The following is a 443,412-nucleotide window of genomic DNA, read 5'->3' on the forward strand; positions in this document are numbered from 1 at the left end:
ACGAGGAGGAGCGCGCGGAGCTGCTGAACCGCATGCTGGCGACGGCGGCCGCGTATCCGCGGATGACGAACCACATGGGCACGGGCTGGCATCTGCACTACCGCGACGAGGGCCAGTCGCTCGGCGACGTGCTGTACTCCCTGATCGCCGTGGGCACCGCGCTGCACCTGGCGGGCCGGGGCATGCGCCGGCTGCGGCGCTGCGAGGTGACCGAGTGCACCGAGATCTTCGCCGACACCTCCCGCACCGGCCGGCAGCGCTACTGCTCGCCACGCTGCGCCAACCGGGACGCCGTCCGCCGCCACCGCGCCCGCACCGCGCCCACCGGGCGGGTCGCGCAAGCTCCGGACCAGGGGAAAGTCAATTAATGGCAACGGTTTTCACATACCGGCCGATAAACCTGTTTACGACAATCATTTCCATCTAGCGTGACGGGGTCATCAGAACCGCGCTTGGAGGAACCATGTCCACGTCCCCGTCACCCCGCCGTCTGGCGCTGCTCGTCGGCGCGTCCGCCGCCCTGCTGGCGGGCTGCGGCAACTCCTCGGACTCCGGGAGCGACGGGAGCGCGTCCGCGGCCCCGGCCGCCGCCTCCAAGGTCGCCGTCGTCGCGTCCACGAACGTCTACGGCGACATCGTCTCGCGCATCGGCGGCGACAAGGTCTCCGTCACCTCGGTCATCAGCGACCCCGACCAGGACCCGCACTCCTACGAGGCCAGCACCCAGAACCAGCTGGCCCTGTCGAAGGCGAAGGTCGTCGTCGAGAACGGCGGCGGCTACGACGACTTCGTGGACCGCATGCTGAAGAGCGGCGGCAACTCCTCCGCCGAGGTCATCAACGCCGTGAAGGTCTCCGGCAAGACCGCGCCCAAGGGCGGCGAGCTCAACGAGCACGTCTGGTACGACTTCCCCACGGTCGCGAAGGTCGCCGACCGCATAGCCGCCGCCCTCGGCAAGGCCGACCCCGCGAACGCCTCGGCCTACACGAAGAACGCCGGAGCCTTCAAGGCGCAGCTCACTCCGCTGGAGGCCAAGGAGGCGCAGATCAAGAAGGAGCACGGCGGCGAGGCGATCGCCATCACCGAGCCCGTGCCGCTGTACATGACCGGGGCCAGTGGCCTGGTCGACAAGACGCCCGCCGAGTTCAGCGAGGCCATCGAGGAGGGCACCGACGTCTCCCCCAAGGTCCTCCAAGAGGCGCTCGCCCTGTTCTCCGGCAAGCAGGTCAAGGCGCTGGTCTACAACGAGCAGACCTCCGGCCCGCAGACCGAGAAGTCCGAGCAGGCGGCCAAGGCGGCGGGGATCCCGGTGGTCCCGGTGACGGAGACCCTGCCCAGCGGCAAGAACTACCTCGGCTGGATGACCGCCAACGTAGACGCGCTCGCGAACGCCCTGGCCAAGTGAGCACGAGCACGGTCATCAGCCTGCGCGGCGCCGGTCTGTCCTACGGCCCGCGCACGGTCTGGCACGACCTCGAACTCGACGTGCGCCAGGGCGAGTTCCTGGCCGTGCTGGGCCCGAACGGAGCGGGCAAGACCAGCTTCGTCCGGGCCCTGCTCGGCCGCCAGCCGCTGTCCGCCGGGGAGTTGACGGTCCTGGGCCGCCCGCCCCGCGAGGCCGCCCGGCACATCGGCTACGTCCCCCAGCAGGCCGCCCTGTCCGCGCAGGCGATGCTGCGCGCCCGCGACCTCGTACGGTTCGGCATCGACGGCCACCGCTTCGGACCGCGCCTGCGAACGGCGGCCGTACGCAGGCGTGTCGACGAGATCCTCGCCTCCGTCGGCGCCTCGGCCTACGCGGACGTACCCCTGGGCCTGCTGTCCGGCGGCGAGCGCCAGCGCGTCCGCATCGGCCAGGCGCTCGCGACCGATCCCCGCATCCTGCTGTGCGACGAGCCGTTGCTCTCCCTCGACCTCCATCACCAGCGCGCGGTCACGGAGTTGGTGGACGCCCGCCGCCGCTCCCACGGCACGGCGGTGGTGTTCGTGACCCATGAGATCAACCCGGTGCTCGACCTGGTGGACCGGGTGCTGTACCTCGCGCCGGGCGGCCATCGGGTCGGCACCCCCGACGAGGTCCTCACCTCCGAGTCGCTGTCCCACCTGTACGGCACCCGGGTCGACGTCGTCCGGGTGCACGACCGGGTCGTGGTGGTCGGCGCCCTCGACGACCACGCGCACCACGCACCCGAGGAGGTCCGGACATGAGCGTCTGGCACCAGATGTTCGACTTCGAGAACTACGGCGAGCTCCTCGTCCTGGTCCGCAACTCGCTCATCGCCGGAGCGGCCCTCGGTCTGGTCGGCGGACTCGCCGGGGTCTTCGTCGCGATGCGCGATCTGCCGTTCGCGGTGCACGGCATCAGCGAGCTGTCCTTCGCGGGCGCCTCCGGGGCGCTGCTCCTGGGCACGAACATCGTGGCGGGCTCGATCACCGGATCGCTGCTCGCGGCCGGCGCGATCGGCGTGCTCGGCACGCGCGCGCGTGACCGCAACTCGGTGATCGGCATCCTGATGCCGTTCGGACTGGGCCTCGGGGTGCTCTTCCTCGCGCTCTACAAGGGCCGGGCGGCCAACAAGTTCGGGCTGCTCACCGGGCAGATAGTCGCCGTCGACACCCCGCAGACGACCTGGCTGCTCGCCACCTCCGCGGTGGTCCTGATCGCCCTCGCGGTGATGTGGCGCCCGCTCGCCTTCGCCAGCGCCGACCCCGATGTCGCCGAGGCCCGCGGGGTCCCGGTGCGCGGCCTCTCCTTCGCCTTCATGATCGTGCTCGGCCTCGCGGTGGCGCTGTCCGTGCAGGTCGTGGGCGCGCTGCTGGTCCTGTCCCTGCTGATCACCCCGGCCGCGGCCGCCGCCCGGGTCAGCGCGTCCCCGGTGCTGCTGCCCGTGCTCAGCATGGTCTTCGCCCTGGCGTCGATCGAGGGCGGCATCCTGCTGGCCCTGGGCAGCAGCATCCCGATCAGCCCGTACGTCACGACGATCTCGTTCGTCCTCTACGCCGGCTGCGCCGCCGTCGGCAGCCACCGGACCCGGCGCCGGGGCGCCCGGCGTACGGTTCCGTCGCCGGCCGGGGCCGCGGTCTAGGCGTTCTGCTCCCGCACCGCGCGCGGGGAGGCGCCCAGTTCCTTGTGGCACGTCTTGTTGAACGCCTGGAGGTCCGGGATGCCGACCGTGGCCGCGATGGCCGGAATGGCCAGGGTCGAGGCGATCAGGAGGTGCCGGGCGCGTTCCATGCGGCGGCGCCGGACGTAGGCGACGACCGTGAGGCCGGTGTCCTCGCGGAACAGCCGGGTGAGGTGAGTGTGCGAGACCCCGGCGGCGCGGGCGATGCCGGGGACGGTCAGGGGTCCGGCCAGGTGCTCCTCGATGTGGGCGACGGCCGTGCGCAGGGCCGGGTGCCGGGAGCCGGGGCGGTCCTCGGCGGCGCCGGTCAGGCCCGTCGTGCGCCACAGCACCGTCCACAGCTCGGCGGAGGCCCGGGCCGGGGACTGCGCGCTCGCCGCGACCGTACGGCGCAGCAGTCCGCGCAGCACCTCCGCGTCCACGCCGGTGTCCTGCATCACCGGGACCCGGCGCCGCTCGCCGTCGCCCGGCAGCCGGAAGTGGGCGTACAGGTGCTCGCAGCGGGTGGTGTCGTAGTGGAAGTGCACCTCGGCGCCGGGCGGGACGAGGCTCAGGTGGCCGGGGCGGATCGGGTGCCGGGAGCCGCCCAGTTCGAGGGTGCCGGAGTAGCCGTAGAGATGGAGCTGCCACAGCCGCGGGAGCCGGAAGACGTCGTGCGGGCCCGCGGAGCCGTGCACGCCGACGCCCGCGTTCTCGACGTGGGGCGGCCGGTCGAGGGCCAGGTCGACGTGTCGGGTCATGGTGGAAAATTACCAGCGGTCGCCGATTACGGCCCACGACATCCAGGACCGGCCTTCCTACGGTTGCCGTATGTCAACCACACCACAGCTGCTGAGCTCCGCCCAGGTGGCGCGGTTCGTGGCCCACGGTTTCCTGCGCCTGGACGGGATCGTGCCGCCGGAGATGAACGAGGAGGCGCTCGCGGTGTTCACCGCGAGGCTGCCCGCCGTGCCGTACGGCGTGCCGGTGCCGACGGCGTTCCCCGAGGGCTCGTTCTCCCGCCGGCTCGTCGAGCTGCCCGCGGTCGCGGGCGGGCTGGCGAGTCTGGTGGGGCAGGACCCGGCCGTCGACCACCACTTCGTGCACACCCGTGAGCCGCGTGAGGGCAGCGCCCAGCCGCTGCACGCGGACGCGCTGATCGATCTGCGGCAGGACGCGTTCGACGTCCAGCTCATGTACTACCCGCAGGAGGTCACCGCGGAGATGGGCGGCACGCTCATCGTCCCCGGCAGCCATCTGCGCCGTACCAACGAGTCCGACACCGGCCGGTACCAGAACCTGCGCGGGCAGACCCGGCTGACCTGCCCGGCGGGGACGGTCGTCCTGCTGCACCACGGGATCTGGCACGGCGGGCGGCGCAACGACAGCGACACCGTGCGGCACATGTACAAGATCCGCTTCAATCCGACCGTGCCGCAGGTGCGGCTGTGGGACACGGCCGATCTGGACGCTCCCGCCGTGCGCGAGGAGCTGGGGCGCGGTTTCCCCTGGTACGAGTCGGCGACCGGCCGGCTGGAGATCTTCAACCGGATCCGGCTGTGGCGTGCCCTGTCCGGCGATCCGGGCTTCGACATCGATCACTGGGCCACCCGCGTCGCCAACCGGCCCACCGCGCAGAGGAGCCAGGCGTGAGCCCGTCGAACACCGTCCGTCAGCAGGTTCTGGTGCTGTACCTGGACACCTCCGCCCTGGACTCCCCGGTCCTCGGCTGGGCCCGCTACGACGGCACCGGCACCACCCGTCCGACGACCGGGGACAGCGACGAGCCGCCGTACGCGACGGGTGTCGCCGCGCTGGAGGACGGCTGGCGGCTCTTCCAGGCCGCGCAGCTCCTGCCGCCGTATCCGGGTGCCGAGCAGGAGACGTCGTTCCTCAAGCACGAGTTCTTCTTCGAGAAGCTGGTCGGCGGGGTATGAGCGGGTGGGTATCAGCCGGCGGGCATGAGACGCAGCTCATAGTCTCGGCCGCCGGGATGTGGTCCAATACGCCATAAGTGTGACGAATCGGACTCCATATCTTCGAGGATATTCACCTGATGCCCCGTCCCCGCCTGTCCGCGCGCCCGGCCCCCTTCCTCTCCTCGGAGATGCTGCGGGAGCTGTCGGAGGCGGCCCGGGCGGCGGGGACGGGGCAGGTCCTGGACGAGCTGTGGACGGCCCGCCGGTTCCTGGACGGGACTCCGGCGGCCGTCGCCGTCCTCGACCCCGAGCTGCGCTATCTGTACCTCAACGACACCCTCGCGGAGCTCAACGGCCTGTCCGTCGGGGAGCATCTGGGCCGGCCGATGCCGGAGGTGATCCCCGGTTCCGGGCCCTCGGCCGAGGTCGCCCACGAGGTGATCCGCACCGGCCGGGCGCAGACCGTCGTCTTCGACGGGCGCACCCCGGTCGACCCGGTGGACGTACCGCGCTGGTGGCTCGGCGCCTTCCACCGGCTGGAGGGCGAGGACGGCGAGATCCTCGGGGTCGCCGCCGTGATCATGGAGGTCACCGAGGCCATCCAGCAGCGCGAGTCGATGCGGCGCGCCCAGGAGCGCCTGGAGCTGCTGGAGGAGACCGCCGCCCGGGTCGGCGGCACGCTGGACGCTGCCGAGGCCTGCCGGGCGCTGACCGATCTGCTGGTGCCGCGGTTCGCCGACTACGCCGCCGTGGACGTACTCGACCCCGAGGGCACGCCCAGGGCACCCGCCACCCCCGTCCCGGTACGGCTGCGCCGCATGGCGGTGGCCGCGGCGCCCGGGATCCCCGCCCCGCTCACCCCGCTGACCAGGGACGGCGAGGTGATCTTCCACCAGGCCAGTTCCTCGATGGCCCGGGTCCTGACCGAGCACCGGCCGGTCGTGCTGAACCGGCCCGACGACGACACCATGCGCCTGCTCGCGCCGAACCGGCAGCGGCTGGAGCGCTACCGGGCGATGAACCTGCACTCCGTGGCGTATCTGCCGCTCATGGCCTCCGGCGAGCCCGTCGGGGCCGTGATCGTCGGCCGCAGAGCGGACTCCCCCGAGTTCACCCGGGAGGACGTCGAGCTCCTCGATCAGCTGACCGCGCGGGCCGCCACCGGCATCGCCCACGCCCTGCGCTACACCCACGAGCACGAGACCACCCTGGAGATGCAGCGCGCCTTCCTGGCCACCCCGCACACCCCGGGGCCCGGCGTGGAGATCGCCAGCCGCTATCTGCCCGCCGGCCGGGGTGCCGAGGTCGGCGGCGACTGGTTCGACGCCGTGGCCCTGCCCTCGGGGCGCACCCTGCTCGTGGTCGGGGACGTCATGGGGCACGGGGTGCGCGCCGCGGCGGCGATGAGCGAGTACCGCTCACTGCTGCGGGCGCTGGCCCTCCAGGGGCTGCCTCCCGACCGGCTGCTCACCGAGGCGGACCGCACCTCCCACGCGCTGGACCTGGACCGGGTCGCCACCTGCGTCCTGGCGCTCCTGGACCCGGCCGCCGAGTACGCGGTGCTGGCCACCGCGGGGCACGTCCCGCCCCTGCTGGTCCGCCCGGACAGCGCGCCGGAGCTCGCGGACCTCCCGGTGGGCCCGCCGCTCGGCACCGGCTCGGCCGGGTACCGCAGCCGGCACGTCCCGCTGCCGCCCGGCACCCTCCTGCTGGCCTACACCGACGGTCTCGTGGAGCGGCGCGGCGAGGACATCGACACCGGCCTCAGCGCGCTCACCGGTATGCCCATCACCTCCGGACACGCCCTGCCGGACGTCCTGAACACCGTCCTGGACCGGCTGGCCCCCGCCAACTCCGAGGACGACGTGACGGTGCTCGCGGCCCGCACCTGCTGACCCTCCCGCGGCCCGCCGGCTGTCCGGCTCCGGCGTCATCTTCCGTCCCCCGAAGGGCAGTTGCGGCCCGGAGGCGGTCCCGACGGGGTGGCGTTCGGTCAACGCGGGACAGTCCCGAAGACCCCCGCCGCCGGTCCCCGGAAGGCGCATACGGTCCGGCCATCCGGCGGACGGACCCGGCACGGGCCCGCCGCGACCGACAGGCACAAGGGAGGCACCGTGGCGAGTGTGGAAGTGTCGCTGAAGGAGATGCTGGCCGGGACGGAAGGGGCGATGGCGGCCGCGGTCGTCGACTACACCAGCGGGATGGCGCTCGGCACCCTGGGCGGCGGCAAGGACCTGGACATGACGGTCGCCGCGGCCGGCAACACCGACGTCATCCGGGCCAAGGTGCGCACCATGGAGCAGCTGGGCCTCAAGAGCAGCATCGAGGACATCCTGATCACGCTCGGCAGCCAGTACCACCTCATCCGGCTGGTGACCGGGCGCAACGGCAACGGGCTGTTCCTCTACCTGGTCCTCGACAAGGCCCGCTCCAACCTGGCGATGGCGCGTCACCAACTCAGGCGTGTCGAGGAGCAGTTGGAGATCTAGCACCGCTTCCGGCCGGGGACGCCGTGCGCCCATGATGTGAAGACTTCTGCAAGTCGCCACATCCACATGAGTCCAATCCGTGGCCGCCCGGCGTCCCCGGCCAGCAGGATCGGCATCGACGACCCCGTCCCGTCCGGCAGGGAGCGAGCGCCCATGCACGTCCCCCTCTACCAGGCCAAGGCGGACTTCTTCCGCATGCTCGGCCACCCGGTGCGCATCCGCGTCCTGGAGCTGCTCCAGCACGGGCCCGTGCCGGTCCGCGACCTGCTGGCCGACATCGACATCGAGCCCTCCAGCCTCTCCCAGCAACTGGCCGTCCTCAGGCGCTCCGGCATCGTCGTCTCCATCCGGGAGGGCTCGACGGTGAGTTACGCCCTCGCCGGCGGTGACGTCGCCGACCTGCTGCGCGCGGCCCGCCGTATCCTCACCGAACTCCTCGCCGGCCAGAACCGGCTCCTGACCCAGCTCCAGCAGGCGGACACGGCCGAGGCGCCCACGGCCGAGGCGCCCGTGGTGGGCGCCCCGCTCACCGAACGGGGCAGCCCTCGTCCGACGCCGTGACCCGCCAGCTGCCGCCGCCCGTCACCTCGGCGCCGACCGGGGTGTCGGAGGGGTGGGTGAGGCGGTACGCGGAAGCGGCGGTGCAGACCATCTGCCGTACCCCGAGGTCGCTCAACGCGTCGATCCCCGGGGGCAGTCGGATCGTCATCGCGTCGCCCTTCACCGTCACCGCCGGCGTGTCCGGCGGGGTGTTCCCGTCCTCGTCGGTGGCGGCCGACGGGACCGCCATGGCGGTGGGCAGCGCCGGCACCTCGGTGGAGATCCGTCTGCCCGAGGCCTCCTCCCCGGCCAACGGGCCCGCCATCAGCAGCCGCAGGGCCGCCTCCGGGTCGCCGGGCCGGTCGGTGTTGCGCGGCATCGCGACGAGCCCGCCCCCGCCGACGAAGTAGACCTGCGTGAGCGGCAGGCTGCCGCTCGCGGGAGCGCCCGCCTCCACCACCCCGGTCGCGGGGATGCCGCAGGAGGTGACCGCGAGGAGCGCCAGCAGCGGGGCGCGGTGCAGGGCCTTCATGACGGGTTCTCCTCGGGCGAGTCGTCCCGCCGCAGCGGGAGTTCCACGGTGAAGACGGCGCCGCCCGCCGGGTGGTTGGCCGCGCGCACGCCACCGCCGTGGATACGGACGTTCTCGGCGGTGATGGCGAGGCCCAGGCCGCTGCCCTCGGAGCGGATCCGGGCGGTGTCCGACTTGTAGAACCGCTCGAAGACATGGGGCAGGACGTCGGCCGGGATGCCGGGGCCGCTGTCGCGCACCTCGATGACCGCCGCTCCCGGTGTCCCGCTCAGCCGCACCCGCACCGGAAGGGCCCCGTGCTTGAGCGCGTTGCCGACCAGGTTGGCGACGACCACGTCGAGGCGGCGCGGGTCGACGCGACCGCGCAGGGCGTCCGGCGGGGGCAGGTCGGTGGCCACGGTGTCCGTCCAGCCGCGGGAGGCGAGGGTGCGCCGGATCGACTCGGCGAGGTCGATCTCGTCGAGGTGCAGCACCGCCGCGCCCGCGTCGAAGCGGGAGATCTCCATCAAGTCGTCGACGAGACGGGCGAGTTTGACGGTCTCCTCGCTGATCAGCCGGACCGCGGTGGCGGTGTCCCCGTCCAGCCGGGCGGCGTCCTCGTCGAGGACGTCGGTGACCGCGGACATCGCGGCGAGCGGGGTGCGCAGTTCGTGCGAGACGTCGGCGGCGAAGCGCCGGGCCCTGGCCTCCATCTCGCGCAGCTCGGCGACCGAGGTCTCCAGCGCGGCGGCCGTCTCGTTGAACGTGTGGGACAGATCGGCGAGTTCGTCGGAGCCGTTGACCGCGAGCCGGGTGTCCAGGCGCCCCTCGGCGATCCGGCGGGTGGCCTGCCGGAGTTTGCGCACCGGCACCAGGACCCCGCGCGCGGCGAGGAGGGCGAGCACGACGGCGAGGACCAGCGCGGCCAGCATGGCCCGTTCGACGGCGGTGACCAGGGCGTCGACGTACGCCTGTTCCGTGGTCTGCGGGACGACCAGGAAGACCCGGACGCCGGTGACCGCGCCGGGGAGGTTGGGGCCGCCGAAGACGATCGACATGCCGACGACGAGGGAGGTGCGCCCGTCCTCGCGCACCCGTTGGAAGACGGTGGCCCGGCTGGTGCCGACGGCCTCCCGCACGGCGGGCGTGACCTCGGTGAACGGGTCGCCGGGGGCCGAGGAGCCGCTCAGGTCCCCGTACGTCACCAGGACCCGCCAGCTGCCCTGCGACTCGGTGGCCGCCATGTCCTCGGCGAACTTCCGCAGCTCCGACTCGTCGGGCGGCAGCGGGAGTTCGGCGGAGTGCTGGTTGAGCTGGGCACGCAGCTGTCTGATGGTGGCGTCCTGGCTCTGCTGGAGCACTCCGGTGCGGGCCTCGCGGAAGGTCAGGGCGCCGGTCGTGATGGCCGCGACGGCGGCGACCAGCCCGAAGGCCACCACCAGACGGGCGCGCAGGCCCCGCAGCGGGCGTTTCCTCACGGCGCGGTGAAGCGGTAGCCGAAACCGCGCACGGTGTGGATGTAGCGCGGTGCGCGGGGTGGTTCGGACATCTTGGTGCGCAGCCGCTTGACGCAGGCGTCCACCAGGCGCGCGTCGCCGTGGTAGTCGTGCTCCCAGACGGCCTCCAGGAGTTGCTGGCGGCTGAACACCTGGCCGGGGGAGGCGGACAGGGTGAGCAGCAGCCGCAGTTCGGAGGGGGCGAGGGCGATCTGCTCGCCGTCCAGGGCGACGGTGAGGCCGGCCCGGTCGACGGCCAGGTCGCCGTAGGTGTCGATCTTCGGCAGGCCCTCGGCGCCGGGCGCGCCACCGGCCGCGCGGCGCAGCACGGCGCGTATGCGGGCGTCCAGCACCCGGGCCAGCACGGGCTTGACGACGTAGTCGTCGGCGCCGGCCTCCAGACCGACAACGATGTCCACTTCGTCACCCCGCGCGGTCACCATGATGATCGGCAGCGCCGCGTCGACGGCCCGGATGCTGCGGCACACCTCCAGGCCGGTCATGCCGGGCAGCATCAGATCGAGGACCACGATGTCCGGCCGGAAGGACCGCAGCCGGTCCATCCCCTCCTCACCGGTGGCGGTGGCGGCTACGTCGTGGTTCTGGCGGCGCAGGGCCAGGGCGACCCCCTCGCGGACGGCGGGGTCGTCTTCGATCAGCAGTACTCGTGGCATGCGCACAGTATCCACAGGGACATGACCACAGGGAGGGTTATCGGTTCGTTACCTTCCGGGCCAGATCCGATCACATCCCGGTCACATCGTGAACGACCGTGACAGCGCACAAACGAAACCCCGCCCGCTCTCGTCGCCGCAAGCGCTCCGAGCGGAGCGTGCGGAGACAACTGACGGGCGGGCTGGTCGCGTTGGCCGTCTTCGGTGCCGTCGGCGGTGCGGTGGTGGCGTGGCTGCCGTCCGACGCGAAACGGCCCTCCACGGCGGCCGGTTCGCCGACGGACACCGGAACTCCGAAGCCACCGCGGGCCGGTGAGCCGGCGAAGCCTCCGCGAGGCAGTGAGTCGCCGAAGCCGCCACGGAGCGGTGGGTCGCCGCAGCCGGAGAAGTCCGGTGCGCCGGCCGGCCCCAGCACGCCCCCCCTCCCCCGAAGCGGCCCGGGGACCTTCGTCACCGCGCCCGGCGGGAGCGCGAAGGTCGGTATCGGCACGCCGATGCGCTACCGGGTCGAGGTGGAGAAGGGCATCGCCATCTCCCCGGAGGACGTCGCCGCCCAGGTGGAGCGGACCCTGGCCGACCCGCGCGGCTGGACCGCCGACGGCCACTCGGCGTTCCAGCGTGTGTCCAGCGGGCCCACCGACTTCAGGGTCGTCCTCGCCACCCCGGCGACCGTCGACAAGAAGTGCGCCGAGGGCGGGCTGGACACCGGCGGCACGGTCAACTGCAGCGTGAACCACAACGTGATGGTCAACCTCAGACGCTGGGTCCTCGCGACGCAGTACTACACCGAAGACGTGGTCGGCTACCGCTCCCTGATCATCAATCACGAGGTCGGCCACTTCATCGGCCACAACCACGTGACCTGCCCGGGCGAGGGCCGGCCCGCCCCCGCGATGATGCAGCAGATCAAGGGCCTGCACGGCTGCGTCCCCAATGTCTGGCCGTACGACAGCGACGGCCGTCTCCTCACGGGCCCCTCGGTCCCGTGACGCACTGAATCACCGACTGTCAGGAGTTCAGATGGAGTTACGCGTACGCCACAGACACGCGGCCATGGCCGCGGGGGTGGCTTCCGCGGCCCTGGTCCTCGCCGGTCTCCCGGCCGGCGCCGGGGCGGTCGACGACGTCTCCAGGGCGGGCGGCCGTACGGCCTCCGCGGTGAAGACCGTCACCCTGGTCACCGGCGACCGGGTCCTGGTGGACGGCACCGGCCAGGTCTCCGGGGTGCAGCGGGCGCCGGGCCGTACCGGGATGCCGTTCTCGGTCCGCACGGTCGCCGGGCACACCCGGGTCGTCCCCGGTGACGCCCAACTGCTGCTGGCCAAGGGCAAGTTGGACCCGCGCCTGTTCGACGTCACCCAGCTGGTCAAGGACGGCTACGACGACGCGGGCCGCACCGACCTGCCGCTGATCGTCACGTTCCGCGGCAAGAAGGCCCCTTCGACGAGCCCGTTCACCGAGGCCGGGGCCCGGCTGGGCCGGCAGCTGCCCGTCGTCAACGGCAGGGCGATGCGCTCGGCCAAGAAGCGCACCACCGAGTTCTGGAAGGCCGTGACCGGCAACTCCCCAGCGGGGAAGGCGGAGTTCACCGCCGCCGCGGGTGTGGAGAAGCTCTGGCTCGACGGAAGGCGCCGGGCCTCCCTCGACAAGAGCGTCCCGCAGATCGGCGCACCGACCGCCTGGGCCGCCGGCTTCGACGGCACCGGCACCAAGGTCGCCGTCCTGGACACCGGCGTCGACACCTCTCACCCCGACCTCGCGGACAAGGTGACCGCGGCCCAGGACTTCAGCGGCACCGGCTCCACCACCGACAAGTTCGGGCACGGCACGCACGTGGCGTCCACGGTGGCGGGCAGCGGGGCGAAGTCGGGCGGGAAGTACAAGGGGGTCGCGCCGGGAGCGAAGCTCCTCAACGGCAAGGTCCTGGACGACTGGGGCGACGGCACGGACTCCGGGATCATCGCCGGCATGGAGTGGGCGGTGGCCCAGGGCGCGGACGTCGTGAACCTCAGTCTCGGCGGCCCCGACCTCCCCGGCATCGACCCGCTGGAGGAGACCGTCAACCGGCTCTCCGCCGAGTCCGGCGCCCTCTTCGTCATCGCGGCGGGCAACAGCGGTGACGGCGAGCGGACCCTCGGCTCGCCCGGCACCGCCGCGTCCGCGCTCACGGTCGGCGCGGTCGACAAGTCCGACGTCCTGGCCGACTTCTCCAGCCGCGGCCCGCGCGTCGGCGACAGCGGGGTCAAGCCCGACCTGACCGCGCCGGGTGTCGCCATCACGGCCGCGTCCGCCGCCGGGAGCGTGCTGTCGCAGTACTACCCCTCCGACATTCCCGGCTATCTCACGATCGACGGCACCTCCATGGCCACCCCGCATGTCGCGGGCGCCGCGGCCATCCTGGCCCAGCAGCACCCCGACTGGAGCGGCGAGCGCATCAAGGCGGTGCTCACCGGCTCCACGGAGCCGGGCGCCTACAGCTCCTTCCAGCAGGGCACCGGACGCGTCGACCTGGCCCGGGCGCTCGACGAGAGCGTCGTCACCGAGCAGGGTCCGGTCGACTTCGGCGTCCAGCAGTGGCCGCACGACGACGACAAGGCGCAGACCAAGCAGCTCACCTACAAGAACCTCGGTACCGAGCCGGTCACGCTCGACCTGTCCGTAGACGCCTACGGGGTGGACGGAAAGCCCGCCGCCGAGGGCATGTTCAGCGTCTCCCCGCAGCGGATCACCGTCCCGGCGGGCGGCGAGGCGAGCGCCGACGTCACGGCGGACACCAGCGCGGGCGGCACCGACGGCAGCTTCGGCGGCTCGGTGTCGGCCGTCTCCGCGGACGGCGGGACACGGGTGCGGTCCGCGGTCGGTGTGGACCGCGAGGTGGAGTCGTACGACCTCACGCTCCGGCACACCGACGAGGACGGCGCGGCCACCGGCGACGCGGTGACCTCCGTCGCGGACCTCGGCGGCGACTTCTACGCCGAGTACGCCGACGCGCAGGACGGCGAGCTGACCGTACGGCTGCCCAAGGCGGACTACCTCCTCACCGGGGTGATCCACCCCTCGACCGAGTCCGCCAGGCACGCGGTACTGGTCCAGCCCAAGCTGCGGCTCGACAGGGACACGACCGTCGACGTCGACGCCCGGCAGGCGAAGCCGATGGACATCACCGTGCCGGACCCGGCCGCCGTGAACAACGACGCCGCGGTCACCGTCGGCTACGGGCTGGGCGAGGGGCGGGAGGACGCCTCCTTGCAGTTCCTGCTGCCCACCTTCGCGGGCTCCCGCTTCGGCCGGCTCGGCCCGGACGACTCGGTGACGGGGCTCAACTCCCTGTTCTCCGGCGGCTGGACCAGCAAGGACAAGGACGGCAGGCCGGTCAACTACCACCTGGGCTGGTACCGGGAGGGCAGCCTGGACGGCTTCACCGCGGAGGTCGGACAGAAGCAGCTGGCCAAGGTGAACCTGCGGGTGGGCGAGGCGGTCGAGGGCCGGCGCGTCCAGGCCCAGGTGACCCCGCATCTGCCCGACGGCCGACTGGTGGCGAGCTACACCGACATGCGCGGTGACCTGCCCTACCGGAGTACCGAGTACATCCTCGACAACGGCGTGAAGTGGTCGGCGCGCACCTGGCAGCGCTGGGGCGAGGGCCAGGACGCGGTCTTCGAGAACTTCCTGATGCGCATGCCGAGGACCTGGCGGGCCGGTCGGACCTACGACGAACAGTTCGGCGTGGGCGTCTTCGGACCGGTCCTCAACGGCCCCGACGACCTCGGCCCGACCAACGGCTACCCCGGTGTCGGCCGCGACGGGAACACCCTCAGGGTCTTCCTGCCGCTGACCGGCGACGGCTCGGGGCACTGGGGTCTCAGCAACCCGGCCACGGTGTCGTCCAGGCTGGAGGCGAACGGCAAGGTGATCGCCGACGACTACGGCATCGAGCCGAGCCTGGACCTCACGGAGTACACGCTGCCCGCCGAGGACACCGCGTACCGGCTGACGCTGGACAACACCCGTGACCCGGCCGTGTACCCGGTCAGCACCCGCGTCCACGCGGAGTGGACCTTCCGCTCGGCCAAGACCCCCGAGGGCGCCTTCGCCACCGTGCCGCTGTCGACGGTCCGCTTCAGCCCCGGCCTGACCCTGGCCAGCACGGCGAAGGCGGGCAAGCGCTTCGAGGTCCCCTTCACCGTCGAGGGCGCGGCGGCCGGGCAGCGTCCGGCCAAGCTCGCCTTCCATGTGTCGTACGACGAGGGGAAGACCTGGCAGCCCGCCAAGTCCGTCGGCGGCACCCACCTCTCCCTGAAGCACCCGGCGCGGGCGGGCTCGGTCTCGCTGCGCGCCGAACTGACCGACCGCGACGGCAACACCCTGACCCAGACCGTCGAAAGGGCCTACCTGACCACCTCCTGACCTGTGGAAGGCGCTCCATGGAAGGCGCCGCTGCCCGGGCCGGTCTCACCGCCGTCCCGGGCAGCGGCGCCTTCGCGGGGTTCACGCCGGGAACTCCCGCTTCATCCAGTCCGTGTCGAGCCGGACGTGCTTGATGGTGCGCCGGTGGTGCGTGTAGGCGACGTGCACGCTGCCGTCCGGGGTCTGGGCGACGGAGGGGTAGGACAGTTCGCGGTTGAGGCCGTCCCGGGAGTTGTTGGTGAGGCAGTGCCCGTCACCGGTCTCCAGGTCGTGGCGGACGGGCCAGCTGCGGCCGCCGTCGGACGAGAGCGCGAGGGAGAGCGGGGCACGCGGGGCGCCCCAGAAGGCGTCGTCGGCCAGGGTCTCCGCTTCGGCGGCCGTGTCCTCGATCTCGTCGTACAGCGACTCGCGGCGCGCGACGGCGTCCGCCCGGCTGCTGTGGTTGTACGTCAGCGCGAGGCGGCCGTCCGCCAACACGGTGTACTGGACGGAGGAGTTGTTGTTCGGCAGCTCCGACGGCTCCGGCTCGGTCCAGGTCTCCCCGCCGTCGTACGACAGGCTGCGGTGCACCGCGTCGGCGCGGCGGCTGCGGAAGAGGGCGAGGAGCGAACCGTCGGGCAGCGGGCGGACGTTCATGTGGACGAGGCCGGTGGAGCCGGGCACCGCGTGCTCCCGCCAGCCGCGCCCGCCGTCGTAGCTGATCATCACGGAGCTGGTGTCACGGCCGCCGGACCACCGCTCCCCCGGCGCGGCCACGCACCGGAAGACGGGCAGGATCAGCCGCCCCGGCAGCTCGACCACCGGCTGGCGTACGAAGACGCCGCCCTCGAAGAGCGCGCGGGACGGTCCCCAGGTCTCGCCCTCGTCGTCGCTGACGCGGATCCGCACCTCGGCGGTGTCCTGGCGGCCGGCATGCTGGGCGGTGTGCAGGAGCCAGAGTTCGCCGGAGGGGGCCGGGAACAGGAGGGGGTTCTGTTCGGAGCGGGTCGCGTCGTCGGAGAGGCGGACCGGCAGCGACCAGGTGTCGGAGCCGGGGGCCAGCCGGGCGAACCACACCGAGATGTCGGCGACGCCCTCCTGGGTGCCGCCGAACCAGACGCAGCCGAGGTCGCCGCCGGGCAGCACGGTGAGGTTCGCGGCATGGTTCTGGACGGCGGGCGCGGCCAACTCGGTCTCGGCGCGCCCGAGTTGGTCGGCGTGCGGGCGCAGGATGCCGTGGGCGGCGGTCAACGGCCTGCTCCCGCCTGGCGAGCGGCGGCGAGATGGGCTCCGGCGGCCTGTTCCAGATGGACGAGGTCGCAGGCGACGGTCGCGAAGGTGAACCCCTCGGCGAGCCGCTTGGCCGCGCCCGCGCCGTCGGCGTTGTGGATCCCGGCGGCGATCCCCGCGGCGTCCGCCGCCGTCCGCACGGTCACCAGTGCGGCCTCGAACTCGGCCGCGAGCGCGGGGTCCGTGGAGGTGGCCCCGCCGAGCGCGAGGCGCAGGTCGGAGGGGCCGACGTAGACGCCGTCGAGGCCGTCGGTGGCGCAGATCTCCTCGACATTGGCCAGGCCCTCCGCGGTCTCGATCATGGCGAGGACGACGGTCTGCTCGTGTGCGTCGGCGGGGTCCGGCCCGATCCGCAGCCCTGAGCGCATGGGGCCGTAGGAGCGGCGGCCGAGCGGCGGATAGCGTACGGCGGCCACCGCGTCGGCCGCGTCCCGCGCGGTGTCGACGAGCGGCACGATGACTCCGGTGGCGCCGGCGTCCAGGGCCTTGCCGATCGGCGAGGGGTCGTTGGCCTCGACGCGGACCAGGCCGACGGCCGTGGAGCCCTTGGTGTCGATGGCGGTGAGGGAGCGCAGGACGCCCGCGTACTCCAGCAGTCCGTGCTGGGCGTCGAGGGCGACGTAGTCGTAGCCGAGGCGGGCGACGCGCTCCGTGGAGACCGGGGAGTCGAGGACGGACCAGTAGCCGATGAGCTGCTCGCGGGCGCGCAGGGCGGCGGCGAAGGCGGCGGGGGTCATGGGCGGGGGCTCCTTGCGGGGTGCGTGGTCGGGGTGTCCGGTCGGAGGCGGGGCGTGTAGTCAGCGATGGGGCTGTCGGAGGCGGTCGCCGGTCTCTGCCGACGCCGCCGGTCAGCGGTTGTACGCGGGCATCGGCCCCCTCAGGCGCGCGCCGATCTCGTCGCACGCCTCCGTGACGTCGGCGGGCAGTGCCCCCGCCCGTGCCGCGGCGATGTTGGCGAGCAGGTGTTCCGTCCGGGAACCGCCGAGGAGCAGGGCGTCGGTGGAGGGGCGGTCCAGCAGCCAGCGCAGGGCCAGGTCGGTGAGGGCCAGACCCGCCCGCTCGGCTACGGCGGTGAGCTGCTCGACGGCGGTGAAGAGCCGTTCGTCCCAGTACCGCTGCCGGTACATGGCGGCGAGCCGGGAGTCCCCGAAGCGGCCCTCGGCCGGGGCGTCGGCGAAGTGGTGACGGCCCGTCAGCAGGCCGCCGCCGAGCGGGTTGTAGACCATCGTGCGCAGCCCGCTGACGGCCGCGTACTCCACGTACTCCTCCTCGATCCGGCGGGCGAGGAGGTTGTGCAGTTGCTGGGCCACGACCGGGCGGGGCGCGCCCACCTCGTCTGCGGTGCGGACGAGTTCGGAGATCTGCCAGGCCGCGTAGTTGGAGACGCCGAGCGCGCCGATCTTCCCCTCGGCCGCCAACTCCGCGACGGTGGCGAGGGTTTCGGCGAGCGGGGTGGACCGGTCGGGCTGGTGGAGGTAGAAGAGGTCGACGTGGTCGGTGCCGAGCCGCTTGAGGCTGCCGTCGAGGGCGGCGCGCAGTCCGGCCGCCGACAGGGGCGCGTGGTCGCCCTGGTCGGGGTGCGGGATGCCCGCCTTGGTGGCCAGCACGATCCGGTCGCGGCGGCCCGGCAGCAGCTCCCCGAGCAGCCGCTCGCTCTCGCCGCCCGCGTAGCCGTTGGCGGTGTCGACGCCGGTGATGCCGGCGTCCAGGGCGGCGTCGAGCATGGCGGCGGCGCCCTCGCGGTCGACGGTGTCGCCGAAGGTCATGGTGCCGAGGACCAGGCGGGAGAGCGGTACGGGCGTGTGCGGCAGGGTGATGCCGGTGGTCACGACGGGGTTCCTTCCAGTACGTGGCGGGGCTTGAGGCCGTGCATCGCGGTGGGGTCGAGGGCGGCGCGGCGCAGGGCACGGGTGTAGGGGTCGGCGGGGGCGGCGAGTACGGTGCGGGTGGGCCCGGTCTCGACGGTGCGGCCCGCTCGCATCACGACCACGTCGGTGCTCATCTCGCGGACGACGCCGAGGTTGTGGGCGATGAAGAGGTAGGCGATCCCGGTCTCGGCCTGCAACTCCCGCAGCAGGTCCAGTACTTGGGCCTGGACCGAGACGTCGAGCGCGGAGGTGGCCTCGTCGCACACCAGCAGGTCGGGACGGGAGGCGAGGGCGCGGGCGATGCCGATGCGCTGGCGCTGGCCGCCGGAGAAGTCGGCGGGACGGCGTGCGAGCGCGGTCTTGGGCAGGCCGACCTGGTCGATCAACTCGGCGGCCCGGCGGGCCCGTTCGGTACGCCCGGAGACTCCGGCGAGCCGGAGCGGTTCGGCGACGATCTGCTCGGCCGTGAGATGCGGGTCGAGGGAGCCGTAGGGGTCCTGGAAGACCATCTGCACCCGCCTGCGCAGGGGACGCAGCCTGCGCTCGGGGAGGGTGGCGAGGTCCGTGCCGTCCAGCAGGATGCGGCCGGAGCGCGGCTTCAGCAGCCGTACGAGGGCGCGGGCGAGGGTCGACTTGCCGCAGCCGGACTCCCCGACGACGGCGAGCGAGCCGCCCCGCTCGACCTCGAAGCTCACCTGGTCCACGGCACGGAACGGACCGCTGGGGGTCGGGTACTCCACGACCAGGTCCTGCACCGACAAGAGGGTCATGACGCGGCTCCCTGCACTGCGCTCTCGTCCCAGGCGCCGAGCCGGGGCACGGCCGCGAGCAGTGCGCGCGTGTACGCCTCGGCGGGCCGTTCGACGATCCGGTCGGCGGGTCCCGACTCGACGAACCGGCCGTCCTTCATCACATGGATGCGGTCGGAGACCAGCCGGGCCACGCCCAGGTCGTGGGTGATCATCAACATGCCGATGCCCGTGCGTTCCTGAAGCTCCATCAGCAGGTCCAGGACCCCGGCCTGGACGGTCGCGTCCAGCGCGGAGGTGGGTTCGTCGGCGACGAGCAGTTCGGGTTCGCCGGCCAGCGCGATGGCGATGAGGATCCGTTGCAGCATGCCGCCGGAGAACTGGTGGGGGTAGGCCTTCCAGCGGGTCTCCGGCTTGCTGATGCGGACCTGCTTCAGGAGGTCGACGCCCTTGTCCCGGGCCTCGGTCCGGGACAGTGAGGGGTGGCGCAGCCGGATCGCGTCGCCGAGCTGGCGTCCGACGGTGTGCACCGGGCTGAGCGCGGTCATCGGGTCCTGCGGGACCAGGGAGACGGTCCGCCCGCGGACGCCGCGTGCCGCGTCGGGGTCGGCCACGACATCGTGTCCGGCGATGCGGACACTCCCCGAGATCACGGCGAGCCCCTCGGGGAGCAGCCGTAGCACGCCCATCGCGGTGGTCGACTTGCCGGAGCCCGACTCGCCGATCAGGGTCACGGTCTCGCCCCGGTGGACGGTGAAGGTGACGCCGTCGACGGCACGGACGACGCCTTGCGCGGTGATGAGTTCGATCTGGAGGTCCGCCACGTCGAGCAGCGGGGTCTCGGCGGTCATGGTCACGCCCCTTTCCGGTCGCGCAGTCCGTCACCGAGCAGGTTCACTCCGACGACGAGGAGGGCGATGACCAGGCCCGGCAGGGTCACCAGCCACCACGAGGTCGTGATGTAGGCCTGTCCGTCCGAGATGATCCGCCCCCAGGTCGCGAACGGCCGCTGCGGTCCGGCGCCGAGGAAACTGAGCGCGCTCTCCAGGAGGACGGCCTGGGCGAGCAGGAGCAGGACGACGAGGCTGACCGGGCGGACCACGTTCGGGACGACATGGCGGGCGAGCACCTGCGTCCCGCGCAGCCCGAGCACCCGGGCCGCCGCCACGTACGGTTTCTCCCGCTCGACCAGCACGAGGGACCGCGTGAGCCGTGCCACCTCGGGCCACTGCGCGACCGCGATGACGCAGGTGATGACGGTGACCGAGGGTCCGAAGAGGGCGACCACGAGGAGCAGCATCATCAGCAGGGGCAGGGCGAGTTGGGCCTCCAGGAAGCGGGAGACGAGGGCGTCGACCCAGCCGCCGAAGAACCCGGCCGCCGATCCGGCCGCGATGCCGATGAGCCCGGAGACGAGGACGGCGAGGAGACCGACCGAGAGGGACACCTGGCCGCCGTGCAGGATGCGGGAGAGCAGGTCGCGGCCGAGCTGGTCGGTGCCGAAGAGGTGTCCGTCGGTGAGCGGTGCGAGGCGGCGCCGGGAGAGGTCCTGGGCGTTGGCGTCGGGCAGCGGGAGGAGGCTCGCGAGGGCCACCGGCAGCACGACGAGGGCCGTGCAGACCGCGCCGATCCAGATCTTGACGCGGGCGCCGCGCCGCCGCCGGGTCGCGCCGGCCCGGGCCAGGTCGCGGGCGGTGACGGCGGTGGGCCGCTCGACGACCGTGGTGGGGGTGGTCATGGCTCAGGCCGCCTTTCCGAGGCGCACCCGCGGATCGAGCAGCGGGTAGGCGAGGTCGACGAGGAGTTGGACGAGGATCGCGAGGGTCGCGGTGACCAGGACGGTGGCCTGGATCAGCGGGTAGTCGCGGGTGGCCAGCGCGCGGACGACGAGCGAGCCGACGCCGGGCCAGCCGAAGACGACCTCGACCACGACGACTCCGTTGAGGAGGGCGGCGAAGCGGGTGCCGAGGGTGGTGAGCAGTGGGACGGCGGAATTGCGCAGTCCGTAGCTCCAGGTCAGGGAAGGCTCGGAGACGCCCCGGGAGCGCGCGACCGTGGTGTAGGGCGCGGTGAGCGCCGTGACCATCTCACGGCGCACCAGCCGTGACACCAGGGCGAGTTGGAGCACCGCGACCGTGACCGTGGGCAGCACCAGGCCGCTCCATGAGGTGAACCCTGAGGCGGGCAGCACCGGCAGCAGCACGGCGAAGACGGTCAGCAGCATCACGCCGGTCCAGAAGTCCGGCATGGACTGCCCGGCGATGGTGAGCACGTTGGCGCCCAACTCCCGCTTGGTGTCCGCCCGTCGGGCCATCCACACGCCGAGCGGTACGGCGACGACGCTGGTGAGGGCGATCGCGGCGACGGCGAGCGTGACGGTGTACGGCATCCGGTCCATGACCACGTCGAACGCCGAGGTGTGGAAGGAGTAACTGGTGCCGAGGTCGCCGGTGAACAGGTCGCGCAGGAAGATCCCGTACTGGTTGATCATCGGCTCGTCGAGGCCGAACTTCGCCCGGATGCGGTCGAGATCGGCGGCCGGCGCGTTGGGGGCGGCGTAGGCGGCGGCCGGGTCGCCGGGGGCGAGGCGGACCAGCAGGAAGACCGTGGTCAGGGTGAGGAAGAGGGCCAGCAGGCTCTGGCCGACGCGGCGGGCGAGATAGGTGACCACGGCTCAGCCCTCCAGCCGTACGGCGGACAGGTCATAGGAGTTGAGCTTCAGCAGGCCGAGGTCGTGCACCCGGTCGCGGCGGGCCAGCATCGTCTTGGGGGCGAACGCCCACAGGCTCGGCCAGGTGTCCCACACGGCGTGCTGCACGACGGCCAGCTTCCGGTCGCGCACCGCGGTGTCGGTCTCGGTGGCGGCGTCGGCGAGCCGGCGCTGGACGCCCGGGACGACGTATCCCATGTAGGTGTCGCGGCTGCGTTCCTTCTCCGCGGTGCCGCCGTACATGCCCTGGAGCGAGGTGAGCGCCTGCCCGGTGGTGCCGGGGTAGCCGTTGCCGATGACGTCCCAGTCGCCGCCGCGGCCCTGACGCCATTTCAGGATGTCGCCACCGGGCTCGAACTGGAGCAGCGAGGCCCGTACGCCGATGTCGTGGAGCATGTCGGCGACGGCCTCCATGACGGAGTTGTCGCCGGCGAACTCCCCCGACTCCCAGATGATCCGGACGCGCATCCCGTCCGCGCCGAGGGACTTGAGGAGGGCCCTGGCCTTCTTCGGGTCGTAGGTGTACGCGCCGGTGCGCACCGCGCCTTCGAGGGCGAGCGGTACGACGCCCTCGGCGGCCTCGGCCGAGCCGGTGAGGACGTCCCTGACGAGGGAGTCGCCGTCGATGGCGTGGGTGAGGGCGCGGCGGACGCGGGCGTCGGCGAGCGGATGCCCCTTCTTCTTGCGGAAGTTGTAGAAGAGCTGGCAGATCCGGACCCCGGAGGTCTCCTGGAGGGTGATGCCGGGCAGCCCGGTGAGCTGTTCGGCCGAGTCCGGGGTGAGGGTGTCGACGACGTCCAACTCACCGCTGCGCAGGGCGATCACGCGGCTGGACTCCTCGGGCACGAAGCGCACCTGGACCCGGTCGACGGGTGGACTGGCGCCCCAGTAGCGGGGGTTGCGGGCCAGCGTGTACTCCCCCGCGCCGCTGTTGGCCCGCACCACCTCGTACGGTCCCGAGCCCACACCGCTCTGCAGTTCCTCGGGCTTGTTGGCGGCGGCCGGGGTGATGTGGATGTTGGCCATCAGCCGGTCGAGGACGGGCACCGGGCGCTCGGTGTGCAGGGTGAAGGTCCGCTCGCCGGTCTTCTCCACACCGGGCAGCTCCGGGAAGAGGCCGAGCAGGAAGGAGCCGTTGACCTTGCCGTACATCTCCACCGCGGTCGCCACGTCCTCGACGGTGACCGGGGTGCCGTCGGAGTAGCGCAGGCCGTCGCGCAGCCGCACGCTCCACCGGGTCGGCGCGGTCATGGTGAAGCTGTCCGCGAGGATCAGCTGGGTGCGCATGCCGGGGCCGATGCGGGTGAGGGCCTGGCGCACCGCGCGCTGCACGGTGACCGCCGCGTCGAACTGGTTGAGCTTGTTGTCCAGGCTGATCAGGGAGCGGTTGAGACCCAGCGTGAGGGTGCCGGGGCCGGGGGCTCCGGTGGGTCCCGCGCAGGCGGACAGCGGGCCGAGGGCGAGTCCGGCACCGCCGAGGGCACTCCAGCGCAGCAGGGTGCGGCGGGTGAGGGGTACAGGGGGTGGGGCGCTCTGGGGAGGTGGGGTCATCGTCGACCTTCTCGCGTTCCGGGGGCGGCCGGCTCGGGGGTGCGTGACTGCGGGGGTACGTGAGTGCGGGGGTGCCGCGCTCTTCGTCCGTGCGGCTGGGTTCGTGCGGCTCGGTTCGTTGCAGTTCGATTCGTGCGGCTGAGTTCGTGCTGCTGAGTTCGTGCGGCCGGGCTCGTGCGGATCGGTTCGTGCGCCGGACGAAAATCTCGACCTGTTCGGCTCTCGCGGCGGCCCGGCCGGTGGGTGCGGGTCGGCGGGAGACGAAGGGGTGTCGCGCCGGAAAAGGTGGCACGATTGCGCGAAGTGCGCAAGAGGTCTCGCGCGCTTCGCGCAATCCATGTCATCATCGGTGCCCGAGGCCGCCCGACCGGAACGCCCGAGGAGGTACCCGTGTCCCTCACCATCCCAGGCCGCCGTGTGCTCGCCCTGGCCGACGACCTCTCCGGCGCCGCCGAGACCGCGGTGGCCCTGCGCACACCCGCCCACCTCCTGCTGGGTCCCCTCTCCGACCCCGTCCCACCGCCCGCCGACGGCGAGGCGACCGTCGTCGACCTGGACTCCCGGCACCTGCCCGCGGACGCGGCGGCGCATGCCGTACGGTCCGTGACCGGCCGGGCCGCCGAGGACGTCGTGCTGTTCAAGAAGGTCGACTCGCTGCTGCGGGGCAATCTCGCCGCCGAGGCGGCCGCCTACGCGGAGGGCGGCGCCGGGGTCGTGATCGCGACGGCGCTGCCGGTGACGGGGCGGACGGTGCGCGACGGCGTCGTCCATCTGAAGGGGGCCGCGCTGCACACGACCGACGCGTGGCGGGCCGAGCCCGGGCCCGCGCCGGAGTCGGTCGCGGCGGCGCTCGGGGACCTGCCGGTCTCGCCCGTACCGCTCTCGGCCGTACGCGGTCCCCTGCTGAACGAACTGCGTGCGCGTTTCACGCAAGGCCGGCATCCGGTGTGCGACGCGGAGACCGACGCCGACCTCGACGCGATCGCCCGGGCGGCGCTTCAACTGGGCCCCGGAGTACGGCTGTTGGGGACGGGCGGGCTCGCGGGGGCCGTGGGGCGCGTACTGGGCGACCGTGCCGTTCCGCGCCCCGGTCCCGAGGCGGGCCACGGCTCCCCTCGCCCTCTCCTCGTCGTCGTGGGCACCGCCGAGCCGTCCGCCGCCGCGCAGGCCGCCCATCTCGTCGCGGACGGCGCCCATCACCTCCCGCTCACCGCGGACGACCTCCTGCGCGCCCGGCGCCCGCTCGCCCTGCCGGCCACCGGAGTCACGGTGGTCCGCATCGCCGGGCTGCTGGCCCCGAGTTCCGCCCGCCGGCTCTCGGCCGCGCTGGCCGAGGCCGTCGCGGAAACCTCGTACGACGGCGATCTCGTCCTGACCGGCGGCGAGACCGCGCGCCGGGTGCTGGACGCCCTCGGCATCACGCGGCTGCGCCCGGTCGGCCAGATCCACCACGGCGCCGTGCACTCCCGCACCCCGGACGGCCGCTCGGTCGTCACCCGGCCGGGCAGCTTCGGCGAGTCCGACTCGCTGCTGCGCATCGCCCGCGCCCTGCGCCGCTCCGGTCACGTACGTCCCGTCCCGCCCCACCACCCCACAGGAGTGACCTCGTGAACGCAGCCCCCACCGCCGCCCCCGCCGAGCAGACGGGCGCCACCGCGCGACCGCTCCCGGTCATCGCGGTGACCATGGGCGACGGCGCCGGCATCGGACCGGAGGTGATCGTGCCGGCGCTGCTGCACCCCGACACCCTGCGCGACTGCCGCCCGGTGGTCGTCGGCGACGCCGAACGGCTGCGCCAGGCGGCCGCCGTCCTCGGCGTCGACTGCGCGATCGTGCCCGTCGAGCGGCCCGCCGACGCCGAGTTCACGCCCGGCCGCGTCAATGTCGTCGACCTCGGACTGCTCCCCGCCGACCTGCCGTGGGGCGAGCTGTCCGCCGTCGCGGGCGAGGCCGCCTACCAGTACATCCGGGTGGCCGCCGACCTCGCCCTGCGCGGCGAGGTGCACGGCATCTGCACGGCCCCGCTCAACAAGGGCGCCCTGCACGCCGCCGGGCACCGCTTCCCCGGCCACACCGAACTGCTCGCGCACCTCACCGGCGTCGAGGAGGTGTCGATGATGCTGTCGACACCGAAGGTGAAGGTCATCCATGTCACCACGCACATCGGCCTGATCGACGCCGTGAACCGCATCGAGCCCGGACTGGTCGAACGCACGGTCCGCCGGGGCCACGAGGCGATGGTCCGCGCGGGCGTCCCGGCCCCGGTGATCGGCGTCTGCGGCATCAACCCGCACGCCGGGGAGAACGGCCTCTTCGGCTACGGCGAGGAGGAGACGAAGATCGTCCCCGCGCTGGAGACCCTGCGGGCCGACGGCATCGACGCGCGCGGTCCGCTCCCCGCCGACACGGCGTTCTTCCTCGCCTCGCGCGGCGACTACGACCTGATCGTCGCGATGTACCACGACCAGGGCCACGGCCCGGTCAAGGTCCTCGGCATCGAGGCCGGCGTCAACCTCACCGTGGGACTGCCGGTCATCCGCACCTCCGTGGACCACGGCACGGCGTTCGACATCGCAGGTACGGGGCGTGCGGAGCCCGGTAGCATGGTCGAGGCCCTGCGCCAGGCCGCCGAGATGTCGACCGCACCGGCCGCCGGCTGACGTCGGTTCGCCCGTACGCACCCCAGGACACCGCTCGTACGCACCCCAGGACACCGGAGGACAGCAGACCGATGTCGGCGATCGGATCCCAGGCCCGGCGCGACCGTATCGTCCACCTCGCCACCACCACCGGCCTCGCGAGTGTGGAAGAACTCTCCCAGCTGTTCGGCGTGACGGCCTCCACCATCCGCCGCGACCTGGCCAGACTCACCACCGACGGCCGCCTCGCCCGCACCTACGGCGGCGCGATGGCGCTGACCGCGCACCCGGAGGCGTCGCTGCGCCAGCGGGTCGGCGAGGCCTTCGAGGCCAAGCAGGCCATCGCCCGCTGGGCCGCCGCCCAAGTCCGGCCCGGCGAGACGCTGTTGCTGGACGCCGGCTCGACGGTCGGGGCACTCGCGCACGAACTGCGTACCGTCAAGGACATCACCGTCGCGACCACCGGACTCACCGCCCTCCAGGCGCTGTCCGACGTCGAGACCATCCACGTCGAGTGCCTGGGCGGCACCCTGCGCCCGCTCAGCCAGGGCTTCGTGGGTCCGCTGACCGAAGCGGCCCTGGAGCGCATGACCTTCGACCGGGTGTTCCTCGGCACCGACGGCGTCTCCCCCGAACTGGGCGTCTGCGAGGCCGACTTGCGCCAGACCCGGCTCAAGGAGCTGATGGCCCGCCGCGCCGACCACGTCTACGTCCTCGCCCACGCGGCCAAGCTGGGCCGCCGCCCCTTCCACACCTGGACCCCGCTGCGCGAGGACTGGACGCTGGTCACGGACGACTCCGCGGATCCTGGCATCCTCGCCGAACTGCGCGCGCGGGGCGTGGAGACCGTGACGGCCGTTCCCGAGCCGGACTCAACTGGCCGCTAGGACACGCCTGTTGGTGCTGATGATTCACATGGGGCGAGCCTCGGGGATTAACGTGGATGCCCACGACCGGTGTTCGACCGTTCGGCGGTCCCCCGTCCCGCAACGCAGGAGTGTCCATGGCTGAGCAGGCAGAGAACTCCGAGCAGGAGCCCTTGCCCAAGATCGACACCTCGGTGCCGCAGTCGGCCCGGATCTGGAACTACTGGCTGGGAGGCAAGGACAACTACGAGGTCGACCGGGTCGCCGGCGACGCGTTCCGCGAGATCTTCCCCGGCATCGAGACCGGCGCCCGCGCCGCCCGCTACTTCCTCGCCCGCGCCGTCCGTCATCTGGCCGGCGAGGAGGGCGTACGGCAGTTCCTCGACATCGGCACCGGGCTGCCCAACGTCGACAACACCCACCAGATCGCCCAGCGGGTGGCACCGGAGTCCCGGATCGTCTACGTCGACAACGACCCGCTGGTGCTGGCGCACGCCCGCGCGCTGCTCACCAGCACACCGGAGGGCGTCACCAACTATGTCGACGCCGATCTGCGCGACCCGGCCACGATCCTGCGGGAGGCCGCGCGGACGCTGGACTTCGACAAGCCGGTCGCCCTCATGCTGATGGGCATCCTGGGCCACATCGAGGACCACGACGAGGCGTGCTCGATCGTGCGGGAACTGGTGGCCGGACTGCCCTCCGGCAGCTTCCTGGTGCAGTACGACAGCTCCGACACCAGCAAGGCCTACCTCGACGCCATCCAGCAGTACAACGAGGGTGGTTCGATCCCCTACATCCTGCGCAGCCCCGAGCAGATCGCCCGCTACTTCGACGGTCTCGAGCTGCTCGAACCGGGTGTGGCGTCCTGCTCGCGCTGGCGCCCCGACACCGAGGCCCTCGGTCTTCCGGCCGAGGTCCACCAGTACGGCGGTGTCGCCCGCAAGAACTGACCGGGCACGGGGTCAGGTCTCCTGGAGGATGCGGTGCAGGATCGTCGGCGTCTCGTCCGGTGACTCGGCCTCCACCGCGAGGCGGTTCATGGCGTCCCAGTAGCACTCGATCTCGGCGGGCCGGTCGGGATAGAGGCCGGTGGCGAGTTGTTCGAGGTAGACCACGTCGGGCAACTCGCTGCCGGGCAGCCGCACGATCGTGATCGGGCCGCCCTCCGCGGAGTGGCCGCCGCCGAGGAACGGCATGATCTGGACGGAGATCTGCGGAAGCCGGCAGATCTCGATGAGATGCCTCAACTGGGCGCGCATGGTGGGGATGCCGCCGACCGGCCTGCGCAGCGCGGCCTCGTCGAGGACGGCCCACAGCCGGGTCGCCGGCCGCCGGTGCAGGACGCGCTGCCGGGACATCCGCAGCTCGACGCGCCGCTCGGTCTCCTCCTCGGAGGCGTCGGGGTGGGCGAGCCGGACGGAGGCGCGCGCGTAGCCGGACGTCTGGAGCAGTGCGGGGATCCGCTGCACCTCGAAGCAGCGGACGAGGCTCGCCGCCTGTTCGGCCGCGAGGTAGTTCTGCTTCCAGGCGGGCACCACGTCGTTGAAGTACTGCCACCAGGCAGGGGTGTTGGCCTCCTCGGCCAGGGTCAGCAAAGTGGCGCGTTCGGCCTCGTCGGTGACGCCGTAGAGGGTGAGCAGATCGGTCACGTCACGCAGCTTGAAGCCGTGCCGCCCGCCCTCCATCCGGCTGATCTTGGACCGGGAGCCGCGGATGAGCCGCCCCGCGGCCTCGCGGGAGACACCCCGCCCCTCCCGCAGACGGCGCAGCCGGGCGCCCAGGAGCAGCCGTGGCACCATCGGGCCTGCCGAGCGCCCGCCCAGGACCTCGCTGTCGAACGGTGTTCCTGCGGTCTCTTCGGCACCCATGGGCATGACTCCCTGCGGTGGAACGCGATCGTGCACAGGTACAGGCACTGCGGGCTTGCCATCGTAGGGGGCGACCGCCCGTCCGGGTTCCGTGAGCGGAAGGCACTAGCCGCTTTCGGCCGCCTTCGTGGTCGAGGGCGGGCCGCCCGGAGTGTCCGGGACGCCGGGAGTGCCCGGGGTTCCGAAGCGGATGCCCTTGGCCTCCTTGCCGACGGCGCTCAGCAGGATGACCACGGCCAGGGCGGGCACCACGGTCCAGGTCATCGCCGCCGGATAGCCGTGCCGTTCGGCCAGGGACTCCTGGATCGGCAGGTTGAGGGCGGCGATGAGGTTGCCCAACTGGTAGGTGACGCCCGGGTAGAAGCCGCGGATCGCGTCCGGGCTCATCTCCGTCAGATGCGCGGGGATGACGCCCCAGGCTCCCTGGACACACATCTGCATGAGGAAGGAGGAGAGCATCAGCCAGCCCACGGTCGTGGACAGCACGAAGAAGGGCACCACGACCAGGCCCCCGGCCGCCGCGATCATGATCGTGCGCCGGCGCCCCAGCTTCTCGGAGAAGGCGCCGAGCAGCGCTCCCCCGATGATCGCGCCGACGTTGTAGACGACGGCGATGGCGATGGAGGTGTCCGGGGAGAGGCCGAGGCCCTTCTTGACGAAGGTCGGGTAGATGTCCTGGGTGCCGTGCGACATCCAGTTGAAGGCGGTCATCAGGGCCACGAGGTACACGAACCGCTTGAGCACCGCGGGGTTCCTGAACACCTGGTAGGCGGGGGTGCGGTTGAGCTTGACGCTCTTCTCCCACACCTCGCTCTCCTCGACCCGGGTGCGCACCCACAGGGCGACCAGGGCGGGCACCAGGCTGAAGGCGAACAACCCCCGCCAGCCGAAGGCGGGTTCGATGACGAAGAAGGCCACGGCGGCGAGCAGATACCCGAGCGAGTAGCCGCTCTGGAGCAGCCCCGACCAGAAGCCGCGCCGCTCGGCGGGGATCTTCTCCATGGCGAGCGCCGCGCCCAGACCCCACTCGCCGCCCATGCCGATGCCGTACAGCAGCCGAAGGACCAGCAGGACGGCGTAGTTGGGCGCGAAGGCGCAGGCGAAGCCGACGATCGAGTAGAAGACCACGTCCACCATGAGGGGTACACGGCGGCCCCGGCGGTCGGCCCACATGCCGAAGACGAAGGCGCCGACCGGCCGCATCACGAGGGTGGCGGTGGTGAGGAAGGCCATGTCGGTGAGGGAGACATGGAAGTCGTCGGCGATCTCGCTGTAGACGAGGACGACCAGGAAGTAGTCGAACGCGTCCATCGCCCAGCCCAGATAGGCGGCGAGGAACGCGTTGCGCTGATCCTTGGTGAGCCCCTTCGCCTGTTCCCTGACGGTTTGCAGCATGTCGGCCCTTCCCACGGTTCCGCAGGTCAGGCTAGGTCTGGGCAGTACGGCAGACAATGCAAACACCGGCAAAGCAAGGGCCACAATTGCCCCAAGTCACAGCCCAGTTGGGGTCGGTCCGGGGCGTCGTCCGGGGGGTGCGATCTCCGGACAGACGCACGGAACCATACGTCGACCGACCGGTCCAATCAACGCCAGGAAGTTTCTTGGCTCCACTCCTTGAATGTACCGACCGTTAAGTCTATTTTACGGCTCTGAGTCTCGCGAAACTCTCACCCTCCCCCCACGGTCGACGAGCACCAGAAGTTCTCGACCGTTCTCCGCTCCGGCAAGGCACAGGACTCGTGACCTGGTATCGGCCGCCCCCTGTGTCTTCGACCTTTCAGGGAAGGTCCCTATGTCCCAGACCCAGACCGCACCCGCGCAGCCTCCCGAGACCACCCGCTCCGGTACGCACAACGCGCTGATCGTCGTGGCACTGCTGTGGGCGGTCCAACTGGTGGCGCTCATCGGCGCGCTGTCGGGCATCGCACAGGCCGAGGTGGCGATCCACTTCCGCACCACCCAGATCGCCTGGTTCACCTTGATGACCCTGCTGACCGGGACCTTCTTCCTGCCATTCGTGGTCAAGGGAGCGGCCCTGTTCGGCAAGAAGCGGGCCCTGCTCGTCGCCACCGGACTCGGTCTGGTCGGCGACCTCGTCGCCGCCGTCGCCACCGACTACGGCACCCTGCTGATCGGCCGCGGCATCGCGGGCGTGTACGCGGCGGCGGCCCCGCTCGCCTATGCCATCACCCGTGACGTCTTCCCGCGCCGCTGGGTCGGACTGGCCAGCGGCATCATGGCCGGAGGCGTGGGCCTCGTCGCGTTCGGCGGACCGTTCCTCTCCGGCTGGCTGCTGGACAACCACGGCTTCCGCGGCGTGCTCTGGTTCATGGCCGCGAGCACCGCCCTGAGCTTCGTACTGATCGCCGTCCTCGTCCCGGAGAGCCCGGTCCGTGAGCGCGGCGGCCGGATGGACTGGCTCGGCGGCATCCTCCTGGGCGGCGGCATCACCGCACTCGTCTACGCCGTCGGCGAGGGCTCGCACTGGGGCTGGAGCAGCGGCAGATTCATCGCGTACGTCGTCGGGGCGGCCGTGGCCCTGATCGCCTTCGCGCTGGTCGAACGCCGGGTAGCGGAGCCGCTGTTCCCGCTGTCCATGACCCGGCGCCGCTCGGTGTGGAGCGTGCTCCTGGCGACGTCGATCGCGGCCGGTGCGCTGAGCGCCGTCGGCGTGGTGATCCAGCTGCTGATACTGATGCCGAAGATCCCCTCCGTCTCCGAGGGCCTGGGCTGGTCCGGCACGCACAACGCCATCGTCTCCAGCCCCATCAGCGTCATGATCATCGTGGGGGCCGTCGGCACCGGCTATCTGGCCCGCCGGACGGACGCCCGGATCCTGCTGGGCACCGGCACCGGTCTCGCGGTGCTCGGGTACGCGATCGGCACCCAACTCCACCACAGCGCGGGGGAGATCATCGGGATGGGGGTCATCGCGGGCCTCGGCACCGGCATCGTCGTCGCCGTCATCCCCATCATGATCATCGAGGTGGTCACCCCCGAGGAGCAGGCCCTGGCCAACGGCGCCCAGACCCTCGGGCAGGGCGTCGCGCAGATCGTCGTCTCCCAGTTGGCCTTCGTGGTCATGGCCCAGCACGGGAAGGTACTGCACGGCACCCAGTTCTACCTGGACGCCGGCTTCACCAACGGCCTCTGGCTGGTCGTCGGCTGCGTCGCCGTGGGCGGGCTCTTCGCCCTGCTGATCCCGCGGAGCAAGCAGCTCGACGAGGCGACGGTGGGGCAGGCGGCCTGAGCGGTGTGCGGCGGGGCGGGGCGGCTCGTGAATTCTCGTGTATTTCTACAGCGGTTTCCGTCGGTCGTACATCCGCCGCACATGGTCCGCAAAATATACCGATAGGTCGATTCCTTCATATCTGCAATTACCGTCGACGATCGTGATCAGTCCTGGCCGGCCAGCCTCAGCAAGGTGGTGGCCAGGACGTCGACGCCCTGGGCGCAGACCTCGGGGGTGGAGTACTCGCGGGGGTTGTGGCTGATGCCGTCGTACTCGCCGCGTACGAAGATCATGGCGGTGGGGCACAGCGCGGCGATCTCCTGGGCGTCGTGCCCGGCGCCGGACTGCAGGGGGATGTGCGCCAGGCCGTGGTCGTCGGCGGCCTGCGCGATGACCTTCTGCACACTCTCGTCGAAGGGGACGTAGGCCGTCCTGGCCATCCGCCGGGTGGTCAGCGTCAAACCCGGCCGCCCGCCCTCCAGTTCGCGCAGGAACATGGCCAGAGCGTCCTCGGCGCGGGTCATCTGGATGTCGTCGGGGTTGCGCAGGTCGACGGTCATCTCCGCGCGGGCCGGGACGATGTTGGTCAGGTCCGGGTGGACGGTCAGATGGCCGACGGTCGCGCGCAGGTCGCCGTAGTCACCGGACTCCACCAACTCCCTCAGCCGGACGATGATTTGGGCCGCCGCGAGACCCGCGTCCACGCGCAGGCGGGTGGGGGTGGTACCGGCGTGGGCGGCGCGGCCGTGGATGGTGATCTCCTGCCAGGAGATGCCCTGCACACCGGTGACGACGCCGACCGGGACGTCGTGCTCGGCGAGGACGGGGCCCTGCTCGATGTGGCACTCGACGTAGGCGTGGGGAGGTTCCAGCCGCACCTCGGCGGGCCCGTCGAAGCCGGTGCGGGCGAGTTCGCCACCGAGGGTGCGCCCGTCGCGGTCGGTCAGCGCGTGAGCGTACTCCAGGGTCAGGCGGCCTGCGGCGACGGCACTGCCGAGCATGTCGGTGCCGAAGCGGACGCCCTCCTCCTCGGTGAAGATGCCGACCTCGATGGGATGGCGGGTGCTGATGCCTCGTTCGTCGAGGGTCCGTACGGCCTCGATGCCGCCCAGGACACCGAGGCAGCCGTCGAAGGCCCCGGCGGTGGCGACGCTGTCGATGTGCGAGCCGGTCAGCACCGGGGCCGCCGCCGGGTCGGTGCCCTCGCGGCGGCCGTAGATGTTGCCCATCCGGTCCACGCGGACGGCGAGTCCGGCCTGTTCCATCCACGCGATCACCTGGCGGCGGCCGGCCGCGGCGGCGTCGGTGAGGGCGAGCCGGTTCACGCCGCGCAGCCCGGTGCGCTCGTCGTCGTACGCGCCGATCTCGGCGAGGTCCATCAGGGACTGCCACAGGCGGTCGCCGTTGACGGTGACCCTGTCGGGGGTGGAGCCGGTCATGAGCTGCCTCCTGGAGAGGTGTCGGGGCGCGGTCGGGCGGAAGTGGAGAAGGACGAGGAGGGTCATCGCCCAGCCTGCAGGCAGCCCGGGCGGGGCGAGGATGGGGAGTTGAGGACGTTGCTGACCAGGCCGGTCGGCCATGGACTCCCGGGAGGAACGGCCCTTGCCTCGGCGGGAGTTGCGGCGGGGCGGTGCTGCCACAACGCCTGCGCGCCGAGGCGGACCAGGTAGCAGGCGCCGAGGAGCTTCACGGCCAGGTACGCCACGGGCGAGGCGGCGAGCACGGCGGTGGCGGCGTGCGGGGGCGGTGGTTGTGGTTCAACGCGAGGGCTCGTTCGGCGACGTCGGGTTGGCGGCGGCGCCCTCGGTGCTCAGGAGTACGACCACCGAGGCCGGTCCGAGGTCCAGCGCCGTACGGCGTTCCGCGGCACCGGCGCCCGTGAGCGCCGCCCGCAGACCGGCGAGCGACGCCGCGCCGCAGGGGCCCGAGGAGACCCCGAGAGCGGCGAGATCGGTGGCCGCGCGGGCGCTGTCGGCGTCGGTGACGGCCACGGCCGCGTCCAGACCGTCGCGCAGGTGGGGCCAGGCAATGCTGGACGGGGTGCCGCAGTTCAGGCCCGCCATGGTGGTCTCGCTCGTGGTGACGCTGACGGGTTCGCCGCGGGTGAGGCTTTCCAGGACGCAGGGTGCGGCTTCCGGTTCCACCGACAGCAGTGCCGGGGCGCGGCCCGAGGGGTGGCCGCGGTAGTGGGTGACGACCGCCTGGGCCAAGGACCCCACCCCGACCGGTACGGCGACGAGGCCGGGCCCTTCGACGATCCCCTCGGCCGCCAACTGCTCGTCGATCTCGGCGCAGAGGCTGGAGTAGCCCTCGACGATCCACCCGGGGATCCGCTCGTAGCCCTGCCATGCTGTGTCCTGCACCAGGACCGTGTCCGGCGCGGCAGCCGCCTCGGCCGCCCGGCGCACGGCCTCGTCGTACGGCCCCGGGACCTCAGTGACCTTGGCCTGTTCGGCGACGATGGCCGCCACCGCGTGCGGGTGCACGCCCCGGGGGACGAAGACGTGGGCGTCCTGGCCGAGGCGATGCGCCATGCGGGCCACCGCGCGGCCGTGGTTGCCGTCGGTGGCGGTCACCAGGGTGACCGGGCCCGGGCCCGCACCGTTCGCGGCGCGCTCGGCGAGGGTGCGGTGCACCGCCCAGGACGCGCCCAGCGCCTTGAACGCGGGGAGCCCCAGACGGCACGACTCGTCCTTGACGAAGACCCGGACGACTCCGAACTCCGCTGCCAGGGAAGGGAGTTCCGTCAGCGGGGTGGGTGCGTAGTCGGTCAGCGAGGAATGGAAGGCGCGCACCTCGGCGGGCGCCGGTGCACACCGCCAGGCGCGGGCCTCGGGGCGAGCGAACCAGGGCGGCGTGCGGAAGCAGGAAGCGTTGTCGGACACGTGATCAGGGTCCGCTGCGACCGTACGATCGGTCCAGCGAATGTTTCCGACCTATATTCGTCGGAGAACCCAATCATTCGACCGATCCGCAGGTCGGCCGGTAAGCAAGTCGGCCGGTCGGCGAGTGGGCCGGTCGGCGAGGGCGAGGAGAGCGGGCATCCATGTTCGATCTGCACAGGCTGCGTCTGCTCCGCGAACTCAAGCACCGCGGCACTCTGGCCGCCGTCGCCGCCGCCCTGTCGTACTCCCCCTCCTCCGTCTCCCAGCAGCTCTCCCAGCTGGAGACCGAGGTCGGCGTCCCGCTTCTCGAACCGGTCGGACGGCGGGTGCGGCTGACCGCGCAGGCCCAAATCCTCGTCGCCCACACCGAAGTGATCCTCGAACGTCTGGAGCGCGCCGAGGCCGACATCGCCGCTTCCCTGACCGACCTGACCGGCACGCTGCGCATCGCCTCGTTCCAGACGGCCGCGCTCGCCCTCGTCCCGGCCGCGCTAAGCCTGCTGCGTGACGAGCACCCCCGACTGCGCGTCCACGTAAGGCACTTGGAGCCGGAGAAGTCCCTGCCCGCGCTCCAGGCCCGCGACTTCGACCTCGTCCTCGCCGAGGAGTACCCGGGCAACCCCAACCCGCGGCCCGCCGAACTCGAACAGGAAGACCTCCTCGACGACCCTCTCCACCTGGCCGTCCCGACACGGGCTAACACTCTGCACACCGACGACCCCACGGCGGCGCTGCGTCAACTCGCCGACCACCCCTGGGTCATGGAGCCCGAGGGCACGGCCGCCCGGCACTGGGCCATCACCCTGTGCCGCACCGCCGGCTTCGAACCCGACGTACGGTTCGAGAGCACCGACCTCCTGCTCCACCGACGCCTCGTCGAGCAGGAACACGCGGCGGCCTTCCTCCCCGACCTGGTCTGGAACGACCGGCCCCCGACGGTCGCCCTGCGCACACTCCCCCACGCCCAGCACACCCGCCGCGTCTTCACCGTCGTACGCCGTGGTCGTAGCCGGCACCCCGCGGTCCTGGCGTGCCGGGGCGCGCTCGGGCGTGCGGTCGCTTCCCGGATCGGGGGCCAGGGGTAGTCGAGGGGGGCGGAGTGGTCAGCGCAGGCAGCGCCGAGGCCTGCGCGACGGTCAGCCCCACCCTGGCCACCCATTCGCGCAGGGAGTTCGGGCACCGAGGCGTCCCGTGCCGGGGCCCTCTCCATTCCGCAGCCCTGCCGTTCCGGCCGGAAGGAACCGGTGCCGCTCCACGACCTCGTCGCCCTCCCTCCGGGTGAAGGTGACCGAGCGTCTGCCCGCCTCGCCGCTGAACCAGTACTCCTCGACCATCCGGCCCCCGCGGTGGCGGTGGACGGCGGCCGTGGACATGGGCGAGGAACCGAAGCCGACCTGGTGGACGACGGACGCGGTCCACTCCCCCTCCGCGACCGGCGGGCTGTGCCGCTGGATCAGCATGTCGGGGTACTGCTCGATTCAGACGGTCTTGACGGTGCCGCCGTCGATGACGTGGTCGGCGCCGGTGATGTTCGCGGCCTCGTCGGACAGGAGGAACGCGATCAGGGCCGCCACCTCCTCGGGTTCGGCCATGCGGCCTGTCGTGACGTTCTGTGCCTGCGCCAACTGTCCGACGAACTCCGCGAGGCTCATCCCGGCCGCGGCGGCCCACTCGCTGAGCGTGCCGTCGGGGTCCTGGTAGACGGAGGTGTTGACCAGGCCGGGGGAAACGGTGTTCACGCGGACGCCCCGGGGGCCGAACTCCTCCGACAGGGACTTGCCGATCGCGGTGAGCGCCGCCTTCGCCGCGCTGTAGGCGGGCGGGAAGCCCCCGGGGATCAGGGCGACAGCGGATGAGACGTTGACGATCGCTCCCCGCCGCTCGATCAGGCTGGGCAGCGCGGCACGCGTGGCCCGGACGGCGCTGAGCGTGTTGAGGCCGAACATGCCGGTCCACTCGGTGTCCTCGACGTCGAGGAAGCCGACGGTGGGGTCCTCCCCGCCGCCCACGTTGTTCACCAGCAGGTCGATACCGCCCAGTTCGGCGAGCGCGGTGTCGATGAGTTCCGAGACCCCTTCCGAGGTACTCAGGTCCACCGACACCGTGTGCGCACCGGTCTCCTTCAACTCAGGCGTGATGGTCCGGGCGGCGCCCACGACCCTGACGCCCTCACGGACCAGGGCCTGGACGGTGGCCAGGCCGATGCCTTTGCCGGCGCCGGTGACGACGGCCGTCCTGGCGGTGAGATTGAGATGCACGACGTTCCAACTCCCGTACTGCGGGGGCGAATCGGTCTGGTGGGTGCCCGGTGGGTCAGACGGTCTTCACGGTGCCGCCGTCGATGACGTACTCGGCGCCGGTGATGTTCCCGGCCACGTCGGACAGGAGGAACGCGATCAGGGCCGCCACCTCCTCGGGCTCGGTCATGCGGCCTGTCGTCACGTTCTGGCCCGTCACCATCTGCCGACGGAACTCGGCGAGGGTCATGCCGGACGCGGCGGCCCACTGGGCGACCGCGCCGTCGGGGTCCGAGTAGACGGTGGTGTTGACCAGGCCCGGGGACACGGTGTTCACGCGGACGCCCCGCGGGCCGAACTCCTCGGACAGCGCCTTGCCGATCGCCGTGACCGCCGCCTTGGCCGAGCTGATGGCGGGCGGGAAGCCGCCGGGCATCAGGGACATGATGGACGAGATGTTGACAACGGCTCCCCGCCGCTCGATCAGGCTGGGCAGGGCCGCACGCGTGACACGGACGGTGCTGAGTACGTTCATGTCGAACGCGCTGGTCCACTCGGACTCGGCGACGTCGAGGAAACCGACGGTCGCCCCGTCACCGCCGCCCACGTTGTTCACGAGCAGATCGATACCGCCCATCTCGGCCAGCGCGCCGTCGACGAGCGCGGAGACACCTTCCGCGGTGCTCAGGTCCGCCGGCACGGCATGCGCGCCGGCCTCCTTCAGCTCCGGCGTGACGGTACGGGCGGCACCCATCACCCGGACGCCTTCCCCGACCAGGGTGCGGACGGCGGCCAGGCCGATCCCCTTGCTGGCGCCGGTGACGACCGCCGTCTTGCCGGTGAGGTTGAGGTTCATGACACTCCACTTTCTGAACTACGGGTACGGAACATGGACAGTTGGTCGAGGGAACGCCGGGTGCGGTCGGCGACGGAGTACGGCGACCGCCCGGTCAGGAAAGGGCATGGCCGCGCGGCGACCCGCGGCGCTTCCGCTGTCTCCTCGGCGCTTCAGTCGCGGATGGTCATGCCGCCGTTGACCCACTCCGCGTCGTCGGACAGAGGAAGGCGGCGCCCGCGGCAACGTCGGCGGGCTTGCCCAGGCGCGGGCCGCGGACCGTGGCCAGGATCCTGGCCTGCCATTCGGCACCGATCTGCTCCTGCGCGATGTCGGTCATGGTCACGCCGACACCGAGGGTGTTGGCGCGGATGCCCTGCTTGCCCCAGGCAGAGGCGACATGGCGGGCCAGAGAGTTGATGGCGGCCTTGGACGCCCTCCGCTTGCCCTTCAGTCCCTTCATGCCCTTCTCCCTCTCTGCGCACCGCGCGCCGCTTCTGGTGCGGAACACGGCACGTACGAGGCCATTGCCGAATGCAGCGACTGTTCCGAGTTCACGTTAACCCACAGCTGTCGCTTTTCCAACAGTCGATGGAAAACCAACACTCGTTACATAAGAAGGTGAATGAAGGTAAGGTCCGGAGGATGCCCATGACCAACAGCAGCAGCGCCCCGCCGGCCGACAGGCGTGTGCGGCGCACGCGGGCGGCTCTTCAGCGGGCCCTGATCGATCTCGTCGAGGAGCGGGACCTCGCGCAGATCAGCGTCGCCGACGTCGTGGAGTGCGCCGAGGTGAACCGCTCGACGTTCTACGCCCACTACCAGGACGTACACGAACTGGCCGAGGCCGCCTGCACCGAGATGATCGACGACCTGATCGGCGTCGTCCTCGCCATAGACCCCACCCGCGCGGAGGAACCGCCCGGCGCCACGGAGGACCCCGACCCGCCGCTGACCGCGTTCTTCGCGCACTTCGCCGAACACGCGGGCCTGTACCGCAGCCTGCTCGGCCCCACCGGCAGCGCCCGTGTCATCGAGCACGTGCGCCGCCGCGCCATGGCAGCCGCCCACGCTTCCGGGCAGCTCCCCACACCGGACAGCTCCCCCGCGGCCGACCCCTCCGACGTCCCGCACGACGTACCCGCCGCGTTCGTCGCGGGCGCGCTCATGGGCGTGGCCACCGACTGGCTCCAGCGCGGCTGCCCGCGGACCCCGGTGGAGATGACCACCCTGACCAAGCCGCTCCTGAGGGCCCTGGCAGCCGGCACCCACGCGCCGCCGCTGCCGTAGCCCGACCGCCGACGGCGGTGGCAGTGGCAGTGGCGCGCGGGCGGAATCGACACCCGCCGCTCGCGAGCAACCGCCTGGCGGCAACCACGGTCGCGGGTCACCCGAGGCGGCCATTCCCGGCCGTAAGGTAGCCCCCTCGCCTACGCGACCGACAGCCTGCCCGCCGGCCGCTGGGACACCCTGCTGCTGCTCAACCGACGCGCACCGCGCACGGCCTCTGTCGGTCACGCCGGCCGGCCACCGACCGGGCGATAGCATCGCCGACAGGCGCCCGCCGATCGGCCGGGCAAGACGGACAGGCGCGGGAAAGAGTGGGTGTGAAGCCGCTTCCGAGCAGGGCGATGGGGGGCTCCGGGACGGCCAGGGCCGGGCGGCCGCCCGTCAGTTCGCGGAGTGAGATCGAGCGGCTGGGCTTCGAACTGTTCGCGCGGAAGGGGTTCGACGGCACGACCGTCGATGACATCGCCGTCGCCGCGGGCATCGGCCGCCGTACCTTCTTCCGCTACTTCACGTCGAAGAACGACCTCGTCTGGGGCGACTTCGAGGCGCAGCTCGTCAGGCTGGAGGACCTGCTGGCCGCGGCCGGTCCCGCCACCTCCATGATGGACGCGCTGCGGTACGCCGTCGTCGAGTTCAACCGGTTCGACCCCGCCGAGGTGCCCTGGCACCGGCAGCGCATGGAACTCATCCTGCGGGTGCCCACCCTCCAGGCCGACTCGACGCTGCGCTACGCGTCCTGGCGCGAGGTAGTCACCCGCTTCGCGGCCGTCCGGACCGGCCTGGCACCGTCCGACATGCTGCCCCGTCTGGTCGGCCACTGCGTGCTCGCGTCCTGCATCGCCGCCTACGACCACTGGCTGACGGAGGCGGACGGCGAACTCGGCCGGCTGCTGGACGAGGCGATGCGGGAGGTCACGGTCGGGTTCGGCCAGTACTGACACCGCGCCGGACGAGTCGTGGGCGCAGTGCCTTCGTGGAGCGTCCCCGGAGCGCGGAGAACCAGACTCCGGTGCCGTAGGCGATGTCGTCGAGGCGGCGGGCGACGCCGTAGCGCACCGGGTCGAGCGCCGCCTCGTCCTTGCGGTACTCCAGGGCGATGTCGGTCAGCGCCGCCACGGCCGTGGCCCTGCGGACCCGGCTCGACACCGCGCAGCCGAGCGCGGCGAGCGGCCACCAGTGCCGGGTCAGCAGGGCGGAGGTCTGGCTGAGGGCGCTGACGGCGCCGTTCGCGGTAAGGCGCAGGGCGAGTCGGTAGGGGTGCCCGGTGCCGTCGAGCTTGCGGGCGATGGTGACCGTGGCGACCCCGAAGGCCGCTCCGGCGGCGGGCAGCGACCAGCGCCGCTGGGCGAGGAGGGCGACGACCAGCGCCGTGTTCCAGGGGGCGAGGACCGCGGGGGCGATGAACTCGGGGTGCCGACGGGCGAGCGGGTCGGCCCCGGTGCCGTACGCCACCTTGCGCGTGAACCAGTCGCCGAGCCGCACCCGGTGCTCATGAGCGGCCTCGACGGACGGCTCGTACCGCACCCGCCGGCCGTTCTCGGCGAGCCGCCAGCACAGGTCGACGTCCTCCCCGACGCGCAAGCTCTCGTCGAAGCCGTCCCTCAGGGCGTCGACGCGTGCCACGACACACGCGGTGCTCGCCCAGGAGACGGGGGTGCCGGGGCATACCGCCGCCGGGTGGCGGCCCAGGTCGAGGGAGGAGCGCACCTCTTCGTACCGGCCGATCCAGCCGCGGGCGGCGGTGCCCGGCAGGCCCGTGATCCGGGGTACGGCCATGGCGACCCGGGGGTCGGCGAAGTGCCGTAGCAGCGTGGTGATCGTGTCCGGGTCCACGACCACGTCCGAGTCGGCGAAGACCACGTAGGGGGTGGTGACGAGGCGCAGGCCGGCGTTGCGGGCTCCGGCGGGGCCGAGGTTGGCGGGCAGCTCGACCAGGCGGGCGCCGTGCTTCGCCGCTACGGCCGCCACCTGTCCGGGGTGGCGGGAGGCGTCGTCCACGACGACGACCGGGTGGTGCGTGCCGAGCGCGGTGAGGAGCCGGTCGAGCGGGCGGGCACGGTCGCGGACCGGTACGACGACGGTCCAGCGGGGGTCGGGGCACAGGGGCAGTCGTTCGACGGCGGGGACGGCCATGCCGCACTCCAGCAGCCGGTCCGCCAGGAGGGCGCTCGCCCGGTTCGTCACGCGCAGCGTCCTGTCGTACAGCAGCGGCCGGGCCCGGGGCGTGAGGCGGATGAGGCGCGTGGGGAAACCGCCGAGGAGGGCGCGGCCCTCGTCGAGGACGCGGGTGTGCCGGTCGAGGGTGACCACGAATCCGTGCGGGAGTGGCATCAGGTCCCGCCTCCCACAGCCGAGGGCTCGGCCAGTCGCCCCTGGCTGCCGACGACTCCCGCGCCGATACGGCGGACCGTGCGCGCCACCATCCGGTCCAGCAGTCGGTGCCCCTCCTCCGCCGAGGCCCCGGTCGGATCGCCGAGGACGCCGGAGGGGGAGACGGCTCGGACGCCGTGGGCGACCAGGTCGGGCATGAGGGCGGCGATCGGCCGGGCGTCTCCGGCGACGGCCGCGTCCAGTCGTACCGCCTCAGGGGCCAGGTGCAGCATCAACGACGTTTCCGTACGGCCGGCATGGGCGTCGCCGCCCGGGACCCCGCAGCCGGTCCAGGCGACCTCGTGGCCCTCTGTACGGAGCTGCGCGACGGCCGTGCCGAGGGTGGCCGTATTGCCTCCGTGGCCGTTGACAAAGACCACGCGGCCCGCCCAGAGGGACAGCGAGCGCACCAGTTCCACGAGGACCGTGTGCAGTGCTTCGTGGCCGATCGAGACGGTGCCCGGGAAGTGGGCGTGCTCGCCGCTGGCGCCGTAGGGCAGGGTCGGTGCGACCGACACCGGGCCGGAGGACAGGGCCCGGGCCGTGCGGTCGGCGACGGCACGGGCGATCACGCTGTCCGTGTCCAAAGGCAGATGCGGCCCGTGCTGTTCCGTCGACCCGACCGGCACCAGGACCAGGGGGCGCGGCGGGATCTCGGGCCACACGGCGTGCGCCAGGTCGGTCATGGTCAGTTGGCGCCCAGCGTGCGGGTGAAGCCGGGTGGGACGACCAGGTCGTCCGGGGCGAGTTCGTGGACGGAGGCGCGGCCGAGGCCGAGGACCGCGGAGTCGAGGCCCCCGCGGAGGATGTCCAGGACGTTCTCGACGCCCGCTTGTCCGTTGGCGGCGAGACCCCAGAGGTAGGCCCGTCCGATCAGTACGGCGCGGGCGCCGAGGGCGAGCGCCTTGGCCACGTCTCCGCCGCGCCGGACACCGCCGTCGAGCAGGACCTCCACCTCGTCGCCGACCGCCTCGGCGATCGACGGCAGGATGCGGATGCTCGCCGGGGTGGTGTCGAGGTTGTTGCCGCCGTGGTTGGACACCGACAGGGCCGTGACACCGGCGTCCACGGCCCGCTTCGCGTCGTCGACCCTGCTGACGCCCTTGAGCAGGAACGGTCCGCCCCACTCCTCGCGCAGCCACTTGACGTCGTCCCAGGTGGGCGGTGCGGTCTGCATCCATTCGTGGTAGGCGCCGAAGAAGGTGGGCGCCGAACTGCCGTCGGTCGGCTTGAGGTTGGGCGTCGTGAGGTCCGGGATGCCGCCCGACCTCGCGAAGCTCCACAGCCAGCGGGGGCGGGTGACGACGTCGGGGGCGAGCTTGGCCATCGTCCTGAGGTCGATCTTCTCGGGGATGGTGGGACTGCCCCAGTCGCGGCCGTGGGAGAACGACCAGTCGAGGGTGACGATCAGCCCCTTCGCACCGGCCGCGCGGGCCCGGTCCATGCGCTGGACCATGGTGTCGCGGGTGCCGCTCCAGTAGAGCTGGAAGAAGGTGTTCGGATTGGCGGCGGAGACCTCTTCGACCGGCTTGCCGGCGAAGGAACTCAGGCCCATGATGACGCCCCGGTTGGCGGCGGCACGCGCCACGGCCACCTCGCCGTCCGGGTGCACCGCCTGCACGCCGGTCGGGGAGATCACGACGGGCAGTGCCGTCTCCACGCCCATGACGGTCGTCGACAGGTCGCGCTCGGCGTGGTGGCCCACTACCCGGGGAGCGAAGCCCAGTTCGGCGAACGCGCCGGTGTTGTCGTCCAGGGTGTGGCCGCGCTCCGATCCGGCGACCAGGGCGCCGTAGACCGAGCTCGGAAGATGCTTCCTGGCCCGGCGCTGCGCCTCGGCGACCGTCTCGAACCATGGGTTTCTTCGCAACATGGGTCCTGTCCTTGCCTGTCGCACCATGGGGCCTGTACCTGCTTGTACCTGCTCAGGAGAAGTTCAGCCCGGCCAGCGGGTGCTCCGCGCACTCGCTCACCGGCGTCCGCTCCAGGTCCTCGCGCCGGCGTACGAGCGTCACGTCCACGGGCTTCGGCCGTACGGCCCGGGAGGTGCGGTGGGAGTGGTCCGCGGCGGGCCTCGGCAACTGCGCCCGGTTCGGCGGGCGTTGGGCGAGCAGCTGTTCGCCGTAACCCTGGACGCATTCGGGATCGGGGCCGTCCAGCGGGAGCCCGGTGAAGAACTTCGCGGCCATGCACCCGCCCTTGCAGGTGTCGTAGAACGCGCAGGAGCCGCACGCTCCCCCGTTCTGCGGAACGCGGAGCCGCCGGAACAGCTCCGAGTGGCGCCACACCTGGGCGAAGCCGCCCGGGTCGCGGACGTTTCCGGCGAGGAACTCGTCGTGGATGGCGAACGGGCAGGCGTACACCTCCCCGACGGGGTCGATGAGGCAGACCACACGTCCGGCTCCGCAGAGGTTGAGGCCCGGCAGCGCCTCACCGAAGGCCGAGAGGTGGAAGAAGGAGTCGCCGGTCAGGACGGAGTCGCCGTGCGCCACCAACCAGTCGTACAGCTCGCGTTGTTGGGCGGGCAGCGGATGCAGTTCGTCCCATACGTCGGCGCCGCGCCCCGAGGGACGCAGGCGGGTCAGGCGCAGTTGGGCGCCGTAGCGGTCGGCGAGGGTCTTGAACCCGTCCAGCTGCGCGATGTTGTGGCGGGTGCAGACCACGGAGAGCTTGAAGTCGCTCATCCCTGCGGCGGCGAGGTTCTCCATGGCGCGGATCGCCGTGGCGTACGAACCGGCCCCGCGTACCGCGTCGTTGACGTCGGTGGTCGCGCCGTCGAGTGAGATCTGCACGTCCACGTAGTCGTTGCGGGCGAGGCGCTCGGCGACCTCCGGGGTGATGCGGACGCCGTTGGTGGAGAACTTCACGCCGACGTGGTGGGCGGTGGCGTAGTCGAGGAGTTCGAAGAAGTCGGGGCGGACGGTGGGTTCTCCGCCGCCGATGTTGACGTAGAAGACCTGCATGGCCTCCAGCTCGTCGATGACGGCCTTGGCCTCGGCGGTGGTCAGTTCGCGCGGGTCGCGGCGGCCGGAGCTGGAGAGGCAGTGGCTGCAGGAGAGGTTGCAGGCGTAGGTCAGTTCCCAGGTCAGACAGATCGGGGCGTCGAGTCCGTGCTCGAACAGGTCGACCAGCCGTGCCGGACTGTGCGCGGTCGTCGTCATGGAGTCCTCCCGATGACCATCGACGAGCGGACGAGTGTGGCCAACGCCCTGCCGTAGCGCGGCAGTTCGGCCTCGCCGATACCGGCCGCCAGACAGGCGGCGCGGGCGGTGGGGGCGTCCCCGAGCGACTGGACGGCCGTGAGCAGACGGCGGTCCTTCAGGAACGACAGCTTGCGCGTGCCGAAGTGGTAGAGCAGCGCGCCGAACGGTTCGGGCCGCACCGAGACCTGCGGGTGCAGGGCCCAGGCGCCGTCGAGGTCCATGGCCGTCACCGCGGGCTCAGTAGACGCCGCACATGCCGTCGATCGAGACCTCCTCGATCAGGTCGTCCGCCTCGATCAACTCGTCCGGTGCCATGGCCTCTTCGTCCCTGGCCTCGACGGTCGCGGTGGGGCGGGGCTCGGTCATGAGACCTCCTCGAAAGGTTTCCGGCGACGGCGAGGTCGTGCACCGCGGATCGCCCGGTATCGTTTCCGGAGACTAATGGCACCAAGTGTCAAAAAGGAAGGGGGCGGTGGCCGTGGGTACTTCCTGCGAGGGGCGCGGAGGCCGTGCCGGGGTGACACGCACGATTCAGCCGTGCACGATTCATCCGCGCATGACCCGCACGATTCATCCGCACACGACCCGTCCGCACACGGTCAGTTGAGGCGGCCGGACGTCGTGGTCGTCGGGGCCGGTTCCTCCGGTGCTGTGCTCGCGGCCCGGCTCAGCGAGGACCCCGGCCGCCGCGTGCTGCTGCTCGAAGCCGGACCGGTCCCCCGCAGCGTCTCCGCCTTCGCACCGGCCCTGTTGGACGCCGGGCTGGTACCCGGCGCGCGGCTCGGCCACCTCGGCGTCGACTCCTACCCGGTGCACCTCACCCCCTCGCGTCCGTACGCCGTGCCCCGCGGGCGCTTCCTCGGCGGCTCGACCACGGTCAACGGCGGGTACTTCGTCCGGGCCCGGCGCGCCGACTTCGACCGGTGGTCGACCGTGGGTGGCGACGCCTGGTCGTACGACCGGATGCTTCCGCTGATGCGCCGCCTGGAGAACGACCTGGACCACGGCGCCGACGAACTACACGGCGGCACAGGCCCGTTGCCGGTCCGCCGGACGGAGCTGAAGCACCCCGCCGCAGCGGCCTTCCGCGATGCCGCCCGCGAACTGGGCTTCCCCTCCGAACCCGACAAGAACGCCGACTCCCCGCCCGGGTTCGGCCCGGTGCCCTGCAACTGCGCGGACGGCCTGCGCGTCAACACCGGGATCAGCCATCTCCTGGGTGCTCTGGAACGCCCCAACCTCGCGGTGGAGGGCGCCAGCACGGTCCTCCGGGTCGTCGTCGAGCGGGGCCGCGCCACCGGCGTGATCGTCGAAAGGTCCGGCCGACGCGCCTTCGTGGCCGCCGACGAGGTCGTGCTCTGCGCGGGCGCCTTCTCCTCACCGCACCTTCTGCACCTCTCCGGCATCGGCCCGGCAGCCGATCTCGAACGCGCCGGCATACCCGTCGTCCAGGACCTCCCAGCCATCGGCGCCCACTTCAGCGACCACCCGCAGATCGTGCTGGAGTGGACACCCCGCCGACCACTGGAAGCTCCCTCCCGCACCTGGCTCGGCGGAGCGCTGCACCTGTCGTCGTCCGGCGGCGCGTACCCCGGCGACCTGGAGATCCTTCAATCCCTGGTCCCCCTGACGGCCTTGACCGACGGCACGCCCACCGCCCCCGGCGCACCCCTCGCCTTCCTCGTATCGGTCCAATCCCCCCGCTCCCACGGCCGGTTGCGCACGGTCTCCGCCGACCCGACGACACGGCCACGCATCGACTACGACTACCTGCGAACCCCCGACGACAGACGCGCCCTGCGAGAAGTCATCCGCACGACCGCGGCACTGCTCGCCACCCGGGCGTTCCGGAGACACTCCCCGGGACTGCTCGAACCGTCCTCGCACGTACTCGACGACGACCGGGCACTGGACCGTTGGACGGCTGCCCGGCTCGGCACCGCCCAACACACCTGCGGCACAGTCCCGATGGGCCCCGCCGTCGACCCCTACGGCAGACTCCACGGACTCACCGGACTACACGTGGCGGACACCTCGATCCTCCCCACCGCCCCACTGCGCGGGCCTGCGGCGACGGCGGTGCTCATCGGTGAACTGGTGGCTGGGGCCATGCGTGACGGACTGGGCTGAGGGGCTCGGCCGCGGGCGGGGTCAGCCGGGAGTCACCGGCATCCCCGGATTGCCGTAGTACGCCTCCGGGCCGTGCTTGCGGGTGTAGTGGCGGGCCAGGAGGTGGGGTGGGGGCGGGGCCGTCGGGGACAGGGACAGGGTGTGGAGGGCCATGTCGGCCACCGCTTCGCAGATGATCGCGTGTTCGAGGGACTTGCGGGCGGTGGGGCCCCAGGTGAAGGGGCCGTGGTTGGCGACGAGGGCCGCGGGGACCTCGGTCGCCCGGCGGTCGTCCTCCTTGAGGAGGTCCACGATGACGCGGCCGGTGTTGTACTCGTAGTCCCGCGCGCACTGTTCGGCGGTCAGGTCGGGCGTGCAGGGGATGGGGCCGTTGAAGGTGTCGGCGTGGGTGGTGCCGAGGACCGGGATGTCGCGGCGGGCCTGGGCGAAGGCGACCGCGTGGGTGGAGTGGGTGTGGGTGACGCCGCCGATGGAGGGGAAGGCCAGGTAGAGGCAGCGGTGGGTCTCCGTGTCGGTGGAGGGGCGCAGGTCGCCGTCGACGACCTTGCCGTCGGACAGCCGGACCGTCACCAGGTGGTCCGGCGTCAGGTCGTCGTACGCCACGCCTGAGGGCTTGATGACGAAGACCCCCGCCTCCCGGTCGACCCCGCTCACATTGCCCCAGGTCAGGGTTGCCAGGCCGACCTGGGGAATGGCCAGGTTGGCGTCCAGGACCTCTTCGCGCAGGCCCTTGCGGACGGCTGTGGTCATCGCGGTCCCCTCCTCACAGCGCCTGGGCGAGTCGGTGATACGCGGCGTTCCACCGGATCTCCTTGGCGAGTTGCTCGACATTGGTGTCCGCGCCGATGGTGAGCAGTTCTACGCCGGTCATGGCGGCGTAGTCGGTCAGCGTCTCGGCGTCGACGGCCGAGCTGAGGACGGTGTGGTGCGGGGCGCCGGCCAGCAGCCAGCTCTCGGCGGACTCGGCGAGGGAGGGGCGCGGCTTCCACACCGCCCGGGCGACGGGGAGGTGGGGCAGGGGCTCGCTGGGACCGACGACGTCGACCTCGTTGGCGGTCAGGCGGAAGCGGTCGCCGAGGTCGGCCAGGCCGACGACCAGGGCGGAGCCGGGGGCGGCGTCGAAGACGAGCCGCACGGGGTCCTCGCGGCCGCCGATGGAGAGGGGGTGGATCTCGCAGCGGGGGCGGGCGGCGGCCACGGAGGGGCAGACCTCCAGCATGTGTGCGCCGAGGATGCGAGGGGTGCCGGGGCCCAGGTGGTAGGTGTAGTCCTCCATGAAGGTCGTGCCGCCGGGCTGTCCCTGGCCCATCACCTTCATCACCCGCAGCAGCGCCGAGGTCTTCCAGTCGCCCTCGCCGCCGAAGCCGTACCCGTCGGCCATCAGGCGCTGCACGGCCAGGCCCGGGAGCTGGCGAAGTCCGCCCAGGTCCTCGAAGTTGGTGGTGAACGCGGTGAACCCGCCCTCGGAGAGGAAGGCGCGCAGGCCGAGTTCCTGGCGGGCCGCGTAGCGGAGCGAGTCGTGGCGGATGCCGCCCGGGCGCAGGGCCGGGACGACGTCGTACAACTCACAGTACTCGTCGGCGAGTTCGGCGGCCTCCTTGTCCTGGACGGCGTCGACGACGGCGACCAGGTCGTTGACCGAGTAGGTGTTCACGGAGAAGCCGAAGCGCAGCTGGGCCTCGACCTTGTCGCCCTCGGTGACGGCGACGTCCCGCATGTTGTCGCCGAAGCGCGCCAGTCGCAGGGTGCGTGCGGTGTGGCGGCCGACGGCGGCCCGTGCCCAGGCGGAGACCCGGCGGACGACTCTGGGGTCGGTGGCGTGACCGGCGACGATCTTGCGGTCGACGCCGACCCGGGACTCGATGTGCCCGAACTCCCGGTCCCCGTGGGCGGCTTGGTTGAGGTTCATGAAGTCCATGTCGATGCTCGGCCAGGGCAGCGACAGGTTGTACTGCGTGTGCAGGTGCAGCAGGGGCCGGTCCAGCGAACTCAGGCCGGCGATCCACATCTTGGCCGGGGAGAAGGTGTGCATCCACGCGATCACACCCACGCAGGAGTCGGAGGCGTTGGCCTCCTGGCAGATGCGCCGGATGGCGTCCGCGTCGGTGAGGACCGGCTTCCACACGATCTTGACCGGGACCTTGCCGGGGCGGCCGAGGGTCTCGGAGATGCTCCGGGACTGCTCGGCCACCTGGCGCAGGACGTCGTCGCCGTACAGGCCCTGGCTGCCGGTGAGAAACCAGATCTCGTGGTCGGGGGTGTGGGTGTCCATGGGGGTCGTTCCTTTCAGGAGGAGGCTTCGGCGCGGAGGCGGCGCAGCCGGTGCATGACGTCGTTGGCGCCGCGGCCGAAGTAGTCGTGCAGCAGCCGGTATTCGGCGTACAGGCGGTCGTAGGCGGCGGCGCGTTCCGGGTCCGGCCGGTGGACGCCTCGGTCGGCCTTGCCCATGGACCGGGCGGCGGCCTGGATGTCGTCGTACGCCCCGGCCGCCACCGCCGCGTGCATCGCCGCGCCGAGTGCCGGCCCCTGCGTGGAGCCGATGACGCCGAGGGGACGGCGGGTGACGTCGGCGTAGATCTGCATGAGCAGCTTGTTCTTCATGAGCCCGCCCGCGACGATCAGCTCGTCGACCGGCACCCCGGCCGTCTCGAACGCCTCGATGATGGTCCGGGTGCCGAAGGCGGTGGCCTCCAGCAGGGCGCGGTACACGTCCTCCGGCCGGGTCGACAGCGTCAGGCCGACGACCACGCCGCTGAGGTCGTGGTCGACCAGCACGGAACGGTTGCCGCTGTGCCAGTCCAGCGCGATCAGCCCGTGCTCGCCCACCCGTTGGGCGGCGGCGAGGGCCGTCAGGTGTTCGTGCGGGTCACGACCGAGTGCGGCGGCCTCTTCGGCGTACGCGGCGGGGAAACCGGTGCGTACGAACCAGCCGAAGATGTCCCCGACGCCGCTCTGCCCGGCCTCGTATCCCCAGAGGCCGGGCAGGATGCCGCCGTCGACCACCCCGCACATGCCCGGCACGGTCTCGTCGCGGTCGGAACTCATCACGTGGCAGGTCGAGGTGCCCATGATGGCCACCATCTGCCCGGGCGCGACCGCACCGGCCGCGGGCGCGGTCACATGGGCGTCGACATTGCCCACGCACACCGCGATGCCCTCGGGCAGTCCGGTCCAGGCCGCCGCCTCGGCCGTCAACCCGCCCGCCCGGGAGCCGAGTTGGCCGATCGGATGCTCCAGCTTGTCGGTCACGAAGTCGGCGAAGCCGGGGTTCAGGGCTTCGAGATAGGCACGGGAGGGGTAACCGCCGTTCTGGAGCTGCCCCTTGTACCCGGCCGTACAGGCGTTGCGGACGTACGTTCCGCACAGCCGCCACACGATCCAGTCCGCCGCCTCCACCCACCGCTCGGTGCGGTCGTAGATCTCGGGGTCCTCCTCCAGCACTTGGAGGGCCTTGGCGAACTCCCACTCCGACGAGATCTTCCCGCCGTACCGCGGCAGCCACGGCTCCTTGCGTTCGGCGGCGAGCGCGGTGATCCGGTCGGCCTGGGCCTGGGCCGCGTGGTGGCGCCACAACTTGACGTAGGCGTGCGGACGTTGCGACAGGCCGGGCAGTTCGCTCAGTGGGGTGCCGTCGGCCAGGACCGGCAGCACCGTGCAGGCGGTGAAGTCCGTGCCGATGCCGATGACTTGCGCGGGCCGTACGCCGGCCGCCGCGAGGGCTGCGGGTACCGCTTGGCGCAGTACGTCGATGTAGTCGGACGGCACCTGGAGGGCCCAGTCCGGTGGCAGTCCCGTGCCGTCCGGCAGCTCACGGTCCAGGACCGCGTGCCGGTACGCGTGCTCGGCCGTGCCCAACTCCGCGCCGTCGCCCACCCGGACCACCACGGCCCGTCCGGACAGCGTCCCGAAGTCGACTCCTACGACACAGGGTTCGGGGTGGGTGGCTGTCTCGTGTCCGGCGTTCACCGGCGCCTCCTCATGTCGATCTGCGGTCTGTGGCCTGCTGTCTCCGTCGGAGAGGCGAACCGGCGTCCTAGCTCCGGCTCCTGCCGAAGTAACGAGCGCGGGCCCGGTCGAGCAGGATGGCCACGCCGAGGACCGCTCCCTGGACGACCTGCTGGTCGTAGGGGCTGACCTTGAGCGCGAGCAGGCCGTTGGTGATGAACTCCAGCAGGATGGCGCCCGCGGCGATGCCCGCGATACGGCCCTCACCGCCCGAGAGTGACATCCCGCCGACCACCGCCGCGGCGATCGCGGTCAGTTCCCAGCCCGCGCCGACGGAGGGGTCGGCCACGTTCATACGGCCGATCACGAGGATGCCGACCAGTCCCGCGAGGGCGGAGCTGGCGATGTAGGTGGAGGTGATCCGGCGGGCGGTCGGGATGCCGGCGAGCCGGGCGGCCTCCTTGTTGCCGCCGACCGCGTAGATCTGCCGGCCCACGTAGGTGCGCTCCAGGACGAACCAGGCGACGGCGGCGGCGCCGACGAAGAACAGTGCGGGGACCGGGACTTGGCCCAGGTAGTACTGGCTCAGGTTGCTGAACAGCGGGTCGAGGTTGTTGATGGGAGAGCCGCTGGTGATCGCGAGGGCGGTGCCCTGGGCGACGGTGTAGGTGACCAGGGTGATCACGAAGGGTGGCACGTTGAGGCGGGTGACCATGACGCCGTGCCACAGGCCGACGCCCGCGGTGATCACCAGCGTGAACAGGATCGCGAGGGGCGCGGGCAGGCCCTCGTTGACGTTCATCCAGCCGGCGAGGATGCCGGCGAGACCGGCCAGGGCACCCACCGACAGGTCGATTCCGCCGGTCAGGATGACCAGTGACTCGCCGATGGCGAGGATGCCGACCTGGGACAGGTCGCGGCCCATCACCTGGAGGTTGCCCACCGCCGTGTACGTCTCCGCGTTGGCGGCGATCGCCACGAAGACCACCACGCAGGCGATGATCACGCCGGCCTCCGGGGAGGCGGCGAGTCTGCGGGCGAGGGTCTTCGCGGCCGAACGGGTCGGCGGCGCGACCTCGTTCGAGGTGAGCGTGCTCTGCGCGCTCATGCTGTGGCTCCGTTCGTGACTTGGTGTTCCGTGAGGGGAGCGGTACCGGCCGCGGCCGTCATGATCCGCTCCTTGGTGGCGTCGGCCCGGTCGATGACCTCGACCACCCGCCCGTGGTTCATCACCGCTATCCGGTGGCAGATCCACAGCAGTTCCTCCAGTTCGGAGGAGGCGACCACGATCCCCATGCCCTGCTCGGCCGCGTGGTCGATCAGCCTGTAGATCTCCGCCTTGGCGCCGACGTCGACGCCACGGGTGGGCTCGTCGAGCAGCAGCAGGCGCGGTTCGGCGGCGAACGCCCGCCCGAAGATGGCGCGTTGCTGGTTGCCGCCGGACAGCGAGCCGATCGGCTGCTCCACCGACTGCATCCGCACGTCGACGTTCTCGGTGATCTTCCGTGCCTCGGCGCGTTCCCGGCCGGGGCCGAGCAGCCCCCGGGTGCTGATCCGCTTGAGCACCGACACGACGACGTTGGCCCGGATCGACGCGAACAGGACCAGGGACTGCTCCTTGCGGTCCTCGGGGATGAGCGCGATCCCGGCCGCCACGCCGTCCCCCGCGCCGCGCGGCCGGTACGGCTCGCCGCCCAGCAGCATCCGGCCGCCCGTCGAGGGCTGTGCACCGGCGATCGTGTGGACCAGACGGCTGCGGCCGGAGCCCATCAGCCCGGCCACGCCGAGGATCTCGCCCTCGCGTACGTCCAGGTCGACGGGTCCGAGGCCGTCCGCGGTCAGGCCCTCGGCGCGGAGCAGGACCGGGCTGGTCGCGGGCGGTGCCTTGGGTTCGCCCTGTGCGACCTCGCCGCCGACCATGTCCCTGATCAGCCGTTCCTCGGTGGCCTCGGCCGGTTCGAGGTCGGCGACCAGCCTGCCGTTGCGGAGCACCAGCACGCGGTCGCTGATGTCCCGCACCTCGTCCAGGCGGTGCCCGATGAACAGCACCGTGCCACCGCGCTCGGCGAGTTGGCGGGCCAGGCCCAGCACCATCCCGGCCTCGACCGGGCCGAGGGAGGAGGTCGGCTCGTCCAGGATGAGCAGCTTGGGCTCGCGGCCCCAGGCCTTGGCGATCTCGATCATCTGCCGGGTCGGCACCGGGAGGGTACGCACCTCCCGGTTCACCGGGATGGTCTCGGCGGACAGTCCGATCTCCGCGAGCATCGCCTCGGCCTCGGCCCTTTGCGCCGTACGGTCCACCAGAAGCCGTCGCCTCGACTCGCGCGGACGTCGCCCGAGGAGCAGGTTCTCGGCCACCGAGAGCTGTCCGACCAGCGGGAACTCCTGCGAGACCATGGCGATGCCGAGCTGCCCCGCGGCCTCGGTGGACCCCGCGACCAGGGGCTCGCCGTCGATCAGAATCTCGCCGCCGTCCCGGTGGACCGAGCCCGCCAGCGTGCCCATGAGCGTGGACTTCCCGGCGCCGTTCTCGCCGACGACGCCGATCACCTGGCCACCGTAGAGGTCGAGTTCGGGCAGGTCGAGGACGCGGACAGGGCCGTACGACTTGTGAACTCCCTGCAGCCGCGCGGTGATCGCGCGGCCCGGGGCGGTCTTCGTGGCGGTCTTCGGGGAGGTCATGCTCAGCCGATCCCGAGCTGCGACTCAAGGGACTGGTAGGCGGCCAGGTCGGACTTGGTGACCAGGCCGACGCCGGAGCTCAGGGTCGAACCGTCCTTCTCCAGATAGGGCTTGACGAGGGCCATCGTCTTGTCCTTGCCCAGCACCTTCTCCGCGGCCAGGATGTACGCCCCGGTGTAGCCCTGCTGGTACGGCATCTGCACGACGGTCCCGGAGATCACGCCGGACTTGATGAACTTCAGCGTCTGGGCGTCGGAGTCGTCGGACACGATGTGCACGGAGGCCGTCTTGCCGGCCGAGGTGACGGCCTGGGCCAGCGCGGGGCCGTCGTAGGAGTAGACGCCGTAGAGGCCGTTGACGTCCGGGTTGTTGGCGAGGATGGTCTCCGCGTCCGAAGTCGCCGTGCTGGCCTGGAGGTTGTCGTTGACCTTCTGGGCGACGGTGATCTGGGTGCCCTTGAGGGCGGCCTCGAAGCCGGCGATCCGCTGGGTGGCGTTGGACGCGGTGAGCGAGCCGACCAGGATGGCCACCTTGCCCTTGCCGCCGAGGACTTGCTTCATCGCGGTGCCCGCCTGGAACCCGGCGGTGTAGTTGGGCGTGCCGAGGTAGAGAGAGGCGGCGTCGGTGCCGGGCAGCGGGGAGTCGATCGCGAGGACACCGATGCCCTTCTGGACGTCGGTGTGGATGGTGCCCGCGGCCGAGGTGGGGTCGATCGCCGAGATCGAGTAGCCGGTGACGCCCTGCGAACGCAGCGTCTCCAGCTCGGAGTTCTGCTCGGTCAGCTTGCCGTTGGGCGGGGCGAAGTAGGTGCACTTGCTCTTCGCGATGCCGAGGTCGGTGCAGCCCTTGAGAAAGCCGACCTGACCGGCCTTCCAGTAATCGGCGGCGACGTTCACGACCATGGCGATGTCGACCTTGGACAGGTCCTTGCCGGCCAGCGCGGACTTCAGCGCCGCGTCGAGCTTGGCGAGGCTCGCCTGGTTGAAGGTGACCGAACCGGCCAGCGTGACGGGGGCGGCGGCCTTCGTGCCGGCCGAGCTGGAGGCGTCCGAGCCGCCCGCGTTCTTGGAGCAGCCGGCGGCGGCGAGCGAGAGGAGCACGGCGGTCGCGGTGGCCAGGGTGCGGGACCTTCTGCTGCGGATCATGGGTGATCAACGCCCTTCTGAGTGGGTTGATTCGGTGGTTCCGGGAGACAGGGAGCACGCGCCCGCGCAGGACATGCCGGTGCCGTGGCAGCGGGCACGGGTGTGGGTTGCTTGGGTGCGGTGCGTCGCGAAGGGCGCCGGAGTCGCCTGGTGGGGGCTCATCGGGGTGAGCGCGGGCGAGGGCGCGGGGATGCCTGACGGTAAGTCAGGACGGTGGTGGCGCCGACCGCTCGGAGCGGTGGGCCGAGGCCGAGCGTCGCGCTGCGCACGGCACGCGGTGCACAACGGGCTCTGCTGGTAGGGGTGTTGCCGAACCGGGTACTACCGGGCGTCTGTCATGTCGGACTCTCTGTTCGGTGTCGTGGACGGGTCGCCGAGGTCCGCACGACGAGGCTGGGCGGTATCACGATGTGGGGTCTCTCGCCGGACGCCGGGATCCCGGCGTCCGGATCACCGACGATCTCGATCAGCGCGCGCAGGGCACGACGGCCGAGTTCGTCGAAGTCCTGGCGGACGGTGGTCAGCGAGGGGCCGAAATACTCGGTCTCCGGCATGTCGTCGAAGCCGACGACACTGATGTCCTCCGGCACCCGGCGCCCGTCCTGCTGGAGGGCCCGCAGCAGGCCGAGGGCCATGTGGTCGTTGGCGCAGAACACCGCGGTGACCTCGGGGTCGGCGGCGATCCGGCGGCCGTGCTCGTATCCGGTGCGGGCCGTCCAGTCCGCGCCGACGAGCGGATCGGGCACCGGCGCCCCACGCTTCTCCAGGGTGGCGCGCCAACCGGCCTCGCGTTCCTGGGCGTCGAGCCAGGAACGCGGTCCGACCAGGTGATGCACCGTGCGATGGCCGAGGTCCAGCAGGTAGGAGGTGGCGAGTTCGGCACCCGCCTCGTTGTCCACGGCGACCGAGACCAGCGCGGTGTGGGTGCCGCAGCCGACCGCGACCAGGGGTACGTCCGCCGGCACGTTCGCGAGTGCGCCCACCGCGGCGGTCTGCGGAGCGATGACGACGATGCCTGCCACACCCTGGTTCCGCAGCCGGTCGACGGCGTCCAGGACCGAACGCCGGTCGAGGGCGCCGACCGCGGCCACGGTCACGAAGTACTCGTGTTCCCTGGCCGCCTGCTCGATGCCGTAGAGCATGCAAGCGGGGCCGTACAGCGTGGTGTTGAAGCTGATGACACCCAGGGTGCGGGTGCGTCGGGTCGCCAGGGTGCGGGCGGCGGCGTTGGGCCGGTAACCGAGTTCGCGTACGGCGGCGAGGACCCGTTCCCGGGTGCGGGGCCGGACGTTCGGGTGGTCGTTGAGGACCCGGGAGACAGTCTGGTGCGAGACGCCCGCGATCCTGGCCACGTCCGCCATCACCGGTGCGCGCTCTCCGTCCACAGTCCGCCTCCTCACACATCGTCGTGTCGTGTACGTCGTGACGAATTGTTAGCGCACACATTCTTCGAGGGTCAAGGCGATCCGGAAGCCGCGGGGACGGGAATTCGCAACCGTGTGGAATTCGTCAAGTACGGCCTCACCAGCGGCTACTGACCCATCGAAGATCACTTCCGGCACGGTGACGGACTCGAGTAAACAGACGGCACAGCTTTTGTTTCCGCACTCTTGACCGTCCCCCCGTGTTGACCCGGTATTCATCCGGCCGTAAAAAGACGGAGCCGCGAGAGCGACCGCTCCCCCACGACTGACCCCACGTGAACAACATGTGCCCAGGTCAGACTCCCTCCCCATTCCCTCCGCCGCGCCGCGGATCACCGACGCCTCGCGAGGGCCCGGAATGTTAGCGCCAACATCCCCTGTCCCCCTCCCCAACGACGGAAGAGGTTCACCGTGAAAGGTCGAGTGCCAGGTCGAGGGTCAGACCGCCGACGCCTCAGAGGACTCCTGCTCACCGTGGGCGCGGTCCTCACCCTCCTCGCAGGAATCCTGGCCGGGGTCGTGGGCACCGCCGGCACAGCCGCGGCCGCTTCGTCCCTGCCCTGCGACATCTACGCGTCCGCCGGGACACCGTGCGCCGCGGCGCACAGCACCACACGAGCGCTCTACGCCTCGTACAGCGGCTCCCTCTACCAGGTGAAGCGCGCCTCGGACTCCGCCACCACGAACATCGGCGTGCTCAGCACGGGCGGCTACGCCAACGCGGCAACGCAGAACTCCTTCTGCTCCGGCACGACTTGCACCATCACGAAGATCTACGACCAGAGCGCGAACCACAACGACCTGACCATCGAGGGGCCCGGCGGCAACGGCGGCCAGGACGTCGGCGCCATCGCCGACGCCCTCCCGGTCACGGTGGGCGGCCACGCTGCGTACGGCGTCTTCGTCTCCGCCGGCGTCGGCTACCGCGACAACAGCACCACGGGCATCGCCACCGGCAGCTCCCCCGAGGGCGCGTACATGGTGACCAGCGGCCACCACGTCAACAACCGCTGCTGCTTCGACTACGGCAACGCCGAGACGTCCGGCAACGACACCGGCAACGGCCACATGGACGCCATCAACTTCGGTACGGAGTGCTGGTTCTCGTGCACCGGTTCGGGCCCCTGGGTCGAGGCCGACCTGGAGAACGGCCTCTTCTTCGGCGCCAACGGCTCATACTCCGGCAACACGGGCATCTCCAGCGAGTACGTCACCGCGATGGAGAAGAACAACGGCACGTCAACGTACGCCATCAAGGGCGGCAACTCCCAGTCGGGCTCCCTCAGTACGTTCTACAACGGGGCGCTACCGACGACGAGCGGCTACGCCCCGATGCACAAGGAGGGCGCCATCGTCCTCGGCACCGGCGGCGACAACAGCAACGGCTCCGACGGCTCCTTCTTCGAGGGCGTCATGACGTCCGGCTATCCGACGGACGCCGCCGACAACGCCGTACAGGCGAACATCACTTCGGTCGGCTACACCACCCCGGCCGCGACCTTCCCGGTCACCGGCACCGCGTACCGCCTGACCAACACCAACTCCGGCAAGGTGTTGGACGCCGTCAACTGCGGTACCGCCAACGGCACTTCGATCGACCTCTGGGCCTCGCTCGGGAACACCTGCCAGCAGTGGAAGTTCGCGAGCGCGGGCAACGGCCACTACACGATCACCAACGTCAACAGCGGCACGGTCCTCGACGACAAGAACTGCGGGCAGAGCAACGGCACCGCGGTCCAGTTGTGGGCGTCGCTCGGCAACACGTGTCAGCAGTGGGACGTCACCAAGGTCGGCAGTCACTACACGATCTCCAACGTCAACACCGGTATGACGCTGGACGTGACGAACTGCGGCACGGCCAACGGGACGGTGGTCCGGCAGTGGCAGCAGTTGGACAACACGTGCCAGCAGTGGGACATCGCCCCGTGATCTGACGCGAGGGCGGCGCAGGCCCGCGCCGCCCTCGCACCTGACGCCCCTCACCCCCTTGCTCTCTCTGACAAAGGAACCGCGCATGCCCTCAGAAGCCGGACCGTCCCGCAGAACTGTCCTGACCGTCCTCGGCGCCACGTCCCTGGCGGGGACCTTCGCCGGGTCCGCTCCCGCAGCCGCCGCTCCTGCGGCCACCCCCGTCACCCTCCCCGCCCCGGCCGTCCACTGGACCTTCGACGAGGGCTCCGGCACCACCGCCGCCGACGCGTCCGGCAACGCCCGCACGGCCACCCTCCAAGGCGCGGCGGGCTGGGGCGACGGCAAGGTGGGCGCCCACAGCCTGAGCCTGACGGCAGGCGGCAACGCCACCGCGTCGGGTCCGGTGGTCGACACGTCCAAGGCGTTCTCGGTGTCGGCCTGGGTCAACCTGGCCCAACTCGGCGGCTACCAGACCGCGGTGAGCATCGACGGCACGGCCGTGAGCGCCTTCTACCTGGGTCTGCGCGACGACACCGGCACCTTCGCCTTCGCCCGTCTGGCCTCGGACGCCACGCAAGGAGCCGCGGTGGCGGCCGCCGCCTCCGCCCCGACCGCCGGGACGTGGACCCACCTGGTGGGCGTCAGCGACTCCGCTGGGGGTGTGACCCGCCTGTACGTGAACGGCGTACTGGAAGGCGAGACGGCTTACACGGCGGGCTGGGCCGGCACGGGCGCCACGGCGATCGGCCGCGCGCTGTACGGCGGCGGGCAGGTCGACCAGTTCCACGGTCTGATCGACGACGTACAGCTGTTCCCGACGGCCCTCACCTCCGACCAGGTGGCGACGCTGGCCGGGGTCCCCGTGGAGTCCACGACCCCGCTGCTCAGCGTGGACGTGGCCCATCCCGCGCACGCGGTCTCCCCGATCCTCCCGGGCCTGATGTTCGAGGACATCAACCACTCCGGCGAGGGCGGCATCTACGCCGAACTGGTGCAGAACCGCTCGATGATGGCGAGCGACACGGCTCCGGTGCACTGGTCGGCCGTAGGGGGAACGACGCTGACGCTGGACACGGCCACCCCTCTGAACGAGGCGTTGAACCGCTCCCTCAAGGTGCAACTGCCCAGCGGTACAGGGCCTTCGGCCCGATCCGGTGTCGCCAACGACGGCTTCTGGGGCATCCCGGTGCGCCCCCGGACCACGTACACCGCCCGCCTGTTCGCCAAGGCGTCGCGCCGCATGGGCCCGCTGACCGTGTCGATCGAGTCGGCGGACGGCGGCACGGTGTACGCCTCGGCCCATGTGCCGCACATCGGTACGGCGTTCCCCGACCGCCCCTTCGAACTGACCCTGCGCACCGGCGCGCACGCCCCCGTCACCGGCGACGCCCGGCTGACGGTCACCACCGCCGCCCCGTCCGCCGCGGGCGGGACGCTGTGGCTCCAGCACGTCTCCCTCTTCCCGCCGACGTACAACAACCGCCCCAACGGCCTGCGCGTGGACCTGATGGAGAAGTTGATCGCCCTGAAGCCGAAGTTCCTGCGCTTCCCCGGCGGCAACTTCCTGGAGGGCAACACGATCGCGACCCGCTTCAACTGGAAGAACACGATCGGCCCGGTGTGGGAACGCCCGGGCCACATGGACGACGCGTGGGGCTACTGGTCAACGGACGGCCTGGGCCTCATGGAATACCTGCACTGGGTGGAGGACATGAAGGCCCAGCCGGTCCTGGCGGTCTTCGCGGGCTACGCGCTGAAGGGCGAGCACGTGACGGGCGACGCCCTCCAGCCGTATGTCCAGGACGCGTTGGACGAGATCGAGTACGTGACGGGCCCGGTGACCAGCAAGTGGGGCGCCCGGCGCGCGGCCGACGGCCACCCGAAGCCGTTCCCGCTGGAGTACGTGGAGATAGGAAACGAGGACTGGTTCGACGGCTCGGGCTCGTACGACGCGCGCTTCACGACGTTCCACGACGCGATCAAGGCGAAGTACCCGCACCTGAAGCTGATCGCGACGACGACGGTCACGAGCCGCACGCCGGACCTGATCGACGAGCACTACTACTTGGCCCCGTCGGCGGCGCAGGCGGCCACCCACAAGTACGACAACAGGGACCGCACGTCGACGAAGGTGTTCGTGGGCGAGTGGGCGGCGCAAGAGGGCCGCCCGACTCCTGACTTGAACGCGGCGTTGGGCGACGCGTCGTGGCTGGCGGGCCTGATCCGCAACTCCGACCAGGTGTTGATGGAGTGCTACGCCCCGCTGTTCTCCAACGTGAACAACAATGTCTGGGCGACGAATCTGATCGCCTACGACAACCTCACGAGCTACGTCTCCCCGAGCTACTGGGCCCAGCAGATGCTCACGAGCAGGCTGGGCGAGACGGTGCTGCCGGCGACGGCACGGGCTCTGCCGGGCCTGGCGACGGTGGTGACGCGCTCGGGTAAGCACGTGTACCTCGCGGTGGTGAACTACGGGACATCGAAGCTGGACGTGCCGATCGAACTGAAGGGGCTGGCCAAGGGGGTCAAGAGGTCCGCGACCGCCACGATCCTGACGGGTCCGTCCCCGACAGCCACGAACACGCTGTCCGAACCCACCACACTCGTCCCCAGAACCACGGGGGTGACCGGAGCGGGGAAGACCTTCACAACGACCCTGCCGCCGCTCTCGGTCACGGTCCTGGAACTCACCCTGACCTGAGAAGGAGGCGGGGTCACTCCCCGGCGTCCCGGCGCCTCAGGCACTCGGCTATGAGCGCGCGCAGCTCGTCCACCGGTCCCGTCCCCTCGGTTTCCAACCGGGCGAGCGCGCGCGTCGCCGGCTCGATCGCCTCGCCCCAACGGCCCACATGGGCGAGGAGGAACCCCACGTTGACCAGGGGTGCGAGCTCGGGCACCGGGCTGAGGGCGATGTGCTGGAGGTACGCGTCGGCGGCGTCCTCCGCATCGCCCAGCTCGTGCAGCGCCCAGCCGAGATAGAAGTAGGCGTTGGCCAGGCCGTCGTGCATCCGGTACTGGCCGAACACCTCGACCGCTTCCCGCAGCAACGGCAGCGCCAGGTCGAACCGGCCCTCGGCGATGTGGTGCTCGGCGGCCGTGCCGAGCGCGTTGGCGAGACGTGGGACGTTGCCGGTGTTCCTGGCCAGCTGGATGCGGTCGAGGGTGGTCCGAAGGGCACGTTCGGACTCTCCCGTGGCGGTGTACAGGTCGGCCAGCAAGGAGAGCGTGACGCTCTCCTCGTCGGTCAGTCCGTGGTCGCGGGCATACTCGACCGCGGAACGCAGCAGGCGTTCAGCGCCCGCCATGTCCCGCCGGGCCAGGGCGACTTGGCCGAGACTGCCCATCGCCCGAGCGACGCTGGGCGGGTGGTCGATACTCCTGGCCAGCTCCTCCGCCCGCCCGTACGCCTCTTCGGCCGCGGCGAAGTCACCGCGGTTCAGGGCCTGTTGGCCCAGGAATCCCTGGAGGTTGGCTTCGGCGTACGCCTCCGAGTCGTCCGGCCGAAGGGTGTGGGTCCAGCGGCCCGAGCCGCCGAACCGCGGGTCCAGCGCGGCAAGGACTCGTTTGCCCTCGGGGTTCAGTGTCACTCCCCTCGCCCGGAGGTCACTGAGCAACGAGTGGGCCTCGCCCAGGACTTCGGTGCCCTCCAGCGGTGCGATGCGCAGCAGCAGCCCGCCCAGGGCGAACAGGGCGATCGCCAGGGTCCGCGGCTCTTCCTCGCCGTCGGGCCGGGTGTCCTTCAGCCGCCGGTAGACGTCGACCGCGCGTCGCAGATGGCCGATCGCCTCCTCCGGCGGTACGTCCGGCAGCGCCGCGATCCGCTCGTACGCCAGGCCCAGGTCCCGCTGGGCCCGGACGTCCTGCGGCAGCAGCGCGCTGATGCGGGTGCGGATCCCGAGCGACCGCAGGAACGGCTCCCGTGCGGCCTCCGGTGCCTGCCCGCTCAGCAGTACGTCGCCGTAGCGGGCGAGCGCCGCGGCGAGGTTCTGTTGCACGGGGACATCGTCCGGCAGGAGCGCCGCGATCCGCTCGTATCCCTCCAGGGCCCGCGTGTGCCAGTGGACGGCCTGGGGCAGCCGGCGCCTGTCGTACTCGACCTCACCGAGGCTGGACTGGATGTGGAGCCACCGCATGGTCGGCTCGACGTTCTCTGGCGCGTCCTCGGCCGCGCGCCGCGCGATGTCCTCGGCCTGCGTGTACTCGCGGGCCGCCTCGGGAAGCCGGTCGGTGCTCTCGGCCAGGCGCGCGAAGTTGACGTGGGTGCGGATGAGGAACTCGGTGAGGAACGGGCTGTCGGTGAGGTGGATCTCCAGCGCGGCCATGCGCCGGTAGTGGGCCTCGGCCGTGGCGGGGTCGCCTTCCTGGAGGCTCAACTGGGCGAGGGATTCGAGGGGCGTGCAGTAGAGCGAGCAGACCGTGCCGAGGTCGGGGTAGCCCTCGGCGATCAGCCGCTCGCAGATCCGGGTGCCCTCGGTGAAGTGCTGCTTCGCCGTGCTCGGTTGGCCTTCGAGCAGGGCCAGGGAGCCGAGCCGCTCCAGTGCGACGGCGAGGTCGATGTCCGCGAAGGGCAGGGCGTCCGCCCCGCGCGCGGCCCGGTGGTAGATGTCGACCACCCGCTGGTAGGCCGTCGTGGCGGCGGCCCGGTCGCCGGTGTCCATGGCGAGGTCGGCCAGCCGCAGCAGGACCACCGCGTGCTGACGTTCCGCGAGCCGCTTCGACAGGGGATCGCTCGCCGACTCCACCTCGGCCGCGGTGGCGTCCCGGATCGTCTCCAGCAGCCGGCGGCGCTCGTCCGTGCCGACGCCGTCGCTGGTCAGCCGCTCGTCCAGGGGGCGCAGCATCATGTGCCCGAGCTGGAGGCGCTCGCCGATGCCCAGTCCGTCCTGGGCGAGCAGGCTCGTCAGCCAGGCTCCGCCGTCGGGTCCGGCGTGGTACCGGGCGGCCAGGGACTCCGTCGCCGCGCGGGCCTCTCCCGACTCCGGTTCGACGCGCGCGTACGTCCGTGCCGCGGCCTGCCGGTCGTCGGCGCCGACGAGATGGTGCATGAGTTCGCGCTGCCGGTGGACGTCGTCCGGCCGGATGTCCGTCAGGTGGGCGGCGATACGGCGGTGCAGATCCCGGCGCTCGGGGGGTGGCAGCGGATAGGCCTGCCGGGCTGCGACACGGAACTGGCTGTGCGAGAAGTCCCACTGCCCCGCGGATCCGCGCTGGACCAGGTGGCCGCGGAACACTCGTCGCACGCTGGAGAACAGCAGGTCGTTCCAGCCGACGCCGGTGAGGTCGCCCAGGACGGCGCGCAGATCGCTCTCCCGCCAGCCCTGCCTGCCCAGCGCCAGCATCCGGACCAGGCCCCGCAGCCACACCGATCCCGACGGCGCCTCGGCCTCCGTGCGCTCCCCGACGGCCATGTCGGCGACCGTCTCGGCGCGCCGCATCATGCGGAGGTACATGTCGTGCGGTGTGGCCGGCAGTTCGTCGACCACGGCGATCTGCATGGCGGTGAGGCGTTCGTCGGGGCGGCCCGGGTAGGTGGACGACCGCGCGAAGTCCTCGGCGTTGAGCAGGTTCATCTCCTGGCACACCAGTTCCAGCCACAGCGGTGAGCCATGGGCCGGCCCGTCCTCGGCCGTCCGCTTGGCGAGGATCGCCCCCTTCACCTCGCGGTTGGCGGTCCGCCGGTAGCGGCGGTAGATCGAGTCGACGAGTTCGGCTGCCTCCTCCTGGGCCAGGGGGCCGACCTCCAGTCGCCGGGCGCCGGTACGGCGGACCACCGCGTCGACGTCGTCCCCGGGCGTGGCCGTGAAGATCAGCTTCGCTCCTCGGGGCCAGATCCGCGGCAGCCAGGTCATCCTGCGGGCGCGCACCGCGGCCTCGAGCTCGTCCACCGCGTCCACGACGAGCAGGACCGGCCGCTCCGCGGCGATCTGTGTGAGCGCGCGGGCGAAGGCGTGCTCCAGATCGGCTCCGCCGAGGCCGTCGACGGATACCGTCGCCGCGTCTCCTTGAAGCTCCGTGAGCCACCGCCGCAGCATGGTGTCCACGGATCCGGCGACGCCGCTGATGCCCGCGGCGTGATCGAGCACCCGCAGATCGCCGGTGGCCCGCAGCCGTCGTACGAGTTCCGCGACCACGCTGCTCTTGCCGGATCCCGGAGGACCGGACACCGCACAGACCCCGGCCGCCGCCTGTCGTGTCGTGGCGAACCCGGACAGCTCGCGCAGCAGCGCCTCACGGCCGACGAAGTCCGCCGCACGGTCGTGCAGGAACTCGTCGAGCACCGCCCGTTCCCGGGTCTGCCAGCCGACGGCCGTGACTCGGGAGCGTGTTGTGGCCGCGTCGAGGTCTCGCCACAGGTCCTCCGCCACCATGGCCCGGAAGTCGCCGAGCCCCGTCACACGGCCCTGCTTCGGGTCCCAGGTCGCCCGGTACTCCCTGCACCGGGCCGGGCCCAGCCGCTCCAGCAGCTCTTCCTTCAGTGTGCGAAGCCGCTCCGCGTCTGCTCCGGAGTCCGTGAACCGCGCCCTGACGTCGTCCGGCGCACCGCTGAGGTCCAGGGTCCGGAGGTAGACGCGGGCACCGGCGAAGTCCCGGCTGTCCTGTTCCTGGAACACACCGAAGCGCAGTTCCAGGTCCGTCATGCTGCGGCCGGCCGTCGCCCCCGCGAAGCCCGCTTCCTCCGCCGCCATCCTGGCCAGTTGGTCCGGCACCCGCCAGCCATAGCGGTCCCCGATCAGCCCCAGCACGAAAGGCCTGCTGCGGGCCACCTCCTGGAGGCAGACCTGCACGACCAGCCGTGACTTGGCCGCCTCGTCGGCGTGCACGGTGGTGTCGACACCCAGCCGCAGATCGACCGGCTCGAAGTCGAACCACCGCTCACCCAGACGCTCGGCCAGTTCGGGAAACACGATGCCGGCGAGCAGATCCCGCTCGGCGTGAAAGTCCTCGAACGTGCTGGAAACGAACAGAGCCCGCGTCTGCCTGCTGAACTGCCGCACGCTTACCCCCTGTTGTACAGCGCTCCCCCGGACAGCACGTCCAGCGTAGCCGTCCGGTATGTCCGTACCGCCGTGCTTCCAGCGATTGAGGGGAGGGGTTCAACCACTTCTCAACCCCGAGTCGCTCTGCCGTCCTTGCCGAATACCCAGACCAACAGAGCGACCGGAGCGAACAACAGGGCGAGAGCGAGTCCGGCCACCACGACAGTCGTGCGTTCGGATCTGCTGAAGCCAGGTGTCCCGAAGCGGCCGAGGAACCACAGTACGACCACCGCCAACAGCAAGGTCTGGATCACCGAGACCAGAAAGCGGAACATCACCGCCATGAACCGTAGAGATCGGGTCTCGCGGGCCACCTGCGACACCCGGACGGACACATCACACCCCGGAGCAGTCAGAACCGGCTGAAGGCCTCCGCACCGCTCCGGTCGTCGGCGGGCCTGGTGAAAGTCACTCGGACAGTGCGCCGACCGGTGCGGACCACCAGGCCGTTGGCCAACTCCGCACCGCTCCTGCTGTGCATCAGCCACAGGTTGAGCGCCGCGCCGAGCAGCAAAGGGTCGAGATCCGGTTGGCGCGCACCCCATGGACGTAGCGAACGAGCCTCGAACAAGGTGCCCCGGAGCCAGACGACGGAGGACGCCTGGTCGATGCGCGCGACCAGTACAGCGGCGCCGGGCTTCCTCTGTGCCTCGCGCAGACACCACTCGGGTGGGTCCGGCATCGCGGCGGGAACGGTGCGAGCAACGACGTCAGCGCTCTGTGCCCACTGTGTGTGCGACGACTCGGTGGCGACCGCGTAGAACCCGCGGTCCTGTTCATGGTGCCCCGCCACCATCGGCCAGCGGCGTACCTCGACCGAGCCGTCGTCCGCGACGGTGCCGGTCACCTCGTACGCCGTGGGGGGCCGGCCACGCTCCGGCTCGGGGTCCGCGACCGGTCGCGGTTCGGGTGGCTGTCGTGGCGGACGTACCCCGCGGTGCTCCAGGAACGCGTACATCCGGTTCCGGGTCAGTTCCCCGGACTTGTCGACGTCCGCGAGCTGGCTGTCGATGACGGGGTGGAGGGCGCGTGGTTCGTGTTCCCTTTCGGCCCGCAGCAGTTGCTCGTACAGATCGCCCTTCGGATCGAGCGCGGGCGCGGTCCGTCCGAAGGCCGCGGCGGGCGAGACGGGGTCGAGCTCCTCGATGCCGGTCGTGGCAAGGAGCGTGAGACGGTCGGCCGCGGCGGAGTAGAAGGTGGTGCTGCCGTGGTCGCCGATGACCCAGTCGCTCGCCACGACGGCCGCACGCCATCCCTCCTGGGGCGGAATCACCATCAGGCCCGCGTCCATCGGTCCCCGCAGCCGCTCCCGCACGGTGGCCCACGAGTGCCTGGCCCAGACGTTGGGGTGGAACACGGCGGCGACGGCGAACTCGTCGGCCGGGAGCGCGGTGACCAGGTCCAGGGGCAGGTGGGGATGCCGCCCGAGCAGTGAGTGTTCGCTCCAGGTCGAGTGGATCACGACCAGTCGGCGCCCGTCGGAGACGCCGAGTCGTGTGCGGTACCAGTCCCGCTGGCCCTCGCTCTCCTTGAGCTGCTGGAAGCACCAGTCGCCGATCACGTGTGCGCGCGGCGCGGCTTCGGGGCAGGTCTGGAAGAGCCTGGCGAGCTGGTCGCGGTGGGAGAGACCGATGGCGGCGGGCACCACCTTTCCGCGGTGCACCAGCTCCTTGCGTGAAAGCCCCGCCGGCGACGTCGCGTTCCCGGTCGACTCGCTCACCAGGCGGTTGTAGCCGGCGCCGTGCGGCATCACCATCAGCGGAGCGTCCAGGCGGCGCATCGAAGGATGGACGGCGCAGGCCACGGCCAGGTGGAAGGAGCGCCGGGTTGCCTCCTTCCAGGTCAGCAGGTTCTGTCCGACCACGGAGGCCAGGTACTCGTGCAGGCCGTCGGCGAAGGCCGAGCCCGGATTGACCGTGTAGTACTTGGCGATGCCGTCCTCAGGGCGCAGCAGGTCCATGACGTCGAGCACCCGGGTCGCAGAGGTGAGGGTGCGAGCGACGCCCAGGACCTCCGCCTTGGGCTCCGGCCACGTGTTCCAGCGGGACCGGCCGCGTGGCAGGCGTGAGCGACGCATGAGGTGCAACGGGCTCTCCGGGGCATCAGGGAAGGAAACAGTGGAAGGCGGGTCCAGTCGATCACTCGGGCCGATTCAAGCGCCTCTGCGTGCCGGTTCGGCTCAGTCGTCCCCGGATTGCACTCCCGCGCTCCGGTGCAGTTCGCGCAGCTTCGCGTCGCATGCCGCGCGCAGTTCCGTGTCGCTCGTGCTCGCCGCCAGCTCGGAGAGGATCCCCAGCGCGCGGTCGAGTCTGGCGTACTGCCCGCGTTCGTTCGCCTGTTCCGCCGCGCGGATCGCCACTTCACTCGCGGCCTGCGGCCTGTCCAGCAGGCGCAGAGCCTGCGCTCGGACGATGTCGATGCGCGGCAGCATCCCGTGATCACCCTCACCTGCCGCCGTCGCCCTGGCGTCACCGAGCACGTCGAGTGCCTCGTCCGGGCGCCCGGCGGCCAGCAGCGCCTGCCCGATGTTGTACGTCTGCACCACGACACCGTGTACGTCCCGGGCAGCCGAGTTGGCTTCCAGGACAGCCGAGTTGGCGTCCAGGGCCTCGGTGAAGAGCGTGTGGGCGTCGTCGTGAGCGCCCAGGGCCAGGGCGATGAGCCCTTGCGTCTCCCGGACCATGCCGCGCAGTCGCGCGTCGGTGATCTCGTCGAGCAGCTGCTCGGCCGGGTCCAACGCCTGCCGGGCCTCGCCGTACGCGCCCAACCCGTAGTGTGCTCGGGCGAGTTGATTGCGCATACGTACCTCGGCGTCCGCTCGCCCGCATCTCCCGGCCGCCTCGATGCCCAGTGCGTGCGCCTCGATGGAGTCGCCATGGTGTTTGCGTCCGTCGAAGAGCGCCCACAGCGACTCGCACAGCTGCCAGACGATGTCGTCCCACCGTTCGTCAGCGGCGGTCCGGAGCAGGGCGAGCAGGTTGACCCGCTCCGCGTCGAGCCACTCCAGCGCTTCCGCCGAGTCGGTGAACAACCGCTCACCGGGCGAGAGTTCGTCCAGCGAGCGGGTCGGCGACGGCTGGAGCCGGAGACGCAGGGGGCCGAGCACGAGAACGTCCGCGTGTGAGGCGGCGGCCAGGTAGAAGTCGGACACGGCCCGCAGCAGGGCCCGGCGGTCCGCTTCCGGGAGCCGCAACGCCGTCTGCCGGGCGTGCTCCCTGACGGCATCGTGCGGCCGGAAGCGGCGAGGCCGGGCGGGCGACGGGACGGAGACCATCAGATGGGCCGTGAGCAGCTTGCCCACCGCGTCCTCCACCGCCGGCACACCGGCCGCGGCCGCGAGACCTCCGGTGACCGTGGTGCCCGGCAGACATCCCAGGAGGCGGTACAACTCCTTGGCGTGGTCGGGCAGAACGTCGTAGGCCATGTCGAGTACTGTCTTCACCGATGTGGTCCCGTCCTCACCAGGCGGTACGCCAGTGCCGCCGAGTACGTTCACCGCGTCGTCCAGGCTCAGGTGCGAGCGCTCCATCAGCCATACGCCGAGGGCATGCAGGGCCAGTGGCAGGCCGCTGCAGAGCCGCACCAACGTCTGGGCCGCGTCGTCCGCACCCGCCGCACGCCAGCGGCGCAGGAGTTCGACCCCGGCCCGCTCGTCGAGGGGGTCGACGGTGATGGGCACCGCCCCGTCCACGGCCAGAGCCGGCAGACCAGTACGGCTGGTGACGACGAGCAGACCTCTGGACGGTATGAAGGGTCGGACCTCCGCCGCCTGTCGGGCGTTGTCGACGACCACCAGGACGTCACCGCGTTCCGAGGTGTGGCTGCGGAACATACCGGCACGTTCACCCAGTCCGTTCGGGAGGAAATCCCGGTGCACACCCAAGGCGCGGAGGCAGCCGGCGAGAGCCCCCTCCACGTCCGCTCCGCCGTCGCGCCTCCCGCCGTCCAGATCGACATAGAGGTGACCGCCGGGATAGTCGGGCGCCAAGGCCCTGGCGACCCACTGCGCCACCAGCTGCGTCTTGCCCACTCCCCCGAGCCCGGAGAGGACGACGACCCCCGGCTCGCGCGAGTCACGAAGGGCCTCGGCGACCGAGCGCAGACGCTCAAGCTCACTGCTCCGATTCACGAACGTCTTGACGGGCGCGGGCATCTGACGAGGCGTCATATCAGGTGCCGTGAGCGTCATGGACATGTTTTCCACTCGCCCCACCATTGCGACCGAGCCGTTGATCACCGCATTGCCGGAGATGGAGTTGTGCGTGGTCGTCGCCATCCCGGCCTGCCGCTCGTCCACGTCGCCGCCTTCTGTTCGACCGTCATCCACAAGAAGCCTCAACGTACTACCTCGCGCGGCCGCCCCGAAGCCGCCCACTCGTGGCACGGACGATGGACCGCCGCATACGGTGGGCGGCAGGAACAGCAGGTCGAGGACGGGAAGAAACGAGGAGGCCCTATGGAGGCGGAACTGGTGACGCTGATCGGGACCGGAGCGACGACGGTCGTCGGTCTCATGGTCACCGACGCGTGGGAGCAGGCGAAGCAGCGCGTGGCACGCCTCCTCGCCCGGGGCGGTGAGCCCGACGCCGTGGCCGGGGAGTTGGAGGAGTCGCGCGGCACCCTCGTCGCGGTGACCGGCACCGCCGACGAGGCGGACCTCACCTCGGACCTGACGGCGTCGATACGGCTCCGGCTGCGCCGCCTCCTGGAGCAGGACCCTGACGCGGTGGAGGAACTCCGTTCCCTGGTCGCCGAGTTCGCCACCGACCAGGCCGAAGCACGCAGCGTGGTGAACAACAGCATTACTGGCGGGACACAGCACGGTCCCGTCGTTCAGGGACACACCTTCACGAATCTCACCTTCCACACCACCCGTGACGCCGCTGGGGACGGGAACGGCTGAGGCGACACACGATCTGGCTCACCCCAGGAAACTCAAGCGCACATGGCGGTTGGCGTTGGAGACATTCGTGTCCACCAGGCACACCGACTGCCAAGTGCCCAGTTCCAGGCGTCCGTTCAGAACCGGGAGGGTCGCGTGGGGTGGGACGAGGGCCGGGAGGACGTGGTCGCGGCCGTGGCCGGGGGTGCCGTGGCGGTGCTGCCAGCGGTCGTCGGCGGGGAGGAGGGTGTGGAGGGCGGCCAGGAGGTCGTCGTCGCTGCCGGCGCCGGTCTCGATGATCGCGATGCCGGCCGTCGCGTGGGGGACGAAGACGTTCAGGAGGCCGTCGCGGCCCGCGGCGGCCTCACGCAGGAAGGCCTCGCAGTCGCCGGTGAGGTCGACGATCCGCTCCGACGAACCGGAGGTGATGTTCAGGACTCGGGTGGTGAAAGCGTCTGACATGACCCCATCCTCACCCCTCCGGCCGGGATCGCACGGCACCCACGGCTCGAACTGCGATACCGCAGGTCCACTCCGCGAGACGCCATTGACCGTGGCCATGCCAGCTGGCTAGCTTCGGCGGCATGTTGCGTTCAGTCCTGCTCACCACGCGCGGTCACATCGACCTGCTGCGGGTGGCCTCCGCCGCGTGTCGCCGCGGCTGCTGACGCCCTCTTCTCGTACTTCTCTCGCGCCTGCGCTCCGCCCCACCCGTACGTCCGCTCCGCACTGATCCCCGATCCGTGACGCGTGGCTGACGTGGCGGCGCCCGGCCGTGCCCGTACCGCCACGCCCCCTCCGTGGAGCTTCCATGAGCATCAGCCATGCCCCGCCCCCACCCGGCCTCCCTGGGCCGGATATTTCCGATACGCCCACTGCTGAAGCCACCCCCAGAGACACCCCTCTCGACCTCGTCCCCCTCGTCCCCGCCTCCTCCCGCCGCAATCGGATCCCCCGTTGGCTACGACGCGCCACCGGCCCGCTCCTCCTGCTGGCGCTCTGGCAACTCCTCAGCAGCACCGGCACGTTGAAAGCCGACGTGCTCGCCTCTCCCGGCCGGATCGCCCAGGTCGCCGGTGATCTGATCGCCGACGGCTCCCTGGCCTCCGCCATGACGACCTCGCTCCAGCGGGTCGCGGGCGGGCTGCTCCTCGGCACCCTCATCGGCACCGGACTCGCCCTGGTGTCAGGGCTGTTCCGGATCGGCGAGGACATCGTGGACGCGCCGGTTCAGATGCTGCGGACCGTGCCGTTCGTGGGGCTGATCCCGCTCTTCATCATCTGGTTCGGCATCGGCGAGGCACCCAAGGTCGCCATCATCACGCTGGGTGTGACGTTCCCGCTCTATCTCAACGTATACGCCGGTATCCGGGGCGTGGACTCCCAGCTGATCGAGGCCGGGGAGTCCCTGGGGCTCTCGCGCTGGGGGCTCGTACGGCATGTGATCCTGCCGGGCGCGCTGCCCGGTGCCATGACCGGACTGCGCTACTCCCTCGGCATCGCCTGGCTCGCGCTCGTCTTCGCCGAGCAGGTCAACGCGGACTCCGGGATCGGGTTCCTGATGGTGCAGGCGCGGGATTTCCTGCGCACCGACGTCATCGTGGTCTGCCTGATCGTCTACGCCTTCCTCGGCCTGCTGGCCGACTTCATCGTCCGCTCCCTCGAAAGGCTGCTGCTGCAATGGCGACCGACGTTCACCGGGCGGTGAGCCCTCAGGTGTCCGAGGCATTCGGGTCCGGGACCGGGTCCACGGCTGGGTCCACGACCGGGTCCAGCACCGGCTCCGGGTCCGCGCCCGACCTCAAGGCCAAGGACCAGGCGCCCCACCCCGCCCACGCCGTCCACGTCCAGGGCCTCACCCGCACCTTCGACGGCCGTGCCGTCATCGACGACCTCCAACTCGACGTGCGCCCGGGCGAGTTCGTCGCCCTCCTCGGCCGCAGCGGCTGCGGAAAGTCCACCCTGCTGCGCATCCTCGCCGGTCTCGACCGGGACATCGAGGGCACCGTCCTGGTCCCGCGCCGCAAAGCCGTCGCCTTCCAGGCGCCCCGGCTCATGCCGTGGAAGAAGGTGTGGCGCAACGTCCTGCTCGGCCTGCCCGGCAAGCCCGCGCGCGCCGTCGCCGACCAGGCCCTGGAGGAGGTCGGCCTGAGCCACCGTACGGACGCCTGGCCCAAGACGCTCTCCGGAGGCGAGGCCCAACGCGCCTCTCTCGCCCGAGCGTTGGTCCGCGAACCCGATCTCCTCCTGCTGGACGAGCCGTTCGGGGCGCTGGACGCGCTCACCCGGATCAAGGCCCAGCGTCTGGTGGGTGAGCTGTGGCAGCGGCGGGGTTGCGCGGTGCTGCTGGTGACGCACGACGTCGAGGAGGCCGTTCTCCTCGCCGACCGTGTCCTCGTGATGGACGAGGGCGTCATCGCGCACAAGCAGGAGATCGACCTCGACCGGCCGCGGGACATCGCCGATCCCCGGTTCGCGGAGATCCGGGCCCGGCTCCTGGAACGCCTCGGCGTCGACACCGCCGCCGAAGCCGCCTGAACTCCCCCACCCACACACCGAGTTCCACAGAACGGACCCACCATGCGACGTCGCCTCGCCCCCGCCGCACTCCTCCTCCCCCTCGCCCTCCTGCTGACCGCCTGCGGCGGGAACGCCTCCGCCGGAACGGGCACCGACACCGACGGCAAGGGCTCGCTCACGCTCAACGTCGGTGACCAGAAGGGTGGTTCGGAGGCCATCCTGCGTGCCGCCGGGGAGCTGAAAGACCTCGACTACAAGATCAAGTGGTCGACGTTCACCTCCGGTCCGCCGCTTCTGGAGGCCGTCAACGCCAAGGCCGTCGACATCGGCGGTGTCGGCAACACCCCGCCGGTCTTCGCGGCCGGCGCCGACTCGAAGGTCACGGTCGTGGCGGCCTGGCACGGCACGTCCAAGGGTGACGCCGTCCTCGTACCGAACGATTCGAAGCTGACCGATCCGGCGCAGCTGAAGGGCAAGTCCGTTGCCGTGGCTCAGGGTTCCTCCGCCCACTACCAACTGGTCGCCTCCCTCAAGGAGGCCGGGCTGAGCCTGTCCGACATCAAGGTCAAGTATCTCCAACCGGCCGACGCCCTCGCCGCGTTCACCTCCGGCAAGGTCGACGCGTGGGCGGTGTGGGACCCGTACACCTCGCAGATCCTCCAGGCGAAGCAGGGGCGGGTGCTCACCACCGGCGAGGGGATCACCAACGGGCTGACCTTCCAGGTGGCGGCGCCGAGCGCGCTGAAGGACCCGAAGAAGGTCGCCGCGATCAAGGACTACCTGGAGCGGTTGCGGCGCGCCTACCAGTGGGTCTACTCGCACGAGCCGGAGTGGGCGAAGGTCTGGGCGAAGGAGACGGGGCTGCCCGAGGACGTGGCGCTGGCGGCGGTGAAGCGGACGTACACCACCCGGGTCGCGGTCGCCGTGGACCGGCAGCTCATCGCCTCGGAGCAGGAGATCGCCGACACGTTCACCGCGCTGAAGCTGATCCCGCGGAAGGTGGACTTCGGGAACTTCGTGGACACACGGTTCAACGGCACCCTCCCCGCATCGACCTCCGCACCCCGCCCCTCCGAGGACTGACCGGGGAAGATCCTCGGCCTCGCCACGGTTAGTAGAAGCGTGAACAACATGCGCGAGGTCGAGGTAGTCGTCATAGGCGCTGGTCAGGCGGGTCTCTCCAGCGCCTATCACCTGCGCCGCACCGGTTTCGAGCCGGAGCGCGACTTCGTGGTCCTCGATCACTCCCCCGCGCCCGGCGGCGCCTGGCAGTACCGGTGGCCGTCGCTGACGTACGGCAAGGTCCACGGGATGCACGCGCTGCCGGGGATGGAGCTCGAGGGCGCTGATCCGGAGCGGCCGTCGTCGCAGGTGATCGCCGAGTACTTCACGGCGTACGAGCGGACCTTCGACCTTCGGGTACGACGCCCTGTCGACGTCCGTGCCGTGCGGGAGGGCGTCGACGGGAGGCTGTTGGTCGAGACCTCGGACGGCATCTGGTCGACGCGGGCGCTGATCAACGCGACCGGCACCTGGGACCGGCCGTTCGTGCCGCGCTATCCGGGCCAGGAGACCTTCCGGGGACGGCAGTTGCACACCGCTCAGTACCCGGGGCCCGAGGCGTTCGCCGGGCTGCGGGTCGTCGTGGTGGGCGGGGGCGCGTCCGGCACCCAGCACCTGATGGAACTCGCCCCCTACGCGGCCGCGACCACCTGGGTGACCCGGAGCGAACCCGTGTTCCGCGAGGGGCCGTTCACCGAGGACGTCGGCCGGGAGGCGGTGGCCCTCGTCGAGGAGCGGGTGCGGCAGGGGCTGCCACCGAAGAGCGTAGTGTCGGTGACCGGGCTGCCCCTCAACGACGCGGTCCGGCAGGCGATCGCCGACGGCGTCCTGGACCGGCGGCCCATGTTCGACCGCATCACGCCCGAGGGCGTGGAGTGGGAGGACGGGCGGCGCGTGGACGCCGACGTCATCCTGTGGGCCACCGGCTTCCGGGCCGTCATCGACCATCTGGCGCCGCTGAAGCTGCGCGAGCCGGGTGGCGGCATCCGCGTCGAGGGCACCCGCGCGGTCGCCGACCCGCGGATCCACCTCGTCGGCTACGGCCCGTCGGCGAGCACGATCGGCGCCAACCGGGCCGGCCGTGCGGCCGTACGGGACGTCAGGCGGCTGCTGGCGGCGGAGCCCGTCGCCGCCTGAAGCCGTCTGACGTCCCGTCAAGTTCAGCTGGCCGCGGCCTTCTTCTTCTGGTTCTTGTTGAACTCGGCCACGTTGCGCCGGTGTTCCTCGTAGTTGTTGGTGAAGCGGGTGTCGCCCGGCTTCACCGTCACGAAGTACAGCCAGTCGCCCGCGGTCGGGGTGATCGCGGCGCGCATCGCGTCCTCGCCCGGGTTGTCGATCGGGGTCGGCGGCAGGCCCATGCGCTGGTACGAGTTGTAGGGGCTCTCGATCCGGGTGTCGGCGTCGGTGGTCTTCAGCGTGGAGCGGTTCAGCGCGTAGTTGATGGTGGAGTCCATCTGCAACGGCATCCCGCGCTCCAGGCGGTTGAAGATGACCCGGGCCACCTTCCCCATGTCGGCCCTGGTGGCCGCCTCGGCCTGGACGATGCTCGCGATGGTGACGGCCTGGTAGACGTTCATCGCGTTGCGCTGGGCGCCGGCCGCCATGGGGGCACCGTTGAACTTCTTGTTCGCGGTGTTCACCATGAACGACAGCAGCGCCTCGGGCGTCGTCTTCTTGCCGTTCTGCTCCAGCGGATAGGTCGCCGGGAAGAGGTAGCCCTCCGGGTTGCCCTCGGCGTCGTTCGGCAGCTTGAGATGCGCCTTGCCCAGGGCCTTCCTGGCGGTGCCGGGCGGCTGGGCGAGGGCTTTGTCGACGGCGTCGTAGATCTGCCCGGCCCGCCAGCCCTCCGGGATCATCAGGGTGGTGGGCTTCTTCTCCCCCTCGCTGTCCAGGCTCAGCAGCGGCACCGCCACGGCGGTACCGGCCACGACGGCCCCGGTCGCGATGAGGACGAGTCGGCCCCGGCGCGTCAGTCGAATCGTGCTCCGTGGCGGAGTGTTCATGTGCATGCGGGCACGGTAGCCCGCATATCGTCACAAACCCGGCATATCTTCAGCTTTTCGGTTTCGGTTCAGCGTGTCGGGCCTGCGGTTCGCTGCTTCAGCTCGTCGTCTCCAGCCGTGCCGCGTCCCGCCGGTCCGGCTCCAGCCGCGCGTCCCGGCGCTCAGGCTCCAAGCGCGCGTCCCGGCGTACGAGCGCCGCGTACCGGCCGTCCCGCTCCAGCAGTTCCTCGTGCGTGCCGCGCTCGGCCACCCGGCCGGAGTCGAGGACCACGATCTGGTCGGCGTTCCGGATGGTGGACAGGCGGTGCGCGATGGTGAGCGTGGTGCGGTTGGCCGACAGGGCGTCGATGGCCTCCTGGACGGCGTGTTCGGTGCGGGTGTCCAGGGCGCTGGTGGCCTCGTCCAGGATGAGGACGGGCGGGTCTCGCAGAATGGTCCGCGCGATGGCAAGGCGCTGCTTCTCCCCGCCGGAGAACCGGTGGCCGCGCTCGCCCACCACGGTGTCGTAGCCGTCGGGCAGCGCGGCGATGTGGTCGTGGATCTGCGCCGCCCGTGCCGCCTGCTCGATCTCCGCGTCGGTCGCGTCCGGCTTGGCGAAGCGCAGGTTGTCGGCGACCGAGGCGTGGAAGAGGTACGTCTCCTGCGAGACGACCCCGATGCCTCGCGCGAGGGTGTCGAAGTCGAGGTCGCGGACGTCGACCCCGTCGAGGGTGACCCGGCCGCCGGTCACGTCGTAGAGACGCGGGACGAGATAGCCGAGCGTGGACTTCCCGGCGCCGGTCGAGCCGACGAGCGCGAGGCTGCTGCCCGCCGGGACGTCGATGTCGATGCCGTCGAGGATCGGGCCGCCCTGGCCGTCGTAGCGGAACTCCACGTCCTCCAGCCGGACTTCGCCCTTGACGCGGTCGAGGTGGACCGGGTTGTCGCGCTCGGTGATGTCGATGGGTAGGTCGAGGTACTCGAAGATGCGCTGGAAGAGCGCGAGCGAGGTCTGGATCTGGACGCCGGTCGCCAGCAGGCTCACGGCGGGGCGGAACAGGCCCTGCTGGAGCGAGACGAAGGCGACGATCGTACCGATGGAGATGTCGGGGCCGCCGGTCTGGAGGGCGAGACCCGCGGTCCAGTAGATGACGGCGGGCATCGCGGACATGACGATCCCGATGACGGCCATGCGCCAGCGGCCGGCCATGTTCGACCGTACTTCGAGGTCGACCAGGCTCTCGGACTCGTCGGCGAAGGACCGGGTGAGCGAGTCGGAGCGGCCCATGGTGCGGCCGAGCAGGATGCCGCTGACGGAGAGCGACTCGGTGACGGTGGCGGCCATCGCGGCCATCTGCTTCTGGCGCTGAGTGGTGATCTTCTTGCGTTCATTGCCGACGCGGCGGCTGATCCAGATGAACACCGGGAGCAGCAGCAGCGAGACGACGGTCAGGCGCCAGTCGAGGGCGATCATCGCGACGATCGTGGCGATCACGCTGGTCAGGTTGGAGACCAGGGAGGTGGCCGTCGAGGTCACGGTGGCCTGCATGCCGCCGATGTCGTTGGCTATGCGGGACTGCACCTCGCCGGTACGGGTGCGGGTGAAGAAGGCGAGCGACATGCGCTGGAGGCGGCCGTAGACCGCGGTGCGCAGGTCGTGCATGACGCGCTGGCCGACCGTCGTGGAGATCAGCGTCTGCAGGACGCCGAAGATGCCGGTGAGGACGGCGCTGAGGATCATGCCCAGCGCGAGCAGGCTGAGCAGTCCGGTGCGGCCCTGGGGGATGGCCACGTCCAGCGTTTCCTTCAGCAGGAACGGGGTGGCGACGGTGACCAGGGAGGACGCGCCGACCAGCAGGCCGACGACGGCGAGCCGGGCGCGGTAGGGCTTGAAGAGCCGGAGGATACGGCGCACCTGACGGGGTTGGTCGGTCGAGGTGCCGGGCGTGGGGGTCCAGTCGATGTGATCGCGGGGCATGGTCTCCTGCGGAAGGTGTGAGGTTCAGGGTCAGCGGAGCCTAGCTCATTGTTACCTATGCTCACAATGAATTAGGTCCTGATATTGTTCCCGCATGACCACGCCCGATTCCGACGGTCTGCTGGCCGAGCAGTTACTCAGGCTCACCCGCCGGGTGTTCCGCATCCAGAAGCGCCAGCTCCATGAGCGCGAACTGGGTGTGACCCCCGCCCAGTCCCGGCTGCTGCGGACGCTCGCGCACTGGGAGACGCCGCCGCGGATGGCCGATCTCGCGGAGCGGCTGGAAGTGGTGCCGCGCGCGGTGACCACGCTCGTCGACGGTCTTGAGGCGAGCGGCAAGGTGCGGCGGGTACCGGATCCGACCAACCGCCGGGTGATCCGCATCGAGCTGACCGACGACGGCGTGAAGATCCTCCAGGAGCTGCGGAACGTACGACGGGCCGCCGCGGAGGAGATCCTGGCCCCGCTCTCGGCCGAGCAGCGGAAGGCACTCGGAGCGCTGCTGGACACCCTGGTCGAACAGTGCTGAAACGGGGTGCGGCCACCGCTCCGTAGGACGGGAGCGGTGGCCGCGGGTCTGGTTGGGCAGGGGCGTCAGCCGACCTTGGGGATGGGTTCCTTGGGGATGGGTTCCTTGGTGGCGGCCGGTGCCGTTGCGGGTTCTTCGTCCGCGTCGGACAGGCCGTCCGGCTCAGGCAGGCCGTCCGCCTGAGGTATTTCCTCGCCGCCCAGCACCTTCTTCGCCCGGTCGAGATCCAGCGCCCCCTCCCAGCGGGAGACCGCGAAGACGGCGACGCAGTTGCCGAGCAGGTTCGTCACCACGCGCATCGAGTCCATGATGCGGTCCACGCCGAGGAGCAGGGCGACGGCGCCGGCGGGGATCGCGCCGAGGGAGGACGCGGTGGCGGAGAGGGCGAGGAAGGCCGAACCGGGGATGCCCGCCATGCCCTTGCTGGTCAGCATGAGCACCAGGATCACGGTGATCTGCTGGCCGAGGCTGAGGTCGACGCCCACGGCCTGCGCGATGAACAGCGTGCCGATGGAGAGGTAGAGCGAGGCGCCGTCGAGGTTGAAGGAGTAGCCGGTGGGCAGCACCAGGCCCACGGCGTCGTCGCGGGCGCCGGCCTTGCGCAGCTTCTGCATCACGCGGGGCATGACGGACTCGGTGGACGCGGTGCCGAGCGCGAGCAGCATCTCCTCGCGGATGTAGCGCAGGAACTTCCAGAGGCTGAGCCCGGTGACCGCCTTGAGTGCGACCGCGAGCAGCACGATGAACAGCGCGGCGGCGACGTAGCAGAGGATGATCAGCTTGGCGTAGGTCTCGATGACACCGAGGCCGTACTGCCCGATCAGGACGGCCATCGCACCGAACACCGCGATCGGCGCGAGGCGCATCACGAAGCCGACGACGGCGAAGATGATCTCCTGGGCCTGTTCGATGGCGGGCAGTACCTGCGGGACCTTGGTGTGCCCGAGGTGCAGCAGCGCGGCGCCCACCAGGCAGGCCAGGATGAGGACTTGGAGCAGGGAGTTCTCGGCGAAGGCGCCGACGAAACTGGTGGGCAGCGCGTTGACGACGAACTCGGTCGTCGAGGGCAGGTGGCCGCCGCCCGTCTTGGCGTCGACGGCTGCGCTGTTGAGCGTGGCCGGGTCGACGTTCATCCCGGAGCCGGGCTGGACGACGTTGGCGGCGAGGAGCCCGATGACCAGCGCGAGCGTGCTCGCCACCTCGAACCAGATCAGCGCCTTGAGCCCGATACGGCCGAACGCCTTGAGGTCACCGGCCTTCGCGATGCCGACGACGACCACGCAGAACACGAGCGGCGAGATGATCGTCTTGATGAGCCGGGTGAAGCCGTCGCCGAGCGGCTGGAGGTCCGAGGCGAAGCCGGGCCACATCTTCCCGACGAGGACGCCGAGCACGAGCGCGCAGGCGACCTGCGCGAAGAGTGAGGTACGCAGTGTGTGTGCGACGCGTCGCGGCAGGGACGGGACGGACGGCGGCACGGGCACTCCTTGGGGGACGGGGAGCCGCAGAGGCCTGGACAGGACTTCTGCGATACGGAAAGCGGCTTCCGTGGCGATCACTTTGCGGGTGTCGTTGATCCCGCACGAGACCGCCGCGTTTCAGCCAGGTAAATCCGGCCCTGTGTGACGCGTCGCACACAACTCGGTTCAGCAGCCGTCGCGTTCCCTGGTCAGCACCCCCTGGACGGTGCTGAGGGAGCGGTCGTAGCACCCGGCCGAACCGCGGATCCGGTAGCGCTCGCTCGTCGTGCCGACCGCGTGCCGCTGGTCGCGCGGGACGTTGATCGTGTACGTGGCGTCGCCCGCGTAGGTGTCGTCGAGCCGGGACCACGCCGTGCGCCGGCCCGCCCGGGTCTCCGTGACGTCGGCACGGTCACCGAGGGTCAGTACGGTGCGCAGCCGGTCGCCCGTGCCGATGGTGGTGATGCCGTCCATCGTGTACGTCCGGTGGGTGCGGGTGGTCCGGGCCGGGCCGCGGCCGTCTACGGTCACCGACTCGTCGTCCGTCCAGGCAGCCTTGAGCGCGTCGGGGTTCTCGCCGTCGGCCCAGCGGTGCGTGGAGGTGTTCGCCAGCGAACGGCGGACGGTGGTCGTGATCCGGCCGTGCGAGGTGTCGACGTATCCGGCGACGGTGAGCCGGTGGCCGCCCCGGGTGTCGACGCGGTGCTCCGAACCGGGCGTGTACGTCGAGGAGTTGGCAAGGTCACCGCTCCGGTGCTCGGTGAGCCTGCCGGTGACCTGTCTGCTCTTGGCGTCCTGCCAGACCAGGATGTTGACGGGGGTGCTCCAACCCGACTGCCCCTCGGGGACACCGACGACGCCGACCTCGACGCGGTGCGGGCGCCCGTCGTTGAGGATCCCGGCGAAGGGCGTCAGGTCGTACTCGATCGGCTTGACGTCGAAGGCGCGGGGACCCGGAACGACGTACCAGAGAAAGGGATTCGACCAGCCGCCGGTCCACACGGTCGGAAACGGGGCGGCGATGCCCGCGAGTTGGCCGTCGACCTTGATCTGCACCTCTCGGTAGGGGCCGTCACCGGCCTGGCAGGAGTACGGCGCGCTCGACGGGACGGAGAGATACCAGTACTCCTCGCAGCCGCCGCCGGAGCCGGTGGCGTACACCTCGGCGACGATGCGCTCGCTGTTGCGCGGGGTGGTGAGGGTGTCCTGGTCGAGCGTCAGTACCCGGTCCGGCGTCCCGGTGACCTCGCGCCCCTGGTAGAAGGTGAGCGTGACCTTCACGTCGATGATCCCGGTGTACGTGTCGTCGACGACGTTCCCGATGAGCATCTCGACGTCGTGGGTGCCGCGGAGTGTGTCGCTGTAGCGCGTGACGTCCTTCTCCACGGACCACTCGATCCCGTCGGGCGAGGGCTGCGGAGTGGACGTGCGCAGCACCTCGACCCCGCCGATGTGCAGATAGCCGAGCCGGTCGAACTGCCTTCCCTTGACGCTCCCTTCGAGGCGCAGCACGACCTTGCTCCAGCGGTCGCCGCAGCCCTTGGGCGGTGTGTAGGTGCCGGTGTACGGGGTGAAGTCACGGAACTGCGCCTCGGCGACGGTGACTTGGCAGGACTTGCCGGAGGGGCGGGTGACGGGCGGGGCGGCGGTGATGGGGTCGTGCCAGTCGGTGCCGAACTCGGCGGGGGCGGTGGGTGATTGGGCTCCGGTCGGACGGGACTCGACTGGGACGGTGCGTGATTGGACCCCGGCCGGACGGGACTCCGCGGGGACCGTGGGTGATTGCACCCCGGTCGGACGGGACTCCGCGGGGACCGTGGGTGATTGCGCCCCGGTCGGACGGGACTCGGCGGACTGGGCGGGCGTCGACCCGAGCAGTGTGCCCGCCAGGAGGGTCGCCCCTGCGAGCATGGACATGACGATCCGTCTCTTCATGGCGGTGTTCTACGGCGAGTCGGGCATCCCCCGCAATGACGCCTCCGGCAGCCGCCTTAGCCCTTCAGGTCCGCCCTGTCCCCCATCACCACCACGGGATGCCGGTCCGGATCGAGCGTGCGCAGCAGATGTCGCATCGCCGGCCTGGACACGCTCACGCAGGCCGACGTACCGCTGCCGTGGTCCATGTGCAGCCAGATGCCGCCGCCCTTCTCGTAACCCCCGGGCCGCGTCTGGTCGTTCGGGGCGGTGCCCCTGACCCGGTTGTAGTCGATGGCGATGACGTAGTCGAAGTCGTGCCAGTAGGACTTCGGCCACCAGCGCGGGGCCGCGATGCCCTCCGACCTCGTGTACGGCAGCCCCGAGCCGGGGTCCGGGAGCACCCCGCCCGCGTCGCTGAGCGTGAACACGCCCACGGGGCTGCGCTTGTCGCCCTCGTGGTGGTCGGTGGTCCAGCCCTTCTTGCCGTTGTGCGCGGGCCAGCCGCGGACACGGTCCCAGCCGGAGCCGCGCCTCGTGTAGAGCACGACGGTGGCGTCCGCGGAGTCCTTGCCGTCGCCGTAGACCACGACGACCTGACGGGAGTCGGCGGGGATACGGCGCTGGAGGCGGGGGCCGATGTCGGGGATGCGGCTGGGGTCGGCAGCAGGGATGCGGCTGGGCTCGGCGGCGGGGTCGTCCGCGGACTGGTCGGCTGGCTTGTCGGCGGCTCTGGTGTCTGCCTCGCCGGACTGTGCTCCGCCGGTGTCCGCCCGGCCTGGACCACCGCACGCGCCCAGGAGGATCAGCAGCGCTGCCAGAACGGTCGTCGTCACCGCCGTACGCCGTGTGCCTCCGCATCGCATCGGTCCATCGTCGCACCGCGTCTCGCGGAAGGCCGACTCCGCGAGGGCAGCCGGTTCTGTACCCCGCGGCGGAAAACCTGTTGCCTCCGACCACGCTCTGACGCGAACCTTTCACGGTTTGCAGCCGCCGGGTGCGGCTCTCCCCCACCCCCCTGACACGAGCTACTGGGACGTCACACGTCATGCAGATTCAAGACCTTCCGTACACCGACCCGGGAGTGCCGGACGCACGCTCGGGTCCCCGGTTCCTGTGGTGGCTCTTCAGGAATCAGCTGGGCGGACAGCTCAAGTCACTGGCCTGGGGACTCCTGCACTTCCTGTCCGTCTCGGCGCTGCCCTTCTGCGTCGGCGTGGCCGTCCAGGCGGTCGTCGACCACTCCGGCCGCCGACTCGCCCTCGCGGGCGGACTGCTGGCGCTGTGCTGTCTGGGCAACGCGCTCGGCGACACCTTCCTGCACCGCACCGCCGTCACCAACTGGATCACGGCCGCCGCGCGCGTCCAGCAGCTCCTCGCCCACAAGGCCGCGAACCTGGGTTCGGCCCTGACCCGGCGGGTCGCGGCCGGCGAGGTCGTGGCCGTGTCCACCGGTGACGTCGAGAAGATCGGCTGGTTCGTGGAGGCCTGGTCGCGATTCACGGCGGCGGCGGTCACCGTCGTCGTGGTCTGCGCCGGGCTCGTCGTCTACCAGCCGGCGCTCGGCACGGTGGTCGCCGTGGGACTGCCGGTCATGGCGCTCGCGGTGCTGCCGCTGCTGCCCCGCGCGACCCGGCGCGCCGACTTCCAGCGGGAGAAGGCGGGCCGCGCCACCGAGCTGGCCTCCGACACGGTCGCCGGCCTGCGTGTCCTGCGCGGCATCGGCGGCGAGGAGCTGTTCCTCGACCGCTACCGCCGCGCCTCCCAGGAGGTCCGCCACGCTGCCGTGCGCAGCGCCCGAATGTGGTCCCTGATCTCCGCGATCCAGGTGCTGCTGCCCGGTCTGCTGCTGATCGCGGTCGTCTGGTACGGCGTCCACCTGGCCCGGCAGGGCCGCGTGGAGATCGGCGAACTGGTCGCCGTCTACAGCTCGGTCATGATCCTCACCTATCCGCTGCGGCACTTCGAGGAGATCGCCATGGCGTACTCCTTCTCCCGGCCGTCCGCCCAACGGGCCGCCCGGGTGCTGTCGCTGGAGCGCGCGGTCTCCGCCGAGGGCGCCCAGGGAACGACGGGTGACATGGACGGTGGCGTACGCCGGTCCGCTGCGGCGATTCAAGGCGCGGACGGGCTGCCGTCCGGGGATCTGTACGACCCGGCGACCGGTCTGCTCGCCCCTTCAGGACGGCTCACCGCAGTGGTGTGCGGCGACCCGGACACGGCGGGGGAACTGGCCGAGCGGCTCGGCGGGCACCCCTCGCAGGAGGGTACTTCCGTGCTGCTGGGCGGGGTGGCGCTGGACGAGTTGCCGCTCGACTCGGCGCGCACCGCGGTCCTGGTCCAGGACAAGGACCCGGTCCTGCTCTCCGGGACCCTGCGCGACCTGCTCGACGTGCCCGCCTCGGGTGATGTCGACGCCGCGGAGGCGCTGGCCGCCGCGCAGTGCGAGGACGTGCTGGCCGCGCTGGTCCAGGGGTCCCTGGACACCGAGGACCCGTTGGACGCGCGCGTCACCGAGCGCGGCCGGTCCCTCTCGGGCGGCCAGCGCCAGCGGCTCGCGCTGGCCCGGTCACTGCTGACCGACCCGGAGGTCCTCGTCCTCGACGAACCGACCTCCGCCGTCGACTCGCACACCGAGGCACGGATCGCGGAGGGCGTACGGGAACTGCGCACCGGACGCACCACCGTGGTGTTCACCTCCTCGCCGCTGCTCCTGGACCGCGCCGACCGGGTCGTGCTCGTCCACGAGGGCGAGGTCGCGGCGGTCGGCGTGCACCGTGAACTGGTGCACAAGGAACCGCGGTACCGGGCGGTGGTGACCCGCGAGACGGACGAGGAGACCGCGCTGAACTCCGCACCGGACAAGCACGGCGTACACGGTGCGCACGACGTCCTGCACGAACTGGAAGAGATCGAGGAGACCGCATGATCGGCGTGGCGCCACCGGCGTACGACCCGGCGGCACCGACGACGGCGAACACCCTGCCCGTCGGAGCCACCGCGACCGTACGCGCCTACGTGGCCGAACTGTTCCACCGGCACCGCCGTGCCTTCGTGCTGCTCGTCACCGTCAACACGGTCTCGGTCGTGGCCTCCATGGTCGGGCCCTGGCTCCTCGGCGACCTCGTCGAGCGGGTGTCGGACGGGGCCCGCGAACTCCATCTGGAGCTGACAGCCGGGCTGTTCGTGGTCGCGCTGGCCGTACAGGCCGTGTTCGTACGGCAGGTGCGGCTGCGCGGCGCGATGCTCGGCGAGCGGATGCTGGCCGACCTGCGCGAGGACTTCCTCATCCGGTCGGTCGGCCTGCCCCCGGGCGTACTGGAGCGAGCCGGGACCGGCGACCTGCTGTCCCGGATCACGACGGACATCGACCGGCTCGGCAACGCCATGCGCGAGGCCGTGCCCCAGCTAGCGATCGGCGTGGTGTGGGCGGCCCTGCTGCTCGGCGGGCTCGTGATCACGGCACCGCCGCTGGCCGCCGCCGTCCTGCTCGCCCTGCCGGTCCTGGTGATCGGCTGCCGCTGGTACTTCAAGCGGGCGCCCTCCGCCTACCGCTCGGAGGCCGCCGGGTACGCCGCCGTGGCCGCCGCGCTCGCGGAGACCGTGGACGCCGGACGCACCGTCGAAGCGCACCGGCTCGGCGCGCGCCGCATCGAGCTGTCCGAACGGCGGATCAAGGAGTGGACCGCGTGGGAGCGGTACACGTTGTGGCTGCGGTCGGTGCTCTTCCCCTGCATCAACGTCAGCCACGTGATGATCCTTTCGTCGGTGCTGATGGTCGGCGGGGTGTTCGTGCTCCAGGGCTGGATCGGGGTCGGCCAGCTGACGACCGGCGCACTCATCGCGCAGATGCTGATCGACCCGGTCGGGCTGATCCTGCGCTGGTACGACGAGCTCCAGGTGGCCCAGGTGTCGCTGGCCCGGCTGGTGGGCGTACGGGAGGTCGAACCGGTCGCCGGGGACACGGGGCTCGCTCCCGACGGGCGGGACGTGCACGCGGACCGGGTGCACTTCGGGTACCTGGAGGGCGTGGACGTCCTGCGCAAGGTGTCCCTGGAGGTCGCGCCCGGCACCAGGCTGGCGCTCGTCGGTCCCTCGGGGGCCGGCAAGTCCACGCTGGGCCGCCTCCTTGCCGGGATCTACGCGCCCCGCGACGGCCGGGTCACCCTGGGCGGCGCCGAGCTGTCCCGGATGCCCGCCGAACGGGTCCGTGAGCACGTGGCCCTCGTCAACCAGGAGCACCACGTCTTCGTGGGCTCCCTGCGTGACAACCTCCTGCTCGCCCGCACGGACGCGACGGACGCCGAGCTCTGGGCGGCGCTGGGGGCGGTCGACGCGGACGGGTGGGCACGGGCGCTCGACGACGGCCTCGACTCCGAGGTCGGCTCGGGCGGCCTGACCGTCACCCCGGCCCAGGCCCAGCAGGTCGCGCTGGCCCGACTGGTACTGGCCGACCCGCACACGCTGGTCCTGGACGAGGCGACGTCCCTGCTCGACCCCCGGGCGGCCCGTCACCTGGAACGCTCCCTGGCCCGCGTCCTCGACGGCCGCACCGTGGTCGCCATCGCCCACCGCCTCCACACCGCCCACGACGCGGACGTCATCGCGGTCGTCGAGAACGGGCGGATCAGCGAGCTGGGCAGCCATGAGGAGCTGGTCGCGGCGGAGGGAGCGTATGCGGCGTTGTGGAGGTCTTGGCACGGGTGAGGTGACGTGGGGCGGGGTGGGGTGGGGGGCCGGTTTGGGGGATTCGTTGGTCGAGGCCAAAGGGAAACCAGGGGCACCCGAACCCCGACCAGCCCAACGCCCCCGCACGCACCCGGCGCCGCCCTGCCCGACGACAGGCTCGGCCTCAGCCAGGGTCCCAGCCCCGTCCCCGGCACCTCCGCATCCCGCCTCAGCCTGCGCAGCGACCCCTTGGCGTTGCGCCGTCCCGAAGAGGGGTGGAAGGCTGGACAGCAGCACCGGCTCTGGGAGCGCCCGCGGACGGAACGGTCCGTCGGTGGGCGCGGCAAGTGCCCCGTGACTCCGTGACCCGCCCCGGGCCGCGTGGCACGGGCCCGTCCCCTTCACCTGGAGGTACCCGTGGACAGCTCCGACGGATGGGGAGACGACGTCTACCAGCCCGACGGATCCGAGATCCAGGACGACGCGGGTCTGCTCGACGCGGAGGACACCCTGGAGGACGACGGAGTCGGTGACCCCCTCGACCGCGGCTGGTCCCCACCGGAGCGGCCCTGGGCGGTGGAGCACACCGGTGTGACGGCGGCGGAGCGCCGGCAGGGCGAGACGCTGGACCAGCGGCTCGCCGAGGAGACGCCCGACCTCGCCGCATCCGACGGCGACGGCCTCGGCGACTGCGACGGCACCGACGGCGAACTCCTGGACAACGAGGTCGGCGCCCTGCGCTCCGGTCGGCTCGTCGCCCCCGACGAGGGAGCCCACGAGGACGAGGAGAGCGCGCTGATCGCCACGGACGTGGGCATCGACGGTGCCGCGGCGTCCGCCGAGGAGGCCGCGATGCACATCGTCGACGAGGAGTCCCTGTCGGGCTGACCGCCCGGGAACCACCCCACGTGCCGCCCAACCTGCCGTCCCGCCCGCCGTTCCGTACGCCGTCCAGTCCGAGGAGCATCCATGCAGCAGGACAAGCACCCCGACTACCGCCCGGTCGTCTTCCGGGACCGCGCCGCCGGCTACGCGTTCCTGACCCGGTCCACCGCGAACAGCGACCAGACCATCGAGTGGGACGACGGCGAGACGTACCCCGTGGTGGACGTGGAGATCTCCTCCGAGAGCCACCCCTTCTACACCGGCAAGGCGCGGACGGTGGACTCCGAGGGCCGTATCGCGCAGTTCGAGCGGCGGTACGGGGGCGGCACCGGCCAGGACGGCTGACCGCCCGGCCGAAGCCGCCCCGGCGCTCCCGCGCCCCGGACTCAGATGAAGTTGAGCGCCGCCGCGCAGCCCACCCCGCCGAGCAGCATGAACGCCGGCATCAGCACCTTCAGCTCGACCCAACTGCCCGCGCGGAACCGCATGGCCTTCGGCGGGCCGATCGGGTACCAGCGCTTGCGGCCCACCGGGATGGGCCACAGGATCGGGCAGCCGGAGACCGTCAGCGCGTCCCCGATGTCGTGCACGAGCGCGCCCAGCACGACCGGCAGCCCCAACCACAGGTACTCCTGGCCCGGCTGGGTGAACAGCCAGTCCGAGCCGTTGCCCGGCTTGTCCAGGACACCCGCGATGATCCACGCGCTGGTCGCGGCCAGCAGCCAGACCAGGACGTCGGCGCTGGAGCCGCGGGTCGCCCGCCACAGCAGACCCTCGATGGCCAGCACCATGTGCACGAACAGGATCCCCAGCACCGCCCACCGGCCACCGGTGATCGCCGCCACCGAGCAGCCCGCGCCGATCAGCGCGGCCCACAGCCAGGTGTGCGTGAGCGTCCGGTGCCCACCAGAGCGGCGCGGGTCGCCCTGCTTCCTGGTGGCCTTGTAGACGGCGTACGAGAGTTTGTCGACGATCTCGCACAGGCCCCGTGAGACCGGCCCGAAGGCCCGCGAGATCGTCGCCGCCTTGTGGTCCAGGTCGGGAGCGAGCGCGGCGCCCGCGCAGATCAGGGCTCCTGCCAGCAGTACGGGCCACGGCATGGTGTGCCCCGCGGCGGCGGCCGCCGCTCCGACGCCGAGCCAGGCTGCGGCGCCCGACAGAGAGTGTGCTGGTCCCATCATCGGCGTTGCCCGCCCCATTCCTCGTGTGCCACTGTCCAGTTGACCGGCCGCGCTGACGCTCCGTCGGCGACACAGCGTACTGCTCGTGATCTTCGGGCTCGCATCCGATTCCCCTCTCAGGCGTCCGGGCAGGCAAGATGGGTGGGTGACCCTCATCGATCAGCTGCCGCCGACCGCCGACCCCGACGCCCTCTACGAAGCCTTCGAGTCGTGGGCCGAGGAGCGCGGTCTCACGCTCTACCCCCATCAGGAGGAGGCGCTGATCGAGGTGGTCTCCGGCGCGAACGTGATCGTGTCGACGCCCACCGGGTCCGGCAAGAGCATGATCGCGGCGGGCGCGCACTTCGCGGCGCTCGCCCGGGACGAGGTCACCTTCTACACGGCTCCGATCAAGGCGCTCGTCTCGGAGAAGTTCTTCGAGCTGTGCAAGATGTTCGGCACCGAGAACGTCGGCATGCTGACCGGCGACGCCTCGGTCAACTCCGACGCTCCCGTCATCTGCTGCACCGCCGAGGTGCTCGCGTCGATCGCGCTGCGCGACGGCAAGCAGGCCGACGTCGGCCAGGTCGTCATGGACGAGTTCCACTTCTACGCCGAGGCGGACCGCGGCTGGGCCTGGCAGATCCCCATCCTGGAGCTGCCGCAGGCGCAGTTCGTGCTGATGTCGGCCACGCTCGGCGACGTCTCGATGTTCGAGAAGGACCTGACCCGGCGCACCGGCAGGCCGACGTCGGTGGTCCGCTCGGCGACCCGCCCCGTGCCGCTCTCCTACGAGTACAAGCTGACCCCGCTCACCGAGACCCTGACGGAACTCCTGGAGACGAAGCAGGCGCCCGTCTACATCGTGCACTTCACGCAGGCGCAGGCCGTGGAGCGGGCGCAGGCGCTGATGAGCATCAACATGTGCTCGCGCGAGGAGAAGGACCAGATCGCCGAGCTGATCGGCAACTTCCGCTTCACCACCAAGTTCGGCCGCAACCTCTCCCGTTACGTCCGCCACGGCATCGGGGTCCACCACGCCGGCATGCTGCCCAAGTACCGGCGGCTGGTGGAGAAGCTCGCGCAGGCCGGTCTGCTGAAGGTCATCTGCGGCACGGACACCCTCGGCGTCGGCGTCAACGTACCGATCCGCACAGTGCTGTTCACCGCGCTCACCAAGTACGACGGCAACCGCGTCCGCACCCTGCGGGCCCGAGAGTTCCACCAGATCGCGGGGCGGGCCGGACGGGCGGGCTTCGACACGGCGGGCTTCGTCGTCGCGCAGGCCCCCGAGCACGTCATCGAGAACGAGAAGGCGCTCGCCAAGGCGGGCGACGATCCGAAGAAGCGCCGCAAGGTGGTCCGCAAGAAGGCACCCGAGGGATTCGTCGCCTGGTCGGAGACCACCTTCGAGAAGCTCATCGCCTCCGAACCGGAGCCGCTGACCTCCCGCTTCCGGGTGACCCACACCATGCTGCTGTCGGTGATCGCGCGTCCGGGCAACGCCTTCGAGGCGATGCGGCACCTCCTGGAGGACAACCACGAGCCGCGCAAGCAGCAGTTGCGGCACATCCGGCGGGCCATCGCCATCTACCGCTCGCTGCTGGACGGCGGCATCGTCGAGAAGCTCGACGAGCCCGACGCCAACGGCCGGATCGTCCGTCTCACCGTGGACCTCCAGCAGGACTTCGCGCTCAACCAGCCGCTGTCCACGTTCGCGCTCGCCGCGTTCGAGCTGCTCGACCCCGAATCGCCGTCCTACGCCCTGGACATGGTGTCCGTCGTCGAGTCCACTCTGGACGATCCCCGCCAGATCCTCGTCGCCCAGCTGAACAAGGCGAAGGGCGAGGCCGTGGCCGCGATGAAGGCGGACGGCGTGGAGTACGAGGAGCGCATGGAGCGGCTCCAGGACGTCTCGTACCCGAAGCCCCTGGAGGAGCTGCTCTTCCACGCGTACAACACGTACCGCAAGAGTCACCCGTGGGTCGGCGACCATCCGCTCTCCCCGAAGTCCGTCATCCGTGACATGTACGAACGGGCCATGTCCTTCACGGAGTTGGTGTCCTTCTACGAGCTTGCCCGCACCGAGGGCATTGTCCTGCGCTACCTCGCCAGTGCCTACAAGGCGCTCGACCACAACATCCCTGACGACCTGAAGTCCGAGGATCTCCAGGACCTCATCGAGTGGCTCGGGGAGACGGTCCGTCAGGTCGACTCCAGTCTGCTGGACGAGTGGGAGCAGCTCGCCAACCCGGAGGAGATGACCGCCGAGGAGGCCCGGGAGCGGGCCGACGAGGTCAAGCCGGTCACCACCAACGCCCGCGCCTTCCGCGTCCTGGTCCGCAACGCCCTGTTCCGCCGTGTCGAACTCGCCGCCCTGGACCAGGTCGAGGAGCTGGGCGAGATGGACGCGGACGCCGGCTGGGACGCCGAGGCGTGGGGCGAGGCGATGGACAAGTACTGGGACGAGTACGACGACCTCGGCACCGGGCCCGACGCCCGCGGCCCGAAGTTGCTGCGGATCGAGGAGGAGCCGCAGAACAAGCTGTGGCGCGTCCGGCAGACCTTCGCCGACCCGAACGGCGACCACGACTGGGGCATCAGCGCGGAGATCGACCTCGCCGCCTCCGACGCGGAGGGCCGCGCGGTCGTCCGGGTCACCGACGTCGGCCAGCTGTGAGCCACAGGTCAGTCGTGAGCCAAGGAGAATCCCACCCATGACGAACCCGGCCGAGAGCCTCGTCGACCTGCTCGACCTGGAGCAGATCGAGGTCAACATCTTCCGTGGCCGCAGCCCGAACGAATCCCTCCAGCGGGTCTTCGGCGGCCAGGTGGCGGGCCAGGCGCTGGTCGCCGCCGCCCGCACCACGGAGGGCGACCGCCCCGTGCACTCGCTGCACGCGTACTTCCTGCGCCCGGGCCGGCCGGGGGTGCCGATCGTGTACCAGGTCGAGCGGGTCCGGGACGGGCGGTCGTTCACCACCCGCCGGGTCACCGCCGTGCAGCAGGGCCGCACGATCTTCAATCTCACCGCCTCCTTTCACAAGCCTGAGGAAGGTCCCTTCGAACACCAGCTGCCGCCCGCCCGCAAGGTCCCGGACCCGGAGTCGCTGCCGAGGGTCGGCGACGAGATCCGGGAGCATCTGGGCGAGCTGCCCGAGCAGTTGGAGCGGATGGCGCGCCGCCAGCCCTTCGACATCCGATATGTCGACCGGCTGCGCTGGAGCGCCGAGGAGGTCAAGGACGCCGAGCCGCGCAGCGCGGTGTGGATGCGCGCGGTCGGGCCGCTCGGCGACGACCCGGTCGTGCACACCTGCGCGCTGACCTACGCCAGCGACATGACCCTCCTGGACGCCGTCCGCCTCCCGGTCCAGCCCCTGTGGGGTCCGCGGACCTTCGACATCGCGTCGCTGGACCACGCCATGTGGTTCCACCGGCCGTTCCGCGCGGACGAGTGGTTCCTGTACGACCAGGAGTCCCCGATCGCGACGGGCGGCCGTGGGCTCGCCCGCGGCCGCATCTACGACCTGGAGGGTCGTCTGCTGGTCTCGGTCGTGCAGGAGGGGTTGTTCCGGGCGCTGTAGTCAGGCGCTTCTGCGGCGGAGCCAGCCCAGCAGGCCACGGGACGATTGCTGCGGCGCCTGCTCGGCCGGGGTTGGCTCGGGCGACGTCGGCACGATCGGCGTCGGCCCGGTCTGATCCCAGGCACCGGTCTGATCCCAGGCAGGCGGCGGCAGTGTCTGCCGGGCCGCGGGGCGAGGCGCGGACCGGAGCATTCGGGCGTCCGCCATGGCACGGGTCAGCTCGGTCCGCAGCCAGTGGATCTCGTCCGGGGACTCCGCCGTCATGATCCTCTCGACGAGGTGGGCGGCCGGTGTGCCCGGCGCTCCCTGGATGGGCGGCCCCGGCCGGAAGCGGCCCAGGTGGGACCGTTCATAGGGGTCCGGGACGATCTCCGCGATCTGGGTGGGGTCGAGGAAGGCGGCGAGGGCCCCGGCGCTCTCCCACGGGTCGTCGGCGAGGCGCAGCAGGAATCCGCGGTGCCGTGAGCGCCAGTTGCGGGCCCGCAGGTCGGTGCCCTCGTCCAGCGTGTCGCGCAGTTTCGCGGGCATCCGGCGTCCGGTCAGCAGCGAGGCGTTCGCCTCGTCCACGGCGAACTGCTCGAGTTCCTCGGCCAGATACAGCCAGACCACGGCCCGGTAGCGGTTGAGGTAGAAGCGCACCGGGCTGATCAGGCCCAGGCGGGCGAGGCGCGTGAACCTGCCGGCGGGGATGTCCATGACGCCCGCGCCCTCGCTGGTGCCCACGACCCGCACGCGGCGCTGAAGCATCTCGGGAAAGCCCTCCGTCTCCCGCAGCCGGTCGATCTCGGGGCGGGGCACGCGCCTCCCACCGCCACCTTCGTCGGGGACGGTCCGGATCTGGCCGAGGTTCACGGCGAGCTCGAACTCGCTTCGCTTGAGCCCCAGTTCGCGCGCCGCGCGGCTGAACGAAAAGGAATGCTGCCGGTGTTGGACGATGGTGCTGCTCGACATGCCCGCTCCCCCGTGGAGTCTTCGCTCACGCTGTGTGCGTTCGCCGTGACAGAAACCGTAGCCGGATCGGCGAGCCACGTGGCGGGCCTGTGGATAACTCCACGGGGATCGAAGAACGTGCAGGTCAGAGGTCTGACGCCGAGCTTCGCTCAGGTTGGCGGGCGTCCACGTCGAGGTGTTCGCCGACGCGGTTGACGAGCAGCGTCATCTCGTAGGCGATCTGGCCGATGTCCGCGTCGGAGCCGCTGAGCACGCACAGACAGCTGCCGGTGCCCGCCGCGGTGACGAACAGCACCGCGTCGTCGAACTCGATCATCGTCTGCCGTACGCCGCCCGCGCCGAAGTGGCGTCCCGAGCCCTTGGCCAGGCTGTGCAGACCGGACGAGACGGCGGCGAGGTGTTCGGCGTCCTCGCGGCGCAGTCCGGTGCTGGCCCCGGTCACCAGACCGTCGTTGGACAGCACCAGCGCGTGGTGCACATGGTCGACACGTTCGGTCAGGTCGTCCAGCAGCCAGCCGAGCCCCTGCTTCTGCGACATGTGCCCCGTCTCCCCGTGTGACGTCTCCCCCTGCCCGGAGGAACTCCCCGTAAAGCCTTCCCCACGACCGTTCCCTGGGCAAGGAGGACAGGAACATGGCTCAGAAGATGACCGACGAGGAATGGCGGGAGTTCGTCTCTCGCGGCACCCGCTCTGGCAAGTTGTCGACCGTCCGGGCCGACGGGAGGCCTCGTGTGGCACCCGTGTGGTCCGTGCTGGACGGCGACGACGTGGTGTTCAACAGCGGGAAGGCGACCGTCAAAGGGGGCAATCCGGTGCGGGACGCGCGTGTCGCCCTGTGCGTGGACGACGACCGGCCGCTCTTCGACTGCATGGTGCTGCCGGGCCTGCAACGGGGAGCCGGGTGAGTACCCGCCCCCGGTCAGCCCACCGAGTCGAGCAGCCGGGCGGTGTGCATCCGCCCGGCGTACTCCACCAACCGGATCAGCACCTCCTTCCCCGAGTCGCGGTCCCGTGCGTCGCACAGCACCACGGGTGTGCCCTGGTCCAGGTCGAGGGCGCGCGAGACGTCGTGGGCGCCGTAGGCCCGGGCGCCCGAGAAGCAGTTGACGGCGACGACGAACGGGATGTGCCGGTGCTCGAAGTAGTCGACGGCAGGGAAGCAGTCCTCCAGGCGCCGGGTGTCGGCGAGGACGACGGCGCCGAGGGCCCCTTGCGACAGCTCGTCCCACAGGAACCAGAACCGGTCCTGGCCCGGGGTGCCGAAGAGGTACAGGGACAGGCCGGAGCGGATGGTGATGCGCCCGAAGTCCATGGCGACCGTGGTGGTGACCTTCTGGTCCACACCGTCGGTGTCGTCCACCAACTGGCCCGCCTCGCTGAGCAGTTCCTCGGTGCGCAGCGGCCTGATCTCGCTGACCGCGCCCACCAGGGTGGTCTTGCCCACGCCGAATCCGCCGGCGACCAGTATCTTCAGCGCGAGGGCGGTGGTGTCGCCGTCCTGGGCGTCGGAGTTCTCGGAGACCATCGATCACTTCTCTCGGGAGGGCCGGCAACGGGCGGCGACGTCGGCAGGGGGTCGCGAAATCAGCATCATGACAACTGGGACTCGCCTTCGGATGGTTCGACCGCTTATTGCCCGGTTCTGACCGTTCATCTACAGCGCCCGGAGCCCTTCGATCACCTCGCGCAGAATCCGTTCGTCGGGAAGCTGCGCGGGCGGCACCGGGCGGCTGACGGTGACACAGCCGAGTTCCATGAGGTCCCCCAGGAGCACCCTGACCACGCCGACGGGCAGGTCGGCGCCCGCGGCGAGTTCCGCGACCGACTGTGTCTCGACGCGGCACAGGTCGATCAGGGACCGGTGTTCCGGCCCGAGCGCGGTGTCGTCGTCGACGCCGGGCGCGCCCGTGTCCAGGGTGACCAGGGCGATCAGGTCGAAGCGCACCCCGGTGGGGCCGGGTCTGGTGCGTCCGCCCGTCATGGCGTAGGGGCGGACGAGGGGGCCCGCCTCGCCGTCGTACCACTGGCTGCCCTGCTCGTGCGGGCCGTCGCCCGCCATGTCCTCGGTCATGCGTACCGGCCGCCCTTCCGTCTCATCCGGCGGCGGGCGGCCGCGCGCCGACGCGCGGCGGCGTGTAGAGGTGCTCGCCGACCCGCTTGACCAGTCGTGCCATCTCGTAGGCGACCAGGCCTATGTCGGCGGTCACGGCGGTGAGGACGGCCAGGCAGGAGCCGTCGCCCGCGGCGGCGACGAACAGGAAGCCGTCGTCCATCTCGACCATGGTCTGGCGCACTCCCCCGGCCCCGAAGTGCCGGCCCGCGCCCTTGGCGAGGCTGTGGAAGCCGGAGGAGACGGCGGCGAGGTGTTCGGCGTCCTCGCGGCGCAGGTCCGTCGAGGCGCCCACGGCGAGGCCGTCGTTGGAGAGCACGACCGCGTGCCGTACCTCGCTCACGCGCAGCACCAGGTCGTCCAACAGCCAGTCGAGTTCACCGGACCGCTGGGCAGCCCTCATGCTCGGGTCCTGGATCATCCGCGGTCTCCTTTGCTGCTTTCGCTGCCCGCTGGGGAATCTGGGGTGGCTCCGCGGCCGGGTTGCCTGCCGCCCCCGCGCGCCCAGCCGTCTCGGTAGGCCGCCATCCGGTCCCGTACGACCTCGGGTGTACGGCCGTCGTCGTCCCGGGGCGCGGGTGCCGGGGCCTGCTCCTCGGAGCGCCGTTCGCGCAGTTGGGGAGCGAGGTTCGCCTGCCGTACCCGGCGGGGGAGGTCGTCGGCGTCCTCGGGCTCGTCGGGCGGGCGGTGCAGGCGCAGGGCGGTGACTCCGGGCGGCGGGGTGTCGGTGGAGCCGCGGTCGGCCGCGGTGGCCCGGGGTGCCACGAGTGCGGGCCGCTCGGCGGGGGCGGGCACGGACTCCTGGTCCCGTTCGGCGGCGGGCACGCGCGCGTACTCGCGTTCCGGGGCGCGTTCGCGGTCGGCGGCCCTGGCGGGGGAACGTTCCGCCGCCTTGACGTGCAGCAGCGCCGTGGGCAGCAGGACGACCGCGGTGGTGCCGCCGTAGGGCGAGGTGCGCAGGTGCACCTTGATGTCGTGCCGGGCGGCGAGCCTGCTGACCACGAACAGGCCGAGCCGGTCGCTGTCGAACAGGTCGAGCGCCTCGGACTGCTCGATGCGGCGGTTGGCCTCCGTGAGGGTCTCCTTGCCCATACCGAGGCCGCGGTCCTCGACCTCGACGGCGTAGCCGTTGCCGACGGGTTCGCCGGTGACACGCACACGCGTGTGGGGCGGTGAGAACTGGGCGGCGTTCTCGATGATCTCGGCGAGGAGGTGGGTGAGGTCGGCGACGGCGCCGCCGACGACGGAGGCGTCAGGGAGTTGACGTACCTCCACGCGCGCGTAGTCCTCGACCTCGGAGACGGCCGCGCGGACGACGTTGGTCAGCGAGACCGGCATCCGCCAGGCGCGGCCGGGTGCCGCTCCGGAGAGGATGATCAGGCTCTCCGCGTGGCGCCGCATGCGGGTGGTGAGGTGGTCGAGCCGGAACAGGTCGCTCAGTTCGTTCGGGTCGTCGGAGCGCCGCTCCATGCTGTCGAGGAGGCTCAGCTGGCGGTGGACGAGGACCTGGCTGCGGCGGGCGAGGTTGACGAACACCCCGGAGATTCCGCTGGCCAGTTCGGCGCGCTCGACGGCGGCCAGCAGCGCTGCGCGGTGCACGGTGGTCAGGGCTTCGGCGACCTGGCCGGTCTCGTCCTCGGCGGACGGTCCGGGCGGGGCCTCGGCGCGGATGTCGATCTCGTCCCCGGCGCGCAGCCGCTCCATGGCGTCGGGGAGTTTGCGGCGGGCGATCTCGAGGGCGCTGTTGCGCAGGCTCACCAGCTCGACGACGAGACCGCGGCCGATGCGCACCGAGATGACGAGCGACGCGGCGACGGCGACGAGGCCGAGGAGGACCGCGGCACCGGCCGGGGTGAGCAGGCCCCGGGTGAACGGGTCGGCGCGGTCGGCGACGCCGCCTCCGGCGTTCTGCTGGATGGTCCGCATGCCGTCCTGTACACGCGCGTGTGCCGCCTGCCAGGCGGGCTCCGGGGTCGTCTCGACGGCGCGGGAGCCGGGGGCGGCGGCGAGGAACCGGTCCTCGGCGGCGGTCACGGAGGTGTAGGGGCCGCTGTCGGCGAGTCTCCGCCAGGCGGCTCGGTCGGTGCCGCGCAGGTCGGCGACGGCGGCCTCGGTGAGGACGCGGCGGGTGTCGACGGCCCCGGTGAACAGCCGCAGCCGCTCGCCGGCGAGACCGCCCGCCAGGCGCGCGCTCGCCAGGACGGCGTCCTCCTGGGCCAGCGACTCGCCCGCGCGGGAGAACTCGAGCAGCACGCGCGCGTCGGAGCCGAGGTCGGCGTCCTGGATGCCGGTGAGGGCGCCGCCCACCGCGAAGGCGCCGGCGATGGTCCTGGTGTAGCGGCCGTAGGTCTCGTCCCAGCCCGCGCCGCGGTCGAGCACGGCGGCGCGCAGCGGGCGCAGTTGCTCGGCGCCGGCCACGAAGGTCTCCAGGCGCTGGGCGACTCCGGCGGGCAGTTCCTCGCTGTCGGCGACGGTGTTGTCGTCGCCGAGCCGGAGCCGGGCCACGGCGCTGTCGGTGCGTGCGGCGAGCTTGCGCAGGTCGTCGTCGCGCACGGCGGACGGGTCGGTCGCGTGGCGGACGGCGGCGGCGCGCTCGGCCTGGAGGGCGGTCACGGCAGCGGCGACGGGCGAGCGGACGGCGTCGTCCACGCGCTGCAACTGCCGGAGCCTTGCGACGTCCTGGGCGGTGGTGACGGTCGCGTAGGCCCACAGGGCGAGCAGCGAGACGACGGGCACCATGAGCAGACAGACGATCTTGGCGCGCACCGTGCGGGGACGTATCCGCCAGCGTCCCTCGTACGCGGGTATGTCCTCCGGCACCGGCCCCGCGGGGTCGTCCGGGCTTTCGTCGGCCGGTGGTCCGGCGTGCGCCCGGCGGCCGCGGGTGGGCGTCGGGGGCGGCGTCTCGGGGCCTGCTGTGAGGGTCCTACGCGGTGTACGCATGGCCTCCTCGCTCGGGAGTGGGTCGGGGCTGTCGTCGGGCCGTCCGGCGCTCGGGCGCCGCTAGGAGGTGACGCTCTCGACGCCCCGCTGGGCGGAGGCGGACGCCTCGCGCTCTCGGGTCGTGGGCGACAGCGCGACGAAGGCCGAGGTCAGGAACAGATAGGAGCCGAGGCCGACGGCGAGCGGGAAGATGAACTGCATGGCCGTGGCCCCGGGCAGGACGTCGCCGGAGGGCGTGACCCGCACGCTCACCGCGAACATCCCGGTGTAGTGCATGCTGCTGACCGCGGCGCCCATGATGAGCGACGCGATGGTGACGGCGACGGGCGACTTGATGTTGAGCGCCGCCCACAGGGCCGCCGTGGCCGCGACGACGGCGATGAGGACGGAGAGCCCGACGAGCAGCGGGTCGTAGTCGATGCCGCCGTGCAGTCGTACGGCGGCCATGCCCAGGTAGTGCATGCTCGCCACGCCCAGTCCTGTGGTGAGTCCGCCGACGAAGAGCGCGCGGCCGCGGTCACGGCCGTAGCCGACGGCGAAGACTCCGGCGCAGACGACGACCATGGCGACGACGAGGCTCACGATGGTGAGCGGGACGTCGTAGCGGATGTCGGTGCCGCTGACGCTGAAGCCGAGCATGGCCACGAAGTGCATGGTCCAGATGCCGGTGCCGATGGCGGAGGCGGCGGTGACGAGCCAGTTGCGGCGGGACCGTCCGGTGGCGCCGAGCGCGCGGACGGTGCAGCGCAGGCCGAGCGCCGCGCCGATACAGGCCATGACGTATGACAGCGCGGGGGTGAGCCAGCCCAGGGCTGCGTGGTCCAGGTGTCCCATGGCCAAGGGACGCTAGTCGGGGCAGGGGCGCACAAAGAGGGCGCATTTCGAAAGGTGTTGCAATATGACGCAAGGAGATGCCTGAACGATCGCGTCATGCTCGAACGTGCGCGCCGGTGCCTCACCCGTGTCGGTGAGGGATCATGCGGAACATGAGCGACGACCACACGCGTGTTCAGGAGTTCTTCACGGCCCGTGCCGCCGGCTGGGACGGCAAGTTCCCTGACGACGGCCCGGCCTACGCCGCCGCGGTCGCGGAACTGGGGCTGCGGGAGGGCGACCGGGTGCTCGACGCGGGCTGCGGCACCGGGCGGGCCCTGCCGCCGCTGCGTGCGGCCGTGGGGCCCTCCGGAGTGGTCCTGGGAGCCGATCTGACCCCGGCCATGCTTCAGGCCGCCGTACGGGCCGGCAGGGACCGGGACGGGCGGTTGCTGCTCGCCGACGTGGCCGCGATGCCGTTGCGGTCGGGTTCGCTCGACGCCGTCTTCGGTGCGGGCCTGATCTCCCATCTGCCCCGACCGGCCGAGAACCTGCGCGAGTTGGCGCGTGTGGTGCGGCCCGGCGGTGTGCTGGCCCTGTTCCATCCGATCGGCCGGGCCGCGCTCGCCGCGCGCCAGGGGCGGCGGATCACCCCGGAGGACCTGCGCGCGGAACCCAACCTCCGTCCCCTGCTGGACGGTTCGGGCTGGCGCATGACGTCGTACGTCGACGAGGACGCCCGGTTCCTGGCGCTGGCCGTCCGCGAGGGCTGACCGGCCTCACGCCGTCCCGGCGACCGCCGCCACGAAGGCGTCGGGGTTGTCGAACATGACGTTGTGCCCGGCCCCCGGCACGGTCACCACACGCACGCCCGCCGCCTCCAGCCCGTCCCGCCCCGCCAGTTCGCCGCTGAGTGCGCCCTGGAGGTACACGCGCTCCATGGACAGCGCTTCGAGGATCGCGCGCATCACGGGGTCCGATCCGCGGCGCAGTCCGGCCGCGCTGCGGTGCAGGGCGCGCGGGTCGGCCAGCCGCATCGTCGCCGCCCACAGGGGCCCGACCTTTTCGAGCACGCGCGCGTGGGCGCCCGCCACGAAGTCGTCCTCGTCGTACGCATCGATCCAGCCGCTGCCGGACTCCGACGGGGGCGAGGCGTCGAGGTTGGCCTCTGTGAGGACCAGCCGGGCGACCAGTTCGGGCCTCCGGTGCGCGAGCACGATCGCGACCGACCCGCCCATGCTGTGCCCGATCACCTCGACGCCGGCCAGACCCGCGGCGTCCAGCACGACGGCCAGGGCGTCCGCGTGATCCTCCAGCGTGTACCCGAAGCGCTCCGGGCGGTCACTGACACCGTGCCCCGGCAGATCGACGAACAGACTGCGCCGGCCCGCCAGTTCGGGCCGGGCGGCGATGTGCGCGTGATAGACGGCGGAGACCGCGCCCAGTCCGTGCACGTACACGCGTGCCGGTTCCTCACCGGCCGTCTCGGTCCACCGGACACAGCTTCCCGCACCGTCGAACTCGGCCTGCCTCATGGTGCCCTCCCTCGTCGTCACTCCAGACAATACATCGTTGCCGATGTATCACTTAATGGAAGTATTCCAATGCCGATGTACAGCGCCCATGGGGCAGAATGCGGGCATGCTGGAGCTCGCCATCCTCGGATTCCTCTATGACGCCCCGCTGCACGGCTACGAGCTGCGCAAGCGCCTCACCGCGCTGGCCGGGCACGTGCGCCCGGTCGCGGAGAGCACCCTGTATCCGGCGATCAAGCGGCTGGAGAAGGCGGGTTGGCTGGCCAGGGCGACGGAACCCGGTGCGGTGGCCGCCCCTCGCCATGTCCTGACGCTCACCGAGGAGGGCAGGCAGGAGCTGCGGGACCGGCTGGCCGAGCCGGCCGCACGCGACATCAGCGACGAGAACCGGTGGTTCACGGTGCTCGCCTTCCTGCGGCACCTGGACGACACCGGCGCCCAGGCGGCCGTACTACGACGCCGGCTCGCCTTCCTGGAGCAGCCCGCGAGCTTCTTCTACGACGGCGACCGGCCGCTGAGCGCCGAGGAGTTGGACGATCCCTTCCGGCGCGGCGTGCTGACGATCGCGCGGGCCACCTCGCGTGCCGAACTCGCCTGGCTGCGGGAGACGCTCGCGTCGCTGGACGGCTGACAGGGCTCGACCTCCGCGCCCGCCCGGGCCGATCACCCGCGGTCGCCGGTCAGGAGAGCGGTCCCAGGACCTCCTGGGACTCGACGAGCCCCTCGTCGCTGGGCGCCTCGCGGTCGCCGAACACGCGAGTGGCCTGACGGGCGCGGAACTCGAGGTGGGCCTCGACGGGCTTGGCGTAGCCGTGGCGGGCGCGGGCCTCCGCGGGGGTCAGCACCTCCTCGGTGCGGGGGCGGAGGCCGAGTTTGATCGGCGCGACCACCTGGACCGTCGAGGGCGACAGCAGCCCCAACAGGTGCAGTTCGACCCTGGGGTTGACGTGGGCGAGCGCGAAGGCCGCCTTCATCACGGGCACGATGAGGACGTCGGCGGCGCGCGACTGCCTGATCCCCGCCATCTCCCGCATCCAGCGCGGCAGGGTCGCGATCGTGGCGATCCGCTGCGTCCTCGCGACGGCCAGCCGCACCGGCTTCGCCCAGCGCGGCACCGGCGGCAGGACGAGTTCGGTCCTGAGCAGGTGGTTCATGGCCTGCCGTGCGATCGGACTGGCGGCGAGCCGAGGGCGCATCTCCTCGAAGTACGCCCGGACCCCCGCACGGCTGCGGGGCACGTCGTCGGCCGAGCACGTCTGGAGTTCCGCGGCGACCGCGCACGCCTCCCAGTACTCCCGCTCCTCCCCCTCGGTGAGCTTCCCGGGGCCGTACTTCTCGTAGGCGTAGAGGATCGAGTGCCAGCCGGTGAGCTGGATCCACAGCTGCGAGGCGGGGTCGTTGGCGTCGTAGGTCCCGCTGTCGTACGGCAGCTCGCCGATCGCCTTGGAATGGACCTTGACCAGGATGTCCGCGGCCTTGCACACCTCCCGCGAGCCGGCGAAGGCGACCATCGCGAAGTACCGTAGCGTCCGGTCGTAGCGAGTGCGGGCGCGCTGGTAGACGCCCTGGGTTCCGTGCACGGCGGCCACCAGCGGCGGGTCGAGTTCCTCGACGACGACGGCGCGCTGGAAGCCCACCGTCGGTGCCGTCGGGTAGCCCCAGACCTTCCACACCACCGAGCCCGGCCCGAAGAAGCCGTAGTCCTCGTGCGGCCGGACCTCGCCGCGCCTCAGCCTCGCCATGGGGCCGCTCCCTGTGCGTGCGCGGCGTGGGCCGCCCAGTCGATTACGACACTGCTGTCGTAAATTAAGACACGCGTGTCTTAAACTGCCAAGGTGTCAGCGTCCACATCTTCGCCGGACAGTCCGCGCAGGCGGCGCCCCTACGCCCCGCGCGTCCCCCTCGCGGAGCGCCGGGAGCAGCTTCTCGACGCGGCCCTCGCCGTGATCGTGGACGAGGGCTACGACCGGGTGTCCATCGATGCCATCGCGAAGCGGGCGCGGGTCGCCCGGTCGGTGGTCTACGGCGCCTTCGAGAATCTCGACGCGCTGCTGACCGCCCTGCTCGACCGACAACAGGCGTACGCCTACGGCCGGTTGCTGGAGACGATTCCCGACCCCCGGGACCTGCGCGATCCTGCCGCGTTCGGCGCCGAGGCGGTGCGCCGGATGTCCGCCATGCTGCGCCGGGATCCGGACACCTGGCGGCTGATCCTGCTGACTCCTGGCAACATGCCCGCGGTCGTCCGCGACCGGATCGAGGCGGACAGGGAGCGGTTCCGGCTCAGGGTCGAGTCCTGGATCTCCCTCCTCCCGGCCGCCCCGAGCGGCCCGCGGCTCGACGCGCAGGTGCTCGCCCACGCCCTGGTCGCCTGCGCGGAACACTTCGGCCGCGTCGCGCTCACCGAGCCGGACAAGTTCGACATCGAACGCCTGACGGGCCAGGTGCACCTGCTCATCGGAGTCGTCCGGCCGACGAGTTGAGACGGTCACTGTCGTCGCACGACCGCGCCCACCCCGGGCCTCACGCCTCCGGTCGCTCCTGTGTCGCGGGCGGCTCGGCGGGGGACTGCGCGGGCGGGCCGAAGAGGACCGCGCGGGCCACGGCCGGCGCGAACAGGGCGCTGACGGGCTCGGAGAGGGTCAGTACGGCACGGAAGGCGCGCCCGACGACGGGGTCGCCCGGAGCCCGCTCCTGGACGCGGCTCATGTACCAGTCGGCGACTCGATCGGCGGGGCCGCCGTTGACCGCGGTACCCGTCGCGCCCGGCATCTTGCGGTCCGCTCCGGCGGAGATGTCCCAGGCCTGGCGGGACGACGCGAGGACGGCCTGCTGCACGCGCCGTGTCGTGGGCGTGCGGCGCCGGTCGGCCAGCGCGTCACGCAGCGCTACGGCGTTCATGGCGGCGACGGCCATGCCCTGCCCGTAGATCGGGTTGAAGGTGCACAGGGCGTCGCCGGTGGCGAGGAAGCCGGCCGGATGGCCGGGCAGGTCGTAACGGCGCCGGGCGTTGGCCGTACGCCGGTAGCCGAACGCCGGGGTCAGCGGTTCGGCCTCGTCCAGCCACTCGTGCAGGGGCGGATGCGGCAGCCTCTTGGTGTACGTCACGAACTCGTCGTCGCCGGTGGGCGGTTCGTCGCCGCGCAGCCCCGAGACGATCACCAGGTGGGTGCCGTCCTCCAGCGGCAACGCGCCACCGGCGTGGACCTGCTCGGGATCGGGGTAGGCGTAGTAGCCGCGGGTCTCGCCGTCGAGGACGCCGTTCGCGCCCCGGTAGACGCGGGAGGCGTAGGCGAGTCCGGTGTCGATGGTCTCCTCCCGCGGGCCCTCGGCACCGATGGCCGCGAGCCACCGGGGAGCCTTGGTGCCGCTGCCGGAGGCGTCGACCACCAGATCGGCCTCCAGCGACCGGGGTTCCGCGCGGGTGTCGCCGGAGCGGTCCCGCAGCAGTACGCCCCGCACGCGCGAGGCGTCACCGAGGAGCCCGACGACATCGGTCCCCTGCACCACGCTGATCACCGGGTCGGCGAGGACTCGGCGCCGCACCAGTCCTTCGAGCTGGGCGCGCGAACCGGTGTAGATGTGCGTCGTCGCGGGCAGTCGGCGGAACCAGCGGCCGGTCTGCCACAGCACCATGTCCGACGGCATGCCCAGCCGGGGCGCCCCCGCCTCCGCCAGCTCCGCCAGGAAGCCCGGCAGCAACGACTCCACCGCGACCTGCCCGCCCTGGAGCAGCACGTGCGGGTGCCTGCCCTGGGGTACTCCGGGCCGCGGCTCGGCACCGTCCGGCAACCGGTCGCGCTCGACGACGGTGACCCGGTCGGCGTACCCGGCCAGGACGTGCGCCGCGAAGAGCCCCGCGAGGCTCCCGCCCACGACCACGGCGTGCCGCCCGCCCCGAACGCCGTCCACGCCCGAACCGCTCGTCTCTCCGGCAGAGTTCACCGATGCACTCCCCTGGTCGCGATGTCGTGAGAAGCCTCAAGTATCGCGTCCGGCAAGGAGGGTTGACCGCTTTTCGGCCGGTCCGTTCCCGTCGGCGGCAGGCGTACGGACGCACGGCACCGGCGCGGTCGCGACGGCGCTTCACCGCACCGTGCCCCTTCTGCCGCCCGGGCTCCAACTCTACGTTGGGTGGCGGAGGACGCACGTTCAGCGAGACCACATCACTCAGGGGGAAGGTGGTCGGCATGTGGGGCCGGATCCGCAAGTCCAGCGCCAGAATCGTCAGTTCCCTGCGCCACGAGGAGCGCACCGGGCGGGAGACCCGCACGCACAATCTGTTCGAGGCCGCCGCCGCGTACGTCTCGGCCTGCGCGGAGGACGACCAGGATCGCATCGAGGAGACCTCGGGCTGGGTCTCGCCGGAGGCGCTGTCGTTCGGCGTCAACGAACTGGCCTGCCGGGCCGTCATCGCCCTCGCGCGGGAGCGCGACGAGTCGCCGCGTACGGTGGCACGTGCGCTCCTCGGACTGCCGGCGGCCTGAGCCGGCGGCGAAGGATGGTCGATTCGCCCCGTCCAGCCGGAAAACTGCAGCTCCGGGTGTACTTGGGAGTCGTGACAAGCGCCTTCCTCGCACACTAAGGTGCGCGCCGTTGGATTAACCGATGGGGAGGCTGGGATGGCCGGGACGGACGAGGACGCCGTCGCCGCCGAGGACGACGCGCTCTATGTGCTGACGGCGGTGCTGTTGACGCCGGCGAAGTTCCCGAGCGTGCTGGGCGACGACTATCCGGAGGCCTGCGCGTCGCTCGGGCTCGCACCGCTGGCGGACGGCTACGGCCTGGTGATCGGCCAGGACGGCGGAGGCGCCCGCTGGACCGTCGTCATCGACGACGTCTCGCTGGTGGCCGTCGCCATCGCGTCCTGGGACTGCGGCATGGAGTACGACCTCTCGCCCGACGAGCGCACCGTCGTGGCCGCCCTGCCGGGCTGGCCGCTGGCGATCGCCGTCGCCGCGCCCGGGGTGCCCGAGCCGCACGACCCGGAGCCCGACGCCGGCGGCGGCCCCGCGCTGGCGCCGCCGGACACCTCCACGTGGGGTTCGGCCCAGCGGCGTCTGGGCGCCGACGAGATCGCGCTCCAGTGGGCGTTGTGGCGGGAGCAGATCGACGACTCGGCCTTCCCGAGCCCCCTGGGCGCGTTGAACGGCGACCACAGCGCCGCGGACGGCACGACGACGGATTCCGCCGGCGCCGGCTCCGACGACGCCACCTCGGTCGCCACAGATCCGGACACCGCCCGCTCCGACACAGCCGACTCCGGTGGCTCCGACGCCGCTGACGGCGAGGCCGTCGGCGACAAGGTCTCGGCGAACGGCGGCGGCACCGAGCCGCGCAAGGGGCACAGCGGCATCCGGCGCGTCCTCGCGGAGGCCCGCGGCTATGTCGAGACACCGCCGCCTCTCGGGCGCGTCCGGTCGTCGTTCGCCTCGGGTGACGCGCGGACGCTGCGCGCCGACGGTCCCGGCTGGTCGCTGGTGGCCAGGACCGACGACATCGCGTTCGTGCTGCTCGACGACGAGCCCGGGGAGGTCCTGCCGGTGGGCCGGGGTCCGGAGCTGCCGGGGCTTCTGGCGGCGCTCGACAGGATGGCCGTACGCCCCAGCTGAGCCGTCGATCCGTACCGGCCGGTCCTTCCGCGCTCCCGGCCGGTGCGGGTGTGTCAGCGGCCGAGCTCCTTGCGGGTGACGCGGCGCAGCCTGCGCCGCTGGGAGGGGTCCAGCGTGAGGTACGCGGCGACCGGGACTCCCACGACGATCAGGAATGCGGCCCACCAGGGCAGCCAGATCAGCAGGAGCAGTCCGACCGCCACACCCCCTGCGGCGATCTTCGCGTTCTTCGACATGTGCGTCGCCTCCTTCGCGGCGGTTGCCGCTCTCTGTCCAGAAAAACGGGTCCGCCCCGTCGGCAGTTCCGATCCTCGACCCTGAGACATCCCTGAGACCACGCCCTGAGACGTCCCGGATGCGCGTCCGCCGCACGACGGCCCGGACGCGCGCCTCCTAGCGGTCCGTCCGCAGCGGCTCGCCCACCTCGTACATGTGGCCCAGCGCCTGGCGATAGGAGTCGACGAGTCCGGTCTCCGTGTAGGTGATACCCAGCTCACGGCAGTGGGCGCGCACCAGCGGCTGGGCGAGGCGCAGATGAGGCCGGGGCATGCTGGGGAAGAGGTGGTGCTCGATCTGGTAGTTGAGGCCGCCGAGGAACCAGTCGGTGACTGTGCCGCCCCGGATGTTGCGGGAGGTGAGCACCTGGCGGCGCAGATGACCCCAGGGCTCGCCGTTCGGGTCAGGCATCTCCATGCCCTTGTGGTTGGGGGCGAAGGCCATCCCGAGGTGGAGGCCGAACAGCGCCTGGTGGATCGCCGCGAAGGCGAGCGCCTTGCCGGGGGACATGGTGGTCAGCAGCAGCGTGGCGTAGGCGGCGACATGGCTCACCAGGAGGGCGCCCTCCACCGCGCGCTCCCTGGGTGCCTGCCGGCGCAGGTCGCGGAAGCCCTGGATCTTCAGGGCGACGCCTTCGAGGAGGGTGAGCGGGAAGAAGAGCCAGGCTTGGTGGCGGGTGAGCCAGCGCCTGAAACCCGTGCGCACCTCGGCCTGTTCGCCCGTGAAGACGAGGACGTCCGCGGCGACGTCGGGGTCCTTGTCGATGTGGTTGGGGTTGGCGTGGTGGCGGTTGTGCTTGTGGTTCCACCACGAGTAGCTCATCCCGAGGAGCAGGTTGCCGTGGACGAGGCCGATGGCGCGGCCGGCCGTCTTGTCGCCGGTGATCTGGGCGTGGCCGGCGTCGTGGCCTATGAAGGCGGTGCGGGCGGAGAACACCGCGAGGAGCGGGGCCAGCAGCAGGGTCAGCCAGGAGTCGCCGGACAGGACGACGGCCGTGACGAGACCGGCGAGGGCGAGTGCGTTGACGGCGATGGCCCGGGCGTACCAGCCGCCGCGGCGCTCCAGGAGGCCCTGGCCCTTCACCGCGCGCAACAGGGGCGCGAACTCGCTCCCGCCGGGCGGGGAGCCGGACGTACCGCGCGGCTGGGGTACGACGGTTGCGGTGCTCTGCGGCATGTCCGACTCCGGCTCTCTCAGGAAAGGTGCTGACCTGAGGAAACGTACGAACCGATGACCTGTCGCGACCATGTGGCGACCCCCCGTGTACGTACGGGGGTCAGCACCGGGGGCACAGGGGGGTTGCCAACACCCCCTGCGTGAATATGGCCCGGGTCACCCGCTCAAGCCCCGAGGAGTGATGTACCCTCGACCACTCCCGCCCAAGTAGTCAAGTTTGAGGAGTTCTGCGATCTCTGTCCAGAGACTTCCCGCGGCAACCCCGTCCGAGATCTCCGAACTGGCCTCGTGCTGCGCCGTGTTCGTGCCCGGCGACCCCGCCCGCACGGGAAGCGTGGCCTTCTGGCGGCCCGACGGCTCGCTTCCTCCCCAGGTCACCGAAGGGGTGGCCGAGGAGCTGACCCTCGTGGTGCCGGGCGGCGGCGGTGTGGAGCCGGTGACCCGGTCCGCGGTGCTGCTGCCGGTCCGCGCGGCCCTGCCGGTCCTCACGCGTGCGCGTGTCGCCCCGCACGCGCACCGGGCCAGTGCTTTCTGGGGTGCCGCAGCCGTCCTGGCCCTCCAGTGCGTGGCACGCGGGCTGCTGCTGCCCGGCCTGTCCCCCGCCGACCACGACGCCTGGCGCATGGGCCCCCTGGGCACGGCGGACGTCGAGCGCATCCGCGAGCTCGCCGCGGCGATGCCGCCCGAGGCACACGCCGTACCCCTGGACGCCGCCCTACTCGCGGACGCCGCTGTCCCCCTGAAGACCGCCGAACCGCTCCGGCTGCCCGAGCCCGAACAGCTGCTGCGTGCCTTCCTGGACGCGGTCGCGGACGCCCTGCCCCGCTCCCCCGCGGCCCCTCTCGTGACGGGCGGTTCCGCCTACGCCGTACCAGAACCGCAGCATCTGCCGGAACAGCGCGCCTGGGCCGCCGATGTCGCCGCGGGCCATGACGCGGGCGTGCGCGTGTCCTTGCGGATCGAGGTGCGCGGCCTGACCACCGGGGAGACGCCCGCCTTCCGGGCCGTTCTCCAGGTGCACGGCGTGCACGATCCGACGATCGTCGCGGACGCCGCCGAGGTCTGGGCGGGGTCCACCGTCCTCGGCCCACGCGCGCGTATGGACGCTCTCCTCGCGCTCCGCCGGGCGGCACGCGCGTGGCCGTCGCTCACACCGCTGCTGTCGGCCTCGGTGCCGGACGCCGTGGAGCTGGCCGACGCGGATGTCACCGACCTGCTGGGCGAGGGCGCCCGGAATCTCGCCGCCGTCGGGGTCGAGGTGCACTGGCCGAGGGAGTTGGCCAGAAATCTCACCACGCGCGCGACGGTCGGCCCTCCTGACGACCGCGACCGGGTCTCCTCGGACACGCCGTCGTTCCTGTCCGCCGACGCACTGCTCGCGTTCGACTGGTCGTTCGCGCTGGGCGACCAGCAGCTCACCCGCGAGGAGCTGGACCACCTCGCCGAGGCCAGCCGTCCCGTCGTGCGGCTGCGCGACCAGTGGGTGCTGGTCGACCCGCACGAGGTGCGCCGGGCCCACGCCCGCCAGGACCGCAAGGTGACGCCGGTCGACGCGCTGAGCGCCGCTCTGACGGGCTCCGCGGAGGTCGACGGCCACCGCGTCGAGGTCCGGCCCACCGGATGGCTGGCGGCCCTGCGGGACCGGCTCACGGACCCGGAGGCCCAGGAGCCCGTCCCCCAACCCGCGGCGCTCGCCGCCACCCTGCGGGACTATCAGCGCCGTGGCCTGAACTGGCTGGCCCGGATGACGTCGCTCGGGCTCGGCTGCTGTCTGGCCGACGACATGGGACTCGGCAAGACGATCACCCTCATCGCGCTGCATCTGCACCGGCAGTCCGACAGCGCGTCCGCCGGTCCGACGCTCGTGGTGTGTCCGACGTCCCTGATGGGCAATTGGCAGCGCGAGATCGAGAGGTTCGCGCCGGGCACGCCGGTGCGCCGTTTCCACGGTCCGCGGCGTGACCTCGACGGCCTGGCCGACGGGGAGTTCGTGCTGACCACCTACGGCACGATGCGCCTGGACGCGCCCCGGCTGGCCGAAGCGGCGTGGGGCATGGTCGTGGCGGACGAGGCCCAGCACGTGAAGAACCCGTACTCGGCGACCGCCCGGGAGCTGCGCTCGATCGGCGCACGCGCACGCGTGGCGCTCACCGGCACCCCGGTGGAGAACAACCTGTCGGAGCTGTGGGCGATCCTCGACTGGACCACTCCGGGACTGCTGGGCCGTCTCGGGACCTTCCGCACCCGGTACGCGCAGGCCGTCGAGAGCCGCCAGGACCCGGCAGCAGCGGAGCGTCTCGCCCGGCTCGTGGGCCCCTTCCTGCTCCGGCGCCGCAAGTCGGATCCGGGCATCGCCCCGGAGCTGCCCCCGAAGACCGAGACCGACCGTGCGGTGTCGCTCATGCCGGAACAGGCCGGTCTGTACGAGGCCGTGGTGCGCGAGACGCTCGCGGAGATCGCCGGCGCGGACAGCATGGTGCGGCGCGGACTGATCGTGAAGCTACTGACGGGCCTGAAGCAGATCTGCAACCACCCGGCGCAGTACCTCAAGGAGGACGAGCCGAGGATCACCGGGCGTTCCGGGAAGCTGGAGCTGCTCGACGAACTCCTCGACACGATCCTCGCCGAAGGGGCGAGCGTCCTGGTGTTCACGCAATACGTGCGCATGGCCCGGCTCCTCGAACGCCATCTGGCGGCGCGTGGCCAGCCGTCGCAGTTCCTGCACGGCGGGACTCCGGTCGCCGAGCGCGAGGCGATGGTGCGGCGGTTCCAGGAGGGCGAAGTGCCGGTGTTCCTGCTGTCGTTGAAGGCGGCGGGAACCGGCCTGAACCTCACCAGGGCCGAGCACGTCGTGCACTACGACCGCTGGTGGAACCCGGCTGTCGAGGCGCAGGCCACCGATCGCGCCTACCGCATCGGCCAGACGCGTCCCGTGCAGGTGCACCGGCTGATCGCCGAGGGCACCATCGAGGACCGTATCGCCGACATGCTGGACCGCAAGCGGGAGTTGGCCGACGCGGTGCTCGGCTCCGGTGAGGCGGCGCTGACCGAGCTGACGGACGCGCAGCTGGCCGATCTGGTCGAACTCCGAGGGGGCGCACGATGACGGGACACGACACCGACAGGGAGCGTACGTTCGCGGCGCTGCCGCCCGCGCATGGGCGGGGTTTCGCGGAGACGTGGTGGGGCCGGGCCTGGCTCAGGGCGCTGGAGGACGCGGCACTGGACACCAGCCAGGTGAAGACGGGGCGCAGGCTGGCACGCGCGGGTGCGGTGGGCGCGGTGTCGGTGCGACCGGGGCGCATCACGGCCGTCGTGCAGGACCGCGACCGCACCCCGCACCGGGCCGACGTCCTACTGGCCGAGCTGTCGGGCGAACAGTGGGACAGCTTCCTCGACATGGCCGTCGAGCGGGCCGGTCACGTCGCCGCGCTGCTGGACCGCGAGATGCCTCCGCACCTGGTGGAGGACGCGGCGAGCGCCGGCATCGACCTGCTGCCGGGCCTGGGCGATCTGGAACCGGAGTGCGACTGCGACGCCTGGGACCACTGCGGTCATACGGCCGCGCTGTGCTACCAGGTGGCCCGTCTGCTGGACCAGGACCCGTTCGTACTGCTCCTGATGCGTGGCCGCGGCGAGCAGGCCCTTCTGGACGACCTACAGGCACGCAGCGCCGCGCCAGTGGAGGAGGCAGCGGGCACGGAGGGGGTGGACGCGGCCGAGGCATTCGCCACCGGCGACATCCTGCCGCCCCTGCCGGCGCCTCCGGAGCTGCCCGAGACGCCAGGCCTGCCGCCCTCGCTGGACACCGAGACCCCGCCGGAACCGGGCGTCGACCCGGTCGCCGTACGCCACTTGGCCGCGCGTACCGCCGTAGAGGCACACCGCCTGCTCTCGGAGGCGCTACGGCAGCACTCCCCCATCGAGTCCATCGAGCCAATCGAGCCCATCGAGGAACTGACGGTCGCTCAGGACGCCGTCCGCCTCGCCGTGGCCGCGCCCGACGAAGGCGTCGCCGAACGGCTCGCCGCCGGGTCCGGGCGTGACGTGGAGTCGCTGGCGCGCGCCACGCGCGCGTGGGACCTCGGAGGCGTGGCCGCGCTGTCCGTCCTTGAGGACGAGTGGGCCCCTTCGGGCGAGACGCTCGCACGCGCGCGTGCCGCCCTGGAGTCGGCCTGGGACGAGGACGAACGGCCGTCGCTGCGGGCGGCCGGCAATCGGTGGACGGTGATCGGCTCACCGGCACAGATACGTCTGGGCCAGGACGGGCGCTGGTGGCCGTTCCGCAAGGAGCGGGACGCCTGGGCGCCCGCGGGCCCGGCCGCCCTGGACCCGGCGACGGCACTGGCCTCGACGGAGGCCGTCTCAGCCGAACCGCAACGGTAGTTCGGCCAAGCCCCTCAGCAGCGTGCTGGTGCGCCAGGTCAGCGTGGTCGGGTCGGTCGCGAAGGCGAGCGCCGGACGGTGGCGCAGCAGCACACGCAGGGCCACGGCCGCCTCCACGCGGGCCAGCGGGGCGCCGAGGCAGTGGTGGAGGCCGTGGCCGAATCCCAGATGCCCGCGTGTGCGACGCCGTAGATCGAAGCGGTCGGGGTCGGGAAAGCGGAGGGGGTCGCGGGAGGCCGCGGCGAGCGAGACCTGCACGGAGTCGCCCGCCTCGATCCGGGTGCCGCCGATGTCGAGCGGCTCGGCCGCGAAGCGGAACGCCGTGGCGTGGACGGGTGAGTTGTAGCGCAGGGACTCCTCGACGGCGGCCTCGGTGAGGTCCGGTTCGGCGCGAAGCAGGGCGAGTTGGTCCGGGTGGGCGAGCAGTGCGTGGACGGTGCCCGAGATCAGGTCGACCGTCGTCTCGTGGCCCGCGACGAGGATCAGGAAGGCCATGCCGAGGAGTTCCTCGGCGGTGAGCTCGGCGACCGCCACGAGGTCGCCGAGCAGGCCGGCGGGCCATCGGCCGCGCTCCGGGGCGGTCAGCTCGGTGAGGTATTCGGTCAGTGCGGCCGCGGCGGCTGCGGCGGCCTCGGGCGAGGTGGGCATGACGAGTTCGTTGGACCAATCGTGGAACACGGCACGGTCCGCCCCGGGCACACCCAGCAGGTCGCAGATCACCTTGACGGGCAGAGGTAGGGCGTACCAGGCGACCAGGTCAGCCGTACCCCGCTCAGGCAGCGAGTCCAGGAGTTCGAGGGCCACGGTTTCGATCTTCGGACGCAGGGCGGCGACGCTCCCTGCCGTGAAGCGGGCCGCAACCAGCCCGCGCAGTCGGGTGTGCTGCGGAGGGTCGGTCTGGAGCATGTTGCGCCCGAGCGCGTGCCCGCCGTCGCTCCGCCAGGACGAGGAGTGCCGGATGTCGTTGCGCAGTCGCGGTTCGGTCAGGGCGGCCCGCGCCGCGTCGTACGACACGACGAGCCAGCTCTCGCCGCTGCCGGGGATGTGTACGCGATGCACGGGCCCCTTGGCGCGCAGCTCGGCGTAGTCCGAGTACGGGTCGTGGCCGTCGGAGGCCGACTCCGCCGAGGTGGGCGAGGTCATGGTGGGTCCTTTCCCCTACTGCTCGACACGCCAGGCCGCGTGCACGGACGCCGCGAGGGCCGTCGCCTGGGCGTGGCCCGCACGGGCGGCCGCCGGTCGGCGCGCGTCGGATGTCATGTCGCGCCCCATGGCCCGGCGGGCGGCGCGGTCCGGGGTCACGAGGGTGACGTGGGCGCCTTCGGCGGCGAGTGCGGCCGCCTGCCGCTCAGCGCCCGCATGGGGGCCTACGGCGGTGGGGACAGGGGCGATGGCCAGAACGTGCCGGTGCCCGCGCGCGAGGTGGACGTTGGCGGTGGAGCGGCTGCCTCCGTCCATCCAGCGACGCCCTGACACGGTGAGCGGAGGCCAGACCACGGGAACCGCGCAGCTCGCGCCCACCGCTTCGAGGAGGGTCACGTCGGAGTCGGCGTCGAAGGTCTCCAGCCGCCCGGAGAGAGCGTCGACGGCCGTGATCCGCAGGGCGCGTTCGGGCCAGTCCCGTACGCCGTGGAGCAAGCGGCCCACGGTGTCGTACACGGCGGACTCCGGGACCGTACGGGCCTTCAGGGCTGCCCGTCCGAGGCGCCGTACGGAACGCTCCGGGTCACGGGAGCCCAGCGCGGCCCACAGGAAGCGGAACGTCTGGGCGAGGCTCACCGTGAGGTCCACCGGGTCGGCACCGGCCAGTTGACGCTCGTACAGCTCGCGCGCGGGTTCACCGGCGAGAAGACGTGAGCCGAAGATCGCGCCGGCCGAGGTGCCGATGACGGTGTCCGCGCAGACCGGATCGACCCCGGCGTCGCCGAGACCGGCGAGCACTCCCGTCATCCAGGCACCGCCGACGAGTCCGCCCCCACCGAGGACGAGCGCCTTGCTGTCCATGTTCCGCGCCCCCTTGAGATGAAATGGGGACTACTCCCCACTTCCCCGGTCGACGATAGCATCACTACCGGGGAGCACTCCCCGGTAGTGCGAAAGGGCGGCGATGACGAACGACGCGACGGCACCGGCTCGACGGCGCGACGCGCGACGCAACCGGGAACTGCTGGTCGAGGCCGCGCATGAGGTGTTCGCCGAGCAGGGGCTGGAGGCGCCCCTGGATGTGATCGCACGCCGCGCGGGGGTGGGGAACGCCACGCTGTACCGGCACTTCCCGAGCCGCGCCGCGCTGGTCGACGCGGTCTTCCGTGACCCGCTGGCCGGGACGATGACCACGGGAGAGCGGGCGCGGGCCGCCAAGGATGCCTGGACGGGGCTTGTCGGCTATCTGGAGGCCGTGTTCGCCGTTCTGGCCACCGATCGCGGTACGAACGACCTGATGACCACGCGCCTCGAAGGCGTCGACTCCCTGCGGGCCGTACACGCCCACAACCGGGCGACCGTGGAGCTGCTGCTGCACCGCGGGCGAGAGGAAGGAAGCGTCCGCGCGGACGTCACCACGGAGGACGTGCTCTTCTCACTGGCCGCGCTCGGGCGGGCCGTCCCCGCGCTGGCCGCGGCCGTCGCACCCGAAGCCTGGCAGCGCCCTCTGGCCCTGTTCCTCGACGGCCTGCGCGCCTCACCTGCCGCCCCCCTCCCCTCCCCTGCGCTCACGCCGGATCAACTCGGCGAGGTCCTGGAAGGGTTGGGTCCGCACCGGGCGCCCCGCGGCTCCGCCGAGTGATCAAGGGGCACACGCGTGTGCCGCGATGTCGGGCCGACGCTCGGCCGACTCCGGGCATTCACCCTTCCGTCGCACGGCGTTCCGGGTGGGGTCCAAATCTGGCCGCTGTCAGCGAACTTGGTCCCCAGGAGGCCCCATGTCCCCGCACGCCAACGGCCGACGCACCGCAAGACGCACCGCCGCCGCGGGCGTACCGCTCGCCCTGGTCGCCGCCCTTGTCGCGGCGGGCCCGGCGGCCGGTGCGCCGTCCGGGGAGGCGCGTGTCGTGCGTACGGCGACGCTGGGCGACATCCCGCTGGGCGCGTTCAGCAACAGGCTGCTGCCGGGCACGGTGGACAACGACCGCGGGGTGGACCTCGGCGGCATCGGCAGCGACATCTACCCCGCGGGCCGCAAGGGCGAGTTCTGGACCGTCACCGACCGTGGCCCCAACGGCCAGATCAAGGTCGACGGCACCAAGCGCCGCACCTTCCCGGTGCCCGGCTTCGATCCGGCGATCGTGAAGATCCGCGTCTCCGGGAAGACCGTGAAGGTGCTGGACGCGATCCCGGTCACCACCTCCTCCGGCAAGCCCGTCACGGGTCTGTCCAACCAGGCGGGGCGCGACGAGGCGCCGTACGGCTACAACGCGCTCACCCCGCTGTCGTACAACCCGAACGGCCTGGACACCGAGGGCATCGTGCGCGCGGCGGACGGGAGTTTCTGGCTCGTCGACGAGTACGGCCCGAGCCTGGTCCACGTCTCCGCGCGCGGGAAGGTCCTCACCCGCTATGTGCCCAAGGGGCTGAACCTCACCGGCGCCGGCTACCCGGTGGTGGAGGCGCTGCCCTCCGTCCTGCTGCACCGGAAGATCAACCGCGGCTTCGAGGGGCTCGCCCAACTGCCGGGCGGCGACCTGGTGCTGGCGGTGCAGAGCCCGCTGTCGCTGCCGGACACGGCCGCCGGCGAGGCCTCCCGCACCACCCGGCTGCTGCGCTTCTCGCCTAAGAAGAAGGCGGTCACGGCCGAGTACGCGTACCGCTTCGACCCGGTGAACGTGGTGGACCCGAGCGAGGACGACACCTCCGAGCTCAAGATCTCCTCTGTGGTCGCGGTCGGCGGTGACCGGCTGCTGGTCGAGGAGCGCACCGACAAGGCCGCGCGGCTTCAGGTCGTGCGCCTGGACCGGTGCTCGAACATCGTCGGCAGCGCCTGGGACAAGGACTCCACGTCCCCGTCCCTGGAACAGCTCGCCGACCCGGCGGCCTCGGGCGTGCCGGTGCTCGCCAAGAAGCTGGTCGTCGACCTGGGCAAGGTCGCCGGGGTGCCGGGGAAGATCGAGGGCGTCGCGCGCGTGGACCGCGACACGCTCGCCCTGATCAACGACAACGACTTCGGGATGACGGACGGGTCCGGCGCGTTCGACGCCGACGGGCGGCTGGTCGACAGCGGGGTGGAGACGACGGTGACGTACGTCAGGCTGCCGCGCGGGCTGTAGGAAGCCGCGTCCGCCGACCAGGGACAGCGACCCAGCCGATCAGGAACGGCAGCTCAGCCGATCAGGGACGGAAGCAGCGACTCCAGGCCGCTCGGGAACTCGCTCGGGAACTCGCTGGGGAGCTCGGTCGGGAACTGCGACGGGAGCTCGCTGGGCAACTCGCTGGGGAGCCGCGAGGGCAGGCTGAACGATGGCCTGGGCGAACTGCTCGTGCTGGTCTCGGGGGCAGGGTTCTTGTCCGGCGAGTCGTCGTTCCCCGAGGCCATGAAGACCACGACGAGGACGACGGCCACGGCCGCCGCGATCAGGGCGAGCACGGCGAACAGCGGGCTCCGGCGCCTTCTCGGACCACCCGGGCCGGGGGCGCCGACCGGACTCATCGACTGGGTCGGCGGCAGACCGCCGTACGGGTGCGGGCCGTTGTGCCCGAAGTTGTCGGGGGGCGGTCCGAAACCGCCGCCCGGGGGCGGACTGTCACCCGGAGGTCCCGGCGGTCCGGGCGGCTTGGGCGGTACCGGCGGCATGGCCATACCGTCCAGAGTCGCCTCGAACCGGTCATGGGGCGACCCCCGCGCGGGAGTTGATACGGCCTCATGCCGTGGATCGCATGATTCCGGAACATTCCGCGCGGGGGTCGCGGTCACATCGGCACGCGCGTGTGCCGTCGGTGGAGGCCACTCACAACCGGCGGCACACGCGCGTGGGTCTTGTTCAGCCGCGGGCACCCAGCAGGTGGTCCATGGCGAGCTGGTCGAGCTGCTCGAAGGCCATGCCGCGCGCGGCGGCCGCCTCCACGTCGAAGTCCTCGAAGGCGCCGCGGTCCGCGAGCAGCGCCTTGAGGCCGTCCGCCGCCGTCCGCTGCGCCAGCTCGTCCAGACGCGCGGCACGCAGCGCCTCCTGGACCTGCGGGTCGGCGCGGAAGGCGGCGGCACGCTCCTTGAGGATCAGGTAGTTGCGCATGCAGCCCGCGGCCGACGCCCAGACGCCGTCGAGGTCCTCGGTACGCGGCGGCTTGAAGTCGAAGTGCTTGGGACCGGCGTAACCGGCGCTCTCCAGGAGGTCGACGAGCCAGAAGGCGGCCCGCAGGTCACCGGCGCCGAAGCGCAGGTCCTGGTCGTACTTGATGCCGGACTGGCCGTTGAGGTCGATGTGGAAGAGCTTGCCCGCCCACAGGGCCTGCGCGATGCCGTGCGGGAAGTTCAGCCCGGCCATCTGCTCGTGGCCGACCTCGGGGTTCACGCCGTACAGCTCGGGGCGCTCCAGGCGCTCGATGAACGCGAGCGCGTGGCCGACGGTGGGCAGGAGGATGTCGCCGCGCGGCTCGTTCGGCTTGGGCTCGATGGCGAACTTGAGGTCGTAGCCCTGCTCGGTCACGTACTCGCCGAGGAGGTCGAACGCCTCCTTCATGCGGTCCAGCGCGTCGCGCACGTCCTTGGCGCCGCCGGACTCGGCGCCCTCACGGCCGCCCCAGGCGACGTAGGTCTCGGCGCCGAGCTCGACCGCCAGGTCGATGTTGCGGATGGTCTTGCGCAGCGCGTAACGGCGCACGTCACGGTCGTTGGCGGTGAAGGCGCCGTCCTTGAAGACCGGGTGGGTGAAGAGGTTGGTGGTCGCCATCGGCACCTTCATGCCGGTCGCGTCCAGGGCCTCACGGAAGCGCTTGATGTGACCCTCGCGCTCGCTGTCCGAGGACCCGAAGGGGATCAGGTCGTCGTCGTGGAAGGTCACGCCGTGGGCGCCGAGCTCGGCCAGGCGCTGCACCGTCTCGACCGGGTCGAGGGCACGGCGGGTGGCGTCGCCGAACGGGTCCCTTCCCTGCCAGCCGACGGTCCACAGGCCGAAGGTGAACCTGTCCTCGGGGGTGGGCTGGTAGTTCATGACGCGGCTCCTCGCTGCTCCGGACTATTTCGTCATGGCGGTTTACAAATTAGTATGCGCACACGTCTCTGGGAAGAGACAAGGTGTCTTCGCAGGGAGACACGAGCCGTATCGAGGCCATGAGCCGCACACACAGGGAGAGCCCGATGTCAGCAGCCGAGGGTCCGCTCGTCGTCGGCGTGGACACGTCCACCCAGTCCACCAAGGCGCTGGTGGTCGACGCGGCCACCGGCCAGGTCGTCGCGAGCGGCCAGGCACCGCACACCGTCTCCTCCGGGGCGGGCCGTGAAAGCGATCCGCGCCAGTGGTGGGACGCGCTGTCCGAGGCGCTGCGCCAGTGCGGGGACGCGGCCCGCGAGGCCGCTGCGGTGTCCATCGGGGGCCAGCAGCACGGCCTCGTCACCCTGGACGAGCGGGGCGAGCCGGTACGCCCGGCCATGCTCTGGAACGACGTGCGCTCGGCCCCTCAGGCCCAGCGGCTGATCGAGGAGCTGGGCGGCCCGAAGGCGTGGGCGGAGCGCACCGGCAGCGTGCCGGGCGCCTCCTTCACGGTCACGAAGTGGGCCTGGCTCGCCGAGCACGAGCCGGAGGCCCTGCGCGCCACCAAGGCCGTCCGCCTGCCCCACGACTACCTCACCGAGCGCCTCACCGGCGAGGGCACCACCGACCGCGGCGACGCCTCCGGCACCGGCTGGTGGGCGTCGGCGACCGAGTCGTACGACAGCGAGATCCTCGCTCATGTGGGGCTCGACCCCGCGCTCCTGCCCCGCGTGGTCCGGCCCGGTGAGGTCGCCGGCACCGTCCGCGACGGCCACGACCTGCCGTTCTCCAAGGGCACCCTGGTGGCGCCCGGCACCGGTGACAACGCGGCGGCCGCGCTGGGCCTCGGGCTGCGTCCCGGGACGGCGGTGATGAGCCTGGGCACCTCGGGCACGGTGTACGCCGTGTCGAAGCGGCGCCCCACCGACCCGACCGGCACCGTGGCGGGCTTCGCCGACGCCCACGGCGACTGGCTGCCGCTGGCCTGCACCCTGAACTGCACGCTTGCCGTGGACCGGGTCGCGGCCCTGCTGAACCTGGACCGCGAGGCCGTCGAGGCGGTCTCCGGACTCACCCTGCTGCCCTACCTGGACGGCGAGCGCACGCCGAACCTGCCGAACGCCTCGGGCCTGCTGCACGGACTGCGCCACGACACCACCGGCGGCCAGCTCCTCCAGGCCGCCTACGACGGTGCCGTACAGGCGCTGCTCGGCGCCCTGGACCTCGTGCTCGACGAGGACGCGGACCGTTCGACGCCGCTGCTGCTGATCGGCGGCGGCGCGCGGGGCACGGCCTGGCAGCAGACCGTACGACGGCTCTCGGGGCGTCCCGTCCAGGTGCCCGAGGCCAAGGAGCTGGTCGCGCTCGGTGCCGCCGCCCAGGCCGCCGGACTGCTGACCGGCGAGGACCCGGGCGCGGTCGCCCGGCGCTGGAACACGGCCGCGGGGCCGGTGCTGGAGGCCGTGGAGCGGGACGACGAGACGCTGGCCAGGATCGCCGGGGTACTCTCCGACGCGGCGCCGCTGCTGGAGCGGGGAACCTCTGGGGAGTGAGGGAGGCATGACCGCACCGCTGCACGACGCCCACCCGGCGGGCCCGGGGCGCGGCCTGCCCGACACCCAGCAGGGCATGCGCCGCCGCAACCTGGCCCGCGTGATGCACACCGTGAGCGCCGAGGGGCCGCTCTCGCGTGCCGCCGTCGCCTCGCGCATCGGGCTGACCCGGGCCGCGGTCTCGACCCTCGTCGACGAGCTCATACGCTCGGGGCTCATCGAGGAACTGGGCCCCGAGCGCCCCGGCCGGGTCGGCAGACCGGGTTCCGCGCTCGCCGTCAGCGGGCGGGGCCCGGCCGGGATAGGCGCCGAGGTCGGCGTCGACCACCTCGCGGTCTGCGCAGTCGATCTGCGCGGGCAGGTGCGGGCGCGGGTGGTGCGGTACGGAGCGAACCGGGGCCGCTCCCCCGAGCCGGTGATCGCCGAACTCACCGCCCTGGTACGCCGGGTGGTCGCCGAGGCGGAGGGCGAGGGCCTGTGGCCCGCGGGGCTCGCGGTGGCCGTACCCGGGCTAGTGGCGCGTGACGCCCGGACCGTGGTCCGCGCCCCGAACCTCGACTGGCAGGACACCGACCTGGGCACCCTGCTGCCCGAGGACTATCCGCTGACCGTGGGCAACGAGGCCAACTTCGGCGCGCTGGCCGAACTCTGGCTCGGCGACGGCACCCCGCACGACTTCCTGCACGTCTCGGCGGAGATCGGCATCGGCGCGGCGCTCGTCGTGGACGGGCAGCTGCTGCGCGGCACCCGCGGTTTCGCGGGCGAGCTGGGCCATGTGCCGGTCCGCCCCGACGGACCCCGCTGCGCGTGCGGCGGGCGCGGCTGTCTGGAGCAGTACGCCGGTGAGGAGGCGGTGCTGCGGGCGGCAGGACTGGCGCCGGGCGAGGACCGGGTCGGACTGCTCGCGCAGCATGCGGCGGACGGCGACGAGGACGTACGAGGCGCCCTGCGCGAGGCGGGTGAGGCACTCGGCATCGCGCTGACCGGAGCCGTGAATCTCCTGGACCCGGAGGGCGTGGTGCTCGGGGGCGCGCTGGCCGGACTCGCGCCCTGGCTGCTGCCGTCGCTGCGGGACGAACTGGCCCGGCGCACGGCCGGTCCAGCCTGTCCGGTGTCCGTGTCCCGGCTGGGCTCGGAGGGACCGCTGCTGGGGGCCGCGCACTCGGTGGTGCGGGCGGTGCTGGACGACCCTTCGGTTGTGGGCGAACGGGCCTGAGAGTCCGTCAACCCACCCGATCGGGTGGCCGAGTTATCCACAGTCCCAAGGTTGTCCACCGAAACACCAAGCACTCTTCTGCCCGGCCGACGGGCGCCGTACCGTGATTCACGCGAGGCCACAGCTGCCTCGAACTGAGGGAATCGGGGGGTGCACATGTCGGGGGAAACGGCTGCGGAGTTGCGGCGCGACGCCATCGGGCTGCGCGAGGTCCTGTTCCAGAGCGTCACGGCCATGGCCCCGGCGGCGGCCGTCGCCGCGTCCATTCCCTCGGGTGCCGCCTTCGCGGGCGGAAGCCTTCCGCTGTCGGTGCTGATCGCGCTGGTGGCCTGTCTGTTCACCGCGTCCTCGGTCGCCGAGCTGGCACGGCATCTGCCCGCCGCGGGCTCGGTCGCCACCTATGCGGCGCAGGGACTGCATCCGGCGGTGGGCTTCCTCGTCGGCTGGGGCTATGTGTTCGTGGAGGCCCTGGTCCCACCTCTGCTCCTCCTCCAGCTCGGCTTCACCACGGCCGGCACGCTGCACCAGGAGTGGTCCTCGTACCCGGCGGACCTGTGGTGGCCGTGGTCACTCGCGGGCGCCGCGATCATCGCGGCCGCCGGATATCTGGGGGTGCGCGCCTCGGCCCGCTTCGGCACGGTCCTCGGCGTCTTCGAGGTGCTGGTCTTCCTGGTGTTCGCGATCTGGCTGATCGGCAAGGCTGGCGGCGACAACACCCTGTCGGTCTTCGGCACTTCGCACACCGCCGAGGGGTACGCGGGCCTCAGCGGGGTCTTCGCGGGCTCGGTGTACACCGTGCTGGCCTTCGCCGGATTCGAGGCCGCCGCCCCGCTCGCCGAGGAGACCAGGGACCCGGGCCGCACGATGCACCGCGCGGTGCTGGGCGCGGCCCTCGCGATCGGCCTGTTCTACGTCCTCACGACCTACGCGATGACGGTGTACTACGGCCCGGACCGCTTCAGCGGGTTCGGGGCCTCGGGTGCCGCGTCCTGGGACGGGGTGGCGAGGGCGTCCTTCGGGGCGTTCTGGGTGCTGGTGTTCCTGGCGGTGGTCAACTCGACGATCGCCAACGCCAACGCGTGCGCCACCGTCTCGACACGGACCGCGTTCGCGCTGGCCCGCATCCGCGTCCTGCCCCGCGTCCTCGCGACCCTGCATCCCAAGTACCGCTCCCCCCTGGCCGGTATCGCCGTGCAGACCGTCGTGGCGGTCGGCGCGGTGCTGGGCCTGGGCTTCGGGTACGACCCCGTGACGGCCTTCCTGCTGCTGGCCACCGTGATCGTGACGGTCGTGATCGGCGTCTACATCGTGGTGAACCTCGCCTGTGCCGGCTACTTCCTGCGCCGTCGGCGGGAGGCGCTGCGTCCGCTGCGGCACCTGCTGCTGCCCCTGCTCGGCATCGTCGCGTTCGTACCGGCCCTGCTGACCGCGGCCGGCCTGCCCGTCTTCGACTTCGTCACCGAGCTGACCGCGCCCGTCTCGTACGCCGGGCCGATCGTCGGGGTGTGGATGGCGGCGGGTGCCGTGGTGCTGGTCGTGCTGCTGCGACGGCACCCGGAACGCATAGCCGAGACCGCCCGCGTCCACCTCGACGAACCCTCCCCGAACGGAGCCGTACAGCGATGAGAGACCCCCGGATCCTGACCGTGCGGCCCGAACCCGGCGAGTACGCGTGGACGTTCGGCGGCGCACCACCCGTGGCCCGCATCGCGCCCGGCACCGTGCTCGACCTGTACACCGAGGACTGCTTCGCAGGGCGGGTGCGCTCCGAGAAGGACCTGGTGTCCGAGGTCTGCGAGTTCCCCTTCCTCAACCCGCAGACCGGTCCCTTCCACATCGAGGGCGCGGAGCCGGGCGACACGGTCGCCGTGCACTTCGTGTCGATCGAACCGGCCCGGGACTGGGCGGCCTCCACCACCGTCCCGCTCTTCGGGGCGCTCACCTCGACGCACACCACGGCCACGCTCCAGCCGCCGCTGCCGGAGACCGTGTGGATCTGGCAGCTCGACCGGGCGCGGCGCACGGCGCTGTTCCGGGCGCACGACAGCGACATCGAGATCGAGCTGCCCATGGACCCGATGCACGGCACCGTCGGCGTGGCCCCCGCCAATCTGGAGGTCCGCTCGGCGCTGGTCCCCGACGCACACGGCGGGAACATGGACACCCCGGAGATGCGGGCGGGCGTCACCTGCTACCTCGGGGTCAACGTGGAGGGCGCCCTGCTGAGTCTCGGGGACGGACATGCCCGGCAGGGCGAGGGCGAGACCTGTGGGGTCGCGGTCGAGTGCGCCATGAACACGGTGGTGATCGTCGAGCTGCTGAAGGGGCTCGCCACACCGTGGCCGCGCATCGAGTCGGACACGCACATCGTCTCGACGGGTTCGGCGCGCCCGCTGGAGGACGCGTTCCGGATATCGCAGCTCGACATCGTGCAGTGGCTGGTGCGCGACTACGGGTTCAGTGAACTGGACGCGTACCAGTTCGCCACCCAGGCCGTGGAGTCGCCGTTGGCCAACGTGTGCGACACCAACTACACCTGCGTGGCGAAGATCCGCAAGGAGTGGCTGCCCGCGCGCGAGACTCACCGCGGGGTGCACGACCGGCTCCGTGAGACCGCGGCGGCCCTGCGGGGCTGAACACCGCCGACCCGAAAGGCACTTGATCCTTGGAACGCGCAAGGCCTCTGCTCGACAGACGACGGCTGCTGAAGGGGGCCGTCCTGGCCGCCGTACCGTACGCGCTGCTTCCCGAGACGCGGGCCGGGGCGCAGCCCCAGCCCGTGGACCAGCCGTACGCCGAGTGGCAGCCGGCCACCCGGTCCAACTACACGGCGGCGGACCGGCCCTCGTCCCACCGGGTGGACCGGGTGATCATCCACGTCACACAGACCGACTACACCGGCACCCTGGCCATCTTCCGGAACCCTGCGAAGAAGGTGTCCGCGCACTATGTCGTGCGGTCGGCCGACGGGCACATCGCGCAGTGCGTCCGGGAGGCAGACATCGCCTGGCACGCCGGGAACTGGAGCTACAACACCCACAGCATCGGCATCGAGCACGAGGGATGGGTGGACAAGCCCGCTTACTTCACCGACGCCCTGTACGAGGAGTCCGCGCGGCTCACGGCGGACATCTGCGGGAGATACGGCATCCCCAGGGACCGCGCGCACATCATCGGGCACTACGAGGTGCCGGGTACGGACCACACCGACCCGGGGCCGAACTGGGACTGGGAGCGCTACATGAGGATGGTCGAACTCGCGTGAGGTGCTTGTCGTTCGGGTGACGCCGGTCGAAGAGGTTGTCTGCGCGGGTACCCGGAGTGACGATGTCCTCAGCCGCATCGCCTTCCGGGGAGGCCGAGTTGAACGATCCGTGGGTGGCCCTGGAACCGGGGGCCGACCCTGCCGAGCGTCTGCGGATGATGCGGCGCGCGCACGCGACGTTCACCGAGGCGGGCACGGTGCAGCGGCCGGTGCGTCCGGTGGTGGCGGACTCGTGGCGGCGCTCCGCCAGGGCCGGGGTGGGTCCGGACGGGACGGCGAGCGTCGAGCTGAGCGACGGGGATCTCGGTGCCTACCGGGCCGAGCATCCGCTGGCGCGGGTCATGCCGCTGTTCCGTGAGCTGATGGGGACGTTCGCCTCCGACGGGGAGCATCTGCTCGCGGTGTGCGACGAGCACGGCCGGCTGCTGTGGGTCGAGGGCCATGCGTCGACCCGGAAGCAGGCGGGGCGGATGAACTTCGTGCCCGGCGCGCGGTGGGCGGAGACCGCCGTCGGGACGAACGCGCCGGGGACCGCGGTCGCGGTGGACCGGCCGGTGCAGGTGTTCGCGGCCGAGCACTTCATCCGCCGGGTGCAGCCGTGGACCTGCGCGGCGGCACCGGTGCACGACCCGCGGACCGGCCGGGTGCTGGGGGCCGTGGACATCACGGGTGGGAACGGGCTGGCGCATCCGCACAGTCTGGGGTTCGTCCAGGCGGTCGCGCGGGCCGCCGAGTCCCAGCTGGCGCTGCTTCTGCCGCAGCACCCCGCGGTCGACGCCCTGGATTTGAGCGTGCTGGGCCGGGACGAGGCGCTGCTGGTCGGCGGGGGCCGCAGGGTCAGGCTGAGCCGGCGGCACAGCGAGATCCTGGTGCTGCTGGCCCGGCATCCGGAGGGACTGACCGGGGACGAGCTGCTGTGCGCGCTGTACGAGGACGAGTCGGTGCCGCCGGTGACGCTGCGGGCCGAACTGGCGCGGCTGCGCAGGGCGCTCGGGCCGGGGCTCCTCGCGTCGCGGCCGTACCGGCTGACCGTGCCGGTCGAGTCCGACGTGGCCGTCGTCGAGCGGCGGCTGGAGAGCGGGGCGGTCACGGAGGCCGCGCGGGCGTACGCCGGTCCGCTGCTGCCGGCCTCCCAGGCCCCGGCGGTGGCACGGCTCAGGCGCCGGGTCGCCGACGGGCTGCGGACGGCGTTGATCGCCCGCCGCGATCCCGACCTGCTGGCCGACTGGGCGCACGCTCCGTGGGGCGAGGAGGACGTCGACATATGGCGGGCGCTGGCCGCCGTACGGCCGACGGCGAGCGTGCGGGCCCGGCTGGAGGCGCTGGAGGCGGAGCTGGCCCTGCCGACGGCAACGTGGTTGCAACGTCCGCGCTCCTAGCCTCACGCGCAGAGCTGCCCAACGGCGGGCAGCGCTGCTGAAGGAGGCAGGCCAGCATGACCCGTTACGCGGCACCCGGCACCGAGGGCGCGATCGTCTCCTACCAGGCGCGCTACGACCACTTCATCGGTGGCGAGTACGTCCCGCCGGCGCGCGGGCAGTACTTCGAGAACCCGTCGCCGGTCAACGGGCAGCCGTTCACCGAGGTCGCGCGGGGTACCGCCGAGGACGTGGAGCGCGCGTTGGACGCCGCGCACGCCGCCGCACCCGGCTGGGGCCGGACCTCGGTGACCGAGCGGTCCGACATCCTCCTGAAGATCGCCGACCGGATGGAGGCGAACCTCGAGAAGCTCGCCGTCGCGGAGAGCTGGGAGAACGGCAAGCCGGTGCGGGAGACGCTGGCGGCCGACATCCCCCTCGCCGTCGACCACTTCCGGTACTTCGCGGGGGCGATCCGCGCGCAGGAGGGTTCGCTGGGCGAGGTCGACGACGACACCGTGGCGTACCACTTCCACGAGCCGCTCGGTGTGGTCGCGCAGATCATCCCATGGAACTTCCCCATCCTGATGGCGACTTGGAAGCTGGCGCCCGCCCTCGCCGCCGGCAACGCGGTCGTCATCAAGCCCGCCGAGCAGACCCCGGTCTCCATCCACTACTGGATGAGCCTCATCGCGGACCTGCTGCCACCGGGCGTGGTGAACATCGTCAACGGCTTCGGCGTGGAGGCGGGCAAGCCTCTCGCGTCGAGCCCGCGGGTGGCGAAGGTGGCGTTCACCGGCGAGACCACGACGGGGCGGCTGATCATGCAGTACGCCTCCGAGAACATCAAGCCGGTCACCCTCGAACTCGGCGGCAAGTCGCCGAACATCTTCTTCGACGACGTCTGGGCGCGGGACGACGACTTCCGCGACAAGGCGCTCGAAGGGTTCACGATGTTCGCCCTCAACCAGGGCGAGGTCTGCACATGTCCGTCCCGGGCGCTGATCCAGCGCGGCAACTACGCCGAGTTCCTCCAGGCGGCCGTCGCCCGCACCGAACTCATCAAGCCCGGCCACCCCTTGGACACCGACACGATGATCGGCGCCCAGGCCTCCAACGACCAGCTGGAGAAGATCCTCTCCTACCTGGACGTCGGCCGGCAGGAGGGCGCGAAGGTCCTCACCGGGGGTGAACGCATCGAGTACGACGGTGAGTTGAAGGGCGGCTACTACGTCCAGCCGACCATCTTCGAGGGCGACAACCGTATGCGGATCTTCCAGGAGGAGATCTTCGGCCCCGTCGTCTCGGTGACCTCTTTCGACGACTTCGACGACGCCTTGAAGATCGCCAACGACACGCTGTACGGCCTCGGGGCGGGCGTGTGGACCCGCGACATCAACACGGCGTACCGGGCCGGCCGCGCGATCCAGGCGGGCCGCGTCTGGACCAACTGCTACCACGCGTATCCGGCGCATGCCGCGTTCGGCGGGTACAAGCAGTCGGGGATCGGGCGGGAGACGCACAAGATGATGCTGGAGCACTATCAGCAGACGAAGAACCTGCTGGTGTCGTACTCGCCGAAGAAGCTGGGCTTCTTCTAGAGGCCCGAGAGAAGGCGCCTGACCTGGGGATTTCCAGGCAGGCGCCTTCTGTTGGCCGCACTCGGAGGTGACGGTGGCCGACCCGGTTCAGGCTCAGACTGGGTCCGACGGTGTGCGGTGCCGCGGGCCCCGGATGACGTAGGCGGTGGTGCCGGAGGTGGCGAGTACCGCTGCGATCACGGCCGCGGGCAGGCTGTCGTAGGGCTGGGCCTGCCAGGTCAGCGTCTCGCCCGCGGTGCCCGGGGCCGGGAACGTCACCGCGGCGAGTGTCCATCCGAGCGGCAGGAACCAGGACCGGGCGGTGCCGACGGTGGCCGCGCCCAGGGCGGTCAGGCCCAGCAGGCCGGCCGTGTCGCGGAAGGCACAGCCCAGGGGGCCGAACCGGGTGCCGGTGAGCAGTGTGGCCAGTAGGAGTGCGAGTACGCAGGTCAGGGCCGTGGCCAGGTGGGAGGTTCGCAGTCGTGCCCAGGGCCTGGCCGCCGTGCGGTCCAGGGTATCGTCGGGGCCGCTGAGCGTGGTGGTGACGACGGAGACCAGGAGCAGGACCGTCAGGACGAGTGTGGTGCGGCCGACCTCGCCCTCGCCACTGGTCATGGTCGCCAGCAGCCACGCGAGGGCGGTGGCCGCGGTGGCCGCGGCGAGCGCCGCCGGGACCTGGCGTGAGCGGGCGTAGAGCAGCAGTCCTCTCATCGGGCGCCTCGGGTCAGGAGGCCGGGTGTGACCTGGCATTTCTGGGCAGCCTGCTGGACGGCGGCCATCCTGGTCTCGGCCTCGGCGCGCGGCAGGGATCGCAGTGTCTTCCAGAGCCGGACGGCGTCCGGGGCCACGTATTCGAGGCTGTCGGGGCCGGTGGTCGGTTGCCGGTCGAGCAGCCAGAAGGCCGCTGCGGTGGCGACCGGGAGGTTCGCTCTGTCGCCGCAGGTGTCAGGGCCGGTGAACACTCCGGTGAGCATGGCCGGTTCGAGGCGGCCCGGGTGGGCGAGGTGACCGTGCTTGTCCACCGTGATCTGCATGAGCGCGGTGTCGGCGCGCGGTGTCGGCGAGGTGGGAGGAAAGAGCGTGCTGGTGTCCTCGTGTGCTTCGACGACCGCCGTGTTCGACAGGAGGGCCAGCGCGCGCCGGGCCTTCGGAGTGACCTCGGGCAGAAACGCTTCGTGGGCCCGGCTGAGGCAGACCCGCGGGGCGTCGGTGGTGCACACCAGTTCCTGGGCGACCGGGTCGAGCCTTCCGCGCTCGTAGGCATGGCCGGTCGGTACGACCAGGGCCGTGGCGACTGCCCCGACGGCCAGCGGCGCCAGCGCGGCGACCGCGAACCTACGGTTCCGGAGGGCGAAGAGCACGGCGAAGGCCGCCGCGACCGCGGCCATCCAGAGCGCCTGGGCAGCGCTGACACGGCTGTCGACGGTGTCGTAGTCGCTGAACATGCTCATCCCCATGCTCGGGGAGAACGCCGCCGTGAATCCGCCGTCCGGCAGCGCGTGAGGGGCGAGGATGACCAGCACGAAGCCGGTCACGGCCAGCGCGGGTGCCGTGGCGAGCGCCGGTATCAGTCGTCCTACGGCCAGCCCGAGCCAGACGGAGGCGATCATCGCGACCAGTCCGACGGCTACGACGACATAGGCGGCCGGCGGCAAGTAGCTCGCGGTGCCGGCGATCCGTGGTGCCGCGGTGAGGAGCGTGACCAGGTACGCGACGAGTACCGCGAGGCCGGTCGTGACCAGGATCGGCACCATGTGCTGCGGTCGCGGGCGGGGTGTGCTGGCGAACAGTTCGCCGACGCCGGCCCGGTGTTCGCGATAGGACTGCCAGGCACCGGCGGCCATCGCGAGCGGGGAGAGCAGCGCCAGGTATTCGCGCTGTGTCATGACCAGCGCCATCCATCCGGTGGACCATCGTGTCGCGGTGGCCTGGAGCAGGATGGTGCCGGCGAGGGCGATCAGGAGCGCGGCGCCGAGGGCGGCCGAGCGCCGGAGCTCGATGCCGAGGACGCGGTTCATACGTTGCTCCGGTGTCGGCGCAGGAGGGCGGAGTAGCCGCGTTCGGCAGGGCTGTGGCCGGCGTCGCTCTGCCCGCCGCGGGCGATCAGGTCGTCGGGGGTGCCGTGGAAGAGGAGGCGGCCCTCGTTCATGAGGAGGACGTCGGTGCAGGCGGCGACGACGTCCTCGACGAGGTGGGTGGAGACCAGCACACAGCTGTCGGTGCCCAGGTCACGCATCAAGTCGCGGAAGTCGAGCCGCTGTTCGGGGTCGAGTCCGACGGTCGGCTCGTCGAGCAGCAGGAGTTCGGGGTCGTTCACGATGGCCTGGGCGATGCCGGCCCGGCGCACCATGCCGCCGGACAGTGTCTTCATCTTGTTGTCGGCCTTGGTCGTCAGGCCGACCCGGTCGATCGCGCGTTGTACGGCGTCGGGGATCGCGGTCCTGGGCATCTCCTTGAGCCAGGCCATGTAGGCCACGAACTCGCGGACGGTGAACCGCGGGTAGAAGCCGAACTGCTGCGGCAGATACCCCAGTCCGCGCCGCAACTCGCGCAGGTCGGCGCGCCCGTCGACCCGCGTGCCCAGGAGCGTCAACGAGCCGTCGGTGGGTTTGACGACGGTGGACAGCGCGCGCATCAGCGTGGTCTTGCCCGCGCCGTTCGGGCCGAGCACACCGTGCACGCCGGTGCCCAGCGTCAGGTCGAGGCCGTCGACGGCCAGGTGCCGGCCGGCCCGGACACGCAGTTGTTCGGCGTGGACGAGCCAGGGATGAAGGGTGGGGGCCGTCTCGGCGGCACTCATCGCCCGCATGGGTCTCTCCTGCTGATCCTGTTGATGGGGAGGTCAGTTGCCACTGGTCAGGCGGCGGAACCGGGAGGCTGCGAAGGGTGTGATCGCGGCCAGGACCGTGGTGGTCACCGCCCAGACCGCGGTGCTGCCCGGCTGAAGTACCGGTGACAGGGACCGGACCGCCACGCTGGGCAGCAGGGCCGCCGCCGACCAGGTCACCGCGAGTGAGATCGCCGCGCGCCGTACGCCGATGAGGGCGCCGAGCACGAGCGTGGCCGCCGTGAACGCGAGGCTGGGCAGGAGGGTGAGGGCCAGCGAGGTTCCGGTGCTCGCTCCCGCCGCCAGCAGTGCCGGGAGGACTACGACGAGGACCGCGAGCGTCCGCCGCAGCACCATGGCCAGGCCGGCCGCGGGGGTGGTGGCGATCAGCTCCCAGGCCGGGTCGATCCGGCGGCTCCAGGCCACCGCGACGCCGGGCAGCGGTGCCACCGGAGCCAGTAGCAGTACGAGTGACGGCATGCTCGGCTCGGCGGCGTCGAGGAGCACACCGCAGCCCAGCACCGCGACGGTCACCGCGAGCCAGGGCAGGAGCGTCCAGGCGAACCAGCGTCGGTGCGCGGCTCCGGCGCGGGTGCGTTGCCGGGCGGGCGACGGGCTCGCTTCGAGCGCCGCGTCGAGCGAGACGGCGACACGGTCGAGCAGGTCCGTCGTGGCAGGGGTGACGTGCGCGGCCAACTGCTCACGGCAGTCGGCGCACCCGTCGAGATGGGCCTCGATCGACCAGAGAGCGGCGTCGTCGAGCCCCGGTCCGCCGTCCGCGTAGCGGGCCAGGAGCACAGTGCTGGGATGAGTCATGACAGCGCCTCCCGCAGTGCGATCCGGGCCCGCCGGGCACGGGTCTTGACCGTGCCCTCCGGCACGCTCAGCAGCAACGCCGTCTGCCGCACCGACAGGTCGTCGAGCACCATGGCCTGCAGTACCTCCCGCAACTCCGGTGGCAGTCGCAGCAGCGCCTGTTCGAAGTCCTGGTCGACACGGGTCGCCATCACCTCGTCCTCGGCGGCCGGCACGGTCGTCTCGAGCAGCGCAACGGTCGGCACCCGCTGCTGCCGGGCCCGCCGGCGGAACGCGTCCACGAGACGGTTCGCGGCGATCGTCCAGAGCCAGCCGAGCGCCCTGCCCTCGGTCACGGAGCCCGCGTAGCTGCCCGCCGCGCGCCAGACCGCCAGATACGTCTCCTGGAGAACGTCCGCTACGACGTCCTCGTCCGAGCAGCGGCGGCGGAGCCGCACCGCCAGCCAAGGTGACGTACGCCGATACAGCTCGTCGAACGCCGCCCGGTCACCGCCGGCGACCCGACGCACGAGTTCTGCCTCTTCGAGGCTTGCCATGCCTTTCACGATCAGGAAGACGAAACGAGTGTCCGTTCGGGTTCTCGGAGGCATCACGGCGGGGCTGCGGGGGCGGAGCAGGAGGCCGTGGGACGCGGATCGTGGACGGCTGTACTGTGCTGCTCTCCCTCTCCCGAAGCCGCGCTGACGTGGCGAGTAGCTCACTGGAGTGGTTCTGGGACCGGCCCCAAAAGCCTTAGATTTGGCCCGTGCCCGCGACTTGGCAGAGGGCGTGACGGCTGGAGACACCTTTGCGGGACAGTTTTTCCGATGGATTCTTTACGCGGCTGGCGCACGACACGCATCCGGTGGACCTGATGTGTCTCTACCTGCTGCATGGTTCGCTCGAACGGGTCCCTGACCTGTTGGTCGATCGGGAGAGGTTGTCGTTCGAGTACCTGAGTCGGCATGTACGTACCGCGAACCACTCGAACTATGCCGACGCGGACACGTTCTCGCTCTCCATCAAGAAGAAGGTTCGCGGGCGGCTGTACGGCCTGGAGTTCAGACTTTATTTCATCGCCGGTGAGCCCTATTCCGAAGCGGTGATTCCCTTCGGGGCGGCTGTCGACCTGCGCCGGTTCATGCACCACTTTCGTGCGCACTACGCCTTGGGCGGGGCTCCGGGTGACTGGGACTTCGACGTATACACCGACGTTCATGACCTCAGCGAGAGTGTCGTGCTGTTCGGCAACCAGCGCGAGGTCTGGTTCCAGGTCAACCGCGGCCCGGTGGTGACCGGTCGGTCCAAGCCGACCTGGAACCGGGGCCGGCTGGTCACCGGCCGCCTGCACGGGAACCGGTTCGGGACCAGTACCCAACTCCACGCGGGAGGAGTGATGTTCCCTGACCGTCTCTCCGCCGTCGGGGACACCTCGGTCGCGGCCCGGGCGTACCGGCGATATGTGGCTGGGCTCCGCGGCCCTCTTCCCCTGCGGGCGGGCCAGTCCGTCCGTCCCGGGTTCGAAACGGGGAGGCGGTCACGCTCGCTGAGCCGATAGTCTCAGTCGAGGAAGAGTGCCGCGAGGCGTGGGAGGCGGCGCCTCATCTGCTCTTCGTCTTCGGGGTCCCGGTTCCATTCCTCGCCCAGCGGCTTGTCCGGACGCGTCATGGCTCTTAGCGCGGTCTCAACTGCCGTATCAAGCGAGTCAGTCTCCCCTTGGATCCTTCGATAGGCGTCCTCGATCAAATAGCTCACGGACTCGTAGCCGATCCAGCCTCCTTCTTCACGGCTCATGCGGGCAACCGTGGGCAAGTCGGCAAGAGAGTCCGGATCTTCCACGGCACGGTTGAACATGTCCCGCCCGAGGAGGATCAACCCTCCACGGAAGTCCATGAATCCGTCGTCCGAGTAGCTGCCTTCAATCAAGTAAGCGGCCATGCACAGCGAATATCGATAGGCGGAATCCTCCACCTCGACGTACTTGACGTAGAAGTCGACGATCTCAGCCGGATCGAGCGAGGCAAGGACATCGACCAGCGCCTCGGGCAGTGGATCGTCCGGCAGTTCGCGGTCGTCGGCGCGGTCACCGACTGTGGCCCGAGCCTTGTCGACGAAGCCCCACCATTCTTCTATGTCCATGACCGTGATCATAGACACGGCACCGCTTCCTCCCCGCAAGCCGATATCGATCGCACACAGTGACATCAACTCTCATTACCATTGATCAAGTTGGAGTCCCGGTCAGGGTGGCCGGGGCTACGGCCTGCCGGCGGCAGTGCCTGGCTCGAGAGGAGCAACATCGACATGACAGAGGCGGTTTCCGGGTCGACGGCGGCCACGTCGGCTGATGTGGCCCGCGCTCGGGCCGAGATCGCGTTGAGCCTTCCGACTCCGCTGGTGGAGTTGTGGGAGGTGACGGACGGGCTGATGACGGATGCCGGTGTGACCGTGTACGCAGCCGAGTGCATCGGCGAACGCAACTCCACCTACGAAGTCGCGCAGTACGCACCGGGGTTCGTTCTCATCGGCGACAACAGTGGTGGGCGCGGGTTTCTTCTGCGTGCCGATGGTTCTGACTCCGCCGTGTTCTCCTCGGACCTTGGGGACCTGGCTCCTGACGACTTCGAAGTCGAGGCTCTGGACTTCGCGTCCTGGATTGAATCGCTGGGGTCTGAGCACTTCCGCTGAGGGGAGGGGAGGGGAGGGGAGGGGAGTTCAGGGAGGCGGAGGCCCGGCGCCGGGGTTCAGCGGATGGCCGCAGACCGGGCCTACGGTGTGGACCGACGGCGGTTCACCGCAGGGATGGCGGCGGTTGCGGCTTCCGTGGAACTACGTAGTCGAATCCGGGGAACCACTGAACTTTCACGACGGTGTGGGCTGAACTCGGTGATCCCTCGTACAGTCGGCTCTGATCTTCCGCTCCGGGCCATGGGACCAGCTCACCGTGGTCACGGTCCCATGTCCTGTTCAAGAACGATCCGGCAGTCGCGAGGCAGTCCTGATGACGATCTACTTCTACGGTGCCGACGACGTTCCGTACGGATGTTTCTCGAACTTCTCGGATCATGGCTTTGACCTCGACGGGTTGTGGTGGCCCACTTCGGAGCACTACTTCCAGGCGCAGAAGTTCACAGGCACCCGCCATGCCGACCTCGTTCGGCGTGCTCGCACGCCGTTGCGGGCGGCCGAGCTGGGCCGTGATTCGACCAAGCCTCTACGGAGGGACTGGGAGCGGGTCAAGGACGACGTGATGCGCCGTGCGGTCGCGGCCAAGTTCCGTGCGCATGACGACATCTGCGAGATTCTGCTGTCCACCGGTGACGAAGAGATCGTCGAGGACACCACTGCCGACCATTACTGGGGCCGAGGCAGGACCGGTACCGGCAAGAACATGCTCGGAAAGATCCTGATGCGCACCCGCAGCCGACTCCGTGCCGAATTTGCCGAAGGTGGGCCTCGCTGAGGTCAGCCCTGGCGGGGGCGAGGGGTCAACGGTGTGCAAGCGCCCGTGTGTTGTTGGAGAGGGAAAGTGGTCAACCAGCATGGAGCGCTGGCCCGTTACGCCGCTGAGTTGCAGGCCTTGGCCGAGGGGCGAACCGCACCGGAGGAGTGGCTTTCCTGGTGGGTGCGGCACGGGCGGGAGGTGATGGAGGTCAGTTCGCCTGGTGTCTTCCTTCGCCTGAAGCCGAAGCATGGTGACGAGTTCGGTGGGGTCGGCGCCGCTGCGGGCAGCCAGGAAGGGGCTTGCCGCGTTCTCGATGCCCTCGGCGTTGCCTATGAACGGTCCGATCGCTATCAGAAGGCTTGGCGACAGGCCATCGACGGTCTACGCGAGGAGCAGGCTGCTGAGGCCGCACGAAAGGCGGCGGACTTCGTGCCGGTGATCGACAGTCTCGCCGTCGGATTTCCTCGCTTCGCCGCCTTCCTCGCTGCCGGAGTCGACGAGATCGACAGTTGCCAACGGGGCCTCGATGATGCCGCGTTGGACGAACTCGAAAACTCGCTTGACCTTCGGCTTCCTGCTGCCTACCGCTTCTTCCTGCGATGCGCCCGCGAGGTGGTTGTGGGAGACACCTTGCAGATGACCTCAAGCCATCCCTTCATCCATTCCTCGACGATGGTCACACTTCCCACCCAGGGCATGCTGTGTGTTGCCGACTACTGGCTGGAAGCCGACGGCGACGCGGTGTTCATCGATATCCGAGAGCACCCTCAGGGCGACCCTCCACTCTTGTACTACGCCCATGCGCAGAGACGGACCCGGGTGATTGCGGACAGTTTCACTGAATGGGTTGAAGGGCTGCCCCAAGAACTGAGTTCCGTCACGCGTGAGGCGAGGCGTTGAGCAGAGTGTTTGCTTCCTGCGGAGGGATCTGATCATGGATGACGTATATTTCTGGGCTCTTGTCGCATCGTTCGACTGGGAACGGACCGGTGATGACGAGGCAGTACTCGCCTCTGCCGCACAGGTACTTCGGGGACTTCCGCCTCAGGAGATCCTCGCGTTCGAGGACCTACTGGCCGCCAAGCTCTACGCACTTGATACGCGAGAGCACGCTCGCTGGTGCTATCAGGGACAGGCGGATCCGGACGATGGGGGACGATTACATCTCCGCCGACGACTTCCTGTACGCACGCTGTGTCGTAGTGGCGAACGGAAGGGAATTCTATGAGGGGGTACTCGCGGACCCCACACGATTCCCGACCGGGATGGAATTCGAGTCTCTCCTGTACCTCGCCAGCAATGCTTACGAGGCCCAGACCGGTGCGCCGCATTCCCAGCGTACGAGTGTGTCCTGGGAGAGTTTCAGCAATACCGCTGGATGGGAGCCCGTCCAGGGCACGGCGGGGGGACGCTACACCGGTGCTGGAATGCCGCCGTTGACCCGCAGGCCCGCGTAAAGCCGCTTCGCCAGGGCACGGCCGCTGACTGAGCGTAATTTGGCTTGAATCACTCTGGCATTACTGGTGGTCTCGGCATTCCCCTGGGCCTCGTTCTGGTCGGCGCCAACCGCCACGACTCCTTGCTGCTCGCCCCGACCTCGGACGCCGACCGGACGACATCACGGTGCACCTCGACGCCCTCTTCTACCTCGCCGACACCATCCCGAGTACCGGCCTTTACGCGGCAGGACACCCGCAGAGCGGCTCGCGGGAGACATGGTCAGCAGCGGGCCAACACTGCCGTCTCCGGGCCGAACGCCACCACCAGCCGACTGTCCGCGGCGATGGCCACCGCCTCCACCGGCGCGGGAAACACCAGCTCTGACCCCACTTGCCGGCCGGTGGTCAGATCCCACACCCTCACCGTGAAGTCATCGCTGCCGGTGACAGCGACCGGACGTCCCTCCGCCACCCCCGTCGCCACCGCCAGCACCGGGCCCATGTGGCCGATGAGCGGTTCGCCCACAGGCTGGTGCCTGGCCAGGTCCCACACCCGCACGGCCCCGTCCCAGCCGCCGGAGACGACGACGGGACGACCGTCCACCATCCCTGTCGCCACCGCCGACACCTTGTCAGCGTGGCTGAGGGGTTCGCCGATGAGTCGGCCGGTGGCCAGGTCCCAGACGCGTACCGTGAAGTCGTCGCTGCCGGTAACAGCAACGGACCGCCCCTCCACCACCGCCACCGCGTTCACTTCGTCAGTGTGGCCGAGGTGTTCACATACGGGTTGGCCGGTAGCCAGGTCCCAGACCCTCGCTGTCATGTCGTAGCTGCCGGTGACAACGACGGGACGACGACCGTCCGCCCACCCCGTCGACACCGCCGAGACCCCACCGGTGTGGCCGGCGAGAGGCTGCCCGAGGCCGTGGTCGACCATGCCGGCGGCCCACTCCACACCCCACCGCCCAGTCGACACTCCCTCCACCGGTGTGGCGTTGATCCGCGCCGACAGCTCCAGATCCCCGTACCGAGCAGCATCCGCCAGCCCAAGCGCCTCCCCCGGATCGGCATGCACCAGAAATCCCGCATCCGCCAACCGTCCATCCACCCCGGATGACACATCCCCGGCCCGGTCAACGTGCAGATCATCAGACATGCCTGCATCCAAGCAGCCTTCACCACCGAAGCGACCAATTGCCCGGCGACCTCAGATACTGGGCCCGCAACGGACCGCCAGGGAGACCCGGCGAACCGTCACGGGCAACGGAAACCGGCTTGCACCGGCACGAGCTAGCACTGCACGATGAGCCGCGCCCGGTCGAAGCGTTCGGCGGCAAGATCCTCAGGGCGGATGAGCCAGTAGAGAGTGCCCTCGTCGCCCCATGTCATCTTCGCGTCGCTGTCACTGTCGAACTGGGCGAGCACCAACCAGCGTTCGGCCTCCTGGTCCAGGAGCTGGTCGCCCCACGCGTGCGTGCCGCCGAGTTCCGCGCTCGCGAGGTCGTACTCCACCGGACCCTGCACGGGCGCGGCGTGGCCGCCGACCTGGTGACCGATCCGGGTGCGCAGGCGTCCGAAGGCGCGGAGGAACGGCTTGAGCTCGGCCGGGGTGTCGCGAGGGTGTGGCCAGTGCCGGCTGTCGCCGAGCAGGGCTTGCCTGGCCTGGGGCAGCCACAGGTCGGGCGCGCTCTGCTCCGCAACCGCGCTCAGCTCCACCCTCGTGAACGCCTCCAACTCCGGGGGCGTCTCGGTCGGGGAGACGGGGGTGTTCTCGGGGACGTACAGCACCTGAGCCCCGACCCAGGTCTCGGGGTCGTCTGGCGAGACGAAGGCGTCTTCGTCGACCTGACCGTCGTAGAAGAAGAAGAGCAGGAGCCCCTCCTTCGGGAACTTCTCGGCCAGTCCCTCGCGGGGTAGTGCGGCACAGCGCACCGAGGCTACGAAGGACAGTGGTCCGTGGCCGGGCCACTCCGGCCAGTCGACCCCCGCCGGGAGTTCCGGGTTCCCGCCGAGGACGGCCACGGTCTGCTCGCCGTCCGCCGCTCGACGAAGGCGTACGGACGGCCGTAGAAGCGCTGTCCAGCGCTGGGCGAGATCGCCGGGGAGGTGCTCGGCGGCAAGGCCGGAGTATCGCTTGTCGTTCATGCAGTGCATCATCCTTGCCGCCACTGACAACGCGAGCGTGGGTCTGGCCAGGTGGAGCTGAAGAGGCAGAACAGTACGTAGTTCCACTGATGCGGGCAGGCCTCCGGACTGTTAGACAGACCAGCAGGTCCCGGAAGCCAGCACTGCACGAGGAGATCTCTGATGTCCGCCCCCAAGTCGGTGGCTGCGCCCGAGGCGTGGGAGCAGGAATTGGCCGACTCCTTCGCGGTGCTGCTGGGCAAGCCGCTCGGCGAGTTCCCGAAGGCTACGGAGTACGCGTTCTGCTACCTGGACGACGAGCTGTCTCACATGATCCTTGAGGAACTCGGCAGCGGCGAGCTGGACTTGAGTGCGGTCATGCGGGGCGAAGCGATCGACGGTGGCCGCCGGCACGCGGACAGCCCGTTCGGCTTGAGCCAGTGGGCCCTGGATCTCGGACGGTCGACGTGGCTGTTCGAAGAGGAGGCGTTCGACACCGAAGGCGGGCTCGGTGAGTCGATCGGTACGGCGCTGAGGGCGATCTCGACCGCCACCGATGACGGGAGGTGGGCGGTGTCCGGTGCGGATCTCGCCCACGTGCTCGCCGCGCACAAGGACCAGTTGGACGAGGTCGACAGCGATGAAGTGGCGGCGGCCTTGGTGCTGCGGGTCGACACGGACGGGACGTTGTTCGACGCGATGCGTGCCGCTACCTGGACCATGGGCGGGCTGGACGGCCTCGTGGGGATGGAGGAGGGGGCGGAAGTTGTGCCTGAGTGGGACGACAGTCTGCGGCGGATTACCCACGCCCAATTGCGTGACCACCTGCGCATGCTGTGCCTGACAGTTCAGCGCTCTGCACTACCTCGGCCGGTTCACCTATCCCTGATGGAACGAATGACTTTCCAAACGCATCTGCGACAGGCCGCCACCGGCATCCTGGAACGCGTCCCTGAGCAGTTGAAGACTGAGATATACGTGCTGGCCTTCAACATCTGGCGCATCGACGCCGACAACCGCCGCCCGTATGTCGATATCGGCTACAACACGGAGAGCCAGTACGAGGAGAAGATGCGCCGGAGTGGTTCCGAACCCTGGGAGGTGCGCTGGAATTATGCCTTCTGGATCCTCGACGGCTTCGACAAGCTCGGCAACATTCCTGAGGACCCGGTCGGTGGCCCGCTCTACGAGGAGGAGACCGGGAGACTCGGCATCTGGTACGACGGTGAATTCGATCTCGCTCGAATGCTGGAGGACGATGAGCTTCGCGCCAAGTCCCGCCTCCTCGAACTCCACTTCCACGACGCCGTTGTCGATCTCGCCCGCCACCTGCACGCAAGCGGCACCATCGAGAGGATCTTCGGCCGCCCGCTGCCCGTGGTCGTGTTCGACATGGACTGTCCGGGCTGGGAGGAGGAGGCCACCAAGGCCGCCAACCCGGCCGAACTGATCGAAGACTTCCTGGCGTGAAGCCCGGGCAGGTGTCGGTAGGTTGATCATGGATGTTGATGACAGGGTTGATGACGGGGAGGCAACGAGGATGCAGTCGGACGTGTCCGAGGTGTATCAGCGTGCCGCCGGCCTCTTGGCCGGGCCGGACATCGGTCTGCACCCCGCTGCGCTCCGGGAGTTGGAGGCACTGGCCCGCACGCATCCCGCGCAGCGACGTCCCGTGGCCGACGCCGTCTGCCGCTACCTGCGTGACCCGGTCGAGCAAGCCGCCGACGGTTCCGTCGGACCACGGGCCGCGGCAGCCGCGACGCTCGCTGCCCTGGCACGCCTGCATCCGACCACAGAGCCAGACACAGACAGAGTCAGAGACACAGCCACAGCCACAGCCACAGCCACAGCCACAGCCACAGCCACAGCCACAGCCACAGCTCAAGTCTCTGCCGACGCCGCAGCAGATACCGGGTGCGGTGCCGACTGCGGCGCCTGCCTCCACATCGACCTGACCGGCGCTGTGCTGCCGGACATCGACTTCAGCGGCTGCCGTTTCGGTCTGGCCCGCTTCGCGGACGCCCACTTCCGTGGCGCCTGCGTTTTCGACGGCGCCCATTTCGCCGGGGAGGCGCTGTTCCAGAGGGCGGTCTTCGAGAGCGACGCGCGTTTCACAGGTGCCCGGTTCGGCGACAGCGCCGTGTTCGGGCGTACGAGATTCCGGGCCGGCGCCGACTTCTCGGGCGCCCGGTTCCAGGGGATCGCCTGGTTCGGCCGGGGCGAGGAGGTGCTGTCCGAGGACGATCCGGCATGGGATCAGGTTGAGGCATGGCGTCCCGTCGCCTGGGAGGAACGCGACGAGGACGACCCGCTCTGGCCCCTGGCCGTACTGGAGGACGACTACCAGAGCTGGGAGGAAGGCGGCGACGGGGCACGCTTCAACGGCCGGGCGTCGTTCAGCCATGCCCGGTTCGAGAGCGCCGCCTGGTTCTGGAAAGCCCGCTTCGGCGGCGAAGCCCTGTTCCACCAGGCCGTGTTCGGTGGACGGGTCCATCTCGTGCAGCCCTCGGCCGACCTCACCGGCGCCCGGCTCTCCGACACCGCGCGTGACGAGGAAGAGGAACAGGACTGGCCCCTCGGCTGGACCACGGCCACCCCGGACCCCGGGGACAGGGGCGGCGCACGGCTGATCCCCGACGAGTCCGTCGCGCCGTATCACGGTCAACTCGCCGACGACGACCCCGAGATCCGCCGCACCGGCCTGCGCGTCCTCGGCGAACTCGGCGACGCAGAGCCCGAGTTGAGGCAGCGCGTGGTGGACACCGTATGCGCGTATCTGCGGATGCCGCTGGGCTTCGATGCCGGCGCCGACGTGTTCACGCTCACGCCCTCCCAGTTCGGCGAAGCACGGACGCGGCGGGACGCTCAACGGCTGCTCGCCGACCGCACGCGACCCTCCGCCGACCGGCCGATCTGGGAGGACATACATCTACACCTCTCGGGAGCCACACTGATCGACTTCGACGTGAGTGAATGCCGGGTGGCTCAGGGGGACTTCACCGGTACGCAGTTCCACGGAAGCACGACGTTCGCGGGCGCGTCGTTCGGCGCTGTGTCCTTCAGCCTGCCCTATGCGCGCGAAGGGCGGGCCTCCTTCCACGGCCCCGCCGATTTCTCCGACGCCCGGCTCTCCCACGGGACGCTGGGGCACTGTCTCTTCCACGCGGACGGCTCCGTACGCGCGACCGGAACCGGTCAGGACCTGGTCCGGATGCTGTTGAGAGCCAGGGGCGCCTTGTCCCCCGCCGATATCACGGACGGATTCCGTACGGCGCTGCTGACGGCCGCCTCGGAGACCCCCGACAACCTCTCCTGCGCCGAGCACTTGGAGTACGGCACGGTCCCCGGCCCCTCGTACGCCCCTGAGCGGAAGAGGTCCGGGCTGAAGATCATCGGCACCGACATCCTCGTCTCCGACCTGGCGTGGCGTATCGAGGACGCCCCCATCCCCGACTCCGTCGCCGGAGACCTTCCCGGACTCACCGCCGAGCAGTGGTCCGCCGCCACCCGCTTCATCACCCTTCTCCTGGGCGCACTCGAAGCGGAGTGAGTGTCGGCGGCGGCAACGGCAGCGCACCCTCCACGAAGCTCAGCGCAGCCGCCGCACCCGCAGCACCAGGTCGTCCGTGTGGTGGGCGCCCGCGCCGCCGTCGGGGGCCTGGCGTGGGCGTTGTTCGTCCACTTCCACCTCCCAGTCGTCGTCGAGGAGAGCGGTGACCATGGTGGGCCAGACGTAGTCGGCCGGGTCGAAGCCGCTGTCGTGGGCCTGCTGGGTGTCCATGCCCGCGTGGTGCACGAGCAGCAGCACACCGCCGGGTGCGACGGCCGCGAGGAGTGCTCGCTCGGCGGCGGCGTCGGGGGTGCGCAGCAGGGCCGGGTATTGCGCGGAGACCAGGTCGAAAGAGGCCGGTGGGAGCGCCGCCTCGGTGAGCGCGGCGTGCACCCAGCGGACGGTGAGCCCGGCGTCCCGCGCGTGCCCGGCCGCCCGTTCCAGCGCCACGCCCGAGACCTCGAGCGCGGTCACGTCCCAGCCGCCGCGCGCGAGCCAGACCGCGTCCGCGCCCTCGCCGCAGCCCACGTCGAGCACCCGCCCCGGCGTGAGCCCGGCGACCTCGGCCACGAGCGCGCCATTGGGCCGGCCGCTCCACAACTGCTGTCGCTCGGCGTACCGCTCGTCCCACTCCGCGCGCAGCGCGGGGTCCCCGACGTATCCGTCGGCGGGCGAGGGGGTGTCGGACAAGGAGGATCCTGCTGCGATGTCGTCTGTCACGGGCCCACCGTCGCCCACCGCTTCCCGCTGGGCCAGTCCTTTTGCCGTTCCGGCAAACGCGTCGGGAGGTCGAACCGGCAGAGGTATTGACGCCCCTCCCCACCGGTGCCATTGTTTCGGACACATAGACATCAGATGTCTGACGTCAGATGTAGCCGCCGAGCCAGTCGGATGAACCGAGCAACCCGAACGAAGAGGTTCACGCCATGTCACTCTCGGACGACCTCGCCGAGCAGCTGCTGACTGCCATCATCGACGGCCAGTACCCGCCGGACTCCGCGCTGCCTCCGGAGGGCGAGCTGTCGGAGCAGGGCGGGGTCAGCCGGCTGACCGTGCGGGAGGCGGTCAAGCATCTGCGGGCGCAGAACGTCGTCCGGGTCGTGCGCGGCCGGGGGACCTACGTCAATCCGCCGGACCGGTGGACCGCCCTTGAGCCGGTGGTGCGGGCGGCCTCACGGACCGCGAGCGGCGCCCTGTCGGAGCGGTTGATCGAGGCGCGGCGGCTGATCGAGAACGGCGCCTGCGAACTGGCCGCGTCGCGCCGTACCGACGAAGACCTCGACGTGCTGCGGCAGCACCTGGCGACCATGCGCGAGGCGGCCGACGCGGGCGACACCGAGCAGTTCGTGCAGGCCGACATCGACTTCCACGACACGGTGATGCGGGCGACGGGCAACCTGTTCGTGCCGCTGCTCTTCGAGCCGTTCGGGCCGTTGCTCGTCGAGGGGCGCCGGGAGACCTCGGCCGTCCCGGAGATCCGTACGAACGCCATCGCGCACCACGAGGCGGTGCTCGCCGCGCTGGAGTCCGGCAGCCCCGAGGCCGCCAGGACCGCGATGGACGGCCACATGAACCAGACGGCCGACGACCTGCGCACCCATGTGATCAAGCGCGACATCGACTGATCCCCCGGTCGACAACTCCCCCACCTCCCCCAACTCCCCTTTCGACACCAGGATTTCGACATGTCCCTACCCCTCCATGCCCAGACCCGGACCGTCCCCGAGGCCACCGTGCTGGAAGGGCTGCCCCCGGTCCGCGAGGTGAGCGCCGACGAGGTGGCCGCCCGGCTCGCCGGCGGTCCGCGTCTCGTCGTACTCGACGATGACCCGACCGGCACCCAGACCGTCGCCGACGTCCCGGTCCTGACCGCCTGGACCGTGGAGGACCTGCGCTGGGCGCTGCGCCAGGACAGCACCGCCTTCTTCGTGCTCACCAACACCCGCAGCCTGTCCCCCGAGGACGCCGCCGCCCGCAACCGCGAGGTGGTGCGGGCTCTGCGTACGGCGTCGGCGGCCGAGGGCGTCGACTACGTCCTGGCCAGCCGCGGCGACTCGACCCTGCGCGGTCACTTCCCGCTGGAGACGGACGTCCTGGCGGAGGAACTCGGCGCGGTGGACGGGGTCGTGCTGGTGCCCGCGTACATCGAGGCGGGCCGTCTGACGGTGGACTCCCACCACTGGATGCGGACCGGCGACGGTCTTCTCCCGGTCGGGGACAGCGAGTTCGCCCGTGACGCCACCTTCGGCTACCGCAGTTCGTCGCTGCCGGAGTGGGTCGAGGAGAAGACCGGTGGGCGCACCGCCGCCGACGAGGTCCTGCGCATCACCCTCGACGACCTGCGCGGCGGCGGTCCCTCGCACACGGGCCGGCTGCTGTCCTCACTGGGCGGCGGGCGTACGGCCGTGGTGGACGCCGTGTGCGACGACGATCTGCGGGTGCTCGCGCTGGCGCTCGCCGAGGCCGAGGGGAACGGCACCCGGCTGCTGTACCGGGTCGGGCCGTCGTTCGTGCGGGCCCGTGCCGGACAGGCCGGGCGCGCTCCGCTCACCCCGGCCGAACTGCGCCCACTTCGCGGGGACGCGCCGCACGGGCTGATCGCCGTAGGGTCCCATGTGTCGCTGACGACACGGCAGTTGGACCGGCTTCGGGAGCGCGGCGGGATCGCCGAGTTCGAGCTCGACGTGGCTCTCCTGCTCGACGAGCGGCGTGACGCGCACATCGCGGAGGTCGCGGCCTCGGCAGCCGGGGCCCTGGACTCGGCCGACGCCGTGATCCGCACCTCACGCACGCTGGTGACCGGTGTCGACGCGGAGGACAGCCTGGCGATCTCACGCCGGGTCTCCGCCGCGCTCGTGGAGGCGGTGCGACAGGTCAACGCGGCCCGGCGGCCCGCCTTCGTCGTCGCCAAGGGCGGCATCACCTCCAGCGACACCGCGACCCACGGCCTGGAGATCCGCCGCGCCTGGGCCCGGGGCACGCTGCTGCCGGGGATCGTCTCGCTGTGGGAACCGGTGGACGGGCCCGCCGCCGGCATCCCCTACATCGTCTTCGCCGGGAACGTCGGCGGGCCCGACGCCCTCGCCGACGCTCTCGACCTGCTCCGGAGCACCTGATGCCGCTGCACGGAACCGGCGCCCTGAAGCGCCTGGCGTTGGACACCGCCGAGCACTCCCCCGCACCGCTCGGCGTCCACCTCGACCACAGCCGGGACCTGGACGAGATCACGGCCTGCCTGGAGGTGAGCCACACCTCCGTCATGGTCGACGGCTCGCATCTCCCGTTCGCCGAGAACATCGCGCTGACGAAGGACGCCGTACGGCGGGCTCGGGCCCACGGGGCCTGGGTGGAGGGCGAGTTGGGCGCGCTGCCCGGCGACGAGGACGTCTCCGTGTGGTCGCCGGGCTGGGACGCGGTCCGGGACCCGGCCCTCAAGGTCGTCGGCCGGCTGAGCCCGGATGCCGAGGGAGGAACCGCGTGACCTGACCCGCGCCCCGCTGACGATCCACCGCCGCGGCCCAGGGCCCCAGCCCCGGCGACGACCGCAACACGGCCCCACTTCCGCGCCGTACGACACCGGCACCGGCACGCGCCGCAGACCGCCGACCGCGCGCCCTCCTTCTCCGCCGCCGACTCCCCACGGCGGCTCCTCGCTCCCCCTTTCCTGGAGGACAGACATGTCTTCGCACCCCCGTCCCCGCACGGCCGTCATAGGCCTGGGCGCCATGGGTCTGCCCATGGCGCGCCGACTCGCCGGTCAACTGCCCTTGTCCGTCTACGACATCGCCGTCGACCGGCGTGCCGCGCTGGCCGACGAGGGCGCGCGGGACGCCGGTTCCCCGGCCGAGGCCGCCCGTGACGCCGACGTCGTCGTGCTCGCCGTACGTGATCAGGCGCAGGTCGAGGGGGCGTTGTTCGGCACGGACGGCGCCGCTGGGGCTCTGCGGCCCGGTGCCGTCGTGGTCCTCACCAGCACGGTGGGTCTCGACGCGGCCCGTTCCACCGCCGAACGGCTCGCCGAGCGTGGGGTGTTGACGGTGGACGCGCCGGTGAGCGGAGGTCCGGTGCGGGCCGGGAACGGCGATCTGCTGATCGTCGTAGGCGCGGAGGAAGCTGCCCTGAATGCGGCCCGGCCGGTGCTCGAACTGCTCGCCTCCACGCTCACGGTCGTCGGTCCGCGGCCCGGTGACGGGCAGGCCATGAAGGCCGTCAACCAACTGCTGGCCGGTGTGCACATCGCCGCCGCCGCGGAGGCGATCGCGCTCGCCCGCGCCCTCGGACTCGACCCGGCCACGGTGGTCGACAGCCTCAAGCACGGTGCCGCCGGGTCGTTCATGTTCGCCGACCGGGGGCCGCGGATGGTCCAGGCGTACGGCGACGACGGCGAGGTGGAGGTCAGGTCGCGGCTCGACATCTTCGTCAAGGACATGGGCATCGTCACCGGGATCGCCAAGGACGCCCATGTCCCGGTGCCGTTGGCCGCCGCCGCGGAGCAGCTCTATCTGCTCGGCGAGCGCGCCGGGCTCGGCGCCCGTGACGACTCGTCCCTCGTGACCGTCCTGTCGCCCAAGTCGTCGGAGACATCCGCGGAAACGGCCACGGAGACCACCACGGTCGGGGAGGGCCGATGAGCCACACCACCCTCCTCACGATCGCGGTCGCCGGTGTCGCGGCCCTGCTCCTGCTCATCCTCAGAGCGAAGGTGCAGCCGTTCGTCGCGCTGATGGTCGTCAGCATCGGGGTCGCGCTCGCCGCGGGGGTGCCCGCCGCCGACCTCGTGAAGACCATCGAGGACGGCATGGGCGCCACGCTCGGCCACATCGCCACGATCATCGCCCTGGGCGCCATGATCGGCCGGATCATCGAACTCTCCGGCGGCGCCCACGCGTTCGCGCACTCCCTGATGGCAAAGTTCGGCTCCCGCCGGACCCCGCTGGCCCTGACCGTCGCCGGGTTCGTGCTGGGCATCCCGGTGTTCTTCGAGGTCGGCCTGATCATCCTGATGCCGATCGCGTACGGCGTCGCCCGCGCCGCCCGCAAGCCGTTGCTGGTGTACGCGCTGCCGATGGGGGCGGCGATGCTCACCGTGCACGCCTTTCTGCCGCCGCACCCCGGGGCCGTGGCGGTCGCCGCGACGATCGGGGCCAGTCAGGGGCTGATGCTGTTGCTGGGGCTGCCGGTCACTGCCGTGGTCGCGTTGCTCGGGTACTTCGTGTCCCGACGGCTCACCAGGCGGGAGTACCCGATGGATCCGGCGGTGTACGCGGAGGTGTACGGCGAGGAGGGGGCCGGAGGCCGGGATGGCGAGGCACCAACTCCCGCTAGTGGCAGCCCTGTTGAGAGTGGCCCGTCCGTCGAGAACGGTCACGGCACCGCCGTACTCACCAAACCCCTCCCCGCGGGGACCGACGTCCGGCCGCCGTCCTTCGGCATGGTCCTCGCGCTGATCGTCACCCCGATCCTGCTGATCCTCCTCGGGACCATCGGCCAGAACACCCTCGCCGAGGGCTCCACGCTGCGGGCCGTACTCACCGTCCTCGGCGCCCCGATGGTGGCGCTGCTGATCGATGTCGCCCTGTGCGGCTGGCTGTTGGGCGCCCGGCGCGGCTTGCAGCGTGGGCAAATCGCCGAGGTGATGGGCTCGGCGCTGCCGCCCGTCGCGATGGTGATCCTGGTGGCCGGGGCGGGCGGTGTCTTCGGGAAGGTCCTGGTCGCCAGCGGCATCGGGGACGCGATCGCCGACGTCCTGGACCGCACCGGCCTGCCCGTGCTGGTGCTGGCCTTTCTGACCTCCCTCGCCCTGCGCGCGGCCCAGGGCTCGGCGACCGTCGCCCTCATCACGACGGCCGGCATCCTCACCCCGCTGCTGCACCGCGCCGACCTGTCGACGGGTCAACTCTCCCTGGTGGCCCTGGCCATGGGCGCGGGCGCCCTCGCGCTGTCCCACATCAACGACGCCGGCTACTGGATGTTCACCAAGCTCGCCGGCCTGGACGTGGCGTCCGGGCTGCGCACCTGGACGGTCCTGACGACCGTCATGGGCTGCGCGGGGTTCGCCCTCACCGCGGCTCTGTGGCCGCTGGTCTGACACCCTGGGGCCCAGCTGCCCGCCCGGCTCTGAGGGGGCTGGGCGGGCAGCTGCCGTGTCGGAGGTGGCCCCCAGCGCGTGCCCAAGTACCGCTCAGTCCTGAGACTTCGACCTGCGGAACAGCCACTGCCCCACTGTCCGCCTCGGGGGCCGTACCACTACCCGGCCATGGGCCTTCTGCCCGACCAGCTCCACCCGCAACGTGACCGGCGTACCGCCATCGTGCCCACATCGATCAGCACGGTGTCCTGTGTGATCACGGCCTCGGTGAAGTCCAGGGTCACCGCGCAGTAGGTCACGGCGAGTTCGAGCCGCCGCGGCACGACCCAGCGGCCTGCCCGGGTGACCGCACCGCTGTGGACACCCTCGAACCGGACCACGTCCTTGGCCGCCGCGTCGACACCGCCGACCGCGCCGGACACGGACGGCAAATCAACGGTGAGAACAGCCAGTTGGTTCACGGTCCGCGCGGGCGGAACGGCTTCCAAGCGCTCGTCCAACTCCGAGGCGCGGGTGGTGTTCTTCCCGGCAGGTCGATCTCTCCCCGACATGGTCCCGTCCTGATCCTGTCGAACGTGTCCGGGCGACGCGGGCAGCGGCGCGAGGGAGAGGGAGAGGGAGAGGGAGAGGGAGAGGGAGAGGGAGAGGGAGAGGGTAGCGCTATATCGCGACAGGGCACTCCCCACTGGACGTCCTCACGGAAAGAAACCCGGTGGCCGATCTATGTCCCGGGGTGCATCCTGATCTGTTTCCCTGACTGAGGAGGACAAGTAGATGGAGATCCGGCCCCTCGCGGCGCTTCAGACCGCCGACGGTCTGTCCCTGGCGTTCAACCCCTACGGACTCGGCGGCCGTATGAACCCGGAAGACGCTGCCGAGTTCCAGCAGCGGCAGATCGCCGACTGCGACCTGGCCGATGCCGTTGCCGCGGGAACACGTGACTCCTTCGAGCGGCTGCGTACCGTGTTCGCGTACGGAGTGTTGTGCTACGACCTCTACACCCTCGTCGGCGACCATGCCCTCCTCGTCTATGAGCAGGCCCTGCGCGACCGGTTCATGGAGTGGTGCGCGGGCAGCGTCACCTTTCGGTTTCCCGAGGCTGCCGACGTGTCGTTGCCTGTGATGTCGTACGACGACGTCGAGAGGCATGCCCGTCGTATGAAGGGGAAGCGCGGAAAGCTGCTGGTCGGTGCCGCGACCGTTGATTTCAACGGCACGCTGCACGGCCTTCGCCTTTGGGCACGCGCGGCGGGTCTGCTGCGCGGCAGGCGCAGTCGGATGGTCGAGCAGGCTCTGGCCAGGCTGCGCAATCACGTCGCACACCCCTCCGGCCACCATGTCGACACCCCGGTCGAGGCGGCACGGACCGTGCGCACGCTGGCCGAGGTCATCAACCAGCTGTGGGGGCGGGCGACCCCGAACGGGCGACTGTATCCGCAGCCACTGCGCCGGGAGATCGCCGTACTGAGCTGGAAGGGCGACGCGAGTATCCATGTGGAACCGGCAGACGCGCTCTTCGTCGGCGGCGACGAGGAAGAGCAAGCAGGAGACGAATACCAGCACGTCGTGGTGCGGGCCATCCCGTTCATCCCCGGCAGCCACTGGAACGACGAGCACTTGACGGAGTTCGATACCCACTACGAGACGACGCGGTATCCGACGGACTACCTGTGGGGCCCGGGAACCCGGCGCGCAGCACGAGCGTGGCTGGAGAGCGAGCGTCCCGAGGCCGACAGCGTCGACTTCACCGACCGGGTGTTCCTCATGCGCGACGACGCCGGACGTCTGCTGCCACCCATGCGGCCGGAGGTGGCCGCCGGGCTGCCCGCGGGCGAGCGAACCGGTACCTGGCATGCGGTGCGGGCTGATTTCCCGGAGGACGCCTTCGCGCATGTGCGCGGCACGACACAGGATGGAGGCAGCCACTCCGGCGACCAAGGTGACTGCGCTTCTTGTTCCGTCGAGGTCCTCGGCTCAGGCACCTTCGACGACGTCCTCGGCGTGGCGGAGACAACGCTCGGCGCGATCCAGCCGGTACGGCTTCCCACTGTCCGGCTCCCGCTGTCCCTCTTCTGGCCCGACCGCACTTGACGGCCCTGCTCCACTCGAAAGCCACGTCACCCGACGCTGCGCTCCCGCACCCATGCCCCGCCCACCATCCCACCCCCATCCCACCGCCACCCCGTTTCCGCAGGTCAAACCCCCATCACCATCCCCCCGTCCCAATCCCCCGGTGATCGTGTCCCCTCCGGTGTGCCCGCCGTGAGGATGATCCGGGCCGGGAGTTCCCGGCCACTCATCAGAGGGGGAACACCAGATGGGACGAAGGACGCTTCTGCGGGGGCTGACCCTCGCCGTGGCGGCGATCCTGCCCCTGTGCGGGACGGCGGTGGTGCGGGCGGCGGAGTCCGCGGGTGCGGTCGCCGTCTGTGGGCACACGAGCGCGCAGCCCACGCTGCAACAGGGATCGACGGGGGACGCGGCGGTCGAGGCGCAGTGTCAGCTCGATCTGGCAACGAAGCCGAGCCGGTACACGCCGATCGCGGCGGACGGGACGTTCGGGCCGGCGACCGAGACGCGGGTGAAGGAGTTCCAGCGGTGCGCGGGGCTCGGCGTGGACGGGGTGCTCGGTCCGCAGACCTGGGCGGCGCTCAACGCCTGGGCGGCCCAGCCGCACACCTGCGCGACCCAGGGCACGTCGGGTACGGCGCAGTCGACCGTGTGCGGCCACACCGACACCCGCCCGACGCTGAAGAAGGGCGCGAAGGGTGTCGAGGTCAAGGAGGTGCAGTGCCGGCTGAACCTGGCCATGGAGCCGTTCCACTATCCGCCGCTGGCGATCGACGGTGACTTCGGCGGTGGGACCGAGTCCCGGGTCGTCGAACTCCAGCACTGCGCCAACCTCGGCGCCGACGGCGTCGTAGGGCCCAACACCTGGGCGAAGCTGGTGGACTGGTCGAGCCGGAACACGTACTGCACGCCGCCGCGCCCGGCCGGGTACGCGATCGACGGTCTGGACACGGCCAAGTACCAGCACCCGGGCGGCGCGCCGATCGACTGGAAGGCCGTACGGGCGTCGGGGGTCGAGTTCGCCACGGTCAAGGCGACCCGAGGGACCAACGTCACCGACGAGTACCTCGCCACCGACCTCCCGGCGGCCAGGGCGGCGGGGCTGGCCGTGGCGCCGTACCACTTCTACACAGGCTCCGCGCCCGACACGGGTGCCGCGCAGGCCGACCGGTTCATCGCGGCCGTGCGGGCGACCGGTTACACCGGGAAGCGGGCCGGGGATCTGCCGCCGATCTTCGACCTGGAGCGCATGGACGACGGCAGCGGGCGCTGTCCGACGTACGGCACGGTCGCCGATGCCAAGGCCTGGCTCGACCGGGTGGAGGCGGCCTTCGGGCGGACGCCGATGATCTACACCCAGAAGTCCTTCCTGGACGACTGCATGGCGTCGACCACCGCCTTCGCCCGCTATCCGCTCCAACTCGCCGACTACCGCCAGTCGATCACCCAGCCGCCGGTCCCGAACGGCTCGTCGACCTGGTCGATGTGGCAGTACACCGACGCCGCGCTGTTCCCGGGCATCCAGGCCCCGGCCACCGGGGACGTGTTCAACGGCACCCAGGCCGATCTGGACCGTCTGGCCAATCGCGGCACCGCCACCGGCACCGCCACCGCGTCGACCACGTCAATCTCCTCGGCCACCGCCGCGACCTCCTGCTACGGCGGAGCGGTCACCGTGCGCTACGGCGACGCGCTGGAGTTCGGTCCCTACTGGTCCTCGGCCCGCTGTACGGACATCAACCTGCGGGTCGTCGGCGGGACCGCCGACTACGTCAACGCCTGCGTGAAGTTCGCGAAGTCCGGCACCTGCAACCGCTGGACCAGGGTCGGCCGGAGCTGGACCACCATCGCCACCGACGTCCTGGACGGCAGCAAGTTCACGGTGCCGGTCGGCGCGCCCCTGGAGGGCGACGACGCCGTCATGCAGCTCGCCTTCTGACCCCACTCACCCACGGAGACCATCATGATCCGCACAAGGGCGTTCGCAGCGGCCCTGTTCACCGCGGCCTCGCTGCTGGGAGCGGGCGTCGCCCCGGCCTCGGCACAGACCTCGGCCGCCGCCGTCAGCTGCTACGGCGGGGCCAGGACCCTGACGTACCACTACCAGGCCGCCGCCAAGGAGTACGGCACCTACACCACCTCCTCGCGCTGCAACGACGTCAACATCCGGCTCATCACGGACGTGCCCGGCGTGTACCTGGACGCCTGCGTGGTGTTCGTCGACCACACGAGCAAGTGCAACAACGGCGACGCGTACACCACGCACGGCACCGAGTGGGGAACCGTCGCCACCGACGTCAAGGACGGCACCCACTTCGTGCTGCGGGTGCACGCCTACGACACCGACGCGCAGAACGTCACCTTCCAGATCGCCTACTGACCTTCCCCGTACCACCGTTCACCGAAAGGACGACCATGACTTCCTCCTTCCGTCCCATGAACCGCCGCACCATGCTGCGCGGCACCCTGGCCGCCGGCGCCGGCGTCGCGTTCGGCCAGCTGCTCCTCTCCGGCACCGCGCAGGCCTATTCGTGGTCCCGCACCCTCGAACAGGGCGCCACCGGCGCCGATGTGACGGAGCTTCAGATCCGTGTCGCGGGCTGGGCGGCGGACAGCGCGAGCAAGACCCGGGTGGGTATCGACGGGGACTTCGGTCCCGGTACGGCGGCGGCCGTACGGCGGTTCCAGGCGGCGTACGGTCTCAGCGCCGACGGCAGTGTCGGACCCAACACCCAGGCGAAGCTCAACTCCCTTGAGCAGTCGGACGGTTCCACGCTCCACTTCAACTGGAGCGAGTTCGTGGACCAGTCGACCGGCACCTTCAACGGCGGCAAGGTGACCGCGGCGGTGGCGAAGGAGAACGCCCGCCGCTGCATGTACAAGCTGGAGGCGCTGCGCAAGAAGCTGGGCGACAAGCCGATCACGGTCAACTCCGGCTTCCGCAGCATCGCGCACAACGCCGAGATCGGCGGGGCCAGCGACAGCATGCACCTGTACGGCACCGCGGCCGACCTCGACGTGTCCGGGGTGGCCACCAAGACCGTGTACCAGAAGGCGGAGACCTGCGGGTTCTCCGGCCTGGAGACCTACACCGTCGACCACCAGCACGTCGACAGCAGGGCCGACCTCGGCCGTGCCTGGTGGTGGGAGGACGGCACGGTCTGATCGCCAGCCTTTCGCGGCTGCGGGCATCGTCGACGGCGGTGCCCGCAGCCGCGGGTCTCAGCTCTTCGGGGTGTTCTTCAGCGCCGCCTCGCAGGAGGGCCAGTCGTGGAAGTCGTGCCGCACGCTCCACAGCCGGTGGGCCGCCCGGATGTTCCACTCCGGGTCGAAGGCCCGCCGCGGTGTGCCGTCGAGTTCCTGGAGACGGGTGTCGGAGATCTGGAACACGCCCCAGTTGCGGCTGCCGTTGGTGTTGGGCAGCACGTACAGCGGGTCGAGGAAGGACGCGCAGCGGGCGACGGCCACGGCGGTGTCGGGGTCCTCGGCGAACACCTCGCGGATGCGTTCGGTGACCTTGGCCCGCGACCAGGTCACCATGGTCACCTTCTGCGCGTAGAGCGCCTTCTTGGTGTCGTCGTCGACCACGCCCCGGGCCGTCACGCCCGCCAGCACCTGGAACGCGGTCACCCGGCGCAGGGTCTCCGGCCCGAAGTCCCCGTCGACGGCGAGTCTGCCCTTGGCCCGGACCAGCAGCTTCTGGACCTCGCGCACGCACTCGTCGTGCTGTCCCATGCTCACGGTCCGACACGCCGGGGAGTCGAGCAGTTCGTCGCCACCGCTCGCCGGAGTGGCACCCGCTGAGCGGCCGAAGGGCAGCCATATGAAGCCGGCCACCAGCAACACCGCGACCACGGTGGCCAGTACGGCGAGCTTCGGGGACAACCGGGCGGGCAGCCGGGCCCGTCGGGGTGCCCCGGCCTCGGCGTCGGAGGTCTGCGGCGGGGTGACGTCGTCCGGTTCGGGGTCCGTCGTCCGCGCGGGGCCAGCGGGTTCGTGCGGTGCCGGTTCCCGTGCGGGCTTCGGTTCCGCCGACGGCTCCGGGCCGTCCTCGGCGGTCGCGGCGGTCGCGGCGGTCGCGGCCGGAGCGTCCCGGTCGCTGTCCGCGAGCGCCCACAGCCGGTGCAGTTCGCGCAGTTCCTCCGCGCTCGCGCCGCACACCTTGCCGAAGGCGTGCACCACCCGGTACTCCGTCGGGACGCTGAGGCCGGAGCAGTACCGGTGCAGACTGGAACCGCTGACGCCCGCCTCCTTGCCGAGGCGGTCGTAGCCCCGGCCACTGCGGTCCTTCAGCATGCGAAGGTAAGCGGCGAATTTCTCGGTTCGCGGAGAGGCAGCCACACTTCCACCCTTGCTCAAGCCCCTACTGACGGGTAGAAGTTACACCGCGAGGAAGGCGTGGTGTGACTTTTCACTGCGGGAATGCGACCGCCAAAGCCGTTGTGAATACGGCCCTTTGGAAAAGTTCTCTCAATACCGGACCTTCACATCCTCAGCGGTCGCCGGGTTGGCAGTGCGCGTGGCTGTCCCGGCCCGGGTCGTGCGGGGCCAGGCAGAGGAAGATCGGCCTGTCCCGCCGCTCCTTCTGCCCGAGGGGCAGGGTGAAGGGACGGTCGGGCGCGATGCCGTCCCGGACGACGACACGGTTGCGGAGGGCCTGGAGGACGTTGGACGGCGAGGCCGATCCGCCGGACTGCGCGATCGCCCGGGTGATGGCCGCGGCGGCCGCGCGGAAGGAGTCCGCGCCGGTGGCGTGGTCGCTCCCGCCCTCGGGGCTGTGCAGGACGGGCTTGTCGGAGAAGGACACGTAATACAGGTCCACCGCCGGGTACTTGTACAGCTCGGCCCACTCGGGTACGGGCTTGTAGTCGATGAGGGTGTTCACGTCGGAGGAGATCACGGGGACGGGCGACGACCCGCTGGTGCCGTCCCCGCCGCAGGCGCTCTGCACCTGGGCGAGCACCTTCGGGAGCTGGGAGCCCCGGGCGACGTAGAAGATCGTGCCGTGCTCCTTGTGCAGGGCGCAGATCCGGTCGGCGAGGTCGGGGAGTCCGAGGGCGGTGGCGCTGCCGTGGCCGGGCCGGGGCGCCGGGACCTGGGCGAACCACGGGTCCTCGACGGAGACACGGCCCACCCTGAGCCGCGCGACGAGGTCGTCCCTCAGCTCCTGGCTGTAGCGGTCCTCACGGTCGTAGACGATCAGCGCCTTGCGGCTGCCCCGGTCCGTCGCGCGTCGCGCCATGACCTCGGCCATGCGCTCGTTGGTCGGCTGGGTGTGGAAGAAGTTGCGTGCCTCCGTGGCCATGAAGTCGCCGGTGACGGAGGCGCCGATGACGGGCATGCCGTCGCCGAGGTCGTTGATGGCGTCGACGGACTCCTGACGGCTCTGGGTGATACCGATCACCGCGGACACGGTGTCGTCCTTCGCCGCCAGCTCCCTGATCTGCCGTGCGACCGGCCGCCCCTGTCCGAAGGCGAAGCCGGTGTTCGCGACGAGGATCCTGAGCATCGGCTTGTCCTGGTTCACGATGGCCTGCTCGTTCCAGGTCTTCTGCGCGGCCGCGGCGCCCTGGAGCTGGAGCACGCCCGCCGGGACGAGTTGCTCGGAGCGGGCCCGGGGGTCGGCGGTCAGAGGGGCGAGGAAGACGACCGTGCGGTGGGCGCCGTGCACGGCGGCGTTCTGCTCGCGGACGCGGTCCTGAAGGTCGTGCAGCAGGGAGTCCTCAACGACCGTGAAGTAGCAGCCCTGCGTCTCGGTGTCCACGCCCACGATCTCCTTCCCCACGCTCCGGGTGCCGGGGCAGGGGTCCTGGGCGGGCCGTGCGGCATGCGGGCGGTCGTCGGTGTCCTGGGCCGAGTCCATGCCGGGGACGTGGCCGCCGAACGCGAACCCGGCGGAGCACAGGACCACCAGTGCCAGCGCCGAGGCGGCCCACCAGCCCGCGTACGCGCGGAACGCGCCGACCTCGTGCGGTGTCGCCTTCGCCTTGAGCCTCAAGTGCCGTGCCACATCCGGCTGTTCGGGGCCGTCCTCGATCCGCACGGTGACGGTGCCGGGTCCCGGGGAGTCCGCGGGCGGGTTCTCCGGGCGCCGCAGTACGGCGGCGGCCTGCTGAAGGCCGAGTGCCGGACCGGTGGGCTCGCCCCGGCGCCCCGCGACGATCAGCAGCGGCGGGCGCAGGCCCTGTGCGGCGAGTTCGCGGTGGACCTGGAGGAACTGCCCCACCGCGCTGCTCCGGGGTCCCGTGAGGTCGGGCACCAGCAGCACGAAGGGCCAGGCCCTGCGGCGGCGCCAGGGCCGGAACCAACTGGGCGCCACGGCCCGGGAGAGATCCCTGAACAGCGCTTCCGTGAGCAGGTTCATCCGCAGGAGCCGCTGCTGCTCCGGGTCCGCGGTGCGCAGCCGGGTCGCGGCCTGGACGAAGTCCCGCGCGGCCAGTCCGGCGCTGGTCACCCGGCGGGCGTACCACCGCATACGCCGGTTCAGCGACCAGCGGTGCACCGCGCGCAGCGGCCACGACAGTGCGAAGGTCCAGATGCCCGCCGCCCACCGGGGCAACGAGGCGCTGCCGAGCGCCTGTCCCACGGTGCCGAGGACCGGGGTGCGCTGTTCCCAGGCGGTCCACAGCGCCTGGGCAGTGACGCGGTGCGGGTCCCTGGGGACCCGCGTCGCCGGTTCCGCCGGCTCGGCGCCCGCGGGCCGTATGCCGAGGACGTCCAGGCAGACCTGGAACATGGGCGCGCGCAGTGATCCGGTGCGCCTCGGCATGGTGTTCTTCCAGTCCGTGACGAGGAGTTCGAGGAATTCGACGTCGGGCCTGGGCGGGTCGAGGTCCGGCCCGGCGGCTCCCCCGTCCGGGGGCGGCTGGGGGCCTACGACGGCCCGGGGGGCGAGGTAGGGGCCGTCGTGGTTCTCGGTGAGGCGGCCGCCGTAGCCCGAGACGAAGGCTTCGGCGTGTGCCGGTCCGGTCTCCCCGTCCCACAGGACGATCACCGGCGGCTCCCGGTCGTGGCTCGGCCGCGTCACCCATGAGTCGAGGGCCTCCACGAAGTCAATCGCATGTGCGAGAGCTGGGATCGACATGAACCGTCCCCCTTTTTCCTTACGGTTGTGCCGTTCTCGTGAAGGGATGATCCCGCCGTGGCGGCCCGGGCGCGGCCCGACATCGGAGTCGGCCGAAATTGCTCGAAAGCGTCTTTCGGTGACCCGATCCGCGCATTCGAAAAGCACCCGCCTGGCCGGAATTCGCAGGCAGGCGCTTTCCGTCACCCAATGCGGAGGGGATTACATTCGGGACTGAAGCGCGCCGGCTCGCGGAGCGCTGCGCCAGGCGGAGATGCCGAGCGCCAGCAGCCAGTAGCTGAGCAGCGCTCCCATCAGGGCGGTGGTGCCCCAGCCGTTGGCCGCGTAGAAGTGCGCCGGGGTGTTGCCGAAGAACAGCGAGGGCACGAAGGCCAGGTTGACGCCCGCCAGGACGTAGGCCGAGCGCCCGGTCCAGCGAGGCAGCAGGCGGGTGCGGGTGAGGATGAAGCCCACCGAGGTCAGGAACAGCGCGAGGAGCAGGCGGGAGATGGACCCGTAGAGGATGTAGGTGCCGCTGACGTCGATCGTCGGGTCGATCGGGTGGTCGGCGGCGATGACCGCGCCCGCCTCCAGTCCGCTGGAGACCAGGGTGATCGTCGCGTAGACCAGTCCCGTCGCGAAGGCGATCGAGCCGGCCCACTCGTACTCCGGGCTCACCCGCCTGACCAGCTCCCGCAGGGCGGTCACGAACACGACCAGACAGGCGAGGGCGACGATCCCGATCAGCAGCCTGCTCAGCACGTTGGCGTCCGGCGGCGGGCCCGAGTAGACGAAGTACAGGGGTACTTCGATGATGAAGGCGGCGGCCGCGGCGATGCCCCAGACGCCGGTCAGGCGCCGGGCGAAGGTTTCCGTCATGGGTGTCCCCCGAGTCGGTGTGGCGTGGTGGATGCGTGTCGGCCGATTCGCCGACGACGGAAATCCTGCCGCGCTCGGGGGTTCTCGTCGCTGGGTGTGAACACCGGACAAGGGGTGGTCCCAACACCACCACCGGACGTCCAAGGGCCGTTCCGTACGCGGCCGTTCAGTCCGTGGCGGTGACCGCGTCGGGGTGGTCGGCGAGGTAGTCCCGCAGCACGGAGAGGAAGTCCGGGTCGGGTTCCAGGCCCAGGGCGGCGGCACGGCTGTAGTCGAAGACGGCCGGCCACGAGGTGACGATCGCCTCGATCGCCGGGTCGGGGGCGAGGGTGACCCGGTCGGCGACGGTGTCACCGGCCACCTGGCGCAGGGTCGCGAGGATGTCGGCGACCGAGACGGTCAGTGCGGGCAGGTTGACCGGCAGCGGACCCTCCAAGTACCCGGCCCCTGTGCCGCGTTGAGCCTCCGCGACCCGGAGGATGCCCGCGACGGTGCGCCTGGGCGAGGACAGGGCCACCTTCAGGCCGGGGTCCACCGGACAGACTGCGGGCAGACCGGCGAGCGGCTCGCGGACGATGCCGGAGAGGAAGCCGGAGGCGGCAGCGTTGGGCCTGCCGGGCCGTACCGCCACGGTCATCAGCCGTACGACCCGCCCGTCGACGAACCCCCGGCGGGTGCAGTCCGCGACGAGGTGTTCGCACATCAGCTTCTGGGTGCCGTAACTCGACCGCGGCACCGGCAGCGTCGTCTCGCCGACCGCCGCGGGCAGGGGCAGGGCCGGGTCGGAGCCGTAGACGGCGATGCTGCTCGCGAACACCGTCCTTACGACGGGCCCGCCCGCCTGCGCCTGTGCCCGGGCCGCTTCCAGCAGCGCGCGCGTGACGTCCACGTTGACGCGCATCCCGAGATCGAAGTCGGCCTCGCACTCGGCCGACACGGCGGCGGCGAGGTGGAACAGCACGTGCACCGGCTGCTCGAACACCGTGTCCAGGTGCTCGACCAGGTCGCCCTGGACCGTCTGCACCGATACCCCGCTCGGCGGGGTGCCGTCGGGGCGGGCCACGCGGTCCACCAGCACCAGACTGCTGACGGGCTCGCCGTCGAAGGTGCCCGAGCGCAGCAACGATTCGGCCAGCAGGCGGCCGAGGAATCCGGACGCTCCTGTGACGACGACTCTCATCGGTACGGCTCCTCGATCGGCGGCTCGTTGTGTCGGTGTCGTCGATGTCGTACCCCGGCTGGCCGACGGATACGACCGCACCCCGCGCCTACGCCGTCGTGGGCCGCCCGGGTCGAGGTCAGAGGGGCGTCGACGGTGACGGTGCGAAGGGCGCGCCGTGGCCCGGCACGATGAGGACGGGGCCGAGGGCGAGGACGTTCTGCCGGGCCTCCCGCAGCAGTTCGCGGTCGGGGGCGAAGGGGTCGTCGGCGGGGCCCTCGGCGGTCCACCACAGGTGGGTCAGGACGACCAGGCCCTGCTCGGTGGTGGCCAGGGTGCTGACGTCCTCCGCCGTGTGGCCCGGGGTCTTCATGAGCTTGATCGATGCGGAGAGCCGGTGGCCGTCGGCGTCACGGTCCTCCCAGATGTCGTCCCGGTACACGGCCATGTGGTCGTGGAAGCGGGCCTCGGGGAACAGGGCCGCGTTCAGGGTGTGATCCGGGTGGTGATGGCTGAAGATCACGTCGGTGACGTCCTCGGGCGCGAGGCCCTGGTCCGCCAGCGGGTCCAGGATCAGGCGGCGGTTCGCGACCATGCCGGGATCGACGATCGCCACCGTGGCCCCGTCGACGAGCAGGGTGACCGTGCCGGCGACCCGCGTGTCGGCGTAACCGGTGGTCAGGACGTGCAACGAGGCGGTCATGGCGGGCTCCTGGAAGGCGGGCTCCGGAAGGCGGGGCATGCAGGCTAACCGCTGTGCGGACCGGCCGGGAAGGAGCGCCCTGGAAACGGGCGCGTGCCCGTGTGTTGGGGAAGGAGGACGCCGTCGCCCTGGGGCCGGCAGCGGGCTCGGAGTCCTGCGCGGCGGGCCGGAGTTCTGCGGTGGGCTCGGAGCCCAGCGGCGGACCGGAGCCCAGAGGCAGGCTCGGAGCCCAGCAGCGGACCGGAGCCCTGCGCCGAACGGCTCGCGCCACACCCGTCGCCGCCCGGGACGGTCGAGCGCGCCCCGGGCGACGGCGGCCGTGTCTCATGCGGCGCCGGAGACCCCAGGGGCGATGAAACGCCGGTGCAGTGGGCTGAAGTCGGTCTGCGGGACGCCGCTGATTCCGGCCTTCTCGACGGCGGGGGCGAGCCGTTCCGCGAAGAAGGCCTGGAAGGCCTGCTCCGACTCCCACACGTCGACCACATGCAGTCCGCCCGCGTCGAACCAGGCCACGTGCACCTCACCGCCGACCGGGGCGGACTCCTCCCAGCCGACCGCCTCCCGCACCACCTCGTACTGCTCCGGTGTGACCTCGGTCCAGCTCATCGACATCACTACAGCCATGTCCCGCCCCTCGATCGCTCGTCCAGTACCACCGCCGCACCCGGGACCGGGGCCCCGAACGCGGTGGCCCGAGCATCGTCCCGCCACGGACGCGGCGGGCGAAGAGCGTGCGGGGGCATCACCCGTCGGTCCGCCGCGCCTTCGCGCCCGGCGTGCGGTCCTGGCGCGGCGGTCCGCCCGGCCCTCCCCCGTCGACGCGGTCCACCTCGCGTGCCGGCCGGTCCTCCCGTAGTGTCACGGTGCCGCCATGGCAGAACGGGTCCTACGGCCTGGGTCGCACGTCGATCACGCCGCGGGCGTGCGTGAGCCACCGCAGGGTCCGTCATCCGTACGGCTCTGTGCGGCCCCGTACGGCTCCGTACGGCGAGGAAGGGCGCGCAGGTGTCGCGGCTCGACCGATGAGGAGTGCCCATGTCAGGACAGTTCGAAGCGGTGACCGAGGTGGACCGGCCGGTGCAGGAAGTGTTCGCCTACCTCGCCGACGGGCGCAACGACCCCCAGTTCAGCCCTCGGGTTCTCAGGATCGAGCGTGTCCCGGACGGCCCGACCGCCGTGGGCACGGTCTTCCGGAGCACCGTGAAGGACGCCGGGATGAAGACGGCCCGGGAGTTCCGCATCACCGAGCTGGAAGCGCCGGTGCGGATGCGCTGGACCGAGGTGTCCAAGAACAGCGTGTCGGTCGGCGAGGGCGGCTACGACCTGGAGTCCCTGCCCGGCGGCGGGACCCGCGTGCGCATCTTCAACGTCCTGGAGGGCCACGGCCTGGGCAAGCTCCTCGTCGGTCTGGCGCTGACCGCGGCCCGCAAGGACGCCCCCGCCTTCGGCGCCCGGATCAAGGCGGCCGCGGAGAAGGCGATCACGTCCGGCTGAGTGACCCCGCCACGCATGTGACCCAGGTCACTCAATCTCCACGTCACGTTCGGAAGCGCGGCTCGCGTCTGGTGGTCGTTCGCACAGCGGAACGACCGACGAAAGAGACGGCGGAGCGATGAACGAGACAGCAGCGCGACAGCACGAGGTCCTGGTCCTGGGCGCCGGTTACGCGGGGCTCTCCGCCGCGATCCAGCTGGCGGCCCGGACCAGGAAGCGGGGGAACGCGCACGTCACGCTGGTCAACCCGTACGACACCTTCACCGAGCGGCTCCGGCTGCACATGACCGCCACCGGCCAGGAGACGGCCGTGATGAGCATCCCGGAGCTGCTGGACGGCACCGGCGCGGGCTTCGTCCGCGGCTGGGTGACCGCGGTGGACGCCGACGCCAGGACCGTCCGGATCGACGACGACCGGGTGCTGCGCTACGACACCCTGGTCTACGGCCTGGGCAGCGTCGCGGACACCGTCGCCGTCCCCGGGGTCGACGACCACGCCCACACCCTCGACACCCGGGAGGACGCCGCCCTCCTCGCCGACCGGCTGGCCCGGCTCGACGCCGGGACCGTGGTGGTCGGCGGCAGCGGCCTCACCGGTGTCGAGGCCGCCGCGGAGATCGCGGAGCAACACCCGCGTCTCCAGGTGGTGTTGCTGGGCCGGCAGGAGCCCGGTGCGGGCCTGCACCCGAAGGCCAGGGCCCACCTGGACGCGGCGCTGGCCCGGCTCGGCGTACGGGTGCGGTGCGGTGCCGAGGTGACGAAGGTGCTGCCGGACAGCGTCGAACTCGCCGACGGTTCCGGGATACCGGCCGCCGCGGTGCTGTGGACCAGCGGCACCCGCGTGTCGCCGCTGGCCGCCGCCGCGGGACTCGCCGTGGACGAGCGCGGACGCGTGGTCACCGACAGCGCGCTGCGCTCGGTCTCCCACCCCGACGTCTACGCCGTGGGCGACGCGGCGGCGATCCGCCAGGGCTACGGCGTCATGCACGGGACCTGCCAGAGCGGCATGCCCACCGGTGTGCACGCGGCCCTGTCGATCCTGCGGGTCCTGGCCGGCAAGGAGCCCAGGCCGTTCCGCTTCGGCTACTACCACACACCCGTCAGCCTGGGCCGCGAGGACGCCGTCGTACAGTTCACCCACCCCGACGACAGCCCGCGCCGGATCGTGCTGACCGGCAAGCGGGCCGCGAAGTACAAGGAGACGGTCACGGCCGCGCCCTGGGCGACCTTCGCCCGCATGAAGAGGATGCCCGCCTCGGGCGCGTTCTGGCCGCACGGCGGCCGCCGCACCCGGACCCGGAGCGCCAAGTGACCCGGCCCGTGCCCCGGCCGCAGCAGACCGGCCCCGACCAGCTCACCTTCCAGCAGTACCGCACCCTGCTCTTCTCCGTGGCCTACCGCGTCCTCGGCACCGCCGCCGACGCCGAGGACGTGGTCCAGGACGCCTGGCTGAAGTGGTCGGCGGCCGACCGTTCCCAAGTCGCCGACCCGAAGGCGTACTTGACCCGGATCGTCTCCAACCTGTCGATGGACCAGCTCCGTTCGGCCCGCCGCAAGCGCGAGACGTACGTCGGTCCCTGGCTCCCCGAGCCGATCCTCACCGGCCCGGACACCGCCGAGGGGGTGGCCGCGTCGGACTCGGTCTCCACGGCCCTGCTGGTCGTCCTGGAGACCCTGAGCCCCCTGGAGCGCGCGGTGTTCGTGCTGAAGGAGGTCTTCGCCTTCAGCTACGTCGAGATCGCGGAGGCGGTGGAGCGCTCCGAGGCGGCGGTCCGGCAGGCCGCGCACCGCGCCCGTGAGCACGTCCAGGCCCGCCGGCCCCGCTTCCCCGCGGACCGGGCCCGCCGACGCGATGTCACCGAGCGCTTCTTCGCGGCGACCACCGGCGGTGACATCAACGCCCTCATGGAGCTGCTCTCCCCGGACGTGACACTCTGGACCGACGGCGGCGGCAAGGTCCGCCAGGCCCTCAAGCCGGTCAACGGCCGGGACACCGTGGCCCGTTGGTTCGCCGCACTCGCCGGGGCGACCTACCAGGGCCTTGAGCCCGGACAGATGCGGGCGGAGCTCACGTCGGTCAACGGCGGCCCCGGCGTGGTCTTCCGCGGCCCCGACCGTGTCATCGCCACGCTGACCTTCGACTTCGACCCGGAAGGCCGTATCTCGACCATCCACAACATGGCCAACCCCGACAAGCTCCACGCGGTGACCGAGGGCGTCCGGTACGACGGGCTCACCGGCTGAGGCGGCCTCCCACCGCGTTCCTCCGCCCGACAGGACTGCGAGTCGCCGTATGTCGCAGATCACCCCGCGCACGCCCATGCGCCGGGAACACACCGCATGTCAAGGAGCACATGGCCGTGAACGTCGAGATCTCCCCGCACCTTCGCGACACCGCCGCCCGGCTCGGGGCCGGTGTGCCGTACGCCCTCAAGGTCCTGGCCGGCCGGTTGGCGGACGACCCCGACCTCGGCCGCCCCTCGGACCTCCCCGGCATCCTCACCGCGACCGTCGACGGCGAACTCTTCGAGGACTGCCCGGACTTGAACGTCGGCTACATCCGCGAACCCGACCGCGTCGAGATCCGGTACGTGAGTACGGCGTCCACCGCGCAACCCGCCAACACCTCCGCGGACACCCAGGAGCCGCACGAGGTCCCGGCGTCGGAGCCGCCTGCGGATCCCGTCGCCGACGCGATCACCGTGCGGGAGGTCGCCGACGCCTGGCGCCGTATCACCGCCTGGCTCCGGCACCACGCCCCCGACTCCTACGCCGCCCTCCGCACCGGCGCCGACTCCGCCACCGTCGCTGCCGTGGAGGCGGCCCTCGGCGTCCGGATACCCGTCGAGCTGCGCACCCTGTGGCTGCTGACGGCAGGTGACGACGGGGCCCGCGGCTGGGGCTGCCTGCCGGGCAACAGGGCGCTGATGCCCCTGGACGCGGTGGCCGCCTTCCACGAGCGGAGGACACGGTCCCGGACCGACGGCGGGAGCACCGCGTGGCAGGCGACCTGGATCCCGGTCGTCGCCCTGGGCCCGGCCGACCACACCTCGGGGCTGTACCTGGACACCGCGACCGGTTACCTGGGCCGCTGGTCCCCCTACGCCGAAGCCCCCGACGACGAACTCGACACCCTGGTCACCTACTTGGAGGAAGTCGCCGACATGCTCGAAGCTCCCGCCCTGGCCGCCCGGGACAAGCCCGGGCTGGTCGGTGGGGTACTGGTGTGGGGCAGTGCGGTCGTCCCCGGGCAGGAAGAGGGGTGGCGGCCCCTGGCCGGCTGAAGGTCGGCACGGGCCCAAGTGCGGGGCTCCGCAGGCGACTTGTCAGCAGCCGGAGCCGCCGGTACGTCACTCCTCGTCGCGCAGCCGCGCCGCCAGGGACGTCAGCGGCTCGGTCTTCTCCGTGTGGCCCCGCGCGTTCAGGTGGGAGATCGCCGCGTCGAGGCGGGTGAGGGCGGGGGCGGGGCGTTCCAGGTAGAGGCCCTCCACGGCGCCCGCGAGGCGGACGCACTCGGTCCATTCGCCGGCCCGGTCGTCCTCGGGACCCGGATCGCCGAGCAGGGCGAGGGCCTTGTCCAGGGCGATCAGCGCGTCCTCGTACTCGCCCGCGTAGGCGTTGACCCGGCCGTACTCGTAGGCCAGGGCGCTGTCCAGGGAACGGCCGTGGGCCTCATACCCGGCATCCCGGGCCTCGTCGGCGATCCGGCCCGCGGCGCCGAGGTGGCCGAGGGCGGCGGGCAGTCCGTCAGCGCCCTGCTTCTGGGCCTGGAGGCGGGCGAGTTCGCGCAGGCTGTTGCTGAGCAGCTCGAGGCGGGGCTCCCGGCCGTGGGCGGCGATCGCCTGTCCCACGGCCTCGCCTGCCCGGTCGAACTCACCGGACTCGGCGAGGAGTACGGCCGTCTCCGCGGCGATCATGGCGTGGCTGCCCGGGTCGTCGTCCCAGCCCGCGGACTCGGCCGCGAGGGCGACGAACTCCGCGGTGGCAGCCTTGAGATCGTCCCCCGAGTGCAGTGCGCGGGCCCGGGTCAGACGCAGCTGGGCGGCGAGCCGGTCGTCCAACTCCCCGTCGGCGACGTCCGGTTCGGCCAGCAGCGAGTCGAGCAGCGCGATGCAGTCGTCGATGCGGCCCAGGTCGAGGCTGAGCTGTGCCGCGTTGCTGTAGGTGCAGAACGCGTCGATCCTGCTGCCGTGGCGCAGGTCCAGTTCCGCCGAGCGGGTCAGGTGCCGCAGTGCCTCGTCGGGGCGGCCCAGGCGCATACAGGCCTCGGCGAGATCGCGGTGGAGGCGGGTGGTGTCGACGGCGTCGGCGGGCCACTCGGCGGCCAGTCGCAGACCTTCGGTGAGATCCGTGTACGCCCCCTGCGCGTCCCGCAGGCCGAGCCGCAGCCGTCCGCGCAGGCCGAGGGCGCGGGGCTGGTGCCAGGCGGGGCCGTGCGTCTTCAGCCGGTCGACCAGGGCGTCGGTCTCGGTGACCGCGGCGGGCAGGTCGCCGGAGATGGCGTGGGTGCTGGCCCGCAGCAGCAGGCTGCCGGCGATCTGCGCGACGACGTCGTGCCGGGTGGCGAAGGTGTGCAGGAGGTCCACCTCGGCGAGGGCGGGCGCGATGTGCTCCTCGCTCCTCGTCGCCTGGAGGCGCAGCCCGAACGTGGACGCCCGCAGCCGCAGCAGACGGGCCTCCTGGTTCGGGGTGAGACCGGGTGTCTCCTCGTGCAGCCGGACCAGGGACGCGTGCGCCTCGGTGAGCGCGGCGCCCATCGCCTCGGCGTCCTCCACCGGGATCTCGGCGGTGGAGAGCAGGGCGCAGGCGCGGGCGAGTGCCGCCTGTCCCGGCAGCTCCGCGGCCTCGTACAGGGCCGCTGCCTCGTCGTGGAGGGCGACGGCGTCGGCGAACTCGTCCTTCTCGGCCAGCCGGTCCGCCTCCTCGTCCAGCAGCTCCGCGCGCAGCCGGACCAGCGGGCCCACGGCCGGGTCGTCGGGGTGGGTGTAGTCGCGGGCGGCGACGAGTGTGCGCAGCCGCGCCCAGCAGGCCCGCGCGTCCGGGTGCCCCTGCTCGTCCAACTCCCTTGCCCGGGCGATAAGTTCGGGCAGCTCCTCGGGTACGGCGGCGGTCGTACGGGCGGCGGGCGCCGCGACCGGGGCGGGCGCCGGGGCGATGTCGTCGAGGGTGCGGGTGCGCAGGGTCAGTTCCAGCGCGTCGAGCAGCGGGGCCCGGTCGAGGCGGGCGCCGCGGCGGTCGGCGTGGGTCGTGGTGCCGTTGCGGGCGTCGAAGCGGGCGGCGAGGTCGTCGGCGCGGCGCTTCACCTCGGCGCGCAGACCGGCCACCGTCCAGGTGCGGCCCGGGTATCCGACGGTCGGCAGTTCGGCGCGGCCGAGGAGTTCGACGCGCTGGAGGAGCACCTCGACTCCGGTGAGGAAGTCGAACTGGTCCAGCGGCGAGTCGACCTCGTCGAACAGGTTCCGGTTCTCGGCGAGGAGTTCCAGGCCGCGGGCCTCGTTGCCGGTCAGGGCGCAGAACTCCAGGTGGCGGCCGACCTCGCCGGACATCGAGGGGTTGCGCCGGCAGCCGCGGTAGCCGGCGAGGTGCAGTTCGCGGGCCCGGTCGAGGCGGCCGGTGCGCAGCAGGGGGAGCAGGGCGTGGGAGATGGAACGGGCGGGCTCCTCCTGGCAGGACTCCTTCCCGGCCAGGACGGGTTCCCAGGTGCTCAGGGCCCGCTCGTCGTCGCCCCCGGCGAGGTGGTGGCGGGCCCGCTCACAGATCTCGCAGGCCTCGCAGTCGCTGAGCCGGGTGCGGGTGCGGCCCGCCCACAGCTCGTAGGCGTCGGCGGTGCCCTCGCCGACGTGCAGGGCGAGCTGGAACGCCTGACTGTAGTAGGGCTGGAGGCCGAGGCCGGCCTTCTCGTAGCGGTCGCGCATCTCGGTCAGCCACTGGCGCAGGCTGGCCAGCGGTATCTCGGGGAGCTGGCGCAGCGCGTGGGCCACCCACTTGAAGCGCCAGAAGAGCAGGTGGCGCAGCCGGTCGTCGAAGAGGTCGGGCTGCGAGTCGAAGAGGGTGAGCAGCCGGGCGAAGACGACCGGCGACTTCCGGGGCTCGGAGCCGTAGGTGTACGCCTCCTGGAGTTCGAGGAGCGCGTGGATCAGCGGGCCGGGCTCCTCGAACTGCTCGGCGGCGTCGACGAGTTCCTCGGCGGTGACGGTGCGGGTGCGGCCGTAGGGGCGCCGGTCGTTCTCCTCCAGCGCCTGGTACAGCTCGGCGGTGGTCTGGGGTGCGGTGGGCATCGTCAGCTGTCCTTGCGGAGGGCGTGGGCGAGAAGGTCGAGGAACGAGCGGTTGATGAGGCTCGACTCGGCGGGCCTGAGCGGACGCCGGGACAGCATCGCGGCCTGGCCGTAGAGGGCTTCGGCGCTGGTGCGGGCCAGCTCGGGTTCACCGATGGTGACGGCGGTGCGGACCAGCGGGTTGAGCTGGTTGAGGATCAGCTGGGCCCGGGGTGCCTCCTGGCGCAGGGCGCCGAGGATGTCGCCCCACAGGCCGCCCTCCTGCTCGCGGGCGAGCTGGGAGCGGGTGCGCTCGTGGCGGGCCTCGCGGCTGTCGACGAGGAGGGCGGGGGCGGACGCGGGCTGGAAGGTGCGCAGCGCGACATCGCACTCGAAGACGGCGAGGGCGTCGCGGGCCTGGGCGAGGTAGGCCGCGGCGGCCAGCTCCGTCTCCCGGTCGACGGGGTCGAGATGGGCGGTGAGGGTCGCCGGGTCGAGGTCGGCGACGGTGGCCTCGGGCCGGATCTCGGGCAGCCGGTGGACCAGTTCACGGTCGTAGGTGTAGCCGCCGTTGACGACACCGAGTCCCGCGGCCGAGGCGATGGCGGCGACCTGCCGGAACTCCTCCACGCTGGACGTGACGAGCACCGTGCGGTGGGTGCGCGCGAACTCGTCGAGGGTGCAGTGCCCGTCGGTGGTCTCGAACGGCAGCCAGGGCAGCAGCATCCGCAGGATCTCGTCGTCGTGCACGGCGAGGGACTTCACGGCCAGGTGGTGGGCCTGGAGGAAACGGCCGAGCAGTTCCGGGTCGCTGGCGGCGGCCCGGGCGATCCACGCGCGCAGCCGCTCGGCGAGGGCGTCGCGTACGGCGGCGAGGGTGTCGTCCTCGTACAGGGACTCGCGGGACGCCGTGGGGCGCAGGCTCTCGGCGTCGACGACACAGCGCACGAAGAACGCCCAGTCGGGCAGGATCTCCTCGGCCTGCTCGGACAGCAGCATGCCCTTGACGTGCACGCGGTGGCCGTGGCGGCGCCCGGCCGGCACCGTCTCGGGCAGCACGCACGCGATGCCCTTCAGGCCCACGGCGGGCAGGTCCAGCTCGATGGTGTCCAGCGGGGTGAACCCGAAGACCTCCTCGCCGTACCCGGCCAGTGCGCGGGAACGCGCTCCCGGTGTGGGGTACGTGCGCGCCCAGGGCGCGGGCTCGGGGTTGACGGGTGCGCCCGGGCCGCCGGTGCCGTCGTCGAAGGTCACCGGGTGGCGCAGCAGGGAGCCGAAGTGGCGGGCCAGCGCCTGTACTTGGACGGGGCTGGTCCACTCGCCCGCGTCGGCGCGGGGCGTCAGGGTGACGGTGGTGCCGGGCCGGGGGCGGGCGGAGGCGGGCAGGGTGCGGACGGTGTAGCTGCCGTCGCCGCGGCCCCGCCACTCCACGGTGGGTGCGTCGGGGGTGCGGGCGGAACGGCTGAGGACGTGGATCTCGTCCGCGACCAGGAAGCAGGAGAGCAGGCCGATGCCGAACTGGCCGATGAAGTCGGCCCGTTGCTCGGCGATCTTCTCGGCGCGCTTGCTGCTGCGGCCGATGGTGGCGAGGAAGGTGTGCACGTCGGCCTCGGTGAGTCCGACGCCGTCGTCCTCGACGCGTACGACCTTGCCGTCGGCGTGGACGCGGATGCCGAACCGCTGGGCGGCGGCCGGTTCGAGGGCGTGCCGGGCGGTCAGCGCGTCCACGGCGTTCTGGAGGAGTTCGCGCAGGTAGACGCGGGGGCTCGAATAGAGGTGGTGGGAGAGGAGGTCGACGAGGCCGCGCAGGTCCACCTGGAAGGTGCGGTCGGCGGTGGCCGGGCTCGAAGGGGTTTCGGGCAGAGTCATCGGGCAGTCCGTGGTGGTGGTCGAGGAGTGGTGGCGGGCGCGGTCAGGCGTTGCGCCGGGCGCGGGCGTACTTCTTTTCCGGCTCTGTCATGTACTTCCACGGCCACGATGTGTAGGCGCCTTCGAGCTCGTCGAAGACGCGGGGCAGCGCGATGCGCTCGGAGGCCAGCGACAGGGCCATGGCGAAGATGTTGAAGTCCTCCTGCCAGCCCGGGCGCCGTACGTAGTCGGGGTGCAGGATGCTGCGCTCGGCGGCCTCCAGGAGTTCGTCCTGGGTGTCGGGGGTGACGAGGCAGTTCTTGTCGTCGGACTCCACCCATTCCTCGATGTGCGCCATGGCGATCACACAGCCGAGCCGGTGTCCGTCGGGTGCGCCCGCGTAGGCCTCGCGGGCGAACGCCAGCGCCTGTCCGGCCTCGCCGCTCCATCGGGGCTGGAGCTGCGACACCCACTCGATGTGGGTCGCCAGGTCCAGCGGGTCGCGGCGCAGGGCGGCGTCGCGCCGGGTCTCGTTGACCGCGGGGCCCAGCGACATGCCGCGTCCCGAGGTGAGGAGGCGGCGCCACGGGGTGACCCAGTCAGGCCGCAGCTCGGCGGCTTCGAGCAGCTGCTCCTCGGCGATCTCCAGCCGCTCGTAGAAGATCTGCCACTGCTCGCGCGTGACGTGCACGGCCCGCGCGGCGGTACGCGCCTCCCAGCCCCAGTTGATGTGGCGGGCCCCCGATATCAGCAGGGCCGTCGCCCGGTGCTCCTTGTCCTCCTCGACGGCCCGGCCGATCCAGTCCTGCACGCCGTCCAGTTCCGCCACTTCGCCCAGGACATGGTGGTCGCGGCCGAGGTCGAAGGGCGCGAGCGCCTCCTTCACCCCGTCCCAGTCACCGGCGTCGGCGGCCTCCACCAGCGCCAGCACCCGCGCGTCCCCCAGCGCGCGCAGCTTGTACATGCCGTTCTTCTGCCTGCGCGAGGCCGGAAGCGCGTGCGGATCCACCGCGGATCTCTCCGCGCCCCTCCCGAACAGCTTGCCCAACATGCAGCGCCCTCCCCTGGTCCCGCGTGATCTTTCGGTGCAGCATAAGCGGCGGCACTGACAGGGCTTCCACTGGGTTTTCACCGGTGCTTCACCGGCCGGGGATCCCCTGACCGGCGGCGGAACCAGGGCATCGGGTTCCGCCGGTTCTCGACGGCGAGGGCACACGCAGCCGGCTCAACGGCCCCCTACGGCCGACCTGATCCGCCGCACGGCCCCTAGCCCTGGCTCAACCTCACCAACACCGCCGTGTCGGCGCGCGGCAGCGTCACCGTGAGCACCCCGCTCTCCGCATCCCACTCGACCCCGGCACCAGCATCCACGGGCTGCAACACCTCGGCACGTGCCCGCACACCGCGCAGATGAGGAAGCGGCAGGGCACGGCTGGCCGGTGCGTCAGGGCGTTCCCGTCGCCAGACCGCGACATACGTGGCTTCGCGTCCCCGCAGGCCGTGTGCGATCCAGGCGTCCTCCCAGCCCGGCAGGCCCAGCGGCCAGATGGGGTGTGATGCGGGGATCTGGGGGCGGATGGACTTGTAGACGTCGATCGCCGAGCGGACGAGGGTGAACTGGTCGTCGGTCATGCGGTCGAGGAAGCCGGAGAGGTGGATTCGGCCCAGGAGGGCGCCGGTGAGGGTGAAGGCGATCTCGTCGGGGGTGTGGTGGGGCTGGGGGTAGGCCCAGACCGCGGCCTGTTCGGGGGCCACGGCGGTGGCGGCGGAGGCGGCGATGGGCGGGTAGCGCAGGGGGTCCTGCTGGTCGCTGGTGGACTGGAGCTGGGTTAGGGCGAGTTGGGCGTAGTCCATGCGCAGGCCGCCGGAGCCGCAGTTCTCCAGGACCAGGCCGGGGTGGCGGTCCAGGAGGCCGGACATCCAGTCGAGGTGGGCGCGGTGGTGGCCGAGGAGTCCGGCGCCGGGGCTCTCGGGGCCGTTCTCCGTGCCGGGGCCGGAGTTGATGTTGTAGTCGAGTTTGAGGTACCCGACGCCCCACTCGCCGACCAGCCGGTCCACGACCGCGTCGAGGTGGGCCCGGGCGGCGGGGTGGCGCAGGTCCAGGTGGTGCCGCCCGTGTTCCGTCACACGGACACCACCGCGCCGGAAGAACGCCTCGGGGGGCAGGGTCCTCGCCAACGGGCTGCGCACGCCCACGACTTCGGGCTCCAGCCACAGCCCCGGCACCATGCCCCGGTCCCGGATCGCGTCCAGCACCTCCTGGATGCCGCCGGGGAAGCGCCCCCGGGCGGGCTCCCAGGCGCCGACCGCGTCCCACCAGCCCTGGGCGTCGTCGTCGTACCAGCCGGCGTCGATGACGAAGACCTCGGCACCGGCCCGCCCGGCCGCCTCGACGAGCGGGAGGAGTTTCCCGGTGGTCGGGTCGCCCATGAGGGTGTTCATGTAGTCGTTGTAGATCACCGGGAGGGCGCGGTGGTCGGGGTGGCTCCGGCGGAACAGCCTGCGGTGGTCGGTGAGTTCACCGAAAGCGGCATCGAGACCACCGGCCCCGGTCCGGACGAGGACAGCGGGGACCGTGTGGAACTCCTCGCCCGGCGCGAGGGTGTGGTGCCACTGGTGGTGGGCGTCGTCCGGGCCGAACAGGGCGACGTACGCGGCGCCTTCGCGTTCACCGGTCTCGAAACGCCACCCGGCGCTGGACTCGATCTGCCACAGCCAGCTGCGGCCGGAACGGTCGGTGAGCGCGCCCATCGGCAGATGGCGCCCCGTCGACCAACTCCCTTGCGAGCAGCGCTCGAAGCAGCCGCGACCGTCACGGCCGTGGGCCGACCGGCTCAGCGAGACCAGCTGGTCGCGGAAGGGGGCGGCGTGCCAACGGCACTCGGCGAGCCAGTCGTTGTCCGCCCAGTGCAGGGTCAGTCCGTCGAGGCCGTCCCCGGCGTCGGTGATGCCGCCGAGGGTCAGGCTGGACACGCTCTCCAGCCGGAGCGGTGCGGTGCCCTCGTTGACCAGGCGGACCCGTGAGCGCAGGAAGCGGGCTCCCGGAGCCGTCTCCAGGTGCACCTCGGCGACCAGGCCGGTCTCGGCGTCGGCCAGCCGGATCGTCGTACGCTCGCGACCGCCCTCCCGGACCGACTCGTGGTCGCGACAGGTCAGACGGTCGCCGATGGCGGTCTCGATGAAGCGCTCCCCCGACCACAGGCGTCCGTGCCCGGTGGCGGTGACCTCGACCAGCGGGACCAATGCCGCCCGTTCCTGACCGGGCACCCCCAGCCGGACCCGGCCCGCGCTGTCCCGGACGGCCTCAAGGCCGAGCTCCGGGTGGGACCAGAGACGGGTGCTCCCGGTTTCCGGGACGGCAGCGGTCAACGTGTTCTCCTTTTCCGTGACACCGACCATGTGACCGCTCACAATCCTGGCACGCATGTGACCGGTCACACAAGGCCGGGCGACGGCACCGCACCCGAGCCGGGGCGAACCCTTGACCGCGGGCGGCCCGAGCCGAGACCATGTTGCGTATCAGTCATGCAGTTGCGTATTACGCACACTCGGGAGGACTCAGTGGCTCTTCGACCGCACCCCGACCGGGAGTTCGTACTGACCCTCTCGTGCCCCGACCGGTCCGGGCTCGTGCATGCCGTCACCGGCTTCCTCGTCCGGCACTCCGGGAACATCCAGGAGAGCCAGCAGTTCGACGACGGGCTCCAGGACCGCTTCTTCATGCGCGTGCACTTCGACGTCTCGGACCCGGCCACCTCCCTGGAGGACCTGCGCTCCGGCTTCGCGCCGGTCGCGGAGGCGTACCGGATCAGCTGGCAGCTGAACAACGCGTCGACCCCGACCCGCACCCTGATCATGGTGTCGAAGTTCGGCCACTGCCTGAACGACCTCCTGTTCCGCCAGCGCACCGGCGCGCTCCCCATCGAGGTGCCGGCGATCGTCTCCAACCACCGGGACTTCGCCCCGCTCGCCGAGAGCTACGGCATCCCCTTCCACCATGTGCCGGTGACCCCGGAGACGAAGCCCGAGGCGGAGGCGCGACTGCTCGAACTCGTCGACGCGCTCGACGTCGACCTCGTGGTCCTCGCCCGCTACATGCAGATCCTCTCGAACGACCTGTGCAAGCAGCTCGAAGGCCGGGCGATCAACATCCACCATTCGTTCCTGCCGAGCTTCAAGGGCGCGCGGCCCTACGTGCAGGCGCACGAGCGCGGGGTCAAGCTCGTCGGGGCCACGGCCCACTACGTCACCCCGGACCTCGACGAGGGGCCCATCATCGAGCAGGACGTGATCCGCGTGAACCACGCCCAGAGCCCCGAGAGCCTGGTCACCCTCGGACGTGACGTCGAGGCACAGGTGCTGGCCCGGGCCGTGGAATGGCACAGCCAGAGCCGGGTGATGATCAACGGCCGTCGCACGGTCGTCTTCCGCTGACCACTGTTGACCTGTTCGCATAAGGTTCCGCCATGAACAGCTACGGCACCGAGTCCGCGGGGGCGTCCGGGGGCGGTGTGCAGTCCGTCGACCGGGCCGTCACCGTGCTGGAGATCCTGGCCCAGCGCGGCGAGGCGGGCGTCAGTGAAGTGGCCGAGGCGATCGACGTCCACAAGTCCACCGCGTTCCGGCTGCTCGGCGCCCTGGAGGCGCACGGGATGGTGGAGCAGGAGGGCGAGCGCGGCAAGTACCGCCTCGGCTTCGGGATCGTCCGCCTCGCCGGAGCGGTCACCGGACGCATAGACGTCACCAAGCACGGCCGCGGGATCTGCGAGCGGCTCGCCGAGCAGTTGGGCGAGACGATGAACATCGCGGTCCTCGAATCCCATCACGTGATCAACCTCGACCAGGTGCGCGGGCGTTCCTCGATCACCGCGCAGAACTGGGTCGGGCGGCTCACGCCGATGCACTGCACGTCGAGCGGCAAGGTGCTGCTGTCCCACCTCGACGCCGGGCGCCGGGACGCACTCGTCACCGCGAGCGGGCTCGACCGTTTCACGCCCCGGACCGTGACCTCCCGCGAGGAGCTGGAGGCGGAGTTGGTCACGGTGCGGGAGCAGGGGTACGCGATGACGGTCGAGGAGTACGAGGAGGGGCTCAACGCGATGGCCGCGCCCGTGCGTTCGCGGGACGGGGAGACCGTCGCGGCGCTCACCGTGTCGGGGCCCGCGTTTCGGCTCACCTCGGAGCGGATGCGGGAGATCGCGTCGGTGGTGGTCTCGGCCGCGGATGAATTGAGCCGCAAGTTGGGGTACTTGGGCTGACTTTCATCCGCGGGTCCGTCGTGGCTTGTCGCGTCGTTCCCCGCGCCTTCAGCCCCGTAGGCGTGTCATCTTCGGGTCGAACAGGGGCTCTTCCGCCACGACCGCCTCGATGCGCTCGTCGAAGTAGCCGATGTGGACCACCTTGCCGGGCTCGCTCAGTTCGGCCGGCAGCCAGGCGTACGCGATTCCCTTGCCGACCGTGTAGCCGTACGCCGCGCTCGTGACGTAGCCGACGGGGTTCGGGCCGTCGTAGACCGGCTCCTTGCCCATGACCACGGAGCGGGGGTCGTCGATGGTCAGGCAGGTGAGGCGGCGGTGCACGGCGGTGCTGCGGCGTTCCAGGGCCGCCTTGCCGGTGAAGTCCTCCTTGTCGGGCCGGACAGCGAAGGCGACGCCGGCCTCGTACGGGTCGTGCTCATAGGTCATGTCGGTGCCGAAGGAGCGGTAACCCTTCTCCAGGCGGAGGCTGTTGAAGGCGCCGCGGCCGGCCGCGATGCCGCCGAGGGGGCGGGCCGCCTGCCAGAGGGTGTCCCAGAGCTTCTGGCCGAGGTCGGCGGTGGTGTACAGCTCCCAGCCCAGTTCGCCGACGTAGGACAGGCGCATGGCGGTGACCGGGACGGAGCCGATGTAGGCGTGTTTGGCGCGGAAGTACTTGAGGCCGGTCGCCGAGAAGTCCGCGTCGGTGAGCGGCTGGAGGACGTCACGGGCGAGCGGTCCCCACAGGCCGATGCAGCAGGTGCCGGCGGTGATGTCGCGGGCCTGGACGGTGCCGTCGGCGGGGAGGTGGCGGGTGAACCAGTCGAGGTCGAGGTTGCCGTTGACGCCGATCTGGAAGAGGTCGGGGGCGAGCCGGGCGACGGTGACGTCGCTGCGGATGCCGCCGTCGTGGTCGAGCAGCAGGGTGTACGTCACCGAGCCGACGGACTTGGCGACCTTGCCGGTGCACAGCCGCTCCAGGAAGTCGGCCGCGCCGCGTCCGCTCACCTCCAGGCGCTTGAGGGCCGTCATGTCGTACATCGCGACGGTCTCGCGGGTGACCTGGGCCTCGGCGGCGACGATCGGCGACCAGTACCGGGCGGCCCAGTCGTTGGGGGTGACGATCGAACGGCCTTCCACGAGGCCCGCGTTGGCCTCGTACCACTGCGGGCGCTCCCAGCCGTTCGCCTCCAGGAAGAAGGCGCCCAGCTCCTGTTGGCGGGTGTGGAAGGGGCTCGTGCGGATGGGGCGGGGGTCGCCGGAGGGCTGGAGGGGGTGGAGGATGTCGTAGACCTCGGCGAAGTTCCGGCAGTCGCGGGCCAGGACGTACTCCGGGGCGAGCTGGTGCGGTTCGAAGCGGTTGACGTCGCACTCGTGGAGGTCGAAGGACGAGCAGTGCCCGTCGACCAGCCACTCGGCGACGGCCCGGCCGACGCCCGCGGAGTGGGTGACCCAGACGGCCTCGGCGACCCAGAAGCCCTTGACGTCCGGGGACTCGCCGAGGAGGGGCAGGCCGTCGGTGGTGAAGGAGAACAGGCCGTTGATGCCCTCGTCGATCTCGGCGGCGCGGGTGGCGGGGAGCAGGGAGCGGGTCTCGGTCCAGGCGTCCGCGAAGTCGTCCTCGGTGAACTTCAGGACGGACGGCATCGGCTCGGCCTCGTCGAAGGAGAGGATCTCGTCGGCGGTGACCGGCATGGGGCGGTGGCCGTAGTAGCCGATGCCGAGGGTGTCGTAGCGGTCGCGGTAGTAGAGGTCGGCGTCCTGGTGGCGCAGGATCGGGCGGACCGCCTCCTCGGTCTGGCCCGCGAGCTCGGGGACCGGGCCGGTCCAGGCGAGCTGGTGGGCGAGCGGGGTCAGCGGGAGGTTCATGCCGACCATGCGGGCGATCCGGGGGCCCCAGATGCCGGCGCAGCAGACGACGATGTCGGCCTCCAGGTCGCCGTGGTCGGTGACGACGCCGGTGACCTCGCCGTCGGCCTGGCGGATGTCCAGGACCTCGTGGCGGGCCAGGAACGTCACCCCGCGCTCGGTGGCCCGGCGGATCTGCGCCTCGACGGCGAGGACGGCCTTGGCGAGGCCGTCGGTCGGGATGTGGAGGCCGGCGAGGACCCGGTCGCGGTTGACCAGGGGGTGCCGCTCGACGCACTCGTCGGCGGTGAGGATCCGCGAGTCGATGCCCCAGGAGGTGAGCCAGCCGTGCCGGCGGTGCAGCTCGGCGACGCGCTCGGGGGTGGTCGCCACCTCCAGGCCGCCGACCTGGAGGAAGCAGGGCTGTCCGTCGACGTCGAGGGAGCAGAGCTTCTCGACGGTGTAGCGGGCCAGCTCGGTCATGGTCTTGGAGGGGTTGGCCTGGAAGACCAGGCCCGGGGCGTGCGACGACGAGCCCCCGGTGGCGGGCAGCGGGCCCTGGTCGACGACGGTCACCTCGGTCCAGCCGCGCGCGGAGATCTCGTCGGCGAGTGCCGCCCCGACGACGCCCGCTCCGATGATGACCACTCGGGGTCCCGCCATCGCCGCACCTCCGGTTAAGTTGCTTTGTGCGCAACACGATTCAGGCTGCGCAACTCAATGTGCCTGCCGTGCGGAGGGGTGTCAAGAGCCCCCGTGACGTCGGGGAACGGCGTCCACGAGGGCCCGGAGAACGGCAGGGCCCGGTGGGCGGCACGCACCCTCGCGCGCCGCCCACCGGGCCCTGCCGACCGACCTACTTGATCCAGGCGTCGACCTTCGCCCGGTTCGCGTCGACCCACTTCTTGGCCGCCGCGTCCGGCGTCATCTTGTCCACCGCGATGTACTTGGCCACGGTGTTCTGGTCGTCGTTGGTCCAGTTGAACTTCTTCACCAGGTCGTAGGCGGGACTGCCCGACTTGGCGAACTTGGCGCTGACTATCTTGTCGAGGTCGTAGACCGGGTAGTCGCAGGCGACCTTGGCCGGATCGGCGTCGCAGCCGGTCTTGTAGGCGGGCAGGTCGACCTTGACCAGCGGCACCTCGGAGAGGAACCACTGCGGCTCGTAGAAGTAGCCGATCACCCATTCCTTGTTCTTCTCGGCGTTGCGGTACGCCTGGATGAGCGCGGTCTCGCTGCCCGCGTACACCACCTTGAAGTCCAGCTTCAGGTTCTTGACCAGCGCCTCGTCGTTGGTGACGTACGACGGGTCGCCGTCGAGGAGCTGGCCCTTGCCGCCGGACTCCGAGGTCTTGAACTGCGCGGCGTACTTGTCGAGGTTCTTCCAGTCGGTGATGTCGGGGTGGGCCTTGGCCAGCCACGGCGGCACGTACCAGCCGATGATGCCCTTGTTGCCGGTCGAGCCGGCCTCCACGGCGGTCTTCTGCTCGGTGATGTACTTCTTCTTCAGATCGTCGTGACCCCAGTTCTCCAGGACGGCGTCGACCTCGCCGGTCCCGAAGCCCTGCCAGGCGATCTCCTCCTTGAGGTCCTTCTTGGTGACCTTGCAGCCGAGGTCCTTCTCGGCGACGTACGCGACCACCGCGGCGTCCGCCTCGTAGCCCACCCAGGGGTTGACCGCGAGGTTGAAGGTGCCGCACTTGCCCGGACTGCCCGAGTCACCGGCGTCCGAGGAGTCGCCGACCTTGGCGCCGCCGCAGGCCGTGAGGGTGAGACCGAGGACCGCGATGCCGGCTGCTGCGGCCCGCCAGTGTCTTGCCATCGTGTCGTGCTCCTTAAGCGCTGGTGCGGCGAGCCGCTGCCTGAGTGATCCGGTCGAACATGACGCCGAGCAGGACGATGGCGAGCCCGGCCGCCAGCCCCTTGCCGTACAGCTGTCCCTGCGAGAACCCGGCGACGACGTCGTAGCCGAGGGCGCCCGCGCCCACCAGGCCGCCCACGACGACCATCGACAGCACGTAGATCAGACCCTGGTTGGTGGCGAGCGTCAACGCCCCGCGGGACATGGGCAGTTGGACCTTGGTGATGATCTGCCAGGTGTTGCAGCCGGTCGAGGTGGCCGCCTCGACGGTGGTCGCGGGTACGGCTCGTACCCCGTCCGCGATGATCTTGATGGCGACCGGGGCCGCGTACACCACGGCGGCGACGATGGCGGTGAACCGGGTCGCCCCGAACAGTGCGAGGAACGGCACGAGATAGACGAACGGCGGCATGACCTGGGCCGCGTCCAGGGTCGGCCGCAGCACCCGGTCCACGAGCGCGCTCCGGCCCATCCAGACGCCGAACACCACCCCGAGCAGCATCACCAGCACGGTCGCCACGGCGGTCGAGGCGAGTGTCGTCATGGCATCCGACCACAGGCCGGTGCCGACCAGCAGGCCCACGCAGACGGCGGTGGTGAGACCGGCCCGCCGACCGCCGAGCACCGTGCCGACGCCGATCAGGGCGGCGCCGACGAGCCACCACGGGGAGTCGGTGAGCAGGGTCTGGAACGGGTTGAGCAGTCCGTTGGTGACGATGTCGCGGAAGGCGTTGGTCAGGCCCGACAGGTTGTCCTGCACCCAGCCGGTCACGTCGTCCGCGGCCTGGGCGATGTTGCTTCCGGTGCCCCCGTCGCCGGGGAACTCGGCCGCCCATACATAGGTGTGCGAGAGATAGAGGAGGACGGCCGCCGCCACGACATCGCCGACGAGCAGCTGCCGCCGCCACTTGAGCAGCGGGCCGCCGGAGCGCCGGGCGGCCTCCGCGCGTCCGCTGGCCGCGGTGGTCACCCGGTCCAGGACGATCGCCATGACGACGATGGCGAGGCCCGCGTTGAAGGCCGTACCGACGTCGAGGGACTGGAGGGCCTGGACGACGGTCTTGCCCAGGCCGGGGGCGTCGATGAGGGCCGCGATGGTCACCATGGCCAGGGCGGCCATGATGGTCTGGTTGACGCCCATCACCACGGTCCGCTTCGACATCGGCAGCAGCACCTTGAGCAGGGACTGGCGGCGGGTGGCGCCCATGGAGACGGCCGCCTCGACCGTCGTACCGGGCACGGAGCGGATGGCGTGCGCGGTGATGCGGATCGCGGGCGGGGCGGCGTAGATGACGGTGGCGATGGTGGCGGAGGCGCCGCCGATGAGGAAGAACAGGGTCAGCGGGGCGAGATAGACGAAGGTCGGCATCGTCTGCATGAAGTCCAGGAAGGGCGTCATGATCCGGTGGAACCGGTCGGACAGCCCCGCCCACACGCCGAGCGGGATCGCGAACAGCAGCGCCACGAGGACCGCGGAGAGGGTCAGGGCGAGGGTGTCCATGGACTCCTGCCACAGGCCCTGGAGCCCGAAGAAGGTGAACCCGGCCACGGTCAGCAGCGCGACCCGCCAGTTGCCGACCGCCCAGGAGACGTACCCGGCGAGCCCGACCACGCCGAGCCAGCCGATCTGCGGGACCGGCCGGTCGCCGGACGGCTGCGAGATCAGGTCCTGGACGAAGGTCACCAGGTTGTCGATGACCAGCCGGATCTCGTTGAAGAAGTAGAGGAAGAGCGGGTTGGAGTTGCGGTCGGCGCCGATGGAGTCGTTGACGTCGTTGAGCCAGCGGTGCAGGTCGGTGAGGTCGGACGCGGCCAGCGACAGCGTCTGCCTGCCGCGCAGTACGGCGAAGAGGACCAGCCAGACGACCAGGATCGCGGCGACCACCATGGACCGGCTGATCCGGCGCACGGGGGCGGCGGGCGGGGGTGGCGCGGGCTGCCGTGTCGCCTCGGGTTTCTCGACGGCGACGGTCATCGTGTGTCGCCCTCCTGCCCGGCGACCACCGCGCGGATCTCCTCGTCCCCGACGATGCCGAGCAGCTTGCCGCCCTCGACGACCTTGACGGGCTTCTCGGCGGCGAGCACCGCCCGGGTCGCTTCCCGTACGACGACGTCGGGGCCCAACTCGGGGCCGTCCAGGGGGTCTTCGGGGGTCGCCGGGCGCATGATCCAGCGCAGGGTCAGGACGTCGCCGCGCGGCACGTCCTTCACGAAGTCGCGTACGTAGTCGTCGGCGGGGGCGCCCACCAGCTCGTCGCCGGTGCCGCACTGGACCGTCCTGCCGTCCCGCATGATGAGGATGCGGTCGCCGAGTTTGAGGGCCTCGGAGAGGTCGTGGGTGATGAACACCATGGTCTTGCCGACCTCGTGGTGCAGCCGGATGACCTCGCTCTGCATGTCCCGGCGGATCAGCGGGTCGAGCGCGGAGAACGGCTCGTCGAACAGGAGCACGTCCGGATCGCCGGCCAACGCCCTTGCCAGGCCCACGCGTTGCTGCATGCCGCCGGAGAGCTGGTCGGGGTAGGAGTTCTCGTAGCCGGCGAGGCCCACGAGTTCGACGACCTCCAGCGCCCGCCGGGTGCGCTCGGCCCTGCCCATGCCGCGGATCTCCAGCCCGAACGCCACGTTGTCGACGACGCGGCGGTGGGGCAGCAGACCGAAGTGCTGGAAGACCATGGAGAACTTGTTGCGGCGCAGTTCGCGCAGGCGCCGGTCGTCGGCCTCGCGGATGTCCTCGCCCTCGAACACGATCCGGCCCGCGGTGGGTTCGATCAGTCGGGTCAGACAGCGCACCAGAGTGGACTTGCCGGAGCCGGACAGCCCCATGACGACGAAGACCTCGCCGGGCGCGACCTCGAAGTCCACGTCGCGCACGGCGGCGGTGCAGCCGGTGCGGTCCATCAGCTCGCGGCGGCTGAGCCCGCACAGCTCCTCGGACTCGGGTACCTGGTCCGCCTTCGGCCCGAACACCTTCCACAGCCCGCGTACGGATATGACCGGTGCGGGGGCCGCGTCCTCGGGGGTGCCGCGCGTCGGCGGCGGCACCTCGGTCTGGGTGGTGGGGGTCATGGTCGACCTCTTCTCGGCGTTCAGCCGCGGAACCAGTGCTGCGGCCGGGGTTGGATGTTCTGCCAGATGTGCTTGGGCTCCCGGTACTCGGCCAGTCCGGCCGGTCCGAGTTCCCGGCCCACTCCGGAGTGGCCGAAGCCACCCCACTCGGCCTGCGGCACATAGGGGTGGTAGTCGTTGATCCACACCGTGCCGTGGCGCAGCCGCCTGGCGACCCGCTGGGCCTTGCCGGCGTCCTGGGTCCACACGGCCCCGGCGAGTCCGTACTCGGTGTCGTTGGCGATACGGACGGCGTCGTCCTCGTCGGTGAAGCGCTCGACGGTGAGCACGGGCCCGAAGGACTCCTCGTGCACCACCCGCATGTCCTGCCGGCATCCGTCGAGGACGGTGGGCGGGTAGTAGTGGCCGTTCGCCAGCGCCGGGTCGGTGGGGCGCTGGCCGCCGCAGCGCAGTACGGCGCCCTCGGCGAGGCCCGCGGCGACGTACGCCTCGACCTTCGCGAGGTGCTGGGCGGAGATCAGCGCACCGGTGTCGGCCTCGGGGTCGAAGGGGCCGCCGAGGCGGATCCGCCGGGCGCGCCGGACGACCTCGTCGACGAACCGGTCGTGCAGCGAGTCCTCGACGACGAGCCGGGCGCCGGCCGAGCAGACCTGTCCCGAGTGCAGGAAGACGGCGGTGAGCGCGAAGTCCACGGCCGTCTCGAAGTCCGCGTCGGCGAACACCACGTTGGGGTTCTTGCCGCCGAGTTCCAGCGCGACCTTCTTCACGCTCGCGGCGGCGGTGGCCATGATGCGCTTCCCGGTCTCCAGGCCGCCGGTGAAGGAGACCATGTCGACGTCCGGGTGCTCGGAGAGCGGCGCACCGGCCTCGGGACCGGCACCGAGGACGAGGTTGGCGGCCCCGGCCGGGAGCCCCGCCTCCTCCAGTGCCCGCATGAGCAGGACGGAGGTGGAGGGGGTCAGCTCGCTGGGTTTGAGGACGATGGTGTTGCCGGCGAGGAGGGCCGGGGCGACCTTCCAACTGGCTTGCAGCAGAGGGTAGTTCCAGGGGGTGATGAGTCCGCACACGCCGATGGGTTCGTACACCACCCGGCTGACGGCGTCGTCCCGGCCGGTGTCGATCGCGCGGCCCGCGTCGGTGCCGCCGAGCCCGCCGTAGTAGCGGAGGCAGGAGACGACGTCGGCGATGTCGTACTCGCTCTCCACCAGCCGCTTGCCGGTGTCGAGGGACTCGGCGCGGGCGAAGTCCTTGGCGTCGCGCTCGATCAGGTCGGCGGTGCGCAGCAGCAGGGCGCCGCGCTCGCGCTCGGGGGTGTGCGGCCAGGGTCCGGTGTCGAAGGCGCGACGGGCCGCGGTGATCGCCGCCTCGGTGTCGGGGCGGGTCGCCTCGGACACGGTCGCGGCGAGCGTGCCGTCGGCGGGACACCGGATCTCCCGGCGGCCACCGGCCACCGGCTCCCGCCATTCACCGTCCACATACAGGTCTGCCACGTCGGGAGCCCTTCGAGTGACGTTGCGCATGGCGCACCGCATTGCTTGTGGTGGAACACTTTGGAGAATGCGTGAACCCGCGTCAAGGGGTTGGGTGATGACGGTTCAGCCACACGGGCCGCCGCGCAAGGGCCATGGTCGGAAGCCGGACACGACGGGTTTCCGGTCCAAGCGGCGCCAGGAAAAATCAGCGTTACGCGAGGCCCCTGCGGCGGCCCGCGGCGCCTACCCCGACTGGGTCCGCGCGTCGCGGTGGCGGTAGTACGCGGCCTTGGAGGGCGGCAGCGGCTCCTTGCCGAGGATGAGGTCGGCGGCCTTCTCCGCGATCATCATCACCGGCGCGTAGATGTTGCCGTTGGTGACGTACGGCATCACCGACGCGTCGACGACCCGCAGCCCCTCCACGCCGTGCACGCGCATGCTGGTGGGGTCGACGACGGACAGCTCGTCGGTGCCCATCTTGCAGGTACAGGAGGGGTGCAGGGCGGTCTCACCGTCCTTGGCGACCCAGGCGAGGATCTCCTCGTCGCTCTCGACGGACGGCCCGGGTGAGATCTCGCCGCCGTTGTAGGGGGCGAGGGCGGGCTGGTTGAGCAGCTTGCGGGCGACCCGGATCGCCTCGACCCACTCCCGGCGGTCCTGTTCGGTGGAGAGGTAGTTGAAGCGCAGCGCCGGGTGTTCGCCGGGATCCCTGCTCTTGATCTTCACCGAGCCCAGCGCGTCGGAGTACATGGGCCCGACATGCACCTGGTAGCCGTGGCCGCCGGCGGGCACGGAGCCGTCGTAGCGGACCGCGACGGGCAGGAAGTGGAACATCAGGTTGGGGTAGTCCACGTCGTCGTTGCTGCGGGCGAAGCCGCCCGCCTCGAAGTGGTTGGTCGCGGCGGGGCCCTTGCGGAAGAGCCATTGCAGGCCGATGAAGGGGGCGCGCCACTTCGCCATGTACGGCTGCACGGAGACGGGTTGCGTGCACGCGTACTGGATGTACACCTCCAGGTGGTCCTGGAGGTTCTCGCCGACGCCGGGCAGGTCGTGGACGACGTCCACGCCGAGCGCGCGCAGTTCCTCGGCGTTGCCGACGCCCGAAAGCTGGAGCAGCTGCGGGGAGTTGACGGCGCCGCCGCACAGGATGACCTCCTTGGCGCGGACCTTCTGGAGCGCGCCGCGGCCGCGCCGGTACTCGACGCCGACGGCACGCTTGCCCTCGAACAGCACACGGGTGACGAGGGCGCGGGTCCGCACCGTGAGGTTGGGGCGCTTCCTGACCGGCTTGAGATAGGCCTTCGAGGCCGACAGACGGCGACCGCGGTGGACGTTGCGGTCGAACTTCGCGAAGCCCTCCTGCCGGTAGCCGTTGACGTCGTCGGTGGGCTCGTACCCGGCCTCCTCGGTGGCCTTCTGGAAGGCGGTGAAGAGCGGGTTGGTGGCGGGGCCGCGTTCGAGGACGAGGGGCCCGTCGTGGCCGCGGAACTCGTCGTCGGGGTCGGCCGCGAGACAGTTCTCCATGCGCCTGAAGTACGGCAGACAGTGCGCGTAGTCCCAGGTCTCCATGCCGGGATCGGCGGCCCAGCGCTCGTAGTCCATGGGGTTGCCGCGCTGGAAGATCATGCCGTTGATGCTGCTGGAGCCGCCGAGCACCTTGCCGCGGGCGTGGTAGACGCGCCGGCCGCCCATGTGGGGTTCGGGCTCGGACTCGTACTTCCAGTCGTAGAAGCGGCTGCCGATCGGGTAGGTCAGGGCCGCGGGCATGTGGATGAAGACGTCCCACGGGTAGTCGGGCCGGCCGGCCTCCAGGACCAGCACGCGGTGGCCCGGGTCGGCGGAGAGCCGGTTGGCCAGTGCGCTGCCGGCCGATCCACCACCGACGATGACGAAGTCGTACTGCTGCTGAGGAGCCATGGTGCCTCGTCTCGCTCGCGCCGTAGATACGCGCGGCATGCTAGTACGGGTATCGCTATGCGCACCAGGTTGCGTTCCGCGCAACTTACCTGACAGGGGCGAGCAGCAGCTCCGACCTCTTTCGTCCGGGGTCCTGACACCGTGAAGGTAGGCGTGTAGATTGCGGCCGTCGACAAGCTGCACAACGTCACGGGCCGGACACCTCACACCGAAGCACCATTCACGCTTCCGCCAGGAGGACCCCCATGCGACGGTGCATTCTCGGGCTCGCGACAGCCGTGGTCGCGATCGCCGGCGCGGCCGGCTGCGGATCGTCGTCCGACGGGACGAGCGGTTCCTCCTCCTCGGGCGGCGGGAAGACCACCGAGGTCAAGGTCGGCATCGTCCCGATCGTCGACGTGGCTCCGCTGTATCTGGGGCAGCGCAAGGGCTTCTTCAGCAGCCGCGGGATCGACCTGAAGATGGTGAGCGCCCAGGGCGGCGCCGCGATCGTGCCCGGTGTGGTGAGCGGTCAGTTCCAGTTCGGATTCAGCAATCCCACCTCGCTGATGATCGCCCAGACCAAGGGGATCGCGGTCAAGTCGGTGATCAACGCCTGCACCACGACGGGCAACACCACGACCGACGTCACCGGGGTGATGGTCGCGAAGGACAGCCCCGTGAAGTCCGCCAAGGAACTCGCGGGCCACTCGGTGGCGGTCAACACCCTCCAGAACATCGGGGACACGGTGGTGCGGGAGGCGGTCCGCAAGGACGGCGGCGATCCCACGAAGGTCAAGTTCGTCGAGATCCCCTTCGAGCAGATGCCGGCCGCGCTGGCCGCCGGTCAGGTCGACGCGGCCTGGATGGGCGAACCGGCCCAGACGATCGCCCGCGCCCAGGGCGCCCGCTCGGTGACCGCGCCGTTCGCCGAGACCGACCCGAAGCTCACCCTGGCGACGTACTTCACCTCGGCCCGGCTCGCCCAGCAGGACCCCGACCTGGTCAAGCGGTTCAAGGAGGCGGTCGGCGAGTCGCTCGCCTACGCCTCCGCGCACCAGGACGAGGCCCGTCAGGCCGCGACCGCCTACACCAAGATCGACGCACCGACCCTCAAGAAGCTGACGCTCCCCCTGTGGCCGAGCGAGACCAACCTCCCCTCCCTGGAGAAGCTGGCCTCGCTCGGCGAACAGGACGGCCTCTTCGGCGACAAGAAGCCCGACCTCAAGTCGCTGTTCCAGTAGGCGCGTTCAGGGAGTCGTGCGCCCTGGACGAACGGCTCGCCATTTCCCGGATCGCCGTGTGCCGGTTCGCCCTGCCCTCAGCTCGCCGGCCCGGCAGCCCGTCAACTCGTCACGCGGAAGGTGGCGTCGGCGCGGCCCGTCGCCGTGGTGATCGGGTCGAGCCTCAGCTGGAAGCCGTAGTGGCGGATGTACCGGTCGGGGTGGTTGTACGACTGGAACGACGACCAGGTCGAGTCGGCGAGGCCGGCGACCTGGCGGAAGCTGGCGTCGGCGGCGAACTGGGCGGTGCCGTCGTTGTGGACCAGCTGGAAGTCGAAGCCGGAGTGCCGCAGGAAGTATCCGGGGTAGTTGACCGACTCGAAGGAGACGGTGCCGGTGCCCGCGAGGCCGGTCCTGACCTTGAACCGCGCGTCCTCGGCGGGGCTGACGCCCGGGTCGATGCGCACGTCGAAGTTGGCGTGCCGTACGTAGCGGTCCTGGTAGTTGTACGACTGGAGCCGGCTGACCGCGGTGTCGGGCCAGCGGGCGAGCACCCGGCTCTCCTCGGCGGCCGTGAGGTTGAGGATCCAGCCGTGGCGCTTCTTGGTGCCGCCCATGTCGTAACTGCCCGCCGCCTGCTTCCGGTAGGCGGCGGGGTCGGACGGGTCGGTCGTCAGGACCGGCATGTAGCCACCGCTGGTGGCGTACTGGTCGAGGTAAAGGGCCCACTTGTCGCTGCCGTTGAACTTCATCCACATCGGGCCCTCGACCTGCGACCCGGTGAGGCCGATGCCGGAGAGGTTGCCGAGCGTGGTCCACGTCCCCAGGATCGAGTTGCTGCCTTCGAGGGTGATCTGCCCGTCGCCGGAGGCCCGTACGTACCGGTAGTTGCCGACGCCCGAGGGCACCTCGATGATCTGGGTGTCGATGATCTCCTGGGTGCCGGGACGCTCGATGTAGGTCCGCGGGGTGGTGACGGTGCGGAAGTCCGAGGTGCGGGCGTAGTAGATGCGGTGCTTGGTGGCGCCGTTGAGGGGCGTGTTCGTCGCCCAGTACAGGACGTAGTCGTTGGTCTCCGGGTCCCAGATCGCCTCGGGCGCCCAGGCGTTGCGGCCGTCGGGGATCGCTCCGGCGACGTTGAGCAACCAGGGCTGGGACCAGGTGACCAGGTCGGTCGACTCCCACACCACGAGGTTGCGGCTGCCGTTGTTGATGGCGTCCGACCACGACTGCCCGCAGCCGATGCACAGGTCGGTCGCGATGATCCAGTACTTGCCGCCGCCCGGGGCGCGGACGAGTGCGGGGTCCCGCACCCCCTTCGTGCCGACCGTCGAACGCAGGACCATCCCACCGCCGTCGAGGTCGTCCCAGTGCACGCCGTCGGTGCTGTGGGAGAGGTACATCTGCTGGTTGGTGGCGCCCTCCCCGGTGAAGTGGACCATCAGATAGCCGGGGTCGGCCGCGGCGGCCCGCTGCGGTGCGGTCAGGACCTGGGAGGTGAGGAGCAGGCCGACGGCGACGAATATCGCCGACAGCCGTGCGAGAAGTGCGCGCATGGAGATGTCCCGTCTCTCTGTGATGTTCACGTACGCGACCACTGGAATCCGGCGGCGGTGTTGAGCGGGGCCAAGACTGTTCGAGATTTTGAACAGCGTTCGTAAATGCGACCAGACGCTAAGGGTGGCCGTGACGGGGTGTCAAGGTGTGTGACAGGAGGGTCGGGAGACGCGGCGCGTGTCCTGATCGTCCACCGCGAGGCCCGGCCGAAAGGCCGAGACGCCGGTGGAAGCCGGTCCAGGGACCGGCCTTTCGGCCGAGGTGGCGGGCGGTGCGGTGCGCGGAGAGTGGAGCCCGCCACCGGTTCCCCTCGGAAGGACGTCCGCCATGCGCACCGTACACAAGGCCGCACTCGCCGCGGCCGGCCTGCTCGCGACCCTGTGCGTGCCCGCCGCCCAGGGCGCGCAGACCGCACCGGCCGCCGACCATCCCGCGGCCCTGGACCGCTACTACCAGCAGCGCCCCGCCTGGCACCCCTGCGGCAGCCCCGACCGCTACCCCGCCGCGTACCAGTGCGCCACGGTCACCGTGCCCCTGGACTACGCGCACCCCGGCGGCCGCACCCTGGCCCTCAAGATCTCCCGGCTGCGCACCAGCGTGCCGGGCAAGCGCCACGGCGTCCTGCTGTCCAACCCGGGCGGCCCCGGCGACCTCGCCCTGGACAACCCGGTGGCCCTGAAGGACGCCCTCGCCAAGAGCGTCCTGGACCGCTACGACCTGGTCGGCTTCGACCCGCGCGGCCTCGGCACCAGCAGCCCCTTGCGGTGCGGTCTCACCGAGGACGAGGCCGATCCCGACCTGCACCCGTACCGCGCGGCCTCCTTCGCCAAGGACACGGCCCGCGCCCGGGACACCGCCGCCCGCTGCATCGCCCGTGAGCGTGCCCGGCTGCCGTACATCAGCACCCGCAACACCGCCCGGGACATGGACGTCGTCCGCGGGATCCTCGGCGAGAGGAAGGTCTCCTACCTCGGCTGGTCCTACGGCACCTACCTCGGCGCCGTCTACACCCAGCTGTTCCCCGGGCACAGCGACCGCGTGGTGCTCGACAGCGCCGTGGACCCGAACCGCTTCGGACGCCACACGAACCTCGCGATGGCCACCGGTGCCGAGCCCGCGTTCCGGGAGTGGAGCCGGCTCGTCGCCCGCCGCGACCGCGTGTACCACCTCGGCGACACCCCGGCGAAGGTCCGCGCCGCCTTCTGGCAGCAGGTCGCCCGCGCCGACCGGGCACCGCTCCGCTACAGCGGGAGCGACGAGGCCCACCAGGGTTCCGCCGTGACCGGCGACGACATCCGCGACTGGCTGCGGGCCGACTTCGCCAACGCCCCCTACCAGGCCGCCCGTGAACTCGCCGACCTGCGCAAGTCCCCCGCCACCCGCCCGGACCCGACCCCCACCGGCGGCAAGGCGGACCCCGCGGACGACAACTCCATCGCCCTCAACCTCGCCGTCATGTGCGGCGACAACTCCGCCTCCTGGCCGCGCAACCCGGCCCGCTACCGCCTCGACGCCCGGCGCGACAAGGCCCAGAGCCCCCTCTACGGCGACTTCGCCGCCAACATCACGCCGTGCGCCTTCTGGCCGAAGGGCTCCGAACCGGCGACCCGCGTCGACAACGAGGTGGGTGCCCTGGTCGTCCAGAACCAGTGGGACTCCCAGACCCCGCTCTCCGAGGGCCTGGCCATGCACCGCGCCCTGCACGGCTCCCGCCTGGTCCAGGTCCGCGACGGCCGCGGCCACGTCGTCTACGGCCTCCCCGACGCCCCCGCCTGCGTCACCCGCACGGTCGACGCCTACCTCACCACGGGACACCTCCCGGCCCACGACGTCATGTGCCGGGCTTAGGGACGCCGGGGGTCGTGCGGGCGTACGACCGACTCCTCGGCCCCGCCCGGGAAGGGCTCGGCACGGACCCACCGCCCGCGCCGGGCCCGCCCCGCGCGTCAGCCGCCCAGCGCCGTCAGCACCACGGACCTGGCCTCCTCCTGGACCTGGCGCAGATGGTCGGCGCCGTGGAAGGACTCGCCGTAGATCTTGTAGACGTCCTCGGTGCCCGAAGGGCGGGCCGCGAACCAGGCGTTGGCGGTGGCGACCTTGATACCGCCGAGGGCGGCGCCGTTGCCGGGGGCCTCGGTGAGGACCTGGGTGACCGCCTCCCCTGCGAGGGTGTCGGCGGTGACCTGGCGCGGGGAGAGCTTGGCGAGCAGCGCCTTCTCCTCGCGGGAGGCGGGGGCGTCGACCCGCGCGTAGGCGGGGGCGCCGAAGCGCTCGGTGAGCCCGTCGTAGTGCTGCGAGGGGGTCCGGCCCGTCACCGCCGTGATCTCGGAGGCGAGCAGCGCGAGGATGATGCCGTCCTTGTCGGTGGTCCACACCGAGCCGTCCCGGCGCAGGAAGGACGCGCCCGCCGACTCCTCGCCGCCGAAGCCGAGTGTGCCGTCGGAGAGTCCGTCCACGAACCACTTGAACCCGACCGGGACCTCGACCAGTTGCCGGCCGACGTCCGCCGCGACCCGGTCGATCATGCTGGACGACACGAGCGTCTTGCCGATCCCGGCCCCGGCGGGCCACTGCTCCCGGTGCGAGAACAGGTACGAGATCGCCACGGCCAGGTAGTGGTTGGGGTTCATCAGGCCGCCGTCCGGTGTGACGATGCCGTGCCGGTCGGCGTCGGCGTCGTTGCCGGTGGCGATGTCGAACCGGTCGCGCCGCTCGATGAGGGAGGCCATGGCGTACGGCGACGAGCAGTCCATGCGGATCTTGCCGTCCCAGTCGAGCGTCATGAACCGCCAGGTGGGATCGGTGAGCGGATTGACGACGGTGAGGTCGAGGCGGTGCTCCTCGGCGATACGGCCCCAGTAGGCGACCGACGCGCCGCCCAGCGGATCGGCGCCGATGCGCACGCCGGCCGACCGGATGGCCTCCAGGTCGAGGACGTCGGGCAGGTCGGCCACGTAGGCGCCGAGGAAGTCGTGGCGGCCGGGGCCGTGGGCGGCCAGGGCGCGGCTGTACGGGATGCGCCGTACGTCCTTCATGCCGCCGGTGATGATCTCGTTGGCGCGGTCCTGGATCCAGGAGGTCGCGTCCGATCCGGCGGGGCCGCCGCTCGGCGGGTTGTACTTGAACCCCCCGTCGGCGGGCGGGTTGTGCGAGGGGGTGACGACGACTCCGTCGGCGAGCGCCGAGGTGCGGTGCCGGTTGTGGGCGAGGATGGCGTGCGAGACGGCCGGGGTGGGCGTGTATCCGTCGGCCTGGTCGATGAGGACGGTCACGTCGTTGGCCGCGAAGACCTCCAGTGCCGTGATCCGGGCGGGCTCGGACAGGGCGTGGGTGTCGGCGCCGAGGAAGAGGGGGCCGTCGGTGCCCTGCGCGCTCCGGTACTCGCAGATGGCCTGGCTGGTGGCGGCGATGTGGTCCTCGTTGAACGCCGCCGCGAGGGACGAACCCCGGTGCCCCGAGGTGCCGAACGCCACCCGCTGCCCGGGCTCGGCCGGGTCCGGGTGCAGCGCGTAGTACGCCGTGACCAGACGGGCCACGTCGATCAGGTCCTCGGGCCCGGCGACCTGCCCCGCTCGCGCGTCCTGCATTTCCCGCTCCTCCGCAAGGGTCGACCGTTGGGTACGGCCCTCATTCTCCCCTGCCGGACCACAACGGACGCCCACCGGGCCACGGTCGGGTCGGGAACCCGTCACGACGCGCACCGGCGCAGGTCCAGAGGGCGGTCGAGGACCCACTGCCACACGGATCAGATCGGCGACCGCACGATGCCGACTGCGAAGCGGCGGGGCCCGGACGGACGCCCACCGAGCCACCGTCGGATCAGGAACCGTCACATCGCGCACCGGAAGGCGATCAAGGACCCACCGCCACGCGGATCAGGTCCGCGACCGCGCGATGCCGGCTGTGAGGTGGCCAGGCGATCACCGTGGTCACGGGCGGGGCGTCCAGGACCGGTACGGCGACCAGGTCGCGGCGCAGGTCGGTGGCTGCGGACTCGGGCAGGGTCACGGTCGTACGGCTGAGCGCGATCAGCTGGAAGAGCTGTGTCAGGTTCCGCACCTCCGCCCCCGGTCCCTGCGGGTAGCCGCCGCCGGGATCGGGCCAGCGGGCCGGCGGGAGTTCCGGGAGTGCGGTGACCTCGGCGAGCCGGAGCCGGGAGCGTCCGGCGAGCGGGTGGGAGGCGGGCAGGACCGCCACCTGCCCCTCGGTGTACAGGGGTTCGGTGTCGAGTCCGTCCGTCGAGTCGAACGGCAGGTGCAGGAGCGCCACGTCGGCCTCCCCGCTCCGCAGCGCCTCCTGGTGCTGGTGGGCCTCGCAGAGCAGCAGTTCGACGGTGGCCGCGCCGGGCTCGGCGGCGTAGGCGTCGAGGAGTTTCGCCAGCGACTCGCCGCCGGTGCCGGACTTCACGGCGAGCACGAGACGGGGGCCCGGCCGCGCGGCCTGCCGGGTACGCCGCTCGGCCGCGGCCACGGCACCGAGGATCGCCCGGGCCTCGGACAGCAGTACGGTCCCGGCCTCGGTGAGGGTGACCTTGCGGCTGGTGCGCTCCAGGAGCCTGACGCCGAGCCGCCGTTCGAGCCCGGCGACGGCCCGGGACAGGGGTGGCTGAGTGATCCCCAGTCGCTCGGCGGCCCGGCCGAAGTGCAGTTCCTCGGCGAGGGCGACGAAGTACCGCAGCTCGCGTATGTCCATGCGGGCACGGTAACCGCGGCCCACCACAATCGATACCGCGCGGGTATCGCCGGGGAACCGGAAGGGTGTTGGTGTCCGGACGCGGCGCGGCGATGCTCGCTGTCATGAACGAGAGGACGATCGCGCTGGTCACCGGCGCGAACAAGGGAATCGGGTACGAGATCGCGGCCGGGCTCGGCCGACTGGGCTGGAGTGTCGGGGTCGGTGCTCGGGACGAGCGGCGCGGGGCGGACGCGGTGGCGAGACTGCGCGCGTCCGGCGCCGACGTGTTCGGCGTGCCCCTGGACGTGACCGACGACGAGAGCGTGCGAGCGGCGGCGCGGCTGATCGAGGAGCGGGCGGGCCGTCTCGACGCCCTGGTCAACAACGCAGGCGTGAGCGGAAGTTGGCCGCAGAATCCCACGACCGTCGACCTGGAGGGCGTACGGCGGCTGCTGGAGACCAACGTCCTGGGCGTCGTCCGGGTCACCAACGCGCTGCTCCCGCTGCTGCGCCGCTCCGCCCACCCGAGGATCGTCAACCAGTCCAGCCACGTGGGCTCGTTGACCCTCCAGACCACGCCCGGCGTCGAACTCGGCGGAATCAGCGGGGCCTACGCGCCGACGAAGACGTATCTCAACGCGGTCACCGTCCAATACGCCAAGGAACTGAGCGGCACCGGCATCCTGGTCAACGGCGCGTGCCCCGGCTATGTGGCCACCGACCTCAACGGCTTCAGCGGCATGCAGACACCCGAGCAGGGCGCGGCCGTCGCCGTCCGGCTGGCGTCCCTGCCCGACGACGGGCCCACGGGGCAGCTGTTCGACGACAGCGGAGTGGTGCCCTGGTGACGCGCGGTGGCGCGCGGTGGCGCGTGAACTCAGACCGCCGCCGCGACCGGTGACCACACGCCGAGCCACTGTTCGGCGCCCCACTCCTCGAACCGCAGCACCTCGGTGAAGCCCAGCTTCGCCGCGAGGCGCATCGAGCGGTCGTTGGTGGTCCGGGTGCACAGCACCACCGGCTCGCCGGGAACAGCGCCGGCGAACCAGTCGAGTGCCGCCGCGCACGCCTCGGTGGCGTACCCGTACCCCCAGGCCTCCGGCAGGAACAGATAGCCGAGTTCGACCTCGCCCGCGTCCGGACGGACCCGGCTCCGACGGTCCGCGTCGCGCCGGTTGAGCTCGACGGTGCCGATCATCGTCCCGTCGAGTTCGACCACGAAGAGGCCGGGGCGCCGTCCCGGCACCTCGGGCACCACGCGTTCGAGCTCCGCACGCGGTCGTGCGCCACCGACGTGGATCCCCACCTCCGGCGAGGCGAACAGCTCGACGAACACCGCGCGGTCCCCGGCCCCGGACTCGCGGAGCACGAGCCGTTCGGTCCTGATCGGGACGGGTGGCCAGGTGCCGGGTCCGAGTGCGGTCATGGCGGGCAACCTACCCTCTCTCGCCAACACCCTTTCAACAGCGCGCAGTTGCCCGATACCAGGGCAGAACGCACCAGCCAGTTCCCCCGAAGCCTTACTCGACTTGTGAAGGATTGACGGAGGTTGTGAAGGGTGACAAGAATGCAGCCAGCTCGCTGTGACTGAAGTGAGCGATGTGACGCGAGTGGCTCAGCCACGGTTTCTCTTCAACTCCCCGTGCACCAGCGGCTGCTCGCGCCTGCCACCTCCCACACTCTCGATATCCCAAGGGCAGATCTTGACGCGCCTCACACGCTCCAGAACGTCGGCCGCTGTCGCCGCAACCGCTTTCCTCGCCACCGTGACGCCCCTCATCGGGGCCGCTTCCGCGAGCGCCACGCCCGCGGGCGGCTGCCAGTCGGCCACCGTTCAGTACCGCATCGTCGACGCCGACGGAAAGACCGTCGGCGCCGACTGGACCTCCCAGGGCGGGTTCCACCAGTGGACCTCCGCCCCCGGCACCGTCGAGGTGCGGCTGGCCCCGGGCCAGACCGTCGGCGACGACTGCAAGTACCCGGTCTCCCTGGCCGGTTACACCACCGAAGGACCCAACTGGCCGACCTCCGGCTACCAGGTGCTCGTCGACCACGCCACGGTCTACCTCGGCAAGGACGACGTCGGCGACACCGAGCGCACCTGGCAGAAGCTGAAGGTCAAGACACCCGACTGCTACGGGCAGATCGACCTCTACGGCGACGACGTCGTCTACGACGGCAAGGAGGGCGACGGCCACGGCCCCGCGCCCTACCAGCCCGACAACGTCGTCACGCCCTACCACCTCATCGCGGCGTGGAACGGTGGCGAGAAGTCGTGCACCCCCGACGTGCCGAGTTCCCCCACTCCCCCGCCTTCCGAGACGCCCCCGAACACCCCCACCCCCCCGCCCGCCACCAAGCCGCCTGCCGAGGAGACGACTCCGCCGGCCACCACGCCGCCGCCCGCGACCTCCACCCCGCCGACCACCCCGGACGTCCCGCCGATGACGTCGACGCCGCCCTCCCCGACGCCCAGCGAAAGCACCCCGCCGCTGGCCGAGACCGGTTCGAGCGCGCCCGTCGGCCTGATCTCAGGCGGTGCCGCCCTGGTGATCGCCCTCGGGGCCGGAGCCGTGTACGCGACCCGCAGGGGACGCCACTCCTGATCACGACCTCACGACCGTGATCGGCACGATCACGTCATGACGTCCGACAGCTCCGCCGCAGACGCCCGACCTCTCCCGATCGACCGGGAGGCGGGCCCTGCGGCGGAGTTGTCCGTACCCACGCGAAGGACAACTCCCCGGATACCGGCCGGTGTTGTCAGATCAGCGTGTGCGGGGCGACCAACGCGCTCGCCAGCAGCGAGAGTTGACTGCGCCGGGCCTCGCCGAGATGCGCGGTGAGCTCGCGGATCCGCCGGTCGGCGTCGCTCGCGCAGCGCCCGGCCAGGGCCTGCCCCTCCGGAGTGAGGGACACCAGGAAGCTCCGCCTGTCGTGCGGTGACGGAGTGCGGCGGACCAGGTCCCGGCGCTCGGCGCGGTCGACCAGTCCGGTCATGCTGGACTTGTCGAGGCCCAGATGGCGCGCGAGTTCCTGCATCCCCGGCGTGCGGTCGCGCAGCACGCCGAGCAGCCGCAGCTGGACGACCGACAGTCCGTGCTCCGCCGCGACCTTCCCGAGCGCCGCCTGCACGGCGAACGACAGCTGAGCCAGGCCGTCCACGATCCCCAGGTCCTCGATCTCCGGTTCCTCCGACATGATCACCATCCTACGACCATCAGTACGTGGCACCAACTACTTGCATTGGTACGTGGCACGAACTACTTTAGTTCGTGCCACGTACCAAGTGTGCGGGTACCGGGTTCTCCGGTGCCGACCCGCGATCAAGGAGTCACCATGCACGCCGCTGTCGTACGCTCCTTCGCCAACCCGCCCCGCTACGAGGAGTTCGCCGCTCCCGAGGCGACCGAGGGCAAGCTGCTCGTGGAGATGCTCGCCGCCGGACTGCACCCCCGCGTCCGCTCCGGCGCCAACGGCACGCACTACACCAGTGACGGCCGGCTGCCCCTGATCCCCGGCGTCGACGGGGTGGGCAGGCTGCCGGACGGACAGCTCGTCTACTTCGTCGCGGACGACGGGGACCCGGGCACCATGGCCGAGTGGGCGCTCGTCGATCCGCGCCGCGCCGTCGCGCTCCCCGACGGGGCCGACCCGATCATCATCGCCGCCGCCATGAACCCCGCCATGTCGTCCTGGGTCGCGCTGCGCCGCCGGATCAGCTTCCGGCCCGGCCAGAGCGTCCTCGTCCTGGGCGCCACCGGCAACGCCGGACGGATGGCCGTGCAGATCGCCGGGCACCTGGGCGCCGACCGGATCGTCGCCGCGGGGCGCGACCCCGAGCGCCTCGAACTGGTCGGCAGCCTCGGCGCCACCCACGTGGTCTCGCTGGCCGGCGACCCCGACAAGGACTTCGCCGCGCTCGGCGAGGCCGCCGCGGACGTCGACGTAGTCATCGACTACACCTGGGGCGCGCCCACCGAGCAGGCCCTGCCCGCCGTGCTCACCCGCCGCGCCGACCGCAGCGCCCCGCTGGACTGGATCCAGATCGGCTCCCTGGCCGGCCGCGAGATCAGCCTGCCCTCCGCCACGCTCCGCGCCGCCAACCTGCGGCTCATGGGCAGCGGCCAGGGCTCCGTCACCGCCCGCGGCATCGCCGCCGAACTGCCCTCCCTGATGACCGAACTCACCCGCGGCACCATCACGGCCGACGCGCAGCCGGTCGCCCTCGCCGACGTCGAGAAGGCGTGGACCGCGCCGGTGGCGGCGGGCACGCGCCTCGTGTTCACGGTCTCGGCCGGGGGCTGACGGCGGAGGACGGGGGTCGGGCCTCAGGCCGCGGGCTGCTGACGGCTGACGGCCGCCAACGCTTCGCCTCTACGGCCACCCGGTCGGGGTGTCGGTGGTGCTGCCACCCGCCGACCGGCGGCCAGGGGCTCAACGCCAGTGTCCAGGACGCCTACGACCTCGGGTGGAAGCTCGCCGCCGTCCTCCCCTGCACCGGGGCCGCGAGGTCCACCAGCTCGACCTCGGCTGTCCCGACTCCCCGTTCTCGCCGCCCACTTCGCACTCCACCGGCCCGCGCGGCGACCTGTCCTACCCCGCGGGTCACCTTCGGGACGCCTACCGGCTCGGCCCGCACGATCCGCCGTGGCCTCAAGTCCTTGCCGAGACGACCGCGCGTGACCGTCACACCGTCCTTCTCACCCACCACGGCCCAGCCACCTCAGGCAGGCGGCTTCAGGATCGGCATCCCCGACGCCGTCGCGCGGATCGCGTGGACGTGGAGGTCGATCTGCGCGGCGAACAGCGCATCGTCATCGTCGGCCGTGATGGCCAGCGCGGGCACATGGGAGAGCCGTGGCTCCTCGCGGGCCAGGTTGGCGTAGAGCGCGGCGAGGGCCGTGTCGTCCTTGCGGCGGGTGTCGGCGTCGAGGGACTCGCGCATGGCGTCCACGGTGAGCAGGCCCATCAGCGTGTCGGTGAGCAACTGATAGTGGAACAGGGCCTGTTCCTGTGTCAGGCCCGCGTCCAGCAGAACCCGCAGGAGATCGAGGGCGACGGCCTGGTCGCCGGGGCCCCCGGTGTTGCGGTAGCCGAGCCAGGCCAGCGTGACGGCGTGCCGACGGCCCACCTCGCGGCCCAGGAAGGCCAGTTGGCGGAGGTCGGCGGCCCAGTCGTCGCCCGGTGTGAAGCGTTCGGCGATCTCGACGAAGATCTGGTCGGCGAGGGCGAGCATCAGCTCGTCCTTGTCGCGGAAGTGCCGGTACAGGGCGGTGGCCGCCACGCCGAGACGGCTGCCCAGCGCCCGGAAGGTGACGCCGGCCGGCCCTTCGGCGGTGCTGATCTCCACCGCGGCCTCGATGATCTCCTCGCGGGTGAGGGCACCGCCTCGGCGTCGCCCTCGAACGGTCCCGGCTTCCCCCATGGGCTGTCCCTCCCTGTGCCTGTCCTGTCCTGCGCGGTCCGGCCCGTGAACCTGTCCCGGCCGCCGCCGTCTGCCGGTGATCCTAAGGAGAAAGTGCGTGAACAGTCTAGACAACAGTGTTCACATCGCTGTTCAATCCTCGGCAAGCCCCGCCCCGCCTCCCTGCTGGAGCAGAGATGCCGCTTCCCGTGCAGCGCGCCGAGCCCGCCCCCGTTCCCGCCACCGCGACGCAGTTCATGGTCGCGATGCGGGACGGGGTCCGCCTGGCCACCGACGTCCACCTGCCGTCCGACCACGACGGGCGCCCACTGCCCACGGCGCTGGTGCGACTGCCGTACGACAAGAACAGCCGCTATGTCTTCATGGACCGGATCGCCGCCTACCTGACCGCGCGCGGCTACGCCGTGGTGGTCCAGGACGTGCGCGGGAAGTTCCGCTCCGAGGGCGAGACCATGCCGTTCGTCCACGAACCCGACGACGGCTACGACACCATCGACTGGATCGTCCGGCAGGAGTGGTCCGACGGCCGGGTCGGGATGTTCGGGGACTCCTACTACGGCGCGACCCAATGGGCCGCCGCCTCCGCCGGACATCCCGCGCTGCGGGCCATCGCGCCCCGGGTCACCGGCGCCGACGGCATCCGCCCCGACCACTGGCGGCACGACGGCATCGTCCAGCTGTTCGGCGCGCTGTACTTCGCGGCCTACTGGACCGACCGGTGGGCGTACGAGTTCACGCCGGATCTGAGCCGGCGTCCGCTCGGTGACGCCATGGACGAGATCGCCGAGGGCATCGGCTCCCGGCCCGCCGTGTGGGAGACCTGCATCCCGGAGATCAGGACCCTGCCGGCGTTCCCGTACGGGCATCCCTTCGACGGCCGCCCCCTCCCGGTGCTCCACCAGGCCGGCTGGTTCGACAACTGCCTCCAGCCGAGCATCAACGACTGGGCCGAGCTGGCGTCCCGATCGGGTTGGGCGCCGCTTCAGTACCTGCACGTCGACTCGATCGACCACGAGGGCTACCACCTGGACGACGTCCCCGTGCCGCCGGAGCTGGACCACGCGACCGAGGACGCGGCGGTGGAGCGGATACTGCCCCGGCACCTCGATCCGGTGGTCGCGTTCTTCGACGTGTACGTCAAGGAGGAGGGTGATCCGGCGAGCCTGCCCAGGGTGCGGTGGCACCACGGACACGTCGGTGACCGTACGGCCGGGTCCTGGCCGCCACCGGGAGCACGTACCCTGCGCCTGCATCTGTCGGAGGCGCCGAAGGCGGCCGTCGACGAGAGGGGTGGCCTCCTGGGGACCGAGCCGCCGACCGGGGAGCAGTCCGCGACCTGGGCGCACGACCCTGCCGAGCTGGTGCCCAGCCTGCTGGAGGACTCGTTCTCCGCGCTGCGCCACCACGTGGACGAGTCGGCGCTGCACCGGCGCTCTGACGTGCTCACCTTCAGCACCGAACCGTTCGCCGAGCCGCTGGACCTGGCGGGTCCGGTACGGGCGACCCTGACCGTGGGGACGGACGGACCGGGCGCCCACGTGTACCTGAAGCTGCTGGACGTGTCGCCCGACGGTTCCGCCCATGTCCTGGTCCGGGGGCAGCGGTCGATACCGGGCGGCCCGCCCGCGCCGGCCGACTTCGACCTCACCCACGCCGGCTACCGGGTCCGGCCCGGGCACGCCCTGCGGCTGCACATCGCCTCCAGCGACTTCCCCATGTACCTGCCGCATCCGGGCACCGAGGAGAACCCCTGGCTCGCGTCGGCCGGCAAGGTCACCGCGCAGACCCTCGCCACCGGTGGCGACCGGACCTCCTGCCTCTCGCTGACCGTCGTCGACACGGAGTCCCTGTCATGACCGGCAGAGCGGCATGGCGGCGCCTTCTCGCCACGGCCGCGTCCGCGACGGCGCTGGCTCTCGGCGTCTCCGGCTGCACGGGTCTCCCTGCGGCGACCCTGGACAGCGGGCTGCTGCGGACCACCTCGGACCCGGCGCGCGGGCAGCTGTCGTCGCTGGTGTGGGACCTGCCGACCGGCGAGCCCACCACCCTGGACTACCAGCAGGCGGGCGACTCGTCGCCGTATCTCGTGGTCAGCAACCTGTGCGACAGCCTGCTGCGCCTGAACCCCGACTACAGCACCTCACCGGGCCTCGCCCGGTCCTGGGACCAGCCGAACCCCCGGACGCTCGTCCTGCGGCTGCGTGACGACGTGCGGTTCTGGGACGGTACGGCGCTCACCTCGGCCGACGTCGTCTACAGCCTGAAGCGGCAGCTCGCCCCGAGCGCGGTGGCCAACTCCTTCTTCGTCAACGTCAGTTCGATCGAGGCGACCGGCACCCACACCGTGACCGTGCGCTTCAGCAAGCCCGACGAGCTGTTCCTCAAGGAGCTGGCCACGACCGCCGGGACCGTCGTACAGGCCCGCTACGCCCGGCGGGCGGGCAAGAAGTTCGGTACGGCCGCCGGGGGCGTGATGTGCTCGGGGCCGTTCGAACTGGCGAAGTGGACGTCGGGCGCGAGCATCGAGCTGAAGGCCAACCCTCACTACTGGGATCCCGCCTACCGAGCGCACGCGAACAAGGTGACCCTGCTGTTCGTCACCGACACCACCGCGCTCACCCAGGCCCTGGCCAGCGGCGCCATCGCGGGCGCCTTCGAGGTCCCCAACTCCGCGCTGCCCACGCTGAAGGGCAGCGCGAGCGGACAGCTGTACTTCGGCCCCAGCCTCAAGTCCCTCCAGATCATCCCCGTCCAGCCCACCGGGCTGGCGGCGCAGCCGGACATCCGGCGCGCGCTGAGCCTGGCCGTCGACCGGCAGGAACTCGCCCGTACCGTCTACCGGGGGGCCGCCGTACCGAGCACCACCGTGCTGCCCGAGACCGGCTGGGACCCCGAGGCCAAGGCCGCGTACAAAGCGGCGGCCGCCTCGATGCCGCTGGTGCACACGGCCCCGACCGCGGCGGATCTCAAGGAAGCGCGGGCGCTGGTCGCCAAGCACCGCGACGAGCTGCGGCCCGCCGTGCTGGCCGTGCAGGCGGGCTCCCAGGACCTGCTCAACACCGCGGCCGTCCTCCAGCAGGCGGCCGAGTCCATCGGCATCAAGCTGACCGTCCGCCAGCTGCCCGCCCTCCAGTTCTCCAGCATGTTCTACGACCCCACCTACCGGAAGGGCCTGGACTTCGTGCTGGCGGAGACGTTCCTGGACGTCCCCGACCCGCTCGACTGGATCCCCAACGTGGCGCTGTCCGAGGGCTTCTTCAACTGGACCGGCTTCTCCGACCCCGTCGTCGACTCCGCCCTGGCCAAGGCCCAGCAGACCGCCGTCGCCCGGGCCCGCGCCGCCCTGATCATCAGCGCCCAGCGCCGGTGGGAGGCCAAGACGCTGGCCGCACCGCTGCTCTCCCTGCACGAGGTGACCTACATGAACAACGGCATCACCGGGGCCCCCACCTCCTTCGCCTACCTCTTCTCGCCCTCGCTGGCCCGGATCGGAAGCAGGTGAGCCCGGTGCAGCCGCTCGCCCGCGCCGCGCTGACCTGGCTGCTCCGGCTGCTGGGCCTGGCCGCCACCGTGCTGGTCGCCGCGTTCGCGATGTTCGCCGCGCTGAACCTCTCCCCCGGCGACCCCGCCAGCCGGCTCGCCGGACCCCGCGCCTCCGAGCGCACCATCGCCGCGATCCGCCGTGAACTCGGCCTGGACCAGCCCCTGTCGACCCGGTTCTGGGACTGGCTGACCGGCCTGTTCCACGGTGACCTGGGCACCTCCCTCACCTACCGGCAGTCCGTCTCCTCGCTCCTGGGACCCCGGGTCGCGGACACGCTCCTGCTCGTCGGTTACGCCGGTGTCCTGATCGTCGTCCTCGGAGTGGGCCTCGGTGTCTGGTCGGCGCTGTCCCGGCGGACCGGCACCGTCGTCACCGCGCTCACCGGCGTCGGCCTGGCCGTGCCCGCCTTCGTCGCCGCCTCCGCGCTGGTCGCCCTGCTCGCGGTGAAGGTCCACTGGTTCCCCGCGCTCGGCGCGGGAGGGCCGTCGCTCGCCGACCGCCTGTACCACCTGACCCTGCCCGCGGTGACCCTCGCGATCGCCTGGGCCGCCTACCTCGCCCAGATCACCCGGGCCGCCGTACGGGAGGAGGCGGGCCGGGAGCATGTGGAGACCGCGCGCAGCCGGGCCCTGCCCGCCGGGCGGATCCTGCGCCGGCACATCCTGCGCAACGCGATGATCCCGATCAGTACGGCCGTAGGACTGACCGTCGGCGGGCTGATCGCCGCGGACGTCGTCGTGGAGCAGGCGTTCGGGCTCAACGGCCTGGGCGCGGCGCTCGTGGCGGCCGTGGCCCAGAAGGACACGCCGGTGGTGCAGGCCGTGGGGCTGCTCATGGTCGTGGTCTTCATCGTCGTCAACGCCGCCACGGACCTGCTCCAGGCGGCCCTGGACCCGAGAATCCGGGCGGTGAGCTCACGATGAGCGATGTCTCCGAGACCGCTCCGACGCTCAGGATCGGCCGACTCGGGCTGTCCCTGCGGCTGCGGACGGGCCGTCTCACTCCCTCGGCCACCGCGCTGAGCGCCCTGGCCGTCCTTCTGGTGCTCCTCGCCGTTCTGGCCCCCGTCCTCGCCACGCATCAGCCGGACACCGTCGACATGGGGGCGGCGAGCCAGGACCCGTCCGCCGCGCACTGGCTCGGCACCGACGCCCTCGGCCGCGACCTGTACTCCCGTCTGCTGTACGGCGCCCGGGTCAGCCTGCTGGGGCCCGCCCTGATCATCGCGGGCGCCACCGTGGGCGGTGTCGCGGTCGCCCTGCTCTGCGCCTGGCGGGGCGGGTGGCTGGACCGGGTCGTCAGCCGGGTCAACGACGTCCTGTTCGCCTTCCCCGGTCTGCTGCTCGCGGTGCTGGCCGTCGCCGTCTTCGGGCCCGGCCTCACCGCTCCCGTGGTCGCGCTGGCCGTCGCCTACCTGCCGTACATGGCACGCATCGTGCGCGGGGTGGCCGTGCGCGAGCGCCGGCTGCCCTACGTCGCCGCCCTGGAGGCCGCCGGAATGTCGGCCTGGCGGATCACCCTGCGCCATCTGCTGCCCAATCTGACCCCGTTCGTCGTCGCCCAGGCCACCGCCGCCTTCGGCTCCGCCCTGATCGACCTCGCCGGTGTCTCCTTCCTCGGCCTGGGGGTTCAACCGCCCACCGCGGACTGGGGGTTGACGGTCTCCGAGGGACAGTCCTCGCTGCTCGCCGGCGCGCCCGGGCAGAGCCTGATGGCCGGCGGGCTGATCGTCGTCACCGTCGTCGTGTTCAACCTGCTGGGCGACACGATGATCGCCCGCGCCCACCGGGAGGAGTCGCGATGAGCACCACCGGTCCGCTGCTGCGGGTGGAGCACCTCGGCATCGATCTGCACCGCCGCCGTCGGCAGCCCCATGTCCTCGTCCGTGACGTCACGTTCGACCTCGCGTCCGGCGAAGCCCTCGGTCTGGTCGGGGAGTCCGGCTCCGGGAAGTCGCTGACCTCGCGCGCCGTCATCCGGCTGCTGCCGAGGGACGCGCGCACCCGCGGCACCATCGCCTTCGAGGGCGAGGACGTCCAGGGCATGGGCCGTGAGCGGCTCACCCGCTACCTCTCCCGCGAAGCCGCGATGATCTTCCAGAACCCGCGGGCCCACATCAACCCGGTGCGCACGCTGGGCGACTTCCTCACCGAACCGCTCACCTACCACGGCGGTCTGACGCGCGCCCGGGCCGAGGAACGGCTCGTCCCGCTGCTCCACGACATGGGCATCGCCGACGGTCCGCGCCGGCTGCGCCAGTACCCCCACCAGCTCTCCGGCGGACTGCTGCAACGCATGATGATCGCCTCCGCGCTGGCCGACGCACCCCGTCTGCTGCTCGCGGACGAACCCACCACCGCCCTCGACGTCACCACCCAGCAGGACGTCATGGCCCTCCTCGACGAGCAACGCCGGGACCGGGACCTCGCGATGCTGTTCGTCACCCACGACCTCGAACTCGCCACCGCCGTCTGCGACCGCATCGCCGTCATGTACGCGGGCACCGTCGTCGAACAGCGCCCCGCCGGCGACCTGCACTCCGGCCGCCGCCACCCCTACACCGCGGGCCTGCTCGCCGCCCGGCCCGGACTCGGCGAACCGGGCGCCCGGCTGCCCGTCATCCCCGGCCGACCGGCCGCGGCCCACGAGACCGGACAGGGCTGCCCCTTCGCCGCCCGCTGCGCCTTCGCCGAGGACCGCTGCCGCACCGAACGCCCCGCCCTGCTCCCGGACGGGAACGGCGCGGTCGCCTGCCACCGCGCCGACGAACTCGACGGGGACCTCGACCGCCCGAAGGAGGCCGCCCTGTGACCGCCGTACCCCTGCTCGACGTCTCCGGACTGACCAAGCGCTACCCGACCCGCCAGGGCGAGATCACCGCCTGCGAGGACATCGGCTTCCAGGTGCCCCGGGGCGGTGCCCTGGCCCTGGTCGGCGAGTCCGGCGCGGGCAAGTCGACGGTCGTGCGCCTGGTCGCGGGCCTGGAGCAACCGTCCGCGGGGCAGGTGCTGTTCGACGGCCACGACACCGGTCTACGACGACGGGGCCGCACCGCCCGACTGGCCCGCGCCGCGGCCGTCCAGATCGTCCACCAGGACCCCTACTCCAGCCTCGACCCGCGTCAGCCCGTCGGCGACGGCCTGGCCGAACTGCTGCGCCTGCACGCCGACCGCCTCGGCGCCGACCGGTCAGCGAGGCAGCACCGGGTCACCGAACTCCTGGACATGGTCGGCCTCCCCGGCCTGACCGCCGCCCGCCCGGCCGCCCTCTCCGGCGGCCAGCGCCAACGTGCCGCCATCGCCCGCGCGTTGGCCCTGAACCCCGACGTCCTCCTCCTCGACGAAGCGGTCGCCGCCCTCGACGTCTCCGTCCAGGCGCAGATCCTCAACCTCCTCGCGGATCTGCGCGAACACACCGGCACGACACTGCTGTTCGTCACCCATGACCTGGCCGTCGTCAGGCAGTTGTGCGACGAAGCGGTGGTGATGCACCGGGGCCGCATCGTCGAGCACGGCCCGACGGCCCGCATCTTCGCCGACCCCCAACACGCCTACACGCGCTCCCTGCTGGCCTCGATCCCCCGCCCCGGCTGGCGACCGAGGCGCACCCGCTGACCGCTCAGGCGGCGCTCTTCCGCCCCCGAGTGGCAGCGGCCGTGACGACAATGCCCGCGGCGCCGTACAACACGAACCCCGTGCCCTGCCACGACAGGCTCTTCCGCTTGACCTCCTGGCCGTACTTCACCTGCTCGTAGCTACTGGTACCGACCGAACGCCCACTACTGGTGTCGTAGTCGAGCGCACAGGTGTACCCCTTGCGCATCGCACCGGGATGGTCCTCACCGTCCTCACCGAGCTGAAGCCCCGGACACTCGGGAGCACCACGGGCCGCCCCCGCCCTCAACAGGTCGATCACTCCCCACAGCAGGGGGAGCAGGAACAGGACGAGGAGCACGGTCCGTAATTTCATCGGGTCACCTTAGTGAGGCGGCAGCGTGGGGAGAAGGGGCGGAACCCGGTCGCTGACCGCCTCCAGGTAGGCCGCGTAGGTCTCTCGTTGGTTCCACGAGAAAATGACCGTCCGGGAGTTGCCGGCGACTGCCTGCTGCGGCCTGCTGGTGGCGAAACGGAGTTGTCCGCGGTCCTGCGCGGTGGCGAGCTGCACATATCCGTTGGTGAGCGGCGTGGGCTTCTTCGACTGGACCGTGACCACCTCGGCGAGAGGGATCACGCAGTCTCGGGCACCGGTCGCCTTGCCCATGAGCTTGCGTTTGATCTCGGCCCGATCGGCGTAGAGCGTCACCGTGGCGGCGTATCCCTTGAACACAAGCGGCGGAGCCTGAGCGGGGTCACGCCCGTGCCCGACGCAGTGGGCGACCACGGCGGCGATTTCGTCCTGGGTGACGAAGGCACTCTGGAACCGGACCGGTTCGCCGACCCCCGTCGACAGGAACAGACCGTCCCCCTTGTCGGTCAGCGTCTCCGCCCCGGGCCGGTCGAGAATGGCCCGCGAGTCGGCGGGCGTGGCGGTGGCGAAGGCGATCCGCGAGGGCACGTTGGCCTTGATGAGACCGGTGACGACGCCCGCCGCCGGCCGCTGTGTGGCGAGCACCAGGTGAATGCCGACGGTGTGCGCGAGTTGAGCGATCCGCACGATCGCGTCCTCGACGTCCCGTGGGGCGATCGCCATCAGGTCGGCGAGTTCGTGAACGATCACCAGGAGATACGGGTGCGGTCGTAGGTGCCGCTGACTCCCCGCACGAGCGGCGACGGTTCCCTCGTACACGGCCCGGTTGAAGTGGTCGATGTGGTGATGGCCGTGGGCCGCGAGGTCGCCGTAGCGGAGATCCATCTCCTTGAGGACCCGTTGCAGCGCCCCGACGGACCGGTTCACGTCGGTGACGATCGGGGTGAACAGATGCGGGATGTCCCTGTACGCCGCCATCTCGACTCGCCCTGGGTCAAGGAGCAGCATGCGGACGGCATCGGGGGCCGCCCTCGTCAGGATCGACGTGATCAGGCAGTCGATGAGCGACGTCGTACCCGAACCCATGGCACCGGCGACGAGGAGGTGCGGCGCCTTTGCGAGATCGGCCGACACGAAGCCGCCGTCGACGGCCTTGCCGATCGTGATCAGCATCGGGTGGTTGTCGTTGACCGCCCCGGCCGCGCGGAGCACATCACCGAGACGGACCAACTCCCTCTCAGAACGCTGGACTTCGCTACCGGTCGTCGCATCGCCGGAAACCGGGGAGGCGGGGCTCCGCTCACCCTCCGGCACGGACTCGACCGTCGGCTGCGGTTCGCTCCTGACGGCTCGGGCGATGCCCACCCGGTATTCGAGCGCGGTCCACAATTGCGGACTCTGCTTCACGCCGTCGGCGAGGAGTCGTTCGTAGACGTACTCGTACAGGTCATGGACGCTGACGGTGCCGTCTCCGTCCCGGTCCGCCGCTCCGGTACGAAGGCCCTCGATCACGGCTCCCGTGAACCGGGACGGTTCGGGCGACATCTCGGTGAGGTGTTCGCCTTCCCAGGCGTACTCGGTACGGTTCGTGGCCGTGAGGATCGCGCGGCCGTGCCCCGCCAGTTCTTCCTTGACGTGCACGGAGGTGTCGCCCTTGGCGCCCGTGAGGAAGGCACCGCTGTAGCAGCAGTCGAGAAGGACCACGATCGACCTCGCTCGGCAGTGGCGCATCTGGTCGTGCAGAAAGGCCGCGGAGATCGCGGTGGAGGCCAGCAGCCTCCGGTCGGTGTCCCTGGCGGCGAAGTAGAGCCGGCCGTTGTCGTCCTTGATGCCGTGGCACGAGAGGTGAAGCAGTAACAGGTCGTCCCGGCTGCGGTTGAGGAAGAACGTCTCCAGGCCGCGATTGACCTCATGCTGGGGCCGATCGATCACCTGAGTGACGTCGAACGCCCCGATGCCGGGGTCCTGAAGCACCGCCGCGAGTCCGGCGGCGTCCCGGGCCGGTGAACGGAGTTGCCCCAGCGCGGGATTCTCGTACGTACCTGTGGCGATGAGCAACGCGTCGCGGCTACCCACCACAGCCGCCCGCGAAGTACCTCACCATCCGTAAGGGGCACTCCGTGTCACGCACCGGCGGAACCTGTTCCACCTTCCGGCTCCGCGGGAGCGCCGGGCTGGTGGGCCAGGATGAACGCGTCCACGAGCCGACGCTGGTCCTCCGCCGAGGCCTGTTCCAGTTCGATGCTGTCGTCGCCGAGCTCCACCCGCACCTTGCGGACGGGGCGGTTGGTCATCCACGTCTCCAGCAGCCGCAGCACCCCTCGCAACGCGATCGGCGACAACGTCACGGCAAGGACACCGAGTGCGACCGCCTCGCCCGGCTTGGAACCCGCCGGAGCCTCGTCGACGCGGACCGTGTCCACACGGTCGACGTCCAGTTCGAGCAGCTCTGCCCTCAACTGCGCGGTGAGTTCGTCGAGTTCGACCAGATCACTGTCGGCGGATCCGTTCAGTGAGACGGTCATCAAGTCCGCGTCGGCCACAACACCCCCAGAGAGCCAGCTGAACAACAGAGCATATCGTCAACATCTGCCACGGCTGGCGGTGTTGAGTGCCGAGCGGGCCGAGGCACGATTCGCGCGGGGGCGCCCCCTCTGTACCCCGGTTCACCCGACGAGCCTGTCCGACCCCACCACTAGAGTTCCGGCCGTGAGCGACGACGTACACACGACCGATTCCGCGTCGGACCCGTCAGGGTCGGAGACGTGCTGGAGAGACCTGCGAAGGCTCGTGAACGCCGACCCGGAGGAGGGCGGCGGCGAGGCGTGGCGGGTGCTGTGGGTCACCGGGGCGCAGAATGACTCGCAGCTGGTAGGGCACGACGGTGGCGTGAACTCGGTGGTGACGGCCTTCTCGGACGGCCGGCGCATCGTGGTCAGCGGTAGCGCCGATCAGACCGTTCAGGTGCGGGAGTTGGAGAGCGGTCGGCCGCTCGGGCCGGCCTTGAGCGACCTCAGTGGCCGGGTGTGGGCCGTGGCCGCGGAGGTGGTGGACGGACGGCCGGTCGTCGTCACGGCCGGTGACTGGGCGGTGCGGGTGTGGGACCTCGCCGGCCGAGAGGCGATCCGTGAACTGCCGGGGGTCGACGGCGAGGTGTGGTGTGTGGGCACGGCCGTCGTCGAGGGGCGGGCGTGTGCGTTCGCGAGCGACGACGACGTAGCGGTTCGGGTGTGGGATCTGGCCGGCGGCGGGGAGCAGGTCCGTGAACTGACCGGGCACGACGACTTCGTGATGGCCGTCGACACGCTGGTGATCGACGGCAGGCCCCATGCCGTGGCCGCGATGAGCCGCGGCCGGATCTGGACGTGGGATCTGACCACCGGGCAGCCGGTCGGCGAGCCCCTCCCGGGGCACGACGGTGAGGCGTGGGCGGTCGCGACCGCGGTCGTCGACGGCAGGAACCACGTGATCACGGCGGGCTACGACGCCACCGTCCGCGTGTGGGACCTGGCCGCGGGGCGGGAGGTCGGCAGGCTGGTCGGCCATGAGGGCACCGTCTCCGCGGTGGTGTGCGCGGAGATCGGCGGCGAACTCCGGATCGTCACGGGTGGGGCCGACGGCACGGTGTGTCTGTGGGAGCCGGGGACCTGGCGGCGGACAGGCCGGGAGCTGGTGTTCCCCGCACCGGTCCACGCGCTGACCGTCACCCCGGAGGGCTCGCTCGTGGTGGGCTTCGGCGGCGACATCGCGGTCCTGGTTCCGCACGGCGACACTCGCACCGGCGAGAGCACCCCCTGACCCGGGAACCCCGCAGGTGGCAGCCCTGACCGGGCACACCCACACATCGGTGCGTACCAAGTGAAAGTACCTGGTCAGAGTCGCACGCGTAAACGGCTTGTACCGTACCGCGCGTATAGTTGCGTTGTGAGCAACTACAACCCGGAGAACGAAACGACAGGGTCGTCGAGCGGCGGGGTGCAGTCCGTCGACCGGGCCATTCACGTGATGGAGATCCTGGCCCGGCGCGGTGAGGCCGGAGTCAGTGAGGTGGCCGCCGAGATCGACGTCCACAAGTCCACCGCTTTCCGGCTGCTCGGCGCGCTGGAGGCGCGCGGGCTGGTGGAGCAGGCCGGTGAGCGCGGCAAGTACCGGCTCGGCTTCGGGATCGTGCGGCTCGCCGGCGCGGTCACCGGGCGGATCGACATCACCCAGCAGAGCCGCCCGGTCTGCGAGCGCCTCGCCGAGGAGATCGGCGAGACGGTGAACCTCGCGGTGATGCAGGAGCACTACGCGATCAACCTGTACCAGGTACGCGGCCCGGGCGCCGTCACCGCGCACAACTGGGTCGGTCAGCTGACCCCGCTGCACGCCACCTCAAGCGGCAAGATCCTGCTGGCCCACATGGCCGTGAAGGACCGCAGCGCGCTGTTGTCCGACACTGGTCTGAAGAAGATGACCGCGCGCACCCTGACCGCGAAGACCAAGCTGGAGAAGAACCTCGCCGAGGCCCGGGAGCGCGGCTACTCCTGGACCCTGGAGGAGTTCGAGGAGGGCCTGCACGCGATGGCCGCCCCGGTCCGCGACCGTGACGGCGAGGTCATCGCGGCCCTCAGCGCCTCCGGACCCGCCTACCGGCTCACCGAGGACCGTATGCACGCGCTCGCCCCGGTGCTGGTCAAGGGCGCCCAGGAGATCAGCCACCGCATGGGCTACCTGGGCTGAGCGCCCGGCGGGCTACCTGGGCCGAGCCCCCAGCCGCGTCTGGACCCAGTCGTGGAACTCCCCGATGTGATGCTCACTGGGCACCAGGACACCGCCCTTGGCGTACAGGCGTGAACTCATCCCGGGCTGGGTGCGCTCGCAGGCGTCGAAGTCCTGGCGGTTGACCCGGTCGAAGAGCTCCACCGACCGGCTGACGTCCTTGCCGCTCTCCACCACGTGCGGCAGATACAGCCAGTCGCACTCGACGACCGTGCGGTCCACGGCGAGCGGGTACATCCGGTGGAAGATCACATGGTCCGGCACCAGGTTCACGAACACCTGCGGCCGCACGGTGATCGCGTAGTAGCGGCGGTCCTGTTCCTCCGAGACCCCCGGGATGCGGTCGAGGCCCTCCGAGCCGTCGATCGTGAAGCCCCGCACGTCCTCGCCGAACTCGGCGCCGTGGCCCACGTAGTACTGCGCCGCGTATCCGTCGGCGAACTCCGGGAGCACCTCGGTCAGTTCGGGGTGGATCGTCGCGCAGTGGTAGCACTCCATGAAGTTCTCGATGATGAGCTTCCAGTTGGCCTTGACGTCGTAGACGATCCGCCGGCCGACCTGGAGGTTGTCGATGTCGTAGCGCTCGATCGACTCGGTGTCGCCCAGCCGGTCGACCACGTCCCGCACGACCTCGTCGAAGGGCGGGGGGTCCTCGGCCAGGCACACCCACACATAACCCAGCCACTCCCGCACCGCCACGCCGGCCAGGCCGTACTCGGTGCGGCCCACGTCGGGCATCTTGGTCAGGTTGGGCGCCGCGACCAGCTTGCCCGTCAGGTCGTACGTCCAGGCGTGGTACGGGCATTGGAAGGCCCGCTTGACCTCGCCGGACTCCTCGGTGCACAGCTTGGCGCCCCGGTGCCGGCACACATTGAAGAACGCGCGGACCGAGCCGTCCCGCGCCCGCGTGATCAGGATGCTCTCGCGGCCCACCGCCACGGTCCGGAAGGCACCGGGCCGCGGCAGGTCGGCGGCGCGGACGGCGCAGAACCACATCGCTTCGAAGATGCGCTCCTGCTCCTGGGCGAAGATCCCGGGATCCGTGTAGGAGGAGCCGGGGAGGGTGGCGATCAGGCTGTCCGGCAGGCTGGTCGAGGTCACAGTGCACTCCTCGGGGAACGTCGGGGGGACCGGTGATGCGCACGCCGGGAGGAGTGACTCCGGACGTCGTGGTGCGGGTCAGGCCGCGGTGGCGAGCTGCTTGCGCCACCGTGTGAACAGGCGCGGCTGGTTCATCCCGAGCACGGCGACGGGATGTCCGGCACGCCGGTAGACGGCCAGGACGTTGCGGTCGTCCGGGGCGCCCTCCTCGACGGCCACGCTGTCGGCGCCGGCCGCGTGACCGGCGAACTGGATCTTGACGCCGTACTGGTCCGACCAGAAGTACGGCGGCCTGGGCAGCCCCGGCTGTGCCGCACCCCCCGCCAGCAGCGCGGCCACGGCGGCGTCGGGTCGCTCCCGGGCGCCGGTCCAGTGCTCGACGCGGCGGTGCAGGCCCGCGCGCGGGTCGTACCAGGAGGCGCAGTCGCCGACCGCGACCACGCCGGGCAGGCCGGTGCGGCCGTCGGCGCCGCACTCGACGCCGTCGGTGAGCGCGAGTCCGGAGCCGGTGAGCCAGTCGACGCACGGGCGGGCGCCGACGCCCACGACCACGAGGTCGGCGGGGACGCTGCGGCCGTCCTCCAGCAGGACGGCGTCGACCCGGCGCTCACCGCCGAGCCCCTTGACGCCGACACCGCACAGCAGCCGTACGCCGTGGTCGGCGTGGAGCGCGGAGACGACGGCGCCCATGGTCGCGCCGAGCGGCCCGGCCAGCGGGGTCGGGGCCGCTTCCACGACCGTCACGTCGAGTCCGAGGGCGTACGCGGTGGAGGCGACCTCGGCGCCGACGAACCCGCCGCCGATCACCACCAGCCGTCCCCCGAGGGCGAGTTCGTCCCGCAGCGCGCGGGCGTCGTCCAGGGTGCGCAGGGTGTGCACCCCGGCCAGGCCCGCGGTGCCGGGGAGGGTGCGGGCGGCGGCGCCGGTCGCGATGACGACGCCGTCCGCCCGGACCTCGCTGCCGTCGGCGAGCCGTACGGCGTGCCGCGGGCCGTCGAGACCGACGGCCCGGGTGCCCAGCAGCCACTCGGCCCGCAGGTCCTCGTCGTCGGACTCCAGCGCGAGGTCGGTCTCGCCCAGGGTCCCGGCGAGGAACTCCTTGGACAACGGCGGCCTGTCGTACGGGCGGTGGAGTTCGTCGCCGATGACGACGAGCCGTCCGTCGTACCCCTGCCTGCGCAGTGAGCGCGCCGCCGACAGTCCGGCCAGCGAGGCGCCGACGACGGCCACCGTCCTCACGCGGGACCCCCGGCGAGCCGGGCCGCGACGCAGGGCGGCAGGTTGGGGGCGTCCGTGGAGAGCCGGACGTAGATCATGCCGTCCTCGACGTGGACCTCGTGCGTGCGCACCGGGCGCTTGGCCGGCGGGGCGTCGACGGCTCCCGTGCGCAGGTCGAACTTCGAGGCGTGCAGCGGGCATTCGACCTCGCAGCCCTCCAGCCAGCCGTCGGCGAGCGAGGCGTCCTGATGGGTGCAGGTGTCGTCGATGGCGAAGACCTCGCCGTCGTCGGTGTGGAACACCGATACCGGCGGATCGATGTCGAGCCGGTAGGCCTCGCCTCGGGGCAGGTCCACGAGACGGCACGCGGGAATCATCATGACACCTCGGTGCGTATAGCGAAACGGATTGCGGTGAACGCAACGTCAGTTTGGGGGCGCCCGCAAACCCTTGTCAAGGAGTCCAGAGGGCGGACGCGGCCATGAATCGGTGTTGCGTCACACACAACACTCTGCGCGATGAACAACACCGGGCGGCTTCTCACAGCACCACGACGGAGCGCAGCACCTCACCGCGGTGCATCTTCTCGAACGCCTTCTCCACGTCCCCTAGGCCGATGGTCTCGGAGACGAACGCGTCCAGGTCGAAGCGTCCCGACAGATAGAGGTCGACGAGGGCCGGGAAGTCCCGGGAGGGCAGACAGTCGCCGTACCAGGAGGACTTGAGGGCGCCGCCGCGGCCGAAGACGTCGAGCAGCGGCAGTTCGAGCTTCATCTCCGGGGTGGGCACACCGACCAGGACGACCGTGCCGGCGAGGTCGCGGGCATAGAAGGCCTGCTCGTACGTCTCCGGGCGGCCGACCGCCTCGACGACGACGTCGGCGCCGAAGCCGCCGGTCAGTTCCCGCACCGCTTCCACCACGTCCGCCGTGGAGCCGTCGACGACATGGGTGGCGCCCATGCCGAGGGCCCGCTCCAGCTTGCGCGGGTCGACGTCGACGGCGATGACCTTGGCCGCCCCGGCGAGCCTCGCCCCCGCGACGGCCGCCATGCCGACCCCGCCGCAGCCGATGACGGCGACGGAGTCACCGCGGCCGACGGCACCGGTGTTCACGGCCGCGCCGAAACCGGCCATGACACCGCAGCCGAGCAGTCCGGCGGCGGTCGCGGGGGCCGCCGGGTCCACCTTGGTGCACTGCCCGGCGGCGACCAGCGTCTTCTCGGCGAAGGCCCCGATGCCGAGCGCGGGGGCGAGCGGGGTGCCGTCGAGCAGGGTCATCGGCTGCGTGGCGTTGTGGGTGTCGAAGCAGTACCAGGGCCGCCCGCGCCGGCAGGCCCGGCAGTTCCCGCACACCGCGCGCCAGTTGAGGATCACGAAGTCGCCCGGCGCGACACCGGTGACGCCCTCCCCGACCGCTTCGACGCGCCCGGCCGCCTCGTGTCCGAGCAGGAAGGGGAACCCGTCGCTGATCCCGCCCTCCCGGTAGTGCAGATCGGTGTGGCAGACCCCGCACGCCTCGACCGCGACCAGCGCCTCGCCCGGACCCGGGTCGGGGACGACGATCGTCTCGACGGAGACGGGGGCGCCCTTGGAGCGGGCGATGACGGCACGGACCTCATGAGCCATGGGTTGCTCCTCGATACGGGAAGTACTCGTTGCCTAATCAGGCACACGACTCGTCATGCGCAACCGAGCATCGGGGAGCGGGACGGCGAGGGTCAAGAGGTCGGCTCCGGCCGGAACGACTCGGCCGGATCAGAACACGACCGCCCGCCCCGGCCGGGCCGGAGCGGGCGATGCGCAGGGGGCCGTACGCGACACGTCACGCCCGGCGGGCCACGCGGAGCGGGCCGTACGGACGGCGGGCCGTACGACGAGCAGCGGGCCGCCGGTCAGGCGCCGACGTACGCCGCCAGGTGCTCCGCGGTCACCGTCGACCCCGCCGCGACGAGTTCCGCCGGTGTCCCCTCGAAGACGATCCGGCCACCGTCGTGCCCCGCACCCGGGCCGAGGTCGATGATCCAGTCGGCGTGGGCCATGACCGCCTGGTGGTGCTCGACGACGATGACGGACTTGCCGGAGTCGACGAGCCGGTCGAGCAGCGCGAGGAGCTGTTCGACGTCGGCGAGGTGGAGCCCGGTCGTCGGCTCGTCGAGGATGTAGACGCCGCCCTTGTCGCCCATGTGGGTCGCCAGCTTCAGCCGCTGCCGCTCGCCGCCGGACAGGGTGGTGAGCGGCTGGCCCAGGGTGAGATAGCCGAGCCCGACGTCCGAGAGCCGCTGGAGGATCCGGTGTGCGGCCGGGGTACCCGCCTCGCCCGTGCCGAAGAACTCCTCGGCCTCCGTCACCGGCATCGCGAGCACCTCGCTGATGTCCCGCCCGCCGAGGTGGTACTCCAGCACCGAGGCCTGGAACCGCTTCCCCTCGCACTCCTCGCACGTGGTCGCGACCCCGGCCATCATCGCGAGGTCGGTGTAGACGACTCCGGCCCCGTTGCAGGTGGGGCACGCACCCTCGGAGTTGGCGCTGAACAGCGCCGGCTTCACGCCGTTGGCCTTCGCGAACGCCTTGCGGATCGGTTCGAGCAGTCCGGTGTACGTCGCCGGGTTGCTGCGCCTCGATCCGCGGATGGCGCCCTGGTCGACGGAGACGACCCCCTCCGTGACCGGGATCGACCCGTGCACCAGCGAGCTCTTGCCGGACCCGGCGACCCCGGTGATCACGGTCAGCACGCCCAGCGGGATGTCGACGTCGACACCCTGGAGGTTGTGCGTGGACGCCCCGCGGATCTCCAGTGCGCCGGTCGCCTTGCGGACCGTGTCCTTGAGTCCTGACCGGTCGTCGAAGTGGCGCCCGGTGACGGTGTCGCTCTTCCGCAGCCCCCCGACGGTGCCCTCGAAGCAGACCGAGCCGCCCGCGGTACCGGCGCCGGGGCCGAGGTCGACGACGTGGTCGGCGATCGTGATCGTCTCCGGCTTGTGCTCCACGACCAGGACCGTGTTGCCCTTGTCCCGCAGGCGCAGCAGCAGGCTGTTCATGCGCTGGATGTCATGCGGGTGCAGCCCGATGGTGGGCTCGTCGAAGACGTAGGTGACGTCGGTGAGCGAGGAGCCGAGATGGCGGATCATCTTGGTGCGCTGGGCCTCGCCGCCGGACAGGGTGCCCGAGGGACGGTCGAGGGAGAGATAGCCGAGCCCGATCTCCACGAAGGAGTCGAGGGTCTCCCCCAGCGCCGTCAGCAGCGGCCCGACCGAGGGCTCGTTCAAGTCACGGACCCATTCGGCCAGGTCGCTGATCTGCATCGCGCAGGCGTCGGCGATGCTGATCTTCTTGATCTTCGAGGACCGGGCGCCCTCGTTGAGCCGGGTGCCGTCGCACTCGGGACAGGTCGTGAAGGTGACCGCGCGGTCCACGAACTCCCGGATGTGCGGCTGCATCGACTCGCGGTCCTTGGCGAGCATCGACTTCTGGATGCGCGGGATCAGACCCTCGTAGGTCATGTTGATGCCCGCGATCTTCATCCGGGTCGGCTCGCGGTACAGGAAGTCCTGGAGCTCGCGCTTGGTGTACTTGCGGATCGGCTTGTCCGGGTCGTAGAAGCCGGACTCGCTGTAGAGCCGGTAGCCCCAGCCGCCGGCCTTGTAGCCGGGGATGGTCAGCGCGCCCTCGTTGAGCGACTTGGAGTCGTCGTAGAGCTGGGTGAGGTCGACGTCGTTGACGCTGCCCCGGCCCTCGCAGCGCGGGCACATGCCGCCGACGATGCTGAAGCTGCGGCGCTCCTTCACGGTCTGCCCGCCGCGCTCCATGGTCACCGCGCCCGCCCCGCTGATGGAGGCCACGTTGAAGGAGAACGCCTTGGGCGAGCCGATGTGCGGGGTGCCGAGTCTGCTGAAGAGGATGCGGAGCATCGCGTTGGTGTCGGTGACGGTGCCGACCGTGGAGCGCGGGTCGCCGCCGAGGCGCTGCTGGTCGACGGTGATCGCGGTGGTCAGGCCGTCCAGGACGTCGACCTCGGGCCGGGCCAGGGTCGGCATGAAGCCCTGCACGAAGGCGCTGTAGGTCTCGTTGATCAGCCGCTGCGACTCGGCGGCGATGGTGTCGAACACCAGCGAGCTCTTGCCGGAGCCGGAGACTCCGGTGAAGACCGTGAGCCGGCGCTTCGGGATCTCGATGCTGACGTCCTTGAGGTTGTTCTCGCGCGCCCCGTGCACACGGATCAGGTCGTGACTGTCAGCGGCGTGCAGGTCGCCGGTCCTGGTGGCCTTGCTCATGGTGGTGCGTCCTCCCGTTTCGACAGCTTCGAACACTATGTCGACGTACGCGTCTCAGCGCAGCTCCTGGACGCGGATCGTGTTGCCCGCGGGGTCGAGGAAGGCACAGTCCCGGACGCCGTACGGCTGCTCGATCGGCTCCTGGATCACCTCGGCGCGGGCCTGGAGCCGCTCGAACACGGCGTCGAGGTCGGGGGTCGTGAGCAGGAGCGCGGGATCGTCGCCCGCCGGGTGCAGGACGACCGCGGTGCCGGGCTGGTCCGCCGGGCCGACCGTGATCCGACGCGTGCCGTCGCGTCCGACGTCACCGCGGACCTCGAAGCCGAGCACATCCCGGTAGAAGGCCAGGGAGGCCTCCGGGTCGTGGTGCGGGAGGAAGCCCGCCCGAATCCTGATGTCCATGCCCGCCACGCTAGCCAGGGCCCCGGACCGGCGCTTCTCGAATCCTGACCGGTCTCAGCGCACCAGGCCGGCGATGTGCGCGGTGACCGTGTCGAGGATGTCCGCCCAGGCGGCCGCGTCGCCGAGGACGAGGTAGTTCAGGGTGAGTCCGTCGGTCATGGCCGCGAGATAGCGGGCCAGGACGGAGACGGGCACCCTCAGCTCCAGCTCCATGTCCTTGCGCAGCTGCTCGATCAGCTCGGCGTACGCCTCGCCGTACAGCTCGTACTGGCGTCTGGCCAGGTGCTCGAACCCGGGCTCGCGCAGCGCGTACTGGGTGAGCTCGTAGGTGAGCATGTGCGCCTCGGGGTGGGCGCGGACGTGGTCCCAGTACGCCCGGAACCCGGCGGCGACGGTCTCCTCCAGGGTGCCCCTGGGCCGCAGCGCCTCCTGCACCACGCTCACCGAGTGATCGGTGAGCGTGGTGATCACGGCCTCGATCAGGGCCTGCTTGGAGTCGAAGCAGTAGTGGAAGACGCTGAGGGACACGCCGGCCTCGGCGGCGATGGACCGGGTCGTCGTCTTCGAGACGCCGTCCCGGGCCATCGCCCTGATCGCCGCTTCCGTCAGCTGTCTGCGCCGCTCCGCCGACGGCATGCGCGCCATGCTCGTCCCCCGCTTCCCTGCGCTGTCGATGCGATCAGCCGCTGTGCACGCCGACCTCGTAGAGCGAGTATCCCCAGTCGGTGCCCCGGTCGAGACCGTGGACGCGGACGTAACGGGCCGGTGTCCCCGCGAACTTGGCGGTGTCGAGACCGCCGTCGCCGGAGGTGGTGGACCAGGCGGTCGTCCAGTTCGAACCGTCGGTCGACAGCTCGATCCGGTACGACTTCCCGTACGCCCGCTCCCAGTCGAGCGTCACCTTGGAGACCAGGTTGGTGGAGCCCAGGTCGACCTGCCACCACTGGTCGTCGCTCCAGTCACTGGCCCAGCGGCTGGAGTCGTCGCCGTCCACGGCCCGCCCCGGCTGATAGCTGGTGAACGGGTTGGACTCCGACGAACTCGCCGTCGCTGTACGCCCGTCGGCGAGGTTCACGGACGCCTGGTGCCGCTCCGTCGAGCCCCAGGTGCCGAGGTAGGACTCGGCGCCCCGGAACAGGTCGTCGACCACGTCCTGCCCGCCGACGAGCCGGATGTCCTCGATCCAGTCGGGGATCATCCCGACATGGGCGGCCCCGTCGGTGTTGAAGTCGAAGGTGCGCTGCCCGGAGGTCTGCCTGTCGATCACCGAGCCGCCGTCGACGCTCTTGAAGGGGTACGTCACCTTGTTCGCGGCGTCCGCTCCGCGCGGTGCGGGGTGGTCGCCGATGCCGTTGAAGTCGGTGCCGTAGCCGTATCCGACGCCGTACTTGTCGCGCAGCGCGTCGGTGCGCTTCGCCTCGGCGGCGAACCCTTCGGAGCCGTGCATGTACTGGGCGACGAACCCGCCCAACGAGTACACGCGCTCGGTCCAGTTGAGGTCCATCCAGCTGTGCGAGGAGATGACGCCCGGGTAGTTGGCGGCCTCGAAGATGTCGAGGGCCTGCCCGGTCGCCTTGACGCTCATGTGGTCGATCTCGAGCATCATCTTGCGTTTCATCATGCCGCGCACGGCGTACTCACCGAGATCGGTGAGGCCCCGGACGTTGCACTGCGCGTTCTTGTCGTACGACGGCACCTCGACGCCGTCCGGCAGGTCCTCCTCGGCCTCCGTGGCGGCCGTGCCGATGGGGTTGTCGTGCTGCGGGCCCTTGCAGGTCTCGGTCTGCCAGAAGGTGCCGGTGGACAGGAACTGGCCGACGTTGATGGCGGTTCCGAGGCCGCCCTCGTCGAAGCGGACCCCGCACAGGGCGTTGTCGAACTTGTGGCACAGGAACATCGAGCGCACCCCGAGCCCGTACAGCTCGTCGAGGCCCTTGTCGATGTCGGCCTTGCTGCACTGGCCGATGTCGAGGATCTGCTTGCAGCCGAACGGCTCGGAGGTCTCGACACCGAGGACGACCGCCAACTTGCCCTGTTCGATGACCTGTCGGGCCTGCGTGCTGTCGGTGACGATCCGGAACCAGCCCTTGCCGGTGCCGCCGTACATCTTGTCGATGAAGGCCTGGAGGTCGTAAGTGAGCTTGGCCTGGAGGCGGATCGAGGTCATCTCGTCACAACTGCGGTCCTTGAACGGGTAGATGGAGCAGATCATCCCGTTGGTCACGAGGTCGTTGACGAGCACCCGCTGGCCACCGCGCCAGGCCCGCTCGACCCAGGCGTAGTAGTTGGCCTGATGGGTCATCGAGTCGTACGCCGGCCAGTCCTTGAAGGTGGGCCAGCCGACCGGGTCGTGCTTGCCGTCGCCGCCGTGGGTGATGTAGTCGAAGAGCGCGAGGCTGCCGTCGGGGTAGTGCTCGGGGCAGTCCTTGAGCGCGTCGGCGACTCCGGACTCGGAGAACACCTTGCCGCAGATCAGCCGTCCGCCGAAGGCCTCGTTGGAGAAGAGGTGGTTGTGGGCGTCGACGAACCCCCGTACCTTGCCCGCCGCGTCGGTGCCGGTGAACGGCGCTCCGGTGACGTTGATCTGGGCGTCGGGGGTGGGCCGGGCCGTCGGTGTCCACCAGTCGGTGGCCGCCGAACTCGGCGTGGGGCCGAGGATGGTGGCCAGCACCAGGAAGAGCACGGAGACGACGGTGATGTTCTTGCGTCTGCGGCAGGAGCGTCCAGCCATGGCCCACGTCCCTCGGTCGGCGGGAGGGCGCCGTCGGCCGAGGGCACTTGGACTGCCCTTGGGATTGTCATGACCGGCGCAATATGTGCGTCGAGGATCGCGAGTGAGCGCGTTCCGAGTCAAGAGTCCGGGACAGTTGACCTGATACCTAGGGGTCATCAACCGTTCACGCAGGAAGCCCCGTTGAGAGTGAAGGCGGCGGGCGCGGTGTTCGCGGTGCCCTTGGTGCCGATGAAGCCGACGGTGACGGACCCTCCGGCGGGGATGGTGTTGGTGTAGGAGGCCGGGGTGACGGTCACCGCGCCACCGCTCTGCGCGGCGGTCCCGCCCCACATGTTGGAGACGGTCTGTCCGTCGGCGAAGGCGAAGCCGAGTTTCCAGCCGGTGACGGCGGCCGTGCCGGTGTTGCGGAGGGCGATCTCGCCCTGGAAACCGCCGGGCCAGTCGCCGACCACGCGGTAGCCGACCGAGCAGCTCCCGGCGGGCGTGGCGGTGGTGGTGACGCTCACCGCGGCCGAGCGCGCCGAGCGGTTCCCGGCGGCGTCACGGGCGTAAACGGCAAAGGAGTACGCCGTGTTCGCGGTCAGCCCGGTCACGGTCACCAAGTTTCCCGTGGCGGCCGCGACCGTGGTCTCGGTGCCGCCGCTGACGCGGACGACGTCGTATCCGGCGACGCCGACGTTGTCGGTGGAGGCGGTCCAGGACAGTTGCGCCGAGGTGGCCGTCACCGCCGAGGCGGTCGGGGTTCCGGGCGCGGTCGGGGCCTGGGTGTCGCCGGAGCCGCCGCCGAAGACGGTCGCCTCCTTCGCGGTCTGCGCGATGCCGTTGACGCCGTTGAAGATCCGCTTGCCCCATGAAGTCATCTGCGCCGGGTCGAAGTTGAGCACCAGGTCGAGGATCGGGTCGGTGTTGCCGCTCCAGGACCAGGCCAGGTAGCCGATGTCGAGCTGTTCGGCGGTGGCCATCATGGTGTCCTCGTCGGGATCGCCCCACTGGTCGGCGGGGCCGCCGAACTCGCCTATGAGGATGGGCAGTTCGGCGTTCACGAAGGCGTTCAGGTAGTCGGTGATCTCGGCGGCGGTGTCGAAGACGCTGTACATGTGGATCGAGAAGATGAGGTTGCCGGTGGTGTCGGCGGCGTACACGGCCTGGGCGTTGGTGCGCATGACCTGCTGCCAGTCCTGGCCCCAGTTGGGCGCGTCCACCATGATCGTGTGCTGGAAACCGGCGTTGCGCAGTTTCTGGATCGCGGCGATCGTCGGGGCGGTCCAGCCGGCCGGATCGGTGTTGCCCCAGGGCTCGTTGCCGATGTTGATGACGATGTAGTCCTCTTGGCCGGCGAGCACGCTCTTCAGGCCGATCCAGTAGTCGGCGGCCTGGTCGAGGGTGCCTGCGGCGGTGTCCTCGCCGTAGCCGGTGGTGTCGTGCACCTCCAGGACGCAGATCAGCCGGTTGGCCTTGCACTGCGCGATCACATTGGCCACGTCCGAGGCGCTGTTGGCGGTCCAGCGGTGGCCGTCGGCGAGGACCACCCGGACGGTGTTGGCGCCCTGCGCCTTGATGTCGGCCAGCGAGCCCAGCTCGTTGGGGTACCAGGTGTGGGCGTGGTTGACGCCCCGCATCACGAAGTCGTTGCCGTTGCCCTCGACCAGCCGGCCGTTGCTGATGTGCAGACCGGTGGCCTGGGTGCCGGGCTCCTGGGCGGCCTGGGCCGTGCCGGGGCAGAGGGCACCGAGCAGCACCAGCCCGACGAGGGCGGCCAGCCGGGCCAGGAGCGTGACCAAGGGGCTCTTTCCTGTTCTTCTCACTGCGACTCCAGGGGTGGGTGAGGCAGTCGGAAGGGCTATGGGAGCGCTCCCATAGAAGCCACTCCGTCAAGTACACGTCAAGATGCGCGACGGCAAAGGGCGCTGCTCGTGACCGCCGGAGGACCCGTCGGCGCCCGCATAGAGTTCCGTGACCACCACCCCTGGGAGGCACGTTGACCACGCGACCCGTCGACCCCAACTCCGTGAACGCCGAGGCCTGGCACGCCTACGGCGAGCACCATCTGCGGCGCGGCACGGTGCTGCCGGAGCTGGAGCGGTTCGACTGGGGGCTGCGCGGCATCGGCCCCGGCGCCGAGATCCTCGGTGACCTCGCCGGGCGGCGCGTCCTGGACCTCGGCTGCGGTCCGGCCCGGCACGCGGCGCACCTCGTCCGGGCCCACGGCGCCTCGGTGGACGCGGTCGACTCCTCCCCCGGCCAGCACGAACGCGCCCGCGCCCGCTACGGCTCCCTCCCCGGCCTGCGCCTGATCAGGGCCGACGCCGTCGAGCACCTCGCCGCCGCGGAGCCGTACGACGTCGTCTACTCCGTCAACGGGCTGCCGTACATCGACCCCCGAGTGCTGCTGCCCGCCCTCGCCACCGCGCTCCGCCCCGGCGGGACGCTGTGTTTCACCGTGCTGCACACCAACTCCCGCGGTGACGGCCCCTCGCCGGTCGTCGAGTCCCGGCCCGAGATCCTGCGGTTCGCCGGGGGCGGGGAGGCCGTCGTGCGCATGTGGGTGCTGACACCGGAGCTCTGGACCGACCTGCTCGGCGAGCAGGGACTGCGGGTCGAGGGGATCGACGTCCTCGACGCACCGGAGGAGGGCAACCACGCCTCGTACCGGATCTTCCGGGCCACCCGGCCGGTCCGGGTCTCCGCACGCCCGCGCACCGCCCGGGGCCCGGTGCCGCACGCCGCGCTCGGTGTCGGCGCCATCCTGTACGGCCCGCACGGACTGCTCCTCGGCCGGCACCGGCGCGGCACCTGGGAGCTGCCCGGCGGCACGGTCGAGCCGGGCGAGTCGCTGGAGGAGACGGTGGTGCGCGAACTCCGCGAGGAGACCGGGATCGAGGCCGCCCTGTCCGACGTACGCCTGCTGGGCACGCTCCTCGACGACGTCGACGGCGTGGTCCGGATGACCGTGGCCACCCAGGTCACCGCCTGGCGGGGTGAGCCCTCTGACCAGCCCGGCGAACGCGTCGGCGACTGGCGCTGGTTCGCCCTGGACCGGCTCCCCGAGGGCCTGTTCGTATGCAGCGCCCAGGGCCTCACCGCCTGGCGCCCGGACCTGCCGATCGACCACACACCGGCGCACTTCACGACGTACGCCGGTTAAGAGGTGTGCAACCCCCTCGCAACCTTCGCCGTGCTGGACTCGACGACCATGGACGAGGATTCCGCACGTGCCGGGTACGACGAGGTGCCGCGTGTCGAGCTCACGCCGGCGGCCGCCGAGCTGCTGCGCAGGCTGCACGGGATGCACGGGCCGCTGATGTTCCATCAGTCGGGTGGCTGCTGCGACGGGAGCGCGCCGATGTGCTATCCGGCGGGCGAGTTCCGTACCGGTGGCTCGGACGTGCTGCTGGCCGAGCTGGACGTGGCGGGGGTCGAGGAGCCGGTGACGTTCTGGATGTCGCGGAGCCAGTTCGAGGTGTGGAGCCACACCCGCCTGATCGTCGATGTCGTCGAGGGACGGGGCAGCGGATTCTCGCTGGAGGCACCCGAGGGGGTGCGTTTCCTCATCCGTTCGCGTGTGGTCGGCGCCCAGTAGCCCCTCGGGCCGTCGTCGTCTGGTGCACTTCCCCTGGGTTCTGGGACAGTTGACGCGACCTCAGGGAGAGCTGTGACGCACCGTCAAAGACGTTTCGGCGCAGGCAGATCGGTACTGACGTTCCTCGCGGCACTCGGCACGCTGGCCGGTGCGGCCCTGGTGGGGGCGGCACCGGCCGGCGCCGCGCCGGAGTGGACACAGCTCGCGTCGGGCGTCGGGTACCGGCAGTTCGACATCTACGCGGCCGCGGGGGTGACCCGCGCCCATGTGCTCCGGGTGGACCTGCGCGATCCGCGGGTGCGGCTGGAGCTGCTGTACCCGGGGGCGGTGGCCGCGCGGGCCCCGGTGTCCCGGCTGGCCACCGCGCAGGGCGCCCTCGCGGGGGTGAACGGCGACTTCTTCAACATCACGGAGACCCAGCACCCCGGCGTCGAGGCCACCGGCGCGACCGTGGGCCCGGCGATCGCCGAGGGCCGCGAGCTGAAGGCGGCGGTGCCGAACGGCCAGCGCTTCGGCCCCGCGCTGCCGCCCGGCACCGGCACCGAGGACGTGTTCGGGGTGGGCACCGACCGACGGGCCCGGCTGGACGACCTGGCCCTCGACGGGTCCGTCGGCACCCCGGACGGGCAGCTCCCGCTGGGCGGGCTCAACCAGTACGCGCTGCCGGTGGGTTCGGTCGGGGCCTACACCTCGGACTGGGGCAGCGTGTCCCGGGTGCGGGCGACCTGCGGGACGGACACCGACCGGGCCGCGCCGTGCAGCACCGACACCTACGAGGTGACGGTCCGCGCCGGCCAGGTCGTCTCCGCGGCGGACACCCCGGGCAGCGGGCCGATCGCCGACGGCACCACCGTGCTCGTGGGCCGCGAGGCGGGCGCGCAGCAGCTCCGGAAGCTCTCCGTCGGTGAGGCGGTGACGGTCCGGCACCGGCTGGTCGCGGCCTCGTCGTGGGTCCCGTACCGCTTCGCGCTCGGCGGCTACCCGGTCCTCACCGACGGCCTTCCCCTGCCCGGCCTCGACGACACGACGTCCGCCGTGCGTACGGCCGTGGGGCTCGCGGACGGCGGGCGGCGGCTGTACCTGCTCGCGCTGGACGGGGCACCGGCCTACCGCACCGGGCTGACCATCGCCGAAGTGGCCGACACCATGCGGACGTTGGGCTCGGCCGACGCCTTCAGCCTGGACGGCGGCGGCTCCACGACGATGGCCGCCCGGATGCCGGGCACGACCGCCGTCACCGCCCTCAACCACCCCTCGGGCGGGGCCGAACGCCCCGTCCCGAACGGCATCGGCGTCTTCTCCGGGAGCTGAGGTCAGGGCCGCAGACTGCTGACGATGTCGGCCGTCGCGGTGAGGCCGCTGTGGATGGTGGGCGCGATGCTCGTACTGGCGAGGAAGAAGCCGAGCAGCGCGCACACCACCGCGTGGGAGGCCTTGAGTCCGCCGCTGCGCAGGAAGATCACCGCCAGGATCAGCAGCAGCACCAGCATCGAGATGGAAATCGCCATGGACAGCCTCCTCCGCCACGCCGCCAGGTCCTTTTCGCGGCGTTCGGCCGCAAGTGTGGCGTAGCGGAGGGTTGGTCCGGGCGGCTGAAGTATCCTCCGAACGGGTGGTGTCCGGGCCCGCCCTGCGGCGGCTACCGGTGGGCGTCCAGGAAGGCCTCCAGGCCCGCCAGGTCGTCGGTGTTGAAGTAGTCGACGTCGGCGGCGAGGAGTTCGGTCCACAGCGCGTCGCGGGCGGGGCCCGCCAGGTCCGGGGTGGCCCAGAACCGCACCTTCTGGCCGCGCGCGTGGGCCTGTCCGATGATGTTCCGCAGCTTCTGCCGCTCGGCGTCCGGGAAGGCCCCGACGCCCTGCCAGGTGAAGTTGAGCGTCCAGTTGTCGCTGATCAGCGGGATGAAGGAGGCGGGCGCCGGGCTGCCGAGGTCGGTGAGACGGCCGTCGTAGAAGGCCCGCCGTACGGTCTGCGCCTCCATCGGGACACGGGCCGCGCGGTCGCCGGAGATCACGGCGGTGACCGGGCCGGGGACGATCCTCCCGTGGACGTAGGTCGTGAACAGGTGCTTGTGGCGCCGCAGATGGCGGTCGAGTTCGAGGTACGTCGAGGAACCCTCGGTCTTGATGTCGATGAGCAGCTGGAGAGGCTGCCGGTAACCACGGTAGACGGAACCGTGGTTGGCCTTGACGATCCTTGCCAGCGGGTCGAGGTAGAGGGATTCCAGGGTGCGGGTGGGATCGAGGTCGGTCGCGTCGTGGGCGATGAGGAGCTGGTCGCCGACGAGGAAGATGTCGGCCTCGACGCTGCCGAACCGGTGGTCGAGGGCGTCGAAGAGGGGGCGCGGATGGTCGTAGTCGTTGTGGGCGTGGGCGCGCCACAACGGGCGGGGGCGGTGCTTGTGGCCGTCGGCCCAGGCGCTGCCGGCGGGCGGGGCGAGCACCGCCGCGGCCGTGGCGCCGAGGGCGGTGAGGGCTCTGCGACGAGTGATGCGGGCCATGTTCTGCCTCCCTGTGGGGCGGGTCGGAACCACAGGGAGTATGAGGCCGGTGCGGCCCCAATGAACCGGTACGTGCCAGGAGTTGGCCGGACTGCCGCCGCTCGTTCACTCCTTCCGCGCAGCCGCACGGAAAAGCCCGCCCCAGGTGGGGCGGGCTTCACCGGCATGCACCGGACTTGGGCGGAGGGCCGCTCAGGGCGCCTGGAGGTCGACGAGTTCGGCCAGTCGGGCGCGGTGGGTGCCCGCGGTGCCGTACGCGATCGAGTCGGACTTGGCCCGCTTCAGGTAGAGGTGGATCGGGTGCTCCCAGGTCATGCCGATGCCGGCGTGCAGCTGGAGCGCCTCCTCGGCCGCGTGGACGGCGACGGGCGCCGCGTAGGCCTGGGCGACGGCGACCGCCACGTCGGCGTCCGCACCGGTGGCGAGCGCGTCGGCCGCGTTCCGGGCGGCGGCACGGAGGTTGACGACCTCCAGCCACAGCTGGGCGAGCCGGTGCTTGAGTGCCTGGAATCCGCCGACGGGCCGGTTGAACTGCTTGCGCTCCTTGAGGTAGCGCACGGTCTCGGTCAACGTCCAGTCGGCGAGCCCGAGTTGCTCGGAGGCGAGCAGTCCGGCTCCGGCCCGCAGCGCGCGCAGCACAGCGGGTTCGGCGTCGCCCAGCAGACGGCCCGGTGTCCCGTCCAGGGTGACCGTCGCGAGCGGCCGGGTCAGGTCGAAGGAGATCTGCGGGGTGACGGTCACCGCGTCGGCGTCGACCGCGTAGAGCCCGCCGTCGTCCGCGGGCACGAGCAGCACATCGGCCGCCTGCGCGTCCGCGATCGCGGTCAACTCCCCGTGCAGGGCGCCGCCTTCATGGCGTACGACCTTGTAGGCGCCGCCCGGCGCGATGTTCAGGGCGACGGCGAGGGCGCCGATCTTCCGTCCGCTCGCGAGCTCGGCGAGCAGTTCGCCGGCGTCGCAGGACAGCAGGGCCTCGGTGGCGACGACCGCGCTGGTGAGGTAGGGTACGGGGGCGACCGCACGGCCCAACTCCTCCAGGACGACGGCGACTTCGCGGTGAGTGGCGCCCTGGCCGCCCTGGTCCTCCGGGACCAGGAGACCCGCGAGGCCCATGCCGTCGGCGAGCGCCTTCCAGGCTTCCAGGTCGTGCGGGGCGTCGGACTCGGTGCGCGTGATGACGCCGGGCGCGTCGCAGTGGTCGGCGAGCAGGTCCCGTACGGCGGCCCGGAGTGCCTCTTCCTCCTCCGAGTACAGCAGATCGGTCATCGGGCGAGGTCCTTCCAGGCGACGTCCTTGTCGGTGCGCGGCTCGGACGGCAGGCCCAGGACGCGCTCGGCGACGATGTTCAGCAGGACCTCGGTGGTCCCGCCCTCGATGCTGTTGCCCTTGGAACGCAGATAGCGGTAGCCGGCGTCACGGCCGGTGAAGTCCACCAGCTCGGGGCGGCGCAGGGTCCAGTCGTCGTACAACAGGCCCTCCTCGCCGCGGAGTTCGACCTCCAGGCCGCTGATCTCCTGGTTGAGGCGGGCGAAGGCGAGCTTCATGCCGGCGCCCTCGGGGCCCGGCTGTCCGGCGACGAGCTGCTGGCGCAGGCGCTCGGCGGTGAGGCGGGAGACCTCGGAGTCGACCCAGAGCTTCAGGAGCCGCTGGTGGAGGTCCTGGGTGCGCAGTTCGGGGCGTTCGCGCCAGGTCTTCGAGACCGGGCCGATCATGCCGCCCTCGCGGGGCAGGCGCATGCCGCCGATGGCCACGCGTTCGTTGTTGAGGGTGGTCTGCGCGACCCGCCAGCCGTCGCCGACCTCGCCGAGGCGGCGGTCGTCGGGGATGCGGACGTCGGTGAGGAAGACCTCGTTGAACTCGGCCTCGCCGGTGATCTGCCGCAGCGGGCGGACATCGACGCCGGGGTCGGTCATGTCGCAGATGAAGTAGGTGATGCCCGCGTGCTTGGGCACGTCCGGGTCGGTGCGGGCGATGAGGATGGCCCAGCGGGAGTTGTGGGCGCCGGACGTCCACACCTTCTGTCCGTTGACCACCCAGTCGTCGCCCTCACGGACGGCACGCGTGCCGAGCGCGGCGAGGTCGGAGCCGGCACCGGGCTCGCTGAACAGCTGGCACCAGACCTCCTCCCCCACCCACAAGGGCCGCAGATAGCGCTGCTTCTGCTCCTCGGTGCCGTACTTGAGGATGGTCGGCGCGGCCATGCCGAGGCCGATGCCGTTGCGCCGCGGGTCGTTGTCGGGAGCGCCCGCGGCCTCCAGCCCGGCGTCCACGACGACCTGGAGGGAGCGGGGCGCGCCGAGACCGCCGAGGCCCTCCGGATAGTGCACCCAGGCGAGTCCGGCGTCGAAGCGGGCCTTGAGGAAGTCCAGTCGGTCCGTGGTCGCGGGCGGGTGGGCGGCCAGCAACTCGGCGGTGCGGCGCTGGAGTTCGGCTGAGTCGGTCATGCGGCGGCTCCCTGTCCGGGCGTGCCCGGCCCGCCGAGCGACGGGACGACGGCGATCCGGCCGGTGGTCACCCCGTCGCCGAGGCGCTGCACGGCGTCGGCGGCTCCGGCCAGCGGCACCCGCTCGCTCACCAGCGGCTTGATCGCGCCCCGGGCGGCCAGTTCGGTGAGCTGTTCGTGGCAGTGCTGGACCAGCTTGGGGTTCTTGGTGTTGTACAGGCCCCAGTGCAGGCCCAGGATCGAGTAGTTCTTCACCAGGGCGTGGTTGAGGCCGGGGCTGGGGATGTTCCCGCTGGCGAAGCCGACGACCACGATGCGTCCCTCGAAGGCGACGACCTTGGTCGACTGCGTGTAGGCCTCGCCGCCCACGGGGTCGTAGACCACATCCGCGCCCCGGCCTCCGGTGGCTTCCTTCACGGCGGCGACGACGTCCTCGCTCCGCCGGTCGATCACCACGTCACAGCCCAGCTCCCGGGCGACGACCGCCTTGTCGGCACCGCCGACGACTCCGATGACGGTGGCCCCGGCGGCCTTCCCGAGCTGCACGGCCGCGCTGCCGACCCCTCCTGCGGCAGCGTGGACGAGCAGGGTCTCCCCGGCCTCCAGGTGAGCCCGCCGGTGCAGACCGAACCAGCCCGTCTGGTACCCGATGTGCAGGGCGGCCGCCTCGGCGTCGTCCAGCGAGTCGGGCGCGGGCAGCAGAGCGGCGGTGTCCGCGACGGCGTACTCGGCGAAACCGCCGTACGGCAGCGCGGGGTTGGCGATCACGCGCCGCCCGTCCTCGGTCTCGCCGCAGATCTCCACGCCGGGCGTGAAGGGCAGCGGCGGGCGGACCTGGTAGTGGCCGCGGCACATCAGCACGTCCGGGAAGTTGATGTTCGCGGCGCGCACCTTCAGCAGGACCTGGCCCTGGCCGGGCACGGGCCGCGCCACCTCGTCGAGGCGCATCACCTCGCCGGGCTCGCCGTTCTCGTGCACTTGCCATGCCTGCATGGGGGGCCTCCACGGGACTGCGTCGTCATGCCGGGGTCGGACCGGGGTCCACCGCATACTAAGCGGTCGCTTGCCAATCAGGGAACAGTCCTCGGGAGAAAGTGTCGGCATCCACACAAACGCGGCCTGACCTGACCGTACGCCCGCGCGACCGCCGGGGGTCCTGGCAGCGGTTGCGGGACCCCGAAGGGCCTGAACAGGGTGGCATGCGGATGCCGACGACCCCCGGAAAGGACCCGCGCACATGACGGTCATCAACAGCCCCCTGCCGGAGAAGGAACGTGAGATCGCGGGCAGCGCGCTCCAGGCGACCCTGGTCGATCTGCTCGACCTGTCCCTGGTCGCCAAGCAGGCGCACTGGAACCTCTACGGGCCACGCTTCCGCTCCATCCACCTCCAGCTCGACGAGGTGGTCACCACCGCCCGCGACTACGCCGACACGGTCGCCGAGCGCGCCGCCGCGCTGGGCGTCAGTCCGGACGGCCGGGCCGCCACCGTCGCCGCCACGAGCGGGGTCCCGGAGTTCTCACCCGGTTGGACCAAGGACGTGGACGCGGTCGGCGCCCTGGTGACGGCCTTCTCCGCCGTGATCGAACGGGTCCGGGAGCGCGTCGAGCGGACCGGCCCGGCCGACGCCGTGACCCAGGACCTGCTGATCGGCCTCACCGCCGACCTGGAGAAGCAGAGCTGGATGTTCCAGGCCGAGCACCGGAGCTGAACAGCCCCGAAAAGTAACCGTCTTGACAGGTGATGCATGAACATGGGACGTTCTCGTCACCAGTCAAGACGGTTACTTTCTCGGTGAGGAAACCCATGGCAGTCGTACGGTTCCATCTCGTCTCCGCGCTCGGCCCGAAGGACGTGCTGGAGGTGCTGACCGACTTCAGCCCCGCGCGCGTGCGACAGTGGCCCACCATCGACGCGGACCACTTCGAGGTGCACGAGCTCGGCGCCACCTGGGCCGAGGTCACCGAGGGAACCGCGGCCGCCTGGGAGCGGGTGCGCTACGCGTGGGAGCCGAGCGGGGACCTCGTCACCGTCACCACGCTCGACTCCAAGCTCTTCGGTCCGGGCGGCGGCTGGGTCTTCCGGATGACTCCCGAGGGCACGGGCACCCGCGTCGACGTCGAGCTGACGCGCCGACCGGCCACGCTCAAGGGCAGGATGCTGGCCGCGCTGCTGCCGGTGGTCGCCCCCGGTTCCCTGCGCCGGTCGTTCGCGGGACCCTTGCGTGCCGCGTGATCCCGGGCCACGGCGACCGGCCACCGGCCACCGGAGCGGGAGAGACGTGTGTCGAGCCTTGACGAGCAATGCCCGCACCAGGACGGCCGGGTGGTCATCGACCCCGCGTTCAAGGCGGACGCGCCCGCGCGGTACGCCGAGTCGAGGAAGCGCGGGCCCATCCCTCTCGGCCTCAAGGGCTGGGTGATCGTCGGCCATGACCTGGCCCGGGAGGCGCTCACCCACCCGGCGCGGCTCAAGGACGCCACGCCCGCCGCCGGACACGTCCTGCACAAACCGGCGGTCGGACTCGGCACCCAGATGCCGGCGGCCGACCCGCCCGATCCCACCCGCCCGAGCCCACCCGGCTGCACCGACTGGCCACCGCCGCGTTCACCCCACGCCGTACGGCCGAACTGGCGCCGCGTATCGAGTCGACCTGGTCGAGGCGTTCAACTCCCCGCCGCCCGCCACGGTCGTCGCGGACCTCCTCGGCATCCCCGAGGAGGTCCGGCCCGACTTCCGCCGCTGGTCCGCGCTGGCACTCCAGGTGGCCTCGCCCGAACACCGCCCGGCACTGGCCGGTCTGCACGGACTGCTGACCGGCCTCAGACCGGGAACGACGGCCCGCGGGCCGGGGACAACGCCCCGCGGGCCGGGGGCGACGGCCCCGCCGTACTCGACGTGCCCCGGCCCGACGATCGCCCGCGCGTGCCCCTCGCCCGCGTTCCGGAACTCGAACTCGCCATCCCTGCCGACTCGTTGGAGTGGATCGGGTCCGGAATCATCCGCGGGGTGGTGTCTCTGCCGGTGCGCTACCGGGTGGGGACGGGTCCCGGAGTCGGTCCAGGCGCGTGAGCCGGGAGGCCCGGGCACTCGCGGCGACGGCTGTTAGGCTGCGGACGACGTAGACCCGTGTATCGAGGAGTCACAGACGTGGTGGGTGAAGACGACATCTCCGGATGAGATCCGGAACTGACGGCCACCGGCCTGCGCTCGGAAGCGCTGTCGGGGTGGTCCGTCTCGTCGTACCCCTTTCCCCACGTCTGCCCAGGGCGGAACTCCGTGCTCTGCCCTCAGTGCCTCCGAGGTCACCTCCATGTCCGACGCCTGCGTCGTCTGCTCGAACCTCTCCTTCTCCTGGCCCGACGACACCCCCGTGTTCCAGGGCGTGTCCTTCTCCGTGCCCGTGGGCCGCACCGGCCTGGTCGCCCCCAACGGCTCCGGCAAGAGCACCCTGCTCAAGCTGATCGCCGGTGAACTCAAGCCCACGGGCGGCTCGTTGACCGTCGGTGGCACGCTCGGCCATCTCCCGCAGAGCCTGCCGCTCACCGGGAATCTCACCGTCGCGGAGGTGCTCGGCGTCGCCGACGTGATCCGCGCCCTGGACGCCGTCGAGTCCGGGGACGTCGGCGAGGAGCACTTCGCCGTCATCGGCGACGACTGGGACATCGAGGAGCGCACCCGCGCCCAGCTCGACCGCCTCGGCCTGACCGAACTCACCCTGGACCGCGGCCTCGGCACGCTCAGCGGCGGCCAGATCGTCTCCCTGGGACTCGCCGCCCAGCTCCTCAAGCGCCCGGACGTGCTGCTGCTCGACGAGCCGACCAACAACCTCGACCTGGAAGCCCGGCACCGGCTGTACGACGTACTGGACGACTTCAACGGCTGTCTCCTGCTGGTCAGCCACGACCGCGAACTGCTCGACCGCATGGACCGGATCGCCGAACTCGGCAGCACCGAACTGCGGTTCTACGGCGGTGACTTCACCGCGTACGAGGAAGCCGTGCGCGCCGAGCGGGAGGTCGCCGAGAAGAACGTCCGCAACGCCGAGCAGGAACTCAAGCGGGAGAAGCGGGAGTTGCAGCAGGCCCGCGAGCGCGCCGAGCGCCGGGCGAGCAACGCCGCCCGCAACCTCAAGAGCGCCGGTCTGCCGCGTATCTTCGCCGGCACCATGAAGCGGGGCGCGCAGGAGTCCGCGGGCCGGGCCGGGCAGATGCACGCCTCGCGGGTCGGCGAGGCCAAGTCCCGCCTCGACGAGGCCGGGCTCGCACTCCGCGACGAGCAGCGCCTCGCCCTGGACCTGCCCGACACCCAAGTGCCCGCGGGGCGGACCCTCTTCCTCGGCGAGGGGATGCGGGCCCGGCTCGGCGACAGGGCGGTGTTCGCCGTGGACGGTGTCACCCTGAGCATCCGCGGCCCCGAGCGCATCGCACTCACCGGGCCCAACGGCGCGGGAAAGACCACCCTGTTGCGCCTGATCACCGGTGAACTCACCCCGGACGGCGGGGAGATCACCCGCAACGACGGCCGGATCGCCTATCTCTCACAGCGCCTCGACCTGCTGGACCCGGACCGTACCGTGGCGGAGAACTTCGCCCTGTCCGCGCCCGAACGGCCCGAGGCGGAGCGGATGAACATCCTGGCCCGCTTCCTCTTCCGGGGCGCCCGCGCGCATCTGCCGGTCCACGTGCTCTCCGGCGGCGAACGGCTCCGCGCCACCCTCGCCTGCGTCCTGTGTGCCGAACCGGCCCCGCATCTGCTGCTGCTCGACGAGCCGACCAACAACCTCGACCTGGTGAGCGTGGGCCAGTTGGAGAGTGCGCTCAACTCCTACCGGGGCGCCTTCGTCGTGGTCAGCCACGACGAGCGGTTCCTCGCCGCGATCGGGGTGGACCGACGGCTGCGGCTGGCCGACGGGACACTCCGGGAGACGGGAGCCCCCGAGGTGTGAGCCGCCGGCGTGTGCAGTGGCCCGCGACCGAGGCTCCGTGCCCGGCGGGCCGACCACCGAACACGTCGGACGGACCTCCCATGCCCCAGCCCGCCCTGCTCGCCCACGACCTCGTCCGCACCCTGGGCGGCCGTCGTGTCCTCGACGGCGTCTCCCTGACCGCCTCCCCCGGCCGCCGTATCGGCCTGATCGGGGAGAACGGCGTCGGCAAGTCCACCCTGCTCCGGGTGCTGGCCGGCGTCGACGAACCCGACGCGGGAACCGTCACCCGCCCCCGCGACCTCGGCTTCCTCCACCAGGAGATGCCGTTCGACACCGGCGCCACCCTCGCCGCGGTCCTGGACGAGGCGCTGCGCGAGGCCCGCGAGGACCTCACAGAACTGGAGAGGCTCGGCGCGGAACTCGCCCGGGTCCCCGAGGCCGACCCCGGCCACCGGGAACTCCTCGACACCTACGGCCGCCGCCTCGAACAGGCCGAGGACCGGGAGTCCTGGGACGCCGACCGCCGCTCCGCCCTGGTACTGGACGGTCTGGGGCTCGGCGCACTCGCGCCCGACCGCGCGCTCGGCTCGCTCTCCGGCGGGCAGCGCGGGCGGCTGGCCCTGGCCGCGCTTCTCGTACGGCGGCCCCCGGCCCTGCTCATGGACGAGCCCACCAACCACCTCGACGACGGCGCCGCCGCCTTCCTGGAGGAACAACTCCGCGCCCTGCCCGGGACCGTCGTGCTCGCCGGCCACGACCGGGCCTTCCTCGACGCCGTCTGCACCGATCTGATCGACCTGGACCCGGCGGTCGAAGGACCGGTGCGCTACGGCGGCAACTACAGCGCCTACCTGGCCGAGAAGCGCGCCGAGCGGGAGCGCTGGGAGCGGCGGTACGCCGAACAGCAGGAGGAACTGGCGGAGTTGCGCCAAGCGACGGGCGTGACCGCGCGCCGGGTCGCTCCGGACCGGGCACCGCGCGACAACGAGAAGATGGGGTACGGCCATCGCGCGGGCCGGGTGCAGAGCCAGATCTCCCGCCGGGTCCGCAACGCCACCCGGCGGCTGGAGGAGCTGGAGCGCACCCAGGTCGCGCAGCCCCCACGCCCGCTGCGCTTCGCCGCCGGCGACTTGGCCGCCCGTGCGGAGGAGGGCCCGCAGCCGCTCATCGCCCTGCACGACGTACGGGTGCCCGGTCGGCTCGCCCTGTCCGGCCTGGAGGTGTCCGCGACCGACCGGCTGCTGGTCACGGGCGGCAACGGGACGGGCAAGTCGACCCTGCTCGCCGTACTCGCCGGGTGCCTCCCCGCAGAGGGCGAGGTGCGCAGGCGACACGGACTGACGGTCGGGCTGCTCGCCCAGGACACCGTGTTCGAGCGGCCCGAGCGCAAGGTCCACGACACCTACGCGCAGGCGCTCGGCCCGGCGCGGGCGGAGCAGGTGCCGCTGCGCTCCCTGGGCCTGCTGGCCGAGGCGGACCTGGACAAGCAGGTCGGAGAGCTGTCCGTGGGGCAGCGCCGCCGGCTGGCCCTGGCCCTGCTGGTGGCCCGCCCGCCGCAGCTCCTCCTGCTCGACGAGCCCACCAACCACCTTTCCCCGCGCCTGTGCGACGAGTTGGAGAGGGCGCTGGGCACCGGCCCGGGCGCGATCGTGGTCGCGAGTCATGATCGCTGGCTGCGACGACGGTGGCAGGGCCGTGAGATGCGGCTGGCCGCGCGATGAACGCATATCCTCCGGCGAGCACCGCCCAGGACGGTGACTTTCCTTGCACTCCCCGACAGTCACCTGTCAAAATGGTGATGTGAATCTGAACCACGTCTTCGTCTGCGGGCACCCGGCCCTCGACTTCGCGGCCACCCTCCGCGCCCGGCGCTCGACCCGCTTCGAGATGTTCGTGACCCCGGAGCGGCTCAACGCTTGGTACCTGGAGTCGGGGCTCGTGGACGCGATCACTCCCGGTGAGGAGGACGACGTCCGGGCGGCGACCACGGTACGCGAGGCCGTCTACCGGCTCGTCACCGACCGCCGCCTCGGCGAGGGCTTCGACCGTGAGGCCCTCGCCGTGCTCAACGCCGCCGCGCGCAAGGCTCCCGCGACACCGCAGCTCACCCTGGCGGGCCGGCACACCGACGCGACCCCGGAGCAGGCCCTGGCCACCGTCGCCCGCCAGGCCGTGGAGCTGCTGAGCGGCCCGGACGTCCCCCTGCTCAAGGAGTGCGGCAACCCCGAGTGCACCCGCGTCTACATCGACCGCTCGCGGGGCATGCGGCGGCAGTGGTGCGGCATGGAGTCCTGCGGCAACAAGATCAAGGCGGCCGCGTACCGAGCCCGCAAGAAGGACACGCCCGCTTCGGCCACGCGCTGATCAGACGGGTCAAGTGGAGGTCGTCGAGCGGGAGTTGACCGAGCCCTGGTCGGTCCCGGCCGCCCGTACGCCCACGGCGGCGACGTCGGCGTGCTGGTCCTGGCAGGCTCCAGCGGACGTGTCGACCGGGACAGGGCCCATCGGCGTCCTGGGCACCTCCAAGGGAGCCGAGGCCGCCCTGCTCACCGCCGTGCACGATCCGCGAGTCGACGCGGTCGTCGCCCTGTCCCCCACGTCCCTGGCCTGGTGCAACGTCGGACCAGGCCGTGACGGAGCGCAGCACCCGTATCGATCGTCGTGGAGCCGACGCCAACAGCCCCTCCCCCTTCGCCCCCTTGGACGACTCCTGGACTCCCCCAGCGGCGGAGATCCCGGTGGAGCGGGCCAGGGCCGACGTCCTCCTGGTCGCGGGCGGCGACGACGTGATGTGGCCGTCCCTGTCCCACGCCGAGCGACTGGCCTCGCGCCGACGCTCGGCCGGGTCCGCCGTACGACTGGTCGCGCACCCCGACGCCGGCCACCGGCCGCGTCTCCCCGGGGAGAGCCCCAGGCACTCCCGCCGGACGGCCTGAGCGTCGCCGAGCTACAGCCCCAGGTCGAGGGCCAGGCACGAGTAGTACTTCCAGTTGCCCGCCGGGTCGTAGGAGGCGTTCGCCCCGCCGCCCGGTGCGGACTCCACCTCTTCGGTCATGTCCTCGAAGCGGATGCGCTCGGGGAGCTTGCCGAAGCGGGTGTGCCGGGCTGCCGTGTCGGCGTCCATGGCGAGGTCCTTGCTCATGGCCGTTCTCCACTTCCTGGACTGTGCGATCAGCGTGCACCTCAAGAGCGTCACCTGTCAAGACGGTGACGAACGAAGGGCGTCACCGCCTCGCGGGACCACGTGATGACCCCCGGGGCCCGAGAAAAGTGCGCGGCACACCCGTCGAGTCATCGGTCTAACCGGTTACGGAAATCACCGCACAGCGCCACCCCGCCAAGGAGCGCTCAGACCGTGATCGTCTTGTACTCGGTGTACGTCCCGAGCCCCACCGCGCCGTACTCGCGCCCGATGCCGCTCGCCTTGAAGCCGCCGAACGGGCCGTCGAAGGCGACGGAGGCACCGTTGACCGTGACGGTTCCGGTGCGGATGCGGCGGGCGATCGCGAGGGCGTGGTCCTCGTCTGCGGACCAGATGCCGCCGGAGAGGCCGTACTCCGAGTCGTTGGCGATGCGGACGGCGTTGTCCTCGTCGTCGTAAGGGATGACGACCAGGACCGGGCCGAAGATCTCCTCCTGCGCGATCCGCATGGAGTTGTCGACGTCCGCGAAGACGGTCGGCGTGACGTAGTTGCCCCTCTCCAGGCCCTCGGGGATCTCCGGCCCGCCGGTGACCAGGCGGGCGCCCTCGTCGATGCCGAGCCGGATGTAGTCGCGGACCCGCTCCTGCTGGTCGGGGCGGATCATCGGGCCGATGAAGGTGTCGGGGTCGCTCGGGTCGCCCACCTTCAGCGACTCCACCAGCTCCTTCAGAGCGGCCACGACCTCTTCGTACCGGCCGCGCGGGGCCAGGATCCTGGTCTGGGCGATGCAGGACTCGCCGTTGTTGAGCAAGGAGCCGAACTTCAGTCCCGCCACGGCCTTTTCGACGTCGGCGTCCGGCAGGATCACCGCGGCGGACTTGCCGCCCAGCTCCAGACTGACCCGCTTGAGCTGCTCGCCGGCGATCGAGGCGATCCGGCGGCCGGCCCGCGTCGAGCCGGTGAAGGCGATCTTGTCGACGTCCGGGTGGGACACCAGGTGTTCGCTGGTCTCGCGGTCTGCGGACAGGACGCTGATCACACCCTCGGGCAGGCCCGTCCGCTCCAGCAGTTCGGCCAGGAAGCCCATGCTCAGCGAGTTCTCCGGGGACACCTTGAGGACCACGGAGTTGCCCGCGAGCAGGGCCGGGATGATCTTCGAAGTGGCCGAGGAGAAGGGCGAGTTCCACGGGATGACGGCGGCCACGACACCGATCGCCTCCCGGCGCACCACGCTGCGCACCGGCGACGAGGGGTCGGAGGGCGCGAGCGTCTCCTCCCAGCCGAACTCCTCCGCCGCGCTGAGGTAGGCGTTCGCCTGCCGGGTCAGACCGGGCTGTCCTGCGCGGGTGAACCAGGCGGCCGAGCCGTTCTCCAACGAGATCAGGTGGGCCACCTTCTCCGCGCTCTCCTCACGCAAGGTGTTGAAGCGCCGTAGGACCGCGATCCGCTCCGCGGGCGGGGTCAGGCGCCACACCCCCGCGTCGAACGACGCACGCGCCGCGGCCACCGCACGGTCCACGTCGTCCGGCCGCGCCTGGACCGCACGGCCGATCACCGTCCCGTCGTGGGGCGATCGGATGTCCAGCGGCTTCGGGTCGCTCGGGTCGGCCCAGGAGCCACCGATGTAGAGCCGGTCGTAGGTGATCATGCGCTTCCTCCCTCTCCAGGGCCTCACACCCAACCATTAAGTGTCACATTACTGTAGCACTTATCGTCGATACGCCCCGTGGCCGAAAACGCCAATCAGCCTTCGTCACCGGTTTGACAGGTGACGCACGCGATGTAAAAGTCATCCCACCGAGAGCCACGGGGATCTCGCACAACGGAGGTTTCAGATGATCGGCAGGCGTACGTTCAACAAGGCCGTCGGCCTGGGCACCGGCGCGTTCGCGGCGACCAGGTCCCCCAACCCCACCGTGCCCGTGGTCACTTCCGGCACCCACGCGGGCTTCGGCACGCTCAAGCACGTCAAGGCGGGCGTCCTGGACGTCAGTTACGCGGAGGCCGGGCCCGCCCACGGCCCGGTCGTGATCTGCCTGCACGGATGGCCGTACGACATCCACAGCTTCGTCGACGTCGCCCCGCTCCTCGCCGGCCTGGGCTACCGCGTCATCGTGCCCTACCTGCGCGGACACGGCGGCACCCGCTTCCTGTCGCGGAACACGCCCCGTACGGCCGAACAGTCCGCCGTCGCGCTGGACATCGTCGCTCTGATGGACGCCCTCAAGATCGACAAGGCGGTGCTCGCCGGTTTCGACTGGGGCTCGCGCACCGCCGACATCATCGCCGCGCTGTGGCCCGAGCGCGTCAAGGCCCTTGTCTCCACCGGCGGTTACCTGATCACCGACCGCAAGGCACAGCTGGAGCCCGCCGCCCCGGCCGTCGAGCACAACTGGTGGTACCAGTGGTACTTCGCCACCGAGCGCGGCAAGAAGGCCATGGAGGACGTGGCCGAGCGGCTCGCCCTGTGCCGCTATGTGTGGACCCTCGTCTCCCCCAACTGGAGCTTCGACGAAGCCACTTACCAACGCACCGCCGAGGCCTTCAAGAACCCCGACTACGCGGCCGTCGTGCTCTTCAACTACCGCTGGCGCATCGGGCTCGTCGAGGGGGAGCACCGCTACGACCGCTACGAGAAGCGGCTCGCCGCCCAACCTCCCGTCCACGTACCGACGGTCACGCTGGACCCGGCCCTCGACCCGTTCACCCCGCCCGGCGACGGCTCCGCCTACCGCGACCACTTCACGGGCCCGTATCTGCACCGCACCCTCGCGGACGTCGGCCACAACGTGCCGCAGGAGGCGCCCGGCGCCTTCGCCCAGGCGGTCGTGGACGCGGACCGCCTCACGCTCGCCGGTACCGCCACAGAGCGCGCCGCCCGCGCCACGGCCCACTGACAGCTGTCACAGCGGCGAGGCATTCAGTGGCGGGATACTCCACACCTGAGAGGCTCTAGAACCCTCAGGTTCCTCAGTCGCCCGCTACCCTGGTCGCGATGAGAGCCGACGCAGCACGCAATCTGGAAGCCGTCCTGACCACCGGCGCCCGCATGCTCGCCACCGACCCGGGCACGAGCATCGCTGCCATCGCCACAGAGGCGGGCGTGGACCGGCGTACCGTCTACCGGCGGTTCGCCTCCCGCGAGGAACTGCTCGGGGCGATCTACGAAGCCCGGCTGACCGCCATCGAGCGGGCCATCGAGGACGCGCGGCTCGGCGAGGCACCGGTCGCCGTCGCCCTGCACCGCTATGTCGAGAACATCATCGCGGTCAACCGCACCTGGCCCGTCGACCTCGCCCGCATGCTCGCCGACGACTCGGTGCACGCGCGTCGCGACGCGAGCATCGCCGAGGTGGACGCCTTCCTCCGGCGGGCCACCGACGAGGGTCTGCTGCGTCCCGGCCTGCCGAGCGGGTGGACGAGCGCGCTCCTCCCCCAGCTGATGCACCTGGTGTCCCGGCAACTGCCCCGGCTCAGCCCCGCGCAGGCGGCGGACGTCGTCGTGGACACCCTGCTCAACGGCCTCGGCGCCTGAGTCGGTTCAGCCCTTCAGGCGGTGCGGGTGGGCCGGATACACGCCCAGGATGCGGACCTCGGTGGAGAAGAACCGCAGTTCGTGCAGGGCGAGGGCGACGTGCTGCTCGTCGGGGTGGCCCTCGATCTCGACGTAGAAGCGACTCGCGTCGAGGCCCGCGCCCATCTGGTAGCTCTCGATCTTCGTGAGGTTGACCCCGCTGGTGGCGAACCCGCCGAGCACCTTGTAGAGCGCGCTCGGGATGTTGCGCACGCAGAAGAACAGGCTCGTCATCGTGGGTTCCCCGGTGTCCGGGGCCACGACGGCGTCCCGGGACAGGACGACGAACCGGGTGGTGTTGTCGGGGTCGTCCTCGACGCCCGAGCGCAGTACGTCGAGGCCGTGCAGCGCGGCGGCGGCGGGCGGGGCGAGCGCCGCGTGCCGCGGGTCGGCCAGCTCGGCCACCTCGCGCGCCGCTCCGGCCGTGTCGTCGGTGACGAGGGTGCGCCAGCCGCCCTCCCGCAGCACCTTGCGGCACTGCCCGAGCGCGTGCACATGGCTGCGTACGCACTCCACCTCGTGCGGTGCCGCCCCGGGCACGCCCATCAGGTCGAAGCGGATGGCGACGGAGTACTCGGCGACGATGAACAGCCCCGACTCGGGCAGCAGATGATGGACGTCCGCCACGCGGCCGGCCGCCGAGTTGTCCACCGGGATCACGGCCACGTCGGCGGTGCCAAGCGTGACCGCGTCCAGGGCCTGCTCGAAGCTCGTGCAGGGCTGCTCGGCGCACCCGGGGTACAGGGCGTGGGCGGCGGTCGCCGAGTTGGATCCGGGTTCACCTTGGTACGCGACGGTCGTCACTGGGCTCGGTCTCTTGTCGTGGGGCGGCGGAAGCTCCGTAACGTACCAGGAACCGCAGACGTCAGATCCAGGTGTCCAGCCACATCCGGGAGTGCCAGTCGGCGTACGGGATCGTCTCCCCCGTGTAGAGCGGGAAGAAGTAGATGAAGTTCCACACGATCAGCAGGACCAGGGTGCCGGCGGCCACCGCGCCCTGGGTGCGCCGCCCGCGGTCCGTGCCCGGTGGGCCCAGGATCGCACCGACCGTCATCGCCACCGCCAGGCACAGATAGGGCACGAAGACGACGGCGTAGAAGGAGAAGATCGTGCGGTCCTGGTAGAGGAGCCAGGGGAGGTATCCGGCGCCCACCCCGCACAGGATCGCCCCGGCCCGCCAGTCGCGGCGCAGCGCCCAGCGGAAGAGCAGGTAGAGCAGGGCGGCGCAGGCCGACCACCACAGGAGCGGGGTGCCGAGGGCGAGGACCGTCTGGGAGCAGTCGACCGTCGTGCCGCAGCCGTTCTGTCCGGGCTTCGGGGACTGGTAGTCGAAGAGCACCGGGCGGCCCTGGACCAGCCAACTCCAGGGATTCGACTCGTACTTGTGCGGGGTGTGCAGCCCCACGTTGAAGTTGTACACCGCCTGCTCGTAGTGCCAGAGGCTGCGCAGCGGGGCGGGGATCCACGACCAGGTGCCGCCGCGGCCGTCGGCCCAGTGCCGGCCGTAGCCGTCGTCGGACAGGAACCAGCCGGTCCAGGAGGCCAGATAGGTCAGCACGGCGACCGGCACCAGGGACAGCAGGGACCAGCCGAGGTCCTTGTTGAGCACCGCCAGGTAGGGGCGGCGGGCGCCGGCGACACGGCGGGCGCCGACGTCCCACAGCAGGGTCAGGACGACGAAGAAGACCAGGACGTACAGGCCGTTCCACTTGGTGGCGGCCGCCAGGCCCAGGAAGACACCGGCGGCGAGGCGCCAGGGCCGCGGTCCGGTTCCGGCGTTGTCACCGGTGTGCTCGTCGGGGCGGACCCGGCCGTCGGCGCCGACCGGCAGGGCGGCGGCGAGCCGGGCGCGGGCCCGGTCCCGGTCGATCAGCAGGCTGCCGAACGCCGCCAGGACGAAGAACATGACGACGAGGTCCAGCAGCGCGGTACGGCTCATCACCACGTGCAGACCGTCCGTCGCCAGCAGTGCTCCGGCGAGGCAGCCCAGCAGGGTCGACCGGAACAGCCTGCGGCCGATGCGGCACAGCATGAGCACGGACAGGGTGCCGAGGACGGCCGTCATGAAGCGCCAGCCGAACGGGGTGAGGCCGAACATCCACTCGCCGAGCGAGATGACCCACTTGCCCATCGGCGGGTGCGCGACGAACGCCCCGGTGTCGGAGAGCGAGATGACCTGCGGGTGGGCGAGGATCTGCGGGTCGGCGATCTTGCGGTCGGGCCAGGTGCCCTCGTACCCGAGGTGCAGCAGCGACCAGGCGTCCTTGGCGTAGTACGTCTCGTCGAACACCACGGCGCGCGGGCGGCCGAGATGCCAGAAGCGGATCACCCCGGCCAGGGCGGCGATGAGCAGCGGGCCCAGCCAGTCCCACACCGTCCGCTTCGGGAAGCGCGGGACGAGCCGCTCGCGGAGGTCCGTCGGCGGACGGGCCGCGTACCCGAATCGGCGAAGCCTCGCCTGCCAGTCCTGGATCGCTGTCGTCGAGGGGGTGTCGACGACGGGGTGATGGGTCACGTCGCTGCTCGTCACCGGGCGACCTGCCGTGCCACGGAGTGTGCCCGGGGCGGTATTTCGTCCATCCGGCGAACCTACCTGGGCGCTCCCGCAGTTGTCTCGGACAAGCGATCGACGGCCGGGCGTTCCCGGAGCCGTTCCTCATGCCTCCCGGGGACGCGCGCGGACGTGCATCCGCTCGCCCTGCGGCCCGAAGAGGCTGAGGAACTCCGCCGGGCCCTCCCCCGTCGACCCGAACCAGTGCGGCACCCGGGTGTCGAACTCCGCCGCCTCCCCCGCCGCGAGCACCACGTCGTGCTCCCCCAGCACCACCCGCAGCCGCCCCGCCAGCACGTACAGCCACTCGTACCCCTCGTGGGTGCGGGGCTCCGGCTCCTCCTCGCGCTGCGGCACCAGCACTTTGAAGGCCTGGAGTCCGCCGGGCTGCCGGGTCAGCGGCCAGAAGGTGCGCCCGTGCCGTACGAGCGCCTTGGTCCGCACCCGGGGATCACCGACCGGCGGGGCGCCGACCAGTTCGTCGAGGGGGACCTGGTGGGCCTGGGCGATCGGCAGCAGCAGCTCCAGGCTGGGCTTGCGCAGGCCGGACTCCAGACGGGACAGGGTGCTCACGGAGATGCCGGTCGTCGCGGAGAGCGCGGCCAGGGTCACCTCCCGCTCCTTGCGCAGCCGCCGCAGCCTCGGTCCCACTTCGGCCAGAACGTCGTCGGTGGTCATCTCCGTATTGCAGAACCGGCAAAGAAGTTTGTCAATCGCGTGTCCCGGAGCCACGGTGTCGGCATGACCGAGACCTATGAAGTGATCGTTGTCGGTGGCGGCGCGGCAGGACTGTCCGCCGCCCTGGTCCTGGGCCGGGCCCGGCGCCACACCCTGGTCGTCGACGCGGGCGAGCCCCGCAACGCGCCCGCCGCCCACATGCAGGGCTTCCTCACCCGGGACGGCATGTCCCCCGCCGAGTTCCTCGCGATCGGCCGCGAGGAGATCAAGGCGTACGGCGTCGAGCTGGTCCGGGACCGGGTCGTCGAGGTCGCGCCGGGCTTCGCCGTGACCCTGGCGAGCGGACGTGTCGTGCGGGCCCGCCGGCTGGTCGTCGCGACCGGCCTGAGGGACGAGCTGCCCGACGTGCCGGGTGTCGCCGAGCGCTTCGGCAAGGACGTGCTGCACTGCCCGTACTGCCACGGCTGGGAGGTCCGCGACCGGGCCTTCGGCGTGCTCGCCACGAGTCCGCTCAGCGTGCACCAGGCGCTGATGGTGTCCCAGTGGTCGAAGGACGTGACCCTCTTCCTGCATCGGGTCGCCGAGTCCGGGCTCTCGGACGACGACCTGCGCAGGCTGGCCGCGGCCGGGGTCCAGGTGGTGCCCGGCGAGGTCGCCGAGCTGGTCGTGACCGACGACCGCCTGACCGCCGTACGCCTGGAGGACGGCACCACGCACGCGCGTGACGTCGTCTTCACCGCGCCGCGGGCCGTCCCGCGCAACGGCCTGCTGGAGCAGCTCGGGGCCGAGCTGACCGAGACCCCGTTCGGCTCGTATCCGGTGGTCGATGCGACGGGGCTGACGACCGTGCCCGGTGTGTGGGCCGCGGGCAACGCGATGGGGTTCGGGGAGCAGGTGATCAACGCGGCGGCGGGCGGCTACCGGGCGGGGGCGACGATCAACGGGGAGCTGCTGATGGCGGACCTCGACGCGGCCGCCGGGGTGTAGATCCGGCGCCTCCGGTACACCCTGGAACCATGTTGCTTGCCCGGCTGGCACAGGTGTCCCAGGACGTCGCCGCGACCTCGGCGCGCTCCCAGAAGATCGCGCTGCTCGCCGAGCTGTTCCGCGAGGCCGGGCCGGACGACGTGCCGATCGTCATCCCGTATCTCGCGGGACGGCTCCCGCAGGGCCGGCTCGGCGTCGGCTGGAAGGTGCTGAGCCGCCCGGTCGAACCGGCCGTGGAGCCGACGTTGACCGTGGGCGAGGTGAACGGCCGCCTCACTCGGCTCGGCAAGGTCGCGGGCGCGGGCTCGCAGGCCGAACGGGCCCGGCTGGTCGGTGAGTTGATGGGCGCGGCCACCGAGGGCGAGCAGCGGTTCCTGTTCGGGCTGATCACCGGCGAGGTACGGCAGGGCGCGCTGGACGCGGTGGCCGTCGAGGGCCTGGCCCAGGCGACCGAGGCGCCCCCGGCCGACGTCCGCCGTGCCGTGATGCTCGCGGGCTCCCTCCAGACCGTCGCCGAGGCCCTTCTCACCGACGGCCCGCCCGCCCTGGACCGCTTCCGCCTCACCGTCGGCCGCCCGGTCCTGCCGATGCTGGCGCACAGCGCCTCCTCGGTGGCCGAGGCGGTCGAGAAGCTCGGCGAGTGCGCGGTCGAGGAGAAGCTGGACGGCATCCGCGTCCAGATCCACCGGGACGGCGATGTCGTACGGCTGTACACGCGCACCCTCGACGACATCACCGACCGGCTGCCCGAACTGACGGCCGCGGCACTGGAGTTGAGAGGCGAGCGGTTCATCCTGGACGGTGAGGTGATCGCGTTCGACGAGGACGGGCGGCCCCGTTCCTTCCAGGAGACGGCGGGCCGGGTCGGCTCCCGCGTGGACGTGGCGACCGCGGCCCGGGAAGTCCCCGTCTCCCCCGTCTTCTTCGACGCCCTCTCCGTCGACGGCCACGACCTCCTCGACCTGCCCTTCGCCCGACGGCACGCGGAACTCGCCCGGTTGGTCCCCGAGCCGATGCGGGTGCGGCGCGCTCTCGTGTCCGGGCCCGAGGACGTGGGAGCGGCCGAGGAGTTCCTCGCCGGGACGCTGGAGCGCGGCCACGAGGGGGTCGTGGTGAAGTCCCTCGACGCCCCCTACAGCGCGGGCCGGCGCGGTGCGTCCTGGCTGAAGGTCAAGCCCGTGCACACCCTCGACCTGGTGGTGCTGGCCGCCGAGTGGGGCCACGGCCGCCGCACCGGCAAGCTCTCCAACCTCCACCTGGGCGCCCGCGCCGCCGACGGCTCCTTCGCCATGCTCGGCAAGACCTTCAAGGGCATGACCGACGCGATGCTCACCTGGCAGACCGAGCGGCTCCAGGAGCTGGCGGTGGAGAGCAACGACCACGTGGTGACCGTACGGCCCGAACTCGTCGTCGAGATCGCCTACGACGGTCTCCAGAGGTCGACCCGCTACCCGGCCGGGGTCACTCTCCGGTTCGCGCGCGTGGTCCGCTACCGGGAGGACAAGCGGCCCGAGGAGGCCGACACGGTGGAGACACTGCTGGCCGCGCACCCGGAGGTGAAGCCGTGAGGACGAGCGCGGGGCTGTTGTTGTTCCGACACACACCCGACGGTCTTGAGGTGTTGCTGGGCCATATGGGCGGCCCGTTCTTCGCACACCGGGACGCCGGGGCGTGGGGCGTGCCGAAGGGCGAGTACGAGCCCGGCTCCGAGTCGGCCTGGGACGCGGCCCGCCGGGAGTTCCAAGAGGAGCTGGGGCTGGCACCGCCCGACGGGGAGGCCGTACCCCTGGGTGAGGTGCGGCAGGCGAACGGCAAGGTCGTCACGGCGTGGGCCATCGAGGCGGACCTCGATCCGGCGACGGTGGTGCCGGGGACGTTCCGCATGGAGTGGCCGCCGAAGTCCGGGCGGACGCAGGAGTTCCCGGAGCTGGACCGGGTGGAGTGGTTCGGGCTCGACCGGGCCCGGGCCGTGATCGTCACGGCGCAGGCCGCGTTTCTGGACCGGCTGGCTGAGCACTCGGGCTGACGTCCACGCGTTGCGGTCGCCCCCGCCGCGCGGGAAGGTCGAAGCACACCCAGCTCTTCAGGAGGTCGGTCATGCCCATCGCGACGGTCAACCCGGCGAACGGCGAGACGCTCAAGACGTACGAGGCCATGGGCGAGGAGGAGATCGAGCGCAGGCTCCAGCTCGCCGAGGCGACGTTCCGCACCTACCGGACGACGTCCTTCGCGGAGCGCGCGCGTCTGCTGAACCGGGCCGCCGAGCTGCTGGACGAGGCGCAGCGGGACATCGCCCGGGTCATGACCACCGAGATGGGCAAGCCGGTCAAGCAGGCCCGCGCCGAGGCCGCCAAGTGTGCCAAGGCGATGCGCTGGTACGCGGAGCACGCCGAGTCGCTGCTCGCCGACGAGGAGCCGTCCGAGGCCGACGTGAAGGACTCCGGCGCGTCACGCGCGCGCGTGCACTACCGGCCGCTGGGTCCCGTGCTCGCGGTGATGCCGTGGAACTTCCCGCTGTGGCAGGTGGTCCGGTTCGCCGCGCCCGCGCTGATGGCGGGCAACGTGGGCCTACTCAAGCACGCCTCGAACGTGCCGCAGACCGCCCTCTTCCTGGAGGACCTCTTCCACCGGGCCGGCTACACCGAGGGCTGTTTCCAGACCCTGCTCGTCGGCTCCGGGGCGATCGACGAGATCCTGCGCGACGAGCGCGTCAAGGCGGCCACGCTCACGGGGAGTGAACCCGCGGGGCGGGCGGTCGCCTCCACCGCCGGGGACATGGTGAAGAAGACGGTCCTCGAACTCGGCGGCAGCGACCCGTACGTCGTCATGCCGTCCGCGGACATCGACCGGGCCGCGCGGATCGCGGTGACCGCGCGCGTGCAGAACAACGGGCAGTCCTGCATCGCCGCCAAGCGGTTCATCGTGCACACGGACGTGTACGACCGGTTCGCCGAGCGGTTCGTCGAGGGCATGAAGGCGCTCAAGGTCGGCGACCCGCTGGAGGAGGACACCGAGGTCGGGCCACTGGCCAGCGAGCAGGGGCGGGCCGACCTGGAGGAACTGGTCGACGACGCCAGGCGCAGCGGGGCGAGTGTGCTGTGCGGCGGGGAGCGGCCCGACGGGCCCGGCTGGTTCTACCCGCCGACCGTCATCGCGGACGTCGACCGCGAGATGCGCATCCACCGTGAGGAGACCTTCGGCCCGGTGGCCACGCTGTACCGGGCGGCCGACCTGGACGAGGCGGTGCTGATCGCCAACGACTCGCCGTTCGGGCTGAGTTCGAACGTGTGGACGCGGGACGAGGCCGAGGTCGACCGGTTCGTCCGGGACCTGGAGGCCGGCGGGGTGTTCGTCAACGGGATGACCGCCTCGCATCCGGCGTTCCCGTTCGGCGGGGTGAAGCGGTCCGGATACGGGCGTGAGCTGTCCGGGCACGGAATCAGGGAGTTCTGCAACATCACCACGGTTTGGCACGGAGCGTGACGCTTGCGCGGCTAACATCCCCGGTGTGAACCGCGAAGTGACACTGCCTCTGATCGTCGACGACCGCGGGACCTTGCAGGTGTCTGCGGCCGATGTGAGCAAGCTGCTCCGCAGTCTTGGCGGGCGGTGGCTGCACCTGGTCGAGGCCGGGGCGGAGGGGCTGGACGAGGACACCGTCGCCGCGCTGACGATCGAGCTCGCCAAGCTGGCCGATCGGATCGACGTGGCGTGCATCGCGCACAGTAGTGGGACCGCGCCGTAGGGACCACGCCGTAGGGGGCGCGCCCACGCGGCGGAGCCGCGCATCGGCAGGTCCCGCGTTTGGAGTAATCCGGCGCGAAGTCCCTCCCGCCTCGGGCGACAGTGGACTGGACCACTTCCGATGTGAAAGCAGGGACGGTTCATGGCCACTCTGTGCAGACCCTCGGTGTCCGTTCCGGAGTACGTGATCACGATGGAGGAGACGCTGGAGCTCGCGAGCTCCCGGCACGCCGATCACCCCCAACTGCCGCTGGCGCTGCGGCTGATCGAGAACACGGGGGTGCGTACCCGGCACATCGTGCAGCCCATCGAGGAGACGCTGAAGCATCCCGGCTTCGAGGAGCGGAACAACGTCTACGTGGCCGAGGCCAAGGCCCGGGTGCCCGCGGTGGTGCAGCGGGCGCTGGACGACGCCGAGCTCCTGACGTCCGACATCGATGTCATCATCTACGTCTCGTGCACGGGCTTCATGATGCCCTCGCTGACGGCGTGGCTGATCAACGAGATGGACTTCGAGTCCACCACCCGGCAGCTCCCCATAGCCCAGCTGGGCTGCGCGGCCGGCGGTGCCGCGATCAACCGGGCGCACGACTTCTGCACGGCCTACCCGGAGGCCAACGCCCTCATCGTGGCCTGCGAGTTCTGCTCGCTGTGCTACCAGCCCGCCGACCTCGGCATCGGGAACCTGCTGTCCAACGGCCTGTTCGGGGACGGCATCGCGGCCGCCGTGGTGCGCGGGCGGGGCGGCGAGGGCATCGTCCTGGAGCGCAACGGCTCGTACCTGATCCCCAAGACCGAGGAATGGATCATGTACGACGTCCGGTCGACGGGCTTCCACTTCCAGCTCGACAAGCGGGTACCGGCCACCATGGAGCCGCTCGCGCCGGCGTTGCAGGACCTCGCGGGACTGCACGGCTGGGACGCGGCCGACCTGGACTTCTACATAGTCCACGCGGGCGGGCCCCGAATACTCGACGACCTCAGCAAGTACCTCCAGGTCGACCCGCACGCCTTCCGGTTCAGCCGGGCCACGCTCACCGAGTACGGGAACATCGCCAGCGCCGTCGTACTGGACGCGCTGCGGCGGCTGTTCGACGAGGGCGGGCCGCGGGACCGGGCGCGGGGGCTGCTGGCCGGGTTCGGACCCGGCATCACCGCGGAGATGTCCCTGGGCCGCTGGCGGCGGACGGATGAGACGGACTGAGATGACCGAAGAGACGATCACCGAGATCCTGCCCCCGATCCGGCACTGGCCGGCGCTCGACCTGAACGGCGTCGACTTCGACCCGGTGCTGACCGAGCTGATGCGCGAGGGCCCGGTCACCCGGATCCAGCTGCCCAACGGCGAGGGCTGGGCATGGCTGGTGACCCGGTACGACGACGTGCGCACGGTGACCAACGACCCCCGCTTCAGCCGCGAGGCGGTCATGGACCAGCCGGTCACCCGGCTCGCCCCGCACTTCATCCCGCAGCGCGGCGCGGTCGGCTTCCTCGATCCGCCGGACCACACCCGGCTGCGCCGCTCGGTGGCCGCCGCGTTCACCGCGAAGGGCGTGGAGCGGATCCGGGAGAAGTCGCGCCGGATGCTGGACGAACTGGTCGACGAGCTGGTGCAGGACGGGCCGCCGGCGGATCTCACCCAGACGGTGCTCAGCCCCTTCCCCATCGCCGTGATCTGCGAGCTGATGGGTGTCCCGGCCGCCGACCGGCACGGGATGCACACCTGGACCCAGCTGATCCTGTCCTCCTCGCACGGCAAGCAGGTCAGCGAGAAGGCCAAGGACGAGATGGGCGCGTACTTCGCCGATCTCATCGGCCTCAGGGAGGGCGGCTCCGGCGAGGACGTGGCCTCCCTGCTCGGCGCCGCCGTGGGCCGGGGCGAGGTGACGCTGGACGAGGCCGTCGGGCTCGCGGTGCTGCTCCAGATCGGCGGCGAGGCAGTGACGAACAACAGCGGCCAGATGTTCTACCTGCTGCTGACCCGGCCCGACCTGGCCGACCGGCTGCGCGCCGAACCGTCGATCCGCCCGCAGGCCATCGACGAGCTGCTGCGCTACATCCCGCACCGCAACGCGGTCGGCCTGTCGCGGATCGCCACGGAGGATGTGGGGATCAGGGGCGTGCGGATCAGGGCGGGCGACCCGATCTACGTGTCGTACCTGTCGGCGAACCGGGATCCCGACGTCTTCCCGCACCCGGAGACGATCGACTTCTCCCGCAGCCCGAACCCGCATGTGTCCTTCGGGTTCGGCCCGCACTACTGCCCCGGCGGAATGCTGGCCCGGCTGGAGTCGGAGCTGCTGGTGGACGCGCTGCTGGACCGGCTGCCGGGATTGAGGCTGGCGGTCGCTCCGGCTCAGGTCCCCTTCAGGAAGGGCGCGTTGATCCGCGGTCCCGAGGCCCTTCCGGTGACGTGGTGACGGCTCCCGAAGGGCTTCTGGTCCCGCCGGGACACGGGCGGGTCGTCCAGACGCCCGCCCAGCACGTGACCTTCAAGGTGACCGGGTCCCACTCCCGTATGGCGTCCACCTTCGAGGTGATCGTCCCGCCCGGCTTCGACGTGGGCGCCCATGTGCACACCCGCAGCGAGGAGTTGTTCTACGTCCTCGAAGGCGAGCTGGACGTCCTCGCCTTCGAGCCGCGTGTCCGCACACCCGACAACTGGCAGCGCTGGGAGTCGGGTTCGGGCAGCCGGGTGGTGCGGGCGACCCCGGGCACGGTGATCGTCGTACCGCCCGGGTGCCCGCACGCGTTCGCCAACCCGACGGACACACCGGCGAAGATGTTCTTCCAGGCGAGTCCGCCGCCGGATCACGAGCGGTACTTCGAGGAGCTGCTGGAGATCCTGGGGGGCGGGGGCCCGCCGGACCACGAGGCGATCGAGGAGCTGCGGGCCAGGTACGACATCGAGCAGCTGACGCCGCTCCGGCATCGTTAGCGGATGGACATCCCGGAGAGCGTCCGGGCGATCACCAGCCGCTGGATCTCGCTGGTGCCCTCGAAGATCGTGTAGATCGCCGCATCGCGGTGCATGCGCTCCACCGGGTACTCGCGGGTGTAGCCGTTGCCGCCCAGGATCTGGACCGCCTGGGCGGTGACCTTCTTCGCCGTCTCACTGGCGAACAGCTTGGACATCGAGCCTTCGGCCGCCGTGAACTGCTTGCCGTTGATCGCCATCCACGAGGCACGCCACACCAGCAGCCGGGCCGCGTCGATGGACGTCCGCATGTCCGCGAGCTGGAACGCCACGCCCTGGTTGTCGATGATCGGGCGCCCGAACTGCTCGCGGGTCTTGGCGTAGTCGAGGGCGACCTCGTAGGCGGCACGAGCGGTGCCCACGGCCATGGCGCCCACCGCGGGCCGCGAAGCCTCGAAGGTGGCCATCGCCGCGTTCTTCACGCGCTCGCCGTTGCCCGCCTTCGCCCGTTCCCGGGCCCGGGCCAGGCGCTGGTCCAGCTTCTCCTTGCCGCCGAGCAGGCAGTGACCGGGAACGCGGACGTTCTCCAGGACCACCTCGGCGGTGTGCGAGGCGCGGATGCCGTGCTTCTTGAACTTCTGGCCCTGGGACAGGCCGGGGGTGTTCGGCGGCACGATGAAGGACGCGTGGCCCTTGGAGCCGATCTCCGGGTCGACGACCGCGACGACGACGTGGACGTTGGCGATGCCGCCGTTGGTCGCCCAGGTCTTGGTGCCGTTGAGGACCCACTCGTCCTTGGCCTCGTCGTACACGGCACGCGTGCGCATGGAGGCCACGTCGGAGCCGGCGTCCGGCTCCGAGGAGCAGAACGCGGCGACCTTCACGTCGTTCGCGTCGCCGTACATCTGCGGGATCCAGGTGCCGATCTGTTCCTCGGTACCGTTGGCGAGGACGCCGACAGCCGCGAGACCGGTGCCCACGATCGACAGGGCGATGCCCGCGTCGCCCCAGAACAGCTCCTCCATCGCCATCGGGATACCGAGCCCGGTGGGGTCGAAGTACTGCTGGGCGTAGAAGTCGAGGGAGTAGATGCCGACCTTCGCGGCCTCCTGGATGACCGGCCAGGGAGTCTCCTCACGCTCGTCCCATTCGGCGGCCGCGGGGCGGATGACGTCGGCGGAGAAGCCGTGCAGCCAGTCCCGGACCTCCTTCTGTTCGTCGTTGAGCTCCATGGTGAACTCGGCCATGTCCCCTCCAGCGGCGGCGCACGTACATGTTACTAGCGGTAACCCAAGTCTGTTACTCGTGGGTAGGAAAAGTCAACTCCCGATGACCGGTCAGCAGCCTGTTCGATGCCAATCGCCTGTCGAGTGTTAGTTTGCGCAGGCGTTACCGATTCAGCACGGGTGGGGAGAGCTCATGGACACCACACAGCGGACCGAACAGCAACGGTCCGCCGACCGCCGCCGGCGCGAGCTGCTGGAGGCCGCGGACAGAGTGGTGCTGCGTGACGGGCCGCAGGCCTCTATGAACGCGATCGCCGCGGAGGCGGGGATCACCAAGCCGATCCTGTACCGGCACTTCGGTGACAAGAGCGGACTCTACGCCGCGCTCGCCAAGCGGCACACCGACGCGCTGCTGGATTCGCTGCGGGCGGCGCTGGACGCTCCGGCGGATCGGCGGGAGCGGGTCGAGGCGACGCTGGACACGTATCTCGCGGCGATCGAGGCGCGGCCTCAGGTGTACCGGTTCCTGATGCACCCCGCGGAGGGGAGTCAGGTCGGGGACCAAGGGTTTGATGTCGGTAAGCATTCCGTGCCGTTGCTGCGCAGGATGGGTGAAGAACTGGCGCAGGTCATCGAGGACCGGCTGGATCTCGGGCCCGGGAGTCAGTTGCTGGCTCGGGTGTGGGGGCACGGGATCGTCGGGATGATGTACGCGGCGGGTGACTGGTGGCTCGGGGAACGGCCGTGTGCTCGGGCGGAGTTGGTGCGGAGTATGGCGGACCTGTTGTGGGGGCGGCTCGCTGCGGCGGGGGACAAGGTGGGGGGTCCGGGGTTCTGACGGTCGTATGTCGGGTGCGGGCCTGTGGGGGCTTGTCGCGCCCACGCGGCGGAGCCGCATATCGATACAGCCCCGCGCCCCTGACTTGATCACCTGGCCCTGTGCCAGGACGTTCGGGCAACTTGTCGGCTCAACTTCCTCCTGCGCCAGCCCGTCAGGTGGTCCGCGTAGATCCTGCCCTCCAAGTGGTCCATCTCGTGCTGTAGGCATCTTGCGAAGAAGCCTGTGCCATGGATGGTCACGGGCTCTCCCGTGAGCGTGGAACCCTCCACCACGGCGTGGTCGTAGCGCTCCGTTCCCGCCTCCAGGCCCGGCAGCGAAAGACAGCCCTCGGGTCCCCTCAGGACCAGGCCGTCGGCCTCCACCAGCCGTGGGTTCACCACATGGCCCAGGTGGCGGACCTCCTCGTCGTCCGGGCAGTCGTAGACGAACACGCGCAGGGGGACGCCCACTTGGTTCGCCGCGAGGCCCACCCCCTCGTGGGCGTACATCGTCGCGAACAAGTCCTCCACGAGGCTCGCCAGTTCCGGGCCGAAGTCCGATACGTCCGCGCAGGGTTCGTGCAGGGCGGGGCCGCCGAGCAGGGTGAGGGGCCGGACGCGGCCGTGGGTGCCCGGAATGGAGCCGTTTCGCATGGCCGCAAGGGTACGGCGATTCGGGAGTGCCTACGGATCTCGATAGGCTGAGGTCCACACCACGTGGCCGGAGGCAGAGTCGCGGCGCGTACGCAAGGAGGATCGAGAACTGATGACAGCCAACTCGGACCCGCTCTCGCCGCGGGCCAAGCTCGCCGTGACGGCGGGCAAGGCCGTCGCGGCGGCATCCCGAGCCGCGGGTCGCGGCAGCGGTTCGGTCATCGGCGGCAAGGTGGCCCTCAAACTCGACCCCGACCTCCTCGCCCGGCTCGCCCAGCACCTGGACGTCGTCCTCGTCTCCGCGACCAACGGCAAGACCACCACGACCAGGCTGATCGCCGAGGCGCTCGGCGCCGCCGGGCCCGTGGTGTCCAACGCGCTCGGGGCCAACATGCCCGCCGGCATCACCTCCGCGCTGGCCGGCGGCTCGGACGCCCGGTACGGCGTGATCGAGGTCGACGAGAAGTACCTCGCAGGCGTGGCCCGGGACACCGACCCCAAGTGCATCGCCCTGCTGAACCTCTCCCGCGACCAGCTCGACCGTGCCGCCGAGACCCGCATGCTCGCCGAGAACTGGCGTGAGGGACTGGCCGGTTCGAAGGCCGTGATCGTGGCCAACGCCGACGACCCGCTCGTCGTGTGGGCCGCCTCCTCCTCCCCCAACGTGATCTGGGTCGCCGCCGGGCAGATGTGGAAGGACGACGCCTGGTCCTGCCCGGCCTGCGGCGGCGTGATGCAGCGGCCCGGCGACGACTGGTTCTGCGGCGAGTGCGGGTTCCGGCGTCCGACGCCGAGCTGGGCGCTCTCCGGTGACCACGTGCTCGACCCGCACGGCTCCGCCTGGCCGATCCACCTCCAGCTGCCCGGCCGGGCCAACAAGGCCAACGCCGCCTCCTCCGCGGCCGTCGCCGCCGTCTTCGGCGTACCGCCGCAGGTCGCCCTGGAACGCATGTACCAGGTGCAGGCCGTGGCCGGCCGCTACGACGTCGTCCAGTTCCAGCAGCGGGACCTGCGGCTGCTGCTCGCGAAGAACCCGGCGGGCTGGCTCGAAACGTTCAGCCTGATCGATCCGCCGCCCACCCCGGTGATCCTCTCCGTCAACGCCCGCGGCGCCGACGGCACCGACACCTCCTGGCTGTGGGACGTCGACTACACCCGGCTCACCGGCCACCCGATCTGCGTGATCGGCGACCGCAAGCTGGACCTCGCGGTGCGTCTCGAGGTCGCGAACCAGAACTTCCAGGTCTGCGACAACGTCGACCAGGCGGTGTCGATGAGCCCGCCCGGCCGTATCGAGGTCATCGCGAACTACACCGCCTTCCAGGACCTGCGCCGCCGCGTCGGCAACTGACAGACAGAGGACTTTTGTGAGCGACAACAGCCTGCGGGTCGTCTGGATCTACCCCGACCTGCTCAGCACCTACGGCGACCAGGGCAACGTCCTGGTCGTGGAGCGCCGGGCCCGTCAGCGCGGCCTCGACGTGGCCCGCCTCGACGTGCGCAGCGACCAGCCGATCCCGACCTCCGGGGACATCTACCTGATCGGCGGCGGCGAGGACCGGCCCCAGCGGCTCGCGGCCGAGCGGCTGCGCCGGGACGGCGGACTGCACCGGGCCGTCGGCAACGGCGCGATCGTCTTCTCGGTCTGCGCCGGCTACCAGATCCTCGGCCACGAGTTCATCAACGACCTCGGCCAGCGCGAGCCCGGCCTCGGTCTGCTCGACGTGGTCTCGGTGCGCGGCGAGGGCGAGCGCTGCGTCGGCGACGTCCTCGCGGACATCGACGCGCGCCTCGGCCTGCCCCCGCTGACCGGCTTCGAGAACCACCAGGGCGTCACCCACCTCGGCCCGACCGCCCGCCCGTTCGCCAACGTCCGCCTGGGCAACGGCAACGGCACCGGGGACGGTACGGAGGGGGCGTACAACGACACGGTCTTCGGTACGTACATGCACGGCCCCGTGCTCGCGCGCAATCCGCAGATCGCCGACCTGCTGCTGAAGCTGGCACTGGACGTGAACGCGCTGCCGCCGACCGACGACCGGTGGTACGAGGCGCTGCGCAACGAGCGCATCGCGGCCGCGCAGCAGCCCGCCTGACCTGCGCGGTCCCCCGCTCTCCGGCTCGGTGCGCGCAGCCCGTCTGACGGTACGTCCGCACAGGTGAGCGGGGTCGTCCAGCAGGCGGACGCATGCTTCGGCCCCGCCCCCTCCTGCCGCTAGGGTGGCGGGGTTCGAGCCGGACAGCGTGGTCCGGACCCGACCACGTCGATAGGGTTCTCGCGGCTATGCGCATTGGTGTCCTCACGTCCGGCGGCGACTGCCCCGGCCTGAACGCCGTCATCCGGTCCGTCGTGCACCGTGCCGTCGCCGACCACGGCGACGAGGTCATCGGTTTCCGGGACGGCTGGAAGGGCCTCCTGGAGTGCGACTACCTCAAGCTCGACCTCGACGCCGTCGGCGGCATCCTGGCCCGCGGCGGCACCATCCTCGGCTCCTCCCGGGTCCAGCCCTCCCATCTGCGGGACGGTGTGGAGCGGGCCAAGGGGCACGTCGAGGAGCTCGGACTCGACGCGATCATCCCGATCGGCGGCGAGGGCACGCTGAAGGCCGCCCGGCTGATGTCGGACGCCGGCCTGCCGATCGTGGGTGTGCCGAAGACCATCGACAACGACATCGCGGTCACCGATGTCACCTTCGGGTTCGACACGGCCGTCGGGGTCGCCACCGAGGCGCTCGACCGGCTCAAGACCACCGCCGAGTCCCATCAGCGGGTGCTCGTCGTCGAGGTCATGGGGCGGCACACCGGCTGGATAGCGCTGCACTCCGGGATGGCCGCGGGCGCGCACGCCATCGTCGTACCGGAACGGCCCTTCGACATCGAGGAGTTGGCCCGTCGGGTCGGCGAGCGGTTCGAGGCGGGCAAGCGGTTCGCGATCGTCGTCGCCGCGGAGGGGGCCAAGCCGGCGCCCGGGTCCATGGCCTTCGACGAGGGCGGCAAGGACATCTACGGTCACGAGCGGTTCGCCGGGATCGCCCGCCAGCTCTCCATCGAGCTGGAGGAGCGGCTGGGGAAGGAAGCCCGGCCGGTCATCCTGGGGCATGTGCAGCGGGGCGGTACGCCGACCGCGTACGACCGGGTGCTGGCCACGCGGTTCGGATGGCACGCGGTGGAGGCCGTGCACCGGGGGGAGTTCGGGCACATGACGGCTCTTCGGGGGACCGACATCGTGATGGTGCCGCTGGCGGAGGCGGTGGAGACGCTGAAGACGGTTCCCGCGGACCGCTACGAGGAAGCCGAGTGCGTCCTCTAGATCAGCGCGTACGGCACTGAAGGAAGCCGCCCCCGGTCGCAGCCGCGACCGGGGGCGGTTCTAGTCTGTGTGACGGACAGACTTGCACAACCCCCACGAATCAGGAGCCGCCGCGATGGACCACAGCGGGCACGGCATGACCCACGATCTGCCGCCGTTCACGCTGGGACGAGGGCTTCAGTGGTCGGCCGACCTCTTCTTCCTCGTCGCGTGTCTCCTCGCCCTCGGGCTGTACGCATGGGGTGTGGTGCGGCTGCGGCGGCGCGGGGACGCGTGGTCGGTCGGGCGGACCGTCTCCTACGTGGCCGGTGTGCTGACCATCATGCTGGTGATGTGCACCGGGCTGAACGACTACGGGATGGTCATGTTCAGCGTGCACATGGTGCAGCACATGGTGATCAGCATGCTGTCGCCGATCCTCATCCTGCTCGGCGCCCCCGTCACGCTCGCGCTGCGGGCGCTGCCCGTCGCCGGGAAGGGGCGCAAGGGGCTGCGGGAGCTGCTGCTCGCGCTGCTGCACAGCCGGTACATGCGGATCATCACGCACCCGGCGTTCACCATTCCGCTGTTCATCGCGAGCCTGTACGCGCTGTACTTCACGCCGATCTTCGACACCCTGATGGGCTCGAAGGCGGGGCACATCGCGATGATGGTGCACTTCCTGGCCGTCGGCATCGTGTTCTTCTGGCCGATCATCGGCGTCGACCCGGGACCCCACCGGCCGGGTTATCTGATGCGGATGCTGGAGCTGTTCGCGGGGATGCCGTTCCACGCGTTCTTCGGGATCGCGTTGATGATGGCGTCGGAGCCCATGGTCGAGACGTTCAAGAACCCGCCCGCCTCGCTCGGCATCGACGCGCTCTCGGATCAGAACGCGGCCGGCGGTATCGCCTGGGCGTTCAGTGAGATTCCCTCCGTACTGGTGCTGATCGCGCTGCTGTTCCAGTGGTACGGCTCCGAACAGCGGCAGTCCAAGCGCAAGGACCGGGCCGCCGACCGGGACGGCGACAAGGAACTCGAGGCGTACAACGCATATTTGGCCTCATTGAACGCACGCGGGCGTTGAAGGCCGCGTCTTTCCGAAGCATTCAGTAGCATGAAGCGCGTTGGGGGAACCGCCAGGGGGAGCGGTGATGACATTTCGCGCATTTATGCAGAGGACCACGGTCCTTGCCATTTTCTCGCTGCTGCTGAGCGGCTGCGACAACAGCACTCCGCTGACGGTGGTCAAGGCGGTGGCGGCCCATGTGCCGTCGCTCGATCCGTTCTTCGACGAGAACAGCGGGCTGGGCAGGGACGCCGCGGTGCGTTCGCAGCCGGTGCGGGGCAGCCTTCAGCAGGGTGACACACCCGGTCTGTACGGCGGCAGCAAGCAGCCGACGATCTGTGACGTGGCCAGACTCGAACGATTCCTCACCGATCCCAGGAATCACAAAAAGGCACAGGCGTGGGCGTCCGTCCTGCACATCGGCACCGACGGGATACCGGAATATCTCGATCGACTCACACCTGTTCTGCTGCGTCACGACACTCTCGTCGAGAACCACGACTACAAGAAGGAAAAGGCCGTCCCGTACAACTCCTTGCTCCAGGCGGGAATCGCGATTCTCGTCGATGAACAAGGGCTTCCGGCTGTGAAGTGCTCGTGCGGAAATCCATTGCGGCCCTTCGAGGGTGACAGCAGCCGGATTTCCGTCCAGTTCGAGGACGGCAACAAGAAGTGGGCGGGATACGAGCGGGAGTCGGTGCTGGCGGTGAAGCCCGCGCCGCGGAAACTGGAGCGGATCGCCCTCGTCGACGTCCAGGAGCCCGCCCGCGGGATCAACCGCCCGGTCGGCACCACGGGCGAGAAGGACTCCACCTTCGACGCGAGGAAGCCGCGCAGGGTGCCGGACCTCGCCGGGACGACCTTCGTGCAGGCCGGCCGGCGGCTGATCGACGCCGGGCTGGCGGCCGGGTACGCCGGGCAGGGGGCGCCGCCGGACAGCGCGAGGGTCACGGCGACCGATCCACCCGCGGGGGCGGAGCTCGGGTTCGGGCAGTACGTGATGCTGACCGTGGCCGGGGGCGGCACGAGTGGATCGGGCGGCTCCGGTGGCTCCGGTGGGCAGAGCGGGCCGACGACCACTCCCCCGCCGCCGTCCTCCGGGCCGAAGACACCGCCGACCAGTGCACCGCCGTCGTCCGGCTCTTCCGGCTCTTCCGGCTCGTCCGGTTCATCCAGTTCGTCGGGCTCGCCCAGTGGCAAGCCCGGCGTGTCCTCGTCCGCTCCTTCCACGAGTACGACGCCCAGCTCGCCGTCCGCCGACAAGTCGAGCCGTCCGCCCAGCTCGCCACCCGTCTCGGACCCCACGTCGAGCGCGCCGCCGGAGGTGACCAGATCGCCCCCGCCCGACGACCCGGTCACCAGCAGCGCTCCGCCCCCGCCACCGCCGCCCCCGCCACCGCCTCCGTCGAGCAGTGACCCCGTCACCAGCGCACCGGCGAGCAGCGGGCCCGCGACCGGTGGACCCGCCTCCGACGGGCCGAGCGCCACCGTCACCGCATAGCGCCCCGTAGAACCGGAGAGTCACCGGATGCCTTCAGGATCACCGACCTCGGGAGTGGGCCGGGTCATCGCCGGCCGGTATCTGCTGCTGAACCCGCTCGGCAGCGGCGGCATGGGCCATGTGTGGCTCGCCCACGACCAGAGACTCGCGTGTGAGGTCGCGCTCAAGGAGATCGTGTTCCGTGATCCCGTCGAGGAGGGGCACGAGCGGGAGGCCCGGGTGGCGCGGGCCCGCGCGGAGGCCCGGCACGCGGCCGGGCTGCGCGGCCACCCGCACGTGGTGACCGTGCACGACGTCCTGGAGCACGACGGGCTGCCGTGGATCGTCATGGAGTACGTGGCGGACGCCGTGGACCTGCGCGACCTGGTCGACACCCGCGGCCCGCTCGCCCCGGCGGAGTGCGCGCGCATCGGGCTCGCGGTGCTGGACGCGCTGACCGCCGGGCACCAGCGGGGCGTGATGCACCGGGACGTGAAGCCGGCGAACATCCTGCTGGCGCCGGACCGCTCGGGGGCACCGTACGGACGCGTGCTGCTCACCGACTACGGCATCTCCGTGCAGCCGGACGCCGGGGAGACGCGGTACACGCTGGCGTCGGTGCTGGTGGGCACGGCGGGCTATCTGGCCCCGGAGCGGGCCACGGGCGGGGCGCCGACGCCCGCGGCCGACCTGTTCTCGCTGGGCTGCACGCTGTACCACGCCGTGGAGGGCGTGGGTCCCTTCGAGCGGGAGTCGCATCTCGCCGAGGTGACCGCGGTGGTCATGGAGGAGCCCCGGCCGGCCGTGCGGGCGGGCGCGCTGGGCCCCGTACTCCAGGCGCTGCTCGCCAAGGACCCCGCACAGCGGCTGTCGGCACCGGAGGCGGAGGCCGCGTTGTCGCGGATCGTGACCCCGCAGGCCGAGCCGTACGTCCGGACGCAGACCGACCTCGGCTCCCAGCCGCCCTGGGCGGGGCCCGCAGTACCGCCGCCGGTGGCCCCGCAGGGCTTCGGACCGCCGCCGAACGGGAGCCGGCCGCACACCACGGGTGAGCCGTTCGTGCTGCCGCCTCCCCCGCCGCCGCGTGGCGGGCGTCGGCGGCGCGAGCGCTCGCACGCCCTGCGGGCCGTCCTGGCCTGCGGGCTCGGGGTGCTGCTGGCGCTGGGGGGCGTGTGGTACGCGATGGCCGACCGGTCCTCGGACAGCCCTGGCGGTGACGGGGGCGACAAGCGGCCGTACGGCGCGACGGTCGGGCTGACCAAGGCGCTGCGGGACGGGGACTGTGTGATCGCCGACTGGCCGGGGTCGAACCGTTTCCAGGGGACGCCCCGGCTACGGCTGGACGCGGGGTGCGCGGCGGCTCCGGACGGGCAGGTGACGGCGTTCGTGGCGGCCGCCTCGGCGGAGGAGGCGCGGCGGACGGGGGCGGCGAGGTGCGAGGAGCGGACGCGGGAGATCCGGGGCCGGCTGGCGGACGTCCGCAGCCTTGCGGTGGTGCCGGCGGACGGCGGGTTCGAAGCGGCGGGGCGGCGCACCGCCTGTCTGGTGGTGGGCGGGAACGGGCCGGTGTACGGGCCGATCGGCACCCGCCGTGCGCTGGGCTCGGCGTTCGCGGACACGGCGACCATGCAGCGGCGGGACTGTCTCGACGTGCGCACCAACCGGGACGCCCGGCTGGTCTCCTGCGAGGGCCCCTACGACGAGCAGGTGCTCGGATTCACCCGTCTGGGCGCGGACGTGCCCTTCTCCGAGGCGCGGACCGAGTCGGATCCGGCGTGTGCGCGGGACGTGCCGCCGGGCGACTACGGCTTCGATCCGTCGGTCTACACGGCGGGGTCCTGGACGAGCGAGGGGCCCTGGAAGAGCGGGACGCATTTCGTCGTGTGCACCGTCCGGAAGCAGAACGGGGGCACCATGGAGGGGGACGAATCCTGAGGAGGGTGTCGCGATGCCCGGTTCTACGGACAGCTCCACGCGGACGATGGGGGTGCTCACCGTCGGCGGACTCGTCGCGGTGACCGCCTACACGGTGGCGCTCGGCAGCAACGGCTGGCTGTGGTTCGGCTGGGTCGTGCTGGGCCTGATCACTCTCGGCATGGTGGCCACCCGCAGCACCTGACGTCAGCCGCCCGTGAGGCGGCTCGCCGAGTGCACGCCCGGCTGGTACTTGGGCAGCCGGGCGGTGACCTTCATGCCCGCGCCGACGGCGGTCTCGATGACGAGGCCGTGGGAGTCGCCGTACACCTGGCGGAGCCGGTCGTCGACGTTGGACAGGCCGATGCCGCCCGAGGGGCTGACCTCGCCCGCGAGGATACGGCGGAGCAGGACCGGGTCCATTCCGGCGCCGTCGTCCTCGATGACGACCAGGGCCTCGGCACCGGTGTCCTGTGCGGTGATCTGGATGTGGCACTTCTCGGTCTTGCCCTCCAGGCCGTGCTTGACGGCGTTCTCCACCAGCGGCTGGAGGCACAGGAAGGGCAGGGCGACCGGGAGGACCTCGGGGGCGATCTGGAGGGTGACGGAGAGGCGGTCGCTGAAGCGTGCCCTCACCAGCGCCAAGTAGTGGTCGATGGCGTGGAGTTCGTCGGCGAGGGTGGTGAAGTCGCCGTGCCTGCGGAAGCTGTAGCGGGTGAAGTCGGCGAATTCGAGGAGGAGTTCGCGGGCGCGTTCGGGGTCGGTACGCACGAAGGACGCGATCACCGCGAGCGAGTTGAAGATGAAGTGCGGGGAGATCTGGGCCCGAAGCACCTTGATCTCGGCCTCGATCAGCCGGGTGCGGGACTGGTCGAGATCGGCCAACTCCAACTGGACGCTGACCCAGCGGGCGACCTCCCCGGCGGCGCGGACCAGGACGGCGGACTCGCGGGGCGCGCAGGCGACCAGGGCGCCGTGGACGCGGTCGTCGACGGTGAGCGGGGCGACGACCGCCCAGCGGACCGGGCAGTCCGGGGCGTCGCAGGTGAGCGGGAAGGCCTCGCCGCGGCCGGTCTCCAGCGGGCCCGCGAGGCGTTCCATGATCTCGGTGCGGTGGTGGCCGCCGACGCCGTCCCAGACCAGGACCTGCTTCTGGTCGGTGAGGCACAGGGCGTCCGTGCCGAGCAGTGAGCGCAGTCGGCGGGCGGACTTGCGGGCGGTCTCCTCGGTCAGCCCGGCCCGGAGCGGGGGCGCGGCCAGGGAGGCGGTGTGCAGGGTCTCGAAGGTGGCGTGTTCGACGGGGGTGCCGAGGCCGCCCAGGTTCTGCGGGTGGGCGGTGCGGCGGCCGAGCCAGAAGCCGGCGGCGAGCAGCGGCAGGATGGCCACGCACAGCCCGGCCAGGAATCCGCTCATGCCTTCACCTCCGCCCGCAGTTCCTCCGGCAGATGGAAGCGGGCCAGGATCGCCGCCGTGCCGGCCGGTACCCGGGCCGCGGTGGCCAGGGACACCAGGACCATGGTGAGGAAGCCGAGCGGCACCGACCAGAGGGCGGGCCAGGCGAGCAGGGAGTGCAGGGCGCCGGTCGCCGGGAAGCCCGCCATGGTGGCGGCCACGGCGACGAACGCCGAGCCGCCGCCGACCAGCATGCCCGCGGCGGCGCCGGGCGGGGTGAGCCGCCGCCACCAGATGCCGAGCACGAGCAGCGGGCAGAAGGAGGAGGCGGAGACGGCGAAGGCGAGGCCGACCGCGTCGGCGACGGGCAGTCCGCCGACGATGACGCTCGCGGCGAGCGGGGCGAGCATCGCGAGGACCGTGCCGAGTCTGAAGTGCCGTACGCCGCGCGTCGGGAGGACGTCCTGGGTGAGCACCCCGGCCACCGCCATGGTGAGTCCGGAGGCCGTGGAGAGGAACGCGGCGAAGGCGCCGCCCGCCACCAGCGCGCCCAGCAGGTCGCCGCCGAGGCCGCCGATCATGCGCTCCGGGAGCAGCAGGACGGCCGCGTCGGCGTCCCCGGTGAGGGTCAGTTCGGGGGCGTACAGGCGGCCGAGGGCGCCGTAGACCGGGGGCAGGAGGTAGAAGCAGCCGATCAGGCCGAGGACGGCGACCGTGGTGCGGCGGGCGGCGACTCCGTGCGGGCTGGTGTAGAAGCGGACGACCACGTGCGGCAGGCCCATGGTGCCGAGGAAGGTGGCGAGGATCAGTCCGTACGTGGCGTACAGGGGGCGTTCCTCGCGGCCCGCGGCGAGGGAGGTGGACATGCCGTCGCTGGTGCCGCGGTCGGCGGCGGGGACGGTGGTGCCCTTGGCGAAGGTGAGGCGGGTGCCCTTGTCGATGTGGTGCGTGCCTGCGGGGAGTTGGAGCTTCCGGTCCTCGTGTGCGCGGCCGTCGACCGTGCCGGTGACCGTGACGGTCAGGGGGCGCTCCAGCTTGAGGTCGAGGGTGGAGCCGACGCGGACCACTCGCTGTTCGCGGAAGGTCGCCGGTTCCTCGAAGGCGTGGCTGGGGGCGCCGTCGCCCTGCCAGGCGAGGATGAGGAAGAGGGCGGGGACCAGGAGGGCGGTGAGCTTGAGCCAGTACTGGAAGGCCTGCACGAAGGTGATGCTGCGCATGCCGCCCGCGGCGACGGTGGCGACCACCACGGCGGCCACGATGACTCCGCCGAGCCACTGGGGAGCACCGGTCAGTACGGTCAACGTGAGCCCGGCGCCCTGGAGTTGGGGCAGCAGGTAGAGCCAGCCGACGCCGACGACGAAGGCGCCCGCGAGCCGTCGTACCGCCTGGGAGGCGAGCCGGGCCTCCGCGAAGTCGGGGAGGGTGTAGGCGCCGGAGCGGCGCAGCGGGGCGGCGACGAACAGGAGCAGGACGAGGTAGCCGGCGGTGTAGCCGACCGGGTACCAGAGCATGTCGGGGCCCTGGACGAGGACCAGGCCCGCGATGCCGAGGAAGGAGGCGGCGGAGAGGTACTCGCCGCTGATGGCGGCCGCGTTGAGGCGGGGGCCGACGGTGCGGGAGGCGACGTAGAAGTCGGAGGTGGTGCGGGAGATGCGCAGGCCGAAGGCGCCTACCAGGACCGTGGCGACGACGACCAGGGCGACCGCCGGTACCGAGTAGCTGGAGTTCATCGGTCCTCGACCAGCCGTACGAAGTCCCGTTCGTTGCGTTCGGCGCGGCGCACGTACCAGCGGGCGAGCAGGACCATCGGGACGTAGAGGCCGAAGCCGAGGACGCCCCATTCGAGGCGGTGGGCGTCGGGCATCGCGGCGAAGAGCAGCGGCAGCGGGCCGATGAGCAGGCCGAGGAAGGCGAACACCGCGAGGGCGGCGCGGAGTTGGGTGCGCATCAGGGAGCGGACGTAGGTGTGGCCGAGGGTGGTCTGTTCGTCGATCTCGGTGCGCGGCCGGTAGTAGCCGGAGGCGGGGCGGCCTCGGCGGGGCGGGCCGGTGACGACGACGCGGCGCTCGACGGGGTCCTGCGGCATGGCTAGGGCCTCCTCATCAGCAGGTCGCGCAGTTCGCGCGCGTGCCTGCGGCTGACCTGGAGCTCCTCGCCGCCGACCAGGACGCTCACCGTGCCCGCGTCCAGGCGGAGTTCGCCGACGTGGCGCAGGGCGACGAGATGGCGGCGGTGGATCCGGACGAAGCCGCGCGAGCGCCAGCGCTCCTCCAGGGTGGACAGCGGGATACGGACGAGGTGGCTGCCCCTGTCGGTGTGGAGGCGGGCGTAGTCGCCCTGGGCCTCGACGTGGGTGATGTCGTCGACGGAGACGAACCGGGTCACCCCGCCGAGCTCGACGGGTATGTGGTCGGGGTCGGGTTCGTGGACGGGTATGCGGGGCGCGCTGTCGAGGCGTTCGGCGGCTCGGCGGACGGCCTCCGCGAGGCGTTCCTTGCGGACCGGCTTGAGGACGTAGTCGACGGCCTTGAGGTCGAAGGCCTGGACGGCGAAGTCCTCGTGGGCGGTGACGAACACGACGAGCGGCGGCTTGGCGAACCCGGTCAGCAGCCGCGCGAGGTCGAGGCCGTCGAGCCCGGGCATGTTGATGTCGAGGAACACGACGTCGATGGCCTCGGGACCGTCCGGGCCCGACTCCAGCGCGCGGTTGATGCGGCGCAGCGCCTCGGTGGCGTCACCGGCCCCCTCCACGGTGCCGATCCGGGGGTCGGCGTTGAGGAGGTAGAGCAGTTCCTCCAGCGAGGGGCGTTCGTCGTCGACAGCCAGGGCGCGCAGCATGAACCCGGAGTGTAGGAGTAATTCGCATGGCTGGACATGTGCGGAGGTGTGGACGTCCTTGCTGGATACAGTGCCGACATGAACAGCAGGCCCTCGGCGTTCGACGAGCTCGACCGGAAGATCATCACCGCGCTGATGGCGAACTCCCGGACCAGTTTCGCCGAGATCGGCGCCGCGATCGGGCTGTCCTCGACGGCGGTCAAGCGGCGGGTGGACCGGCTGCGGGACACCGGGGTGATCACCGGGTTCACGGCCACGGTGGAGCCGTCGGCGCTGGGCTGGACCACCGAGGCGTACGTCGAGGTGTACTGCGAGGGCGCGGCCCCGCCGAGGCGGCTCGCGGAGGTGGTCCGCAACCATCCGGAGATCACCGCGGCGATGACGGTGACCGGGGGCGCGGACGCGCTGCTGCATGTCCGGGCGCGGGACGTGGAGCACTTCGAGGAGGTACTGGAGCGCATCCGCGTGGAGCCGTTCATCCGGAAGACGATCAGCGTGATGGTGCTGTCCCATCTCCTCCCGGAAAGCCCGGAAGCGGGGGCGACACAGCCCGCTCCCGAATAAACATCCGAGTGCGCAGCATCGCTGCGTGTCGGTCGTCGAATACGCAGCGTTCCTGCGCGGACACGCAATTGTTGTTGCTTGTCGGTCGTACGGGTCACTTTCTACCTTGGTGTCAACCCTCAGTAGACACCGCAGGAAGCGGAGGAACCCCTCTGTGTCCGACTCCCGTGTGCCGCGCCGGCGGCGATTCCTCGTCTGCGAACCCAGACACTTCGCCGTGCAGTACGCGATCAATCCCTGGATGCATCCCGACACCCACGTCGACGTGGACCTGGCTCAGGAGCAGTGGCGCACGCTGATCAGCGCCTACGAGACCCACGGTCACAGCGTCGACGCCGTGGAGCCGGTCCCCGGTCTCCCCGACATGGTCTTCGCCGCGAACTCCGCGGTCGTCGTCGGCGGCCGTGTCTTCGGCTCGCTCTTCCACGCGCCCGAGCGGCGCCCCGAGTCCACGCACTACGACCTGTGGTTCAAGACCGCGGGCTACGACGTCCACCGGCCCGTGGCGGTCTGCGAGGGCGAGGGCGACCTCGTCTGGACGGGCCGGTACGTGCTGGCCGGGACCGGGTTCCGGACCACCCGTGAGGCGCACCGCGAGGTGCAGGAGTTCTTCGGCCACCCGGTGATCAGCCTGACCCTGGTGGACCCGCACTTCTACCACCTGGACACCGCGCTGTTCGTGCTGGACGACGACAACATCGTCTACTACCCGGAGGCCTTTTCGCCGGGCAGCCGCGAGGTGCTCGCCCAGCTGTACCCGGACGCGGTGCTCGCGACCCGGGACGACGCGATGGCCTTCGGCCTGAACTCCGTGTCCGACGGCCGCAACGTCTTCATCGCCCCGCAGGCCGAGGCCCTCGCCGTGCGCCTCGACGAGCACGGCTACGTCCCCGTCCCCGTCGACCTCTCCGAGTTCCACAAGGCCGGCGGCGGCATCAAGTGCTGCACCCAGGAGATCCGCTCATGACCGCACCCGTAAGCACGCGTTCCTCCGCCGATCTCATCCAGGCCGAGGAGCCGGTCCTCGCGCACAACTACCACCCGCTGCCCGTGGTCGTCGCCCGCGCCGAGGGCACCTGGGTCGAGGACGTGGAGGGCCGCCGCTACCTCGACATGCTGGCCGGCTACTCCGCCCTCAACTTCGGCCACCGCCACCCCGCGCTGATCGAGGCGGCGCACCAGCAGCTGGACCGCCTGACCCTCACCTCCCGGGCCTTCCACAACGACCGGCTCGCCGAGTTCGCGGAGCGCCTGGCCGGGCTGACCGGCCTCGACATGGTGCTGCCGATGAACACCGGCGCCGAGGCGGTGGAGAGCGGCATCAAGGTGGCCCGCAAGTGGGCGTACGAGGTCAAGGGCGTCCCGGCCGACCGGGCGACGATCGTGGTGGCCGCGGAGAACTTCCACGGCCGTACGACGACGATCGTGTCGTTCTCCACCGACGAGACCGCGCGGGCGGGCTTCGGCCCCTTCACACCCGGCTTCCGGATCGTGCCGTACAACGACCTGGCGGCGCTGGAGGAGGCCGTCGACGAGACCACGGCGGCCGTGCTGCTGGAGCCGATCCAGGGCGAGGCGGGCGTGGTCATCCCGGACGAGGGCTACCTGGCCGGAGTGCGTGAGCTGACCCTGCGCAAGGGCTGTCTGTTCATCGCCGACGAGATCCAGTCGGGCCTCGGCCGCACCGGGCGCACGCTGGCCGTGGAGCACGAGGGGGTCGTGCCGGACGTCCTGCTCCTGGGCAAGGCGCTGGGCGGCGGCATCGTCCCGGTCTCCGCGGTGGTCGCCCGCCGTGACGTGCTCGGTGTACTGCGACCGGGCGAACACGGCTCGACCTTCGGCGGCAACCCGCTGGCGGCGGCCGTCGGCACCGCGGTGGTCGACCTGCTGGAGACCGGCGAGTTCCAGCGCCGGGCGTCCGACCTGGGCGTGCTCCTGCGGGACGGCCTGGCCGGGCTGGTGGGCCGGGGTGTGGTCGGCTTCCGCGCGCGGGGCCTGTGGGCGGGCGTGGACATCGACCCGGCGATCGGCACCGGGCGCGAGGTCAGCAAGCTGCTGATGCACGAGGGAATCCTGGTCAAGGACACCCACGGCTCGACGATCAGGCTGGCTCCGCCGCTGACGATCACGGCCGAGGAACTGGGTTCGGCGCTCGGAGTACTGGAAGGCGTACTGAAGCGGTAGCACCTCCCCCGTCGGCACACTCGCCCACACCGGGTGAAGATGAGACGAAGAGGTGGTAGACCACTCTCAGCGACAGAGAGGTCGGCCGTGAGCGCTCAGGAGGAGCACGACATCGCGCGGCACCGGTTCGACGTGGCCGATGCCGCGCCTCTGCTGCTCGATGCCCGGGGCGTGGTCACCGGCTGGACCAGGGACGCACAGCGGCTGCTGGGCTACGCCGCCTCCGACGTCGTAGGGACGGAGGCGGCCGCCCTGGTGGCCGAGGCGGACGCCGGGCGGCTGCCGGAGCTGGCCGGCCGGTGCCGTGCCGACGGCGGCTGGGCGGGGCTGCTGACCGCCGTGCGGCGGGACGGCCGGCCGGTCCGGGTGATGGCGCGGATCACCGCGGCCGACGACCCCGACGGCGCGGCCCGCTGGCTCGTGCTGCTGTCCGAGCTGGCGGAGGCGCCCGGCTGGGACATGAGCCGTCCGGTGCTGGAGCAGATGGTCAGCCGCTCCCCCATCGGTATCGCGATCGTGGACACGGACCTGCGGTGCGTGTGGTCCAACCCGGCACTGGAGCAGTTCGGCAGCGCACCGGCCCCGCAGCGGCTGGGGCTGCGGTTCGGGGAGATCCAGCCCGGCCTGGACGCCGAGGACATCGAGGCGCAGATGCGGCGCGTGCTGGAGACCGGCGAGCCGATCGTGGGGTACGAGCACGTCGGGCGGGTCCGTGCCGCACCGCACCGGGAGACCGCGCACACCATGTCGTTCACCCGGATCGACGACGACCGGGGTCACCCGATGGGCGTGTACTACACGGTCGTCGACATCACCGAGCGGCACCGCGCCCGGCAGCGTCTCGCCCTGCTGGACCGGGCCGGCGAGTACATCGGCCGCAGCCTGGACATCCGGCGCACCGCGCAGGAGCTGGCCGACGTGGCGGTACCGGCACTGGCCGACTACGTCACCGTGGACCTGCTGGAGTCGCTGCTGCGGGGCGCCGAGCCGGCCGCCCGGGTGCCGCTGCTGCGGGCCGGGCAGCAGTCGGTCAACGAGGGGGTCCCGGAGGCCGTCGTCGAGGTGGGTGACATCGCCGCCTACCGGCGCGGGTCGCCCCCGCTGAGCTGTCTGGCCTCGGGCAGGCCCTGGCGCGAGGAGCGGCTCGATCCGCTGGCCGCGGAGTGGGCCACCGACATACCGGGCGGGCGGGAGGCCACCTTCCTGGAGCTGGGTCTGCACAGCGTGATGGTCGTGCCGATGCGGGCCCGGGGCGCCACCCTGGGGGTCACGACGTTCTTCCGGCGCCACCGCCAGGAGCCCTTCGACGAGGACGACCTGAACCTGGCCGTGGACCTCGTCTCCCGGGCGGGCGTCTGCGTGGACAACGCCCGGCGCTACACCCGCGAGCGGGAGGCCGCGCTCGTCCTCCAGCGCAGTCTGCTGCCGCACCGGCTGCCCGAGCAGGGCGCCGTGGAGGTGACCGCCTGCTACCGGCCCGCCGACGAGCTGACCGGCCTCGGCGGTGACTGGTACGACCTGATCCCGCTCTCCGGGGCGCGGGTCGCCCTCGTGGTCGGCGAGGTCCCCGGGCACGGCATCGGCGCCGCCGCGGCCATGGGCCGGCTGCGGACCGCCGTACGGACGCTGGCGGCCCTCGATCTGCCGCCGGAGGAGGTGCTCGGGCACCTGGACGACCTGGTCGCCCGGAGCGCGCGGGAGGAGGGCGTGGGGCCGGGCGCCGAGGACACCGACAGCGCGCAGGGGTCCGGATGCGTCTACGTCGTCTACGACCCCGTCGACGGCCAGTGCACGATGGCCGCCGCCGGTCATCCCGCGCCCGCGGTGATCCTGCCCGACGGCTCGGTCGCCTTCGTGGACCTGCCGCAGGGGCCCTCGCTCGGGGTCGGCGGTCCGCCGTTCGAGTCGGTCGAGCTGGCCCTGGCGGAGGGCAGCACGCTGGCGCTGCACACCGACGGGCTGCTCGCCCGGGGTGCGGGGTGGACCGAGGACGCGGGCCGGGACCGGCTGCGCCAGGCCCTGGAGCGGCCCGCGCCCTCGCTGGACCTGCGCTGCCGGGCCGTCGTCGACGCCCTGGCCCCGGACCGGCCGCACGACGACGTGGCGCTGCTGATGGCCCGCACCCGGCTGCTGGGGCCCGGGCAGGTCGCCGACTGGGACGTGCCCGCCGACCCGGCGCTGGTCGCGGAGGCCCGCAAGACGGCGTCGAGGCAGCTGACGGAGTGGGGCCTGGAGGAGTTCGCCTTCACCACCGAGCTGGTCGTGAGCGAGCTGGTCACCAACGCGATCCGGCACGCGGTCGGGCCGATCCGGCTGCGGCTGATCCGGGAGCGGACCCTGCTCTGCGAGGTGTTCGACGGCGGTGCCACCGCACCCCATCTGCGGCATCCGCGCACCACGGACGAGGGCGGCCGGGGGCTGCTGCTGGTCTCCCAGTTCGCCCAGCGCTGGGGCACCCGGTTCGTCCCCGAGGGGAAGATCATCTGGGCCGAGCAGTCCCTTGAGGATCCCCTCACCTGACCTCCCATACCGTGGGAAACTGGGGTGATCCCGGCGGTGAGGCGGCAACACCATGACCGACAGACCCATCGACTACGCGGCGGTCTTCCAGGCGCTGCCGGGCGTGGTCGCGCTCCTCACGCCCCAGCTGGTGTTCGCGGACGTCAACGAGGAGTTCCTGCGGGTGGCCGGGCGGCGGCGGGAGGACCTCGTGGGCCGCTACCTCTTCGACGTGTTCCCGGACAACCCGAACGACCCGGCGGCCACCGGCATGCGCAACCTGGCCGCCTCGCTGCGCCGGGTCCTGGACACCGGCGAGCGCGACGCCATGGCGCTCCAGCGCTACGACGTCCAGGACCCGGACCGGCCCGGCGAGTGGCAGGTGCGCTACTGGAGCCCCGTCAACGCCCCGGTGCTGGGCCCTGACGGCAAGGTCGCGCTGCTGGTGCACCGGGTCGAGGAGGTCACCGAGCTGATGCGGGCCCGCGGCGGACCGCGCGGCGGCAAGGCCCGGGTCCTGGAGGCCGAGCTGTACACGCGGGCCCGCGAGCTCCAGGAGCTGAACGAACGGCTGCGGCGGGCCCACGCCCGCGAGCGCGAGGTGGCGCTGGCCCTCCAGGACGCGATGCTGCCCACCTCGCGCCAGACCCTGCACCACCGGGCCGCCGTCCGCTACCGGCCCGCGGTGGGGGCGCTCAACGTCTGCGGGGACTGGTACGACCTCGTCGACCTGGTGGGCGGCCGGGGCGTGGGCGTCTCGGTGGGCGACGTGGTGGGCCACGGCCTCGGGGCGGCCTGTGTCATGGGCCAGCTGCGCAGCGCCCTGAGCGCGGCCTCCCGGGTGGCCGAGGGCCCGGCCCAGGCGCTGGACGTGCTGGGCCGGTACGCGCATGTGATCGACGGCGCCGAGTCGGCCACCGCGGTCACCGCGTTCATCGACTTCGACCGCGGCACCATCACGTACAGCAGTGCCGGGCACCCGCCGCCGATGCTGGTGCACGCCGACGGCCGCGTGGAGTGCCTGGACGGGGCCACCGATCCGCCGCTCGACGCCCGCCCCGACCGGGTACCCCGGCCGCAGGCCGTCACCGCCTTCACTGAGGGCGCCACCCTGGCGCTCTACACCGACGGCCTGGTGGAGCGGCGCCGCGAGGACGTCGACACGGGCCTCGACCGGCTCGCCGACTCCCTGGCCCGGCACCGCGGGGAGGACCCCGAGACCCTGGCCGACGCCGTCCTCTCGGAGCTGCTGCCGCCCGGCGGCGCCACCGACGACACGGCTCTGGTCATCGTGCGGCTGTGAACGGCCGCGGGTGGGGGCGTGGCGGTGCCGGTGCCGGTCCCGGCGCGTCCGCGGGCGGGGCTGTGACCGTGACGGTCGCGACGCGTCCGCGGGCGGGGCTGTGACCGTGACGGTCCCAGCACGCCCGCAGGCGGGGCGGTGGCCGTGCCGGTCGCGACGCTCGGCCCTGTTCCGGCCCCCGCCGCCTGCGCCTACACTGACAGCCCCACCTCACGCCGGTTGACCAGCCAGAACGCGGAGTTGAGCCGTCCGCCCGACCGAGGAGCGCCCCCTCTTGTTCTACTACCTGCTCAAATACGTGCTGTTGGGGCCGTTGCTGAGACTGGTCTTCCGGCCGCGAATAGAAGGCCTGGAGCACATCCCGGAGTCGGGTGCGGCCATCGTCGCCGGCAATCACCTGTCCTTCTCGGACCACTTCCTGATGCCGGCGGTCCTCAATCGCCGCATCACCTTCCTGGCCAAGGCCGAGTACTTCACCGGCCCCGGCATCAAGGGCCGGCTGACCGCCTTCTTCTTCCGCAGCGCCGGGCAGATCCCGGTCGACCGCTCCGGCAAGGAGGCAGGCCAGGCCGCCATCCGCGAGGGCCTCGGCGTGCTCCGCAAGGACGAGCTGCTGGGCATCTACCCGGAGGGCACCCGCTCCCACGACGGCCGCCTCTACAAGGGCAAGGTCGGGGTCGCGGTGATGGCGCTCAAGGCCCAGGCGCCCGTCATCCCCTGCGCGATGATCGGCACCTTCGAGGCCCAGCCGCCCGGCAAGGTCATCCCGAACATCCACCCCGTGGTGATCCGCTTCGGCAAGCCCCTCGACTTCTCCCGCTACGCCGGGATGGAGAACGAGAAGGCGATCCTGCGGGCGATCACCGACGAGATCATGTACGCCATCCTGAAGCTGTCCGACCAGGAGTACGTCGACCAGTACGCGGCCGTGGTCAAGGCGGAGGAGGCCGCGGCGGCCAAGGAGCGCAAGTTCCCGAGGCTGCCGCTCAGTTGACCTCTGCTGTCGGCAGAGCGCTCTGTGCCGGGGGCGCCCGCCGACCTTAGGGTCACGGCATGAGACGTGCTGTGGTGATCGGAGCGACAGGACAGATCGGGCGCGTGGCCGTCACGGCGCTGGCCCGGGACGACTGGGAGGTGACGGCCGTCTCGCGCGGCGGCGGACGGGACGAGGGCTGGCCGGAGGGGGTGCGGGTGGCCCGGGCCGACCGGGCGGACGACGCCGCGCTGGCCGACGCGGTCGGCGACGGCTGTGACGTCCTGGTGGACATGGTCGCCTACGGCCCGGAACACGCACGGCAGTTGGTGTCGCTGGCCGACCGAGTGGGCTCGGCCGTGGTGGTCTCCAGCGTCTCGGTCTACGAGGACGACAAGGGCCGTGGCTTCGACACCCAGGGCGAGCCGGACGGCTTCCCCGAGTACCCGGTGCCGCTGGGCGAGGGGCAGCGGACCGTCGTACCGGGCGAGGCGTCCTACAGCACCCGCAAGGCAGGGCTTGAGCGTGAACTCCTCGCGGCAGGCGGGCGGTTGCCCACGACTCTGCTGCGGGCGGGCGCGATCCACGGGCCGCACTGCCAGACGCCGCGTGAGCTGTACTTCGTCAAGCGCAACCTGGACGGCCGCGCCCGGCGCGTCCTCCCCTACGGCGGCCTCAGCCGCTTCCATCCGGCGAACGTCCACAACATCGCGGAGCTGATCCGGCTGGCGGCGGCGCGGCCGGGCACCCGGGCCCTCAACGCGGTGGACCCGGACGCTCCTACGGTGGCGGAGATCGCCGCCGCGATCGACGCCGTCATGGGCGCCGAGCCGGAGACGGTCCTGCTGGACGGGCCGCCGCCGTCGCCGACCGTGGGCGACACCCCGTGGTCGGTTCCGGTGCCGGTCGTCTGCGACATGTCCGCCGCGGAACGGGAGTTGGGCTACCGCCCGGTGGTGGCGCGGTACGCGGACGGGCTGCCGGAGACCGTCGCCTGGATCGAGGGGCGGCTGGCCGGGCGGGACTGGCGGGAGGCGTACCCGAAGATGTTCCAGAACTACGGCGACCTCTTCGACTACGCGGCGGAGGACGCGTTTCTGGGGGCGTGACCGTCCTCGGGGCATGAGAGAGGGGGACGGCCCGTGGCTCGGGCCGCCCCCCTTCGTTCTACGGCTCGGCGCTCACGGCTTCGGCGTGGCGTGCGGGGCGCACGTCACGTCGGCCTTGTCCAGCTTGCCGGTGAGCAGGTAGGCGTCCACCCGCGTGTTGATGCAGGGGTTGACCAGGCCGGTCACACCGTGGGAGCCCGCGTCCTTCTCGGTGATCAGGCGGGAGCCCTTGAAGCGCTTGTGCAGTTCGACGCCGCCCTCGTACGGGGTGGCCGCGTCACGCTGGGACTGCACGATGAGCACGCCGGGCAGGCCCTTGCCGGTCTTCACGTTCACCGGGGTCTGCTGCTTGACCGGCCAGGTGGCGCAGGGCAGGTTCAGCCAGGCGTTGGCCCAGGTCATGAACGGGTACTTCTTGTTGAGCGCGGTGTTGTCCTTGTCCCACTTCTTCCAGCTGGTGGGCCACTTGGCGTCGGTGCACTCGACGGCCGTGTAGACGGCGTTGCCGTTCTCCGAGGCGATGTTGCCCGCGGTGTCGGACAGGTCCGGGGCGGCGGCGTCGATCAGCGCCTGGGTGTCACCGGCGAAGTACTTGCTGAACACGGTGGCGACCGGCACCCACGAGGAGTCGTAGTACGGGGCGCTCTGGAAGAAGCCGATCAGCTCGGCCGGGCCGACGACCCCGCCGATGGGGTTCTTCTTGGCGGTGGCGCGCAGTTCGAGCCACTTGGCCTGGACGGCGGCGCGGGTGGTGCCGAGGTGGAAGGCGGCGTCGTTGGCGGCGACCCAGTCCTCCCAGTCCTTCCAGCGGCCCTCGAAGGCGATGTCCTGGTCGAGGTTGGCCTCGTACCAGATCTTCTCCCGCGACGGGTTGACCACGCTGTCGACGACCATGCGGCGCACGTGGTTCGGGTACATGGTGCCGTAGACGGCTCCGATGTAGGTGCCGTACGAGACGCCCAGGTAGTTGAGCTTCTTCTCGCCGAGCGCGGCGCGGATGACGTCCAGGTCGCGCACGGTGTTGGGCGTGGTCATCTGCTGGAGCATCGCCTTGCCGGTGCGCTCGGCGCAGCCGTCGGCGTACTCACGGGCGAGCTTGCGCTGGGCGCGCTTGTCGGCCTCGGAGTCCGGGACCGGGTCCATCTTCGGGGCCTTCACGAACTCCTGCGGGTCGATACAGGAGATGGGCGCGGAGTGGCCGACACCGCGCGGGTCGAAGCCCACGAAGTCGTACGCCTTGGCCGCGTTGGCCCAGATCGGGTTCTTGGTGGTGACACGGAGCGGGAAGCGCAGGCCGGAGGCGCCGGGGCCGCCCGGGTTGTAGATGAGGGCGCCCTGGCGCTCCGTCTTGGTGCCGGTGTTGCCGATGCGGTCGACGGCGAGCTTGATCTGCTTGCCGTTCGGCTTGGCGTAGTCGAGCGGCACGCTGACCCAGCCGCACTGGACCGGCTTGGCTATCCCCCAGTCGGCGGGACAGTCCGCCCACTTGATGCCGGCCTTGGCGGCGCCGGCGGCGGCGAGGGCCGCCCCCGCGGCCTCACGGTCCGGGCCGTGCCGGGTGACATCCGCGTGCTTGGCGGCGCCGGCCGCCGGTATCGCGCCGGCACCGGATATGAGTGTGGCTGTGATGAGCACCCCGGCCGAACCGAGCGCGGTCGTCCGCCACTTCGGTCTCGTCTCCCTCAAGAGGGACCCCTCCCCGTACGTCGTTTCGATTCGTACGGGGATCCTCCAGGCTATGGAGACTCTGTGAACAGGGGTGCGTACGTCTTCTTTGCCAATCCGATAAAAGGAAGCGGTCGTTCGCTGGGCGGACTACGCGTTCAGGATCTTTTGCGCCCGTTCCAGGACCTTGCGCAGTCGCAGGGCGTCCGGGGCGACGGCGCTCACGAGGGCGGCGGGTCCGGCGAGCGGCATGAGGGCGGCGCCGTCGTCGAGTACCTGTGCCGCCACCGGCTCGTCGACGAACTCGGGCCGTACGACGAGGAGTTGGCCGACGGCTCGCTGTCCGCCGAGCACCGCCGGGCCGTCCCAGCCGCCCGGTGCGCCGGGGCCGCAGGACAGCTCCTGGTCGAGGACGGTCCGGCCCGCGACGCGCAGGACGAGCCGGCTGGTCAGCCGCCCGGGCTCCTCCCCCACCCGGCCGAGCACCTGCTCTTCTCGCAGTACGAGACGGCTGGTCGGCGCGAGGTCGAGACGGGTGGTGACGTACAGGTCGCTGCCGCCCGCGGAGATCAACTGTTCGGGCAGCCAGTGCAGTTCGGCGTCCTCGGCGACGGCGAGGCGTACGTCGTAGCGGGCGTCGCCCTTGGTCTGTCCCGGCAGGGCGATGGTGGCGGCGGCCGAACCGACGTGCAGCCGGGCGCCGTTGTGGACTTCGGCCTCCACGGCGAAGCGGTCGCCGCCGAGCGGTCCGCTCATCGCGCCGACGAGCATGACGCGTGCCTCGGTCCCACTGCCCCGGGTCCTGCGCAGCGCCAGCGGTCCGTCGCTCTCCAACACAGGCAGGGCCGTACCGCCCCGTCCGTCGACCCGCGCGACCATCCGCGCGGTGGCCCGCACCCCGGCCGCTGCCGCGGTCACGGTCACGCCGTCCACGCGGCGAGCTGCGTCCGCACCCAGGCTGCGGTGTCCTTGACGCCGGTCCCGCCTCGGAGGGACTGGAAGACGACCGGGAGTTCGGCGCGCTGGGCCTTGGCGTCGGCGGCCATACGGGCGAGGTCGGAGCCGACGTACGGGGCGAGGTCGGTCTTGTTGACGATGAGGAGGTCGGCGGTGGTGACGCCGGGGCCGCCCTTGCGGGGGATGTCGTCCCCTCCGGCCACGTCGATCACGAAGATCTGGGCGTCGACCAGGCCCTTGGAGAAGGTGGCGGTGAGGTTGTCGCCGCCGCTCTCCACGAGGATCAGGTCCAGGGGGCCGACGGTGTCCTCCAGGTCCTCCACGGCTTCGAGGTTGGCGGAGATGTCGTCCCGGATCGCGGTGTGGGGGCAGGCTCCGGTCTCCACCGCGGTGATGCGTTCGGGGGGCAGGACGGCTTCCCTGAGGAGGAACTCGGCGTCTTCCCGGGTGTAGATGTCGTTGGTGACGACGGCGAGGGAGAGGTCGTCGCGGAGGGCTCGGCAGAGGGCGGCGACGGTGGCGGTCTTGCCGGAGCCGACGGGGCCGCCGAGGCCGATCCGGAGGGCTCTTCGGGTGCCGTCGGGGTGGTGGGCGTCGGCGCTCACTGCTGCGGGGCCGTCGTGATGGTGGTCGAGGTGCATGTGCGGCTCCTTGAGGGTTCGTTGTCGGGTGCGGGTGTGTGGGGGCCGGCCGCGCCCGCGCGGCGGTAGCCGCAAATTCAACGCAGCCCCGCGCCCCTGAAAGCAAGTGGGTCCGCTCAACCCCCTCCTAGGAGGCGAACAGACGAACCGACCAGGTGGCATGCGCCTCGGCTCCGATTTCCAGCAGCGGTGCCGATGCCGACGGCAGGGCATCGCTCCCCTCGCCGCCCACGACCCGCCGAGCGGCATCCACCGCCCGAGCCGCGACAAGGTCCAGCTCCGGCGCCAGCCGAGCCAGGACACCCGTCGCGTCGAAGGGGTCCAGGCTCAGCAACCGCACCGTCGCGCTCGCCGGGCCGCTCACGCTCTCGTAGGCCGCGCAGTACGCCGCGTCCACGGCCTCCAGACCCGCCGCCCGGGCCGTAAGTCCGAGCACCACCGGTTGATGCGCGCCCTTGGGGAACTGCCTTGCCAGGGCGTCGAGTTCCGGGGAGGGCCAGGTCGCCCGGGCCGCCCGCATCAGCTGTCGGCCGAGCTTGCGCGCGGTGACCCTCAGTGCGGGGGACGGCGTGCGGGCGTCCGCCTCCTCGTCCAACTGCCGTGGTTCCACGCCCAGCACGGCCGCCGCGGCGAGAGCCGAGGACACCAGCCCCGTCGTGTGCAGCCGTCCCCGGCAGAACGCCTCCAGGCTCGGCGCGTCCGTGATCCGGCCCGCCTTGACCGCCGCCTCCGCCCCGCCGGAGTGAGCGTGCCCTCCGGCGGGGAAGCGGCCGTCGGCCAGGACGAGAAGTGCGGCCCTTGACATCACGACCCCGCGATCAGAAGAGGAAGTAACGCTGGGCCATGGGCAGTTCGGCCGCGGGCGTGGCCTCCACCAGCTCTCCGTCGATGTGCACGGCGAAGCTGTCGGGGTCGACCCTGACGTCGGGCCGGGCGTCGTTCTCCCGCATGTCGGCCTTGGTCACGCCGCGGGTCGACTCGATCGCCACGAACGCCTTGCCCAGTTGCAGGCGTTCGGGCAGCCCGTCCTCGATGGCGAGCGGAGCCACGAAGTTGACGGAGTTGGAGGCCGGGGCCCGTCCGATCGCCCCGTACATCGGCCGGGGCAGGATCGGCTGGGGCGTCGGGATGGACGCGTTGGCGTCGCCCATCTGCGCGTAGGCGATCTGCCCGCCCTTGATGACGAGATGTGGCTTGACCCCGAAGAACGCCGGTTCCCACAGCACGAGGTCGGCGAGCTTGCCGGTCTCGACGGAGCCGATCTCGTGGGAGAGGCCCTGGGCGACGGCGGGGTTGATCGTGTACTTGGCGACATAGCGCCGTACCCGGTGGTTGTCCGCGCGGCCGTCGCCCGGCAGGGCACCCCGGCGCCGCTTCATGACGTGCGCGGTCTGCCAGGTCCGCATGACGACCTCACCGACCCGGCCCATCGCCTGGGCGTCGGAGGAGATGATCGAGATCGCGCCCAGGTCGTGCAGGATGTCCTCGGCGCCGATGGTGGTCGGGCGGATGCGGGACTCGGCGAAGGCGAGGTCCTCCGGCACCGCCGCGTTGAGGTGGTGGCACACCATCAGCATGTCGAGGTGTTCCTCGGCGGTGTTGACGGTGAACGGCCGCGTCGGGTTGGTCGAGCTGGGCAGCACGTTGGACTGCGAGACCACGGTCATGATGTCCGGCGCGTGCCCGCCGCCCGCGCCCTCTGTGTGGTAGGCGTGGATGCCCCGCCCGGCGATCGCGGCGAGCGTGTCGCCCACGAAACCGGCCTCGTTGAGGGTGTCCGTGTGGATGGCGACCTGGATGCCGGTCCGGTCGGCGACGGTCAGCGAGGCATCGATGACGGCGGGCGTGGAGCCCCAGTCCTCGTGCAGCTTCAGGCCGAGCGCGCCGCCGCGGATCTGGGACAGCATCGCCTCGTGCGAGACGGTGTTGCCCTTGCCGAGGAAGCCGATGTTGAGCGGGTACTGCTCCATCGCCTCCAGCATCCGGGCGAGGTGCCAGGGGCCCGGGGTGACGGTGGTGGCCTTGGAGCCCTCGGCGGGGCCGGTGCCGCCGACGACCAGGGTGGTGACGCCCGCCGACAGCGCCTCGTCGGCGATCTGCGGGCAGATGAAGTGGACGTGCGCGTCGACCGCGCCTGCGGTCAGGATCCGCCCGTTGCCCGCGATGATCTCGGTCTCGGGTCCGATCACCAGGTCCGGGTGGACCCCGTCCATGGTGTCGGGGTTGCCCGCCTTGCCGATCGCGGTGATCCGCCCGTCGCGGATGCCGATGTCGGCCTTGACGATGCCCCAGTGGTCCACGACGACCGCGCCGGTGACGACGGTGTCCGGGGTGCCTTCCGCGCGGGTGGCCCGCGACTGGCCCATCGACTCCCGGATGACCTTGCCGCCGCCGAACACGGCCTCGTCACCGGCGAGTCCGGGGCCGCCGGAACGGTCCTCCTCGATCTCGATCAGCAGGTCGGTGTCGGCGAGCCGGATGCGGTCGCCGGTGGTCGGGCCGAACAGGTCGGCGTACGCGGCACGTGAGATCTCAGGCATCGAGGGCACCTCCGGTCTCCCCGCGCAGCCCCGGGACCACGCGGGCGCCGGTGAGCGGGACGAGTTCGACGTCGACCGGGATGCCGGGCTCGAAGCGCACGGCGGTGCCGGCGGCGACGTTCAGCCGCTTGCCGTGCGCGGCAGCGCGGTCGAAGTCCAGGCCGGGGTTGGCCTCGGCGAAGTGGTAGTGGGAGCCGACCTGGACGGGCCGGTCGGCGGCGTTGAGGACGGTGAGCCGGGTGACCTCGCGGCCCTCGTTGTAGGCAATCGGCCCGTCGGCGAAGAGGATCTCTCCGGGAATCATCGGCGGCCCCCTCAGACGATCGGGTCGTGGACGGTGACGAGCTTGGTGCCGTCCGGGAAGGTCGCCTCGACCTGGACGTCGTGGATCATCTCGGGGATGCCGTCCATGACGTCGTCGCGGGTGAGCAGCTTGCGCCCGGAGGCCATGAGCTCGGCGACGGTACGGCCGTCACGCGCGCCCTCGAGGATGTGCGAGGTGATGAGGGCGACCGCCTCGGGGTGGTTGAGCCTGAGCCCGCGGGCCCGGCGCTTCTCGGCCACGTCGGCCGCCACATGGATGAGCAGCCTCTCTTGCTCGTGCGGGGTCAGTTGCACGTCGCACCTCACAGTCCTCGCTCCGGACCGTACGGGGCCCGGTTGCCGCGGCCGCCGGGCAAAGTCCCTGGTGGCGTGGATCCGCAGGCTAGTTGGATCCCGTTTCAGGCAAGTTAACCGAGCTGTGATCGATCAGTTCGTGTCGGCGCCGTCGCGCATGCTCATCAACGCCCGTAGTCCGTGTGCCAGGTCGTCGGCGGACGTGGGCCCGAACAGGGCCTGCTGCGCGAGGAAACCCATCGCGGCGGCCATCATCGTGCGGGCCACGTGCTCCGGGGGGACGTCCGCGCGCATCATTCCGGCGTCCTGGTAGTCCCGGACGATCCGGGTCCAGGCCGCGCGCACCGTGCCGTAGCCCTCCTGGAGCACGGCCGAGAGCTCCTTGTTGCGGATCGTCTCCGCCCACACCTGGACGACCAGCCCGGGAAACGCGGGCCGCCCGTCCACCGTCAGGGACTCCTTGCTGGCGAGGACCCGTTTGAGCACCGACGCGACGAGGAGGTCCGGCGTCGGGGGCGGGGTGCTGCGGGCCGCCTCCTCGAATCCGTCGCGGACCTGGCCGAGCACCTCCCCGACGATCGCGGCGATGAGCTCCTCCTTGCCGCTGAAGTAGCGGTACACCGCCCCGGCGGAGAGGTCGACCTCCTTCAGTACGTCCTGCATGGACGTGGCGTGGAAGCCGCCCCGGGCAAAGCAGATCGCGGCGCCGTCGAGGATCTGGCGGCGGCGGGCGTCGAGGTGTTCCTGAGATACGCGGGCCATGACCACAAAGTAAAACGAACATTCCTTCTTGACAAGGCGCGGCATCGGCGGGACCGTGAGGAGGAACTTAAAACGAACGATCCTTCTTTTTGGAGATCTCATGTCCACCCGCCGCACGCTCGCGGTCGTCGTCCTCGTGCCACTGCTCGCCGCCCTGGCGCTGTGGGCCTTCGCCTGGCCCGCCGCCCGCACCGCGCCCCGCGACCTCCCCCTCGGCGTGGCCGGACCGGCCACCGCGACCGCACAGGTGGAGCGTCAACTCCAGCAGCACGGGGGCGCCTTCGAGATCCACCGCTACGCCGACGAGGCCGCCGCCCGGGACGCGATCGAGGACCGGACCGTATACGGCGCGGTCGTCGTCACCGCCCAGGGACCCGAGCTGCTCACCGCGTCGGCCGCGAGCCCGGTCGTGGCCCAGCTCCTCCAGCAGGCGGTGGCCCAGCAGGCCGCCGCGGGCGGCGCACAGGTGAAGGTCGTGGACGTCGTCGCCGCGCCCGCGTCCGATCCCCGGGGCGCGGCCCTGAGTTCGTCCGTACTGCCGCTGGCCCTGGCCGGGATCATCGCGGGCGCGGTGGTGACCCTGCTCGGGCTGCGCGGGTTCCGTGCCGTGACCGCGCTGGTCGTCACCGCCGGGCTGGTGGGTGTCATCGCGACCGCGCTGGCCCACAGCTGGCTCGGCGCCCTCACCGGAGACTGGTGGGCGGAGGCCGGCACGCTCGCGCTGTCCTCTCTCGCGGTGAGCGCGGCCGTGGCGGGACTCGCCGCCCTGGTCGGCCCCGCGGGGATCGGCGGCGTCGCGTTCCTGGTGATGTTCCTCGGCAACCCGTTCTCCGGAGCCGCCACCGCCCCGCAGTTGCTGCCCCACCCGGTCGGCGCGATCGGCCAGTGGCTGCCGCCGGGCGCTAGCGCGACCCTGCTGCGCTCGGTGTCGTTCTTCGACGGCGCGGCGGCGACCGGCCCGCTGCTGACCCTCATCTGGTGGGCGGCGCTCGGCCTGGGCGCCGTCGTGCTCGGCAACGCGCTCAAGGGGCGGGCGGGGAGCACCGCGCCCGCCGCCGCGGAACGCGAGCTCTCCCCCGTCGGCTGACCGACCCGCATCCCGCTGAACCCCGGCCCCGGCGGCCGGGGTTCACGTGTTTCCACGACGCCCGGCCTGCTACGACGCCCCGGACCCCCGGTGATGCGCCGCGATGCCGAACCGCTGCTGTTCGCGAGGAGCGGACGCTGCCTCCCGCACGGTCGAGACCGCGCTGATCACCTGGTCCTCGACGGGTTCCCGGAGCTCCTCCAGCCGTTCGAGGTCGGCGGCGGAGACCAGGGCGACCAGCGGCTTTCCGTGCCGCGTGACGACGACGCGCTCACCGCCGTACACCACCCGGTTGATCAGGTCGGCGAGCTCAGCCCTGGCTTGCGTCACCGGAATCTCGTAGGCCATACCCCCATCATAACGTCACGTACATCCTGTACATTTTTTACAGACAGCCAGCCGCGAGGAGGGGTACGCCATGACCCGACCGTCCGCCCGCTACGTCCTGCCCGAGTTCACCGAGCGCACGAGTTCCGGCAGCAGGACGATGGATCCGTACTCGAAGCTGCTGGAGGAGCGGATCGTCTTCCTCGGGACGCCGGTCGACGACATCTCGGCGAACGACGTGATGGCGCAGTTCATGTACCTCGAGTACCAGGACCCGGACCGGGACATCGCGCTGTACATCAACTCCCCCGGCGGCTCGTTCAGCGCGATGTCGGCGATCTACGACACGATGCGGTACGTCAGTTGTGACGTGGAGACGACGTGTCTGGGGCAGGCCGGTTCCGCCGCGGCGGTGCTGCTGGCGGCGGGCACTCCGGGCAAGCGCTCCGTGCTGCCGGGCGCCCGGGTGGTCGTCCACCAGCCCGCACTGACCGAGCCGGTGCAGGGACAGGCCAGTGATCTCGCCATCCAGGCCGAGGAGTTGATCCAGGTACGGGCCCGCCTGGAGGAGTTGCTCGTACGGCACACCGGGCGCAGCCCCGAGCAGGTGAGCGCGGACATCGAGCGGGACATGATCCTGGACGCGCGGGGAGCGCTGGACTACGGCCTCGTGGACGCGATCGTGCCGAGCCGCAGGTCCACGCTCGGCGCGCCGGGCGCGAGGTGAGCCGTAGATGCTGCCGGACCTTCCCCCGCTGCCCGCGCTCACGCGCGCCGAGGGCGAGCTGATCGACCGTTATCTCGACGTGGTCGACCTGCTGGGCCGGATCAACCCGGCCCGGCACGAGGACACCTACGGCGGACTGCGCGCGGCCCAGGCGCTGGTGAGCAGGGCGGCCGAGCTGCGTGACGCGCTGGCGCTGATGCACGGCCGGGGCGAGCGCGAGCTGCACTCCGAGACCCTGGCGCGTGCCCTGCGGGTGCTCGACGGGGAGCGGCGCGCCGCCCGGGTCACCGTGCCGCCGGTTCCCGACAGTTGACGGGGCGTCCGGAAACGAGTTGAAACGGACCAGACGGTGTACCCCCATTTGGTGGAGAAGCGGCTCCTTTTTCACGACCGTCAAGGTCGCGCAACGCGCGGAGCCGAGGAGCGGAATGAGTAGTTCCTGTGCTGGTCCGAGGGTCCGGAACCCCTCGACACTCCCCCGAACACCCGATCGTTCAGCCGAACGAGTGAGTGGTGAGTAACCCCACAAAGTCCCGGTTCCGTTGGGATTTTCGGACTTCCTTGCGTCAAGATCCCTGTCTGACGACAAGCCCCCGCCGCAGCGGCGGGGCGATCCGGGCGGACGCCGAGTCCTGCCGCCGCCCGGATGACCGGTCGACAGGAGTGGATCGGCAGGAGTGGAGGACCCAGGCACGACGGGTCGCCGGGACGGTCACGCCATGACCGGGCCGAGCAGCCCTTGGGGTGAAGCCGCGTCAGCGGCCGGGCAACTTTGTCAGCCCGAATCCGACAGGTCATCCTTCACAGGCGGCTGACGAAGGGTTGCGCATGTCTGCGCTCAATCGTGTCCCGTCGCTGATGGTCCGAGCCGGTACGGCTTCGGCATTGACGCTCGCCGCAGTGGGCGGCTCCGTCGTGATCCCGGGTGTCGCAGCCGACGCCGCGGCCGCGACGCCGGCGACGAAGGCACTCAAGGTGGCCGCCTCCAAGAAGGGCTCGCCGTACAAGTACGGCGCCACGGGGCCGGGCCGCTTCGACTGCTCAGGGCTCACGCTGTACTCGTTCAAGAAGGCGGGCAAGAAGCTCCCGCGCACGGCGGCCCAGCAGTACAACAAGACCCGCCACATCGGCGCCGGCAGCCGCAAGGCCGGTGACCTGGTGTTCTTCCACTCGGGCTCGAACGTCTACCACGTCGGCATCTACGCCGGGAAGGGAAAGATCTGGCACGCCCCGAAGACCGGGGACGTGGTGAGGCTGCAGAAGATCTGGACGAAGAGCGTCTGGTACGGCCGGGTCAAGTGACGCCCCCGAGGGGGTGAGGCCGCCCTGACCTGCCCTCACCCCCTCGGGTCCCCGGAGGACACCCGACCCGGGCCCAGGCGGTCGGCCGCGCCGCTGGAGCGCGAGCCGTGCAGGCCGCGCCCGGTGCCGGTCAGGGCTCCTGCTGCCCCGCCGCGGTGACCGGCTGTGCCGGTACCGTCCACGGGAGTTCGATGGAGACGGTCTTGCCGCCCTCCCGGGTGGGCCGGACTCTGAGCTTGCCGCCGCATTCGGCCGCGAGCCAGCGGATGATCACCATGCCCCGCCCGTTGTCCTGCTGGACCGCGGCCGGGAGCCGCTTGGGGAAGCGGGGGTGGCTGTCGGTGACGCCGATGCGCAGTTGTTCGTCACGGTCCAGCTCGATGTCCACCGTGAAGGTGGGTGACTGCCCGAAGGTGTGCTGTACGGCGTTGGTGGCGAGTTCGGAGACGATGAGCCGGACGGTCTCGGCGGCGTCCGTGGTAGAAGGCAGCCCCCACTCCGCCAGGGTGCTCAGGACATAGGTGCGGGCCGCGGAGACCGAGGCGGGTTCGCTCGGCAGAGTGACGGATGCTTCCAGGTGGTCTGCCATGGCGACGTCGTCCCTTTCCCACGGGACCGGAGTCCGACACGGTGCGGATGATTCGAGTACGGTCCCGGACTGGTGCTTCGTCGCCAGAGTGCCATTACCGAGGCGGTGACGGGTGCCGATCCACCAAGATATGCATATATCTGTCGCTCAAAGCGGTGAACTCTGCGACGCGAGACCGTATTTGGGCACCTCGTAAGGAGTAAGGAGTGGCCCCATGCAGCACGGTCCCGCGGTGCGCCGCCGGAAACTGGGCGCCGAACTGCGCGCGCTGCGCACGACCGCGGGGTTCACGAGTGGTGAGGCGGCCCGGTTGGTGGGCTGGCACCAGTCGAAGGTGAGCCGCATCGAGACCGGCGCCAGCGGGGTGAAACCGGCCGATGTGCGGTTACTCCTGGACGCCTACGGTGTCGGGGACTCCAATCTGCGGGAGCTGCTGCTGGTACTGGCCGGCTCCGACGAGACCGGCGGCGGGCACCACTGGTGGCACGCCTACCGGGGGGTGCTGCCGCCGACGTACCGGGACTTCATCAGCCTGGAGTCCCAGGCGAGTGCGATGCGCACGCTGGAGACCTCGGTCGTGCCCGGGCTGCTCCAGACGCCCGAGTACGCCCGCGCGGTGACCCGGGCCGCGGTGGACGGCCTCGACGACGAACGTCTGGACGCCCTCGTGGAGGTGCGGCTGGCCCGGCAGGACGTGCTGCGCGCGCGGCCGCCGCTGGAGCTGAGCGCCGTCCTGGACGAGGCGGTGCTGCGGCGGGAGGTGGGCGGTCCCGAGGTGATGGCCCGGCAGCTGCGGAGACTTCTGGAGGCGGCGCGGCTGCCCCAAGTGTGTCTCCAGGTACTGCCGTTCGCAGCCGGGGCGCATGTGGGGGTCACCGGCCCTTTCGTAATCTTCTCATTTTCGCGCACTTCTGATCTGGACGTGGTTGTTCTAGACCACTTGACGAGTAGCCTCTACCTCGAACGGAAAGAAGACCTCCAGGCCTACACGGAGGCCTTCAACACCCTTAAGATCCGCGCCCTTTCGCCCGAGGACTCGTTGGATTACATCGCCGGGATGGGTGACGGCGCGTAAGGAGGCACCATGTCTGCACTGCCTCGGAACGTGACCACCAGCACGGAACTGCCCGAAGTGCGCTGGCTGCGCAGCAGCTACAGCACGGGAGCGAACAACTGCGTCGAGACGGGGAGGCCGTCGGCCGGGCCATGGGCCGGGCTGCTCGCCGTACGCGACTCCAAGGACCCGGACGGACCCGCGCTGCTCTTCTCCCCCGAGAGCTGGGCGGGCTTCACCGCCGGCTTCTGACCGCTTCAGTCCGTACGGCGCACGGCCGTGTCACGCCGACTCATGGTCGTGTCCCGCCGATCACGCGCACAGCGCGTTCGATCTGCTCCTCGGAGAGGTCCGCGCGGGCGGTCAGCCTGAGCCGTGAGATCCCGTCGGGCACCGAAGGGGGCCGGAAACAGCCCACGAAGAGCCCGGCCGCACGGCAGTCGGCCGCCCACTGAACGGCCTCCTCCGGGGAGGGCGCGCGCACCGAGACCACCGCGGCATCCGGACGTACCGCTTCCAGACCCGCGGCGGTCAGGCGTGCGTGCAGTCCGGTCGCCACCTCACGCGCACGCGTGGCCCGCTCGGGCTCACGGCCGAGCAGCCGCAGTGCCGCGAGGGCGGCTCCGGCCGCCGCGGGGGCCAGTCCGGTGTCGAAGATGAACGTCCGCGCCGCGTTGACCAGGTGCTCGATCACCCGAGCGGGGCCGAGCACGGCGCCGCCCTGGCTGCCGAGCGACTTGGACAGCGTGACCGTGACGACCACGTCGTCGGCGCCCGCGAGTCCCGCCGCCTGCGGGGCCCCGCGGCCGCCGGCGCCGAGCACGCCCAGGCCGTGGGCGTCGTCGACGACCAGGCCCGCGCCGTGCTCCCGGCATGCCTCGGCGAGGCCGGCCAGGGGTGCCGCGTCGCCGTCGACCGAGAAGACGGTGTCGGACACGGCGACGGCGGGTCCTTCGTGCGTGCCCAGCGCCTTGCGCACGGCATCGGGGTCGGCGTGCGCGACCACCTGGGTGGTGCCGCGGGCCAGCCGGCAGCCGTCGATGAGCGAGGCGTGGTTGCCCGCGTCGGAGACGATCAGCGAGCCGTGCGGCGCGAGCGCGGTGACGGCGGCGAGGTTGGCCGCGTAGCCGGAGGAGAAGACCAGCGCGGCCTCGAAGCCGCAGAAGCCGGCCAGTTCGCGCTCGAGTTCGGTGTGCAGCTCGGTGGTGCCCGTGACCAGCCGGGACCCGGTCGCTCCGGCGCCCCAGTTCCGTGCTGCCTCGGCGGCACCCGCCACGACCTCGGGATGGCGGGCCAGCCCCAGGTAGTCGTTGCTCGCGAGATCCAGCAGCGGGGAGTCGGCCGGGCGGGGCCGCAGCGTCCGCACGAGTCCGGCCCGGCGGCGCGCCTCCGCCTGTTCGTCGATCCAGCCGAACGCCATGGGTCCTCCGGGGCTTTTGTAGACAACGAACAGACCCTAGCGGCAGCAAACGCTGCCCACGGTGTGGCGATACCCACACGTCGAAGCGGGTGAGTTGTTCGATCCCTACCTTGGCCGGAAGCGGGTCCGTAAGACAGGATCGGCTCTCATGGACCTGCTGAACACGCTGGTGGACAAGGGGCTTCGGCGCGAGCTGCCGACCCGCGAGGAGGCGCTGGCCGTCCTGGCCACGTCCGACGACGACCTGCTCGATGTGGTGGCCGCGGCCGGGAAGGTGCGCCGCCAGTGGTTCGGGCGGCGGGTGAAACTGAACTATCTCGTCAACCTGAAGTCCGGGCTCTGCCCCGAGGACTGCTCCTACTGCTCCCAGCGGCTCGGCTCCACGACCGGCATCCTCAAGTACACCTGGCTGAAGCCGGACGAGGCGTCCAAGGCGGCTGCCGCCGGTTTGGCGGGTGGCGCCAAACGCGTCTGCCTGGTGGCGTCCGGGCGCGGCCCGACCGACCGTGACGTGGACCGGGTCGCGGGCACCATCAAGGCGATCAAGGACCAGAACGAAGGCGTCGAGGTGTGCGCCTGTCTCGGTCTGCTCTCCGACGGCCAGGCCGAGCGACTGCGCGAGGCGGGCGCCGACGCCTACAACCACAACCTCAACACGTCCGAGTCGACCTACGGCGACATCACGACCACGCACACCTACGCCGACCGGGTCGACACAGTGCAGAAGGCGCACGCGGCCGGTCTCTCCGCCTGCTCGGGGCTGATCGCCGGCATGGGCGAGAGCGACGAGGACCTGGTCGACGTCGTCTACTCGCTGCGCGAGCTGGACCCCGACTCGGTTCCGGTCAACTTCCTGATCCCGGTCGAGGGCACCCCGCTGGCCAAGGAGTGGAACCTCACTCCGCAGCGCTGTCTGCGCATCCTGGCCATGGTCCGGTTCGTCTGCCCGGACGTCGAGGTCCGCATCGCGGGCGGCCGCGAGGTCCATCTGCGCACCATGCAGCCCCTGGCCCTGCACCTCGCCAACTCGATCTTCCTCGGCGACTACCTCACCACGGAGGGCCAGGCCGGCAAGGCGGACCTGGAGATGATCGCGGACGCCGGGTTCGAGGTGGAGGGCGCGGACCAGGTGACCCTGCCGGAGCACCGGGCGACCGCGGCCGGGGGCGGCTGCGGATCGCACGAGAGTGCCGGGTGCGGGTCCCACGAGAGTGCCGGGTGCGGCTCGCACGCGGGCGGTGGCGTCTGCGGTACGGCGGTTTCGGCCACCCCCGCCGACGCGGGTACGACGGTCCCGGCCACGCCCGCCAACGAGGCGCGGACCGATCTCGTCGCCGTACGCCGTCGGGGTGCCGGAACGGATCTCGCGCCCAATGCCTGACCTGCCCGGCCTGCCCGTGCCGGAGCTGCTGGCGCTCGACCGGCGGCACGTGTGGCATCCGTACGGTCCGATGCCCGGCCGGGTGGACCCGCTCGTCGTGGAGTCGGCGAGCGGGGTGCGGCTGCGGACCTCCGTCGGTGAACTCGTGGACGGCATGTCGTCCTGGTGGTCGGCGATCCACGGCTACAACCACCCGGTGCTGAACGAGGCCGCCCGCGAGCAGCTCGGCCGGATGAGCCATGTGATGTTCGGCGGCCTCACCCACGAGCCCGCCGTACGGCTGGCGAAGCTCCTTGTCGACATGTCTCCCGAGGGCCTGGAGCATGTCTTCCTGGCCGACTCGGGGTCGGTGTCGGTCGAGGTCGCCGTGAAGATGTGCCTCCAGTACTGGCGCTCGCTGGGCCGCACCGGCAAGCAGCGCCTGCTGACCTGGCGCGGCGGCTACCACGGCGACACGTGGCAGCCCATGTCGGTGTGCGACCCCGAGGGTGGGATGCACGAGCTGTGGTCCGGGGTCCTGCCCCGCCAGGTGTTCGTGGACGCGCCCCCGGCGGAGTACGAGGAGTCGTACGCCGATCAACTGCGCGCGGCCATCGCACGGCACGCGGACGAGCTGGCCGCGGTGATCGTGGAGCCGGTGGTGCAGGGCGCGGGCGGGATGCGGTTCCACTCCCCCGCGTATCTGCGGGTGCTGCGCGAGGCGTGCGACGCGCACGACGTGCTGCTGGTGTTCGACGAGATCGCGACCGGTTTCGGCCGTACGGGCGCGCTGTTCGCGGCGGAGCACGCGGCGGTGTCGCCGGATGTGATGTGCGTGGGCAAGGCGCTGACCGGCGGCTACATGACGATGGCGGCGACCCTGTGCACGCCCCGGGTGGCCGACGGCATCTCGCGGGGCGAGGTCCCGGTGCTGGCCCACGGCCCGACGTTCATGGGCAACCCGCTGGCCGCTTCAGTGGCCTGCGCCTCGATCGGGCTGCTGCTCGGGCAGGACTGGCGGGCGGAGGTCAAGCGGATCGAGGCCGGGGCGCGGGAGGGGCTGGCGGAGGCTTCCGGGCTCCCGGGTGTGCAGGACGTACGGGTTCTCGGTGCCATCGGGGTCGTCCAGCTGGACCACGAGGTCGACATGAAGGCCGCGACGGACGCCGCCGTACGCGAGGGTGTGTGGCTGCGGCCGTTCCGCGACCTCGTCTACACCATGCCGCCGTACGTCACGGACGACGAGGATCTGGCGCGGATCACGCGTGCGGTGTGCGCCGCCGCTCGGGAGGGATGACATGCCGGTACTGGTGATCACGGGGACGGGCACGGAGGTCGGCAAGACGGTCACCACGGCCGCCGTCGCCGCCGCGGCGCTCGCGGCCGGACGGACGGTCGCCGTACTGAAGGCCGCGCAGACCGGTGTACGGCCGGACGAGTCGGGGGACGCCGACGAGGTGGCCCGGCTCGCGGGTGCCGTGACGACGGCCGAACTCGCCCGCTATCCCGACCCGTTGGCCCCGGCGACGGCCGCTCGGCGGGCCGCTCGCGAGCCGGTGCACCCGCCCGAGATCGCCGAGGCCGCCGCCAAGCTGGCCACCGAGCACGATCTGGTGCTGGTGGAGGGGGCGGGCGGGCTGCTCGTGCGTTTCGACGAGGAGGGCGGGACACTGGCCGACGCGGCTGAGCTGCTGCGGGCGCCGGTCCTGGTGGTGGCGTCGGCGGGCCTGGGCACGCTGAACACCACGGAACTGACGGCCCGTGAACTCCGGCGGCGCGGGCTGGAGTTGGCGGGTGTGGTGATCGGGAGCTGGCCCGACTCCCCCGATCTCGCCTCGCGTTGCAATGTCGCGGATCTCCCGGAGGTGTCCGGGGCCCCGCTGCTCGGTGCGCTGCCTGCCGGAGCCGGACGGCTCGCTCCGGCCGACTTCCGTGCCTCGGCGCCGAGTTGGCTGGCACCGAGGCTGGACGGGACATGGGACGCGGAGGCGTTCGGGGTGCGCGAGGCGCCCTGAGCACCGCCTTGTACAAGGCGGTGAGAAGTCGCTAGGGAGTCTCGCTCTCCGCGATGAGCCGCACCAGTTCGATGCGGGAGCGGATGCCCAACCGGGTGAAGACGCCCCGCAGATGATGGTCGATGGTGCGTGGGCTGAGGGCCAGCCGGGCCGCGATCTCCCGGTTGGTGGCGCCCTCGGCGACCATGCGGGCGACCAGCAGTTGCTGTGCGGTGAGGCGCGCGGTGGGCTCCACGGCGTGGGTCGGTGCCGCCGGGGCGCCGAGGGCGCGGAGTTCGGCCCGGGCCTGGCCCGCGCAGTGCGGGGCACCGAAGTGCTCGAAGGCCTCCAGGGCGCTGTGGAGACGGTCGCGGGCCTCCGTGCGGTGCCGCAGCCGGCGCAGGGCGCTGCCGAACAGCAGCTCGGTGCGGGCGCGTTCGAAGTCCCGGGTGCCGTGCGCGTGCAGGTCGAGGGCCGTGCGGTAGTGCTCGACGGCCTCCTCACCGGGCGCCAGCAGGGCGCGGCAGCGGGCGCTGAGGGCCAGGTCGTCGGGGCTGCGGACGACGGTGGCCCAGCGGTGGTAGTCGGCGTGGGCGCCGCGCGCGATCCGGGTGTCGTCGGTGCGGACGGCCGCCTCGACGTAGTGCGGGGTGGCCAGGTGCCGTATCGCCCGGTGGCCGTGGCCGGGGCCGAACCCGGCGAGGGCCCGCAGCCGGGCCGCCGCGCCCGCGAAGCGGCCGTGGGTGAGGTCGAGGAAGGCCAGCGCCCACTGGGCGAGCGCGGCGGGCAGACCGAGACCCCGGGCGAGGGCGTACGAGCGTGCGGCGGCGGCGCGTTCACGCCAGACGTCGGCGTCGCCCGTGATCGCGGCGAACATGGCGAGGGCGGCCTGGAGATGGCAGGCCCCGTTGTCCTGGCCGGTGGCGTACGCCTGGTGCAGGGCATCCGTCGCGGCGGTCTGGCCCGCCCGGGGGCGACCGGTCCAGAAGTCGGCGTAGGCGCGGAACTCCATGGCCTGCGGCACGAGGGCGGTGGTGCCCCGGGCGTGCGCGGAGGCGACGGCCCGGAGGGTCGCGGTGGCGGCGCGGGTGTGGTCGCCGAGCATCAGGGCGGCGATGCCCGCGTGCACGAGGAGGCTGGGGTCGCCGCCGGGGCCGCAGCGTCCGGCCGCCGCCTGGAGGAGGTCGCGCGCGTCCTCGTACCGCCCCTCGAAGGCGGCAGCGAGTCCGCCGAGCGTGCCGGGCGCGGTGATGCCGAGTCGTCCGGCGACCCGGGCGGCCTCGCGGCAGCGGCGCAGGTCGCCGGTGTAGATCGCGGCCTCGGTGGCTCGGGCGAGGAGATGGGACGCCGGGTCGAAGGACACCTCATGGTCACCAGGTGTCTCGTCCACCTCTGGAGAATCGTTCCCTCTCGTGGGTCTCGCGCGTTGTGCCGCCGCGCCCAGGAGCGCGTCGAAGGACTCGGTGGCGTTGCCCGCGCGCAGGGCGAACAGGCCCGCGAGGGCGTCGTCGGCGGCGCCGTCGGCCGCTAGGCGGCGGGCCCGGTCGCCGTCGCCCGCCTGCCAGGCGTCGGAGGCGGCACGTGTCACCAGCCGGGACCGCTCGGGCGGATCCGGACAGAGCGCCGCGGCACGCTCCAGCAGCCCCCGGGCCAGGGCGAGTTGGCCGGTGCGGCGGGCCTTGTCCGCGGAGCCGCGCAGCTCCGCGGAGAGCCGTCCGCTGGGCCCGAGCGCGCCCGCGCCGCGATGCCAGGAGCGACGCGCGGTCTCGCCCTCGCCGTGCAGCACGCGGGCCAGCAGCCGGTGGACGTCACGGCGGTCGGCCGGGGAGCCGGACTCGTAGGCGGCGATCCTCGTCCAGGCGTCCCGGAAGACGACCCCTCCGGCCCCCGAGTGCGCCACGCCGGCCGACTCGGCGGTCTCCAGCGGGCGGGTGTCGAGGCGGGCGGCGGTGACGGCGCGGTGGAAGGCGTGGGTGGCGACCGGGTACTGGTCGGCCGCCGCGAGCAGCAGGAGCAGGCGGGTGTCGTCGGGCAGGGCCCGGATCTCCGCGCGTAGCGCGCGCAGCAGTCCGGGGGCTAGGTCGACGGGCTCGGTGGGGAGCGGGTCCAGACCGGCCGACTGGCGGTCCGTCAGCAGCGTCACGAGTTCGGCGGCGGCGCGCGGATCGCCGTAAACGGAATGCAGCAGCCGCACCCTGACGCCCTCGGGAAGCGCCGAGATCACGCGCCTCGGTGGCGAAGTGCGGGTCTGATGCGGAGGGTTCACCGGAGTCACCACACCACTCACGTTACTGGCGAGTTAATTGACCCGTAAAGACCGGCGATTTCGCCGATGCGGCGCGCGTAGACCCGCGCTGACACTCCTGGCAACCCCACCCGTTTCAGGAGGCATCATGCAGCGCTTCGGGCGTCGCATCGCCGCGGCCGCCTCGGCCGTGGTCACTTCTCTCCTTCTGTCACTCTCCTTCGCCGCGGTCCCCGCTCACGCGGCGACCCACAACCCGATCGTGTTCGTGCACGGCCTGAGCAGCGATTCGAGCAGCTGGGACGACTGGATCGCCGACTTCAAGGCGGACGGCTACAGCGCGTCCGAGCTGGACGCCTGGTCGTACAGCTGGTCCCAGTCGAACGTGACCACCGCCCAGCAGCTGGCCACCGAGGTCCAGCGGGTCCTCAAGGCGACCGGCGCCTCGAAGGTCGACCTGGTCACCCACTCGATGGGTGCGCTGAGCGCCCGCTACTACCTGAAGAACCTCGGCGGGACGTCGTACGTGGACGACTTCGTCTCGGCCGCGGGCGTCAACCACGGTACGACCACCGCCTCTTGGTGCTCCTGGCTGTACACCTCGTGCGCGGAGATGTACACCGGCAGCTCATTCCTCACGGCCCTCAACTCCGGCGACGAGACCCCCGGCAGCGTGGCGTACGCCAGCTACTGGTCCAACTGCGACGACGCGCTGACCCCGGACACCACGGCGATCCTGAGCGGTGCGACCAATGTCGAGGTCGGGTGCATCTCGCACACCGACATGAACAACGACTACGGCGTCTACGAGCAGGTGCGCGACTTCGTGCAGTAGGCGGCAGCGGGGGTGCGACGGGGTCCCTCGGGGGACAATCGCAGTGAGGCACGTCCTGTGAGGGAGGCTGCCATGGCGCTGCGGTCCGCCGGTTCCGGCAAGGTGTCCCGGGACCCCGTCCACCATCCGCTGTTCGCCCGGTACTACGCCCGGGTCAGTGTCGCCGCCGAGACCCGGATGGGCATGGCCGGGGTGCGCGAGCGGCTGCTCGCCGGGCTGTCCGGGCGGGTGATCGAGATCGGCGCGGGCAACGGTCTGAACTTCTCTCACTATCCGGGCACGGTCTCCGAGGTCGTGGCCATCGAACCGGAGCGCGGGCTGCGGCAGTTGGCGGTGGAGTCCGCCCTGCGGTCCGAGGTGCCGGTCGACGTGGCGCCGGGGGCCGCCGAGGCGCTGCCGGTCAAGAGCGAGGCCTTCGACGCCGTGGTGATCTCGCTGGTGCTGTGCAGTGTGCGCGATGTGCCGCGGGCGCTCGGCGAGGCGCGCCGGGTGCTGCGGCCCGGCGGGGTCGTGCGGTTCTTCGAGCACGGCAGCGGCGGCGGCCCGGCGATGCGGTTCACCCAGCGCGCCCTGGACCGCACGGTGTGGCCCCCGCTGAACGGCGGCTGCCATCTGGGCCGGGACCCGGTCGCCGCGCTGCGGGACGCCGGGCTCGAACTCGGCCCCTACCGGCGGGTGTTGATGCCGGAGAAGGGGCCGACGCTGCCTACGTCCTTCTGTGTCCTGGGCACCGCCTGGCGGCCGCCGCTCGACGACCGCTGATCACAGCGTCCACTTCTTCAGCTCGCGCGCGATGTCGTGCACCGAGGCGTCGCCTTTCTTCGCCACCTTGGCGAGGTCGCGGACGAGTTCGGGCGAGGTGACAACCCTGAGGCCGCTCGCGACGAGGTAGGCGTAGCCGACGGCGCAGGCGAAGAGCGCGTTGGTGCGCTCCAACGCCGGGACGTGGATGAGGAGTTGCAGCAGTGCGGCGGCGCGCAGGTGCGGGCCGTCGTAGACGGGGATGTCGAATATCTCGGCCTCGTGCCGTGCCACGGCGGCGACGAGGGCGCCCCAGTCGGTTACCTGGGGATCGCCCGGGGTCTTCTGCTCGGCGAGCATGAGGAGCCAGGCGAGATCGATGTGCAGATCGCTCAACGACCCTCGTGTTCCTTGCTCTCCTTGCCGAACTCCTCCGTGAAGACGGATTCGTACTGCTTCATGAAGTCGGCCGCGGCCTCGACGAAGGCCTGGCCGGCCTCTCCGGTGTCTTTCATGACCAGTTCCTCGATGTAGCGGTTGACGCTGACGCCTCGGGCGAGGGCACGTTCACGGGCGGCACGGGCGGTGCCCTCGTCCACCCGCACGTTCAACTGGGTCTTCGCCATACCTCGAAGCTAGCGCGGAAGTGCTAGCACCAGCAAGAGGGGGTTTCGGGCCCGGCCCCGCCGGGGTGGGGGCCGTCAGGTGCCCCTTACACGAGCATCAGGGGCCCAACCTGGGGTGGAGACCGCCTCGACCGCAAGAGGGATATCGAGTGTGGGCCGGATCACATTACCCTCGGCCTCATGGCAACTGCTGCGGAGGACGCCCCAGGCACCGCTTCGGCCGACCGGATCGCGGCCCGCGCCCGCGGTCTGACCAAGGCGTACGGCTCGGGCGAGACGGCCGTGCTCGCCCTGGACTCGGTGGACGTGGCCATCGCCCGCGGCCGCTTCACCGCGATCATGGGGCCGTCCGGCTCGGGGAAGTCCACGATGATGCACTGTCTGGCCGGGCTCGACTCGGTCTCGGCGGGGCAGGTGTGGCTCGGCGACACCGAGATCACAGGGCTGAAGGAGCGCGAGCTGACGCGGCTGCGCAGGGACCGGATCGGCTTCATGTTCCAGTCGTTCAACCTGATTCCGACGCTGAACGCGGCCGAGAACATCACCCTGCCCATGGACATCGCGGGCAAGAAGCCCGACGAGAAGTGGCTGGACCAGGTCATCGACACACTGGGGCTGCGGGACCGGCTCAAGCACCGGCCCTCCCAGCTGTCCGGCGGTCAGCAGCAGCGGGTCGCCTGTGCGCGTGCGCTGGCCTCCCGCCCCGAGCTGATCTTCGCCGACGAACCGACCGGCAACCTCGACTCGCGCGCGGGCCTCGAAGTGCTCGGCTTTCTGCGCGAGGCCGTCGACCAGCTCGGGCAGACCGTCGTCATGGTCACCCACGACCCGGGCGCCGCCGCCCACTCCGACCTGGTGCTCTTCCTCGGGGACGGGCGGATCGTGGACGAGATGGAGCGGCCCACGGCGGAGGCGGTGCTGGAGCGGATGAAGCGATTCGACGTGATCCGCGGCCAGTTCGACGCCGGTCCCGACGAAGGATGACCCCGTGCTGAAGGCGACGCTCCGCAGTTTCCTCGCCCACAAGGGGCGGCTGCTGCTCTCCGCGCTGGCCGTGGTCCTGTCCGTCGCCTTCGTCTCGGGCAGCCTGATCTTCTCCGACACCCTCAGCCGCACCTTCGACCGGCTCTTCGCCTCCACCGCGCCCGACCTCACCGTCAGCCCCAAGGAGGACCTGAGCGAGGCCATCCCCTCCGGTACGACGGCCACCCTGCCGGCCGCGCTCGCGGACCGGGTGGCCCGGGTCGACGGGGTCGCCGCCGCGCGCTTCGACGCCGAGGACGACGGCATCACCGTCGCCGACTCCGAGAACGAGTCCGTGGGCCCGACCACCGGCGCCCCCACCATCGGCACCGACTGGAACCCCACCTCGCGCAGTCCCGTGAAGCTCACCTCCGGCCACGCCCCGCACGGCGCGAACGAGGCCCTGCTCGACTCGGAGACCGCCGACCGCAAGGACCTGCGGATCGGCGACCCGCTCACGGTGATCGCCGGGCCGGGTTCGTTCAAGGTGCGGATCGTCGGCATCGTCACCTTCACCACCACCAACCCCGGCGCCACCCTGCTGTTCCTCGACCCGCCGACGGCACAGACCAAGCTGCTCGGCTCCCCGCGGGCCGCCACCAGCATCTCCGTCGACGCCGCCGAGGGCGTCAGCAACGACCAGCTCAAGGAGCGGGTGGCCGCCGCGCTCGGCACGGGCACCTACGAGTACCGGACCGCCGACGAGCAGGCGAAGTCGGACGTCGATCAACTCGGCGGATTCCTCGACGTGATCAAGTACGTCATGCTCGGTTTCGCGGGCATCGCCGTCCTGGTCGGGGTCTTCCTGATCGTCAACACCTTCTCGATGCTGATCGCCCAACGCACCCGCGAACTGGGCCTGTTGCGCGCTCTCGGCGCCGACCGCCGCCAGGTCCGCCGTTCGGTGCTCACCGAGGCGACCCTGCTCGGCCTGGTCGCCTCCACGGTCGGGCTCGGCACCGGCATCGGCCTCGCGGTCGGGCTCATCGCGCTGATGAACGCCATCGGCATGAACATCAACACCGGTGAGATGGTGGTCGGTTGGGGTACGCCCGTCGCGGCGTACGTCGTCGGCGTGGGCGTCACCTTCGTCGCGGCCTATCTCCCGGCCAGGCGGGCGGCGGGCGTCTCCCCGATGGCGGCCCTCGCGGACGCCGAGATCGCCGGGATCGGACGGCCGCTCAAGGTACGGGCGATCGTGGGCGGCCTGGTCGGGGCGGCGGGCGTGGCCGCGCTCGCCGGATGCACGGTGGCCTCGCGAACGGCGTCGGCGGCCTCGCTGCTGGGCCTCGGGGTCGTACTGACCCTCCTCGCGACCGTGATCGCGGGCCCGCTGCTGGTGCGGCCGGTGATCCGGGTGCTGGGCGGCGCCTTCCCCGCCCTCTTCGGCTCGATCGGGCGGATGAGCCAGCGCAACGCCCTGCGCAACCCCCGCCGCACCGGCGCCACCGCGGCCGCGCTCATGGTCGGACTCGCCCTGGTCGGCGGGATGTCGGTGGCGAGCGCGTCCATGTCCAAGTCGTTCGACGAGCAGATCGACAAGACGCTGGGCGCCGACTTCGTCGTGCAGAACGCCAACTTCATGCCGTTCCCGCAGGAGATCACGGACGCGGTCCGCGGGACCGAGGGCGCCGGGACCGTCGTACGGTCGAGGTTCGCGCCCGTCGCCGTACGGCTGCCGGACGGCGACCGGGTCGAGACGACGGCGGCGGGGTACGACCCGCGGCTGGACGAGGTCGCGCACATCGCCTACGCGCAGGGAGACACAGCGGCGGCGCTGACGTCCGGGCGGCTGGCCATGGACCTGGACTTCGCCCGCGACCACGACGTGAGGGTCGGCGGCACGATCCCCGTCGAGTTCCAGGGCGGGCGCCGCACCGAGCTGACCGTGGGCGCCCTCACCGACCAGGACTCGGCGGACGGGTTCGGCACGCAGGGCGGGATCTACTTCGGCCTTTCCACGCTGGAGCGGTTCGCGCCCGGCGGTCAGGACTCCGTGCTGTACGTGAACACCGCGTCCGGCACGAGCCCGGACGCCCTGCGCGCGGCGCTGGAGCAGGCCCTCGACCCGTATCCGCAGGTCCAGGTGCGCGATCTCGCCGACTACAAGGACCTGGTCCACGACCAGATCGCCGTCCTGCTCTACCTGGTGTACGCGCTGCTCGGGCTCGCGATCGTCATCGCGGTGCTGGGGGTCGTCAACACCCTTGCCCTGTCGGTCGTGGAGCGCACCCGGGAGATCGGGCTGCTGCGCGCCATCGGGCTCGCCCGGCGTCAACTGCGGCGGATGATACGGCTGGAGTCGGTGGTGATCGCGGTGTTCGGCGCGGTCCTCGGGCTCGCACTGGGGCTGGTGTGGGGCGTGTGCACCCAACGGGTGCTGGCGTTGCAGGGCATGAACGCGCTGGCCATCCCCTGGACGACGATCGTCGCGGTCGTCGTCGGCTCGGCGGTGGTGGGCATCGTGGCGGCACTGCTGCCGGCGCTGCGCGCCTCGCGCATGAACGTACTGGCGGCGATCGCGCACGAGTGAGGCGGTCGCGGGGCGGGCAACCGGGGCAGATAACTGAGGCAGACAACTGGGGCCGACAGCCCAACAGCCGGGACCGACAGCCCCACAACCGGGACGGACGACCCGACAACCGGGTCGGACAGCCCAAGTCGCCTGTTGCCGAGGAGAGTTCATGCCACGCCCGTTTCGCTTCGCCGTCAACCTGACCGCCGCCTCCACCGGGGAGGAATGGCGCGCCAAATGCCGTCGGGCCGAGGAACTCGGTTACGACGTGATCCTGGTCCCCGACCATCTCGGCAAGGTCGCGCCCTTCCCGGCACTGGTAGCGGCGGCGGAGGTCACCGAACGCCCGCGCCTCGGGACGTTCGTCCTCAACGCGGGTTTCTGGAACCCGGCGTTGCTCGCCCGCGAGGTGGCCACCGTGGACACGCTCACCGGCGGACGCCTCGAACTCGGCCTGGGCACGGGCTATGTGAGGTCCGAGCACGACGACGCCGGACTGCCCTTCGGCTCGCCGGGCGAACGGGTCGGCCATCTTCGGCGCACGGTCGAGGAGTTGGGGCGGCTGCTGGCCTCCGAGGACCATGTCCCGCAGCCGGTGCAGCGGCCGCGGGTGCCCCTGCTGATCGGCGGCATCGGCAACCGGATGCTCCGGCTGACCGCCGAGCACGCCGACATCGCGGCCTTCACCGGGGCCACCCTGGTGCCGGGCAGCACGACCGGCAAGCTGACGCCGGTCACCGCGGAGCAGCTCGACGAGCGGGTCGCGCACTACCTGCGGCTGGCCGAGGGCCGCAAGGAACCGGCCGAGCTGAACCTGCTCATCCAGACGGTGGTCGTCACCGACGACCGCGAGGCGGTCGCCACGCCCTTCCTGCACCGGCTGCCGGACCTGACCCTCCAGGAGGCGCTGGACCTGCCCATCATGCTGATCGGCACGGTGCCGGAACTCGTCACGCAGGTGCTGGCCCAGCGCGAGCGGTACGGCTTCTCGTACCTGACGGTGCTGGAGGCGTCCATGGAGGCGTTCGCACCGGTCCTGGCGGAGCTGCGCGGCCGGTGACCGTCCGCACTGCGGAACGCCGGGCACGGGTCACGCGCGCGTGATGGGATCGCCGTATGACTGACCTGCGGATCCGGGCCGCGACGCCCGACGACCTCGACACCGTGCTGGCCTTCTGGAAGCGGTCCGCCGAGGGGACCAGCATCAGCGACGACCGGGACGGCGTGGAGCGGCTGGTCACCCGGGACCCCGAGGCGCTGATCCTGGCCGAGCTCGACGGCGAGCTGGTCGGCACGGTGATCGCCGGCTTCGACGGCTGGCGCTGCCATCTGTACCGGCTCGCGGTGCACCCGGAGCGCCGGCGGCGCGGCATCGGGTCGGCGCTGCTCACCGCCGCGGAGGAGCGCTTCATACGGCTGGGCGGGCGGCGCGGGGACGCGATGGTGCTGGTGCGCAACGAAACGGCCCAGCACGCGTGGCGCGCGGCGGGGTATGCGCCGGAGGAGAAGTGGCGGCGGTGGGTCAAGCCCCTCGCCGAGTAGGGCGAGCGGGCGGCCGTGGGATCGCCCGAGGAGAGCTGGCCGGCTCAGGACGGGCTGTCGCCCGAGGACAGGCGGTCAGCTCGGGCCAAGCCGTCGGCTCGGAACAGGCGGTCGGCTCAGGACAGGCGGTCGGCCCAGGACAAGCCGTCGGCTCAGGACAGGCGGTCCTCGGGGCTCTGGCCGATCATGGGACGGAGGTGACCCGATGACCGAAGTGCTCCTCCTGCTGGTGGCGATCCTGCTCTCGCTGGCCTGCGGTGCCTTCGTGGCGGCGGAGTTCTCGCTGACCACCGTCGAGCGCGGCCGGCTGGAGCGCGCGGTGGAGCGCGGTGAGCGGGGTGCGTCCGGCGCCCTGAAGGCCGTACGGAATCTGACGTTCCAGCTGTCCGGGGCGCAGCTCGGGATCACCGTCACCAACCTGGTCGTCGGCATGCTCTCCGAACCCTCGATCGCCGCGCTGATCGCGGGCCCCCTGGAGTCGCTGGGGATCCCGCGGTCCACGTCGAAGTCGCTGGCCCTGGTGCTCGGCACCGCGCTGTCCACGGTCTTCCTCATGGTGGTCGGCGAGCTGGTGCCGAAGAACTGGGCGATCTCCTCGCCGCTGGCGGTGGCCAAGCGGGTGGGGACCGCGCAGAGCTGGTTCAGCGCGTCCTTCCGCCCCTTCATCACGCACCTCAACAACACCGCCAACCGGGTGGTCCGCCTCTTCGGCCTGGAGCCCGCCGAGGAACTGGCCTCCGCGCGCGGGCCGCAGGAGCTGGCCGCCCTCGCCCGGCACTCCGCGCGCGAGGGCGCTCTGGAGGCCGACACCGCCGAGCTGTTCGTACGGACGCTCAACCTCGCCGACCTGACCGCGGAGAACGTGATGACCCCGCGGATCCAGGTGGTCGCCCTCGACGTGCAGGCGACCTGCGAGGACGTCGCGAACGCCACACGCGCGACCGGCCTGTCCCGCTTCCCGGTCTACCGCGGCAGCCTCGACTCGGTGGTCGGCATCGCGCACATCAAGGACGTCCTGGCCGTACCGGCCGACCGCCGCCCCCGGGCCTCGATCGCCGAACTGCTGCGCGAACCGCTCCTGGTGCCCGAGTCACTCACCGTGGACCGGCTCCTGGACCGGCTGTCCGGCAAGCGGACCATGGCGGTCGTCATCGACGAATACGGCGGCACGGCGGGCGTGGCCACGCTGGAGGACATCGTCGAGGAGGTCGTCGGCGAGGTACGGGACGAGCACGACCCGCACGAGACGCCCGACCTGGCCCCCGCGGGCACCGACGACCAGGGCAGAGGGCTCTTCCGGGCCGACGGGTCGGCCCGCATGGACCAGCTCGCGCGCGTGGGGCTACGACCGCCCGAGGGGCCGTACGAGACGCTGGCCGGGCTGGTCGCGACGGAGCTGGGCCGGATTCCCGCGGTGGGTGACTCGGTGGAGGTCGTGGGGTGGCGGCTCGACGTGGAGGACGCGCAGGGGCGCAGGGCGGCGCGGGTGCTGTTGCACGCGCCGTCGGAGGAGGGCTCGGGAGAGGACGGATCGGGCGAGGAGGGCGTGTCATGAGCGTTGCCCGTTCGGCTGCCGCTGCCGCGGAGGGGGCCGGGTCATGACCGTCGTCCAGTTGCTGATCGGTCTGGCGACCCTCGTCGTCAACGCGTTCTTCGTGGGCGCCGAGTTCGCGCTGATCTCGGTGCGGCGCAGCCAGATCGAGCAGTACGTGGAAGCAGGCGCGCAGGGCGACCGGCGCGCCAAGAGCGTGCTGTGGGGTCTGGAGCACGTGTCCGCGCTGATGGCGGCCGCGCAGCTCGGGATCACGCTGTGCACGCTGGTCCTGGGTGTGGTCGCGGAGCCCGCCATCGCGCATCTGCTGGAGCCGGTGTTCGAGGCGCTGGGCGTGCCGAAGGGCGCGGGGCACGCGGTGTCCTTCGTGATCGCGCTGACCCTGGCGACCTATCTGCACATGCTGCTCGGCGAGATGGTCCCGAAGAACATCGCGCTGGCCGAACCCGTGCGCAGCGCCCTGCTGCTGGGACCGCCGCTGGTGACCCTCGCGCGGGGACTGCGCCCGGTGATCTTCGCGATCAACGCCTTCGCGAACGCCCTGCTGAAGCTGCTGCGCGTGGAGACGAAGGACGAGGTCACGGCAACCTTCTCCGACGCCGAGCTGGCCCGGATCGTACGGGACTCGGGCGAGGCGGGGCTCATCGACGAACGCGCGCGGGAACGGCTGCACGACGCGCTGGAGCTGGGGCGGCGCCCGGTGCGGGACGTGGTGCTACCGCTGGAACAGATCGTCTACGCGCGCGTGGGCGTCACGCCGGAACAGCTGGAGCGGCTCTCGACCGAGTCCGGGTTCTCGCGCTTCCCGGTGGTGGACGAGGGGCGCAGGATCGTCGGCTATCTGCACGTCAAGGACGCGCTGGACGCCTCGCCGCGGGATCTCCGGTTCGCGGTGCGGGACATGCGGCCGATCGCCCAGGTCCGGGAGAGCACACCCCTGGACGACGTCCTGACGGCCATGCGGGGCAGCCGGACGCATCTGGCGGCGGTGCTGGGCGCGGACGGGCGGCTGGCGGGGCTGGTGACGATGGAGGACGTGCTGCGGGAGCTGTTCGGGCGGCGGACGTAGACGTAGGGGGACGGCTCAGGAGGACGCGCTTGATGGACGCCTTTGGTGCACGCGCTTGGTGGACGCCCTCGGTGGGCGCCTCGGTGGACGCCCTTGGTGGACGCCTCGGTGGATGTCGGGAGCCGTAGCGCTTCGTGACCGCTTCAAGGGCGACCGACCGACGGGTATGTCCAGCGGTTACCATTTCTTCCGCCATGCAGACGAATCCCACACACACCAGCCTGGTCGCGGTCGGCGACTCCTTCACCGAGGGCATGTCGGACCTGCTGCCGGACGGCTCCTACCGGGGCTGGGCCGACCTCCTCGCCGGCCGGATGGCCGCCGTCACCCCCGGTTTCCGGTACGCCAACCTCGCGGTGCGCGGCAAGCTGATCAAGCAGATCGTCGACGAGCAGGTCGACGTGGCGGCGGCGATGCAGCCCGACGTGATCACGCTGGTGGGCGGGCTCAACGACACCCTGCGGCCCAAGTGCGACATGATGCGGGTCCGGGACCTCCTGACGGAGGCGGTGGAGCGTCTGACCCCGTCCTGCAAGCAACTGGTCCTGATGCGCAGCCCCGGCCGCCAGGGCCCGGTCCTGGAGCGCTTCCGCCCCCGCATGGAGGAGCTCTTCGAGGTCGTCGAGGAGCTGGCTTCGCGGCACGGCGCCCTGGTGGTCGACCTCTACGGGGCACCCTCCCTGAGCGACCCGCGCCTGTGGGACGTCGACCGGCTGCATCTGACGGCCGAGGGCCACCGCCGGGTCGCCGAGGCCGTCTGGCAGGTGCTGGGCTACGACCCCGAGGACACGGAGTGGCGCACCCCGGCCCCGGCGACGGTCCCGCCGAAGTGGGTGGCCCGCCGCATCGCCGACGCCCGGTTCGCCCGACAGCATCTGCTGCCGTGGATCGGACGGCGGCTGACGGGGCGGTCGTCGGGGGACGGGATGCCGGCGAAGCGGCCGGAGTTGCTGCCGTACGAGCGGCCGGTGGAGTAGCACCCGCGTCCAGTGGGAGCGGCACAGGCAGGGAGCGACGCCGGTTCGTAGGTTCCCACCAACACCCCCGCGACCCTGGCCTGCACGATTCGCCAGTAGAATCTGCACACGTGACTCCCGCCAAGCCCCGCATCCCGAACGTCCTCGCCGGCCGCTACGCCTCCACCGAGCTCGCCACCCTCTGGTCCCCCGAACAGAAGGTGAAGCTCGAGCGCCGGCTCTGGCTCGCCGTGCTGCGGGCCCAGAAGGACCTCGGCATCGAGGTGCCCGAGCAGGCCCTCGCCGACTACGAGCGGGTCCTGGACACCGTCGACCTGCCCTCCATCGCGGAGCGCGAGAAGGTCACGCGGCACGACGTGAAAGCCCGGATCGAGGAGTTCAATGACCTCGCCGGGCATGAGCAGGTCCACAAGGGCATGACCTCCCGCGACCTGACGGAGAACGTCGAGCAGCTCCAGATCCGCCTCTCCCTGGAGCTGATCCGGGACCGCGCGGTGGCCGTCCTGGCCCGCCTCGGCAAGCTGTCGGGCGAGTACGCCGAGCTGGTCATGGCCGGCCGCTCCCACAACGTGGCCGCTCAGGCCACCACCCTCGGCAAGCGCTTCGCGACGGCGGCGGACGAACTGCTCGTGGCGTACGGCCGCGTCGAGGAACTCCTCGCCCGCTACCCGCTGCGCGGCATCAAGGGCCCGGTCGGCACCGCGCAGGACATGCTGGACCTGCTCGGCGGCGACGCCTCGAAGCTGGCGGAGCTGGAGGACCGGATCGCCGGCCACCTGGGCTTCTCTCAGGCGTTCACCTCGGTCGGCCAGGTGTACCCGCGCTCGCTGGACTACGAGGTCGTCACCGCGCTGGTGCAGCTGGCCGCGGCCCCGTCCTCGCTGGCGAAGACGATCCGGCTGATGGCCGGGCACGAACTGGTCACCGAGGGCTTCAAGCCGGGCCAGGTCGGCTCCTCCGCGATGCCGCACAAAATGAACACGCGGTCCTGCGAGCGCGTCAACGGCCTCATGGTCATCCTGCGCGGCTACGCCTCGATGACGGGCGAGCTGGCGGGCGACCAGTGGAACGAGGGCGACGTGTCCTGCTCCGTGGTCCGCCGGGTGGCCCTCCCCGACGCGTTCTTCGCGCTCGACGGCCTTCTGGAGACCTTCCTGACGGTCCTCGACGAGTTCGGTGCCTTCCCGGCGGTCGTGGCCCGCGAGCTGGACCGCTACCTGCCGTTCCTCGCCACCACCAAGGTGCTGATGGGCGCGGTGCGCGCGGGCGTGGGCCGTGAGGTCGCGCACGAGGCGATCAAGGAGCACGCCGTCGCCTCCGCGCTCGCGATGCGCGAGCAGGGTGCCGAGCGCAACGAACTCCTCGACAAGCTGGCCGCCGACGAGCGCATCCCGCTCGACCGCGCGCAGCTGGACGAGCTGATGGCCGACAAGCTGTCGTTCACGGGCGCCGCGGCCGACCAGGTCGCCGTCGTCGTCGGCCGGATCGAGGAGATCGTCAAGCGGCATCCTGTGGCCGCGGGGTACACGCCCGGGGCGATCCTCTGACCCGTCTCATGACGACCCGCCTCATGACGACCCGCCTCACGAAATGACTCACCTCAAGAAATGACGCGCTTCACTCCTGAGGAGTTGGAGGCCGCCCGCGACCGTCTCGTACCGGACGTCGTCGCGGACGGTCTCCATGTGCTGTTCTGCGGTATCAACCCCGGCCTGATGACGGCCGCGACGGGCCATCACTTCGCCCGCCCCGGCAATCGGTTCTGGCCGGTGCTGCACCTGTCCGGCTTCGCACCGAGGCTCATGAAGCCGTCGGAGCAGGAGGAGTTGCTGTCGTACGGCCTCGGCATCACCAATGTCGTGGCCCGGGCGAGCGCGCGGGCGGACGAGCTGAGCGCGGAGGAGTACCGCGAGGGCGGGCGGCTGCTGGCGGAGAAGGTGACCCGGCTCAAGCCGCGCTGGCTCGCCGTGGTCGGGGTCACCGCCTATCGCGCGGCCTTCGAGGACCGCAAGGCGCAGGTGGGCCCGCAGGGGCGGATGATCGGGGACACACGCGTGTGGGTGCTGCCCAATCCGAGCGGTCTCAACGCGCACTGGACGGCGGCGACGATGGCGGAGGAGTTCGCCCGGCTGCGGGTGGCGGCGGATTCCTAGGCGGACTGCCACGCGGTCTCCCAGGGTCGGACTGACGAGCGGCGGACTGCCGGGCGGTGGACTGGCGGATGGTGGGCTGCCGGGCGGTGGACTGCCGGACGGTGGACTGCCGGACGCCCGGCTCCTACGCCGACGGCATCCGGGCGGTGGCACCCCCGGCGGGTCACACCGGGTCGATGTCCGAGGCCACGGCGAGGACGTGGACCTCGTCGCCCTCGTCGCGGTAGCCCACGCCGACGGCGATCCAGCGGTCCGAGCCCGGCGGCTGCCACAGCTCCAGATCGTCCATCAGGACGCTGGTCAGGGCCCAGGGCTCGGGTATGTCCTCGCCCCGTCCGAGGCGCACCTGGAGCGTGCCCATGCCCCAGAGCGGCTGCTGCCTGCCCCAGCGGTCGTCCAGTTCCTGCGCTATGTGGCTCTTGAGGGCGTAGAAGTCCTGCACGGTCGCCATGCGCCGCGAGACGTCGCCGGTCCGGGTCCCGTGGCTCGTCTCTAACGACTCGATGCGGTAACCGGGTCCAGACCGGTACGCGTCCGACTCGCCGTCCGCCGCGGTCAGGTCGCGGGCGCACAGCGAATCGATCGCGGCGAGGTACTTCGCACTGTCCATGTGATCCAGTAAAGCGGGCGGGACTGACATTTGGCGGGCCGTCAGGGGACTCGCAGGGTCAGGCGTCCCGACGCCGTACACTCCAGGCTCCCGCCGCGACGGCCGCCGTCGCCCACAGCGCGGTCACCCCGAGTCCCGTCCACGGCCCGAGAGTTCGGTCGGGGGTCTCGTACAGGACGGCCTGGCCCGCCCGGTCGGGCAGGAAGTCGGCGACGCCCGCTCCGGCCGCGTCCCCGATGACGAACGAGACGACCAGGACCAGCGGGACGATCAGGGAGAGCGCGCCCACGCCGCTGCGCAACAGGGCGGCGATCCCCGCGGCGAACAACGCCATCAGCGTGAGGTAGGCCGCGCAGCCGACGACTCCGCGGATCTGCTGACCGGTGGAGAGGCCGCTCGCCGCGTCTCCGAGTCCGGCGCGGGCCACGACGAGTGCGGTGAGCGCGGTGACCAGGCCGACGGCCAGCGTCGGTACGGCGACGGCGAGCAGCTTGGCCGCGAACCACCGCCCGCGCCGGGGCACCGCCGCCAGTGACAGCCGCAGTCCGCCCCCGTGGAACTCCGAGGACACGGCCATCGCGCCGAAGGAGATGGCCGCGATCTGTCCGGGCGCGACTCCGGACAGGGCCGTGAACAGCGGGTCGGACTCGGGGTCGGAGGTGTCGGAGACCCCGGCGATCGCGGAGAACGCGGTGGTCACGGCGAACAGGGCGAGCAGTGTGCCGAGGAGCGAGCGCAGGGTACGGACCTTGAGCCACTCGGAGTGGAGGACGGGGGCGAACGACGACATGTCAGGCCTCCTGCGGTTGTGCGCTGAACTCGGTCTCGGCGGAGGTGAGGTCAAGATAGGCCTGCTCCAAGGTGCCCTCTTCGGCGGTCAGTTCCAGGAGGGGCACTCCCGCGGCGGATGCCAGGACGCCGATCTCGTCCACGCGTGCGTGCGGCACGGTCCAGTGCCCGTCCGGGTGTTCCACGGCGTCGTGACCGTGCCGGGCCAGAGCGTCCTTCAGGGCGGCGGGGTCGGTCGTGCGGACACGGACTCTGGGCTGCACGCGTGCGTGGATGAACCCGCGCATCGGTGTGTCGGCGAGGAGGCGGCCCCGGCCCAGCACGACGAGGTGGTCGGCGAAGGACGCGGTCTCGTTCATGAGATGGCTGGAGACCAGGACCGTGCGGCCCTCCTGGGCCAGCCGGCGCAGCAACTCGCGGATCCAGATGATGCCTTCGGGGTCGAGTCCGTTCGAGGGCTCGTCGAGCATGACCACCTGGGGGTCGCCGAGGAGTGCGGCCGCGATGCCGAGCCGCTGTCGCATGCCCAGGGAGTACGTCTTCACCCGGCGCCGCGCCACGGAGTCCAGGCCGGTCTCCGCCAGCACCTCGTCGACCCGGCGGTCGGGGATGCGGTTGCTCGCCGCAAGGGTGCGCAGATGGTCGCGGCCGGTGCGGGAGCCGTGCGCGGCCTGGGCGTCGAGCAACGCGCCCACATGGCGCAGGGGTTCGGCGAGGGTGCCGTAGACGCGGCCGCCGATCGTGGCGGTCCCGGAGGTCGGGCGGTCGAGGCCGAGGACGAGCCGCATGGTGGTGGACTTCCCGGCGCCGTTGGGGCCGAGGAAGCCCGTCACGCGGCCGGGGAGGACACGGAAGGTGACGTCGTCCACGGCGCGTCGGGTGCCGAACTCCTTGGTGAGGGCTTGGACTTCGATGCTGGTCATGGCAGCAGCCTGGCGTCCGAGGTGCGGTCGGGGCCTCCCCCGCGCGTGGAGATCGTCTCCCCCGTGCGGGGGAGGTTCACTGTCAGTGGTGGCTGGCACGATGGCGGAATGGTCCGTTTGCTGCGCCCGCTGGGCCGGGCGGTGACGTACACACGGTTGCTGCATCTGTTCATCGCCACCGTGTGGCCGGCCATGTGGCTGTTCATCCAGGAGGCGTGGTGGACCTGGCCGGTCGCGGCCCTGGCGCTCGCCCCCGTCGGGCTGGTGCCCGCGATGCGCACCGTGGAGGGGCTCCAGGCCCGGCTGCTGCTGACGGGGCATCGGCACGACAGCGAGAGCATGGACATCGTCGTGGCGCCGTCCGTCTCCTGGGCCGACCTGGGCCGGCTCGTCGTCTGGCTGGAGACGCGGCTGCTGCTCGGCTATGCGACGGCGATGGTCACCGTGCAGCTGCTGATCAGCTCGGTGGACCTGGTGGCGTCGGCGTTCGGCCGGGACGTCGACGAGGGGGTGCTGGTCCTTCTCGACGGCCACCGGTGGTGGCACATCCTGCTCGCGCCCCTCTCCCTCGCCGCGCTGGCGCTCACCGTCGTCGGCTCGGGACGACTCGTGACGGCGATCGCCCTCCGGCTGCTGGGCCCCTCCCCCACCGAGCGCCTCGCCGCCCTGGAGGAGCGCACCGAGCAACTCCTGGAGCGGACGCGCATCGCGCGCGAACTGCACGACTCGATAGGCCATGCCCTGACGGTGGCCGTCGTCCAGGCCGGCGCCGCCCGCGCGGCCGGCGACCCCGCCTTCACCGACCGTGCCCTGGACGCGATCGAGGAGACCGGCCGGGCCGCGCTGGAGGACCTGGAGCGGGTCCTGGGGATCCTGCGCGAGTCCGAGCGACCGGCGTCCGCCCGCCCCACGCTGGCGGACGCCGACCGCCTGCTGGAGTCCGCCCGCGCGTCCGGCGCGAAGGTGGACGCGGAGTTCACGGGACCGTTGGACACCGTGCCGGGACCGGTGTCGCGCGAGGGCTACCGCATCCTCCAGGAGTCGCTCACCAACGTGCTGCGGCACGCGGGGGCCGTCCCGGTCCGGGTCCGCGTCGGGGTCACGCGGGAGGCGCTCGTTCTGAAGGTCCGCAATCCGCTGGCCGCCGACATACCGGGGCCCGGCCGGGGCAGCGGCCTGCGGGGCATACGCGAGCGTGCCGCCCTGCTCGGCGGGAGCGCCCGCACCGGTCCGGACCAGGGCGACTGGCAGGTGCATGTCGAGTTGCCGGTGGGCTGATCTAGGCTGACCGGATGCCGGTCACCGTTCTCCTCGTCGACGACGAACCCCTCGTACGCGCAGGTCTGCGGGCCGTCCTCGAGACACAGCCCGACATCGAGGTGGTCGGCGAGGCGGCCGACGGGGCGGCGGTGATCCCCCTCGTACGGCAGCTGCGGCCCGACGTGGTCGCCATGGACGTACGGATGCCCCTGCTGGACGGCATCGAGGCCACGCGCGCGGTGCTGCGAACGGTCGCGGAGCCGCCGAAGATCCTCGTGGTGACGACGTTCGAGAACGACGAATACGTGTACGAGGCGCTGCGGGCCGGAGCCGACGGGTTCCTGCTGAAGCGGGCCCGGCCCGCCGAGATCGTGCACGCGGTGCGACTGGTCGCGGAGGGTGAGTCGCTGCTCTTCCCGGCGTCGGTGCGGCGACTGGCGGCGGAGTACGGCGCCGAGACGGCCGGCAACCGCACGGCCCGGGACCGGCTGGAGCGCGCCCGGCTGACCGAGCGGGAGGCCGAGGTGCTGCGGCTGATGGCACGGGGCCTGTCGAACGCGGAGATCGCCACACGGCTGGTGGTGGGCACGGAGACGGTGAAGTCCCACGTGAGCGCCGTACTGGCCAAGCTGGGAGCACGCGACCGCACGCAGGCCGTGATCGCCGCATACGAGTCGGCCTTCATCACTCCGGGCTGATCAACGCGCTCCGAAGGGCGCGCGGGACTGTATCGGTTTGCGGCTCCGCCATGTGGGCGCGACCAGCCTCGACAAGCCCGGGGACAAAAACCGACCCATCACGGCCCAACCCGGCGGAACGCCCGGTACGATCCGGCCAACACGCGCACGAGCTGGGAGGACGGACGGTGGGGCGGCTGACCGGCGGGGATCCCTCGCTGCTGCGAAGGATCAATTCCGCGGTGGTGCTGCACGCGCTGCGCGCCACCGACTGCGCGACGCTCACCGAGATCACCCGGGTGACCGGACTGTCCCGGCCCACGGTCGAGGGCGTCGTCGAAGGTCTCATCGAGGCCGGTCTGGTGGTCGAGAAGGCTGCCGACGAGAGCGTCGCCCGGCGCCAGGGGCGGCCCGCGCGGCGGTTCAGGTTCCGGGCCGAGACCGGCCATCTGCTGGGCCTGGACATCGGCCCGCACCGGGTCGCCGCGCTCCTGTCGGACCTCGACGGCCGGGTGCTCGGCGCCGTCGCCAAGGACGTCGACGAGACCGCCTCCGCCGACGAGCGGCTGGAGCGGCTGCGCACCGCGGTGGCCGAATTGCTGCGCCGGGCCGGGGTCGCGCGCGACTCCCTGTGGGCCGTGGGGGTCGCCTCGCCGGGCATCGTGGAGGCGGACGGCACGATACGGCTGTGCGCGGCGCTGCCGGAGTGGACGGGGCTGCGGCTCGGCGAGCGCCTCAGCCGTTCATTCAAGTGCCCGGTGCTGGTCGAGAACGACGCCAACGCGGCCGCGGTCGCCGAGCACTGGAAGGGCGCCGCCACCGAGTCCGACGACATGGTGTTCGTGCTCGCCGGGCTGAGCCCGGGGGCCGGTTCGCTGATCGGCGGGCGGCTGCACCGGGGGTACGGCGGGGCGGCCGGGGAGATCGGCGCGCTGCATCTGCTGGGCCGTGAGGTCACCCCGGAGACGCTGCTGTCCACCACGGACGAGCCCCTGCACCCGCTCGACGAGCAGGCGGTCGCCGAGGTCTTCGCACAGGCCCGTGAGGGCGACCAGCGGGCCCGGGCGGCCGTGGACCGCTTCATCCAGCGGCTCGTCCACGACGTGGCGGCGCTCGTCCTGGCGCTGGACCCGGAACTCGTCGTGATCGGCGGTTGGGCGGCCGGCCTGGACGGCGTACTGGAGCCGCTGCGGCGGGAGTTGGCCCGCTACTGCCTGCGTCCGCCGAAGGTGGCCCTGTCGCTCCTCGGTGAGGCGGCCGTGGCGACGGGTGCGCTGCGGCTCGCCCTCGACCATGTGGAGGAGCAGCTGTTCGCGGTCGAGGGGACGGTCACGGCGCGGCGATGACGGACGGCTGCGCCCCGGATCTCGCTTCCGGGGCGCAGCCGTATCGCTGACGTGTCCTCAGGAGGCCTGGCGCTCCGGGCCCTCGTGGATCTCCACCGCGCCCGAGTCCCCGAAGGTCAGCCGGCAGGTGTCCGCACGGTAGGTGGCCACGGAGATGGCAGCGGTGCGGCCGCCGGCGAGATAGCGGGTGGTGACGACGAGGACCGGGGCGCCGGGCAGGCGGTCCAGTTCCTTCGCGTCGTCCGCGCGGGCCGAGCCGAGTTCGACCGCGTTCTCCCGGCTGTCCAGTTCCAGGCGCTGGAGTTCGCGCAGCACGGCACGCGCGCGTGCCGCCGCCGACGGGGCGTCTATGGCGGAGAGTTCCGGCACCGACGCCTCGGGGATGTAGAGCAGTTCGGCGGCGACCGGCTGACCGTGTGTCACACGGGAGCGGCGCACGATGTGCACCGGCTGGTCACGGTCGGTCTCCAGGGCGTCGGCGACGGCCGCGGGCGGCACCGCGACGGCGCAGTCGACGGGCTGCCAGTCGTCCCCGGCCGCGCCCGGCCAGGCCTGCTGCTCGGTGCCGACGGCTACGCCCACGCGCGGCGGCGCGACGGTCGTACCGACTCCGCGGCGGCGCTGGAGCCTGCCTTCCAGTTCCAGCTGCTCCAGGGCCTGCCGGAGCGTGGCGCGGGCGACGCCGAAACGGGCGGCGAGATCGCGCTCGTTGGGCAGGATCTCGCCCACGGAGAATTCGGAGTCCAATGCCTCACTGAGCACGGTCTTTAGATGCCAGTACTTCGGTTCCGGCACCGATTCCAGCTGCGTGGTCCCCACCCTGTCCTCCGCAATCGCCGTGGTCCGGCAGCGTTTTAGCGCCCTTGTTTATTAAAGGTTGTTTCACTTCTCTGCGACCATAGGGCGGCCCCCACCCTTGGTCAAGACCAATCCTCGATCCCTCGCAGGGCATGCGGGCGCGGTGCCACACAGCGTTGATGAGGTATTCAGGCGACGGACAGGGACCGCAGCTTGTCGGGATTGCGGATGATGTAGACGGACTGGATACGGCCGTCGAGAATGTCCAGCTGGAATACGGAATCAGGCAATCCGCCGGACAGCACGAGCACGGCGGGACCGCCGTTGAGCTCCAGGAAACGCCAGGAGATGTCCTCGACACCCTTCTTGGCGACGCCCAGCAGGAAGCGGCCCACATGATCGGCCGATTCCAGCGCCCGCAGCGGCGCCTTGGACTTGCCGCCGCTGTCGCCCACCAAGCGAACGTCGGGGGCGAGCAGCGACATCAGCGCCTCCAGGTCGCCTCCGCCGGCCGCGGCAAGGAAACGCTCGGTCAGATCCCGGCGCTGGGCCGGATCCACGTCGTAGCGCGGCCGTCGTTCGTCGACGTGCTTGCGGGCCCGCCCGGCGAGCTGGCGTACGGCGGGCTCGGCGCGGTCGAGCATGGCCGCGATCTCGGCGTAGGGGTAGCCGAACGCCTCCCTGAGGACGAACACCGCCCGCTCCAGGGGTGACAGCGACTCCAGGACGACCAGGACGGCGAGGGAGACCGAGTCGGCGAGGACGGCCTGTTCGGCGGTGTCGGGGACGGTGTCGCCGAAGTCGGTCGCATACGGCTCGGGCAGCCACGGACCGACGTACGTCTCACCGCGCGCCTTGACCTGGCGGAGCCGGTCGATGGCCAGGCGCGTGACAACGCGGACCAGATAGGCGCGCGGCTCCCGTACCTCGCTCCGGTCGGCCGCCGACCAGCGCAGCCACGCCTCCTGGACCACGTCCTCGGCGTCGGTGACGCGCCCGAGCATGCGGTAGGCGACGCCCAGCAGGACAGGACGGTGTTCTTCGAAGACATCGGTCTCGGTTTCGGTGGCCACGGGTCCATCCCAGCCCAGACGCCGGTTCGTGTCCAGGCGATATGGGCGGGCGCACCCATGGGTCTACCCGCCAGTAGCAATTGCTGACAAGCTGTCTACAGCGCGTCCGCCGTGCGTCCCCTCGCACCCCCTGAGCCGCCGTCAAGGAGCCCTCATGTCCGCCACCGTCTCCTTCAAAGTCCCCTCCGCGCAGGGGCCGCAGCCCGTGACCGTCTCCTACGCGCGCGTGGGCCGCGGCGAACCGCTGCTCCTGCTGCACGGCATAGGGCACCACCGGCAGGCCTGGGACCCGGTGGTGGACATCCTGGCGACCGAGCGCGACGTGATCGCCGTGGACCTGCCCGGGTTCGGAGCGTCCCCGGGGCTGCCCGAGGGCCTCGCCTACGACCTGGCGACGACGACGGCCGTGTTCGGGGCGTTCTGCGAGGCGCTGGAGCTGGACCGCCCGCATGTGGCGGGCAACTCCCTCGGCGGTCTGCTGGCCCTGGAACTCGGCCGCGAGAAGCTCGTGCGGTCGGTCACCGCCCTGTCCCCCGCCGGGTTCTGGTCGCAGGCCGAGCGGCGGTACGCGTTCGGCATCCTGCTCACCATGCGGCAGATCGCCCGGCGGCTGCCGCTGCCGCTGGTCGAGCGGCTGTCGCGCAGCACGGCGGGCCGCACCATGCTGACGAGCACGATCTACGCACGCCCGGGCCTGCGGTCGCCCGAGGCCGTGGTCGCCGAGACGCTCGCCCTGGTGCGTGCCACCGGGTTCGACGAGACCCTGCGGTCGGGCGCCGCCGTCCAGTTCACCGAGGACGTCCCCGGGCTCCCGGTCACGGTGGCCTGGGGCACCCGCGACATGCTGCTGGTGCCCCGCCAGGGCGTGCGCGCCAAGGGGATCATCCCCAAGGCCCGGCTCGTACGGCTGCCCGGCTGCGGCCACTGCCCGATGAACGACGACCCGGCCCTCGTCGCGCGCGTGATCCTCGACGGCAGCCGCTGACATCTTTTCGTGACGGGTGTGCGCCCGCTTCGTGACGGGTGTAGGCCGGTCGGTCCGGCTTCTTTCGGGGCGGGTGCACGCCCGATTGCGTGACGGGTGTACGCCCGGCTTCGTGATGGGTGTACGCCGGTCGGTCCGGCCTCCTGGCGACTGATCCGACGGTTTCGCACACGGGTTCCCTTGTTCCCGCGGTCAGTTGTTCACTTGTGGTTTCCGTGTGCGCTGCGGCGCACCAGTAGTTGTGGCATCGCACACTGGCCGGATCCCGTCCCCGGAGGCGCATCCATGTCACACCGTCCGTTCCCCGGTCGCCGCAGCGTGTTGCGCGGCTCCCTGGCCGCTTCCGCGGCCCTCACCCTGCCCGCCGCCGCGGGCGCCGCACCGGCGTTCGCCCTCTCGGGGCGCCCCGCCGCGGGCTGGGGGGTGCAGACGGGAGACGTGACCTCCGACTCGGGCCTGGTGTGGGTGCGTTCCGACCGTCCGGCCCGGATGATCGTCGAGACGTCCGCGACCGAGTCGTTCCGCAAGGCGCACCGCTGGCACGGCCCGCTGCTCGGCGCGGACACCGACTTCACCGGTACGACCCGGCTGTGCGGGCTCCCCTCAGGCGAGCAGATCCACTACCGGGTGCTGCTGGCCGACCCGGACGACCCGCGCCGTACGGGTGAGCCGGTCGCGGGCACCTTCCGCACGGTGTCGGACAAGCGCCGGGAAGGGGTGCGCTTCCTCTGGTCCGGCGACCTCGCGGGCCAGGGCTGGGGCATCAACCCGGACTTCGGCGGCTACACGATCTACCAGGCGATGGCCAAGCTCGACCCGGACTTCTTCCTGTGCAGCGGCGACAACATCTACGCCGACGGGCCGATCACGGAGACCGCGGCCCTGCCCGACGGCAGCACCTGGCGCAACATCACGACCGAGGAGAAGTCCAAGGTCGCCGAGTCCCTGGCCGAGTTCCGCGGCAACTTCCGCTACAACCTGCTCGACCACAACCTGCGGGCGTTCAACGCGCAGGTCCCGTCGATCATCCAGTGGGACGACCACGAGGTGCGCAACAACTGGTATCCGGGCCAGACCATCCTGGACTCCGACACCCGCTACACCGAGAAGCGCGTGGACGTGCTGGCGAAGCGGGCCCGGCGCGCGTTCAGCGAGTACTTCCCGATCTCCACGCTCCAGCCGGGCGCCCGTGACGGCCGGGTGTACCGGGTGCTGCGGCAGGGCCCGCTGCTCGACGTGTTCGTGCTGGACATGCGGACCTACCGCAACGCCAACTCGCCCGACGACCAGACCGTGGACCCGCAGGGCATCCTCGGCGCCGAGCAGCTGGAGTGGCTCAAGCGGGAGCTGTCGCGCTCGCGGGCGGTGTGGAAGGTGATCGCCTCCGACATGCCGCTCGGCCTGGTCGTGCCCGACTCCACCGAGGGCAGGGCGAACATCGAGGCGGTCGCGCAGGGCGACCCCGGTGCTCCGCTCGGCCGTGAGCTCCAGATCGCCGAACTGCTGCGGTACATCAAGCACCGGCGCATCACCGGCACGGTGTGGCTGACCGCCGACGTCCACCACACCTCCGCCCAGCACTACCAGCCGTCGCGGGCCGCGTTCACCGACTTCGAGCCCTTCTGGGAGTTCGTCTCGGGTCCGCTCAACGCGGGCGCCTTCCCGGCCAGCGCGCTCGACGGCACCTTCGGCCCCGAGCGGGTGTTCGTGAAAGCGCCGACCGCCTCGAACGTGTCGCCCGCGGGCGGCTACCAGTTCTTCGGCGAGGTCGACATCGACGGCCACAGCGGCGAGCTGACGGTCCGCCTGCGCGAGGCGGACGGCACCGTGCTGTTCACGCGGGTGCTCCAGCCGGGCCGAGTGGGCCAGTAACTCCCGTACCCTCGAAGGCGGGTCGCGCGCCGGCGTCATCCCCCGGTGCGCGGCCTGCGAAGTCCCTGACGGACAGGGCGTTTTCGCAGGTCAGGGCCGATTGTCAGTGGTCGCCTCTACGGTTTTTCCATGACGCGATCTTTGCAGGCCGTGGCCTACCGCCGACCCTCCGCGCTGGAGTCCGCGGTGGGCGGACAGCGCCTGGGACTCGAGACCTCCCGGGGCGCGACACCCTCGGGTGCCGTGGACCATCCGCGGTTCTTCACAGGATTCCTGACGTCCCCTCAGGTGGCCTCGGCGGGGCTGCTCGCGGTCGCCGACGTGGCGGCCGCGCGCTACTACCAGCGGCAGCTGCTCGCCTCGCTGGACCCGGTGGTGACGGGCAACGGCGACCGGTTGCGCTTCGAGTCCTTCTCCGGCTGCGGCGGGGTGTACGCCCGCCTGGACGTGCTGACGGCGGGCCTCGACGGCGGCGAGGTGGGACACGGCACGACGAACGTCGACGTCAACAACCCGCTGCGCGAGGCGCTGTCCCGGATCGGCGCCGACGATCCGCTGCATCTGCGGGTCGGCCCCGAGGAGATGGCCGTGACCACGCTTGACGGCCCGGTCGTGGAGAAGAAGGTGCCGCTCCCGGACCGCTGGCTGCGCGGCTTCGCCGAGGCCCAGGTGATCGCCGCGGGGTTCGACCTGCGGGCCGAGCTGTCCGCGGCCGAGGCGGTCCGGTTCCTGCGGACGCTGCCGCGCGGCGGGGCGCGGGGCGCCTCGGCAGGCGCTCAGTGGGTGGTGCCCGCCGGGCGCGGTCTCAGGCCGACGACCAGGCCGGTGCCCGGCGCGGTGTGCCTGCCCGGCCCCGAGCGGCTGATCGCGCTCCAGCGGGTGCTGCGGCACGCGACCTCCCTGCGGGTGTACGGCCCCCCGGTCGCGGCGGCCACGGCGGCACCGTCGGCGAGCGCCTGGGAGATCGTCCTGCCGGGCATGCGGCTGACCCTCACCCTCTCGCCCGACGCCTCTCGCGGGTTCTCCGGTGAGGGCGGTGTCCTCGACGCCCTGGCCACCGGCGAGGCCGCCGCGGACGCCGAGTTGATCGCGGTGCTGCTCGCCTGGGAGCCGCGCGTCGACGTCACCGACCTCGCCGCGGCCTCCGGCCTCACCGCCGAGCGGGTCCGGACCGCCCTGGTCCACCTGGGCACCTCGGGCCGCGTCGGGTACGACACCGCGGAGGCGGCCTACTTCCACCGGGAACTGCCGTACGACGCCGAGCGCGTCGAGCGGCACAATCCCCGGCTGCGCTCGGCCCGGGCGCTGGTGGCCGCCGTGGCGGTGACCCTCACAGGCGCCGTCGGGACGGTCACCGCCGAGGACGGCCATGTGCACCGGGTGCGGGAAGAGGCGGGCGTGCTCAGCTGCACGTGTCTGTGGTGGGCGAAGTACCGGGGCGGACGCGGGCCGTGCAGGCACGCGCTGGCGGTGCGGATGGTGCGGCGGGACGGGGTGGGGCGGGCCTCGGCGGAGCCGACCTCGGTGGCACAGGACATGGCAGTGGTCGACGGGGGTGTGCGATGAGTGAGTTGCTGGACGCGGTGCGGGCGGGGCGGACCGCGGAGGTCGTGAGCCTGCTGGACGGGATGACGGACACCGAACGCCGGGTGGTCTTCCCCGAGTTGAAGGCGCTGCGCAAGGAGCTCAGGCCGAACCGGTGGAGTCCGGAGGCCAACCGCGCCCACCCGGCCCTGCATGCCGCGGGGGCGGCGTGCCAGACCGGTGCTGCGGGTGTCGCGAGCTGGCTCGTGGCCTCCGACATGCGCTGGTCGCAGGCCTCACCGGGACTGCTGCTCCACCTCCTGGGCGACCGCGACCCCGACTGGCTCGCCGACGTGGCACACCGGCTCGCCCAGCGCCCGACCGGCACCAATGTGCCGTACGAACTGATGGCCGGCCTGGTCCAGCTCGCGGGCTGCCCGGCGCCGACGACGGAGGCGTACGTCCAGGGCTGGGTCTGGCACATCGGCAGGACCTGGCGGCAGGGAGACGTCCTGGTCGACCGGCTGCGCAAGGAAGTTCATCTCCCGGTGCTGGTGGCCGCGTTGTTCGAGACGGACGAGGTCGGCAGCTCCCTGTGGTGGCTCGGCAAGGAGGGACCCAACAGCTGGACGGGCGCTCTCGCCCAGCTCGCGGACGAGGGCGTTCTGGAGCGGCAGGCGCTGCTCGACGCCTGCGTGGCCCGGCTCCTGCGGGGCGGGCCCACCGCCGGTCTGCGGGTGTGCCTGCGCCTGCTGAACGACCTTTCGCTGAGCCGTGCCGAGGAGAGGGAGCGCACGGCCGACTGGCTGGCGCTGACCTCGGACGCGATCTCGGTGGTCGCCTCGCACGCCCAGTCGGTCCTTTCCGCCCTGGCCCTTGAGGGCGAACTGCTCCCCCGCCGGCTCGCCGAGATGTCCGAGGCCGTCCTGTTCCGCACGGAGAAGAAGCTGGTCCGCGCGCAGCTCGTGCTCCTCGGCAAGGTGCTGGTGCGCGATCCGGCGACCGCGGACGAGCTGCTGCCCGGCGCCGCGCAGGCCTTCGGCCACCCCGACCCGGACGTCCAGGAGCGGGCGCTCAAGCTCGTGGAGCGGCACGCCGGAAAGGCCGGTACCGATGCGGTGCGGAAGGAACTGGCGGTCTCAGCCGAGCAGTTGATCCCCGTACTGCGCGCTCGCGCCGTCGGGACGCTGGGCGCGGCCTCGATGCCCGCCGAGACCCTGCCGTACGAGGAGGTGCTCCCGCCCGCGCCGGAGCCGACCCGAGTGGCACCGGGACCCCGGTCGACGGCCGAACTCGTGGAGGAGATCAGCGCCCTAGTGGCCGCGGAGCAGGACGTCTCCGCCTTCGAGCGAACCCTGGACGGCCTGGTCCGTCATGCGTACGACGACCAGGAGGCGCTCGTCGAGGCACTGGACCCGGTGCTGCGGCGCTATTGGTGGTACGTCCCGGACCCCGCGTCCTCCCGGCGGGCGGACGACCACTTCGGCCGGCCTCACGGCCTGGCCGGCGGATCCGACGCGCTCGAACTCCTCCTCGCCACGCTCAGTGGAAAGGTCCTCACCTCCACGCTCCACTCCCTACTCCGACGTCGGGCGACGAGTAGCGCCTGCGCCCACGCGCCGCTCGCCCTCGCCTTCGACAGCCGCATCGAGGAGATCGCCCACCGCACCCGGACCGACCCGCTGCCCTTCCTGCTCTCCACCCCGAGTTGGAGCACCGGGCTGCTGGAGCCGGACGAACTGGTCGACCGCCTCGACGGATACCGGGACCTGGGCGCCCGCCCCTCGGAGGCCGACTTCGCGCAGGCCCTGCTGCGGGTGCGGCGCGGGGCCCGGTCGGCGGCCACGGCGGCCGCCGACCGGGCCGCGGCCCTCGGCACGGCGGAGGGCACACGGCTCGCCCGGTGGCTCACCGCCGAAAGACCCGCCCCGGCTACGGGCCGACGCCGGACGGCAGGTTCTCGCATCCTGCTGGAACTCGGTGAACTGGAGGAGTTCCAGGGGGACTTCCCCGAGGACGTCCGGCAGCTGGGCCGTCCGGTGACCGTCTCCGGGGCGCGCTGGTACTGCGGGCACTGGAGCGACGAAGTGCGCCGGCACTGGCTGGCCATGCTGCCCGAGCACCGCGAACTCGTCGCCGCGCGGCTGCTCCACGACCTGTCCACGGTCGCCGTGGACGAAGCCCGGGGTGTCGCCGCGGTCCTCCCGCTGCTCGCCGAGTCGGGCGGCGAGGCGGGCGAGGCCGTGCACCTCTGTCTCGCCTACGGGCTCGGCGCGCGGTATCCGGAGGACCGGCTCGCGGCCGTGGACGCGCTGCTGGTGCTGGCGGCGCGCGGACAGCTCGACGCGGACCGGCTGGGCGCGGACCTGGGCCAGCTGGTGCGGCGCGGAGCCGTGAAGGCCACGCGGCTCGCCGAGTCGGTGCGGGCCGCGGCGGCGACCGGGGCCGAGGCCACCGTGTGGCGCATACTCCGGCACACCCTGCCCATCCTGCTGGCCGACCTCGCGACCGGCGGGACCGTCGGCGGCGGGAACCCGGCGTCCCGTGGGCTCGGGGAGCTGCTGGGCGCGGCCGCGGAGTGCGCCGAGCGGTCCGGGGCCCGGGGCGAACTCCCGCACCTGGCACGGGCGGCGGACCGGCGCGGCTCGTCCCGGCTGGTGACCCAGGCCCGCAGACTGCGCGGTGCGCTGAACGAGGAGGTGGCCGCCTGACGTAGTACCAGGTAACGGCGTCTGTCCGGCGTCGCACACGACCGAACAGTTGAAACGGGTATAAAAAGTGCAGACCTACGCTTTACCGATCGGTCACAGGGCGTTCGTGATCACGCAACACCGTTCCTCCACAGTGGCTGCATGACTCGAGACATGTCTGATGTGACCCGTGCGAAACACGGTCGCCCCGTGCACCACGGGCGGCGCACCGTGATCGGACTCGCCGCCCTGTTCACGGCCGTCGCGGCGGTGGAGACCGTCGCGCACCTGACCGGCGCCGACGGCCCGGCGCTCCTGGTGATCTCGGTGGCCGCCCTGGCCGCCACGGCGGGCCTGCACACATGGTGGACACGCCGCCACGGCCACGCGCCCCCGACGAGTGATACCGGCGCCCGGCCGCTGCCCGAAGGGGAGCAGGCCGGGCCGTCCGACCGGTCGGCGCAAGCCGCGGACACCGAGGCCGGCGAGACCACGGAGACCACGCTGTGGCGGATGCGGACGACGGTGCAGGACCAACCGGGCTCGCTGGCCGCCCTCTGCACGGCCCTCGCCGGGCAGCGGGTCGACATCCTCAGCCTCCAGACCCACCCGCTGGCCACGGGGACGGTCGACGAATTCCTGCTGCGCGCTCCCGGCACGCTGGAGGGTTCCGAGATCACCCGGGCCGTCGCAGGGGCCGGTGGCGCCGACACCTGGATCGAGCGCGCCGACGCCCACGACCTGGTGGACGCCCCGACCCGGGTCCTGGGTCTCGCCACCCGCACCGCGCTGGACGCGGCGGAACTCCCGCTGGCGTTGCGGCAGTTGCTGGGCCGGTGCACCATCCAGTCGCGCCCGGCCGTGCCGGTGGGCGGTGGCCGTGGGCCGGAGGGCGTGCCGGTGGAGGGAGTGCTGGAGGACACCGTGATGCGGTTGCGGGCACCGGAAGGCGGAGTGATCACGGTGGAGCGGCCGTATCTGCCGTTCACGCCGACGGAGTTCGCCCGGGCCCGGGCCCTGGTCGAGCTGGACGCCCGGCTCGGTCCCCGGGTGCCGCGCGGCCAGGACGTGCTGACGCTGCCGGAGGGCAACGACATCACCGTGCGCCGGGCCGACACCGGTGACCTGGAGGCCGCGCGGGCGATGCACGACCGGTGCTCCCCGCGGACGCTCGGCATGCGGTACCACGGGCCGGTCGGTGACGCCGACCGCTATCTCAACCACCTCCTGAGTCCGCGCTTCGGCCGCACGCTCGCCGTGCAGACGGCGTCGGGGCGGATCGTGGGGCTCGGTCATCTGCTGTGGGACGGGGACGAGACCGAGGTGGCGCTGCTCGTCGAGGATGCCTGGCAGCGGCGAGGGATCGGTGCGGAGCTGCTGGAGCGGTTGGTGGGGCTGGCTGTCGAGGCCGGGTGCGAGAGCGTGTACGCGGTGACCCAGTCGTCCAACACGGGGATGGTGGCGGCCATGCGCGGGCTTGAGCTGCCGCTCGACTACCAGATCGAGGAGGGCACGCTGGTGATCACCGCGCGGCTCGCTCCGCAGGGCGCGAGGGGAGCCACCAGGGCCGAGGCGCCGTAGGGGCCCTACCGGGGCGATTCAAGTGCCGTGTCCAGATCCGACCACAGATCCTCCACGTCCTCCAGGCCCACCGACAGGCGCAGCAGCCGGTCGCTCACACCGGCGTTCCTGCGGTCGCCCTCGTCCACTATGCGGTGGCTGATGGACGCCGGGTGCTGGATCAGGGTGTCCACGCTGCCCAGGCTGACCGCCGGGGTGATCAGGCGGACTCCCGCGATCACCTCGTGCGGGTCGCCGGTCACCTCGAAGGCGATCATCGCGCCGCCGATGCGGGGGTAGTGGACGCGGGTGACGCGGGGGTCGGCGGCCAGGCGGTGGGCGAGTTCGGCGGCGGTCGCCGAGGCGGCCCGGACTCGGACGGGGAGGGTCGACAGGCCGCGCAGAAGGAGGTAGCCGGCCAGGGGGTGCAGAACCGCTCCCGTGGCGAAGCGGATCTGTCGCAGCCGCCCGGCGAACTCCTCGTCGCAGGCGACCACTCCCGCCATCACGTCTCCGTGGCCGCCGAGGTACTTGGTGGCGCTGTGCAGGATCAGACGGGCGCCGTGTTCGGCGGGGCGTTGGAGCACCGGGGTGGCGAAGGTGTTGTCCGCGAGCAGGGGTACCGAGCCGCAGGCGTGGTCCAGGGCCCGCAGGTCGATCTCCGCGAGGGTGGGGTTGGCCGGGGACTCCACCAGGACCAGGCCGGTGTCCGGGCGCAGCGCGTCGGCGACCCCGGCCGGGTCGGTCCAGGTGACCTCCGTGCCGAGGAGACCCGCGGTCAGGAGATGGTCGCTGCATCCGTACAGGGGGCGGACGGCGACGACGTGGCGCAGGCCCAGGGAGCCCCGTACGAGAAGGACCGCGGTGAGCGCGGCCATGCCGCTGGCGAAGGCCACCGCGGACTCGGTGCCCTCCAGGCGGGCCAGGGCGGTCTCGAAGCGGGCGACGGTCGGGTTGCCGAGGCGGCCGTAGACGGGCGGACCGTCCGGTTCGGCGCCAGTCGTGGCGAAGGCGTCGATGCGGGCGGCCTCGTCGCGGCTGTCGTGGGACGGGTAGGTCGTCGACAGGTCGATGGGCGGGGCGTGCAGTCCCTGGCGGGCGAGGTCGTCGCGGCCGGCGTGGACGGCCTCGGTGGCCAGTGCTCTGAGCGGCGTACGGGACGCGGTGGCGGTGCGCGCTGAGTCCATGTCCGCAAGGGTGAACACCGACCGGCGTTCGTGGGCGGATGCCCGTGCTACGTTCGGGCGATGGCTGAATCCGTCGTACTGGATCCGGTGGACCTGCATCTGCTGCGGCTGCTTCAGAACGACGCACGGACCACCTACCGCGATCTCGCCGCGCAGGTCGGCGTCGCGCCGTCGACCTGTCTCGACCGGGTGACCCGGCTGCGCCGCTCCGGAGTCATCCTCGGTCATCAGCTGCGGCTGGATCCGGCGAAGCTCGGGCGGGGCCTTGAGGCGCTGCTGTCGGTGCAGGTCAGGCCGCATCGGCGGGAGCTGGTGGGGCCGTTCGTGGAGCGGATCCGGGCGCTGCCGGAGTCGCGGACCGTGTTCCATCTGACCGGTCCTGACGACTACCTCGTGCATGTGGCGGTGGCGGACATGGTTGATCTCCAGCGGCTGGTGCTGGACGGGTTCACGTCCCGGCGCGAGGTGGCCCGGGTGGAGACCCGGCTGATCTTCCAGCAGTGGGAGTGCGGGCCGCTGCTTCCGCCTGCCACGCCCTCAGCGGAATCGGGGTGACGTGCGCGGGGCCGCGTATGAGGATGGACCGCATGTCTGAGACCCAGATCCCGCTGCCCCGTCAGGTCGCCGACGCCTACGTCGACGAGCTCATCGCCCTCGATCCGGTCACCGGTACCTATCTCGGTGTGAAGGAGAGTTCGAGCAGGCTCCCCGACACCTCGCCGGCGGGCCAGGAGGCGCTCGCGGAGCTCTCGCGGGCCACCCTCGCCAAGCTCGACGAGGCCGAGCGGCAGCCCGGCGCGGACAGTGACATCGAGCGCCGGTGCGGCCGGCTGCTCCGGGAGCGGCTGACGGCCGAACTCGCCGTGCACGAGGCCGACGAGGGGCTGCGCGCGGTCGGCAACATGGCCACGGCCGCGCACTCGATCCGCGAGATCTTCACCGTCACCCCGACACAGACCGACGAGGACTGGGCGGCGATCGCCGAGCGGCTGCGTGCCGTGCCCACGGCGTACGCGGGCTACCGCGAGTCCCTCGCGCTCGGTCTGGAGCGCAAGCTGTACGCGGCACCGCGGCCGACCGCCACCTTCGTCGAGCAGCTCACCGAGTGGGCCGACACCGACGGCAACGGCCGGGGCTGGTTCGAGGAGTTCGCCTCGGCGGGCCCCGAGGCGCTGCGCGCGGAGCTGGACGAGGCCGCCCGTACCGCGACCGCCGCCGTGGTGGAGCTGCGGGACTGGATGCGGGACGTGTACGCGCCGACGATCGAGGGCGCGTCGAACACGGTGGGCCGCGAGCGGTACGCCCGCTGGTCGCGCTACTTCAACGGCACGGACCTCGACCTCGACGAGGCGTACGCGTACGGCTGGTCCGAGTACCACCGCCTCCTCGGCGAGATGCAGCAGGAGGCCGAGAAGATCCTTCCCGGCGCCGAGACTCCGTGGGTGGCGCTCGCCCACCTCGACGAGCACGGCAAGCACATCGAGGGTGTCGACGAGGTCCGCGACTGGCTCCAGGGGCTGATGGACCAGGCGATCGACGCGCTCGACGGCACGCATTTCGAACTCGCCGAGCGGGTGCGGAAGGTGGAGTCGTGCATCGCCCCGCCCGGCGGCGCGGCGGCCCCGTACTACACGGCCCCGTCGGAGGACTTCTCGCGCCCGGGCCGTACCTGGCTGCCGACGATGGGGCAGACGCGTTTCCCGGTCTACGACCTCGTCTCGACCTGGTACCACGAGGGCGTGCCGGGGCATCACCTCCAGCTCGCGCAGTGGGCGCACGTCGCCGGGAGCCTGTCCCGCTACCAGGCCTCGGTGGGCGGGGTGAGCGCCAACGCCGAGGGCTGGGCGCTGTACGCGGAGCGGCTGATGGACGAGCTGGGCTTCCTCACGGACGCGGAGCAGCGGCTCGGGTATCTCGACGCGCAGATGATGCGGGCGGCCCGGGTCATCGTCGACATCGGCATGCACCTGGAGCTGGAGATCCCGGCGGACTCGCCCTTCCACCCGGGTGAGCGCTGGACGCCCGAGCTGGCGCAGGAGTTCTTCGGCGCGCACAGCAGCCGTCCGGCGGACTTCGTGGAGAGCGAGCTGACCCGCTACCTCACGATCCCCGGCCAGGCGATCGGCTACAAGCTCGGTGAGCGGGCCTGGCTGCTGGGCCGCGAGAAGGCCCGGGAGCGGCACGGCGAGGCGTTCGACCTCAAGGCGTGGCACATGGCGGCGCTGTCGCAGGGGTCGCTGGGTCTCGACGACCTGGTGGACGAGCTGTCGCAGCTCTGACCCGTTGAGGGCGGTACCGGACGGCGCGGAGCGTGTCATCCGGTACCGCCCCCGGTGGTGCGGCGGGATCGTGTCGTCCGGTACCGCCCTCGGTCGTGCGGCACGGATCGCTTCGCCCGGCGCCGCCCCCGGTCGCGCCCGTGAACGCCCTCAGTCCGGCAGCCGCCGCAACTGCACCAGCCCCAGCCAGGTCTCCGGCCCGGGCCGTACGTTGGCCGCGCGTACCGTGTACCGGCCCGGGGCCAGGGAGACCTTCAAGTGGTCGGTGTTCACCGAGTCGTTGCCGGGCCAGGCCGCGTCGAAGAGGACGACCGGGCCGGGTACCGACCAGCTCACCTCGGTCTCCCAGGCGGCCGTCGCGAGGGCAGCGGGCACCTCGGCGAGGAGTTCGTCCTCGGAGTCGGCGGCGCACCACCGTACGAAAGTGTCGTGGTCGGGGAGGTAGGCGGTCGAGGCGGGCTCGTCCCCGAGGACCAGGGCCGCGGCGTCGCCGACGGGCAACAGGCCGACACAGCCGTCGACTTCACAGGCCCGGTCGTAGTCGGAGGCCGTCTCGTCGCCGTCGGCGCCCGCCCAGAACGGCAGCACCGTCTCCGGTACCGCTATGAGCGGCCCGCCGCCCGATTCCACCCACTCCACCGCGCCCGGCTCCGCGTATCGCACCATGGGCCAGAACCTACACGCACCGGAACCCCGAGGTTGCACCTGCACAGGAACCCAGCCGGAATCACGGGGTTCAGCAGCCGCAGTCCGCGGAGTCGGCCGGCGCGGTCAACTCGTCGGCGGTACGCCGCTCCCGGCCCTCCCAGGTCACGAACTCGAAGCCCTCACGCACCCAGTACTCGAAGCCGCCGAGCATCTCCTTGACCTGGTAGCCGAGTTCGGCGAGGGCGAGCGCGGCCCGGGTGGCGCCGTTGCAGCCCGGGCCCCAGCAGTACGTCACCACCGGCACGGACCGGTCGAGGAGCTGTTCGGCCTGCTCGGCGATGAGCGCGGTGGGCAGGTGGACCGCGCCGGGGACGTGGCCCTGGTCCCAGGCGGCGGTGGAGCGGGAGTCGAGGACGACGAAGCCGGGCTCGGCATCGGCGGTGAGCGCGGCGGCGACGTCGGAGACGTCCGCGTGGAAGACCAGACTGGCGCGGAAGTAGGCGGCGGCCTCGGCCGGGGAGGCGGGGGCGACGCGCAGGACGGGGTTCGCGGTGCGGGTCTCGGTGGTCGTCATGGCAGGAAATCTACGGTCGGACAGGCCGGGCCTGAAGGGGGATTCCACGGCACTCGTCTTGCCGGGCCGGGGATTCCCCTGCTATTTCTCAGCCATGACCGCGTATTCCCCGGACGCCACCGACTGGCGCATCCTCGACGTCCTCCAGCGGGAGGGCCGGGCCAGTTTCGCCGAGCTCGCCCGCGCCGTCTCGATGTCCGCGAGCGCGGTCACCGAGCGGGTGCGGCGGCTGGAGGAGGCGGGGGTCATCCAGGGGTACGCCGCCGTCGTGGACCCGGACCGGCTGGGGCTGCCGATCCTGGCGTTCGTCCGCCTCAGGTACCCCAACGGCAACTACAAGCCCTTCCACGACCTCGTCGCCGTGACGCCCGAGATCCTGGAGGCGCATCATGTGACCGGCGACGACTGCTTCGTCATCAAGGTCGCCGCCCGCTCGATGCGCCACCTGGAGGAGGTGTCCGGGAAGATCGGCGCGCTGGGCTCGGTGACCACCAGCGTCGTCTACTCCTCGCCGCTCCCCCGACGCCCCCTCGGCCGCTGACGTCAGCCGCCGCCCCGCTGTCTCAGCACCGACCCCGACCGGCCCTTCACCACCTCCAACTGCGCGTGGATGCGCCGGCGCAGGTCGGCCACATGGCTCACGATGCCGACGCTGCGGTCGCGCTCGCGCAGTGAGTCCAGGACGTCGAGGACCTCGTCCAGGGTCTGGTCGTCGAGGCTGCCGAAGCCCTCGTCGATGAAGAGCGTGTCGAGCCGGACCCCGCCGGCCTCGTCCGTCACGACGTCCGCGAGGCCCAGCGCGAGGGCGAGGGAGGCGAAGAAGGTCTCGCCGCCGGACAGGGTTGCGGTGTCGCGCTCCCGGCCGGTCCAGGCGTCGACGACATGCAGCCCGAGGCCGCTGCGCCCGCGTCCGGTGCGGTCGTCGGAGTGGACGAGGGTGTAGCGGCCGGACGACATCCGCTGGAGCCGGACGGTCGCGGCGGCGGCCACCTGTTCCAGGCGGGCCGCGAGCACATAGGACTCCAGGCGCATCTTGCGTTCGTTGTCCGCGGAGGTGCCCGCGGCGAGCGCGGACAGCCGGGCCACCCGGTCGTACTCCTCCCGCAGGGGAGCCAGTCGCCGTACGCCGGTGGCCGCGCGGTCGGAGAGGCGGTCGAGTTCGGCGCAGCGCCGGGTGGCCGCGTCGCGCGCGGAGGCGGCCTCGCGGACCCGGCGGCCCGCGTCGCCTGCGACCCGTTCCGCCTCGGGGACGTCGGCGGGCGGCTGCTGGGCGGCCTCGGCGGTGTCGGTCTCGGCCAGGACGGCGCGGACGGCGGCCTCCTCCGATTGCCAGGCGTCGAGCCGGTGCTGGAGGTCGCGGTGCGCGGCCTCGTCGAGGAGGGCCTCGGCCGCGGACTGCGGGGTGTCGAAGCCGGCCCGGAAGGCGGCGTCGGCGAGCCGGGCGTCGGCGTCCTTGAGCCGCTGGGCGGTGTCCTCGGCCACGCGCGCGCTGTCGGCGGCGGCGGTGAGCAGCGCGGCCCGCCGCTCCAGCTGTGCGACGCGCGCGGCGACGCTGTCTGCGGTACCGCGAGCCTCGGTCAACTCCGCTTCCAGCGCGGTCCGTTCCCGGTCCAGCGCGTCTCTGCGGGCGCCCCGGGAGGCGGTGCGTACGGCGGCCTCCTGCTGGGCGGCGAGGCGCCGCTCGCGCTCCCGCTCGGCCTGCCGCAGCTGTTCCGTGGCGGTGTGCAGGGCCGAGGCGAGACCGCGGACCTGCGTGTACTCGTGCTCCAACTCATCGACTTGGCGGGTGAGTTCCTCGGTGGACGTGTCTCCGGCCTCGCCCTGGGCGGCGGCCAGCGCGCGCTGTACGAAGCCGAGTCGCCGTTCGGCCTCGGCCCGCCGTTCGTCGGCGCGCTGCGAGGTGGCGAGCGCGCGCTCCTCGGTCTCCCGGCCGACGTGCCCGGCGTCCTTGCGGGCGGGCGCCGGGTGCTCGGTGGCGCCGCAGACCGCACAGGGCTCGCCGTCGGTGAGCTGCGCGGCCAGTTCGGCGGCGATGCCGTTCAGCCGCTTCTCCTTGACGTCCAGCCACTCCGCGCGGGCCTTGAGGGCGTGGTCGGTCGCGTCGATGACCTGCTGCTGGGCGTCGTCGGTGTCCCGGGCGAACTCGTCGCGCTGACGTGCGGCGGCGAGCCGCCTGCGGGCGGGGTCCCGCTGGACGTCGAGCTGTTCGGCGCGAGTGGCCGCGCCCTGGGCGGACTCGACGTCCTGCTGGAGCCCGGTGCGGACGTCGTCCCACCCGGCCAGCCAGGACTCGGCCTCCTGGAGGACGTCCTCGTCGGACCGCTCCTCCTGCTCCAGCTCGCGGCGCTCCACCAGGAGTCGGGCCAGCTTCTGCTCGGCGCGCCGGGCCGCGTCCAGTCCGCCCAGCTCCTCGGCGGCCCGGCGTGCGGCGGTGGCGAGTCCGGCGGCACCGGCCCCCGCGAAGGTCTCCGGCAGCGTACCGCGCGCGTGTGTCTCCGCCGCGGCCGCCCGCCGGTGCTCGGCCTCGGCCGCCTCGCGCAGTTCCAGCGCGGGCGCCACCGCCTCCGCCTTGCGGGCCCGCTCCATCCGGGCCAGCGCCCGGTGGTAGTTGTCGGAGCGCTCTTCCAGCAGTGCGGCACGCTCGCGTGCCTGCGTGAACCGCCTTTGCAGCCGGTCGACTTCGCGTACGTCGGCCAGGGCGCGCTCGGCCGCGGCCTGGGCGGACTCGGCGGCCAGGAGCCCGCAGTGGGCGATCGTCGCCTGTTCACGGGCGGTGCCGCGGGCGACGGCGGCCGCGCTCAGGACGGCCTCGGCCAGGCCTGGTTCACCGGGCGCCAGCTCGGGCAGTTCCATGGCGTCCCCGGCGGCCTGCTGCATGCGGTGCGCGTCGGCCAGCAGCTCGGCGTCCCCCTCGCGCACCTGTGCCTCGGCAGCGCGGCGGCGCTCGGCGAGCCGCTTCTCGACCTCGGCGAAGCGGTGGGTGTCGAAGAGCCGGCCCAGCAGCTTGCCGCGCGCCTCGGCGTCGGCCCGCAGGAAGCGCGCGAAGTCGCCCTGGGGCAACAGCACGACCTGACAGAACTGTTCGCGGCTCATGCCGAGCAGCTGGGTGATCTCCTCGCCGATCTCCTGGTGGGACCGGCTCAGGTCCTTCCAGGCCGCGCCGACCGGGTCGTACTCGCGCAGCCAGCTCTGCGCCTTGTCCAAAGTCGTGCCGGCGCCGCGCTTCTTGGGGCGCTCCCACGGGGGTTGCCGGGTGATCTCCAACCGGCGTCCCGCGACGGTCAGTTCGAGGCGGATCTCCGTGCGGGTGCCGAAAGCCGCGTGGTCGCTCCGCAGTGCCGTCCCCTGGCCGCTCTGCCGGGCGCCGGGCACGGAGCCGTACAGGGCGTAGCAGACGGCGTCGAGCACGGAGGTCTTTCCGGCGCCCGTCGGTCCGTGCAGCAGGAACAGCCCGGCGGCCGACAGCTCGTCGAAGTCGACCGTCTGGGAGCCGCCGAACGGTCCGAACGCGGTGATGTCCAGCCGGTGCAGCCTCACCGCGCCACCTCCCGGAGGGTGTCGTCGGCGCGGACGGAGTCGAACGCGTCGCGCAGCACGACCTGTTCCCGGCGGTCGGGTCCGGCGCCGCGCACATGGGCCACGAAGTCCTCGGCGATCTCCTGGTCACTGCGTCCGGCGAGTCGTCTGGCGTAGGACACATCGGGGTCGTCCGGTGCCCGCTCGGGGTCGAAGACGAGGCTGAGGGTGTGCGGGAAGCGCTCGCAGAGCCGGGCCATGGGCTCGGCCGGGCGGACCGGATCGGTGAGCGTCGCCTCGACCCACGCCTCCTCCTGGGGCACGAGGGCGGGATCGGCGAGCAGTTCCTCCAGCGTGCCGCGGATGCGGGCCAGCGCGCGCGGCACCGGGCAGTCGACCCGCTCGGCGCCGACCGCGCCCTCGGCGTCGAGGTCGACCAGCCACATGCTCTTGCGGTGGTCGGTCTCGGAGAAGGAGTACGGCAGCGGGGAGCCGGAGTAGCGGACGCGCTCGGTGATGGTCTGGCTGCCGTGCAGGTGGCCGAGCGCCGCGTAGTCGACGCCGTCGAAGACTCCGGCGGGCACGGCGGCCACCCCTCCGACGGTGATGTCGCGCTCGCTGTCGCTGGCCTCGCCGCCGGTGACGAAAGCGTGGGCGAGGACGACGGACCGGGTGCCCCGCGCGCGGGTGGCGAGGTCGGCGCGGACCCGGTCCATGGCGGCGGCGAGGACGGCCTCGTGGCCCGCCTTCTCGACCCCGAACTCGTCCTTCACCAGGGCGGGTTCGAGGTAGGGCAGGCCGTAGAAGGCCACGTCGCCGTGGGTGTCCGTGAGGACCACCGGTGTCCCGCACGCCGCCGGCGCAGTGCGCAGGTGGATTCCGGCTCGCCCGATGAGTCTCGCGCCCACGCCGAGTCGGCGGGCCGAGTCGTGGTTGCCGGAGATCATCACCGTGGGCACACCGAGGTCGGCGAGCCGGTGCAGGGCGTCGTCGAACAGCTCGACCGCGGCGAGCGGCGGCACCGCCCGGTCGTACACGTCTCCCGACACGACCACCGCGTCCACCTCGCGCTCGCGCACGGTCGTGACGAGGTGACCGATGAACTCGGCCTGGGCCCCGAGCATGTTGACCCGGTGGAACGCCCGGCCGAGATGCCAGTCGGAAGTGTGCAGCAGCCTCATGATCCCCGAGACTAACGGCCGGGTCTGACATCACGGGCGGTTACCCCTGTATCGACCCGTAATGCGCTCCCGTATCAACCCCCCATGCACTCCCGTATCGGCCCGTCATGACCGCACCCGAGAAAGGCTGTTATGCCCGAAAAGCACAACTAGGCGTCCCCGTACGCCTCTCCCCCGAGCTCGAATCCCGCCGTCCCCGCCGTCGCGTCGGCCAGCCAGCCCCGGAACGCCTCCACGTCCGCGTCCGGCAGCCCGATCTCGATCGTGACCGCCTCGCCGTAGCGGACGTCCCGCACCTCGCGGCCGGTCGAGCGCAGGTCGTTCTGCACCTTGCCCGCGCGCTGGTGGTCGACGGTGACGGTGGCGAGCCGGAACCGGCGCCGGGTGAGCGTGCCCATCGCGTCCAGGGCCTCCCCGACCGCGCCGCCGTACGCCCGGATGAGACCGCCCGCGCCGAGCTTGACGCCGCCGTAGTAGCGGGTGACGACCGCGACGACGTACCGCATGTCACGGCGGAGCAGCATCTGGAGCATGGGCACGCCCGCGGTGCCGCCCGGTTCGCCGTCGTCGCTGGCCTTCTGGATCGCCGCGTCGGCGCCGATGACGTAGGCGAAGCAGTTGTGGGTGGCGTCGGTGTGCTCCTTGCGGACGGACACGACGAAGTCCTGCGCCTCCCGTTCGGTGGCCGCCGGGGCGAGGGCGCACAGGAAGCGGGAGCGGTTGACCTCGGTCTCGTGCACGCCCGCGCGGGCCACTGTGCGGTACTCGTCCTGCATCCGGCCAGCCTATGCGCACATGTTCGGCTCGCCCGCGCGGGAGGTGCGGGCGACGATGTGGTGGACACGCGCGCGTATCAGGGAGATCACCGTATGACCGGCACCCGGGTGGAAGGCGACGAGAGCGCTGTCGGGGCGCGTTGCCGGGCCTGGCTGCTGGACGGTCTGAGTGAGCAGTCGGCGCGTCACCCCGGGCCGCACGCCGCGCCGGACGAGACGCGCGAGGGGCACAGGTGGTGGCGGGTCATGTGTCTGACCGGGGTGGACTACTTCTCCACCCTGGGCTACCAGCCGGGCATCGCGGCTCCCGCGGCCGGTCTGCTCTCGCCGCTCGCGACCCTGGTGCTGATCGCGCTGACCCTGTTCGGGGCGCTGCCGGTGTACCGCAGGGTGGCGCACGAGAGTCCGCACGGCGAGGGGTCGATCGCCATGCTGGAGCGGCTGCTGCCGTGGTGGTCGGGGAAGATCTTCGTGCTGGTGCTGCTGGGCTTCGCGGCCACCGACTTCATGATCACGATCACCCTGTCGGCCGCGGACGCCGCGGCGCACGTCGTGGAGAACCCGTACGCCCCGCACTGGACGGACGGCGGCAACGAGTGGATCACGCTCCTGCTGATCTCCGCGCTCGGCGCCGTCTTCCTGAAGGGCTTCCGGGAGGCCATCGGCATCGCGACGGTGCTGGTGGGGACATACCTGGCACTTAATGTCATCGTTCTCGCGGTCGCCGCCCACGAGATCGTCGGTCACCCGGTGCGGATCACGGACTGGACCGACGCGATGACCGCCGAGCACTCCTCGCCGTTCGTCATGGTCGGCGTGGCCCTCCTGGTCTTCCCGAAACTGGCGCTCGGCATGTCCGGCTTCGAGACGGGGGTCGCGGTGATGCCCCAGGTCAAGGGCGATCCCGGGGACACCTGGGAGCACCCGCGCGGCCGCATCCGGGACACCCGCAAGCTGCTCACCACGGCCGCCGTGATCATGAGCTGCTTCCTGCTGCTGTCGAGCCTCGCGACGACGATCCTGATCCCGCAGGACGACTTCGAGAGCGGTGGCCCGGCGAACGGACGGGCGCTGGCGTATCTCGCACACGCGCACCTGGGCGAGGTCTTCGGCACGGTCTACGACGTCTCGACGATCGCCATCCTGTGGTTCGCCGGTGCCTCCGCGCTCGCCGGGCTGCTGAACCTCGTACCGCGCTATCTGCCGCGCTACGGCATGGCCCCCGAGTGGACCCGGGCCGTCCGTCCCCTGGTGCTGGTCTTCATGGCGGCCGCGGTCCTCATCACCCTGTGGTTCAACGCGAGCGTCGACGACCAGAGCGGCGCTTATGCGACCGGTGTGCTGGTGCTGATGTTCTCCGCCGCCTTCGCCTCCACGGTCGCCGTGCACCGGCGCGGCCACCGGCGGGCGATGCTCGGGTTCGGGGCGATCACGGCCGTGTTCGCGTACACGCTGGTGGCGAACGTGATCGAGCGGCCCGACGGCATCAGGATCGCGTTGATCTTCATCGTGGCGATCCTGGCGACCTCGTTCGGCTCCCGGGTGCGCCGCGCCTTCGAACTGCGCGCGGGAGAGGTCACGTTCGACGAGTCGGCGGCCGCCTTCGTCGACGACGCCGCCCGGCACGGCCCGCCCCGGCTGATCGCGAACGAACCGCGGGAGCACAGCACCCGGGAGTACCGCGCCAAGGAGCACAGCCAGCGCGAGCACACCCACATCCCGAAACACGGCCCGGTGCTGTTCCTGGAGGTGTTCGTGCGGGACTCCTCGGACTTCACCGCGGATCTCGTGGTGCACGGCGACGAGAGGCACGGGGTGCGACGGCTGCGGGTCGAGGGCGCCACCGTGCCCAACACCCTGGCCGCGGTCCTGCTCGCCGTGCGCGACCGCACCGGCCAGGTCCCGCACGCCTATTTCAGCTGGACCGAGGGCAACCCCGTCAGCCATCTGGTCCGGTTCCTGGTCTTCGGTCAGGGCGAGGTGGCCCCGGTCACCCGCGAGGTGCTGCGCCGCGCCGAACCCGATCCGGAGCGGCGGCCACGCGTGCACGTGGGGTGACCGAACTCGCTGTCCCCTACTCCTTCTTACCGCGCGCCACCATCACGGACGTGAGCAGCGCCGTCCCCGCGTTCAGCGCCCGCCAGTCGGCGCCGTGCCACGCAAGTACCGCGATCGCCGAGGTCGGGAACTTCACCCGTACCTCGTCCAGGGCGTCGTCGAGCCCGTCCCCGGCGAGCGCGAGGACCAGTTCCTCGAGGCCGGGGTTGTGCCCGACGAGCAACAGCGTCACCACCTCGGGCGGCGTCGCGTGCACCACCGCGAGCAGTTCCGGTACGTCGGCCGCGTACAGCTCGGGGTCGAGGCGCACGGGAGGCGGGGTGCCCCACTGGGCGGAGGCCAGCTCCCAGGTCTGCCGGGCGCGTACGGCGGTGGAGCACAGGGCGAGGTCGGGGAGCAGATCGGACTCGGCGAGGACGCGGCCCGCCTCCGGCGCGTCCCGGTGGCCGCGCGGTCCGAGCGGGCGTTCGTGGTCGCGGACACCCTCGGGCCAGGCGGACTTGGCGTGCCTGAGGACGACCAGCCGGCGCAGCGGGCCCGCTCCGGTGCGCGCGGTCATGCCGGGGATCCCAGGTCGCGGGTGAGTTCGAGGCCGAGCAGCCGGTCGGCGTAGGCGTACGTCTCGAAGCGGGCGCCCTCCGGCAGCTCCGACTCCTCGACCCAGCGCAGCGCCCGCAGCACCTCGGGTACGTCCAAGTCGTCCTCCCAGGCGGTACGGAGCCGGCCGCGCACCTTGTCGGGAACGGGCCGTGACGGATGCCGTGCCCAGCCGGCCACGGCTCGACGCCAGCGTACGAGGGTGTCGTGGGCCTCGGCCAGGGTGTCTCCGTCGAGGTGGGCGGGCGCGGTCCGGGGCGGGGTGAGCAGAGCGAGGCGGACGACGGCGGGATCGACGCCCTCGGGGATGGCGGCGGCCTCGACGGGGACGGCCACGGTCTCGACTGGGGCGACTGGGGCGACTGGGGCGACTGGGGCGACTGCGATCCGTACCCCGTCGGGAGTCGCGCCGCCCTCTCCCACCACATGGACGACCTGGTCCTCGCCCCACCCCGGTCCCACCTCCCAGCGGTCCTCGAAGGGCCGCATGCCCAGGGCGGCGGCGCCCGCGTGCAGTTCCGCCTGCTCGCGGTCGCCGGTGAGCAGCGCCCACACGGGTGTGCCGCCGAGTTCCAGGGCCCGGACGAGGAGGTCGGCGACGAGCAGGACTCGGAGGGAGGAGGCGTCGTAGCCCGGTACGTGGACCTCGACTCGGGTCAGGCCCCTGCGGGCGGGGGCGGCGTCGACGGGCTCGCCGGTTCGGGCGTCTGTGATGCTCAGCACGGGGCGAGCGTAGGCGGGCGGCGGGCCCGGTGCGGGCAAGTGGCGCGGATTCCGGACACGGGCCCGGCGCGCCCGTCCCGCCGGCTCACTCATCGACGTGCGGGGAATGGATGCGGACCCGGTCCAGTACGGCGACCGCGGACGTCCCGCCCAGGACGTCGGCCACCGCCGACAGGAACGACCGCAGCCGCGGTTCCTCGTCGACCATGACCACCGCGCAGGGGCCCTTGGCGGGCTTGGGGTCGCCCGCTCCGAAGCCTGCGACGCCCTGGAAGACGCTCGCGCCGACCAGGCCCGCGCGGTGGGCCCGGTGGACGAGTTCGACGTAGGCCGGCCGGTGGTTCCACAGTGCCGAGGCGTCGAGATGGACGGTCAGACGTGCGGCGAGCGTGTCGTACCCGCGCATGGGCCACCCCCTGCCGTGCGGTTGCTGCGCAAGCTACGCCCGCGGGGGCGTTCAGGCCAGGGTTCCCAGGAACCGTACGTACGGCCGCTCGCCCCGCCTCATCACGGCCCGCACCCCGTAGACATTCGTCGGTCCAGGCGGCGGTGCCCGCCAACCGGTCGGCGAGACCCAGAGGCCGCAGTTGACGGGGCTGACGGCAGCCGTCGTAGAGGGACGGGCAAGACCTGCTGAGGGCACGGGAATCAGCGGTCGTCGAGGGCTCGAACGCGGAGCCCGGTCGTACGGGTCTCCCCCGCCGCCGAGGCCCCGCCCGTCACACCGTTCACGGGTTCCCGCCAGGCACAGCGTTGATCGCCGCCTGCCGGATGCCCGGCGGAATCACAGGGGCCTACCCGCTGTTGTCGATGCTGACAGTGCTCGTACGAACCCCCAGGAGGCCCGCGTGTACGGCGACTCGGAAACCGTCCGCAAGATTCTCGGCGAGGTGGGCGACACCTGGGCGATCGTGGGCCTGTCGTCGAACCGGGGGCGTGCGGCCTACGGTGTCGCCGAGGTGCTCCAGCGGCACGGAAAGCGGATCGTGCCGGTGCATCCCAAGGCGGAGACCGTGCACGGGGAGCAGGGGTACGCGTCCCTCGCGGAGATTCCCTTCGACGTGGACGTGGTCGACGTGTTCGTGAACAGCGAGTTGGCGGGCGCGGTCGCCGACGAGGCGGTTGCCGTCGGTGCCAAGGCCGTGTGGTTCCAGCTGGACGTCGTCGACGAGGCGGCCTACGACCGTACGCGTGCCGCGGGTCTCGACATGGTCATGGACAAGTGCCCGGCGATCGAGCTCCGGTCCACGCGTTAGCGTGCGGCCTTCGCCTCGCCGGTGAGCCATCTTCGCGGCGATGTGCCGAGAGCCCAGGTCGGCGACCCGGACCTGGGGCAGACGCTGGGCGCGGACTGCGGAGTTGATGCCGTCCGCGGCGATCAGCACGTCGACGTCGACCGAGCCGCCGTTGTCCAGCCGTACGGTGACCGTGCCGCGATCCCGGTGTCGTGTTCGTGGACGGCCACGTCCAGGCCGTAACGGTTGAGGGGATGCGCCGGCGTCAGCCCGGCGAGTCCGCCGCCGGCGATGACGATGCGCATTCCAGGCACAGTAAGTCCAGTGCAGATTCCTTCTTGTACTCGGAGCACACCGGGACTCCCGCTCAGGGTTCGGCTCCGATGCCGCATCGGGGCTGTGATGTGCGGTTTTTCACGGAGCGGTGGATCGAGCAGGGGATTCGCGGAATTCGGACGGAACTTCCCGGTCGGACGGAGTGCGCAGGATTCCGGCCGCCGCGGCGGCGGTGGCGCAGAACAGGGCGGGTAGCAGGAAGGCGTGGTTGAGGGCCATGACGTGGGTCATCCAGCCGATGACGGCGGGGCCCGCGAGCATGCCGACGTAGCCGAGTCCGGCGACCCGGGAGACGTTGACGCCCGCGGCCGACGGGTCGGCGTGGCCTGCGGCGCTGAACAGTTGCGGGATGCAGCCGGACAGGCCCAGGCCGAACAGGGCCCAGCCGGTCAGCGCCGCCCAGATCCAGGGCGAGAGGGCCACGAGCGTGATGCCGACGGTGGCCACCGCAGCGCCGTACCGCAGGACGGCGACCGGCCCGAACCGCGCGGACACCCGGTCCGCCAGGAGCCTGCCGATGGTCATCGCCGCCGCGAAGACCCCGTAGGCGAAGGCGGCGGTGCTCTCCGAGGCGCCCAGGACGGTCCTGAGGTGCAGGACGCTCCAGTCGTTGGCGGCTCCCTCGCACAGCATGACGAGCAGGGCGAGGACGGCGAGCAGCCAGATACGGGTGGGGACGGCGCGCGGCGCCGCCTCGGACTCGGCGTCGGCATCGGCCGTGGGGGCGGTCGGCTCCGCCGGCAGGAGACCCCGGGCGGAGACGATGGCGACGACGACCCCGAGCCCGGCCGCCGTGGCCAGTGTCGTGGCCGTGCCCCAGCCGACGTCGATGGCCACGGCACCGCCGAGCGCGGCCAGGACGCCGCCTACGGAGAAGGTGGCGTGGAAGGCGGACATGACGGGCCGCTCGTACGCCTTCTCCACCTGGACGGCGTGCGCGTTCATGCTGACGTCGAGGGTGCCGTTGCCGAACCCGAAGACCAGCAGGGCCGCCCCGAGGACCCACGGCTCCTGGGCCAGACCGGGCAGTACGAGGGTCGCGCTGCACAGCACACCGGCCAGGGGTACGACCGTTCGCGTGCCGAGCCGGTCGGACAGCCGGCCGCCGACCTGCATGCCGGCGAAGGCGCCGACCCCCAGCAGCACGAGGAACCCGCCGAGGGCCGCGTGGCTGATGCCCACGTGCTCCTCGATGGCAGGGATCTGGACCACCCACATGCCCAGCAGCGTGCCGTTGAGGACGAAGTAGACGAAGGTCACGGCACGGGCCGCGCGGAGCGCTCTTTCCATGCCGAACACCATAACGAACAGAGATGCTGTTCGAAACATGACCTTGCGAACATTGTAACTGTTCGTTGAGAGTGGTGTTGAATCACGGTATGAGCACTGCGGAACGCCACCGTCTGATCGCCCAGGCCGTCCAGGAGGCGGGCACGGCCACGGTCGCCGAACTCACCGAGCTGGCGGGTGCCTCGGAGATGACCATCCGCCGTGATCTCGACCATCTGGCCGCGCAGGGGGTGCTCGAACGGTTCCGGGGTGGCGCCCGCACCCTTCTCCTACGGGGCGACGAACCCCCCTTCGCGCTGCGCAGCCATGAGTCCGTCGACGTCAAGCGACGGATCGCGGCCGAGGTGGTCTCCCTCGTCTCCGACGGCGAGACCGTCCTGCTGGACAGCGGTACGACCTGTCTGGAGGTGGCCCGTCTGCTGCGCGGCAGGCCGGTCACCGTGATGCCCCTGTCCCTTCAGGCCATCGCCGTCCTCAGCGACGCCCCGGAACCGACATCGCTCCTGGTCCCCGGCGGTCGGCCCCGCCCCGGCGAGGGGTCCCTCACCGGCCCCCTCACCCTCGCCTCCCTGTCGGCGCTGCGCTTCGACACCGCCGTCCTGGGCTGCTGCGGCCTCACCGCCGCCGACGGCATGACCGCCTACGACCTCGACGAGGCCTCCGTGAAGAAGGCGGCGATCTCCTCGTCCCGCCGCGTCGTCGCCGCCACCGACGCCGGCAAGCTCGGCCACACCGCGCACGCCTACGTCGGCCCCGCCGGCCTCGTCCACGTCCTCGTCACCGACGTCACCGCGCCGGCCGAGGAGATCAGCGCACTCGAGAGCGGCGGCACCGCGGTCAGGACTGTCTGAGACCATCGCCCGGCGGTAGGTTCTCCACGGTGACCTCGATGGAGAAGCAGGGCCTCGCGTCGATGAGCGACCAAGCGCGGTTGCACTGGACGGAGTTGGGGGACACGGCTCGCAAGCCGCCCGTGGTCCTGCTCCACGGTGGCCCGGGTCTGCCGGACTACCTGGGTGAACTCGCCCCCATGGTCGCGGACTTGGCGCCGGTGTACCGGTACGACCAGCGCGGCACCGGCCGATCCCCCTGGCAGGGGCGGCACTTGCTCGCCCGGCACGTCGCCGATCTCGCCGAACTGCTCGACACGTGGGACGCGCCCGAGGCCGTACTGATCGGCCACTCCTACGGCACCGACCTGGCGAGCCGCTTCTGCCTGGCGCACCCGGACCGGGTTGCCGCGATGCTGCTCATGTGCGGGCCGTTCACCGGTGACTGGCGTGCCGGGTACCGGGCCGAGCGCGAGCTCCGTATGTCCGTGGCGCAACGCACGCGGCTCCAGGAACTGGAAGCGGTGCCGCGCCGCACGGAGGAACAGGAGGCCGAACTGCTCACGCTGGCCTGGTTCACCGACCACACCGAGCCCGGACGGGGGTGGGACTGGGCCGCGCAGGGTGCCCGGCGGCGGCGTCCCGTCAACTGGGCGATGAACGCCGAACTCCGCGAGGAAGGACACGCGGACCCGCTCGACGGCCATCTCTCCGAGTTGCGTGCGTGTCTGCCCGCGCGGGCGGAACTCCTCGGTGGGACCGACGATCCGCGTCCGATGGCGGCGCTGGAATCACTCGCGCGTCGGCTGGCGCTTCCCCTGACTCGGGTCGAGGGTGCCGGGCACGAACCGTGGTTGGAGCAACCCGGGGCGGTGCGGGCACGGCTTCGGCGATTCGTGCGGGGCGTGGAGAATGAGGTGAGCAAGGTCGGCGGGGCGGACGCATAGAGCCGATCACCGGCTTGGGCCGGACCGTCGGCAAACCCCGTCCCGTTCCGGTAACCCCGCTCGCCCCCAGCGCCCAACCCCCCAGTCAGCGACGAAACTACACGGTGTCCCGAGCCTCCCGGGCCTTGCGGATGCATCGGTCCAGGATGTCGATCGCGGTGTCGACGTCCGCCGCCGTATGGTCCGCCATCGCCTGCATACGGAAGCGCGCCGCGTCCGAGGCGACCGCGGGCTGTTCGACGAGGTGGGCGACGAGTCCCGCACGGGCGATGAGGCCGGAGGCGACGCGGCCCGTCGGGGTGTCGCCGATGAGGACCGGGACGACCGGGCAGACCACGTCGCCCATGACCTCCAGGCCACGTGCGACCAGGCCCTCGCGCAGCCGGGTGGCGACGGCGGCGACCGCGGCCCTGCGCCGGGCGCCCTCAGGGGAGTTGACGATGTTCAGTGCGGCGAGGGCCACCGCGGTCTGTACGGGGGTGATGGCGCTGGAGAAGGTCTGCGGGCCGCCAAACATCCGCACGTACTCCCGCGCGGAGGCGGACGGCGTGGCCAGGAACCCGCCGGTCGTGGCGAAGGTCTTGGAGAAGGCGCCGACGACGAAGTCCACCTGCCCGAGGATGCCGTGCACCTCCGGCTGACCGCCGCCGTGTTCGCCCATGGCACCGAAGTCGTGGGCCACGTCCACCATCAGCTGGGCACCGAACTCCCGGCAGATCCCCAGGAGTTCGGCGAGCCGCGGAGTGTCGGAGTCCATCGAGAACACGCCCTCGGTGACGACGAGGACGGCGTTCTCGGTGTCGGTCGCGCGGATCCCGGCGAGATGACGGCGGACGGCGTCGTTGTCCAAGTGGCGGAAGAACTCCACGCTCGCCCCGCTGGCCGCCGCGCCTTGGCGCAGCGAGTCGTGGGAGAGCTTGTCGAGGAGGATGTGGTCGCGGCGGTGCATCAGCGCCCGTATGGTGCCGAAGCCGGAGGCCCAGCCGGTCGGGAAGAGCGCCACATGATCGGTGCGCAACGCCTGCGCCAGCCCTGCCTCCAGGGCCTTGCTGACCGGGGTGGCCCCACCCAGTGCGGGCGAACCGGCGGTGAGCGGGCCGTAGTCGCGCAACGCCTGGTGGGCGGCTTCGAGGACGGCCGGGTGGGAGGTGAGCGACAGGTAGTCCTGGCCCCCGAAGTTCGGGCCCTCGGTGACGACCCCGGCATCGGACACGACGGTGGCCCGCGGGGTGAGCGCGGAGGTCTCGTAGCGGCGGAAGTACGGCCACAGGTCGGCCTGTTCACGGTCCCGCTGCCACGCCAGGTAGGGGTCGTTGCGGGTGGTCAGATCCGGCCCGGACACCGTGCGGTAGCGCATGATGTCCTTCTCGTGGGCATCGACATCGCGGGTGTCGGCGGGCCCGGGCACGGTGGTCGTCATGATGGTCGTCGTCTCCTCGGGGGCGGGCGGATGAGCCCGCGGTGGGGGGCGCCCCGATCAGGGGCTACGGCGACGCTACGACCGTAATGCCGGACAATTCCCTTTCACTGACGCTTCCTTGACCGGTTGCGCGCGCATCCTGACGGCACTCTGACGGGCAGCGGTGCGCGCGGGGTTCGGCGGCAGAGGTGGCCGAGGCGGGCCGGGACAGCCGAGGCGGGCCGAGGCGACCGGGACAGCCGAGGCGGGCCGGGGCTCTGCGATCGAGCTCGCGGTCAGGCGGGCCCGAGTTCGAGCACGAGTCGCACGGCGTCATCGAGCAGATGCGCCTCGCCCTCGCTCACAGCGGGGTCGGCCGCCCGTCGCTGCCTGGCCGCCGCGAGGCATCCGGTCCCGGTGTTCCCCAGGTCGACGGCGGGGCCGAGGTGTCGGAGCAGGGCGGCCAGCACAGCGCGGGCCGCCGGCGCCTCGGCCTCGGTGCCTACGGCGACCTGCGCCAGGATCAGGGCCGACATCCCCCAGTCCAGTCCGGGCGGCCCTTCCTCGGTGTTGCGCCAGTCGATCACCATCGGGCCGTCCGGGGTGAGCATGACGTTGTCCGGGTGCAGGTCGAGGTGGAGGACACGGTGTCCGGGACGGGTGGAGACCCGCGCGGGAACGCGATGCAGACGGTGCAGCAGCTCCGCGAGGGTCGCTCCCGCTTCCGCCGCTGTCGTCGCGCCCTGCCGGAGCGCCTCCAGCATCGAGGGGCCGCGCAGCCGCTGGATCACCAGGTCCGTTCGCGGCCACGAGCCCGGGGCGGGGCCGGCGAGGTCCCGGACGCGGGGCACGGGATAGCCGTGCCCCGCGACATGGGCCATCACGACGGCCTCGGCGACGGCGTCACCGCCGTCCCGGTAGCGCCGAAGCACCCAGTGGTCGTCGATCGCGAAGACATCCGCGCTGCGCCCCGAGCCGAGTAGCTCACCCGTCTGCATGCGGTGAACCTACCCGCGCACCCGTCCCCGCACCCGGCGGCAGCCCGTCACCCCGCCCCGGTCAAGGGAATTCCGCAATTACGGAAACACACGCAAGGAATCCCCCGCAAAGAAGTCAAATCTGCGACAACCACCTTTAACCCAAAGGCGGTTGATTCGTAAACTAGGTCTATCTGTACAGCGAAAGTATGTATTTCGTGAGAGGCCCCTAAACTTATGGTAAGCGTCGATTCAGTACCTGAGATAAAGGGGACGCCGGGCGGCGGTCTACGGCGGGACGTGGGGCTGATCGGGCTCATGTGGGCCTCGGTCGGTTCCATCATCGGCTCGGGCTGGCTGTACGGCGCCCAGGAGGCGGTCGTGGTGGCGGGCCCCGCGGCCGTGATCTCGTGGGTCATCGGCGCGGTGGCCATCGTGCTGCTCGCCCTGGTCCACGCGGAACTCGGCGGCATGTTCCCGGTGGCGGGCGGCACCGCCCGGTATCCGCACTACGCGTTCGGCGGCCTGGCCGGCATGTCCTTCGGCTGGTTCTCCTGGCTCCAGGCGGCCACCGTCGCCCCGATCGAGGTCGAGGCGATGATCGGCTATGCCGGTCACTGGTCCTGGGCGCAGGGATTCCAGCACGCCGACAAGACGCTCACCACGAGCGGATTCCTCGTCGCCATTCTCCTCATGGCCGTCTTCGTGGTGGTCAACTTCCTCGGTGTGCGGGCGCTCGCGCACACCAACAGCGCGGCCACCTGGTGGAAGATCGCGGTGCCGCTCGCGGCCATCTTCATCATCGCGGTCGGCAACTTCCACCCGGGCAACTTCCATTCGGAGGGCTTCGCGCCGTTCGGTGCCAAGGGTGTGCTGAGCGCGATCAGCACCAGCGGCATCATCTTCGCCCTGCTGGGCTTCGAGCAGGCCATCCAGCTCGCGGGCGAGAGCCGCAATCCGAAGCGCGACCTGCCGCGCGCGACCATCGGCTCGGTGGCCATCGGCGCGGTCATCTACGTGCTGCTCCAGATCGTGTTCATCGGCGCGCTGCCGCACACGACCTTCGCGCACGGCTGGGCGAAGCTCGACTACGCGGGCATCAGCGGCCCTTGGGCCGGTCTCGCGACCCTGGTCGGCCTGGGCTGGCTCAGCGTGGTGCTCTACCTGGACGCCGTGATCTCCCCCGGCGGCACCGGGCTCATCTACACGACCGCCACCTCCCGGGTCTCCTACGGCCTGTCCAGGAACGGCTACGCGCCCAGGCTGTTCGAGCGCACCGACCGCAGGGGCGTGCCCTGGTTCGGCCTCGCGATCTCCTTCGTGACCGGCGTGGTCTGCTTCCTGCCGTTCCCGAGCTGGCAGCAGCTGGTCAGCTTCATCACCTCGGCGAGCGTCCTGATGTACGCGGGCGCCCCGCTGGCGTACGGCGTCTTCACCGACCGGCTGCCCCACCACGAGCGCCCCTACCGGCTGCCCGCGGGGTCGGTGCTGTCCCCGGTGTCGTTCGTGGTGGCCAACCTCATCATCTACTGGGCGGGCTGGCACACCCTGTGGCGGCTCGGGGTGGCGATCGTCCTCGGCTATGTACTGCTCGGCGGATACGCCCGCTACGCCATCGCCAAGGGTCTGCCCGACGCGCCCCGCCTGGACTGGAAGGCCGCCCAGTGGCTGCCGGTCTATCTGCTGGGCATGGGCGTGATCTCCTGGCAGGGCGGCTTCGGCGGCGGCTCGGGCCGGATCGCGCTGTGGTGGGACATCGTGCTCATCGCGGTGTTCTCGCTGGTCGTCTACTACTGGGCGCGGGCCTCCGCGTCCCCGGCCGAGGACATCGAGCGCAGCATCGACGAGGTCATCGTCACCGACGCGCCCGCGCACTGAGGGGGGCCAGGGACGGGGTGCCTCCGCGCGTGGGGGCACCCCGTCGCCATTCGCCCTGCACCCCGTCGCCACTCCCACCCTGCCTCCCCCTGACCCCCGTCACCACTCCCACCCTTGACGAGGCACCGACATAATGGCCGGGTGACCTCCACCCCACCGACCGACCCAGGTGCCCCGCAGCGCAGTCCCGTCGTCATCGTGGGCGCCGGACCCGCCGGGCTGACCATCGGCAACATCCTGCGGGCCGCGGGCACCGACTGCCTCGTACTGGAGGCGGAGACCCGCGAGTTCATCGAGCGGCGGCCGCGGGCCGGGGTCATCGAGGAGTGGGCCGTCCGCGGTCTGGAGCGGCGCGGACTCGCCGAAACCCTGCTGGAACGGGCCCAGTTGCACACCGAGTGCGAGTTCCGCTTCGCCGGCGACCGCTTCCGCTTCTCCTACGGCGAGCTGACGGGACAGCACCACTTCGTCTATCCGCAGCCGCTGCTGGTGACGGACCTGGTGCGCGAGTACGCCGACGTACGGGGCGGCGAGATCCGCTTCGGCGTCCGGGACATCGAGCTGCACGACCTGGAGACGCCCCGGCCCTCGGTGTCGTACACCGATGCCGGGACGGGTCGACGGCAGCTGGTGGAGTGCGAGTTCGTGGCGGGCTGCGACGGCGCGCGCGGGGTGACCCGCACGGCCCTCCCGGAGTCCACGAGCATCGCCCGGCACGACTACGGCATCGGCTGGCTGGCGCTGCTCGCCGAGGCACCGCCGTCCTCCGACTGCGTCCTGTTCGGCATCCACCCGAACGGTTTCGCCGGGCACATGGCCCGCAGCCCCGAGGTCACCCGCTACTACCTGGAGTGCCCGCCCGGCGACGACCCCGAGAACTGGTCGCACGAACGCGTCTGGCAGGAACTCCAGTTGCGCCTCGGCGCGGACGGCACACCACCGCTCACCGAGGGACGGCTGATCGAGAAACGCGTCCTCGACATGCACAACTACGTCGTGGAACCCATGACGTTCGGCCGCCTCTTCCTCGCCGGCGACGCCGCCCACCTCACCGCGCCGATCGCCGCGAAGGGCATGAACCTCGCCCTGCACGACGCCTTCCTGCTCGGCGACGCGCTCGTCGCCTACCTCGGCAAGGGCGACGGCAGCGGCCTGGACACCTACTCGGAGGCCTGTCTGCGGCGCGTGTGGGACTACCAGGAGTTCTCCCAGTGGCTCTCCGAGGTCTACCACGGCACCTCGTCGGGCGACGAGTACCGGGCCGGCACCACCTTCGCCCGCCTCCGCCGCCTGTTCACCTCGCCCGCCGCCGCGGCCGCCTTCGCGGAGCAGTATCTCGGTACGGCGTCCACGTACTGAGTCTCAGTCGTGCACCGGCTGACGTCTCCGTCGTGCACCGGCCGACGTCTCAGTCGTGCACCGGCCGATCGCTGATCCGGTGGTCGGCCACGTTCAGCGCCTCGTCCACGAGCCGCCGCAGGTGCCCGTCCCGCAGCGCGTAGATCACCCGGCGCCCCTCCTTCCGCGTGCTCACGAGACCGGCCAGCCGCAGCCGCGCCAGGTGCTGGCTGACCGCGGGACGGGCCGCTCCGCACGCCTCCGTGAGGGTCGTGACGTCGGCCTCTCCCCCGGTCAGGGCATGCAGCAGGGTGAGCCGGGTGCGGTCGCCGAGCAGGGCCAGGATCTCGGCGGCGAGCGCGAACTGTTCCTCGCCGGGGGTGCGCGGATGCGCATCGTGTGCAGATGACAGGTGCATGCGTGCGCTCATACGCACATAATGGCTCCGTGGGCGCGGTACGTCCACTTCCCGCGCGCACCGGAAGGGAACGCCGTGAGCGACCACCACCAAGAGCACCACCACGAACCCCACGAGCCCCACCACCCGCACGAACACCGGCACCACGGCCTGCGCCACCGCCTCGGCCACCTCCTGACCCCGCACTCCCACGAGTCCGCCGACAAGCTCGACCCCGCCCTGGAGTCCTCGGCCCGCGGGATGCGCGCCCTGTGGGTCTCGCTCGCCGTGCTCGGCGTGACGGCGCTCGCGCAGGCGGTCGTCGTGGTGATGTCCGGGTCCGTCGCCCTGCTCGGCGACACGGTGCACAACACCGCGGACGCGCTGACCGCCGTACCGCTGGGCATCGCCTTCGTGCTGGGCAGACGAGCGGCGACCCGCCGTTTCACCTACGGCTACGGCCGTGCCGAGGATCTCGCGGGCATCGCGATCGTGCTGACGATCGCCGCGAGCGCGGCCTTCGCGGGATGGGCGGCGATCGACCGGCTGCTCGACCCGCGTCCCGTCGCGCACGTCCCGGCGGTCGCCGTGGCCGCGCTGGTCGGCTTCGCGGGCAACGAGTGGGTGGCCCGCTACCGCATCCGCGTGGGCCGGGACATCGGCTCGGCCGCGCTCGTGGCGGACGGACTGCACGCCCGCACCGACGGATTCACCTCACTGGCCGTGCTGTTGGGCGCGGGCGGCTCGGCCCTGGGCTGGCAACTCGCCGACCCCGTCGTGGGGTTGGCGATCACGGCCGCCATCGCGCTGGTGCTGCGGGACGCGGCCCGCGAGGTGTTCCGGCGGGTGCTCGACGCCGTGGACCCGGCCCTCGTCGACCGCGCGGAGAGCGCGCTCAGGGAGGTCGAAGGGGTGCGCGAGGTCGGCGAGTTGAGGCTGCGCTGGATCGGGCACAGGCTGCGCGCGGAGGTGGCGGTCGTGGTGGACGGCGAGATGACGGTACGTCAGTCCCACGCCGTGGCCGTCGAGGCTGAGCACGCTCTCCTGCACGCCGTACCGCGCCTCACCGCGGCCCTCGTGCACGCCGACCCGGCGCCGGTGCCGGGCGAGGCGGACCCGCATCACGCGCTCGCCCATCACGCCCCGGCCTGAGTCAGGCGACGCCCAGGCCCTCCAGGACCACCGCGCCCGGCAGTTCGGCGAACGCCTTCCCCGGCACCAGCAGCTTGCCGCGCCGGCGCCCGCTGCCGACCAGGACGTACGGCAGGTCGACCACGGCCGAGTCCACCAACAGCGGCCAGTCGCCGGGGAGTCCGACCGGTGTGATGCCGCCGTACTCCATGCCGGTGTCCCCGGTCGCCGTGTCCATGGAGGCGAACGAGGCCTTGCGGGCGCCGAGTTGGCGGCGGACGACTCCGTTGACGTCGACCCGGGTGGTGGAGAGCGCCACGCACGCGACGAGGGTGCTCTCGCCACCGCGCTTGCTGGCGACGACCACGCAGTTCGCGGACCGCTCCAGCAACTCCCGGCCGTAGTGCTCCACGAAGACCGCGGTGTCGGCCCACTCGGGCTCGGTGTCGACGTACAGGATCTGCTCGGCGGGGACGCTGCCGCTCCAGTGGCGTACGGCGTCGGCGACCGGGCGGATCAGCTCGTCGAGGGCGTCGGGGGCGGGGGTGGCGTGGTCGAAGCGTCCGATGGGTGCGTCCATGGCCGCACGCTAACAGCCGCTCAGGACACGCCCGGCACCGAGACCGCCAGCATCCACCGCGCGGGGACGTCGCCCTGATTGGCGTACGTGTGCTCGGCGTTGGCCTCGAAGGTGACGCTCGCCCCGGCGGGGACGCGGTGCTCGACCCCGTCGACGGTCAGGGTCAGCTCGCCCTCGGTGACATGCAGGATCTCGACGGTCCCGGTGGGGTGCGGATCGGAGCGGCTGCTCTCGCCCGGCATCATCAGCCACTCCCACATCTCCAGCGGGCCCGGGGCCTCCGCGCCCGCGAGGAGCCGGCTCCAGCTGCCCGCCTCCGTGCTCCACAGCCGCACCACCTGCTCCGGCGGTACGACCCGCACCTTCGGGCCCTGTTCGTAGTCGAGCAGGGTGGTGATGCTGATGCCGAGGGCGTCGCCGATCTTCACGACCGTGCCGAGGCTCGGGTTGGTCCGGGCCTGCTCGATCTGGATCAGCATGCCGCGGCTGACCCCGGCTCGGGCGGCGAGCGCGTCCAGGGTGTAGCCGCGCTCGGTCCGCCAGCGCTTGACGTTGCGCGCCAGGGACTGGGTCAGCAGGTCGAGGTCCGACACTTCACGTCCAATATTCTGTATGACACGGTACAACTCAATGAACTACGGTGGGGTGCACCCGATCGTTCACCGAACTGTACTGCGAGGCGAGCCGTGACAGCGTTCTTCGCCCTGGCCACGAGCCTGCTGTGGGGTCTGGCCGACTTCGGCGGCGGAGTGCTGGCCAGGCGCCTCCCGGCGCTGACGGTGGTCGTGGTCTCTCAGGGGATCGCCGCGGTGGTGCTCGGCGTGATCGTGATGGCAACCGGGGGCTGGAGCGAGGCCGGACCGCGGCTGTGGTGCGCGGTCGCCGCCGGTCTCGCCGGACCGGTCGCCCTGATCTGCTTCTACAAGGCGCTCGCGCTGGGCCCGATGGGAATCGTCTCCCCGCTGGGCACGCTGAGCGTGGCGGTCCCGGTCGGGGTGGGCCTGTTCCTCGGCGAACGCCCCGGACTCGTACAGGTGGCGGGCATCGCGGTGGCCGTCACCGGAGTGGTCCTGGCGGGCGGCCCCCAGTTGCGCGGAGCACCGGTACAACGCCGGGCCATCGTCCTGACCCTGATCGCGGCCCTCGGCTTCGGCACCGTGTTCGCCCTGATCGCGGAGGCGTCGACCACGGTCACAGGCCTCTTCCTGGCCCTGTTCGTCCAGCGCCTGGTCAACGTGGCGGTGGGCGGCACGGCCCTCTGCGTCTCGGTGCAGCGCGGCACCCCCGCCCTCCCACCGACCGGCTTCCCCTGGCAATCTCTCCCCGCACTCGCCTTCGTGGGCCTGGCGGATGTGGCGGCGAACGGCACGTACTCGGTGGCAGCCCGGCACGGCCCGGTAACGGTGGCCGCGGTACTGGCCTCCCTCTACCCGGTGGTGACAGCCCTGGCAGCCCGAGGCTTCCTCAGAGAACGACTCCGCACGCTCCAGGCAGCGGGCGCGGGTCTGGCCCTGCTGGGCACACTGCTCCTGGCGACGGGGTGAGCCCGCACTCCGCAGGGTCGCGGGGAACCGCGCGACCCGCCGCGAACCACCCGCAGCCGCCGGACAACCAGTCCCGGCACCCCAACAGGCACCGCTATTCCAGCTCAGCCAACCGAGCCACAGCCTCCTCGTCCAGCCCCGCCAACGCCCGCAACTGCTCCGCCGTACCCCCCGGAGGGACCGGCGCCGGAGTCCTGAGCGGCGGCTGCCACCCCTCCTCGGCGGTCCACCGCCGCACGACCCGAGCCGGCGCCCCCGCCACCACCGCGTGGTCCGGCACCACACCCCGCACGACAGCCCCCGCCGCGACCACGACGTTCCGTCCGATCCGCGCGCCGGGCAGGATCACCGCCCCCGTCCCGATCCAGCACCCCGCACCGATCTCCACCGGCTCCATCCGCGGCCACTGCTTGCCGATGGGTTCGTGGGGATCGTCGTACGAGTGGTTCGTGGACGTGACATAGACGTAGGGCCCGAAGTAGCAGTCGCTGCCGATGGTGACCGTGGTGTCGGCGATGACATGGCTGCCGCGTCCCAGCACGACCCCGTCGCCGATGCGCAGGATCGGCTCCGGGCCGAGGTCGAGGTCGGGCATCAAGCCGGCGGTGAGGGTGACCTGTTCGCCGACGATGCAGTGGGAGCCGACATGGATCCACGGCTCGCCGAAGACCGTGCCGAGCGGGAAGGCCAGCCGGCTGTGCGCGCCCAGCGCGCCGAAGCGGAAGCGGCCCGGGTGCTCGGCGGTGACGGAGCCCGTGCGCTGCACCCAGGCCCAGCCCGCGTGGACGGCCCGCTGCACGAGTCGGCCCCGCCAGGATGAGAACGTGTTCTTGCTCTTCGGCACGACCTCACCGTACTGAGCGCGCGGCGCCGGTATGAGAGCGAGGGCTTGTGATCTTCGCCCCACCGGGTGGCGTACGGTTCGGGATATCCGGAACCAGGAGGCGAGATGGCGCACAGGGCGTTGATCACGGGCATCGGCGGCAGGGAACCGAAGATCGACGGGGAGGCCTTCGTGGCGCCGACCGCCTCGGTCATCGGGGACGTGACGCTCCAGGCGGGGGCGAGCCTCTGGTACGGCGCGGTGGCCCGCGGCGACGTAGAACGCATCTCAGTCGGCGCCCGGAGCAACATCCAGGACAACTGCACCCTGCACGCCGATCCGGGCTTCCCGGTGACGATCGGTGAGCGGGTCTCGGTGGGCCACAACGCGGTCGTGCACGGCTCGACGGTCGAGGACGACTGCCTGATCGGCATGGGCGCGACAGTGCTCAACGGCGCGGTGATCGGCGCCGGTTCACTGGTCGCGGCCCAGGCCCTGGTGCCGCAGGGCATGCAGGTCCCGCCGGGTTCACTGGTGGCCGGCGTACCGGCCAAGGTGCGGCGGGAGCTGACGGAGGAGGAGCGGCAGGGCGTGACCCTGAACGGCACGCTCTACGCGGACCTGGCCAAGGCGCACCACGAGGTGCACGAGACGCCGTGAGGGTCAGTCGGCGGCCGGGACGGTCTCCGGTTCGGCCGCCTTCATCTCCGCCGTCGCCTTCGCCGCCCTGCGCTTGAGCACCAGCATCGAGGTGAGCCCGATCAGCACGGCCAGCACCAGGCCCAGCCAGGAGAACCGCTTCAGCCAGGACTCGGCGACGATCCCGACGTAGTAGATGACCGCGGTGGTGCCGCCCGCCCAGACGATCCCGCCGAGGACGTTGGCGACGAGGAACTTCCAGTACGGCATCCGCAGCACACCGGCGAGCGGCCCGGCGAAGATCCTCAGCAGCGCGACGAAGCGGCCGAAGAACACCGCCCACATGCCCCACTTCTCGAACGACCGCTCCGCCGTGGCGACATGGCCTTCGCTGAAGTGCCGCGGGAACTTGTTGCCGAGCCAGGTGAGCAGCGGCCTGCCGCCCTTGCGTCCGATCGCGTAGCCGATGGAGTCACCGATGATCGCCCCGACGCTGGCGCAGGCGCCGAGCACCACGGGGTTGATGCCGGCGTGCTGCGAGGACAGCAGCGCGGCCGAGACCAGGATGATCTCGCCGGGCAGCGGGATGCCCAGGCTCTCCAGGCCGATGACCAGGCCCACCAGGGCGTAGACGGCGGCCGGGGGCACGGTGTCGAGCCATTCCTGGACGTGCAACGCCGGTTCCTCCTGAGTCGCGTTCGCGGCGCGCGCCAAGGACCGGCACGCGCCGTGGCAGCCTACCGGGTCACGCGAACCGCCGTCCGGAGCAACAGCTCACCCGCCGACGCCCCGACCCACACCTCGCGCTCCCCGGTACCGAGCACGAAGCTCCCGCCCGCCCAGGACGACAGCGAGCGCGGGGACACCCGTACGGTCACCCGCCGCCGCTCCCCCGGCCGCAGGGCGAGCCGCCGGTACCCGGCCAGCGCGCGCACGGCCTGGTCGAGCCGGAGGTCGGGGGAAGGACCGATGTACACCTGCGGTACGGCGATCCCCTCGCGCGGCCCGCTGTTGCGGACCGTGAAGCTCACGTCGAGCCCGTCCCGCAGCCACCGCGCCTCCAGGTCGTCGTAGGAGAAGGAGGTGTACGACAGCCCGTGCCCGAAGGGGAACAGCGGCCGCACGCCCCGCGCGCTGTACCAGCGGTACCCGGCGTGGACGCCCTCGGAGTACTCCTCCACTCCGTCGGCGCCCGGGTAGCGACGGGGGTCGCCGGCGACCGGGTGGTGAGTGTCGTCCACCGGGAAGGACTGGGTGAGGCGGCCCCCGGGGTCGGTGTCGCCGAAGAGAACGGCGGTCGTGGCGGCCGCGCCCTCCTGGCCCGGGTAGTACATCTGGAGCACCGCGCCGACCCGCTCCAGCCAGGGCATCGAGGTCGCCGACGAGGTGTTGAGCACGACGGTGGTGCGGGGGTTGGCCGCGGCCACGGCCTCGATCAGCCGGTTCTGGTTGCCGGGGAGGGCGATCGTGGTGCGGTCCTGGCCCTCGGTGGCGTCCTCGTATGCGAACAGGACGACGTCCCGGGCGGCGCGGGCCGCCGCCACCGCGTCGGCGACGTCCCGCTCCCGGGTGGCGCCGGTGGAGTGCCGCAGCCGGAAGAGCTGGCCGCCGTGCGCGGTGATCCTCAGCTGGTGGGCGCCCGTGGTGAGGCGCCGAGTCGCTCGGCGGACGTTGAGCCCATCGGGGGCGGCGGAGACCAGACCGCCGGAGAACCATTCCTCCCAGCCGGGCCTGAGCGGGAACAGGTCCTCGCCGTCCAGGTGCACCGCGGGCCGGGAGTCCGGGGCGCCCGAGTAGTGGAGGACGAAGGTCCACTCGTCGGGGTCGGCGACGGTGAGCGTGCCGTCGTAGGTCCAGGTCCTGCCGGCGTCGACGCCCTGGCCCTCGCTGTCGAGGCGGGGGCTGAGCGCGGCCGGTGGGATCGGCTTCCCGAAGAGGTCCTCGCCGAGGGTGTACGTCACCTGCGTCCCGTCGGCGCGTGCGGTGAGGGTGTCGAGGGGGCTGTCGGCGCGGTCAGGGACGACATGGGCGCTGCCGCCGCCGCTGACGAAGGGGAGCCCGCCGGTCGGGCCGATGACCGCGAGGGGGCCGTCGCCGGTGAGGGGCAGGGTGTCGTGCGCGTTGCGGAGCAGGGTGGCGCCCGCCTTCGCGACCTCCAGAGCGACGGCGGCCCCCTTCTCGGCGTCGCGCTCCGGGCGGGGCGGCGGGCTGTCGGCGAGGAGTCCGAAGCGGTCCATGACGGTGAGGATCCGCCGTACGGCCCGGTCGACGTGGTGCTCGGGGACGCTGCCGTCCGCCACGGCCGCCTTGAGGGCCGTACCGAAGTACCTGCCGTCGGGCATCTCCATGTCGAGCCCGGCGTCGAGCGACTTCGCGGTGCTGTGGGCGGCGTTCCAGTCGGTCATCACCCAGCCGCCGAAGCCCCACCGCTCGCGCAGGACGTCGGTGAGGAGCGCCTTGTTCTCGCAGGCGAAGGTGGCGTCGACCTTGTTGTAGGCGCCCATCACCGCGCCGGTACCGGCTGCGACGGCCGCTTCGAAGGCGCGCAGTTCGAGTTCGTTGAGGGTCTGGTCGTCGACGTGTACGTCGATCGACATGCGGTCCTTCTCCTGGTTGTTCAGCGCGAAGTGCTTGACGGTCGCGACGAGTCCCTCGCCCTGGATGCCCTCGATCTCGGCGGCGACCAGGTCCGCGGAGAGCAGCGGGTCCTCGCTGAAGGTCTCGAAGTTGCGGCCCGCGTAGGGGGTGCGGATGAGGTTGGCCATCGGGGAGAGCAGGACGTCCTGGCCGAGCGCGCGGCCCTCGTGGCCGATGACCCGGCCGTAGCGGCGGGCCAGGTCGGGGTCGAAGGCGGAGGCCAGCAGGACGGGGGCGGGCAGCGCGGTGGCCCGTGCGGTCACGCGGACGCCCGCCGGGCCGTCGGCGAGTCTCAGCGGCGGGATGCCGAGGCGGGGGACGCCGGGGACGTATCCGGCCTGGCCGAGCGGGTCCGGGTCGGTGGCGCCGTGCAGCAGGGAGATCTTCTCGGCCAGGGTGAGCTTCGTGATCAGGCCCTCGACGCGGGGTCCCGCGCTCGCGTCCGTCCGGTCCCGGGCGTGGGCGGGCGGGGTGGCGGCGCCGGTGGCCGCCGCGGCGACGGCGACGGCTCCGCCCAGGAGGCGCAGGGCGGAGCGTCGGCTGACGGGGTCGGTCATGAGCGGTCGCTCCCTCGGTGTGCGGGCCTTGTCAACGCACTATGCGTCAGCGGGCCGTGACACTTCGTAAGCAACACACTCCGTGAGCGACACCCTCGGCGAACCGGGAACGCGCGACCGGGGCCTGTCTACTTCAGGGCCGTCCCGAGGGCCGACGTCACGGACGTGGTCAGCGAGGTGACCGGGTCCGACACGGCCGTCACGGGCTTCGACACCGACGTCACCGTGTCGACGATCGCGCCCACCGCCGAGCCCTCCGCCTCGGCCGGCGTGGCCGGACCGGAGTCGCCGTCCTCGACCTGGACCATCCTGGTCTCGAACTGCTCGGGCGGGACTCCGTGCTGGTCCGACGGCTGACGGGGGCCCTTGTCGGCGCGTCCGCCGTCGGGGCCTCCGCCGTCGGGGCCTCCGTCGCCAGGACGTCCCTCGCCGCCGGGCGGCGGAGCGAGCCGGGGCGGGCCCGAGTCACCGCCGGGCCCCTCGGAAGGCTTCTCCTTGCTGTCCGGGTTCTCCGGCGACCGCGGGTCCGCCTGCGTCGGCGCGCTCTCGTCGGCGGTCTCCAGGAGCCACCGCTGCTCCTCCGACCCGTCGCGTCCAGTGACGACGAGGGCGTGGTCCTTGCCGGGCGCGACCAGCTGTCCCTTTCCCTTGCGGAGCAGCAGTTCGCCGCGCACGGTGAGGTCGTAGCGGACCTCTCCCGAGTGCACCAGGCAGTCGGCGACCACGACCGACTTCTTCGCGGTGTCCGAGTCGAGGCAGAGCGTGGGGTCGGCGGCGCTGCGCAGCAGTCCGTCGTCCTGGTACGACCACTGCTGGGACCCGGCGGCGGAGCACTCCGCCAGCACGGCCTTGACGCCGTCCTCGGTACGGCCGCCGCGGGTGTCGAGGCACAGTTCGTCGCCGGCGTTGCGGAGCCGGCCGTGCCCGACCTCGACGGGGTTGCCCATCGAGGCGGCGGACGGGGAGCCGGCGCTCTCGGAGACCTCCGACGGGTCCGGCCGGACGCTGTTGTTGCTGACCGCGCCCCAGGTGGCGCCCGACGTGGGCACTCCGCCGTCGTCGGTCCAGCCCTTGGCGACGAGCACGGTCGCGAGCAGGGCGAGGGAGGTGAGCCCGGCGCCGACCAGGACCGCCTTGGGGTGCCTGCGCGGCTGGGCGAGGAGCCCGGCGGGGACGGGCCGGTGGCGGCCACCGGGTCGGGGCCGGGCCGCGCCGCGCCGATCCGTCGCCGGCTGCTCGACGCGGCGCGCGGGCCGTGAGTCGAGGTAGCGGTGGGCGCCCCAGCCGAGCACGGTCTCGGCGAGCAGGGCTTCGAGGCCGCCCTCGAAATGGCTGAGCTGTTCGGCGGCGTGCCGGCAGTACCGGCACTCCATCAGATGCTGGCGCACATCGGGCAACAGGTCCCCGCCCCGGCGAATCGGGACATCCAGGAGACGGTTGTAGAAACGGCATTCACTGGTCGGCGCGAGTTCCCGGTGCGCACGGACACATGCGGTGCGGAATTGTTCCCTCGCCTGCTCCAGAGCGGCCGACGCGCGGGCCGTGTCGACGCCGAGCAGACCGGCCGGTACGGATATGGGTTCGGCCTCGACCTCGGTGTGCCAGAGGAGGCATTGAGAGGCTCCGGGAAGAGAGCGGAATGCGCGCTCGGCGAGCAGTCGCCTTTCGGGGGTGACGGCCCTCGCGGCGCGAAGACCGCGACCGCCGATCGTCTTGCGAAGTTCCGGCAGCACAGCGGAGATTCCGTCGTCCGCGGCCCACTCCTTCACGAACTCCCGTACAGCCGTCAGAAGTTGTGGCCGCAGTGCGCCGTCACCGGCCCGCCCGAGCACCTTGTGAAAAGCGGCGGCGGCCGCCATCGACGCCGAACCCGACCAGGAGGCCAGGCAGATGACCGAGTATTCGTACGTCGCCTGCCAGTGCCGCGCCATCAGCAGGGCGACGGCATGACCGTCCACCCCGTGTTCGCCCAGCCGGGCCAGGAGATTGCGGTCGGACTCTCCCGGACTCGATCCGGGACGGGGCGGGTAAGGGGGTCGTGGAGGGTAAGCGGATTGCACTGGACCAATTCCTTCCAAGCCGCAGGACGGCATGGTCAATGCACGTCCGTCGGAAAGCAGGTACCTGATTGGTGCATACCTATGTCGCGACCAGCTGCGACTCGGTAATCGAGGGCGTCACCTTCGCACAATTGACGCACAGTAAACAAGAAGTTCGAGTGACCAATGTTCAAAACGTAACGACTTCAGAAAAGTTACCGCGGGTATCCGCACCCGCATTCGAAATAAGCGGCATGGGAGCGTCAAGTTGTGTACGCCCGGCGGATGCTTGGCACACGAAATCTCCAACTTCCGGGCCGGTCCACAGGGAGCTCCCAGGGTCCTCCCGGCGCGCTCTCATCCCGGTGCCGCAGCATGATCCGCATGATCGTCCCCCACACGGCACCCAGCCCCGCTCCCGTCCGCACGGTCCGCAAGGCGGTCGTCCCCGCCGCCGGTCTCGGCACCCGGTTCCTGCCCGCGACCAAGGCGACGCCGAAGGAGATGCTCCCGGTCGTCGACAAGCCGGCCATCCAGTACGTCGTGGAGGAGGCCGCGGCGGCCGGTCTCCACGACGTCCTCATGGTCACCGGCCGGCACAAGCGGGCCATCGAGGACCACTTCGACAACGCCTTCGAGCTGGAACAGGTCCTGGCGGCCAAGGGCGACGCGGTCCGGCTCGACGCCGTGCGCGACCCCGCGCGCCTGGCCGACATCCACCACATCCGCCAGGGCGAGCCCCTGGGCCTCGGCCACGCCGTGCTCTGCGCGCGCCGCCACGTGGGCGACCAGCCCTTCGCCGTCCTCCTCGGCGACGACCTCATCGACCCGCGCGAGACCCTGCTCAGCACGATGCTCGACGTCCGCGACCGGTACGCCGGGAGCGTGGTCGCCCTCATGGAGGTGCCGCGCGAGCAGATCCACCTCTACGGCTGCGCGGCGGTGGAGCCGACGGACGAGGACGGCGTGGTCCGCGTGACCGGGCTGGTGGAGAAGCCCTCGCCGGACAGGGCGCCGAGCGCGTACGCGGTGATCGGGCGCTATGTCCTCGACCCGGCGGTCTTCGATGTCCTGGAGCGCACCCCGCCCGGCCGCGGCGGCGAGATCCAGCTCACCGACGCCCTCCAGGACCTCGCCGCCGACGGCACGGTCCACGGCGTCGTCTTCGACGGCCTCCGCTACGACACCGGCGACAAGGCGGACTACCTCCGCACGGTCGTCCGCCTGGCCTGCGACCGCGACGACCTGGGCCCGGAGTTCATCGGCTGGCTCAAGGAGTTCGTGGCGGGACTGGAGCGGGGCGAGGGGACCCAGCGGGGGCGGGTGGCGGCCTGAACGGGGCGCCGACGCTCACGCGCACCCGCACCTCGCACCCCACACCGCCCCGCCCTCTCAGCCGTTCGGCCGCAGCGTCCACACCACCGTCATCTCGCCCGTGACCGCCCCGTCCCCGCGGCGGATCTCGATGGTGACCGGGAACTCCGGGCGCTGTCCGGCGTCGAGTTCGGCGACGACGTCGGCGGCTGGGCGGCCCAGGGTCGCCGTCGCGGTCACGGTGCCCATCGCGAGCTTGCGGTAGGCGATCTCCGCGTTGACGGCGAGCGGTACCGCGCGCGAGAGCTGGTCGCCGAACGCGGCCAGGACGACCGCCCCGCTGGCCGACTCGGCGAGCGTGAACATGGCTCCGGCGTGCGGTCCGCCCACGTGGTTGTGGAACTCGCCCTGGTCGGGCAGGGAGACCACGACCTTCTCCGGGCCGGTCTCCAGGAATTCGAGGTTCAGGGTCCGCACCATCGGCACGGTGACGGCGAGCATCTCACCGACGGACATCTGGTCTGCGCTCATGACCGCGATGTTACCCGCGGGTAGCAGCAACTGACCAGGCCAGTACCAGTGATCGCCGTCTCTTTGCCGCGGCTGGCCCGGGCGCGGGGCGGCCTACCTCGCGCCCACCCGCCCACGAGGACCACCTGCCCCGCATCTGGCCTGTATCTGGCCTGCAAAAGGTTTGGCAACGCGCCCTCCCTGCGGCGATAGTCGCCCGGTGACCCCCACAGCCGGCTCCCCCCGCCCCTCCCGCAGACCCACCTGGGCGGGCCGCAACTACACCTTGCTGACCGCCGCCGCGTTCGTGACGAACCTCGGCGCCAACGGCGCCCTGATCGCCGCCGCGTTCGCCGTACTGGAGGCGGGCGGCGACGGCGGGGACGTTGGTCTGGTGGCCGCCGCCCGCACGCTCCCGCTGGTGGTCTTCCTGCTGATCGGCGGCGCGGTGGCGGACCGGCTGCCCCGGCACCGCGTGATGGTCGCGGCCAACGCCCTCAACTGTCTCTCCCAGGGCGCGTTCGCCCTCCTGGTCCTGACGGGCGAGCCACAGCTGTGGCAGATGATGGTGCTGACCGCGCTGGGCGGCACCGGCCAGGCGTTCTTCAGCCCGGCGGCCGAGGGCATGCTGCTCTCCTCGGTGCGGGGCGAACAGGCAGGCCGGGCCTTCGCCGTGTTCCGGATCGCCATGCAGGGCGCCGCGCTGGGCGGTGCCGCGCTCGGCGGCGCCATGGTCGCCGCGATCGGCCCCGGCTGGGTGCTCGCGGCGGACGCGGTGGCGTTCGCGGTCGCCGGCTCGCTCCGCTCCTTCCTCGACGTGAGCCACATCCCGGCCCGCGAACCGGGCGGCGGCCTGCTCGCCGACCTCCGCGACGGCTGGCGGGAGGTCGCGGGACGGCCCTGGCTGTGGGGCATCGTCGTGCAGTTCTCCATCGCCAACGCGGTCCTGGGCGCCGCCGACGCGGTCTACGGTCCGCTCGTCGCCGAGGACGACCTGGGCGGAGCGGGACCCTGGGGCGTGGCCCTCGCCTTCTTCGGCGCGGGCACGGTCGTCGGCGCCCTCCTCATGACCCGCTGGAAGCCGAACCGCCTGCTGTTCGTGGGCATCCTGTGCGTGTTCCCGATGGCCCTGCCGTCCGCCGCACTCGCCGTCCCGGTGTCGGTGCCCCTGCTGTGCGCGGCGATGTTCGTGGCGGGCGCGACCGTCGAGGTGTTCGGCGTCTCCTGGATGACCGCCCTGCACCAGGAGATACCGGAGGACAAGCTCTCCCGCGTCTCGGCCTACGACTGGTTCGGCTCGGTCGCCCTGATGCCGCTCGCGGCGGCGCTGGCGGGCCCGGCGGAGTCGGCGTTCGGACGCACCGCGGCCCTGTGGGGCTGCTCGGCCCTGATCGCGGCGGTCACGGCGACCGTCCTGTGCGTACCGGACGTGCGCAACCTACGCCGCAACACCAAGCAGGTCACCCAGGTCGCCGCGAACGACTCAGCCGATGCCGAACGCCCCGTCGGGGGGCTCGGGTGACGCCACCGCGTCCGCGTCCCGCACCGGCCGCGCCCCGGCGATGAACTTCCGCAGTCCGACGCCGTGTTCGACCCTCGCCGGAAAGGCGTCGGCAGCCGTACGCCGCGCCAGCGCCGCTGTGTCGAGCGGCTGATGCGCGGCGACGAGCACCGCGTTCCCGAACCGCCGCCCCCGCAGCACCGCCGGCTCGGCGATCAGCACGAGCTCCTCGAAGACCTGGGCGAAATTGGCGAGTTGGGACCGCAGAAAGCCGAAGGGCGCGGAGTCGGCGAGGTTGGCGAGATAGACCCCGTCGCCCCTGAGCACGCGCGCGGCCTCACGGGCGTACTCCAGGGACGTCAGATGAGCCGGGACCCGGGACCCCCCGAAGACATCGGCGACCAGCACATCGGCGGAGCCCTCCGGGGCCTTTTCCAGCCACCCTCGCGCGTCGTCCGCGTGCAACGCGATCCCCGCCCCTTCGGGTATCGGCAACCGCTCGACGACCAGCTCCAGCAGCCCCCGATCCGCCTCCACGACATCCTGCCGCGCCCCCGGCCGAGTGGCGGCCACATACCGCGGCAGCGTCAGCGCGCCCCCACCGAGATGTACGACGTCCAGCGCCCGCCCGGCCTCCCCGATGCCGTCCAGCACATGCCCGAGTCGCCGCACGTACTCGAACTCCAGATGCTCAGGCTCATCCAGATCGACATACGACTGCGGAGCCCCGTCCACGGTCAACAACCAGGCCCGCTCCCGATCGACATCAGGCATCAACTTGGCGAACCCATGATCAACGGCACGGGCGATGGGGATGGACTCGGTCACCTGCCAATTGTGCCTGGCGCGGGGGACTGCGCGACCGGCCACAACCGGCCCGCAGTCCCCCGCATACATCAGCCACCCCTATGAAACGGCCGTCACGGTCCCCGCCCCCACGGTCCGCCCACCCTCACGGATGGCGAACCCGAGTCCGGCCTCGAGCGGCACGTCTCGACCCAGCTCCACGGTCATGACCACCCGCTCCCCCGGCCGGGCGACGGCGACCTCACCGAGGTCGACGTCCCCCACCACATCCGCCGTACGGATGTAGAACTGCGGCCGGTACCCGGTCGAGACAGGCGTCGTACGCCCGCCCTCCCGCGCCGACAGCACATACACCTGCGCGGTGAACCGACGACTCGGCACCACACTGCCGGGCGCGGCCACGACATGCCCACGCCGAACCGCGTCCCGCGGAACACCCCGCAGCAGCAGCGCCACGTTGTCCCCGGCCTGCGCCTCCTCCATCGGCTTGCCGAAGGTCTCGACGCCGGTCACCACCGTCTCCACGGCGGCGCCGAGCACTTCGACCCGGTCGCCCACCCGCACGGTGCCCCGCTCGATCGCCCCGGTCACCACGGTCCCCCGGCCGGTGATGGTCAGGACGTTCTCGACGGGCAGCAGGAAGGGCGCGTCCACATACCGCTCCGGCATCGGGACGTACGTGTCCACCGCGTCGAGCAGCGCGTCGATCGACGCCGTCCAACGCGGGTCCCCCTCCAGGGCCTTCAGTCCCGAGACCCGTACGACGGGCACGGCGTCGCCGCCGTAGCCGTGCGCGGTGAGCAGTTCACGGACCTCCAGCTCGACGAGCTCGACCAGCTCCTCGTCGGCCCCGTCCGCCTTGTTGAGCGCGACCACGATGTGGTCGACGCCCACCTGGCGGGCGAGCAGCACGTGCTCGGCGGTCTGCGGCATGATCCCGTCGAGCGCGGAGACGACGAGGATCGCCCCGTCGAGCTGCGCGGCCCCGGTGACCATGTTCTTGACGTAGTCGGCGTGGCCCGGCATGTCCACGTGGGCGTAGTGCCGGGTGTCGGTCTCGTACTCGACGTGCGCGATGTTGATGGTGATCCCGCGCGCGGCCTCCTCCGGGGCGCGGTCGATGCGGTCGAACGGCACGAAGGTGCCGCTGCCGCGCTCGGCCAGGACCTTGGTGATGGCGGCGGTCAGGGTGGTCTTGCCGTGGTCGACGTGGCCCATCGTGCCGATGTTCAGATGCGGCTTGGTGCGGACGTATGCGGTTTTCGACATGGCTGTACCTCGAAGCCTCTTCGTGTTCGGAAGAACGGGGACCCCAAGGACTTGCCGACCCTCCCCCTGCGGGGTCCGCCGGACGATCCGGGAAGGGTCAGCTTCGGGCGCCGTCTGCGGCGGCCGGGAAAAAGGGAACGGCAGCCTTCGGCGCATCCGCGACTGCGGATGCTGCGAGAGCGAAGGCGTACCGGAACATGACGCAGATCATGTCCGACGCGTCGTCCCACGTCGAACGGTTTTTTGTCGCCGCCCGTCACCGCGCGGCCGCACAACCGTCGCCGTCCATACGGCGATCACACATCGGTGTCGGTTACCGTCACTGGATGCTCGATGCCACCACCCGCTCTGGGGGCACCGCCACGGCCACTCCCCCGGCCATCGCCACGGAGCTCGCTCTCCCCGTCCCCGCTCCGGTGGGTCTCACCACGCGTTGCACGAGAGTGCTGCTGTCGCCGTGGTCCCGGCTCTCCCTGCTCGTCGCACTGCTCGCGGGCGCCGCGTCCACGGTCCTGCTCTTCGAGCCGCAGAAACTGCTCTCCGACGGCTGGCCGCCCCAGCTGGGCGGGGTCGCGGCGGCGGTCGTGTTCGGGGTGGCGTACGGCCTGTGCACGGTGGCCTTCGTGCCACGGCCCCTGCTGAACCTCGCCGCGGGCGCGCTCTTCGGCTCCCAGCTGGGGCTGGCCTCGGCACTCGCGGGCACGGTGCTCGGGGCCGGGATCGCCTTCGGTCTGGGCCGGGTGCTCGGCCAGGACGCGCTGCGGCCATTGCTTCGGGGCCGGTGGCTCAAGGCCGCGGACGGGCAGCTGAGCCGGCACGGCTTCCGCTCGATGCTGGCGGCCCGGCTGTTCCCCGGGGTGCCGTTCTGGGCGGCCAACTACTGCGCCGCGGTCTCCCGCATGGGATACGTCCCGTTCCTGGTCGCGACGGCACTCGGCTCGATACCGAACACCGCCGCGTACGTGGTGGCGGGCGCGAGGGCTTCGGCGCCCACGTCACCGGCGTTCCTGATCGCGATGGCGGCGATCGCCCTGCCCGCTTTGGCGGGCGCGGTGGTGGCCTGGCGCAAGCGACACCATTTGCGCGGTCGCTGAGGAGCGCCCCTTCAGGGGCGTGGGGAACTGCGCGACCAGCCACGACGGCGCAGCGGCCTGACTATTGCACAACCCTTTCCAAGATCATCGCGTTGGCCAGTCCGCCCGCCTCGCACATCGTCTGCAAGGCGTAACGCGCCCCTCGCTCCCGCATCGCGTGCACCAACGTCGTCGTCAGACGCGTACCGCTCGCCCCCAGGGGATGCCCCAGCGCGATCGCACCCCCGTGCACGTTCACCTTGGCCAGGTCCGCCCCCGTCTCCTGCTGCCAGGCCAGGACCACGCTGGAGAACGCCTCGTTGACCTCGAACAGGTCGATGTCGTCGAGGGTGAGCCGAGCCCGTCGCAGGACCTTCTCCGTCGCCGGGACGACTCCGGTGAGCATGAGGACGGGGTCGGAGCCGGTGACGGCGAAGGAGTGCAGGCGGGCCAGGGGGCGCAGGCCCAGGCGTGCGGCTGCCTCACCGGACATGATCAGGACGGCCGAGGCACCGTCGTTGATCGGGCTCGCGTTGCCCGCCGTGACGTTCCACTCGATCTGGGGGAAGCGCTCGGCGAAGTTCGGGTCGCAGTAGGCGGGCTTGAGGCCGGCGAGGACCTCGGGGGTGCTGCCCGGGCGTACGCACTCGTCCCGCGACACACCGTCCAGAGGCGCGACCTCGGCGTCGAAGAGCCCCTTCTCCCAGGCCGCCGCGGCCTTCCTGTGCGAGGAGACGGCGAACGCGTCCATCTGCTCACGGCTGATCGACCACTTGGCTGCGATGAGCTCCGCGCTGATGCCCTGCGGGACCAGGCCCTCCTCGTAGCGCGCGGCGATCCCGGGCCCGAAGGGGTCCTTGCCCTCGGGGACGTTGGACCACATGGGTACCCGGCTCATCGACTCGACCCCGCAGGCCACGACGATGTCGTACGCGCCCGCGATCACACCCTGGGCGGCGAAGTGCACGGCCTGCTGCGAGGACCCGCACTGGCGGTCCACGGTGGTCGCCGGGACGGTCTCCGGGAAGCCCGCCGACAGGGCCGCGTACCGGGTGGTGTTCATGGCCTGCTCGCCGACCTGGTCGACGGTGCCGCCGATGACGTCGTCGATCAGCGCCGGATCGACACCGGAGCGCTCGACGAGGGTGCGCAGGGTGTGGGCGAGGAGTTCGACGGGGTGCACGTGTGCGAGGGCGCCGTTGGGCTTGCCCTTCCCTATGGGGGTGCGTACGGCTTCGACGATCACTGCGTCACGCATGCTGCGGGCCTCCACGGCTACCAGTGAGTAGGAAATCCGAACTCACCATAACTCCGTGAGTTTGAAAACCCAACCCTCCATTAAACTGGATGCCATGGCCGCCACCAAAGACCCGCGCCCCTGCTCGATCGCCGACGCCCTGACGCTCGTGGGCGAGAAGTACTCCCTGCTGGTGCTGCGGGAGGTCTGCCTGGGCAACGGCCGCTTCGACCAGCTGGTACGCAACATCGGGGCCCCGCGGGACATCCTGGCCACCCGGCTGCGCCGCCTCGTCGACGCCGGGATCCTCACCAAGCGGGCCTACAGCGAGCGGCCGCAGCGCTTCGAGTACCGGCCCACACAGGCGGGACTCGAACTGGAGCCCGTGCTGCTGACCCTCATGGCCTGGGGCGACCGGCATCTGCACAAGGACGACGACCGACCCATGGTGATCGAGCACGACTGCGGCAACGAACTGCTGCCGGTCGTCAGTTGCTCCGCCTGCGGAGGCACCGTGTCCCACGCGGACCTGACGCCCCATCCGCAGACACCCGGCTGGACGGTGACCGGACCGGCGGCGCTCTGACCGCCCCTGTGACGGCCCTGTCGCTGCGGGGCGCTACGCTGCCCCTCGCACCCCGATCACCGCGCCCGGTGATGTGGCGCGCCCGACTGCCCTCAGCCGATCAGCACTTGGACGCCGTAACTTCATGTCTTGGTTTGAATCACTCATCCTCGGACTCGTCCAGGGGCTGACCGAGTTCCTTCCCGTCTCCTCCAGCGCGCACCTGCGGCTGACCGCGGCGTTCTCCGGCTGGAAGGACCCCGGTGCTGCCTTCACCGCGATCACGCAGATCGGCACCGAGGCCGCCGTGCTGATCTACTTCCGCAAGGACATCGGGCGGATCATCTCGACGTGGAGCCGGTCCCTCGTCAACAAGGAGCTGCGCAGCGACCACGACGCTCAGATGGGCTGGCTGGTGATCGTCGGCTCGATCCCGATCGGTGTGCTGGGGCTGCTGTTCAAGGACCAGATCGAGGGGCCGTTCCGCGATCTGCGCATCACCGCCACGATGTTGATCGTCGTCGGCATCGTGATCGGCGTCGCCGACCGGCTGGCGGCACGCGACGAGACCGGCGGCAAGCACCGGGCGCCCAAGCAGCGCAAGGGACTTGAGGACCTGAGCATCAAGGACGGCCTGATCTACGGCTTCTGCCAGGCCATGGCCCTGGTCCCCGGTGTCTCCCGCTCCGGCGCCACGATCAGCGGCGGCCTGTTCATGGGCTACAAGCGCGAGTCCGCGGCCCGCTACTCCTTCCTCCTCGCCATCCCCGCCGTACTCGCCTCCGGGGCCTTCGAGTTGAAGGACGCCATGGAGAGCGACCACGTCTCCTGGGGCCCCACGATCTTCGCCACGGTGATCGCCTTCGGCACCGGCTACGCCGTCATCGCCTGGTTCATGAAGTTCATCTCCACCAAGAGCTTCATGCCGTTCGTCTGGTACCGCATCGCCCTCGGCATCGTCATCATCGCCCTGGTCACGACGGGCGCCCTGAGCCCCCACGCGGCGGAGTCGGCGGGCTGACGGAGGGCGTGGCCCTCACCCAGCGACTCGCACGGGTCGCACCGGAGTACCTCGACCGCTGCCGCGCCTCGGCTCTGGACTCGCCGGGCGCGTCCCCGAACTGGGACCCACCGGCCGAGGACCTCCTGGACACCGACTGGGCGACCTGGGGACTCATCCGTCATTGCCGCGGACCAGGCGCCGACCCCGGCACGGCGACCCTGCTCGACCGCGCGATCTCCGGAGACCTGGACGGCGACCTCGGCTTCCTCGACCACGACGAGGTGTACGACGGTTTCGCGGACCCGCCACGCCAGCTCACCCCCGCCGCCGTGGCCGACATCGCGACAGGCCTCGACGCCATCGACGCCGACGCCCTCCTCGCACGTCTGCCGGGCTCCCCCGAAGAGGCGTCCGTCGCCTGCGGTTTCGGCCCGGTCTTCCACGGCGACCTCGCCGCCCACCTGGCCGAACATCTCACCGCGCTGCGGGAGTTCTACCGCGAGGCCGCCCGCCGCAGGCGGTGCGTGGTCGTCTGGGTGGACTGATCGTCGGGGCGGTACGGGGCGTGCGACCCGAAATCCGTGACCAATCACATACGTTGTGCGTAGCCGTTCGGTAGCGGACCGTCAGGTCTTGCGCCTAGGCTGGTCCGCATGTCCCCCGATTCCGTGACCCCTGGTTCCGTGCGGTCCGCCGCCGCGGTGAATGAGCAGATCCGGGCGCTCTGGATGCGCGCCGGCGGCACCCTGTCGTCCCAGGAGCGCGCGGAGTACGAGCTGTTGGTGGTCGAGTGGGCGGCCGCGATCCGCGGTGACGTCATCGAAGCCGCCTGAGTCCACGTAGGCCGAAATACCCGGTACGACCGCCGAGTTCGGTCCGCTAGCCTTCCCGATCCCACAGTCGAGTCCCGGACCCGGGCGTCACTCGAAGTGAGGTCATGCCATGCGAGCGATCGTCGTGGGCGCGGGCATCGGAGGACTGACCGCGACACTGAGCCTGCGCCGGGCCGGTCATGACGTCACCGTCGTCGAGCAGACCCGGCGGCTCACCGAGATCGGCGCCGGAATCCAGCTCGCCCCCAACGCCACCCGCGTACTGCGCCGGTTGGGCCTCCTGGACGCGGTCGCCGCGCAGGCCACCCGCCCGGACCACGTGACCTTCCGCACCTGGTCCGACGGCTCCGAGATCTGCCGGTACGTCATCGGCCGGGACGCGGAAGAGGAGTTCGGGGCGCCGTACCTCCAGGTCCACCGGGCCGATCTCCAACAGGCCCTGGCCGCCGCCGTACCGCCCGACGCGCTGCGTCTGGACACCCCGGTCGTGGGGATCGACCAGGACGACAAGGCGGCCCGGGTGACCACGGCGAGCGGCGAACAGCTGGAGGCCGACCTGGTCGTGGCGGCCGACGGGATCCGGTCCCCGGCCCGGCAGTGGCTGTTCGGCGCGGACGACGCGGTGTTCTCGCGCACCGCCGCCTACCGCGCCCTGCTCCCGGCCGCCGAGGTCGCCGACCTGGACCTCCCCCGGTACGCCGGCTGGCTCGGCCCCGGCGGACATGTCGTCCACTACTGGCTGCGCCGTGGTGAACTCCTCAACGTGGTGGCCGTGTTCGTGACGGAACACCAGGCCCAGGAGTCGTGGACCGCGCGCGCCGAACCGGGCGAGCAGCTGCGCACGTTCGCCGGCTGGGACCCCCGGCTGCTGACCGTCCTCGAACGCGCGGGCCAGGTCCTGCGCTACGGCATCCACACCCGCGCCCCGCTCCCGCGCTGGCACATCGGCCGGGTCACGCTGCTCGGCGACAGCGCCCACGCGATGGTGCCGTTCCAGGCGCAGGGCGCGGCCCAGGCCGTCATGGACGCGGCCGTGCTCGGCGACTGCCTGACCGACGCGGGTCCGGACGACGTGCCCGACGCCGTCGACCGGTACGTCCGCCGGCGTATCCCCGCCGCCACCGCCGTACAGGCTGGGTCCGCCCGTGCGGGCGACGACTACCACCTGCCGGACGGCCCCGAGGCCGAGGCGCGCGACGCCCGCATGGTGGAGCTGGCGGCCGAGAACAGGTTCGGCCCGCACTCCGCGGCCTGGCCGATGGACGTCCTGTCCGGCCCATGACCGCACCCGCGCCGAGCGGCAACCGCCCCGCCCACCGAATGTCACCGCACGCCCCCTTGGCGCGGCCCGCCCCATGCCCAACACTGAGCCGATGACGCAGCGTGTGGAGCTCGCGACCGTGATGGACCGGCTGGCCGTGGACGCACTCGTCACCGACTACGCCGTGGCCGTGGACGACGGCGACTGGGAGGCGTACCGAGGACTGTTCACCTCCGACGGACGGGCCGACTACCGCTCGGCGGGCGGGGTCGAGGGCGAGGCGCACACCGTCGCCGCGTGGCTGGCGGAGAGCCTGGGGCTGTTCTCGATGCGGCAGCACCTGATCGTCAACCGCCGGGTCCGATTCGGCACCCTGTGGCAGGACACCGGCGACACGGCCCGGGTCCAGGCCGACTACGTCAACCCGATGCGCTTCGCCGGCACCGACGCCACCGCCCCCGACTTCGTCTGCGGCGGGCGCTACGCCTTCGGCATGCTGCGCACGGACGAGGGCTGGCGGGTGCGCGAGGTCGTCGTACAGGAGAAATGGCGGCGTCTGCCCGACCCGCGTCCGGCACCTGTGATCAACTGAGCCGACACCCTCGGGTGGTCAACCACACGCACTCTGATGACACCAACGGGGTAGGAGGCGCCGTATGAAGACGTTCGGCCACTGGCTCGCCTCCCCGTGGCGGCGCTCCGCCGTCGCCGCGTTGGCGGGCGCCCTCCCCGTCCTCGCGTTCCCGGCACCGGACCTGTGGTGGTTCGCCTACGTCGCCCTCGTCCCCTGGATCGCGCTGATCCGTTCCGCGCCCACGGCGAAGCGGGCGGCGTACGACGGCTGGGCCGGCGGTTTCGGGTTCATGGTGGGGATGCACCACTGGCTGCTGCCGAGCCTGAGCGTGTTCATCTTCGTCATCGGCGCCCTGCTGGGCGCGCTGTGGGCACCCTGGGGTGCGCTGGTACGGCACTTCCTGGCCGGGACTCCGTCACGCGGCCGGATCGCGGGCGCCCTCGCCGTACTGCCGTCGGGCTGGCTCGGCATCGAACTGGTCCGCTCCTGGCAGGGCCTCGGCGGGCCCTGGGGTGTGCTCGGCTCCAGCCAGTGGGAGGTCGGTCCCGCGCTGCGGCTGGCCTCCGTGGGCGGAGTGTGGCTGATCAGCTTCCTGCTGGTGGCCGTCAACGTCTCGGTGGCCGTACTCGTGACGATCCGTGAGTCGCGGGTCCCGGCGGTCGCGGGCCGCGCGCTCGCCGCCGCCGTGACCTCGGCGGCCTCGATGTGGGCACCGCGCCCCGACTCCGGCGGCGGCACCCGGATCGCGGTCGTCCAGCCCGGTGTGATCGACGGCCCCGACCGGCGTTTCGCCCGCGAGGAGCAGCTCACCCGCGACCTCGCAGGACAGGACGTCGACCTGGTCGTGTGGGGCGAGAGCAGCGTCGGATACGACCTCGGGGACCGGCCCGACCTGGCGAAGCGGATCGCCGCGCTCTCGGAGGAGACCGGCGCCGACGTCCTCGTCAACGTGGACGCCCGGCGCTCCGACAAGCCCGGCATCTACAAGAGCTCGGTGCTCGTCGGCCCCGACGGGCTCACCGGCGACCGCTACGACAAGATGCGCCTGGTCCCCTTCGGCGAGTACATCCCGGCCCGCGCGCTGCTCGGCTGGGCCACCTCGGTCGGCAAGGCGGCCGGCGAGAACCGCAGGCACGGTACCGAGCAGGTCGTGATGGACGTCGGCCACGGGCTGCGGGTCGGCCCGATGGTGTGCTTCGAGTCGGCGTTCCCCGATATGAGCCGCCATCTCACCGAGAAGGGCGCCGAGGTGCTGATCGCCCAGTCGGCCACCTCGTCCTTCCAGCGGAGCTGGGCCCCCGAGCAGCACGCCTCGCTGGCCGCCCTGCGCGCCGCCGAGACCGGCCGCCCGATGGTCCACTCGACCCTGACCGGCGTCTCCGCCGTCTACGACGCGGACGGACGGCGCGTCGGGCAGTGGGTCGGCACCGACGCCAGCACCGCGCGCGTGTACGACGTACCGCTGGCGACCGGGACGACCCTGTACGTCCGCTTCGGAGACTGGCCGCTGCACACCGCCCTGCTGGTCCTCGCCCTGTGGTGCGGCGCGCAGCTCGCCCGGCGGATCAGGCGGCCTGCTCCCGAACCGCTCGTACCACCCGCTCGCACAGTTCATGGGTCGCCAGCGCGTCCCGGGCGCTGAGCACCTTCCCCGCGCGCACCGCGTCCAGGAAGGCCAGCACCGCCTGCTCGATGCCGCGCTGCCGGGCCACCGGCACCCAGTCGCCGCGCCGTCGCACGGTCGGCTGGCCCTTGTGGTCGATCACCTCGGCGAGGTTGAGCACCTGCCGCTTGGTGTCCTGCCCGGACACCTCCAGGATCTCCTCGGCCGAGCCGCTGAGCCGGTTCATCACACCGAGCGCGGTGAACCCGTCCCCGGCGAGCTGGAGGACGACGTGGTGGAGCAGTCCGTCCTGCACGCGCGCGCGTACCGTCACGTCGTCGACCGGTCCCGGTGCCAGGAAGCGCAGGGTGTCGACGACGTGGATGAAGTCGTCGAGGATCATCGCGCGCGGCTCCTCCGGGAGCCCGATCCGGTTCTTCTGCATGAGGATCAGCTCGCGCGGATGCTCGGCGCACTGCGCGTAGGCGGGCGCGAACCGCCGGTTGAACCCGACGGCGAGCGAGACGTTCCGCTCCTCGGCGAGGGCCACCAGGCGTGCGGAGTCGGCGAGTTCGTGGGCGAGCGGCTTGTCGACGTACGTCGGTACGCCCGCCGCCAGCAGTCGCTCGACGATGTCGGGGTGCACGACCGTCGGGGCGTGCACGAAGGCCGCGTCGAGGCCCTGGGCGAGCAGCGCGTCCAGGTCGGCGTGGCGCTGCGTCTCGGGGACGCGCAGGCCGTCGGCCACCCGGGCCAGTGTCAGCGGTGTCCGGGTCTGGAGGTGCAGTTCCACCCCGGGCAGGCTCCCCAGCACCGGTAGGTACGCCTTCTGCGCGATGTCACCGAGTCCGATGCAGCCGACCTTCACGTGGGCTCCTCCAACGGTTGTCTGCCGGGGCCTTGCCGGAAGCATACGGCGACCGGAAATCGTTGGTGGCCGGTGGTCCACCGGTGCAGGATGCAGCCATGACGACCGAGCGCCCCGAACCGTCCACCACCGCCGACGAACGCTCCATGCTGGAGGGCTGGCTGGACTACCACCGCCACACCCTCGCCTGGAAGTGCGAAGGCCTGACCGACGAACAGCTCAGGACCGCCTCGGTGGAGCCCTCCGTGCTCTCCCTGATGGGCCTGGTCCGGCACATGGCGGAGGTGGAGCGGAGCTGGTTCCGCCGGATCATGGTTGCCGAGGAGGCGGGGCCGATCTACTACAGCGAGGCGGATCCCGACGGCGAGTTCCACCTCACCGACGCCGACACCTGGGAGGACGCGCACAGGACCTGGCAGGCCGAGATCGAGCACAGCCGGCTGAACCCGGCCCGATTCGGGCTGGACGACATCTCCCTGGGCAAGCACCGCAGGACCGGCGAGCGGTTCAACCTCCGCTGGATCTACACCCACATGATCGAGGAGTACGCCCGCCACAACGGCCACGCCGACCTGTTGCGCGAACGCATCGACGGCGCCACCGGCGAGTGACGTCAGCACCGGACGGCATGAGCACGCCGTACGGGGGTGGAGATCACCCGTGCGGGGCAACCTCCGCTTGTCCACTGTCGCCGGGGTCGTCCGAACCAGCAGAGTGGCGCGGGTGCATCGAACCACGACTACCGCAACGCTCCTGGTCACCGTGGCTGTCTCGGCCCTCACCGGCTGTGTGACGATCCAGCGCCCACCCGTGCCCGGGCCGCCGCCGACGGCTCGGGCCGTGCCGTCCCAGCCGTCGGCGCCCCGCCCGGACGGTCACGCGGAACCGCAGATCGTGCAGGCCCCGGCCCAGGAGGCGCTGTCCATGATCGACCCGTCCGGGAGTCCGAAACCTGGTGCGGCGGGGCCGCGCGGCGCCGCTCCGGGGACCGCGGCGGCCCCCGACCGGCCGCAGGACCGGCATCCGGCGCACTCGCGCCCGCAGCACCCGCGGCATCCCGCGCACCCGGCCCGTCCCGAGCAGGGGCATCAGGACGTACGGCACCCCCGGCAGCCTCGGGTCGAGATCCCGGACGTCGCCAAGTCGGTCCCGAAGAACACGCAGGACGTGTGCGCGCTGGGCCGGAGGTACGGCCGCTGGCAGGAGGGCAGCCCGGAGTCGGTCATCTGCGACACCTACGGGCGCTGAGCGGGCCCGGGTTCAGGGCCGCTGTCGGGGCGGCCCCCAGCCTCCGTCCGCGGCGCCGCCTTCGCCGAGCCGCAGCTCCAGTCTGCTGATCCCCGCCCGCACTCCGTCGCCGTAGCTGTCCTCGCCCAGGGCGTCCGCCGATCTGCGGGCCCGGCGCAGATGGGTGCGGGCGGCGTCGGTGCGGCCGAGGCGTACGTAGTCGGCGGCCAGGTTGAGGTGCAGCGAGGGATACAGGGCGCGCACGGCGAGCGCGCCCTCGTGCCGGGCGAGCCGGTCGTCGGTGAGTTCCTCGGCGGCCGTCAACGCCCTGAGGTCCCAGGCGAGTTCGTCGCAGGGGTCGTCCTGGGCGTCGGCCATGTAGTGCGCGAGGGTGCAGCGGTGCAGTGGGTCGCCGTCCTCGCCGAGCTCCGCCCACAGGCCGAGGAGGCGGTGCCGGGCCTCCTCGCGGTCCCCCGCGTGGCACAGCATGACGGCCTGCCCGATCCGGGTCATCACGGCATCCGGCGCCGCCTGCTCCTGTCGCTCCACCACCACGTCCTCCGGGCCCTGTCGGCTGTCGTCGCTCTCCCCGCCGACGCTAACCGCAGCCACCGGCAATCCCGGTCAGGCGGCACCGGGCCGGTTCGGCGGGGAACCGGCCCGGTGGGGGTCAGCCGAGGTTCGGGATCGTCCAGTCGATGGGCTCGTGGCCCTGCCGGGCGACCGCTTCGTCGATCTGGGTGAAGGGGCGGGAGCCGAAGAACTTCTTCGCGGACAGCGGGGAGGGGTGCGCGCCCTTGACCACCACGTGCCGGGACTCGTCGATCAGGGGGAGCTTCTTCTGCGCGTAGTTGCCCCACAGTACGAAGACGGCCGGGTCGGAGCGCTCGGCCACCGCGCGGATCACCGCGTCGGTGAACTTCTCCCAGCCCTTGCCCTTGTGGGAGTTGGCCTCGCCGGAGCGGACCGTGAGCACCGCGTTGAGCAGCAGGACGCCCTGCTGGGCCCACGGCATGAGGTAGCCGTTGTCCGGGATCTCGGTGCCCAGCTCCTCCTTCATCTCCTTGTAGATGTTCCGGAGGGAGGGCGGTGTCCTGACGCCCGGGCGGACCGAGAAGCACAGGCCGTGTCCCTGGCCCTCGCCGTGGTACGGGTCCTGGCCGAGGATCAGGACCTTGACCTGGTCGTACGGGGTCGCGTCGAGGGCGGCGAAGACCTCGTCGCGCGGCGGGTAGACGGGACCCTTCGCCCGCTCGTCCTCGACGAACTCCGTCAGCTCCTTGAAGTACGGCTGCTGGAGCTCGTCACCCAGAACCCCGCGCCAGGACTCGGGCAGCATGGCGATGTCGGTCACGTCAATTCCTCACGATGTGCGGTCACTTGCAGGCTTCAGAACCTACAGGCGACCACTGACAGTCGCCGCGCCCGTCCCGGAGTCCGGGATCTACCAGCTGGTCTTCCAGTACAGCTCCCACATCGTCATCATGGTCGCCGGGTCGATGACCTTCTCCAGGCCGGCGATCTCCTCGTTCGCGGCCACGTACTGCTTGCCCTGCCACAGCGGCACCAGCCGGGTGTCGTCCGCGAAGACCTGCTGGGCCTCCTCGATCTGCGGTCCCACGGCGCCGCGGTCGCTCTCCGCGCGGGACTCCGGCAGCAGCTTGGCGGTGATCTCGGGGGCGTCGTACGGGGTGCCGAGCGCGTTCTGCTCGCCCACGAAGGGTGCGATGAAGTTGTCGGCGTCGTGGAAGTCGGGGAACCAGCCGCGCCCGAACACCGGGTACTCGCCGTTCTGGTAGCCCTCGACGTAGGTCTTCCAGGGGCGGCTCTTGAGGGTGATGGTGAACAGCCCGGACGCCTCCAGCTGCTTCTTCAGCTCCTCGAAGGCGGGCTTGGTCGTGGAGCCGTAGCGGTCGCTGGTGTACCAGAGGGTCAGCGGGACGCGCTCGGTGATGCCGGCCTGGGTGAGCAGCCGCTTGGCCTTGGGGACGCTGGGGTCGCCGAAGTCGTCGAAGAAGCTCGTGGTGTGGCCGGTGAGTCCGGCCGGGACCATCGAGTACAGCGGCTCGACGGTGTCCTTGTAGACGTAGTGCACGAGCGCCGGGCGGTCGACGATCTGGGCGACGGCCTTGCGGACCGCGGGCTTCGCGGACCACGGGTCGCTGGGGTTGAACACCAGGTAGCTGATCTCGGTGGTGGGGTTCTCGACGAGTTGGAGCCCCTCCTTCTGCTGGTTGACCTCGATGTCCACAGTGTCCGAGGCGCCGAGACCGCGGTAGACGACCGAGATCTCCTTCTTCTTGAGGGCCTTGACCATGGCGTCCGACTGCTGGAAGTAGCGGATGGTGACGGCCTTGTTCTTGAGGTCCGCTATGCCCTTGTAGTTGTCGTTGCGGACCAGCTCGGCCTTCTCGCCCTCCTGGTAGGAGTCGAGGGCGTAGGGTCCCGAGCCGCTGATCTTCCCGTCCTTGCGGATGGCCTTCGCGGAGTACTCCTCGGGGTCCACGATCGACATGGCGGGCGTGGTGAGCACCAGGGGGAAGGTGGCGTCGGGCTGGCTGAGGTGGAAGACGACCTCGCGGTCGCCCTTGGCCTGCACCCGGGAGAGGGTTCCCAGGAGGCCGGCGGGGCCGCCGTTGACGTTGATCTTCTTGATCCGGTCGAAGGAGTACTTGACGGCCTTGGCGTCCAGGGTGTGCCCGTTGGAGAACTTCAGGCCCTCGCGCAGCGTGCAGCTGTACACGGTGCTCGACGAGTCCGTGAACTCACAGCGCTCGGCGGCGTCGGGTTCGGGATCGGAGCCACCGGGCGAGTAGTTGAGGAGCGTCTGGTAGACGTTGCGGAACAGCTCCCAGGAGTTGTCCCAGGAGGCCGCGGGGTCCAGCGTGGCCGGGGCACTGGTGGTTCCCACGACGATCGTCTTGCCTTCGTCGGAGGAGTCCGAGGAGAACACACCGCATCCGGCCACCGTGGAGATGGACACGAGGGCCGCGAAGGGCGGCAGGTACCGGTTCCGCATGAACACGCGCTTGCTCCTCGAATGCCGTGCCGAGAGTCGGCAAAACATACCGCAGCGCCTGGCCCACCGAACCTGTTCGTTCACAGGCGCCTTGATCATCGCGCCTGTGATGTGGCTGTCTTCCGCCTATGCGGGGATTTGTGCGTCGACACGGGCGCCGTCGCTGTCAACGGGCGCCCGTGTCGGTGCGAGCGGGCTCAGCCCACGCCGGCGTTGAGGAAGATGCCGCCGTCGACGACGAGCGTCTGGCCGGTGACCCAGTCGGACTGCTCCGAGGTCAGGAAGGCCGCGGCGCCGCCGATGTCGGAGGGCACGCCCAGCCTGGCCAGCGGGTAGGACGCGGCGGCCTCGGCCTCGCGGCCCTCGTACAGGGCGGAGGCGAACTTGGTCTTGACGACCGCCGGGGCGATCGCGTTGACCCGCACGCCCGGCGCGAACTCGTGCGCGAGCTGCTGGGTGAGGTTGATCAGCGCGGCCTTGCTGACGCCGTAGGCGGCGATGAAGGGCGAGGGCGCGATGCCCGCGACGGAGGCGATGTTGACGATCGCGCCGCCGTTGTCCTTCTGCCAGGCGTGCCAGGTCTTCTGCGCGAAGCCGAGCGCGGAGATCACGTTGGTCTCGAAGACCTTGCGGGCCACATTGAGGTCGAGGTCGGCGATCGGCCCGAACACCGGGTTGGTACCGGCGTTGTTGACCAGGAAGTCGATGCGGCCGAAGGCCTCCATGGCGCGGTCGACGACCTCGGTCTGGTGGTCCAGGTCGTGCGCCTTGCCGGCGACACCGATGGCGCGCTCGGCGCCGAGCGCGTCGACGGCCTCCTTGAGGGCGTCCTCGTTGCGGCCGGTGATGACGACCCGGTCGCCGCGCGCGATCAGCGCCTCGGCGACGCCGTAGCCGATGCCGCGGCTGGCGCCCGTGATGAGCGCGACCTTGCCCGAGAGCTCGGGGAGTTGCGAAGTCATGTTCCTGTTTCCCTAGTCGAGCGGTCCGCCGGCGACGTACAGCACCTGGCCGGAGACGAATCCGGCCGCCTCGCCGGTGAAGAAGGCGATGGCGTTGGCGATGTCGTCGGGCTCGCCCACGCGCGCGACCGGGATCTGGGTGGCGGCGGCGGCCTTGAACTCCTCGAAGCCCATACCGACGCGCTCGGCGGTGGCGGCGGTCATGTCGGTGGCGATGAAGCCGGGGGCGACGGCGTTGGCGGTGATGCCGAACTTGCCGAGCTCGATGGCGAGGGTCTTGGTGAAGCCCTGGAGACCGGCCTTGGCGGCGGAGTAGTTGGCCTGGCCGCGGTTGCCGAGCGCCGAGGACGAGGACAGGTTGACCACGCGGCCGAAGCCGGCGTCGACCATGTGCTTCTGGACGGCCTTCGTCATCAGGAAGGAGCCGCGCAGGTGGACGTTGAGGACGGTGTCCCAGTCGGAGACGCTCATCTTGAACAGCAGGTTGTCGCGGAGCACGCCCGCGTTGTTGACGAGGATCGTCGGCGCGCCGAGCTCCTCGACCACGCGTGCGACGGCGGCCTGCACCTGGGCCTCGTCGGAGACGTCCGCGCCGACCGCGATCGCCCGGCCGCCGGCCGCGGTGATCTTCTCCACGGTGTCCTTGCAGGCGGCCTCGTCGAGGTCGATCACGGCGCCGGCACGGCCCTCGGCCGCCAGTCGTACGGCGGTGGCGGCGCCGATGCCGCGTGCGGCACCGGTGACCACGGCTACCCGCTGCTCAGTGGTGGACATTGCTGGTTCTCCTCGCCCTCGAGAAAACGCCCTGGGGAATCGCCTGCGAAAGTACGGCCCGTTGGGTGAGCAACCGCTTAGTACCTTCAGTAGACGTGACGCTAGAAGCCATGGCACGCGGTGTCAACGCCACACGGCTCCGGTGTGATCCATTACCTCACCAGCAGGTCGAGCAGGCGCTCGGGTTCGGCGGCCGGATCGGTGGTGAGACCGGTGTGCACGGGGCCCGGCTGGACGACGGTGGAGCGGGGCGCGATCAGCCAGCGGAAGCGCCGTCCGGCGTCGTCGCGCGCGGCAGGTCCCGCCGCCTCGCCGCCGGCGCAGATCCCCTCGACGGCCCGGAGCGCGGCCCGCACCCCGGCCACGTCGGCGGCCGGGTCGAGCGCCCGCAGCCGGGCCTCGTCGAGATGGGTGCGCACCCCGACGTAGGACTTGGCACGGCAGTAGACGAGCACTCCGGCGTTGATGCACTCGCCGCGCTCGATCCGGGGGACGACCCGCAGCAGGGCGTACTCGAAGACGTCCCGCTCGGTGCTCCGGCCGCCCCGGATGACATGGCGCTCGACCACACTGCCGGCCATGTGGATGTGTCGCTCGCTCACTTGTCCCCCTCGATTCCGGTGATGCGGTCGTGGACGGCGGGCGCCCGCTGGAGCAGGGGGCGGGCGTAGGCCTCTCTCAGCTCGTCCGGGGTGTCGAAGCCGGGCTCGTCGGCCAGCCAGACGTGGGGGATCTCCGCGGTGACCTCGGTGAGGAGGTCCTCGGTGACCAGCGGGGCCAGTTCGGCGGCGGCCGCCGCGATGTCCGGCGCGAAGGGGGCGAGGACGTGGTCCGAGGCGTCGTAGGGGCGGGCCGCGGACTTCTCGGCGCCGGGCCAGTTGTGGTGCCAGATCATGGTGGCGCCGTGGTCGATGAGCCACACCTCGCCCTGCCAGCGCAGCAGGTTGGGGTTGCGCCAGGAGCGGTCGACGTTGTTGACCAGCGCGTCGAACCAGACGATCCGGCCGGCTTCCTCTGGGCCGACCGAGAAGGCGAGCGGGTCGAAGCCGAGCGCTCCGGAGAGGAAGTCCATGCCGAGGTTGGTGCCGCCGCTGGACCTCAGCAGCTCCTGCACCCGCTCGTCGGGCTCGCCGAGACCCAGGTCGGAGTCGAGGTCGAGGGTGAGGAGCCGGGGCACCCGGAAGCCGAGCCGCCGGGCGAGTTCACCGGCCACCACCTCGGCGACCAGCGTCTTGCGGCCCTGTCCGGCGCCGGTGAACTTGATGACGTACGTCCCGCGGTCGTCGGCCTCGACGAGGCCCGGCAGCGAGCCGCCCTCACGCAGGGGCGTGATGTAGCGGGTCGCGATGGCTTCCTTGAGCATCGCCCCAGGCTACTGGGGGGTGACTGAACACCGGGCGCTCCGGGCCCGTACCTCAGGGCAGTCAGAGATTTTCCGTGGAAGGGGACGTCAGCATGGCCAGCGAATCGCTTCATCCCGCATCGGCCCCCAGTCGCCGGGTCGTCGTGGCGGCGGTCGGCGCGGCAGGGCTCGCCCTCACGCTGAACGCGTGCGGTTCGGAGGACGACTCCGGTTCGTCGTCCGCCGCCGGCAGCGTCCTCGGGAAGACCTCGGACATCCCCGAGGGCGGCGGCAAGATCTTCAAGGACTCCGGTGTGGTGGTCACCCAGCCGACGGCGGGCGAGTTCAAGGCGTTCTCCTCGAAGTGCACCCACCAGGGCTGCGCGGTGACGGGGATCGCCAACGGCGTGATCACGTGCCCGTGTCACAAGAGCGAGTTCTCGGTGACCGACGGCAGCGTGAAGAAGGGGCCCGCGACCCAGGCGCTGCCCGAGCAGTCCATCACCGTCAGCGGCGACTCGATCACCTTGGCGTGAGATGTCAGGCGCGGCCCGGTCGGCGGGGTCTCCTGAGACAGGCCAGGACCTCGTCCGTGGTCGCGAGGGTGGCGACGAGCGCGAGCGTGTGACGGATCATCGCCGGGGTGTACTCGGACGGCACCCCGGCGACCGCGTCCGTCGCCACCACGGCGGTGTAGCCGCGGTTCACGGCGTCGAACACGGCGTTGGGCACGGCCACGTTGGCGGAGACCCCGGTCACGACCAGCGTGCGGCAGCCGAGGTTGCGCAGCAGGGCGTCGACCTCGGTGCCGTGGATCGGCGACAGGCCGTGCAGCCGTCGTACGACGAAGTCCTGCTCGGTGACCTCGATGGGCGCGGCCACCCGGACCGCGGCGGTGCCGGACAGCTGCTGGACGGGCAGGCGTTCGGCGGCGCGGAAGAGCCGGGCGTTGCGGTTGGCGCCGCGCCCGTCCGGACGGCGTTCGGCGATGGCGTGGATCACCTGCACCCCGCTCTCGTGGGCGCCCGCGACCAGCCGGGCGACGTTGGCGAGAGCGCCCGAGGCCCTTGCCTCGCGGGCGAGTTCGGGCAGCGCGCTGTCGGCGCCGACGACGCCCTGCTGGCACTCGACGGTGAGCAGGACGGTGCCCTCGGGGTCGAGCAGCTCGCTGAGTCGTTCGTACGACGGCACGGTTCCCCCAAGTCGCCGGTGGCCCGGAGCCGGTGACAGTAGCCACCATTGCGTGGGGACGGAAGACGACCCATCCTTTTCTGACGTGATGTCAGAGGATCTCCTCTGACACGACGTGAGAGAAAGAGGGGGATGCATGACCGTCACTCAGCGCCGGGGCCGGAAGATCATGATGACGCCGGGCGAGCTGGACGAGTTCCTCACCAGCCAGCGCACCTGCCGGGTCGCCACCGTCTCGGCCGGCGGGGCTCCGCATGTGAGCACGCTCTGGTTCGCCTGGGACGGCACCTCGATGTGGCTGTACTCCGTCGTGCGCAGCAAGCGCTGGACGGATCTGCGGCGCGATCCGCGGGTCGCGATCGTGGTCGACACGGGCGAGGAGTACGACGAACTGCGCGGCGTCGAGCTGTCCGGGGCCGTGGAGTTCGTGGGCGAGGCTCCGCGCACCGGCGAGCTGCGCGCCGAACTCGACGTGCCGGAAACGCTGTTCGCGCGCAAGAACTTCCATCTGGAGGAGATGCCGCACGACGGAAGACACGCCTGGATACGACTGACCCCGGAGAAGATCGTCTCGTGGGACTTCCGCAAGCTGGGGTCCGCCTGAGTCAACCGGCCTGCCGTGCGGCCGACTTCAGCGCCTCGACCGCCGCCCGGATCGACGGGCGGCGGTCGGCGTCCGTGCGCCACACCGCGTGGAGGTGGCGGCGGACCGGCTGCCGTACGGGGACGGTCCGCACGCCGTCCGGGACCGGGCCGCGGCCGAGCCGGGGCGCCACGCACACGCCGAGTCCCGCGGCGACGAGGGCGAGTTGGGTGGCGTGCTCCTCCGCGCGGTGGGCGACCCGGGGTTCGATGCCCTTGGAGCGCAGGGTGTGCATCAGCCACTCGTGGCAGAACTCCTTCTCTCCCCAGGTGACCCAGTCTTCGTCGGCGAAGTCCTCCAGGTCGACCACGTCCCGGTGCGCGTGGCGGTGGGTCGCGGGCATCGCCACGTCGGCCGTGTCGTCGGCGAGGGGCGCCCTGGCCAGTCCGTCGGGCATGGGCAGCGGCTTGTTGTACCAGTCCAGGACGACGGCGAGGTCGTAGTCGCCGCGGAGCACTCCGTGGACGGCGGCCTCCGGCTCCGTCTCGCACGAGCAGATGCGCAGCCCCGGATGCCGGGTGCGCAGCCCCGAGAGCGCGGCCGGGAACAGCCCCCGCGCGGCCGTCGGGAAGGCCGCGATCCGCAACTCCCCCACCACCTGGCCGCGTTGGGCCTCCAGGTCGGACTGGGCCAGCTCGACCTGGGACAGGATGCGGGCCGCGTGCTCGGCGAGCAGCCGGCCGGCGTCCGTGAGCCGCACGCCCCGGCCGTTCTTGGCGAGGAGCCGCTGGCCGACCTCCCGCTCCAGCTTGGCCATCTGCTGCGAGACGGCCGAGGTCGTGATGTGCAGCGCCTCGGCGGCACCGCTCACCGAGCCGTGCCGGGCGAGGGCATCGAGGGTGCGCAGCCGCTCCAGGTTCAACATGTAAGCGACACTACGAGATGCCCCGCCCCGAAACCCATCCGTGCTACGAGATCTGTCTACACGTAGTTCCGGGTCGGCGCCGGTCCCGCGGCTGCCGCGATCACGTCCGCCAGGGGAATCACCTCGGCCTCCTTCAGGGCCGCCACGGTCACCCGGATACCCTGCGGGGCGCTCATCCTGAAGCGGGCACCCGGAGCCACCGCCCAGTCCACGTGCAGGAGCCGGGACACCGCCCCCGTCTCGTCCGGGACCGGGACCCAGACGTTGAGGCCGCTGCGCCCGTGGGCCTCGACCCCGCGCTCCGCCAGCGCCGCGATCAGCCCGTCCCGGCGCCTGCGGTAGGTCGCCGCCACGGCGGCCGTGTCGAGCACGCCGTCCGCCCACAGGTACGCCACCGCCCGCTGTGTGATGCGGCTGACCCAGCCGGGGCCGAGGCGGTGCCGGCCGTGGACGCGGTCGACGGTCACCTCGTCGCCGGTGAGGACCGCGAGGCGCAGGTCGGGGCCGTAGGCCTTGGCGACCGAGCGGACGAAGGCCCAGTTCAGGGTGGTGGCGGCGAGGGAATGCAGGGGGAGTTCGACGATGCCGTGGCCGTGGTCGTCCTCGATCAGGAGGGTGTCCGGGTGGCTCTCCAGAACCGCGCGGAGGGCACGCGCGCGCGTGGCGGTCACCGAGGCGCCCGTCGGGTTCTGGGCGCGGCACGTCACGATCAGCGCCCGGGCGCCCGACTCCAGCGCCCGGCGCACCTCCTCGGGGCGCGGGCCCTCGTCGTCCACGCCCACCGGGGCGGTACGGAGGCCGAGTGCCGGGATCAGGTCGAGGAGGCTGCCCCAGCCGGGGTCCTCCACGGCGACGGTGTCGCCCGGCTTGAGATGGGCGGCCAGGACGCGCTCGATGACGTCGAGGGAGCCGGAGGCGACGGCCAGCGGGCCCTCCGGCACGCCGTCCGCGTCAAGAGCAGCGCGCGCGAGGCGGGCCAGCTCCGGGTCCACGGTCGCCTGTCCGTACAGGACCGGCTCCCGGTCCGCCCGCTCGGCGGCGGCCGCGAAGGCGGGGCCGAGCCGGGGCAGCAGGGCCGGGTCCGGGTTGCCGTTCGCCACGTTCCGCACCCCCTCCGGGACCTCCACGCGGAGGTACTCGCGTCCCGTGGTCGCCGGCTTCGAACGCACCCGGCTGCCCCGGCGCCCCGCTGTCTCGATGACCCCGCGCTCGCGCAGGATGCGGTACGCGGCCGCGACCGTATTGGGATTCACACCGAGATCCCCCGCCAACTCCCGCATGGGAGGCAGCAGTTGCCCCGGCTCCAGCTCCCCGGCGCCCACCGCACGCTCGACGCTGGCCGCAATCTCAGCTGCGCCTCGACCTTCGATCCGATATCCTTCTAGCACAAAGATGATTATGCACTAGTGCAATGGAGGACGCAATGCAGGGGACCACCACGACCACCCCGGAGCCGACCGCCTACGCGCCGACCGACCGCACCGTCCCGACGCGCTCCGCCGACCGGGCCTCGTACGACAGGGAACTGGTGCACTCGATACTCGACGAGGGGTACGTCTGCCACCTCGGCTTCGTCCGGGACGACAGCCCGGTGGTGCTGCCCACGCTGTACGCCCGGGTGGGCGAGCGCCTCTACGTCCACGGCTCGACGGGCTCGCGCCCGCTGCGGATGACGGGCAAGGCGGACCCCGGGCTGCCGGTGTGCCTGACGGTCACGCACGTCGACGCGCTGATCCTGGCCCGCTCGGCGTTCCACCACTCGATCAACTACCGGTCCGTGGTGGTGCACGGGCTCGCGTACGACGTCACGGACCCCGAGGAGAAGCGCCTCGCCCTGGACGCCCTGGTCGACAACGTCGTCCCGGGCCGCGCCCTCGACTCCCGCCCGGCCGACAAGAAGGAACTGGCCGCCACCGCCGTCATCCGCCTCGACCTCGACGAGGTCTCCGCCAAGCTCCGCACCGGCGGGGTCAACGACGAGCCGGAGGACCTCGCCCTCCCCCACTGGGCCGGAGTGGTCCCCGTGCGGAGGAGCTACGGCACCCCGGTCGCCGACGGAGACCTGGCCCCCGGCACCGAACTCCCCGGGTATCTGGCGGCCCTGTGATGCTGATCCACCCGTGGGACGCACCTCGCTCCGACGCCGAGTGGCAACAGTGGCTCACCGCCCACGACTTCGGGCAGCTCGCCGTCAACGGCCCCGCGGGCGAGCCGCCGTTCGTCCAGCCCCTGCACTTCTTCTACGACCCCGAGCGCGGCGAGGCCCTCACCCACCTGGCGCGGCCGAACCCCCTGTGGGGCGCGCTGGAGGCGAACCCCGAGGTCCTGCTGAGCGTGGTCGACGACTACGTCTACGTCCCCGGCCCCTGGCAAGCCGACCCGGGCGCTCCCACCGAGAACGGCGAGCCGACGAGTTTCTACGCGGCGGTCCAACTCCGTTGCCGGGCACACCTGGTCGACGACCCGGCCGAGAAGGCGGACCTCCTCAACCGCCAGGTCGGCCACTTCCAGCCGGAGGGCGGCACCGCGCGGGGGGCGGTGGGCGAGGAGCCGTACGGCAGGAAGTTGTCGGGGATTCGCGGGCTGCGGCTCGAAGTGACCGGTGTGCGGGCCAAGTTCAAGTACGCCGGGAAGCGCACCGCCGAGGTGCAGGACCGGATCGCCGGCCGACTCGCGGACCGGGCCGCCCCGGGGGACGCGGCGGCACGCGAACACCTGCTGCGACGCCGGCAGGGCTGACCGAGGGGTCCTTCGGCGGGAGGGGCGCGTACGCAGGTCCGGGAACCCGCGTATGCAGGTCCGGGGGGCTCGGGTACGCAGGTCCCGGACCCTAGGCGGCGGGCTCCCGGGTGGACAGCCTTTCGACCCCGCCGGTCGCGATCGGTTCCACCGAGCCCTTGGCCGGGGTCGAGGACTGCGCGATGAAGGCGCCGAGGAGGACCACCGCGCCGCCGACGATCTGCGGGGCCGAGAGGTGTTCGCCGAGCAGGACCCAGGCGAGGACGGTCGCGACGACCGCTTCGAGACAGGCCACGACTCCGGCTATCGCCGGGGAGAGCCTGCGCACCGAGACCACGCCGGTGACATAGGCGACGACGGTCGCGACGAGCACGATCCAGCCGAGCAGCAGCCCGGCCGCGACCGGGGTGCCGTTCATGTCGGCGCTGTGCGCGAGGACGGAGAAGTCTATCGTCCACGGGTGGGCCACGGCGGTCAGGACGGCGGTGCCGACGAGGAGGCCGTACGCGATCACGCCCAGCGGGTCGGGCGCCTGCTCGCCGGAGTCGCTGCCCTGGTCGGAGAGGACGAAGTAGCCGACCTGGCAGCAGGCGGCGCCGAGCGCGAGGAGCAGGCCGAGGGCGTCGAAGCTGAGGCCCGACCAGACCTCGACGACACAGGCGAGTCCGCCGACCGCGAGGACCACCCCGAGCGCGGCGGCGCGGGTCACCGGCCGCCGCTGCACGAACCGCACCCAGCCGAGCACCAGCGCGGGGGCCAGGTACTCGACGAGCAGGGCCACGCCGACGGGGATGCGGGAGATCGAGGCGAAGTAGAACGCCTGCACCCCGGCCACGCCGAGCAGACCGAACCCGGCGAGCAGGGCGGGACGGCTGCGCAGCAGCGCGCGGTGGCGTACGGCGAGCGGCAGCATCACCAGGGCGGCGCCCGCCACCCGCAGCCACACCACGTGCAGCGGATCGAGGCCCGCCTCGATCAACGGCTTGGCCGCGACCCCGGACCCGCCGAAGGCGAGCGCGGACACCAACGCGAGACCGAGCCCGAAGCCCTTGCCACGACCTGCCTCACTGCTCTCAGACGTATGCACCGGGCCATGATGACAGGGGACGACATGAGCGTCATCCCCGTTGACTCCTGTCTCAGCGACTGGACCGAGCGAGCGACCGGGCGGTCCGGGCCGCCCCGGCCATCGGGCAGCCTCAGCGGCCGTTGCGGGGCTGGCCGCCCCGGAAGCCTCCCGGCAGCCGGTCGTCGATCCTCGTGAAGACCGCCCGGGCGTCGATTCCGGCACGGCCGAGCACCTCGGCGGCACGGGACTCGGGGTCCACGAGGATCGCCGCGAGCAGGTCGATCCCGCTGGCCGGTCCGTCGCCGCGGTGGTCCGCGCGGGCGCAGGCGTACTCCATGGCACCCGCGGCGAGCGGCGAGAACCCCTCGGCCGACGGCACCACGGGCACGGCACCGGAGTCCTCGACGATGCCCTGCCAGCGCAGTCCGTAGCCGATGCTGCGCTGCACGAGATAGCCGAGCAGCCGGGGCAGTTGGGGTTCCGCCTCGAAGACGGCGTACGCCTCGGGGTCGGCGTCGAGCAGGGAGTGCAGCAGGTGCGCCGAGTCGATCTGCCGGTCCCCGTCCCGCAGCGCGCGCCTGCGGGCGCCGGACACCACCGCTGCCAGTGCCGCGCTGAGCCTGGCATCGTCGTCGGGGTTGACCGGCGGGAGCCCGCCCTGATCGCGGGCCGACTGCCGGGGGATACGGGGGTGCACATCCCCCACCCCATCAGTCCCATCGACGCGGGTCATCCCCGAGGGGAAGCATTTTCGCGTCCCACGCAGAGCGGACACCGGTCGCCGGAATCTCCTCCTTACGGATGAGATCAAGCCGATTCGGCCTCGCGGGCGCGCGCCGCCTTGCCGTGCGCCCCGCACGCAACCGCACTGTGATGCCGTTCGTCCCACACAGGCATGGAGGACAGGAGCTGGCTGGTCGCGCTGCCGGCCGTCGACGGCAAGCAGTACGTCTACCGGGTGTACGCCCCGGACGACGCGCTGCTCGCCGACCTGTTCTGGGAGGCGTGGCACTGCCACGACGAGAGCGCGTTCCCGCGCGCGTGGGATCTGTTCGACGCGGCGACGATACGGCGGGTCGGCTGAGGCGGATACGGTCCGTCCGGGCGGACGCGCACACTTCCTGACGGTTCATCAGTATTGAATGTTGCGACCCCTGCGGCTACTTTCCGCGACACCACAGCCCGACACTAAGAGGTGGCCGCATGGCGGAAATCAGCGCGGAGGCTCGCATCCCGGCACCCGCGGAGAAGGTCTGGGCCCAGCTCACGGACTGGTCCGCGTACGGGGAGTGGAACGCGACCCACACCAACTTCCCCAAGGGCGGCCCCGATTCCCTGACCGTGGGCGGGACGTTCCAGGAGAACATGAAGCTGATGGGCTTCCCCGCCGAGGTCGAGTGGACCATCGCGGAGGTGGCGCCGGCCCGGGTGTTCGCCATCCAGGGCAAGGGCCCGATGGCGGTGAGCGTGGCCACGCGCTACACGCTGACGCCGGACGGCGACGGGACGACGGTCCGCATCGACGGCGAGTTCACGGGCGCCGCGGTGTCGCTGATGGCGGGCAAGCTCAAGGACTCGGGGACGGCGGCGCTGAACGAGTCGCTGCGCAAGCTGGCCGGGCTGGTGGCCTGACCTGGGCAGCACCTGAGGCACGACGAGAGGCGCCCCGCGGATCACTCCACGGGGCGCCATTTCACTGCCGTACGACCGCTGCGAGCCCTCTGCGACTCCGCCGCGAGCCCTCTGACGGTCCTCGGTCAGTCCTCGTCGGCGAGGATCAGGTACAGCTTCTTGCGGGCCTCGTTGATGACGGCCACCGCCTTGTCGCGCTGGTCCTTGTTGCCGGTCTTCCAGACCTGGCCGAAGGCTTCCATCAGGCCGAAGCCGGCCTGGCGGATCTCGCCGAGCGCCTCGAAGTCGATGCCGCGGGAGGCTTCCTCCCAGGGCGCGTCGGGGCCCTCGTCGGCCGCGGTACGGCCCGACTCGGTGAGCGAGAACAGCTTCTTGCCGCCCTCGGTCTCGCTGGCGATCAGCCCCTCGTCCTCCAGCAGCTGGAGGGTGGGGTACACCGAGCCGGGGCTGGGCTTCCACGCCCCGCCGCTGCGCTCGGCGATCTCCTGGATCATCTCGTAACCGTGCATCGGCCGGTCCTTGAGCAGGGCCAGGATCGAGGCGCGCACGTCACCGCGCCGCGCCCTCCCCCTGGGTCCGCCCCGCCCCCTCGGCCCCCAGGGTCCGGGACCGAAGCCCGGGCCACCGAAGCCGGGGCCACCGGGACCGCCCGGACCGAAAGGCCCGAAGGCACCACGCCGACCCTCGAAGCCACCTCGGCCCTGACGACCGGCACCGCCGTGTCCACGCTCGTATCCATGGGAACGCATCGCAATCACTCCATTCCATCGTTGATCTGTCGCGATGCGTCAACGATATATCGGAACACTTCGCATGGCAAGGCCTCGCCGCGAGGTTGACCTGTGACAGTGATCGTTGATCGATTGCCAGCGAAGGATGATCAACGCTAGTTTGTGCCACCGAAGGTTGATCATTCGGCGTACAGGTGGGCGGGGGACGTGGCGGGGGCACCTCTTGGCGTGTTCGAAGAGGCTGCCCTTACATCCTTTGACCTGGCCTTTTCCGTCAATGGGTCGCTCGTACGTCGATCGCTTGGGTCTAGCTGGGATACGCCGTTCGAGGCTGTGGACCCGGTGCGGGAGTTCAGCTGGCACAAAGGCGGTCACGGGTTCGCCGGCTGGTACTACTCGGCGACGCTGCGGGATCATGTGGGCTACGAGTCGTGGCTGGAGCGGGACCGGCTGATCTTGCTGGACCGTGATCCGCAGGTGGTCGCGATCGCCTCGCAGCCGTTCTGGCTGCACTGGCACGACGGCACACGCAAGCGCCGGCATGCCCCTGACTACTTCGTCCGGCTGTCCGACGGACGCGCCCGTGTCGTTGACGTCCGTGCTGCGGACGAGATGGACGGGGCGACGCGAGAGGCGTTCGAGGCGGCCGAGCATGCCTGCAGGGCCGTGGGATGGGAGTTCGAGTGGGTCGGGCGGCCCGAGCCAGTGTTCATGGCGAACATCCGCTGGCTGTCCCGATACCGGCGGGCCCGCTGCGGCCGACCGGTGGCGGTGAGGAATGGCCTCTTGGAGGTCTTCCGCGAACCGATGGGGCTATGGGAGGGCGCCGGGCTGGTCGGAGACCGGTTGCAGGTTCTGCCGGTGCTGTTCCATCTGTTGTGGTCCGGCGCTCTGAGGACCGATCTGGCCGGAGGACTTATGGAGAGCGACAGCCTCGTCTGGGCGAAAGGGATCCGATGGGCAGCTTGAAGCGGCCGCCGGCCTTGGTGGTCGGCCAGAGGGTCCGGTTCGAGGGCCAGGTGAGGGGTGTTCTCGAGGTCACCGCACGGGCGGCGGTGCTGGAGGACGCCGAGGCACCGCACCGCGTTGTCGCTCTGATTGACCTGTTCGAAACCGCGGACTTCAAGATCCTGTTCCAGCCCGAACGCATGCCTCTGCCCCAGTCCGGTCTGTTGGAGACCTTCGCACCCGAGGTGATGAAGCGTGCACTGTGGTGGGAAGGACACGTCCTTGAGGTCCTGCACGGGCTGCCGCCAGGCGCCGAACCGGGCACACCACCGCGACCGGGCTACGGACCGGGCACATCGGTGACCTCGCGCCAGAAGGCCAAGGCGGCTGAACTCGCCGCCCTCGGCCACGAGATCAAGACCGGAGCGGTGGGCCTCCGGCGACGCCGTTACACGGAGGAAGGCCTGGTCGGCCTGGCTCGGCTGGTCGATCACCGCTCGGTCCGCAAGCGCAAGGAGTTCGGTGACGTGCCCGACGCCGTCGTCGAGGCGATGCGGCAGGCGATCAAGGAGGGCGTCGAGACCTCGACACGCAACGGGGCCTACCTGATCTGGAGGACCGGGGAGATCATTCGGGAGAACGGCGGGAACCTGGTCGAGCTGCCCTCGCGACGGACTCTCTACCGACTGGTGGCGAAACTGACGGTAGGCACACATGCGACCGGGTCGGCCGTCACACGCAGGTCGAAGGCCCATGGGGCCGCGGCCCCGTTCGGTGAGTTGACGGTGTCGGCTCCGGGTGAAGTCATGCAGATCGACTCCACACCGCTGGACGTCATGGTCCGCCTCGACAACGGAGTGGTCGGCAAGGTCGAACTCACCGGCATGATCGACGTCGCCACCAGGACACTGGCCGCGGCAGTGCTCAGGCCCACGACGAAGTCCGTCGACGCCAGCGTGCTGCTGGCCCGCACGGTCACCCCGGAGCTGATGAGACCAGGCTGGGTCGACGCGCTGAAGATGTCCCGCTCGGTGCTGCCGCATGCCCGGATGCTGACCCTCGATGAGCGTCTGGAGCACGCGGCAGCCAAGCCGGTGATCGTCCCGGAGATGATCGTTTGCGATCACGGCAAGGTGTTCGTCTCGCGCAACTTCCGGGCCTCCTGCCGGTTCCTGGAGATCGACTTCCAGCCCACGCACAAGGGCTCGCCCTTCGAAAAGGGCCACATCGAGAAGATGCTCGGCTCCGTCGCCACGATGTTCGCCCAGTTTCTCCCCGGCTACACCGGCCGCAACACCGACCACCGTGGCCGTCACCCGGAGCGCGAGAACCTGTGGACTCTGCCCGAACTGCAGGAACTACTGGACGAGTGGATCGTCGCTCACTGGCAGAACCGCCCTCACGAGGGGTTGCGAGATCCCGACCATCCGGGCCGGCTGTTCACGCCGAACCAGAAGTACGCCGCGCTGGTCGAGGCCTGCGGCTACGCCCCGGTCGCTCTCAGCGGGCAGGACTATGTCGAACTCCTCCCAGCGGCCTGGCGGGCCGTCAACTCCTACGGAATTCGGATCAACAACCGCACCTACGATGCCCCCGAGCTGGGGCCGATGCGACGGCGCGACTCAGGGGTCACCGCCAAGCGTGGGCTCTGGGAAGTCCACCGTGACCCCTACGACGTCTCCCGCGTCTGGGTACGCAACCACCGCGGCGAAGGCGAGTGGATCCAGGCAACCTGGAAGTACTTGAACCGCGCGCCCGTTCCCTTCGGTGACCTCGCCTGGGACCACGTCAGCCACCAGTTGCCCAAGGCCACGGAGGAAGAACTCGCCAAGGCCGTCTCCGCCCTGCTGACCCGCGCCCACGCCGGCCCTGAACAGCCAGCGGCAAACAACCGGAAGGCCAAGCGGTCCAAGGCGGACCGTCGTGTTACGGCCCGGACCAAGGCCACTACACCGGCAGCAGCCATGCCTCCGCCGCGACCGGAGACGCAACCCTCGCCGGAGCCGCCGGCGGAGGACGAGGAAACGACGGCCGAAGTGATCCCGCTGGGCATCTTTGACCCGCTTGAGGACCCCTGGAGACGTTCGTGAGCACGCCGCTGGCAGACCAGCCGGAAGACGAGTTCGGCCGCTATCTGACAGCCCTGCCTGGCTGGCGCGAGTTCATCGCGGAGGCGATTAGCGAGCCGATGGCCATGGTGACGCAGGACGAGTACGACGCCCTGACCAAAGAGGACAGGTATCAGTACGACGAGGACCGGCTCGACCACCATGCCCGCCTGCAGGTGGTCGCCACCTCAACCGTCCGGCACACCGTCACCTGCGGACGCCGCCTGGTCATCCTCAACCGCGGCGCCATCAGCGCCCGTCGGGGCCTCATCGTCACCGGCCCGGCCAACACCGGCAAGACGATCGCCCTGACCCAGCTCGGGCTGGCGCACGAGCTGCAAGACCGCCGCCGGCACCCTGGCCAGGACGAGCGCATACCGGTCATCTACATCACCGTCCCGCCCGCCGCGACACCCCGCATGATCGCGGCTGAGTTCGCCCGTTTCCTCGGCCTCCCGGTCCTGCGAAGCTCCAACATCACCGACCTCACCGAAGCCGTGGTCGGCGTCTGCACCAAGGCCCGCACCGGCCTCGTCTTAGTCGACGAGATCCACAACATCTCCCTGCACACCCGCACGGGAGCCGAGGCGTCCGACACACTCAAGTACTTCTCCGAGCGCATCCCCGCGACGTTCGCCTACGCCGGCATCGACATCGAAGGCAGCGGCCTGCTGTCCGGCACCCGCGGCGACCAGATCGCCGCCCGCTTCACCTCGGTGGCCACCCACCCCTTCCCCTACAACAAGGAGTGGAAGGGCTTGGTCGCGCAGATGGAGGCGAACCTCCTGCTGCACCAGCACACACGTGGCACGCTGACTCGCTTGGACCGCTTCCTGCACACCCGAACGGGCGGCATGATCGGCACCCTTTCCCATCAGCTCCGCGGAGCTGCCGTGGATGCCATCCTCACCGGCGCCGAGAAGATCACCAAGTCCGGCCTTTTGGCAGTCGACCTGGACATCGCCTCCCGTCGCAGGCACCCCGGCGGCCTCTCGGACGCGGACAAGTGACCCACCCGACCGTGGACAGCGAGCCGATCACCAAGCTTCCCTTCCAGGTCCGGCCGATTGCCGGTGAAGGCTGCTACCCCTTCGTCGCCCGCCTTGCCCGCGCCAACTGCCTTCCGCCCGCCTACCTGCGGCGCTTCCTCGCAGGACCGCCCAGATATCAGGGCCGTCCAACTTGGACACGGATCGCCGCCGTCACCGGCCGTGACCCCGTACAGCTACGGAAGACGCTTGACACCGTCAAGTGCAAGAGATGCGGCTCCGACTTCGCGGTCACCCGCACGTTCGGCGTCATGCCCGTTTACTGCTCGACTCGATGCCGCGTCCCCCAGAAGCATCCAGTCATGGAACCCTGCCGAATCTGCCGGCAGCCGATGAAGATCCAGTTCGGTCAACGTCACCGGCTCTGTTCCTCTGCCTGCCGCAGAGTGGCCTACATCGAACGTCGTTCCCGCGAAGAGGACGCGGCTGACCATCAGCCATTCCGCGATTGCGCCGCTTGCGAAGGCCCTATGCCGCCGGCCCCTCAAATCGCCAAGCACACCTGCTCGGAGACATGCGAACTGCAGGTCTCCCGCTGGGACCTGCTGATCGAGAGGGACGGGCTTCCCTTGCCTTCCAGGACATGCGTGTTCTGCGGCATCCCGATAGAAGCGAAGTCGCTAGCCGATCCCCCTCGCCGCTGGTGCAGCCGCCGTTGCCGAACATGGTCGTCTGGGGGTACTGACCCATCCATCTTCTTTGGGCCGGTGTCGTGCGGTCAGTGCCAGAAACCCATTGACCGCCGCAAGGACGGCTGGACTCGGCGATGGTGCTCGCGCAAGTGCTACCGGTTGTCCCGCGGCGGGCCTGAGTAGCCGCGACGAAGTTAGGCCGTGCTCTGAACGGGGCAGATGACCTCGCTTCGCGCGGACCTGAGCGGCCGGTTGCACGAGAGCGATGCAGCCATGGGGTCACCACAGGTTTGAACGGGGCAGCGCCGTCTCAGGCTCGCGCAGTGGCCTTCCAGGCGGCGGTGACACACCCTTCTTCCCAGTGCCACCACTCCTTTGTCTCTCCGTGTTTTCCTGCCTACAAGAGCGCTGTTCGTGACGTCCGCCTTGGGCTGTGACTGCGGACATCCCGACCTCGTTTGCCGACCGGCGTCGCGATGTTCGCGATGTCAGCTCAGTCGGCATGGAGGTCACGTGGCACAGAGACTGGCACTCGGTCAGCTCCGGGTGGAAAAGGTGCGGCACCGGGACGGCCGCTGCTCGTACACCGTCTTCGACTCGGCGAGCGGGCTGCATTCCGGGGCCGACTGGTACCTGTCGAAGTACGCGGGCACGGGTTCGGACAGGACGTATGCATACCTGCTCGTCGATCATCTGCGGTGGCTGGAGCATGAGGGGCTAACGCCCGAGAGCGTGGTCTTCCGCGATCTCAAGCGGTACATGGAGGCCGTCGGGGCGAAGATCCCGATGCCCTACGGGCCCCGTGGCGGGTGGGTAAGCGCCCCTACCAGAACGACGCTCTGCGCGGGGCGGCCGCCTGTCTGAAGGGCTTCTACCTGCGGCAGGCTGACCTCGGCATCAACACTACGCTCGTCCAGGAGCTGAACCTGAAGCGGATGCCGACGCAGCAGGACAAGGACCGCGTCCTGCTCGGACACCTCAAGCGGAGCATGGACGCGAACCCGCTCGCGCCGAAGGAACTGAAGCGCCGGCACAAGAAGATGCTGCCGGACGGCGCCCGCGAGGTCCTGTTGGAGGAGGTGAACTCGGCCCGCGACCGGGTCGTGTCGAGTGGCTGAGTGACGGCGGCTTCCGCATCGGTGAATCGTGGGTCTCAACCGTACGGACGCCCCGTTAAGCATGAGGACCTTGACTTGGTGCGTAGGAGCGAAGGATCGGAGCGCTGCTTCTCCGAACTGAGGCTGGGCACAGTGCCCCATGAGCGGCTTGTTGGCAGTTCTGCCCCCTCGCACTGCTCGCCCATGGGACGATTCTCCTTGAACATTGGCTATCTGTTCGGGGGCTTCAGTGAACGACGGCGTGCAGCACCTAACTGGTTTGGTCTGGTCCGTCGCTGACCTTTTGCGCGGTGACTATAAGAAATCCGATTACGGGAAGGTGATCCTGCCGTTTACTGTGTTGCGCAGACTGGAGTGCGTACTAGAGCCAACGCGCGACAAAGTTGCGGATCTCGCTGACCAGTATGAGGACAGCGAGATCGCGCCGAAGGGTCTCCTTCAGCGTGCCTCTGGACACGTCTTCTACAACACGAGTCACCTGACGCTGAGGGAAATCGCCTCAGATCCGGCGAACACGGCGAAAAATCTTCAAATCTACGTCAGGGCGTTCTCGGACGAAGCTCGCGAGATTCTGGATCGCTTTGATTTCGACGGGCAGACCCGGCGGCTGGACGGCGCTGGACTGCTCCAACATGTGACCGGAAAATTTGCCGATCTCGATCTGCGCCCTGATGTTGTTCCCGACCACAGAATGAGCCCTGTATTCGAGGAGCTCATTCGCCGGTTCGCCGAGCACTCCAATGAGACGGCCGGTGAGCATTTTACCCCACGTGACGTCATCAGGCTGACAGTCAATCTTTTGGTGTCCCCGGATAGCGATATCGTCACTGCTCCAGGCGCTATCCGCACCGTCATGGACCCGGCATGTGGCACGGGCGGAATGCTTAGCGCCGCCGAGGATCACATTAAGGCGCTGAATCCAGATGCGACCGTCGACGTGTACGGGCAGGAGCTAAACCCAGAGTCGTGGGCTCTCTGCCAGTCGGATTTCTTGATCAAGGGAAAGAGTCCAGGCAATATTGCGTTCGGCAATTCCCTTACCGATGATGGGCATGCGCAGCGAAAGTTCGACTACCTCCTTGCTAATCCTCCATACGGCATAGAATGGAAAAAAGCAAAGGCAGAGGTTGAGCGGGAGCACCAGGAACTCGGCGCGTCCGGCCGCTTCGGCGCCGGACTGCCGCGTATCAACGATGGCTCGCTTCTATTTCTTCAGCACATGATCTCCAAAATGAAGCCGGTAGACGTGAACGGAGAGGGGGGTTCCCGTGTCGCGATCATTTTCAACGGATCACCCTTGTCAAATGGTGCGGCCGGATCGGGCGAATCTGAAATCCGGCGATGGATACTGGAAAACGACTGGCTGGAAGGGATCATCGCCCTTCCCGAGCAGTTGTTCTACAATACTGGAATTTTTACATACCTCTGGATTCTCACGAATCGCAAGACGTCTGACCGTAACGGCCGAGTGGTCTTGTTGGATGCGCGTGACGAGTGGCAGAAGATGCGCAAGTCCCTGGGGGATAAGCGTCGGGAAGTAGGCAACGAGCACGTCCGTGCGATCGCTGAGCTTTACGAACAGGCGCTGCAGATTTCGCAAGACCCCAAGAACCCACGTCATGCCAAGGTGAAGGTCCTCCCCAACGAATACTTCGGGTACCAGCAGGTCACGGTAGAACAGCCATTGAAGTTCCGCTTTGAGGCCAACGACGAAACACTTACAGCGCTGGCAGCGGCGAAGCCGGTACAGAGGCTTGAAAAGAGTGAGCAGTTCGTGGCGGCCGTGAGGACACTGCGGGGCTCATCTTGGGACACGCAGGCGCAGGCGCTGACGGCGATGAAGAGGGTCGTGGCGGCGGCTGGCCTGAGTTGGCCCACAGGAGGACCGTTAGCCAAAGCAGTGCGTGACGCGATTGGTGTACGGGACCCAAGAGGCGAAATCCAGAGAGTGAGGGGGGTGGTAGAGGCAGACGCGAAGTTGCGTGAGTACAAGAGGATTCCCCTGGGCGCGGATGTCGATGACTACCTCGCGCGCGAGATCAAACCGAAAATTCCGGACGCATGGATCGACCCAGCCAAGACCAAGACGGGCTATCAGATCAGGCCAGAACTGTTTTTCGCGGCCCGACTCAAGGCTACCTTTGCACCGCTCGAAGATTTCTGTCGCCTTGTGGCTGAGAGAATTGATCCCCAAAACAGCGAAACCGAGGAGTCACCCGAGGACGCAAGCTCTTACTTGAAGGAGAAGCTCCGCTATCTGCGAGCTCAAGATCTTCACGTGGTTGATTCTGCTCTGGAGCTTCCTTCTCCGCCTGAAGGAACAACTGCGCTGACGCCGTGCGCCGGCGGTGACATCGTGGGACGGTCGGGAAGCTGGCGTCTTCTACCTCAACTCTTCGGCCAAGCTGTCACATCCCTGATCGTCCTCCACCCTCAGGATCCAAGGACCGGTAGAGCCCTCTGCGAGTGGCTAAATTCCCCAGCAGCTACGAAGGAGTTGCCAGCAGGATCTGACCTGATGATGCTGCCGGTTCCTGTCGACGTTGTCGGGGCCGAGGAATTTGACGATCTCCTTGAGAATGTGCAGTCCGCCCGACACAGGCTCCGAGCCGCGACATCTGACCTGCTGCCGAACGTATTCTCAGGAACAGACTCAAATATTCAAGAACTACGCAGGACCATACAAGCGGCTGATGCTGAGGCACTATTGATTGGTGGACTGACGCAGGCACTCGAAGATCCAGTATCGCGGGCAGAATGGAGCTACCCATTTCATGTGGCAGCACTAGCCCGAAGGTACCGAATCAGCAGTATTGCGCCAAGTACCCATCCGGCGGAGCGAATGGATTCCCTGCTGAAGCTCGGGGAAGGCATCGCGCGAACACTCGGGATCATCGCCCTGGCAGAGCTGGCTCAGGCTGACAGGGAAGAGTTCCTCAAGACTTTGAGGCAAAAATTTCGATCCGGCGCCACCTTCGGCACATGGACGACGATTCTTGGCTGGCAGGCCGCGGCAGGGTGGGCGATCCTAGATCCTGACGCTCGCGGGGATGCACACTTGCTACTTAGAGGTATCAAGGAATTCAGAAATAGTGGGTCAGCCCATGCTCATGGCGTGCGTGAAATGCACGAGATCGGCGACGCTGCAGATGAACTTGAACACCTCGTCCTGCGGACCCTTAGATCGGTATCTTGGCTCGCCACTACGCATTGGGATTGGGTCGAGCGGTGCGAGTACCTCGATACGGCCTCTTTCAACCTTGTAAAGCAGCGTCTCCGTGGGAGCCACCCGGCTTGGGAACCTATTGAGGAATCCAGTCAGCACCCGTTGAGACCCAAGCACATCTACGTAGGGAACGGCCCTACGAAAGCCCCGCTCGATCTTTGGCCCCTGGCGTCCGTGGACGTATGCTCCGATTGCAAGACTCGTGAGCTATTTCTTGTCGATAAAGTAGAACAGGGCGTGCTGACGCTGAAGAGCCTGAGGGATCACCCCATAGAAATTACGTATCCAGATCTCTAAAGGGTGTTGCACAAGGCCGTGATTGTGCAGGCCAGGGGTTTTGATCGCGGTCTTGTGGTCATGATGCGAGGGCGAGGTTGTGCATGTGGGCGACGGCTGGACAGCGCGGTGGAGGCCGGCGCCGTGCTGCCGGCAGTCGCGGAGGATCTTGTAGTTCTTCATCCGGCCGATCACATGCTCCACCCGCGCACGCACCTTGCGGTGGGCGGCGTTGTCGTCCTCCTCGCCCGGCAGCAGGGGCCGGCGGGGGCGTTTGCGGTGCGGCACGACCATCCCGCAGTTGAGGTAGGCGCCTTCGCCCAGGACGGTCACGCCCTGGCAGTACGTGCTCAGCCCGGAGGCCCGCCAGGCACGGGCGTCCGCGGTGGTATCCGGCACCGGGCGGGCGGCAGCGATCACAGGAGGGGTGTCGGGCATCGACGACGACCTGCACGTTCGTCGAGAACCGGTAGTTGCGTGACGAGGAGCCGACGGTCCGGTCACGGACCGGGACCAGGGTGCCGTCAAAGATCCACAACCGTTCCGCCGCATCGGCCGCGCGGTAGGCAGGCTCGAGTGCCAGCAGCGGGCCCAGCTGCCGCATCGTCAGGTTCGTCCGGTAGTAGACCGCGACCATGAGAACCCGCTCGGCCAGCGGCAACGACCACGATCGGCCCCGCAGCGTGCCGTCACCGCCCCGCTCCCGCACCACCTTCAACAGACCCGAAACTGCGTCACCCGCAGCCCCGTAAAGGTCTCTACCCACACCCGCTCAGCCCGCAACACCCCGGCCATACAACGGAGATGCCCAGTTCAGAGCCTTGCGCAACACCCTTTAGATAATCCTCATTCTCGCTGGTCAGAGGCGTTCTTTGTTTGTGTGACCGCCTGCCGGACAGCCCCCTTCATGAAAGCGCGAGGTTAAGCTGAAGGCTGACCATTGAGGTAGTTCCACCAGGCCAATACCAGACTGCGGACGAAAGCCTCACCCTCGGCCAGGGTCATTGTCCGTTTCGGAAGTCCGGTCCCGGTAGCTCTTGCATGACGCGCCTCGCTGCCACTCACATCAGGTCGATTGGCTGATGCCGTAAACGCAGACAGATCACCACCGGACACCCACTGCGTCGCCTTGAGTTGCTTATCGCCTCCCACGTTGCCACGCACAATCTCATAGACCTTGTAGAGATCAACCCAGGTTAGTGAAACGCTTGACCTGCCCAGGATTTCCAGAGTCTCGGCAACATCGACGTGGCTCGACGCCAACTGCATGTACGGCGGTCCTTCTGGCGGTGATGGGGGCGGGGGTTGACATGGTGGCGACTGTCCATCACTCACCGACAGAACTACGCCGTACGCCTTGGACCGAACCACGGCGGTGTCAGCCTGCACAATATGGTGACGTCGCCTGTTACCCGTGCCGTCATCCTCCACGAAGATGCCGGGCAGACTGACGGGCCGAAAGCTGCTGTCCAGGACACGTGCCACCCCTGTCACTCGCTGGAGAAGGTTAGTAGCTGCCTCGAACAACCGCCCACCGTTGTCCATGAGGCCGCCCAACTCAGCCGAGTTCAGGTAGTAGCCGCCCTCCTCCTTGCTAACCCTCGGGTCGCCCTCGCGGAAGAGTTCCACCAAGGCATCCAGATCGAAGGTATGGCCCTCTAGCTTTGCCTTTACCGCCATGCCACCTCTTCCCACAATCCATTTTGCGCTGGCCACTACAGCTTATCGATGCACTCCCGTAGCAGCGCGTTTAGGTAAGCCCCGAAGGGCAGCAGGTCGTGCATGGCGATGACGTCCTTGCTAGGGCGGATCCGCCGGTGAAGTACATCATCCGCCTGGTTCTTGGATTCCAGCAAACGGGTCATGTACTTCTTGTCGGTCCGGGTCCACTTGTAGTTACTGACTGCTGACTCAAAGGAGTTGGTACCAAGAATCGGCGGGACATGGTCGATGACTGCCCTTACTAGTGCGTGGCAGGCATAGACATGATCTTCCGCGTAACAATCGTTCAGCTCGCGCAGCAACTGCAACAGCTTGTCGAGACTCCAGGTGGTCTGACCCTGTTTCTGCTCCAGTTCTTCAATGAGGCCAGCGTTGACGTAGAATGGTAATGTGACGGTAGGAGAAGCTGTTGGCGCCAGGCCCTCCGACGCGCCTACGATGATGTTCTGTGCATATTGAGTCACGGAATGGGTTGCCTCGAATAGAAGTTGCTCCTCAAGCAGGATTTCAGTGACCTTTGAAACATATTCGCTGAGGTCACTGACATTCCGATACTTAGCGAGTTCTCGGTTCAGCTCAAACCGCCAGCCGTTGCTGGTGCCCCACGTCGAGTAGCCGCTCCGCAATACTGGTTCGTGGCGGAAGATAGCAGGCAGCGCCCCCAAGAACTCAGGCCTCGCGGCGGAGAAGTCCCTTCGGATGTCGTCCGACGTTATATATGCCTTCTCTACCTTGTCCGGTGAGGGAGTCATGGCCTGCTGATGCTTAATCAGGTACTGCAAGATGGTGATGAAATGATCGCCGAAGACGCGCTCAAGTTGGGGAACATGGAGGCCAGCGGCGACGGTAAGAACCGGGCGACTATCGTCGGCAAGCTGGTTCCGGTCGTACCACGCCAGTCCGTATGAACGCTGCCCGATGAGCGGAGACCCCACGCTCGGCAACGACTTAAGAACCGACGCAGCATCCAGACCCTGGCGGTCGAGCTGAGCCTCGACGTAGTGCCAGACCGGCCACTGCCCCTTCTTGAGGTAGGGCTCAGCCATAGTGGTCATCAGGGCAAGCTGGCCGTCATCAAGCTGAGCCGTCAACGCTGACATGGTTCGTCCGATCTTGAAATCATCCGCCTGGATGGCCCCGTATCGTACGCGCCCTGAGCGGTCATCAGCCATGGCTTTCACGCTGGTCAGGCAAGCCGGATCTTCCTGGTCGCCGAACCCCTCGCCGTACTGTTCGCCACCAGCCGCACCGCCATCGCACGCTCCTGAAGAACAGGCGGTTGCTCAAGGCACACGGCATCGTCATTCTGCCCGCGCCGACCCCATCGGTCGCCCAGGCTCGGGCCCATGCCCAAACGAGCACACCCAGCAACAAGATCAAGAGGACACGTTAATGATCTGCAAGCCCTTAGACCTATTCGTGCTCCAGCAGTCGCGCTTGCTCACCAATCTTCTTCCGGGGCTTCGGTACGCGATTCAATGCCCGCCGTGACGATTTCCCCGCGGTTGCTCAGGGAGAGGCCGCAGAAGGGGCAGGAGAAGGACTCGACCGTTCCGACGTCGACAACCCCGCCAGGGTGGATACACGACTGTGCCCAGGCATCGCAGCGGCAGGGTACGGGGCTGAGGTCCCCGTACACGTTGCCGGCGTAACCGCAAGCCGGGCACTCACGCCACCACACGTGGTCACCGCTTGCCCGACTGCTTATCAGGCAGCCTCTTTGGTCGAGGTGGATCAGAATGTCAACTAGGGGCATATCGCGGTGGCGACCCTGAACGTCGACGAGTCCAGCGATGACACCTGAAGCGATCATGACCTTGACCGTTACAGCAGTATGGGACCGCTGCAGGACGCCAGGATCCTCGTGGGAGGACACCGGCGCAGGGAGCGGGAGCACTCCGTGCTCTACGAGCAGCCTCTCGGCGGCTTGCCCGGCTTGGGATCCCTCGATCCGTAGTGCAGTGACCAGTGCAGCATCCAGCGCAGTGCGGGTGACGTCCCCTTCGAGCTCGCTGGACATTGTGGCCTCGTCCCAGGAGGCGGCTTCAAGGCCTGTACTGAGGGCTACCGAGACAGCCGAGCGGGCACGCTCGCGCGCGGCGAGCGCAAGTTGTTGGGCGAAGGGTTCCAGGAGAGGCCGTTCGTCCGGTCCTGCGGGGGCGGGCACGGAGGCAACCTGGCTCAGATCTGCGAAGACGTTCGTGTATTCGCCCCAGAAGTCAGCTGGGTCCAGGCCTAGCTCGGCACGGACAGACTCGACGACCTGGACACCCGTTTCGATGACCTTCCTGACGGCCATGTCATCGAGGTAGGCAGAGTGCGCGACGCCGTTGCGGGAGTCGGCGAACGGCCGAAAAGTCCGTTCATCCACTGGCATACGGCCGCGCATGAAGACGGCTGCAGTCTTGAAGGCTTCGAGTATGCCGATGGTCCTTGCCTCAGAGAGAGGCTTGACGCCGTTCGCGTCCCCGTGGCCAAGAGAGTGAAAACGGAAGGACTGGTCACCCTTCTCAGCGATCAACAAGGGGTTGTGACGGCACAGCAAGGCCTTGAGGATGTGCTCGCATCCGACACCAGCGTGTAGGACAGCAAAGGCGTGGTTCCCCTGGCGCCACGAGTCCAGGGATGCGCGCAGGAACCGGCTCGCCATCTCGGTGAAAGTCTTCTCGTTCAAGTTTCCCTCCCCCTCAACTCGATCTTGACTCAGTGGTCGCGCTCTCGTCCAGCACGGGTCCTGTTGGGCCTCCGGGGGGCATCCCAAGTCGAGGGTCAGCGTCGTTGACATTGCGTGGGCTTACACCTCGTCGGCACGTCGTCCGTGAAGTCGCCGGCCGCGCGCCGGGGCCAGGTCGGCGGACGGGTCAGCCACAGGGCGCAGCGGTGCGAGCGCAGCATCGGAGGGGGTGGTGGCGGGAGATCCGGCCGGGACCGGAGCTGACCGGTTCGCGCCTACCCATCGTCTTCCTTGTCCGCCAGTACGGCCTTCACCCGCTCCTCCAGGGCGCTCTGTCGAGCCTGCTTCACCAGCGCCCCTGCGTAGGCGCCGAGGAAGTCCGCGCGGCGCAAGCTTCTTGATCGCTGGGGCGAGCATCTGAAGGACACCGGCTAGCGGGGCGAGCGAAATGACATCTCCCACATGATCACGCGACGGACAGTTACGCGGCGACCCTGGAGTGTGATACGGGTAGGGATCTTCACGTCTGCTGGCGGAGCAGACGTAGAAAAGAACGCGCTCTCATACGGGGCCGGAGCGGGGGACGTTGATGGTCGATGCGTCGGGCGGAGCCACCAGGGCCGAGCGCCCTGCAACTGCCACGGGTCCGGACGGTTCGACGCACGCGATCTTCAGGCTCGCCCCGGGCGAAGACAGCGGCTCGGATACGTTGGGCCGCTACCGCTACCAAGCGGAAGTAGCCGCGCGGGACTGTCTGGCCATGCTCACGCAAGACGCGATCGACTTCGTCGTCTGTGAATGGCACGAAGACTTCGTGGTGGCATTCACCGACGGCTCTGTGGAACTCGTATCGGTCAAGCACCGCGAAGAGAACCAAGGCACTTGGACGCTCGTCAAGTTGTGCAAGAGCGGCGGCCTTACCCATCTCTTCGACCGCTGGTGCGCCTGCGAGTGCGCCGCGAACGTGCGGCTCCGGCTGGCCACCAACGCGGCCATGAGCCCAGCCAAGGACAATGCCGGTCTCCTGGCTCGGATGTGCGGGCCGGGGCCTGAGATCACCGACGGCTTGTCGGCCATGGTCGACACCATCGCCCGCCAGATGTTGAAGGTGCGTTGGGAAGAGCCCTATGACAACGTCCCTGAGACACCCAAAGTGCCACTCGCAGACATCCGGATTCCGGCAGGCTTCGCGGACAAGGTCAGACAGTTCCTCACGGTACTGGAGATCTCGTGTGATCCGCCCCAGCGCGCGTACATCACCGACGTCAATATCCAGAGTCTTCTGGTGCCCGCCGTCGAGCGACTGCAACTGGTGCACGTAGACACGGAGGCCAGCTACCGCAACATCGTGGATCGGATCGAGTGCGCCAACCGTGACGAGAGCGACCGCGGCCAGCTTGCCGCCTACATCGCTGATCCGAGCCGCGTCCGCTACAGCACGCAGATGCAGCAGCGCATCGCGCGACGGAGCATCACTCGCGACGTCCTCCGTGCCGAGATGGCGTACACATCGGCCCAGCTTGCCACGTTCCCACGGGGCCAGGTCCCCCTGGTGGCACCGGGGGGCGCCAAGCTCAACCGCAAGCTGCTGCGCGGCCTAATCCCATCGGATGAAGCGGCGTTCGCGGAACGGCTCCGCTCGGCCTGGTACGCCACCTGGTCCGAGCGGCGCTCCGGCCTGGCCGGAGATGACACCGATCTGCTGAACTTGTCCACGGACGTACTGGAAGTCGTCTTCGAGTGCAAGCGCCACGCCCGCTCGCAGACCCAGGACGGCAGCGAGTACGGCAGCACCATGAATGACCTGCTCACCCAGCGGCTCAAAGTCGACGGGCTGTCCACGCCGCCGCCTTTCCTGGTGAAAAATCAACATCTGCTGGGGCTGGCCTATCAGCTGTGCGACGAGTGCCTCTTCTACTTCTCTGAGAACTTCGATGCAGACGGTGAAGCGTCATGACGCCGGGCGCCGACTTCGAGGCTGCGGCAGTCCGCATGCGCACCCGGCGGCGGCAGGCCGAGCAGCGTGAGAGCCACTATCACGAAGCGCGAGTTCTCCTGCTCATTGCGCAGTTCACCACCGCCAAGAGCAGTCTCGCGGGTCTGACTAAGCTTGCCAAGCTCGACTTCCTGCTGCGCTACCCGGCCATGCTGGAGCGTCTCCTGCCAGCCGGGCAGGCCTCCTGGCCCGAAGGAACGGCCCCGTCCCCGGAGGAGCGTCTGGCGGTGGAGAGCCGGATGACCCGCTACAAGTACGGGCCCTGGGACCAGCGCTACTACAGCATCCTGGGCTCCCTCGCCGCCCGCGGCCTGATCACCTACGGCGACACGGCCCGAGCCGAATTCCGCGTCACCGAGCAGGGTGCCACTGCCGCTGCCGCCCTGGCCGCTACACCGGAATGGGCGGTAGTCGCCAGCCGGATCAAGCTGCTCAAGAAGCATTTCAACAAAACAGGATCGGCTTTGAAGAACCTCATCTACGACCGCCTGCCCGACGCGGTGGACCGGCCCTGGCGGACGGAGATCTGACATGGCCGTCGACCTGCGCATCGTCTCCCTGACCGTCATCACCGCCGAGACGGAGAAGACCTACCGCTTCAATCGCCCGGCCACCGTGATCACCGGCCCCATCGGGACCGGCAAGTCCAGCCTGCTGATGCTCTTCAAGCATGCCCTCGGCGGCACCGCCATGCTCACCCCGGCCGTCCGCGACCACGTCCTGTCCGTCCAAGCCGAAGTCTTGGCCGGTACCGAACGCATCGTCCTGCGGCGCGCCATCGGGGGCGACACCGCTGACAGCGTCGACCTGCTTGACCCGCACTCCCTCGCTCTTGACCGCACCCTGCCCCTGCGCAATACGGAGAGCGGTGGAACAACGCTCTCCGATCACCTGCTAGACGCTCTTGGTTTTCCCCGCGTGCAGATCGCCGCGCGCCGCGAGGGGGTAGCGCGGCAGCAGAACCTCACCTTCAACGACCTGTACACCTACGTCTATCTCCAGGCGCGCGAGATCGACCGCCAGGTCGTCGGCCACCTGGACTCCTGGTTCGAGCCCAAGCGTAAAGAGCTCTTCCGGTTGATGTTCGCACTGACCGACGGCGTACTGCTGGAGCTCAAGCGCACCGCGGGCCAGCTCACGGACAGGCTGAAGGCCCGAACCGCCGAGCACAACAACGTCGGCCAGTTCCTGGCGGCCTCCGATCCCCGCAGCGACGACGAGCTGCGGGCTGAGCTCGCGCAGCTGCGCGACACTCTGGGACGGGCCGAGTCCGCGCTGGCGAGTCTCCGCACCGAACTGGAGGAACAGACGGCCGCCGACACCGCACTGCGGGAGGAGCTGCAGGCTGCGATCCACGCCGCCCGGCAGGCTGAGGAGGAAGTCTCTGCCGCCGCCGACCTTGTGGAGGCACGAGGGGCGGTGGTCGCCCAGGTGCAGCTCGACCTATCCCGTCTCGCGCGGTCGGCCACCGCCATCGACCAGCTGTCCCCCTTCGAATTCGTCGTCTGCCCACGTTGCATGCAGTCCCTGACCACACGGGCCGTTGCGGAGGACCATTGCGTCGTCTGCCTCCAGCCCGATCCCGTCGTGGCTGATGTCGACCCGGCGGCCATCGAAGAAACACGCACGGTCCTGCAGCAACAGCTTGAGGACGCGCAGCACATCGAGCAGTCGGACGAGACGCACCTGCAGGCCGCACGGCAGCGGTCGCAGCAGCTCAACTTCGCCGTCACCAGTCTGCGTCGGCAGCTCGATGCCCAGACCCGCGATGCGGTCGCTCCACGCTTCGACGCAATCACCGATGCGAGCACCCGCGTCGCCGCGCTCAAAGCCAGCATCGATGCCATCACCCAGCTGCGGGATTCTTGGGCCCGTGTCCGCGCCATCGACAAGGACATCCGCGACATCAGAGCCGAGCGGCGGCAGGTCAATAAGGACATCAAGGAAAAGTCTGAGCAGCTCAAGGCCAGCCAGACACTGCTCGGCGACCTCAGCACCGAATTCGGGCAACTGCTCACCAGCTGGAACCTGCCGTGGGTCGACACGGCCGTCATCGACCGCGACACCTACCTGCCCGTGGTCAACGGACAACCCTTCGAGAGCCTGCAGGCCTCCGGCGGTGGCATCGCCACCTCCGTGAGCCTCGCCTACAGCCTGACTCTTCTTGCCTTCGGTCTCGACCACGCCGACGTCCTCGTGCCATCCCTCCTTGTTATCGACTCGCCCCGCAAGGCCTTCGGCAACAACGACTCCGACCGACAACGCGCTACAGATATCTACAGCCGCTTTCGGACGATGGCCGACGCATACGGTGAGCGCCTTCAACTGATCATCGCCGACAACGACCCTCCGCCAATCACCAGCGACTCTTTCGGCAAGGTGGAGTTCGACTACGAGAACCCCATGGTGCCCGGCGTCGATCATCCGGGCCCCGATCGTGTGACCCGCATCGAAAACCAGACGCAGGACTGACTTCGCGTCCAAGGCTCGGCCCCGGCACCGGGCGCAGACACTCAGCCGAGCGAACGGACGTGCGGCGCCGAAAAGACCGGTATCGGTGGGCGGGTGCGGGCGGCGGCAGACGCACCGGCGATCCCATGCCGGCTCGGCAACACCTGATGGATACTTCCGGCATGGACACGGGCAGCCCCGGCGAGTCGGCAAAACCAGGCGACGTACTCCGGGCACGCTACCGCCGCCGTTTGCCCGAACGGCTCACAGCCTGACAGGCCCCACCTGTGGGGTGGTGGCGCTTTCCCTGTAGGTGCCCTGGTCTGGCCCGACCGGAAACAGCAGGAGTCGCGGAGCCAGCACGGAGCGTCAACAACAGGCGATCCTGGGACACCGGGTGACGTCGCATTGCCTATCGGCGGACTCCCTCGCCCGCCCAGGGTCGTGCCTGTACGTCCGCGTTCCGCCGGGAAACGGCAGGAGAAGGTGCTTAGGTCCGGCGTGGCAGTCTCGCCTGCGGCCAATCCGCTTCTAGAAGGAGGTCGAGCTTCTCGGCGTACGCGAAGAGCAGCCTCGCATCCTCCTCGAGGTCCTCAAGGGTGCAGACGATGTTGGCGCCATCCTGCTTCCTGAAGAAGCGGGAGCGCATGACGCCCACGCCGTCCCAGTTCCACCAGGAAGCGTGAACGGCATCGTCGCGGCGGCGCTTGAGCTCGTTGACCTCGCCCCACTCAAGGATCTCGGCGAGTGCGGTGGCCTGTGGAATGCTCCTGCGGGATTGCGCCACCAGCAGTTTGTGAAGGTCGGACCATGTTTTGTCGACGAGCGAGAAGCCGCCCTGCTCGTCTCTCAGTAGCAGTATGAGCCGCTTCATGGCCGCCTCGACATGGCCGCCGGCGACCACGATGGCGCCGATCAGCCCGTAGAGGCGTTCACGGTAAGCGAGGTCGGCTTCGTCCGGGCCTCCGTGGCGCCCGACCCTGAAGGTGGAGATGTCCACGCTCGACCGGGCTCTGGGAGTGGTGATGTCCAGGTCGAAAGACGGTCCACCGTCCAGCTGGGTGCTCATCCGGTAATAGAAGGAGTGCCCGGGCGGGGGCCATTCATCTGACATGCCTGGATCCTGTCGGTTCTGGCTCCCCGGAGCCACCGCTTTCTGCTCCGCCGCAAGGGCCAGCGCGGCCTCGCCGAAAGGCAGGATCCAAGTGATCGGCTTCTAAAGCACGGCCTAGCAGGCGTTCGACCATGGTCCCAGACGGTCGCCGAGGCGATCAACCTTCACCGAGAGAGGTCAAACACGCAGCGGTCAGCCTGAGCTGACACAAAAAGCCATGTGGTCACTCATCGCTGACACAAACGAACTTTGATCAACTCTTTCTGGCAATCGATCAACGATCGCTGTCACAGGTCATCTCTTCATGGAAGGCGGCCACACGGCCGAGGTGGGCCAGGAAGGGGGCGCCGGGCCGACGAGGCGCGCCGGGCATGCGGCAGGCCACCAGCGGCACCCGGGTCAGGCGGGGGTGCGGCTGGTGGCCTTCTTGATGCGATGAGTCAGTTGGCGCGACCGATCACTCGATGTCGCTCGCCTCGGGCGTGGAGAGTGCCTGTTCGCTCAGGCGGAGTTCAGCACTGGTTGGGCACGTTGCCCGTCTGGTTGCCCTTGAGCAGGCCGCCCCAGATCCAGCTCGAACCCGAGCCGAGCAGGACCCACTTGTCGTGCGAGACGCCGTTCTGGCTCACCCACTGGCCGTGCGCCCAACATATGGCGCTGAGCTCGTAGTTGGCGGGGACCGTGTAGTTGATGCTGCACTGGGTCGAGGCGCAGCTGCGGATGTTCGCGCTGGTCCACGTGTAGACCCACGTGTTGGTGACGGTCTGGCCGGACGCCGGCGCCCGGGTGTCCTGGCCGACGGCCGCGGCGGTGGGCGCCGACATTCCCGCGGCGGCCAGCAGCCCGGCGGCGATGGTCGTGACGACCTTGGCTCTCATGCGCATGAGAAGAATCCCCCTGTTGAACTCGGTCAGTTGAGCTCGGTCCGCTGGGATATCCAGCGTGAAAGACGCTAACCGGCACCACTCGACCGAGTTAGTCATGTACTGGCCAATACATGACTGAGAGGTGGCATTCCGCTATCACTGATCAGCAATGGCGTCACAGGTATCTGACCAGCGAGATTCTCCGCGGCGGCCACCATCGGCACGCGCCCCCTGCCGGGCCGTCGTCGAATATTCGATCGCCTCTGAGGCCCAGGGGAATCAAGTTGCTTCCTTCCTGGTCACTCGACATTTTTGTGGCATGGGCATGTCGGCCGTGGGCCTGATCGCCGGAGCATGGCGGGAAGTTGCCGCAAACCGAGTGATCGGAAAACCGAGTTGCCCTGGCCCCTGGCGCATGGATACAGATGAGAAATGACCATGCACGACGACCAAGTGAACGTGACCACCGAAACCGTTGCGGCCTTGGTCCAGGAACAATTCCCCCGGTGGAGCGGCAAAGAGATCCGGCTCGTGCCGGCGACCGGGACGGTCAACGCCATCTTCCGCATCGGGAACGACCTCTCGGCGCGCTTCCCCCTGCGGCTGACCGATGCCGCCGAGGCGCTGGCGTTCCTGGAGCAAGAAGCCCGGGCGAGCGCGGAGTTGGCACAGGTGTCCCGGTTCCCTGTCCCGGAACCCGTCGCCCTGGGGAGGCCCGGACCGGGTTACCCCATGCCGTGGTCGGTCCAGACATGGCTGCCGGGAACAGTCGCCTCGGATGCCGACCCGAGCGCGTCGGACGCCTTCGCCGCAGACCTCGCCGACTTCATCGCGGCGCTACGGAAGACCGACACCCGGGGCCGGCTCTTCGACGGCGGAGGCCGTGGCGGCGTTCTCACCCACCACGACGACTGGATGGCGCGGTGCCTCGAGGAGAGCGAGGGGCTGCTCGACGTGCCCCGGCTGCGCCGACTGTGGAGCCGCCTGAGGGAGTTGCCCCGCACCGGCGCCGACGTGATGAGCCATCGCGACCTGATCCCCGGCAACGTCCTGGTCACCGGAGACCGGCTCAGCGGCGTACTCGACACCGGCGGCTTCGGCCCGGCCGACCCGGCGCTGGATCTGGTCGGCGCCTGGCACCTGTTGCAGGCAGGTCCCCGCGAAGTGCTCCGGCCGACGCTGGGCAGTGACGATCTGGAGTGGGAGCGCGGCAAGGCCTGGGCGTTCGAGCAGGCGATGGGCGTTGTCTGGTACTACGTCGAGAGCAATCCGACGCTGAGCGCGATGGGGCGCCGGACACTCGGCCGCATTCTGGAGTCGACGGAGTGAGGGCGCCCCGCAGGCCGGTCGGCCCTCACCGCGCCTCGGGCTTGACGGCGCGGACGATGGCGGAGTGCATGCCGTCGGCGACCGCATGGGTGGGAGCGATCTCGACGTCGGTGAACCCCGCGGCCTCCAGACCGGCGCGGTACTCGGCGAAGGAGAGCGCACCGGCGATGCAGCCGACGTAGTCGCCGCGCTCCGCCCGCTGTTCGGGGCCGAGGGTGTCGTCGGCGACGACGTCGGAGACGCCGATCCGGCCACCGGGCCTGAGGACACGGAAGGTCTCGGCGAACACGGCGGGCTTGTCGGTGGACAGGTTGATCACGCAGTTGGAGATCACTACGTCGATGGTGTTCGCGGGCAACGGGATCGCCTCGATGGTGCCCTTGAGGAACTCCACGTTCGTCGTGCCCGCCTTCGCCGCGTTGGCCAGGGCGAGTTCGAGCATCTCTTCCGTCATGTCCAGCCCGTACGCCTTGCCGGTGGGGCCGACGCGGCGGGCGGAGAGCAGGACGTCGATGCCGCCGCCGGAGCCGAGGTCCAACACCCGCTCCCCTTCACGGAGTTCGGCGACGGCGGTGGGGTTGCCGCAGCCGAGCGAGACGGCCACCGCTTCGGCGGGCAGGAGGTCTCGCTCTTCGGCGGAGTACAGGGTGGAGCCGAAGTTCTCGTCGACCTCGACCGGCTCGGGCCCGCAGCACGCGGTGCCGCCCTCGGTGACCTTCGTGGCGGCCGCCGCATAGCGCAGGCGGACGGTTTCGCGCAGGGCAGTGGACTGTTCGCTCATGACTCACTCCCGGATGACGGGCCACAGCAGCGACCCGGAACGGCCTGTATTGACGTTCGTTGATGCAACCTTGCGCCTTGATTCGAAAAACGTCAACATAGAGGTATGTCGAAACAAGAGCTTGAGGTGATCGGCCAGGACACCGCCTGCTGCCCTGGCCTGTCCGCCGCACCGCTGAACGAGACCCGAGCGGCCGATCTCGCGAAGGTCTTCAAGGCCCTGGGCGACCCGGTCCGGCTGCGGCTGATGTCGCTGATCGCCTCACGCGGCGAGGGCGGCGAGGTCTGCGTGTGCGAGCTGACCCCGGCGTTCGACCTGTCCCAGCCGACGATCTCCCACCATCTCAAGCTGCTCCGACAGGCCGGCCTCATCGACTGCGAACGACGCGGCACCTGGGTGTACTACTGGGTGCTGCCCGGGGCCCTGGACAGGCTCGCCGCGTTCCTGACCACCACGGGGCCCGCCGAAGTCACCGGGTGAATGCCTCCCCCGGCCTCGGAGGCGACCGGTACAGGGCTGTTGATGGCGGTGACGGCCGGCTCCGGCATCCGGGCCAGCGCGCGCTCGCCACGGTCCTCGGTCTCGGCGTACCCATCCTGCTGCTCGGACCGGTCTCCGGCGCGCACTTCAACCCAGGCGTGACCCTGACCGCCTGGTGTCACCGGCTGCCGGACGCCGGACGCCCTCGCTCTACGGGACGTCGTCGCGTACTTGTCCGCCCAGGTCGTGGGTGCGATCGGCGGCGCGATCCCGGCCGACGCGAGGTCCGCCGAGCCGCCGGTCGAGATCTCCACCCACGACCGGTCCGCCGCGCCGCGCTCGCCTCGCCAGCGCTGGCCTCGTACATCGGGGCCGCCTACGGGTTCACGTACTCCACGTCGTTCGCCAACCCCGCGGTGGCCGTCGGCCGGACCCTCACCGACACCCTCGCCGGGATCGCGCCCGCCTCGCCGCCCCGTCCCTCGCCGCCCAGGTGCTCGGAGCCACGCTCGAACCCCGCCTCACAACCGCCGTCCACGCCCCAAGCCCCATGCCCCGCCCCAGCCAACGCCCCCGCACAACCCGAACCACTCCCCTCCTGACCACTCCCCTCCTGACCACTCGCGTCACCCCCGAGAAAGCCCCCCGCCATGAACGCTCCCCCTTCCCGCCCCTCCGTGCTGTTCGTCTGCGTCCACAACGCCGGCCGGTCCCAGATGGCCGCCGCCTTCCTCACCCACCTCGCCGGCGACCGCGTCGAGGTCCGCTCCGCCGGATCCGCCCCCGCCGACACCGTCAACCCGGCCGTGGTCGAAGCGATGAACGAGGTCGGGATCGACATCTCCGAAGAAACCCCGAAGATCCTCACGACCGACGCCGTCCAGGCATCCGACGTCGTCATCACCATGGGCTGCGGCGACACCTGCCCGGTCTTCCCCGGCAAGCGCTACCTCGACTGGCGACTCGACGACCCGGCCGGCCAGGGCGTCGATGCCGTACGCCCCATCCGCGACGCGATCGAGGCACGCGTGCGCACGCTGATCGCGGAAGTGACACCCAACTGACGCCCGGCCGAAGAAGACGGCGTTTGCCCGATCAGCACCAGAACACGTCAGCGCCCAGATGCACGTCCACCACCCCGCGCAATGTCAACCAGCATCGGCCGAAGCACCACCCCCAGACTCGGGTCGGTGCGCTCAACTTCCCGGCCCAGCAAGGCGACGACGGCTTCGAAGGCCCGCCGGAGTTCCGTCTCGTCGAGCGATCGGACCAGGGTCGTCTCCAGCGGCCCGGTCAGTTCGTGCGGCAGCAGATGGGCCCCCTTGGCATAGCCGGTGGGGTGTCCGAGGCGGAGACAGGCCAGCGCGATCAGCTGGTCGCGGGCGGCGCTGATCCAGTGTTCGGCCTGCCACCACCGGTGCCTCTCGATGCAGACGCGAGCATGGAGGGCGTGGTGCCAGGCCAGGCCGACGAGGTGATCGCGGGTCGGCGGGGCGGTGGGTTCGAGCTGGGCGGTTCGGCCGAAGACGGTGCGCCAGGCGGGGCCGAGCGGGCCGAAGTCGTCCGCCGGGGTGAAGGCGATGTCGACCTCCAGCCAGGCCGGGAGCAGGAACACGCGGTAGATCGTGGACCCGGACGACAGGTCCCAGTGGTGCTGGGCGGCGAACTCCTCGTAGAGGATGTCGGTCCAGCGGACCAGGGCCGGGCCCAGCTCACCGTCGATACCGAAGGCCAGGTCGATGTCCGACCAACGGTCGTCCGCCCCGACCGCGTCGGAGCCGGTGATCGCGGCGCCCACCACCTCGGGGTCGGCCTCCGCCAGCGAGAGAAGCCGCGCCCGGACGTGTCCCCGCTGATCGACGTTGAACATGGCGCAACCCTAGCCGCCGGTCGTGGCCAACCGGCCGCGATGATCAGGCAGTTGTCGAGGAGCGGTGCCCAGCGGCGGAGCAGCAGGCAGAAATCGGTCCAGCTCCCCCGAATTGGCCTTGTCCTCACAGCGCGACCAGCCCATACCGTCGGCCCATGCGCATCCGAATCGTCGACGCCTTCACCGACCGCCCCTTCGCCGGCAACCCCGCCGGGGTCCTGCTCCTGGACGAGGGCTTCCCGGACGACAACCGGCTCCAGGACATCGCCCTGGAGGTCAACCACGCCGAGACGGCCTTCGCGCACCGGCTCCCCGGGGGCGGCGAGGCCGACTGGGCGCTGCGCTGGTTCACGCCGGTCACCGAGGTGAACATGTGCGGCCACGCGACCCTCGCCACGGCCCACGTCCTGCACACCACCGGCGCCCACGAGGGCCCGGTGCGGTTCGCCACCCGCAGCGGGGTCCTCGTCGCGACACCGGGCGCGGACGGCTCGATCACCCTGGACTTCCCGACGGCCCCGCTCAGCCCGGTCGCGCTGCCCGAGGGCGTCGCCGAGGCACTGGGCGCCGAGCCGCTCACCGCGTTCGACACCGGGCCGGACATCGGCGACCTGCTGCTCGAACTCGCCGACGAGAAGACCGTGCACGCCCTGCGCCCCGACCACAGGGCCCTGGCCGGCTACTCCGAGCGGGGCGTCATCGCCACCGCCCGCGCCGAGAACCCGGACCTGGGCTACGACTTCGTCTCCCGCTGCTTTTTCCCGAACGTCGGCATCGACGAGGACCCGGTCACCGGCAGCGCCCACACCGCCCTGGCCCCCTACTGGTCGCAGCGGCTCGGCCGTACGGAACTCACCGGTCTCCAGGCCTCGCCCCGCTCCGGCCGGGTCCGCACCGGACTGCGGGGCGAGCGGACCCTGTTGACGGGCCGCGCGGTCACCGTCATCGACGGCGAGCTGCTGGCGTAGCGCGTCCCTGGACGGCGAGCTGCCAGCCTGGCGCACCCCGGGACGGCGAGCCGCCGGCCTGGCGCACCCCCGGGAAGTGCCTCACGCCGTGGGCAGCCAGCCCACCTTCCCGGCGAGCAGCGCGTAGCCCACGAACGCCCCGATGTCGAGCAGGGAATGCGCCACCACCAGGGGGCCCACCCGGCCCCACCGCCGGTACAGGTAGACGAAGACCACGCCCATCACCATGTTGCCGATGAAGCCGCCGATCCCCTGGTAGAGGTGGTAGCTGCCGCGCAGTACGGAACTGGCCACCAGCGCGGTGCCCGGCGTCCACCCCAACTGGTGCAGCCTGCGCAGCAGATAGCCGACGACGATCACCTCTTCGAGGATCGCGTTCTGCATCGCCGAGAGGATCAGCACGGGGTACTTCCACCACACGTCGGGCAGCGCCTCGGGCACCACGGTGAGGTTGAAGCCGAGGCCGCGTGCGGCCAGGTAGAAGGCGATCCCGGTACTGCCGATCACGGCCGCGATCCCGGCCCCGCGCACCAGGTCGGGCCCGGGCCGGGTGCGGTCGAACCCGAGGGTCCGCAGGCCCTCGCCCTCCCGCAGCAGCAAGTGAGCGACCAGCAGCACGGGCACCAGGGCCGACGTGATCCCGAAGAGCTGCCAGGCGAGATCAAGCCAGGGACGGCCGGGCGCGGCCGAGGCGTTGAGGGTCGCCGCCTGGTCCTTGAGACCGCCTGGTTTGGTGACCGATCCGACAAAACTGATCAGGGCCGACACACCACTCGCACCGAGCGAAAGCCCCAGAACGAGCAGCGTCTCGTCACGGAAGAACCTCCGTGAGAGCGCCCTCTGCGGAAAAGAATCGGCCACTGGCCCTTCCTCCGCCTGCACACCTGCCTCCAGTTGAGTAATCCCGCCTCATCCCCATCGCCGTCCCGCTAGGGTCCTTCGAAAGAAGTTACGAAGATCGTGCGCAGGGCCGCCGGGGGGACGGACGCCGTACGGGGCGTACCTCCCCCTTTTTCTGCCATATACGGCTGTTTTGTACGGCCGGCTCGGCACGAAAATCGACAGGGGAGGGCACCACCGTCATGGGACGTCACAGCTTGCCCGATCAGTATGGGGCGGGCGGCAGCGACCCCCGCCCACGAGCGCGCCGCCGCACGGTGGCCGTCGCGACGGTGCTCGTCCTGACCGTCGCCGGGGGCACCGCGGCCGCCGTCCAGGGCGGTCTGCTCTCCTTCGGCCGCTCCTGCCGGGACGAGGCCGTACGCCTTGAGGTGGCCGCCTCCCCCGACGTGGCGCCGGCGCTCCAGGCCGCGGCCGACCGGGCCCGTGACGACAACCTCACCTCCGACGGGCGCTGTCTGGACGTCACGGTGACCGCGCGCGAGTCGTACAAGGTGCGGGACGCGCTCGTGGCCGGCAAGGACCCCGGCGCGCAGGTGTGGGTGCCGGACTCGGACGTGTGGGTCGAGCAGATCGGCGCGGACGGCGGCGCGACGGAGGTGGCCCGGGTGGGCAACGTGGCCTCCAGCCCGGTCGGGATGGCGATGGTGCCGGCCGCCGCGAAGTCGCTGGGGTGGCCGAAGAAGACGTACGCCTGGCTGGAGCTGGCCGGTGCCACCCTCCAGGACGACTCCCTCAAGCTGGGCGCGGCCGACCCCGCGCGCAGTGCGACCGGGCTGCTCGCCCTCACCCAGCTCAGCAGTGCGGCCGGCAAGGTCGAGGGCGGGGAGACGCAGGCCGCGGCGATGATGAAGTCGCTCTCGCAGCGCATCTCCGACAGCGACGGACAGCTCGTCGAGACGCTGCCGCGCGACTCCTCGGGGACCGAGCAGGGCAACCCCAAGCGCAACCAGGCGCTGGTCCTGTCGGAGCAGGCGGCGTTCGCGTACAACTCCTCGGCCGACTCCGAGGGCGCCCTGGACTTCTTCTACCCCAAGGACGGCTCACCGCGGCTCGACTACCCCTACGCCCTCGTCGACCAGGCGCGGCTGAGCACCGACGAGAGCCGGGCGGCGGTCCGGTTCATGACGTATCTGCGCAAGCCCGAGCAGGAACAGCTGCTCACGGACCGGGGGTTCCGCACCTCCGACGACCAGGTGTCGGCCTCGCTGGTCGCGAAGGCCGGGGGCAAGGTGCCGCAGCCGTACGCGTCGGCGGCCGGTGAGCCCGCGTCGGCGTCGGCGCTCCAGGAGGCGCTGGGCACCTGGACGATCACCGTGCAGAGCGCGCGGATCACCACGGTCGTGGACGCGTCCTCGTCCATGTCGGAGGCCGTGCCGGGCACCGGGCGCTCCCGTATGGACGTCACCAAGGCGTCCCTCCTCCAGGCCCTCGCGACCTTCACGCAGGAGGACGAGATCGGGCTGTGGGAGTTCTCCACCAAGCTCGACGGCGACAAGGACTACAAGGTCCTGGTGCCGACCGAGCGGCTGGGCGCCGGCGCGGACGGGGGCGGCACCCAACGGGAGCGGCTGTCGGCGGCGTTCGGCGACCTGGAGCCGGTGCCGGGCGGTGCGACGGGGCTGTACGACACCACCCTGGCCGCGTACAAGTCGGCGACGTCCTCCTACGCCCAGGGCAAGTTCAACGCGCTGGTCGTCCTCACCGACGGCGTGAACCAGGACCCGGGCAGCATCTCGCGCGGCGCCCTCGTGTCCCAGCTGGAGAAGCTCTCCAGCCCGCAGCGCCCGGTCCCCCTCATCGTCATCGCGGTGGGCCCCGACGCCGACCGGGCCGAGGCCGAACAGCTGGCCGAGGCCACGGGCGGCTCCGGCCAGCAGGTCAACAACCCGGCCCAGATCCACACGGTGATCCTCAAGGCGATCGTGGCGGCGGGCGCCCAGGGAGCGGGCAACGCCGAATGACGGCCACCCGCTACCCCAGCGAAGCGGGCTCCGGCAGACCCACCGGCCAGGTGTGCACCGGCTCCCCGCTGTGCATCAGCTCGCCGTACCGCCGTGTCGTCGCCGCCAGCGCCGCGTCCCGTGCGAGACCCGCCTCCAGGGCCCCGTGGAACGTCGCCGCCTGCCAGGACGCCCCGTTGGCCCGGCGGCGGCACCGCTCCTCGATGACGCCGAGGTAGAGGTCCCGGTCGGCGGGCTCGACGCCCCACGCGGCGAGCCCCGACTCGGCGAGCGGCAGCAGTTCGTCGCGTACGAGACTCACCGCGTCGACCTCGACCGTGCCGCCGTGGCGTCCGCGCCGGGGCCAGGTCATGCGCGCGTCGATGCCGTGCCGGCAGGCCGCGTCGAAGTTGGCCGCGGCCGCCTCGAAGGGCAGCCGGGTCCACACCGGGCGCGACTCCTCGGCGAGGGCGCGGACGAGGCCGTAGTAGAAGGCCGCGTTGGCGATGACGTCCGTGACGGTGGGCCCGGCGGGCAGCACCCGGTTCTCGACACGCAGATGCGGGACGCCGTCGGCGATGCCGTAGACGGGCCGGTTCCAGCGGTACACCGTGCCGTTGTGCAGGACGAGTTCGGCGAGCGAGGGCACCCCTCCCTCGTCGAGGACCGCCAGCGGGTCCTCCTCGTCGCAGATCGGCAGCAGCGCAGGGAAGTAGCGCAGGTTCTCCTCGAACAGGTCGTACGCCGAGGAGATCCACCGCTCCCCGAACCAGGTGCGCGGCCGCACCCCCTGCGCCTGGAGCTCCGGCGGGCGGGTGTCCGTGGACTGCTGGAAGAGCGGTGGCCGGGACTCCCGCCACAGCTCGCGCCCGAACAGGAACGGCGAGTTGGCGCCTACGGCGATCTGCACCCCGGCGACCGCCTGCGCGGCGTTCCACACGTCGGCGAACCGGCCGGGGGTGACCTGGAGGTGCAGCTGCACGGAGGTGCAGGCGGCCTCCGGGGCGATCGACTTGGACGTGCAGGTGAGCCGCTCCACCCCGTCGATGTCGAGGAGGAAGTCCTCACCGCGCGCGGCGACGATCTGGTCGTTGAGCAGGGTGTAGCGGTCGACGTCGGAGAGGTTGGAGGAGACCAGGTCGTCCCGGTCGAGGGTCGGCAGAATGCCGATCATCACGATTCCCGCGTCGACCTCGCCCGCTTTACGGTCGGCATATGCCAGGGACGTACGGAGTTCCTCGGCCAGCCGGTCGAATACCCTGCCGCCCAGCCGGTGTGGGGCTATGTTGACTTCCAGATTGAACATGGCGAGTTCTGTTTGGAAATCTCGGCTCGCGATGCGCTCAAGCACCTCTCCGTTCAGCATTCTCGGCATACCGTCGGCGCCGACCAGGTTCAATTCGATCTCCAGGCCCATGAGGTTCTTCGGGCGATCGAACCGCTGCTCCGCCAGGAGCCGCTCCAGCCCCGTCAGACACCTGCGGAGCTTGTCGCGGTAGTGCTGGCGATCGGACAGGTCGAACCGGCCTGCCACGACCTTCTCCCCCATCGAAGCGTCCCTCCTCGATGCGTCATGAGTCAGGTGGGATGATGCCCAGCCGGAACGATCGGTAACGTCCCACGACGGCCCCGGGCCCGCTACGCTGTCGGATGTGACCGGTGGCACATTCACTCGGCATGAAGCTGTCAGCAGTTTCGAGTGCCCTGAAGAACTCGTGAAAAACGCCGACGAGAATTGGCCGACCGCTTCCCGGGCATTTTCCGAGGTCACCGCAGTGGACTCGACACGCAATCGGGATGATTCCCACGTATCGCCGACCGAATGGTCCCTTGCTTCGCGTGCCGGAAACGGCTAGACGAAACACCGTCTGAACACATGTCGTATAAACTCCGCGAACAAGGCAGAGGGTTGGCACCCGCGGTCCTGGATCCTGCCGTCAGGTGACGTACGGCAGTCCTCACCCGTACCCGCGTCACCGGACCCCGGCCCCCGCCTCTCTGACCCCGTGAGCTGACAGCGCCGTCCGCCCCCGCCCTCGCGCCACCATGCCTGTCGAATGAGAGGCGACCCACCATGCCGCTGCATGTCCCCCCGGCACCCGCACCAGCACTTCGCACGGTCCTCACCGCACTCGGTTCGCCCACCGCCGTGCGCGAGGCCAGGACCCCCTCCCTGCTGCGCGCCCAGGGACCCGTGACCCCCGAACTGCCACTGCCCGTACACGTCCTGGACGGCACCGCCACCCGGCTGACCGGGTGGCGTTTCCTGATCCGCTGCGGCGAGCGCTCGGTGGCCGCGGCGGAGACCATGCTGACCCCGGACGGCTGGGCGTTCTCGCACTTCTTCGAGGGGCCCTACATCCCGTCCACCGAGCGCGCGCTGCGCCAGGCGGAGGTGATGCCGCAGCCGTACCAGCCGCGCCTGCTGTCGATCCCGGGCCTGTACATGCTCGCGCTCTGGCTGCACGGCGACTGCGCGGCGGACGCCGCCACGGGCCGGCTCGCCGCCACCGACCTCCTGGTGCCGCTGGCACCGGCCCCGCCCGGTATCGCGGCCCACCGGCCGCACCGCGCCGCCGAACTCCTCCCGGTGCTGACCCATCGGGTGACTCCGGCGCCCCTGCTCGGCTCACCGGCCTGAGCCCCGCGCTCCCGCGCGACACCCTCGTACCCCGCCCCGAATTCCGGGTAGCGGGGTACGACGTTGTTTCCGGGGCCATTAGGGTCGTGCGAAATCCCCGGGCTCCGCACAGAAACTCATTTGCTCGTACGAGCACACAATTGCTCGGACGAGCCGTGTACGGCCCTGACTCCAGGTGGACTAGCCCCATCCGGCCACGACGAACCACCCGAAGGGACAGTGCAGTTGGGATGAACCATCCAGCCGGGTGAAGCGTCATCAACCTGTGAAGAAGTGGTGATGCGAAATCCCTGCGGATTGACGCCCGTGGGGCAACACTGGGTTCAGACTGAGTAATCACGACGGGGGACGTCATGACCACAACACAGCGAAAGATCCCACCAATGTGCCAGCACCAGCCGCCGTGTCCCACCGCTGACTCCACCGACCGGGAATGCGCCCGCCTCGTGGCGCACCACCCGGAACAGGGCTGGAGCCTGCTGTGCAACGGCGTCCTGCTCTTCGAGGACACCGGTGAGCTCCTGCCCGACGGCCGGGTCATCGCCCCGCACCGCCCGCTCGCGGCGGCCACGGCAGCCTGAGCACGACCGGGCGGCCGCCGTTCCGTCCGGAGACCTTGAGGGGCCGGCTCGCAGCGCCTGACTGCGCACCGGCCCCGACGCATGTCCGACGGCGATCACTCCCTGTGATGCCTTGTGTATGCCCCCACCTTTCCGGAAGACTCCTGGAAGTTTCGAGGCCCGGCCGCAGTCGACGGTCCGTCGCTGTCGAGGCTCCGACGCGGAGGTGGGCAAGTGACAGCAGGCCGGGCCGGCGCCGAGCCCCGGGGCAGAATCACCATCACGGAGATCGCCCGGCAGGCCGGAGTCTCGGTACCCACGGTGTCCCGGGTGGTCAACGGCCGCTCCGACGTCTCCCCGCGCACCCGCGCCCGGGTCGAGGAACTGCTCCAGCGGTACGGCTACCGCAAGCGCCCCGCGGCCCCCGGCACGCTGGCCGCCCTGCTCGACCTGGTCTTCAACGACCTGGACAGCCCCTGGGCCGTGGAGATCATCCGAGGGGTCGAGGAGGCCGCCCACGCGGAGGGCGCCGGCACCGTGGTCTCCGCGATCCACGGCCGCTCGGGCGACGCCCGCGAGTGGATGCGCAATCTGCGCGCCCGCGCCTCCGACGGCGTCATCCTGGTCACCTCGGCGCTGGAGCCGGTCCTCCACGACGAACTGCGCATCCTCGGCGTCCCGCTGGTGGTCGTCGACCCGGCCGGCTCGCCCGCGCTGGACGCCCCCACCATCGGCGCCGCCAACTGGTCGGGCGGGCTCGCGGCCACCGAGCACCTGCTGTCGCTGGGCCACCGCAGGATCGGCCTGATCGCCGGGCCGCCCCGGCTGCTCTGCTCCCGGGCCCGCTTCGACGGCTACCGGGCCGCACTGGAAGGCGCCGGGCTCACCCTCGACGAGTCGCTTGTCGTGCCGGGCGACTTCCATCCGGAGTCCGGCTTCGCGGGCTGCGAGAAACTCCTCGACCTGCCCGAGCCGCCGACCGCCGTGTTCGCGGCCAGCGACCAGATGGCGCTCGGCGCGATCGAGGCGCTCAGGCGACGCGGCCTGCGGGTGCCGCAGGACATGAGCCTGGTGGGTTTCGACGACCTTCCGGAAGTCCGCTGGTCGGCACCCCCGCTGACCACGGTCCGCCAACCCCTCGCCGACATGGGCAAGTTGGCCGTCCGCACGGTCCTCGAACTGGCCCGCGCCGAGGGCCCGGACACCCCGCGCGTGGAACTGGGCACGGAACTGGTGGTGCGGTCGAGCACCGCACCACCAACCCCCCGATGAGTACGGCTACTTCAGCGCGTCCCTGATCGCGAAGTACGCCGGCTTCGGCTGAAGCTGCTCGTCCCACGGCAGCGCGGCGCCCTGGCCCTCGAAGAAGGCGGGTATCCAGCTGTACTTGTCCGTATAGTCCCAGACGGTGATGCCGACGCACCTGCGCACGGCCAGGCACGCGTCGGTCAAGTCCGCGTACCACTCGGCCTGTTGGGCCAGCTTCTCCTCGGTCGCCGGCAGGACCATCCGGATGTCGACCTCGGTGAGCGCGGTGTCGAGCCCCAGCTTCGAGAAGCGGCGGAGGTTGTCCTCCAGGGTGGTCGGATAGCCGTACTGGAGGGCAAGGTGGGCCTGGAGGCCGATGCCGTCGAGCGGGACGCCCTGCGCCTTCAGCTCCTTGGCCAGGTTGTAGTAGGCGTCGCTCTTCGGGCCGACTCCCTCGATGTTGTAGTCGTTGAGGTAGAGCTTGACCTTGGGGTCGGCCTGCCGCGCCCAGCGCAGGGCGTCGGCGATGTAACCGGGACCGAGGGTCTTGTAGAAGACGGTCTCGCGGTAGGTGCCGTCCTCGTTGAACGCCTCGTTGACGACGTCCCAGGCGAACACCTTGCCCCGGTAGTGCCGTACCTCGGTCTGGATGTGCTTCTTCAGTACGGCACGGAGCTCGGCGGCCGTCCACTCACGCGAGGTGATCCAGCCGGGCAACTGGCTGTGCCAGACCAGGGTGTGGCCACGCACCTTCTGGTGGTTCGCACGGGCGAGGTTCACGATCTCGTCGCCGTTGGTCCAGTCGAAGACCCCCTGCTGGGGCTCGGTGGCGTACCACTTCATGCCGTTGCCCGGCGTGATCTGGTCGAACTCGCTGCCCAGGATCTTCTTGTACGGCCCGTCGACCAGCTCGGGGTTGTCGGTGGCACTGCCGAAGTAGCGGCCGTGGCGCTGGGCCAAGTCGGCGAGGGTGGCGGGCTTTCCGTGGGCCTGTACCACCGGGGCGCTGACGGCGACCAGCGCGGCGGCCAGAAGGCAGACAAGTCTCTTGCGCATGGGGCGACTCCTCACGTGCGGGGGTGGGTGAGCCGTACTGGTGACGACGCCGGGGTCAGCCTTTCGTGGCCCCGGCGGTCAGGCCGCCGACGAGCTGGCGCTCGGCGACCGAGTAGAAGGCGAGGGCGGGGACCATCGCCAGGACGAGATAGGCGAAGACCCGGGCGTACTCGGCGGAGTACTGGCCCTGGAACTGCTGCACGCCGATGGGCAGCGTCCACCACGTGTTGTCGGTGAACACCAGCAGCGGCAGCATGAAGTTGTTCCAGCTGGTGACGACGGCGAGCACCGAGACCGTGCCGAGCGCGGGCCGGGCCATGGGCAGCAGGACGCGCCAGAAGAACCCGAAGGAGGTGCAGCCGTCGAGGGTGGCCGCCTCCTCCAACTCCCCCGGTATCTCCCGGAAGAAGGCCCGCAGGATGATGATCGTCATCGGCAGTCCGAAGGCGGCCTGCGGGAGGATCACGCCGAGCGGGTTGTCGAGCAGGTTCATCGAGCGCAGCAGCAGGAAGAGCGGGAGCACCGCCACCGCGAAGGGGAACATCAGCCCCATCGTGAAGAGCGTGAACAGTGCCTCCCGGCCCCGGAAGGCGAACCGCGCGAAGGAGAACGCGGCCAGCGCGGACGCGGCGACCACCAGCACCGTCGTACCGACCGCGATCAGCGTGCTGCTGCCGAGCAGTCGCCAGAAGTCGCTCCCGCCGAGGATGTCGGTGTAGTTGCCCGTGAGCCAGTGCTTCGGCAGTCCGAAGGGGTTGCTGGAGAGTTCGTCGGTGGACTTGAAGCCGGACAGGACGGCGTAGACGAGGGGGACGACCATGACGGCCCCGACGAGCATCAGGATCGCGTGCAACGGCAGGTTCTTGCGGCTCACTTGCCGTCCCCCCTCATGGTCGTGGTGGCCCCTTCGAGGTCGCGGCGGAGCACGAACCGCTGGTAGGCGAGGGCGAAGACGAGGCAGATGCCGAACATGACCACGCTGATCGCGCTGGCGTAGCCGACCTGGTAGCGCTTGAAGCCGTACTGGAACATGGTCACGGCCATGGTCTCGGAGTGGTGGTCGGGCCCGCCCTGGGTGACCACCCACACCAGGTCGAAGAGCTGGATCGACCCGATGACCGACAGGAAGACGCTGATCCGCAGGGTGGGCGCGAGCAGCGGCAGGGTGACGTTGCGGAACCGCTGCCAGGCGGAGGCGCCGTCGATGAGCGCGGCCTCGGTCAACTCCCGTGGTATCGACTGGAGTCCGGCCAGGTAGAGCATCATGTGGAAGCCGAAGTACTTCCAGGTCATGACGAGGAAGAGGGTCGCCATGACGTACGAGGGGTCGGCGAACCACAGTCCTCCCACGCCGTCGAGGCCGACCGCGCCGAGCACGTGGTCGGCGAGTCCGGAGTCCGGGGCGAAGACCATGCTGAACAGCACGCCCGTGATCGCCTCGGACAGGACGTAGGGCGCGAAGAACAGCATCCGGTAGACGGCCCGGCCGCGCAGCCGCTGGTTGAGCAGCACCGCCATGGCGAGCGCGAACGGCAGTTGGAGCGCGAGGGAGAGCACGACCAGGACGAGACAGCGCCACAGGTCGCCGAGGAAGACCGGGTTGTCGAAGAGCTGGGTGAAGTTGTCGGTGCCGACGTAGTCGGACGGCATGCCGAAGCCGCCCCACCGGAAGAAGGCGGCGTACAGCGCGAACAGCATCGGCAGCAGGACCATGCCGATGAACAGCACCAGGGCGGGCAGTTGGAAGCCGACCGCGGTGAGCCAGTGCAGGACCCGCCGTCGGCCCCGCCCCCGGGCCCTGACCGATTCCGGGGGCGGGAGTTCGGTGCCCGGACCGCTCCGCTTGTCTGCGAGGAACGTGGAGGTCATCGCGGGCTACTGCTCTTCCTTCGCGGTCTGCGTGATCGACTGGGCCACCTGCTCGGGGGACTTGGACCCGGCGATGAGCGCGGCCACGCTGTCGTTGACCTCCTGGCCGACGGCGGGGGCGTACGCCTGGTCGAGATAGAGCTGGAATCCGGTGGCCGCGTTCAACTGGGCCTGTACGGCCTTGATGTTGGGGTCGGTGATGGCGCTCTCGGCGTTCGGGACGACCGGGAGGACGCCGGTCTTCTTGACCAGTTCCAGGTCGGTGGCCTCGGAGGCGAAGAACTTCAGGAAGTCGACGGCGGCCTGCGGGGCGCCCCGGCGCAGCGCGTGTCCACCGCCACCGCCGAACACCTCGGTGATGGCGCCCTTGCCGCCCTCGACCGCGGGGAACGGGAAGAAGCCGAGGTCGGCGCCGAGACCCTTGCCGGAGTCGGCCTCCACGGCCGGGGCCCACTGGCCCATGAGCTCCATGGCCGCCTTGCCGTTGCCGACGGCGGCGGCCTGGCCGGTGGGCGTGGAGTAGGCCGCGTTGAGGAAGCCCTTCTGGAAGGGCTGAAGGTCCACGAGCTCCTTGAGGTGCCGGCCGGCCTGGACGAACCCGGCGCCGGTGAAGTCGTGGTCCTCGTCGGCCTTCTGGAGGGCGTCGATGCCGGCGGTGCGCATCGCGAGGTAGGCCCAGTAGTACATGCCGGGCCACTTCTCCTTGCCCGCTAGGGCGATGGGCGTGATGTTCTTCGACTTCAGCTTGCTCACGGCCTCCAGGAACCCGCCCCAGGTGGTGGGGGGTTCGGCGACGCCGGCCTGCTTGAAGAGGGCCTTGTTGTACCAGAAGCCGATCATCCCCATGTCGAACGGGATGCCGTAGACCTTGTCGTCGAGGAGGTACGGCTCCTTGGTGACCTTCAGCAGGCCGTCGGCCCACGGCTTGGTCCGGTCGGTCAGGTCCTCGACGAGCCCCGCGTCGACCTGCTGCTTGAGGACGCCGCCGCCCCAGGTGTGGAAGATGTCGGGGAGCTTCCCGGAGGCGGTCAGCGCCGTCATCTTCGATTTGTAGGCGTCGTTCTCCAACTGGACGATCTTTATCTTGACCTTGGGGTTCGCGGCCTCGAACTTCTTGGCCAGGGCCGCCCAGACGCTCTTCGCCGGCTCGGTGGTGGAGATGTTCCACCACTCCACCGTGGTCGTGCCGTCGGACGACCCTCCGTCCGAGTCGCCGCCGCAGCCGCTCAGTGCCGTCATGCCGAGACCGGCCGCGGCGGACACCGTCAGAAAGCCGCGGCGGGACAGTGCCGGGTCGCCCATGATTGCGCTCCTTGGGTACGGACCGAAAGTTTCGGAGTTGATCCAGAAAGCTTCGCTGCTGCCGCACCCTAGAGACAGCCACCAAACGCTGGCAACCCCTCGCGCACGGGGAATGTTCGGGGAACCGGCCCGGCCGCCCACCCCTCCGACGACTCATTCGAAACATTCGACCCAGCTGGCGAATATTACGGAGCGGACTCGGTGAGGCCCCTCGGCGCGATCGGACGGCCGCCGGGACGCCGCCCAACCCCCTTCCCTCACTTCTTACTTCACACCTTGACGGAAGTGGTCCGTACCTTTAGCTTCACCGGGCGACCCCAACCTCGTGAGCGCACCCGGGAGTTCACAGGACGAACGCACCCCGCGTGCCCCCACCCCCCACACCCCCAGCTTCCGGCTAGGAGACCTCATGTCCCCTCTCCCCCCGCTCGGCAGATCCGGCGCGGCCGCGCTCGTGGCCGTGGCCGCCGCGTCGATGCTCACCGGCGCCCCGGCGCAGGCCGCCACCTCCGCCCTGCCCACCGGTGCCGTGACCGTGATGAACGCGGCGAGCGGCCGCTGCCTGGACGCCAGGGCGGCGGGCACCGCCAACGGCACCGCCGTCCAGCAGTACTCCTGCAACGGCACGACCGCCCAGCGCTGGAGCCTCACCGCCACCGGCGGCGGATACGTCCGGATCGACAACGCCAACGCCGCGGGACAGGTCGTGGACGTCTCCGACGTCTCCACCGCCGACAACGCGCCGGTCCACCTGTGGAGTTACGGCGGTGGGACCAACCAGCAGTGGCTGCCGGTCGACGACGGGGGCGGCGCCTACCACTTCGTCAACCGCAACAGCGGCAAGTGCCTGGACGACCCCGGCGCCTCGACCGCCGACAGCGTGCAGTTCGTCCAGTACACGTGCAACGGCTCCGCGGCCCAGCGCTTCCAGGTGGTCCCGGTCTCCCCGACCGCCACCCCCGACCTCGGCCCCAACGTCCTGGTCTTCGACCCGTCGATGTCCGCCGCCACGATCCAGAGCCGGCTCGACTCGGTCTTCCGGCAGCAGGAGACCAACCAGTTCGGCTCCCAGCGCTACGCCGTGCTGTTCAAGCCGGGCGCCTACAGCGCGGACGTCAACGTCGGCTTCTACACCCAGGTACTGGGCCTCGGCCTCTCCCCCGACGCGGTGACGGTCAACGGAGCCGTGCACGCCGAGGCGGACTGGTTCCAGGGCAACGCGACCCAGAACTTCTGGCGGGGCGCGGAGAACCTGTCGGTCAACCCCACGGGCGGCAACGACCGTTGGGCGGTCTCCCAGGCCGCCGCGTACCGCCGGATGCATCTGCGCGGCAACCTCGCCCTGGACGACGGCGGCTGGTCCAGCGGCGGTCTGCTCGCCGACTCCAAGGTCGACGGACAGGTCAACTCGGGCAGCCAGCAACAGTGGTTGACCCGCAACTCCCAGCTCGGCGGCTGGACCGGCTCGAACTGGAACATGGTCTTCGTCGGCAGCCAGGGCGTCCCGGGCACGAGCTTCCCCAACCCGCCGTACACCACGGTCGCGCAGACCCCGGTCAGCCGCGAGAAGCCCTTCCTGTACGTCGACGGCAACGGCGCCTACCAGGTGTTCGTCCCGTCGGTGCGGTCCGGCTCGACGGGGACCAGCTGGGCGGGCGGCCCCTCCGGCGGCTCGCTCCCGCTGGACACCTTCTACGTGGTCAAGCCGGGCGCGACCGCGGCCCAGATCAACGCGGCCCTCGCGGCGGGCAGGAACCTCCTGGTCACCCCGGGCGTCTACCACCTCGACCAGACGCTCGAGGTCAACCGCCCCGACACGGTCGTGCTGGGCCTGGGCCTGGCCACCTTCGTGCCGGACAACGGCGTCACCGCGATGAAGGTCGCCGACGTCGACGGAGTGAAGGTCGCGGGCGTGCTGTTCGACGCGGGCACCGCCAACTCGCCCACCCTGATGGAGGTCGGCCCGGCCGGCTCCTCCGCCTCGCACTCCGCGAACCCGACCTCGCTGCACGACGTGTACTTCCGGGTCGGCGGCGCGGGCGCCGGGCGGGCGACCACCAGCCTGGTCGTCAACAGCGACAACGTCATCGGCGACCACATGTGGATCTGGCGCGCCGACCACGGCAGCGGTGTCGGCTGGACCACCAACACCGCGGACACCGGCCTCGTCGTCAACGGCGACAACGTCACCATGTACGGCCTGTTCGTCGAGCACTACCAGAAGCACCAGACGATCTGGAACGGCAACGGCGGCCGCACGTACTTCTACCAGAACGAGATGCCGTACGACCCGCCCAACCAGGCGGCCTGGATGAACGGCTCCACCCAGGGCTACGCGGCCTACAAGGTGGCCGACTCGGTCACCAGCCACCAGGCCTACGGACTCGGCAGCTACTGCTACTTCAACGTCAACCCGGGTGTCGTCGCGGCCCACGCCATCGAGGCGCCGAACAACCCGAACGTGCGCTTCACCAGCATGGTCACGGTCTCCCTCGGCGGCACCGGCACGATCAGCCACGTCGTCAACAACACCGGCGGACCGTCGAACACGAGCAGCAACGTGGCCAACCTGACCAGCTACCCGTAGGAGCGGACGTGCGCAGAACCCCCGGCGGAGCCCCCTCGCCCAGACCCCGCCGGACGGCCCTCGCCGCCGTCCTCGGCGCCCTGGCCCTGGTCGTCGCCCTCCCCGCCCAAGCCCACGCCGCCGTACTCCAGTTGCTCCCGCAGAACGCCGACGGCCTGGAGCAGACCTTCTCCCCGGCCTACGACTACGACGGCGACGGCTGCTACGCCACCGCGGCCATCGGCGCCGACGGCACCCTCAACCCCGGTCTCAAGCTCGGCGGTGACGTCAACGGCCACTGCCACGACCAGGCGCAGCTGGCCAACGCCAACACGTACTCGCGGGAGAAGTGCAACAACGGCTGGTGCGCGGTGATGTACGCGAGCTACTTCGAGAAGGACCAGGCCACGCTGGGTCCGGCGGCGATCGGGCACACCCATGACTGGGAGCACGTCGTGGTGTGGATCAAGGACGACACCGTCCAGTACGTGTCGGTGTCGCAGCACTCCGGCTACCAGGTGGCGGCCCGCTCGAACGTCCGCTTCGACGGCACCCACCCGAAGATCGTCTACCACAAGGACGGTGTCTCGACGCACTGCTTCCGGTTCGCGAGCGCGGGCGACGAGCCCCCGGAGAACGCAACCAAGGGCTGGTTCTACCCCCGTCTCGTGGGCTGGGACGGCTATCCGCCCGGCTACCGCGACAAGCTCCTGAACGCGAACTTCGGCTCGGCGACCATCAAGATCAAGGACGGCGACTTCCCGTACGCCCTCGCCCACTCAATGCCGTCAGGAATCCCCTTCGACCCGAACATGTGACACCGACCGCCCACCGCGGTGGAACGGCAGGCCCCCGTCGAGGACGGGGGCCTGCCGTTCCGCGATGACGCTGCGTGTCCACCCCCGCAAGACCGTCCCATACAGGCTGAACCGGCAGGAACAGCCCCAGCAACTGCCCCTTCATCCGCCCCTGACGTTCACAGACCGAGTCTTAACGGAAGCTTGACGCCCATACGCCCGCCATCCATGGGCCCAGGCGTCACTCTCCGCTTACGCTGGTGCAGCCGTCAGCCGGGCTGCCGGACCCGAGCCGTGCCGCACCCCAGGAGCACCCCCGATGGCCACCACCGAACACCCTCCCCCGAGTCGGCTGCGCTCCTGGATGCTGGAGGGCCTGTCCGACATGGGCAAGGACGGCGGCCACACGGGCCCGCACGCCGAACCGGAGCCCGCCCACAAGGGCCAGCCCTGGTGGCGGGTCATGTGCCTGACCGGCGTCGACTACTTCTCCACCCTCGGCTACCAGCCCGGCATCGCCGCCCTCGCGGCCGGTCTGCTCTCCCCGATCGCGACCATCGTCCTGGTGATCGTCACCCTCGCGGGCGCACTGCCCGTCTACCGCAGGGTGGCCGAGGAGAGCCCCCGGGGCGAGGGTTCGATCGCCATGCTGGAGCGGCTGCTGTCCTTCTGGCAGGGCAAGCTCTTCGTCCTCACCCTGCTGGGCTTCGCCGCCACCGACTTCCTGATCACCATCACCCTGTCCGCGGCGGACGCCTCCACGCACCTGGTCGAGAACCCGCACCTGACCAGCGCCCTGCACGACAAGCAGATGCTGATCACGCTGATCCTGGTGGCCCTCCTCGGCGCGGTCTTCCTCAAGGGCTTCCTGGAGGCGATCGGCGTCGCGGTCGTCCTGGTGGGCATCTACCTCGCCCTGAACGTCGTGGTCGTCATCGTCGGCCTGTGGCACGTCATCACCGCCGGCCATGTCGTCACGGACTGGTCCAGCGCCCTGACGACCGAGCACGGCAACGTCTTCGTGATGATCGGCATGGCCCTGATCGTCTTCCCTAAGCTCGCCCTCGGCCTCTCCGGCTTCGAGACCGGCGTCGCGGTGATGCCCCACGTCAAGGGCGACCCCGGGGACACCGAGGAGAACCCGACGGGCCGTATCCGCGACACCAAGAAGCTGCTCACCACCGCCGCCGTGATCATGAGCTGCTTCCTCATCGCCACCAGCTTCATCACCACCCTGCTCATCCCGGAGAAGGACTTCGAGTCGGGCGGCCCGGCCAACGGCCGCGCGCTGGCCTACCTCGCGCACAACTACCTCGGTGGCGTCTTCGGCACGGTCTACGACGTCTCGACCATCGCCATCCTGTGGTTCGCCGGCGCCTCCGCGATGGCCGGCCTGCTCAACCTGATGCCGCGCTACCTCCCCCGCTACGGCATGGCCCCGCACTGGGCCCGCGCCGTGCGCCCCATGGTCATCGTCTTCATCCTGATCGCCTTCCTGGTCACCTGGATCTTCGACGCGGACGTCGACGCGCAGGGCGGCGCCTACGCCACCGGCGTACTGGTCCTGATCAGCTCGGCGGCGATCGCGGTCACCATCGCCGCGCGCAAGGCCGGCCAGCGCGGCTGGACGATCGGCTTCGCGGTCATCTCGGCGGTGTTCCTCTACACGACCGTCGTCAACGTCATCGAACGCCCCGACGGCGTGAAGATCGGCGCCTGCTTCATCGCCGGCATCATCCTGGTCTCCCTGCTCTCCCGCCTCGCCCGCGCCTTCGAGCTCCGCGTGACCAGCGTGACGCTCGACGACATGGCGGAACGTTTCATCCGGGACATGGCCAGCCGCAAGATCCGCCTGATCGCCAACGAGCCCGACAGCCGCGACAAGGCCGAGTACCGCGACAAGATCGAGCAGATCCGCGAGGACAACGACATCCCGGGCGAGGACTTCGTCTTCGTCGAGGTCACGGTCCTGGACCCCTCGGAGTTCGAGGCCGGCCTGACGGTCCGCGGCGAGGTCCTCCACAACCGCTACCGCGTCCTCACCCTGGAGTCCTCCTCCATCCCCAACGCCCTGGCCGCCCTCCTCCTCCACATCCGCGACGAAACGTCCTGCACCCCCCACATCTACTTCGAGTGGACCGAAGGCAGCCCCTTCCACAACTTCCTCCGCTTCTTCCTCTTCGGCCAGGGCGAGGTGGCCCCGGTAACCCGAGAGGTACTGCGCGAGGCGGAACCGGACAGGGGGCGGAGGCCGAGGGTTCATACGGGGTGACGACAGGACAGCGGGACGGCTCGACAGCACTGCAACGCGGCACGCAACCGACCCCACACAAAACGCCAGGACAGACCAGCACATAACCGCTACAACCCCCCACACCCCCTACCGTGGATGCCCATGACCCTCAGCATCCGCAACCAGCTCCCCGGCACCGTCACCACCGTCACCCCGGGCGAAGCCATGGCAACCGTCAGAATCCGCCTCACCGGCGGCCAGGACCTCACCGCGGCGATCACCCGCGAGTCCGCCGAAGAACTGGGCCTGACCCAAGGCACCCCCGTCCGCGCCCTGGTGAAGTCCACCGAGGTCTCCCTCGCCACCGCCCCGCTCCAGGGCGTCTCCATCCGCAACCAACTCCCCGGCACCGTCACCTCCGTGGCCACCGGCGCCGCCATGGCCTCGGTCAAGATCGCCGTGGCCGGCGGCGAACTCACCTCCGCGATCACCAAGGACGCCGCGACCGACCTCGCCCTCACCGCCGGCACCCAGGTCGTCGCCCTGATCAAGTCGACCGAGGTGTCCCTGGCAACGGCCTGACCGACCAACGGCACAACGGAAAAGGGCCCCGCCGAAGCGGGGCCCTCCTCACCTGCCGTCAGTCCTCGTACGCATCCAACGGCGGGCACGAACACACCAGGTTCCGGTCACCGAAGGCCTGGTCGATCCGCCGCACCGGCGGCCAGTACTTGTCGGCGACCGAGACCCCACCCGGGAAGACGGCCTCCTCACGCGTGTACGCGTGCTCCCAGGCACCCCCCAGCGCACCGGCGGTGTGCGGAGCGTTCCGCAGCGGGTTGTCGTCGGCGGCCCACTCCCCGGCCCCCACCTTCTCGATCTCCCCACGAATGGCGATCATCGCCTCGCAGAACCGGTCGAGTTCGATCAGGTCCTCGGACTCGGTCGGCTCGATCATCAGCGTCCCGGCCACCGGGAACGACATGGTCGGCGCGTGGAACCCGTAGTCGATGAGCCGCTTGGCCACATCGTCCACCGAGACCCCGGTCGCCTTGGTCAACGGCCGCAGATCGATGATGCACTCGTGCGCGACCAGCCCGCCGGGCCCGGTGTAGAGCACCGGGTAGTGCGGTTCGAGCCGCTTGGCGATGTAGTTGGCCGACAGCACCGCCACCTGCGTGGCCCGCTTCAGCCCCTCGCCACCCATCAGCCGCACATACGCCCACGAGATCGGCAGGATCCCCGCGGAACCCCAGGGCGCGGCCGAGATGGGCCCGACCCCCGTCTCGGGCCCGGCCGCGGGCTGCATCGGGTGGTTCGGCAGATACGGCGCCAGGTGCGCCCGTACCCCGACCGGCCCCACGCCCGGCCCACCGCCGCCGTGCGGGATGCAGAAGGTCTTGTGCAGGTTCAGGTGCGAGACGTCACCACCGAAGTGCCCCGGCTTGGCCAGCCCCACCAGGGCGTTGAGGTTGGCCCCGTCCACGTACACCTGCCCACCGGCCTCGTGCACCTGTGCGCAGATGTCGGCGACATGCTCCTCGAACACCCCATGGGTCGAGGGGTACGTGATCATCAGCACCGCCAGCTCGTCCCGGTGCTGCTCGATCTTCGCCCGCAGATCCTCGACGTCGATCTCGCCGTCCTCGGCGGTCTTCACGACGACGACCTTCATCCCGGCCATCACGGCACTCGCCGCGTTGGTGCCGTGCGCCGACGACGGGATCAGACACACGGTCCGCTGCTCGTCCCCGTTGGCCCGGTGATATCCCCGTACGGCGAGCAGCCCGGCCAGCTCACCCTGCGACCCGGCGTTCGGCTGGAGCGAGACGTTGTCGTACCCGGTGACCTCTGCGAGCCGCTCCTCCAGCTCCCGGATCAGCGTCAGATAGCCCTGCGCCTGCTCGGCGGGCGCGAAGGGGTGCAGCTGCCCGAACTCGGGCCAGGTGACCGGCTCCATCTCGGTGGTCGCGTTGAGCTTCATGGTGCAGGAGCCCAGCGGGATCATGCCGCGGTCGAGCGCGTAGTCCCGGTCGGCGAGCCGGCGCAGGTAACGCAGCATCGCGGTCTCGGAGCGGTACTGGTGGAACACGGGGTGCGAGAGGAAGTCGTCGCCACGCAGCACGGCGTCGGCCAACGCCTCCCCGGTGGCCGCGTCCAGCGCCTCGATGTCGCCCTCGACCCCGAACGCGCCCCACACCGCACCCAGTTGGGCCCGCGCGGTGGTCTCGTCACAGGCGATGGACACCTGGTCGGCGTCGACGAGGTGCAGGTTGACACCGTTCTGCCGCGCGGCGGAGACGACCTCGGCGGCCCTGCCCGGCACCCGCACGGTCAGCGTGTCGAAGTAGGACCCGTGCACGACCTCGACGCCACCGGCGGTGAGCCCCGCGGCGAGGAGGGTGGCGTACCGGTGCGTCCGCCGCGCGATCCCCTTGAGCCCCTCGGGCCCGTGGTACACGGCGTACATCCCGGCCATGACAGCGAGCAGCACCTGCGCGGTGCAGATGTTGCTGGTCGCCTTCTCCCGGCGGATGTGCTGCTCCCGCGTCTGGAGCGCGAGCCGGTAGGCCTTGTTCCCGTCGGCGTCCACGGACACGCCCACGAGCCGCCCGGGCAGGCTCCGCGCGAACTTCTCGTGCACCGCCATGTAGCCGGCGTGCGGCCCGCCGAACCCCATCGGCACCCCGAACCGCTGCGTGGTCCCGATGGCGATGTCCGCCCCGAGCTCGCCCGGCGACTTCAGCAGCGTCAGCGCGAGCAGATCGGCGGCGACGGTCACGAGCGCGCCGAGCTCGTGAGCCTGCTCGATGAGCGGCTCGATGTCCCGTACGGCCCCGGAGGCGCCGGGGTACTGCACGAGCACGCCGTTGATCTCACGCGCGGCGATCTCGGCCGGAATCCCCTGGCTCAGGTCAGCGACCACGACCTCGACACCGGTCGGCTCGGCCCGGGTCTCGATGACGGCGATGGTCTGCGGAAGGGCGTCCGCGTCGATGAGGAAGAGCCCCTTCTTGTTCTTCCCCATGCGCCGGGACAGGGCCATGGCCTCGGCCGCCGCGGTCCCCTCGTCGAGCAGCGAGGCACCGGAGGTCGGCAGCCCGGTGAGGTCGGCGACCATCGTCTGGAAGTTCAGCAGCGCCTCGAGCCGCCCCTGCGAGATCTCCGGCTGGTACGGCGTGTAGGCCGTGTACCAGGCCGGGTTCTCCATGACATTGCGCATGATGACGGGCGGCGTGAAGGTCCCGTGGTACCCGAGCCCGATCATGGAGTCGAGCACCTGGTTCCGGTCGGCCAGCGACCGCAGCTCGGCCAGCACCTCGGCCTCGGTGCGCGCACCGGGCAGCTCCAGGGCATCGGCGTTCTTGATCACGTCGGGCACCGCGGCGGCGGTCAGCTCGTCGAGCGAGCCGTATCCGACCTGGGCGAGCATCTTGGCCCGAGCCTCGTGATCAGGACCGATGTGGCGCTGCTCGAACGGGATCCCCTGCTCGAGCTCTGCGAGCGGAATGCGGTGGGCGGTCATTGCGGAGGCCTCCTGGTCTGACGCGACCTTCGAGGGGTACCCCGGCGCGGGTACCCCGACGGCCTCCCCCTCTGTCATCTCAACCTGAGAGCTTCACCGGGTGCCCGAGGACAACCGGCTTTCACCGTCGGTGAGAGCGGAAGCCGTCGACACCCGCCCTGCTTTCCAGAGTGACCTCGTCCGTGCGGTACGTGAGCCTGAGAGATTCCGGGGAGGATTTGCTCCTTCGGCGCCTCCGATGACGTCTGGAGGACTCTCCCGCACGGGGTCGACAGCCGTCTGCAAGCCTACCAGCGAGGTCAACGCCCGAGCTTTCGAGTGGCCGTGCACCCCGAAGTGCTCTTTCGTAGTGTCTACGACTGCTTCGAATGAGTTGCGACCACGTGGAGGGCCCGTGCAGACCGACATCGATCCGCGCAACCTGATCGGCCGCAAGGCGTTCGACCGCAACGGCACCAAGATCGGCACCATCGACGAGGTCTACCTCGACGACGCGACCGGCGTGCCGGAGTGGGCGGCCATACGCACCGGCCTCTTCTCCCGGGACGCCTTCGTCCCCCTGGAGCCCAGCGAACTGATCGAAGGCACCCTGAAGGTCCCCTTCGACCGCGCCCTGATCAAGGACGCCCCCGACTTCGGCGTCGGCCGCCATCTCTCCCCCGACCAGGAACTCCAGCTCTACCACCACTACGGCCTGGACGTGGCCCCACCACCTCCGCTCCCGGACAGAGACTTCGGCAAGCTGGCGGGCACGGAGGAAGCGGAGGCCTGAGAGGGCCGCTCACCGAGCCGTCGATCACACACGACGGTCAACCCCCACAAGGTCCACCCGCACCCGACGACGGACCCGTCACGGGTGGTGCGGGTGTGAACCCGATGCCTCGACCAACGGCAACGGCTCAGCAGTCTCCAGCGCGGGATCCTCCACAGAGAACGTCCGCACCCGCCCCGGCAACGAATCCGGCGTCTCGAACCGCACAGTCACCCTCCCCACCCCACTCCCCTGCACCCACCCGTGCCCGTACTCGGCATGCCGCACATCGTGCCCCGCGACCCACCGCCGCTCGACGACCACCTCCCGCTCCTCCACGGGCGTCTCGTCGTCCCCCACCTCCTCCACGCCCTGCTCCACCCGCTCTCCCGCCGCCTGAGCGAACAGATCCTCCTGAGTGAAGTCGGCGAGCCCGGACACCCCCACCCCCAACAGCCGCACGCCCCCCGTGGAATCCACCCCCTCCAGCAACCGCAAGGCCGCCTCCCGCACCACCGCAGGATCATCGGTGGGCCCCCGCAACGTCTCGGACCGAGTCAGCGTCGAGAAGTCGTACCGCCGCACCTTCAACACGATCGTCCGCCCCGACAACCCGGCCCCCCGCAACCTCTGCACACACCGCTCCGCCAGCCGCTGCACCTCGAGCCCCACCCGAACCCGGTCATGGATGTCCACGTCGTACGTGTCCTCCACCGACACCGACTTCGCCTCCCGCTCCGCCACCACGGCCCGCTCGTCCCGCGCCAGCGCCATCGCGTACAGCCCGTGCCCGTGCGCCTTCCCCAGCAGCCGTACGAGCTCGTCCTCCCCCGCCTCCACGATCTCGTCGACCGTGTGGATCCCGGCCCGCCGCAGATGGTCCCCCGTCGCCGGCCCCACTCCCGGCAGGGTCCGCACCGACATCGGTCCCAACAGCGCCCGCTCGGTGCCCGGTTCGATCACCACGAGCCCGTCCGGCTTGGCCTGCTCGGAGGCGATCTTCGCGAGCATCTTGGACGCGGCGAGCCCCACCGACCCCGTGAGCCCCGTGACGGCCCGTATGTCGGCGCGCAGCTTCACCCCGGCCAGCCGCGCGGACGCGTCGTCCCAGGCCGCTCCCCCGGCTTCCAGGTCCACGAACGCCTCGTCCAGGCTCAGCGGCTCCACCAGCGGCGACAGCTCCCGCAGCAGCCCCATCACCTGCTCGCTGATCGACCGGTAGAACCCGAACCTCGGTACGAGATACGCGGCGTTCGGAGCGAGCCGTCTCGCCTGGGCCATGGGCATCGCCGAGTTCACCCCGAACACCCGGGCCTCGTAGGACGCGGTGGCCACCACACCCCGCGGCCCCAGCCCGCCCACGACGACGGCCTTCCCACGCAGACTCGGCTTGGACGCCTGCTCCGCCGAGGCGTAGAAGGCATCCATGTCGAGATGCAGGATCGTGGGCGCTTTTCTCACATGTCCGATGCTGCCCTACGCCACTGACAATGCCCCGCCGAACAGGCAGGTGGCGGGGCGGGCCTCAGACCGCCCGGTTCCGCCGCCGCGCCAGCTCGTCCGCGGGGTTGTGCCCCACCAGCGTCTCGCCGGTGTCCACCCGCTCCCCGTGCAGCTGCGACAGGGCGCTCTCGACGTCCCGCCACACCACGCCCACGGCGATCCCGAAGACCCCCTGGCCGCCCTGGAGCAGCGCGTGGACCTCGTCGGGCGAGGTGCACTCGTAGACCGTGGCGCCGTCGCTCATGAGCGTCATCCGCTCCAGGTCCTGGAAACCCCGCTCCCGCAGGTGCTGGACCGTGGTGCGGATGTTCTGCAGCGACACGCCGGTGTCGAGGAACCGCTTGACGATCTTCAGGACGACGACGTCCCGGAAGCTGTAGAGCCGCTGCGTCCCCGACCCGTAGGCGGGCCGCACGCTCGGCTCGACGAGACCGGTGCGCGCCCAGTAGTCGAGCTGCCGGTAGGTGATGCCGGCCGCCGCGCACGCCGTAGGGCCGCGATAGCCGATCTGCTCGGACGCCATGGACGTCGCCCCTCCGCTGCTCGGCACGGCCGCCGGTCGCTGCGGAGTGTGATCGGCCGCGCTGCCGTGAAGCGGGTACGGGCCGTTCGCCCCGAGACTCCGTCCGGGGGCACCCCCAGCCGTACCGTCGCCGCTGCTTCTCACGCCGACCTCCGTCCTTGACCTGCCTTCTCGACGGTAGGCAGTCACCAGGGGTGCGTCAACGATCGCCACACTCGGCACGCCGAGTGATAATCACCCTAGGAGTGGTTTCCCGTACCCAACCGCGGGGAAAGGCTAGCCGAATGCGCTCCGAGCGGGCCGCAGGACGCTCTCACACGCCGGTGGCAAATGCCAGCATTTCAGTGGTGACCGGACACGACCGGCCCGTCACGGACCGCTGATCCGCCGGATCGGCCGCCGCCGCCTCACTGACTGCTCGTGCCGAAGTCCTCGGGGGAGATCTGGTCGAGGAACTCGCGGAACTTCTCCACTTCGTCCTCCTGCTCGTCCGGAATCGCGATCCCGGCGTCGTCGAGCACCCCGTCGCTGCCGTAGATCGGCGTCCCGGTGCGCAGGGCCAGCGCTATGGCGTCGGACGGCCGCGCGCTCACCTCGACCCCGCTGGCGAACACCAGCTCCGCGTAGAAGACGCCCTCACGCAGATCGGTGATGCGCACTTCGGTGAGCTCCTGGCCGACCGCCTCCAGCACGTCCTTGAACAGGTCGTGGGTCAGCGGTCGTGCGGGGGCCATGCCCTGCTGCGCGAAGGCGATCGCAGTCGCCTCCCCCGGCCCGATCCAGATGGGGAGGTAGCGGTCGCCTCCCACTTCACGCAGGAGCACGATCGGTTGGTTGGAGGGCATTTCGACCCGGACACCTACGACATCGAGCTCGTTCACACAGCAACCCTAGGCCGTGCCCGGGACGTTTGGGTAGTCGGGCCGGAAACGGGGGGCGGATCCGCCTCCCGGCACCCTCAGGGCAGCCGTACGCCGAGAGCGGTCTGCACGAGGGCCGCGTGCAGTTTCACCGTGAGCCCCGCAAGTTCCTTCGTACGGGCCTCCGCGTGCGCGCGGGTCTGCGGGTTGCGGTGGCGCTTCAGCGGGGCCACGACCTGGTCCACGAGCCCGGCCTCACGGTCGGCGGCGGCCTTCATCGCCCGCAGGTGCCGCGGCTCGATCCCGAACCGCCCGAGCTCCACGACGAGCGCGGCCACGGTGACCGTCTCGGCGTCGTAGGAGCCGTCCTGAAGCGGGGTGACCAGGCCGTACGACTCCCACTCCGCCAGCTGCTGCTCGTCGATCTCGGCGGCGGCCAGCAGCTCGTCCCGCCCGATCCGGGCCGCGGTGGGTCCCTCGGAGACCTCCAGGACCGTTTCTCCGTCCCGCTGACGGCCCACCGTGGGCAGCGCGACGGCCTCGCCCCGCTCCATGGCGTCCAGGTGCTCGCGGATCACCTTGAGCGGCAGATAGTGGTCCCGCTGCATCCTGAGGACGTGGCCGAGGCGCTCGACGTCCCGGTCACTGAACTTGCGGTACCCGGAAGGGGTGCGCCGCGGCTCGATGAGCCCCTCGGACTCCAGAAAGCGGATCTTGGAGATCGTGACTTCGGGGAACTCGTCGCGCAGCACGTTCAGCACCGTGCCGATGCTCATCAGCCCACTGTCCGTGGCGGCGGTGCCGTGTCCGGCACCGCCGCTCGGTGTTTGAAGCATGGACCTTCCCTGGGAGGGTCAGTAGCCCCGCTGGCTCGCGTAGAACACCAGCCGGTACTTGCCGATCTGCACCTCGTCGCCGTTGCTCAGAGCGACCGAGTCGATCCGCTCACGGTTGACGTACGTGCCGTTGAGACTGCCCACGTCGGACACCGTGAACGAGCCGTCCTGGCCGCGCCGGAACTCCACGTGCCGACGCGAGACGGTGACGTCGTCGAGGAAGATGTCGCTCTGCGGGTGACGGCCGGCCGTGGTCAGCTCGCCGTCCAGCAGGAAGCGGCTGCCCGAGTTCGGCCCGCGGCGCACCACCAGGAGCGCGGAGCCCAGCGGCAGCGCGTCGACGGCGGCCTGCGCCTCAGGCGAGAGCGCCGGCATCTGCGTCTGACCGGTCACCTCGGCGTCGTACGCCTCGAGTCCGGAGATGGAGATGGTGGAGGTCGTCTCCGAGGGGCGCTCGGGAACGGCCCCGGCCCGCAGCGGAGCACCGCAGTTGGAGCAGAAGCGGCTGTTCTCCGCGTTGCGGTTGCCGCACCTCGTACACACCTGGGCCGACATAGGGGAAAACCCTCCACCCGTACTTGAGGTTGACGGCTGCCCGAAACCTATGCCGCCGGACTGGGCAGGGTCAACAGACGGCTCGCCCTGACCTCCGGAAACGTCACCGCCCGGGCCGCCCACCTGGTCCCTGAAGAGCGGGCGCTGACCCTCTGAATCTGGCTGTGCGCGATGACGAGCGGTCGCGTTGTCGCTACCCTCGCGCGCGCTCTTGCCGAACAACTTCTGAAACAACTTCACGGGCGATTCCCCTTGACCGAAACAGACCCGCCCGTGGGGCAGGACGAACCCTGATTGAACACACCGGTCGACCCGGACATCCTCACAACGTCCGTTTCCACCAGACAGTTTCCACCACGCACCACCCATTCGGTGCGCCGACCCCCCGCAACCTCATGCCCTGGCCCGATGTCCCCCATGCACCCCCGGTTCACTGGGAGGACGACCGAGCGTAGTCAGGCCGCTTCGCCGCTCGCAAGGCGTCCACGACGATCTTGTCCGACCGCTCGACGGTAACGGTGGCCTGCTCCTTCTCGAGAGTCTGCACCACGCCTCCAGGGATGTTGAGCGCCGGTTCCAGGTCCTGCGGGTTCCCGATGACCTTGAAACGAAAGGGCGAGGTGATCTTGTTCCCGTCGACGCCGACACTTTTGCCCGAGTCCGTCAGATAGGTCCCGGCGACGACCCGCACGCCGTTCACCTGGATCGCCTCGGCACCGGCCGCGCGCAACTCCTGGACCGCGTCGAGCAGCATGTCCGCCTCGACCGTCCCCTTCGTGTCCTCGATCGTCATCGTGATGCCCGGCCCCTGCGCGGCAACCGTGCCCGCCAGGATGCCGAGTTGCCGCTCCTTCTCGACCGTCTGCTTCCGGGCCTCTTCCGCCTGGTCGGAGCTGTTCTCCAGCTCGTCCCGCTGCTTCTCCAGGCCCTGCTTCTCGTCTTCAAGACGCTGAGTTCGGTCATCCAGTTCATCGAGGATGCGTACGAGATCCTCCTGTCGCGCCCCGCGCAGCGCACTGTCGCTGTCACTGTTCGAGGCCACCTGGACGGCGAGGCCGAATCCGAGCCCGAACAGCAGTACCGCGACGATGAGTTGGGCCCGCGTCACCCGCGGCGGCCACAGCCCCTGAGCCAGCCTCTGACGGCCGGTCAGACCGGGCTCCGGCTTCGGGGCGCCGGTCTCCTCGGGAGGCGTCACCGGGAGTTCCTGGGGCAGTTCCTTGCGCAGCCTGTTGCCGGGCGGCTCTTCCTGCTCGCTCATCGGCCTCACGCCCGGAAGACGTGCCGGCGGATCGCGGCGGCGTTCGAGAAGATCCGGATCCCGAGCACCACGACGACTCCGGTCGACAGCTGCGCGCCCACGCCCAGCTTGTCGCCCAGGAACACGATCAAGGCGGCCACCACCACGTTGGACAGGAACGACACGACGAAGACCTTGTCGTCGAAGATGCCGTCGAGCATGGCCCGCAGACCACCGAAGACGGCGTCGAGCGCCGCCACCACGGCGATCGGCAGATAAGGCTCGACGACCGCCGGAACCTCGGGCCGGACCAACAGGCCGGCCACGACTCCCACGACGAGGCCCAGTACGGCGATCACGATGTGCCCTTCTCAGTTCTCGGCTCTGCTGTACGTACGATCACACTCGGTGCGGCCGGCAGCCGGAGGTCGTCCTCCACGGAGATGGCGGTCCTGATGCCGTAGTTCTCCTGAAGGGCGTTCAGATACAGCCCGTCGGCGCTGTTCTGGAACCTGGTGCTCAGCCGCTTCCCGTCCCCCACCGCAAGCACCGTATACGGCGGAACCAGCGGCTTGTTGTCGACCAGTATCGCGTCACCCGCGGCCCTGATCGCCGACAGCGCGGTCAGCCGCTGTCCGTTGATGGAGACGGCCTCGGCACCCGACTCCCACAGCCCGTTCACGACCCGCTGCATGTCCCGGTCGCGCACCCGCCCGGTGTCCGAGAACCCGGACGTCTCGCGCGGGTTCCCGTCCCCGCCCGTGGTGGCTTCCTTGGCGTCGTTCACCACCAGTTTGACGCCGGGGCCGTGCACTTCGGCGGCCCCCGACAGAATGCTCACGAGATCCGCCTGGCCGCTGTCGCCGCTCTGCTTGAGCGCCTCGCGCTGCCGCTGGTTCACGTCGTCGCGCAGCTCGTCGACGCTCTTCTCCAGCTTGTCCGCCGTCACCGTCTCCCGGTCGATGCGGTCGACGAGTTCCTCACGCTCCTTGGCCACGACCGGAGCGGCCACCCGGGCCTGCGCCGCCCCCACGGTGACCACCAGAGCGGCGAGCACCAGGCCGACGGCGAGTCCGAGCTTCGCCCGCAGTGTCCTGGGCAGACCGCCGTCACCGGCCGCCTTCTTCCGGGCCGCCGCCTCGGCGTATCCGTCGTCAAGGCTGTGGTCCATGACGTTGGTGAGCAGCGACATGGAGGCGTCCGGGCGCGAGGGGCGCGTGGGCGTGCTCCGAATGGGGGGCTGCTGCGGCATGCCGCACATCGTCGCACGTCGCGGCCCCTACCTCCGAATGGCCCCATCGGCGTGCCGGACAGGCCCCCTTGGGGACACCTGCCCGGCACGCGCGCGTGAATGGGCTCAGCGGCCGGCGCTGTCCACGACCGCGGACCACTCGTCGAGCAGAGCCTGCGCGGACGCGTCGTCCGGCCCCTCCGCCCACAGATGGGTGACCGCCTCGGCCGGGTCGGGCAGCACCATCACCCAACGCCCGTCCGTCTCGACGACCCGCACACCGTCGGTCGTGTCGACGAAGCGATCGCCCGCCGCCTCCACGACCCGCCGCATCACCAGCCCCTTGACCGCCCACGGGGTCGCCAGATCCCTCTTGAGGACATGCGCCCGCGGAATCCGCGCGTCGATCTGACTGAGCGTGAGCTGCGTCCGCGCCACCAGCCCGATCAGCCGTACGAAGGCGGCGGCACCGTCGAAGACACTGCTGAACTCCGGCACGATGAAGGCACCCTTGCCGTCACCACCGAAGATCGTCGAGTCGTCCCGCCCCACGCGCGTGAGGTCGTCGGGCGAGGTGGTCGTCCACTCCACCTGAGTGCCGTGGTACGCCGCCACCTGCTCGGCGATCCGCGTGGTGGTCACCGGCAGCGCCACACGCCCGCTGCGCCGTTCTGCGGCGACCAGGTCGAGCATGACGAGCAGCGCCCGGTCGTCCTCGATGATCCGCCCCTTCTCGTCGACCAGGGACAGCCGCTCGCCCACCGGGTCGAACCGCACCCCGAACGCGGCCCGCGCCGACGCCACGATCTCGCCCAGCCGCACCATCCCCGACCGACGGGCGTCCGCGGTCTCGGTGGGCCTGGACTCGTCGAGCCCCGGATTGATGGTCAGCGAATCCACCCCGAGCTTCCCGAGCAGACTCGGCAGCACCAACCCCGCACTGCCGTTCGACGCGTCTACGACGACCTTGAGCCCGGACTCGGAAATCCCTGTCGTGTCGACGTTCCGCAGCAGCGAACCGGTGTACGAATCGAAAACGCTCGCCGGGAAGTGCAGATCCCCGATCTCCCCAGGGAACGCCCGCCGGTACTCCTGCCGCGCGAACACCCGGTCCAGCTTCCGCTGACTGCCCTGCGAAAGGTCCGCACCCCGCCCGTCGAAGAACATGATGTCCACGGAGTCCGGCACCCCGGGCGTGGTCCGGATCATGATCCCGCCGGCACTCCCCCGCGCGGTCTGCTGCCGCGCCACGGGCAGCGGTACGTTCTCCAGGTCTCGTACGTCGATGGCGCTGGCCTGAAGGGCGGAGATGACCGCCCGCTTCAGCGCCCGGGCACCGCGGGAGTGGTCGCGGGCGGTGGTGACGGTCGACCCCTTCTTGAGGGTCGTCGCATAGGCACCGGCGAGCCGGACCGCGAGTTCTGGCGTGATCTCGACGTTCAGGATGCCCGACACCCCGCGCGCACCGAACAGATGCGCCTGTCCCCTGGACTCCCAGATGACCGAGGTGTTGACGAAGGCGCCGGCCTCGATGGTCTTGAACGGGTAGACCCGCACATTCCCCTGAATAATCGATTCCTCGCCGACCAGACACTCGTCACCGATGACCGCGCCGTCCTCGATACGAGCCGAACGCATGATGTCGGTGTTCTTCCCGACCACACACCCGCGCAGATTGCTCTGCTGCCCGACATACACGTTGTCGTGCACGACGGCCTTGTGCAGAAAGGCCCCGCTCTTCACGACCACGTTCGACCCGACGACCGTGTGCTCGCGAATCTCTGCACAGGCCTCAACCTTCGCGTAGTCGCCGATGTACAACGGCCCGCGGAGCACGGCATCGGGATGCACCTCGGCACCCTCGGCCACCCACACACCCGGAGAGAGCTCGAACCCGTCGATCTCGACGTCGACCTTGCCCTCCAGTACGTCGGCCTGCGCCTTCACATAGCTCTCGTGGGTGCCTACGTCCTCCCAGTACCCCTCGGCGATATAGCCATAGATCGGCTTGCCTTCCTTCATCAGCTGCGGGAAGACATCGCCGGACCAGTCCACGGACACATCGGCCTCGACGTAATCGAAGACCTCGGGCTCCATGACATAGATGCCCGTGTTCACGGTGTCCGAGAAAACCTGGCCCCAGGTCGGCTTCTCAAGGAAGCGCTCGACCTTGCCCTCTTCATCGACGATGGTGATGCCGAATTCAAGCGGATTGGGCACTCGGGTCAGACAGACAGTGACCAGCGCACCCTTTTCCTTGTGGAAGTTGATGAGCTCGGTGAGGTCGAAGTCGGTCAGGGCATCACCGGAAATGACGACGAAAGCATCGTCCTTCAACGCCTCTTCGGCGTTCTTGACGCTTCCGGCGGTACCGAGTGGCTTCTCCTCATTGGCATAGGTGAGCTCCATTCCGAGCTCCTCACCGTCACCGAAGTAGTTCTTGACCAAGGAGGCCAGGAACTGGACAGTGACGACGGTCTCGTTGAGCCCATGCCTTTTGAGCAGCCTCAGAACGTGCTCCATGATCGGCCGGTTGGCCACCGGCAGGAGCGGCTTGGGCATGCTTGAGGTCATGGGACGAAGGCGTGTGCCTTCGCCTCCGGCCATCACGACGGCCTTCATGTCGGAAGCGTCCTCCTCTAAGAGACGACGGTCTAGCCGACTTCACCCGTCCAGATTGTCCCGCACTTTTCCGCCGGGGGCCATCGAGCCACTAAGGCCCTACGAATGGGCGAGTTCAATCGGCCATGGCGTCCGCACGGACCAGGCGGCGGACTTGTACCACGTAGAGGACTCCTGCCCACCAGTACAGCGTTGTACCCCATCCAGCGAACGCCCATCCGAAAATAGCAGCGAGTGACGAGAGCCAGCCAGTTCCGTCACTGAGCAGGAGCAGCGGGAAGGCGTACATCAGGTTGAACGTGGCTGCCTTGCCTAGGAAGTTCACCTGCGGCGGCGGATAACCGTGCCGCCTGAGGATGCCCACCATCACCAGGAGAACCAGCTCCCGCAGGAGAAGTACACCCGTCAACCAGATGGGCAGAATCTCGCGCCAGGTGAGACCGACCAAAGTCGAGAGAATGTAGAGCCGGTCGGCCGCGGGATCGAGCAGCCGGCCGAGGCTGCTGATCTGATTCCACCGTCGGGCGAGCTTGCCGTCCAGATAGTCGCTGATCCCGCTCAGGGCCAACACCAGCAACGCCCAGCCGTCACTCTTGGGCCCTCCGAACTCAGGCCTGAGAATCAGCCACAGGAAGAGCGGCACACCAACGAGCCGCGCCATGCTGAGGATGTTGGGGATGGTGAGGACCCGGTCCGTCTGGACCCGGGTCTCCTGGACCTCCACCCGGGGGCCTCCTGTGGGAAACGTGCCAACGATGCCCCCTGACCCTACCTCAACGCAAAAAAGCTCTGGCTCTTGGGCTGAGTGCCCAAGAGCCAGAGCTCTAAAAGGAGTTCGGCGGTGTCCTACTCTCCCACAGGGTCCCCCCTGCAGTACCATCGGCGCTGTAAGGCTTAGCTTCCGGGTTCGGAATGTAACCGGGCGTTTCCCTCACGCTATGACCACCGAAACACTATGAA

At 71.0% G+C, this 443,412-nt stretch carries 400 protein-coding genes, 1 rRNA gene, 8 pseudogenes and 2 riboswitches (1 of these 411 cut by a window edge); of the genes and pseudogenes, 202 read left to right on the forward strand and 207 right to left on the reverse strand.

What is annotated here, in order from left to right; translation table 11 throughout:
- The 4 genes from G3I78_RS17645 to G3I78_RS17660 form a co-directional block, all read left to right on the forward strand.
- Positions 1-368 carry the 3' portion of a CGNR zinc finger domain-containing protein gene (locus tag G3I78_RS17645; RefSeq protein WP_164425536.1) on the forward strand. 196 nt of this gene lie to the left of the window's left edge, so only the last 368 of its 564 coding nucleotides appear in the window; the start codon falls outside the window, past its left edge; its stop codon occupies positions 366-368.
- A gap of 95 nt (positions 369-463) precedes the next feature.
- Positions 464-1,405: a zinc ABC transporter substrate-binding protein gene (locus tag G3I78_RS17650; protein ID WP_164425539.1), complete on the forward strand. Its 942-nt coding sequence runs from the start codon at positions 464-466 to the stop codon at positions 1,403-1,405.
- On the forward strand, positions 1,402-2,208 hold the full coding sequence (locus tag G3I78_RS17655; RefSeq protein ID WP_164425541.1) for an ATP-binding cassette domain-containing protein: 807 nt from the start codon (positions 1,402-1,404) through the stop codon (positions 2,206-2,208). Before G3I78_RS17650 ends, G3I78_RS17655 begins: the two co-directional genes overlap by 4 nt.
- On the forward strand, positions 2,205-3,086 hold the full coding sequence (locus G3I78_RS17660) for a metal ABC transporter permease (protein WP_164425543.1): 882 nt from the start codon (positions 2,205-2,207) through the stop codon (positions 3,084-3,086). Before G3I78_RS17655 ends, G3I78_RS17660 begins: the two co-directional genes overlap by 4 nt.
- On the opposite strand, the gene G3I78_RS17665 is transcribed toward G3I78_RS17660, so the two are convergent.
- On the reverse strand, positions 3,083-3,865 hold the full coding sequence (locus G3I78_RS17665; protein WP_164425545.1) for an AraC family transcriptional regulator: 783 nt from the start codon (positions 3,863-3,865) through the stop codon (positions 3,083-3,085). The genes G3I78_RS17660 and G3I78_RS17665 overlap by 4 nt on opposite strands.
- Before the next feature lie 70 nt (positions 3,866-3,935).
- On the opposite strand from G3I78_RS17665, the gene G3I78_RS17670 reads away from it, so the two are divergent.
- The 5 genes from G3I78_RS17670 to G3I78_RS17690 all read left to right on the forward strand — a co-directional run bounded on the left by G3I78_RS17670 (position 3,936) and on the right by G3I78_RS17690 (position 8,073).
- Complete coding sequence (locus G3I78_RS17670) at positions 3,936-4,757, forward strand: phytanoyl-CoA dioxygenase family protein (protein ID WP_203615122.1); 822 nt, start codon at positions 3,936-3,938, stop codon at positions 4,755-4,757.
- Positions 4,754-5,041 (forward strand): hypothetical protein, encoded by a 288-nt coding sequence (locus tag G3I78_RS17675; RefSeq protein ID WP_164425547.1) that lies wholly within the window; start codon positions 4,754-4,756, stop codon positions 5,039-5,041. The genes G3I78_RS17670 and G3I78_RS17675 overlap by 4 nt, the downstream gene beginning before the upstream one ends.
- 119 nt (positions 5,042-5,160) lie before the next feature.
- The gene (locus G3I78_RS17680; protein ID WP_164425549.1) at positions 5,161-6,918 is read left to right on the forward strand and encodes a SpoIIE family protein phosphatase; all 1,758 of its coding nucleotides are present in this window, start codon (positions 5,161-5,163) and stop codon (positions 6,916-6,918) included.
- A gap of 219 nt (positions 6,919-7,137) precedes the next feature.
- Positions 7,138-7,512: a hypothetical protein gene (locus G3I78_RS17685; protein ID WP_343243786.1), complete on the forward strand. Its 375-nt coding sequence runs from the start codon at positions 7,138-7,140 to the stop codon at positions 7,510-7,512.
- A gap of 153 nt (positions 7,513-7,665) precedes the next feature.
- Positions 7,666-8,073 (forward strand): metalloregulator ArsR/SmtB family transcription factor, encoded by a 408-nt coding sequence (locus G3I78_RS17690; RefSeq protein WP_164425551.1) that lies wholly within the window; start codon positions 7,666-7,668, stop codon positions 8,071-8,073.
- Here the strand turns inward: G3I78_RS17690 and G3I78_RS17695 are convergent.
- From G3I78_RS17695 to G3I78_RS17705, 3 genes are read right to left on the reverse strand one after another with little or no spacing between them, the layout of a single operon-like run.
- Positions 8,039-8,584, reverse strand: coding sequence for a hypothetical protein (locus tag G3I78_RS17695; protein ID WP_164425553.1), 546 nt, complete (start codon positions 8,582-8,584; stop codon positions 8,039-8,041). The two genes, G3I78_RS17690 and G3I78_RS17695, sit on opposite strands and share 35 nt — an antisense overlap.
- Positions 8,581-10,041: a HAMP domain-containing sensor histidine kinase gene (locus G3I78_RS17700; RefSeq protein ID WP_343243787.1), complete on the reverse strand. Its 1,461-nt coding sequence runs from the start codon at positions 10,039-10,041 to the stop codon at positions 8,581-8,583. Before G3I78_RS17700 ends, G3I78_RS17695 begins: the two co-directional genes overlap by 4 nt.
- A complete protein-coding gene (locus tag G3I78_RS17705) occupies positions 10,038-10,733 on the reverse strand; it encodes a response regulator transcription factor (protein WP_164425555.1) in 696 nt (231 codons plus the stop codon). Before G3I78_RS17705 ends, G3I78_RS17700 begins: the two co-directional genes overlap by 4 nt.
- A gap of 158 nt (positions 10,734-10,891) precedes the next feature.
- Here G3I78_RS17705 and G3I78_RS17710 point away from each other — a divergent pair, with 158 nt between their 5' ends.
- A complete protein-coding gene (locus G3I78_RS17710; protein ID WP_343243788.1) occupies positions 10,892-11,722 on the forward strand; it encodes a DUF3152 domain-containing protein in 831 nt (276 codons plus the stop codon).
- Positions 11,723-11,753: 31 nt separating this feature from the next.
- Positions 11,754-15,140 (forward strand): S8 family peptidase, encoded by a 3,387-nt coding sequence (locus tag G3I78_RS17715; protein WP_239157889.1) that lies wholly within the window; start codon positions 11,754-11,756, stop codon positions 15,138-15,140.
- Between the two features lie 81 nt (positions 15,141-15,221).
- Here the strand turns inward: G3I78_RS17715 and G3I78_RS17720 are convergent, their stop codons facing one another.
- The 8 genes from G3I78_RS17720 to G3I78_RS17755 form a co-directional block, all read right to left on the reverse strand.
- Complete coding sequence (locus tag G3I78_RS17720; protein ID WP_164425557.1) at positions 15,222-16,370, reverse strand: exo-alpha-sialidase; 1,149 nt, start codon at positions 16,368-16,370, stop codon at positions 15,222-15,224.
- Positions 16,367-17,146 carry an aldolase/citrate lyase family protein gene (locus G3I78_RS17725; protein ID WP_164425560.1) on the reverse strand — a complete coding sequence of 260 codons (780 nt, stop codon included), beginning with the start codon at positions 17,144-17,146 and terminating at the stop codon, positions 16,367-16,369. The genes G3I78_RS17720 and G3I78_RS17725 overlap by 4 nt, the downstream gene beginning before the upstream one ends.
- 111 nt (positions 17,147-17,257) lie before the next feature.
- A complete protein-coding gene (locus G3I78_RS17730) occupies positions 17,258-18,238 on the reverse strand; it encodes an aldo/keto reductase (protein WP_343243789.1) in 981 nt (326 codons plus the stop codon).
- Entirely contained in the window at positions 18,235-19,047 is an 813-nt protein-coding gene (locus G3I78_RS17735) for an ABC transporter ATP-binding protein (protein WP_164425562.1), read from the reverse strand. Before G3I78_RS17735 ends, G3I78_RS17730 begins: the two co-directional genes overlap by 4 nt.
- Entirely contained in the window at positions 19,044-19,877 is an 834-nt protein-coding gene (locus G3I78_RS17740) for an ABC transporter ATP-binding protein (RefSeq protein ID WP_164425563.1), read from the reverse strand. The genes G3I78_RS17735 and G3I78_RS17740 overlap by 4 nt, the downstream gene beginning before the upstream one ends.
- A gap of 2 nt (positions 19,878-19,879) precedes the next feature.
- Positions 19,880-20,764 carry an ABC transporter permease gene (locus tag G3I78_RS17745; protein WP_164425564.1) on the reverse strand — a complete coding sequence of 295 codons (885 nt, stop codon included), beginning with the start codon at positions 20,762-20,764 and terminating at the stop codon, positions 19,880-19,882.
- A 3-nt stretch (positions 20,765-20,767) separates the two neighbouring features.
- Positions 20,768-21,697, reverse strand: coding sequence for an ABC transporter permease (locus G3I78_RS17750; protein WP_164425566.1), 930 nt, complete (start codon positions 21,695-21,697; stop codon positions 20,768-20,770).
- Positions 21,698-21,700: 3 nt separating this feature from the next.
- Positions 21,701-23,287 (reverse strand): ABC transporter substrate-binding protein, encoded by a 1,587-nt coding sequence (locus tag G3I78_RS17755; RefSeq protein WP_164425568.1) that lies wholly within the window; start codon positions 23,285-23,287, stop codon positions 21,701-21,703.
- Positions 23,288-23,677: 390 nt separating this feature from the next.
- On the opposite strand from G3I78_RS17755, the gene G3I78_RS17760 reads away from it, so the two are divergent.
- The 4 genes from G3I78_RS17760 to G3I78_RS17775 all read left to right on the forward strand — a co-directional run bounded on the left by G3I78_RS17760 (position 23,678) and on the right by G3I78_RS17775 (position 27,745).
- Positions 23,678-24,898 (forward strand): four-carbon acid sugar kinase family protein, encoded by a 1,221-nt coding sequence (locus G3I78_RS17760; RefSeq protein ID WP_343243790.1) that lies wholly within the window; start codon positions 23,678-23,680, stop codon positions 24,896-24,898.
- Positions 24,895-25,947, forward strand: coding sequence for a 4-hydroxythreonine-4-phosphate dehydrogenase PdxA (gene pdxA, locus G3I78_RS17765; protein ID WP_343243791.1), 1,053 nt, complete (start codon positions 24,895-24,897; stop codon positions 25,945-25,947). The genes G3I78_RS17760 and pdxA overlap by 4 nt, the downstream gene beginning before the upstream one ends.
- Before the next feature lie 71 nt (positions 25,948-26,018).
- Positions 26,019-26,813, forward strand: a complete 795-nt coding sequence (locus G3I78_RS17770) for a DeoR/GlpR family DNA-binding transcription regulator (protein ID WP_164425570.1) — start codon at positions 26,019-26,021, stop codon at positions 26,811-26,813.
- A 116-nt stretch (positions 26,814-26,929) separates the two neighbouring features.
- Positions 26,930-27,745, forward strand: a complete 816-nt coding sequence (locus tag G3I78_RS17775; protein ID WP_164425572.1) for an SAM-dependent methyltransferase — start codon at positions 26,930-26,932, stop codon at positions 27,743-27,745.
- Positions 27,746-27,757: 12 nt separating this feature from the next.
- Here G3I78_RS17775 and G3I78_RS17780 read toward each other — a convergent pair whose 3' ends face one another.
- The gene (locus G3I78_RS17780) at positions 27,758-28,663 is read right to left on the reverse strand and encodes a helix-turn-helix transcriptional regulator (RefSeq protein WP_164425574.1); all 906 of its coding nucleotides are present in this window, start codon (positions 28,661-28,663) and stop codon (positions 27,758-27,760) included.
- Positions 28,664-28,768: 105 nt separating this feature from the next.
- Positions 28,769-30,058 carry an MFS transporter gene (locus tag G3I78_RS17785; RefSeq protein ID WP_239157890.1) on the reverse strand — a complete coding sequence of 430 codons (1,290 nt, stop codon included), beginning with the start codon at positions 30,056-30,058 and terminating at the stop codon, positions 28,769-28,771.
- A 397-nt stretch (positions 30,059-30,455) separates the two neighbouring features.
- Here G3I78_RS17785 and G3I78_RS17790 point away from each other — a divergent pair, with 397 nt between their 5' ends.
- Complete coding sequence (locus G3I78_RS17790; RefSeq protein WP_164425576.1) at positions 30,456-31,913, forward strand: MFS transporter; 1,458 nt, start codon at positions 30,456-30,458, stop codon at positions 31,911-31,913.
- Positions 31,914-32,059: 146 nt separating this feature from the next.
- Here G3I78_RS17790 and G3I78_RS17795 read toward each other — a convergent pair whose 3' ends face one another.
- Both G3I78_RS17795 and G3I78_RS17800 read right to left on the reverse strand, forming a co-directional pair.
- The gene (locus tag G3I78_RS17795; protein WP_164425578.1) at positions 32,060-33,334 is read right to left on the reverse strand and encodes a Zn-dependent hydrolase; all 1,275 of its coding nucleotides are present in this window, start codon (positions 33,332-33,334) and stop codon (positions 32,060-32,062) included.
- A 318-nt stretch (positions 33,335-33,652) separates the two neighbouring features.
- Positions 33,653-34,780 carry a diaminopropionate ammonia-lyase gene (locus G3I78_RS17800; protein WP_164425580.1) on the reverse strand — a complete coding sequence of 376 codons (1,128 nt, stop codon included), beginning with the start codon at positions 34,778-34,780 and terminating at the stop codon, positions 33,653-33,655.
- A gap of 161 nt (positions 34,781-34,941) precedes the next feature.
- On the opposite strand from G3I78_RS17800, the gene G3I78_RS17805 reads away from it, so the two are divergent.
- Positions 34,942-35,865 (forward strand): LysR family transcriptional regulator, encoded by a 924-nt coding sequence (locus G3I78_RS17805; RefSeq protein WP_164425582.1) that lies wholly within the window; start codon positions 34,942-34,944, stop codon positions 35,863-35,865.
- Between the two features lie 51 nt (positions 35,866-35,916).
- Here the strand turns inward: G3I78_RS17805 and G3I78_RS17810 are convergent, their stop codons facing one another.
- From G3I78_RS17810 to G3I78_RS17825, 4 genes are all read right to left on the reverse strand, one after another.
- The gene (locus G3I78_RS17810; RefSeq protein WP_164425584.1) at positions 35,917-36,240 is read right to left on the reverse strand and encodes a hypothetical protein; all 324 of its coding nucleotides are present in this window, start codon (positions 36,238-36,240) and stop codon (positions 35,917-35,919) included.
- 18 nt (positions 36,241-36,258) lie between these two features.
- Complete coding sequence (locus tag G3I78_RS17815; RefSeq protein ID WP_164425587.1) at positions 36,259-37,038, reverse strand: oxidoreductase; 780 nt, start codon at positions 37,036-37,038, stop codon at positions 36,259-36,261.
- 55 nt (positions 37,039-37,093) lie between these two features.
- The gene (locus tag G3I78_RS17820; protein ID WP_164425589.1) at positions 37,094-37,873 is read right to left on the reverse strand and encodes an oxidoreductase; all 780 of its coding nucleotides are present in this window, start codon (positions 37,871-37,873) and stop codon (positions 37,094-37,096) included.
- A 166-nt stretch (positions 37,874-38,039) separates the two neighbouring features.
- The gene (locus tag G3I78_RS17825; RefSeq protein ID WP_164425591.1) at positions 38,040-38,315 is read right to left on the reverse strand and encodes an SDR family oxidoreductase; all 276 of its coding nucleotides are present in this window, start codon (positions 38,313-38,315) and stop codon (positions 38,040-38,042) included.
- Positions 38,316-38,503: 188 nt separating this feature from the next.
- On the opposite strand from G3I78_RS17825, the gene G3I78_RS17830 reads away from it, so the two are divergent.
- Positions 38,504-39,142: a TetR-like C-terminal domain-containing protein gene (locus tag G3I78_RS17830; RefSeq protein WP_164425593.1), complete on the forward strand. Its 639-nt coding sequence runs from the start codon at positions 38,504-38,506 to the stop codon at positions 39,140-39,142.
- A 317-nt stretch (positions 39,143-39,459) separates the two neighbouring features.
- Positions 39,460-40,080 carry a mycofactocin system transcriptional regulator gene (gene mftR / locus G3I78_RS17835; RefSeq protein WP_343243792.1) on the forward strand — a complete coding sequence of 207 codons (621 nt, stop codon included), beginning with the start codon at positions 39,460-39,462 and terminating at the stop codon, positions 40,078-40,080.
- Here mftR and mftF read toward each other — a convergent pair.
- From mftF to mftA, 6 genes are read right to left on the reverse strand one after another with little or no spacing between them, the layout of a single operon-like run.
- Positions 40,055-41,473, reverse strand: a complete 1,419-nt coding sequence (gene mftF / locus G3I78_RS17840; protein WP_164425595.1) for a mycofactocin biosynthesis glycosyltransferase MftF — start codon at positions 41,471-41,473, stop codon at positions 40,055-40,057. The two genes, mftR and mftF, sit on opposite strands and share 26 nt — an antisense overlap.
- A complete protein-coding gene (gene mftE / locus G3I78_RS17845; RefSeq protein ID WP_164425597.1) occupies positions 41,473-42,198 on the reverse strand; it encodes a mycofactocin biosynthesis peptidyl-dipeptidase MftE in 726 nt (241 codons plus the stop codon). Before mftE ends, mftF begins: the two co-directional genes overlap by 1 nt.
- Before the next feature lie 2 nt (positions 42,199-42,200).
- On the reverse strand, positions 42,201-43,385 hold the full coding sequence (gene mftD, locus G3I78_RS17850; RefSeq protein ID WP_239157891.1) for a pre-mycofactocin synthase MftD: 1,185 nt from the start codon (positions 43,383-43,385) through the stop codon (positions 42,201-42,203).
- Between the two features lie 52 nt (positions 43,386-43,437).
- Positions 43,438-44,673 (reverse strand): mycofactocin radical SAM maturase, encoded by a 1,236-nt coding sequence (gene mftC / locus G3I78_RS17855; protein WP_164425599.1) that lies wholly within the window; start codon positions 44,671-44,673, stop codon positions 43,438-43,440.
- The gene (gene mftB, locus G3I78_RS17860) at positions 44,670-44,936 is read right to left on the reverse strand and encodes a mycofactocin biosynthesis chaperone MftB (RefSeq protein WP_164426233.1); all 267 of its coding nucleotides are present in this window, start codon (positions 44,934-44,936) and stop codon (positions 44,670-44,672) included. Before mftB ends, mftC begins: the two co-directional genes overlap by 4 nt.
- Before the next feature lie 16 nt (positions 44,937-44,952).
- Positions 44,953-45,081 (reverse strand): mycofactocin precursor MftA, encoded by a 129-nt coding sequence (gene mftA / locus G3I78_RS51215; protein ID WP_203615123.1) that lies wholly within the window; start codon positions 45,079-45,081, stop codon positions 44,953-44,955.
- Between the two features lie 171 nt (positions 45,082-45,252).
- Here mftA and mftG point away from each other — a divergent pair, with 171 nt between their 5' ends.
- Positions 45,253-46,845 (forward strand): mycofactocin system GMC family oxidoreductase MftG, encoded by a 1,593-nt coding sequence (mftG, locus tag G3I78_RS17870; RefSeq protein WP_343243793.1) that lies wholly within the window; start codon positions 45,253-45,255, stop codon positions 46,843-46,845.
- A gap of 21 nt (positions 46,846-46,866) precedes the next feature.
- Here mftG and araD read toward each other — a convergent pair whose 3' ends face one another.
- From araD to G3I78_RS17905, 7 genes are all read right to left on the reverse strand, one after another.
- The gene (gene araD / locus G3I78_RS17875; protein ID WP_164425603.1) at positions 46,867-47,595 is read right to left on the reverse strand and encodes an L-ribulose-5-phosphate 4-epimerase AraD; all 729 of its coding nucleotides are present in this window, start codon (positions 47,593-47,595) and stop codon (positions 46,867-46,869) included.
- A 13-nt stretch (positions 47,596-47,608) separates the two neighbouring features.
- Complete coding sequence (gene araA, locus G3I78_RS17880; RefSeq protein ID WP_164425606.1) at positions 47,609-49,117, reverse strand: L-arabinose isomerase; 1,509 nt, start codon at positions 49,115-49,117, stop codon at positions 47,609-47,611.
- Between the two features lie 14 nt (positions 49,118-49,131).
- Positions 49,132-50,811 (reverse strand): ribulokinase, encoded by a 1,680-nt coding sequence (araB, locus tag G3I78_RS17885; RefSeq protein WP_164425608.1) that lies wholly within the window; start codon positions 50,809-50,811, stop codon positions 49,132-49,134.
- A 67-nt stretch (positions 50,812-50,878) separates the two neighbouring features.
- Positions 50,879-51,898, reverse strand: coding sequence for an ABC transporter permease (locus G3I78_RS17890; protein ID WP_164425610.1), 1,020 nt, complete (start codon positions 51,896-51,898; stop codon positions 50,879-50,881).
- Positions 51,895-53,472 (reverse strand): sugar ABC transporter ATP-binding protein, encoded by a 1,578-nt coding sequence (locus G3I78_RS17895; protein ID WP_164425612.1) that lies wholly within the window; start codon positions 53,470-53,472, stop codon positions 51,895-51,897. Before G3I78_RS17895 ends, G3I78_RS17890 begins: the two co-directional genes overlap by 4 nt.
- Before the next feature lie 2 nt (positions 53,473-53,474).
- The gene (locus tag G3I78_RS17900; protein WP_164425613.1) at positions 53,475-54,617 is read right to left on the reverse strand and encodes a substrate-binding domain-containing protein; all 1,143 of its coding nucleotides are present in this window, start codon (positions 54,615-54,617) and stop codon (positions 53,475-53,477) included.
- A gap of 335 nt (positions 54,618-54,952) precedes the next feature.
- A complete protein-coding gene (locus tag G3I78_RS17905; protein ID WP_164426235.1) occupies positions 54,953-55,978 on the reverse strand; it encodes a substrate-binding domain-containing protein in 1,026 nt (341 codons plus the stop codon).
- A gap of 537 nt (positions 55,979-56,515) precedes the next feature.
- Here G3I78_RS17905 and G3I78_RS17910 point away from each other — a divergent pair.
- Entirely contained in the window at positions 56,516-57,970 is a 1,455-nt protein-coding gene (locus tag G3I78_RS17910) for an arabinofuranosidase catalytic domain-containing protein (RefSeq protein ID WP_164425615.1), read from the forward strand.
- An 85-nt stretch (positions 57,971-58,055) separates the two neighbouring features.
- Positions 58,056-60,656: a LamG-like jellyroll fold domain-containing protein gene (locus G3I78_RS17915; RefSeq protein WP_164425617.1), complete on the forward strand. Its 2,601-nt coding sequence runs from the start codon at positions 58,056-58,058 to the stop codon at positions 60,654-60,656.
- Positions 60,657-60,669: 13 nt separating this feature from the next.
- Here the strand turns inward: G3I78_RS17915 and G3I78_RS17920 are convergent, their stop codons facing one another.
- From G3I78_RS17920 to G3I78_RS17935, 4 genes are all read right to left on the reverse strand, one after another.
- Positions 60,670-64,950, reverse strand: a complete 4,281-nt coding sequence (locus G3I78_RS17920; protein WP_164425619.1) for a tetratricopeptide repeat protein — start codon at positions 64,948-64,950, stop codon at positions 60,670-60,672.
- A 110-nt stretch (positions 64,951-65,060) separates the two neighbouring features.
- Positions 65,061-65,306, reverse strand: coding sequence for a hypothetical protein (locus G3I78_RS17925; RefSeq protein ID WP_164425621.1), 246 nt, complete (start codon positions 65,304-65,306; stop codon positions 65,061-65,063).
- Positions 65,307-65,344: 38 nt separating this feature from the next.
- Positions 65,345-67,069: a hypothetical protein gene (locus G3I78_RS17930; RefSeq protein WP_164425622.1), complete on the reverse strand. Its 1,725-nt coding sequence runs from the start codon at positions 67,067-67,069 to the stop codon at positions 65,345-65,347.
- Between the two features lie 102 nt (positions 67,070-67,171).
- Positions 67,172-69,289, reverse strand: a complete 2,118-nt coding sequence (locus G3I78_RS17935; protein WP_343243794.1) for a tetratricopeptide repeat protein — start codon at positions 69,287-69,289, stop codon at positions 67,172-67,174.
- 159 nt (positions 69,290-69,448) lie between these two features.
- Here G3I78_RS17935 and G3I78_RS17940 point away from each other — a divergent pair, with 159 nt between their 5' ends.
- Positions 69,449-69,895 (forward strand): hypothetical protein, encoded by a 447-nt coding sequence (locus tag G3I78_RS17940; RefSeq protein WP_164425624.1) that lies wholly within the window; start codon positions 69,449-69,451, stop codon positions 69,893-69,895.
- Positions 69,896-69,913: 18 nt separating this feature from the next.
- On the opposite strand, the gene G3I78_RS17945 is transcribed toward G3I78_RS17940, so the two are convergent.
- The gene (locus tag G3I78_RS17945) at positions 69,914-70,336 is read right to left on the reverse strand and encodes a secondary thiamine-phosphate synthase enzyme YjbQ (protein ID WP_164425626.1); all 423 of its coding nucleotides are present in this window, start codon (positions 70,334-70,336) and stop codon (positions 69,914-69,916) included.
- A 349-nt stretch (positions 70,337-70,685) separates the two neighbouring features.
- On the opposite strand from G3I78_RS17945, the gene G3I78_RS17950 reads away from it, so the two are divergent.
- The 4 genes from G3I78_RS17950 to G3I78_RS17965 are packed head-to-tail and all read left to right on the forward strand — an operon-like array spanning position 70,686 to position 74,593.
- Positions 70,686-71,582 (forward strand): ABC transporter permease, encoded by an 897-nt coding sequence (locus G3I78_RS17950; protein ID WP_164425628.1) that lies wholly within the window; start codon positions 70,686-70,688, stop codon positions 71,580-71,582.
- Complete coding sequence (locus G3I78_RS17955) at positions 71,555-72,412, forward strand: ABC transporter ATP-binding protein (RefSeq protein WP_164425630.1); 858 nt, start codon at positions 71,555-71,557, stop codon at positions 72,410-72,412. The genes G3I78_RS17950 and G3I78_RS17955 overlap by 28 nt, the downstream gene beginning before the upstream one ends.
- Before the next feature lie 42 nt (positions 72,413-72,454).
- The gene (locus tag G3I78_RS17960) at positions 72,455-73,477 is read left to right on the forward strand and encodes an ABC transporter substrate-binding protein (RefSeq protein ID WP_164425632.1); all 1,023 of its coding nucleotides are present in this window, start codon (positions 72,455-72,457) and stop codon (positions 73,475-73,477) included.
- Between the two features lie 39 nt (positions 73,478-73,516).
- The gene (locus G3I78_RS17965) at positions 73,517-74,593 is read left to right on the forward strand and encodes an NAD(P)/FAD-dependent oxidoreductase (protein WP_164425634.1); all 1,077 of its coding nucleotides are present in this window, start codon (positions 73,517-73,519) and stop codon (positions 74,591-74,593) included.
- A gap of 23 nt (positions 74,594-74,616) precedes the next feature.
- On the opposite strand, the gene mltG is transcribed toward G3I78_RS17965, so the two are convergent.
- Positions 74,617-75,465: an endolytic transglycosylase MltG gene (gene mltG, locus G3I78_RS17970; protein WP_164425636.1), complete on the reverse strand. Its 849-nt coding sequence runs from the start codon at positions 75,463-75,465 to the stop codon at positions 74,617-74,619.
- A gap of 91 nt (positions 75,466-75,556) precedes the next feature.
- Complete coding sequence (locus tag G3I78_RS17975; protein ID WP_164425638.1) at positions 75,557-77,416, reverse strand: ABC transporter ATP-binding protein; 1,860 nt, start codon at positions 77,414-77,416, stop codon at positions 75,557-75,559.
- Between the two features lie 94 nt (positions 77,417-77,510).
- On the opposite strand from G3I78_RS17975, the gene G3I78_RS17980 reads away from it, so the two are divergent.
- Positions 77,511-77,945: a MarR family transcriptional regulator gene (locus tag G3I78_RS17980; RefSeq protein ID WP_164425640.1), complete on the forward strand. Its 435-nt coding sequence runs from the start codon at positions 77,511-77,513 to the stop codon at positions 77,943-77,945.
- A gap of 65 nt (positions 77,946-78,010) precedes the next feature.
- Here the strand turns inward: G3I78_RS17980 and G3I78_RS17985 are convergent, their stop codons facing one another.
- From G3I78_RS17985 to G3I78_RS17995, 3 genes are all read right to left on the reverse strand, one after another.
- Positions 78,011-79,423: a cation:dicarboxylase symporter family transporter gene (locus tag G3I78_RS17985; protein WP_164425642.1), complete on the reverse strand. Its 1,413-nt coding sequence runs from the start codon at positions 79,421-79,423 to the stop codon at positions 78,011-78,013.
- A gap of 168 nt (positions 79,424-79,591) precedes the next feature.
- A complete protein-coding gene (locus G3I78_RS17990) occupies positions 79,592-81,340 on the reverse strand; it encodes a peptide-N4-asparagine amidase (RefSeq protein ID WP_239157892.1) in 1,749 nt (582 codons plus the stop codon).
- Positions 81,341-81,396: 56 nt separating this feature from the next.
- Positions 81,397-82,185 (reverse strand): hypothetical protein, encoded by a 789-nt coding sequence (locus G3I78_RS17995; RefSeq protein WP_164425644.1) that lies wholly within the window; start codon positions 82,183-82,185, stop codon positions 81,397-81,399.
- 182 nt (positions 82,186-82,367) lie between these two features.
- Here G3I78_RS17995 and G3I78_RS18000 point away from each other — a divergent pair, with 182 nt between their 5' ends.
- From G3I78_RS18000 to G3I78_RS18015, 4 genes are all read left to right on the forward strand, one after another.
- Positions 82,368-84,248 carry an ABC transporter ATP-binding protein gene (locus tag G3I78_RS18000; protein WP_164425646.1) on the forward strand — a complete coding sequence of 627 codons (1,881 nt, stop codon included), beginning with the start codon at positions 82,368-82,370 and terminating at the stop codon, positions 84,246-84,248.
- Positions 84,245-86,026, forward strand: a complete 1,782-nt coding sequence (locus G3I78_RS18005; protein ID WP_164425648.1) for an ABC transporter ATP-binding protein — start codon at positions 84,245-84,247, stop codon at positions 86,024-86,026. Before G3I78_RS18000 ends, G3I78_RS18005 begins: the two co-directional genes overlap by 4 nt.
- A 378-nt stretch (positions 86,027-86,404) precedes the next feature.
- Entirely contained in the window at positions 86,405-86,875 is a 471-nt protein-coding gene (locus tag G3I78_RS18010) for a DUF5709 domain-containing protein (RefSeq protein WP_164425650.1), read from the forward strand.
- A gap of 81 nt (positions 86,876-86,956) precedes the next feature.
- Positions 86,957-87,217 carry a type B 50S ribosomal protein L31 gene (locus G3I78_RS18015; RefSeq protein WP_164425652.1) on the forward strand — a complete coding sequence of 87 codons (261 nt, stop codon included), beginning with the start codon at positions 86,957-86,959 and terminating at the stop codon, positions 87,215-87,217.
- 41 nt (positions 87,218-87,258) lie between these two features.
- Here G3I78_RS18015 and G3I78_RS18020 read toward each other — a convergent pair whose 3' ends face one another.
- Positions 87,259-88,053: a metal-dependent hydrolase gene (locus G3I78_RS18020; RefSeq protein ID WP_164425654.1), complete on the reverse strand. Its 795-nt coding sequence runs from the start codon at positions 88,051-88,053 to the stop codon at positions 87,259-87,261.
- A 145-nt stretch (positions 88,054-88,198) separates the two neighbouring features.
- Here G3I78_RS18020 and G3I78_RS18025 point away from each other — a divergent pair, with 145 nt between their 5' ends.
- Together G3I78_RS18025 and G3I78_RS18030 are read left to right on the forward strand one after the other, a co-directional pair.
- Positions 88,199-90,712, forward strand: a complete 2,514-nt coding sequence (locus tag G3I78_RS18025; RefSeq protein ID WP_164425656.1) for a DEAD/DEAH box helicase — start codon at positions 88,199-88,201, stop codon at positions 90,710-90,712.
- Positions 90,713-90,749: 37 nt separating this feature from the next.
- Complete coding sequence (locus tag G3I78_RS18030) at positions 90,750-91,616, forward strand: acyl-CoA thioesterase II (RefSeq protein WP_164425658.1); 867 nt, start codon at positions 90,750-90,752, stop codon at positions 91,614-91,616.
- Here the strand turns inward: G3I78_RS18030 and G3I78_RS18035 are convergent, their stop codons facing one another.
- Together G3I78_RS18035 and G3I78_RS18040 are read right to left on the reverse strand one after the other, a co-directional pair.
- Positions 91,617-92,567 carry a DUF6397 family protein gene (locus tag G3I78_RS18035; protein ID WP_164425660.1) on the reverse strand — a complete coding sequence of 317 codons (951 nt, stop codon included), beginning with the start codon at positions 92,565-92,567 and terminating at the stop codon, positions 91,617-91,619. It abuts the gene before it with no gap.
- Between the two features lie 124 nt (positions 92,568-92,691).
- Positions 92,692-93,105, reverse strand: coding sequence for a roadblock/LC7 domain-containing protein (locus G3I78_RS18040; RefSeq protein WP_164425662.1), 414 nt, complete (start codon positions 93,103-93,105; stop codon positions 92,692-92,694).
- 95 nt (positions 93,106-93,200) lie between these two features.
- Here G3I78_RS18040 and G3I78_RS18045 point away from each other — a divergent pair.
- A pseudogene (locus G3I78_RS18045) lies at positions 93,201-93,452 on the forward strand (pyridoxamine 5'-phosphate oxidase family protein); the annotation flags it as partial.
- A gap of 35 nt (positions 93,453-93,487) precedes the next feature.
- Here the strand turns inward: G3I78_RS18045 and G3I78_RS18050 are convergent.
- From G3I78_RS18050 to G3I78_RS18070, 5 genes are all read right to left on the reverse strand, one after another.
- Positions 93,488-94,093, reverse strand: a complete 606-nt coding sequence (locus tag G3I78_RS18050) for an ATP/GTP-binding protein (RefSeq protein WP_164425666.1) — start codon at positions 94,091-94,093, stop codon at positions 93,488-93,490.
- A 129-nt stretch (positions 94,094-94,222) separates the two neighbouring features.
- A complete protein-coding gene (locus G3I78_RS18055; protein ID WP_164425668.1) occupies positions 94,223-94,639 on the reverse strand; it encodes a DUF742 domain-containing protein in 417 nt (138 codons plus the stop codon).
- 22 nt (positions 94,640-94,661) lie between these two features.
- On the reverse strand, positions 94,662-95,099 hold the full coding sequence (locus G3I78_RS18060; protein ID WP_164425671.1) for a roadblock/LC7 domain-containing protein: 438 nt from the start codon (positions 95,097-95,099) through the stop codon (positions 94,662-94,664).
- On the reverse strand, positions 95,096-97,621 hold the full coding sequence (locus G3I78_RS18065) for a nitrate- and nitrite sensing domain-containing protein (RefSeq protein ID WP_164425673.1): 2,526 nt from the start codon (positions 97,619-97,621) through the stop codon (positions 95,096-95,098). Before G3I78_RS18065 ends, G3I78_RS18060 begins: the two co-directional genes overlap by 4 nt.
- A gap of 60 nt (positions 97,622-97,681) precedes the next feature.
- A complete protein-coding gene (locus G3I78_RS18070) occupies positions 97,682-98,455 on the reverse strand; it encodes an MHYT domain-containing protein (RefSeq protein WP_164425675.1) in 774 nt (257 codons plus the stop codon).
- A 152-nt stretch (positions 98,456-98,607) separates the two neighbouring features.
- On the opposite strand from G3I78_RS18070, the gene G3I78_RS18075 reads away from it, so the two are divergent.
- Positions 98,608-99,207, forward strand: coding sequence for a class I SAM-dependent methyltransferase (locus G3I78_RS18075; RefSeq protein ID WP_164425677.1), 600 nt, complete (start codon positions 98,608-98,610; stop codon positions 99,205-99,207).
- A 6-nt stretch (positions 99,208-99,213) separates the two neighbouring features.
- Here the strand turns inward: G3I78_RS18075 and G3I78_RS18080 are convergent, their stop codons facing one another.
- Entirely contained in the window at positions 99,214-99,969 is a 756-nt protein-coding gene (locus G3I78_RS18080) for an alpha/beta hydrolase (protein WP_164425679.1), read from the reverse strand.
- Between the two features lie 106 nt (positions 99,970-100,075).
- On the opposite strand from G3I78_RS18080, the gene G3I78_RS18085 reads away from it, so the two are divergent.
- Positions 100,076-100,600 (forward strand): PadR family transcriptional regulator, encoded by a 525-nt coding sequence (locus G3I78_RS18085; RefSeq protein WP_164425681.1) that lies wholly within the window; start codon positions 100,076-100,078, stop codon positions 100,598-100,600.
- Positions 100,601-100,649: 49 nt separating this feature from the next.
- Here G3I78_RS18085 and G3I78_RS18090 read toward each other — a convergent pair whose 3' ends face one another.
- Positions 100,650-101,711 carry an oxygenase MpaB family protein gene (locus tag G3I78_RS18090; RefSeq protein WP_164425683.1) on the reverse strand — a complete coding sequence of 354 codons (1,062 nt, stop codon included), beginning with the start codon at positions 101,709-101,711 and terminating at the stop codon, positions 100,650-100,652.
- A gap of 93 nt (positions 101,712-101,804) precedes the next feature.
- On the opposite strand from G3I78_RS18090, the gene G3I78_RS18095 reads away from it, so the two are divergent.
- Positions 101,805-102,452, forward strand: coding sequence for a TetR/AcrR family transcriptional regulator (locus G3I78_RS18095; RefSeq protein WP_164425685.1), 648 nt, complete (start codon positions 101,805-101,807; stop codon positions 102,450-102,452).
- A 40-nt stretch (positions 102,453-102,492) separates the two neighbouring features.
- Here the strand turns inward: G3I78_RS18095 and G3I78_RS18100 are convergent, their stop codons facing one another.
- Positions 102,493-103,845, reverse strand: a complete 1,353-nt coding sequence (locus G3I78_RS18100; protein WP_343243805.1) for an FAD-dependent monooxygenase — start codon at positions 103,843-103,845, stop codon at positions 102,493-102,495.
- Between the two features lie 314 nt (positions 103,846-104,159).
- On the opposite strand from G3I78_RS18100, the gene G3I78_RS18105 reads away from it, so the two are divergent.
- Together G3I78_RS18105 and G3I78_RS18110 are read left to right on the forward strand one after the other, a co-directional pair.
- The gene (locus G3I78_RS18105; RefSeq protein ID WP_164425687.1) at positions 104,160-104,456 is read left to right on the forward strand and encodes a hypothetical protein; all 297 of its coding nucleotides are present in this window, start codon (positions 104,160-104,162) and stop codon (positions 104,454-104,456) included.
- Between the two features lie 135 nt (positions 104,457-104,591).
- Positions 104,592-105,581, forward strand: coding sequence for a hypothetical protein (locus tag G3I78_RS18110; RefSeq protein WP_164425689.1), 990 nt, complete (start codon positions 104,592-104,594; stop codon positions 105,579-105,581).
- A 53-nt stretch (positions 105,582-105,634) separates the two neighbouring features.
- Here G3I78_RS18110 and G3I78_RS18115 read toward each other — a convergent pair whose 3' ends face one another.
- Both G3I78_RS18115 and G3I78_RS18120 read right to left on the reverse strand, forming a co-directional pair.
- Positions 105,635-105,817, reverse strand: a complete 183-nt coding sequence (locus G3I78_RS18115; RefSeq protein WP_164425691.1) for a hypothetical protein — start codon at positions 105,815-105,817, stop codon at positions 105,635-105,637.
- A gap of 157 nt (positions 105,818-105,974) precedes the next feature.
- Complete coding sequence (locus G3I78_RS18120) at positions 105,975-107,033, reverse strand: acyl-CoA desaturase (protein ID WP_164425693.1); 1,059 nt, start codon at positions 107,031-107,033, stop codon at positions 105,975-105,977.
- Positions 107,034-107,331: 298 nt separating this feature from the next.
- On the opposite strand from G3I78_RS18120, the gene G3I78_RS18125 reads away from it, so the two are divergent.
- Positions 107,332-110,139 carry a DEAD/DEAH box helicase gene (locus G3I78_RS18125; protein WP_343243795.1) on the forward strand — a complete coding sequence of 936 codons (2,808 nt, stop codon included), beginning with the start codon at positions 107,332-107,334 and terminating at the stop codon, positions 110,137-110,139.
- The gene (locus G3I78_RS18130) at positions 110,136-111,419 is read left to right on the forward strand and encodes an SWF or SNF family helicase (RefSeq protein ID WP_164425695.1); all 1,284 of its coding nucleotides are present in this window, start codon (positions 110,136-110,138) and stop codon (positions 111,417-111,419) included. The genes G3I78_RS18125 and G3I78_RS18130 overlap by 4 nt, the downstream gene beginning before the upstream one ends.
- Here the strand turns inward: G3I78_RS18130 and G3I78_RS18135 are convergent.
- Positions 111,399-112,562 (reverse strand): cytochrome P450, encoded by a 1,164-nt coding sequence (locus G3I78_RS18135; RefSeq protein ID WP_164425697.1) that lies wholly within the window; start codon positions 112,560-112,562, stop codon positions 111,399-111,401. The genes G3I78_RS18130 and G3I78_RS18135 overlap by 21 nt on opposite strands.
- Before the next feature lie 15 nt (positions 112,563-112,577).
- The gene (locus G3I78_RS18140) at positions 112,578-113,423 is read right to left on the reverse strand and encodes a patatin-like phospholipase family protein (protein ID WP_164425699.1); all 846 of its coding nucleotides are present in this window, start codon (positions 113,421-113,423) and stop codon (positions 112,578-112,580) included.
- Between the two features lie 103 nt (positions 113,424-113,526).
- On the opposite strand from G3I78_RS18140, the gene G3I78_RS18145 reads away from it, so the two are divergent.
- Positions 113,527-114,204 (forward strand): TetR/AcrR family transcriptional regulator, encoded by a 678-nt coding sequence (locus G3I78_RS18145; RefSeq protein WP_164425701.1) that lies wholly within the window; start codon positions 113,527-113,529, stop codon positions 114,202-114,204.
- 136 nt (positions 114,205-114,340) lie between these two features.
- Positions 114,341-115,681 (forward strand): esterase-like activity of phytase family protein, encoded by a 1,341-nt coding sequence (locus G3I78_RS18150; RefSeq protein ID WP_164425703.1) that lies wholly within the window; start codon positions 114,341-114,343, stop codon positions 115,679-115,681.
- Positions 115,682-115,734: 53 nt separating this feature from the next.
- Here G3I78_RS18150 and G3I78_RS52015 read toward each other — a convergent pair whose 3' ends face one another.
- Both G3I78_RS52015 and xylA read right to left on the reverse strand, forming a co-directional pair.
- Positions 115,735-116,211, reverse strand: coding sequence for a hypothetical protein (locus G3I78_RS52015; RefSeq protein ID WP_239157893.1), 477 nt, complete (start codon positions 116,209-116,211; stop codon positions 115,735-115,737).
- A gap of 181 nt (positions 116,212-116,392) precedes the next feature.
- On the reverse strand, positions 116,393-117,559 hold the full coding sequence (gene xylA, locus G3I78_RS18160; RefSeq protein ID WP_164425705.1) for a xylose isomerase: 1,167 nt from the start codon (positions 117,557-117,559) through the stop codon (positions 116,393-116,395).
- Positions 117,560-117,705: 146 nt separating this feature from the next.
- Between xylA and xylB the strand changes: the two genes are divergently transcribed.
- From xylB to G3I78_RS18195, 7 genes are all read left to right on the forward strand, one after another.
- Positions 117,706-119,151 (forward strand): xylulokinase, encoded by a 1,446-nt coding sequence (gene xylB / locus G3I78_RS18165; protein ID WP_164425707.1) that lies wholly within the window; start codon positions 117,706-117,708, stop codon positions 119,149-119,151.
- A 7-nt stretch (positions 119,152-119,158) separates the two neighbouring features.
- Positions 119,159-120,367 carry an ROK family transcriptional regulator gene (locus G3I78_RS18170; RefSeq protein ID WP_164425710.1) on the forward strand — a complete coding sequence of 403 codons (1,209 nt, stop codon included), beginning with the start codon at positions 119,159-119,161 and terminating at the stop codon, positions 120,365-120,367.
- A 156-nt stretch (positions 120,368-120,523) separates the two neighbouring features.
- Complete coding sequence (locus G3I78_RS18175) at positions 120,524-121,993, forward strand: APC family permease (RefSeq protein ID WP_164425712.1); 1,470 nt, start codon at positions 120,524-120,526, stop codon at positions 121,991-121,993.
- Positions 121,990-123,003 carry an acetamidase/formamidase family protein gene (locus tag G3I78_RS18180; protein ID WP_164425714.1) on the forward strand — a complete coding sequence of 338 codons (1,014 nt, stop codon included), beginning with the start codon at positions 121,990-121,992 and terminating at the stop codon, positions 123,001-123,003. The genes G3I78_RS18175 and G3I78_RS18180 overlap by 4 nt, the downstream gene beginning before the upstream one ends.
- A 29-nt stretch (positions 123,004-123,032) precedes the next feature.
- Positions 123,033-123,632, forward strand: coding sequence for an N-acetylmuramoyl-L-alanine amidase (locus tag G3I78_RS18185; protein ID WP_164425716.1), 600 nt, complete (start codon positions 123,033-123,035; stop codon positions 123,630-123,632).
- Positions 123,633-123,730: 98 nt separating this feature from the next.
- On the forward strand, positions 123,731-125,011 hold the full coding sequence (locus tag G3I78_RS18190) for a GAF domain-containing protein (RefSeq protein ID WP_239157894.1): 1,281 nt from the start codon (positions 123,731-123,733) through the stop codon (positions 125,009-125,011).
- Positions 125,012-125,067: 56 nt separating this feature from the next.
- A complete protein-coding gene (locus tag G3I78_RS18195; protein WP_164425720.1) occupies positions 125,068-126,591 on the forward strand; it encodes an aldehyde dehydrogenase family protein in 1,524 nt (507 codons plus the stop codon).
- A gap of 93 nt (positions 126,592-126,684) precedes the next feature.
- On the opposite strand, the gene G3I78_RS18200 is transcribed toward G3I78_RS18195, so the two are convergent.
- Genes G3I78_RS18200 through G3I78_RS18220 form a run of 5 tightly spaced genes read right to left on the reverse strand, consistent with a single transcriptional unit; the run spans position 126,685 to position 130,749 of the window.
- Positions 126,685-127,281 (reverse strand): hypothetical protein, encoded by a 597-nt coding sequence (locus G3I78_RS18200; protein WP_164425722.1) that lies wholly within the window; start codon positions 127,279-127,281, stop codon positions 126,685-126,687.
- Entirely contained in the window at positions 127,278-128,588 is a 1,311-nt protein-coding gene (locus tag G3I78_RS18205; protein WP_164425724.1) for a hypothetical protein, read from the reverse strand. The genes G3I78_RS18200 and G3I78_RS18205 overlap by 4 nt, the downstream gene beginning before the upstream one ends.
- Positions 128,585-129,379, reverse strand: coding sequence for an ABC transporter ATP-binding protein (locus G3I78_RS18210; protein WP_164425726.1), 795 nt, complete (start codon positions 129,377-129,379; stop codon positions 128,585-128,587). The genes G3I78_RS18205 and G3I78_RS18210 overlap by 4 nt, the downstream gene beginning before the upstream one ends.
- A gap of 33 nt (positions 129,380-129,412) precedes the next feature.
- Complete coding sequence (locus G3I78_RS18215; protein ID WP_164425728.1) at positions 129,413-130,213, reverse strand: zf-HC2 domain-containing protein; 801 nt, start codon at positions 130,211-130,213, stop codon at positions 129,413-129,415.
- Positions 130,210-130,749: an RNA polymerase sigma factor gene (locus G3I78_RS18220; protein ID WP_164425730.1), complete on the reverse strand. Its 540-nt coding sequence runs from the start codon at positions 130,747-130,749 to the stop codon at positions 130,210-130,212. Before G3I78_RS18220 ends, G3I78_RS18215 begins: the two co-directional genes overlap by 4 nt.
- Before the next feature lie 251 nt (positions 130,750-131,000).
- Between G3I78_RS18220 and G3I78_RS18225 the strand changes: the two genes are divergently transcribed.
- A complete protein-coding gene (locus tag G3I78_RS18225) occupies positions 131,001-131,750 on the forward strand; it encodes a hypothetical protein (protein WP_239157895.1) in 750 nt (249 codons plus the stop codon).
- A gap of 2 nt (positions 131,751-131,752) precedes the next feature.
- Here the strand turns inward: G3I78_RS18225 and G3I78_RS18230 are convergent, their stop codons facing one another.
- Positions 131,753-132,331, reverse strand: a complete 579-nt coding sequence (locus G3I78_RS18230) for a DUF4240 domain-containing protein (protein ID WP_164425732.1) — start codon at positions 132,329-132,331, stop codon at positions 131,753-131,755.
- Positions 132,332-132,496: 165 nt separating this feature from the next.
- Here G3I78_RS18230 and G3I78_RS18235 point away from each other — a divergent pair, with 165 nt between their 5' ends.
- From G3I78_RS18235 to G3I78_RS18245, 3 genes are all read left to right on the forward strand, one after another.
- Positions 132,497-132,880: an SMI1/KNR4 family protein gene (locus tag G3I78_RS18235; RefSeq protein WP_164425734.1), complete on the forward strand. Its 384-nt coding sequence runs from the start codon at positions 132,497-132,499 to the stop codon at positions 132,878-132,880.
- 313 nt (positions 132,881-133,193) lie between these two features.
- Positions 133,194-133,655 carry an NADAR family protein gene (locus G3I78_RS18240; protein WP_164425736.1) on the forward strand — a complete coding sequence of 154 codons (462 nt, stop codon included), beginning with the start codon at positions 133,194-133,196 and terminating at the stop codon, positions 133,653-133,655.
- A gap of 66 nt (positions 133,656-133,721) precedes the next feature.
- A complete protein-coding gene (locus G3I78_RS18245) occupies positions 133,722-134,537 on the forward strand; it encodes an SMI1/KNR4 family protein (protein ID WP_164425738.1) in 816 nt (271 codons plus the stop codon).
- 511 nt (positions 134,538-135,048) lie between these two features.
- On the opposite strand, the gene G3I78_RS18260 is transcribed toward G3I78_RS18245, so the two are convergent.
- A complete protein-coding gene (locus G3I78_RS18260; RefSeq protein ID WP_164425355.1) occupies positions 135,049-135,210 on the reverse strand; it encodes a hypothetical protein in 162 nt (53 codons plus the stop codon).
- Here G3I78_RS18260 and G3I78_RS18265 point away from each other — a divergent pair.
- A pseudogene (locus tag G3I78_RS18265) lies at positions 135,163-135,275 on the forward strand (IS5/IS1182 family transposase); the annotation flags it as partial. The gene G3I78_RS18260 and the pseudogene G3I78_RS18265 overlap by 48 nt on opposite strands.
- A gap of 81 nt (positions 135,276-135,356) precedes the next feature.
- Here the strand turns inward: G3I78_RS18265 and G3I78_RS18270 are convergent.
- A complete protein-coding gene (locus G3I78_RS18270) occupies positions 135,357-136,232 on the reverse strand; it encodes a hypothetical protein (RefSeq protein ID WP_164425744.1) in 876 nt (291 codons plus the stop codon).
- A 134-nt stretch (positions 136,233-136,366) separates the two neighbouring features.
- Positions 136,367-137,221, reverse strand: a complete 855-nt coding sequence (locus tag G3I78_RS18275) for a YwqG family protein (RefSeq protein WP_164425746.1) — start codon at positions 137,219-137,221, stop codon at positions 136,367-136,369.
- 162 nt (positions 137,222-137,383) lie between these two features.
- On the opposite strand from G3I78_RS18275, the gene G3I78_RS52020 reads away from it, so the two are divergent.
- Both G3I78_RS52020 and G3I78_RS18285 read left to right on the forward strand, forming a co-directional pair.
- Complete coding sequence (locus G3I78_RS52020) at positions 137,384-138,670, forward strand: hypothetical protein (RefSeq protein WP_239157896.1); 1,287 nt, start codon at positions 137,384-137,386, stop codon at positions 138,668-138,670.
- 493 nt (positions 138,671-139,163) lie between these two features.
- Positions 139,164-140,750 (forward strand): pentapeptide repeat-containing protein, encoded by a 1,587-nt coding sequence (locus G3I78_RS18285; RefSeq protein ID WP_164425748.1) that lies wholly within the window; start codon positions 139,164-139,166, stop codon positions 140,748-140,750.
- Positions 140,751-140,789: 39 nt separating this feature from the next.
- On the opposite strand, the gene G3I78_RS18290 is transcribed toward G3I78_RS18285, so the two are convergent.
- Entirely contained in the window at positions 140,790-141,470 is a 681-nt protein-coding gene (locus G3I78_RS18290; RefSeq protein WP_164425750.1) for a class I SAM-dependent methyltransferase, read from the reverse strand.
- 206 nt (positions 141,471-141,676) lie between these two features.
- Here G3I78_RS18290 and G3I78_RS18295 point away from each other — a divergent pair, with 206 nt between their 5' ends.
- The 5 genes from G3I78_RS18295 (at position 141,677) to G3I78_RS18315 (ending at position 146,838) form a co-directional block, all read left to right on the forward strand.
- On the forward strand, positions 141,677-142,375 hold the full coding sequence (locus G3I78_RS18295; protein WP_164425752.1) for a FadR/GntR family transcriptional regulator: 699 nt from the start codon (positions 141,677-141,679) through the stop codon (positions 142,373-142,375).
- 60 nt (positions 142,376-142,435) lie between these two features.
- The gene (locus G3I78_RS18300; protein ID WP_203615126.1) at positions 142,436-143,866 is read left to right on the forward strand and encodes a four-carbon acid sugar kinase family protein; all 1,431 of its coding nucleotides are present in this window, start codon (positions 142,436-142,438) and stop codon (positions 143,864-143,866) included.
- Entirely contained in the window at positions 143,866-144,231 is a 366-nt protein-coding gene (locus G3I78_RS18305) for a class II fructose-bisphosphate aldolase (protein ID WP_239157898.1), read from the forward strand. The genes G3I78_RS18300 and G3I78_RS18305 overlap by 1 nt, the downstream gene beginning before the upstream one ends.
- 196 nt (positions 144,232-144,427) lie before the next feature.
- Positions 144,428-145,381, forward strand: a complete 954-nt coding sequence (locus G3I78_RS18310) for an NAD(P)-dependent oxidoreductase (RefSeq protein ID WP_164425754.1) — start codon at positions 144,428-144,430, stop codon at positions 145,379-145,381.
- Complete coding sequence (locus G3I78_RS18315) at positions 145,378-146,838, forward strand: SLC13 family permease (RefSeq protein WP_164425756.1); 1,461 nt, start codon at positions 145,378-145,380, stop codon at positions 146,836-146,838. The genes G3I78_RS18310 and G3I78_RS18315 overlap by 4 nt, the downstream gene beginning before the upstream one ends.
- Before the next feature lie 158 nt (positions 146,839-146,996).
- Here G3I78_RS18315 and G3I78_RS18320 read toward each other — a convergent pair whose 3' ends face one another.
- A complete protein-coding gene (locus tag G3I78_RS18320) occupies positions 146,997-147,389 on the reverse strand; it encodes a hypothetical protein (protein ID WP_239157899.1) in 393 nt (130 codons plus the stop codon).
- A 223-nt stretch (positions 147,390-147,612) separates the two neighbouring features.
- Here G3I78_RS18320 and G3I78_RS18325 point away from each other — a divergent pair, with 223 nt between their 5' ends.
- From G3I78_RS18325 to G3I78_RS18340, 4 genes are all read left to right on the forward strand, one after another.
- Positions 147,613-148,929 (forward strand): hypothetical protein, encoded by a 1,317-nt coding sequence (locus G3I78_RS18325; protein WP_164425758.1) that lies wholly within the window; start codon positions 147,613-147,615, stop codon positions 148,927-148,929.
- Between the two features lie 226 nt (positions 148,930-149,155).
- Positions 149,156-150,847, forward strand: coding sequence for a GH25 family lysozyme (locus tag G3I78_RS18330; RefSeq protein ID WP_164425760.1), 1,692 nt, complete (start codon positions 149,156-149,158; stop codon positions 150,845-150,847).
- A gap of 24 nt (positions 150,848-150,871) precedes the next feature.
- Complete coding sequence (locus G3I78_RS18335; RefSeq protein WP_164425762.1) at positions 150,872-151,288, forward strand: hypothetical protein; 417 nt, start codon at positions 150,872-150,874, stop codon at positions 151,286-151,288.
- A 35-nt stretch (positions 151,289-151,323) separates the two neighbouring features.
- Positions 151,324-152,073: a D-Ala-D-Ala carboxypeptidase family metallohydrolase gene (locus G3I78_RS18340; RefSeq protein WP_203615127.1), complete on the forward strand. Its 750-nt coding sequence runs from the start codon at positions 151,324-151,326 to the stop codon at positions 152,071-152,073.
- Between the two features lie 57 nt (positions 152,074-152,130).
- Here G3I78_RS18340 and G3I78_RS18345 read toward each other — a convergent pair whose 3' ends face one another.
- From G3I78_RS18345 to G3I78_RS18370, 6 genes are all read right to left on the reverse strand, one after another.
- On the reverse strand, positions 152,131-153,249 hold the full coding sequence (locus G3I78_RS18345; protein ID WP_164425763.1) for a helix-turn-helix domain-containing protein: 1,119 nt from the start codon (positions 153,247-153,249) through the stop codon (positions 152,131-152,133).
- A gap of 151 nt (positions 153,250-153,400) precedes the next feature.
- Positions 153,401-155,992: an ABC transporter substrate-binding protein gene (locus tag G3I78_RS18350; protein ID WP_164425765.1), complete on the reverse strand. Its 2,592-nt coding sequence runs from the start codon at positions 155,990-155,992 to the stop codon at positions 153,401-153,403.
- Positions 155,993-156,193: 201 nt separating this feature from the next.
- A complete protein-coding gene (locus tag G3I78_RS18355; protein WP_164425767.1) occupies positions 156,194-156,850 on the reverse strand; it encodes a hypothetical protein in 657 nt (218 codons plus the stop codon).
- Positions 156,851-157,016: 166 nt separating this feature from the next.
- Positions 157,017-158,030 (reverse strand): D-erythronate dehydrogenase, encoded by a 1,014-nt coding sequence (denD, locus tag G3I78_RS18360; protein WP_164425769.1) that lies wholly within the window; start codon positions 158,028-158,030, stop codon positions 157,017-157,019.
- A gap of 118 nt (positions 158,031-158,148) precedes the next feature.
- On the reverse strand, positions 158,149-158,712 hold the full coding sequence (locus G3I78_RS18365; RefSeq protein WP_164425772.1) for an MBL fold metallo-hydrolase: 564 nt from the start codon (positions 158,710-158,712) through the stop codon (positions 158,149-158,151).
- A 324-nt stretch (positions 158,713-159,036) separates the two neighbouring features.
- A complete protein-coding gene (locus tag G3I78_RS18370) occupies positions 159,037-159,336 on the reverse strand; it encodes a hypothetical protein (protein WP_239157900.1) in 300 nt (99 codons plus the stop codon).
- Positions 159,337-159,747: 411 nt separating this feature from the next.
- Here G3I78_RS18370 and G3I78_RS18375 point away from each other — a divergent pair, with 411 nt between their 5' ends.
- From G3I78_RS18375 to G3I78_RS18390, 4 genes are all read left to right on the forward strand, one after another.
- Entirely contained in the window at positions 159,748-160,206 is a 459-nt protein-coding gene (locus tag G3I78_RS18375) for an SRPBCC family protein (protein WP_164425774.1), read from the forward strand.
- A gap of 118 nt (positions 160,207-160,324) precedes the next feature.
- On the forward strand, positions 160,325-161,518 hold the full coding sequence (locus G3I78_RS18380) for an FAD-dependent oxidoreductase (RefSeq protein WP_164425776.1): 1,194 nt from the start codon (positions 160,325-160,327) through the stop codon (positions 161,516-161,518).
- Complete coding sequence (locus tag G3I78_RS18385; RefSeq protein WP_343243796.1) at positions 161,515-162,450, forward strand: RNA polymerase sigma-70 factor; 936 nt, start codon at positions 161,515-161,517, stop codon at positions 162,448-162,450. Before G3I78_RS18380 ends, G3I78_RS18385 begins: the two co-directional genes overlap by 4 nt.
- Before the next feature lie 110 nt (positions 162,451-162,560).
- Positions 162,561-163,490, forward strand: a complete 930-nt coding sequence (locus tag G3I78_RS18390) for a hypothetical protein (RefSeq protein WP_164425778.1) — start codon at positions 162,561-162,563, stop codon at positions 163,488-163,490.
- Positions 163,491-163,556: 66 nt separating this feature from the next.
- On the opposite strand, the gene G3I78_RS18395 is transcribed toward G3I78_RS18390, so the two are convergent.
- The 4 genes from G3I78_RS18395 to G3I78_RS18410 all read right to left on the reverse strand — a co-directional run bounded on the left by G3I78_RS18395 (position 163,557) and on the right by G3I78_RS18410 (position 171,709).
- Complete coding sequence (locus tag G3I78_RS18395) at positions 163,557-166,484, reverse strand: hypothetical protein (protein ID WP_164425780.1); 2,928 nt, start codon at positions 166,482-166,484, stop codon at positions 163,557-163,559.
- Positions 166,485-166,486: 2 nt separating this feature from the next.
- Positions 166,487-168,331 (reverse strand): HSP90 family protein, encoded by a 1,845-nt coding sequence (locus G3I78_RS18400; protein WP_164425781.1) that lies wholly within the window; start codon positions 168,329-168,331, stop codon positions 166,487-166,489.
- A gap of 43 nt (positions 168,332-168,374) precedes the next feature.
- Complete coding sequence (locus tag G3I78_RS18405; RefSeq protein ID WP_164425783.1) at positions 168,375-169,361, reverse strand: hypothetical protein; 987 nt, start codon at positions 169,359-169,361, stop codon at positions 168,375-168,377.
- 215 nt (positions 169,362-169,576) lie between these two features.
- Positions 169,577-171,709: a glycoside hydrolase family 36 protein gene (locus G3I78_RS18410; RefSeq protein WP_164426275.1), complete on the reverse strand. Its 2,133-nt coding sequence runs from the start codon at positions 171,707-171,709 to the stop codon at positions 169,577-169,579.
- Positions 171,710-171,871: 162 nt separating this feature from the next.
- On the opposite strand from G3I78_RS18410, the gene purU reads away from it, so the two are divergent.
- Entirely contained in the window at positions 171,872-172,744 is an 873-nt protein-coding gene (gene purU / locus G3I78_RS18415; protein ID WP_164425785.1) for a formyltetrahydrofolate deformylase, read from the forward strand.
- Positions 172,745-172,776: 32 nt separating this feature from the next.
- Complete coding sequence (locus G3I78_RS18420) at positions 172,777-173,568, forward strand: IclR family transcriptional regulator (RefSeq protein WP_164425788.1); 792 nt, start codon at positions 172,777-172,779, stop codon at positions 173,566-173,568.
- A gap of 48 nt (positions 173,569-173,616) precedes the next feature.
- Here the strand turns inward: G3I78_RS18420 and G3I78_RS18425 are convergent, their stop codons facing one another.
- From G3I78_RS18425 to betA, 6 genes are all read right to left on the reverse strand, one after another.
- Complete coding sequence (locus G3I78_RS18425) at positions 173,617-176,055, reverse strand: FAD-dependent oxidoreductase (protein WP_164425790.1); 2,439 nt, start codon at positions 176,053-176,055, stop codon at positions 173,617-173,619.
- Between the two features lie 193 nt (positions 176,056-176,248).
- Positions 176,249-177,214, reverse strand: coding sequence for an ABC transporter substrate-binding protein (locus tag G3I78_RS18430; RefSeq protein ID WP_164425792.1), 966 nt, complete (start codon positions 177,212-177,214; stop codon positions 176,249-176,251).
- Between the two features lie 13 nt (positions 177,215-177,227).
- Positions 177,228-179,228, reverse strand: a complete 2,001-nt coding sequence (locus tag G3I78_RS18435) for an ABC transporter permease subunit (protein ID WP_164425794.1) — start codon at positions 179,226-179,228, stop codon at positions 177,228-177,230.
- A complete protein-coding gene (locus G3I78_RS18440) occupies positions 179,225-180,322 on the reverse strand; it encodes a glycine betaine/L-proline ABC transporter ATP-binding protein (protein ID WP_164425796.1) in 1,098 nt (365 codons plus the stop codon). Before G3I78_RS18440 ends, G3I78_RS18435 begins: the two co-directional genes overlap by 4 nt.
- A gap of 20 nt (positions 180,323-180,342) precedes the next feature.
- Positions 180,343-181,812, reverse strand: coding sequence for an aldehyde dehydrogenase family protein (locus G3I78_RS18445; RefSeq protein WP_164425798.1), 1,470 nt, complete (start codon positions 181,810-181,812; stop codon positions 180,343-180,345).
- A gap of 225 nt (positions 181,813-182,037) precedes the next feature.
- The gene (gene betA / locus G3I78_RS18450) at positions 182,038-183,711 is read right to left on the reverse strand and encodes a choline dehydrogenase (RefSeq protein ID WP_164425800.1); all 1,674 of its coding nucleotides are present in this window, start codon (positions 183,709-183,711) and stop codon (positions 182,038-182,040) included.
- Between the two features lie 245 nt (positions 183,712-183,956).
- Here betA and G3I78_RS18455 point away from each other — a divergent pair, with 245 nt between their 5' ends.
- Entirely contained in the window at positions 183,957-184,934 is a 978-nt protein-coding gene (locus G3I78_RS18455; RefSeq protein ID WP_164425802.1) for an ABC transporter substrate-binding protein, read from the forward strand.
- A gap of 101 nt (positions 184,935-185,035) precedes the next feature.
- Here G3I78_RS18455 and G3I78_RS18460 read toward each other — a convergent pair whose 3' ends face one another.
- Complete coding sequence (locus tag G3I78_RS18460; RefSeq protein WP_164425805.1) at positions 185,036-186,469, reverse strand: glycoside hydrolase family 43 protein; 1,434 nt, start codon at positions 186,467-186,469, stop codon at positions 185,036-185,038.
- Positions 186,470-186,797: 328 nt separating this feature from the next.
- On the opposite strand from G3I78_RS18460, the gene G3I78_RS18465 reads away from it, so the two are divergent.
- A complete protein-coding gene (locus G3I78_RS18465) occupies positions 186,798-188,318 on the forward strand; it encodes an alpha/beta hydrolase (RefSeq protein ID WP_164425807.1) in 1,521 nt (506 codons plus the stop codon).
- Between the two features lie 98 nt (positions 188,319-188,416).
- Here the strand turns inward: G3I78_RS18465 and pgm are convergent, their stop codons facing one another.
- Positions 188,417-190,057 (reverse strand): phosphoglucomutase (alpha-D-glucose-1,6-bisphosphate-dependent), encoded by a 1,641-nt coding sequence (gene pgm / locus G3I78_RS18470; RefSeq protein WP_164425809.1) that lies wholly within the window; start codon positions 190,055-190,057, stop codon positions 188,417-188,419.
- A gap of 265 nt (positions 190,058-190,322) precedes the next feature.
- A complete protein-coding gene (locus G3I78_RS18475; protein WP_164425811.1) occupies positions 190,323-191,162 on the reverse strand; it encodes a LysR family transcriptional regulator in 840 nt (279 codons plus the stop codon).
- Positions 191,163-191,254: 92 nt separating this feature from the next.
- On the opposite strand from G3I78_RS18475, the gene G3I78_RS18480 reads away from it, so the two are divergent.
- A complete protein-coding gene (locus G3I78_RS18480) occupies positions 191,255-191,992 on the forward strand; it encodes an SDR family oxidoreductase (RefSeq protein ID WP_164426277.1) in 738 nt (245 codons plus the stop codon).
- Positions 191,993-192,021: 29 nt separating this feature from the next.
- On the opposite strand, the gene G3I78_RS18485 is transcribed toward G3I78_RS18480, so the two are convergent.
- Positions 192,022-192,570, reverse strand: a complete 549-nt coding sequence (locus G3I78_RS18485) for a GNAT family N-acetyltransferase (protein WP_164425813.1) — start codon at positions 192,568-192,570, stop codon at positions 192,022-192,024.
- 340 nt (positions 192,571-192,910) lie between these two features.
- Between G3I78_RS18485 and G3I78_RS18490 the strand changes: the two genes are divergently transcribed.
- Positions 192,911-193,750: a hypothetical protein gene (locus tag G3I78_RS18490; protein WP_343243797.1), complete on the forward strand. Its 840-nt coding sequence runs from the start codon at positions 192,911-192,913 to the stop codon at positions 193,748-193,750.
- 157 nt (positions 193,751-193,907) lie between these two features.
- Here G3I78_RS18490 and G3I78_RS18495 read toward each other — a convergent pair whose 3' ends face one another.
- Positions 193,908-194,345: a MarR family transcriptional regulator gene (locus G3I78_RS18495; protein WP_239157901.1), complete on the reverse strand. Its 438-nt coding sequence runs from the start codon at positions 194,343-194,345 to the stop codon at positions 193,908-193,910.
- 138 nt (positions 194,346-194,483) lie between these two features.
- On the opposite strand from G3I78_RS18495, the gene G3I78_RS18500 reads away from it, so the two are divergent.
- Complete coding sequence (locus tag G3I78_RS18500) at positions 194,484-195,452, forward strand: zinc-binding alcohol dehydrogenase family protein (RefSeq protein ID WP_164425818.1); 969 nt, start codon at positions 194,484-194,486, stop codon at positions 195,450-195,452.
- Positions 195,392-195,637, forward strand: a pseudogene (locus tag G3I78_RS53200) (FAD-dependent monooxygenase); the annotation flags it as partial. The gene G3I78_RS18500 and the pseudogene G3I78_RS53200, both read left to right, overlap by 61 nt.
- A 233-nt stretch (positions 195,638-195,870) precedes the next feature.
- On the opposite strand, the gene G3I78_RS18510 reads toward G3I78_RS53200, so the two are convergent.
- Positions 195,871-196,572, reverse strand: a complete 702-nt coding sequence (locus G3I78_RS18510) for a TetR/AcrR family transcriptional regulator (protein ID WP_164425820.1) — start codon at positions 196,570-196,572, stop codon at positions 195,871-195,873.
- A 176-nt stretch (positions 196,573-196,748) separates the two neighbouring features.
- Here G3I78_RS18510 and G3I78_RS18515 point away from each other — a divergent pair, with 176 nt between their 5' ends.
- From G3I78_RS18515 to G3I78_RS18540, 6 genes are read left to right on the forward strand one after another with little or no spacing between them, the layout of a single operon-like run.
- Positions 196,749-198,428 (forward strand): CocE/NonD family hydrolase, encoded by a 1,680-nt coding sequence (locus G3I78_RS18515; protein ID WP_239157902.1) that lies wholly within the window; start codon positions 196,749-196,751, stop codon positions 198,426-198,428.
- Positions 198,425-200,074 (forward strand): ABC transporter substrate-binding protein, encoded by a 1,650-nt coding sequence (locus tag G3I78_RS18520; RefSeq protein WP_164425822.1) that lies wholly within the window; start codon positions 198,425-198,427, stop codon positions 200,072-200,074. The genes G3I78_RS18515 and G3I78_RS18520 overlap by 4 nt, the downstream gene beginning before the upstream one ends.
- 5 nt (positions 200,075-200,079) lie before the next feature.
- A complete protein-coding gene (locus G3I78_RS18525) occupies positions 200,080-201,039 on the forward strand; it encodes an ABC transporter permease (RefSeq protein WP_343243798.1) in 960 nt (319 codons plus the stop codon).
- Positions 201,036-201,920 (forward strand): ABC transporter permease, encoded by an 885-nt coding sequence (locus tag G3I78_RS18530; RefSeq protein ID WP_164425824.1) that lies wholly within the window; start codon positions 201,036-201,038, stop codon positions 201,918-201,920. The genes G3I78_RS18525 and G3I78_RS18530 overlap by 4 nt, the downstream gene beginning before the upstream one ends.
- Positions 201,917-202,927 carry an ABC transporter ATP-binding protein gene (locus G3I78_RS18535; protein WP_164425826.1) on the forward strand — a complete coding sequence of 337 codons (1,011 nt, stop codon included), beginning with the start codon at positions 201,917-201,919 and terminating at the stop codon, positions 202,925-202,927. Before G3I78_RS18530 ends, G3I78_RS18535 begins: the two co-directional genes overlap by 4 nt.
- Positions 202,924-203,730 carry an ATP-binding cassette domain-containing protein gene (locus G3I78_RS18540; protein ID WP_164425827.1) on the forward strand — a complete coding sequence of 269 codons (807 nt, stop codon included), beginning with the start codon at positions 202,924-202,926 and terminating at the stop codon, positions 203,728-203,730. The genes G3I78_RS18535 and G3I78_RS18540 overlap by 4 nt, the downstream gene beginning before the upstream one ends.
- Positions 203,731-203,734: 4 nt before the next feature.
- Here the strand turns inward: G3I78_RS18540 and G3I78_RS18545 are convergent, their stop codons facing one another.
- The 4 genes and pseudogenes from G3I78_RS18545 to G3I78_RS18555 all read right to left on the reverse strand — a co-directional run bounded on the left by G3I78_RS18545 (position 203,735) and on the right by G3I78_RS18555 (position 206,607).
- On the reverse strand, positions 203,735-204,085 hold the full coding sequence (locus G3I78_RS18545) for a hypothetical protein (protein ID WP_203615131.1): 351 nt from the start codon (positions 204,083-204,085) through the stop codon (positions 203,735-203,737).
- 396 nt (positions 204,086-204,481) lie between these two features.
- Positions 204,482-205,369, reverse strand: a pseudogene (locus tag G3I78_RS52030) (FtsK/SpoIIIE domain-containing protein); the annotation flags it as partial.
- A 102-nt stretch (positions 205,370-205,471) separates the two neighbouring features.
- A pseudogene (locus tag G3I78_RS52035) lies at positions 205,472-206,161 on the reverse strand (caspase family protein); the annotation flags it as partial.
- A gap of 44 nt (positions 206,162-206,205) precedes the next feature.
- Positions 206,206-206,607 (reverse strand): hypothetical protein, encoded by a 402-nt coding sequence (locus tag G3I78_RS18555; protein ID WP_164425828.1) that lies wholly within the window; start codon positions 206,605-206,607, stop codon positions 206,206-206,208.
- A gap of 184 nt (positions 206,608-206,791) precedes the next feature.
- On the opposite strand from G3I78_RS18555, the gene G3I78_RS18560 reads away from it, so the two are divergent.
- Positions 206,792-207,880, forward strand: a complete 1,089-nt coding sequence (locus G3I78_RS18560) for a hypothetical protein (protein ID WP_164425829.1) — start codon at positions 206,792-206,794, stop codon at positions 207,878-207,880.
- Between the two features lie 177 nt (positions 207,881-208,057).
- A complete protein-coding gene (locus G3I78_RS18565) occupies positions 208,058-208,804 on the forward strand; it encodes an IclR family transcriptional regulator (RefSeq protein ID WP_164426287.1) in 747 nt (248 codons plus the stop codon).
- 12 nt (positions 208,805-208,816) lie between these two features.
- Here the strand turns inward: G3I78_RS18565 and G3I78_RS18570 are convergent, their stop codons facing one another.
- The 9 genes from G3I78_RS18570 to G3I78_RS18610 form a co-directional block, all read right to left on the reverse strand.
- Positions 208,817-209,944, reverse strand: coding sequence for an aromatic ring-hydroxylating dioxygenase subunit alpha (locus tag G3I78_RS18570; RefSeq protein WP_164425830.1), 1,128 nt, complete (start codon positions 209,942-209,944; stop codon positions 208,817-208,819).
- Positions 209,945-210,022: 78 nt separating this feature from the next.
- Positions 210,023-211,183, reverse strand: a complete 1,161-nt coding sequence (locus G3I78_RS18575) for an FAD-dependent oxidoreductase (RefSeq protein WP_164425831.1) — start codon at positions 211,181-211,183, stop codon at positions 210,023-210,025.
- A complete protein-coding gene (locus G3I78_RS18580; protein WP_164425832.1) occupies positions 211,180-211,542 on the reverse strand; it encodes a bifunctional 3-phenylpropionate/cinnamic acid dioxygenase ferredoxin subunit in 363 nt (120 codons plus the stop codon). The genes G3I78_RS18575 and G3I78_RS18580 overlap by 4 nt, the downstream gene beginning before the upstream one ends.
- 160 nt (positions 211,543-211,702) lie before the next feature.
- Positions 211,703-212,788 (reverse strand): S-(hydroxymethyl)mycothiol dehydrogenase, encoded by a 1,086-nt coding sequence (locus G3I78_RS18585; protein ID WP_164425833.1) that lies wholly within the window; start codon positions 212,786-212,788, stop codon positions 211,703-211,705.
- A gap of 266 nt (positions 212,789-213,054) precedes the next feature.
- Positions 213,055-215,433, reverse strand: a complete 2,379-nt coding sequence (locus G3I78_RS18590) for an excinuclease ABC subunit UvrA (protein ID WP_164425834.1) — start codon at positions 215,431-215,433, stop codon at positions 213,055-213,057.
- Between the two features lie 54 nt (positions 215,434-215,487).
- Positions 215,488-215,835 (reverse strand): VOC family protein, encoded by a 348-nt coding sequence (locus G3I78_RS18595; RefSeq protein ID WP_164425835.1) that lies wholly within the window; start codon positions 215,833-215,835, stop codon positions 215,488-215,490.
- A 54-nt stretch (positions 215,836-215,889) separates the two neighbouring features.
- Entirely contained in the window at positions 215,890-216,480 is a 591-nt protein-coding gene (locus G3I78_RS18600; protein ID WP_164425836.1) for a TetR/AcrR family transcriptional regulator, read from the reverse strand.
- A 34-nt stretch (positions 216,481-216,514) separates the two neighbouring features.
- Entirely contained in the window at positions 216,515-218,566 is a 2,052-nt protein-coding gene (locus G3I78_RS18605; RefSeq protein ID WP_164425837.1) for a discoidin domain-containing protein, read from the reverse strand.
- A gap of 158 nt (positions 218,567-218,724) precedes the next feature.
- Positions 218,725-220,350: a cellulase family glycosylhydrolase gene (locus G3I78_RS18610; protein WP_239157903.1), complete on the reverse strand. Its 1,626-nt coding sequence runs from the start codon at positions 220,348-220,350 to the stop codon at positions 218,725-218,727.
- 197 nt (positions 220,351-220,547) lie between these two features.
- Between G3I78_RS18610 and G3I78_RS18615 the strand changes: the two genes are divergently transcribed.
- From G3I78_RS18615 to G3I78_RS18625, 3 genes are all read left to right on the forward strand, one after another.
- Positions 220,548-221,714: a bifunctional class I SAM-dependent methyltransferase/NUDIX hydrolase gene (locus G3I78_RS18615; protein ID WP_164425841.1), complete on the forward strand. Its 1,167-nt coding sequence runs from the start codon at positions 220,548-220,550 to the stop codon at positions 221,712-221,714.
- A 48-nt stretch (positions 221,715-221,762) separates the two neighbouring features.
- A complete protein-coding gene (locus tag G3I78_RS18620; RefSeq protein ID WP_164426289.1) occupies positions 221,763-222,149 on the forward strand; it encodes a DUF779 domain-containing protein in 387 nt (128 codons plus the stop codon).
- A gap of 72 nt (positions 222,150-222,221) precedes the next feature.
- Entirely contained in the window at positions 222,222-223,460 is a 1,239-nt protein-coding gene (locus G3I78_RS18625) for a phosphodiester glycosidase family protein (protein ID WP_164425843.1), read from the forward strand.
- A gap of 2 nt (positions 223,461-223,462) precedes the next feature.
- Here the strand turns inward: G3I78_RS18625 and G3I78_RS18630 are convergent, their stop codons facing one another.
- From G3I78_RS18630 to G3I78_RS18650, 5 genes are all read right to left on the reverse strand, one after another.
- Positions 223,463-223,657: a hypothetical protein gene (locus G3I78_RS18630; RefSeq protein ID WP_164425845.1), complete on the reverse strand. Its 195-nt coding sequence runs from the start codon at positions 223,655-223,657 to the stop codon at positions 223,463-223,465.
- Positions 223,658-223,788: 131 nt separating this feature from the next.
- Positions 223,789-224,646 (reverse strand): phosphatidylinositol-specific phospholipase C/glycerophosphodiester phosphodiesterase family protein, encoded by an 858-nt coding sequence (locus tag G3I78_RS18635; protein ID WP_164425847.1) that lies wholly within the window; start codon positions 224,644-224,646, stop codon positions 223,789-223,791.
- A gap of 192 nt (positions 224,647-224,838) precedes the next feature.
- The gene (locus tag G3I78_RS18640) at positions 224,839-225,912 is read right to left on the reverse strand and encodes an acyl-CoA dehydrogenase family protein (RefSeq protein WP_164425849.1); all 1,074 of its coding nucleotides are present in this window, start codon (positions 225,910-225,912) and stop codon (positions 224,839-224,841) included.
- The gene (locus G3I78_RS18645) at positions 225,909-227,090 is read right to left on the reverse strand and encodes an acyl-CoA dehydrogenase family protein (protein ID WP_164425851.1); all 1,182 of its coding nucleotides are present in this window, start codon (positions 227,088-227,090) and stop codon (positions 225,909-225,911) included. The genes G3I78_RS18640 and G3I78_RS18645 overlap by 4 nt, the downstream gene beginning before the upstream one ends.
- Entirely contained in the window at positions 227,087-228,082 is a 996-nt protein-coding gene (locus G3I78_RS18650) for an NADPH:quinone oxidoreductase family protein (RefSeq protein WP_164425853.1), read from the reverse strand. The genes G3I78_RS18645 and G3I78_RS18650 overlap by 4 nt, the downstream gene beginning before the upstream one ends.
- 244 nt (positions 228,083-228,326) lie before the next feature.
- Between G3I78_RS18650 and G3I78_RS18655 the strand changes: the two genes are divergently transcribed.
- The 6 genes from G3I78_RS18655 (at position 228,327) to G3I78_RS18680 (ending at position 234,383) form a co-directional block, all read left to right on the forward strand.
- Entirely contained in the window at positions 228,327-228,800 is a 474-nt protein-coding gene (locus tag G3I78_RS18655) for a DNA starvation/stationary phase protection protein (RefSeq protein ID WP_164425855.1), read from the forward strand.
- A gap of 95 nt (positions 228,801-228,895) precedes the next feature.
- A complete protein-coding gene (locus tag G3I78_RS18660) occupies positions 228,896-229,324 on the forward strand; it encodes a hypothetical protein (RefSeq protein WP_164425857.1) in 429 nt (142 codons plus the stop codon).
- Positions 229,325-229,372: 48 nt separating this feature from the next.
- On the forward strand, positions 229,373-230,161 hold the full coding sequence (locus G3I78_RS18665; protein ID WP_239157904.1) for a hypothetical protein: 789 nt from the start codon (positions 229,373-229,375) through the stop codon (positions 230,159-230,161).
- Positions 230,162-230,402: 241 nt separating this feature from the next.
- Complete coding sequence (gene abc-f / locus G3I78_RS18670; RefSeq protein WP_164425858.1) at positions 230,403-232,037, forward strand: ribosomal protection-like ABC-F family protein; 1,635 nt, start codon at positions 230,403-230,405, stop codon at positions 232,035-232,037.
- Between the two features lie 80 nt (positions 232,038-232,117).
- Positions 232,118-233,740 (forward strand): ABC-F family ATP-binding cassette domain-containing protein, encoded by a 1,623-nt coding sequence (locus tag G3I78_RS18675; RefSeq protein ID WP_164425861.1) that lies wholly within the window; start codon positions 232,118-232,120, stop codon positions 233,738-233,740.
- A 79-nt stretch (positions 233,741-233,819) separates the two neighbouring features.
- Positions 233,820-234,383: an ABATE domain-containing protein gene (locus G3I78_RS18680; protein ID WP_164425863.1), complete on the forward strand. Its 564-nt coding sequence runs from the start codon at positions 233,820-233,822 to the stop codon at positions 234,381-234,383.
- Between the two features lie 9 nt (positions 234,384-234,392).
- Here G3I78_RS18680 and G3I78_RS52855 read toward each other — a convergent pair whose 3' ends face one another.
- Entirely contained in the window at positions 234,393-234,524 is a 132-nt protein-coding gene (locus tag G3I78_RS52855; protein WP_275424830.1) for a hypothetical protein, read from the reverse strand.
- Positions 234,525-234,649: 125 nt separating this feature from the next.
- Here G3I78_RS52855 and G3I78_RS52040 point away from each other — a divergent pair, with 125 nt between their 5' ends.
- Positions 234,650-234,955, forward strand: a complete 306-nt coding sequence (locus G3I78_RS52040; protein WP_343243799.1) for an acyl-CoA thioester hydrolase/BAAT C-terminal domain-containing protein — start codon at positions 234,650-234,652, stop codon at positions 234,953-234,955.
- Between the two features lie 11 nt (positions 234,956-234,966).
- Here G3I78_RS52040 and G3I78_RS18690 read toward each other — a convergent pair whose 3' ends face one another.
- Together G3I78_RS18690 and G3I78_RS18695 are read right to left on the reverse strand one after the other, a co-directional pair.
- Positions 234,967-235,161, reverse strand: coding sequence for a hypothetical protein (locus G3I78_RS18690; protein ID WP_164425865.1), 195 nt, complete (start codon positions 235,159-235,161; stop codon positions 234,967-234,969).
- A 206-nt stretch (positions 235,162-235,367) separates the two neighbouring features.
- Positions 235,368-236,810, reverse strand: coding sequence for an aldehyde dehydrogenase (locus G3I78_RS18695; protein WP_164425867.1), 1,443 nt, complete (start codon positions 236,808-236,810; stop codon positions 235,368-235,370).
- Between the two features lie 187 nt (positions 236,811-236,997).
- On the opposite strand from G3I78_RS18695, the gene G3I78_RS18700 reads away from it, so the two are divergent.
- Together G3I78_RS18700 and G3I78_RS18705 are read left to right on the forward strand one after the other, a co-directional pair.
- Positions 236,998-238,059, forward strand: a complete 1,062-nt coding sequence (locus G3I78_RS18700) for an alpha/beta hydrolase (protein WP_164425869.1) — start codon at positions 236,998-237,000, stop codon at positions 238,057-238,059.
- Between the two features lie 152 nt (positions 238,060-238,211).
- On the forward strand, positions 238,212-238,697 hold the full coding sequence (locus tag G3I78_RS18705) for a TetR/AcrR family transcriptional regulator (RefSeq protein ID WP_164426291.1): 486 nt from the start codon (positions 238,212-238,214) through the stop codon (positions 238,695-238,697).
- A 6-nt stretch (positions 238,698-238,703) separates the two neighbouring features.
- Here the strand turns inward: G3I78_RS18705 and G3I78_RS18710 are convergent, their stop codons facing one another.
- The 3 genes from G3I78_RS18710 to G3I78_RS18720 all read right to left on the reverse strand — a co-directional run bounded on the left by G3I78_RS18710 (position 238,704) and on the right by G3I78_RS18720 (position 241,965).
- Positions 238,704-239,540 carry a prephenate dehydratase gene (locus G3I78_RS18710; protein ID WP_164425871.1) on the reverse strand — a complete coding sequence of 279 codons (837 nt, stop codon included), beginning with the start codon at positions 239,538-239,540 and terminating at the stop codon, positions 238,704-238,706.
- A 61-nt stretch (positions 239,541-239,601) separates the two neighbouring features.
- Complete coding sequence (locus tag G3I78_RS18715) at positions 239,602-241,251, reverse strand: phospholipid carrier-dependent glycosyltransferase (RefSeq protein WP_343243806.1); 1,650 nt, start codon at positions 241,249-241,251, stop codon at positions 239,602-239,604.
- Positions 241,252-241,392: 141 nt separating this feature from the next.
- Positions 241,393-241,965, reverse strand: a complete 573-nt coding sequence (locus G3I78_RS18720; protein ID WP_164425873.1) for an XRE family transcriptional regulator — start codon at positions 241,963-241,965, stop codon at positions 241,393-241,395.
- 63 nt (positions 241,966-242,028) lie between these two features.
- Between G3I78_RS18720 and G3I78_RS18725 the strand changes: the two genes are divergently transcribed.
- From G3I78_RS18725 to G3I78_RS18760, 8 genes are all read left to right on the forward strand, one after another.
- Positions 242,029-242,952, forward strand: coding sequence for an NAD(P)/FAD-dependent oxidoreductase (locus G3I78_RS18725; RefSeq protein WP_164425875.1), 924 nt, complete (start codon positions 242,029-242,031; stop codon positions 242,950-242,952).
- 29 nt (positions 242,953-242,981) lie between these two features.
- Positions 242,982-244,520, forward strand: a complete 1,539-nt coding sequence (locus tag G3I78_RS18730; RefSeq protein ID WP_164425877.1) for an ATP-dependent DNA ligase — start codon at positions 242,982-242,984, stop codon at positions 244,518-244,520.
- Positions 244,517-244,978 (forward strand): NUDIX domain-containing protein, encoded by a 462-nt coding sequence (locus G3I78_RS18735; RefSeq protein WP_164425879.1) that lies wholly within the window; start codon positions 244,517-244,519, stop codon positions 244,976-244,978. The genes G3I78_RS18730 and G3I78_RS18735 overlap by 4 nt, the downstream gene beginning before the upstream one ends.
- Before the next feature lie 71 nt (positions 244,979-245,049).
- A complete protein-coding gene (locus tag G3I78_RS18740) occupies positions 245,050-246,435 on the forward strand; it encodes an NADP-dependent succinic semialdehyde dehydrogenase (protein ID WP_164425881.1) in 1,386 nt (461 codons plus the stop codon).
- A gap of 25 nt (positions 246,436-246,460) precedes the next feature.
- On the forward strand, positions 246,461-246,697 hold the full coding sequence (locus G3I78_RS18745; protein ID WP_164425883.1) for a DUF6213 family protein: 237 nt from the start codon (positions 246,461-246,463) through the stop codon (positions 246,695-246,697).
- 141 nt (positions 246,698-246,838) lie between these two features.
- Positions 246,839-247,900: a type III polyketide synthase gene (locus tag G3I78_RS18750; RefSeq protein WP_164425885.1), complete on the forward strand. Its 1,062-nt coding sequence runs from the start codon at positions 246,839-246,841 to the stop codon at positions 247,898-247,900.
- 1 nt (position 247,901) lies between these two features.
- Positions 247,902-249,116, forward strand: coding sequence for a cytochrome P450 (locus tag G3I78_RS18755; RefSeq protein ID WP_164425887.1), 1,215 nt, complete (start codon positions 247,902-247,904; stop codon positions 249,114-249,116).
- Positions 249,113-249,634: a cupin domain-containing protein gene (locus G3I78_RS18760; protein WP_164425889.1), complete on the forward strand. Its 522-nt coding sequence runs from the start codon at positions 249,113-249,115 to the stop codon at positions 249,632-249,634. Before G3I78_RS18755 ends, G3I78_RS18760 begins: the two co-directional genes overlap by 4 nt.
- On the opposite strand, the gene G3I78_RS18765 is transcribed toward G3I78_RS18760, so the two are convergent.
- Positions 249,631-250,860, reverse strand: a complete 1,230-nt coding sequence (locus G3I78_RS18765) for an acyl-CoA dehydrogenase family protein (protein WP_164425891.1) — start codon at positions 250,858-250,860, stop codon at positions 249,631-249,633. The genes G3I78_RS18760 and G3I78_RS18765 overlap by 4 nt on opposite strands.
- Positions 250,861-251,032: 172 nt before the next feature.
- Here G3I78_RS18765 and G3I78_RS18770 point away from each other — a divergent pair, with 172 nt between their 5' ends.
- Positions 251,033-251,677: a TetR family transcriptional regulator gene (locus G3I78_RS18770; RefSeq protein ID WP_164425892.1), complete on the forward strand. Its 645-nt coding sequence runs from the start codon at positions 251,033-251,035 to the stop codon at positions 251,675-251,677.
- Positions 251,678-251,766: 89 nt separating this feature from the next.
- Here the strand turns inward: G3I78_RS18770 and def are convergent, their stop codons facing one another.
- On the reverse strand, positions 251,767-252,312 hold the full coding sequence (def, locus tag G3I78_RS18775) for a peptide deformylase (protein WP_164425894.1): 546 nt from the start codon (positions 252,310-252,312) through the stop codon (positions 251,767-251,769).
- Between the two features lie 112 nt (positions 252,313-252,424).
- On the opposite strand from def, the gene G3I78_RS18780 reads away from it, so the two are divergent.
- The 7 genes from G3I78_RS18780 to G3I78_RS51225 all read left to right on the forward strand — a co-directional run bounded on the left by G3I78_RS18780 (position 252,425) and on the right by G3I78_RS51225 (position 260,269).
- A complete protein-coding gene (locus tag G3I78_RS18780; RefSeq protein WP_164425896.1) occupies positions 252,425-253,663 on the forward strand; it encodes a MurT ligase domain-containing protein in 1,239 nt (412 codons plus the stop codon).
- 16 nt (positions 253,664-253,679) lie between these two features.
- A complete protein-coding gene (locus tag G3I78_RS18785; RefSeq protein WP_164425898.1) occupies positions 253,680-254,408 on the forward strand; it encodes a glutamine amidotransferase in 729 nt (242 codons plus the stop codon).
- A gap of 188 nt (positions 254,409-254,596) precedes the next feature.
- Positions 254,597-255,622 carry a 6-phosphofructokinase gene (locus G3I78_RS18790; RefSeq protein ID WP_164425900.1) on the forward strand — a complete coding sequence of 342 codons (1,026 nt, stop codon included), beginning with the start codon at positions 254,597-254,599 and terminating at the stop codon, positions 255,620-255,622.
- A gap of 115 nt (positions 255,623-255,737) precedes the next feature.
- Positions 255,738-256,688, forward strand: a complete 951-nt coding sequence (locus G3I78_RS18795; RefSeq protein WP_164425902.1) for a cytochrome c oxidase assembly protein — start codon at positions 255,738-255,740, stop codon at positions 256,686-256,688.
- An 85-nt stretch (positions 256,689-256,773) separates the two neighbouring features.
- Positions 256,774-258,171: a PASTA domain-containing protein gene (locus G3I78_RS18800; RefSeq protein WP_239157905.1), complete on the forward strand. Its 1,398-nt coding sequence runs from the start codon at positions 256,774-256,776 to the stop codon at positions 258,169-258,171.
- 27 nt (positions 258,172-258,198) lie between these two features.
- Positions 258,199-260,085, forward strand: coding sequence for a serine/threonine-protein kinase (locus G3I78_RS18805; RefSeq protein WP_164425905.1), 1,887 nt, complete (start codon positions 258,199-258,201; stop codon positions 260,083-260,085).
- A gap of 13 nt (positions 260,086-260,098) precedes the next feature.
- The gene (locus G3I78_RS51225; RefSeq protein ID WP_203615133.1) at positions 260,099-260,269 is read left to right on the forward strand and encodes a hypothetical protein; all 171 of its coding nucleotides are present in this window, start codon (positions 260,099-260,101) and stop codon (positions 260,267-260,269) included.
- A gap of 2 nt (positions 260,270-260,271) precedes the next feature.
- Here the strand turns inward: G3I78_RS51225 and G3I78_RS18810 are convergent, their stop codons facing one another.
- From G3I78_RS18810 to G3I78_RS18825, 4 genes are read right to left on the reverse strand one after another with little or no spacing between them, the layout of a single operon-like run.
- A complete protein-coding gene (locus G3I78_RS18810; protein ID WP_164425907.1) occupies positions 260,272-261,477 on the reverse strand; it encodes a histidine kinase in 1,206 nt (401 codons plus the stop codon).
- On the reverse strand, positions 261,474-263,186 hold the full coding sequence (locus G3I78_RS18815) for a cation acetate symporter (protein ID WP_164425909.1): 1,713 nt from the start codon (positions 263,184-263,186) through the stop codon (positions 261,474-261,476). The genes G3I78_RS18810 and G3I78_RS18815 overlap by 4 nt, the downstream gene beginning before the upstream one ends.
- Entirely contained in the window at positions 263,183-263,542 is a 360-nt protein-coding gene (locus G3I78_RS18820) for a hypothetical protein (protein ID WP_031051946.1), read from the reverse strand. Before G3I78_RS18820 ends, G3I78_RS18815 begins: the two co-directional genes overlap by 4 nt.
- 2 nt (positions 263,543-263,544) lie before the next feature.
- The gene (locus G3I78_RS18825; RefSeq protein WP_164425911.1) at positions 263,545-264,294 is read right to left on the reverse strand and encodes a LytTR family transcriptional regulator DNA-binding domain-containing protein; all 750 of its coding nucleotides are present in this window, start codon (positions 264,292-264,294) and stop codon (positions 263,545-263,547) included.
- Positions 264,295-264,372: 78 nt separating this feature from the next.
- On the opposite strand from G3I78_RS18825, the gene G3I78_RS18830 reads away from it, so the two are divergent.
- The 7 genes from G3I78_RS18830 to G3I78_RS18860 all read left to right on the forward strand — a co-directional run bounded on the left by G3I78_RS18830 (position 264,373) and on the right by G3I78_RS18860 (position 272,926).
- Positions 264,373-264,858: an Lrp/AsnC family transcriptional regulator gene (locus tag G3I78_RS18830; RefSeq protein ID WP_164425913.1), complete on the forward strand. Its 486-nt coding sequence runs from the start codon at positions 264,373-264,375 to the stop codon at positions 264,856-264,858.
- A 154-nt stretch (positions 264,859-265,012) separates the two neighbouring features.
- Complete coding sequence (gene ddaH / locus G3I78_RS18835) at positions 265,013-265,825, forward strand: dimethylargininase (protein WP_164425915.1); 813 nt, start codon at positions 265,013-265,015, stop codon at positions 265,823-265,825.
- Positions 265,822-267,042: an ornithine--oxo-acid transaminase gene (gene rocD / locus G3I78_RS18840; protein WP_164425916.1), complete on the forward strand. Its 1,221-nt coding sequence runs from the start codon at positions 265,822-265,824 to the stop codon at positions 267,040-267,042. The genes ddaH and rocD overlap by 4 nt, the downstream gene beginning before the upstream one ends.
- Before the next feature lie 87 nt (positions 267,043-267,129).
- Positions 267,130-269,562 carry a SpoIIE family protein phosphatase gene (locus G3I78_RS18845; RefSeq protein ID WP_164425918.1) on the forward strand — a complete coding sequence of 811 codons (2,433 nt, stop codon included), beginning with the start codon at positions 267,130-267,132 and terminating at the stop codon, positions 269,560-269,562.
- Between the two features lie 52 nt (positions 269,563-269,614).
- Positions 269,615-270,844, forward strand: a complete 1,230-nt coding sequence (locus tag G3I78_RS18850) for a SpoIIE family protein phosphatase (protein WP_164425920.1) — start codon at positions 269,615-269,617, stop codon at positions 270,842-270,844.
- A gap of 274 nt (positions 270,845-271,118) precedes the next feature.
- Positions 271,119-271,838 (forward strand): lysophospholipid acyltransferase family protein, encoded by a 720-nt coding sequence (locus G3I78_RS18855; protein WP_164425922.1) that lies wholly within the window; start codon positions 271,119-271,121, stop codon positions 271,836-271,838.
- A 59-nt stretch (positions 271,839-271,897) separates the two neighbouring features.
- A complete protein-coding gene (locus G3I78_RS18860) occupies positions 271,898-272,926 on the forward strand; it encodes an NAD(P)H-binding protein (RefSeq protein WP_203615136.1) in 1,029 nt (342 codons plus the stop codon).
- Positions 272,927-272,998: 72 nt separating this feature from the next.
- Here G3I78_RS18860 and G3I78_RS18865 read toward each other — a convergent pair whose 3' ends face one another.
- The 8 genes from G3I78_RS18865 to G3I78_RS18900 form a co-directional block, all read right to left on the reverse strand.
- The gene (locus G3I78_RS18865; RefSeq protein WP_164425924.1) at positions 272,999-274,612 is read right to left on the reverse strand and encodes an alpha/beta hydrolase; all 1,614 of its coding nucleotides are present in this window, start codon (positions 274,610-274,612) and stop codon (positions 272,999-273,001) included.
- A 129-nt stretch (positions 274,613-274,741) separates the two neighbouring features.
- A complete protein-coding gene (locus tag G3I78_RS18870; protein WP_164425926.1) occupies positions 274,742-275,524 on the reverse strand; it encodes an urease accessory protein UreD in 783 nt (260 codons plus the stop codon).
- Positions 275,512-276,189 (reverse strand): urease accessory protein UreG, encoded by a 678-nt coding sequence (ureG, locus tag G3I78_RS18875; protein ID WP_164425928.1) that lies wholly within the window; start codon positions 276,187-276,189, stop codon positions 275,512-275,514. The genes G3I78_RS18870 and ureG overlap by 13 nt, the downstream gene beginning before the upstream one ends.
- Before the next feature lie 127 nt (positions 276,190-276,316).
- The gene (locus tag G3I78_RS18880) at positions 276,317-276,994 is read right to left on the reverse strand and encodes an urease accessory UreF family protein (RefSeq protein WP_164425930.1); all 678 of its coding nucleotides are present in this window, start codon (positions 276,992-276,994) and stop codon (positions 276,317-276,319) included.
- Positions 276,995-277,007: 13 nt separating this feature from the next.
- Positions 277,008-278,729: an urease subunit alpha gene (locus tag G3I78_RS18885; protein WP_164425932.1), complete on the reverse strand. Its 1,722-nt coding sequence runs from the start codon at positions 278,727-278,729 to the stop codon at positions 277,008-277,010.
- Positions 278,722-279,033: an urease subunit beta gene (locus G3I78_RS18890; RefSeq protein WP_164425934.1), complete on the reverse strand. Its 312-nt coding sequence runs from the start codon at positions 279,031-279,033 to the stop codon at positions 278,722-278,724. Before G3I78_RS18890 ends, G3I78_RS18885 begins: the two co-directional genes overlap by 8 nt.
- 11 nt (positions 279,034-279,044) lie before the next feature.
- Positions 279,045-279,347 (reverse strand): urease subunit gamma, encoded by a 303-nt coding sequence (locus G3I78_RS18895; RefSeq protein ID WP_164425936.1) that lies wholly within the window; start codon positions 279,345-279,347, stop codon positions 279,045-279,047.
- Between the two features lie 132 nt (positions 279,348-279,479).
- Positions 279,480-280,109 (reverse strand): TetR/AcrR family transcriptional regulator, encoded by a 630-nt coding sequence (locus tag G3I78_RS18900; RefSeq protein WP_164425938.1) that lies wholly within the window; start codon positions 280,107-280,109, stop codon positions 279,480-279,482.
- Positions 280,110-280,209: 100 nt separating this feature from the next.
- Here G3I78_RS18900 and G3I78_RS18905 point away from each other — a divergent pair, with 100 nt between their 5' ends.
- The gene (locus G3I78_RS18905; protein WP_164425941.1) at positions 280,210-281,196 is read left to right on the forward strand and encodes an ABC transporter permease; all 987 of its coding nucleotides are present in this window, start codon (positions 280,210-280,212) and stop codon (positions 281,194-281,196) included.
- A gap of 69 nt (positions 281,197-281,265) precedes the next feature.
- On the opposite strand, the gene G3I78_RS18910 is transcribed toward G3I78_RS18905, so the two are convergent.
- Positions 281,266-281,544, reverse strand: coding sequence for a type II toxin-antitoxin system Phd/YefM family antitoxin (locus tag G3I78_RS18910; protein WP_164425943.1), 279 nt, complete (start codon positions 281,542-281,544; stop codon positions 281,266-281,268).
- A gap of 70 nt (positions 281,545-281,614) precedes the next feature.
- Between G3I78_RS18910 and G3I78_RS18915 the strand changes: the two genes are divergently transcribed.
- The 3 genes from G3I78_RS18915 to G3I78_RS18925 all read left to right on the forward strand — a co-directional run bounded on the left by G3I78_RS18915 (position 281,615) and on the right by G3I78_RS18925 (position 283,552).
- Positions 281,615-282,250: an ATP-dependent Clp protease proteolytic subunit gene (locus G3I78_RS18915; RefSeq protein WP_164425945.1), complete on the forward strand. Its 636-nt coding sequence runs from the start codon at positions 281,615-281,617 to the stop codon at positions 282,248-282,250.
- A gap of 7 nt (positions 282,251-282,257) precedes the next feature.
- Complete coding sequence (locus G3I78_RS18920) at positions 282,258-282,563, forward strand: hypothetical protein (RefSeq protein WP_164425947.1); 306 nt, start codon at positions 282,258-282,260, stop codon at positions 282,561-282,563.
- A gap of 300 nt (positions 282,564-282,863) precedes the next feature.
- A riboswitch (cyclic di-AMP (ydaO/yuaA leader) is annotated at positions 282,864-283,075 on the forward strand.
- Between the two features lie 3 nt (positions 283,076-283,078).
- Entirely contained in the window at positions 283,079-283,552 is a 474-nt protein-coding gene (locus G3I78_RS18925; protein WP_164425949.1) for a C40 family peptidase, read from the forward strand.
- Positions 283,553-283,682: 130 nt separating this feature from the next.
- On the opposite strand, the gene G3I78_RS18930 is transcribed toward G3I78_RS18925, so the two are convergent.
- A complete protein-coding gene (locus G3I78_RS18930) occupies positions 283,683-284,141 on the reverse strand; it encodes an ATP-binding protein (RefSeq protein WP_164425951.1) in 459 nt (152 codons plus the stop codon).
- Between the two features lie 214 nt (positions 284,142-284,355).
- On the opposite strand from G3I78_RS18930, the gene G3I78_RS18935 reads away from it, so the two are divergent.
- Complete coding sequence (locus G3I78_RS18935; RefSeq protein WP_164425953.1) at positions 284,356-285,216, forward strand: helix-turn-helix transcriptional regulator; 861 nt, start codon at positions 284,356-284,358, stop codon at positions 285,214-285,216.
- A gap of 9 nt (positions 285,217-285,225) precedes the next feature.
- Positions 285,226-285,447 carry a DUF397 domain-containing protein gene (locus G3I78_RS18940; RefSeq protein ID WP_164425955.1) on the forward strand — a complete coding sequence of 74 codons (222 nt, stop codon included), beginning with the start codon at positions 285,226-285,228 and terminating at the stop codon, positions 285,445-285,447.
- 40 nt (positions 285,448-285,487) lie between these two features.
- On the opposite strand, the gene G3I78_RS18945 is transcribed toward G3I78_RS18940, so the two are convergent.
- The gene (locus G3I78_RS18945) at positions 285,488-286,615 is read right to left on the reverse strand and encodes an 8-amino-7-oxononanoate synthase (RefSeq protein WP_164425957.1); all 1,128 of its coding nucleotides are present in this window, start codon (positions 286,613-286,615) and stop codon (positions 285,488-285,490) included.
- A gap of 148 nt (positions 286,616-286,763) precedes the next feature.
- Between G3I78_RS18945 and bioB the strand changes: the two genes are divergently transcribed.
- The 3 genes from bioB to bioD are packed head-to-tail and all read left to right on the forward strand — an operon-like array spanning position 286,764 to position 289,990.
- Complete coding sequence (gene bioB / locus G3I78_RS18950; RefSeq protein WP_164425959.1) at positions 286,764-287,996, forward strand: biotin synthase BioB; 1,233 nt, start codon at positions 286,764-286,766, stop codon at positions 287,994-287,996.
- A complete protein-coding gene (locus G3I78_RS18955) occupies positions 287,989-289,272 on the forward strand; it encodes an adenosylmethionine--8-amino-7-oxononanoate transaminase (protein WP_203615137.1) in 1,284 nt (427 codons plus the stop codon). The genes bioB and G3I78_RS18955 overlap by 8 nt, the downstream gene beginning before the upstream one ends.
- 1 nt (position 289,273) lies before the next feature.
- Positions 289,274-289,990 carry a dethiobiotin synthase gene (bioD, locus tag G3I78_RS18960; RefSeq protein WP_164425961.1) on the forward strand — a complete coding sequence of 239 codons (717 nt, stop codon included), beginning with the start codon at positions 289,274-289,276 and terminating at the stop codon, positions 289,988-289,990.
- 31 nt (positions 289,991-290,021) lie between these two features.
- Here bioD and G3I78_RS18965 read toward each other — a convergent pair whose 3' ends face one another.
- The gene (locus G3I78_RS18965; RefSeq protein ID WP_164425963.1) at positions 290,022-292,193 is read right to left on the reverse strand and encodes a LuxR family transcriptional regulator; all 2,172 of its coding nucleotides are present in this window, start codon (positions 292,191-292,193) and stop codon (positions 290,022-290,024) included.
- A 169-nt stretch (positions 292,194-292,362) separates the two neighbouring features.
- Between G3I78_RS18965 and G3I78_RS18970 the strand changes: the two genes are divergently transcribed.
- Both G3I78_RS18970 and G3I78_RS18975 read left to right on the forward strand, forming a co-directional pair.
- Positions 292,363-293,049, forward strand: coding sequence for an alpha/beta fold hydrolase (locus G3I78_RS18970; protein ID WP_164425965.1), 687 nt, complete (start codon positions 292,363-292,365; stop codon positions 293,047-293,049).
- A gap of 72 nt (positions 293,050-293,121) precedes the next feature.
- On the forward strand, positions 293,122-293,811 hold the full coding sequence (locus G3I78_RS18975; protein ID WP_164425967.1) for a class I SAM-dependent methyltransferase: 690 nt from the start codon (positions 293,122-293,124) through the stop codon (positions 293,809-293,811).
- On the opposite strand, the gene G3I78_RS18980 is transcribed toward G3I78_RS18975, so the two are convergent.
- A complete protein-coding gene (locus G3I78_RS18980) occupies positions 293,812-294,186 on the reverse strand; it encodes a fic family toxin-antitoxin system, toxin component (RefSeq protein ID WP_164425969.1) in 375 nt (124 codons plus the stop codon).
- On the reverse strand, positions 294,183-294,416 hold the full coding sequence (locus G3I78_RS18985) for an antitoxin (protein WP_164425971.1): 234 nt from the start codon (positions 294,414-294,416) through the stop codon (positions 294,183-294,185). The genes G3I78_RS18980 and G3I78_RS18985 overlap by 4 nt, the downstream gene beginning before the upstream one ends.
- A 180-nt stretch (positions 294,417-294,596) precedes the next feature.
- Here G3I78_RS18985 and G3I78_RS18990 point away from each other — a divergent pair, with 180 nt between their 5' ends.
- The 9 genes from G3I78_RS18990 (at position 294,597) to mug (ending at position 305,247) form a co-directional block, all read left to right on the forward strand.
- A complete protein-coding gene (locus G3I78_RS18990; RefSeq protein WP_164425973.1) occupies positions 294,597-295,400 on the forward strand; it encodes an ABC transporter ATP-binding protein in 804 nt (267 codons plus the stop codon).
- Between the two features lie 4 nt (positions 295,401-295,404).
- Positions 295,405-297,972 (forward strand): FtsX-like permease family protein, encoded by a 2,568-nt coding sequence (locus G3I78_RS18995; RefSeq protein ID WP_164425974.1) that lies wholly within the window; start codon positions 295,405-295,407, stop codon positions 297,970-297,972.
- A gap of 151 nt (positions 297,973-298,123) precedes the next feature.
- Positions 298,124-299,014, forward strand: a complete 891-nt coding sequence (locus G3I78_RS19000) for an LLM class F420-dependent oxidoreductase (protein WP_164425976.1) — start codon at positions 298,124-298,126, stop codon at positions 299,012-299,014.
- Between the two features lie 56 nt (positions 299,015-299,070).
- Positions 299,071-299,496, forward strand: a complete 426-nt coding sequence (locus G3I78_RS19005; protein ID WP_164425978.1) for a GNAT family N-acetyltransferase — start codon at positions 299,071-299,073, stop codon at positions 299,494-299,496.
- Between the two features lie 205 nt (positions 299,497-299,701).
- Positions 299,702-301,051 (forward strand): hemolysin family protein, encoded by a 1,350-nt coding sequence (locus G3I78_RS19010; RefSeq protein WP_164425980.1) that lies wholly within the window; start codon positions 299,702-299,704, stop codon positions 301,049-301,051.
- A gap of 43 nt (positions 301,052-301,094) precedes the next feature.
- Complete coding sequence (locus tag G3I78_RS19015) at positions 301,095-302,117, forward strand: hemolysin family protein (RefSeq protein WP_164425982.1); 1,023 nt, start codon at positions 301,095-301,097, stop codon at positions 302,115-302,117.
- Positions 302,118-302,311: 194 nt separating this feature from the next.
- Positions 302,312-303,094, forward strand: a complete 783-nt coding sequence (locus tag G3I78_RS19020; protein ID WP_164425984.1) for an SGNH/GDSL hydrolase family protein — start codon at positions 302,312-302,314, stop codon at positions 303,092-303,094.
- A 110-nt stretch (positions 303,095-303,204) separates the two neighbouring features.
- Positions 303,205-304,641 (forward strand): adenylosuccinate lyase, encoded by a 1,437-nt coding sequence (purB, locus tag G3I78_RS19025; RefSeq protein ID WP_164425986.1) that lies wholly within the window; start codon positions 303,205-303,207, stop codon positions 304,639-304,641.
- A 60-nt stretch (positions 304,642-304,701) separates the two neighbouring features.
- Positions 304,702-305,247 (forward strand): G/U mismatch-specific DNA glycosylase, encoded by a 546-nt coding sequence (gene mug, locus G3I78_RS19030; RefSeq protein ID WP_164425988.1) that lies wholly within the window; start codon positions 304,702-304,704, stop codon positions 305,245-305,247.
- Between the two features lie 163 nt (positions 305,248-305,410).
- On the opposite strand, the gene G3I78_RS19035 is transcribed toward mug, so the two are convergent.
- Genes G3I78_RS19035 through G3I78_RS19045 form a run of 3 tightly spaced genes read right to left on the reverse strand, consistent with a single transcriptional unit; the run spans position 305,411 to position 307,569 of the window.
- Positions 305,411-305,857 (reverse strand): hypothetical protein, encoded by a 447-nt coding sequence (locus tag G3I78_RS19035; RefSeq protein WP_164425990.1) that lies wholly within the window; start codon positions 305,855-305,857, stop codon positions 305,411-305,413.
- A 58-nt stretch (positions 305,858-305,915) separates the two neighbouring features.
- The gene (locus tag G3I78_RS19040; protein WP_164425992.1) at positions 305,916-306,647 is read right to left on the reverse strand and encodes an ABC transporter permease; all 732 of its coding nucleotides are present in this window, start codon (positions 306,645-306,647) and stop codon (positions 305,916-305,918) included.
- Between the two features lies 1 nt (position 306,648).
- A complete protein-coding gene (locus G3I78_RS19045) occupies positions 306,649-307,569 on the reverse strand; it encodes an ABC transporter ATP-binding protein (protein ID WP_164425994.1) in 921 nt (306 codons plus the stop codon).
- A 108-nt stretch (positions 307,570-307,677) separates the two neighbouring features.
- Between G3I78_RS19045 and G3I78_RS19050 the strand changes: the two genes are divergently transcribed.
- The 3 genes from G3I78_RS19050 to G3I78_RS19060 all read left to right on the forward strand — a co-directional run bounded on the left by G3I78_RS19050 (position 307,678) and on the right by G3I78_RS19060 (position 310,852).
- Positions 307,678-308,847 (forward strand): histidine kinase, encoded by a 1,170-nt coding sequence (locus G3I78_RS19050; RefSeq protein ID WP_164425996.1) that lies wholly within the window; start codon positions 307,678-307,680, stop codon positions 308,845-308,847.
- A 14-nt stretch (positions 308,848-308,861) separates the two neighbouring features.
- Positions 308,862-309,527, forward strand: coding sequence for a response regulator transcription factor (locus G3I78_RS19055; protein ID WP_164425998.1), 666 nt, complete (start codon positions 308,862-308,864; stop codon positions 309,525-309,527).
- Between the two features lie 167 nt (positions 309,528-309,694).
- Entirely contained in the window at positions 309,695-310,852 is a 1,158-nt protein-coding gene (locus G3I78_RS19060; RefSeq protein WP_164426000.1) for an ROK family transcriptional regulator, read from the forward strand.
- A gap of 57 nt (positions 310,853-310,909) precedes the next feature.
- Here the strand turns inward: G3I78_RS19060 and G3I78_RS19065 are convergent, their stop codons facing one another.
- A complete protein-coding gene (locus G3I78_RS19065) occupies positions 310,910-311,671 on the reverse strand; it encodes a GntR family transcriptional regulator (RefSeq protein ID WP_164426002.1) in 762 nt (253 codons plus the stop codon).
- Between the two features lie 167 nt (positions 311,672-311,838).
- On the reverse strand, positions 311,839-312,723 hold the full coding sequence (locus G3I78_RS19070) for an RNA polymerase sigma-70 factor (RefSeq protein WP_164426004.1): 885 nt from the start codon (positions 312,721-312,723) through the stop codon (positions 311,839-311,841).
- Between the two features lie 154 nt (positions 312,724-312,877).
- On the opposite strand from G3I78_RS19070, the gene G3I78_RS19075 reads away from it, so the two are divergent.
- From G3I78_RS19075 to G3I78_RS19095, 5 genes are all read left to right on the forward strand, one after another.
- On the forward strand, positions 312,878-313,708 hold the full coding sequence (locus G3I78_RS19075; RefSeq protein WP_164426006.1) for an alpha/beta fold hydrolase: 831 nt from the start codon (positions 312,878-312,880) through the stop codon (positions 313,706-313,708).
- A 285-nt stretch (positions 313,709-313,993) separates the two neighbouring features.
- Positions 313,994-315,580: an alkaline phosphatase D family protein gene (locus G3I78_RS19080; protein WP_164426008.1), complete on the forward strand. Its 1,587-nt coding sequence runs from the start codon at positions 313,994-313,996 to the stop codon at positions 315,578-315,580.
- A 129-nt stretch (positions 315,581-315,709) separates the two neighbouring features.
- Positions 315,710-317,146 carry an SWIM zinc finger family protein gene (locus G3I78_RS19085; RefSeq protein WP_203615138.1) on the forward strand — a complete coding sequence of 479 codons (1,437 nt, stop codon included), beginning with the start codon at positions 315,710-315,712 and terminating at the stop codon, positions 317,144-317,146.
- Positions 317,143-319,815, forward strand: a complete 2,673-nt coding sequence (locus G3I78_RS19090) for a DUF6493 family protein (RefSeq protein ID WP_164426010.1) — start codon at positions 317,143-317,145, stop codon at positions 319,813-319,815. The genes G3I78_RS19085 and G3I78_RS19090 overlap by 4 nt, the downstream gene beginning before the upstream one ends.
- Positions 319,816-320,004: 189 nt before the next feature.
- The gene (locus tag G3I78_RS19095) at positions 320,005-321,375 is read left to right on the forward strand and encodes a GNAT family N-acetyltransferase (protein WP_164426012.1); all 1,371 of its coding nucleotides are present in this window, start codon (positions 320,005-320,007) and stop codon (positions 321,373-321,375) included.
- A gap of 5 nt (positions 321,376-321,380) precedes the next feature.
- Here G3I78_RS19095 and G3I78_RS19100 read toward each other — a convergent pair whose 3' ends face one another.
- Positions 321,381-322,541 (reverse strand): PLP-dependent transferase, encoded by a 1,161-nt coding sequence (locus G3I78_RS19100; RefSeq protein WP_164426014.1) that lies wholly within the window; start codon positions 322,539-322,541, stop codon positions 321,381-321,383.
- Positions 322,542-322,601: 60 nt separating this feature from the next.
- Between G3I78_RS19100 and G3I78_RS19105 the strand changes: the two genes are divergently transcribed.
- Positions 322,602-323,096 carry an Lrp/AsnC family transcriptional regulator gene (locus G3I78_RS19105; RefSeq protein WP_164426016.1) on the forward strand — a complete coding sequence of 165 codons (495 nt, stop codon included), beginning with the start codon at positions 322,602-322,604 and terminating at the stop codon, positions 323,094-323,096.
- A 32-nt stretch (positions 323,097-323,128) separates the two neighbouring features.
- A complete protein-coding gene (locus G3I78_RS19110; RefSeq protein ID WP_164426018.1) occupies positions 323,129-324,820 on the forward strand; it encodes a DUF885 domain-containing protein in 1,692 nt (563 codons plus the stop codon).
- 150 nt (positions 324,821-324,970) lie between these two features.
- Here G3I78_RS19110 and G3I78_RS19115 read toward each other — a convergent pair whose 3' ends face one another.
- Positions 324,971-325,486, reverse strand: coding sequence for an immunity 21 family protein (locus tag G3I78_RS19115; RefSeq protein WP_164426020.1), 516 nt, complete (start codon positions 325,484-325,486; stop codon positions 324,971-324,973).
- Between the two features lie 70 nt (positions 325,487-325,556).
- Positions 325,557-326,042: a rhodanese-like domain-containing protein gene (locus tag G3I78_RS19120; protein ID WP_164426022.1), complete on the reverse strand. Its 486-nt coding sequence runs from the start codon at positions 326,040-326,042 to the stop codon at positions 325,557-325,559.
- 94 nt (positions 326,043-326,136) lie between these two features.
- Between G3I78_RS19120 and G3I78_RS19125 the strand changes: the two genes are divergently transcribed.
- Positions 326,137-326,583, forward strand: a complete 447-nt coding sequence (locus G3I78_RS19125; RefSeq protein ID WP_164426024.1) for an Lrp/AsnC family transcriptional regulator — start codon at positions 326,137-326,139, stop codon at positions 326,581-326,583.
- A gap of 2 nt (positions 326,584-326,585) precedes the next feature.
- Here G3I78_RS19125 and G3I78_RS19130 read toward each other — a convergent pair whose 3' ends face one another.
- The 3 genes from G3I78_RS19130 to G3I78_RS19140 all read right to left on the reverse strand — a co-directional run bounded on the left by G3I78_RS19130 (position 326,586) and on the right by G3I78_RS19140 (position 331,515).
- Complete coding sequence (locus tag G3I78_RS19130; protein ID WP_164426026.1) at positions 326,586-329,579, reverse strand: SMC family ATPase; 2,994 nt, start codon at positions 329,577-329,579, stop codon at positions 326,586-326,588.
- On the reverse strand, positions 329,576-330,739 hold the full coding sequence (locus G3I78_RS19135; RefSeq protein WP_164426028.1) for an exonuclease SbcCD subunit D: 1,164 nt from the start codon (positions 330,737-330,739) through the stop codon (positions 329,576-329,578). The genes G3I78_RS19130 and G3I78_RS19135 overlap by 4 nt, the downstream gene beginning before the upstream one ends.
- A 149-nt stretch (positions 330,740-330,888) precedes the next feature.
- On the reverse strand, positions 330,889-331,515 hold the full coding sequence (locus G3I78_RS19140; protein WP_164426030.1) for a YigZ family protein: 627 nt from the start codon (positions 331,513-331,515) through the stop codon (positions 330,889-330,891).
- Positions 331,516-331,608: 93 nt separating this feature from the next.
- Here G3I78_RS19140 and G3I78_RS19145 point away from each other — a divergent pair, with 93 nt between their 5' ends.
- Positions 331,609-333,573 carry an amino acid transporter gene (locus G3I78_RS19145; protein WP_164426032.1) on the forward strand — a complete coding sequence of 655 codons (1,965 nt, stop codon included), beginning with the start codon at positions 331,609-331,611 and terminating at the stop codon, positions 333,571-333,573.
- 16 nt (positions 333,574-333,589) lie between these two features.
- Here the strand turns inward: G3I78_RS19145 and G3I78_RS19150 are convergent, their stop codons facing one another.
- The 3 genes from G3I78_RS19150 to G3I78_RS19160 form a co-directional block, all read right to left on the reverse strand.
- On the reverse strand, positions 333,590-334,132 hold the full coding sequence (locus tag G3I78_RS19150; RefSeq protein WP_164426034.1) for a histidine phosphatase family protein: 543 nt from the start codon (positions 334,130-334,132) through the stop codon (positions 333,590-333,592).
- Positions 334,129-334,893, reverse strand: coding sequence for a hypothetical protein (locus G3I78_RS19155; RefSeq protein ID WP_343243800.1), 765 nt, complete (start codon positions 334,891-334,893; stop codon positions 334,129-334,131). Before G3I78_RS19155 ends, G3I78_RS19150 begins: the two co-directional genes overlap by 4 nt.
- Before the next feature lie 85 nt (positions 334,894-334,978).
- The gene (locus G3I78_RS19160; RefSeq protein ID WP_164426038.1) at positions 334,979-335,299 is read right to left on the reverse strand and encodes a DUF190 domain-containing protein; all 321 of its coding nucleotides are present in this window, start codon (positions 335,297-335,299) and stop codon (positions 334,979-334,981) included.
- Between the two features lie 442 nt (positions 335,300-335,741).
- On the opposite strand from G3I78_RS19160, the gene G3I78_RS19165 reads away from it, so the two are divergent.
- A complete protein-coding gene (locus G3I78_RS19165) occupies positions 335,742-336,149 on the forward strand; it encodes a CoA-binding protein (protein WP_164426040.1) in 408 nt (135 codons plus the stop codon).
- 122 nt (positions 336,150-336,271) lie between these two features.
- On the opposite strand, the gene G3I78_RS19170 is transcribed toward G3I78_RS19165, so the two are convergent.
- Together G3I78_RS19170 and G3I78_RS19175 are read right to left on the reverse strand one after the other, a co-directional pair.
- Positions 336,272-336,433, reverse strand: coding sequence for an NAD(P)-binding protein (locus G3I78_RS19170; RefSeq protein ID WP_164426042.1), 162 nt, complete (start codon positions 336,431-336,433; stop codon positions 336,272-336,274).
- Positions 336,434-336,542: 109 nt separating this feature from the next.
- Positions 336,543-337,754 carry an MFS transporter gene (locus G3I78_RS19175; protein ID WP_239157906.1) on the reverse strand — a complete coding sequence of 404 codons (1,212 nt, stop codon included), beginning with the start codon at positions 337,752-337,754 and terminating at the stop codon, positions 336,543-336,545.
- An 89-nt stretch (positions 337,755-337,843) separates the two neighbouring features.
- Here G3I78_RS19175 and G3I78_RS19180 point away from each other — a divergent pair, with 89 nt between their 5' ends.
- Positions 337,844-338,605, forward strand: coding sequence for a DeoR/GlpR family DNA-binding transcription regulator (locus G3I78_RS19180; RefSeq protein ID WP_164426044.1), 762 nt, complete (start codon positions 337,844-337,846; stop codon positions 338,603-338,605).
- 38 nt (positions 338,606-338,643) lie between these two features.
- Positions 338,644-339,531: an alpha/beta hydrolase gene (locus tag G3I78_RS19185; RefSeq protein WP_239157907.1), complete on the forward strand. Its 888-nt coding sequence runs from the start codon at positions 338,644-338,646 to the stop codon at positions 339,529-339,531.
- A gap of 97 nt (positions 339,532-339,628) precedes the next feature.
- On the opposite strand, the gene G3I78_RS19190 is transcribed toward G3I78_RS19185, so the two are convergent.
- Both G3I78_RS19190 and G3I78_RS19195 read right to left on the reverse strand, forming a co-directional pair.
- Entirely contained in the window at positions 339,629-340,951 is a 1,323-nt protein-coding gene (locus G3I78_RS19190; RefSeq protein ID WP_164426046.1) for an aminotransferase class I/II-fold pyridoxal phosphate-dependent enzyme, read from the reverse strand.
- A 275-nt stretch (positions 340,952-341,226) separates the two neighbouring features.
- A complete protein-coding gene (locus G3I78_RS19195; protein ID WP_164426048.1) occupies positions 341,227-341,928 on the reverse strand; it encodes a phosphotransferase in 702 nt (233 codons plus the stop codon).
- Between the two features lie 216 nt (positions 341,929-342,144).
- Between G3I78_RS19195 and G3I78_RS19200 the strand changes: the two genes are divergently transcribed.
- Both G3I78_RS19200 and G3I78_RS19205 read left to right on the forward strand, forming a co-directional pair.
- The gene (locus G3I78_RS19200) at positions 342,145-343,785 is read left to right on the forward strand and encodes an APC family permease (RefSeq protein WP_164426050.1); all 1,641 of its coding nucleotides are present in this window, start codon (positions 342,145-342,147) and stop codon (positions 343,783-343,785) included.
- Between the two features lie 141 nt (positions 343,786-343,926).
- Positions 343,927-345,144, forward strand: coding sequence for a 4-hydroxybenzoate 3-monooxygenase (locus G3I78_RS19205; RefSeq protein ID WP_164426052.1), 1,218 nt, complete (start codon positions 343,927-343,929; stop codon positions 345,142-345,144).
- 49 nt (positions 345,145-345,193) lie between these two features.
- Here the strand turns inward: G3I78_RS19205 and G3I78_RS19210 are convergent, their stop codons facing one another.
- The gene (locus tag G3I78_RS19210; RefSeq protein WP_164426054.1) at positions 345,194-345,553 is read right to left on the reverse strand and encodes a metalloregulator ArsR/SmtB family transcription factor; all 360 of its coding nucleotides are present in this window, start codon (positions 345,551-345,553) and stop codon (positions 345,194-345,196) included.
- 63 nt (positions 345,554-345,616) lie between these two features.
- Between G3I78_RS19210 and G3I78_RS19215 the strand changes: the two genes are divergently transcribed.
- Positions 345,617-346,672, forward strand: a complete 1,056-nt coding sequence (locus G3I78_RS19215; protein ID WP_164426056.1) for a cation diffusion facilitator family transporter — start codon at positions 345,617-345,619, stop codon at positions 346,670-346,672.
- Position 346,673: 1 nt separating this feature from the next.
- On the opposite strand, the gene G3I78_RS19220 is transcribed toward G3I78_RS19215, so the two are convergent.
- Both G3I78_RS19220 and G3I78_RS19225 read right to left on the reverse strand, forming a co-directional pair.
- Positions 346,674-347,231 (reverse strand): YbaK/EbsC family protein, encoded by a 558-nt coding sequence (locus G3I78_RS19220; RefSeq protein WP_164426058.1) that lies wholly within the window; start codon positions 347,229-347,231, stop codon positions 346,674-346,676.
- A gap of 20 nt (positions 347,232-347,251) precedes the next feature.
- Positions 347,252-347,824 carry an XRE family transcriptional regulator gene (locus G3I78_RS19225; RefSeq protein WP_164426060.1) on the reverse strand — a complete coding sequence of 191 codons (573 nt, stop codon included), beginning with the start codon at positions 347,822-347,824 and terminating at the stop codon, positions 347,252-347,254.
- Between the two features lie 93 nt (positions 347,825-347,917).
- Between G3I78_RS19225 and G3I78_RS19230 the strand changes: the two genes are divergently transcribed.
- Positions 347,918-348,775 carry a DMT family transporter gene (locus G3I78_RS19230; protein ID WP_164426062.1) on the forward strand — a complete coding sequence of 286 codons (858 nt, stop codon included), beginning with the start codon at positions 347,918-347,920 and terminating at the stop codon, positions 348,773-348,775.
- Positions 348,776-348,869: 94 nt separating this feature from the next.
- Here the strand turns inward: G3I78_RS19230 and G3I78_RS19235 are convergent, their stop codons facing one another.
- The gene (locus G3I78_RS19235; protein ID WP_164426064.1) at positions 348,870-349,619 is read right to left on the reverse strand and encodes an acyltransferase; all 750 of its coding nucleotides are present in this window, start codon (positions 349,617-349,619) and stop codon (positions 348,870-348,872) included.
- Between the two features lie 105 nt (positions 349,620-349,724).
- Between G3I78_RS19235 and G3I78_RS19240 the strand changes: the two genes are divergently transcribed.
- A complete protein-coding gene (locus tag G3I78_RS19240) occupies positions 349,725-350,258 on the forward strand; it encodes a gamma carbonic anhydrase family protein (RefSeq protein WP_164426066.1) in 534 nt (177 codons plus the stop codon).
- A gap of 3 nt (positions 350,259-350,261) precedes the next feature.
- On the opposite strand, the gene G3I78_RS19245 is transcribed toward G3I78_RS19240, so the two are convergent.
- From G3I78_RS19245 to G3I78_RS19255, 3 genes are all read right to left on the reverse strand, one after another.
- Positions 350,262-350,912, reverse strand: coding sequence for a DedA family protein (locus G3I78_RS19245; protein ID WP_164426068.1), 651 nt, complete (start codon positions 350,910-350,912; stop codon positions 350,262-350,264).
- A 62-nt stretch (positions 350,913-350,974) separates the two neighbouring features.
- Positions 350,975-353,431, reverse strand: a complete 2,457-nt coding sequence (locus tag G3I78_RS19250) for a glycoside hydrolase family 3 protein (RefSeq protein ID WP_164426070.1) — start codon at positions 353,429-353,431, stop codon at positions 350,975-350,977.
- A gap of 128 nt (positions 353,432-353,559) precedes the next feature.
- A complete protein-coding gene (locus G3I78_RS19255; RefSeq protein ID WP_239157932.1) occupies positions 353,560-355,362 on the reverse strand; it encodes an RICIN domain-containing protein in 1,803 nt (600 codons plus the stop codon).
- A 492-nt stretch (positions 355,363-355,854) separates the two neighbouring features.
- On the opposite strand from G3I78_RS19255, the gene galU reads away from it, so the two are divergent.
- Positions 355,855-356,805: a UTP--glucose-1-phosphate uridylyltransferase GalU gene (gene galU, locus G3I78_RS19260; protein WP_164426072.1), complete on the forward strand. Its 951-nt coding sequence runs from the start codon at positions 355,855-355,857 to the stop codon at positions 356,803-356,805.
- A gap of 57 nt (positions 356,806-356,862) precedes the next feature.
- Here galU and G3I78_RS19265 read toward each other — a convergent pair whose 3' ends face one another.
- A complete protein-coding gene (locus G3I78_RS19265; protein WP_164426308.1) occupies positions 356,863-357,300 on the reverse strand; it encodes a DUF4442 domain-containing protein in 438 nt (145 codons plus the stop codon).
- Between the two features lie 214 nt (positions 357,301-357,514).
- Here G3I78_RS19265 and G3I78_RS19270 point away from each other — a divergent pair, with 214 nt between their 5' ends.
- Positions 357,515-358,816, forward strand: a complete 1,302-nt coding sequence (locus G3I78_RS19270) for an MFS transporter (RefSeq protein ID WP_164426073.1) — start codon at positions 357,515-357,517, stop codon at positions 358,814-358,816.
- On the opposite strand, the gene G3I78_RS19275 is transcribed toward G3I78_RS19270, so the two are convergent.
- The gene (locus G3I78_RS19275) at positions 358,778-359,623 is read right to left on the reverse strand and encodes a fused MFS/spermidine synthase (RefSeq protein ID WP_164426076.1); all 846 of its coding nucleotides are present in this window, start codon (positions 359,621-359,623) and stop codon (positions 358,778-358,780) included. The two genes, G3I78_RS19270 and G3I78_RS19275, sit on opposite strands and share 39 nt — an antisense overlap.
- A 78-nt stretch (positions 359,624-359,701) precedes the next feature.
- Entirely contained in the window at positions 359,702-360,871 is a 1,170-nt protein-coding gene (gene tuf / locus G3I78_RS19280) for an elongation factor Tu (RefSeq protein WP_164426078.1), read from the reverse strand.
- Positions 360,872-361,197: 326 nt separating this feature from the next.
- On the opposite strand from tuf, the gene G3I78_RS19285 reads away from it, so the two are divergent.
- Positions 361,198-361,965, forward strand: coding sequence for a TVP38/TMEM64 family protein (locus G3I78_RS19285; protein WP_164426080.1), 768 nt, complete (start codon positions 361,198-361,200; stop codon positions 361,963-361,965).
- A 61-nt stretch (positions 361,966-362,026) separates the two neighbouring features.
- Here G3I78_RS19285 and G3I78_RS19290 read toward each other — a convergent pair whose 3' ends face one another.
- On the reverse strand, positions 362,027-363,202 hold the full coding sequence (locus tag G3I78_RS19290) for a thiolase family protein (RefSeq protein WP_164426081.1): 1,176 nt from the start codon (positions 363,200-363,202) through the stop codon (positions 362,027-362,029).
- 94 nt (positions 363,203-363,296) lie between these two features.
- Between G3I78_RS19290 and G3I78_RS19295 the strand changes: the two genes are divergently transcribed.
- The 7 genes from G3I78_RS19295 (at position 363,297) to lnt (ending at position 369,059) form a co-directional block, all read left to right on the forward strand.
- On the forward strand, positions 363,297-363,767 hold the full coding sequence (locus G3I78_RS19295) for a helix-turn-helix domain-containing protein (RefSeq protein WP_164426083.1): 471 nt from the start codon (positions 363,297-363,299) through the stop codon (positions 363,765-363,767).
- Between the two features lie 124 nt (positions 363,768-363,891).
- Positions 363,892-364,767, forward strand: a complete 876-nt coding sequence (locus G3I78_RS19300; protein ID WP_164426085.1) for an undecaprenyl-diphosphate phosphatase — start codon at positions 363,892-363,894, stop codon at positions 364,765-364,767.
- An 8-nt stretch (positions 364,768-364,775) separates the two neighbouring features.
- A complete protein-coding gene (locus G3I78_RS19305; RefSeq protein ID WP_164426087.1) occupies positions 364,776-365,294 on the forward strand; it encodes a DUF1877 family protein in 519 nt (172 codons plus the stop codon).
- Positions 365,295-365,402: 108 nt separating this feature from the next.
- Positions 365,403-365,582, forward strand: coding sequence for a hypothetical protein (locus tag G3I78_RS19310; protein WP_164426089.1), 180 nt, complete (start codon positions 365,403-365,405; stop codon positions 365,580-365,582).
- 109 nt (positions 365,583-365,691) lie between these two features.
- A complete protein-coding gene (locus G3I78_RS19315; RefSeq protein WP_164426091.1) occupies positions 365,692-366,864 on the forward strand; it encodes an FAD-dependent monooxygenase in 1,173 nt (390 codons plus the stop codon).
- A 91-nt stretch (positions 366,865-366,955) separates the two neighbouring features.
- Positions 366,956-367,435: a nuclear transport factor 2 family protein gene (locus G3I78_RS19320; RefSeq protein ID WP_164426093.1), complete on the forward strand. Its 480-nt coding sequence runs from the start codon at positions 366,956-366,958 to the stop codon at positions 367,433-367,435.
- 64 nt (positions 367,436-367,499) lie between these two features.
- Positions 367,500-369,059 (forward strand): apolipoprotein N-acyltransferase, encoded by a 1,560-nt coding sequence (lnt, locus tag G3I78_RS19325; RefSeq protein WP_164426095.1) that lies wholly within the window; start codon positions 367,500-367,502, stop codon positions 369,057-369,059.
- Here the strand turns inward: lnt and G3I78_RS19330 are convergent.
- The gene (locus G3I78_RS19330; RefSeq protein WP_164426097.1) at positions 368,983-369,888 is read right to left on the reverse strand and encodes a Gfo/Idh/MocA family oxidoreductase; all 906 of its coding nucleotides are present in this window, start codon (positions 369,886-369,888) and stop codon (positions 368,983-368,985) included. The two genes, lnt and G3I78_RS19330, sit on opposite strands and share 77 nt — an antisense overlap.
- A gap of 98 nt (positions 369,889-369,986) precedes the next feature.
- On the opposite strand from G3I78_RS19330, the gene G3I78_RS19335 reads away from it, so the two are divergent.
- The gene (locus G3I78_RS19335) at positions 369,987-370,499 is read left to right on the forward strand and encodes a DinB family protein (protein WP_164426100.1); all 513 of its coding nucleotides are present in this window, start codon (positions 369,987-369,989) and stop codon (positions 370,497-370,499) included.
- Between the two features lie 151 nt (positions 370,500-370,650).
- Complete coding sequence (locus G3I78_RS19340) at positions 370,651-371,136, forward strand: hypothetical protein (RefSeq protein ID WP_164426102.1); 486 nt, start codon at positions 370,651-370,653, stop codon at positions 371,134-371,136.
- 12 nt (positions 371,137-371,148) lie between these two features.
- On the opposite strand, the gene G3I78_RS19345 is transcribed toward G3I78_RS19340, so the two are convergent.
- The 7 genes from G3I78_RS19345 to G3I78_RS19375 form a co-directional block, all read right to left on the reverse strand.
- The gene (locus G3I78_RS19345) at positions 371,149-371,667 is read right to left on the reverse strand and encodes a hypothetical protein (protein WP_164426310.1); all 519 of its coding nucleotides are present in this window, start codon (positions 371,665-371,667) and stop codon (positions 371,149-371,151) included.
- 118 nt (positions 371,668-371,785) lie between these two features.
- Positions 371,786-372,469: a uracil-DNA glycosylase gene (ung, locus tag G3I78_RS19350; protein WP_164426104.1), complete on the reverse strand. Its 684-nt coding sequence runs from the start codon at positions 372,467-372,469 to the stop codon at positions 371,786-371,788.
- 90 nt (positions 372,470-372,559) lie between these two features.
- A complete protein-coding gene (locus G3I78_RS19355) occupies positions 372,560-374,140 on the reverse strand; it encodes an ABC transporter substrate-binding protein (RefSeq protein ID WP_164426106.1) in 1,581 nt (526 codons plus the stop codon).
- 191 nt (positions 374,141-374,331) lie between these two features.
- The gene (locus G3I78_RS19360; RefSeq protein WP_164426108.1) at positions 374,332-375,096 is read right to left on the reverse strand and encodes an SDR family oxidoreductase; all 765 of its coding nucleotides are present in this window, start codon (positions 375,094-375,096) and stop codon (positions 374,332-374,334) included.
- A gap of 12 nt (positions 375,097-375,108) precedes the next feature.
- Entirely contained in the window at positions 375,109-375,870 is a 762-nt protein-coding gene (gene fabG, locus G3I78_RS19365; RefSeq protein WP_164426110.1) for a 3-oxoacyl-ACP reductase FabG, read from the reverse strand.
- Positions 375,871-376,022: 152 nt separating this feature from the next.
- Positions 376,023-376,472 carry a DUF3037 domain-containing protein gene (locus G3I78_RS19370; RefSeq protein WP_164426112.1) on the reverse strand — a complete coding sequence of 150 codons (450 nt, stop codon included), beginning with the start codon at positions 376,470-376,472 and terminating at the stop codon, positions 376,023-376,025.
- A complete protein-coding gene (locus G3I78_RS19375) occupies positions 376,469-377,233 on the reverse strand; it encodes a HipA family kinase (RefSeq protein ID WP_164426115.1) in 765 nt (254 codons plus the stop codon). Before G3I78_RS19375 ends, G3I78_RS19370 begins: the two co-directional genes overlap by 4 nt.
- A 92-nt stretch (positions 377,234-377,325) precedes the next feature.
- Here G3I78_RS19375 and G3I78_RS19380 point away from each other — a divergent pair, with 92 nt between their 5' ends.
- A complete protein-coding gene (locus tag G3I78_RS19380; protein WP_164426117.1) occupies positions 377,326-377,748 on the forward strand; it encodes a Rieske (2Fe-2S) protein in 423 nt (140 codons plus the stop codon).
- Between the two features lie 4 nt (positions 377,749-377,752).
- On the opposite strand, the gene G3I78_RS19385 is transcribed toward G3I78_RS19380, so the two are convergent.
- The gene (locus G3I78_RS19385; protein WP_164426119.1) at positions 377,753-378,403 is read right to left on the reverse strand and encodes a cysteine hydrolase; all 651 of its coding nucleotides are present in this window, start codon (positions 378,401-378,403) and stop codon (positions 377,753-377,755) included.
- Positions 378,404-378,539: 136 nt separating this feature from the next.
- Here G3I78_RS19385 and G3I78_RS19390 point away from each other — a divergent pair, with 136 nt between their 5' ends.
- Positions 378,540-379,007, forward strand: a complete 468-nt coding sequence (locus G3I78_RS19390) for a pyridoxamine 5'-phosphate oxidase family protein (protein WP_164426121.1) — start codon at positions 378,540-378,542, stop codon at positions 379,005-379,007.
- A gap of 1 nt (position 379,008) precedes the next feature.
- On the opposite strand, the gene G3I78_RS19395 is transcribed toward G3I78_RS19390, so the two are convergent.
- Entirely contained in the window at positions 379,009-379,911 is a 903-nt protein-coding gene (locus G3I78_RS19395) for a LysR family transcriptional regulator (RefSeq protein ID WP_164426123.1), read from the reverse strand.
- A gap of 56 nt (positions 379,912-379,967) precedes the next feature.
- Positions 379,968-381,299 (reverse strand): aminotransferase class I/II-fold pyridoxal phosphate-dependent enzyme, encoded by a 1,332-nt coding sequence (locus tag G3I78_RS19400; RefSeq protein ID WP_164426125.1) that lies wholly within the window; start codon positions 381,297-381,299, stop codon positions 379,968-379,970.
- 35 nt (positions 381,300-381,334) lie between these two features.
- Here G3I78_RS19400 and G3I78_RS19405 point away from each other — a divergent pair, with 35 nt between their 5' ends.
- Together G3I78_RS19405 and G3I78_RS19410 are read left to right on the forward strand one after the other, a co-directional pair.
- On the forward strand, positions 381,335-382,018 hold the full coding sequence (locus tag G3I78_RS19405) for a pyridoxamine 5'-phosphate oxidase family protein (protein ID WP_164426127.1): 684 nt from the start codon (positions 381,335-381,337) through the stop codon (positions 382,016-382,018).
- Positions 382,018-382,650: an FMN-binding negative transcriptional regulator gene (locus G3I78_RS19410; RefSeq protein WP_164426129.1), complete on the forward strand. Its 633-nt coding sequence runs from the start codon at positions 382,018-382,020 to the stop codon at positions 382,648-382,650. Before G3I78_RS19405 ends, G3I78_RS19410 begins: the two co-directional genes overlap by 1 nt.
- Before the next feature lie 91 nt (positions 382,651-382,741).
- Here G3I78_RS19410 and G3I78_RS19415 read toward each other — a convergent pair whose 3' ends face one another.
- The gene (locus G3I78_RS19415) at positions 382,742-383,737 is read right to left on the reverse strand and encodes a DMT family transporter (RefSeq protein WP_164426131.1); all 996 of its coding nucleotides are present in this window, start codon (positions 383,735-383,737) and stop codon (positions 382,742-382,744) included.
- 112 nt (positions 383,738-383,849) lie between these two features.
- The gene (locus G3I78_RS19420) at positions 383,850-384,416 is read right to left on the reverse strand and encodes a Clp protease N-terminal domain-containing protein (protein ID WP_343243801.1); all 567 of its coding nucleotides are present in this window, start codon (positions 384,414-384,416) and stop codon (positions 383,850-383,852) included.
- 198 nt (positions 384,417-384,614) lie between these two features.
- On the opposite strand from G3I78_RS19420, the gene G3I78_RS19425 reads away from it, so the two are divergent.
- Together G3I78_RS19425 and G3I78_RS19430 are read left to right on the forward strand one after the other, a co-directional pair.
- On the forward strand, positions 384,615-384,803 hold the full coding sequence (locus G3I78_RS19425; RefSeq protein WP_164426134.1) for a hypothetical protein: 189 nt from the start codon (positions 384,615-384,617) through the stop codon (positions 384,801-384,803).
- Between the two features lie 119 nt (positions 384,804-384,922).
- Positions 384,923-385,351: an SRPBCC family protein gene (locus G3I78_RS19430; RefSeq protein ID WP_164426136.1), complete on the forward strand. Its 429-nt coding sequence runs from the start codon at positions 384,923-384,925 to the stop codon at positions 385,349-385,351.
- A 125-nt stretch (positions 385,352-385,476) separates the two neighbouring features.
- Here G3I78_RS19430 and G3I78_RS19435 read toward each other — a convergent pair whose 3' ends face one another.
- Entirely contained in the window at positions 385,477-386,100 is a 624-nt protein-coding gene (locus G3I78_RS19435) for a PadR family transcriptional regulator (protein WP_164426138.1), read from the reverse strand.
- A 210-nt stretch (positions 386,101-386,310) separates the two neighbouring features.
- Between G3I78_RS19435 and G3I78_RS19440 the strand changes: the two genes are divergently transcribed.
- From G3I78_RS19440 to G3I78_RS52045, 5 genes and pseudogenes are all read left to right on the forward strand, one after another.
- Positions 386,311-387,051 carry a TnsA-like heteromeric transposase endonuclease subunit gene (locus tag G3I78_RS19440; protein WP_343243802.1) on the forward strand — a complete coding sequence of 247 codons (741 nt, stop codon included), beginning with the start codon at positions 386,311-386,313 and terminating at the stop codon, positions 387,049-387,051.
- Positions 387,039-389,120 carry a Mu transposase C-terminal domain-containing protein gene (locus G3I78_RS19445; RefSeq protein ID WP_164426312.1) on the forward strand — a complete coding sequence of 694 codons (2,082 nt, stop codon included), beginning with the start codon at positions 387,039-387,041 and terminating at the stop codon, positions 389,118-389,120. Before G3I78_RS19440 ends, G3I78_RS19445 begins: the two co-directional genes overlap by 13 nt.
- Positions 389,117-390,148 carry a TniB family NTP-binding protein gene (locus G3I78_RS19450; RefSeq protein WP_164426143.1) on the forward strand — a complete coding sequence of 344 codons (1,032 nt, stop codon included), beginning with the start codon at positions 389,117-389,119 and terminating at the stop codon, positions 390,146-390,148. Before G3I78_RS19445 ends, G3I78_RS19450 begins: the two co-directional genes overlap by 4 nt.
- Before the next feature lie 1,480 nt (positions 390,149-391,628).
- The gene (locus tag G3I78_RS19455; protein ID WP_164426145.1) at positions 391,629-391,937 is read left to right on the forward strand and encodes a hypothetical protein; all 309 of its coding nucleotides are present in this window, start codon (positions 391,629-391,631) and stop codon (positions 391,935-391,937) included.
- A 229-nt stretch (positions 391,938-392,166) separates the two neighbouring features.
- Positions 392,167-394,038, forward strand: a pseudogene (locus G3I78_RS52045) (class I SAM-dependent DNA methyltransferase); the annotation flags it as partial.
- A 1,480-nt stretch (positions 394,039-395,518) separates the two neighbouring features.
- Here the strand turns inward: G3I78_RS52045 and G3I78_RS19465 are convergent.
- The 3 genes and pseudogenes from G3I78_RS19465 to G3I78_RS19475 form a co-directional block, all read right to left on the reverse strand.
- Positions 395,519-396,234: pseudogene (locus tag G3I78_RS19465) on the reverse strand (transposase family protein).
- Between the two features lie 126 nt (positions 396,235-396,360).
- Positions 396,361-397,119 carry a hypothetical protein gene (locus G3I78_RS19470; RefSeq protein WP_164426149.1) on the reverse strand — a complete coding sequence of 253 codons (759 nt, stop codon included), beginning with the start codon at positions 397,117-397,119 and terminating at the stop codon, positions 396,361-396,363.
- 35 nt (positions 397,120-397,154) lie between these two features.
- Entirely contained in the window at positions 397,155-398,333 is a 1,179-nt protein-coding gene (locus tag G3I78_RS19475) for a hypothetical protein (protein ID WP_164425357.1), read from the reverse strand.
- A 33-nt stretch (positions 398,334-398,366) separates the two neighbouring features.
- Here G3I78_RS19475 and G3I78_RS19480 point away from each other — a divergent pair.
- Positions 398,367-398,554, forward strand: a pseudogene (locus tag G3I78_RS19480) (ISAzo13 family transposase); the annotation flags it as partial.
- Between the two features lie 48 nt (positions 398,555-398,602).
- Here G3I78_RS19480 and G3I78_RS19485 read toward each other — a convergent pair.
- Positions 398,603-399,835, reverse strand: a complete 1,233-nt coding sequence (locus tag G3I78_RS19485) for a hypothetical protein (protein WP_164426151.1) — start codon at positions 399,833-399,835, stop codon at positions 398,603-398,605.
- Between the two features lie 589 nt (positions 399,836-400,424).
- Between G3I78_RS19485 and G3I78_RS19490 the strand changes: the two genes are divergently transcribed.
- From G3I78_RS19490 to G3I78_RS19500, 3 genes are read left to right on the forward strand one after another with little or no spacing between them, the layout of a single operon-like run.
- Positions 400,425-401,792, forward strand: a complete 1,368-nt coding sequence (locus G3I78_RS19490; protein ID WP_164426153.1) for a dsDNA nuclease domain-containing protein — start codon at positions 400,425-400,427, stop codon at positions 401,790-401,792.
- On the forward strand, positions 401,789-402,361 hold the full coding sequence (locus G3I78_RS19495) for a hypothetical protein (protein ID WP_164426155.1): 573 nt from the start codon (positions 401,789-401,791) through the stop codon (positions 402,359-402,361). Before G3I78_RS19490 ends, G3I78_RS19495 begins: the two co-directional genes overlap by 4 nt.
- 1 nt (position 402,362) lies before the next feature.
- A complete protein-coding gene (locus G3I78_RS19500; RefSeq protein ID WP_164426157.1) occupies positions 402,363-404,303 on the forward strand; it encodes an ATP-binding protein in 1,941 nt (646 codons plus the stop codon).
- Between the two features lie 469 nt (positions 404,304-404,772).
- On the opposite strand, the gene G3I78_RS19505 is transcribed toward G3I78_RS19500, so the two are convergent.
- A complete protein-coding gene (locus tag G3I78_RS19505) occupies positions 404,773-405,351 on the reverse strand; it encodes a hypothetical protein (protein ID WP_157851157.1) in 579 nt (192 codons plus the stop codon).
- A 557-nt stretch (positions 405,352-405,908) separates the two neighbouring features.
- Positions 405,909-406,280, reverse strand: coding sequence for a hypothetical protein (locus G3I78_RS19510; protein ID WP_164426159.1), 372 nt, complete (start codon positions 406,278-406,280; stop codon positions 405,909-405,911).
- A gap of 414 nt (positions 406,281-406,694) precedes the next feature.
- Here G3I78_RS19510 and G3I78_RS19515 point away from each other — a divergent pair, with 414 nt between their 5' ends.
- Positions 406,695-407,591, forward strand: coding sequence for an aminoglycoside phosphotransferase family protein (locus G3I78_RS19515; protein WP_164426161.1), 897 nt, complete (start codon positions 406,695-406,697; stop codon positions 407,589-407,591).
- Positions 407,592-407,616: 25 nt separating this feature from the next.
- Here G3I78_RS19515 and arsM read toward each other — a convergent pair whose 3' ends face one another.
- The gene (arsM, locus tag G3I78_RS19520; protein ID WP_164426163.1) at positions 407,617-408,372 is read right to left on the reverse strand and encodes an arsenite methyltransferase; all 756 of its coding nucleotides are present in this window, start codon (positions 408,370-408,372) and stop codon (positions 407,617-407,619) included.
- Between the two features lie 105 nt (positions 408,373-408,477).
- Here arsM and G3I78_RS19525 point away from each other — a divergent pair, with 105 nt between their 5' ends.
- Positions 408,478-408,852: a metalloregulator ArsR/SmtB family transcription factor gene (locus tag G3I78_RS19525; protein WP_164426165.1), complete on the forward strand. Its 375-nt coding sequence runs from the start codon at positions 408,478-408,480 to the stop codon at positions 408,850-408,852.
- A gap of 376 nt (positions 408,853-409,228) precedes the next feature.
- Here the strand turns inward: G3I78_RS19525 and G3I78_RS53205 are convergent, their stop codons facing one another.
- Positions 409,229-409,390, reverse strand: a complete 162-nt coding sequence (locus G3I78_RS53205; protein WP_343243803.1) for a hypothetical protein — start codon at positions 409,388-409,390, stop codon at positions 409,229-409,231.
- A gap of 112 nt (positions 409,391-409,502) precedes the next feature.
- On the opposite strand from G3I78_RS53205, the gene G3I78_RS19535 reads away from it, so the two are divergent.
- Positions 409,503-409,916, forward strand: coding sequence for an arsenate reductase ArsC (locus tag G3I78_RS19535; RefSeq protein WP_164426167.1), 414 nt, complete (start codon positions 409,503-409,505; stop codon positions 409,914-409,916).
- Between the two features lie 47 nt (positions 409,917-409,963).
- Here the strand turns inward: G3I78_RS19535 and G3I78_RS19540 are convergent, their stop codons facing one another.
- A complete protein-coding gene (locus G3I78_RS19540; protein ID WP_164426169.1) occupies positions 409,964-410,722 on the reverse strand; it encodes a hypothetical protein in 759 nt (252 codons plus the stop codon).
- A gap of 155 nt (positions 410,723-410,877) precedes the next feature.
- Here G3I78_RS19540 and G3I78_RS19545 point away from each other — a divergent pair, with 155 nt between their 5' ends.
- Positions 410,878-411,690, forward strand: coding sequence for a PhzF family phenazine biosynthesis protein (locus tag G3I78_RS19545; RefSeq protein ID WP_164426171.1), 813 nt, complete (start codon positions 410,878-410,880; stop codon positions 411,688-411,690).
- A gap of 81 nt (positions 411,691-411,771) precedes the next feature.
- On the opposite strand, the gene G3I78_RS19550 is transcribed toward G3I78_RS19545, so the two are convergent.
- Positions 411,772-412,572 carry a CPBP family intramembrane glutamic endopeptidase gene (locus G3I78_RS19550; RefSeq protein ID WP_164426173.1) on the reverse strand — a complete coding sequence of 267 codons (801 nt, stop codon included), beginning with the start codon at positions 412,570-412,572 and terminating at the stop codon, positions 411,772-411,774.
- A 200-nt stretch (positions 412,573-412,772) separates the two neighbouring features.
- On the opposite strand from G3I78_RS19550, the gene G3I78_RS19555 reads away from it, so the two are divergent.
- Complete coding sequence (locus G3I78_RS19555; protein WP_164426175.1) at positions 412,773-414,554, forward strand: substrate-binding and VWA domain-containing protein; 1,782 nt, start codon at positions 412,773-412,775, stop codon at positions 414,552-414,554.
- A gap of 10 nt (positions 414,555-414,564) precedes the next feature.
- Here the strand turns inward: G3I78_RS19555 and G3I78_RS19560 are convergent, their stop codons facing one another.
- On the reverse strand, positions 414,565-416,082 hold the full coding sequence (locus G3I78_RS19560) for a glutamate-cysteine ligase family protein (RefSeq protein WP_164426177.1): 1,518 nt from the start codon (positions 416,080-416,082) through the stop codon (positions 414,565-414,567).
- Between the two features lie 525 nt (positions 416,083-416,607).
- Here G3I78_RS19560 and G3I78_RS19565 point away from each other — a divergent pair.
- From G3I78_RS19565 to G3I78_RS19575, 3 genes are all read left to right on the forward strand, one after another.
- Positions 416,608-417,174 (forward strand): hypothetical protein, encoded by a 567-nt coding sequence (locus G3I78_RS19565; RefSeq protein ID WP_164426179.1) that lies wholly within the window; start codon positions 416,608-416,610, stop codon positions 417,172-417,174.
- A gap of 383 nt (positions 417,175-417,557) precedes the next feature.
- Complete coding sequence (locus G3I78_RS19570) at positions 417,558-417,755, forward strand: DUF5999 family protein (RefSeq protein WP_164426181.1); 198 nt, start codon at positions 417,558-417,560, stop codon at positions 417,753-417,755.
- A gap of 213 nt (positions 417,756-417,968) precedes the next feature.
- On the forward strand, positions 417,969-419,006 hold the full coding sequence (locus tag G3I78_RS19575; protein WP_164426183.1) for a LacI family DNA-binding transcriptional regulator: 1,038 nt from the start codon (positions 417,969-417,971) through the stop codon (positions 419,004-419,006).
- 6 nt (positions 419,007-419,012) lie between these two features.
- On the opposite strand, the gene G3I78_RS19580 is transcribed toward G3I78_RS19575, so the two are convergent.
- From G3I78_RS19580 to G3I78_RS19595, 4 genes are read right to left on the reverse strand one after another with little or no spacing between them, the layout of a single operon-like run.
- Positions 419,013-420,038, reverse strand: a complete 1,026-nt coding sequence (locus tag G3I78_RS19580; protein ID WP_164426184.1) for an endo-1,4-beta-xylanase — start codon at positions 420,036-420,038, stop codon at positions 419,013-419,015.
- 55 nt (positions 420,039-420,093) lie between these two features.
- A complete protein-coding gene (locus G3I78_RS19585) occupies positions 420,094-420,876 on the reverse strand; it encodes a carbohydrate ABC transporter permease (RefSeq protein WP_164426314.1) in 783 nt (260 codons plus the stop codon).
- Between the two features lie 32 nt (positions 420,877-420,908).
- Positions 420,909-421,907 carry a sugar ABC transporter permease gene (locus G3I78_RS19590; RefSeq protein ID WP_164426186.1) on the reverse strand — a complete coding sequence of 333 codons (999 nt, stop codon included), beginning with the start codon at positions 421,905-421,907 and terminating at the stop codon, positions 420,909-420,911.
- Between the two features lie 6 nt (positions 421,908-421,913).
- Positions 421,914-423,209, reverse strand: a complete 1,296-nt coding sequence (locus G3I78_RS19595) for an extracellular solute-binding protein (protein ID WP_164426188.1) — start codon at positions 423,207-423,209, stop codon at positions 421,914-421,916.
- 409 nt (positions 423,210-423,618) lie between these two features.
- On the opposite strand from G3I78_RS19595, the gene G3I78_RS19600 reads away from it, so the two are divergent.
- The 4 genes from G3I78_RS19600 (at position 423,619) to G3I78_RS19615 (ending at position 429,387) form a co-directional block, all read left to right on the forward strand.
- Positions 423,619-425,796: an RICIN domain-containing protein gene (locus G3I78_RS19600; protein ID WP_164426189.1), complete on the forward strand. Its 2,178-nt coding sequence runs from the start codon at positions 423,619-423,621 to the stop codon at positions 425,794-425,796.
- 80 nt (positions 425,797-425,876) lie between these two features.
- Entirely contained in the window at positions 425,877-426,593 is a 717-nt protein-coding gene (locus G3I78_RS19605; protein WP_203615219.1) for an NPP1 family protein, read from the forward strand.
- Between the two features lie 298 nt (positions 426,594-426,891).
- The gene (locus G3I78_RS19610) at positions 426,892-428,844 is read left to right on the forward strand and encodes an APC family permease (RefSeq protein ID WP_164426193.1); all 1,953 of its coding nucleotides are present in this window, start codon (positions 426,892-426,894) and stop codon (positions 428,842-428,844) included.
- Between the two features lie 123 nt (positions 428,845-428,967).
- A complete protein-coding gene (locus G3I78_RS19615) occupies positions 428,968-429,387 on the forward strand; it encodes a TOBE domain-containing protein (protein ID WP_164426195.1) in 420 nt (139 codons plus the stop codon).
- A 58-nt stretch (positions 429,388-429,445) separates the two neighbouring features.
- Here G3I78_RS19615 and gcvP read toward each other — a convergent pair whose 3' ends face one another.
- Positions 429,446-432,331, reverse strand: coding sequence for an aminomethyl-transferring glycine dehydrogenase (gene gcvP / locus G3I78_RS19620; RefSeq protein WP_164426197.1), 2,886 nt, complete (start codon positions 432,329-432,331; stop codon positions 429,446-429,448).
- Positions 432,332-432,506: 175 nt separating this feature from the next.
- Positions 432,507-432,602: riboswitch (glycine riboswitch) on the reverse strand.
- Between the two features lie 123 nt (positions 432,603-432,725).
- Here gcvP and G3I78_RS19625 point away from each other — a divergent pair.
- A complete protein-coding gene (locus G3I78_RS19625) occupies positions 432,726-433,103 on the forward strand; it encodes a PRC-barrel domain-containing protein (protein WP_164426200.1) in 378 nt (125 codons plus the stop codon).
- A gap of 78 nt (positions 433,104-433,181) precedes the next feature.
- On the opposite strand, the gene G3I78_RS19630 is transcribed toward G3I78_RS19625, so the two are convergent.
- The 11 genes from G3I78_RS19630 to rrf all read right to left on the reverse strand — a co-directional run bounded on the left by G3I78_RS19630 (position 433,182) and on the right by rrf (position 443,402).
- Positions 433,182-434,543 (reverse strand): DNA polymerase IV, encoded by a 1,362-nt coding sequence (locus tag G3I78_RS19630; RefSeq protein WP_164426202.1) that lies wholly within the window; start codon positions 434,541-434,543, stop codon positions 433,182-433,184.
- Positions 434,544-434,607: 64 nt separating this feature from the next.
- Positions 434,608-435,252 carry a MerR family transcriptional regulator gene (locus G3I78_RS19635; protein ID WP_164426203.1) on the reverse strand — a complete coding sequence of 215 codons (645 nt, stop codon included), beginning with the start codon at positions 435,250-435,252 and terminating at the stop codon, positions 434,608-434,610.
- A 263-nt stretch (positions 435,253-435,515) separates the two neighbouring features.
- On the reverse strand, positions 435,516-435,989 hold the full coding sequence (locus tag G3I78_RS19640) for a bifunctional nuclease family protein (RefSeq protein WP_004002801.1): 474 nt from the start codon (positions 435,987-435,989) through the stop codon (positions 435,516-435,518).
- A 77-nt stretch (positions 435,990-436,066) separates the two neighbouring features.
- Complete coding sequence (locus tag G3I78_RS19645; RefSeq protein WP_164426204.1) at positions 436,067-436,804, reverse strand: MerR family transcriptional regulator; 738 nt, start codon at positions 436,802-436,804, stop codon at positions 436,067-436,069.
- Positions 436,805-436,822: 18 nt separating this feature from the next.
- Entirely contained in the window at positions 436,823-437,728 is a 906-nt protein-coding gene (locus G3I78_RS19650) for an FHA domain-containing protein (RefSeq protein WP_164426205.1), read from the reverse strand.
- A gap of 61 nt (positions 437,729-437,789) precedes the next feature.
- Positions 437,790-438,620 (reverse strand): DUF881 domain-containing protein, encoded by an 831-nt coding sequence (locus G3I78_RS19655; protein WP_164426206.1) that lies wholly within the window; start codon positions 438,618-438,620, stop codon positions 437,790-437,792.
- A 5-nt stretch (positions 438,621-438,625) separates the two neighbouring features.
- The gene (locus G3I78_RS19660) at positions 438,626-438,958 is read right to left on the reverse strand and encodes a small basic family protein (RefSeq protein WP_003988855.1); all 333 of its coding nucleotides are present in this window, start codon (positions 438,956-438,958) and stop codon (positions 438,626-438,628) included.
- Complete coding sequence (locus tag G3I78_RS19665; protein ID WP_239157909.1) at positions 438,955-439,851, reverse strand: DUF881 domain-containing protein; 897 nt, start codon at positions 439,849-439,851, stop codon at positions 438,955-438,957. Before G3I78_RS19665 ends, G3I78_RS19660 begins: the two co-directional genes overlap by 4 nt.
- A gap of 105 nt (positions 439,852-439,956) precedes the next feature.
- Positions 439,957-442,452, reverse strand: a complete 2,496-nt coding sequence (locus tag G3I78_RS19670; protein WP_164426207.1) for a mannose-1-phosphate guanyltransferase — start codon at positions 442,450-442,452, stop codon at positions 439,957-439,959.
- A 115-nt stretch (positions 442,453-442,567) separates the two neighbouring features.
- On the reverse strand, positions 442,568-443,176 hold the full coding sequence (locus G3I78_RS19675) for a CDP-alcohol phosphatidyltransferase family protein (protein ID WP_164426208.1): 609 nt from the start codon (positions 443,174-443,176) through the stop codon (positions 442,568-442,570).
- Between the two features lie 109 nt (positions 443,177-443,285).
- Positions 443,286-443,402, reverse strand: a 5S ribosomal RNA gene (rrf, locus tag G3I78_RS19680).
- Positions 443,403-443,412: the final 10 nt, after the last annotated feature.

This window comes from Streptomyces sp. SID13726, assembly GCF_010548375.1.
Classification (GTDB): Bacteria; Actinomycetota; Actinomycetes; order Streptomycetales; family Streptomycetaceae; genus Streptomyces.

What these genes read in the sequence shown, in the direction of transcription:
- G3I78_RS17650 (WP_164425539.1), top strand. Translation starts at nt 464, where the DNA reads ATGTCCACGTCCCCGTCACCCCGCCGTCTGGCGCTGCTCGTCGGCGCG.
- G3I78_RS17660 (WP_164425543.1), top strand. Translation starts at nt 2,205, where the DNA reads ATGAGCGTCTGGCACCAGATGTTCGACTTCGAGAACTACGGCGAGCTC.
- G3I78_RS17665 (WP_164425545.1), bottom strand. Translation starts at nt 3,865, where the DNA reads ATGACCCGACACGTCGACCTGGCCCTCGACCGGCCGCCCCACGTCGAG.
- G3I78_RS17670 (WP_203615122.1), top strand. Translation starts at nt 3,936, where the DNA reads ATGTCAACCACACCACAGCTGCTGAGCTCCGCCCAGGTGGCGCGGTTC.
- G3I78_RS17680 (WP_164425549.1), top strand. Translation starts at nt 5,161, where the DNA reads ATGCCCCGTCCCCGCCTGTCCGCGCGCCCGGCCCCCTTCCTCTCCTCG.
- G3I78_RS17690 (WP_164425551.1), top strand. Translation starts at nt 7,666, where the DNA reads ATGCACGTCCCCCTCTACCAGGCCAAGGCGGACTTCTTCCGCATGCTC.
- G3I78_RS17695 (WP_164425553.1), bottom strand. Translation starts at nt 8,584, where the DNA reads ATGAAGGCCCTGCACCGCGCCCCGCTGCTGGCGCTCCTCGCGGTCACC.
- G3I78_RS17705 (WP_164425555.1), bottom strand. Translation starts at nt 10,733, where the DNA reads ATGCCACGAGTACTGCTGATCGAAGACGACCCCGCCGTCCGCGAGGGG.
- G3I78_RS17715 (WP_239157889.1), top strand. Translation starts at nt 11,754, where the DNA reads ATGGAGTTACGCGTACGCCACAGACACGCGGCCATGGCCGCGGGGGTG.
- G3I78_RS17725 (WP_164425560.1), bottom strand. Translation starts at nt 17,146, where the DNA reads ATGACCCCCGCCGCCTTCGCCGCCGCCCTGCGCGCCCGCGAGCAGCTC.
- G3I78_RS17735 (WP_164425562.1), bottom strand. Translation starts at nt 19,047, where the DNA reads ATGACCCTCTTGTCGGTGCAGGACCTGGTCGTGGAGTACCCGACCCCC.
- G3I78_RS17740 (WP_164425563.1), bottom strand. Translation starts at nt 19,877, where the DNA reads ATGACCGCCGAGACCCCGCTGCTCGACGTGGCGGACCTCCAGATCGAA.
- G3I78_RS17745 (WP_164425564.1), bottom strand. Translation starts at nt 20,764, where the DNA reads ATGACCACCCCCACCACGGTCGTCGAGCGGCCCACCGCCGTCACCGCC.
- G3I78_RS17755 (WP_164425568.1), bottom strand. Translation starts at nt 23,287, where the DNA reads ATGACCCCACCTCCCCAGAGCGCCCCACCCCCTGTACCCCTCACCCGC.
- G3I78_RS17770 (WP_164425570.1), top strand. Translation starts at nt 26,019, where the DNA reads ATGTCGGCGATCGGATCCCAGGCCCGGCGCGACCGTATCGTCCACCTC.
- G3I78_RS17775 (WP_164425572.1), top strand. Translation starts at nt 26,930, where the DNA reads ATGGCTGAGCAGGCAGAGAACTCCGAGCAGGAGCCCTTGCCCAAGATC.
- G3I78_RS17780 (WP_164425574.1), bottom strand. Translation starts at nt 28,663, where the DNA reads ATGGGTGCCGAAGAGACCGCAGGAACACCGTTCGACAGCGAGGTCCTG.
- G3I78_RS17785 (WP_239157890.1), bottom strand. Translation starts at nt 30,058, where the DNA reads ATGCTGCAAACCGTCAGGGAACAGGCGAAGGGGCTCACCAAGGATCAG.
- G3I78_RS17790 (WP_164425576.1), top strand. Translation starts at nt 30,456, where the DNA reads ATGTCCCAGACCCAGACCGCACCCGCGCAGCCTCCCGAGACCACCCGC.
- G3I78_RS17795 (WP_164425578.1), bottom strand. Translation starts at nt 33,334, where the DNA reads ATGACCGGCTCCACCCCCGACAGGGTCACCGTCAACGGCGACCGCCTG.
- G3I78_RS17805 (WP_164425582.1), top strand. Translation starts at nt 34,942, where the DNA reads ATGTTCGATCTGCACAGGCTGCGTCTGCTCCGCGAACTCAAGCACCGC.
- G3I78_RS17810 (WP_164425584.1), bottom strand. Translation starts at nt 36,240, where the DNA reads ATGCTGATCCAGCGGCACAGCCCGCCGGTCGCGGAGGGGGAGTGGACC.
- G3I78_RS17820 (WP_164425589.1), bottom strand. Translation starts at nt 37,873, where the DNA reads ATGAACCTCAACCTCACCGGCAAGACGGCGGTCGTCACCGGCGCCAGC.
- G3I78_RS17825 (WP_164425591.1), bottom strand. Translation starts at nt 38,315, where the DNA reads ATGAAGGGACTGAAGGGCAAGCGGAGGGCGTCCAAGGCCGCCATCAAC.
- G3I78_RS17830 (WP_164425593.1), top strand. Translation starts at nt 38,504, where the DNA reads ATGACCAACAGCAGCAGCGCCCCGCCGGCCGACAGGCGTGTGCGGCGC.
- mftF (WP_164425595.1), bottom strand. Translation starts at nt 41,473, where the DNA reads ATGCCACTCCCGCACGGATTCGTGGTCACCCTCGACCGGCACACCCGC.
- mftE (WP_164425597.1), bottom strand. Translation starts at nt 42,198, where the DNA reads ATGACCGACCTGGCGCACGCCGTGTGGCCCGAGATCCCGCCGCGCCCC.
- mftD (WP_239157891.1), bottom strand. Translation starts at nt 43,385, where the DNA reads ATGTTGCGAAGAAACCCATGGTTCGAGACGGTCGCCGAGGCGCAGCGC.
- mftC (WP_164425599.1), bottom strand. Translation starts at nt 44,673, where the DNA reads ATGACGACGACCGCGCACAGTCCGGCACGGCTGGTCGACCTGTTCGAG.
- mftB (WP_164426233.1), bottom strand. Translation starts at nt 44,936, where the DNA reads ATGGACCTCGACGGCGCCTGGGCCCTGCACCCGCAGGTCTCGGTGCGG.
- mftA (WP_203615123.1), bottom strand. Translation starts at nt 45,081, where the DNA reads ATGACCGAGCCCCGCCCCACCGCGACCGTCGAGGCCAGGGACGAAGAG.
- araD (WP_164425603.1), bottom strand. Translation starts at nt 47,595, where the DNA reads ATGACCACAGCCGTCCGCAAGGGCCTGCGCGAAGAGGTCCTGGACGCC.
- araA (WP_164425606.1), bottom strand. Translation starts at nt 49,117, where the DNA reads ATGGACACCCACACCCCCGACCACGAGATCTGGTTTCTCACCGGCAGC.
- G3I78_RS17890 (WP_164425610.1), bottom strand. Translation starts at nt 51,898, where the DNA reads ATGAGCGCGCAGAGCACGCTCACCTCGAACGAGGTCGCGCCGCCGACC.
- G3I78_RS17895 (WP_164425612.1), bottom strand. Translation starts at nt 53,472, where the DNA reads ATGACCTCCCCGAAGACCGCCACGAAGACCGCCCCGGGCCGCGCGATC.
- G3I78_RS17900 (WP_164425613.1), bottom strand. Translation starts at nt 54,617, where the DNA reads ATGATCCGCAGCAGAAGGTCCCGCACCCTGGCCACCGCGACCGCCGTG.
- G3I78_RS17905 (WP_164426235.1), bottom strand. Translation starts at nt 55,978, where the DNA reads ATGGCGGACGTGGCCAGGATCGCGGGCGTCTCGCACCAGACTGTCTCC.
- G3I78_RS17915 (WP_164425617.1), top strand. Translation starts at nt 58,056, where the DNA reads ATGCCCTCAGAAGCCGGACCGTCCCGCAGAACTGTCCTGACCGTCCTC.
- G3I78_RS17930 (WP_164425622.1), bottom strand. Translation starts at nt 67,069, where the DNA reads ATGCGTCGCTCACGCCTGCCACGCGGCCGGTCCCGCTGGAACACGTGG.
- G3I78_RS17940 (WP_164425624.1), top strand. Translation starts at nt 69,449, where the DNA reads ATGGAGGCGGAACTGGTGACGCTGATCGGGACCGGAGCGACGACGGTC.
- G3I78_RS17945 (WP_164425626.1), bottom strand. Translation starts at nt 70,336, where the DNA reads ATGTCAGACGCTTTCACCACCCGAGTCCTGAACATCACCTCCGGTTCG.
- G3I78_RS17950 (WP_164425628.1), top strand. Translation starts at nt 70,686, where the DNA reads ATGAGCATCAGCCATGCCCCGCCCCCACCCGGCCTCCCTGGGCCGGAT.
- G3I78_RS17955 (WP_164425630.1), top strand. Translation starts at nt 71,555, where the DNA reads ATGGCGACCGACGTTCACCGGGCGGTGAGCCCTCAGGTGTCCGAGGCA.
- G3I78_RS17960 (WP_164425632.1), top strand. Translation starts at nt 72,455, where the DNA reads ATGCGACGTCGCCTCGCCCCCGCCGCACTCCTCCTCCCCCTCGCCCTC.
- mltG (WP_164425636.1), bottom strand. Translation starts at nt 75,465, where the DNA reads ATGCACATGAACACTCCGCCACGGAGCACGATTCGACTGACGCGCCGG.
- G3I78_RS17975 (WP_164425638.1), bottom strand. Translation starts at nt 77,416, where the DNA reads ATGCCCCGCGATCACATCGACTGGACCCCCACGCCCGGCACCTCGACC.
- G3I78_RS17980 (WP_164425640.1), top strand. Translation starts at nt 77,511, where the DNA reads ATGACCACGCCCGATTCCGACGGTCTGCTGGCCGAGCAGTTACTCAGG.
- G3I78_RS17990 (WP_239157892.1), bottom strand. Translation starts at nt 81,340, where the DNA reads ATGAAGAGACGGATCGTCATGTCCATGCTCGCAGGGGCGACCCTCCTG.
- G3I78_RS17995 (WP_164425644.1), bottom strand. Translation starts at nt 82,185, where the DNA reads ATGCGATGCGGAGGCACACGGCGTACGGCGGTGACGACGACCGTTCTG.
- G3I78_RS18000 (WP_164425646.1), top strand. Translation starts at nt 82,368, where the DNA reads ATGCAGATTCAAGACCTTCCGTACACCGACCCGGGAGTGCCGGACGCA.
- G3I78_RS18005 (WP_164425648.1), top strand. Translation starts at nt 84,245, where the DNA reads ATGATCGGCGTGGCGCCACCGGCGTACGACCCGGCGGCACCGACGACG.
- G3I78_RS18015 (WP_164425652.1), top strand. Translation starts at nt 86,957, where the DNA reads ATGCAGCAGGACAAGCACCCCGACTACCGCCCGGTCGTCTTCCGGGAC.
- G3I78_RS18020 (WP_164425654.1), bottom strand. Translation starts at nt 88,053, where the DNA reads ATGATGGGACCAGCACACTCTCTGTCGGGCGCCGCAGCCTGGCTCGGC.
- G3I78_RS18030 (WP_164425658.1), top strand. Translation starts at nt 90,750, where the DNA reads ATGACGAACCCGGCCGAGAGCCTCGTCGACCTGCTCGACCTGGAGCAG.
- G3I78_RS18035 (WP_164425660.1), bottom strand. Translation starts at nt 92,567, where the DNA reads ATGTCGAGCAGCACCATCGTCCAACACCGGCAGCATTCCTTTTCGTTC.
- G3I78_RS18040 (WP_164425662.1), bottom strand. Translation starts at nt 93,105, where the DNA reads ATGTCGCAGAAGCAGGGGCTCGGCTGGCTGCTGGACGACCTGACCGAA.
- G3I78_RS18050 (WP_164425666.1), bottom strand. Translation starts at nt 94,093, where the DNA reads ATGGTCTCCGAGAACTCCGACGCCCAGGACGGCGACACCACCGCCCTC.
- G3I78_RS18055 (WP_164425668.1), bottom strand. Translation starts at nt 94,639, where the DNA reads ATGACCGAGGACATGGCGGGCGACGGCCCGCACGAGCAGGGCAGCCAG.
- G3I78_RS18060 (WP_164425671.1), bottom strand. Translation starts at nt 95,099, where the DNA reads ATGATCCAGGACCCGAGCATGAGGGCTGCCCAGCGGTCCGGTGAACTC.
- G3I78_RS18065 (WP_164425673.1), bottom strand. Translation starts at nt 97,621, where the DNA reads ATGCGTACACCGCGTAGGACCCTCACAGCAGGCCCCGAGACGCCGCCC.
- G3I78_RS18070 (WP_164425675.1), bottom strand. Translation starts at nt 98,455, where the DNA reads ATGGGACACCTGGACCACGCAGCCCTGGGCTGGCTCACCCCCGCGCTG.
- G3I78_RS18075 (WP_164425677.1), top strand. Translation starts at nt 98,608, where the DNA reads ATGAGCGACGACCACACGCGTGTTCAGGAGTTCTTCACGGCCCGTGCC.
- G3I78_RS18080 (WP_164425679.1), bottom strand. Translation starts at nt 99,969, where the DNA reads ATGAGGCAGGCCGAGTTCGACGGTGCGGGAAGCTGTGTCCGGTGGACC.
- G3I78_RS18085 (WP_164425681.1), top strand. Translation starts at nt 100,076, where the DNA reads ATGCTGGAGCTCGCCATCCTCGGATTCCTCTATGACGCCCCGCTGCAC.
- G3I78_RS18090 (WP_164425683.1), bottom strand. Translation starts at nt 101,711, where the DNA reads ATGGCGAGGCTGAGGCGCGGCGAGGTCCGGCCGCACGAGGACTACGGC.
- G3I78_RS18105 (WP_164425687.1), top strand. Translation starts at nt 104,160, where the DNA reads ATGTGGGGCCGGATCCGCAAGTCCAGCGCCAGAATCGTCAGTTCCCTG.
- G3I78_RS18110 (WP_164425689.1), top strand. Translation starts at nt 104,592, where the DNA reads ATGGCCGGGACGGACGAGGACGCCGTCGCCGCCGAGGACGACGCGCTC.
- G3I78_RS18115 (WP_164425691.1), bottom strand. Translation starts at nt 105,817, where the DNA reads ATGTCGAAGAACGCGAAGATCGCCGCAGGGGGTGTGGCGGTCGGACTG.
- G3I78_RS18120 (WP_164425693.1), bottom strand. Translation starts at nt 107,033, where the DNA reads ATGCCGCAGAGCACCGCAACCGTCGTACCCCAGCCGCGCGGTACGTCC.
- G3I78_RS18130 (WP_164425695.1), top strand. Translation starts at nt 110,136, where the DNA reads ATGACGGGACACGACACCGACAGGGAGCGTACGTTCGCGGCGCTGCCG.
- G3I78_RS18135 (WP_164425697.1), bottom strand. Translation starts at nt 112,562, where the DNA reads ATGACCTCGCCCACCTCGGCGGAGTCGGCCTCCGACGGCCACGACCCG.
- G3I78_RS18140 (WP_164425699.1), bottom strand. Translation starts at nt 113,423, where the DNA reads ATGGACAGCAAGGCGCTCGTCCTCGGTGGGGGCGGACTCGTCGGCGGT.
- G3I78_RS18145 (WP_164425701.1), top strand. Translation starts at nt 113,527, where the DNA reads ATGACGAACGACGCGACGGCACCGGCTCGACGGCGCGACGCGCGACGC.
- G3I78_RS18150 (WP_164425703.1), top strand. Translation starts at nt 114,341, where the DNA reads ATGTCCCCGCACGCCAACGGCCGACGCACCGCAAGACGCACCGCCGCC.
- G3I78_RS52015 (WP_239157893.1), bottom strand. Translation starts at nt 116,211, where the DNA reads ATGGCCATGCCGCCGGTACCGCCCAAGCCGCCCGGACCGCCGGGACCT.
- xylA (WP_164425705.1), bottom strand. Translation starts at nt 117,559, where the DNA reads ATGAACTACCAGCCCACCCCCGAGGACAGGTTCACCTTCGGCCTGTGG.
- xylB (WP_164425707.1), top strand. Translation starts at nt 117,706, where the DNA reads ATGTCAGCAGCCGAGGGTCCGCTCGTCGTCGGCGTGGACACGTCCACC.
- G3I78_RS18170 (WP_164425710.1), top strand. Translation starts at nt 119,159, where the DNA reads ATGACCGCACCGCTGCACGACGCCCACCCGGCGGGCCCGGGGCGCGGC.
- G3I78_RS18175 (WP_164425712.1), top strand. Translation starts at nt 120,524, where the DNA reads ATGTCGGGGGAAACGGCTGCGGAGTTGCGGCGCGACGCCATCGGGCTG.
- G3I78_RS18180 (WP_164425714.1), top strand. Translation starts at nt 121,990, where the DNA reads ATGAGAGACCCCCGGATCCTGACCGTGCGGCCCGAACCCGGCGAGTAC.
- G3I78_RS18195 (WP_164425720.1), top strand. Translation starts at nt 125,068, where the DNA reads ATGACCCGTTACGCGGCACCCGGCACCGAGGGCGCGATCGTCTCCTAC.
- G3I78_RS18200 (WP_164425722.1), bottom strand. Translation starts at nt 127,281, where the DNA reads ATGAGAGGACTGCTGCTCTACGCCCGCTCACGCCAGGTCCCGGCGGCG.
- G3I78_RS18205 (WP_164425724.1), bottom strand. Translation starts at nt 128,588, where the DNA reads ATGAACCGCGTCCTCGGCATCGAGCTCCGGCGCTCGGCCGCCCTCGGC.
- G3I78_RS18210 (WP_164425726.1), bottom strand. Translation starts at nt 129,379, where the DNA reads ATGCGGGCGATGAGTGCCGCCGAGACGGCCCCCACCCTTCATCCCTGG.
- G3I78_RS18215 (WP_164425728.1), bottom strand. Translation starts at nt 130,213, where the DNA reads ATGACTCATCCCAGCACTGTGCTCCTGGCCCGCTACGCGGACGGCGGA.
- G3I78_RS18220 (WP_164425730.1), bottom strand. Translation starts at nt 130,749, where the DNA reads ATGGCAAGCCTCGAAGAGGCAGAACTCGTGCGTCGGGTCGCCGGCGGT.
- G3I78_RS18230 (WP_164425732.1), bottom strand. Translation starts at nt 132,331, where the DNA reads ATGGACATAGAAGAATGGTGGGGCTTCGTCGACAAGGCTCGGGCCACA.
- G3I78_RS18235 (WP_164425734.1), top strand. Translation starts at nt 132,497, where the DNA reads ATGACAGAGGCGGTTTCCGGGTCGACGGCGGCCACGTCGGCTGATGTG.
- G3I78_RS18240 (WP_164425736.1), top strand. Translation starts at nt 133,194, where the DNA reads ATGACGATCTACTTCTACGGTGCCGACGACGTTCCGTACGGATGTTTC.
- G3I78_RS18270 (WP_164425744.1), bottom strand. Translation starts at nt 136,232, where the DNA reads ATGTCTGATGATCTGCACGTTGACCGGGCCGGGGATGTGTCATCCGGG.
- G3I78_RS18275 (WP_164425746.1), bottom strand. Translation starts at nt 137,221, where the DNA reads ATGAACGACAAGCGATACTCCGGCCTTGCCGCCGAGCACCTCCCCGGC.
- G3I78_RS52020 (WP_239157896.1), top strand. Translation starts at nt 137,384, where the DNA reads ATGTCCGCCCCCAAGTCGGTGGCTGCGCCCGAGGCGTGGGAGCAGGAA.
- G3I78_RS18295 (WP_164425752.1), top strand. Translation starts at nt 141,677, where the DNA reads ATGTCACTCTCGGACGACCTCGCCGAGCAGCTGCTGACTGCCATCATC.
- G3I78_RS18300 (WP_203615126.1), top strand. Translation starts at nt 142,436, where the DNA reads ATGTCCCTACCCCTCCATGCCCAGACCCGGACCGTCCCCGAGGCCACC.
- G3I78_RS18305 (WP_239157898.1), top strand. Translation starts at nt 143,866, where the DNA reads ATGCCGCTGCACGGAACCGGCGCCCTGAAGCGCCTGGCGTTGGACACC.
- G3I78_RS18310 (WP_164425754.1), top strand. Translation starts at nt 144,428, where the DNA reads ATGTCTTCGCACCCCCGTCCCCGCACGGCCGTCATAGGCCTGGGCGCC.
- G3I78_RS18315 (WP_164425756.1), top strand. Translation starts at nt 145,378, where the DNA reads ATGAGCCACACCACCCTCCTCACGATCGCGGTCGCCGGTGTCGCGGCC.
- G3I78_RS18320 (WP_239157899.1), bottom strand. Translation starts at nt 147,389, where the DNA reads ATGTCGGGGAGAGATCGACCTGCCGGGAAGAACACCACCCGCGCCTCG.
- G3I78_RS18325 (WP_164425758.1), top strand. Translation starts at nt 147,613, where the DNA reads ATGGAGATCCGGCCCCTCGCGGCGCTTCAGACCGCCGACGGTCTGTCC.
- G3I78_RS18330 (WP_164425760.1), top strand. Translation starts at nt 149,156, where the DNA reads ATGGGACGAAGGACGCTTCTGCGGGGGCTGACCCTCGCCGTGGCGGCG.
- G3I78_RS18335 (WP_164425762.1), top strand. Translation starts at nt 150,872, where the DNA reads ATGATCCGCACAAGGGCGTTCGCAGCGGCCCTGTTCACCGCGGCCTCG.
- G3I78_RS18340 (WP_203615127.1), top strand. Translation starts at nt 151,324, where the DNA reads ATGACTTCCTCCTTCCGTCCCATGAACCGCCGCACCATGCTGCGCGGC.
- G3I78_RS18350 (WP_164425765.1), bottom strand. Translation starts at nt 155,992, where the DNA reads ATGTCGATCCCAGCTCTCGCACATGCGATTGACTTCGTGGAGGCCCTC.
- G3I78_RS18355 (WP_164425767.1), bottom strand. Translation starts at nt 156,850, where the DNA reads ATGACGGAAACCTTCGCCCGGCGCCTGACCGGCGTCTGGGGCATCGCC.
- denD (WP_164425769.1), bottom strand. Translation starts at nt 158,030, where the DNA reads ATGAGAGTCGTCGTCACAGGAGCGTCCGGATTCCTCGGCCGCCTGCTG.
- G3I78_RS18365 (WP_164425772.1), bottom strand. Translation starts at nt 158,712, where the DNA reads ATGACCGCCTCGTTGCACGTCCTGACCACCGGTTACGCCGACACGCGG.
- G3I78_RS18370 (WP_239157900.1), bottom strand. Translation starts at nt 159,336, where the DNA reads ATGGCTGTAGTGATGTCGATGAGCTGGACCGAGGTCACACCGGAGCAG.
- G3I78_RS18375 (WP_164425774.1), top strand. Translation starts at nt 159,748, where the DNA reads ATGTCAGGACAGTTCGAAGCGGTGACCGAGGTGGACCGGCCGGTGCAG.
- G3I78_RS18380 (WP_164425776.1), top strand. Translation starts at nt 160,325, where the DNA reads ATGAACGAGACAGCAGCGCGACAGCACGAGGTCCTGGTCCTGGGCGCC.
- G3I78_RS18390 (WP_164425778.1), top strand. Translation starts at nt 162,561, where the DNA reads ATGGCCGTGAACGTCGAGATCTCCCCGCACCTTCGCGACACCGCCGCC.
- G3I78_RS18395 (WP_164425780.1), bottom strand. Translation starts at nt 166,484, where the DNA reads ATGCCCACCGCACCCCAGACCACCGCCGAGCTGTACCAGGCGCTGGAG.
- G3I78_RS18400 (WP_164425781.1), bottom strand. Translation starts at nt 168,331, where the DNA reads ATGACTCTGCCCGAAACCCCTTCGAGCCCGGCCACCGCCGACCGCACC.
- G3I78_RS18405 (WP_164425783.1), bottom strand. Translation starts at nt 169,361, where the DNA reads ATGTTGGGCAAGCTGTTCGGGAGGGGCGCGGAGAGATCCGCGGTGGAT.
- G3I78_RS18410 (WP_164426275.1), bottom strand. Translation starts at nt 171,709, where the DNA reads ATGGTCGGTGTCACGGAAAAGGAGAACACGTTGACCGCTGCCGTCCCG.
- G3I78_RS18420 (WP_164425788.1), top strand. Translation starts at nt 172,777, where the DNA reads ATGAACAGCTACGGCACCGAGTCCGCGGGGGCGTCCGGGGGCGGTGTG.
- G3I78_RS18425 (WP_164425790.1), bottom strand. Translation starts at nt 176,055, where the DNA reads ATGGCGGGACCCCGAGTGGTCATCATCGGAGCGGGCGTCGTCGGGGCG.
- G3I78_RS18430 (WP_164425792.1), bottom strand. Translation starts at nt 177,214, where the DNA reads ATGGCAAGACACTGGCGGGCCGCAGCAGCCGGCATCGCGGTCCTCGGT.
- G3I78_RS18435 (WP_164425794.1), bottom strand. Translation starts at nt 179,228, where the DNA reads ATGACCGTCGCCGTCGAGAAACCCGAGGCGACACGGCAGCCCGCGCCA.
- G3I78_RS18440 (WP_164425796.1), bottom strand. Translation starts at nt 180,322, where the DNA reads ATGACCCCCACCACCCAGACCGAGGTGCCGCCGCCGACGCGCGGCACC.
- betA (WP_164425800.1), bottom strand. Translation starts at nt 183,711, where the DNA reads ATGGCTCCTCAGCAGCAGTACGACTTCGTCATCGTCGGTGGTGGATCG.
- G3I78_RS18455 (WP_164425802.1), top strand. Translation starts at nt 183,957, where the DNA reads ATGCGACGGTGCATTCTCGGGCTCGCGACAGCCGTGGTCGCGATCGCC.
- G3I78_RS18460 (WP_164425805.1), bottom strand. Translation starts at nt 186,469, where the DNA reads ATGCGCGCACTTCTCGCACGGCTGTCGGCGATATTCGTCGCCGTCGGC.
- G3I78_RS18465 (WP_164425807.1), top strand. Translation starts at nt 186,798, where the DNA reads ATGCGCACCGTACACAAGGCCGCACTCGCCGCGGCCGGCCTGCTCGCG.
- pgm (WP_164425809.1), bottom strand. Translation starts at nt 190,057, where the DNA reads ATGCAGGACGCGCGAGCGGGGCAGGTCGCCGGGCCCGAGGACCTGATC.
- G3I78_RS18475 (WP_164425811.1), bottom strand. Translation starts at nt 191,162, where the DNA reads ATGGACATACGCGAGCTGCGGTACTTCGTCGCCCTCGCCGAGGAACTG.
- G3I78_RS18480 (WP_164426277.1), top strand. Translation starts at nt 191,255, where the DNA reads ATGCTCGCTGTCATGAACGAGAGGACGATCGCGCTGGTCACCGGCGCG.
- G3I78_RS18485 (WP_164425813.1), bottom strand. Translation starts at nt 192,570, where the DNA reads ATGACCGCACTCGGACCCGGCACCTGGCCACCCGTCCCGATCAGGACC.
- G3I78_RS18495 (WP_239157901.1), bottom strand. Translation starts at nt 194,345, where the DNA reads ATGTCGGAGGAACCGGAGATCGAGGACCTGGGGATCGTGGACGGCCTG.
- G3I78_RS18500 (WP_164425818.1), top strand. Translation starts at nt 194,484, where the DNA reads ATGCACGCCGCTGTCGTACGCTCCTTCGCCAACCCGCCCCGCTACGAG.
- G3I78_RS18510 (WP_164425820.1), bottom strand. Translation starts at nt 196,572, where the DNA reads ATGGGGGAAGCCGGGACCGTTCGAGGGCGACGCCGAGGCGGTGCCCTC.
- G3I78_RS18515 (WP_239157902.1), top strand. Translation starts at nt 196,749, where the DNA reads ATGCCGCTTCCCGTGCAGCGCGCCGAGCCCGCCCCCGTTCCCGCCACC.
- G3I78_RS18520 (WP_164425822.1), top strand. Translation starts at nt 198,425, where the DNA reads ATGACCGGCAGAGCGGCATGGCGGCGCCTTCTCGCCACGGCCGCGTCC.
- G3I78_RS18530 (WP_164425824.1), top strand. Translation starts at nt 201,036, where the DNA reads ATGAGCGATGTCTCCGAGACCGCTCCGACGCTCAGGATCGGCCGACTC.
- G3I78_RS18535 (WP_164425826.1), top strand. Translation starts at nt 201,917, where the DNA reads ATGAGCACCACCGGTCCGCTGCTGCGGGTGGAGCACCTCGGCATCGAT.
- G3I78_RS18545 (WP_203615131.1), bottom strand. Translation starts at nt 204,085, where the DNA reads ATGAAATTACGGACCGTGCTCCTCGTCCTGTTCCTGCTCCCCCTGCTG.
- G3I78_RS18555 (WP_164425828.1), bottom strand. Translation starts at nt 206,607, where the DNA reads ATGACCGTCTCACTGAACGGATCCGCCGACAGTGATCTGGTCGAACTC.
- G3I78_RS18580 (WP_164425832.1), bottom strand. Translation starts at nt 211,542, where the DNA reads ATGATGATTCCCGCGTGCCGTCTCGTGGACCTGCCCCGAGGCGAGGCC.
- G3I78_RS18585 (WP_164425833.1), bottom strand. Translation starts at nt 212,788, where the DNA reads ATGGCTCATGAGGTCCGTGCCGTCATCGCCCGCTCCAAGGGCGCCCCC.
- G3I78_RS18590 (WP_164425834.1), bottom strand. Translation starts at nt 215,433, where the DNA reads ATGAGCAAGGCCACCAGGACCGGCGACCTGCACGCCGCTGACAGTCAC.
- G3I78_RS18595 (WP_164425835.1), bottom strand. Translation starts at nt 215,835, where the DNA reads ATGGACATCAGGATTCGGGCGGGCTTCCTCCCGCACCACGACCCGGAG.
- G3I78_RS18600 (WP_164425836.1), bottom strand. Translation starts at nt 216,480, where the DNA reads ATGGCGCGCATGCCGTCGGCGGAGCGGCGCAGACAGCTGACGGAAGCG.
- G3I78_RS18605 (WP_164425837.1), bottom strand. Translation starts at nt 218,566, where the DNA reads ATGGCTGGACGCTCCTGCCGCAGACGCAAGAACATCACCGTCGTCTCC.
- G3I78_RS18620 (WP_164426289.1), top strand. Translation starts at nt 221,763, where the DNA reads ATGGACGAGGATTCCGCACGTGCCGGGTACGACGAGGTGCCGCGTGTC.
- G3I78_RS18630 (WP_164425845.1), bottom strand. Translation starts at nt 223,657, where the DNA reads ATGGCGATTTCCATCTCGATGCTGGTGCTGCTGCTGATCCTGGCGGTG.
- G3I78_RS18635 (WP_164425847.1), bottom strand. Translation starts at nt 224,646, where the DNA reads ATGGCCCGCATCACTCGTCGCAGAGCCCTCACCGCCCTCGGCGCCACG.
- G3I78_RS18640 (WP_164425849.1), bottom strand. Translation starts at nt 225,912, where the DNA reads ATGACCGATCTGCTGTACTCGGAGGAGGAAGAGGCACTCCGGGCCGCC.
- G3I78_RS18645 (WP_164425851.1), bottom strand. Translation starts at nt 227,090, where the DNA reads ATGACCGACTCAGCCGAACTCCAGCGCCGCACCGCCGAGTTGCTGGCC.
- G3I78_RS18650 (WP_164425853.1), bottom strand. Translation starts at nt 228,082, where the DNA reads ATGCAGGCATGGCAAGTGCACGAGAACGGCGAGCCCGGCGAGGTGATG.
- G3I78_RS18655 (WP_164425855.1), top strand. Translation starts at nt 228,327, where the DNA reads ATGACGGTCATCAACAGCCCCCTGCCGGAGAAGGAACGTGAGATCGCG.
- G3I78_RS18660 (WP_164425857.1), top strand. Translation starts at nt 228,896, where the DNA reads ATGGCAGTCGTACGGTTCCATCTCGTCTCCGCGCTCGGCCCGAAGGAC.
- abc-f (WP_164425858.1), top strand. Translation starts at nt 230,403, where the DNA reads ATGTCCGACGCCTGCGTCGTCTGCTCGAACCTCTCCTTCTCCTGGCCC.
- G3I78_RS18675 (WP_164425861.1), top strand. Translation starts at nt 232,118, where the DNA reads ATGCCCCAGCCCGCCCTGCTCGCCCACGACCTCGTCCGCACCCTGGGC.
- G3I78_RS52855 (WP_275424830.1), bottom strand. Translation starts at nt 234,524, where the DNA reads ATGGGCCCTGTCCCGGTCGACACGTCCGCTGGAGCCTGCCAGGACCAG.
- G3I78_RS18690 (WP_164425865.1), bottom strand. Translation starts at nt 235,161, where the DNA reads ATGAGCAAGGACCTCGCCATGGACGCCGACACGGCAGCCCGGCACACC.
- G3I78_RS18695 (WP_164425867.1), bottom strand. Translation starts at nt 236,810, where the DNA reads ATGATCACCTACGACCGGCTCTACATCGGTGGCTCCTGGGCCGACCCG.
- G3I78_RS18700 (WP_164425869.1), top strand. Translation starts at nt 236,998, where the DNA reads ATGATCGGCAGGCGTACGTTCAACAAGGCCGTCGGCCTGGGCACCGGC.
- G3I78_RS18705 (WP_164426291.1), top strand. Translation starts at nt 238,212, where the DNA reads ATGCTCGCCACCGACCCGGGCACGAGCATCGCTGCCATCGCCACAGAG.
- G3I78_RS18720 (WP_164425873.1), bottom strand. Translation starts at nt 241,965, where the DNA reads ATGACCACCGACGACGTTCTGGCCGAAGTGGGACCGAGGCTGCGGCGG.
- G3I78_RS18725 (WP_164425875.1), top strand. Translation starts at nt 242,029, where the DNA reads ATGACCGAGACCTATGAAGTGATCGTTGTCGGTGGCGGCGCGGCAGGA.
- G3I78_RS18730 (WP_164425877.1), top strand. Translation starts at nt 242,982, where the DNA reads ATGTTGCTTGCCCGGCTGGCACAGGTGTCCCAGGACGTCGCCGCGACC.
- G3I78_RS18740 (WP_164425881.1), top strand. Translation starts at nt 245,050, where the DNA reads ATGCCCATCGCGACGGTCAACCCGGCGAACGGCGAGACGCTCAAGACG.
- G3I78_RS18750 (WP_164425885.1), top strand. Translation starts at nt 246,839, where the DNA reads ATGGCCACTCTGTGCAGACCCTCGGTGTCCGTTCCGGAGTACGTGATC.
- G3I78_RS18755 (WP_164425887.1), top strand. Translation starts at nt 247,902, where the DNA reads ATGACCGAAGAGACGATCACCGAGATCCTGCCCCCGATCCGGCACTGG.
- G3I78_RS18765 (WP_164425891.1), bottom strand. Translation starts at nt 250,860, where the DNA reads ATGGCCGAGTTCACCATGGAGCTCAACGACGAACAGAAGGAGGTCCGG.
- G3I78_RS18770 (WP_164425892.1), top strand. Translation starts at nt 251,033, where the DNA reads ATGGACACCACACAGCGGACCGAACAGCAACGGTCCGCCGACCGCCGC.
- def (WP_164425894.1), bottom strand. Translation starts at nt 252,312, where the DNA reads ATGCGAAACGGCTCCATTCCGGGCACCCACGGCCGCGTCCGGCCCCTC.
- G3I78_RS18780 (WP_164425896.1), top strand. Translation starts at nt 252,425, where the DNA reads ATGACAGCCAACTCGGACCCGCTCTCGCCGCGGGCCAAGCTCGCCGTG.
- G3I78_RS18790 (WP_164425900.1), top strand. Translation starts at nt 254,597, where the DNA reads ATGCGCATTGGTGTCCTCACGTCCGGCGGCGACTGCCCCGGCCTGAAC.
- G3I78_RS18795 (WP_164425902.1), top strand. Translation starts at nt 255,738, where the DNA reads ATGGACCACAGCGGGCACGGCATGACCCACGATCTGCCGCCGTTCACG.
- G3I78_RS18800 (WP_239157905.1), top strand. Translation starts at nt 256,774, where the DNA reads ATGCAGAGGACCACGGTCCTTGCCATTTTCTCGCTGCTGCTGAGCGGC.
- G3I78_RS18805 (WP_164425905.1), top strand. Translation starts at nt 258,199, where the DNA reads ATGCCTTCAGGATCACCGACCTCGGGAGTGGGCCGGGTCATCGCCGGC.
- G3I78_RS51225 (WP_203615133.1), top strand. Translation starts at nt 260,099, where the DNA reads ATGCCCGGTTCTACGGACAGCTCCACGCGGACGATGGGGGTGCTCACC.
- G3I78_RS18810 (WP_164425907.1), bottom strand. Translation starts at nt 261,477, where the DNA reads ATGAGCGGATTCCTGGCCGGGCTGTGCGTGGCCATCCTGCCGCTGCTC.
- G3I78_RS18815 (WP_164425909.1), bottom strand. Translation starts at nt 263,186, where the DNA reads ATGAACTCCAGCTACTCGGTACCGGCGGTCGCCCTGGTCGTCGTCGCC.
- G3I78_RS18820 (WP_031051946.1), bottom strand. Translation starts at nt 263,542, where the DNA reads ATGCCGCAGGACCCCGTCGAGCGCCGCGTCGTCGTCACCGGCCCGCCC.
- G3I78_RS18825 (WP_164425911.1), bottom strand. Translation starts at nt 264,294, where the DNA reads ATGCTGCGCGCCCTGGCTGTCGACGACGAACGCCCCTCGCTGGAGGAA.
- G3I78_RS18830 (WP_164425913.1), top strand. Translation starts at nt 264,373, where the DNA reads ATGAACAGCAGGCCCTCGGCGTTCGACGAGCTCGACCGGAAGATCATC.
- rocD (WP_164425916.1), top strand. Translation starts at nt 265,822, where the DNA reads ATGACCGCACCCGTAAGCACGCGTTCCTCCGCCGATCTCATCCAGGCC.
- G3I78_RS18850 (WP_164425920.1), top strand. Translation starts at nt 269,615, where the DNA reads ATGACCGACAGACCCATCGACTACGCGGCGGTCTTCCAGGCGCTGCCG.
- G3I78_RS18860 (WP_203615136.1), top strand. Translation starts at nt 271,898, where the DNA reads ATGAGACGTGCTGTGGTGATCGGAGCGACAGGACAGATCGGGCGCGTG.
- ureG (WP_164425928.1), bottom strand. Translation starts at nt 276,189, where the DNA reads ATGCACCTCGACCACCATCACGACGGCCCCGCAGCAGTGAGCGCCGAC.
- G3I78_RS18880 (WP_164425930.1), bottom strand. Translation starts at nt 276,994, where the DNA reads ATGTCAAGGGCCGCACTTCTCGTCCTGGCCGACGGCCGCTTCCCCGCC.
- G3I78_RS18885 (WP_164425932.1), bottom strand. Translation starts at nt 278,729, where the DNA reads ATGCCTGAGATCTCACGTGCCGCGTACGCCGACCTGTTCGGCCCGACC.
- G3I78_RS18890 (WP_164425934.1), bottom strand. Translation starts at nt 279,033, where the DNA reads ATGATTCCCGGAGAGATCCTCTTCGCCGACGGGCCGATTGCCTACAAC.
- G3I78_RS18900 (WP_164425938.1), bottom strand. Translation starts at nt 280,109, where the DNA reads ATGGCCCGCGTATCTCAGGAACACCTCGACGCCCGCCGCCGCCAGATC.
- G3I78_RS18905 (WP_164425941.1), top strand. Translation starts at nt 280,210, where the DNA reads ATGTCCACCCGCCGCACGCTCGCGGTCGTCGTCCTCGTGCCACTGCTC.
- G3I78_RS18910 (WP_164425943.1), bottom strand. Translation starts at nt 281,544, where the DNA reads ATGGCCTACGAGATTCCGGTGACGCAAGCCAGGGCTGAGCTCGCCGAC.
- G3I78_RS18915 (WP_164425945.1), top strand. Translation starts at nt 281,615, where the DNA reads ATGACCCGACCGTCCGCCCGCTACGTCCTGCCCGAGTTCACCGAGCGC.
- G3I78_RS18920 (WP_164425947.1), top strand. Translation starts at nt 282,258, where the DNA reads ATGCTGCCGGACCTTCCCCCGCTGCCCGCGCTCACGCGCGCCGAGGGC.
- G3I78_RS18925 (WP_164425949.1), top strand. Translation starts at nt 283,079, where the DNA reads ATGTCTGCGCTCAATCGTGTCCCGTCGCTGATGGTCCGAGCCGGTACG.
- G3I78_RS18930 (WP_164425951.1), bottom strand. Translation starts at nt 284,141, where the DNA reads ATGGCAGACCACCTGGAAGCATCCGTCACTCTGCCGAGCGAACCCGCC.
- G3I78_RS18935 (WP_164425953.1), top strand. Translation starts at nt 284,356, where the DNA reads ATGCAGCACGGTCCCGCGGTGCGCCGCCGGAAACTGGGCGCCGAACTG.
- G3I78_RS18940 (WP_164425955.1), top strand. Translation starts at nt 285,226, where the DNA reads ATGTCTGCACTGCCTCGGAACGTGACCACCAGCACGGAACTGCCCGAA.
- G3I78_RS18945 (WP_164425957.1), bottom strand. Translation starts at nt 286,615, where the DNA reads ATGGCGTTCGGCTGGATCGACGAACAGGCGGAGGCGCGCCGCCGGGCC.
- bioB (WP_164425959.1), top strand. Translation starts at nt 286,764, where the DNA reads ATGGACCTGCTGAACACGCTGGTGGACAAGGGGCTTCGGCGCGAGCTG.
- G3I78_RS18955 (WP_203615137.1), top strand. Translation starts at nt 287,989, where the DNA reads ATGCCTGACCTGCCCGGCCTGCCCGTGCCGGAGCTGCTGGCGCTCGAC.
- bioD (WP_164425961.1), top strand. Translation starts at nt 289,274, where the DNA reads ATGCCGGTACTGGTGATCACGGGGACGGGCACGGAGGTCGGCAAGACG.
- G3I78_RS18970 (WP_164425965.1), top strand. Translation starts at nt 292,363, where the DNA reads ATGCAGCGCTTCGGGCGTCGCATCGCCGCGGCCGCCTCGGCCGTGGTC.
- G3I78_RS18975 (WP_164425967.1), top strand. Translation starts at nt 293,122, where the DNA reads ATGGCGCTGCGGTCCGCCGGTTCCGGCAAGGTGTCCCGGGACCCCGTC.
- G3I78_RS18985 (WP_164425971.1), bottom strand. Translation starts at nt 294,416, where the DNA reads ATGGCGAAGACCCAGTTGAACGTGCGGGTGGACGAGGGCACCGCCCGT.
- G3I78_RS18990 (WP_164425973.1), top strand. Translation starts at nt 294,597, where the DNA reads ATGGCAACTGCTGCGGAGGACGCCCCAGGCACCGCTTCGGCCGACCGG.
- G3I78_RS19000 (WP_164425976.1), top strand. Translation starts at nt 298,124, where the DNA reads ATGCCACGCCCGTTTCGCTTCGCCGTCAACCTGACCGCCGCCTCCACC.
- G3I78_RS19005 (WP_164425978.1), top strand. Translation starts at nt 299,071, where the DNA reads ATGACTGACCTGCGGATCCGGGCCGCGACGCCCGACGACCTCGACACC.
- G3I78_RS19010 (WP_164425980.1), top strand. Translation starts at nt 299,702, where the DNA reads ATGACCGAAGTGCTCCTCCTGCTGGTGGCGATCCTGCTCTCGCTGGCC.
- G3I78_RS19015 (WP_164425982.1), top strand. Translation starts at nt 301,095, where the DNA reads ATGACCGTCGTCCAGTTGCTGATCGGTCTGGCGACCCTCGTCGTCAAC.
- G3I78_RS19020 (WP_164425984.1), top strand. Translation starts at nt 302,312, where the DNA reads ATGCAGACGAATCCCACACACACCAGCCTGGTCGCGGTCGGCGACTCC.
- mug (WP_164425988.1), top strand. Translation starts at nt 304,702, where the DNA reads ATGACGCGCTTCACTCCTGAGGAGTTGGAGGCCGCCCGCGACCGTCTC.
- G3I78_RS19035 (WP_164425990.1), bottom strand. Translation starts at nt 305,857, where the DNA reads ATGGACAGTGCGAAGTACCTCGCCGCGATCGATTCGCTGTGCGCCCGC.
- G3I78_RS19040 (WP_164425992.1), bottom strand. Translation starts at nt 306,647, where the DNA reads ATGTCGTCGTTCGCCCCCGTCCTCCACTCCGAGTGGCTCAAGGTCCGT.
- G3I78_RS19045 (WP_164425994.1), bottom strand. Translation starts at nt 307,569, where the DNA reads ATGACCAGCATCGAAGTCCAAGCCCTCACCAAGGAGTTCGGCACCCGA.
- G3I78_RS19050 (WP_164425996.1), top strand. Translation starts at nt 307,678, where the DNA reads ATGGTCCGTTTGCTGCGCCCGCTGGGCCGGGCGGTGACGTACACACGG.
- G3I78_RS19055 (WP_164425998.1), top strand. Translation starts at nt 308,862, where the DNA reads ATGCCGGTCACCGTTCTCCTCGTCGACGACGAACCCCTCGTACGCGCA.
- G3I78_RS19075 (WP_164426006.1), top strand. Translation starts at nt 312,878, where the DNA reads ATGTCCGCCACCGTCTCCTTCAAAGTCCCCTCCGCGCAGGGGCCGCAG.
- G3I78_RS19080 (WP_164426008.1), top strand. Translation starts at nt 313,994, where the DNA reads ATGTCACACCGTCCGTTCCCCGGTCGCCGCAGCGTGTTGCGCGGCTCC.
- G3I78_RS19085 (WP_203615138.1), top strand. Translation starts at nt 315,710, where the DNA reads ATGACGCGATCTTTGCAGGCCGTGGCCTACCGCCGACCCTCCGCGCTG.
- G3I78_RS19090 (WP_164426010.1), top strand. Translation starts at nt 317,143, where the DNA reads ATGAGTGAGTTGCTGGACGCGGTGCGGGCGGGGCGGACCGCGGAGGTC.
- G3I78_RS19100 (WP_164426014.1), bottom strand. Translation starts at nt 322,541, where the DNA reads ATGGACTCAGCGCGCACCGCCACCGCGTCCCGTACGCCGCTCAGAGCA.
- G3I78_RS19105 (WP_164426016.1), top strand. Translation starts at nt 322,602, where the DNA reads ATGGCTGAATCCGTCGTACTGGATCCGGTGGACCTGCATCTGCTGCGG.
- G3I78_RS19110 (WP_164426018.1), top strand. Translation starts at nt 323,129, where the DNA reads ATGTCTGAGACCCAGATCCCGCTGCCCCGTCAGGTCGCCGACGCCTAC.
- G3I78_RS19115 (WP_164426020.1), bottom strand. Translation starts at nt 325,486, where the DNA reads ATGGTGCGATACGCGGAGCCGGGCGCGGTGGAGTGGGTGGAATCGGGC.
- G3I78_RS19120 (WP_164426022.1), bottom strand. Translation starts at nt 326,042, where the DNA reads ATGACGACCACCGAGACCCGCACCGCGAACCCCGTCCTGCGCGTCGCC.
- G3I78_RS19125 (WP_164426024.1), top strand. Translation starts at nt 326,137, where the DNA reads ATGACCGCGTATTCCCCGGACGCCACCGACTGGCGCATCCTCGACGTC.
- G3I78_RS19135 (WP_164426028.1), bottom strand. Translation starts at nt 330,739, where the DNA reads ATGAGGCTGCTGCACACTTCCGACTGGCATCTCGGCCGGGCGTTCCAC.
- G3I78_RS19140 (WP_164426030.1), bottom strand. Translation starts at nt 331,515, where the DNA reads ATGCAGGACGAGTACCGCACAGTGGCCCGCGCGGGCGTGCACGAGACC.
- G3I78_RS19145 (WP_164426032.1), top strand. Translation starts at nt 331,609, where the DNA reads ATGACCGGCACCCGGGTGGAAGGCGACGAGAGCGCTGTCGGGGCGCGT.
- G3I78_RS19150 (WP_164426034.1), bottom strand. Translation starts at nt 334,132, where the DNA reads ATGACCGCGCGCACCGGAGCGGGCCCGCTGCGCCGGCTGGTCGTCCTC.
- G3I78_RS19160 (WP_164426038.1), bottom strand. Translation starts at nt 335,299, where the DNA reads ATGCGCGGGTACGACACGCTCGCCGCACGTCTGACCGTCCATCTCGAC.
- G3I78_RS19170 (WP_164426042.1), bottom strand. Translation starts at nt 336,433, where the DNA reads ATGCGCATCGTCATCGCCGGCGGCGGACTCGCCGGGCTGACGCCGGCG.
- G3I78_RS19175 (WP_239157906.1), bottom strand. Translation starts at nt 337,754, where the DNA reads ATGGAAAGAGCGCTCCGCGCGGCCCGTGCCGTGACCTTCGTCTACTTC.
- G3I78_RS19180 (WP_164426044.1), top strand. Translation starts at nt 337,844, where the DNA reads ATGAGCACTGCGGAACGCCACCGTCTGATCGCCCAGGCCGTCCAGGAG.
- G3I78_RS19185 (WP_239157907.1), top strand. Translation starts at nt 338,644, where the DNA reads ATGGAGAAGCAGGGCCTCGCGTCGATGAGCGACCAAGCGCGGTTGCAC.
- G3I78_RS19190 (WP_164426046.1), bottom strand. Translation starts at nt 340,951, where the DNA reads ATGACGACCACCGTGCCCGGGCCCGCCGACACCCGCGATGTCGATGCC.
- G3I78_RS19195 (WP_164426048.1), bottom strand. Translation starts at nt 341,928, where the DNA reads ATGCAGACGGGTGAGCTACTCGGCTCGGGGCGCAGCGCGGATGTCTTC.
- G3I78_RS19200 (WP_164426050.1), top strand. Translation starts at nt 342,145, where the DNA reads ATGGTAAGCGTCGATTCAGTACCTGAGATAAAGGGGACGCCGGGCGGC.
- G3I78_RS19210 (WP_164426054.1), bottom strand. Translation starts at nt 345,553, where the DNA reads ATGAGCGCACGCATGCACCTGTCATCTGCACACGATGCGCATCCGCGC.
- G3I78_RS19220 (WP_164426058.1), bottom strand. Translation starts at nt 347,231, where the DNA reads ATGGACGCACCCATCGGACGCTTCGACCACGCCACCCCCGCCCCCGAC.
- G3I78_RS19240 (WP_164426066.1), top strand. Translation starts at nt 349,725, where the DNA reads ATGGCGCACAGGGCGTTGATCACGGGCATCGGCGGCAGGGAACCGAAG.
- G3I78_RS19250 (WP_164426070.1), bottom strand. Translation starts at nt 353,431, where the DNA reads ATGACCGACCCCGTCAGCCGACGCTCCGCCCTGCGCCTCCTGGGCGGA.
- G3I78_RS19255 (WP_239157932.1), bottom strand. Translation starts at nt 355,362, where the DNA reads ATGGCGCGGCACTGGCAGGCGACGTACGAATACTCGGTCATCTGCCTG.
- galU (WP_164426072.1), top strand. Translation starts at nt 355,855, where the DNA reads ATGATCGTCCCCCACACGGCACCCAGCCCCGCTCCCGTCCGCACGGTC.
- G3I78_RS19265 (WP_164426308.1), bottom strand. Translation starts at nt 357,300, where the DNA reads ATGTCCGTCGGTGAGATGCTCGCCGTCACCGTGCCGATGGTGCGGACC.
- tuf (WP_164426078.1), bottom strand. Translation starts at nt 360,871, where the DNA reads ATGTCGAAAACCGCATACGTCCGCACCAAGCCGCATCTGAACATCGGC.
- G3I78_RS19285 (WP_164426080.1), top strand. Translation starts at nt 361,198, where the DNA reads ATGCTCGATGCCACCACCCGCTCTGGGGGCACCGCCACGGCCACTCCC.
- G3I78_RS19290 (WP_164426081.1), bottom strand. Translation starts at nt 363,202, where the DNA reads ATGCGTGACGCAGTGATCGTCGAAGCCGTACGCACCCCCATAGGGAAG.
- G3I78_RS19295 (WP_164426083.1), top strand. Translation starts at nt 363,297, where the DNA reads ATGGCCGCCACCAAAGACCCGCGCCCCTGCTCGATCGCCGACGCCCTG.
- G3I78_RS19300 (WP_164426085.1), top strand. Translation starts at nt 363,892, where the DNA reads ATGTCTTGGTTTGAATCACTCATCCTCGGACTCGTCCAGGGGCTGACC.
- G3I78_RS19310 (WP_164426089.1), top strand. Translation starts at nt 365,403, where the DNA reads ATGTCCCCCGATTCCGTGACCCCTGGTTCCGTGCGGTCCGCCGCCGCG.
- G3I78_RS19315 (WP_164426091.1), top strand. Translation starts at nt 365,692, where the DNA reads ATGCGAGCGATCGTCGTGGGCGCGGGCATCGGAGGACTGACCGCGACA.
- G3I78_RS19320 (WP_164426093.1), top strand. Translation starts at nt 366,956, where the DNA reads ATGACGCAGCGTGTGGAGCTCGCGACCGTGATGGACCGGCTGGCCGTG.
- lnt (WP_164426095.1), top strand. Translation starts at nt 367,500, where the DNA reads ATGAAGACGTTCGGCCACTGGCTCGCCTCCCCGTGGCGGCGCTCCGCC.
- G3I78_RS19335 (WP_164426100.1), top strand. Translation starts at nt 369,987, where the DNA reads ATGACGACCGAGCGCCCCGAACCGTCCACCACCGCCGACGAACGCTCC.
- G3I78_RS19360 (WP_164426108.1), bottom strand. Translation starts at nt 375,096, where the DNA reads ATGACTTCGCAACTCCCCGAGCTCTCGGGCAAGGTCGCGCTCATCACG.
- fabG (WP_164426110.1), bottom strand. Translation starts at nt 375,870, where the DNA reads ATGTCCACCACTGAGCAGCGGGTAGCCGTGGTCACCGGTGCCGCACGC.
- G3I78_RS19375 (WP_164426115.1), bottom strand. Translation starts at nt 377,233, where the DNA reads ATGCTCAAGGAAGCCATCGCGACCCGCTACATCACGCCCCTGCGTGAG.
- G3I78_RS19380 (WP_164426117.1), top strand. Translation starts at nt 377,326, where the DNA reads ATGGCCAGCGAATCGCTTCATCCCGCATCGGCCCCCAGTCGCCGGGTC.
- G3I78_RS19390 (WP_164426121.1), top strand. Translation starts at nt 378,540, where the DNA reads ATGACCGTCACTCAGCGCCGGGGCCGGAAGATCATGATGACGCCGGGC.
- G3I78_RS19395 (WP_164426123.1), bottom strand. Translation starts at nt 379,911, where the DNA reads ATGTTGAACCTGGAGCGGCTGCGCACCCTCGATGCCCTCGCCCGGCAC.
- G3I78_RS19405 (WP_164426127.1), top strand. Translation starts at nt 381,335, where the DNA reads ATGCAGGGGACCACCACGACCACCCCGGAGCCGACCGCCTACGCGCCG.
- G3I78_RS19410 (WP_164426129.1), top strand. Translation starts at nt 382,018, where the DNA reads ATGCTGATCCACCCGTGGGACGCACCTCGCTCCGACGCCGAGTGGCAA.
- G3I78_RS19425 (WP_164426134.1), top strand. Translation starts at nt 384,615, where the DNA reads ATGGAGGACAGGAGCTGGCTGGTCGCGCTGCCGGCCGTCGACGGCAAG.
- G3I78_RS19430 (WP_164426136.1), top strand. Translation starts at nt 384,923, where the DNA reads ATGGCGGAAATCAGCGCGGAGGCTCGCATCCCGGCACCCGCGGAGAAG.
- G3I78_RS19435 (WP_164426138.1), bottom strand. Translation starts at nt 386,100, where the DNA reads ATGCGTTCCCATGGATACGAGCGTGGACACGGCGGTGCCGGTCGTCAG.
- G3I78_RS19445 (WP_164426312.1), top strand. Translation starts at nt 387,039, where the DNA reads ATGGGCAGCTTGAAGCGGCCGCCGGCCTTGGTGGTCGGCCAGAGGGTC.
- G3I78_RS19470 (WP_164426149.1), bottom strand. Translation starts at nt 397,119, where the DNA reads ATGGCGGTAAAGGCAAAGCTAGAGGGCCATACCTTCGATCTGGATGCC.
- G3I78_RS19475 (WP_164425357.1), bottom strand. Translation starts at nt 398,333, where the DNA reads ATGGCTGATGACCGCTCAGGGCGCGTACGATACGGGGCCATCCAGGCG.
- G3I78_RS19490 (WP_164426153.1), top strand. Translation starts at nt 400,425, where the DNA reads ATGGTCGATGCGTCGGGCGGAGCCACCAGGGCCGAGCGCCCTGCAACT.
- G3I78_RS19495 (WP_164426155.1), top strand. Translation starts at nt 401,789, where the DNA reads ATGACGCCGGGCGCCGACTTCGAGGCTGCGGCAGTCCGCATGCGCACC.
- G3I78_RS19500 (WP_164426157.1), top strand. Translation starts at nt 402,363, where the DNA reads ATGGCCGTCGACCTGCGCATCGTCTCCCTGACCGTCATCACCGCCGAG.
- G3I78_RS19505 (WP_157851157.1), bottom strand. Translation starts at nt 405,351, where the DNA reads ATGAGCACCCAGCTGGACGGTGGACCGTCTTTCGACCTGGACATCACC.
- G3I78_RS19510 (WP_164426159.1), bottom strand. Translation starts at nt 406,280, where the DNA reads ATGCGCATGAGAGCCAAGGTCGTCACGACCATCGCCGCCGGGCTGCTG.
- G3I78_RS19515 (WP_164426161.1), top strand. Translation starts at nt 406,695, where the DNA reads ATGACCATGCACGACGACCAAGTGAACGTGACCACCGAAACCGTTGCG.
- arsM (WP_164426163.1), bottom strand. Translation starts at nt 408,372, where the DNA reads ATGAGCGAACAGTCCACTGCCCTGCGCGAAACCGTCCGCCTGCGCTAT.
- G3I78_RS19525 (WP_164426165.1), top strand. Translation starts at nt 408,478, where the DNA reads ATGTCGAAACAAGAGCTTGAGGTGATCGGCCAGGACACCGCCTGCTGC.
- G3I78_RS19535 (WP_164426167.1), top strand. Translation starts at nt 409,503, where the DNA reads ATGAACGCTCCCCCTTCCCGCCCCTCCGTGCTGTTCGTCTGCGTCCAC.
- G3I78_RS19540 (WP_164426169.1), bottom strand. Translation starts at nt 410,722, where the DNA reads ATGTTCAACGTCGATCAGCGGGGACACGTCCGGGCGCGGCTTCTCTCG.
- G3I78_RS19545 (WP_164426171.1), top strand. Translation starts at nt 410,878, where the DNA reads ATGCGCATCCGAATCGTCGACGCCTTCACCGACCGCCCCTTCGCCGGC.
- G3I78_RS19555 (WP_164426175.1), top strand. Translation starts at nt 412,773, where the DNA reads ATGGGACGTCACAGCTTGCCCGATCAGTATGGGGCGGGCGGCAGCGAC.
- G3I78_RS19560 (WP_164426177.1), bottom strand. Translation starts at nt 416,082, where the DNA reads ATGGGGGAGAAGGTCGTGGCAGGCCGGTTCGACCTGTCCGATCGCCAG.
- G3I78_RS19565 (WP_164426179.1), top strand. Translation starts at nt 416,608, where the DNA reads ATGCCGCTGCATGTCCCCCCGGCACCCGCACCAGCACTTCGCACGGTC.
- G3I78_RS19570 (WP_164426181.1), top strand. Translation starts at nt 417,558, where the DNA reads ATGTGCCAGCACCAGCCGCCGTGTCCCACCGCTGACTCCACCGACCGG.
- G3I78_RS19580 (WP_164426184.1), bottom strand. Translation starts at nt 420,038, where the DNA reads ATGCGCAAGAGACTTGTCTGCCTTCTGGCCGCCGCGCTGGTCGCCGTC.
- G3I78_RS19585 (WP_164426314.1), bottom strand. Translation starts at nt 420,876, where the DNA reads ATGCTCGTCGGGGCCGTCATGGTCGTCCCCCTCGTCTACGCCGTCCTG.
- G3I78_RS19590 (WP_164426186.1), bottom strand. Translation starts at nt 421,907, where the DNA reads ATGACCTCCACGTTCCTCGCAGACAAGCGGAGCGGTCCGGGCACCGAA.
- G3I78_RS19595 (WP_164426188.1), bottom strand. Translation starts at nt 423,209, where the DNA reads ATGGGCGACCCGGCACTGTCCCGCCGCGGCTTTCTGACGGTGTCCGCC.
- G3I78_RS19600 (WP_164426189.1), top strand. Translation starts at nt 423,619, where the DNA reads ATGTCCCCTCTCCCCCCGCTCGGCAGATCCGGCGCGGCCGCGCTCGTG.
- G3I78_RS19610 (WP_164426193.1), top strand. Translation starts at nt 426,892, where the DNA reads ATGGCCACCACCGAACACCCTCCCCCGAGTCGGCTGCGCTCCTGGATG.
- G3I78_RS19615 (WP_164426195.1), top strand. Translation starts at nt 428,968, where the DNA reads ATGACCCTCAGCATCCGCAACCAGCTCCCCGGCACCGTCACCACCGTC.
- gcvP (WP_164426197.1), bottom strand. Translation starts at nt 432,331, where the DNA reads ATGACCGCCCACCGCATTCCGCTCGCAGAGCTCGAGCAGGGGATCCCG.
- G3I78_RS19645 (WP_164426204.1), bottom strand. Translation starts at nt 436,804, where the DNA reads ATGCTTCAAACACCGAGCGGCGGTGCCGGACACGGCACCGCCGCCACG.
- G3I78_RS19650 (WP_164426205.1), bottom strand. Translation starts at nt 437,728, where the DNA reads ATGGGTGGTGCGTGGTGGAAACTGTCTGGTGGAAACGGACGTTGTGAG.
- G3I78_RS19655 (WP_164426206.1), bottom strand. Translation starts at nt 438,620, where the DNA reads ATGAGCGAGCAGGAAGAGCCGCCCGGCAACAGGCTGCGCAAGGAACTG.
- G3I78_RS19665 (WP_239157909.1), bottom strand. Translation starts at nt 439,851, where the DNA reads ATGCCGCAGCAGCCCCCCATTCGGAGCACGCCCACGCGCCCCTCGCGC.
- G3I78_RS19670 (WP_164426207.1), bottom strand. Translation starts at nt 442,452, where the DNA reads ATGAAGGCCGTCGTGATGGCCGGAGGCGAAGGCACACGCCTTCGTCCC.